The 450,817-nt window shown below is 60.0% G+C and carries 426 protein-coding genes, 1 other RNA gene and 5 pseudogenes (1 of these 432 cut by a window edge); 199 read left to right on the top strand and 233 right to left on the bottom strand.

The features are described 5' to 3' along the window. The 6 genes in view from metX to KGB07_RS09610 are tightly spaced (at most 26 nt apart) and all read left to right on the top strand, a layout consistent with a single transcriptional unit that may run on beyond the window. Positions 1–868 carry the 3' portion of a homoserine O-succinyltransferase MetX gene (gene metX, locus KGB07_RS09635; RefSeq protein ID WP_046039236.1) on the top strand. The gene continues 272 nt to the left of window position 1, outside the view, so the window shows 868 of its 1,140 coding nt (coding positions 273–1,140); its start codon lies off the left edge, out of view; its stop codon occupies positions 866–868. A gap of 7 nt (positions 869–875) precedes the next feature. Beyond that, on the top strand, positions 876–1,496 hold the full coding sequence (gene metW / locus KGB07_RS09630; RefSeq protein ID WP_046039234.1) for a methionine biosynthesis protein MetW: 621 nt from the start codon (positions 876–878) through the stop codon (positions 1,494–1,496). Between the two features lie 26 nt (positions 1,497–1,522). Continuing rightward, positions 1,523–1,957, top strand: a complete 435-nt coding sequence (locus KGB07_RS09625) for a DUF4426 domain-containing protein (protein ID WP_223465263.1) — start codon at positions 1,523–1,525, stop codon at positions 1,955–1,957. Continuing rightward, positions 1,954–2,550, top strand: a complete 597-nt coding sequence (gene rdgB / locus KGB07_RS09620; protein WP_056726483.1) for an RdgB/HAM1 family non-canonical purine NTP pyrophosphatase — start codon at positions 1,954–1,956, stop codon at positions 2,548–2,550. Before KGB07_RS09625 ends, rdgB begins: the two co-directional genes overlap by 4 nt. Then, positions 2,547–3,752 (top strand): radical SAM family heme chaperone HemW, encoded by a 1,206-nt coding sequence (gene hemW / locus KGB07_RS09615; RefSeq protein ID WP_046039228.1) that lies wholly within the window; start codon positions 2,547–2,549, stop codon positions 3,750–3,752. Before rdgB ends, hemW begins: the two co-directional genes overlap by 4 nt. Positions 3,753–3,761: 9 nt before the next feature. Next, positions 3,762–4,085: a DUF3392 domain-containing protein gene (locus KGB07_RS09610; RefSeq protein ID WP_007987827.1), complete on the top strand. Its 324-nt coding sequence runs from the start codon at positions 3,762–3,764 to the stop codon at positions 4,083–4,085. 133 nt (positions 4,086–4,218) lie between these two features. On the opposite strand, the gene trmB is transcribed toward KGB07_RS09610, so the two are convergent. From trmB to KGB07_RS09590, 4 genes are all read right to left on the bottom strand, one after another. Next, positions 4,219–4,944 carry a tRNA (guanosine(46)-N7)-methyltransferase TrmB gene (gene trmB, locus KGB07_RS09605; protein WP_046039226.1) on the bottom strand — a complete coding sequence of 242 codons (726 nt, stop codon included), beginning with the start codon at positions 4,942–4,944 and terminating at the stop codon, positions 4,219–4,221. Positions 4,945–4,953: 9 nt separating this feature from the next. Continuing rightward, complete coding sequence (locus tag KGB07_RS09600) at positions 4,954–5,748, bottom strand: thiazole synthase (RefSeq protein ID WP_008051425.1); 795 nt, start codon at positions 5,746–5,748, stop codon at positions 4,954–4,956. Between the two features lie 60 nt (positions 5,749–5,808). Next, positions 5,809–6,009, bottom strand: a complete 201-nt coding sequence (gene thiS, locus KGB07_RS09595) for a sulfur carrier protein ThiS (RefSeq protein ID WP_162184594.1) — start codon at positions 6,007–6,009, stop codon at positions 5,809–5,811. Positions 6,010–6,099: 90 nt separating this feature from the next. Beyond that, positions 6,100–6,471 carry a DUF423 domain-containing protein gene (locus tag KGB07_RS09590; protein ID WP_046039225.1) on the bottom strand — a complete coding sequence of 124 codons (372 nt, stop codon included), beginning with the start codon at positions 6,469–6,471 and terminating at the stop codon, positions 6,100–6,102. 74 nt (positions 6,472–6,545) lie between these two features. Between KGB07_RS09590 and mtgA the strand changes: the two genes are divergently transcribed. Further along, entirely contained in the window at positions 6,546–7,268 is a 723-nt protein-coding gene (gene mtgA, locus KGB07_RS09585; RefSeq protein WP_046039224.1) for a monofunctional biosynthetic peptidoglycan transglycosylase, read from the top strand. Positions 7,269–7,409: 141 nt separating this feature from the next. On the opposite strand, the gene rpoH is transcribed toward mtgA, so the two are convergent. From rpoH to ftsY, 4 genes are all read right to left on the bottom strand, one after another. Further along, positions 7,410–8,264, bottom strand: coding sequence for an RNA polymerase sigma factor RpoH (gene rpoH, locus KGB07_RS09580; RefSeq protein WP_007975386.1), 855 nt, complete (start codon positions 8,262–8,264; stop codon positions 7,410–7,412). A 120-nt stretch (positions 8,265–8,384) separates the two neighbouring features. Next, entirely contained in the window at positions 8,385–9,407 is a 1,023-nt protein-coding gene (gene ftsX, locus KGB07_RS09575; protein WP_046039223.1) for a permease-like cell division protein FtsX, read from the bottom strand. Further along, positions 9,404–10,075 (bottom strand): cell division ATP-binding protein FtsE, encoded by a 672-nt coding sequence (ftsE, locus tag KGB07_RS09570; protein ID WP_007975383.1) that lies wholly within the window; start codon positions 10,073–10,075, stop codon positions 9,404–9,406. Before ftsE ends, ftsX begins: the two co-directional genes overlap by 4 nt. Further along, positions 10,072–11,604, bottom strand: coding sequence for a signal recognition particle-docking protein FtsY (gene ftsY / locus KGB07_RS09565; protein WP_223465262.1), 1,533 nt, complete (start codon positions 11,602–11,604; stop codon positions 10,072–10,074). Before ftsY ends, ftsE begins: the two co-directional genes overlap by 4 nt. Before the next feature lie 608 nt (positions 11,605–12,212). On the opposite strand from ftsY, the gene KGB07_RS09560 reads away from it, so the two are divergent. From KGB07_RS09560 to KGB07_RS09530, 7 genes are all read left to right on the top strand, one after another. After that, on the top strand, positions 12,213–13,568 hold the full coding sequence (locus tag KGB07_RS09560) for a M16 family metallopeptidase (protein WP_046039219.1): 1,356 nt from the start codon (positions 12,213–12,215) through the stop codon (positions 13,566–13,568). Beyond that, positions 13,561–15,051: a M16 family metallopeptidase gene (locus KGB07_RS09555; RefSeq protein ID WP_046039217.1), complete on the top strand. Its 1,491-nt coding sequence runs from the start codon at positions 13,561–13,563 to the stop codon at positions 15,049–15,051. Before KGB07_RS09560 ends, KGB07_RS09555 begins: the two co-directional genes overlap by 8 nt. Next, positions 15,051–15,647 (top strand): 16S rRNA (guanine(966)-N(2))-methyltransferase RsmD, encoded by a 597-nt coding sequence (rsmD, locus tag KGB07_RS09550; RefSeq protein WP_046039216.1) that lies wholly within the window; start codon positions 15,051–15,053, stop codon positions 15,645–15,647. Before KGB07_RS09555 ends, rsmD begins: the two co-directional genes overlap by 1 nt. A gap of 125 nt (positions 15,648–15,772) precedes the next feature. Beyond that, positions 15,773–17,119: a M16 family metallopeptidase gene (locus tag KGB07_RS09545; protein WP_223465261.1), complete on the top strand. Its 1,347-nt coding sequence runs from the start codon at positions 15,773–15,775 to the stop codon at positions 17,117–17,119. Further along, the gene (locus KGB07_RS09540; RefSeq protein ID WP_223465260.1) at positions 17,112–18,557 is read left to right on the top strand and encodes a M16 family metallopeptidase; all 1,446 of its coding nucleotides are present in this window, start codon (positions 17,112–17,114) and stop codon (positions 18,555–18,557) included. Before KGB07_RS09545 ends, KGB07_RS09540 begins: the two co-directional genes overlap by 8 nt. Before the next feature lie 73 nt (positions 18,558–18,630). After that, entirely contained in the window at positions 18,631–19,650 is a 1,020-nt protein-coding gene (locus KGB07_RS09535; RefSeq protein ID WP_411741530.1) for a hydrolase, read from the top strand. Positions 19,651–19,653: 3 nt separating this feature from the next. Then, complete coding sequence (locus KGB07_RS09530) at positions 19,654–20,493, top strand: AraC family transcriptional regulator (protein WP_046039213.1); 840 nt, start codon at positions 19,654–19,656, stop codon at positions 20,491–20,493. 69 nt (positions 20,494–20,562) lie between these two features. Here the strand turns inward: KGB07_RS09530 and KGB07_RS09525 are convergent, their stop codons facing one another. Further along, positions 20,563–21,417, bottom strand: coding sequence for a sulfurtransferase (locus KGB07_RS09525; protein WP_046039212.1), 855 nt, complete (start codon positions 21,415–21,417; stop codon positions 20,563–20,565). A gap of 32 nt (positions 21,418–21,449) precedes the next feature. After that, positions 21,450–22,121: a TetR/AcrR family transcriptional regulator gene (locus KGB07_RS09520; protein ID WP_046039211.1), complete on the bottom strand. Its 672-nt coding sequence runs from the start codon at positions 22,119–22,121 to the stop codon at positions 21,450–21,452. A gap of 145 nt (positions 22,122–22,266) precedes the next feature. Between KGB07_RS09520 and KGB07_RS09515 the strand changes: the two genes are divergently transcribed. From KGB07_RS09515 to KGB07_RS09495, 5 genes are all read left to right on the top strand, one after another. Next, a complete protein-coding gene (locus tag KGB07_RS09515; RefSeq protein WP_223465259.1) occupies positions 22,267–23,697 on the top strand; it encodes a coniferyl aldehyde dehydrogenase in 1,431 nt (476 codons plus the stop codon). Between the two features lie 28 nt (positions 23,698–23,725). Next, positions 23,726–24,271 carry a twin-arginine translocation pathway signal protein gene (locus KGB07_RS09510; RefSeq protein WP_223465258.1) on the top strand — a complete coding sequence of 182 codons (546 nt, stop codon included), beginning with the start codon at positions 23,726–23,728 and terminating at the stop codon, positions 24,269–24,271. Between the two features lie 78 nt (positions 24,272–24,349). Further along, positions 24,350–25,945, top strand: coding sequence for a GMC family oxidoreductase (locus KGB07_RS09505; protein ID WP_223465256.1), 1,596 nt, complete (start codon positions 24,350–24,352; stop codon positions 25,943–25,945). A gap of 115 nt (positions 25,946–26,060) precedes the next feature. Next, positions 26,061–26,540 carry a pantetheine-phosphate adenylyltransferase gene (gene coaD / locus KGB07_RS09500; RefSeq protein WP_046039203.1) on the top strand — a complete coding sequence of 160 codons (480 nt, stop codon included), beginning with the start codon at positions 26,061–26,063 and terminating at the stop codon, positions 26,538–26,540. A gap of 158 nt (positions 26,541–26,698) precedes the next feature. Continuing rightward, complete coding sequence (locus KGB07_RS09495) at positions 26,699–26,950, top strand: YfhL family 4Fe-4S dicluster ferredoxin (RefSeq protein WP_095057374.1); 252 nt, start codon at positions 26,699–26,701, stop codon at positions 26,948–26,950. Positions 26,951–27,043: 93 nt separating this feature from the next. Here KGB07_RS09495 and mutM read toward each other — a convergent pair whose 3' ends face one another. Both mutM and KGB07_RS09485 read right to left on the bottom strand, forming a co-directional pair. Beyond that, a complete protein-coding gene (mutM, locus tag KGB07_RS09490; protein WP_223465255.1) occupies positions 27,044–27,856 on the bottom strand; it encodes a bifunctional DNA-formamidopyrimidine glycosylase/DNA-(apurinic or apyrimidinic site) lyase in 813 nt (270 codons plus the stop codon). A gap of 42 nt (positions 27,857–27,898) precedes the next feature. Beyond that, positions 27,899–28,768 (bottom strand): HDOD domain-containing protein, encoded by an 870-nt coding sequence (locus tag KGB07_RS09485; protein ID WP_046039199.1) that lies wholly within the window; start codon positions 28,766–28,768, stop codon positions 27,899–27,901. Positions 28,769–28,921: 153 nt separating this feature from the next. Between KGB07_RS09485 and KGB07_RS09480 the strand changes: the two genes are divergently transcribed. The 4 genes from KGB07_RS09480 (at position 28,922) to ilvD (ending at position 34,867) form a co-directional block, all read left to right on the top strand. Next, a complete protein-coding gene (locus KGB07_RS09480) occupies positions 28,922–30,118 on the top strand; it encodes a class I SAM-dependent rRNA methyltransferase (protein WP_046039197.1) in 1,197 nt (398 codons plus the stop codon). A 383-nt stretch (positions 30,119–30,501) separates the two neighbouring features. Beyond that, complete coding sequence (locus KGB07_RS09475; protein WP_223465254.1) at positions 30,502–31,608, top strand: SagB family peptide dehydrogenase; 1,107 nt, start codon at positions 30,502–30,504, stop codon at positions 31,606–31,608. A 2-nt stretch (positions 31,609–31,610) separates the two neighbouring features. After that, a complete protein-coding gene (locus KGB07_RS09470) occupies positions 31,611–32,807 on the top strand; it encodes an MFS transporter (RefSeq protein WP_046039194.1) in 1,197 nt (398 codons plus the stop codon). A gap of 218 nt (positions 32,808–33,025) precedes the next feature. Continuing rightward, positions 33,026–34,867 (top strand): dihydroxy-acid dehydratase, encoded by a 1,842-nt coding sequence (gene ilvD, locus KGB07_RS09465; RefSeq protein WP_046818369.1) that lies wholly within the window; start codon positions 33,026–33,028, stop codon positions 34,865–34,867. A gap of 205 nt (positions 34,868–35,072) precedes the next feature. On the opposite strand, the gene KGB07_RS09460 is transcribed toward ilvD, so the two are convergent. Continuing rightward, positions 35,073–36,128, bottom strand: coding sequence for a phosphorylcholine phosphatase (locus tag KGB07_RS09460; RefSeq protein WP_046039190.1), 1,056 nt, complete (start codon positions 36,126–36,128; stop codon positions 35,073–35,075). Between the two features lie 242 nt (positions 36,129–36,370). Here KGB07_RS09460 and KGB07_RS09455 point away from each other — a divergent pair, with 242 nt between their 5' ends. Then, positions 36,371–37,762, top strand: coding sequence for an L-cystine transporter (locus KGB07_RS09455; RefSeq protein ID WP_046039188.1), 1,392 nt, complete (start codon positions 36,371–36,373; stop codon positions 37,760–37,762). A 150-nt stretch (positions 37,763–37,912) separates the two neighbouring features. Here the strand turns inward: KGB07_RS09455 and KGB07_RS09450 are convergent, their stop codons facing one another. Further along, a complete protein-coding gene (locus tag KGB07_RS09450) occupies positions 37,913–38,425 on the bottom strand; it encodes a dihydrofolate reductase (RefSeq protein ID WP_046039186.1) in 513 nt (170 codons plus the stop codon). 85 nt (positions 38,426–38,510) lie between these two features. On the opposite strand from KGB07_RS09450, the gene KGB07_RS09445 reads away from it, so the two are divergent. Beyond that, positions 38,511–39,881, top strand: coding sequence for a DUF2868 domain-containing protein (locus KGB07_RS09445; RefSeq protein ID WP_223465253.1), 1,371 nt, complete (start codon positions 38,511–38,513; stop codon positions 39,879–39,881). Then, positions 39,874–41,250, top strand: a complete 1,377-nt coding sequence (locus KGB07_RS09440) for a GTPase/DUF3482 domain-containing protein (RefSeq protein ID WP_046039182.1) — start codon at positions 39,874–39,876, stop codon at positions 41,248–41,250. Before KGB07_RS09445 ends, KGB07_RS09440 begins: the two co-directional genes overlap by 8 nt. A gap of 133 nt (positions 41,251–41,383) precedes the next feature. On the opposite strand, the gene KGB07_RS09435 is transcribed toward KGB07_RS09440, so the two are convergent. The 7 genes from KGB07_RS09435 to KGB07_RS09405 all read right to left on the bottom strand — a co-directional run bounded on the left by KGB07_RS09435 (position 41,384) and on the right by KGB07_RS09405 (position 50,381). Further along, positions 41,384–41,941, bottom strand: a complete 558-nt coding sequence (locus KGB07_RS09435; RefSeq protein WP_046039180.1) for a phosphonate degradation HD-domain oxygenase — start codon at positions 41,939–41,941, stop codon at positions 41,384–41,386. Next, positions 41,941–43,074: a TIGR03364 family FAD-dependent oxidoreductase gene (locus tag KGB07_RS09430; RefSeq protein ID WP_046039179.1), complete on the bottom strand. Its 1,134-nt coding sequence runs from the start codon at positions 43,072–43,074 to the stop codon at positions 41,941–41,943. The genes KGB07_RS09435 and KGB07_RS09430 overlap by 1 nt, the downstream gene beginning before the upstream one ends. Before the next feature lie 143 nt (positions 43,075–43,217). After that, the gene (locus tag KGB07_RS09425; RefSeq protein ID WP_046039177.1) at positions 43,218–44,243 is read right to left on the bottom strand and encodes a putative 2-aminoethylphosphonate ABC transporter substrate-binding protein; all 1,026 of its coding nucleotides are present in this window, start codon (positions 44,241–44,243) and stop codon (positions 43,218–43,220) included. Between the two features lie 38 nt (positions 44,244–44,281). Continuing rightward, on the bottom strand, positions 44,282–46,006 hold the full coding sequence (locus KGB07_RS09420; RefSeq protein ID WP_223465252.1) for a putative 2-aminoethylphosphonate ABC transporter permease subunit: 1,725 nt from the start codon (positions 46,004–46,006) through the stop codon (positions 44,282–44,284). Next, a complete protein-coding gene (locus tag KGB07_RS09415) occupies positions 46,006–47,082 on the bottom strand; it encodes a putative 2-aminoethylphosphonate ABC transporter ATP-binding protein (protein ID WP_046039174.1) in 1,077 nt (358 codons plus the stop codon). Before KGB07_RS09415 ends, KGB07_RS09420 begins: the two co-directional genes overlap by 1 nt. A gap of 157 nt (positions 47,083–47,239) precedes the next feature. After that, positions 47,240–48,103, bottom strand: a complete 864-nt coding sequence (locus tag KGB07_RS09410) for a LysR family transcriptional regulator (protein WP_046039172.1) — start codon at positions 48,101–48,103, stop codon at positions 47,240–47,242. A gap of 16 nt (positions 48,104–48,119) precedes the next feature. After that, positions 48,120–50,381, bottom strand: coding sequence for a heavy metal translocating P-type ATPase (locus KGB07_RS09405; RefSeq protein ID WP_223465251.1), 2,262 nt, complete (start codon positions 50,379–50,381; stop codon positions 48,120–48,122). Between the two features lie 93 nt (positions 50,382–50,474). On the opposite strand from KGB07_RS09405, the gene cadR reads away from it, so the two are divergent. Next, positions 50,475–50,924, top strand: a complete 450-nt coding sequence (cadR, locus tag KGB07_RS09400; RefSeq protein WP_046039170.1) for a Cd(II)/Pb(II)-responsive transcriptional regulator — start codon at positions 50,475–50,477, stop codon at positions 50,922–50,924. Positions 50,925–51,046: 122 nt separating this feature from the next. Here the strand turns inward: cadR and KGB07_RS09395 are convergent, their stop codons facing one another. The 3 genes from KGB07_RS09395 to KGB07_RS09385 all read right to left on the bottom strand — a co-directional run bounded on the left by KGB07_RS09395 (position 51,047) and on the right by KGB07_RS09385 (position 53,740). After that, complete coding sequence (locus KGB07_RS09395; protein WP_223465250.1) at positions 51,047–52,018, bottom strand: thymidylate synthase; 972 nt, start codon at positions 52,016–52,018, stop codon at positions 51,047–51,049. Between the two features lie 49 nt (positions 52,019–52,067). Then, entirely contained in the window at positions 52,068–52,874 is an 807-nt protein-coding gene (gene lgt / locus KGB07_RS09390) for a prolipoprotein diacylglyceryl transferase (protein ID WP_046039166.1), read from the bottom strand. Positions 52,875–52,957: 83 nt separating this feature from the next. Then, on the bottom strand, positions 52,958–53,740 hold the full coding sequence (locus KGB07_RS09385) for a sulfite exporter TauE/SafE family protein (protein WP_046039164.1): 783 nt from the start codon (positions 53,738–53,740) through the stop codon (positions 52,958–52,960). Positions 53,741–53,875: 135 nt separating this feature from the next. On the opposite strand from KGB07_RS09385, the gene KGB07_RS09380 reads away from it, so the two are divergent. Further along, the gene (locus KGB07_RS09380) at positions 53,876–54,622 is read left to right on the top strand and encodes an NRDE family protein (RefSeq protein ID WP_223465249.1); all 747 of its coding nucleotides are present in this window, start codon (positions 53,876–53,878) and stop codon (positions 54,620–54,622) included. A 159-nt stretch (positions 54,623–54,781) separates the two neighbouring features. Here the strand turns inward: KGB07_RS09380 and ptsP are convergent, their stop codons facing one another. Continuing rightward, on the bottom strand, positions 54,782–57,061 hold the full coding sequence (gene ptsP / locus KGB07_RS09375) for a phosphoenolpyruvate--protein phosphotransferase (protein WP_046039161.1): 2,280 nt from the start codon (positions 57,059–57,061) through the stop codon (positions 54,782–54,784). Between the two features lie 22 nt (positions 57,062–57,083). Then, positions 57,084–57,563 (bottom strand): RNA pyrophosphohydrolase, encoded by a 480-nt coding sequence (locus tag KGB07_RS09370; RefSeq protein WP_003229203.1) that lies wholly within the window; start codon positions 57,561–57,563, stop codon positions 57,084–57,086. 143 nt (positions 57,564–57,706) lie between these two features. On the opposite strand from KGB07_RS09370, the gene KGB07_RS09365 reads away from it, so the two are divergent. After that, the gene (locus KGB07_RS09365) at positions 57,707–58,363 is read left to right on the top strand and encodes an HAD family hydrolase (RefSeq protein ID WP_046039159.1); all 657 of its coding nucleotides are present in this window, start codon (positions 57,707–57,709) and stop codon (positions 58,361–58,363) included. 93 nt (positions 58,364–58,456) lie between these two features. Here KGB07_RS09365 and KGB07_RS09360 read toward each other — a convergent pair whose 3' ends face one another. After that, complete coding sequence (locus KGB07_RS09360; protein WP_046039157.1) at positions 58,457–58,882, bottom strand: DUF2269 domain-containing protein; 426 nt, start codon at positions 58,880–58,882, stop codon at positions 58,457–58,459. 40 nt (positions 58,883–58,922) lie between these two features. Continuing rightward, a complete protein-coding gene (ilvA, locus tag KGB07_RS09355) occupies positions 58,923–60,437 on the bottom strand; it encodes a threonine ammonia-lyase, biosynthetic (RefSeq protein WP_046039155.1) in 1,515 nt (504 codons plus the stop codon). A 222-nt stretch (positions 60,438–60,659) separates the two neighbouring features. Between ilvA and rpiA the strand changes: the two genes are divergently transcribed. Further along, positions 60,660–61,334: a ribose-5-phosphate isomerase RpiA gene (gene rpiA, locus KGB07_RS09350; RefSeq protein ID WP_046039153.1), complete on the top strand. Its 675-nt coding sequence runs from the start codon at positions 60,660–60,662 to the stop codon at positions 61,332–61,334. A 144-nt stretch (positions 61,335–61,478) separates the two neighbouring features. On the opposite strand, the gene KGB07_RS09345 is transcribed toward rpiA, so the two are convergent. The 4 genes from KGB07_RS09345 to KGB07_RS09330 form a co-directional block, all read right to left on the bottom strand. Next, the gene (locus KGB07_RS09345) at positions 61,479–62,396 is read right to left on the bottom strand and encodes an SdiA-regulated domain-containing protein (RefSeq protein ID WP_046039151.1); all 918 of its coding nucleotides are present in this window, start codon (positions 62,394–62,396) and stop codon (positions 61,479–61,481) included. A 106-nt stretch (positions 62,397–62,502) separates the two neighbouring features. After that, a complete protein-coding gene (locus tag KGB07_RS09340; RefSeq protein WP_046039149.1) occupies positions 62,503–63,429 on the bottom strand; it encodes an SdiA-regulated domain-containing protein in 927 nt (308 codons plus the stop codon). Between the two features lie 268 nt (positions 63,430–63,697). Beyond that, positions 63,698–64,363, bottom strand: a complete 666-nt coding sequence (locus KGB07_RS09335) for a fumarylacetoacetate hydrolase family protein (RefSeq protein ID WP_056726437.1) — start codon at positions 64,361–64,363, stop codon at positions 63,698–63,700. A 38-nt stretch (positions 64,364–64,401) separates the two neighbouring features. Next, positions 64,402–65,796 (bottom strand): FAD-binding oxidoreductase, encoded by a 1,395-nt coding sequence (locus tag KGB07_RS09330; RefSeq protein WP_033052123.1) that lies wholly within the window; start codon positions 65,794–65,796, stop codon positions 64,402–64,404. A gap of 204 nt (positions 65,797–66,000) precedes the next feature. On the opposite strand from KGB07_RS09330, the gene serA reads away from it, so the two are divergent. Continuing rightward, positions 66,001–67,230, top strand: a complete 1,230-nt coding sequence (gene serA / locus KGB07_RS09325; RefSeq protein ID WP_046039143.1) for a phosphoglycerate dehydrogenase — start codon at positions 66,001–66,003, stop codon at positions 67,228–67,230. A 121-nt stretch (positions 67,231–67,351) separates the two neighbouring features. Here serA and KGB07_RS09320 read toward each other — a convergent pair whose 3' ends face one another. Then, on the bottom strand, positions 67,352–67,777 hold the full coding sequence (locus KGB07_RS09320) for a DUF4399 domain-containing protein (protein WP_046039141.1): 426 nt from the start codon (positions 67,775–67,777) through the stop codon (positions 67,352–67,354). Positions 67,778–67,912: 135 nt separating this feature from the next. Here KGB07_RS09320 and KGB07_RS09315 point away from each other — a divergent pair, with 135 nt between their 5' ends. Next, positions 67,913–68,503: a transporter substrate-binding domain-containing protein gene (locus KGB07_RS09315; RefSeq protein WP_046039139.1), complete on the top strand. Its 591-nt coding sequence runs from the start codon at positions 67,913–67,915 to the stop codon at positions 68,501–68,503. A gap of 123 nt (positions 68,504–68,626) precedes the next feature. Here the strand turns inward: KGB07_RS09315 and KGB07_RS09310 are convergent, their stop codons facing one another. Continuing rightward, on the bottom strand, positions 68,627–69,112 hold the full coding sequence (locus KGB07_RS09310) for a DUF523 domain-containing protein (protein ID WP_046039137.1): 486 nt from the start codon (positions 69,110–69,112) through the stop codon (positions 68,627–68,629). Between the two features lie 2 nt (positions 69,113–69,114). Further along, entirely contained in the window at positions 69,115–69,747 is a 633-nt protein-coding gene (locus KGB07_RS09305; protein WP_046039134.1) for a 2OG-Fe(II) oxygenase, read from the bottom strand. A gap of 108 nt (positions 69,748–69,855) precedes the next feature. Here KGB07_RS09305 and KGB07_RS09300 point away from each other — a divergent pair, with 108 nt between their 5' ends. Continuing rightward, complete coding sequence (locus KGB07_RS09300) at positions 69,856–70,608, top strand: DUF2059 domain-containing protein (protein WP_046039132.1); 753 nt, start codon at positions 69,856–69,858, stop codon at positions 70,606–70,608. 129 nt (positions 70,609–70,737) lie between these two features. On the opposite strand, the gene KGB07_RS09295 is transcribed toward KGB07_RS09300, so the two are convergent. After that, positions 70,738–71,685, bottom strand: coding sequence for an alpha/beta hydrolase (locus tag KGB07_RS09295; protein WP_046039130.1), 948 nt, complete (start codon positions 71,683–71,685; stop codon positions 70,738–70,740). Positions 71,686–71,781: 96 nt separating this feature from the next. Between KGB07_RS09295 and KGB07_RS09290 the strand changes: the two genes are divergently transcribed. Both KGB07_RS09290 and KGB07_RS09285 read left to right on the top strand, forming a co-directional pair. Then, positions 71,782–72,363, top strand: coding sequence for a DUF6436 domain-containing protein (locus KGB07_RS09290; RefSeq protein WP_046039128.1), 582 nt, complete (start codon positions 71,782–71,784; stop codon positions 72,361–72,363). Between the two features lie 103 nt (positions 72,364–72,466). Then, positions 72,467–74,866: a penicillin acylase family protein gene (locus tag KGB07_RS09285; RefSeq protein WP_046039127.1), complete on the top strand. Its 2,400-nt coding sequence runs from the start codon at positions 72,467–72,469 to the stop codon at positions 74,864–74,866. Between the two features lie 75 nt (positions 74,867–74,941). Here KGB07_RS09285 and KGB07_RS09280 read toward each other — a convergent pair whose 3' ends face one another. Continuing rightward, positions 74,942–75,907 (bottom strand): GlxA family transcriptional regulator, encoded by a 966-nt coding sequence (locus KGB07_RS09280; protein WP_046039125.1) that lies wholly within the window; start codon positions 75,905–75,907, stop codon positions 74,942–74,944. A 196-nt stretch (positions 75,908–76,103) separates the two neighbouring features. Here KGB07_RS09280 and KGB07_RS09275 point away from each other — a divergent pair. After that, a pseudogene (locus KGB07_RS09275) lies at positions 76,104–76,745 on the top strand (HD domain-containing protein). Between the two features lie 142 nt (positions 76,746–76,887). Here KGB07_RS09275 and KGB07_RS09270 read toward each other — a convergent pair. From KGB07_RS09270 to KGB07_RS09240, 7 genes are all read right to left on the bottom strand, one after another. Continuing rightward, the gene (locus KGB07_RS09270) at positions 76,888–77,778 is read right to left on the bottom strand and encodes an ABC transporter permease subunit (RefSeq protein WP_046039121.1); all 891 of its coding nucleotides are present in this window, start codon (positions 77,776–77,778) and stop codon (positions 76,888–76,890) included. Then, the gene (locus KGB07_RS09265; protein ID WP_223465362.1) at positions 77,775–78,656 is read right to left on the bottom strand and encodes an ABC transporter permease subunit; all 882 of its coding nucleotides are present in this window, start codon (positions 78,654–78,656) and stop codon (positions 77,775–77,777) included. The genes KGB07_RS09270 and KGB07_RS09265 overlap by 4 nt, the downstream gene beginning before the upstream one ends. Before the next feature lie 35 nt (positions 78,657–78,691). After that, entirely contained in the window at positions 78,692–79,834 is a 1,143-nt protein-coding gene (locus KGB07_RS09260; protein WP_046039118.1) for an ABC transporter ATP-binding protein, read from the bottom strand. A 73-nt stretch (positions 79,835–79,907) separates the two neighbouring features. Continuing rightward, positions 79,908–81,005, bottom strand: a complete 1,098-nt coding sequence (locus KGB07_RS09255) for a polyamine ABC transporter substrate-binding protein (RefSeq protein ID WP_046039116.1) — start codon at positions 81,003–81,005, stop codon at positions 79,908–79,910. Between the two features lie 188 nt (positions 81,006–81,193). Continuing rightward, entirely contained in the window at positions 81,194–82,306 is a 1,113-nt protein-coding gene (locus KGB07_RS09250) for a polyamine ABC transporter substrate-binding protein (RefSeq protein ID WP_046039115.1), read from the bottom strand. Positions 82,307–82,494: 188 nt separating this feature from the next. Then, positions 82,495–83,859 carry an aspartate aminotransferase family protein gene (locus KGB07_RS09245; protein ID WP_046039114.1) on the bottom strand — a complete coding sequence of 455 codons (1,365 nt, stop codon included), beginning with the start codon at positions 83,857–83,859 and terminating at the stop codon, positions 82,495–82,497. 59 nt (positions 83,860–83,918) lie between these two features. After that, the gene (locus tag KGB07_RS09240) at positions 83,919–85,277 is read right to left on the bottom strand and encodes a glutamine synthetase family protein (RefSeq protein ID WP_046039112.1); all 1,359 of its coding nucleotides are present in this window, start codon (positions 85,275–85,277) and stop codon (positions 83,919–83,921) included. A 667-nt stretch (positions 85,278–85,944) separates the two neighbouring features. Here KGB07_RS09240 and KGB07_RS09235 point away from each other — a divergent pair. Continuing rightward, positions 85,945–87,321, top strand: a complete 1,377-nt coding sequence (locus tag KGB07_RS09235; RefSeq protein WP_046039110.1) for a glutamine synthetase family protein — start codon at positions 85,945–85,947, stop codon at positions 87,319–87,321. Between the two features lie 267 nt (positions 87,322–87,588). Continuing rightward, positions 87,589–88,227 (top strand): TetR/AcrR family transcriptional regulator, encoded by a 639-nt coding sequence (locus KGB07_RS09230; protein WP_046039109.1) that lies wholly within the window; start codon positions 87,589–87,591, stop codon positions 88,225–88,227. 118 nt (positions 88,228–88,345) lie between these two features. On the opposite strand, the gene KGB07_RS09225 is transcribed toward KGB07_RS09230, so the two are convergent. The 9 genes from KGB07_RS09225 to KGB07_RS09185 form a co-directional block, all read right to left on the bottom strand. Then, entirely contained in the window at positions 88,346–88,561 is a 216-nt protein-coding gene (locus KGB07_RS09225) for a molybdopterin-binding protein (protein WP_007967989.1), read from the bottom strand. Positions 88,562–88,594: 33 nt separating this feature from the next. Next, a complete protein-coding gene (gene ssuB / locus KGB07_RS09220) occupies positions 88,595–89,401 on the bottom strand; it encodes an aliphatic sulfonates ABC transporter ATP-binding protein (RefSeq protein WP_046039105.1) in 807 nt (268 codons plus the stop codon). Beyond that, positions 89,398–90,180 (bottom strand): aliphatic sulfonate ABC transporter permease SsuC, encoded by a 783-nt coding sequence (gene ssuC, locus KGB07_RS09215; RefSeq protein ID WP_223465247.1) that lies wholly within the window; start codon positions 90,178–90,180, stop codon positions 89,398–89,400. Before ssuC ends, ssuB begins: the two co-directional genes overlap by 4 nt. Positions 90,181–90,188: 8 nt before the next feature. Beyond that, positions 90,189–91,337, bottom strand: a complete 1,149-nt coding sequence (ssuD, locus tag KGB07_RS09210) for an FMNH2-dependent alkanesulfonate monooxygenase (RefSeq protein ID WP_223465245.1) — start codon at positions 91,335–91,337, stop codon at positions 90,189–90,191. A 25-nt stretch (positions 91,338–91,362) separates the two neighbouring features. Further along, positions 91,363–92,343 carry a sulfonate ABC transporter substrate-binding protein gene (locus tag KGB07_RS09205; protein WP_046039101.1) on the bottom strand — a complete coding sequence of 327 codons (981 nt, stop codon included), beginning with the start codon at positions 92,341–92,343 and terminating at the stop codon, positions 91,363–91,365. Positions 92,344–92,432: 89 nt separating this feature from the next. Further along, positions 92,433–93,026, bottom strand: coding sequence for an NADPH-dependent FMN reductase (gene ssuE / locus KGB07_RS09200; protein WP_007993145.1), 594 nt, complete (start codon positions 93,024–93,026; stop codon positions 92,433–92,435). Between the two features lie 290 nt (positions 93,027–93,316). Then, the gene (locus KGB07_RS09195; RefSeq protein ID WP_046039097.1) at positions 93,317–93,955 is read right to left on the bottom strand and encodes a peroxiredoxin; all 639 of its coding nucleotides are present in this window, start codon (positions 93,953–93,955) and stop codon (positions 93,317–93,319) included. Positions 93,956–94,246: 291 nt separating this feature from the next. Beyond that, positions 94,247–95,590: an OprD family porin gene (locus tag KGB07_RS09190; protein WP_046039095.1), complete on the bottom strand. Its 1,344-nt coding sequence runs from the start codon at positions 95,588–95,590 to the stop codon at positions 94,247–94,249. A gap of 411 nt (positions 95,591–96,001) precedes the next feature. Further along, the gene (locus tag KGB07_RS09185) at positions 96,002–97,342 is read right to left on the bottom strand and encodes an OprD family outer membrane porin (protein ID WP_046039093.1); all 1,341 of its coding nucleotides are present in this window, start codon (positions 97,340–97,342) and stop codon (positions 96,002–96,004) included. 364 nt (positions 97,343–97,706) lie between these two features. Between KGB07_RS09185 and tauA the strand changes: the two genes are divergently transcribed. Continuing rightward, entirely contained in the window at positions 97,707–98,696 is a 990-nt protein-coding gene (gene tauA / locus KGB07_RS09180; RefSeq protein ID WP_046039092.1) for a taurine ABC transporter substrate-binding protein, read from the top strand. Positions 98,697–98,858: 162 nt separating this feature from the next. Here tauA and argA read toward each other — a convergent pair whose 3' ends face one another. Continuing rightward, positions 98,859–100,157, bottom strand: coding sequence for an amino-acid N-acetyltransferase (argA, locus tag KGB07_RS09175; RefSeq protein ID WP_046039090.1), 1,299 nt, complete (start codon positions 100,155–100,157; stop codon positions 98,859–98,861). A 245-nt stretch (positions 100,158–100,402) separates the two neighbouring features. Next, positions 100,403–101,551, bottom strand: coding sequence for an acetylornithine deacetylase (gene argE, locus KGB07_RS09170; protein ID WP_046039088.1), 1,149 nt, complete (start codon positions 101,549–101,551; stop codon positions 100,403–100,405). Between the two features lie 157 nt (positions 101,552–101,708). On the opposite strand from argE, the gene KGB07_RS09165 reads away from it, so the two are divergent. Further along, positions 101,709–103,076: an inorganic triphosphatase gene (locus KGB07_RS09165; protein WP_046039086.1), complete on the top strand. Its 1,368-nt coding sequence runs from the start codon at positions 101,709–101,711 to the stop codon at positions 103,074–103,076. A gap of 52 nt (positions 103,077–103,128) precedes the next feature. On the opposite strand, the gene KGB07_RS09160 is transcribed toward KGB07_RS09165, so the two are convergent. Beyond that, entirely contained in the window at positions 103,129–103,599 is a 471-nt protein-coding gene (locus KGB07_RS09160) for an Lrp/AsnC family transcriptional regulator (RefSeq protein ID WP_007993158.1), read from the bottom strand. 126 nt (positions 103,600–103,725) lie between these two features. Between KGB07_RS09160 and KGB07_RS09155 the strand changes: the two genes are divergently transcribed. From KGB07_RS09155 to KGB07_RS09135, 5 genes are all read left to right on the top strand, one after another. Continuing rightward, on the top strand, positions 103,726–104,064 hold the full coding sequence (locus tag KGB07_RS09155; protein WP_046039082.1) for a hypothetical protein: 339 nt from the start codon (positions 103,726–103,728) through the stop codon (positions 104,062–104,064). A gap of 90 nt (positions 104,065–104,154) precedes the next feature. Further along, positions 104,155–105,939, top strand: a complete 1,785-nt coding sequence (locus KGB07_RS09150; protein WP_046039080.1) for a GspE/PulE family protein — start codon at positions 104,155–104,157, stop codon at positions 105,937–105,939. Positions 105,940–106,023: 84 nt separating this feature from the next. Then, the gene (locus tag KGB07_RS09145; protein ID WP_046039079.1) at positions 106,024–106,944 is read left to right on the top strand and encodes an SPFH domain-containing protein; all 921 of its coding nucleotides are present in this window, start codon (positions 106,024–106,026) and stop codon (positions 106,942–106,944) included. 8 nt (positions 106,945–106,952) lie between these two features. After that, positions 106,953–107,402, top strand: a complete 450-nt coding sequence (locus KGB07_RS09140; protein WP_046039077.1) for an NfeD family protein — start codon at positions 106,953–106,955, stop codon at positions 107,400–107,402. Positions 107,403–107,470: 68 nt separating this feature from the next. After that, entirely contained in the window at positions 107,471–107,788 is a 318-nt protein-coding gene (locus tag KGB07_RS09135) for a DUF2388 domain-containing protein (protein WP_046039075.1), read from the top strand. A 196-nt stretch (positions 107,789–107,984) separates the two neighbouring features. Here the strand turns inward: KGB07_RS09135 and gcvP are convergent, their stop codons facing one another. Next, the gene (gene gcvP, locus KGB07_RS09130) at positions 107,985–110,858 is read right to left on the bottom strand and encodes an aminomethyl-transferring glycine dehydrogenase (RefSeq protein WP_046039073.1); all 2,874 of its coding nucleotides are present in this window, start codon (positions 110,856–110,858) and stop codon (positions 107,985–107,987) included. A gap of 154 nt (positions 110,859–111,012) precedes the next feature. Here gcvP and KGB07_RS09125 point away from each other — a divergent pair, with 154 nt between their 5' ends. After that, positions 111,013–112,155 carry a DegT/DnrJ/EryC1/StrS family aminotransferase gene (locus tag KGB07_RS09125; protein ID WP_046039542.1) on the top strand — a complete coding sequence of 381 codons (1,143 nt, stop codon included), beginning with the start codon at positions 111,013–111,015 and terminating at the stop codon, positions 112,153–112,155. A gap of 54 nt (positions 112,156–112,209) precedes the next feature. Here the strand turns inward: KGB07_RS09125 and gcvH are convergent, their stop codons facing one another. From gcvH to KGB07_RS09080, 9 genes and pseudogenes are all read right to left on the bottom strand, one after another. Then, positions 112,210–112,593 carry a glycine cleavage system protein GcvH gene (gene gcvH, locus KGB07_RS09120; RefSeq protein WP_046039071.1) on the bottom strand — a complete coding sequence of 128 codons (384 nt, stop codon included), beginning with the start codon at positions 112,591–112,593 and terminating at the stop codon, positions 112,210–112,212. Positions 112,594–112,642: 49 nt separating this feature from the next. Continuing rightward, on the bottom strand, positions 112,643–113,725 hold the full coding sequence (gene gcvT, locus KGB07_RS09115; RefSeq protein WP_223465243.1) for a glycine cleavage system aminomethyltransferase GcvT: 1,083 nt from the start codon (positions 113,723–113,725) through the stop codon (positions 112,643–112,645). A gap of 156 nt (positions 113,726–113,881) precedes the next feature. Further along, positions 113,882–115,498: an ABC transporter permease gene (locus KGB07_RS09110; RefSeq protein WP_046039541.1), complete on the bottom strand. Its 1,617-nt coding sequence runs from the start codon at positions 115,496–115,498 to the stop codon at positions 113,882–113,884. 215 nt (positions 115,499–115,713) lie between these two features. After that, positions 115,714–116,718 (bottom strand): extracellular solute-binding protein, encoded by a 1,005-nt coding sequence (locus KGB07_RS09105; RefSeq protein ID WP_046039067.1) that lies wholly within the window; start codon positions 116,716–116,718, stop codon positions 115,714–115,716. Between the two features lie 267 nt (positions 116,719–116,985). Then, complete coding sequence (locus KGB07_RS09100; RefSeq protein WP_223465360.1) at positions 116,986–118,203, bottom strand: 2-octaprenyl-3-methyl-6-methoxy-1,4-benzoquinol hydroxylase; 1,218 nt, start codon at positions 118,201–118,203, stop codon at positions 116,986–116,988. 9 nt (positions 118,204–118,212) lie between these two features. Next, a pseudogene (locus KGB07_RS09095) lies at positions 118,213–118,320 on the bottom strand (tetrameric acyl-CoA thioesterase); the annotation flags it as partial. Positions 118,321–118,358: 38 nt separating this feature from the next. Next, positions 118,359–119,546, bottom strand: coding sequence for a 2-octaprenyl-6-methoxyphenyl hydroxylase (ubiH, locus tag KGB07_RS09090; RefSeq protein ID WP_223465241.1), 1,188 nt, complete (start codon positions 119,544–119,546; stop codon positions 118,359–118,361). Then, a complete protein-coding gene (gene pepP / locus KGB07_RS09085; protein WP_046039063.1) occupies positions 119,543–120,877 on the bottom strand; it encodes a Xaa-Pro aminopeptidase in 1,335 nt (444 codons plus the stop codon). Before pepP ends, ubiH begins: the two co-directional genes overlap by 4 nt. A gap of 27 nt (positions 120,878–120,904) precedes the next feature. Beyond that, entirely contained in the window at positions 120,905–121,462 is a 558-nt protein-coding gene (locus tag KGB07_RS09080; protein ID WP_046039061.1) for a YecA family protein, read from the bottom strand. 194 nt (positions 121,463–121,656) lie between these two features. On the opposite strand from KGB07_RS09080, the gene KGB07_RS09070 reads away from it, so the two are divergent. The 4 genes from KGB07_RS09070 (at position 121,657) to KGB07_RS09055 (ending at position 123,081) form a co-directional block, all read left to right on the top strand. Further along, positions 121,657–121,866, top strand: coding sequence for a TIGR02449 family protein (locus KGB07_RS09070; RefSeq protein ID WP_007982902.1), 210 nt, complete (start codon positions 121,657–121,659; stop codon positions 121,864–121,866). After that, positions 121,863–122,180: a cell division protein ZapA gene (locus tag KGB07_RS09065; protein ID WP_007982900.1), complete on the top strand. Its 318-nt coding sequence runs from the start codon at positions 121,863–121,865 to the stop codon at positions 122,178–122,180. The genes KGB07_RS09070 and KGB07_RS09065 overlap by 4 nt, the downstream gene beginning before the upstream one ends. 30 nt (positions 122,181–122,210) lie before the next feature. After that, positions 122,211–122,389: non-coding RNA, 6S RNA (ssrS, locus tag KGB07_RS09060), on the top strand. An 86-nt stretch (positions 122,390–122,475) separates the two neighbouring features. Then, positions 122,476–123,081, top strand: coding sequence for a 5-formyltetrahydrofolate cyclo-ligase (locus KGB07_RS09055; RefSeq protein ID WP_046039060.1), 606 nt, complete (start codon positions 122,476–122,478; stop codon positions 123,079–123,081). Between the two features lie 35 nt (positions 123,082–123,116). Here KGB07_RS09055 and KGB07_RS09050 read toward each other — a convergent pair whose 3' ends face one another. After that, a complete protein-coding gene (locus tag KGB07_RS09050; RefSeq protein ID WP_007982896.1) occupies positions 123,117–123,272 on the bottom strand; it encodes a hypothetical protein in 156 nt (51 codons plus the stop codon). 195 nt (positions 123,273–123,467) lie between these two features. Between KGB07_RS09050 and KGB07_RS09045 the strand changes: the two genes are divergently transcribed. Beyond that, complete coding sequence (locus KGB07_RS09045) at positions 123,468–123,920, top strand: EVE domain-containing protein (protein WP_046039059.1); 453 nt, start codon at positions 123,468–123,470, stop codon at positions 123,918–123,920. Between the two features lie 70 nt (positions 123,921–123,990). Here the strand turns inward: KGB07_RS09045 and KGB07_RS09040 are convergent, their stop codons facing one another. Further along, entirely contained in the window at positions 123,991–124,398 is a 408-nt protein-coding gene (locus KGB07_RS09040) for a flagellar basal body-associated protein FliL (protein ID WP_032829534.1), read from the bottom strand. Between the two features lie 150 nt (positions 124,399–124,548). Between KGB07_RS09040 and KGB07_RS09035 the strand changes: the two genes are divergently transcribed. Continuing rightward, positions 124,549–125,526: an NADPH:quinone oxidoreductase family protein gene (locus KGB07_RS09035; RefSeq protein WP_046039058.1), complete on the top strand. Its 978-nt coding sequence runs from the start codon at positions 124,549–124,551 to the stop codon at positions 125,524–125,526. 46 nt (positions 125,527–125,572) lie between these two features. Here the strand turns inward: KGB07_RS09035 and KGB07_RS09030 are convergent, their stop codons facing one another. Beyond that, on the bottom strand, positions 125,573–126,187 hold the full coding sequence (locus KGB07_RS09030; RefSeq protein WP_223465240.1) for an energy transducer TonB: 615 nt from the start codon (positions 126,185–126,187) through the stop codon (positions 125,573–125,575). Between the two features lie 326 nt (positions 126,188–126,513). Between KGB07_RS09030 and glpT the strand changes: the two genes are divergently transcribed. After that, a complete protein-coding gene (gene glpT, locus KGB07_RS09025; protein WP_223465239.1) occupies positions 126,514–127,863 on the top strand; it encodes a glycerol-3-phosphate transporter in 1,350 nt (449 codons plus the stop codon). On the opposite strand, the gene KGB07_RS09020 is transcribed toward glpT, so the two are convergent. From KGB07_RS09020 to KGB07_RS08990, 7 genes are all read right to left on the bottom strand, one after another. After that, a complete protein-coding gene (locus tag KGB07_RS09020; RefSeq protein WP_223443898.1) occupies positions 127,839–128,507 on the bottom strand; it encodes a gamma-glutamylcyclotransferase in 669 nt (222 codons plus the stop codon). The genes glpT and KGB07_RS09020 overlap by 25 nt on opposite strands. Before the next feature lie 206 nt (positions 128,508–128,713). Beyond that, positions 128,714–129,682: a CDP-6-deoxy-delta-3,4-glucoseen reductase gene (locus KGB07_RS09015; protein ID WP_223465237.1), complete on the bottom strand. Its 969-nt coding sequence runs from the start codon at positions 129,680–129,682 to the stop codon at positions 128,714–128,716. Further along, positions 129,682–131,148, bottom strand: a complete 1,467-nt coding sequence (ubiD, locus tag KGB07_RS09010; protein ID WP_008048693.1) for a 4-hydroxy-3-polyprenylbenzoate decarboxylase — start codon at positions 131,146–131,148, stop codon at positions 129,682–129,684. Before ubiD ends, KGB07_RS09015 begins: the two co-directional genes overlap by 1 nt. Positions 131,149–131,217: 69 nt before the next feature. Beyond that, positions 131,218–133,215 carry an acyltransferase family protein gene (locus KGB07_RS09005; RefSeq protein ID WP_223465236.1) on the bottom strand — a complete coding sequence of 666 codons (1,998 nt, stop codon included), beginning with the start codon at positions 133,213–133,215 and terminating at the stop codon, positions 131,218–131,220. Between the two features lie 196 nt (positions 133,216–133,411). Then, complete coding sequence (gene rho / locus KGB07_RS09000) at positions 133,412–134,671, bottom strand: transcription termination factor Rho (protein WP_046039047.1); 1,260 nt, start codon at positions 134,669–134,671, stop codon at positions 133,412–133,414. A 247-nt stretch (positions 134,672–134,918) separates the two neighbouring features. Next, the gene (gene trxA / locus KGB07_RS08995; RefSeq protein WP_003206727.1) at positions 134,919–135,248 is read right to left on the bottom strand and encodes a thioredoxin TrxA; all 330 of its coding nucleotides are present in this window, start codon (positions 135,246–135,248) and stop codon (positions 134,919–134,921) included. Between the two features lie 120 nt (positions 135,249–135,368). Then, positions 135,369–136,076, bottom strand: a complete 708-nt coding sequence (locus tag KGB07_RS08990) for a FadR/GntR family transcriptional regulator (RefSeq protein ID WP_223465234.1) — start codon at positions 136,074–136,076, stop codon at positions 135,369–135,371. 256 nt (positions 136,077–136,332) lie between these two features. Between KGB07_RS08990 and KGB07_RS08985 the strand changes: the two genes are divergently transcribed. The 5 genes from KGB07_RS08985 to ppx all read left to right on the top strand — a co-directional run bounded on the left by KGB07_RS08985 (position 136,333) and on the right by ppx (position 140,854). Then, the gene (locus tag KGB07_RS08985; protein WP_223465233.1) at positions 136,333–137,118 is read left to right on the top strand and encodes a transporter substrate-binding domain-containing protein; all 786 of its coding nucleotides are present in this window, start codon (positions 136,333–136,335) and stop codon (positions 137,116–137,118) included. Between the two features lie 22 nt (positions 137,119–137,140). Then, entirely contained in the window at positions 137,141–137,809 is a 669-nt protein-coding gene (locus KGB07_RS08980) for an amino acid ABC transporter permease (RefSeq protein ID WP_046039042.1), read from the top strand. Next, positions 137,806–138,456 (top strand): amino acid ABC transporter permease, encoded by a 651-nt coding sequence (locus tag KGB07_RS08975; protein ID WP_223465232.1) that lies wholly within the window; start codon positions 137,806–137,808, stop codon positions 138,454–138,456. The genes KGB07_RS08980 and KGB07_RS08975 overlap by 4 nt, the downstream gene beginning before the upstream one ends. Beyond that, positions 138,443–139,180 carry an amino acid ABC transporter ATP-binding protein gene (locus KGB07_RS08970; RefSeq protein WP_046039039.1) on the top strand — a complete coding sequence of 246 codons (738 nt, stop codon included), beginning with the start codon at positions 138,443–138,445 and terminating at the stop codon, positions 139,178–139,180. The genes KGB07_RS08975 and KGB07_RS08970 overlap by 14 nt, the downstream gene beginning before the upstream one ends. A 171-nt stretch (positions 139,181–139,351) precedes the next feature. Continuing rightward, positions 139,352–140,854 (top strand): exopolyphosphatase, encoded by a 1,503-nt coding sequence (gene ppx / locus KGB07_RS08965; protein WP_046039038.1) that lies wholly within the window; start codon positions 139,352–139,354, stop codon positions 140,852–140,854. A 221-nt stretch (positions 140,855–141,075) separates the two neighbouring features. Here ppx and ppk1 read toward each other — a convergent pair whose 3' ends face one another. Together ppk1 and hemB are read right to left on the bottom strand one after the other, a co-directional pair. Continuing rightward, on the bottom strand, positions 141,076–143,298 hold the full coding sequence (gene ppk1, locus KGB07_RS08960) for a polyphosphate kinase 1 (RefSeq protein ID WP_046039036.1): 2,223 nt from the start codon (positions 143,296–143,298) through the stop codon (positions 141,076–141,078). An 18-nt stretch (positions 143,299–143,316) separates the two neighbouring features. Then, positions 143,317–144,330 (bottom strand): porphobilinogen synthase, encoded by a 1,014-nt coding sequence (gene hemB, locus KGB07_RS08955; protein ID WP_046039035.1) that lies wholly within the window; start codon positions 144,328–144,330, stop codon positions 143,317–143,319. A 208-nt stretch (positions 144,331–144,538) separates the two neighbouring features. Between hemB and KGB07_RS08950 the strand changes: the two genes are divergently transcribed. Further along, positions 144,539–145,171, top strand: a complete 633-nt coding sequence (locus tag KGB07_RS08950; RefSeq protein ID WP_046039034.1) for a DedA family protein — start codon at positions 144,539–144,541, stop codon at positions 145,169–145,171. Here the strand turns inward: KGB07_RS08950 and KGB07_RS08945 are convergent. After that, complete coding sequence (locus KGB07_RS08945) at positions 145,152–146,387, bottom strand: sterol desaturase family protein (protein ID WP_046039033.1); 1,236 nt, start codon at positions 146,385–146,387, stop codon at positions 145,152–145,154. The two genes, KGB07_RS08950 and KGB07_RS08945, sit on opposite strands and share 20 nt — an antisense overlap. A 115-nt stretch (positions 146,388–146,502) precedes the next feature. Between KGB07_RS08945 and elbB the strand changes: the two genes are divergently transcribed. Continuing rightward, on the top strand, positions 146,503–147,171 hold the full coding sequence (elbB, locus tag KGB07_RS08940) for an isoprenoid biosynthesis glyoxalase ElbB (protein ID WP_046039031.1): 669 nt from the start codon (positions 146,503–146,505) through the stop codon (positions 147,169–147,171). Between the two features lie 122 nt (positions 147,172–147,293). Here elbB and KGB07_RS08935 read toward each other — a convergent pair whose 3' ends face one another. From KGB07_RS08935 to KGB07_RS08915, 5 genes are all read right to left on the bottom strand, one after another. Next, entirely contained in the window at positions 147,294–147,749 is a 456-nt protein-coding gene (locus KGB07_RS08935) for a YaiI/YqxD family protein (protein WP_046039029.1), read from the bottom strand. A 109-nt stretch (positions 147,750–147,858) separates the two neighbouring features. Further along, positions 147,859–149,757, bottom strand: coding sequence for a cytochrome c/FTR1 family iron permease (locus KGB07_RS08930; RefSeq protein ID WP_223465231.1), 1,899 nt, complete (start codon positions 149,755–149,757; stop codon positions 147,859–147,861). Between the two features lie 161 nt (positions 149,758–149,918). Then, positions 149,919–150,551 (bottom strand): homoserine/homoserine lactone efflux protein, encoded by a 633-nt coding sequence (rhtB, locus tag KGB07_RS08925; RefSeq protein ID WP_007998964.1) that lies wholly within the window; start codon positions 150,549–150,551, stop codon positions 149,919–149,921. A gap of 222 nt (positions 150,552–150,773) precedes the next feature. Further along, the gene (locus tag KGB07_RS08920; RefSeq protein ID WP_046039025.1) at positions 150,774–151,355 is read right to left on the bottom strand and encodes a mechanosensitive ion channel family protein; all 582 of its coding nucleotides are present in this window, start codon (positions 151,353–151,355) and stop codon (positions 150,774–150,776) included. Further along, complete coding sequence (locus tag KGB07_RS08915; protein ID WP_223465230.1) at positions 151,355–153,265, bottom strand: ATP-binding cassette domain-containing protein; 1,911 nt, start codon at positions 153,263–153,265, stop codon at positions 151,355–151,357. Before KGB07_RS08915 ends, KGB07_RS08920 begins: the two co-directional genes overlap by 1 nt. A gap of 50 nt (positions 153,266–153,315) precedes the next feature. Here KGB07_RS08915 and KGB07_RS08910 point away from each other — a divergent pair, with 50 nt between their 5' ends. Beyond that, on the top strand, positions 153,316–153,780 hold the full coding sequence (locus tag KGB07_RS08910) for a TIGR02444 family protein (protein WP_223465229.1): 465 nt from the start codon (positions 153,316–153,318) through the stop codon (positions 153,778–153,780). Here KGB07_RS08910 and KGB07_RS08905 read toward each other — a convergent pair. After that, on the bottom strand, positions 153,777–154,949 hold the full coding sequence (locus tag KGB07_RS08905) for an AlgP family protein (RefSeq protein ID WP_223465228.1): 1,173 nt from the start codon (positions 154,947–154,949) through the stop codon (positions 153,777–153,779). The genes KGB07_RS08910 and KGB07_RS08905 overlap by 4 nt on opposite strands. Positions 154,950–155,141: 192 nt before the next feature. Here KGB07_RS08905 and KGB07_RS08900 point away from each other — a divergent pair, with 192 nt between their 5' ends. Next, positions 155,142–155,807 (top strand): FKBP-type peptidyl-prolyl cis-trans isomerase, encoded by a 666-nt coding sequence (locus tag KGB07_RS08900; RefSeq protein WP_046039020.1) that lies wholly within the window; start codon positions 155,142–155,144, stop codon positions 155,805–155,807. Between the two features lie 60 nt (positions 155,808–155,867). Here KGB07_RS08900 and KGB07_RS08895 read toward each other — a convergent pair whose 3' ends face one another. The 8 genes and pseudogenes from KGB07_RS08895 to KGB07_RS29665 all read right to left on the bottom strand — a co-directional run. Beyond that, positions 155,868–156,326, bottom strand: coding sequence for an Rsd/AlgQ family anti-sigma factor (locus tag KGB07_RS08895; RefSeq protein ID WP_046039019.1), 459 nt, complete (start codon positions 156,324–156,326; stop codon positions 155,868–155,870). A 177-nt stretch (positions 156,327–156,503) separates the two neighbouring features. After that, positions 156,504–157,055: a disulfide bond formation protein B gene (locus KGB07_RS08890; protein ID WP_046039017.1), complete on the bottom strand. Its 552-nt coding sequence runs from the start codon at positions 157,053–157,055 to the stop codon at positions 156,504–156,506. 263 nt (positions 157,056–157,318) lie between these two features. Next, a complete protein-coding gene (locus tag KGB07_RS08885) occupies positions 157,319–158,557 on the bottom strand; it encodes a heme biosynthesis protein HemY (protein ID WP_046039016.1) in 1,239 nt (412 codons plus the stop codon). Next, the gene (locus KGB07_RS08880) at positions 158,554–159,717 is read right to left on the bottom strand and encodes a uroporphyrinogen-III C-methyltransferase (RefSeq protein WP_223465226.1); all 1,164 of its coding nucleotides are present in this window, start codon (positions 159,715–159,717) and stop codon (positions 158,554–158,556) included. The genes KGB07_RS08885 and KGB07_RS08880 overlap by 4 nt, the downstream gene beginning before the upstream one ends. A gap of 16 nt (positions 159,718–159,733) precedes the next feature. Then, a complete protein-coding gene (locus tag KGB07_RS08875) occupies positions 159,734–160,501 on the bottom strand; it encodes a uroporphyrinogen-III synthase (protein ID WP_046039014.1) in 768 nt (255 codons plus the stop codon). Further along, positions 160,498–161,439, bottom strand: a complete 942-nt coding sequence (gene hemC, locus KGB07_RS08870; protein WP_046039013.1) for a hydroxymethylbilane synthase — start codon at positions 161,437–161,439, stop codon at positions 160,498–160,500. Before hemC ends, KGB07_RS08875 begins: the two co-directional genes overlap by 4 nt. 138 nt (positions 161,440–161,577) lie before the next feature. Beyond that, positions 161,578–162,324, bottom strand: a complete 747-nt coding sequence (locus tag KGB07_RS08865; protein WP_008048635.1) for a LytR/AlgR family response regulator transcription factor — start codon at positions 162,322–162,324, stop codon at positions 161,578–161,580. Continuing rightward, positions 162,321–162,437, bottom strand: a pseudogene (locus KGB07_RS29665) (sensor histidine kinase); the annotation flags it as partial. The gene KGB07_RS08865 and the pseudogene KGB07_RS29665, both read right to left, overlap by 4 nt. Before the next feature lie 348 nt (positions 162,438–162,785). Between KGB07_RS29665 and argH the strand changes: the two are divergent. Continuing rightward, positions 162,786–164,180 (top strand): argininosuccinate lyase, encoded by a 1,395-nt coding sequence (gene argH / locus KGB07_RS08860; protein WP_223465224.1) that lies wholly within the window; start codon positions 162,786–162,788, stop codon positions 164,178–164,180. Positions 164,181–164,303: 123 nt separating this feature from the next. On the opposite strand, the gene KGB07_RS08855 is transcribed toward argH, so the two are convergent. Continuing rightward, positions 164,304–164,963 (bottom strand): glutathione S-transferase family protein, encoded by a 660-nt coding sequence (locus tag KGB07_RS08855; RefSeq protein ID WP_223465222.1) that lies wholly within the window; start codon positions 164,961–164,963, stop codon positions 164,304–164,306. 124 nt (positions 164,964–165,087) lie between these two features. Between KGB07_RS08855 and KGB07_RS08850 the strand changes: the two genes are divergently transcribed. The 3 genes from KGB07_RS08850 to KGB07_RS08840 all read left to right on the top strand — a co-directional run bounded on the left by KGB07_RS08850 (position 165,088) and on the right by KGB07_RS08840 (position 168,907). Continuing rightward, positions 165,088–165,372: a hypothetical protein gene (locus KGB07_RS08850; RefSeq protein ID WP_046039010.1), complete on the top strand. Its 285-nt coding sequence runs from the start codon at positions 165,088–165,090 to the stop codon at positions 165,370–165,372. Between the two features lie 251 nt (positions 165,373–165,623). Further along, complete coding sequence (locus tag KGB07_RS08845; protein ID WP_046039009.1) at positions 165,624–165,869, top strand: TIGR02647 family protein; 246 nt, start codon at positions 165,624–165,626, stop codon at positions 165,867–165,869. A gap of 194 nt (positions 165,870–166,063) precedes the next feature. Then, complete coding sequence (locus KGB07_RS08840; protein ID WP_046039008.1) at positions 166,064–168,907, top strand: class I adenylate cyclase; 2,844 nt, start codon at positions 166,064–166,066, stop codon at positions 168,905–168,907. Between the two features lie 6 nt (positions 168,908–168,913). Here KGB07_RS08840 and rnk read toward each other — a convergent pair whose 3' ends face one another. The 3 genes from rnk to cyaY form a co-directional block, all read right to left on the bottom strand. Further along, the gene (gene rnk, locus KGB07_RS08835; RefSeq protein ID WP_046039007.1) at positions 168,914–169,324 is read right to left on the bottom strand and encodes a nucleoside diphosphate kinase regulator; all 411 of its coding nucleotides are present in this window, start codon (positions 169,322–169,324) and stop codon (positions 168,914–168,916) included. Positions 169,325–169,580: 256 nt separating this feature from the next. Then, positions 169,581–169,799 (bottom strand): DUF1289 domain-containing protein, encoded by a 219-nt coding sequence (locus KGB07_RS08830; RefSeq protein WP_080925278.1) that lies wholly within the window; start codon positions 169,797–169,799, stop codon positions 169,581–169,583. A 4-nt stretch (positions 169,800–169,803) separates the two neighbouring features. Next, positions 169,804–170,136, bottom strand: coding sequence for an iron donor protein CyaY (cyaY, locus tag KGB07_RS08825; RefSeq protein ID WP_008050853.1), 333 nt, complete (start codon positions 170,134–170,136; stop codon positions 169,804–169,806). 296 nt (positions 170,137–170,432) lie between these two features. Between cyaY and lptM the strand changes: the two genes are divergently transcribed. The 6 genes from lptM to KGB07_RS08795 are packed head-to-tail and all read left to right on the top strand — an operon-like array spanning position 170,433 to position 175,049. Then, positions 170,433–170,609, top strand: a complete 177-nt coding sequence (lptM, locus tag KGB07_RS08820; RefSeq protein ID WP_007980804.1) for an LPS translocon maturation chaperone LptM — start codon at positions 170,433–170,435, stop codon at positions 170,607–170,609. A 12-nt stretch (positions 170,610–170,621) separates the two neighbouring features. Then, on the top strand, positions 170,622–171,869 hold the full coding sequence (lysA, locus tag KGB07_RS08815) for a diaminopimelate decarboxylase (RefSeq protein WP_223465221.1): 1,248 nt from the start codon (positions 170,622–170,624) through the stop codon (positions 171,867–171,869). Between the two features lie 4 nt (positions 171,870–171,873). Beyond that, positions 171,874–172,704 (top strand): diaminopimelate epimerase, encoded by an 831-nt coding sequence (dapF, locus tag KGB07_RS08810; protein ID WP_046039004.1) that lies wholly within the window; start codon positions 171,874–171,876, stop codon positions 172,702–172,704. 13 nt (positions 172,705–172,717) lie between these two features. After that, positions 172,718–173,443: a DUF484 family protein gene (locus KGB07_RS08805; RefSeq protein ID WP_046039002.1), complete on the top strand. Its 726-nt coding sequence runs from the start codon at positions 172,718–172,720 to the stop codon at positions 173,441–173,443. Positions 173,444–173,445: 2 nt separating this feature from the next. After that, positions 173,446–174,345, top strand: coding sequence for a tyrosine recombinase XerC (gene xerC, locus KGB07_RS08800; RefSeq protein ID WP_046039000.1), 900 nt, complete (start codon positions 173,446–173,448; stop codon positions 174,343–174,345). Beyond that, the gene (locus KGB07_RS08795) at positions 174,342–175,049 is read left to right on the top strand and encodes an HAD family hydrolase (RefSeq protein ID WP_046038999.1); all 708 of its coding nucleotides are present in this window, start codon (positions 174,342–174,344) and stop codon (positions 175,047–175,049) included. Before xerC ends, KGB07_RS08795 begins: the two co-directional genes overlap by 4 nt. Before the next feature lie 197 nt (positions 175,050–175,246). Here the strand turns inward: KGB07_RS08795 and sutA are convergent, their stop codons facing one another. The 4 genes from sutA to glnK form a co-directional block, all read right to left on the bottom strand. Beyond that, positions 175,247–175,570 carry a transcriptional regulator SutA gene (gene sutA / locus KGB07_RS08790; RefSeq protein ID WP_046038997.1) on the bottom strand — a complete coding sequence of 108 codons (324 nt, stop codon included), beginning with the start codon at positions 175,568–175,570 and terminating at the stop codon, positions 175,247–175,249. A 101-nt stretch (positions 175,571–175,671) separates the two neighbouring features. Beyond that, entirely contained in the window at positions 175,672–176,097 is a 426-nt protein-coding gene (locus KGB07_RS08785) for a secondary thiamine-phosphate synthase enzyme YjbQ (RefSeq protein ID WP_008015517.1), read from the bottom strand. Positions 176,098–176,311: 214 nt separating this feature from the next. Next, complete coding sequence (locus KGB07_RS08780) at positions 176,312–177,649, bottom strand: ammonium transporter (RefSeq protein ID WP_046038994.1); 1,338 nt, start codon at positions 177,647–177,649, stop codon at positions 176,312–176,314. Positions 177,650–177,684: 35 nt separating this feature from the next. Further along, positions 177,685–178,023, bottom strand: a complete 339-nt coding sequence (glnK, locus tag KGB07_RS08775) for a P-II family nitrogen regulator (protein ID WP_002555808.1) — start codon at positions 178,021–178,023, stop codon at positions 177,685–177,687. A 408-nt stretch (positions 178,024–178,431) separates the two neighbouring features. On the opposite strand from glnK, the gene KGB07_RS08770 reads away from it, so the two are divergent. Together KGB07_RS08770 and KGB07_RS08765 are read left to right on the top strand one after the other, a co-directional pair. Next, a complete protein-coding gene (locus KGB07_RS08770; RefSeq protein WP_046038993.1) occupies positions 178,432–178,692 on the top strand; it encodes an accessory factor UbiK family protein in 261 nt (86 codons plus the stop codon). 183 nt (positions 178,693–178,875) lie between these two features. Next, positions 178,876–180,369: a YifB family Mg chelatase-like AAA ATPase gene (locus tag KGB07_RS08765; protein WP_046038992.1), complete on the top strand. Its 1,494-nt coding sequence runs from the start codon at positions 178,876–178,878 to the stop codon at positions 180,367–180,369. A gap of 83 nt (positions 180,370–180,452) precedes the next feature. Here KGB07_RS08765 and KGB07_RS08760 read toward each other — a convergent pair whose 3' ends face one another. Together KGB07_RS08760 and KGB07_RS08755 are read right to left on the bottom strand one after the other, a co-directional pair. Further along, positions 180,453–181,667: an aldose 1-epimerase family protein gene (locus KGB07_RS08760; RefSeq protein ID WP_046038990.1), complete on the bottom strand. Its 1,215-nt coding sequence runs from the start codon at positions 181,665–181,667 to the stop codon at positions 180,453–180,455. Positions 181,668–181,992: 325 nt separating this feature from the next. After that, the gene (locus KGB07_RS08755; protein WP_046038988.1) at positions 181,993–182,913 is read right to left on the bottom strand and encodes a LysR substrate-binding domain-containing protein; all 921 of its coding nucleotides are present in this window, start codon (positions 182,911–182,913) and stop codon (positions 181,993–181,995) included. Positions 182,914–183,071: 158 nt separating this feature from the next. On the opposite strand from KGB07_RS08755, the gene KGB07_RS08750 reads away from it, so the two are divergent. Then, the gene (locus tag KGB07_RS08750) at positions 183,072–184,469 is read left to right on the top strand and encodes a NorM family multidrug efflux MATE transporter (protein ID WP_223465220.1); all 1,398 of its coding nucleotides are present in this window, start codon (positions 183,072–183,074) and stop codon (positions 184,467–184,469) included. Positions 184,470–184,665: 196 nt separating this feature from the next. On the opposite strand, the gene KGB07_RS08745 is transcribed toward KGB07_RS08750, so the two are convergent. Next, the gene (locus tag KGB07_RS08745) at positions 184,666–186,339 is read right to left on the bottom strand and encodes a putative bifunctional diguanylate cyclase/phosphodiesterase (RefSeq protein ID WP_223465219.1); all 1,674 of its coding nucleotides are present in this window, start codon (positions 186,337–186,339) and stop codon (positions 184,666–184,668) included. Positions 186,340–186,603: 264 nt separating this feature from the next. Here KGB07_RS08745 and rep point away from each other — a divergent pair, with 264 nt between their 5' ends. Together rep and KGB07_RS08735 are read left to right on the top strand one after the other, a co-directional pair. Then, the gene (gene rep / locus KGB07_RS08740) at positions 186,604–188,613 is read left to right on the top strand and encodes a DNA helicase Rep (RefSeq protein ID WP_046038986.1); all 2,010 of its coding nucleotides are present in this window, start codon (positions 186,604–186,606) and stop codon (positions 188,611–188,613) included. Between the two features lie 57 nt (positions 188,614–188,670). Then, positions 188,671–189,243: a xanthine phosphoribosyltransferase gene (locus tag KGB07_RS08735; RefSeq protein ID WP_046038985.1), complete on the top strand. Its 573-nt coding sequence runs from the start codon at positions 188,671–188,673 to the stop codon at positions 189,241–189,243. Positions 189,244–189,373: 130 nt separating this feature from the next. On the opposite strand, the gene KGB07_RS08730 is transcribed toward KGB07_RS08735, so the two are convergent. The 6 genes from KGB07_RS08730 to dadA all read right to left on the bottom strand — a co-directional run bounded on the left by KGB07_RS08730 (position 189,374) and on the right by dadA (position 195,515). Next, positions 189,374–191,296 carry an acetyl-CoA hydrolase/transferase C-terminal domain-containing protein gene (locus KGB07_RS08730; protein WP_223465218.1) on the bottom strand — a complete coding sequence of 641 codons (1,923 nt, stop codon included), beginning with the start codon at positions 191,294–191,296 and terminating at the stop codon, positions 189,374–189,376. A gap of 137 nt (positions 191,297–191,433) precedes the next feature. Then, positions 191,434–191,856 carry a c-type cytochrome gene (locus tag KGB07_RS08725; RefSeq protein WP_046038983.1) on the bottom strand — a complete coding sequence of 141 codons (423 nt, stop codon included), beginning with the start codon at positions 191,854–191,856 and terminating at the stop codon, positions 191,434–191,436. A gap of 182 nt (positions 191,857–192,038) precedes the next feature. After that, complete coding sequence (locus tag KGB07_RS08720) at positions 192,039–192,587, bottom strand: cupin domain-containing protein (RefSeq protein WP_008023455.1); 549 nt, start codon at positions 192,585–192,587, stop codon at positions 192,039–192,041. Between the two features lie 127 nt (positions 192,588–192,714). Next, positions 192,715–193,788 (bottom strand): alanine racemase, encoded by a 1,074-nt coding sequence (gene alr / locus KGB07_RS08715; protein WP_056726341.1) that lies wholly within the window; start codon positions 193,786–193,788, stop codon positions 192,715–192,717. 97 nt (positions 193,789–193,885) lie between these two features. Continuing rightward, complete coding sequence (locus KGB07_RS08710; protein WP_223465217.1) at positions 193,886–194,239, bottom strand: RidA family protein; 354 nt, start codon at positions 194,237–194,239, stop codon at positions 193,886–193,888. Then, positions 194,211–195,515 (bottom strand): D-amino acid dehydrogenase, encoded by a 1,305-nt coding sequence (dadA, locus tag KGB07_RS08705; protein ID WP_223465216.1) that lies wholly within the window; start codon positions 195,513–195,515, stop codon positions 194,211–194,213. The genes KGB07_RS08710 and dadA overlap by 29 nt, the downstream gene beginning before the upstream one ends. A 157-nt stretch (positions 195,516–195,672) precedes the next feature. Between dadA and KGB07_RS08700 the strand changes: the two genes are divergently transcribed. After that, a complete protein-coding gene (locus KGB07_RS08700; protein ID WP_007975155.1) occupies positions 195,673–196,161 on the top strand; it encodes an Lrp/AsnC ligand binding domain-containing protein in 489 nt (162 codons plus the stop codon). Positions 196,162–196,285: 124 nt separating this feature from the next. Here KGB07_RS08700 and KGB07_RS08695 read toward each other — a convergent pair whose 3' ends face one another. Next, entirely contained in the window at positions 196,286–196,639 is a 354-nt protein-coding gene (locus KGB07_RS08695; RefSeq protein ID WP_007975156.1) for a YkgJ family cysteine cluster protein, read from the bottom strand. Between the two features lie 147 nt (positions 196,640–196,786). Between KGB07_RS08695 and KGB07_RS08690 the strand changes: the two genes are divergently transcribed. Further along, a complete protein-coding gene (locus KGB07_RS08690; protein WP_046038978.1) occupies positions 196,787–198,094 on the top strand; it encodes an NAD(P)/FAD-dependent oxidoreductase in 1,308 nt (435 codons plus the stop codon). Positions 198,095–198,236: 142 nt separating this feature from the next. On the opposite strand, the gene KGB07_RS08685 is transcribed toward KGB07_RS08690, so the two are convergent. Next, complete coding sequence (locus tag KGB07_RS08685; protein WP_046038977.1) at positions 198,237–198,482, bottom strand: DUF1127 domain-containing protein; 246 nt, start codon at positions 198,480–198,482, stop codon at positions 198,237–198,239. A 179-nt stretch (positions 198,483–198,661) separates the two neighbouring features. On the opposite strand from KGB07_RS08685, the gene KGB07_RS08680 reads away from it, so the two are divergent. Together KGB07_RS08680 and KGB07_RS08675 are read left to right on the top strand one after the other, a co-directional pair. Continuing rightward, positions 198,662–200,095, top strand: a complete 1,434-nt coding sequence (locus KGB07_RS08680) for a PLP-dependent aminotransferase family protein (RefSeq protein ID WP_046038975.1) — start codon at positions 198,662–198,664, stop codon at positions 200,093–200,095. A gap of 60 nt (positions 200,096–200,155) precedes the next feature. Further along, entirely contained in the window at positions 200,156–201,730 is a 1,575-nt protein-coding gene (locus KGB07_RS08675; protein ID WP_223465215.1) for a phospholipase D family protein, read from the top strand. A gap of 25 nt (positions 201,731–201,755) precedes the next feature. Here KGB07_RS08675 and KGB07_RS08670 read toward each other — a convergent pair whose 3' ends face one another. Both KGB07_RS08670 and KGB07_RS08665 read right to left on the bottom strand, forming a co-directional pair. Continuing rightward, the gene (locus KGB07_RS08670; protein ID WP_046038972.1) at positions 201,756–202,901 is read right to left on the bottom strand and encodes an MFS transporter; all 1,146 of its coding nucleotides are present in this window, start codon (positions 202,899–202,901) and stop codon (positions 201,756–201,758) included. Between the two features lie 260 nt (positions 202,902–203,161). Next, the gene (locus KGB07_RS08665) at positions 203,162–204,655 is read right to left on the bottom strand and encodes an aldehyde dehydrogenase (RefSeq protein WP_223465213.1); all 1,494 of its coding nucleotides are present in this window, start codon (positions 204,653–204,655) and stop codon (positions 203,162–203,164) included. A 394-nt stretch (positions 204,656–205,049) separates the two neighbouring features. Here KGB07_RS08665 and KGB07_RS08660 point away from each other — a divergent pair, with 394 nt between their 5' ends. Beyond that, a complete protein-coding gene (locus KGB07_RS08660) occupies positions 205,050–205,412 on the top strand; it encodes a cupin domain-containing protein (RefSeq protein WP_046038968.1) in 363 nt (120 codons plus the stop codon). 189 nt (positions 205,413–205,601) lie between these two features. Beyond that, entirely contained in the window at positions 205,602–205,814 is a 213-nt protein-coding gene (locus KGB07_RS08655) for a hypothetical protein (RefSeq protein ID WP_046038966.1), read from the top strand. 142 nt (positions 205,815–205,956) lie between these two features. Here the strand turns inward: KGB07_RS08655 and rpmG are convergent, their stop codons facing one another. Further along, a complete protein-coding gene (gene rpmG, locus KGB07_RS08650; RefSeq protein WP_003177274.1) occupies positions 205,957–206,112 on the bottom strand; it encodes a 50S ribosomal protein L33 in 156 nt (51 codons plus the stop codon). A gap of 11 nt (positions 206,113–206,123) precedes the next feature. After that, entirely contained in the window at positions 206,124–206,357 is a 234-nt protein-coding gene (gene rpmB, locus KGB07_RS08645) for a 50S ribosomal protein L28 (protein ID WP_007975166.1), read from the bottom strand. Between the two features lie 445 nt (positions 206,358–206,802). Here rpmB and KGB07_RS08640 point away from each other — a divergent pair, with 445 nt between their 5' ends. After that, entirely contained in the window at positions 206,803–208,389 is a 1,587-nt protein-coding gene (locus tag KGB07_RS08640) for an ABC transporter substrate-binding protein (protein WP_223465212.1), read from the top strand. A 133-nt stretch (positions 208,390–208,522) separates the two neighbouring features. On the opposite strand, the gene radC is transcribed toward KGB07_RS08640, so the two are convergent. Next, complete coding sequence (gene radC, locus KGB07_RS08635) at positions 208,523–209,197, bottom strand: RadC family protein (RefSeq protein ID WP_223465211.1); 675 nt, start codon at positions 209,195–209,197, stop codon at positions 208,523–208,525. A 135-nt stretch (positions 209,198–209,332) separates the two neighbouring features. On the opposite strand from radC, the gene coaBC reads away from it, so the two are divergent. From coaBC to argB, 4 genes and pseudogenes are all read left to right on the top strand, one after another. Beyond that, positions 209,333–210,541: a bifunctional phosphopantothenoylcysteine decarboxylase/phosphopantothenate--cysteine ligase CoaBC gene (gene coaBC / locus KGB07_RS08630; protein ID WP_046038959.1), complete on the top strand. Its 1,209-nt coding sequence runs from the start codon at positions 209,333–209,335 to the stop codon at positions 210,539–210,541. Between the two features lie 5 nt (positions 210,542–210,546). Beyond that, positions 210,547–211,002, top strand: a complete 456-nt coding sequence (dut, locus tag KGB07_RS08625) for a dUTP diphosphatase (protein ID WP_007975171.1) — start codon at positions 210,547–210,549, stop codon at positions 211,000–211,002. 269 nt (positions 211,003–211,271) lie between these two features. Beyond that, positions 211,272–212,645 (top strand): annotated as a pseudogene (locus tag KGB07_RS08620) (phosphomannomutase/phosphoglucomutase); the annotation flags it as partial. Between the two features lie 17 nt (positions 212,646–212,662). Beyond that, the gene (argB, locus tag KGB07_RS08615; RefSeq protein ID WP_008047078.1) at positions 212,663–213,568 is read left to right on the top strand and encodes an acetylglutamate kinase; all 906 of its coding nucleotides are present in this window, start codon (positions 212,663–212,665) and stop codon (positions 213,566–213,568) included. Between the two features lie 205 nt (positions 213,569–213,773). Here the strand turns inward: argB and pyrE are convergent, their stop codons facing one another. Continuing rightward, positions 213,774–214,418, bottom strand: a complete 645-nt coding sequence (pyrE, locus tag KGB07_RS08610; protein ID WP_011336558.1) for an orotate phosphoribosyltransferase — start codon at positions 214,416–214,418, stop codon at positions 213,774–213,776. Positions 214,419–214,499: 81 nt separating this feature from the next. Here pyrE and KGB07_RS08605 point away from each other — a divergent pair, with 81 nt between their 5' ends. Then, positions 214,500–215,279: an exodeoxyribonuclease III gene (locus KGB07_RS08605; protein ID WP_003176915.1), complete on the top strand. Its 780-nt coding sequence runs from the start codon at positions 214,500–214,502 to the stop codon at positions 215,277–215,279. Between the two features lie 180 nt (positions 215,280–215,459). Here the strand turns inward: KGB07_RS08605 and KGB07_RS08600 are convergent, their stop codons facing one another. Together KGB07_RS08600 and rph are read right to left on the bottom strand one after the other, a co-directional pair. Beyond that, complete coding sequence (locus KGB07_RS08600) at positions 215,460–215,828, bottom strand: DUF4870 domain-containing protein (protein WP_046038952.1); 369 nt, start codon at positions 215,826–215,828, stop codon at positions 215,460–215,462. Between the two features lie 28 nt (positions 215,829–215,856). Beyond that, positions 215,857–216,579, bottom strand: coding sequence for a ribonuclease PH (gene rph, locus KGB07_RS08595; RefSeq protein ID WP_007975179.1), 723 nt, complete (start codon positions 216,577–216,579; stop codon positions 215,857–215,859). A 268-nt stretch (positions 216,580–216,847) separates the two neighbouring features. Between rph and KGB07_RS08590 the strand changes: the two genes are divergently transcribed. From KGB07_RS08590 to KGB07_RS08565, 6 genes are all read left to right on the top strand, one after another. Beyond that, on the top strand, positions 216,848–217,711 hold the full coding sequence (locus KGB07_RS08590) for a YicC/YloC family endoribonuclease (RefSeq protein WP_046038949.1): 864 nt from the start codon (positions 216,848–216,850) through the stop codon (positions 217,709–217,711). Positions 217,712–217,723: 12 nt separating this feature from the next. Further along, positions 217,724–218,344: a guanylate kinase gene (gene gmk, locus KGB07_RS08585; protein ID WP_046038947.1), complete on the top strand. Its 621-nt coding sequence runs from the start codon at positions 217,724–217,726 to the stop codon at positions 218,342–218,344. Between the two features lie 167 nt (positions 218,345–218,511). Next, complete coding sequence (gene rpoZ / locus KGB07_RS08580; protein ID WP_007921129.1) at positions 218,512–218,775, top strand: DNA-directed RNA polymerase subunit omega; 264 nt, start codon at positions 218,512–218,514, stop codon at positions 218,773–218,775. 57 nt (positions 218,776–218,832) lie between these two features. Continuing rightward, positions 218,833–220,938 carry a bifunctional GTP diphosphokinase/guanosine-3',5'-bis pyrophosphate 3'-pyrophosphohydrolase gene (gene spoT, locus KGB07_RS08575; RefSeq protein WP_046038943.1) on the top strand — a complete coding sequence of 702 codons (2,106 nt, stop codon included), beginning with the start codon at positions 218,833–218,835 and terminating at the stop codon, positions 220,936–220,938. Between the two features lie 23 nt (positions 220,939–220,961). Beyond that, the gene (locus tag KGB07_RS08570) at positions 220,962–221,342 is read left to right on the top strand and encodes a RidA family protein (RefSeq protein WP_003229509.1); all 381 of its coding nucleotides are present in this window, start codon (positions 220,962–220,964) and stop codon (positions 221,340–221,342) included. A 68-nt stretch (positions 221,343–221,410) separates the two neighbouring features. Further along, complete coding sequence (locus KGB07_RS08565) at positions 221,411–222,151, top strand: hypothetical protein (RefSeq protein WP_223465209.1); 741 nt, start codon at positions 221,411–221,413, stop codon at positions 222,149–222,151. A gap of 138 nt (positions 222,152–222,289) precedes the next feature. Here the strand turns inward: KGB07_RS08565 and KGB07_RS08560 are convergent, their stop codons facing one another. After that, complete coding sequence (locus KGB07_RS08560; protein WP_046038940.1) at positions 222,290–223,147, bottom strand: SDR family oxidoreductase; 858 nt, start codon at positions 223,145–223,147, stop codon at positions 222,290–222,292. 188 nt (positions 223,148–223,335) lie between these two features. Between KGB07_RS08560 and exbB the strand changes: the two genes are divergently transcribed. The 6 genes from exbB (at position 223,336) to KGB07_RS08530 (ending at position 230,248) form a co-directional block, all read left to right on the top strand. Then, entirely contained in the window at positions 223,336–224,307 is a 972-nt protein-coding gene (gene exbB / locus KGB07_RS08555; protein WP_223465208.1) for a tonB-system energizer ExbB, read from the top strand. A 6-nt stretch (positions 224,308–224,313) separates the two neighbouring features. Continuing rightward, positions 224,314–224,742, top strand: coding sequence for a TonB system transport protein ExbD (exbD, locus tag KGB07_RS08550; protein WP_007975187.1), 429 nt, complete (start codon positions 224,314–224,316; stop codon positions 224,740–224,742). Then, entirely contained in the window at positions 224,739–225,488 is a 750-nt protein-coding gene (locus tag KGB07_RS08545) for a TonB family protein (protein ID WP_223465206.1), read from the top strand. The genes exbD and KGB07_RS08545 overlap by 4 nt, the downstream gene beginning before the upstream one ends. A gap of 263 nt (positions 225,489–225,751) precedes the next feature. Further along, positions 225,752–226,681 carry a hydrogen peroxide-inducible genes activator gene (locus KGB07_RS08540; RefSeq protein ID WP_046038933.1) on the top strand — a complete coding sequence of 310 codons (930 nt, stop codon included), beginning with the start codon at positions 225,752–225,754 and terminating at the stop codon, positions 226,679–226,681. A gap of 9 nt (positions 226,682–226,690) precedes the next feature. Beyond that, positions 226,691–228,766: an ATP-dependent DNA helicase RecG gene (recG, locus tag KGB07_RS08535; protein ID WP_223465204.1), complete on the top strand. Its 2,076-nt coding sequence runs from the start codon at positions 226,691–226,693 to the stop codon at positions 228,764–228,766. A gap of 78 nt (positions 228,767–228,844) precedes the next feature. After that, complete coding sequence (locus KGB07_RS08530) at positions 228,845–230,248, top strand: aminoacyl-tRNA deacylase and HDOD domain-containing protein (protein ID WP_046038931.1); 1,404 nt, start codon at positions 228,845–228,847, stop codon at positions 230,246–230,248. 169 nt (positions 230,249–230,417) lie between these two features. On the opposite strand, the gene KGB07_RS08525 is transcribed toward KGB07_RS08530, so the two are convergent. After that, positions 230,418–230,789 carry a helicase gene (locus tag KGB07_RS08525; protein WP_223465203.1) on the bottom strand — a complete coding sequence of 124 codons (372 nt, stop codon included), beginning with the start codon at positions 230,787–230,789 and terminating at the stop codon, positions 230,418–230,420. 537 nt (positions 230,790–231,326) lie between these two features. Here KGB07_RS08525 and KGB07_RS08520 point away from each other — a divergent pair. Beyond that, the gene (locus KGB07_RS08520) at positions 231,327–231,722 is read left to right on the top strand and encodes a DUF6124 family protein (RefSeq protein ID WP_223465201.1); all 396 of its coding nucleotides are present in this window, start codon (positions 231,327–231,329) and stop codon (positions 231,720–231,722) included. Between the two features lie 89 nt (positions 231,723–231,811). On the opposite strand, the gene KGB07_RS08515 is transcribed toward KGB07_RS08520, so the two are convergent. The 3 genes from KGB07_RS08515 to KGB07_RS08505 form a co-directional block, all read right to left on the bottom strand. Then, the gene (locus KGB07_RS08515; RefSeq protein WP_003195589.1) at positions 231,812–232,087 is read right to left on the bottom strand and encodes an HU family DNA-binding protein; all 276 of its coding nucleotides are present in this window, start codon (positions 232,085–232,087) and stop codon (positions 231,812–231,814) included. A 194-nt stretch (positions 232,088–232,281) separates the two neighbouring features. Continuing rightward, the gene (locus KGB07_RS08510; protein WP_223465199.1) at positions 232,282–233,430 is read right to left on the bottom strand and encodes an NAD(P)/FAD-dependent oxidoreductase; all 1,149 of its coding nucleotides are present in this window, start codon (positions 233,428–233,430) and stop codon (positions 232,282–232,284) included. An 18-nt stretch (positions 233,431–233,448) separates the two neighbouring features. Then, the gene (locus KGB07_RS08505; RefSeq protein ID WP_007995385.1) at positions 233,449–233,619 is read right to left on the bottom strand and encodes a rubredoxin; all 171 of its coding nucleotides are present in this window, start codon (positions 233,617–233,619) and stop codon (positions 233,449–233,451) included. 199 nt (positions 233,620–233,818) lie between these two features. Here KGB07_RS08505 and KGB07_RS08500 point away from each other — a divergent pair, with 199 nt between their 5' ends. Both KGB07_RS08500 and ubiA read left to right on the top strand, forming a co-directional pair. Further along, the gene (locus KGB07_RS08500; RefSeq protein WP_046038922.1) at positions 233,819–234,382 is read left to right on the top strand and encodes a chorismate--pyruvate lyase family protein; all 564 of its coding nucleotides are present in this window, start codon (positions 233,819–233,821) and stop codon (positions 234,380–234,382) included. Continuing rightward, on the top strand, positions 234,382–235,272 hold the full coding sequence (gene ubiA, locus KGB07_RS08495; protein ID WP_046038920.1) for a 4-hydroxybenzoate octaprenyltransferase: 891 nt from the start codon (positions 234,382–234,384) through the stop codon (positions 235,270–235,272). Before KGB07_RS08500 ends, ubiA begins: the two co-directional genes overlap by 1 nt. 78 nt (positions 235,273–235,350) lie before the next feature. Here the strand turns inward: ubiA and KGB07_RS08490 are convergent, their stop codons facing one another. Beyond that, complete coding sequence (locus KGB07_RS08490; protein ID WP_046038919.1) at positions 235,351–235,734, bottom strand: hypothetical protein; 384 nt, start codon at positions 235,732–235,734, stop codon at positions 235,351–235,353. Between the two features lie 153 nt (positions 235,735–235,887). Here KGB07_RS08490 and phoB point away from each other — a divergent pair, with 153 nt between their 5' ends. From phoB to KGB07_RS08475, 3 genes are all read left to right on the top strand, one after another. Then, positions 235,888–236,577 carry a phosphate regulon transcriptional regulator PhoB gene (phoB, locus tag KGB07_RS08485; protein ID WP_003229608.1) on the top strand — a complete coding sequence of 230 codons (690 nt, stop codon included), beginning with the start codon at positions 235,888–235,890 and terminating at the stop codon, positions 236,575–236,577. 152 nt (positions 236,578–236,729) lie between these two features. Next, positions 236,730–238,016, top strand: coding sequence for a phosphate regulon sensor histidine kinase PhoR (phoR, locus tag KGB07_RS08480; RefSeq protein ID WP_259674430.1), 1,287 nt, complete (start codon positions 236,730–236,732; stop codon positions 238,014–238,016). A 124-nt stretch (positions 238,017–238,140) separates the two neighbouring features. Beyond that, positions 238,141–239,481: a hemolysin family protein gene (locus KGB07_RS08475; protein WP_046038913.1), complete on the top strand. Its 1,341-nt coding sequence runs from the start codon at positions 238,141–238,143 to the stop codon at positions 239,479–239,481. 65 nt (positions 239,482–239,546) lie between these two features. On the opposite strand, the gene KGB07_RS08470 is transcribed toward KGB07_RS08475, so the two are convergent. From KGB07_RS08470 to KGB07_RS08435, 8 genes are all read right to left on the bottom strand, one after another. Beyond that, positions 239,547–240,443, bottom strand: coding sequence for a peptidoglycan DD-metalloendopeptidase family protein (locus KGB07_RS08470; RefSeq protein WP_046038912.1), 897 nt, complete (start codon positions 240,441–240,443; stop codon positions 239,547–239,549). A gap of 222 nt (positions 240,444–240,665) precedes the next feature. Next, a complete protein-coding gene (locus KGB07_RS08465; RefSeq protein ID WP_046038910.1) occupies positions 240,666–241,568 on the bottom strand; it encodes a response regulator in 903 nt (300 codons plus the stop codon). Positions 241,569–241,737: 169 nt separating this feature from the next. Further along, entirely contained in the window at positions 241,738–242,499 is a 762-nt protein-coding gene (phoU, locus tag KGB07_RS08460) for a phosphate signaling complex protein PhoU (RefSeq protein ID WP_046038908.1), read from the bottom strand. 111 nt (positions 242,500–242,610) lie between these two features. Beyond that, positions 242,611–243,444: a phosphate ABC transporter ATP-binding protein PstB gene (pstB, locus tag KGB07_RS08455; RefSeq protein WP_007971742.1), complete on the bottom strand. Its 834-nt coding sequence runs from the start codon at positions 243,442–243,444 to the stop codon at positions 242,611–242,613. Between the two features lie 116 nt (positions 243,445–243,560). Further along, positions 243,561–245,231, bottom strand: coding sequence for a phosphate ABC transporter permease PstA (gene pstA, locus KGB07_RS08450; RefSeq protein ID WP_046038904.1), 1,671 nt, complete (start codon positions 245,229–245,231; stop codon positions 243,561–243,563). 15 nt (positions 245,232–245,246) lie between these two features. Next, entirely contained in the window at positions 245,247–247,280 is a 2,034-nt protein-coding gene (locus KGB07_RS08445; RefSeq protein WP_185754760.1) for an ABC transporter permease subunit, read from the bottom strand. A 412-nt stretch (positions 247,281–247,692) separates the two neighbouring features. Next, positions 247,693–248,694 (bottom strand): phosphate ABC transporter substrate-binding protein PstS, encoded by a 1,002-nt coding sequence (locus KGB07_RS08440; RefSeq protein ID WP_007992839.1) that lies wholly within the window; start codon positions 248,692–248,694, stop codon positions 247,693–247,695. A gap of 169 nt (positions 248,695–248,863) precedes the next feature. Beyond that, a complete protein-coding gene (locus KGB07_RS08435) occupies positions 248,864–250,162 on the bottom strand; it encodes an MFS transporter (RefSeq protein ID WP_046038899.1) in 1,299 nt (432 codons plus the stop codon). A gap of 362 nt (positions 250,163–250,524) precedes the next feature. Here KGB07_RS08435 and KGB07_RS08430 point away from each other — a divergent pair, with 362 nt between their 5' ends. Both KGB07_RS08430 and KGB07_RS08425 read left to right on the top strand, forming a co-directional pair. Continuing rightward, positions 250,525–250,929: an acyl-CoA thioesterase gene (locus KGB07_RS08430; RefSeq protein WP_007942704.1), complete on the top strand. Its 405-nt coding sequence runs from the start codon at positions 250,525–250,527 to the stop codon at positions 250,927–250,929. Positions 250,930–250,998: 69 nt separating this feature from the next. After that, positions 250,999–251,898 carry a D-hexose-6-phosphate mutarotase gene (locus tag KGB07_RS08425; RefSeq protein WP_046038897.1) on the top strand — a complete coding sequence of 300 codons (900 nt, stop codon included), beginning with the start codon at positions 250,999–251,001 and terminating at the stop codon, positions 251,896–251,898. 138 nt (positions 251,899–252,036) lie between these two features. Here the strand turns inward: KGB07_RS08425 and KGB07_RS08420 are convergent, their stop codons facing one another. The 4 genes from KGB07_RS08420 to purE all read right to left on the bottom strand — a co-directional run bounded on the left by KGB07_RS08420 (position 252,037) and on the right by purE (position 254,599). Continuing rightward, entirely contained in the window at positions 252,037–252,573 is a 537-nt protein-coding gene (locus KGB07_RS08420; protein ID WP_223465197.1) for a DUF3299 domain-containing protein, read from the bottom strand. Between the two features lie 87 nt (positions 252,574–252,660). Further along, positions 252,661–252,906 carry a GlsB/YeaQ/YmgE family stress response membrane protein gene (locus KGB07_RS08415; RefSeq protein WP_218439879.1) on the bottom strand — a complete coding sequence of 82 codons (246 nt, stop codon included), beginning with the start codon at positions 252,904–252,906 and terminating at the stop codon, positions 252,661–252,663. Between the two features lie 107 nt (positions 252,907–253,013). Beyond that, positions 253,014–254,096 (bottom strand): 5-(carboxyamino)imidazole ribonucleotide synthase, encoded by a 1,083-nt coding sequence (locus tag KGB07_RS08410; RefSeq protein ID WP_223465195.1) that lies wholly within the window; start codon positions 254,094–254,096, stop codon positions 253,014–253,016. Positions 254,097–254,107: 11 nt separating this feature from the next. Further along, a complete protein-coding gene (gene purE, locus KGB07_RS08405) occupies positions 254,108–254,599 on the bottom strand; it encodes a 5-(carboxyamino)imidazole ribonucleotide mutase (RefSeq protein ID WP_046038893.1) in 492 nt (163 codons plus the stop codon). 447 nt (positions 254,600–255,046) lie between these two features. Here purE and KGB07_RS08400 point away from each other — a divergent pair, with 447 nt between their 5' ends. Next, positions 255,047–255,745, top strand: a complete 699-nt coding sequence (locus KGB07_RS08400; protein WP_185754756.1) for a hypothetical protein — start codon at positions 255,047–255,049, stop codon at positions 255,743–255,745. Between the two features lie 53 nt (positions 255,746–255,798). Here the strand turns inward: KGB07_RS08400 and KGB07_RS08395 are convergent, their stop codons facing one another. Then, positions 255,799–256,701, bottom strand: coding sequence for a LysR substrate-binding domain-containing protein (locus tag KGB07_RS08395; protein WP_046038892.1), 903 nt, complete (start codon positions 256,699–256,701; stop codon positions 255,799–255,801). 180 nt (positions 256,702–256,881) lie between these two features. On the opposite strand from KGB07_RS08395, the gene KGB07_RS08390 reads away from it, so the two are divergent. The 6 genes from KGB07_RS08390 to KGB07_RS08365 all read left to right on the top strand — a co-directional run bounded on the left by KGB07_RS08390 (position 256,882) and on the right by KGB07_RS08365 (position 264,809). Then, entirely contained in the window at positions 256,882–258,306 is a 1,425-nt protein-coding gene (locus KGB07_RS08390; protein WP_046038891.1) for an aspartate ammonia-lyase, read from the top strand. Between the two features lie 496 nt (positions 258,307–258,802). Then, positions 258,803–260,254: an alanine/glycine:cation symporter family protein gene (locus KGB07_RS08385; RefSeq protein WP_046038890.1), complete on the top strand. Its 1,452-nt coding sequence runs from the start codon at positions 258,803–258,805 to the stop codon at positions 260,252–260,254. A 107-nt stretch (positions 260,255–260,361) separates the two neighbouring features. Then, the gene (locus tag KGB07_RS08380) at positions 260,362–261,366 is read left to right on the top strand and encodes an asparaginase (RefSeq protein ID WP_046038889.1); all 1,005 of its coding nucleotides are present in this window, start codon (positions 260,362–260,364) and stop codon (positions 261,364–261,366) included. Between the two features lie 162 nt (positions 261,367–261,528). Continuing rightward, complete coding sequence (locus KGB07_RS08375; RefSeq protein ID WP_046038886.1) at positions 261,529–262,527, top strand: AraC family transcriptional regulator; 999 nt, start codon at positions 261,529–261,531, stop codon at positions 262,525–262,527. A gap of 137 nt (positions 262,528–262,664) precedes the next feature. Beyond that, positions 262,665–263,693: a histone deacetylase family protein gene (locus tag KGB07_RS08370; RefSeq protein WP_046038884.1), complete on the top strand. Its 1,029-nt coding sequence runs from the start codon at positions 262,665–262,667 to the stop codon at positions 263,691–263,693. A 15-nt stretch (positions 263,694–263,708) separates the two neighbouring features. Beyond that, on the top strand, positions 263,709–264,809 hold the full coding sequence (locus KGB07_RS08365; RefSeq protein WP_046038883.1) for a polyamine ABC transporter substrate-binding protein: 1,101 nt from the start codon (positions 263,709–263,711) through the stop codon (positions 264,807–264,809). Between the two features lie 50 nt (positions 264,810–264,859). On the opposite strand, the gene KGB07_RS08360 is transcribed toward KGB07_RS08365, so the two are convergent. Next, positions 264,860–265,318: a hypothetical protein gene (locus tag KGB07_RS08360; RefSeq protein WP_223465194.1), complete on the bottom strand. Its 459-nt coding sequence runs from the start codon at positions 265,316–265,318 to the stop codon at positions 264,860–264,862. A 506-nt stretch (positions 265,319–265,824) separates the two neighbouring features. Here KGB07_RS08360 and KGB07_RS08355 point away from each other — a divergent pair. Next, positions 265,825–270,423 carry a DUF6543 domain-containing protein gene (locus KGB07_RS08355; RefSeq protein WP_223465193.1) on the top strand — a complete coding sequence of 1,533 codons (4,599 nt, stop codon included), beginning with the start codon at positions 265,825–265,827 and terminating at the stop codon, positions 270,421–270,423. A gap of 75 nt (positions 270,424–270,498) precedes the next feature. Here the strand turns inward: KGB07_RS08355 and KGB07_RS08350 are convergent, their stop codons facing one another. Next, on the bottom strand, positions 270,499–272,052 hold the full coding sequence (locus tag KGB07_RS08350) for a PLP-dependent aminotransferase family protein (protein WP_046038877.1): 1,554 nt from the start codon (positions 272,050–272,052) through the stop codon (positions 270,499–270,501). A gap of 92 nt (positions 272,053–272,144) precedes the next feature. Here KGB07_RS08350 and KGB07_RS08345 point away from each other — a divergent pair, with 92 nt between their 5' ends. From KGB07_RS08345 to KGB07_RS08335, 3 genes are read left to right on the top strand one after another with little or no spacing between them, the layout of a single operon-like run. Next, a complete protein-coding gene (locus KGB07_RS08345) occupies positions 272,145–272,768 on the top strand; it encodes an FMN-binding negative transcriptional regulator (protein ID WP_150724855.1) in 624 nt (207 codons plus the stop codon). A 10-nt stretch (positions 272,769–272,778) separates the two neighbouring features. Continuing rightward, the gene (locus KGB07_RS08340; RefSeq protein ID WP_046038874.1) at positions 272,779–273,225 is read left to right on the top strand and encodes a GNAT family N-acetyltransferase; all 447 of its coding nucleotides are present in this window, start codon (positions 272,779–272,781) and stop codon (positions 273,223–273,225) included. 16 nt (positions 273,226–273,241) lie between these two features. After that, positions 273,242–273,922, top strand: coding sequence for a GNAT family N-acetyltransferase (locus KGB07_RS08335; protein WP_046038872.1), 681 nt, complete (start codon positions 273,242–273,244; stop codon positions 273,920–273,922). A 108-nt stretch (positions 273,923–274,030) separates the two neighbouring features. Here the strand turns inward: KGB07_RS08335 and oadA are convergent, their stop codons facing one another. Together oadA and KGB07_RS08325 are read right to left on the bottom strand one after the other, a co-directional pair. Beyond that, positions 274,031–275,839, bottom strand: a complete 1,809-nt coding sequence (gene oadA / locus KGB07_RS08330) for a sodium-extruding oxaloacetate decarboxylase subunit alpha (RefSeq protein ID WP_046038870.1) — start codon at positions 275,837–275,839, stop codon at positions 274,031–274,033. A gap of 11 nt (positions 275,840–275,850) precedes the next feature. Next, positions 275,851–277,266 carry an acetyl-CoA carboxylase biotin carboxylase subunit gene (locus KGB07_RS08325; RefSeq protein ID WP_046038868.1) on the bottom strand — a complete coding sequence of 472 codons (1,416 nt, stop codon included), beginning with the start codon at positions 277,264–277,266 and terminating at the stop codon, positions 275,851–275,853. Between the two features lie 191 nt (positions 277,267–277,457). Between KGB07_RS08325 and KGB07_RS08320 the strand changes: the two genes are divergently transcribed. Further along, entirely contained in the window at positions 277,458–278,420 is a 963-nt protein-coding gene (locus tag KGB07_RS08320; protein WP_046038866.1) for a LysR family transcriptional regulator, read from the top strand. Here KGB07_RS08320 and KGB07_RS08315 read toward each other — a convergent pair. From KGB07_RS08315 to KGB07_RS08305, 3 genes are all read right to left on the bottom strand, one after another. Further along, positions 278,362–278,571, bottom strand: coding sequence for a PA3496 family putative envelope integrity protein (locus tag KGB07_RS08315; protein WP_046038865.1), 210 nt, complete (start codon positions 278,569–278,571; stop codon positions 278,362–278,364). The genes KGB07_RS08320 and KGB07_RS08315 overlap by 59 nt on opposite strands. A gap of 215 nt (positions 278,572–278,786) precedes the next feature. Then, entirely contained in the window at positions 278,787–279,653 is an 867-nt protein-coding gene (hexR, locus tag KGB07_RS08310; protein WP_007954250.1) for a transcriptional regulator HexR, read from the bottom strand. Positions 279,654–279,853: 200 nt separating this feature from the next. Next, positions 279,854–282,724, bottom strand: a complete 2,871-nt coding sequence (locus KGB07_RS08305) for an EAL domain-containing protein (protein WP_223465192.1) — start codon at positions 282,722–282,724, stop codon at positions 279,854–279,856. Positions 282,725–282,980: 256 nt separating this feature from the next. Here KGB07_RS08305 and uvrD point away from each other — a divergent pair, with 256 nt between their 5' ends. The 4 genes from uvrD to KGB07_RS08285 all read left to right on the top strand — a co-directional run bounded on the left by uvrD (position 282,981) and on the right by KGB07_RS08285 (position 287,416). Continuing rightward, entirely contained in the window at positions 282,981–285,164 is a 2,184-nt protein-coding gene (gene uvrD / locus KGB07_RS08300) for a DNA helicase II (protein WP_046038860.1), read from the top strand. Between the two features lie 148 nt (positions 285,165–285,312). Further along, positions 285,313–285,753 carry an EamA family transporter gene (locus KGB07_RS08295; protein ID WP_223465191.1) on the top strand — a complete coding sequence of 147 codons (441 nt, stop codon included), beginning with the start codon at positions 285,313–285,315 and terminating at the stop codon, positions 285,751–285,753. 179 nt (positions 285,754–285,932) lie between these two features. Beyond that, the gene (locus tag KGB07_RS08290) at positions 285,933–286,802 is read left to right on the top strand and encodes a Tim44 domain-containing protein (RefSeq protein WP_223465190.1); all 870 of its coding nucleotides are present in this window, start codon (positions 285,933–285,935) and stop codon (positions 286,800–286,802) included. A gap of 206 nt (positions 286,803–287,008) precedes the next feature. Next, positions 287,009–287,416: an SMI1/KNR4 family protein gene (locus tag KGB07_RS08285; RefSeq protein WP_003187120.1), complete on the top strand. Its 408-nt coding sequence runs from the start codon at positions 287,009–287,011 to the stop codon at positions 287,414–287,416. 22 nt (positions 287,417–287,438) lie between these two features. On the opposite strand, the gene KGB07_RS08280 is transcribed toward KGB07_RS08285, so the two are convergent. Continuing rightward, complete coding sequence (locus KGB07_RS08280) at positions 287,439–289,202, bottom strand: cation:proton antiporter (RefSeq protein ID WP_046038857.1); 1,764 nt, start codon at positions 289,200–289,202, stop codon at positions 287,439–287,441. Between the two features lie 286 nt (positions 289,203–289,488). Here KGB07_RS08280 and KGB07_RS08275 point away from each other — a divergent pair, with 286 nt between their 5' ends. Beyond that, complete coding sequence (locus tag KGB07_RS08275) at positions 289,489–289,971, top strand: acyl-CoA thioesterase (protein WP_046038855.1); 483 nt, start codon at positions 289,489–289,491, stop codon at positions 289,969–289,971. Positions 289,972–290,114: 143 nt separating this feature from the next. On the opposite strand, the gene pdxY is transcribed toward KGB07_RS08275, so the two are convergent. Next, positions 290,115–290,987, bottom strand: a complete 873-nt coding sequence (pdxY, locus tag KGB07_RS08270) for a pyridoxal kinase PdxY (protein WP_046038853.1) — start codon at positions 290,985–290,987, stop codon at positions 290,115–290,117. Between the two features lie 119 nt (positions 290,988–291,106). On the opposite strand from pdxY, the gene KGB07_RS08265 reads away from it, so the two are divergent. After that, positions 291,107–291,520: a DUF3301 domain-containing protein gene (locus KGB07_RS08265; protein WP_046038851.1), complete on the top strand. Its 414-nt coding sequence runs from the start codon at positions 291,107–291,109 to the stop codon at positions 291,518–291,520. A 4-nt stretch (positions 291,521–291,524) separates the two neighbouring features. On the opposite strand, the gene KGB07_RS08260 is transcribed toward KGB07_RS08265, so the two are convergent. Beyond that, entirely contained in the window at positions 291,525–292,496 is a 972-nt protein-coding gene (locus KGB07_RS08260; RefSeq protein WP_223465189.1) for a CobW family GTP-binding protein, read from the bottom strand. Positions 292,497–292,523: 27 nt separating this feature from the next. Between KGB07_RS08260 and KGB07_RS08255 the strand changes: the two genes are divergently transcribed. After that, positions 292,524–292,880 carry an NADH:ubiquinone oxidoreductase gene (locus KGB07_RS08255; RefSeq protein WP_223465188.1) on the top strand — a complete coding sequence of 119 codons (357 nt, stop codon included), beginning with the start codon at positions 292,524–292,526 and terminating at the stop codon, positions 292,878–292,880. A 15-nt stretch (positions 292,881–292,895) separates the two neighbouring features. On the opposite strand, the gene zigA is transcribed toward KGB07_RS08255, so the two are convergent. Further along, positions 292,896–294,101: a zinc metallochaperone GTPase ZigA gene (gene zigA / locus KGB07_RS08250; RefSeq protein ID WP_223465186.1), complete on the bottom strand. Its 1,206-nt coding sequence runs from the start codon at positions 294,099–294,101 to the stop codon at positions 292,896–292,898. Positions 294,102–294,243: 142 nt separating this feature from the next. Between zigA and KGB07_RS08245 the strand changes: the two genes are divergently transcribed. Further along, positions 294,244–294,621, top strand: a complete 378-nt coding sequence (locus tag KGB07_RS08245; protein ID WP_046038844.1) for a hypothetical protein — start codon at positions 294,244–294,246, stop codon at positions 294,619–294,621. Here KGB07_RS08245 and KGB07_RS08240 read toward each other — a convergent pair. After that, positions 294,618–295,826: an N-acetylmuramoyl-L-alanine amidase gene (locus tag KGB07_RS08240; protein ID WP_223465184.1), complete on the bottom strand. Its 1,209-nt coding sequence runs from the start codon at positions 295,824–295,826 to the stop codon at positions 294,618–294,620. The genes KGB07_RS08245 and KGB07_RS08240 overlap by 4 nt on opposite strands. A gap of 86 nt (positions 295,827–295,912) precedes the next feature. Between KGB07_RS08240 and folE2 the strand changes: the two genes are divergently transcribed. The 6 genes from folE2 to KGB07_RS08210 all read left to right on the top strand — a co-directional run bounded on the left by folE2 (position 295,913) and on the right by KGB07_RS08210 (position 300,786). After that, the gene (gene folE2 / locus KGB07_RS08235; protein WP_046038840.1) at positions 295,913–296,809 is read left to right on the top strand and encodes a GTP cyclohydrolase FolE2; all 897 of its coding nucleotides are present in this window, start codon (positions 295,913–295,915) and stop codon (positions 296,807–296,809) included. Further along, on the top strand, positions 296,806–297,474 hold the full coding sequence (locus KGB07_RS08230; RefSeq protein ID WP_046038838.1) for a metal ABC transporter ATP-binding protein: 669 nt from the start codon (positions 296,806–296,808) through the stop codon (positions 297,472–297,474). The genes folE2 and KGB07_RS08230 overlap by 4 nt, the downstream gene beginning before the upstream one ends. Then, positions 297,474–298,337, top strand: a complete 864-nt coding sequence (locus tag KGB07_RS08225) for a metal ABC transporter permease (protein WP_223465182.1) — start codon at positions 297,474–297,476, stop codon at positions 298,335–298,337. The genes KGB07_RS08230 and KGB07_RS08225 overlap by 1 nt, the downstream gene beginning before the upstream one ends. A gap of 14 nt (positions 298,338–298,351) precedes the next feature. Continuing rightward, positions 298,352–299,227 (top strand): metal ABC transporter substrate-binding protein, encoded by an 876-nt coding sequence (locus KGB07_RS08220; protein ID WP_046038835.1) that lies wholly within the window; start codon positions 298,352–298,354, stop codon positions 299,225–299,227. Further along, complete coding sequence (locus KGB07_RS08215; RefSeq protein ID WP_046038833.1) at positions 299,224–299,784, top strand: DapH/DapD/GlmU-related protein; 561 nt, start codon at positions 299,224–299,226, stop codon at positions 299,782–299,784. The genes KGB07_RS08220 and KGB07_RS08215 overlap by 4 nt, the downstream gene beginning before the upstream one ends. A gap of 120 nt (positions 299,785–299,904) precedes the next feature. After that, positions 299,905–300,786, top strand: coding sequence for a His/Gly/Thr/Pro-type tRNA ligase C-terminal domain-containing protein (locus KGB07_RS08210; RefSeq protein ID WP_046038831.1), 882 nt, complete (start codon positions 299,905–299,907; stop codon positions 300,784–300,786). A gap of 99 nt (positions 300,787–300,885) precedes the next feature. Here KGB07_RS08210 and KGB07_RS08205 read toward each other — a convergent pair whose 3' ends face one another. Then, positions 300,886–301,407 (bottom strand): DUF3617 domain-containing protein, encoded by a 522-nt coding sequence (locus KGB07_RS08205; RefSeq protein WP_046038829.1) that lies wholly within the window; start codon positions 301,405–301,407, stop codon positions 300,886–300,888. A 132-nt stretch (positions 301,408–301,539) separates the two neighbouring features. On the opposite strand from KGB07_RS08205, the gene cls reads away from it, so the two are divergent. After that, positions 301,540–302,979: a cardiolipin synthase gene (cls, locus tag KGB07_RS08200; RefSeq protein WP_046038827.1), complete on the top strand. Its 1,440-nt coding sequence runs from the start codon at positions 301,540–301,542 to the stop codon at positions 302,977–302,979. Here cls and cfaB read toward each other — a convergent pair. The 5 genes from cfaB to hflK (KGB07_RS08175) all read right to left on the bottom strand — a co-directional run bounded on the left by cfaB (position 302,976) and on the right by hflK (KGB07_RS08175) (position 310,336). Further along, on the bottom strand, positions 302,976–304,160 hold the full coding sequence (gene cfaB, locus KGB07_RS08195; RefSeq protein ID WP_223455211.1) for a C17 cyclopropane fatty acid synthase CfaB: 1,185 nt from the start codon (positions 304,158–304,160) through the stop codon (positions 302,976–302,978). The genes cls and cfaB overlap by 4 nt on opposite strands. Before the next feature lie 218 nt (positions 304,161–304,378). Beyond that, positions 304,379–306,289 carry a cation-translocating P-type ATPase gene (locus tag KGB07_RS08190; protein ID WP_046038824.1) on the bottom strand — a complete coding sequence of 637 codons (1,911 nt, stop codon included), beginning with the start codon at positions 306,287–306,289 and terminating at the stop codon, positions 304,379–304,381. Beyond that, positions 306,286–307,344 carry a protease modulator HflK gene (gene hflK, locus KGB07_RS08185; RefSeq protein ID WP_223465180.1) on the bottom strand — a complete coding sequence of 353 codons (1,059 nt, stop codon included), beginning with the start codon at positions 307,342–307,344 and terminating at the stop codon, positions 306,286–306,288. Before hflK (KGB07_RS08185) ends, KGB07_RS08190 begins: the two co-directional genes overlap by 4 nt. After that, on the bottom strand, positions 307,341–308,381 hold the full coding sequence (gene hflC, locus KGB07_RS08180; protein ID WP_046038821.1) for a protease modulator HflC: 1,041 nt from the start codon (positions 308,379–308,381) through the stop codon (positions 307,341–307,343). The genes hflK (KGB07_RS08185) and hflC overlap by 4 nt, the downstream gene beginning before the upstream one ends. Continuing rightward, on the bottom strand, positions 308,378–310,336 hold the full coding sequence (gene hflK / locus KGB07_RS08175; RefSeq protein WP_223465178.1) for a protease modulator HflK: 1,959 nt from the start codon (positions 310,334–310,336) through the stop codon (positions 308,378–308,380). The genes hflC and hflK (KGB07_RS08175) overlap by 4 nt, the downstream gene beginning before the upstream one ends. Positions 310,337–310,550: 214 nt before the next feature. Between hflK (KGB07_RS08175) and lpdA the strand changes: the two genes are divergently transcribed. Beyond that, positions 310,551–311,951 (top strand): dihydrolipoyl dehydrogenase, encoded by a 1,401-nt coding sequence (lpdA, locus tag KGB07_RS08170; RefSeq protein WP_223465177.1) that lies wholly within the window; start codon positions 310,551–310,553, stop codon positions 311,949–311,951. Between the two features lie 112 nt (positions 311,952–312,063). On the opposite strand, the gene KGB07_RS08165 is transcribed toward lpdA, so the two are convergent. Further along, on the bottom strand, positions 312,064–312,537 hold the full coding sequence (locus tag KGB07_RS08165; protein ID WP_057712676.1) for an Lrp/AsnC family transcriptional regulator: 474 nt from the start codon (positions 312,535–312,537) through the stop codon (positions 312,064–312,066). Positions 312,538–312,682: 145 nt separating this feature from the next. Between KGB07_RS08165 and KGB07_RS08160 the strand changes: the two genes are divergently transcribed. Beyond that, positions 312,683–313,312: a LysE family translocator gene (locus KGB07_RS08160; protein WP_046038815.1), complete on the top strand. Its 630-nt coding sequence runs from the start codon at positions 312,683–312,685 to the stop codon at positions 313,310–313,312. A 3-nt stretch (positions 313,313–313,315) separates the two neighbouring features. Here the strand turns inward: KGB07_RS08160 and KGB07_RS08155 are convergent, their stop codons facing one another. From KGB07_RS08155 to KGB07_RS08135, 5 genes are all read right to left on the bottom strand, one after another. Then, complete coding sequence (locus tag KGB07_RS08155; RefSeq protein WP_223465175.1) at positions 313,316–315,433, bottom strand: hypothetical protein; 2,118 nt, start codon at positions 315,431–315,433, stop codon at positions 313,316–313,318. Next, positions 315,420–316,616 (bottom strand): DUF3142 domain-containing protein, encoded by a 1,197-nt coding sequence (locus KGB07_RS08150; protein WP_223465173.1) that lies wholly within the window; start codon positions 316,614–316,616, stop codon positions 315,420–315,422. The genes KGB07_RS08155 and KGB07_RS08150 overlap by 14 nt, the downstream gene beginning before the upstream one ends. Before the next feature lie 109 nt (positions 316,617–316,725). Further along, positions 316,726–318,756 carry a pyridoxamine 5'-phosphate oxidase family protein gene (locus tag KGB07_RS08145; protein WP_223465172.1) on the bottom strand — a complete coding sequence of 677 codons (2,031 nt, stop codon included), beginning with the start codon at positions 318,754–318,756 and terminating at the stop codon, positions 316,726–316,728. A gap of 63 nt (positions 318,757–318,819) precedes the next feature. Further along, the gene (locus tag KGB07_RS08140) at positions 318,820–319,446 is read right to left on the bottom strand and encodes a glutathione S-transferase family protein (RefSeq protein ID WP_223465171.1); all 627 of its coding nucleotides are present in this window, start codon (positions 319,444–319,446) and stop codon (positions 318,820–318,822) included. Positions 319,447–319,564: 118 nt separating this feature from the next. Continuing rightward, positions 319,565–320,467: a LysR family transcriptional regulator gene (locus tag KGB07_RS08135; protein WP_223465170.1), complete on the bottom strand. Its 903-nt coding sequence runs from the start codon at positions 320,465–320,467 to the stop codon at positions 319,565–319,567. Positions 320,468–321,034: 567 nt separating this feature from the next. On the opposite strand from KGB07_RS08135, the gene KGB07_RS08130 reads away from it, so the two are divergent. From KGB07_RS08130 to KGB07_RS08115, 4 genes are read left to right on the top strand one after another with little or no spacing between them, the layout of a single operon-like run. After that, a complete protein-coding gene (locus tag KGB07_RS08130; RefSeq protein WP_046038806.1) occupies positions 321,035–322,192 on the top strand; it encodes an AI-2E family transporter in 1,158 nt (385 codons plus the stop codon). A 14-nt stretch (positions 322,193–322,206) separates the two neighbouring features. Continuing rightward, positions 322,207–323,718 carry an efflux transporter outer membrane subunit gene (locus tag KGB07_RS08125; protein WP_223465169.1) on the top strand — a complete coding sequence of 504 codons (1,512 nt, stop codon included), beginning with the start codon at positions 322,207–322,209 and terminating at the stop codon, positions 323,716–323,718. Further along, entirely contained in the window at positions 323,711–324,829 is a 1,119-nt protein-coding gene (locus KGB07_RS08120) for an HlyD family secretion protein (protein WP_223465168.1), read from the top strand. The genes KGB07_RS08125 and KGB07_RS08120 overlap by 8 nt, the downstream gene beginning before the upstream one ends. Then, on the top strand, positions 324,819–325,844 hold the full coding sequence (locus KGB07_RS08115) for a DUF2955 domain-containing protein (protein WP_046038802.1): 1,026 nt from the start codon (positions 324,819–324,821) through the stop codon (positions 325,842–325,844). Before KGB07_RS08120 ends, KGB07_RS08115 begins: the two co-directional genes overlap by 11 nt. Positions 325,845–325,890: 46 nt before the next feature. Here KGB07_RS08115 and glmS read toward each other — a convergent pair whose 3' ends face one another. The 21 genes from glmS to rpmH form a co-directional block, all read right to left on the bottom strand. Further along, the gene (gene glmS, locus KGB07_RS08110; RefSeq protein ID WP_046038800.1) at positions 325,891–327,723 is read right to left on the bottom strand and encodes a glutamine--fructose-6-phosphate transaminase (isomerizing); all 1,833 of its coding nucleotides are present in this window, start codon (positions 327,721–327,723) and stop codon (positions 325,891–325,893) included. Position 327,724: 1 nt separating this feature from the next. Beyond that, entirely contained in the window at positions 327,725–328,501 is a 777-nt protein-coding gene (locus tag KGB07_RS08105; RefSeq protein WP_046038798.1) for a DeoR/GlpR family DNA-binding transcription regulator, read from the bottom strand. 217 nt (positions 328,502–328,718) lie between these two features. Further along, the gene (gene glmU / locus KGB07_RS08100; protein ID WP_223465167.1) at positions 328,719–330,086 is read right to left on the bottom strand and encodes a bifunctional UDP-N-acetylglucosamine diphosphorylase/glucosamine-1-phosphate N-acetyltransferase GlmU; all 1,368 of its coding nucleotides are present in this window, start codon (positions 330,084–330,086) and stop codon (positions 328,719–328,721) included. 113 nt (positions 330,087–330,199) lie between these two features. Continuing rightward, the gene (locus KGB07_RS08095; RefSeq protein ID WP_007969909.1) at positions 330,200–330,625 is read right to left on the bottom strand and encodes a F0F1 ATP synthase subunit epsilon; all 426 of its coding nucleotides are present in this window, start codon (positions 330,623–330,625) and stop codon (positions 330,200–330,202) included. Positions 330,626–330,670: 45 nt separating this feature from the next. Further along, positions 330,671–332,050: a F0F1 ATP synthase subunit beta gene (gene atpD, locus KGB07_RS08090; protein WP_008045671.1), complete on the bottom strand. Its 1,380-nt coding sequence runs from the start codon at positions 332,048–332,050 to the stop codon at positions 330,671–330,673. 27 nt (positions 332,051–332,077) lie between these two features. Beyond that, positions 332,078–332,938: a F0F1 ATP synthase subunit gamma gene (gene atpG, locus KGB07_RS08085; RefSeq protein WP_223465166.1), complete on the bottom strand. Its 861-nt coding sequence runs from the start codon at positions 332,936–332,938 to the stop codon at positions 332,078–332,080. A gap of 50 nt (positions 332,939–332,988) precedes the next feature. After that, on the bottom strand, positions 332,989–334,533 hold the full coding sequence (atpA, locus tag KGB07_RS08080) for a F0F1 ATP synthase subunit alpha (protein ID WP_030132553.1): 1,545 nt from the start codon (positions 334,531–334,533) through the stop codon (positions 332,989–332,991). A 21-nt stretch (positions 334,534–334,554) separates the two neighbouring features. Next, positions 334,555–335,091 carry a F0F1 ATP synthase subunit delta gene (locus KGB07_RS08075; protein WP_008045680.1) on the bottom strand — a complete coding sequence of 179 codons (537 nt, stop codon included), beginning with the start codon at positions 335,089–335,091 and terminating at the stop codon, positions 334,555–334,557. Positions 335,092–335,103: 12 nt separating this feature from the next. Continuing rightward, positions 335,104–335,574 (bottom strand): F0F1 ATP synthase subunit B, encoded by a 471-nt coding sequence (locus tag KGB07_RS08070; RefSeq protein WP_008064601.1) that lies wholly within the window; start codon positions 335,572–335,574, stop codon positions 335,104–335,106. A gap of 58 nt (positions 335,575–335,632) precedes the next feature. Next, the gene (atpE, locus tag KGB07_RS08065; protein WP_003097235.1) at positions 335,633–335,890 is read right to left on the bottom strand and encodes a F0F1 ATP synthase subunit C; all 258 of its coding nucleotides are present in this window, start codon (positions 335,888–335,890) and stop codon (positions 335,633–335,635) included. A gap of 133 nt (positions 335,891–336,023) precedes the next feature. Further along, complete coding sequence (gene atpB, locus KGB07_RS08060; RefSeq protein ID WP_046038787.1) at positions 336,024–336,893, bottom strand: F0F1 ATP synthase subunit A; 870 nt, start codon at positions 336,891–336,893, stop codon at positions 336,024–336,026. Between the two features lie 16 nt (positions 336,894–336,909). After that, on the bottom strand, positions 336,910–337,317 hold the full coding sequence (locus tag KGB07_RS08055) for a F0F1 ATP synthase subunit I (RefSeq protein ID WP_008045685.1): 408 nt from the start codon (positions 337,315–337,317) through the stop codon (positions 336,910–336,912). Between the two features lie 148 nt (positions 337,318–337,465). Beyond that, on the bottom strand, positions 337,466–338,338 hold the full coding sequence (locus KGB07_RS08050; RefSeq protein ID WP_046038784.1) for a ParB/RepB/Spo0J family partition protein: 873 nt from the start codon (positions 338,336–338,338) through the stop codon (positions 337,466–337,468). A 9-nt stretch (positions 338,339–338,347) separates the two neighbouring features. Continuing rightward, complete coding sequence (locus tag KGB07_RS08045; RefSeq protein ID WP_046038783.1) at positions 338,348–339,145, bottom strand: ParA family protein; 798 nt, start codon at positions 339,143–339,145, stop codon at positions 338,348–338,350. Between the two features lie 18 nt (positions 339,146–339,163). Further along, complete coding sequence (rsmG, locus tag KGB07_RS08040; RefSeq protein ID WP_223465165.1) at positions 339,164–339,808, bottom strand: 16S rRNA (guanine(527)-N(7))-methyltransferase RsmG; 645 nt, start codon at positions 339,806–339,808, stop codon at positions 339,164–339,166. After that, positions 339,805–341,703: a tRNA uridine-5-carboxymethylaminomethyl(34) synthesis enzyme MnmG gene (gene mnmG / locus KGB07_RS08035; RefSeq protein ID WP_046038780.1), complete on the bottom strand. Its 1,899-nt coding sequence runs from the start codon at positions 341,701–341,703 to the stop codon at positions 339,805–339,807. The genes rsmG and mnmG overlap by 4 nt, the downstream gene beginning before the upstream one ends. Before the next feature lie 550 nt (positions 341,704–342,253). Next, positions 342,254–343,624 carry a tRNA uridine-5-carboxymethylaminomethyl(34) synthesis GTPase MnmE gene (gene mnmE, locus KGB07_RS08030; protein ID WP_046038778.1) on the bottom strand — a complete coding sequence of 457 codons (1,371 nt, stop codon included), beginning with the start codon at positions 343,622–343,624 and terminating at the stop codon, positions 342,254–342,256. Positions 343,625–343,703: 79 nt separating this feature from the next. After that, positions 343,704–345,383, bottom strand: a complete 1,680-nt coding sequence (yidC, locus tag KGB07_RS08025) for a membrane protein insertase YidC (RefSeq protein ID WP_046038776.1) — start codon at positions 345,381–345,383, stop codon at positions 343,704–343,706. A 2-nt stretch (positions 345,384–345,385) separates the two neighbouring features. Beyond that, entirely contained in the window at positions 345,386–345,631 is a 246-nt protein-coding gene (gene yidD / locus KGB07_RS08020) for a membrane protein insertion efficiency factor YidD (RefSeq protein ID WP_010207715.1), read from the bottom strand. After that, the gene (gene rnpA / locus KGB07_RS08015; RefSeq protein WP_056727027.1) at positions 345,624–346,025 is read right to left on the bottom strand and encodes a ribonuclease P protein component; all 402 of its coding nucleotides are present in this window, start codon (positions 346,023–346,025) and stop codon (positions 345,624–345,626) included. Before rnpA ends, yidD begins: the two co-directional genes overlap by 8 nt. Positions 346,026–346,041: 16 nt before the next feature. After that, positions 346,042–346,176 (bottom strand): 50S ribosomal protein L34, encoded by a 135-nt coding sequence (gene rpmH, locus KGB07_RS08010; protein WP_003213577.1) that lies wholly within the window; start codon positions 346,174–346,176, stop codon positions 346,042–346,044. A gap of 566 nt (positions 346,177–346,742) precedes the next feature. Here rpmH and dnaA point away from each other — a divergent pair. The 4 genes from dnaA to gyrB are packed head-to-tail and all read left to right on the top strand — an operon-like array spanning position 346,743 to position 352,953. Then, positions 346,743–348,263 carry a chromosomal replication initiator protein DnaA gene (gene dnaA / locus KGB07_RS08005; protein ID WP_046038773.1) on the top strand — a complete coding sequence of 507 codons (1,521 nt, stop codon included), beginning with the start codon at positions 346,743–346,745 and terminating at the stop codon, positions 348,261–348,263. 39 nt (positions 348,264–348,302) lie between these two features. Beyond that, a complete protein-coding gene (gene dnaN / locus KGB07_RS08000) occupies positions 348,303–349,406 on the top strand; it encodes a DNA polymerase III subunit beta (RefSeq protein WP_007969885.1) in 1,104 nt (367 codons plus the stop codon). A 20-nt stretch (positions 349,407–349,426) separates the two neighbouring features. Beyond that, a complete protein-coding gene (gene recF, locus KGB07_RS07995; RefSeq protein WP_046038769.1) occupies positions 349,427–350,530 on the top strand; it encodes a DNA replication/repair protein RecF in 1,104 nt (367 codons plus the stop codon). A 5-nt stretch (positions 350,531–350,535) separates the two neighbouring features. Further along, positions 350,536–352,953: a DNA topoisomerase (ATP-hydrolyzing) subunit B gene (gene gyrB / locus KGB07_RS07990; RefSeq protein ID WP_046039531.1), complete on the top strand. Its 2,418-nt coding sequence runs from the start codon at positions 350,536–350,538 to the stop codon at positions 352,951–352,953. Positions 352,954–353,690: 737 nt separating this feature from the next. Here the strand turns inward: gyrB and KGB07_RS07985 are convergent. Next, positions 353,691–354,407 carry a response regulator transcription factor gene (locus KGB07_RS07985; protein ID WP_046042736.1) on the bottom strand — a complete coding sequence of 239 codons (717 nt, stop codon included), beginning with the start codon at positions 354,405–354,407 and terminating at the stop codon, positions 353,691–353,693. 170 nt (positions 354,408–354,577) lie between these two features. On the opposite strand from KGB07_RS07985, the gene KGB07_RS07980 reads away from it, so the two are divergent. After that, positions 354,578–356,113, top strand: a complete 1,536-nt coding sequence (locus tag KGB07_RS07980) for a sensor histidine kinase (protein WP_223465163.1) — start codon at positions 354,578–354,580, stop codon at positions 356,111–356,113. Positions 356,114–356,329: 216 nt separating this feature from the next. On the opposite strand, the gene KGB07_RS07975 is transcribed toward KGB07_RS07980, so the two are convergent. From KGB07_RS07975 to glyQ, 4 genes are all read right to left on the bottom strand, one after another. Next, positions 356,330–357,109, bottom strand: a complete 780-nt coding sequence (locus KGB07_RS07975; protein ID WP_223465358.1) for a lysophospholipid acyltransferase family protein — start codon at positions 357,107–357,109, stop codon at positions 356,330–356,332. Positions 357,110–357,192: 83 nt separating this feature from the next. Beyond that, positions 357,193–357,732, bottom strand: coding sequence for a D-glycero-beta-D-manno-heptose 1,7-bisphosphate 7-phosphatase (gene gmhB, locus KGB07_RS07970; RefSeq protein ID WP_185754839.1), 540 nt, complete (start codon positions 357,730–357,732; stop codon positions 357,193–357,195). Between the two features lie 4 nt (positions 357,733–357,736). Then, positions 357,737–359,791, bottom strand: a complete 2,055-nt coding sequence (gene glyS / locus KGB07_RS07965; protein ID WP_046042733.1) for a glycine--tRNA ligase subunit beta — start codon at positions 359,789–359,791, stop codon at positions 357,737–357,739. After that, the gene (glyQ, locus tag KGB07_RS07960) at positions 359,788–360,741 is read right to left on the bottom strand and encodes a glycine--tRNA ligase subunit alpha (RefSeq protein WP_003187265.1); all 954 of its coding nucleotides are present in this window, start codon (positions 360,739–360,741) and stop codon (positions 359,788–359,790) included. Before glyQ ends, glyS begins: the two co-directional genes overlap by 4 nt. Before the next feature lie 81 nt (positions 360,742–360,822). On the opposite strand from glyQ, the gene KGB07_RS07955 reads away from it, so the two are divergent. The 3 genes from KGB07_RS07955 to KGB07_RS07945 all read left to right on the top strand — a co-directional run bounded on the left by KGB07_RS07955 (position 360,823) and on the right by KGB07_RS07945 (position 362,620). After that, positions 360,823–361,380 (top strand): DNA-3-methyladenine glycosylase I, encoded by a 558-nt coding sequence (locus tag KGB07_RS07955; RefSeq protein WP_007985082.1) that lies wholly within the window; start codon positions 360,823–360,825, stop codon positions 361,378–361,380. Positions 361,381–361,420: 40 nt separating this feature from the next. Then, positions 361,421–362,308: a lysophospholipid acyltransferase gene (locus KGB07_RS07950; RefSeq protein WP_046042732.1), complete on the top strand. Its 888-nt coding sequence runs from the start codon at positions 361,421–361,423 to the stop codon at positions 362,306–362,308. 72 nt (positions 362,309–362,380) lie between these two features. After that, the gene (locus KGB07_RS07945; RefSeq protein ID WP_046042730.1) at positions 362,381–362,620 is read left to right on the top strand and encodes a pilus assembly protein PilZ; all 240 of its coding nucleotides are present in this window, start codon (positions 362,381–362,383) and stop codon (positions 362,618–362,620) included. Here the strand turns inward: KGB07_RS07945 and KGB07_RS07940 are convergent, their stop codons facing one another. The 5 genes from KGB07_RS07940 to def form a co-directional block, all read right to left on the bottom strand. Continuing rightward, positions 362,621–362,938, bottom strand: coding sequence for a tetratricopeptide repeat protein (locus tag KGB07_RS07940; protein ID WP_185754838.1), 318 nt, complete (start codon positions 362,936–362,938; stop codon positions 362,621–362,623). It abuts the gene before it with no gap. 144 nt (positions 362,939–363,082) lie between these two features. Beyond that, entirely contained in the window at positions 363,083–364,459 is a 1,377-nt protein-coding gene (gene trkA, locus KGB07_RS07935) for a Trk system potassium transporter TrkA (protein ID WP_046042728.1), read from the bottom strand. A 22-nt stretch (positions 364,460–364,481) separates the two neighbouring features. After that, complete coding sequence (gene rsmB, locus KGB07_RS07930) at positions 364,482–365,792, bottom strand: 16S rRNA (cytosine(967)-C(5))-methyltransferase RsmB (RefSeq protein ID WP_046042725.1); 1,311 nt, start codon at positions 365,790–365,792, stop codon at positions 364,482–364,484. Beyond that, positions 365,789–366,748: a methionyl-tRNA formyltransferase gene (fmt, locus tag KGB07_RS07925; protein ID WP_046042724.1), complete on the bottom strand. Its 960-nt coding sequence runs from the start codon at positions 366,746–366,748 to the stop codon at positions 365,789–365,791. Before fmt ends, rsmB begins: the two co-directional genes overlap by 4 nt. Before the next feature lie 69 nt (positions 366,749–366,817). Then, complete coding sequence (def, locus tag KGB07_RS07920; protein WP_046042723.1) at positions 366,818–367,324, bottom strand: peptide deformylase; 507 nt, start codon at positions 367,322–367,324, stop codon at positions 366,818–366,820. Positions 367,325–367,508: 184 nt separating this feature from the next. Here def and KGB07_RS07915 point away from each other — a divergent pair, with 184 nt between their 5' ends. The 3 genes from KGB07_RS07915 to KGB07_RS07905 all read left to right on the top strand — a co-directional run bounded on the left by KGB07_RS07915 (position 367,509) and on the right by KGB07_RS07905 (position 370,133). Then, a complete protein-coding gene (locus KGB07_RS07915) occupies positions 367,509–368,333 on the top strand; it encodes a hypothetical protein (RefSeq protein ID WP_046042722.1) in 825 nt (274 codons plus the stop codon). 81 nt (positions 368,334–368,414) lie between these two features. Further along, on the top strand, positions 368,415–369,521 hold the full coding sequence (gene dprA / locus KGB07_RS07910; protein ID WP_046042721.1) for a DNA-processing protein DprA: 1,107 nt from the start codon (positions 368,415–368,417) through the stop codon (positions 369,519–369,521). A 54-nt stretch (positions 369,522–369,575) separates the two neighbouring features. Continuing rightward, the gene (locus tag KGB07_RS07905) at positions 369,576–370,133 is read left to right on the top strand and encodes an L-threonylcarbamoyladenylate synthase (RefSeq protein ID WP_046042720.1); all 558 of its coding nucleotides are present in this window, start codon (positions 369,576–369,578) and stop codon (positions 370,131–370,133) included. A 151-nt stretch (positions 370,134–370,284) separates the two neighbouring features. Here the strand turns inward: KGB07_RS07905 and KGB07_RS07900 are convergent, their stop codons facing one another. Then, the gene (locus KGB07_RS07900) at positions 370,285–371,262 is read right to left on the bottom strand and encodes an NADPH:quinone reductase (RefSeq protein ID WP_223465162.1); all 978 of its coding nucleotides are present in this window, start codon (positions 371,260–371,262) and stop codon (positions 370,285–370,287) included. Positions 371,263–371,425: 163 nt separating this feature from the next. Between KGB07_RS07900 and hemF the strand changes: the two genes are divergently transcribed. Both hemF and aroE read left to right on the top strand, forming a co-directional pair. Next, positions 371,426–372,340, top strand: coding sequence for an oxygen-dependent coproporphyrinogen oxidase (gene hemF, locus KGB07_RS07895; RefSeq protein WP_046042738.1), 915 nt, complete (start codon positions 371,426–371,428; stop codon positions 372,338–372,340). A 13-nt stretch (positions 372,341–372,353) separates the two neighbouring features. Next, on the top strand, positions 372,354–373,175 hold the full coding sequence (aroE, locus tag KGB07_RS07890; protein ID WP_046042719.1) for a shikimate dehydrogenase: 822 nt from the start codon (positions 372,354–372,356) through the stop codon (positions 373,173–373,175). Positions 373,176–373,180: 5 nt separating this feature from the next. On the opposite strand, the gene KGB07_RS07885 is transcribed toward aroE, so the two are convergent. The 3 genes from KGB07_RS07885 to betC all read right to left on the bottom strand — a co-directional run bounded on the left by KGB07_RS07885 (position 373,181) and on the right by betC (position 377,391). Next, a complete protein-coding gene (locus tag KGB07_RS07885; protein WP_223465160.1) occupies positions 373,181–374,749 on the bottom strand; it encodes a SulP family inorganic anion transporter in 1,569 nt (522 codons plus the stop codon). A gap of 190 nt (positions 374,750–374,939) precedes the next feature. After that, positions 374,940–375,860, bottom strand: coding sequence for a choline ABC transporter substrate-binding protein (gene choX / locus KGB07_RS07880; RefSeq protein ID WP_223465158.1), 921 nt, complete (start codon positions 375,858–375,860; stop codon positions 374,940–374,942). A 16-nt stretch (positions 375,861–375,876) separates the two neighbouring features. Further along, the gene (gene betC, locus KGB07_RS07875; protein WP_223465149.1) at positions 375,877–377,391 is read right to left on the bottom strand and encodes a choline-sulfatase; all 1,515 of its coding nucleotides are present in this window, start codon (positions 377,389–377,391) and stop codon (positions 375,877–375,879) included. Between the two features lie 114 nt (positions 377,392–377,505). Between betC and KGB07_RS07870 the strand changes: the two genes are divergently transcribed. Beyond that, entirely contained in the window at positions 377,506–378,456 is a 951-nt protein-coding gene (locus KGB07_RS07870; protein WP_046042714.1) for a choline sulfate utilization transcriptional regulator, read from the top strand. Here the strand turns inward: KGB07_RS07870 and KGB07_RS07865 are convergent. After that, positions 378,453–379,115 carry an NAD(P)-dependent oxidoreductase gene (locus tag KGB07_RS07865; RefSeq protein ID WP_046042713.1) on the bottom strand — a complete coding sequence of 221 codons (663 nt, stop codon included), beginning with the start codon at positions 379,113–379,115 and terminating at the stop codon, positions 378,453–378,455. The two genes, KGB07_RS07870 and KGB07_RS07865, sit on opposite strands and share 4 nt — an antisense overlap. Before the next feature lie 86 nt (positions 379,116–379,201). Here KGB07_RS07865 and KGB07_RS07860 point away from each other — a divergent pair, with 86 nt between their 5' ends. Beyond that, the gene (locus KGB07_RS07860) at positions 379,202–379,528 is read left to right on the top strand and encodes a DOPA 4,5-dioxygenase family protein (protein ID WP_223465147.1); all 327 of its coding nucleotides are present in this window, start codon (positions 379,202–379,204) and stop codon (positions 379,526–379,528) included. Here KGB07_RS07860 and KGB07_RS07855 read toward each other — a convergent pair whose 3' ends face one another. Further along, the gene (locus KGB07_RS07855) at positions 379,529–379,930 is read right to left on the bottom strand and encodes a GFA family protein (protein WP_223465146.1); all 402 of its coding nucleotides are present in this window, start codon (positions 379,928–379,930) and stop codon (positions 379,529–379,531) included. It lies immediately after the preceding gene. Between the two features lie 321 nt (positions 379,931–380,251). Between KGB07_RS07855 and KGB07_RS07850 the strand changes: the two genes are divergently transcribed. The 9 genes from KGB07_RS07850 (at position 380,252) to KGB07_RS07810 (ending at position 390,606) form a co-directional block, all read left to right on the top strand. Next, a complete protein-coding gene (locus KGB07_RS07850; protein ID WP_046042710.1) occupies positions 380,252–381,559 on the top strand; it encodes a CitMHS family transporter in 1,308 nt (435 codons plus the stop codon). Positions 381,560–381,644: 85 nt separating this feature from the next. Further along, complete coding sequence (locus tag KGB07_RS07845) at positions 381,645–382,412, top strand: TerC family protein (RefSeq protein ID WP_046042709.1); 768 nt, start codon at positions 381,645–381,647, stop codon at positions 382,410–382,412. A 293-nt stretch (positions 382,413–382,705) separates the two neighbouring features. Beyond that, positions 382,706–384,364: a Na/Pi cotransporter family protein gene (locus tag KGB07_RS07840; protein ID WP_046042708.1), complete on the top strand. Its 1,659-nt coding sequence runs from the start codon at positions 382,706–382,708 to the stop codon at positions 384,362–384,364. A gap of 56 nt (positions 384,365–384,420) precedes the next feature. After that, complete coding sequence (locus KGB07_RS07835; protein ID WP_223465145.1) at positions 384,421–385,797, top strand: M16 family metallopeptidase; 1,377 nt, start codon at positions 384,421–384,423, stop codon at positions 385,795–385,797. A gap of 217 nt (positions 385,798–386,014) precedes the next feature. Continuing rightward, complete coding sequence (locus KGB07_RS07830) at positions 386,015–387,043, top strand: DUF5924 family protein (protein WP_046042706.1); 1,029 nt, start codon at positions 386,015–386,017, stop codon at positions 387,041–387,043. Positions 387,044–387,097: 54 nt separating this feature from the next. Continuing rightward, positions 387,098–388,246, top strand: a complete 1,149-nt coding sequence (locus KGB07_RS07825; protein WP_046042705.1) for an ABC transporter permease — start codon at positions 387,098–387,100, stop codon at positions 388,244–388,246. Beyond that, positions 388,243–389,046: an ABC transporter ATP-binding protein gene (locus tag KGB07_RS07820; RefSeq protein ID WP_046042704.1), complete on the top strand. Its 804-nt coding sequence runs from the start codon at positions 388,243–388,245 to the stop codon at positions 389,044–389,046. Before KGB07_RS07825 ends, KGB07_RS07820 begins: the two co-directional genes overlap by 4 nt. A 1-nt stretch (position 389,047) precedes the next feature. Beyond that, positions 389,048–389,986 carry an MlaD family protein gene (locus KGB07_RS07815; RefSeq protein WP_046042703.1) on the top strand — a complete coding sequence of 313 codons (939 nt, stop codon included), beginning with the start codon at positions 389,048–389,050 and terminating at the stop codon, positions 389,984–389,986. Next, positions 389,983–390,606 carry an ABC-type transport auxiliary lipoprotein family protein gene (locus KGB07_RS07810; protein ID WP_223465144.1) on the top strand — a complete coding sequence of 208 codons (624 nt, stop codon included), beginning with the start codon at positions 389,983–389,985 and terminating at the stop codon, positions 390,604–390,606. Before KGB07_RS07815 ends, KGB07_RS07810 begins: the two co-directional genes overlap by 4 nt. Positions 390,607–390,643: 37 nt before the next feature. Here the strand turns inward: KGB07_RS07810 and KGB07_RS07805 are convergent, their stop codons facing one another. Both KGB07_RS07805 and KGB07_RS07800 read right to left on the bottom strand, forming a co-directional pair. After that, the gene (locus KGB07_RS07805; RefSeq protein ID WP_223465143.1) at positions 390,644–391,294 is read right to left on the bottom strand and encodes an HAD family hydrolase; all 651 of its coding nucleotides are present in this window, start codon (positions 391,292–391,294) and stop codon (positions 390,644–390,646) included. Between the two features lie 26 nt (positions 391,295–391,320). Further along, entirely contained in the window at positions 391,321–391,866 is a 546-nt protein-coding gene (locus KGB07_RS07800; protein WP_046042700.1) for a gamma carbonic anhydrase family protein, read from the bottom strand. Positions 391,867–391,954: 88 nt separating this feature from the next. On the opposite strand from KGB07_RS07800, the gene prlC reads away from it, so the two are divergent. After that, complete coding sequence (gene prlC, locus KGB07_RS07795) at positions 391,955–394,006, top strand: oligopeptidase A (RefSeq protein ID WP_223465142.1); 2,052 nt, start codon at positions 391,955–391,957, stop codon at positions 394,004–394,006. Beyond that, a complete protein-coding gene (locus KGB07_RS07790; protein ID WP_008018424.1) occupies positions 394,003–394,290 on the top strand; it encodes a YheV family putative zinc ribbon protein in 288 nt (95 codons plus the stop codon). The genes prlC and KGB07_RS07790 overlap by 4 nt, the downstream gene beginning before the upstream one ends. A 42-nt stretch (positions 394,291–394,332) precedes the next feature. Here KGB07_RS07790 and KGB07_RS07785 read toward each other — a convergent pair whose 3' ends face one another. The 3 genes from KGB07_RS07785 to KGB07_RS07775 all read right to left on the bottom strand — a co-directional run bounded on the left by KGB07_RS07785 (position 394,333) and on the right by KGB07_RS07775 (position 396,014). Beyond that, entirely contained in the window at positions 394,333–394,977 is a 645-nt protein-coding gene (locus KGB07_RS07785; RefSeq protein ID WP_223465141.1) for a dual specificity protein phosphatase family protein, read from the bottom strand. A 108-nt stretch (positions 394,978–395,085) separates the two neighbouring features. Continuing rightward, a complete protein-coding gene (locus tag KGB07_RS07780; RefSeq protein ID WP_223465138.1) occupies positions 395,086–395,625 on the bottom strand; it encodes a hypothetical protein in 540 nt (179 codons plus the stop codon). Positions 395,626–395,711: 86 nt separating this feature from the next. Beyond that, positions 395,712–396,014, bottom strand: a complete 303-nt coding sequence (locus KGB07_RS07775; RefSeq protein ID WP_046042696.1) for a hypothetical protein — start codon at positions 396,012–396,014, stop codon at positions 395,712–395,714. Between the two features lie 223 nt (positions 396,015–396,237). Here KGB07_RS07775 and KGB07_RS07770 point away from each other — a divergent pair, with 223 nt between their 5' ends. The 3 genes from KGB07_RS07770 (at position 396,238) to KGB07_RS07760 (ending at position 399,889) form a co-directional block, all read left to right on the top strand. Continuing rightward, entirely contained in the window at positions 396,238–397,296 is a 1,059-nt protein-coding gene (locus KGB07_RS07770; protein ID WP_223465137.1) for a PA0069 family radical SAM protein, read from the top strand. A gap of 244 nt (positions 397,297–397,540) precedes the next feature. Beyond that, on the top strand, positions 397,541–398,272 hold the full coding sequence (locus tag KGB07_RS07765; RefSeq protein WP_008045785.1) for a carbonic anhydrase: 732 nt from the start codon (positions 397,541–397,543) through the stop codon (positions 398,270–398,272). A gap of 90 nt (positions 398,273–398,362) precedes the next feature. Beyond that, positions 398,363–399,889, top strand: a complete 1,527-nt coding sequence (locus KGB07_RS07760) for a SulP family inorganic anion transporter (RefSeq protein ID WP_223465136.1) — start codon at positions 398,363–398,365, stop codon at positions 399,887–399,889. A 119-nt stretch (positions 399,890–400,008) separates the two neighbouring features. On the opposite strand, the gene KGB07_RS07755 is transcribed toward KGB07_RS07760, so the two are convergent. Beyond that, complete coding sequence (locus tag KGB07_RS07755) at positions 400,009–400,659, bottom strand: hypothetical protein (protein ID WP_223465134.1); 651 nt, start codon at positions 400,657–400,659, stop codon at positions 400,009–400,011. 369 nt (positions 400,660–401,028) lie between these two features. Here KGB07_RS07755 and coxB point away from each other — a divergent pair, with 369 nt between their 5' ends. The 4 genes from coxB (at position 401,029) to KGB07_RS07735 (ending at position 405,503) form a co-directional block, all read left to right on the top strand. Beyond that, positions 401,029–402,156 (top strand): cytochrome c oxidase subunit II, encoded by a 1,128-nt coding sequence (gene coxB, locus KGB07_RS07750; protein ID WP_046042691.1) that lies wholly within the window; start codon positions 401,029–401,031, stop codon positions 402,154–402,156. An 82-nt stretch (positions 402,157–402,238) separates the two neighbouring features. Beyond that, positions 402,239–403,831, top strand: coding sequence for a cytochrome c oxidase subunit I (gene ctaD, locus KGB07_RS07745; protein WP_046042690.1), 1,593 nt, complete (start codon positions 402,239–402,241; stop codon positions 403,829–403,831). A 207-nt stretch (positions 403,832–404,038) separates the two neighbouring features. After that, positions 404,039–404,590 (top strand): cytochrome c oxidase assembly protein, encoded by a 552-nt coding sequence (locus tag KGB07_RS07740; RefSeq protein WP_046042689.1) that lies wholly within the window; start codon positions 404,039–404,041, stop codon positions 404,588–404,590. Between the two features lie 25 nt (positions 404,591–404,615). Then, positions 404,616–405,503 carry a cytochrome c oxidase subunit 3 gene (locus tag KGB07_RS07735; protein ID WP_046042688.1) on the top strand — a complete coding sequence of 296 codons (888 nt, stop codon included), beginning with the start codon at positions 404,616–404,618 and terminating at the stop codon, positions 405,501–405,503. Between the two features lie 16 nt (positions 405,504–405,519). On the opposite strand, the gene KGB07_RS07730 is transcribed toward KGB07_RS07735, so the two are convergent. After that, on the bottom strand, positions 405,520–405,723 hold the full coding sequence (locus KGB07_RS07730; protein ID WP_007969817.1) for a twin transmembrane helix small protein: 204 nt from the start codon (positions 405,721–405,723) through the stop codon (positions 405,520–405,522). Between the two features lie 71 nt (positions 405,724–405,794). On the opposite strand from KGB07_RS07730, the gene KGB07_RS07725 reads away from it, so the two are divergent. Genes KGB07_RS07725 through KGB07_RS07705 form a run of 5 tightly spaced genes read left to right on the top strand, consistent with a single transcriptional unit; the run spans position 405,795 to position 409,694 of the window. Beyond that, complete coding sequence (locus KGB07_RS07725; RefSeq protein WP_046042687.1) at positions 405,795–406,535, top strand: SURF1 family protein; 741 nt, start codon at positions 405,795–405,797, stop codon at positions 406,533–406,535. Then, positions 406,501–407,094, top strand: coding sequence for a hypothetical protein (locus KGB07_RS07720; protein ID WP_046042686.1), 594 nt, complete (start codon positions 406,501–406,503; stop codon positions 407,092–407,094). The genes KGB07_RS07725 and KGB07_RS07720 overlap by 35 nt, the downstream gene beginning before the upstream one ends. A 10-nt stretch (positions 407,095–407,104) precedes the next feature. Beyond that, positions 407,105–408,175, top strand: coding sequence for a COX15/CtaA family protein (locus KGB07_RS07715; RefSeq protein WP_046042685.1), 1,071 nt, complete (start codon positions 407,105–407,107; stop codon positions 408,173–408,175). After that, the gene (cyoE, locus tag KGB07_RS07710) at positions 408,163–409,062 is read left to right on the top strand and encodes a heme o synthase (RefSeq protein WP_008045805.1); all 900 of its coding nucleotides are present in this window, start codon (positions 408,163–408,165) and stop codon (positions 409,060–409,062) included. The genes KGB07_RS07715 and cyoE overlap by 13 nt, the downstream gene beginning before the upstream one ends. Then, positions 409,059–409,694 carry an SCO family protein gene (locus KGB07_RS07705; protein ID WP_046042684.1) on the top strand — a complete coding sequence of 212 codons (636 nt, stop codon included), beginning with the start codon at positions 409,059–409,061 and terminating at the stop codon, positions 409,692–409,694. Before cyoE ends, KGB07_RS07705 begins: the two co-directional genes overlap by 4 nt. Positions 409,695–409,781: 87 nt before the next feature. Here KGB07_RS07705 and KGB07_RS07700 read toward each other — a convergent pair whose 3' ends face one another. From KGB07_RS07700 to zur, 7 genes are all read right to left on the bottom strand, one after another. Next, positions 409,782–410,552, bottom strand: a complete 771-nt coding sequence (locus KGB07_RS07700; RefSeq protein ID WP_046042683.1) for a MetQ/NlpA family ABC transporter substrate-binding protein — start codon at positions 410,550–410,552, stop codon at positions 409,782–409,784. Between the two features lie 63 nt (positions 410,553–410,615). After that, positions 410,616–411,290 (bottom strand): methionine ABC transporter permease, encoded by a 675-nt coding sequence (locus tag KGB07_RS07695; protein ID WP_046042682.1) that lies wholly within the window; start codon positions 411,288–411,290, stop codon positions 410,616–410,618. Beyond that, complete coding sequence (locus KGB07_RS07690) at positions 411,290–412,297, bottom strand: methionine ABC transporter ATP-binding protein (protein WP_046042681.1); 1,008 nt, start codon at positions 412,295–412,297, stop codon at positions 411,290–411,292. The genes KGB07_RS07695 and KGB07_RS07690 overlap by 1 nt, the downstream gene beginning before the upstream one ends. Positions 412,298–412,592: 295 nt before the next feature. Further along, positions 412,593–413,309 carry a PA5502 family lipoprotein gene (locus KGB07_RS07685; RefSeq protein WP_046042680.1) on the bottom strand — a complete coding sequence of 239 codons (717 nt, stop codon included), beginning with the start codon at positions 413,307–413,309 and terminating at the stop codon, positions 412,593–412,595. A gap of 37 nt (positions 413,310–413,346) precedes the next feature. Then, a complete protein-coding gene (gene znuB / locus KGB07_RS07680; RefSeq protein ID WP_046042679.1) occupies positions 413,347–414,135 on the bottom strand; it encodes a zinc ABC transporter permease subunit ZnuB in 789 nt (262 codons plus the stop codon). Then, the gene (gene znuC / locus KGB07_RS07675) at positions 414,128–414,913 is read right to left on the bottom strand and encodes a zinc ABC transporter ATP-binding protein ZnuC (RefSeq protein WP_046042678.1); all 786 of its coding nucleotides are present in this window, start codon (positions 414,911–414,913) and stop codon (positions 414,128–414,130) included. The genes znuB and znuC overlap by 8 nt, the downstream gene beginning before the upstream one ends. Continuing rightward, positions 414,913–415,395, bottom strand: a complete 483-nt coding sequence (gene zur, locus KGB07_RS07670) for a zinc uptake transcriptional repressor Zur (RefSeq protein WP_046042677.1) — start codon at positions 415,393–415,395, stop codon at positions 414,913–414,915. The genes znuC and zur overlap by 1 nt, the downstream gene beginning before the upstream one ends. Positions 415,396–415,461: 66 nt before the next feature. Here zur and znuA point away from each other — a divergent pair, with 66 nt between their 5' ends. Beyond that, complete coding sequence (gene znuA, locus KGB07_RS07665; protein WP_223465132.1) at positions 415,462–416,382, top strand: zinc ABC transporter substrate-binding protein ZnuA; 921 nt, start codon at positions 415,462–415,464, stop codon at positions 416,380–416,382. A gap of 53 nt (positions 416,383–416,435) precedes the next feature. On the opposite strand, the gene KGB07_RS07660 is transcribed toward znuA, so the two are convergent. Then, complete coding sequence (locus KGB07_RS07660; protein WP_046042674.1) at positions 416,436–417,386, bottom strand: homoserine kinase; 951 nt, start codon at positions 417,384–417,386, stop codon at positions 416,436–416,438. Between the two features lie 60 nt (positions 417,387–417,446). Next, positions 417,447–417,734 carry a DUF2782 domain-containing protein gene (locus KGB07_RS07655; RefSeq protein ID WP_046042673.1) on the bottom strand — a complete coding sequence of 96 codons (288 nt, stop codon included), beginning with the start codon at positions 417,732–417,734 and terminating at the stop codon, positions 417,447–417,449. A gap of 74 nt (positions 417,735–417,808) precedes the next feature. On the opposite strand from KGB07_RS07655, the gene polA reads away from it, so the two are divergent. Further along, positions 417,809–420,613 (top strand): DNA polymerase I, encoded by a 2,805-nt coding sequence (polA, locus tag KGB07_RS07650; RefSeq protein ID WP_046042672.1) that lies wholly within the window; start codon positions 417,809–417,811, stop codon positions 420,611–420,613. A gap of 409 nt (positions 420,614–421,022) precedes the next feature. Here the strand turns inward: polA and yihA are convergent, their stop codons facing one another. Further along, positions 421,023–421,667: a ribosome biogenesis GTP-binding protein YihA/YsxC gene (yihA, locus tag KGB07_RS07645; protein ID WP_046042671.1), complete on the bottom strand. Its 645-nt coding sequence runs from the start codon at positions 421,665–421,667 to the stop codon at positions 421,023–421,025. 191 nt (positions 421,668–421,858) lie between these two features. Between yihA and KGB07_RS07640 the strand changes: the two genes are divergently transcribed. The 7 genes from KGB07_RS07640 to KGB07_RS07610 all read left to right on the top strand — a co-directional run bounded on the left by KGB07_RS07640 (position 421,859) and on the right by KGB07_RS07610 (position 429,108). After that, positions 421,859–422,149 (top strand): c-type cytochrome, encoded by a 291-nt coding sequence (locus KGB07_RS07640; RefSeq protein ID WP_008002190.1) that lies wholly within the window; start codon positions 421,859–421,861, stop codon positions 422,147–422,149. 45 nt (positions 422,150–422,194) lie between these two features. Beyond that, a complete protein-coding gene (locus KGB07_RS07635; protein WP_046042670.1) occupies positions 422,195–422,824 on the top strand; it encodes a c-type cytochrome in 630 nt (209 codons plus the stop codon). A 200-nt stretch (positions 422,825–423,024) separates the two neighbouring features. After that, positions 423,025–423,666: a thiol:disulfide interchange protein DsbA/DsbL gene (locus tag KGB07_RS07630; protein ID WP_046042669.1), complete on the top strand. Its 642-nt coding sequence runs from the start codon at positions 423,025–423,027 to the stop codon at positions 423,664–423,666. A gap of 14 nt (positions 423,667–423,680) precedes the next feature. Next, complete coding sequence (locus tag KGB07_RS07625) at positions 423,681–424,559, top strand: endonuclease/exonuclease/phosphatase family protein (RefSeq protein ID WP_046042668.1); 879 nt, start codon at positions 423,681–423,683, stop codon at positions 424,557–424,559. Further along, positions 424,556–426,535 (top strand): GGDEF domain-containing protein, encoded by a 1,980-nt coding sequence (locus KGB07_RS07620; protein ID WP_046042667.1) that lies wholly within the window; start codon positions 424,556–424,558, stop codon positions 426,533–426,535. The genes KGB07_RS07625 and KGB07_RS07620 overlap by 4 nt, the downstream gene beginning before the upstream one ends. Before the next feature lie 103 nt (positions 426,536–426,638). After that, on the top strand, positions 426,639–427,418 hold the full coding sequence (locus tag KGB07_RS07615; protein WP_046042737.1) for an N-acetylmuramoyl-L-alanine amidase: 780 nt from the start codon (positions 426,639–426,641) through the stop codon (positions 427,416–427,418). Between the two features lie 76 nt (positions 427,419–427,494). Continuing rightward, a complete protein-coding gene (locus KGB07_RS07610) occupies positions 427,495–429,108 on the top strand; it encodes an EAL domain-containing protein (protein WP_046042666.1) in 1,614 nt (537 codons plus the stop codon). A 7-nt stretch (positions 429,109–429,115) separates the two neighbouring features. On the opposite strand, the gene KGB07_RS07605 is transcribed toward KGB07_RS07610, so the two are convergent. Continuing rightward, positions 429,116–430,906 (bottom strand): ATP-binding protein, encoded by a 1,791-nt coding sequence (locus KGB07_RS07605; protein WP_046042665.1) that lies wholly within the window; start codon positions 430,904–430,906, stop codon positions 429,116–429,118. 10 nt (positions 430,907–430,916) lie between these two features. After that, positions 430,917–432,263: a sigma-54-dependent response regulator transcription factor AlgB gene (gene algB / locus KGB07_RS07600; RefSeq protein ID WP_046042664.1), complete on the bottom strand. Its 1,347-nt coding sequence runs from the start codon at positions 432,261–432,263 to the stop codon at positions 430,917–430,919. A 435-nt stretch (positions 432,264–432,698) separates the two neighbouring features. Between algB and KGB07_RS07595 the strand changes: the two genes are divergently transcribed. The 4 genes from KGB07_RS07595 to KGB07_RS07580 all read left to right on the top strand — a co-directional run bounded on the left by KGB07_RS07595 (position 432,699) and on the right by KGB07_RS07580 (position 436,740). Then, a complete protein-coding gene (locus tag KGB07_RS07595; RefSeq protein WP_046042663.1) occupies positions 432,699–432,986 on the top strand; it encodes a hypothetical protein in 288 nt (95 codons plus the stop codon). Between the two features lie 72 nt (positions 432,987–433,058). Then, positions 433,059–433,223, top strand: a complete 165-nt coding sequence (locus KGB07_RS07590; protein ID WP_003177151.1) for a DUF1328 domain-containing protein — start codon at positions 433,059–433,061, stop codon at positions 433,221–433,223. 840 nt (positions 433,224–434,063) lie between these two features. Continuing rightward, entirely contained in the window at positions 434,064–435,395 is a 1,332-nt protein-coding gene (gene gltP, locus KGB07_RS07585) for a glutamate/aspartate:proton symporter GltP (protein ID WP_046042662.1), read from the top strand. A 115-nt stretch (positions 435,396–435,510) separates the two neighbouring features. Next, positions 435,511–436,740 carry a nucleoside recognition domain-containing protein gene (locus KGB07_RS07580; RefSeq protein WP_046042661.1) on the top strand — a complete coding sequence of 410 codons (1,230 nt, stop codon included), beginning with the start codon at positions 435,511–435,513 and terminating at the stop codon, positions 436,738–436,740. On the opposite strand, the gene KGB07_RS07575 is transcribed toward KGB07_RS07580, so the two are convergent. Next, the gene (locus KGB07_RS07575; RefSeq protein WP_223465130.1) at positions 436,722–437,819 is read right to left on the bottom strand and encodes an aminopeptidase; all 1,098 of its coding nucleotides are present in this window, start codon (positions 437,817–437,819) and stop codon (positions 436,722–436,724) included. The two genes, KGB07_RS07580 and KGB07_RS07575, sit on opposite strands and share 19 nt — an antisense overlap. A gap of 58 nt (positions 437,820–437,877) precedes the next feature. Between KGB07_RS07575 and KGB07_RS07570 the strand changes: the two genes are divergently transcribed. Both KGB07_RS07570 and KGB07_RS07565 read left to right on the top strand, forming a co-directional pair. Continuing rightward, a complete protein-coding gene (locus KGB07_RS07570; RefSeq protein WP_046042659.1) occupies positions 437,878–438,300 on the top strand; it encodes a hypothetical protein in 423 nt (140 codons plus the stop codon). Between the two features lie 41 nt (positions 438,301–438,341). Then, positions 438,342–438,764 carry a hypothetical protein gene (locus tag KGB07_RS07565; RefSeq protein WP_046042658.1) on the top strand — a complete coding sequence of 141 codons (423 nt, stop codon included), beginning with the start codon at positions 438,342–438,344 and terminating at the stop codon, positions 438,762–438,764. Between the two features lie 4 nt (positions 438,765–438,768). Here KGB07_RS07565 and KGB07_RS07560 read toward each other — a convergent pair whose 3' ends face one another. Together KGB07_RS07560 and KGB07_RS07555 are read right to left on the bottom strand one after the other, a co-directional pair. After that, the gene (locus KGB07_RS07560) at positions 438,769–439,002 is read right to left on the bottom strand and encodes a DUF1161 domain-containing protein (protein ID WP_046042657.1); all 234 of its coding nucleotides are present in this window, start codon (positions 439,000–439,002) and stop codon (positions 438,769–438,771) included. 180 nt (positions 439,003–439,182) lie between these two features. Next, positions 439,183–439,266 (bottom strand): annotated as a pseudogene (locus KGB07_RS07555) (OsmC family peroxiredoxin); the annotation flags it as partial. 219 nt (positions 439,267–439,485) lie between these two features. Between KGB07_RS07555 and KGB07_RS07550 the strand changes: the two are divergent. Then, positions 439,486–440,487 (top strand): LLM class flavin-dependent oxidoreductase, encoded by a 1,002-nt coding sequence (locus KGB07_RS07550; RefSeq protein WP_008045867.1) that lies wholly within the window; start codon positions 439,486–439,488, stop codon positions 440,485–440,487. A 68-nt stretch (positions 440,488–440,555) separates the two neighbouring features. On the opposite strand, the gene KGB07_RS07545 is transcribed toward KGB07_RS07550, so the two are convergent. Further along, positions 440,556–440,777 (bottom strand): DUF1161 domain-containing protein, encoded by a 222-nt coding sequence (locus KGB07_RS07545; protein WP_046042655.1) that lies wholly within the window; start codon positions 440,775–440,777, stop codon positions 440,556–440,558. Positions 440,778–440,898: 121 nt separating this feature from the next. Further along, entirely contained in the window at positions 440,899–441,114 is a 216-nt protein-coding gene (locus KGB07_RS07540) for a dodecin (protein ID WP_008045871.1), read from the bottom strand. A gap of 157 nt (positions 441,115–441,271) precedes the next feature. Between KGB07_RS07540 and KGB07_RS07535 the strand changes: the two genes are divergently transcribed. Beyond that, on the top strand, positions 441,272–441,595 hold the full coding sequence (locus tag KGB07_RS07535) for a YqjD family protein (RefSeq protein ID WP_046042653.1): 324 nt from the start codon (positions 441,272–441,274) through the stop codon (positions 441,593–441,595). On the opposite strand, the gene KGB07_RS07530 is transcribed toward KGB07_RS07535, so the two are convergent. Further along, a complete protein-coding gene (locus tag KGB07_RS07530) occupies positions 441,592–442,485 on the bottom strand; it encodes a LysR family transcriptional regulator (RefSeq protein WP_046042652.1) in 894 nt (297 codons plus the stop codon). The two genes, KGB07_RS07535 and KGB07_RS07530, sit on opposite strands and share 4 nt — an antisense overlap. 124 nt (positions 442,486–442,609) lie before the next feature. On the opposite strand from KGB07_RS07530, the gene trpB reads away from it, so the two are divergent. Further along, positions 442,610–443,830: a tryptophan synthase subunit beta gene (gene trpB, locus KGB07_RS07525; protein ID WP_008002146.1), complete on the top strand. Its 1,221-nt coding sequence runs from the start codon at positions 442,610–442,612 to the stop codon at positions 443,828–443,830. Further along, positions 443,830–444,642, top strand: coding sequence for a tryptophan synthase subunit alpha (trpA, locus tag KGB07_RS07520; protein ID WP_015092933.1), 813 nt, complete (start codon positions 443,830–443,832; stop codon positions 444,640–444,642). Before trpB ends, trpA begins: the two co-directional genes overlap by 1 nt. A 107-nt stretch (positions 444,643–444,749) precedes the next feature. Here the strand turns inward: trpA and KGB07_RS07515 are convergent, their stop codons facing one another. From KGB07_RS07515 to KGB07_RS07480, 8 genes are all read right to left on the bottom strand, one after another. Continuing rightward, the gene (locus tag KGB07_RS07515; RefSeq protein WP_223465128.1) at positions 444,750–446,711 is read right to left on the bottom strand and encodes a DUF4105 domain-containing protein; all 1,962 of its coding nucleotides are present in this window, start codon (positions 446,709–446,711) and stop codon (positions 444,750–444,752) included. After that, entirely contained in the window at positions 446,708–447,028 is a 321-nt protein-coding gene (locus KGB07_RS07510; protein ID WP_008002141.1) for a DUF2388 domain-containing protein, read from the bottom strand. Before KGB07_RS07510 ends, KGB07_RS07515 begins: the two co-directional genes overlap by 4 nt. A 27-nt stretch (positions 447,029–447,055) precedes the next feature. After that, entirely contained in the window at positions 447,056–447,373 is a 318-nt protein-coding gene (locus tag KGB07_RS07505) for a DUF2388 domain-containing protein (protein WP_046042650.1), read from the bottom strand. A 107-nt stretch (positions 447,374–447,480) separates the two neighbouring features. Beyond that, a complete protein-coding gene (locus KGB07_RS07500) occupies positions 447,481–447,801 on the bottom strand; it encodes a DUF2388 domain-containing protein (RefSeq protein WP_223465126.1) in 321 nt (106 codons plus the stop codon). Positions 447,802–447,943: 142 nt separating this feature from the next. After that, positions 447,944–448,153: a DUF1127 domain-containing protein gene (locus tag KGB07_RS07495; protein WP_223465124.1), complete on the bottom strand. Its 210-nt coding sequence runs from the start codon at positions 448,151–448,153 to the stop codon at positions 447,944–447,946. Positions 448,154–448,411: 258 nt separating this feature from the next. After that, on the bottom strand, positions 448,412–448,627 hold the full coding sequence (locus KGB07_RS07490; protein WP_223465122.1) for a DUF1127 domain-containing protein: 216 nt from the start codon (positions 448,625–448,627) through the stop codon (positions 448,412–448,414). A 319-nt stretch (positions 448,628–448,946) separates the two neighbouring features. Beyond that, the gene (locus KGB07_RS07485) at positions 448,947–450,440 is read right to left on the bottom strand and encodes an acetyl-CoA hydrolase/transferase family protein (protein ID WP_046042648.1); all 1,494 of its coding nucleotides are present in this window, start codon (positions 450,438–450,440) and stop codon (positions 448,947–448,949) included. Between the two features lie 213 nt (positions 450,441–450,653). Further along, on the bottom strand, positions 450,654–450,817 hold a 164-nt coding region (locus KGB07_RS07480; protein ID WP_223465356.1), incomplete at its 5' end, for an NAD(P)(+) transhydrogenase (Re/Si-specific) subunit beta.

The following is a 450,817-nucleotide window of genomic DNA, read 5'->3' as shown; positions in this document are numbered from 1 at the left end:
CAGCAAGTTCTTCGTGGTCAGCCTGAACAACCTCGGCGGCTGCAACGGCTCCACTGGCCCGAGCAGCATCAACCCGGAGACCGGCAAGCCGTTCGGCGCCGACTTCCCGGTGTTGACCGTCGAGGATTGGGTGCACAGCCAGGCGCGCCTGGCGGATCGCCTCGGCATCGCCCAGTTCGCGGCCGTGATCGGCGGCAGCCTCGGCGGCATGCAGGCGATGCAATGGAGCATCACCTACCCAGACCGCATCCGTCATTGCCTGGCCATCGCCTCGGCGCCCAAGCTGTCGGCGCAGAACATCGCGTTCAACGAAGTGGCGCGCCAGGCGATCCTCACCGACCCTGAATTCCACGGCGGTTCGTTCCAGGAACACAACGTGATCCCCAAGCGCGGCCTGATGCTGGCGCGGATGGTCGGGCACATCACCTACCTTTCCGACGATTCCATGGGCGAGAAATTCGGCCGCGGGCTCAAGAGCGAGAAGCTCAACTACGACTTCCACAGCGTCGAATTCCAGGTGGAAAGCTACCTGCGCTATCAGGGCGAAGAGTTCTCCGGGCGCTTCGACGCCAACACGTACCTGTTGATGACCAAGGCGCTCGATTACTTCGATCCTGCGGCGAACTTCGACGATAACCTGGCCAAAACCTTTGAAGGTGCCAAGGCCAAGTTCTGCGTGATGTCGTTCACCACCGACTGGCGCTTCTCCCCTGCCCGCTCGCGGGAACTGGTGGATGCGCTGATGGCCGCGCGCAAGGACGTCTGCTACCTCGAGATCGACGCTCCGCAAGGCCACGACGCCTTCCTGATTCCGATCCCGCGCTACCTGCAGGCATTCGGCAATTACATGAACCGCATTACGTTGTGAGAAAGCCATGAGAGCTGATCTGGAAATCATCCAGGAATGGATCCCCGCCGGCAGCCGCGTGCTCGACCTCGGGTGCGGCGATGGCGAACTGCTGACCTGGCTGCGCGACAACAAGCAAGTCACCGGCTATGGCCTGGAAAACGATGCCGACAACATCGCCGAGTGCGTGGCCAAGGGCATCAACGTCATCGAACAGGACCTGGACAAGGGCCTGGGCAACTTTGCCAGCAACAGTTTCGATGTCGTGGTCATGACCCAGGCGCTGCAAGCGGTGCACTACCCGGACAGGATCCTCGAGGAAATGCTGCGCGTCGGCCGTCAGTGCATCATCACTTTCCCGAATTTCGGTCACTGGCGCTGCCGCTGGTACCTGGCGAGCAAGGGCCGCATGCCGGTTTCCGAGTTCCTGCCGTACACCTGGTACAACACGCCGAACATTCACTTCTGCACCTTCGCCGACTTTGAAGCCTTGTGTCGCGAACGTGAAGCGAAGGTCATTGATCGGCTGGCCGTGGATCAACAACATCGGCACGGGTGGGCCAGCAAGCTATGGCCTAATCTGTTAGGTGAGATCGGCATCTACCGGGTCAGCAGCCCGGGACTTTCCGACCACAGGGTCGCAGTCTGATCCACCCTATTTCAAGGAGAACGATCATGGGTCGTCTAGCGTTGTTTCTACTCACTACCTGCCTGAGCGTCACCACCATGGCCGCCGACGCCATCAAGAGCGAACGCAAGGAAACCTTCGGTGACGTGACGGTGCACTACAACACCTTCAACTCCACCTACCTGCTACCGGACGTTGCCAAGGCCGCCCAACTGACCCGCAGCAAGGATCAGGGCGTGATCAACATTACGGTGATCAAGGCCGGCACGCCGATGACGGCCGAGGTCAGCGGCACCGTCAAAGACCTGACCAGCCAAAGCTACACACTGAACTTCAAGCAGGTCACCGAGCAAGGAGCGATCTACTACATCGCCCAATACCCAGTACCCCAGCAGGAAGTCCGCACCTTCGACATCAAGGTGCAGACCGGCGACAAGATCAACACCATCAATTTCAACCAAGAGCTCTTCCCTGGCCAATGATCAACTTCACGCAACTCGTACTGGCCAGCCATAACGCCGGCAAACTCAAGGAACTCCAGGCCATGCTCGGCGAGTCGGTGCATCTGCGCTCGATTGGCGAGTTCAGCAGCGTCGAACCTGAAGAGACTGGTTTGTCGTTCGTCGAGAACGCCATCCTCAAGGCCCGCAATGCCGCGCGCATTTCCGGCCTGCCGGCGCTGGCCGACGACTCAGGGCTGGCGGTAGATTTCCTTGGCGGCGCGCCAGGTATCTACTCGGCGCGTTATGCCGACGGCAAGGGCGATGCGGCGAACAACGCCAAGCTGCTCGACGTGTTGAAAGACGTGCCTGAAGCCGAACGCGGCGCGCAGTTCGTATGCGTGCTGGCACTGGTGCGCCACGCCGACGATCCGCTGCCGATCCTCTGCGAAGGTCTGTGGCATGGGCGAATCCTGACCCAGGCCAGCGGCGAGCACGGTTTTGGCTACGACCCGCTGTTCTGGGTGCCGGAGCGCGATTGCTCCAGTGCCGAAATGAGCCCTGGCGACAAGAACCAGATCAGCCACCGAGCCCGTGCAATGGATCTGCTGCGCCAGCGTCTGGGCTTGAAATGACCCGTGAATCATCCGCGTCGCCGCTGATCTTCGGCGGCGACGCTCAATCGCCTCGGGCGGCCCTGCCTGTGCTGCCGCCGCTGGCGCTGTACATCCACATCCCGTGGTGCGTGCGCAAATGCCCTTATTGCGACTTCAACTCCCACACCGCCAGCCCCGTGCTGCCGGAAGAAGAGTACGTCGACGCCTTGCTGGCCGATCTCGATCAGGACCTGCACGCCGTTTATGGTCGTGAGCTGAGCTCGATTTTCTTTGGTGGCGGCACGCCAAGCCTGTTCAGCGCTGATTCGCTGGGGCGCTTGCTCAAAGGCGTCGAACAGCGCATTCCGTTTGCCAGCGACATCGAAATCACGCTGGAAGCCAATCCGGGGACGTTCGAGCAAGACAAGTTCGTCGCGTACCGGAAACTGGGGATCAATCGCCTGTCGATCGGCATCCAGAGCTTCCAGCAAGAAAAGCTTGAGGCCCTGGGGCGGATCCACAACGGCGACGAAGCCGTACGTGCCGCCGGCATGGCGCGGCAGGCCGGGTTCGACAACTTCAACCTGGACTTGATGCATGGCTTGCCGAATCAGTCCCTGGACGATGCCTTGGCGGACCTGCGCACAGCCATCGCCCTGAAACCGACACACCTGTCGTGGTATCAACTGACCCTGGAACCGAACACGGTGTTCTGGAACCAGCCGCCGACACTGCCGGAAGACGACACGCTGTGGGACATTCAGGAAGCCGGGCAAGCGCTGCTCGCCGAACACGGTTACGCGCAATACGAAGTCTCGGCCTACGCCCTGCCCGGTCGCCCGGCGCGCCACAACCTCAATTACTGGAGTTTTGGCGACTTCATTGGCATCGGCGCCGGCGCCCATGGCAAGCTCAGTCATCCGGACGGACGCATCATTCGCACCTGGAAGACGCGCCTGCCGAAGGATTACCTGAATCCGGCGAAGAATTTCCTGGCTGGCGAGAAAGCGCTGGGCAACGATGAAATGCCGTTCGAATTCCTGATGAACGCGCTGCGCCTGACTGAAGGCGTCGAATCGCGGCTGTACCCGGAACGTACCGGCATGACGCTGGAAAGCCTTGCTGAAGGCCGCCGTGAAGCCGAACAAAGCGGCCTGTTGCAGGTCGAACCGTCACGTCTGGTAGCCACGATGCGCGGACAACTCTTCCTCAACGACTTGCTGCAGAAATTTCTGACATAAGGAAATCGAATGGATTTGGTACTCGACCTGCTTGCCACCGTGTCTCGCTGGAGCCGCAGCAACCTCTCGGAAATCGCCCTGGCCTTGGTGGGCTGCCTGCTGGTGCTGTTCGGTGCGGATTTCAAAGGCTGGGTCGAGCAGCGCCTGGGCAGCATCGCCGGCGCGTTGCGCGTGCCGCTGATGTCCCTGCTGTGCATGATCGGCAGCGGCGCGGCACTGATCTACGCCACGCCGTGGGTCGTGCGCGGCTTGAGCCAGTTCAACAACTACAGCCTGGCGCCGGTGTTGCTGGTGGTGCTGGTGTTGATTGGCGTGGTCGCTGACCGCCGCTGATTTTTTTGCCGAATACAAAACAACTGTAGGAGCGAGCCTGCTCGCGATAGCGGTCTGACAGTCAACTCAGATGTTGAATGTCATGGCCTCATCGCGAGCAGGCTCGCTCCTACAGTTTTTACAGCATTACGGCTTAGGACTGTTTCTCGAACTTCAAATCCCACACACCATGCCCAAGACGTTCGCCACGGCGTTCGAACTTGGTGATCGGGCGCTCGGCCGGGCGCGGCACGCACTTGCCGTCTTCAGCGAGGTTGCGGTAACCCGGCGCGACGCTCATCACTTCCAGCATGTACTCGGCGTACGGCTCCCAGTCAGTGGCCATATGCAGAATGCCGCCGACTTTCAACTTGCTGCGCACCAACTCAGCGAAAGACGCCTGAACGATACGGCGCTTGTGGTGACGGCTCTTGTGCCACGGATCCGGGAAGAACAGCATCAGGCGATCGAGGCTGTTATCGGCCACGCAGCGGTTGAGCACTTCGATCGCATCGCAATCGTAGACCCGCAGGTTGGTCAGGCCTTGCGTCAGCACGCCATTGAGCAACGCACCGACACCCGGACGGTGCACTTCGACGCCGATGAAATCCTGATCCGGTGAAGCCGCTGCCATTTCCAGCAGCGAATGGCCCATACCGAAACCGATTTCCAGCGAGCGCGGTGCCGAGCGACCGAACACCTGGTCGAAATCCACCGGCGCATCGGCCAGCGGCAGCACGAACAGCGGAGTGCCCTGCTCCAGGCCCTTTTGCTGGCCTTCGGTCATGCGCCCGGCGCGCATCACGAAACTCTTGATGCGGCGGTGTTGGCGCTCGTCGCCTTCTTCCGTCTGGATTGGCGTGTCGTTCGATTCAGTCATCAATGGCTCTTACTTGATCAGACCATCCAGCGGCGAAGAGGCGCTGGCATAGAGTTTTTTCGGCATGCGGCCGGCGAGGTAGGCCAGGCGACCTGCGACGATCGCATGTTTCATGGCTTCAGCCATCATGACCGGCTGCTGGGCGTGGGCAATGGCCGAGTTCATCAGCACCGCATCACAACCCAGCTCCATGGCAATAGTGGCGTCGGAAGCGGTACCGACACCGGCATCCACCAGCACCGGGATTTTGGCTTCTTCGAGGATGATCTGCAGGTTGTATGGATTACAGATCCCCAGACCGGAGCCGATCAGACCGGCCAGCGGCATCACCGCGATACAGCCGATTTCCGCCAATTGACGGGCGATGATCGGATCATCACTGGTGTAGACCATCACGTCGAAGCCTTCCTTGACCAGCGTTTCGGCGGCCTTGAGGGTTTCGATCACGTTGGGGAACAGGGTTTTCTGGTCGGCCAGCACTTCCAGCTTCACCAGGTTGTGGCCATCGAGCAGCTCACGGGCCAGGCGGCAGGTGCGCACGGCTTCGATGGCGTCGTAGCAACCGGCGGTGTTCGGCAGGAAAGTGTAGCGATCCGGCGACAGCACATCGAGCAGGTTCGGCTCGCCCTCGATCTGGCCAAGGTTGGTGCGGCGTACGGCGAAGGTGACGATCTCGGCACCCGAGGCTTCGATGGCCAGGCGGGTTTCTTCCATGTCACGGTACTTGCCGGTACCGACCAGCAAACGCGACTGGTAAGTACGACCGGCCAGGACGAAAGGCTTGTCGCTGCGAACGATGCTCATGGGAAATCCTCTGTAGGGGTGAGGTACTTGCAGAATTCTGTGGCCACTGGGCCGAGGCTGCTAGCCGCCGCCGATGGCGTGCACGACTTCGACGTTGTCGCCGTCGTTCAACGCGGTGTCTGCGTGCTGACTGCGCGGGACGATATCCAGATTGAGTTCGACCGCCACCCGGCGTCCGGTCAGGTCCAGACGGGTCAGCAGGGCCGCAACGGTTTCACCGTCGGGCAGTTCAAGGGATTCGCCGTTCAACTGAATGCGCATGCCGGATGCCGCCATCATTTTTAGGGGCTGGCATTCTAGCCCGATCAGTCAGGTCGACCCAAGCCATTCGTCATGAAATGGACCGTTAAGTCAGCTCAGGCGCCAGGCGGCAAGTCCGAGGCAAAACCAGCCCACCAGGAAGGCCAGGCCACCGAACGGGGTGATGATGCCGAGCTTGCTGATGCCCGTCAGCGTCAATACATACAGGCTGCCGGAGAACAGCAGGATACCGATGGCAAACGACGCAGCGGCCCATGTGGCGAGTCGACCGGGAATTTGCGTGGCCAGCGCTGCGATACCGAGCAACGCCAGGGCGTGAACCAATTGATAGGTGACGCCGGTGTGGAAGATCGCCAGGTACTCGGCGCTCAGGCGGTCCTTCAAGCCATGGGCGGCAAAGGCCCCGAGGCCGACACCGGTGAAGCCGAAAAAAGCGGCCAGTATCAGAAAGCCACGCAGCATGCAGAACTCCAGTCAGTTTCGATCCAAAGGGTCTGTATAATGGCCCGCTCAACGGGTTCGGCCAAGCCATCTCTATGCTGCGTATCTATTTCCGTCATTTCTCCAAGGCCGTGCTCTGGTTCATGGGTGGCAGCGTATTGCTGGTGCTGATCTTTCGCGTGGTACCGCCGCCAGGGACGATGCTAATGGTCGAGCGCAAGATCGAGTCCTGGTTCGACGGTGAACCCATCGACCTGCAACGGACCTGGAAACCCTGGGACGAGATCTCTGATGACCTGAAAGTCGCGGTGATTGCCGGCGAAGACCAGAAATTCCCGGAACATTGGGGCTTCGATATCGGCGCGATTCAGGCGGCGTTTGCCCATAACGAGCGCGGCGGTTCGATCCGTGGCGCCAGCACCCTGAGCCAGCAAGTCTCGAAAAACCTGTTCCTGTGGTCTGGCCGCAGCTGGCTGCGCAAAGGCCTGGAAGCCTGGTTCACCGGACTGATCGAAGTGTTCTGGCCCAAGCAGCGGATTCTTGAGGTGTACCTCAACAGTGTCGAGTGGGATGACGGCGTATTTGGTGCCGAAGCGGCGGCCCGACATCACTTTGGCGTGAGCGCCAGAAACCTCAGCCGTCAGCAATCGAGTTTGTTGGCCGCCGTACTGCCCAATCCTCGTGTGTGGAGTGCGAGCCATCCGACTTCCTACGTTTCGCGTCGGGCGGGCTGGATTCGGCAGCAGATGAGCCAACTGGGTGGCGACAGCTATCTGGTCGGGCTGAACGATTCGCGCCGGGCGCCTTGGGCCGAGTAACCGATCACCATTTTTTGAAACACTGAAGATCCCTGTGGGAGCAAGCTTGCTCCCACAGGTTCAATGTGATGCAAACAAATCAGGCACAAACAAAAACGCCCCGATCAATGATCGGGGCGTTTTTTATTGCCTGCTCGCCAGTTACGCAGCGATCGACAACTTGAGCTTGTTCATCGCGCTCTTCTCGAGTTGGCGAATACGCTCGGCCGACACGTTGTACTTCTGCGCCAGGTCATGCAGCGTGGCTTTTTCTTCCGCCAGCCAGCGCTGGTAGAGGATGTCACGGCTGCGGTCGTCCAGCACTTCCAGCGCTTCGTGCAGGTTGTGGTTGGAGTTGTCGCTCCAGTCGGCATCTTCCAGTTGACGGGCCGGGTCGTACCGGTGGTCTTCCAGATAGTTGGCCGGCGACTGGAAAGCACTGTCGTCGTCCGCTTCGGCAGCCGGGTCGAAGGCCATGTCATGGCCAGTCAGGCGGCTTTCCATCTCGCGCACTTCCCGAGGCTCTACACCGAGGCTTTCCGCCACACGGTGGACTTCCTCGTTGTTCAGCCAGGCCAGGCGTTTCTTCTGGCTGCGCAGGTTGAAGAACAACTTGCGCTGGGCCTTGGTGGTCGCGACTTTCACGATGCGCCAGTTGCGCAGGATGAACTCGTGGATTTCCGCCTTGATCCAGTGCACGGCAAAGGACACCAGGCGCACGCCCATTTCCGGGTTGAAGCGCTTCACGGCCTTCATCAGGCCGACGTTGCCTTCCTGGATCAGGTCAGCCTGAGCCAGACCGTAGCCGGAATAGCTACGGGCGATATGTACGACAAAACGCAGGTGGGCGAGCACCATCTGCCGAGCCGCCCCCAAATCCTGCTCATAATAGAGACTCTCGGCCAGTTCACGCTCCTGCTCCGGCGACAGCAATGGAATGCTGTTGACGGTGTGCACATAGGCCTCCAGGTTCGCACCCGGGACCAGAGCATATGCAGGTTGCAAAGAATTGGTCATACGAAAAAACCTCCGACTTACAAACTCGTGCAGTTCAGCACTGCGAAAATTGACCGGAAACCGAAAGACAAGTTCCCTAAAACCCAAAAACGCTGAAAGGTCAATACGAGCAAAATGATACTACTTAGGCGCAAGCTCCCTCAGGTGGCGTGCGACTGCAATCCATGCACCGATATACCCCAACAGCACCGCGCCAAGCAAGAGAGACAGACCGTCGGCAACTGGCACTCCAGCCAGCGCAAAATCACTGCCGTACAATCCGGCCAGCCCTACCACCGCGTCGTTCAGCCAATCAAGGCCGAACGCCAGTACACCCCAGGACAGAATCCCCGCACCGAAGCCATACAACGCGCCCATATACAGAAAGGGCCTACGCACATAGCTGTCAGTGCCGCCGACCAGTTTAATCACTTCTATCTCTGTGCGGCGGTTTTCAATATGAAGACGAATGGTATTGCCTATCACCAAAAGTAATGCAGAAACCAGAAGCACGGTCAGACCGAAGACAAAACGGTCACCCAGCTTGAGGATGGCTGCCAGACGCTCGACCCAGACTAAATCAAGTTGCGCCTGTTGTACCTTCGGCAGCTCGGATAGTTTTTGTCTTAATGCTTCAAGGGCCGGCTTGTCGACTTCGGCCGGCGTCACCAAGACCACGCCCGGCAGCGGGTTCTCTGGCAATTCCTTGAGCGCCTCGCCCAGCCCGGACTGTTGCTGGAACTCTTCCAGCGCTTGATCCCGGCCAACATATTCGGCATCGGCGACGCCAGGCATGCCCTTGATCTGATCGCGCAGCGATTCGCCTTCGGCCGGCTTGGCCTCAAGGTCCAGATACAGGGAAATCTGCGCCGCGCGCTGCCAGGAACCACCCAGACGCTCGACGTTACTTAGCAAAAGTGACAGCCCCATGGGCAAACTCAGGGCCACCGCCATCACCATGCAGGTGAAGAAACTGCCGATGGGCTGCTTGCCCAGGCGGCGCAGGCTGTCCACCAGACTGGCGCGATGACTTTCGATCCAGGCACGGAACAACGTGGCAAAGTCCGGACCGTCGTCATCATCGCGTTTTTTCTTTTGCGGCTGCGGATCGGCGGCCTTCGGGGCCACGCGCTCGGAAACCTTGGGGCTACGTGTTGCACTCATACCGCGGCCTCCCCGTCACCGATCAATCGACCGCGTTGCAGCGTCAGCATGCGATGGCGCATGCGGGCGATCAGGGCCAGGTCGTGACTGGCGATCAGCACGCTGGTGCCGAGGCGGTTGATGTCTTCGAACACACCCATGATCTCGGCGGCCAAACGCGGGTCGAGGTTACCGGTCGGTTCATCCGCCAGCAGCAAGGCCGGACGATGGACGATGGCACGGGCGATGCCGACGCGCTGCTGCTGACCGGTGGACAGGTCGCCCGGGTACAAGTCGGTTTTATCCGACAGCGCCACACGCTCCAGTGCCGAGTCCACGCGCTTGGCGATCTCGGCCTTGGACAACCCCAGGATCTGCAAAGGCAACGCGACGTTATTGAACACCGTGCGATCGAACAGCAACTGGTGATTCTGGAACACCACACCGATCTGTCGGCGCAAGAAAGGAATCTGCGCGTTGCTGATGGTGCTCAGGTCTTGCCCGGCGAGCAGCAGCTTGCCGCTGGTCGGGCGCTCCATCGCCAGCAACAGGCGCAACAGCGTGGATTTACCGGCACCGGAATGGCCGGTGACAAACAAGAACTCGCCACGGCGGACTCGAAAGCTCAGCTCATGCAAGCCGACGTGACCGTTCGGGTAGCGCTTACCGACCTGTTCGAAACGAATCATGAACGCTCCCGTTCGGCAAACAATGCCTGGACAAAGGGTTCTGCTTCAAAGGTACGCAAATCGTCGATGCCTTCGCCGACGCCAATGTAGCGGATCGGCAGGCCGAATTGCTTGGCCAGGGCGAAAATCACCCCGCCCTTGGCGGTGCCGTCGAGCTTGGTCAGCGCCAGGCCGGTCAGTTCAACGGTCTGGTTGAATTGCTTGGCCTGGTTGATGGCGTTCTGGCCGGTGCCGGCGTCAAGCACCAACAGCACTTCGTGAGGTGCGTCGGCATCGAGCTTGCTGATCACCCGGCGAACCTTTTTCAGCTCTTCCATCAAGTTGTCTTTGGTGTGCAGGCGGCCGGCGGTGTCGGCGATCAGGACATCGATGCCACGAGCCTTGGCGGCCTGCACGGCGTCGAAGATCACCGAAGCCGAGTCGGCGCCAGTGTGCTGTGCGATCACCGGGATCTTGTTGCGCTCGCCCCAGACCTGCAATTGCTCCACCGCCGCGGCACGGAAGGTATCCCCGGCGGCGAGCATGACTTTCTTGCCTTCCAGTTGCAGTTTCTTCGCCAGCTTGCCGATGGTGGTGGTCTTGCCGGCACCGTTGACGCCGACGACCAGAATCACGAACGGTTTGTTCTGCGAGGTGATTTTCAGCGGCTGCTCGACAGGCCTGAGCATCGCTGCCAGCTCGGCTTGCAGGGATTTGTACAGGGCATCGGCGTCGGCCAGCTCCTTGCGCGCAACCTTCTGCGTCAGACGCTGAATGATCACCGAGGTGGCTTCGACACCGACGTCGGCGGTCAGCAAACGGGTTTCGAGGTCTTCGAGCAGTTCGTCATCAATGACCTTTTTGCCCAGGAACAGGCTGGCCATGCCTTCGCCGATACTGGCGCTGGTCTTGGACAGGCCCTGCTTGAGGCGGGCAAAGAAACCGGCTTTGGTTTCTTCGGTGCGTACCGGCTCGATCGGGGTTTCGACGGGTGCCGCAATCGGCTCAGGAATCGGAGCGGGTGCCGGTGCTTGAGCAACCGGAGCAACCGGAGCAACCGGAGCAACCGGAGCAACGAATACCGGAACCTCTGGCTGGCTGACAACGGGCACAGGCTCGGCCACGACGACCGGTGCAACAATCGGTTCGACCACAGGCGCGTGAGCCGGTGCAGGCGTAAGCGCTGTCGAAGCCGGAATCGGTGGCGTCACGTGAGGAGCCAGGTCATTTTCGACCAATGCCACGGGCTCTTCGGCTACCGGCAGGGTCAACCACGGTTCGGCTGTCGGGGCCAGTGGCTGTTCGGTGACGATTTCGCTGACTGGTTCAGGAGCGGCCTCCACCTTGGGTTGCAGCAACGGCTCGGCAAGCGGCAGAACAACCGGCGCGGGCACTTCTTCTATTACCGGGACCGGCGTCGGCGCTGGTTCAGGAATGGCTTGTGGCTGTTCGACGACGGGTTCCTGCGGCTTTTTGCGCAGCCATCCGAACAGGCTTTTTTTCTCGCCAGCCGCAGCTGGGGTCTTCTTGTCGTCGTTGGAACCAAACATGGAGGACGGCTATCTCACGGTAGCGACGCGCCAATGGCGCCCCGGCAATTAAATATTCGATGCAGAACAGACTGCGATTGACCCAGCTTGTTCACGCGCAACATTTTGTCGAGGTGCCAACGGCGCCTCAAAGGTCGACTAATACGAAGGACTGGAACGGCATCGTCGGCGAAAACGCAGAGTTTAGCTGACAAACTCAAAGTTTCTGCCGGTAACCCATACAACCCGCAGGCCAATCAAAGGCCTGATAGGCGTGGCCGCCAGTAAAACGGATCAGTATCCTAGGGCGTGTCATCAATCATTACCAGTACCGCGTGGCCGCCTGAAAGCGGGCCAGACAAGGCGCAGGCCGCAGGGAATGTGCTTTCCTTGCCAAGGACTGCAACGCAGTATGGCCCGCTTTCAGGCGACCACCCGGAGGGCCGGGCCTGATAGTCCGCAGGGCTGCGTTGCTCGGAGTTTATTTGGAATGACCAAACTACACTCCTCGCGCCTTGCCCTGCGGACTATCAGGCTCCGGCGCGGTACTGGTAATGATTGATGACACGCCCTACCTCTCGCCCGCTGACGCTAAGAACAAGCGGGCAGCCCCAAAGGTTTGAAAACGAATGAATGCTCTTGCCCGCCGCGCCGCTGGCCTGCTGCTCAGCACAGTTTGCCTGCCCCTTTCGGCCCTGGCTGCCGACCCGCAACCCACCCACGAATTCACTCTCGACAATGGCTTGAAGGTGGTCGTGCGCGAAGACCACCGTGCGCCCGTGGTGGTTTCCCAGGTCTGGTACAAGGTCGGCTCCAGCTACGAGACACCGGGCAATACCGGCCTGTCCCACGCCCTGGAGCACATGATGTTCAAGGGCAGCGAGAAAGTCGGCCCCGGCGAAGCCTCGCTGATCCTGCGCGACCTCGGTGCCGAAGAAAACGCATTCACCAGCGATGATTTCACCGCGTACTACCAGGTGCTGGCCCGGGATCGCCTGGGCGTGGCCTTCGAGCTGGAAGCCGACCGCATGGCCAGCCTGCGCCTGCCACCCGATGAGTTCGCCAAGGAAATCGAAGTCATCAAGGAAGAGCGCCGCCTGCGCACCGACGACAAGCCGATGGCCAAGGCCTACGAGCGCTTCAAGGCCATGGCCTACCCGGCCAGCGGCTATCACACGCCGACCATCGGCTGGATGGCCGACCTTGAGCGGATGAAAGTCGAAGAGCTGCGCCACTGGTACGAAACCTGGTACGTGCCCAACAACGCCACGCTGGTGGTGGTTGGCGATGTCACCCCGGACGAAGTCAAAACCCTGGCCCAACGCTATTTCGGCCCGATCGCCAAGCGTGAAGTGCCCGCCGCGAAAAAGCCGCTGGAACTGGCCGAACCGGGCGAGCGCCAGATCACTCTGCACGTGCAGACCCAACTGCCTAGCCTGATGCTGGCCTTCAACGTGCCGAGCATCGCCACCGCCGAAGACAAGCGCCTGGTCAATGCCCTGCGCCTGATCTCGGCACTGCTCGATGGCGGCTACAGCGGTCGCATCCCGACGCAACTGGAGCGCGGAGAAGAACTGGTGTCCGGCGGCTCGTCGAGTTACGACGCCTACACCCGTGGCGACAGCCTCTTTACCCTGTCGGCATCGCCAAACTCGCAGAAACACAAGACCATCGCCCAGGCGCAAGCCGGTTTGTGGAAGCTGCTCGACCAGCTGAAAACCACGGCGCCTACCGCCGAAGAGCTGGAACGCGTACGCGCACAAGTCATCGCCGGCCTGGTCTTCGAGCGCGACTCGATCACCAGTCAGGCCACGGCCATCGGCCAACTGGAAACCGTCGGCCTGTCGTGGAAACTGATGGACACCGAACTGTCCGATCTGGAAAGCGTCACGCCGGAAGATATCCAGAAAGCCGCCAAGCTGTATTTCACCCGCGAACGTCTCAGCGTCGCCCATGTACTGCCTCTGGAGACGACTCATGAGTGAGCGTAAACCCTCTCGCCTGGCCCTGATCGGCCTGGTCGCCGTCGCCGTTATCGGTTCCGCAGCGTTCTATTTGTCGCGCCCTGAGCAAACCAATGCCAGCGAAGCCCTGGACAAGGCCAAGGCCAGCCAGAAACTGCAATCGCTGACCGAACTCAACGGTAAGGCACCGGACCACCGCAAGCTGGATGTGCAGACCTGGAACACCGCCGAAGGCACCAAGGTGCTGTTTGTCGAAGCCCATGAGCTACCGATGTTCGACATGCGCCTGATCTTCGCTGCCGGCAGCAGCCAGGACGGCGACGCACCGGGCCTGGCGGTGTTGACCAACGCCATGCTCAACGAAGGCGTGGCCGGCAAAGACGTCGGTGCCATTGCCCAGGGCTTCGAAGGCCTGGGCGTCGATTTCGGCAACGGCGCTTATAAGGACATGGCAATCGCTTCGCTGCGCAGCCTGAGTGCCAAGGACAAGCGCGAGCCAGCCCTGAAGCTGTTCGCCGAAGTCGTCGGCAAACCGACCTTCCCCGCCGACTCGTTTGCCCGCATCAAGAACCAGATGCTCGCCGGCTTCGAATACCAGAAACAGAATCCCGGCAAACTGGCGAGCCTGGAACTGATGAACCGCTTGTACGGTGATCACCCATACGCGCATTCCAGCGACGGCACGGCGAAAACCGTCCCGGCGATCACCGTGGCCCAACTGCGTGCTTTCCACGAGAAAGCCTACGCAGCCGGCAATGTGGTGATCGCACTGGTCGGCGACCTGTCGCGCGCGGAAGCGGAAGCGATTGCCGCCCAGGTTTCCAGCGCCCTGCCCAAAGGCCCGGCCTTGCCGAAAATTGCCCAACCGGTCGAGCCCAAGGCCAGCGTCGGCCATATCGAGTTCCCGTCCAAGCAGACCAACCTGATGCTCGCGCAACTGGGCATCGACCGCGACGATCCGGACTACGCTGCGTTGTCCATGGGTAACCAGATTCTCGGTGGCGGCGGCTTCGGCACCCGCTTGATGAGCGAAGTGCGCGAGAAGCGTGGCCTGACTTACGGCGTGTATTCGGGTTTCACCCCGATGCAGGCGCGTGGCCCGTTCATGATCAACCTGCAAACCCGCGCCGAGATGAGCGAGGGCACCCTGAAACTGGTGCAGGATGTGTTGGCCGACTACCTTAAAACCGGTCCGACCGAAAAAGAACTCGACGACGCCAAGCGCGAACTGGCCGGCAGCTTCCCGCTGTCCACCGCGAGCAATGCCGATATCGTCGGCCAGCTTGGCGCCATCGGTTTCTACAACTTGCCGTTGAGTCACCTGGAAGACTTCATGCAACAGTCCCAGGACTTGACCGTCGAGCAGGTCAAAGCCGCCATGAACAAACACCTGAGCACGGACAAGATGGTCATCGTCAGCGCTGGCCCGACCGTGCCGCAAAAGCCGTTACCGGCCCCTACTGATAAACCTTCCGAGCAACCGCTCGGGGTTCCGGAGCATTAATGGCCCATCCTAAAAAACCCGCCAAGAACGTCCATAACGGCGTGAACCAGTTGCGCATCATCGGCGGCGAATGGCGCAGCCGGAAGCTGAGTTTCCCCGACGCCCCAGGCCTGCGCCCGACGCCGGACCGAGTGCGTGAAACCCTGTTCAACTGGCTCGCGCCTTACGTGCCGGGCGCCAAGGTGCTCGACCCGTTCACCGGCAGTGGCGCACTGTTCCTCGAAGCCCTGTCCCGTGGCGCAGCCATGGGCCAGGCGCTGGACGCCAGCAGTATCGCGGTGTCCAGCCTGAAGGAACACCTGGGCACGCTGCGTTGCACCAACGGCCAGGTCCAGACCGCCGACGCCCTGCGCTACCTGGAAACCCAGACCGCAACGGCCTACGACCTGGTGTTCCTCGATCCGCCGTTCAACCAGAACCTGCTGCCTGCCGTTTGCAAGTTGCTCGAAGAGCGCCAATGGCTGGCGGAAGACGCCTGGGTGTACACCGAAAGCGAGTCGGCGCCGTCGACCCTGGGCCTACCGGAGAACTGGCGCCTGCACCGGGAGCAGAAATCCGGGCGCGTGTATTACTCGTTGTGGCAACGCAGCGCCTGACATTTCGGCGGGGCGACTGCCCCAAACCGGTTGTGAAGTGCACTACATAGTTACCGCCTGACGTCCTTCCGGATCATCCACAGTGGTTTGCGCAATTAACTGCAAACCACTGAGGATGAACACGGATGAACATCTCCCGCAGCATATTTGTGCTGCCCTTTATCGCCTGGCTGCCGCTCATGGCCAGCGCAGCGACCCCTCCTGCGACGCAAGACTTCGTACTGGATAACGGCCTCAAGGTTGTCGTGCGCGAGGACCACCGCTCCCCCATCGTCACCGCCCAACTCTGGATCAAGGTCGGTTCAAGCTACGAACCGCCCGGCCAGTCCGGCCTGTCCCACGCCCTCGAACACATGGTCTACAAAGGCAGCAGCAAGGCCTGCGCCGGAGAGTTCGCGGTGATACTGGAAAAGCTTGGCGCCAATCAAAACGCATATACCGGCACTGACTTCACGGTCTTTTACCAGACACTGCCTTCCGGCCGCACTGGCGTCGCTTTCGAAATACTGGCCGACCTGATGAATACGGCCGAGCTGGATGCACAGGACTTCACGCCGGAGCTCAAGGTCATTCAGGAGGAGCGCCGGATGCGCGTTGATGATGAGATCACCGTGTCTGCTCACGAACGACTGAACAGCATCGCCCACCCGGCCAGCGGCTACCGCACCCCGACGATTGGCTGGATGCACGATTTGCAACGAATGAACGCCGTGCAATTGCGGCAGTGGTATCAGGCCTGGTATTCGCCAAGCAATGCGACGCTGGTGGTCGTTGGCGATGTTGCACCCGAGCAGATCAAGGCCCTGGCACAGCAGCACTTCGGCCACCTTGAGCGACGTGCGACACCCGTGGCGCCTGCCCCCGTCGAGCTGGCTTCTGCCGGTGAACGGTCACTGACCCTGCATGCACCCGTAGCCTCCCCGCGCCTGATCATGAGCTTCAACGCGCCCAGCCTGGCCACGGCACCGGATCGTCGGACCGCCCATGCCCTGCGCTTGCTCGATATGTTACTGGCCGGATCCAGTAGCGCGCGGATCAAACAGCAACTGCAACGGAGCGAGGCGATATTCACTGAGGCCAACTCAGAGTACGACGCCTTCAATCGCGGTGATTCGTTGCTGACCATCAGCACCCAGCTCAACCCGGACAAGCTCAATGACGCTGACGAAGGCCTCGCCCGCCTGTGGCAAGTGATCGAATCACTGAAGAGCAAGGCACCGGAACCGGCAGAACTGGAGCGCGCGAAAAACCTTGTGATCGCTAACACGGTTTATGCGCAGGATGATCTGGAAGGGCAGGCCAACACTCTGGGCCTGCTGGAAACCATCGGTCTGGACTGGCGGCTAACCGATCAGGACACGGATGAGCTGAACAAGGTCACTCCCCTGGATATTCAACAAGTCGCAAAGACTTACCTGACGCGTGAGCGCCTGAGTACCGCGAAAATCCTGCCGGAGAAAAACAATGGATAAGCTCAAAGGTCTCATCAATGGATTGATCCTGGCCGGCATGCTGTTGAGTGCACAGGCCCCTGCCGCTGCAACCACGGAGGCCCGGAAACCGGGGCTGCAATCGCTCAATGAACCACAGGCTCCGGCGACCCAACGTACGCTGCCGATCAAGGGTTACAAAACTCTCGGCGGAACGAAGATCCTGTTCATCCGCACCCCTGGCCTGCCGATGTTCGATGCTCTTGTAAGCTTTGCCGCCGGCAGCGCCCACACACCGATTCAACCCGGCCTGGCCGCTGTCACCTATAGCCTTTTGAACGAAGGAGTGACCGGCAAGGACGTCAACGCCATACAGGCGACGTTCGATAATCTGGGTGCAAGGATGAATATGGGTATCAGCCAGGACCGGACCTGGTTTTCCCTGCGTAGTCTGAGTGACGAATCACGGCGCACTCCAGCCCTGGAGCTGTTTGCCCAGGTACTCGGCAAACCGCTGTTGCCGCAAGAGTCCCTGCCTGGGGTGAAATCCCAATTGCAGTACTTTCTGGACCTTGAAGACCAGTCCCATGCCGCTCAAGCCCGACAAGCGAACCTCGCTCAGCTGTTTCCCGAGCACGGCAATGCTCAGTCCCTCTACGGAACCCGGGCCGGGCTTGCCTCCATCACCCGCTCCTTGGCGCAAGACTTTCATCGCGAGGCTTATGCCGCAGGCAATGCCCAGATCACACTGGTCGGTGACCTCACCGAGGAAGAAGCCCAGCGTATTGGTACGCAGATTTCCGCGGCCTTGCCCCTGGGACCGGCCGCTGCCGCGATCAAGCCAGTGACAAGTCCAACAGCCCCGAGCTTGCTGCGCGTTGAACGACCATCGACCCAGGCTTACCTGCGCCTCGCCCAGCCAAGTGACCTGCGAAGCGGTCCGGACTACGTCGCGCTGCAAATGGCCATGCGGATTTTCACCAACCGGCTGACCAATGAACTGCGTGAACGCCGAGGCCTGACCTATCACGTCAAAGCCGACCTTTCTGCCCTTCAGGCACAAGGGTTGCTGACCATTGAACTGCAAACCCGACCAGAGCAGGCCGATGCCGTGCTGGCCCATATCAAGACGATGTTCAGCGACTTTCTCGCCCAAGGGCCGACCCGACAGGAACTCGAAGACAGCCAACAGCAACTGACCGGTAGCGCGCCACTGAACAGCGTCACCAATATGCAGATTCTGAGACAGTTGTACGCCATCAGCGTGCACAATCTGCCGCTGGACCTCGACTTTGCCACGCAAGCAGCCTTGAAGCTGAGCCCCGCCTCAATCAAAAGCGCGCTCAATCGGCATCACCACGCCGATCAATGGCGCGTTGTCATCCTGGGGCCGAAGACAGATCAACAACCGCTGCCAGCTCCGAGCGAAAGCGCAACCAATGCCATGTGTCGCATGCCTGGCGAGAATGTGGCAAGTTAGACAGCCATGATGACGCGGTCGCGGCGCTGTCCCGCCGCGTCTTCGGGCAGACGCATGAACACTTCCACCGAGAATGACTGTGCAATCGCACCCCGCACTGGCCTCACCGCCGCCCTTTACCCCCGCCTTCGGCCTCGGCAATCCGCACTTGCAAACCTTGTGGGGGCCGTTGTGGCGTAAAACCGTGCACATCGGCCGCGAACGCGAACGTCTTTGGCTTGAAGACGGCGATTTTCTCGACCTCGACTGGCATGGCCCGCACAGCGCCGGCGCCCCCTTGGTACTGGTGTTGCACGGGCTCACCGGTTCGTCGAATTCGCCTTACGTTGCCGGCATGCAAAAAGCCCTGGGTGACCGAGGCTGGGCCAGCGTCGCGCTGAACTGGCGCGGCTGTTCGGGCGAACCCAACCTGTTGCCGCGCAGCTACCATTCCGGCGCCAGCGAAGACCTGGCCGAAACCATCAGGCACTTGCGAGCCAAACGACCTCTCGCGCCACTGTATGCGGTGGGTTACTCCCTGGGCGGTAATGTCCTGCTCAAGCATTTGGGCGAAACCGGCAGCGACAGCGGTGTGATGGGCGCCGTGGCGGTGTCGGTGCCGTTCCGCCTGGACCAGTGCGCCGACCGCATCGGCCAAGGCTTCTCCAAGGTTTACCAGGCGCATTTCATGCGCGAGATGGTTGCCTATATCAAGAACAAACAACGACAGTTCCAGCACGACGGACGCGAGGAGGGCCTGGCAGCCCTGGCGGCCCTCGGATCACTGGAAAACATGCGCACGTTCTGGGATTTCGACGGTCGCGTCACCGCGCCACTGCACGGTTTCGCCGATGCAGAGGATTACTATCGCCGCGCCTCCAGCCGCTATTTCCTCGGCGAAATCCGTACGCCGACCTTGATGATTCAGGCCGCCGACGACCCCTTCGTGTTTCCCCACAGCCTGCCGCACGTCGATGAGTTGTCCCCTTGCACGCAATTCGAACTGCAAGCCAAGGGCGGGCATGTCGGCTTCGTCGACGGTACGCTCACGCAACCTGGCTACTACCTGGAGCGGCGCATCCCCGAGTGGCTGGCCGCCTCAGGGCGCACTTGAATCATGGATGCTGACCAAGGCGAGTCAATTCACTTCTGGCAAACCCCGCCGCTGGCCGGGGTCGAGCTATTGTCCGCACGCTACATCGATCATCGTTTCGCCCCTCATGTGCATGACGGCTATGTGATCGGCATGATCATGGCCGGCGCCCAGCGTTATCGCTATCGCGGTGCCGAACACCTGGCGGGCAGCGGCACGCTGGTGCTGATCAATCCCGATGAATTGCACACCGGCCATAAAGGCACCGAGGATGGCTGGCTGTACCGGGCGTTCTATCCGGACAGCGAGCAGATGACCTCCCTGCTGGCTGAACTCGAACTGCCGACCCATCACTTGCCGGCCTTCGGTGCCACGCTGTATCGCGACCAGGATCTTGTGAACGGCTTCTGCCAACTCCACCGCTTGCTGGAAAGCCCCGCCACCGCATTGCAGCAACAAACGGTCTGGCGCGAACTGGTGCTGTCGCTGTTGCAGCGTCATGCGGCGGTGCCCGATGCCGGCAAACCCGGCAAGGAACACCGGGCCGTGAGCCTGGCCAAGGAATTGCTGCACGCACAATTGGCAGCACCACCCTCGCTGGAGGCGCTGGCGGCGGCGGTCAATCTCTCGCCATTCCATTTCGCCCGGGTGTTCCGCCGGGCCACCGGCATGCCGCCGCACACCTGGCTGATGCAACAACGCATCGCCCAGGCGCGGGCGTTGCTGCAACGTGGTTGTTTGCCGCTGGAAGTCGCGATGCAACTGGGGTTTGCCGACCAGAGCCATCTGAGCCGGCAGTTCAAGCAGGTGTATGGAGTTGGACCGGGGGCGTATCGCAGTGCAAAACGGGGACTTGAGGTTTAACCAGGTCTCAAAAACACCATCCATCCCTGTGGGAGCGAGCAAGCTCGCTCCCACAGGGTTTTGTGGTGTTTATTCGCCGGTGGCGATGCCCCGCGCAGGCTCGTTGATCCATTCGCTCCACGACCCGGCATACAACGAACCCAACGGATAACCGGCCAGACACAACGCAAACAGGTTGTGGCACGCCGTCACGCCGGAACCGCAGTACGCCACCAGATCATTCGGCGAGCGATCGCCCAGTTTCGCGGCGAAACGCTGCTTGAGCTGATCGGCCGGCAGAAAACGCCCGTCACTGCCCAGGTTGTCGGTAAACGCCGCACACTGGGCACCGGGAATGTGCCCGGCGATCGGATCGATCGGTTCCACTTCACCCTTGAAACGCGGCAATGCACGGGCATCGAGCAGGGTCAGTTCCGGCCGCGCGAGGCGCTTTTGCAACTGCTCGGCATCGATCAGCAACGCCAAGTCAGGACTGCCGGTGAAGGAGCCACGGGTAATCGCCGGCGCATCCAGGCTCAGCGGCAAACCGGCCGCGTGCCAGGCCTTGAGACCGCCATCGAGGATGAATACACCGTCGCGCTTGCCCAACCATGCCAGCAACCACCAGGCCCGCGCCGCATAGGCCCCCGGACCGTCGTCATACAGAACCACTTCGCTATCGGCGTTGATGCCCCAGGCTTGCAGGCGCTCGATCAGTTGCGCCGGCTCGGGTAACGGATGACGCCCGGTCACGCCCTTGACCACCGCGCCACTCAGATCACGCTCGAGGTCGGCATAGCTCGAACCGGCGATGTGCCCTTCGGCATAGCTGCGCTGGCCGTAATCCGGGTCTTCGAGGGCAAAACGACAATCCAGAATCACCAGCCCCGGCTGGTCCTTTTTCAGGTCCAGTGCTTGCGGGCTGATCAGTTGCGCAATGGGCATAGCGGGCTCCTGTGATTAACTCGGCCTTGATCCTACTGTACTTCTTCCAGTGCCTGGGCGAGGGGCACGTAAAACTCGTCGAACAAGGCGCTGACCGCATCGCGGGCCTCATCCGTGACAAACCCGGCTTCCAGCACCAGCACCTGATACACCCCGCGTTTAATGGCCTGCTCGCTCAAGTGGCTGGAGTTCTCTCGCGTGGTGCACAGGAAACGTACCCAGGACGTGAGGATGATCCAGGCATTGAGCGTCAGGGACTCGATCTGCACCTTGTCCATCTTCAGGATACCGGCGGCGACGAAACCTTCGTAGATCGCCGAACCCTGGATCAGGCAGCGCTGGGAGAAGCGTCGATAGCGGTCGGCCAGGTCCGGATCGCTGTCGAGCAAATGTTCGAGGTCGCGATGCAGAAACCGGTAGCGCCACATCGCCGACAGCAGTTCCTTGAGGTAGAAACGTTTGTCTTCCACCGTGGCGGCGCGTCCCTGGGGCGGGCGCAGGAAGCTGTCCACCAGGCTTTCGTACTCGCTGAACAACACGGCGATGATCGCCTGCTTGTTCGGGAAGTGGTAGTACAGGTTGCCCGGGGAAATTTCCATGTGGGCAGCAATGTGGTTGGTACTGATGCTGCGCTCGCCCTGCTGGTTGAACAGCTCCAGGCTGTTCTGCACGATGCGCTCGCTGGTTTTGATCCGTGGGGCCATGGCTTGAGCTTTAATTCAGAGTGCGTTGACGGGCATCTTAGATCTATCCGCGAGCGGATAAAACAAAGCTGTTCCAGGATGTCATTTGACTTTTTAGAGCATAGACTCTAAAAAGTGCTTCATTACAATAAATCCGGAGCCGACCATGACTGCTGAAATTTCCTACCTGCAGAACCTACAGCAGCCGCTGGAAGAGCTTCAGGCCCTGTTCGACGCCCAGCGTGCCGCCTACGCCGCCAACCCGATGCCACCGGCCGCGCAGCGCCAGCAATGGCTCAAGGCGCTAAAGGATTTGTTGAACAATGAGCGCCAGGCCCTGATCGATGCGATCAGCCAGGACTTCAGTAATCGCAGCGCCGATGAAACCCTGCTCGCGGAGTTGATGCCCAGCCTGCACGGCATCCATTACGCCAGCAAACATCTAAAGGGCTGGATGCGAGCCTCGCGACGCAAGGTGGGCGCAGCCTTCCAACCGGCTTCGGCCAAAGTGGTTTACCAACCGCTGGGCGTGGTCGGGGTCATCGTGCCGTGGAACTACCCGTTGTACCTGGCCATCGGACCGTTGGTCGGCGCACTGTCGGCGGGCAATCGGGTGATGCTCAAGCTCAGTGAGTCGACCCCTGCGACCGGCCTGCTGATGAAGCAACTGCTGGCGCGAATCTTCCCCGAAGACCTGGTTTGCGTGGTTCTGGGCGAGGCGGATATGGGCGTGGCGTTTTCACGCCTGCCGTTCGATCACCTGCTGTTCACCGGCGCCACCAGCATCGGCAAACACGTGATGCGCGCCGCCGCGGAAAACCTGACACCGGTGACCCTGGAACTGGGCGGCAAGTCCCCAGCCATCGTTTCCCGGGATGTGCCGCTCAAGGACGCCGCCGAGCGCATCGCCTTCGGCAAGATCCTGAATGCCGGCCAGACCTGCGTGGCACCGGACTATGTGCTAGTGCCGGAGGATCGCGTCGGAGGTTTCGTCGAAGCCTATCGCACAGCCGTCCGTGGGTTTTATCCGACGCTGGCCGACAACCCGGACTACACCGCGATCATCAATGAGCGACAACTGGCGCGCCTCAACGGTTACGTTAGCGACGCCACCAGCAAGGGTGCGCTGCTGATGCCGCTGTTCGACCAAGGCCAGGGGCGTCGCATGAGCCATAGCCTGCTGCTCAACGTCACGGACGAGATGACGGTGATGCAGGACGAAATCTTCGGGCCGTTGCTGCCGATCGTGCCGTACAAGGATCTGGACCAGGCATTTGCCTACATCAACCAGCGCCCTCGCCCACTGGCGCTGTATTACTTCGGCTACGACAAGCGCGAACAACAGCGCGTGCTGCACGAAACCCATTCCGGCGGCGTGTGCCTGAACGACACACTGCTGCACGTCGCCCAGGACGACATGCCGTTTGGCGGCATTGGTGCCTCGGGCATGGGCCACTACCACGGCCATGAAGGGTTCCTGACCTTCAGCAAGGCCAAAGGCGTGCTGATCAAACAACGGTTTAATGCCGCGAAGTTGATCTATCCGCCGTACGGCAAGTCGATTCAGAAGCTGATCCAGAAGCTGTTCATCCGCTAACGATCATCACCGTCGGGTAATAACAATAATGAACCCCAGCCTGTCCGATACACCCGCGCTGTCACGGCGCGGGCTGCTTAAATTCAGCCTCGGCGCCACAGCTTTCCTCGCCACCGCCGGGCTCGGAGCCAGCCTCAGCGGCTGCTCGTCGAGCGTCCCGGCCAATGGTTTCATCACTCTACGCAGTGGCGACCTGTTGTTTTTACGGGCGTTGATTCCGGTCATGCTTGAGGGTGCCGTGAACACCGAACGGATGCCCGAGGCTGTCGAGGGCACGCTGAAAAGCCTGGATTACAACCTCGCCCACCTGTCGCCGGAAATGCTCAAGCTGACCCAGCAACTGTTCGATGTGCTGGGCATGGCCGTGACCCGCGGACCGCTGACCGGGATCTGGGGCAGCTGGGAAAACGCCAGCGCCAACGACATCCGAGCCTTTCTCGATCGCTGGGAAAACAGCTCGTTGAGCCTGTTGCGCATGGGTCACAGTTCCTTGCTGCAACTGGTGATGATGGCCTGGTACGGCCGCAAGGAATCGTGGGCGCATTGCGGGTATCCCGGGCCGCCTACGGTCTGAGACCGAGTCGCCCCTATCGCGAGCAGGCTCGCTCCCACACTTGAACGTGTACCTCAATAATAAAAAGAGAACCCGAAGATGCCCGTACCCGATCCGTTCCGCGAAGGCATGGCCCGAGGCTGGAAAACCTACAACGGCTCGCAACTGACCCAGGACCTGACACTCGAAGCGGACGTGGCGATCATCGGCAGCGGTGCCGGCGGCGGCACCACCGCCGAAATCCTCAGCGCGGTTGGCTACAAGGTACTGCTGATCGAGGAAGGCCCACTCAAGACCAGCAGCGACTTCAAGCTGCTGGAAGACCAGGCCTACGCCAGCCTTTATCAGGAAGGCATCGGCCGCATGAGCAAGGACGGCGCAATCACCATCCTCCAGGGCCGGGCGGTGGGCGGCACCACGCTGATCAACTGGACCTCCAGTTTCCGCACCCCGGAGCCGACCCTGGAACACTGGGCCAAAGAGCACAACGTCAAGGGCCACAGCCCGGCGGAAATGGCGCCGTGGTTCGAGAAAATGGAGCAACGCCTGGGTGTGGCGCCGTGGATGGTGCCACCCAACGCCAACAATGATGTGATCCGCAAGGGCTGCGAAGCACTGAATTACTCATGGCACGTCATCCCGCGCAACGTTCGCGGCTGCTGGAACCTCGGCTACTGCGGCATGGGTTGCCCGACCAACGCCAAGCAATCGATGATGGTCACCACCATTCCAGCGACACTGGAAAAAGGCGGCGAACTGCTTTACCTGGCCCGCGCCGAAAAACTCACGATCAGCGGCGACAAGGTCACGGGCCTGCAATGTTCGGCGATGGACGAACGCTGCGTCGCACCGACCGGGCGAACCATAACGGTCAAGGCGCGGCATTTCGTGCTGGCCGGTGGCGGCATCAACAGCCCGGCCTTGCTGATGCGCTCCGGGGCGCCCGACCCGCACAAGCGCCTGGGCAAACGCACGTTCCTGCACCCGGTGAACATGTCTGCCGCGCTGTTCGACGAAGTGGTCAACCCCTTCTACGGCGCGCCGCAGTCGATCTATTCCGACCATTTCCAATGGCAGGACGGCACTACGGGCAAGATGTCCTACAAACTGGAAGTCCCGCCCCTGCACCCGGCACTGGCCACGACATTGCTCGGAGGTTTCGGTCAGGAAAACTCGCAGCACATGGCCAATCTGGCCCATACCCACGCCATGCTGGCGTTGCTGCGGGACGGTTTTCACCCGGACAGCCCCGGTGGCAGCGTCGAACTGCGCAGCGATGACACGCCGGTGCTGGATTACCAGCTATCACCCTACGCCTGGGATGGGTTGCGCCGGGCGTTCCATACCATGGCCGAGATCCAGTTCGCCGGTGGCGCCAAGGCCGTGATGCCGATGCACGCCGACGCCCGCTACGTGAAGACCCTCGCCGAAGCCCGCACGCTGATCGACGGCCTGAGCCTGGAGTTGTATCGCACACGCCTGGGCAGTGCCCATGTGATGGGCGGTTGCGCCATGGGTGAAGACCCGACAATCGCGGTGACCGACAGCCTCGGCAGGCATCATCAACTGGGCAATCTGTCGATTCACGACGGCTCGCTGTTCCCCACCAGCATTGGTGCCAATCCGCAGCTGTCGGTCTACGGGCTGACGGCGCAACTGGCGACATCCTTGGCCGAACGTTTAAAAAACCCATGAAAATGACGATTATTCCTATCGTCTATAGTGCTTTCTTACCCAACAGGCGACTTGGCCGACCGGGAAGGCTGCGATACCATCCGACTCCCCAACGGATTCCCGCCAGGACGACGCGATGAACCGAGTGTTGTACCCAGGTACCTTCGACCCTATTACCAAGGGCCATGGCGATCTGGTCGAACGCGCCTCGCGCCTGTTCGATCACGTGATCATCGCCGTCGCCGCGAGCCCGAAGAAAAACCCGCTGTTTCCTCTGGAACAACGGGTAGAACTGGCGCGCGAGGTCACTAAACATCTGCCGAACGTTGAAGTCGTCGGCTTCTCGACGCTGTTGGCGCACTTCGCCAAAGAGAAGAACGCCAACGTATTCCTGCGTGGATTGCGCGCGGTGTCGGACTTCGAATACGAGTTCCAGCTGGCCAACATGAACCGTCAGCTGGCGCCGGATGTGGAAAGCCTGTTCCTTACACCGTCCGAGCGTTATTCGTTCATTTCCTCGACGCTGGTCCGTGAAATCGCAGCCCTGGGCGGCGATATCACCAAGTTCGTGCACCCTGTAGTGGCGGACGCACTGACCGAACGCTTCAAGAAGTAGGAGCTGCCGCAGGCTGCGATCTTTTCAGCTTTCGTAGCCTGCACCTCTCTGCACCTCTCTGCACTTGATCGCGCCCGCGTGCACTGCGGGCGCCAATGCGGCACAATTGTGTGCATTGGTTTATTGCGCCCGGGCTTGCCGCCCCGGCTGGAGTTAGCATGTCCCTGATCATCACCGACGATTGCATCAACTGCGACGTCTGCGAACCCGAGTGCCCGAACGCCGCCATTTCCCAAGGCGAAGAGATCTACGTGATCGACCCGAACCTATGCACTCAGTGTGTCGGCCACTACGACGAACCGCAGTGCCAGCAGGTCTGCCCGGTGGATTGCATTCCACTGGACGAAGCTCATCCGGAGACTGAAGAGCAGTTGATGGAGAAGTACCGGAAGATTACCGGCAAAGTTTGATTAGCTTAAAAGATCGCAGCCTTCGGCAGCTCCGGGTGTACACAAAACCCTGGAGCTGCCGAAGGCTGCGATCTTTTGATCTTGCTTGACGTATCAGCTCTGACAACGCGGGCAAAAAACGCTGGCGCGCTGCCCCAGCTTCACTTCCCGCAGCCCCGTGCCACAGACCTTGCAGTGTTCACCGCCACGGCCGTACACGAACAGTTCCTGCTGGAAATAACCAGGCTGACCGTCTCCACCGACAAAGTCCCGCAACGTGGTACCGCCGCGCTCGATGGCGGCCGCCAGGATGCGCTTGATCTCGATGGCCAACTTCAAGTAACGCGCACGGGAAATGCCCTTGGCTTCGCGACGCGGATCGATCCCGGCGGCGAACAACGCTTCGGTCGCATAGATATTGCCCACACCCACCACCACCGCGTTATCCATGATGAACGGCTTGACCGCCATCGAACGGCTACGGGACTGCTGGAACAGGCGTTCGCCGTCGAACAGGTCGGTCAGCGGCTCAGGACCCAGGCGGATCAGTAATTCGTGATTGAGTGGGTCAAGGCTCCAGAGCATTGCGCCAAAGCGCCGCGGGTCGGTGTAGCGCAGGGCCAGGCCCGATTCCAGCTCGATGTCCACATGCTCATGCTTGGCCGCCGGCAGCCCGGCCTCCACCAGCCGCAAATTGCCTGACATGCCCAAATGGCTGATCAAGGTGCCGACTTCGGCATTGATCAGCAGGTACTTGGCGCGCCGCTCCACCAATACGATGTGCTGCCCGGACAACCGCACATCGAGGTCTTCGGGAATAGGCCAGCGCAAGCGCCGCTCACGCACGATCACCCGGCTGACCCGCTGGCCTTCCAGGTACGGCGCGATGCCGCGACGGGTGGTTTCGACTTCTGGCAATTCAGGCATGGTGCTCTCGGCTCAGGTGCATGGCCTGGAAGTTTCCGACACTCAGCGATGAGTGCCGAGGTCGCGGATCGTCTGCTTGAGGGTCTCGAAGTCGTAGTCCGAGAGGCCGACATAATCGAGCACCAGCGGTGCGATGCTGTTCCACTCGTGATCGTCGGTCTGATTGCCCAGCACCCGGTACGACGCGCAAATGTGCTCGGCCATTTTCAGGATCGCCAACAGGTTCTTCAACGAACTGTTGCGCGAAGATTCATCGCTGAATATCGCCAGGGCATTGTGATGATTGGCGATCGCCGCGCTCACGTGTTCCGGCAGGCGCCAGGACTTGGCCGTGTAATACCCGACCACCGAGTGATTGGTATTGAACACCTGATTCTCCGTATCCACCACCCGGTATTCGGCGCTGGCGTTGGCATAAGCCTGCTCCAGAACGCCCATGTAGTCGGGGAAACGCTGGAGCATCAAGGGCACGCCGCAGTCATGGAACAGGCCCAGGGCATACGCTTCATCGCCATTTTCAACGCCGATGCGCTTGGCCAGGGTCAGGCAGGTCATCGCCACGTCCTGAGCGGTGTCCCAGAAACGGTTCAGGGTGACAATGGTGTCGTCGTTCATCTCACCCTTGATCGACTGTGCATTGATCAGGTTGATGATCGAGCGGCTGCCCAGCAGATTCACCGCGCGCTGGATCGAAGCAATCTTGTTGCTCAGCCCGTAATACGGCGAATTGACGATCTTCAGCAGGGAACCGGAAAGTCCCGGATCCTGGGAAATCAGTTTGGCAATGACTTCCAGATCCGGGTCGGGCATGTACTGCTCCATCTGCAAATCCACCATGATTTGCGGCTGGGCCGGTACGCTGATGCCCTGCAGGGCTTGTTGGATCTGTTCGGAAGTCAGCTCTTGGGACATTTGTGCACACTCTGGGTCAGACGGTGATTCTAACCTTTATGAAGTTGGATCCGACATACCAAATCGCATGACAACACTCGCCACATGTCCACTTGCAGGCCAATCCGGGGTCCCAACACGCTATACTCCCGCTCTTTTTTCCGGAGCGACGACATGTCCCTGCCTAGCCTGCGCCTCAAAGCCAACGCCGACCGTCGTCTGCGCAACGGTCACTTGTGGGTCTACAGCAACGAAATCGATGTAGCCGCTACACCTTTGCACGGTTTCAAGGCCGGCGACCAGGCGATCCTCGAAGCCGCCGGCGGCAAGCCGCTGGGCATCGTTGCCATGAGCCCGAACAACCTGATCTGCGCCCGTGTACTGTCGCGTGACATCAAGTTGCCGCTGGACAAGTCGCTGCTGGTACACCGCCTGAACGTGGCCCTGTCCCTGCGCGATCGGCTGTTCGACAAGCCGTTCTATCGCCTGGTCTACGGCGACTCCGACCTGCTGCCAGGCCTGGTGGTCGACCGTTTCGGCGACATCCTGGTGGTGCAGATCGCTTCGGCGACCATGGAAGCCCATAAAGACGACGTGATCGCGGCGCTGACCCAAGTGCTCAAGCCAAGCGGCATTCTGTTCAAGAATGACTCCGCCGCCCGTGACGCCGAAGGCCTCACCCGTTACGTCGAAACCGTTTTCGGCCTGGTGCCGGAGTGGGTTGCACTGGAAGAGAACGGCGTGAAATTCGAAGCCCCGGTCATCCAGGGTCAGAAAACCGGCTGGTTCTACGACCACCGCATGAACCGCGCACGCCTGGCACCCTATGCCAAGGGCAAGCGCGTGCTCGACCTCTACAGCTACATCGGCGGCTGGGGCGTGCAGGCTGCCGCGTTCGGCGCCAGTGAAGTGTTCTGTGTCGACGCTTCGGCCTTCGCCCTCGACGGTGTCGAGCGCAACGCCGCACTGAACGGCTTCGCCGAGAAAATGACCTGCATCGAAGGCGACGTGTTCGAAGCCCTCAAAGAGCTGAAAGCCAGCGAAGAACGCTTCGACGTAATCGTGGCCGACCCGCCGGCGTTCATCAAGCGCAAGAAAGACATGAAGAACGGCGAAGGCGCCTACCGCCGCCTGAACGAGCAAGCCATGCGCCTGCTTACCAAGGACGGCATCCTGGTCAGCGCATCGTGCTCGATGCACTTGCCAGAAGACGACCTGCAAAACATCCTGCTGACCAGCGCCCGCCACCTGGACCGTAATATCCAGATTCTGGAACGTGGCGGTCAGGGTCCGGATCATCCGGTGCATCCGGCGATTGCCGAGACGCGGTATATCAAGAGCATTACTTGCCGGTTGTTGCCGAATAGCTAATTGCTGACAGCACTTATATTGATCGTCCGCACTTCAATAGTTCGGACGATCAACTAGCCATCCGAAACCAATACAAAAACCTCAGCCTTATTAAGCATTTACCGATCACGTAAAAGTTATCGGAACAGGACTACTTCACTTCGAGAAACGCCCTACACCATTTCGCTTGACCTCAATCCATCCAGACCTATCATCCAGCTTACCACTTGAATACTTGAGTGGTGGATATCAAAACCTTTACTGGAGATTGAATCATGAAGAAAGTTCAACTTTAGAAAAATCTAGCGGTACACCACCACGCAATGCTTAGCACGCCTAAGTAATCACTCAGGAAAAGCCGGGCAGAATACCTTCTGTCCGGCTTTTAAAAAGAGGGATGCCGTATGCAACTGAACCCCTATATTTTTTTACTACCCAAGCCTCCCCGGCTTTTCATCTGGAACTATAAAACCCATGAGCAATTCGAAATCGACAGTTCTCACGCAGGTCGATTAATTGAGCTTATCGAGCAAACAACACTATTTGATAAATGCCACCCAATTGACACTGATTTTTTTGAAGCCGGTATATTCGTCGAACAGGACTTACCTCCAGATGACTGGCAATGGGATGACCTTTCGAAGATTTTTCACATCGGAACCAAAGACCTTGGTGCTGGCAATACCCCAACGAACACAAAGGAATGGGCTGATCGTTACTTCGCTCATTGTCAGGAGGCGCTGAGTCGAGAGCCCCCACCACCTCACCCATTCGCCCACCTCCAGCGTGAGAACCTGCTCTGCCTGCCACCCCCGACTGACAATAGGGCATTAGACGGGCATACCGGATTCAAGCAAGTCTTGTTGCAGCGGAAAACATGCCGTTCCTTTCGGAAAAAAAGCGTGTCGCTGAATGATGTCAGTACGCTTCTCTACTTTTGTCTCGGTTACCTGAAGGAGCGAGAGTCGGATACCTGTGAACTGACTCCGGGCATGTTCAATGCACGGCGCAGCAGCCCGTCAGGTGGTGGACTGAACGCCAGCGAAGGATATTTATATGCTTATAACGTCCAAGGGCTCGACCCTGGGATTTATTACTATCACCCGAACTTGCATGCTTTAAAGTTATTGAGTCGTTTGAACAGCCCTCTCGGTTCTCTTCTACAAGGCCAACACTTTGCCGACAACATTCCTTTTGGAATATTCCTTACTTCGCGCCTCGATAAAATGTGGTGGAAATACCCTCACTCGCAAGCCTATCGGGTTTCACTACTAGAGATCGGCCACATTTCGCAAACTATACAACTGTGTGCAACATCACTTGGATTGAATACTTGGCTAACCGCTGCACTGACCGAATCAAAAATAGAAAAACTTATAAAACTGGACGACCTATCAGAACAAGTATTTCTTTTTATAGGTGCTGGACACAGCAAGGGAGAGACATTGTGTGAGGAACTACAAAGCTTACTGAACAAAAATACCCCACCAGTAAACCCCGGAAACCCATAAAAATGTCAGAGCACTCAAGCGCCAGGATAAGCGATAACATCACAGGTCAAAAAATCTCCCGATTCATTCTTATTACCAATATTTCGTTAATCAGCTTTTTCCCACTCAACATCCTGCTTCCCTCTTTCCCGGCCTTGGCGCTGGAGTTCAATACATCAATGGTTGATATCGCGTTTGCGGTCAGCTTGTTCACACTGGTTTTTTCTTTCGCGCAACTGGTCACCGGCCCCCTTTCGGACAAATGGGGGCGTAAGGAAGTGCTGCTTGGATGCCTGATCCTGTGCTCGATAGGTGCGATCGGCTGTACCCAGGCAACGGACTATTCGACTTTTATGGGCTTTCGCGCCGTTCAGGCGTTGGGGTGCGGTTTTTTTGTGCTGGGCCACGCGCTAGTAGAGGACCTGTTCGAAGAAAAGGATCGAGCCCGGGTGCGCATTTATTACATGACCCTGAGCGGGTCATTTGTCGCACTGTCCCCTCTGCTTGGCTCATGGCTGCAAACATCTTTTGGTTGGCAGGGCAGCTTTTATGCGTTTTCCCTGATGGCGCTCGGTATCTTTATCCATGCGCAATCAGAGTTGCCTGCCAGATCAGCCCGAACCGACCACGAAACCACTTCTATTACGTCAACACTGAAAACCATCCTGAACAGCAAAGACTTTGTTCGCTATTGGTGGATCGCCGCGCTGGTCTTCTCCTGTTACTTTGCCCTTATCAGCGTGACGCCGCTGATTTTCATGGACGTCCTGAAACTGTCTGAATATCAGTATGCGTTGGTTCTGGTGGCTTATGGCGTGGCTTACGTCCTCGGTGGAGCTCTAGCTTCGGCCGCGCAGAAGCGCATTTCCCTCAGCAAACAGATAAACCTCGGATTGAGCCTACTGAGCATCGCCGGTCTGGCTTTAGGGTTGATCCTGATCTTCGACGCAATGACGACGCTCACATTGTTTGTGCCGATGCTAATCAGTGCACTGGCCGTCACCTTGGTTCGGCCAGCAGCCATTTCTGCAGCAATGCTGTTGTTTTCCAGTAATGCCGGAACCGCTGCATCCGCTGGCAATACAATCATGTTCATCACCGCCGCCATCAGCAGCGCTGTGCTAGCCCTGGCAGGAACCCATCTGCTGGTGACAATTGCCGTCAGTTTTATCGGTTTCAGTCTGTGGGGGTTGCTGACAAATGCGAGGGTCGGGCGATGATCAAGCGCCCTACGGCATTCCCTCCAGCCGCCAGCCGTGTAGAATCGCGAACATTCATCGCCAGTCATCCCCGGCGGGTTTATGAGCTCAAGCTGAAGCGCGCGGCGATCCCGCAAAGTTATCGGCAACTTCCGGACACGCGGCCATTTCTGAGTGTTCCAGACGTCAATAGAAGCTCACTTCCCTTTTGATACCTGATTAGCCGCCCGGAGTGCTTCATGCCTGATTACCGCTCGAAAACATCCACCCACGGCCGCAACATGGCCGGTGCCCGCGCACTGTGGCGCGCCACGGGGATGAAAGATGACGACTTCAAGAAGCCGATCATCGCCATTGCCAACTCCTTTACCCAGTTCGTACCGGGTCACGTGCACCTCAAGGACCTGGGCCAACTGGTCGCCCGCGAGATCGAACGCGCTGGCGGCGTGGCGAAGGAATTCAACACCATCGCTGTCGATGACGGCATCGCCATGGGCCACGACGGCATGCTCTATTCGCTGCCGAGCCGCGAAATCATCGCCGACTCCGTCGAGTACATGGTCAACGCCCACTGCGCCGATGCGATCGTCTGCATTTCCAACTGCGACAAGATCACCCCCGGCATGCTGATGGCGTCCCTGCGCCTGAACATCCCGGTGATCTTCGTCTCCGGCGGCCCGATGGAAGCCGGCAAGACCAAACTCGCTTCCCACGGCCTCGACCTGGTCGATGCCATGGTGATCGCCGCCGACTCCAGCGCTTCTGACGAGAAAGTCGCCGAGTACGAGCGCAGCGCCTGTCCGACCTGCGGATCGTGCTCCGGCATGTTCACCGCCAACTCGATGAACTGTCTGGTCGAAGCCCTGGGCCTGGCATTGCCGGGCAACGGTTCGACACTGGCCACCCACAGTGACCGCGAGCAGCTGTTCCTGCAGGCCGGCCGCACCATCGTCGAGCTGTGCAAGCGTTACTACGGCGAGAACGACGAGTCGGTATTGCCGCGCAACATCGCCAACTTCCAGGCGTTCGAAAACGCCATGACCCTGGACATCGCCATGGGCGGTTCCACCAACACCATCCTGCACTTGCTGGCCGCTGCACAGGAAGCCGAGATCGATTTCGACCTGCGCGACATCGACCGTCTGTCCCGTCACGTACCGCAACTGTGCAAGGTCGCGCCGAACATCCAGAAGTACCACATGGAAGACGTGCACCGCGCCGGCGGGATCTTCAGCATTCTCGGTTCGCTGGCCCGTGGCGGTTTGCTGCACACCCAGTTGCCAACCGTGCATAGCCGCAGCATGGAAGAAGCCATCGCCAAGTGGGACATCACCCAGACCACCGACGAAGCCGTGCACCACTTCTTCAAGGCCGGTCCTGCGGGCATCCCGACGCAAACCGCGTTCAGCCAGTCGACCCGTTGGGACACCCTGGACGACGACCGTGAAAACGGCTGCATCCGTAGTGTCGAGCACGCGTACTCGCAAGAAGGCGGCCTGGCCGTTCTCTACGGCAACATCGCCCTGGACGGTTGCGTGGTGAAAACCGCTGGCGTCGACGAGTCGATCCACGTGTTCGAAGGCAACGCCAAGATCTTCGAAAGCCAGGACAGCGCCGTGCGCGGCATCCTCGCCGACGAAGTGAAAGAAGGCGACATCGTCATCATTCGCTACGAAGGCCCGAAAGGCGGCCCGGGCATGCAGGAAATGCTCTACCCGACTTCGTACCTGAAATCCAAAGGCCTGGGCAAAGCTTGCGCCCTGCTCACCGATGGCCGTTTCTCCGGCGGTACTTCCGGCCTGTCCATCGGCCATGCTTCGCCTGAAGCCGCTGCCGGCGGCGCGATCGGCCTGGTACAGGACGGCGACAAGGTGCTGATCGACATTCCGAACCGCTCGATCAACCTGCTGGTCAGCGATGAAGAACTGGCCGCGCGCCGAGTGGAGCAGGACAAGAAAGGCTGGAAACCGGTGGAAGTGCGTCCACGTAAAGTGACCACCGCACTGAAAGCCTACGCCCTGCTGGCCACCAGTGCCGACAAGGGTGCTGTGCGTAACAAGGCGATGCTTGACGGGCTGTAAGGCTTAACCGTTGAACAAAAAATGCCCCGCCATGTGCGGGGCATTTTTTTGTTTGCGAAGCGGGATTGGCAGTGGATACAACTGTGAATGTGACGCCGCCATCGCGGGCAAGCCCGCTCCCACAGGATCTTCAGAGTCCACACAATTTGTGCTTCACCCAGAACCTAGTGGGAGCGGGCTTGCCCGCGATTGGAGCGCCTCGGTCTTACTGGATGTCTTCCGGCTTCACGATCACCCAGTTCTTGTCAGCCGTCACCGTCAACCCTTCCTTGGCCTGGGCCGCAGCGTTCTTGGCCATCATGCCCTGGATCTGGGCCATGTACTTGTCCTTGCGGTTGACCCACAGGTGGATGCCGCCCTTGGCCACGTCAACACTGTGGAACAGCATGTAACCGTCACTGGTCGGGGTATCGCCGCCAACCAGCACCGGTTTTTTCCATTCATCGATGTAGGTCAGGATCGCCGCCTGCTTGCCGGCCATCCAGGTCGCCGGGGTCCACAGGTACGGGGTCAGTTCGAGGCCGAGGTTGGCCTTCTCGTCATACTTGCCGGCGGTGACCTGCTTGCGCGCGGTGGTCAGCTCGCCAGTCTTCGGGTCCTTCAGCAACAGCGACACGCCGATCACGTTCTGCGGCTTGACGTTGTAGCCGTACTTCGGATCGGCCGCGACCATGCGCACCAGCTCTTCGGAGGCGGCGGTCATCACGTAGACCTCGATGCCGTTCTCCATCAACTTGTTGTACAGCTCTTGCTGGCCGGTGAAGATCTTCGGCGGGTTGACGTCGAGCTTCTTGACCACGTCGCCTTCGTAATAAGTCGCCGGCACCGGTTTGCCCGACGCCATCATCTCGTCGACATAGCCCTTGAGTTCCTTGAGCGTAAAGCCGGAGAACACCTGGGCGACCCATGGATAGCAAACCATGTCGTCGACTTCGCAGAGGCGGTAGTAATAGCTGAACAGGCTTTCCTTGTGGTCGGCGGTGTCCTTGAACGGCATCAGTTTCAGGGAGGGATCGAGCTTGTCGCGGGTGATCAGGCCCTTGTTCTCCATGAACGGTAGCAACGACTCTTCGAGGTCGTAGCGGTAACTGGTGTTGTCCATGTCGAACACCGCGTAGTTACCTTTGTTAGCGTTGGCGGCGATCATCGCCTCCAGCGCCTTGGCCTGATCGGCGGGCCAGTGTTTCAGATCCGTTGCAAGCACCTGGCCGGCAAGGCCCAGGCAAAGTGCTGCTGCCAGCAATTTCGGTGCGAACTTCATTGGCGTTTCTCCCTGAATGTGAAAGAGATCGACGCTAACAAATAAGTGTGACAGTCCTCGTCTGTCAGCGACCGCCTGCGTCCCTTTCGCGCCAGGTGCATTTCTGACAGCGACATCCGCTTATTCCAAAAACGACGGAGACCATACGTTTTTGATATTAATTCATTAGTTTTCAAGCTGTTAGGCTTGCCGGTTCGCAGCTGCCCCGGAAGGCAGTTGGCAAAAGTCTAATGGGAGTTCCAATGAATCTGCCGCTGATCCTCAATCTGCTGGTGTTCCTCGCCCTGCTCCTGGGCTTGGCGCAAACCCGCCACACCACTTGGAGTCTGGCGAAAAAAGTCCTGCTCGCACTGGTGCTGGGCGTGGCGTTCGGTGTGGCGCTGCACACTGTCTACGGTGCCGGCAACCCGGTGCTGAAAGCCTCGATTGGCTGGTTCGATCTGGTGGGCAACGGTTACGTGCAGTTGCTGCAAATGATCGTGATCCCGCTGGTGTTCGCCTCGATCCTCAGTGCCGTGGCCCGCCTGCACAACGCCTCATCGCTGGGCAAAATCAGCTTCCTGACCATCGGCACGCTGCTGTTCACCACGGCCATCGCGGCCTTGATCGGTATCGGCCTGACCAACCTGTTCGGCCTGACCGCCGAAGGCCTGGTGGCCGGCACCCAGGAAATGGCGCGCCTGCAAACCATCCAGACCGATTACGCCGGCAAGGTCGCCGACCTGAATGTGCCGCAGCTGTTGTTGTCGTTCATTCCGCAAAACCCGTTCGCCGATCTGGCGCGGGCCAAGCCGACGTCGATTATCAGCGTGGTGATTTTCGCGGCGTTCCTGGGTGTCGCGGCCCTGCAATTGCTCAAGGATGATGCCGAGAAAGGTCAGAAAGTGATCAACGCCATCGACACCCTGCAAGCCTGGGTGATGCGCTTGGTCCGTCTGGTGATGAAGCTGACCCCGTACGGCGTGCTGGCGCTGATGACCAAAGTCGTCGCCGGTTCGAACCTGCAAGACATCATCAAGCTCGGCAGTTTTGTCGTGGTGTCCTACATCGGCCTGGGCCTGATGTTTGTGGTGCATGGCGTGCTGGTGTCGGCCGCCGGGATCAATCCGCTGCGCTTCTTCCGCAAGATCTGGCCGGTGCTGACGTTTGCCTTCACCAGCCGCTCCAGCGCTGCGACGATTCCGTTGAGCATTGAAGCGCAGACCAGTCGCCTGGGCATTCCGCAGTCCATCGCCAGTTTCGCCGCTTCGTTTGGCGCAACCATTGGCCAGAACGGTTGTGCCGGCCTGTACCCGGCGATGTTGGCGGTGATGGTGGCGCCGACTGTGGGCATCAACCCGCTGGACCCGCTGTGGATCGCGACTTTGGTGGCGATTGTGACGCTGAGCTCGGCCGGTGTGGCCGGGGTGGGTGGCGGCGCGACGTTTGCGGCGTTGATCGTGCTACCGGCGATGGGTTTGCCGGTGTCACTGGTGGCGTTGCTGATTTCGGTCGAGCCGCTGATTGATATGGGGCGTACGGCGTTGAATGTCAGTGGCTCGATGACGGCGGGGGCGATTACCAGTCAGGTGATGCAGCAGACTGATAAAGAACTGCTGGATGCGGATGAGCATTCGGCGTTGGCGCAGGCTTAACGATCGAACAACTTTGTGGCGAGGGAGCTTGCTCCCGCTGGGTCGCGAAGCGGCCCCAGTGTGGCCTGATGCAATCTTTCAGTAAGCATGCAGTGCAGGGTTTTGGGGCTGCTGCGCAGCCCAGCGGGAGCAAGCTCCCTCGCCACAGGTTTAGGCTTTCTCCCAGACTTCAAAGTTGTACGCCGGTTTGTCGCCTTCCGCCGGATTCGGCACATTCGACACCAGTTTCCACTGGTTCAAATCAAACTCCGGAAACCACGCATCCCCTTCCGGGCTCAACGCCACGCGGGTCAGGTACAACCGATCAGCCTGCGCCAGCCCTTGCGCATACAACTGCGCACCGCCAATCAACATCAGCTCATCGACGCCCTGCTCTTTTGCCCACTCTTCAGCGCGAGCTACAGCAGCTTCCAGCGACGGATAAACCTCCGCGCCTTCCAGCAGCAGACCCACCTGACGGCTGACCACGATGTTCAAGCGGCCCGGCAGCGGGCGACCGAGGGAGTCCCAGGTCTTGCGCCCCATGATGATCGGCTTGCCGAGCGTGGTGGCCTTGAAATATTTGAAGTCCCCCGGCAAGTGCCAGGGCATGCTGTTGTCGACGCCGATCACACGGTTTTCACCGAGGGCTGCGATCAGGCTGAGAGGGAGTGATTTAGTCATGCCGGCGAGGATACCAGAGCCTCGCTTTCGCCGATAAGCGTCACAGCGGTTATGCTCACAGCTCATTTAAGCGACGGGATGCCGCGTGACTGAACTGAATAACCTCTGGCTGACAGAAACCATCCGCCTGCGCGAAGAGTACGCAGGTCCCTTGGAAGACCTTGAAGCCAACCGACTGGCCCGCAGCGCCGGCGGCGATTTGCCGTTGCGCATTCAACGCCGAGCCCTGTGGCTGGCCGAGCGCGATGGCCTGGCCGATGCCCTCAAACACTGGCTGCAAGGCGCGCGACTGGCACTGATCGTCATGGCGGTGCTGGCGGTGATCAGCGGCGCCGGCCTGGCCTTTGCCGCCATGGGCGATGGCCTGCACCCGGTGAATGTGTTCTGGGCCTTGGGCAGCCTGCTCGGGCTCAACCTGATCCTGCTGCTGAGCTGGGCCCTGGGCCTGGTGTTTGCCGGCGAACACGGCGCCAGCCTCGGGCGACTGTGGCTGTGGCTAAGTGAAAAACTCGCCCGGGACGCCAAGGCCGCACAACTGGCGCCGGCCCTGCTGTTATTGCTGCAACGCCAGAAGCTCAATCGCTGGGCCATCGGCGTACTGGTCAACAGCCTGTGGTTGCTGGCGATGCTCAGCGCGCTGGTGATCCTGCTGACGTTGATGGCGACCCGACGCTATGGCTTCGTCTGGGAAACCACCATTCTCAGCGCCGACACCTTTATCGCCGTCACTCAGGCCCTTGGTGCGCTGCCGGCCCTGCTCGGTTTCAGCGTGCCCACCGAGGAGATGATCCGCGCCAGTGGCGACGCCGCCCTGAACATCGAAAGCGCCCGCCAGGCTTGGGCCGCTTGGCAGGTGGGCGTTCTGCTGGTCTACGGCGTTTTGCCGCGCCTGCTGCTCGCGCTGTTTTGCCTATGGCGCTGGAAGATGGGGCAAACAGCGCTGCGTCTGGATTTGAACCTGCCCGGTTACGCACAGCTACGCGAACGCTTGATGCCCACCAGCGAACGCCTCGGCATCAGCGATGCGGCGCCTGAGCAACTGCATCGCATGGAAAGCGGTGTCAGCGAACAACAAAGTGATGGTGCTCTATTGGTCGCCATCGAGCTGGACGACGACCGCCCGTGGCCACCGCAATTGCCGAAAAACGTCAGCAACGCCGGCATCCTCGACAGCCGCGAATCGCGACACAAACTCCTCGAACAACTGAGCCGCTTCCCTCCGGCGCGCTTGGCCATTGCGTGCGATCCGCGGCGCTCGCCGGATCGCGGCAGCCTGGCGCTGATCGCCGAACTGGCCCGCAGCGCCAGCGCCACCCGCGTGTGGTTGTTGCAGGCGCCCCCCGGTGAAGCGCTGGACGCCGAACGCCTGGGCGACTGGCACGTGGCGCTGCAACAGCTTGAGCTACCGTTTGCCGATTGCGCACCGATGAGCTGGCTGGAGTCCGGTCATGACTGACGCCTGGAAGCAGCCCCTGAAACTCGCCGTGGTCGGCCACACCAACGTTGGCAAAACCTCGTTGCTGCGCACCCTGACCCGCGACGTCGGCTTCGGTGAAGTGTCCCATCGCCCCAGCACCACGCGACACGTCGAAGGCGCACGATTGTCGGTGGACGGCGAGCCCTTGCTCGATCTCTACGACACCCCGGGCCTGGAAGACGCCATCGCCCTGCTCGACTACCTTGAACGCCTGGAGCGTCCCGGCGAACGCCTCGACGGCCCGGCGCGGCTGGCGCGCTTCCTTGAGGGCAGCGAAGCCCGGCAACGCTTCGAACAGGAAGCCAAGGTGCTGCGCCAGTTACTGGCGTCGGACGCCGGGCTCTACGTGATCGACGCCCGAGAGCCGGTGCTGGCCAAGTATCGCGACGAGCTGGAGGTGCTGGCCAGTTGCGGCAAACCCTTGCTGCCGGTGCTGAATTTCGTCAGCAGCGCCAACCATCGCGAACCGGCCTGGCGGGAAGCACTGGCACGGCTGGGCTTGCATGCCTTGGTACGCTTCGACAGCGTCGCGCCGCCGGAGGATGGTGAGCGTCGACTCTATGAAAGTCTCGCCCTGTTGCTGGAGTCTGCCCGGCCGCAACTCGAACGCCTGATCGCCGATCAGCAAGCCCAGCGTCTGGCTCGCCAACAAAGCGCAGAGCGATTGATTGCCGAATTACTGATCGATTGCGCGGCCTGCCGACGCAGCGTGGTCAGTGAAGCCGAGCAGGAACAAAAGGCGATCAGCGAACTGCGCAAAGCCGTACGCCAGCGTGAGCAGCGTTGCGTCGAGGCCCTGCTCAAGCTCTATGCCTTCCGCCCACAGGATGCCGCTGCCAGTGATTTGCCGCTGCTCGACGGCCGTTGGGGCGATGACCTGTTCAACCCGGAAACCCTGAAGCAACTGGGCGTGCGGGTCGGCGGCGGAATCGCCGCGGGTGCTGCCGCCGGGGCAGGGGTTGATCTGCTGGTCGGTGGCATCACCCTCGGCGCCGCCGCACTGGCCGGGGCCATCGCCGGCGGCGCGCTGCAAACCGCGCGCAGTTATGGCAGCCGCTTGCTGGGCAAGATCAAGGGCCAGCGCGAATTGACGGTGGATGACAACGTGCTGCGCCTGTTGGCGCTGCGCCAGCGGCAATTGCTGCAAGCACTCAATGCCCGTGGGCACGCAGCGATGGACAGTATTCAGGTGGCCACGCCACGGGATAAAAGCTGGCGCGAAGGCAAACTGCCTGAGGCGCTGAACAAAGCGCGGGCGCATCCGCAGTGGTCGTCGCTCAATCCTCATCCCAAATTGAATCAGGCGGAGCGGCAGGAGCAGGTTGAGGGGTTGGCGCAGCAGCTGTAGTCACCTGAACATTTGTGTTGTTTTAACTGACGCCATCGCGAGCAGGCTCGCTCCTACAGGGGATTTGTGTCGATCACAGATCCAGTGTGGGAGTGAGCCTGCTCGCGATGGCAGCAACTCGGTATCACTGGCTTTACGCCGCCAACAGCCGTACCGCTTTGCCCTTCATCACCGCCAGATCAATCACCGGCACATGCATCTCTTTCGCCAGTTCATCCCACTGGCGCATGCGCAAGCTCACGGCACACAGCGGGTCCTGCTCGAACGCCTCGGCCTCTTCAGCCGTCATCACCCCGCCCTGATATTCCAGGGTTCGGCGACTGGCTTCACTCAAGCGCTCGTAGTATCCCGCCTCCTTGAGTGTCAGGTAACGCTTGGCCTGCACGTGGTATTCGACAAGCCGTGCCATGCGCTCGCTGAATCCGGCGCGGCGAAGGTAGTCGGCACCGAGCCGTTCATGGCTGACCACACCGAAGCCGCCCATGCTCTCCACGCTTTCGGCGCAGATATGCCCGATGTCGTGAAAGAAAGCCGCCAGAATTACTTCATCGTCGAAGCCTTCGGCCATGGCCAGCTCCGCCGCCTGGGACATGTGCTCGATCTGCGACACCGGCTCACCGATGTAGTCGCTGTCACCGAAGAGCTCGTACAAACCGAACACCTCGGCAATCACTTGTTCATTACGCTCCATCAGATTTCCCCCAATACCGTGGCAACGTTGCGCTCAGCCATTGCCGGCCCGACGCTCATGCCGACACCGGTGTGCATCAACGCCACGCTCAGGCCTTTTGCCGGGCGCAGGAACGAGAACGGTCCCGGCCCCCGTGAACCATAGACCCCCTGCCAGCGTTCGACCACTTGCACCTTGCAGCCCAGGGTCTGCTCGGCCAGTTCGATCATCCAGTCGTCGACCTGCTCGGCATTGAAGGGTGACGGATCGCTGCCGTAATGGTGCGAATCACCAATGATCAATTCGCCATAGGGCGTCGGGCTGATCAGCAGGTGGATACCGTTTTCGTGCAGGTGCGGTGCGTACTGCAGAATTTCTGCCTGCACCGCCGCAGCTTCCGGCAAATCGGCGAAGGCGCCGTAGTGCACGCAGCTCAAACCGGTGAGCAACGCGTGTTGCAGGTTGAGGTTGATTTGCGGTCGGGCACGGAGCATTTGCAGGCGGCAGATTTGCGGCTCGAGTTCGGCGATCTGTTCGGCCAGCAAGGTCTGATAATCGTGGCCGGAGCAGACGATGATCTGCTCGGCACTGAAGCTGCCGGCGGTGCTGTGCAGGCGCCCCGGCTCGATATCGCGCACCAGGGTAGAGAAGTGAAACTTGACGCCCAGGTCGCGGCGCAGGAAGTCGATCAGCGCCGGAATCGCTTCGCGGGAATACAGCTGCTGGTCGTCCATGCCATGCAAGGCCGCGCGGTGATGGCGGAACTGACCGCCGTACAAATCACGCAGCGCAGCGCCGCGCAGCAGGTCGACGCGGTAACCGTATTCGACGGCGCGGCCCTCGCAGAAGGCTTCCAGCAGTTGCTCTTCCGCTTCGGTGCGGGCGAACAGGTACGAGCCATTGCGCTTGAGTTGCAGGCCGGCGAGCTGCGCCCAATCGCCCCAGATTCCGCGACTGGCGCGGGCCAACTCCAGCATCGGTCCCGGCGGTTGGCCGGTGACCAGTGCCTGGCCGAAGTTACGCACAGAAGCGCCGAGGGGCGTTTCGCTGCGCTCGAAAACCGTGACCTTCAGACCGCGCTTGGCGGCGGCATACGCGTGGGACAAACCCAGGACGCCGGCGCCGACGATCAGCATGTCGTTGTGGTGTGTCATGGAATCTTGTCCTGAATTCGAGACCGCTATCGCGAGCAAGCTCGCTCCCACAGTGATTTGTAGTGGACACAAATTTTGTGACCGCCACAGGACCTGTGGGAGCGAGCTTGCTCGCGATGAGGCCCTGTCAGCCGATGAAGACCTTACTTGGCCGCCACTTTCTCGGACTTGCCGTCATAGCGCTTGCGCCATTCGGTCAGGATCTCGTCGCGGTTCTTCGAAGCCCAGGCGAAGTCGTTCTTGATCAGGCGCTGCTCGTAGTCGGCCGGCAGTTCGGTCTGCGGCTTGGCGATGCCAGGCTGCGCGAGTACGGCGAAGTTTTCTTTGTAGAGATCCATCGCCTCAGGGCTGGCAGAGAAGTCAGCCAGTTTCTTCGCCGCTTCTTCGTGGGCAGTGCCCTTGATCACCGCAGTCGCTTCGATCTCCCAGCCCAGGCCTTCCTTCGGCAGGATGATGTCCAGCGGTGCGCCCTGGCGTTTCAGCTGAACGGCCGGGTACTCGAAGGAAATACCGATCGGGAATTCGCCAGCCGCCGCCAGTTTGCAAGGCTTGGAGCCAGAGTGAACGTACTGGCCGATGTTCTGGTGCAGGCCGTCCATGTAGGCCCAGCCCTGCTTCTCGCCGAAGGTTTGCAGCCAGGCGCTGACGTCAAGGAACCCGGTGCCGGACGAGGCCGGGTTCGGCATGACGATCTTGCCTTTGTACTCAGGCTTGGTCAGATCCTGCCAGCTCACTGGCTTGGTCAGGCCCTGCTTCTCGGCTTCGACGGTGTTGAAGCAGATGGTCGCAGCCCAGACGTCCATGCCGACCCAGGCTGGCGGGTTGGCCGCGTCGCGGTAGTTCGCGCCGATCTTGCCCAGGTCTTTCGGTGCATAGCTTTGCAGCATGCCTTGCTGATCGAGGATCGCCAGGCTTGAAGCGGCCAGGCCCCACACGGCGTCAGCCTGCGGACGGGCTTTTTCGGCCAGCAGTTTGGCGGTGATGATGCCGGTGGAATCACGCACCCATTTGATTTCGACGTCCGGGTTGGCCTTTTCGAAAGCTTCTTTGTAAGTCTTCAGTTGTTCGGCTTCGAGGGCGGTGTACACCGTCAACTCGGTTTTCGCCGCAAAGGCGTTCAGGCTGAAAGCGGTGAGGACAGCAGCGGCCAGGGCCATAGGCTTGAACATGATCTTTTCCTGTTTTTGAGTTGATGGGTTGTGCAGATTCAATGACCGGGCGCGGTCTGGCGCCAAGCCTGGGAGCGGCGCAGCAAGCCGCGCGAGGCCCAGGCCAGCAGCAGGGACACGCCCGCCGAGGTAATCAGGATCAGGGTCGACATCGCTGCCGCACCGCCGACGTTGCCGGCGTCGTCCATGTTCAGCACCGCCACTGCCGCGAGGATGGTGTCGGGGCTGTAGAGGAAGATCGCCGCCGAAACGGTGGTCATGGCCGAGACGAACAGGTAGCGCACGATGTCCAGCAAGGCTGGCAGGCAGATCGGCACGGTGACGCGCAGGTAGTGGCGGTACAGCGGCGCCTTGAGCGACAGCGCAGCGGCTTCGAACTCGGCGTCGAGCTGACGCAGCGCGGTGGTGGCGGTCATTTGCGCGGTGGTCAAATAGTGAGCAATGGTGCAGACGATCAGCAGGGTCATGGTCCCGTAGAGCACATGCAGCGGGTTGCCGGTGAGGTTGAAGAAGAAGACGTAACCCAGCCCCAGCACCAGGCCCGGCACCGCCATCGGGACGAAACTGAGCATGCGCAAGGTCAGGTTCAGTCCGCGCTGGCCCTTGGTTTTTTCCATCAGGTAGGCGCCGGTGAAAATCAGCAGGCTGCCAATCAACGCCGTGCCCAGGGCCATCTTCAAGCTATTGCCGTAGGCCAGCCAGCCACCACCGGCGGTTTCGTTGAACTGGTAATGGTTGAGCGACAGCGACAGGTTGTACGGCCAGAACTTCACCAGGGACGAGAACACCGCCATGCCGAACACCAGCAGCAGCGCGGCGCAGATCAGCAGGACGATGGCCAGGTAGCAGCTGTCGCGCAGCTTCGAAGGCGCGGGTTTGAACACCTGGGCGCGACCGCTCATGGAGTCACCGTGACGACGACGCAACCAGGCATCGACGCCGAAGCTGAACAGCGCCGGCAGCAACAACACCATGCCGATCAAGGCACCGCGACCGAATTGCTGCTGGCCGACCACCGCCTTGTAGGCTTCCAGCGCCAGCACTTGATAGTCGCCACCGACCACCACTGGCACACCGAAGTCAGTGATGGTCAGAGTGAACACCAGGCAGAATGCGGCGAACACGGCCTGACGGGTCGCCGGCCAGGTGATACTGCGGAAGGCTTTTGCAGGACTCGCACCCATGCTGGAGGCCGCGTCGAACAGTCGCGCATCGGCCAGGGACAGGGCCGACAGAAGAATCATCAAGGCGTGTGGGAAGGTGTAGATGACTTCGCCAAGCACAATGCCCCAGAAGCCGTAGATATTGTCTGAGAGCAGGCCACGCAGCATGCCCTGGTTGCCGAACAGGTAAACCAGCGCAATCCCCGGCAGCATCGACGGCGCCATCAATGGCAGAAGCGAAATGCCCCGCCAGATGCCTTTGGCCGGAATCAAGGTGCGTTGCAGCGCGTAGGCAAACAGGTAGGCCAGCGGTACGACAATGGCCGCGACGCTGAGGGATACCTTCAGGCTGTTACCGAGCAACCAGTGGAAGTTTTCGCTGGTCACCAGTTCTTTCGCTGCGACCCAGCCACCGCCCTGCCCGGCCTCGGCGCTGAAACCACGCCAGAAGATCGCCAGCAACGGCATCATTACGGCAACGCCCAACAACACCAGCATGAGGACTTTGCCGCCGACCACGAACAACCGGTCACCGATTTCGGCGCGGGTAGTCTGCCGAACCTGCTTGTACGGCAGCGGCAGCGCGATGTTCGCACTCATCAGGCAAATACCTGCAGGCTGCGCGGAGGCAAGGCGACCATGATCTGCTGGGCGCCAAGGCGTGGCATGGCTTCCGGTGCCAGCTCCGCCAACAACGCATGACCCGGCAACTGATCGAGTTCAAAGCTCATGCGGCAGCGGTTGCCGAGGAAAGTGATTTCACGAACCTTGGCCGGGAACAGGTTTTCCTCGTGCACCAGCGGGTTGACGTTGATCGCTTCCGGACGGCAGAACAAACGGCCCGACGCGGTCTTGGCGCTGCCATCGGCCAGGCGCATGTTCAGCCCGCCGACCTGGGCGTGGCTGTCGCTGCTGCGCTGGAACGGCAACCAGTTACCCTGGCCGACGAACTCTGCCACGAATGGCGTGGCCGGGCGGTTGTAGATTTCCTGCGGCGTGGCGTACTGCTCGACCTTGCCGTTGTTCATCACGGCAATGCGGTCGGCCATCAGCATGGCCTCGTCCTGATTGTGGGTGACCATCAGGGTGGTGATGCCGAGGTTGCGTTGCAGTTGGCGCAATTCGGTGCACAGATGCTCGCGCACCCGGGCATCGAGGGCCGACATCGGTTCGTCCAGCAACAATAGCGAAGGCGCGGGCGCCAGGGCGCGGGCCAATGCCACACGTTGCTGCTGACCACCGGACAACTGGCCCGGGTATTTTTTCTCGCTGCCGGTCAGGCCAACCAGTTCCAGCATCTGACCGACGCGACGGCGCACTTCGTCGCGACCACTGCCGGCGAGGCCGTAGGCAATGTTCGCTTCGACGGTGAGATTGGGGAACAACGCGTAGGACTGGAACAGAATGCCGTAGTCCCGCGCCTGGGGCGCCAGGTGGGAAACGTCGCGATCGCCCAGGTACAACTCGCCGCTGTCCTGCTTCTCCAGACCGGCGATGCAGCGCAGCAAGGTGGTTTTGCCACAGCCCGACGGCCCCAGCAGACACACCAGCTCACCAGCCGCCACGTCGAGGGAAACGTTATCCAGCGCAGTGAAGGCGCCGAAGCGTTTCTGTACACCGCGCACCTTCATCGGTGCGCCGGGGTTGGTCAGGGCAGTTGCGATCGAGTTGTTCATGGACGGATCTCATCTAGCAGATGGGGCCATCCTAGAGTTGTAATGAGTCCGTCATGTGGCAGTAAGGCAAAAACTGCCGATAGTGGTATTCGGGATTTTTGGTTATTGGACAATGACTAACTTGTGGCGAGGGAGCTTGCTCCCTCGCCACAGAGTTCTACACAGGGGCCATTTCCTGCGCCAACCCCAGGAACGCCGCCGGCAGCCGCGCGTTTTTGCGCTCCTTGAGGCAGTACAGGTATTCGGGAATCTGCGGTGCATTCTCGATGGTCAGCACCCGCAGTTGCGGATCATGGGGCACTTCCTGACGGGCAATGATGCTGATGCCGATGTTGCGCAGCACCGCTTCGCGGATCGATTCGCGGCTGCCGATCTCCAGCAGCGGGCCGAAACACACGCTGGCACTGGCCAGCAAATCTTCGGTCAAACGACGGGTGGTCGAGCCCGGTTCGCGCATCAGCAGGGTATGCCCGGCCAAGGCGCCGAGCGGCACGTGATCGTGAACCGCCAGCGGATGATTGCGATGCACCGCCAGCACCAGCGGATCGCTGCCGAGCACCCGGCGAATCAGCCGCGCGTCTTCGAGCAACTGCGACGACGCCGCGACATCGACCCGGTAATCCTCCAGCGCTTCAAGCACCTGTTGGGAATTGCCGATTTCCACCGAAACCTCAACCTGCGGCAGGCGCTCGCGGAAGGTTTTCACCAGGTCGAGGATGTAATACGGCGCCGTGGCGGCAATACGCAATGTGCCCTGGACCTGGCCGCAGTTACGCAGGAAAAACTCGATGTCGGCTTCCTGCTGCATCAGCACCTTGACCATCGGCAGCAGCCGCGCGCCCTCCTCGCTGACGCTGAGACGCCGGCCGCCACGGTAAAACAGTTCGACCGAATACTGACTTTCGAGGTTGCGGATCTGTGTCGTCACCGTCGGCTGGCTCAGGCCAAGCTTTTTGGCAGCCTGGGTAATGCTGCCCAGGCGGGCCACCATGTAAAACGCCTTCAGCTCCGCACTCAGCACAACCGTCCCTCATCCTTTACTTGCGCAGCAGGCGCAAACCGTTGAACACCACCAGCAGACTCACGCCCATGTCGGCGAACACCGCCATCCACATGGTAGCGACCCCGGCGAAGGTTACCCCAAGAAAGATCGCCTTGATGACCAAAGCCAGGGCGATGTTCTGTTTGAGGATGCTCGAAGTCTGCCGCGAAAGGCGAATGAATGCCGGGATTTTGCGCAGATCGTCGTCCATCAGGGCGACATCGGCGGTTTCGATCGCGGTATCGGTGCCTGCAGCGGCCATGGCGAAACCGATCTCGGAACGCGCCAGCGCCGGGGCGTCGTTGATGCCGTCGCCGACCATGCCGACCCGATGCCCCTGGGCATAAAGAGCCTCGATCGACTGCAATTTGTCCCCCGGCAACAGGTCGCCCCTGGCCTCGTCGATACCGACCTGCGCAGCAATGGCCTGGGCGGTGTGGACGTTATCACCGGTGAGCATCAGGGTCTTGATGCCCAGGTCATGCAACTGCCGGATAGCCTCGCGGCTCGATTCCTTTACCGTGTCCGCCACGGCAAACAGCGCCAACGGGCCGGACGAATCGAGCAGCAACACCACCGACTTGCCCTGTTTTTCCAGGGCAAACAGCTTTTCTTCCAGCGCCGGCGAACACAGGCCCAGATCCTCTACCAGACGATGGTTGCCCAGATGATAGAGCTGGCCGTTGATCTCGCCGCGCACCCCGCGCCCGCCCAGCGCTTCGAAGTTATCCACAATCAGCGTCGCGGTCTGGTTATCCACAGCCGCCTTGGCGATGGCCAGGGAAACCGGGTGATCCGAGCGCCCGGCCAGCGCGGCGGCAATGGCGGGCGCCGAGTCGTCGGCGGTCGGGTCCAGCGACAGGTAATCGGTCTGCACCGGTTTGCCGTGGGTAATGGTCCCGGTCTTGTCCAGAGCCAGGTAGTCGAGCTTGTAACCGCCCTCCAGATAGACACCGCCCTTGACCAATATGCCTTTGCGCGCCGCCGCCGCGAGGCCGCTGACGATGGTCACCGGCGTGGAAATCACCAGCGCACACGGACAGGCCACCACCAGCAGCACCAGCGCCCGGTAGATCCAGTCGAACCACAACGCGCCCATGAACATTGGCGGGATCACCGCCACGGCCAGTGCCAGGACGAACACCGCCGGGGTATAGATTTTCGAGAAACTGTCGACGAAACGCTGGGTCGGCGCCCGCGCGCCCTGGGCCTGCTCAACGGCGTGGATAATGCGGGCCAGGGTCGAGTTATCCGCCGCGGCGGTCACCCCGTACTCCAGGGAGCCGGCCTGATTGATGGTCCCGGCGAATACTTTGTCACCGACGGTTTTTTCCACCGGCAGGCTTTCACCGGTGATTGGCGCCTGATCGATGGTCGAGCGACCGGACAGCACTTCACCGTCCAGGCCGATACGCTCGCCGGGACGAACCCGTACCCGCGCGCCGAGCCCAATGGTTTTTACATCCTGCTCAAGCCAGCTTCCGTCAGCCTGCAACACCGTTGCCGTGTCCGGGGTCATCTGCATCAAACCGCCAATGGCATTGCGCGCACGGTCGAGGGATTTGGTTTCGATCAACTCGGCCACGGTGAACAGGAACATCACCATCGCCGCTTCCGGCCACTGGCCGATCAGCACCGCGCCGGTCACGGCAATGCTCATCAGGGCGTTGATGTTCAGGTTGCGGTTTTTAAGGGCGATCCAGCCTTTTTTGTAAGTACCAAGGCCACCACTGAGGATCGAGACCAGTGCGATAACCGCCACCACCCAGTTCGGCGCGAAACCAGTGAAGTGGATAACTTCTGCCAGCAATGCACCAACACCGGACAGCGCCAAGGGCCACCACGGCTTTTTCCGAGGCGCCGGAGTCGGGGTTTCAGCACCCTGGTCCAGCGGTTCGGCCTGCATGCCCAAGGACTTGATGGCCTCGACGATCGGCTCGATACCGGGCAAATCGTGGGTCACGCCGAGCACCCGATTAATCAGATTGAACTCCAACTGCTGTACGCCGGTCAGTTTGCTTAGCTTGTTCTGGATAAGTGCCTGCTCGGTCGGACAGTCCATTGCCTCGATGCGAAAACGACTCAGCCGAGCGCCAATCGTCGGCGATTCACTCAGTTTTACCAGCGCAGGCGCTGCCGCTTTAGATGAGCAACAGGCGTCGCCGTGACCGCCGTGGCCATGTTTTTGCACGGGTTTGAGCTTGTGGCTGTGCTTGTGCTCAGCCCCGGGTTTGTGGGAGTGCAGTGAATCGCTCATTGGTTGCGTCCATAAGAGTACCTGTTGCCAAGTAAAGACCCTGTAGCCACTATAGGGTCAAGCACCCATTCTGGAGTTTTGGAGATTGGCGTCATGAAAATTGGAGAGTTGGCAAAACTCACGGACTGCGCCGTGGAAACGATCCGCTATTACGAGCGCGAGAACCTGCTGCCGGAACCGGCCCGCAGTGACGGCAATTATCGCGTCTATACCCAGCCTCACGCCGAGCGCCTGACCTTCATCCGCAACTGCCGCACCCTCGACATGACGCTCGAAGAAATCCGCAGCCTGCTGGCGTTTCGCGACAGTCCGCAGGACCAGTGCGAAAGCGTCAACGCGCTGATCGACGAGCACATCCACCACGTCAAGGCGCGGATCGACGGCTTGCTGGCCTTGCAGACACAACTGCTCGACCTGCGCCAACGCTGCGGCGAGGGGCCGGAGGTCGATCAATGCGGGATTTTGCAGCGGCTGGAAGTGAGCGGCGGGGTTGTGGCGACGGAGGTTGAGCATTCCCATGTTGGCCGTAGTCACGGCCACTGAAAACAACACAAAACCCTGTGGGAGCGAGCTTGCTCGCGATGACGGCGGCACATTCAACATTGATGTGACTGACAAACCGCTATCGCGAGCAAGCTCGCTCCCACAGGGTCGATGGTGGTTTTTTAGACCGCCATCGGCGCGGTCATCGGCGCGTGGTGCTCGTAGCCTTGCAGCGAGAAATCGCCCGGTTCCACCAGCTCCAGCCATTCAGGCTGATAAACACCCGTCTTGGCAAACTCCGGCACACGGTCGGAAATCACCAGTTTCGGCATCGGGAACGGCTCGCGCTTGAGCTGTTCGTTGAGCATCTCCAGGTGGTTTTCGTAGACGTGGGCATCACCGATGAAATAGGTGAACCAGCGCGGCGTGTAGCCCGTCAGACGACCGATCAGGCTCAGCAGCGCAGCACCTTCGGTGAGGTTGAACGGCGTGCCCAGGCCCAGGTCGTTGGAACGGATGTAGAGGGTCAGAGAGATCTCTTTGGTCTCGACATTCGGGTGGAACTGGTACAGCAGGTGGCACGGCGGCAACGCCATTTCATCGAGCTGGGCGCAGTTCCAGCCGTGGAACAGGATGCGGCGGCTGCCCGGGTCCTTGATGATGGTGTCGACGCACTGGCGAACCTGGTCGATGGCCTTGTACAGCACCACGTAGGCCTGGCCGTCCTCCTCGCCTTCGGCAATCTGGTGGTAGCCTTGCTTCAGGGTCTGCTCGATAGCAGCCGGGTTGCTGACCGGGATCTGCTTGTACGCCGGCCATTTGCGCCATTGCACGCCGTAGATTTCGCCGAGGTCGTCTTCGCCCTGACGGAACGGGTTGGCCAGCCACTGGGCGTTTTCGTTGGCGTTCTGGTCCCAGACCTTGCAGCCCAACGCCCGGAATTCGGCAGCGTTGTTCACGCCGCGCAGGAACCCGCACATTTCGCCGATGGCCGATTTGAACGCCATCTTGCGCGTGGTGATCGCCGGGAAACCTTCCTGCAGGTCATAACGCAGCATCGCACCGGGAAAACTGATGGTGTTCACGCCGGTACGGTTGGCCTGCTTGGTGCCGTTCTTGATGACGTGGGCGACCAGTTCGAGATATTGCTTCATGAATTACCTGTGTCCTTGAACCCGCAACCATCGCTGCGGGGTTCGAATTTTATACGGCTGCCGCTGGAGTCGCCGGGGCGCGGTGATACGCCAGCCAGATCAGGAACAGCCCGCCGACGATCATCGGCACGCACAGCACCTGGCCCATGGTCAGCCAGTTCCAGGCCAGATAGCCCAGCTGGGCGTCCGGTACGCGGACGAACTCGACGATGAAACGGAAGATGCCATAGAACAGCGCGAACATCCCCGATACCGCCATGGTCGGCCGCGGCTTGCGCGAGAACAGCCAGAGGATCAGGAACAACGCCACGCCTTCGAGGGCGAACTGGTACAACTGCGACGGGTGACGCGCCAGTTGCGCCGGATCGGTCGGAAAGACCATCGCCCACGGCACATCGGTTGCCTTGCCCCACAGCTCGGCGTTGATGAAGTTGCCGATACGCCCGGCGCCCAGGCCAATCGGCACCATCGGCGCAACGAAATCCATCAGCTGGAAGAACGACTTGTTGTTCTTCTTGCCGAACCACAACGCCGCCAGCATCACGCCGATGAAACCGCCGTGGAACGACATGCCGCCCTTCCACACTTCGAAAATCAGCGTCGGGTTGGCCAGATAGGCGCTCAGATCGTAGAACAACACATAACCCAGTCGCCCGCCGACGATCACCCCCATCGACATCCAGAACACCATGTCGGAGAGTTTCTCCTTGGTCCAGGTCGGGTCGAAGCGGTTCAAGCGGCGGGACGCCAGCAGCCAGGCGCCGCCGATGCCGATCAGGTACATCAGACCGTACCAGTGGATTTTCAGCGGACCGATGGCCAGGGCCACCGGGTCGATCTGCGGGTAAGGCAGCATTGCGACTCCTCGTTAGAGTTCAAATCTTAAAAATTCCCGGGCGACGCTGCCACCTCAGGATTAAGCCAGGATTGCGCTGCCCGTCAGAGCAGGAAGTTCAGGCCGACGCAGAACAGCAAAGCGGCAAACAGCCGTTTCAGCAACTTTGGCGACAGGTTGTGGGCCAGTCGCGCACCGAAGCGGGCGAAGACCATGCTGGTCAGGGCAATGCCCAGCAACGCCGGCAAGTAAATGAAACCGAGACTATGGGCCGGGAGCAACGGATCGTGCCAGCCCAGAATCATGAAACTTAATGCACTGGCCAGGGCAATCGGCAGACCGCAGGCCGATGAAGTGGCCACGGCTTGCTGCATCGGCACACTGCGCCAGGTCAGGAATGGCACGGTCAACGAACCGCCGCCAATGCCGAAAATCGCCGAAGCCCAGCCAATTACACTGCCGGCCACGGTCAGACCGAGTTTGCCCGGCACGGTTCGGCTGGCCTTGGGTTTGACATCCAGCGCAAGCTGAGCGGCGATCACCAGGGCGAATACGCCAATGAGTTTCTGCAGGTTGGGGCCGGAGATCGCTTCCGCCGTCAGCGCGCCGAACCCGGCACCGATCAGAATGCCAACGGTCATCCACATGAAGATCGGCCAACGTACAGCGCCACGGCGGTGATGCTCACGTACCGAATTGACCGAAGTAAAGATGATCGTCGCCAGGGAGGTACCCACTGCCAGATGCGTGAGGATCGACGGATCGAACCCTTGGGCCGTGAAGCTGAACACCAGCACCGGGACGATGATGATCCCGCCGCCCACGCCAAACAGCCCGGCGAGCACACCCGCACAGGCGCCGAGCGCCAGATAGAGCAGAAATTCCATGGTCGTCCCCGCTCGCCTCCCCAAAACCGGAGCGGCATGGTAACGGATGCATGGCCTCAAGCTCCACTGTGCAAGGCGATGGATCGATGAGCGATGTCTGCGTAGAGTGAACAAAAAACACACAAGGACAGCCTGATGTGCCTGATTGTTTTTGCCTGGCGACCGGGTCATGCCCAGCCGCTGGTCGTGGCGGCCAATCGCGATGAATTCTACGCCCGCCCCAGCCTGCCGCTGGCGCCATGGCCCGAAGCGCCGCATGTGCATGCGGGGCGCGACCTCGAGGCCGGTGGCACCTGGCTCGGTGTCGGTGCCAACGGTCGATTTGCGGCGCTGACCAACATCCGCGATCCCCATCGACTTCCGGGGCGCAAGTCTCGTGGGGAGCTGGTCGCGCGATTCCTCGAGGGCGATTGCTCGATTGATGACTATTTGGCCGACGTTGTCAGACGTTCGCCTGAATATGGCGGGTTCAATCTACTGGTTGGCAACAGAAACGAGCTTTGGCACTTCAATGCCCGGGAGACGGAAGCCGTGATGCTGCAACCGGGAGTCTACGGCGTGTCGAACGCCGGGCTGGATACGCCGTGGCCGAAGCTGCTCAAGGCCAAGGCCGCCTTGAGCGAGGTACTGGATGATCCGCAGCCTCAGGCGCTGCTGGCGTTATTGAGCGATGCGCAAACCGCGCCGTTTGCCGAGTTGCCGGATACCGGAGTGGGACTGGCCACTGAAACTCTGTTGTCGAGCGTGTTCATTGCCAGTCAGAGCTATGGAACGCGGGCGAGTACGGCGTTGATTGTGCAGGCGGATGGGACATTGCATCTGGTCGAAAGAAGTTTCGGGCCGTATGGCGGGCATCTTGGGGAAGTGGAACTAAAAATTTGATCTGGCGCGGTCCTGTGGCGAGGGAGCTTGCTCCCGCTCGGCTGCGAAGCAGTTGCAATCCAGCTACCGCAGTTTTTCTGAAAAACCGCATTAGCCGGATTAGGAGCGCTTCGCACTCCAGCGGGAGCAAGCTCCCTCGCCACAGGGGCCGTCAGCGTTTTAGAGAGGCTTGATTGCTGCCGGATTGATCATCCGCGACAACCCGAGGTTCTTCAGCGCCAATTGCAACGAGCTGTGAATCACTTGCGGGTTGTCGATGGTCATCAGCTCAGCCAGCAATTCCTTGGCCTTGCTCAGGTTGATCTGGCGCAGCATCCACTTCACTTTCGGCAAGTTGGTGGCGTTCATCGACAGGCTGTCGAAACCCATCGCCATCAACAGCACCGCCGCCGCCGGGTCACCGGCCATTTCACCGCAGATACTCACTGGCTTGCCTTCGGCGTGGGCATCACGCACCACGTTCTGCAGCGCCTGAAGCACCGCCGGGTGCAGGTAATCGTAGAGGTCGGCCACCCGCGGGTTGTTGCGGTCCACAGCCAACAGGTACTGGGTCAGGTCGTTGGAACCGACCGACAGGAAGTCCACTTGCCGCGCCAGTTCCTTGGTCTGATACACCGCCGCCGGAATCTCGATCATCACGCCAACCGGCGGCATCGGCACGTCAGTGCCTTCGTCGCGCACTTCGCCCCAGGCGCGGTGGATCAGGTGCAGGGCTTCTTCCAGCTCGTGAGTGCCGGAAATCATCGGCAGCAGGATTCGCAGGTTGTTCAGGCCTTCGCTGGCCTTGAGCATGGCGCGGGTCTGCACCAGGAAGATTTCCGGGTGGTCGAGGGTGACGCGAATGCCGCGCCAGCCGAGGAACGGGTTGTCTTCCTTGATCGGGAAGTACGACAGCGCCTTGTCACCGCCGATGTCCAGGCTGCGCATGGTCACCGGTTGCGGGTGGAACGCGGCCAGTTGCTCGCGGTAGATCGCCAGTTGTTCCTTTTCGCTCGGGAAACGCTGGTTGATCATGAACGGCACTTCGGTGCGGTACAGGCCCACGCCTTCGGCACCGCGCTTCTGCGCGCGCGCCACATCCGCCAGCAGGCCGGTGTTGACCCACAGCGGCATGCGGTGGCCATCGACCGTCACGCACGGCAGATCGCGCAGCGCATCCAGCCCGAGGGCCAGTTGTTTCTCTTCCTCGACCACTTCGGCGAACTGCTTGCGCAGCACGTCACTCGGGTTGGTGTAGACCTCGCCGTGGTAGCCGTCGACGATCATCTGTATGCCGTCGACCTTGGAGTACGGCAGGTCGACCAGGCCCATCACCGTCGGGATGCCCATGGCACGCGCCAGGATCGCGACGTGGGAGTTACCGGAGCCGAGCACCGATACCAGACCGGCCAGCTTGCCTTCCGGCACCTCGCCGAGCATCGCCGGCGTCAGTTCCTCGCTGACCAGAATGGTGTTGTCGGGGTAGACCAGGGTTTGCTGGCGCTCTTCCTGCAAGTAGGCGAGCAGGCGACGACCGAGGTCCTTGACGTCGGATGCACGCTCGCGCAGGTAAGCGTCGTCCATCAATTCGAAACGGTTGACGTGATCGGTGACCACTTGGCGCAAGGCGCCCTGGGCCCACTGGCCGGTCTTGATCACGGTGGTGACTTCGCTGCCCAGCGCGGCATCGTCGAGCATCATCAGGTAGACGTCGAACAATGCCCGCTCTTCCGGGCGCAACTGCGTGGCGAGCTTGGCGGACAACGTGCGCATGTCGGCGCGTACGCCTTCGATGGCGGTCTTGAACAGTTTGAGCTCGGCGTCGATGTCAGCGATGCTCTTGTCCGGCACCACATCCAGATCGGCCGGTGGCAGCATGACCACCGCCGTACCGACCGCCGCACCTGGCGAACCCGGCACGCCGATGAACTTGGCTTCCTGGATGCCTTTGCCCTGACGGCCGAGACCACGGATCGAACCGGTGGCTTCGGCGTGGGCGATAACACCGGCGAGTTGCGCGCTCATGGTCACGAGGAAGGCTTCTTCCCCTTCATCGAACTGGCGACGTTCTTTTTGCTGGATGACCAACACGCCGACGACGCGGCGGTGGTGAATGATCGGTGCACCGAGGAACGAGGCGTAGCGCTCTTCACCGGTTTCGGCGAAGTAGCGGTAGCGCGGGTGGTCCGCGGCGTTTTCGAGGTTCAGGGGTTCTTCACGCGTGCCGACCAGACCCACCAGACCTTCGTTGGGGGCCATGCTGACCTTGCCGATCGAGCGCTTGTTCAAGCCCTCGGTGGCCATCAGCACGAACCGGTTGGTCTCCGGATCAAGCAGGTAGACCGAGCAGACCTGGCTGCCCATGGCCTCTTTGACGCGCAACACAATAATCCCCAACGCCGCCTTGAGATCCTTGGCGGAGTTAACTTCCTGGACGATCTTGCGCAGCGTATTGAGCATGGCTCGGGGTCGAACTCCGTCGTCAGTCGCGCGCTAAAAGGCGCGGGGCAAGCTCTTTGAGAGCGCGTCGATACACCTCGCGCTTGAATGTCACCACCTGGCCCAACGGATACCAATAGCTGACCCAGCGCCAGCCATCGAATTCCGGTTTACCGGTCAAATCCATCCGCACCCGCTGCTCGTTGGAGATCAGGCGCAGGAGAAACCATTTCTGTTTCTGGCCGATGCACAGCGGTTGGCTGTGGGTACGTACCAGACGTTGCGGCAAACGATAGCGCAACCAGCCCCGGGTGCAGGCGAGAATTTCAACATCTTCGCGCTCCAGGCCCACTTCTTCGTTCAGCTCGCGGTACAAGGCGTCTTCCGGCGTCTCTTCGGGGTTGATTCCACCCTGCGGAAACTGCCAGGCATCTTGATTGATTCGGCGAGCCCATAGCACCTGGCCGGCGTCATTCGTCAGAATGATCCCGACATTGGGGCGAAAACCATCGGGGTCGATCACGGCAACAACCTCGCAAACGCATGTCGCCGCATTGTTCCACAAAGGTTGTTAAGGCGGCAACGAAGGTTCCTACCTTATGTGCACTCTTGTGAAAAGACCGTATTCTTGTCGCCTTTTTACTGACTTTTCAGCGGGTAACTGTAATGCGCCTGGCTTTATTCGATTTGGACAACACCCTTCTGGGCGGTGACAGCGATCACGCTTGGGGCGATTACCTGTGCGAGCGCGGCTTTCTCGACGCCGTCGCCTACAAGGCTCGCAACGATGCGTTCTACCAGGATTATCTGGCCGGCAAACTGGATAACGCCGCCTACCTGAACTTCTGCCTGGAAGTGCTCGGCCGCACCGAAATGGCCACGCTGGATCAGTGGCACAGCGATTACATGCGCGACTGCATCGAACCGATCCTGCTGCCCAAGGCCATCGAGTTGCTGGCCAAGCACCGCGCGGCCGGCGACAAACTGGTCATCATCACCGCCACCAATCGCTTCGTCACCGGGCCGATTGCCGAGCGCCTGGGTGTCGAAACACTGATCGCCACCGAATGCGAAATGCTCGACGGCCGCTACACCGGGCGCAGCACCGACGTGCCGTGCTTCCGCGAGGGCAAGGTGACGCGCTTGAATCGCTGGCTGGAAGAAACCGGGTTTACGCTGGAAGACAGCTACTTCTACAGCGACTCGATGAATGATTTTCCGTTGCTGGAGCAGGTGACTCATGCGGTAGCGGTCGACCCTGATCCGAATTTGCGGGCCGAGGCCGAGAAGCGGGGTTGGCCGGTGATTTCGTTGCGCGACTAACATTGCTATCGCGAGCAGGCTCACGCCTACAGGGGAACGCATTCCAATGTAGGAGTGAGCCTGCTCGCGATTGGGTCGATACGGTCTCCAGCCTTAAACAGGCTTGGCACCCATCAACCCGGCAATGGCCACAAGACAGACAAAACTGAACAACGCCAAGGCAAAGGTGAATTTCCCCACCCCAGCCGGCGTCTTGCGCAGTTTGTTGAGCCGCACCAGCAGCCAGAACCACGCCAGTGCCGCCACGGTGTAAAGCACGCTGGAGGCCAGCAACCAGGTCTGCCCCAGCGGCCAGCCCACCAGATGCACCATCCACCAGCCGGTAAACGGCATGCTCAGCAGCGCCAGCCCCATCAGCAGCCAGACAAACACCCTTGGCCGCTGCAAGGTGCGACTACCCGCTGTCGCGTCACCCTTGCGCCGCGCAAGCAAAACCCAGACTCCCAGCCCCAGCGCACAAGCCAGCAGTACAACAGTTGCCACCATGTGCGCCGCTTTCAGGGCAGTTAACGTTTCCATTGTCAGATTTCCTTATTGCCTTGCCCGTCAGCGTAGCTGTTCAGCCAAGAAACAGCTGATAGGCCGGGTTGTCGCTTTCGTCCCAGTACGGGTAACCGATTTCTTCCAGCGCCGCCGGCACCAGGTGGCGCTCGTCGTGGGGCACTTGCAGGCCCGCGACGACCCGGCCATCGGCCGCGCCATGGTTGCGGTAGTGGAACATCGAGATGTTCCAGCGCCCGCCGAGCTTGTTGAGGAAGTTGAACAGCGCGCCCGGACGCTCCGGGAATTCGAAACGCAGGACCACTTCATCGACCACATGCGCCGCACGCCCGCCGACCATGTGGCGGATGTGCAGCTTGGCCAGTTCGTTGTCGGTCAGGTCCAGCACCGGGAAACCCTGCTCGCTCAGGCTGGCGATCAACGCGCTACGCGGGTCGTTTTCCGGATGGGTCTGCACGCCGACAAAGATGTGCGCTTCGCTGCCGGTGTTGTAGCGGTAGTTGAATTCGGTGATCTGGCGCTTGCCGATGGCCTCGCAGAACGCCTTGAAGCTGCCCGGTTTCTCGGGAATGGTCACGGCGATGATCGCTTCGCGGCCTTCGCCCAGCTCCGCACGCTCGGCGACGTGGCGCAGGCGGTCGAAGTTGACGTTGGCCCCGGAGTCGATGGCCACGAAGGTCTGGCCGCTGACGCCGCGCTGCTCGACATACTTCTTGATCCCCGCCACGCCCAAAGCGCCGGCAGGTTCGGTGATCGAGCGGGTATCATCGTAGATATCCTTGATGGCGGCGCAGATTTCGTCGGTGCTGACGGTGATCACTTCATCGACATAATCTTTGCAGATGTCGAAGGTGTGCTGACCGATCTGGGCCACGGCAACACCGTCCGCGAAGATGCCCACAGTCGGCAGCACCACGCGCTCGCCCGCTGCCATGGCGGCTTGCAGGCAATTGGAGTCGTCCGGCTCAACGCCGATGACCTTGATGTCCGGGCGCAGATATTTCACGTACGCCGCGATGCCGGCGATCAGGCCGCCGCCACCCACCGGGACGAAAATCGCATCCAGTGGCTGTGGGTGCTGGCGCAGAATCTCCATCGCCACCGTGCCCTGCCCGGCAATGGTGTGGGGGTCGTCGTACGGGTGAATATAGACGTAGCCTTTTTCGTCGACCAGTTTCAGCGAGTAGGCCAGGGCTTCCGGGAACGAATCGCCGTGCAGCACCACTTTGCCGCCACGGGAGCGCACGCCTTCGACCTTGATCTCCGGGGTGGTCTTGGGCATGACGATGGTCGCTTTCACGCCCAACACCTTTGCCGCCAAGGCCAGACCCTGGGCATGGTTGCCCGCCGACGCGGTAACTACACCGCGAGCGCGTTCTTCGTCGCTCAACTGGGTCAACTTGTTGTAGGCGCCGCGAATCTTGAACGAGAACACCGGCTGCAAGTCTTCGCGCTTGAGCCAAATGCTGTTGCCCAGCCGCTCGGAGAGCTGGCGGGCAGTCTGCAGCGGGGTTTCTACGGCAACGTCATAAACGCGCGAGGTGAGGATCTTTTTGACGTACTGTTCAAGCATCGGAAAGCATCACTGAGCGGGTTGGGCAGGACCAAGGAGTCTAACCCGCATTTTGGGCGGGCGACCACACTAAACAGGTGGTTTTAAGCCAGCGAAAAGATCGCAGCCTTCGGCAGCCCCTACAGGTGCGATCTTTTGACCTGCCAATCGGGCAATGACCTTCCCCGCCCCGAAGCCTATAATGCCGGCCTTTCGTCCCCTCCTCGGCACCCCGGAGCCCGCATGAACCAGGATCAACTCAAACAGGCAGTGGCTCAGGCCGCCGTCGACTTCATCCTTCCGAAACTCGACGACAAGAGCATCGTCGGGGTCGGCACCGGCTCCACCGCCAACTGCTTCATCGACGCGCTGGCCAAGCACAAGGGCGCATTCGATGGCGCCGTCGCCAGTTCCGAAGCCACCGCCGCGCGCCTCAAGGGCCACGGGATTCCGGTTTACGAACTGAACACCGTCAGCGACCTGGAGTTCTACGTCGACGGCGCCGATGAAAGCGACGAGCACCTGAACCTGATCAAGGGCGGCGGCGCGGCCCTGACCCGCGAGAAGATTGTCGCGGCCGTGGCCAAGACCTTCATTTGCATCGCCGATGCCAGCAAACTGGTGCCGGTCCTCGGTACTTTCCCGCTGCCCGTGGAGGTGATCCCGATGGCCCGCAGTCACGTGGCCCGTGAGCTGGTGAAACTCGGCGGCGACCCGGTTTACCGCGAAGGCGTGCTGACCGACAACGGCAACATCATCCTCGACGTGTTCAACATGCAGATCACCAATCCGGTGGAACTGGAAACGCAGATCAATGCGATCGTCGGCGTGGTCACCAACGGTTTGTTCGCGGCACGTCCGGCGGATCTGTTGTTGCTGGGTACGAGCGAGGGCGTGAAGACCCTGCGCGCGGAATAAGCCAGACTGCCCAGATTTTCTGAGCAGATGAATGACCTGTGGGAGCGAGCTTGCTCGCGATGAGGCCGTGTCAGTCGACGGATATGTTGAATGACAGACCGCTATCGCGAGCAAGCTCGCTCCCACAGTGTTTTGTGGTGTTGGCTAGAGTTGCGTTGGCTTCTTGAACACGTAGAACAGGTTCGGCTCGCTCACCAGGTACAGCGTTTCGTCGTCTCCCATGGCGATCCCTTCGGCCTGCGGCACGGTTTTTTGCAACCCCTGGTGCCCCTTGCTCAATGACATTGTGCTCAGCGGACGCCCATCCACATCCAGCTCCAGAATCAATCGCGACTCATCCGACAGCGCCAGCAAATGCCCGCTGCGCTCGTCGTATTGCAGGCTCGACAGATCCCGCACGAACATCCCGGCATCACGCTTGGGGTCGTTGATCACGTGCACCGAGTAGGAGTCTTCAGGGTTGAAGCGCGGAAAACCGTGTACCTCGTAGATCAGCATCGGGTTGCGCTCCTTGGCGACGAACAGGCGTTTGCCCACAGAGTCGTAAGCCAGACCCTCGAAGCCCTTGTTGCTGCCCATGTGTACGCCAATGGTCATCTGCTCGGCGTCTGCCGCATCGACGAAGGTGGTGTCCTGCTCCAGACGAATCTTGATCAGCCGCTGCTGGCTTTCGTCAGTCACCACGTAGATGTCCTCGCTGATGAACTCCACCGCCTCCGGATCACCGAACCCGAGCAGCGCCACACGGCGCAAAACCCTGCCGTCGAGGGACAACTCGACCAGCTCGCTCCGTTTGTTGGTGACGGTGAACAGGCTTTTGCGTATCGGGTCGTAGGTCAACGCCGAAACGTTGTCAGCCAGGCCATCGATCACCTGCGCTTCGGTCACGACCTGATACTGGTCCAGCCCCATGGACCGGGAACTCACCGGCTGCCACAGCGTATGCAGATTGAACCAGGCGCGCTCGAACAGACGCATGTACTGGGCGATCGCTATCAACGCGATCAGCAAGACCACCGACAGGATCAGAATCAGGGATTTGGGGCGGGCAAATCGATGCATTCGGGCGGGCTCGGGTCAAAACGGGCGGATGAAATATCACGCCCGTCTGAACTGAAGCTTAATGGCCACTGGCCTTTTACGTACAGGCAATCAGCGCAGGCGTTGATTACTTCTGTTTTTCGAAGCGATAAAACAGGTTCGGCTCACTCACCATGTACAACGTGCCCGCTTCATCCATGGTCACGCCTTCAGCACGCGGAATGGTATTTTTCAGGCCGTTGAAGCCACGCAGCAGGGTGATGAAACTGACCTGCTCACCCATCTTGTCCAGCTCCAGCAACAGGTGCGAGTCGGCGGACAACACCAGCATGTGGCCAGTCCGTGGATCGACGGCCAGGGCAGACAGGTTGCGCATGTCCAGTGCATGGCTGGCCAGTTTCAGCTTGTCGCCGGTCAGAACCTTGCCGTCACCTTTCCAGGCAAACAATGCCGGCGGGCGCTCTTCGCCCAACAGCAGTTGCTGATTGCGCGGGTCCCAGGTGACACCCTCGAACGCCTTGTTCTGGTCCTTGGAAGGCCCGAGGTCGTATTTCGGGAAGTCGGCGATATTCAATTCGCGGGTATCGGCATCGACCTGGACGATAGCGATCAGATGCTCGCGCTCATCGACAATGGCCAGCCGGCCGTCGCCCAGCACGGTGACGCCCTCAGGGTTGCTCCAGCCGACCAGAGGCATTTTGCGCAATACATCGCCCTGTAATGTCAGCTCGACCAGGAACGGGTTCTTGCCCATCACCGAAAACAGGGTCTTGGTCTGAGGGTCGTAGGCCAAGTCCGATGCTTCATCCTTCTCCATGCCCGGCAATGGCTTGGCATCGATCACCGCCCGATAGTCCGGCAGCCAGATGCTCGCCTGACGCTCGGCCGGGCTTTTGAATTGCTCTTTCACCCAGAGCACGCCCCGCGAATCCCACTGCATGGCAAATGCGACGCCGTAGGCGACAACGGCCACCAACAGCAGCCAGATGTACCAACGCAAGGCGAAGCGCGAGCGGCGGACAGGTTCAAGCGTGGAAAGCGGAGGAGTGACCATCGGGGATGCGTTCCAGAGATTCAGGCTAGGGGTAATAGCACAGTTTGGGGCCGGCTCAGAGGCCAATAGCACTGAAATTATCCAGACTGGATGTGAAAAAAACGGGAAATGACAGGGTTGAACTGTGTGGAATCCGGACTTCAGCCCACCAAATACTACTGTGGGAGCGAGCTTGCTCGCGATGAGGCCGTGTCAGTCAACAGAGATGTTGAATGATAGACCGCTATCGCGAGCAAGCTCGCTCCCACAGGGTACAGCGACGCCTGGATCAGCGAACGCTGCTGGTGAAACTGCTGGCGCCTGGCAATTCCAGAACGATCTCGTCACCGACATTCAGCGGACCAACGCCCACTGGCGTGCCGGTGAGGATCACGTCCCCGGCCTGCAACGAGAAGCAACCGGCCATGTGCTGGATCATCGGCACGATCGGGTTGAGCATTGCGCTGCTGTTGCCGTCCTGGCGCACTTCGCCGTTGATGGTCAGGCGGATGCCGATATCGGTCAGGTCGGCAAAGGTGCTGCCAGACACGAACGGAGCAAGCACTGCCGCGCCGTCGAAGGACTTGGCGATTTCCCAGGGCAGCCCCTTGGATTTCAGCTCGGCCTGCTTGTCGCGCAGGGTCAGGTCCAGGGCTGGAGCGAAACCGGAGATGGCGTCGAGCACTTCTTCACGGCTCGGTTTGGTCGACAACGGCTTGCCGATCAACACCGCGATTTCCGCTTCGTAATGCACCGAACCACGTTCGGTCGGAATGCTGAAACCGCCTTCCAGCGGCACCACGCAACTGCCCGGCTTGATGAACAGCAGCGGCTCGGTCGGCACCGGGTTATCCAGTTCCTTGGCGTGTTCGGCGTAGTTACGGCCGATGCACACCACTTTCCCCAGCGGGAAGTGAATGCGCGTACCGTCGACATACTGGTGCTGATAGCTCATTACCGACTCCTGCTTCGTTGGCTCTTAAAGTTCGAAAATCAAACAGCGAAAATCTTGCCCGGGTTCATGATGCCGTTCGGGTCGAACACCGCCTTGACCGCTTTCATGTACTCGATCTCGACCGGTGAACGGCTGTAGGTCAGGTAGTCACGCTTGGTCATGCCCACGCCGTGCTCGGCAGAGATCGAACCGTTGTACTTCTCGACGGTTTCGAACACCCACTTGTTGACAGTGGCGCACTTGGCGAAGAACTCATCCTTGCTCAGGTTATCCGGCTTGAGGATGTTCAAGTGCAGGTTGCCGTCGCCGATGTGGCCGAACCAGACGATTTCGAAGTCCGGGTAGTGTTCACCGACGATCGCGTCAATTTCTTTCAGGAATGCCGGGACTTTCGATACGGTGACCGAAATGTCGTTCTTGTACGGCGTCCAGTGGGAAATGGTTTCGGAGATGTATTCGCGCAGCTTCCACAAGTTCTGTAGCTGGGTTTCGCTCTGGCTCATCACGCCGTCCAGCACCCAGCCCTGCTCGACGCAGTGCTCGAAGGTTTCCAGGGCGTGGTTGGCCACTTCTTCGGTGGTCGCTTCGAATTCCAGCAGCGCGTAGAACGGGCAATCGGATTCGAACGGCGCCGGTACATCGCCGCGAGCCATGACTTTGGCCAGGGCTTTGTCGGAGAAGAACTCGAAGGCGGTCAGGTCAAGCTTGCTCTGGAAGGCGTGCAGCACCGGCATGATCGAGTCGAAATCGGCGGTGCCGAGAACCATCGCGGTGAGGTTTTTCGGTGCGCGGTCCAGGCGCATGGTCGCTTCGACCACGAACCCGAGGGTGCCTTCGGCACCGATGAACAGCTGACGCATGTCGTAGCCGGTGGCGTTCTTGATCAGGTCGCGGTTCAGTTCCAGCACATCGCCCTTGCCGGTGACCACTTTCATGCCGGCGACCCAGTTACGGGTCATGCCGTAGCGAATCACCTTGATCCCGCCGGCATTGGTGCCGATATTGCCGCCAATCTGGCTCGAACCCGCTGAAGCGAAGTCCACCGGGTAGTACAGGCCTTTTTCTTCGGCGACGTTCTGCAAATGCTCGGTGACCACGCCCGGCTGGCAAACGGCGGTGCGGTCAGTGAGGTTCACGTCGAGGATCTGGTTCATGTAGTCGAAGGACACCACAACTTCGCCATTGGCTGCCACGGCAGCGGCAGACAACCCGGTACGACCACCGGACGGCACCAGCGCCACCTTGTGTTTGTTGGCCCACAGGACAATGGCCTGGACCTGCTCGGTGGTCTTGGGGAACACGATGGCGGTCGGGGCCGGGGCGAAATGCTTGGTCCAATCCTTTCCGTAAGCATTCAGGGAGTCGGCATCGGTCAGCACCTTGCCAGGCTCAACCAGGGTCTTCAGCTCTTCAATCAGGGCAGGATTGGTCATCGACAGAACTCTCGAACAATTCATGGTCATCCTGAGAACGCTTCACGTCGCAGGAATGAGTGTTTAGCGGGGTGCATATGCTAGCATAACGACCCCGCAGGATAGTGCCCAAGGGCTGTTCTGCGGTGACGGTTTAGTTGCCGTCCGGGTCAGCATCTGTTGACCATTTCCTGCCATTTTTCTCCGGGATACAGGTTTACGCAGATGAGCAAGACTTCTCTCGATAAGAGCAAGATCAAGTTCCTTCTTCTCGAAGGCGTCCACCAATCGGCTGTCGACGTCCTCAAGGCGGCGGGCTATTCCAACATCGAGTACCTCACTGGTTCTCTGCCGGAAGCCCAGCTCAAGGAAAAGATCGCTGATGCTCACTTCATCGGCATTCGCTCCCGCACTCAACTGACCGAAGAGATCTTCGATCACGCGAAGAAGCTCGTGGCTGTAGGGTGTTTCTGCATCGGCACCAACCAGGTCGACCTGAGTGCTGCCCGCGAGCGCGGCATCGCCGTGTTCAACGCGCCGTACTCCAACACCCGTTCCGTAGCGGAACTGGTGCTGGCCGAAGCGATCCTGCTGCTGCGCGGCATCCCTGAGAAGAACGCTTCCTGCCACCGTGGCGGCTGGATCAAGAGCGCGGCCAACTCCTTCGAGATCCGTGGCAAGAAGCTGGGCATCGTCGGTTACGGCTCGATCGGTACACAACTGTCGGTCCTGGCTGAAGGCCTGGGGATGCAGGTGTACTTCTACGACACCATCACCAAGCTGCCATTGGGTAACGCTACTCAGGTAGGCAACCTGCACGAACTGCTGGCGATGTCCGACATCGTTTCGCTGCACGTACCGGAAACCGCCGCCACCCAGTGGATGATGGGCGAGAAGGAAATCCGCGCCATCAAGAAAGGCGGCATCCTGATCAACGCCGCCCGTGGCACCGTGGTCGAACTGGACCACCTGGCGGACGCGATCAAGGACAAACACCTGATCGGCGCGGCCATCGACGTATTCCCGGTGGAGCCACGCTCCAACGACGAAGAGTTCGAAAGCCCGCTGCGTGGCCTGGACAACGTGATCCTGACCCCGCACATCGGCGGCTCCACCGCTGAAGCCCAGGCCAACATCGGTCTGGAAGTGGCGGAAAAACTGGTCAAGTACAGCGACAACGGTACTTCGGTATCGTCCGTGAACTTCCCGGAAGTGGCCCTGCCGGCTCACCCTGGCAAGCACCGCCTGCTGCACATCCACGAGAACATCCCGGGCGTGCTCAGCGAGATCAACAAGGTCTTCGCCGAAAACGGCATCAACATCTCCGGCCAGTTCCTGCAGACCAACGAGAAAGTCGGCTACGTGGTAATCGACGTCGACGCCGAGTACTCGGACCTGGCGCAAGAGAAGCTGCAACACGTCAACGGCACCATCCGTAGCCGTGTGTTGTTTTAAGAGCAGCTTCAAGCTTCAAGCGGCAAGTGAGGTTCGCTTTGCTTTGACTTGAAGCTTATAGCTTGCAGCTTGCAGCTTGCAACTATAAAAAAGGGAGCCCCAGCGAAGCGGGCTCCCTTTTTTATTTCACATTGACGGTGATCTTCTCGGAAACGATCGGCGGATCGAACGGTATGTGGTTGCTATCGCCCAGTTCAAGCTGCAAGGTGTGTTTGCCCGGCGTGAGCGTTATTTCAGCCTGGGTCTGCGCACCGCCGAAATGCAGGTGGTTGGCATCCTTGGGAATCGGCGCACCGGCGGCAGGCAGCTCGTCGACGTCGATCAGCACGTGGTGATGACCGGTGTTCTTGGTGGGATCGCCCGCCGGCGCCAGGGCAATGTTCTCGACCGCGAACTTGACGACGACTGTCTGTGGAATCGTCGCACCGTCCTCGGGAGACACGATGGACACTTCGGCGCCTTTCGGAGCCGGCGTTGCAGCACTGGCCAGCACAGAAACACCCATCAACAGGCCAGCCAAAGCAGCACGTGACATAAAGGTTTTCATTCTCTTCTCCAGTTTTTCCGTAAAATCCGCATGACCATGACAACTTCATGGCCAATTGTTGTCGAAGGCACTCGACAACCATAGCAAAGCGAGCCTGAATCAGTGGGTCGCGATAATAAATTCAAAGGAGTGACCATGCGCTTTCTGCCTGGCCTGATCTGCCTGCTACCCCTTTTGAGCCCTTTGGCTCATGCCGAACTGATTGATGACGTCAACGACCGGGGCGAATTGCGCATTGCCGTTGAAGCCAACACTCCCCCGTTCAATTTCAAGGATGACGACAAGCTCACCGGCTTCGAAGTCGAGTTGGGCCAACTGCTGGCAAGTGAACTCGATGTCCGGGCCGACTTTGTCGTCACCGACGGCAGTGATCTGCTGACCGGCGTCGAAAGCGGCAAGTACGACATCGCTATCAACCACATAGCAGCGACCCCGGATCTCCAGGATCGTTTCGACTTCAGCGAGCCTTACATTCAAACCCATGCGCAATTGATCGCGCAGAAGGAAGAGCCGCGCTCCATTTTGCTGGTGCAGTCGCTGACGGAAGAGAAGCCCAAAACCAACCCGGCCGTGAGCCTGGCGATTCCGTTTCAGAAGGGTAATCCGGCGTTCCATGCCAGCCTGGAAAACGCCTTGCAGCGGATCAAGGATGACGGGCGACTGCAGGCGCTGGAGCAGAAGTGGTTGGGGGCAGATGCGAGTGTGGTGCCGAAGCTGCAGAACTGAAGTAAATGCAGAACCTGTGGGAGCGAGCTTGCTCGCGATGAGGTCAGTCCAGTCAACATTGATGTTGAATATCAGGCCGCCATCGCGAGCAAGCTCGCTCCCACAGTGAATCCATGGTGATTGTCAGTCTTGTACAGCCAAGGCTGCCGCAGCTTGCGGCAACTCCAGCTCACTGAACACCTGCACCCCGTGGCGCTTGAGCAGCGCCGCCGTCACGCCCTCTCCACTGACCTTCACGCCGCTGAACGTCCCGTCATAGGTCAGCAGATTGCCGCAGGACGGGCTGTTGGCCTTGAGGACGGCGATGCGGATGCCATGCTTTTGTACCAGCTCCAATGCCTGATACGCCCCCGACAGAAACTGCGCACTGACATCCTCGCCCTCGGTGGTGATCACCATCGCCTGGTCATCGAGGACTTGCGCGCCCTGCCCGCCTGGAATTTCCGCCGCCGCCCGAGGTGTTGGCAAACCACCGGCCACCTCCGGGCACAACGGCACGACCCGCCCTTCATCAAGCCACTGCTGAAGCTGATCGAACGGCCCGCTGGCCCCGCCGTCGTAACGAACCCGGTGGCCCAACAGGCAACGGCTGACGAGAATTTTCTGCATGATCAGAACGGCTCGTTGCCGCGCCGGCGGAACCAGCCGGTCAGCGACAGGCGATCCCGGGTCGCGGGCAGGACTTCGTGGGGAACCTCTCCGGAGAGAAACACCACCAGGCAGCCACCGATAGGTTGCACGTCGTGGACGCGATCATTGTCGAGATACATGCGCAACTGGCCGCCGTGCTCGGGAAGCCATGCATCATTGAGGTAAACCACCGCCGAAACCATGCGCCGGTCGTCATCGCGAAAGCGGTCGACGTGCTTCAGGTAGAAGGCTCCGGGCGGGTACATCGCAAAGTGGCTTTCGAAATCCTCCAGGCCGAGAAACAGACCGCGATTGATCGCCTCGCGCAGGCTGTTCATCAAACTCAGGTAGCTGTCGCACACCTCGGCCTGGCCGGGGTCGATCCACTGGATATGGTCGCCACGAATCCCTTCGCGGATCTCCGATGACGGCCCACGGCCCACGGCGGCCGGAGCCAGTTCACCCTCGGCAGCACGTTTGCGACACTCGGCCGCCAGCGCTCGGGTCAGATCCAGAGGCAGGAAAATATTCTGCTGCGACCAGCCGTGCTCGGCCAGGTCGTCGACGATTCGTAGCAGCAGCGGGTGATCAGAGGATATTTGCATGGCGCGCATAGTATTCCTGTGCCCGGAAATCCGACAGAGCCGCGCAGCGGGTTGATACGAATTCTCGACAAGCAGGGATGCCGCACGGAGAATAGTCGCCTGCTGACAGGAGTCCCTATGCGCCGTTTGCTTTTATCACTGCTGATGTTCTGCGTTTTGCCCGCCTGGGCAGACGGCCACGACCAGTTGTACAAGGTCGCCGGCTGGCCGGAACAACGCGCGCATTTCAGCGACGCCCTCTCGGCCGCTCAGCAACGCTACCAGGGCAGCCTGCCACCGACGGTGTTTCAGGCACTGGTCAATAACAGCAATCAGCGATTTTCCGCCCAGGCCGTGGACCAGCGAGCCGAAGCGCAATTGCGCAAAAACCTCACCAACCCCAAACCCGCGCTGACGTTTTTCCAGTCGCCCTTGGGCAAGAAAGTCGTGGCCGCCGAACTGCTGGCGACCCGTCGCGACCAACTGGCGAAAAACGCCAAGGGCCTGCCGAAGATGCAGGCCAGCGACAGCCGCATGCTGATCATCGGCCATTTGGCACAAGCCCTGCCTGCACGCGAGGCCGGCGCGGAAGTCAGCCTGGCGATTGCTGGCGTCGCCGCCGATAGCTTGAGTTCGATGATCCCGGGCCTGCTCGGTGCCGGTCAGGCCCAGGGCATGCTCAACGGCCAGCGCCAGCGCCTGATGGACCAGATCGGCAGCGACCTGAACAACACACTGCTGTATGTCTATCGCGACCTGTCGGACAACGAACTGGAAGAGTTCGCGACCTTTGCCGAATCGACGGAAGGCCAGGCTTATTATCAAGCCGCATTGGCGGCAATCCGGGCGGGGTTGGCGGTGGGACAGAGCAATTCGAACCTGACCCAGTGATCCTCACCAACTGATAGACCGCTATAGCGAGCAAGCTCGCTCCCACAGTGTTTTGAGTCACCCCACAAATTTGTGATCACCGCAAAACCTGTGGGAGCGGGCTTGCCCGCGAAGGGGCCGGAGCAGGCACTAGGGATTCCGACCCTTGATCCGCCTGGTCAAAAACCCGAAATACTCCTCTCGCATCACCAGCGTCTCATTCGCCAGATGATGCCGTGCCTCGGGCAACATCAACACCTGCGGCCGATCAAACTTGCCTCGCAACACTTCCAGGTTGTGCTCCCAATCCACCGTCATGTCGGCCTGTCCCTGCACGATCAGCGGCCGACGGGTACTCATGGGGGCGGCCTCGATGCGCTTGATCCAGCGCGCCAATGCGCCCACCCAGGCCGTCGGCAGGCGCAACGGCTGCAACGGATCGGCTTGCAGGAACGGCAGAAAGGCCGGGTCATTGGAGTTCTCGCTGAAACGCCGGGCGATGGCTTTGACGAAAGGCTTGAGCACGTAATAACTCAGCTGCGACCAACCCCACGCCCGCGGCCGCACCAGCGGCGACAGCAGAATCACCTGGCCCTGGGCCGGGCTGTTCGCCCCCGCATTCAACACATGATCGATCACGATAGCCCCGCCGGTGCTCTGCCCGCACAGGTGCCACGGCTGCGGCAAGTCGAGGGACTGCGCCTCGCTGAACAGGCCTTGCAGCGCGTCCTGGTACTCGGCGAAATCCTTGATGCTCGCCCGTTCGCCGCTGGACAGGCCATGTCCCGGCAAGTCGCAAGCAATCACCGCAAAGCCCTGGTCCAGCGCCCATTCGATCACATGCCGGTAGAGCCCGGTGTGGTCGTAGAAACCGTGGATGACAAACAGCGTCGCTTTTGCTCGCTCAGGCCACCAGAACTGGCTGACCAGCTCATAACCGTCGACCTCGAATCGCCCAAGGCCACGGCGCACCTGACGCGGGGAAAAATCCAGCCCGTAGAATCGCTGGTAAGCCTGCGCCTGCGCCGACAACGGCTGCCCGGCCGCCAATGGCAGCAGACTTGCACGTAAAAGATCGGGGTCGAAAGTGGCCGGCATGGACGATTCCAGAGCGTGAAACGGACTTTGTAGGCCTGCGATATTCTTCTGTCGCGGCAAGCATGGCAAGCTAGCCGACCTTCGAGGACTGAACCGATGCGCTCGCCCCTTCGCGCCACCCTGTTTGCCAGCCTGCTCGCCGTGATGTGTGCCGGTGTATTGTGGGCGGCCTACGACTGGTTCCAGGGGCGCTACCTGCGGGCGTTCAGCGAGCACACCGCGATGTTTTCCGGCGATCCGCTGCGCCTTCCCGAAGCACTCGCCGGGCCTGGCGCCATCCGTCTGGTGCATTTCTGGGACCCGGCCTGCCCGTGCAATGTCGGCAATCAACAACACCTGAGCGAACTGGTCGAGCGCTACGCCCCCCATGGCGTGGAATTCTATGCTGTGCAAAAGCCCGGTAGCCATGGCCAATTGCCAAGCACCTTGAGCCGTCTGAAAACCATTGACGTCCTGCCCGGCTCCGAACAGGTCCCCGCCAGCCCGGCCGTGGCAATCTGGGATCGCAGCGGCAAACTGGCGTACTTCGGCCCCTACAGCGAAGGCCTGACCTGCAATTCGAGCAACAGCTTTATCGAACCGATCCTGCAAGCGCTGGATGAGGGACGTGCGGTGAGTGCCACGCACACACTGGCGGTGGGGTGTTACTGCCCGTGGCCTGTCGAGCCAACTAAATAGGGAAAGACGCGGTAATACGAATCCCTCCTACGGGCGATGCGCCAAATCGGCACGCCGTGTTACACAGTGGCACCAGGAATCACAATAACAACAAGGAGTCTCCATGAAACGCAGCCTGACCGCTCTCGCTCTGTTGATCGTCGCGCTGGCCGCCGGGGCCGGCTGGTACTTCTACAGCAAGCAGCCGTCACGCCAGGGCATGGTGGAACTGCAACACCTGCAAGGCTCCGTCACTGTGCGCTACGACGAGCGCGGCGTCCCGCACATCCGCGCCGACAACGAAACCGACCTGTACCGCGCCCTCGGCTATGTGCATGCCCAGGACCGCCTGTTCCAGATGGAAGTCCTGCGTCGCCTGGCCCGTGGCGAACTGGCCGAAGTACTCGGGCCAAAACTGCTCGACACCGACAAACTGATGCGCAGCCTGCGCATTCGCGAACGCGCCGAAACCTACTTCGCGAACCTCGACAAGCAGTCGCCCTCCTTTATCGCCATGCAAGCCTATCTGGACGGCATCAACCAGTATCAGGACAGCCACGCAAAACCCGTGGAGTTCGATGTGCTGGGCATTCCAAAACGCCCGTTCACCGCCCAGGACACCATCAGCATCGCCGGCTACATGGCCTACAGTTTTGCCGCGGCATTTCGTACCGAACCCTTGCTGACATTCGTGCGCGATCAACTGGGGCCCGAATACCTGAACATCTTCGATCTCGACTGGCAGCCCAAGGGCGTGCTCAACGGCACTGGCACCCCCTTGGCCAGCGCCGACTGGAAAGACCTCAACGCCCTCGCCCGCCTGAGCGAACAAGCCCTGGCTGACAACGGCCTGCCACAGTTCGAGGGCAGCAACGCCTGGGTCGTCGCAGGCAGCCGGACCCAAAGCGGCAAGCCGCTGCTGGCGGGGGATCCGCATATCCGTTTTTCCGCGCCGTCGGTGTGGTACGAAGCGCAACTTTCGGCGCCGGGCTTCGAACTCTACGGCCACTATCAGGCCCTGATGCCGTTTGCCTCCCTGGGCATGAACCGCGACTTCGGCTGGAGCATCACCATGTTCCAGAACGACGACCTCGACCTGATCGCCGAGAAGGTCAACCCGGACAACCCTAATCAAGTCTGGTATCACGGCCAGTGGGTGGACATGACGACCAGCGAGCAGCAGATCGCGGTCAAGGGCCAGGCGCCAGTCACCCTGGTGTTGCGTCAATCGCCCCACGGTCCGATCGTTAACGATGCCCTGGGCAGCGGCGCCGGCAAAACGCCGATTGCCATGTGGTGGGCGTTTCTCGAAAGCCAGAACCCGATCCTGGAGGGCTTCTACCAGCTAAATCGCGCCGACACCCTGGCCAAGGCCCGCAGTGCCTCGGCAAAAATCCAGGCCCCGGGCCTGAACGTTGTCTGGGCCAATGCCAAGGGTGACATCGGCTGGTGGGCAGCGGCGCAATTGCCTAAACGCCCGGCGGGCGTACGCCCGTGGTTCATCCTCGACGGCAGCACCGCCGAGGCGGACAAGGACGGCTTCTACCCGTTCACGGCCAACCCCCAGGAAGAAAACCCGGCGCGGGGCTACATCGTCTCGGCCAACTTCCAGCCGGTGTCGCCGACCGGCATGGAGATTCCCGGCTACTACAACCTTGCCGATCGCGGCCAGCAACTCAATCGCCAGCTCAGCGACAAAACGGTCAAATGGGACCTGGAAAACAGCCAGAAGCTGCAACTGGGCACCACCACCGCCTACGGCCCGCGCCTGTTGGCACCGCTGTTGCCGGTGTTACGCGAAGTGGTGAGCGATCCCGCCGAGCTCAAGCTGGTGGAGCAACTGGCCCAGTGGCAAGGCGATTACCCCCTCGACTCGACCAGCGCCACGCTGTTCAACCAGTTCCTGTTCAACCTGGCTGACGCGACGATGCACGATGAGCTGGGTAACGACTTCTTCGAAACGCTGCTCTCGACCCGGGTGATCGATGCCGCGCTCCCCCGCCTGGCTGCCAGCGCCGACTCACCGTGGTGGGACAACCGCAACACCCAGGGCAAGGAAACCCGTGCCGACACGGTGAAGGCCGCCTGGCAAGCCAGCCTCGCGCACCTCAAGAGCACCCTCGGCGCAGACGCCTCGCAATGGCAGTGGGGCAGTGCGCACACATTGACCCATGGCCATCCGCTGGGGCAGCAAAAGCCGCTGGACCTGTTCTTCAATGTCGGCCCCTTCGCCGCACCCGGCACTCATGAAGTACCGAACAACCTCTCGGCGAAAATCGGACCGGCACCCTGGCCCGTCACCTACGGCCCCTCGACCCGACGCCTGATCGACTTCGACGACCCGACCCACAGCCTGACCGTCAACCCGGTCGGCCAGAGCGGCGTCCTGTTCGACAGCCACTATGATGATCAGGCCGAGGCCTACGTCGAGGGGATGTACTTCCAGGCGCATCTCAATGATGAAGAGGTCACGGCCAATACGCGCAGTACGTTGAAGCTGTTGCCGGCGCGGGCTGTGCCATAGATTTTTGCTGGCTGGACCGGCCCCTGCGCGAGCAGGCTCGCGAAGGGGCCCTCACAGACAACAAAAAATGTCAGCTCAAACCATCGCCGCAAAATTCAACCTGAACTGCTGAGGCGTCACCCCCAATCTACGATTGAACACACTGCGCATGTGCTGGGCATCGCGAAAACCGCATTGATAGGCCACGGTCTTGAGCGGCGCGCGGGTGCTTTCCAGCAGCGTCCTCGCCGCATCGACCCGTGCACGCTCGACAAACTCGGCCGGGGTGATTTTCGCTTCCCTGGCAAACACCCGGGAGAAGTTGCGCGCGCTCATGTTGGCGGCATTGGCCAGGTCGGCGATGGTCAGATCGCCCGTCAGGTTGGCCAACACGTAATGCTGGACCATTGCGACCGCCGAATCCGGTTCGGCGTGGGGCGTAAGGAACGGGCTGAATTGCGATTGCCCGCCCGAACGCTGGGTGAACACCACCAACCGCTTGGCGACATTCAGCGCCACTTCCGGCCCGTGATCCCGGCCCAATAGATACAACGACAGATCGATCCCCGCTGTGACCCCGGCCGAGGTGAACAGCTCGCCATCCTCAACATACAGTCGATCCGCTTCCACCCGAGACGTGGGGCACAACGCCGCCAGATCCGATGCGTCCTGCCAGTGCGTGGTGACCGTGCGCCCCTCCAGCAATCCGGCCCGGGCGAGCATGAACGCGCCGTTGCAGATCGAGCCAAAGCGCGTGGCCCGGGCACAGGCATCGCGCAACCAGCCATCGAATACCCTGCCGAAATCCATGAACGGCAACTGCGGCCCGCCAGCCACCAGCAACAGGTCATACGGCTCCAGCGCTTCGCTGAAATGCCGATGGGCATTGAGTGCCAAACCGTTGGAGCACGCCATCATCCCGCGCTCGACGCCAATCACCTCCAGACGATAGTGATCCTCAGGGGCGAGGAAGCGATTGGCCTCTGAAAACACATCCATGGGGCCGGTGACATCCAGCGACTGGACGCCGGCAAACACCACGATGGCTACGGTTTTACTCATGGTCTGAAAACGCCCTCAATGAATCTGGATCGCCACAGTAAACTCACTAACCCGGTTCAACCCTAGCCAATCCACACGCAACAAGCGAGGTTGGCGCGATATGCACGCTCATTGGCCGGGATCGCAGCCATGGATCGATTGTCCGGTTTCGGGGGCCGGAACAGACTGAAACCCTCATCACGAAGAGGAAAACTCCATGAGCAGCACCATCGCCGGCATCCAGATCCCCGACAGCGCACTGGCCAAGGCCACCACCGAATACATTCGTGACATCGAGTCCGACCTGCTCTACCACCACTAGCGCCGGGTCTTCCTGTTCGGCGCACTGAGCGGTGAGCGCAAGCAACTGGCCTACAACCCGGAGTTGTTGTACGTCGGCGCGATGTTCCATGACCTGGGCCTGGTGCAAGGTCATCGCAGCGACAACGAGCGCTTCGAAGTCGATGGTGCAAACGCGGCAGCGGCGTTCCTCAAGCCCTACGGGTTGAGCGATGACGACATCGAACAGGTCTGGCTATCGATTGCCCTGCACACCACGCCGGGCGTGCCTCAGCACTTGCGGCCCACCGTGGCGCTGGTCACGGCTGGCGTCGAGATGGACGTGCTGGGCATGGACTACGCGGCGTTTTCCAGCGTGCAGCGCGAAGCGGTGGTGCATGCGCATCCACGGGGCGAGGGATTCAAGGAGTGCATCATCTGCGCGTTTGCCGACGGCTTGCGCCATCGTCCGCAGACCACGTTCGGCAATGTGAAAACCGATGTGCTGGTTGATCAGGAGCCGGGGTTCAAGCCGATGAACTTCGTCGAGGTCATCCGCAAATCCCCTTGGGTTGCATAAAACCAATGTAGGAGCGAGCCTGCTCGCGATAGCGGTGTGTCAGGCAACAATTAAGTCGACTGACATTCCGTCATCGCGAGCAGGCTCGCTCCTACATTTTGGACTTGGGTTGAACTCGATAATGAGGTCAATCCGGCATTGCTCAAGCCGCTTCCGGTGCCTGCGCGCGACGCACGTCCGGTTGCTTCCACGAGTCGGCTGCTGCTTCCTCGATCGCCTGCTGGATCGCACGACGACGGCTTTCTTCGGCGCGACGACTGAAGAACCAGACCATGAAGGTCACGATCGACACTGCCAACAGGATCAGGCTGGCCACGGCGTTGATCTCGGGCTTCACGCCCAGACGCACCGCCGAGAACACTTCCATCGGCAGGGTCGTTGAACCCGGGCCCGACACGAAGCTCGCCAACACCAGGTCATCCAGCGACAACGCGAAGGACATCATGCCGCCCGCCGCCAGCGATGGCGCAATCATCGGGATGGTGATCAGGAAGAACACCTTCCACGGCCGTGCACCGAGGTCCATGGCCGCCTCTTCGATGGACAGGTCCAGCTCGCGCAAGCGCGCCGAGACCACCACCGCCACATAGGCCGCACAGAACGTGGTGTGGGCGATCCAGATGGTGACGATACCGCGTTCCTGCGGCCAGCCGATCATCTGCGCCATGGCCACGAACAGCAGCAACAGCGACAGACCGGTGATCACCTCAGGCATCACCAACGGCGCAGTCACCAGGCCACCGAACAGGGTACGGCCCTTGAAGCGGGTAATGCGCGTCAGGACGAACGCCGCCAGTGTACCCAGCGCCACCGCCGCCACCGCCGTGTAGCAGGCGATTTCGAGCGAACGCACCACCGAGCCCATCAGCTGGGTGTTGTCGAGCAGGCCGACGTACCACTTGATCGACCAACCACCCCACACCGTCACCAGCTTGGAGGCATTGAACGAGTAGATCACCAGGATCAGCATCGGCAGGTAGATGAACAACAGACCCAGTACCAGCATCAGGCTGGAGAAACGGAAGCGCTTCATTCTCTACCCTCCATTTCCTTGGCCTGACTGCGGTTGAACAGGATGATCGGCACAATCAGGATCGCCAGCATCACCACCGCCAGGGCAGACGCCACCGGCCAGTCACGGTTGTTAAAGAACTCTTGCCAGAGCACTTTACCGATCATCAGGGTTTCCGGACCGCCGAGCAGTTCCGGGATCACGAACTCGCCCACCACCGGGATGAACACCAGCATGCAACCGGCGATAATGCCGTTTTTCGACAGCGGCACGGTGATTTTCCAGAAGCTGTTGAACGTGCTCGAACCCAGGTCCGATGCAGCCTCCAACAGGCTATGGTCGTGTTTCACCAGGTTGGCGTACAGCGGCAGAATCATGAACGGCAGGTAGGAATAAACCACGCCGATGTAGACCGCCAGGTTGGTGTTGAGGATCTGCAGCGGTTCGTCGATCCAGCCCATGCTCATCAGGAAACCGTTGAGCAGGCCGTTGTTGCTGAGGATGCCCATCCACGCGTAAACGCGGATCAGGATCGCGGTCCAGGTCGGCATCATGATCAGCAGCACCAGCACCGTCTGCACTTCCTTGCGGGCAACGGAGATACCGTAGGCCATCGGGTAGCCGATCAGCAGGCAAAGGATGGTGCTGAAAAGCGCCATCTTCAACGAGCCGAGATAAGCGGCGATGTACAACTCGTCACCGGCCAGCATCGCGTAGTTGCCCAGGTTAAGCAGCAACTGCAGCTTCTGCTCGGCGTAGCTGTAGATTTCGGTATAGGGCGGAATGGCCACGTCCGCTTCGGCGAAGCTGATCTTCAGAACGATGAAGAACGGCAGCATGAAGAACAGGAACAGCCAGATGAAGGGAACCCCGATGACCATTTGACGGCCACCGGGAATTATTCGATTGAGACGGCGTTTGAGTTTGCGCATGTTCATGAGCGAAGTACCACGCCGCTATCGTCTTCCCAGTACACGTAGACCTGATCACCCCAGGTCGGACGCTGCCCGCGGCGCTCAGCGTTGGCCACGAACGACTGCACCAGCTTGCCGCTTGGCAGTTCGACGTAGAACACCGAGTGCCCGCCCAGGTAGGCGATGTCATGCACCTTGCCGCTGGACCAGTTGTACTGACAGGTCGGCATGTCGGCGGTGACCAGCAGTTTTTCCGGACGGATCGCGTAGGTGACCGACTTGTCCTGCACCGAAGTGCTGATGCCGTGGCCGACGTAGATCTGGCGATCCAGGTCTTTGCAGGTAATGATCGCGTGGCCTTCGGCGTCGTCGATCACTTCGCCTTCGAAGATGTTCACGTTACCGATGAATTCGCAGACCAGGCGACTGGTCGGGGTTTCGTAGATGTCGATCGGGCTGCCGATCTGGGCGATCCAGCCCAGGTGCATGATCGCGATGCGCTCGGCCATGGTCATGGCCTCTTCCTGGTCGTGGGTCACCATGACGCAGGTCACGCCGACGCGCTCGATGATCTCCACCAGCTCCAGCTGCATTTGCGAACGCAGCTTCTTGTCCAGTGCACCCATCGGTTCGTCGAGTAGCAGCAGCTTCGGACGCTTGGCCAGGGAACGGGCCAAGGCCACACGCTGACGCTGACCACCGGACAACTGATGCGGCTTGCGCTTGGCGTACTGGCTCATCTGTACCAGCTTGAGCATGTCGGCCACGCGGGCGTCGACTTCAGCGGCCGGGATCTTGTCCTGCTTGAGGCCGAAGGCGATGTTCTGCGCCACGGTCATGTGCGGGAACAAGGCGTAGGACTGGAACATCATGTTGATCGGCCGCTCGTAGGGCGGCATGTCAGTGATGTCTACGCCATCGAGGAAAATGCGTCCCTCCGTGGGCCGTTCGAAACCTGCGAGCATGCGCAGCAAAGTGGATTTGCCCGATCCCGAACCGCCGAGCAGGGCGAAAATTTCGCCTTTCTTGATTTCCAGGGACACATCGTCCACGGCAATCGTCTCGTCGAACTTCTTCGTGACCCGGTCGATTTTGACCAGCACCTGTTTAGGTTGCTGGTCGCCCTCGAGGGCTTTCTTATAGGCGCCGGAGGCAACTGCCATTTACGAAACTCCCAGAAAAAAAGAGTGCAGTTCGCTCAAGGTGAGCCAACCTTGGATAGTTTGAGCCTTGAAGCTATTTACCCGACTTGACCTTGGTCCAGCTGCGGGTCATCAAACGTTGAATATTCGGTGGTAACTCGACCGACACGTAGGTCTTGTCGAGCACCTCTTGCGGTGGATAGACCGCTTCGTCGGTGCGAATGGACTGTTCCATCAGTTTGTCCGACCCCGGGTTGGGGTTGGCATAGCCGACGTAATCACTGACCTGGGCAATTACCTCAGGCTTCAGCAAATAGTTGATGAAGGCGTGGGCCTGCTTGACGTTGGCCGAGTCCTTCGGAATCGCCAGCATGTCGAACCAGAGCGCGCCGCCCTCTTTCGGAATCGAGTAGGCGATGTTCACGCCTTTCTTGGCTTCTTCGGCGCGGTGCTTGGCCTGGAAGATGTCGCCGGAGAAACCGATCGCCACGCAGATGTCGCCGTTGGCCAGATCCGCGATGTACTTGGAGGAGTGGAAGTAGGTCACATAAGGCCGCACTGCGAGCAACTTATCTTCGGCCTTTTTGTAATCTTCAGGGTTGGTGCTGTTGGCATTCAGGCCCATGTAGTTGAGCACTGTCGGCATCATTTCATCGGCGGAATCGAGGAACGCGACGCCACAGCTGTGCAGTTTCTTGATGTTTTCCGGCTCGAACAAAACGCCCCAGGAGTCGATCTTGTCGACGCCCAGCACAGCCTTGACCTTGTCGACGTTGTAACCGATGCCGTTGGTGCCCCACAGGTACGGCACGGCGTACAGGTTGCCCGGATCGTTCTGCTCAAGGCGCTTGAGCAGCACCGGGTCGAGGTTCGAATAGTTCGGCAGCTGCGACTTGTCGAGCTTCTGGAATGCCCCGGCCTTGATCTGTTTGCCGAGGAAGTGGTTCGACGGCACGACCACGTCGTAGCCGGTACGCCCGGCCAGCAATTTACCTTCCAGGGTTTCGTTGGAATCGAAGACGTCATAAACCGGCTTGATACCGGTCTCTTTCTGGAAATCGGCCAGGGTGGTCTCGCCGATGTAGTCCGACCAGTTATAAATATGCACAGTACCGGCGGCCTGGACACTGACAGCAATCGTCAGCCCGGCACCCACCAGCATGGCATTGCGCAACAAAGAAAAAATAGGCAAGTGGAGGTCCTCTGAAATTAGTTGGGCCCAAGTTGCCCCGCGCTACATGACAACCGTGGTTGCCCGGCAACAAAACCGGCGCGCAACTTACCCTCGAAAAACCGTTCCAGCAAAACTTTCTGTCATTTAATTACACCTGTTGTCGCCACCGCGCGGGTGGCGACAACAGGTTGTTGAATCAAACCGGCTTATTTACCGGATTTGATCTTGGTCCAGCTGCGGGTCATGATCCGCTGGGTCGCGGCCGGCAAGTCGGCAATTGCGTACAGCTTGGCCAACACGTCCGCAGGTGGGTAAACGCCCGGGTCGCTGGTGATGTCTTTATCCACCAGTGGAGTGGCAGCCGCGTTACCGTTCGGGAAACGCACGGCGTTGGTGATTTCAGCCATGATTTCCGGCTTCTGCAGGAAGGTCATGAACTTGTAGGCGCCTTCGACGTTTTCGGCATCTTTAGGGATGGCGACCATGTCGTAGAAGCTGCCTGCACCTTCTTTCGGAATGTTGTAGCTGACTTTCACCTTGTCACCGGCTTCAGCAGCACGGGACTTGGCCTGGTAAATGTCACCCGAGTAACCCACGGCCACGCAGATGTTGCCGTTTGCGAGGTCGGAGATGTACTTGGACGAGTGGAAGTAGGCGATCGAAGGACGGACCTTCATGATCAGCGCTTCAGCCTTGTCGATGTCTTCTTTCTTCTGGCTGTCGGTTGGCAGGCCCAGATAGTGCAACGCCACCGGAATCATCTCGGTTGGCGAGTCCAGCAGGCTGATACCGCACGATTTCAACTTGGCGGCGTTTTCAGGCTTGAAGATCAGGTCCCAGGAATCGACCGGTGCGTCGGCACCCAGTGCAGCCTTGACCTTCTCGGCGTTGAAGCCGATACCGATCGAACCCCACATGTACGGGAAGGCGTGCTCGTTGCCCGGGTCGCTCACGGAAACAGCCTTGAGCAGGTCGGTGTTCAGGTTTTTCCAGTTAGGCAGCTTGGACTTGTCCAGCTTCTGGTAGACGCCGGCCTTGATCTGCTTGGCCAGGAAGTTGTTCGACGGTACAACGATGTCGTAACCGGACTTGCCAGCCAGCAACTTGGCTTCCAGGGTTTCGTTGCTGTCGAAGACGTCATAGACAACCTTGATGCCCGACTCGTCTTCAAACTTCTTGACGGTGTCCGGTGCGATGTAGTCGGACCAGTTGTACACGTGCAGTACTTTGTCATCGGCCTGAACCGCGCCCGCCATCAAACCCATCACGGACATGGCAAGCAGAGTCTTGCCAGCGAGCTTTTTACCTAGTGCCTTCATGCGTAATGCTCCAAATTTTTCTTTTTTGAACCACTTGTTCAGCGACCGAACCCGGGCAACTGGAACCGCGGCTAGTCTGGCAAGATCCACATCGGTCTTTCAAGGAAACGGCCATGCTTTCTGACAGTTCTGAGCGAAAGTTCCTACTACATATGTAGAACTTTGGACTTCCGCTCAGAGCCTAGCACTTAGCCCTGCAATGCACTCAGGGTCAGGTCAAGACACTTGCGAGCCTTGGTCACCAGCTCATCGATTTCCGCCGGTGTAATCACCAGTGGCGGAGCGATGATCATGGTGTCGCCGACGGCGCGCATGATCAGGCCGTTATCGAAGCAGAACTGGCGGCAGATCATGCCGACGCCCTTGCCTTCGTAACGCTTGCGCGTGGCCTTGTCCTGGACCAGTTCGATGGCCCCCAACAGACCCACCCCACGAACTTCACCCACCAGCGGGTGATCGTTCAGTTCCCGCAGACGCTTTTGCAAATACGGTGCCGTTTCTGACTTCACGCGCTCGACAATTTTTTCGTCGCGCAGGATACGGATGTTTTCCAGCCCCACAGCCGCCGCCACCGGGTGCCCGGAGTAGGTGAAACCGTGGTTGAAGTCGCCGCCTTCGTTGAGCACGTCCACCACTTCATCACGCACGATCAGGCCGCCCATCGGGATGTAGCCCGAGGTCAGGCCCTTGGCGATGGTCATCATGTCGGGCTTGAGGTCGTAGAAATCGGCACCGAACCACTCACCGGTACGTCCGAAACCGCAAATCACTTCGTCAGCCACGAACAGGATGTCGTACTTGGCGAGGATTTCCTTGATGCGCGGCCAGTAGGTCTCTGGCGGAATGATCACGCCACCGGCACCCTGGATCGGCTCGGCAATAAAGGCGCCGACGTTGTCGACGCCGACTTCCAGAATCTTTTCTTCCAGCTGATTGGCCGCCCATATACCGAATTCTTCCGGGGTCATGTCGCCGCCTTCGGCGAACCAGTACGGCTGGGCAATGTGAACGATGCCCGGGATCGGCAAGTCGCCCTGTTCGTGCATGTACGTCATGCCACCCAGGCTCGCGCCGGCCACGGTGGAACCGTGATAGCCGTTCTTGCGGCTGATGATGACTTTCTTGTTCGGCTGGCCCTTGATCGCCCAGTAGTGACGAACCATACGCAGCATGGTGTCGTTGCCTTCGGAGCCGGAACCGGTGAAGAACACATGGTTCATGCCTTGCGGCGCGATGTCGGCGATGGCCTTGGCCAGCTCCAGTACCGGCGGGTGCGCGGTCTGGAAGAACAGGTTGTAGTACGGTAGTTCGCGCATCTGTTTGCTGGCGGCATCGGCCAGTTCATCGCGACCATAACCAATCGCTACACACCACAGGCCGGCCATGCCGTCGAGGATCTTGTTGCCTTCGCTGTCCCAGAGATAAACACCCTTGGCGTTGGTGATGATCCGCGGGCCTTTCTCTTTCAGCTGCTTGAAGTCGCTGAACGGAGCCAGGTGGTGATCATTGCTCAGGGTTTGCCATTCACGGGTTTGCGGATTGTTGCTGGTCATACGAATCTCCTAAAAAAATCAGGTGAAGGCGCCGCCAGACAGCGGCGACGCCCGGCGTATCAGACGGCAAAGAGCAGGAATTCCCTTTCCCACGAACTGATCACGCGCTTGAAGTTTTCATGCTCGGCCCGCTTGACCGCGACGTAGCCAGTGATGAAATTTTTGCCCAGGTACCGCTCGACGGTTGCGCTGTTTTCCATGCGTTCCAGCGCGTCTTCGATGGTCAGCGGCAGGCGCAGGTTGCGGCGTTCATAGCCACGTCCCACCACCGGCGCGCTCGGGTTCAGGCCTTCGACCATGCCGATGTAACCGCAGAGCAGGCTCGCGGCAATCGCCAGGTACGGGTTGGCATCGGCGCCCGGCAGGCGGTTTTCCACCCGACGGTTTTGCGGCCCCGCATCCGGCACCCGCAGGCCCACGGTGCGGTTCTCTTCGCCCCACTCCACGTTCACCGGCGCCGAGGTGTCCGGCAGGAAGCGGCGGAACGAGTTGACGTTGGGTGCGAACAGCGGCAACAGCTCGGGAATGAGTTTCTGCAGGCCACCGATGTGGTGCAGGAACAGCTGGCTCATGGTCCCGTCTTCATTAGAGAAGATGTTCTTGCCGGTCTCGATGTCGATGATGCTCTGGTGCAAGTGCATGGCACTGCCCGGCTCGCCGGTCATCGGCTTGGCCATGAAGGTCGCAGCGACGTTGTGCTTGAGCGCGGCCTCGCGCATGGTGCGCTTGAACACCAGGATCTGGTCGGCCAGGGACAGGGCATCACCGTGACGGAAGTTGATTTCCATCTGCGCCGTGCCGTCCTCGTGGATCAGCGTATCGAGGTCCAGGTCCTGCAGTTCACACCAGTCGTAGACGTCTTCGAACAGCGGATCGAATTCGTTCGCCGCTTCAATGGAGAACGACTGACGACCGGTTTCCGGGCGACCGGAGCGGCCGATCGGCGGCTGCAACGGGTAGTCCGGGTCGTCACTGCGCTTGGTCAGGTAAAACTCCATTTCCGGCGCCACGATCGGCTGCCAGCCTTTGTCGGTATAGAGTTTCAGGACTTTCTTGAGCACGTTGCGCGGCGACAACTCGATCGGGTTGCCTTGCTTGTCGTAGGTATCGTGGATGACGATGGCGGTCGGCTCGATGGCCCACGGCACCAGGTACACCGCGCTCTGGTCGGGGCGGCAGATCATGTCGATGTCGGCCGGGTCGAGCAGTTCGTAATAGATGTCGTCTTCGACGTAATCGCCGGTCACTGTCTGCAACAGCACGCTTTCTGGCAGACGCATGCCTTTTTCGGCGATGAATTTGTTGGTCGGCGAAATCTTGCCCCGGGTAATCCCGGTCAAGTCGGCGATCATGCATTCGACTTCTGTGATCTTGTGGTTTTTCAACCAATCGGTGAGCTGGTCGAGGTTGTTACTCATAAATGCCTCTAGGCTTGAGTTGTCCGACCCTTTTAAGGTCAGGCGTTGTTTGACGCATCGGCGTCGCGTTGTAGAGCGTTTGCGCGGCAGATTATCGTGCTTGCCGACACGGCTGCAGAGGCCGGGCGTGCAGAATCGCGAGCGGTGCCCTGAACGATGGTCAGGCCGCTATTGTGAATCGGTTCTATATTGAATGGAGTAACCGTAATGGGGGTGCCATCGCGACCGTCCAGAATATCGGACGGGGACGGTCGAACCGTCACGGATGGGAGGATCACCAGAACCGCTGAGGCCACGGAACGGACGGACGTGTCATCACTGATGTGATTAACATGCCGACCGACCTGTCTTGAGCAGTCGGTGACGCCGATTATCGGCAGGCGAGACATGAAGCACCCCGGTATTATTGCTGTTATGGGTTTGATTCGAGCTTAGCCTTGTTCATTTTTTTACACAACACCCCCGTAAAAAATACAACACGGCCCGCTCAAGCCTGCGGGCGCCATAGAGGTCAAGGGCATAAAAACGCCCCAAAGTGCCTCAAAAAAGCCACACGGGCGCTTTTTTAGGGCAAAAAAGGCCTCGCTTGACTTCGGCATGCCGTTCGGGTTGACTGGAATCTGAAAAGATCAATGATTGATATTTTTAACAACAAAGGTGTTGCATCATGTCGGTACCCCCGCGTGCCGTTCAGCTTAACGAAGCGAACGCGTTCCTTAAGGAACATCCTGAGGTTCTGTACGTTGACCTTCTGATTGCGGATATGAATGGTGTGGTGCGCGGCAAGCGCATTGAACGCACCAGCCTCCACAAGGTTTACGAGAAAGGCATCAACCTGCCGGCCTCTTTATTTGCTCTGGATATCAATGGCTCGACGGTGGAAAGCACCGGCCTGGGCCTGGACATCGGTGATGCTGACCGAATCTGCTATCCAATCCCCGATACCCTATGCAATGAGCCATGGCAGAAGCGCCCGACCGCGCAACTGCTGATGACCATGCACGAACTCGAAGGCGAGCCATTCTTCGCCGACCCGCGTGAAGTGCTGGCCAATGTGGTACGCAAGTTCGACGAAATGGGCCTGACCATCTGCGCCGCGTTCGAACTGGAGTTCTACCTGATCGACCAGGAGAACGTGAACGGTCGTCCGCAACCACCTCGCTCGCCGGTTTCCGGCAAACGTCCGCACTCGACTCAGGTCTACCTGATCGACGACCTCGACGAATACGTCGACTGCCTCCAGGACATTCTGGAAGGTGCAAAAGAGCAAGGTATTCCGGCCGACGCCATCGTCAAGGAAAGTGCCCCGGCGCAGTTCGAAGTGAACCTGCACCACGTGGCTGACCCGATCAAGGCCTGCGACTACGCGGTCCTGCTCAAGCGCCTGATCAAGAACATCGCCTACGACCATGAAATGGACACCACCTTCATGGCCAAGCCTTACCCAGGCCAGGCGGGTAATGGTCTGCACGTGCACATCTCGATTCTCGACAAAGACGGCAAGAACATTTTTGCCAGTGAGGATCCCGAGCAGAACGCCGCACTGCGTCACGCGATCGGCGGTGTGCTCGAGACCCTACCGGCGCAGATGGCCTTCCTCTGCCCGAACGTCAACTCCTACCGTCGTTTCGGCGCACAGTTCTACGTGCCGAACTCGCCGTGCTGGGGCCTGGATAACCGCACGGTGGCGATTCGCGTTCCGACCGGTTCCTCCGACGCCGTGCGCATCGAGCATCGTGTAGCCGGCGCCGATGCCAACCCGTACCTGCTGATGGCTTCGGTCCTGGCAGGGGTGCACCACGGTCTGACCAATCAGATCGAGCCTGGCGCCCCAGTGGAAGGCAACAGCTACGAGCAGAACGAGCAGAGCCTGCCGAACAACCTGCGCGATGCACTGCGCGAGCTGGACGACAGCGAAGTCATGGCCAAGTACATCGATCCGAAATACATCGATATCTTCGTGGCCTGTAAAGAGAGCGAGCTGGAGGAGTTCGAACACTCCATCTCCGACCTCGAGTACAACTGGTACCTGCATACCGTGTAAGCGGTTGCAGTAGTGAAGAAACGCCGCCGGCCTCATAGCCTGCGGCGTTTTTTTATGGCCAACATCAATCCCTGTGGCGAGGGAGCTTGCTCCCGCTGGAGGCCGAAGGACTCCCTCTAATCCGCGAGACGGTTCTATCAGGTGCACCGCATTTACCGGTTTTAGGGCCGCTTCGCGACCCAGCGCGAGCAAGCTCCCTCGCCACAGGGGGATATGGAACATCTGCCCGCTCTGCGTACAATGCCCGCTGCCCCGCAGGAGACTCCAATGACACGCGTAGCCACCCCCCGCAAACCCCGCGCAACCAGCCAGGCCCGGATCGATTCGATACTCGATGCGGCCCGCACGCTGTTGGCCGCCGAGGGCGTGGCCAGTCTGTCGATCTACAGCGTCGCCGAGCGCGCGGAGATTCCGCCCTCCTCGGTCTACCACTTCTTCGCCAGCGTGCCGGCGTTGCTTGAAGCCTTGACCGCTGACGTCCACGCGGCCTTCCGCGCCTGCCTGCAAGCCCCCATCGATCACCTCGCCTTGGATGGCTGGCGCGATCTGTCGCGACTGGTGGAACAACGCATGCTCGACATCTACGCCGAGGACGCCGCGGCCCGCCAACTCATTCTGGCCCAGCATGGTCTGACCGAAGTCACCCAAGCCGACCGCCAGCACGACATCGAGCTGGGCGACCTGATGCACAAGCTGTTCGACCATCACTTCGAGCTGCCGACATTGCCGAGTGATGTCGATGTGTTCGCCCTGGCCATGGAACTGGGCGACCGGGTGTATGCGCGCTCGGTGCAGCAGCACGGGCAGATTACGCCGCGCATGGCAGAGGAAGGGATGCGGGTGTTTGATGCTTATGTGGGGTTGTATTTGCCACCGTATTTGCCCAAGCGCAGCATTCCATCCTGATTTCTTGATTGGCCTACTGGCCTGCTCGCGAAGGCGGCACCACCGATCTCAATGAATCACACGCACAAAAAACCCCGAAGGGCTCAAACCCTTCGGGGTTGTTGTTTACGCATTCGCCTTACAACTTGGCGATCGACACCTCGGTGGATTTCACAAACGCGATCACTTCACTGCCCACCGCCAGCTCCAGCTCTTTCACCGAGCGCGTGGTGATCACTGAGGTGACGATGCCGGACGCGGTCTGCACGTCGATTTCCGACAGCACGTCGCCCAGGACGATTTCCTTGATGGAGCCTTTGAACTGGTTGCGAACGTTGATGGCCTTGATAGTCATGATGTTGATTCCTGTCGTTGGGTAAGACTTGAGTTATTGAGCCCAGCGCAATTGCGTAGGCAAGGGTGAAACAGGTTCCGGTTCCGGTGGTTGGCCGGGCAGCGCCAGCACGCGATTGAGGACTTCGGTTTCCAGCGCCGCCAGCCGATGGGAACCGCGCACCCGAGGGCGCGGCAGTTCCACGTGCAGGTCGAGGCCGACTTCGCCGTCTTCGATCAGGATCACCCGATCGGCAATCGCCACGGCTTCACTGACGTCATGGGTCACCAGCAACACCGTGAAACCGTGCTGTTGCCAGAGCCGTTCGATCAGTTGCTGCATTTCAATTCGGGTCAGGGCATCCAGCGCCCCCAAGGGTTCATCGAGCAACAACAGGCGCGGCTGATGAATCAACGCACGGGCCAATGCCACGCGTTGCTTCTGTCCACCGGACAGCGCAGCCGGCCACTCGTGGGCGCGATCGGCCAGGCCCACCGCTTCCAAGGCTTCAAGCGCTTGCGGCCGCCAGTTGCCCTTAAGGCCCAGACCGACGTTGTCGATGATCTTTTTCCAGGGCAGCAAACGCGCTTCCTGGAACATCAGCCGCGTGTCCTCCCGCGCATCACTCAATGGCGCGGCACCGGCGAGCAACTCACCGCCAGTTGGTTGATCGAGGCCTGCGAGCAAGCGCAGCAAGGTACTTTTGCCGCAGCCACTGCGACCGACCACAGCGACAAACTGGCCCGCCGGAATGTGCAGGTCGATCTCGCGCAGCACCTGCCGCGAGCCGAAGGTTTTTTGCAGCTTGCGCACCGCCAGCGGAATGCCGCGCAGCAGGCGTGGAGGTTGCTCGGCGATCATGCTGCACCTCCCTTGGCAACCTGATAGGCCGGGTGCCAGCGCAGCCACACTCGTTCAAGTCCACAGGCCGCGAGGTCGGCCAGTTTGCCGAGCACCGCGTACAACAGAATCGCCAGCACCACCACGTCAGTCTGCAAAAACTCTCGGGCATTCATTGCCAGGTAGCCGATGCCGGAACTCGCGGAAATGGTTTCCGCCACAATCAACGTCAGCCACATGAAGCCCAGCGCGAAGCGCACGCCGACCAGTATCGAAGGCAGCGCCCCCGGCAGAATCACCTGCCAGAACAGGCTGAAACCGCTCAGTCCATAGCTGCGCGCCATCTCCACCAACGCCGGGTCGACGTTGCGGATGCCGTGATAGGTGTTGAGGTAGATCGGGAACAAGGTGCCCAGCGCCACCAGGAAAATCTTCGCCGACTCGTCGATGCCGAACCACAGGATCACCAGTGGAATCAGCGCCAGGTGCGGCACGTTGCGGATCATCTGCACCGAACTGTCGAGCAGGCGTTCGCCCCACTTCGACAGGCCGGTGATGAAGCCAAGGGTCAGGCCAATGCCACCACCGATGGTGAAGCCCAGCGCGGCGCGCCAGCCACTGATCGCCAGGTGCGTCCAGATTTCGCCGCTACGCACCAGGCTCACACCGGCCTCGATGACGGCGATGGGGGCCGGCAGGATCCTTGTCGACAACCAACCCGCCGACACACTCAACTGCCATACCGCCAACAGCAACACCGGCAACGCCCAGGGCGCCAGGCTGTGGATGAATTTGTTCATGGCGCGCCTCAGCTCTGGGACGCGGCTTTGGGCAGAATATCGTTGGCGACCATCTCGCCGAACGGGCTGACGTAACCGGCGCTTTTCGGCAGTTCAGGACGCTCGACATCGAGATGCGGGAACAGCAGCTCGGCCACCCGGTACGACTCCTCCAGGTGTGGATAACCGGAGAAGATGAACGTATCGATGCCCAGGTCCGCGTACTCCTTCACGCGAGCGGCCACGGTCGGACCATCGCCCACCAGCGCCGTACCGGCACCGCCGCGCACAAGACCGACGCCGGCCCACAGGTTAGGACTGACTTCCAGATTGTCGCGGTTGCCGCCATGCAATGCGGCCATACGTTGCTGACCGACCGAATCGAAACGCGCCAGTGAAGCCTGGGCACGAGCGATAGTCTCGTTGTCGAGATGGGAGATCAGCCGATCCGCGGCTTTCCAGGCTTCATCGTTGGTTTCACGCACGATCACGTGCAGGCGAATGCCGAAGCGCACGGTGCGTCCGAGCTTGGCGGCCTTGGCTCGGACCTGTTCGATTTTTTCCGCGACGGCGGCCGGTGGTTCGCCCCAGGTCAGGACCATTTCCACCTGTTCGGCGGCCAGGTCTTGTGCAGCGTCCGAAGAACCACCGAAGTACAGCGGCGGACGCGGTTGCTGGATCGGCGGATAGAGCAATTTCGCCCCTTTCACGCTGATGTGCTGGCCGTCGTAATCGACGGTTTCGCCTTCCAGCACCCGGCGCCAGATGCGGGTGAATTCCACCGAGGCCTGATAGCGCTCTTCGTGGCTCAGGAACAGACCATCGCCCGCCAACTCTTCCGGATCACCGCCCGTCACCAGGTTGAACAACGCACGACCACCAGACAGTCGATCCAGGGTTGCCGCCTGACGCGCCGCCACCGTCGGGGAAATGATCCCGGGGCGCAGGGCAACCAGGAACTTCAAGCGCTGGGTCACCGGAATCAGCGATGCCGCCACCAGCCACGAGTCTTCGCAGGAACGCCCGGTAGGGATCAGTACCCCGCCAAAACCCAGGCGGTCAGCGGCTTGCGCGACTTGTTGCAGGTAACCGTGGTCAACGGCGCGTGCGCCTTCGGCGGTGCCAAGGTAATGGCCGTCGCCGTGGGTAGGCAGGAACCAGAAAATATTGAGGCTCATGGAGTGGTCTCCTTGGGGAAACGATTTATTGGGCTTTGGTTACTGAGCTTTGGGCAACGGCAGCCGGCGGCGTCCAGATCACGTCTTTGATGCTCAACTGCTTGGGAATCAGCTTGAGCTGGTAGAAGCTGTCGGCGATTTTCTGCTGCGCCGCGACCACTTCCGGGGTGAGGAACAGCGCGCCATAGCCCTGGCGTTTCACCGAGGTCAGGGTGATGTCCGCTGGCAGGCCGAGCAGCGGTGAAACCTGTTGGGTCACCTCTTGCGGATTAGCCTTGGACCACTCGCCCACCGCGCGCACTTCTTCCACCAGGGTCTTGATCACCTCGGGGTTTTTTTGCGCGTAAGGTTTGGTCGCCAGGTAGAACTGATGGTTGTCGACGATGCCCTGACCATCACGCAGGGTGCGCGCTTGCAGCTGTTGTTCGGCGGCGGCCTGGTACGGGTCCCAGATCACCCAGGCGTCGACGCTGCCCCGCTCGAACGCGGCGCGGGCATCGGCTGGCGGCAGGAATACGGTCTGGATGTCGGTGTACTTGAGGCCGGCGTCTTCCAGCGCACGCACCAGCAGGTAGTGCACGTTGGAGCCCTTGTTGAGCACGACTTTCTTGCCCTTGAGGTCCGCCACCGACTTGATCGCCGAGTCATTCGGCACCAGGATCGCCTCACTGTGCGGCGCTGGCGGTTCATAGGCGACGTAGAGCAAATCGGCACCGGCCGCTTGAGCGAACACGGGCGGCGTCTCACCGGTGACGCCGAAGTCGATGGAGCCGACGTTCAGGCCTTCGAGCAGTTGCGGGCCGCCGGGGAATTCAGTCCATTGCACGTCCACGCCTTGGGCGGCGAGGCGTTTTTCCAGGGTGCCCTTGGCTTTGAGCAGCACCAGGGTGCCGTATTTCTGATAGCCGATTCGTAATGTCTCGGCTTGAGCTTGAGTAATGGCGCCGAAGGTGACAGCCGCAGCAAACAGAGCGACCAGGCCACGACGCAAAATGACAGGGCGCATGGCGCTCTCCTTTTTGCAGTTGGGTTTTGGCTGCACCTGCTTGCCCGTTGGCGGGCGAGTAAGGCCAGTACTTCAATTTTCGGTGAGGCTCAAATGCTCCAGCGAGCACTCAACAAACGATCATTCAACAGGTTCGGATCGAGCGGCTTGGGCCGTCGCGCCATGGCGCTGAAAAACAGCTCCAGCGATTCATTCAGTCGTTGTTCCAGCTCCGGCGCCAACTGCGCCAGTGCGCTGCCTTCGCCGTAGGCGATCTGGCTGTCGACGGCGAAAATCCCTTGCAGCATTTCCTGGGCCTTCAATGCCGACAGCACCGGCTTGAGCGCGTAATCCACCGCCAGCATGTGAGCGATGCTGCCGCCAGTGGCCATCGGCAAAACCACCTTGTGGCTCAAGGCACGTTCGGGCAGCAGATCCAGCACGACTTTCAGTGCTCCGGAAAACGATGCCTTGTAAACCGGTGTGGCGATCAGCAGGCCATCGGCGTTTTCAATCTGTTGCAGCAGGTCGATCACCTTGGGGCTGTCGAAGCGTGCGTGCAGCAAGTCCTCGGCCGGGAAGTCCCGCACCTGATAACTCACCACTTCCACGCCCTGCCCTTGCAACCAACGCTGGGAGCGATCCAGCAGCACCCCGGAACGAGAGCGCTGACTGGGACTGCCACCGAGTGAGACAACCAACATTCAGACGATTCCTTGCACGGTGTTGGCGATTCGCGGCTTGCGATCTCGCTTCGATAGAGTGACCTTAACAGCTGATTTATATATCCATAAATCATATTTATTCATTTGGTTATTCGTTAAAGAAATATGAAAACCGGTTTCTTCCAGGCAAAAAAACAGGCCGTCGAAACGGCCTGAAAATCCCCTGCTTTGTGGGTACACATCTTGAATTCCGTTGCGCCTGATCCGCCGCCATCGCGAGCAAGCTCGCTCCCACAGGGGTCCGCAGCTGCGCCAAAAATGCTGAAGACTTACCGATTCGGCTGCGGCGTCAGGCGCAGGTAAGGCTTGACCGCCCGATAGCCCTTGGGAAAGCGCTGTTTGATTTCATCTTCATCCTTGAGCGACGGCACGATCACCACCTCATCACCGTCCTGCCAGTTGGCCGGCGTGGCCACCTTGTAGTTGTCGGTGAGTTGCAGCGAGTCGATCACCCGCAGGATTTCATTGAAGTTGCGGCCGGTGCTCGCCGGGTAGGTAATCGTCAGCCGGACCTTTTTCTTCGGGTCGATCACGAACAGACTGCGCACGGTCAGGGTGTCGTTGGCGTTGGGGTGGATCAGGTCGTAGAGGTCCGAGACCTTGCGGTCGGCGTCATCCAGGATCGGAAAGTTGACCACGGTGGCCTGGGTTTCGTTGATGTCCTCGATCCACCTGTGATGAGACTCTACCGGGTCCACCGACAAAGCGATGGCCTTGACGCCGCGCGCTGCGAACTCATCCTTGAGCCTGGCGGTGAAACCCAGCTCGGTAGTGCACACCGGGGTGAAATCCGCAGGATGGGAAAACAGCACGCCCCAGCTATCGCCCAGCCACTGATGGAAACGGATGATGCCGGCGCTGGAGTTCTGTTCGAAATCGGGGGCGATATCGCCAAGTCTGAGACCCATGGTGCTGCTCCTTGTGAGTGCTTGATGGGCTCAACTGTGCCTGTGTTTTTTATCTATTAAAAAGAATAAATATCGATTTATTTAGATCATAAAGAAATATTAAATATCTGTTCACTGGACGTGCCCGCACAACCCGCCGAACATCGCCCCAAGGTTCGAGAAGGCCTTGAGTTGCTGCAAAGAGGGAAGTTCAAGGCGGGATTACGGGGGTGAACCCGTCTTGAAAATGTAAAAGCCCCGCCCGGTGCAATACCAGGCGGGGCTTTTTTTGTCTCGGTTACGCGAGCGCTATTACAGCAGCGGGATCGAGTAGCTGAGGATCACGCGGTTTTCGTCCTGCGAACGCGTGTTCGGCAGGTCGGTGCGCCAGGTCGCGTTTTTCCACGCCAGGCCCAGGTTTTTCAGCGGACCTTCCTGAACGACGTAAGCCACGCTCAGATCGCGCTCCCACTCGGAAGCACCATTGGCCGCTTCGCGGCCCTTGGCGTTAACGGTATCGATATTGTCGCCGTGCAGGTACACCAGACCCGCCGTCAGGCCAGGTACGCCGACCTTGGCGAAGTCATACGCATAGCGTGCCAGCCAGGTACGCTCGCCCGCACGGCCGAACTTCTGGATTTGCGAATCAGTGATGGTGTAGTTCGACGAACCGTCGCCCTGGTTCAGCCAAGGGAAGTCACTGTTGCCGTTACTGACCTGGTAACCGCCACCGAAGGTGTGACCGGCAACGGTGTACAGGAACAGGCCGCTGTACAGGTTGTTGTCGACCTTGCCCTTGCCGTTGGCTGCACCGCTGTAGTTGCCAGTGGTGAAGTACAGAGGATCGTGACCGTTGGCACCGTCGTCGGAACTGTTGAAGTAACGGAAGTCAGACTTCAACACGCCAGGGCCGATTGCCCAGTTGTGCACCAGACCCAGGAAGTGTTGCTTGTAGAACTCCTCCAGGTTGCCGTAGTAGTACTGGGCAGTCAGGTCCTTGGTGATCTTGTAGTCACCGCCGGCATAAATGAATTTGTTGCTGTCGCGACCTGCAGCGGAACGGCTGTTGGCGCCGGAGATAGACAACTGTTCGTTGTTGCTCGAGTTACGACCTTTTACCTGCTCGATCTGACCGCCGATCAAGGTCAGGTCCTTGATGTCGTTCGAGGCGATCTGGCCGCCCTGCCAGGTTTGCGGCAACAGACGACCGTCGTTGGTCACGATTACCGGCAGCTTTGGCTGCAAGGTACCCAGCTTCAGCTCGGTCTGGGAGATCTTGGCTTTGGCAGTCAAACCCAGGCTGGAGAAGTCATCAACCGCTTCGCCGTTGGACTTGCTCGGGAACACGGTGCCGCCGTACGAGTTGTTGCTCGCGCCGTTGGTGCCGCCACCGGAATCCAGTTTGACGCCCAACAGGCCGATCGCATCGATACCGAAGCCGACGGTGCCCTGGGTGTAACCCGAGATGAAACGCAGATCGAAGCCTTGGCCCCATTCTTCGTTTTTGTTCGGGCCAGTGCCGTCACGGTAATCGGTGTTGATGTAGAAGTTGCGCAGCCCCAATGTTGCCTTGCTGTCTTCGATAAAACCCGCGGCGCTTGCCTGCTGGGTCAAAACCCCGACGGCCACAGCGATGGCCAAGGTGGACTTGTTCATGTTTCGCTCCTCTCGTTTCTAATTCTGATGTTCCTGGTCCCGAATCGATTGCCCGGGATCCTGAATGCGTAAATTCGCGGCAAACCGTCTAGGCCGGTCATTTGGCGGGCCGCAGGATACATGGCCTTAAAGCCAAAAAGAATTTTTTGATGCTTTTTAATATCAACTGGGAATATGCCTTTCCACGACAGATCCGAGGTATCGGCGGTGAGGCCGGTTCCTGAACCTGATCTATTGTCGAGGGGCGAAATTGCTAAACCCGAGCTCAGGGATGAGTGTCGGACAGGCGCACTTTAAGCGGGATGGATAGAAACTAAAAAGAATAATAAATAATCATAAAAGATCTTTATGGAATAACAAAAAACAGACAAAAAAAACCCCGCCAGCGAGCGGGGCTTTTTCTTACGGCGATTACATGAAGCTGTAGGTGTAGTTGAAGATCAGACGGGTCTGGTCTTGATCAAGGGTGCTGGTGTTGCCACGGTAGGTACCGTGACGCAGCGTCGTACCAAACCCTTTCAGTGCACCCGTTTGAATCACGTAATCAATGCGCGCGTCGGTCTCGTGCTCACTCAGGTCTTTACCAATACCGTTGGTAGCCTTGATGTCCTGGCCATTCAAGTAAGCAATCGAAGCTTTCAAGCCTGGTACACCCAGGGAGGCGAAGTCATAGGAGTACTGACCGAACGTGGTGTTTTCACCGGCACGGATAAAGCTGCCAACTGTGGCATCGGTAAACGAGTAGAAGCTCGCGCCGCCGGCACCTTCAGGATTACCGTTGCCATCGACAAGGTTGCCCTGGTTCAAGAAAACGAAGCCGCCGTCATCGTTGACACGCTGATGCCCGATCAGGAACGCGTTGCCACCCAGGGTATAGGTGAACATGGCGCTCCAGGTCTTGTTATCGATCTCACCCGGGGTCTTGGCGAAACCGTTGTTGTTGTTGAAACGGAAACCCGGATCGCCGTTCTTGCCGTCGGAGCTGCTATCGAAATAACGGATATCGGTCTTGAACGACTGATTGGCCGCGATCGGGTAGACGTGCACCAGACCGAGGAAGTTCTGCTTGTAGAAGTCTTCCAGGTTCGCATAGTAGTACTGCAGCAAGAGGTCTTTGGTGACCTTCCAGTCAGCACCGCCGTAAAGGAATTTGTTGCTGTCCTGAGTGGCGCCAGCCACAGACAGGCCAGTGGAGTTCGAGGAAGCACGACCCGACGCGTGCTCCAGTTGACCAAAGTTGAAGGTCACGTTGTCGATTTCTTTGGAGGTGATGGTGCCACCTTCAAAGGTCTGCGGCAGCAGACGGCTGTCGTTCGCGATCAGGATCGGCAGGTTAGGTGCCAGAGCGCCACCCAGGTGGGCTTCAGTCTTCGAGAAGCGCGCCTTGACGTTGCCATCCAAACGGCTCCACTCGTCGGCCGCCTCATTGCCATCGCTAGGGAAGAATGAGTTGCTGTTACCGGTCGGGTGATGCCCCTTGCCGCCATCCAGGTGGATACCCACCAGCGCCTGGGCGTCGATACCAAAACCTACGGTACCTTGGGTGAAACCGGACAGGTAATCGAACTTCAGACCTTCAGCGGTTTCGCGCTGACGGTTGGCAGGAGTGCTCGCACCTTCGCGCATATCGGCATCGTAATACATGGTGCGAGAGCTGATGGACGCCTTGCTGTCTTCCAGGAAACCTGCGGCGCCTGCCTGCTGCGCCAAAACCCCCACGGTCACGGCCAAAGCCAAGGTGGACTTGTTCATTGTGTAGCTCCTCTCGATTCTAATTCTTGTGTTCCTGGTCTCGAGTCGATGCCCGAAATCCTAAGATGCGCGATTAGCGCCAGAGCGTGACCCACAAGTCAATCGTAACCATGTGTGTCTACGACCATAGTCTAATCCCCGGTTTTTTGGTCCCTGCAGGGTCATGAATCCGTCATGAACCTGAAAAGAATTACCCGATTCTTTTCTAATACCGTTTAGGAATTTAGCTCCCCACTCCCTAACCATCCCAGAATAGAAGGTTTGGCTCATAAGCTAATTCCTAATCGGTATTTATTTTCGCTTTTTTAGATCGATTAGTTTTCGACGTAATTCGGAAACAAATCTTTTACCGAAAGGCGGCCCCATGACGTCAAAACGTGCACTATCCGGACCAATTGTTACAGTTTGTGTATTGTTCGCATTTTCTTTCACCGCTCATGCGGCGAACCTTACCGTCGGCTATCAAACCGGTATCGACCCGAGCAAAGTCCCCCAGGCCGATGGCCTTTATGAAAAAACCATCGGCCAGCCAATCGACTGGCGGCGCTTCAACAGCGGCCCGGAAGTGGTCACGGCGATTGCCTCCGGCGATCTGCAAATCGGCAATCTCGGCTCCAGTCCGCTGGCCGCTGCCGCCTCGCGCAACCTGCCGATTGTCGCGTTCATCGTCTCGGCCCAGATCAATGCCGCCGAAGCGCTGGTGGTACGCAACGGCAGCGGCATCGAAAAACCGCAAGATCTGATCGGAAAGACCATCGCCACGCCTTTCGTTTCAACCTCCCACTACAGCCTGCTTGGCGCGCTGAAGCACTGGGGCCTGGACAGTTCGAAAGTCAAAGTCGTGAACCTGCAGCCCGCGGAAATCGCAGCAGCCTGGAAGCGTGGTGATATTGATGGCGCGTTTGTCTGGTCGCCCGCCCTGGGGGAAATCCGCAAGAGTGGCAAGACCCTGACCGACGCTGCACAGGTAGGCCAATGGGGTGCACCCACCTTTGAGGTCTGGGTGGCGCGCAAGGATTACGCAGAGAAGCACCCAGAGGTCGTGGCCAAATTCGCCAAGGTCACCCTCGACGCCTTTGCTGATTACGCAGCAAATAAAGCCAACTGGACGGTCGACTCGGAACCTGTGCAAAAAATCGCCAAACTGACCGGTGCCAATGCCGCCGATGTGCCGGAGTTACTAGCAGGTTCCGCATTCCCGGATGCCAAGGCGCAACAGAGCACCGCACTGCTGGATGGCGGCACGGCCAAGGCCATTGGCGAGACGGCGAAATTCTTGAAGGAGCAAGGGAAGGTGGAGACGGTGCTGCCGGATTATTCGCCGTATGTCAGCGCGAAGTTTGTCCAGGAGTGAATGTAAAACCTTGTGGCGAGGGGGCTTGCCCCCGTTCGGTCGCGAAGCGGCCGCAAGATCATACGGCTCGGTCAGGCAGGTTTGGGGCTGCTCCGCAGCCCAACGGGGCGATGCGGCGTTCCGACAAGCCCCCTCGCCACAGGAACCTCTGCCGCTCCAACATCAAAGGGCTTTTTCGAAGATCTTCGAATTACGCTGATAGTTGTACAGCGACGCCCGCGCCGATGGCAGGCGGTCAACGCTGCTCGGCACAAAACCACGCTCGCGGAACCAGTGAGCGGTGCGGGTGGTAAGGACGAATAAAGTCTTCAAACCCTGAGCCCGGGCGCGGGTCTCGATGCGCTCCAGCAACTCATCACCGCGACCGCCATGGCGATACTCCGGGTTCACCGCCAGGCACGCCAGCTCACCCGCATCGGAATCGGCAATCTGATACAGCGCCGCACAGGCGATGATCATGCCTTCGCGCTCGACCACGCTGAACTGTTCGATCTCGCGCTCCAGCACCTCGCGGGAACGGCGCACCAGGATGCCCTGCTCTTCCAGCGGGCTGATCAAATCCAGCAAACCGCCGACGTCTTCAATGGCCGCTTCGCGCACTACTTCGAACTGCTCCTGGGCCACCAAGGTGCCGCCACCGTCGCGGGTGAACAGTTCGGTCAGCAGCGCACCGTTTTCGGCGTAGCTGACGATATGGCTGCGGGCCACGCCGCCACGGCAAGCTTCGGCCGCGGCATCCAGCAATTCCGCCTGATAGTTGCTGCCCAGCCGTTGCAAATGCGCCGGCACCTGCTGCGGACGCAGTTCACGCACCAGGCGCCCGTGTTCGTCGATCAAGCCCAGGTCGGCGCCGAACAGCAGCAGTTTGTCCGCACCCAGGTCGATGGCCGCACGGGTGGCGACGTCTTCGCACGCCAGGTTGAAAATCTCCCCGGTCGGCGAATAACCCAGCGGCGACAACAGCACGATGGAGCGCTCGTCCAGCAGACGGTTGATGCCCTTGCGATCGACCCGGCGTACTTCGCCAGTATGGTGATAGTCGACGCCTTCAAGCACGCCGATCGGCCGTGCAGTCACCAGGTTGCCGCTGGCCACCCGCAGGCGCGAGCCCTGCATCGGCGACGAAGCCATGTCCATCGACAGGCGAGCCTCAATGGCAATGCGCAACTGGCCAACCGCGTCGATCACGCACTCCAGGGTCGCGGCATCGGTGATGCGCAGGCCGTGATGGTAATGCGGGATCAGGCCACGAGCTGCCAAGCGCGCTTCGATTTGCGGGCGGGAACCGTGAACCAGCACCAGACGCACACCCAGGCTGTGCAACAGCACCAGGTCGTGGACGATATTGCCGAAGTTCGGGTGTTCAACGCCGTCGCCGGGCAGCATGACGACAAAGGTGCAATCGCGGTGGGCGTTGATGTAAGGCGAAGCGTGACGAAGCCAATTGACGTATTCGGGCATGAACCTGGGCCTGTAATAAATAGCAGCCGAAAAAAGGGCGAAACTGAAAACGCACAGCGGGCTGATGGTTATCGTCGGAACAGGCTTGGCGACACGCGCGCTCTCCTCATGAATACGGGTTGGAACATCGGCAATTTAACTGCAAAACCCTGTAGGAGCGAGCTTGCTCGCGATGGATATGAGGGCACCGCGTTTATCCAGGCGGACCTCGTCATCGTTAACGTCCATCGCGAGCAAGCTCGCTCCTACAGGGGTGTCAGGCAATAGTGTTCGATCAGTTGCCTTAATAGATGCACCGTAGGCTGCAAACGTGACATTTCGAGGTATTCCCCCGGCTGATGGGCGCAGGCGATATCACCCGGGCCAAGCACCAGCGTTTCACAGCCAAGGCGCTGAAGATAAGGTGCTTCGGTGCCGAACGCCACTGCTTCGGCGCTGTGACCGGTGAGCTTTTCGGCAAGGCGCACCAGCTCGGCGTCCTCGGCCTGCTCGAACGGAGGCACTTCGGGGAACAACGGTGCGTAATCGATCTTGACCTGATGCCGCTCGGCAACCGGCTTGAGCTTCTGCAGGATCTCGGCACGCAGGACCTTGGGGTCCATGCCGGGCAATGGCCGCAAATCGAATTCCAGCGAACACTGGCCGCAGATGCGGTTGGGGTTGTCGCCGCCATGGATGCAGCCGAAATTCATCGTTGGCATCGGCACGCCAAACTGTGGATTGCGGAACTCGCGCTGCCACAACAGACGCAGGCCACGCAGTTCACCGATGGCATCGTGCATGGCCTCCAGGGCGCTGTGGCCCAGGCGCGGGTCGGAGGAATGACCGCTCTGCCCGAGGATGTCGATGCGCTCCATCATGATGCCTTTGTGCATGCGGATCGGCTTGAGCCCGGTCGGCTCGCCGATCACCGCCGCCCGCCCCAGCGGTCGCCCCGCTTCGGCCAGCGCGCGGGCGCCTGACATCGAGCTTTCTTCATCGCAAGTGGCGAGGATCAGCAACGGTTGTTTGAACGGCTGATCGAGCAGCGGTTTGACCGCCTCGATGGCCAGGGCGAAAAAACCCTTCATGTCGCAACTGCCCAGGCCAATCCAGCGACCGTCGACTTCAGTCAGCTTCAGCGGGTCGGTTTGCCACAGCGCGCCGTCAAACGGCACGGTGTCGCTGTGCCCGGCCAGCACCAGGCCGCCGGGGCCGGAGCCGAAACTGGCCAGCAGGTTGAACTTGCCGGGGCTGACCTGCTGAATCTCGCAGGTGAAACCCAGCTCACCGAGCCAGGTCGCCAGCAGATCGATGACCGGGCGGTTGGTTTGATCGAGACTGGGCTGGGTGCAACTGACCGACGGTGCGGCGATCAAAGCAGCGAATTGTTCTTTCATCGACGGCAATGGCATCGCTGACTCCCGGCACCCGAATTGAGGTCCATCATAGAACCAACCGATGGCAGGAATAAACCGTCGCGACGCGGACTAACCTTGAGTCCTGTACACTGCACGACCTTGGCAGCCACACATTCCCCCGGCTGCGCTCCCGATCCTGGATTTTCCGGCCATGCAGAAAGAAACCGAAATCAAACTCCGCGTCAGCCGCGAAACCCTCGCCGCCCTGCGCGAGCACCCGTTACTGAAAAAACGCAACAAAAGTGGCTGGGAACGCCGTGAGTTGATGAACCAGTACTTCGACACGCCCGAGCGCGACCTGGCCCAGGCCAAAGTCGCCCTGCGCCTGCGCAAGGATGGCGAAGAAGTGATTCAGACCCTCAAGACCCGTGGCCAGAGCATCGCCGGCTTGTCCGAGCGTAATGAATTCAACTGGCCCCTGCCCAAGGCCAAGCTCGACCTGAAGAAACTCGACGGCGAATGTTGGCCCGAGGAGCTGGCCGAGCTCGACAAGAAAACCCTGAAGCCGATCTTCACCACCGACTTCGTCCGCGAACGCGCGGAAATCGCCTGGGGTCGCGGCAAGACCAAAGTGGTCATCGAAGCCGCGCTGGACCTGGGTCACGTCGTGGTCGGCAAGCAGAAAGAAGAAATCTGTGAGCTGGAACTGGAACTGCGCGAAGGCGAGCCGGCAGCCCTGCTGGAACTGGCCGCCGAGCTGGCCGAGAAACTGGCCCTGATGCCTTGCGACATCAGCAAGGCCGAGCGCGGTTATCGCCTGTACGACGCCCACAGCTATTCGTTGAGCCTGCCGGCACCGCAGATCACGGCGGAAACACCGCTGGACGACGCGTTCGCCGCGCTGAGCTGGCACTTGCTGGGCAGCAGCCAGCGTCTGGCCGAGCAGTATCGCTTCAACGGCCACTGGCGCCTGTTGCAGGACTGGGTCGAATGCCTCGCGGAAATGCGCGCGCTGATCAGCAGCCTGGGCCAGGCCGCACCACGTCAGTCGACCCACGATCTGCGTATCGCCCTCGATGCCTTGCTGGAAGACTGGCGCCCGCTGGTCCAGGCCGGCCTGGAAGATGAAGACGTGCGCAAAGCCGCACCCGAGCAGTTCCTCGAAGAACTCGAAGATCCGCGCTGGGGCCTGTTCTCCCTGACCACCTCGCGCTGGCTGCTGGCCCGCACCTGGGCCGCCGACCGCAACACCCGTGGCAATCGCCAGGGCGCTGCGCAACTGGGCAGCTGGTTGCCGCGCCTGCTGGGCGAAGAAGCCACTTCGTTGCAACTGCAACGTTACCAGCAACAACCAGAAGACCTGGCCGAGCAACTGCCGCGCATCGAACGCATCCAGGTCTGGCTGCACCATGCGCGCAACGTGCTGGAGATCCCGGAAATGGATCGCCTGTACGGCGAGCTGAACAAACTGGCACAACTGGCCAACGAATCGATCACCGATGAAGTCCTGGATGCCCGCAAGCAGCAGGCGATTGCGGTGTATCAGAACCGTGCCTGGAAGATGTTGCTGCGCCTGTAATACCTTGTGGCGAGGGGGCTTGCCCCCTCGCCACAAAGGCCCTCAAGCATCATCAGCGCACCACCGGCAAACTGGTCGTCGACTTGATCTCCGACAACGCCACGATCGAATTGACCTCCTGAATCCCCGGCACCATCGACAGTTTCTCGAAGAAGAAACGCTCGTAGGCCTCGATGTCCGCCGTGACAATCCGCAGCAAGAAATCCACCGCCCCCATCAGCACGTAACACTCCAGCACCTCCGGAAAGCCGCGAATCGCCTCGGTGAATTCGGTGAAGTTCGAACGCCCGTGGGCATTGAGTTTCACCTCCGCGAAGATCTGTGTGTTCAGTCCGATTTTCTTGCGGTCGAGCAAAGTCACCTGGCCGCGAATGATGCCCTCCTCTTTCATCCGCTGAATCCGCCGCCAGCACGGCGATTGCGAGAGGCCGACCTGCTCGGCGATCTGTGCGCTGGAAAGCGAAGCATCCTCTTGCAGCAAGGCGAGGATCTTGCGGTCGTAGCTGTCCAGTTCGCTTTGCATAAAAAAACCCTTAACCGAGTAACAAGTGAATTGATTTATTCTTCATTTCTGCAATACAGCCAATCATAGAGAAGAAATACCCGGCACAGGATGTAAACATTTCTCCAATGATTTTGGAGCCAGACCATGCCGTATCTCGAAGCCGTGAACACCCCACCTGCCCGCGCCGATGTCTGGAACGTCGGCAACGCCCATTGCCGGGTTCGCTATCAAATGACGGCCGAGGCTGAACCGGACCTGCTGTGTCGCGCCCTCAATCTGTTCGCCTTGCAATTGCTCACGCCGGAACAGGTCAACGCGCAACACCAGGACGACTGGATGACCATCGAAATCGTCATCGACGGTTTGAGCTGGCACCGCGCGCAAGTGATTGCGGAAAAACTTCGTAACCTGATCAGCGTCTGCTCGGTGGAGCTGCAAGAAGCTGATGCCCCATGGGCCGAAGCGGCTCAAGCGGCGGGCTGAAAAACTCCGAAACGGCTTCATCGGGTAGTGGCCCAGCGGTCAGCCTGCTCACGGCTATCCTTTGCGCACTGTCGTTCAAAAGGAGCCCGCATGTCCGTACATCTCGCCTTTCAGGACCGCTGGCTGGATCTCAATGACCTGCTGCGCGAACTGGTCGCCCAAGGCTTTATCAGTCAGGATTCGGCCGAACACGCGCTCAATGCCCGCCGCCGCAACGCCTCCCTTGGCCAAATGCATCCGCTAGAGTTCATTGCCAGCCAACAGCTGGACGATCTCAGCCGTCCCGGCAAACCGCTGGATCTCGAGAGCCTGACCCTGTGGTTATCCCGGCAGGCCGGCCAGCCTTACCTGCGCATCGACCCACTGAAAATCAATGTCGCGGCCGTGACCCCGCTGATGTCCTATGCCTTCGCCCAACGCCACAAGATCCTCGCGGTAGCGATCGACCGCGAGGCGGTGACCGTGGCCAGCGCCCAGCCTTATGTCAGCGGCTGGGAGGCTGACCTGACCCACGTGCTCAAATTGCCGATCAAGCGTGTAGTGGCCAACCCGGTGGACATCCAGCGCTTCAGCGTCGAATTCTTCCGCCTGGCCAAATCGGTCACCGGGGCGAACAGCGCCGACCCGCAAGTCAGTACCCTCGGCAATTTCGAACAGCTGCTCAACCTCGGTGCCAGCGACCAGGAGCCGGACGCCAACGACGCACACATCGTCAACATCGTCGACTGGCTGTTCCAGTACGCGTTCCAGCAGCGCGCCAGCGATATCCACATCGAGCCCCGGCGCGAACAAGGCACGGTGCGCTTTCGCATCGACGGTGTGCTGCACAATGTCTATCAATTCCCGCCCCAGGTCACCATGGCCATCGTCAGTCGCCTGAAAACCCTAGGTCGCATGAACGTCGCCGAGAAACGCAAACCCCAGGACGGCCGGGTGAAAACCAAGACCCCGGACGGCGGTGAAGTCGAACTGCGCTTGTCGACGCTGCCCACGGCCTTCGGCGAAAAAATGGTCATGCGGATCTTCGATCCGGAAGTATTGCTCAAGGATTTCGACCAGCTTGGTTTTTCCGCCGACGACCTGCGCCGCTGGCAAGACATGACCCGCCAGCCCCACGGCATCATCCTGGTCACCGGGCCGACGGGTTCGGGCAAGACCACCACCCTCTACACCACCCTGAAAAAACTGGCGACGCCGGAGGTCAACCTCTGCACCATCGAAGACCCGATCGAAATGGTCGAGCCGGCGTTCAACCAGATGCAGGTCCAGCACAACATCGACCTGACCTTCGCCGCCGGTGTGCGCGCGCTGATGCGGCAAGACCCGGACATCATCATGATCGGCGAGATCCGCGACCTCGAAACCGCGGAGATGGCGATCCAGGCTGCGCTCACCGGGCACCTGGTGCTGTCGACCCTGCACACCAACGATGCACCCAGCGCCATCAGCCGCCTGCTGGAGCTCGGCGTGCCGCATTACCTGATCAAGGCAACGGTGCTCGGCGTCATGGCCCAGCGACTGGTGCGGACCCTGTGCCCGCACTGCAAGGCGCCGCTGACGCTGGGCGAAGACGACTGGCAAACCCTGACCCGTCCTTGGCAAGCACCCTTGCCGACCAATGCCCAGCGAGCCATCGGTTGCGTGGAATGCCGCGACACCGGTTATCGCGGTCGCGCCGGGGTCTACGAAATCATGCAAATGAGCGATGGCATCAAAGCGCTGATCAGTCCTGATACCGATCTGCTGGCCGTGCGGCGCCAGGCATTCAAGGAAGGCATGCGCAGCCTGCGGCTGTCAGGAGCGCAAAAGGTCGGCGCCGGGCTGACGACCATCGAGGAGGTTCTGCGGGTGACGCCCCAGAGTGAGCAGAACTGAGCCCGGCTGTACTTATCCGGCATCGGCACAGCTACACTCCAGCGATTGCAACTCCACAGATCCACACATCAACAAGGAATCGTTATGCAGATCGGTAGTGTGCTTTTGCTTTTTGTCGGCCTGGTGGTCGCCATTCTGTTCATGGGCTTCAAGGTCGTGCCCCAGGGCTTTGAATGGACCGTCGAGCGTTTCGGTCGCTACACCAACACGCTCAAGCCGGGGCTGAACGTCATCATTCCGGTCATGGACCGCATCGGCCGCAAGATGAATGTGATGGAAAGCGTGCTGGATATTCCGCCGCAGGAAGTCATCACCTCCGACAACGCCACTGTGCAAATCGACGCCGTGTGCTTCTTCCAGGTGGTCAACACGGCCCAGGCGGCCTACGAGGTCAACAACCTCGAACACGCTATCCGCAACCTGCTGCAAACCAACATCCGCACCGTGCTCGGCTCGATGGAACTCGACGCCATGCTCAGCCAGCGTGACGGCATCAACGAAAAACTGCTGCGCACCGTCGACGAAGCGACCGCGCCGTGGGGCATCAAGATCACCCGGATCGAGATCAAGGACATCAGCCCACCCGCCGACCTGATGGCAGCGATGTCGGGGCAGATGAAAGCCGAACGGATCAAGCGTGCACAGATCCTCGAGGCCGAAGGTCTGCGTGCCGCAGCGATCCTGACCGCCGAAGGCAAGAAGCAGGCACAGATCCTTGAAGCAGAAGGCAGTCGCCAGGCCGCCTTCCTGGAGTCCGAAGCCCGCGAACGGCAAGCCGCGGCGGAAGCCCAGGCGACCAAAGTGGTGTCCGAAGCCATCGCCAGCGGCAACGTGCAGGCGGTCAATTACTTCGTGGCGCAGAAGTACATCGATGCGCTGGGCAAGCTGGCTTCGGCCAACAACAGCAAAGTGATCCTGATGCCGCTGGAGGCCAGCTCGATGATCGGCGCGGTGGGCGGCATTGGCGAAATCGTCAAGGCCACTTTCGATAACAAGAAAGCCTGAGGCGCGCCATGTGGGCATTTTTACAGCACCTTTCGTTCTGGGACTGGTTGGCGCTGGGCACGGTGCTGTTGATTCTCGAAGTGTTCGGCGCCGGCGGTTACCTGCTGTGGATCGGCATGGCCGCGGCAGCCGTGGGCGTCTTGACCTTCCTGCTGCCGGACCTGTCCTGGGAATGGCAGTTTCTGTTGTTCGGCCTGTTGTCGATCACCACCGCGTTGTACTGGTGGCGGCGTCAGCGCACGGCGATGCGTCCGAGCGATCAGCCGCACCTGAATCTGCGCGGTCAGGAGCTGATCGGCAAAACCTTCGTGGTGCATGAAGCGATTGTCGACGGTCGCGGCAAGATCAAGGTGGCCGACGGCGTGTGGATGGCCCGAGGGCCGGACGCTGCCATTGGCAGCCGCGTACGGGTGGTCGGCCAGCAAGGCGCGATCCTGCTGGTCGAAGCGGAGGAATAGGCAACCACGGAACTCGATTGGGGGTTGGCAATCCAACCGCGTAGTCAACCCAGTGGAGTCACCCTGTCATGCGTTTCAAACTTGCTGTCGCTACCGTCGCGCTGTTGTCCCTGCCTGTCGGTTCGGCGATGGCCGATACTTTTTGGCGTAACGTTCTTACGTCCGGTGCAACCACCGGTTCGAGCTATCTGACATCCAAGGATAACAAGCTGGTCGTCGCAGCCCAGGACGATGCCAGCAGCTTCGTCGCCAGTGATGGCAGTATCCGCGGTCCGTACCTGGAAGCAGCCATGCAGAAAGTCCGCGCCGACAACCCGGGCCTGCAAGCCACGGACATGGAACTGGCGAACGCGATCCTGGCGAAGAATGCCGTGGCACCTAAATAAGCATTGCGAATGAAAAATGCCGCTCAATTGAGCGGCATTTTTTTTGCCTTGCGAACACAAATCCCATGTTCACCGCCCCCCCCCTGTGGGAGCGAGCTTGCTCGCGATAGCGGTGGATCAGTAAAAACTTCATTGACTGCCGAACCGCATTCGCGAGCAAGCTCGCTCCCACAGGGGTTATGTGCATCCTGAAATATCAGCGGTAGTCGTCCACCGGCACACACGCACAAAACAGGTTCCGGTCCCCATACACGTTGTCCACCCGGTTCACCACCGGCCAGTATTTATGCGCCTTGGTGTGCGCGTCCGGCGTGACCGCTTGCACGATGCTGTACGGCCGCTCCCACACGCCAGTGATATCGGCCAACGTATGCGGCGCACCTTTCAGCGGGTTTTCTTCAGCCGGCCAGTTACCGTTCTGCACCTCGTTGATTTCCGCGCGGATGCTCAGCATCGCCCCGATAAAGCGGTCCAGTTCCGCCTTCGACTCGCTTTCGGTCGGTTCGACCATCAGCGTCCCCGGCACCGGAAACGACATGGTCGGGGCATGGAAGCCGTAGTCCATCAAGCGCTTGGCCACGTCCTCCTCGGTAATGCCGGTCAACGCCTTGAGCGGTCGCAGGTCGAGAATGCATTCGTGGGCCACCCGCTCATTGCGCCCGGTGTAGAGCACAGGGAAGGCACCGGACAAATGCCGCGCCAGGTAATTCGCGGCCAGGATCGCCACTTCGCTGGCGTCCGCCAGTTGCGGCCCCATCATCGCGATGTACATCCAGCTGATCGGCAGAATGCTTGCGCTGCCCCAAGGCGCTGCGCTGACCGCGCCATTTTGCGGGTGCGGCCCGTCGATCGGTACCACCGGATGGTTGGCCACGAACGGCGCCAAGTGCGCCCGAACACCAATCGGCCCCATGCCCGGCCCACCGCCACCATGGGGAATGCAGAAGGTCTTGTGCAGGTTCATGTGCGAGACATCGGCACCAATATCGGCCGGCCGCGCCAGCCCGACCTGAGCATTGAGGTTGGCGCCATCCATGTACACCTGCCCCCCGTGCTGGTGGATCACTTCACAGATTTCGCTGATGCCTTCCTCATACACGCCATGGGTCGAAGGATAGGTCGCCATCAGGCAGGCGAGTTTGTCTGCCGCCTGCGCGGCTTTTTCCTTGAGGTCATCCAGGTCGACGTTGCCCGCCTCGTCACACTCGACGATCACCACGCGCATCCCGGCCATTTGCGCCGACGCGGGATTGGTGCCATGAGCCGACGAAGGAATCAGGCAGATATCGCGGCCGCCCTGTTGCCGGCTCTCATGGTATTTGCGGATCGCCAGCAGCCCGGCGTATTCGCCCTGGGCACCGGAGTTGGGCTGCATGCAGATCGCGTCGAAACCGGTGATCGCACACAACCAGCGCTCCAGTTCTTCGATCATCAGCCCATAACCGGCGGCCTGTTCCTTGGGCACGAACGGGTGCAGGTTGGCGAACTGCGGCCAGGTAATCGGGATCATCTCGCTGGTGGCGTTGAGCTTCATGGTGCAGGAGCCCAGCGGGATCATCGATTGATTGAGCGCCAGGTCCTTGTTTTCCAGTTGCTTGAGGTAGCGCAGCATCTCGGTTTCGCTGTGATGGGCGCTGAACACGGGATGGCGCAGATAAGGCGAAGTTCGCGCCAGCCTTTCGGGAATTCCGCCAGGCAAGACTTCGGCATCCAGGTCATCGATGCTGAGCCCGTGATCAGCACCCAGGAACACGTCGAACAGCTTCGCCACGGTACCTTCGTCGCAAGCCTCGTCGAGGCTCAGGCCCAGTTGGCCGCGCCCGAGAATGCGCAGGTTGATCTGCGCGGCCCGGGCACTTTCGATGATCGCGGTCTGGGCTCCGCCGACTTCCAGCGTCAGGGTGTCGAAGAAGTGCCGGTTGACCCGGGTGATACCGTTGCGTTCAAGCCCGGCGGCCAGGATGCATGTCAGCCGATGAACCCGCTGGGCGATCCGCTTGAGCCCTTCCGGGCCGTGGTAGACCGCATAGAAACTGGCGATATTGGCCAGCAGTACCTGGGCCGTGCAGATGTTGGAGTTGGCCTTTTCCCGGCGGATGTGTTGCTCGCGGGTTTGCAGGGCCATGCGCAGGGCGGTGTTGCCCCGCGCATCTTTCGAAACACCAATGATCCGCCCGGGAATTGCTCGCTTGTATTCATCGCGGCTGGCAAAAAATGCCGCGTGAGGCCCGCCGTAGCCCATGGGCACGCCAAATCGCTGGGACGAGCCGAACACCACATCGGCGCCCAGTTCACCCGGCGGGGTCAGCAACAACAGGCTCAGCAAATCCGTGGCGACACAGGCCAGGGCCTGTTGCGCGTGCAGATGATCGATCAGCGGCCGCAGGTCGTGGATTTCACCGTGGGTGTCGGGGTATTGCAGCAACGCGCCGAACACCTGGTGCTGCTTCAAGTTATCCACAGCATCGACGATCAGATCGAAACCGAAACCTTCAGCGCGGGTCTGCACCACGGAAATGGTTTGCGGGTGGCAGTTTTCGTCGACAAAGAACAGGTTGCTTTTCGACTTGGCGACCCGCTTGGCCAAGGCCATGGCTTCTGCCGCAGCGGTGGCCTCATCAAGCAGCGAGGCGTTGGCCAGTTCCAGGCCGGTCAGGTCGATGGTCAGTTGCTGGAAGTTCAGCAGCGCTTCGAGCCGCCCTTGGGCGATCTCCGGTTGGTAGGGGGTGTACGCGGTGTACCAGCCGGGATTTTCCAGCACGTTACGCAAAATGACCGCCGGTGTGAGGGTGCCGTGGTAGCCCATGCCGATCAGGCTGGTCCAGACCTGGTTCTGCTCGGCATAACCGCGCAGCTTGGCCAGCGCGGCCTCTTCATCGAGTGCCGGGGGCAGGTCCAGCGCCCGGTTGAGGCGGATGCCCGGCGGCACCGTTTGCTCGATCAATTCGACCCGACTGCCCAGGCCGAGGCTGTCGAGCATCGCCTGTTGCTCGGCGGCGTCGGGTCCGAGATGGCGGCGCAGAAAGGCATTGGGGTCGCGTAACTGGCTCAGGGACGGCAATTGGGACATGACGGGCTCTCTCTTGACTGGCGCTCGGCGTCGATGCAACACGGTCAAACCAGCATAGCAGTCGATCTTCGCGTGGATGACGTGGCGCGGTCGACCAATCCGGATCATCATGTCCGGCGCCAACTTAATGTCCGCTGATCGGGTGACTGTATTCATGAGCCAACTGCCTTTCCTGCCGTTTTCCAAACCCACCATCGATGAAGCCACGATCGCCGCCGTCGGTGATGTATTGCGCTCGGGCTGGATCACCAGCGGCCCCAAGGTCCAGGCCTTCGAAGCGCAGCTTTCGGAGTATTTTGGCGGGCGCCCGGTGCGCACCTTCAATTCCGGCACCTGCACCATGGAAATCGCCTTGCGGATTGCCGGGGTCGGGCCCGGCGATGAAGTGATCACCACGCCGATTTCCTGGGTGGCCACCGCCAACGTCATCATGGAAGTCGGCGCCACCCCGGTGTTTGCCGACATCGACCCGGTGACCCGCAATATCGATCTCGATCAACTGGAAGCGGCGATTACCCCCCGCACCAAAGCCATCATCCCGGTGTACCTCGCCGGGTTGCCGGTGGACATGACACGTTTGTACACCCTGGCGAAAAAGCACAGCCTGCGGATCGTGGAGGATGCAGCCCAGGCGTTGGGCTCCAGCTGGAACGGCCAGCGCATTGGCTCGACAGGGGATTTCGTGTCCTTCAGTTTCCAGGCGAACAAAAACGTCACCTCCTCCGAGGGCGGTTGCCTGGTGCTGAATACGGCCGAAGAAGTACGACTGGCGGAGAAATACCGGCTGCAGGGCGTTACCCGCAACGGCTTCGACGGCCTGGACGTCGACGTGCTGGGTGGCAAGTTCAACATGACCGACGTCGCCGCAGCCATTGGCCTGGGGCAGTTTGCTCATATCGAAACCATCACCGCTCATCGCCGTGACCTGGCCCGGCACTATTTCGCCTGCTTTGGCGCGGATTTCGAAGCGCAGTACGGGGCGCAACTGCCTCCGGCGGATTTCACCCAAAGCAATTGGCATCTGTTCCAGCTGGTATTGCCGGAGCGCAAGGATGGCAAACCGGCGCGGGCGACTTTCATGGAGCAGATGCAGGCATTGGGTGTCGGGATCGGCTATCACTACCCGCCGATTCACCTGTTGAGCCTGTACCGCGAGCGCGGCTTCAAGGAAGGCATGTTCCCGATCGCTGAGCGGGTCGGTCGGCTGATTGTCTCGCTGCCGATGTTCACGGCGATGAGCAAAGCGGATGTCGAGCGTTCGGTGGCGGCCGTGAAAGCGGTTTTGCGCGACGCCTGAGTCCGCAAATGAAAAAGCCCCGACGGATCGGGGCTTTGGGATGTTGCGTCGGGCTTATTCGCCGATGGCAGCCTGGTAGCCGGCGGCATCCAGCAGTTTTTCCAGCTCGGCGGTGTTGCTTGGCTTGAGCTTGAAAATCCACGCGCCGTACGGATCGGAGTTGAGCAGCTCAGGCTCACCGCTCAGCGCTTCATTGACGGCAATCACTTCACCGCTGATCGGTGCATAAATGTCGGAAGCGGCTTTAACCGATTCAACGACACCCGACTGATCACCGGCAGCAAACACGTTGCCGACTTCAGTCAGCTCGACAAACACCACGTCACCCAGCGCTTCCTGCGCGTGATCGCTGATGCCCACGGTGACGGTGCCATCGGCTTCCAGACGTGCCCATTCGTGACTTTCGGCAAAACGCAGGTCGGCAGGGATATTGCTCATGTTCTGTGTCCTCAGGAAATTGTCAGCGGTCGTTAACCACTGAAAAAGATTAGATCAAGGTTTTGCCGTGGCGTACGAAGGTCGGTTTGACCACCCGGACCGGGTACCACTTGCCACGGATTTCCACTTCAGCGCGGTCGGCTGTTGCCATCGGCACGCGCGCCAGTGCAATCGACTTGCTTAGCGTAGGAGAGAAACTACCACTGGTGATCTCCCCTTCGCCAACATCCGCGATACGAACCACCTGATGAGCACGCAAAACACCGCGCTCCTCAAGGACCAGACCGACCAGTTTGTGCTGTACGCCGGCGGCCTGCTCGACTTCCAGCGCCTTGCGCCCGATGAACTGCCGGGTGGCGGGTTCCCAGGCAATGCTCCAGGCCATATTGGAGGCCAAGGGTGAAATATCCTGCTGGATGTCCTGACCGTAAAGGTTCATGCCGGCTTCGACCCGCAAGGTATCCCGCGCGCCGAGGCCGATGGGAGAAATCCCGGCTCCGACCAGATCGTTGAAAAAGCCTGGCGCCTGATCGGCCGGCAGAATGATTTCCAGGCCGTCTTCGCCGGTATAACCGGTGCGCGCGATGAACCAGTCACCATCGGACAGGCCTTCGAAGGGCTTGAGGAGCTGGATCAGGTTGCCGCGGGGCTGGCTGACCAGTTCGGCAATTTTCTGCCGGGCGTGAGGGCCCTGGATGGCCAGCATCGCCAACTCGGAACGCTCGCGAAGTTGTACGTCGAAACCGTTGAGATGCGCTTGCATCCAGGCCATGTCCTGATCGCGGGTGGAGGCGTTTACCACCAGGCGATAACCCTCATCGAGACGGTAGACGATCATGTCGTCGACGATCCCGCCCTGCTCGTTGAGCATGGTGCTGTACAACGCACGGCCGGGGCTGTGCAGGCGTTCGACATCATTGGCCAGCAAATGCCGGAGCCAGGCTTTGGCCTGGGCGCCGCCGACATCGATTACGGTCATGTGGGATACATCGAAGACACCGCAATCGCGGCGCACCTGATGGTGCTCCTCGACCTGCGATCCATAATGCAGAGGCATGTCCCAACCGCCAAAATCGACCATCTTCGCGCCGAGTGCGAGATGAAGGTCATACAGAGGCGTACGCTGTCCCATGGGTTTCTCCTTCCGGGCGTGGCGAGGGTGCGGGCAGGTGCTGCACGGACTGAATGCTTTGAAACAAAGGGCCTTCAGCCGATTTCAGCTACCTGGTCTGTCAGACGGACCGCACCGAATGCCGCGCATTGTAGCCGCAAGGTGTAGGACTGACACCTAGCTGTTTCGATGTGCCGAACGCCGGATCAATCCAATGACCGGTAACAGCCCGACCAGCACCAGGGTCAATGCCGGTAAAGACGCCCGGGCCCATTCGCCTTCGCTGGTCATTTCGAAGATTCGCACCGCCAGCGTGTCCCAGCCAAACGGGCGCATCAGCAGGGTTGCGGGCATTTCCTTGAGCACGTCGACGAACACCAGCAGCGCGGCGCTCAACGTGCCGGGTAGCAATAATGGTAGATACACTTTGAAAAACAGTCGTGGCCCACTGACGCCAAGGCTACGTGCCGCTTCGGGCAAAGATGGCCGTATACGCGCCAGGCTGCTTTCCAGTGGCCCGTAGGCCACCGCAATGAAGCGCACCAGATAGGCCAGCAACAACGCCGACAGACTGCCCAGCAGCAGCGGCTTGCCCGCGCCACCGAGCCAGCTCGATAGCGGGATCACCAGTTCGCGATCCAGGTAACTGAACGCCAGCATGATCGACACCGCCAGCACCGAACCGGGCAAGGCATAACCCAGGTTGGCCAGACTGATCCCGGAACGAATGACCCGGGTGGGTGCCAGTCGTCGGGCAAACGCCAGTAACAAGGCGACGCTGACGGTGATCAACGCCGCCATCGCCCCCAGGTACAAGGTATGGACGATCAACCCGGTGTAGCGCTCGTCGAGATCGAAGCGCCCGCGCAGCCAGAACCACACCGCTAATTGCAGCATCGGGATAACGAAGGCGCAGGCGAACACCAGGCCGCACCACGTCATGGCCGCCAGTGCCTTGACGCCTCGCAGGTGATACAGCGCCTTGACCCGTGGTCGCTCGTTGCTCGCCCGGTTGGCTCCGCGGGCACGCCGTTCGCCGTAGAGCACCAGCATCACCACCAGCAGCAACAGGCTGGCCAGTTGCGCGGCGGACGACAGGCTGAAAAAACCGTACCAGGTCTTGTAGATGGCCGTGGTGAAGGTATCGAAGTTGAACACCGACACAGCGCCGAAGTCCGCCAGGGTTTCCATCAGTGCCAATGCCACGCCCGCGCCGATGGCTGGTCGCGCCATGGGCAACGCCACCCGCCAGAACGCTTGCCAGGGCGATTGGCCAAGGACCCGCGCCGCTTCCATCAGGCCTTTGCCTTGGGCGAGGAAGGCGGTGCGCGCCAGCAGATAGACATAGGGATAGAAAACCAGCACCAGCACCACAATCACACCGCCCGTGGAACGCACGCGCGGCAGCCGCAGACCACTGCCAAACCACTCCCGCAGCAGGGTCTGCACGGGTCCGGCGAAATCCAGCAGGCCGACGAAGACGAAGGCCAGCACATAGGCTGGGATCGCGAAAGGCAGCATCAGCGCCCAGTCCAGCCAGCGCCGGCCGGGGAATTCGCAAAGGCTGGTGAGCCAGGCGAGGCTGACCCCCAGGACTGTCACGCCGACACCGACGCCTAGCACCAGGGTCAGGGTATTGCCCAGCAAACGCGGCATCTGTGTGTCCCAGAGATGGGACCAGATCTGTTGATCGATGGTTTGCCAGGAAAACAGCAGGACACTCAGGGGCAACAGGACCAGCGCAGCGATGGCGAAGACGACTGGATACCAGCGGCGTTGGGCGGGATGGGCCAAGGAAAAGCTCTCTGAAATGACGAAGCCTGCCATGGTACATCGGCAGGCTTCATTCTGTGGCGAGGGGGCTTGCCCCCGTTGGGCTGCGAAGCAGTCCTGAAATTAACGACTTCACCACTTCAGGCAAGACACGTCTGGCAATTTTACGACCGCTGCGCGCTCGAACGGGGGCAAGCCCCCTCGCCACAGGTTAGCGTCCTGAAGTGTAAGATGCCTCAGTTCCAGCCAGCCTTGTCCATCAGGCGAATCGCCTCGGCCTGGCGCTTGCCGGCGATTTCCACAGGCAAGGTGTCAGCGATGAACTTGCCCCATGCGGCGACTTCAGCCGATGGCTGCACGGCAGGGTTCGCCGGGAACTCCTGGTTCACGTCGGCAAAGATTTTCTGCGCTTCAGGGGTGGTCATCCACTCCACCAAGGCCTTGGCCGCTTCCGGGTGCGGCGCGTGCTGTGTCAGGCCGATACCCGACAGGTTGATGTGTACGCCACGGTCAGCCTGGTTCGGCCAGAACAGTTTCACCGGCAGGTCTGGCTTCTGCTTGTGCAGGCGGCCGTAGTAGTAGGTGTTGACGATACCGACGTCGCACTGGCCGGCGTTGATCGCTTCCAGCACGGCGGTGTCGTCGGAGAACACGTCAGTGGACAGGTTCTTGACCCAGCCCTTGAGGATTTCCTCGGTCTTCTCGGCGCCGTGCACTTCGATCATGGTCGCGGTCAGGGACTGGTTGTAGACCTTCTTCGCCGTGCGCAGGCACAGGCGGCCTTCCCATTGCTTGTCGGCCAGCGCCTCGTAGGTGGTCAGCTCACCCGGTTTCACCCGATCAGTGGAGTAGGCGATGGTCCGCGCACGCAGGCTCAGGCCGGTCCAGGCATGGGAGGCGGCCCGGTATTGCAGCGGAATGTTGGCGTCGACGGTTTTCGAGGTGAACGGCTGGAGGATGCCCATCTGCTCGGCCTGCCAGAGGTTGCCAGCATCGACGGTGAGCAGCAGGTCGGCCGGCGTATTCGCGCCTTCGGCCTTGAGCCGCTGCATCAGCGGCGCTTCCTTGTCGGTGATGAACTTCACCTTCACGCCGGTCTTGGCGGTGTAGGCATCGAATACTGGCTTGATCAGCTCGTCGATTCGCGAGGAGTAGACCACCACCTCGTCAGCGGCCTGGGCGGCGGTGCTGCCGATCAGGGTCAAGGCCAGTGCAGTCAGTAGACGCTTCGGTGCCAACATGGGAGCGGTCTCTCGATTGAAAAATGAGGGCAAATGATAAGGACTCACATTTAGCTTCTCAATCGAAGCTGGCCGTAGAGGAGTTACCGGATGTTGCACAGGCAGTTTGGCTGACCATTGTGGCGAGGGGGCTTGTCGGAACGCCGCATCGCCCCGTTGGACTGCGAAGCAGTCCTGGCATTTATCCAGATAAATCCTGCAATCCGGTCTGCGACCACTTCGCGCTCGAACGGGGGCAAGCCCCCTCGCCACAGGGCCATGCTCACTTCAGGGTTTGGCGAGCGCCGGTAAATCCCCGGTCAACCCCAGCGCTTCACGCACGAACAACGCCTTGGCCTCGGGCATCTTCTCAACCAGTTTCAACCCGGTATTACGTAACCAGCGCACAGGCAGCGGATCGGCCTGGAACAAGCGCTCGAAGCCTTCCATCGCCGCCATCAGCGCCAGGTTGTGGGGCATGCGTCGACGCTCGTAACGGCTGAGGACTTTCACATCCGCCAGGCGTTCGCCACGTGTTGCCGCTTGCAGCAACACTTCGCCCAGCACGGCGGCATCGAGGAATCCGAGATTCACCCCTTGCCCGGCCAACGGGTGAATGGTGTGGGCCGCATCGCCGATCAATGCCAGGCCTTCAGCCACATAACGCTTGGCATGCCGCTGGCGCAGAGGCACACACAGGCGCGGGTCGGCGCTAAGTACCTCGCCGAGTCGACCTTCAAAGGCCCGCTCCAGCTCCTTGCAGAAACCTTGTTCATCCATCGCCATCAGGCGTTCGGCTTCGCCGGGTGTGGTCGACCAGACGATCGAACACCAATCCTGTTGGCCATCCCGCTCAAGGGGCAGAAACGCCAACGGACCGTTATCGGTGAAGCGTTGCCAGGCCGTCATCTGATGCGGCTTGGCGCAACGCACGCTGGTGACGATGGCATGGTGCAGATAATCCCATTCGCGGGTCGCCACACCGGCCAGGCGTCGCACCGCCGAGTTGGCGCCATCCGCCGCGATCACCAGCGGCGCGCGCAGGGTGCGGCCGTCGGCCAGGGTCAGCAGCCAGTCATCACCGGAGCGGCGCATCTGCTCCAGGCGAGCATTGGCCAGCAGCCCCAGGTCGCAATCGTGCAGGCGCTCGAGCAAGGCATCCTGAACCACGCGGTTCTCGACGATATGCCCCAGCACCTCGGCATGCACACTGGCCGCCGAGAAGTGGATTTGCCCGGTGCCGCTGCCATCCCAGACCTGCATATCAGTGTAGGGGCTGCTGCGCCGCCCGGCGATGCCGTCCCACACGCCCAGGCGCTCGAGAATCCGCTGGCTGGCGGCCGACAAGGCGCTCACCCGCGGTTCAAACGCAGCCTGAGCGTTGAACGGTTTGACGCTCATGGGGCTGCCGTCCAGCAGCAGGACTTCCAGCCCGCTGTCCTGCAACGCCAGCGCCAGGGCGCTGCCAACCATTCCGGCCCCGACAATCAGCAGATCTGCGCGCATTTCCATGCTTTAAGCCTGTCTCTCTTGCGGCCTGAGCCGCACGTAAAGGGTTTTCCCGACCCGCGCCACCAGGTGGCAGGAGCCGTCATGAATGTCGAACCTGCAAGGCAGGTATTTTTATCAATCGCGCCATGCCGAATCGGCGGATCAGCCAGTCACGCATCTGAACGGGTACCCAACCCCATCGCCTGCCGGGCAAACCAGCGTTTGGCCGGTGGCAGCAGATCGAGGCCGAGCAGGCCGATGTTGCGCCCCAGGGACACCAGCGGCTGGGTGCTGCCGAACAGGCGCGTGACCTGATCGGAGAAGCCCACGGTGAGGTCCTGATCGAGACGCTGGCGTTCGCGATAGGCCTGCAACGTGGCGAAGTCGCCCAATGGTTTTTCGCTGGCGAGCAAGGCATCGGCCAGGGCCTGGGCATCGCGCAGGGACAGGTTGAACCCCTGGCCGGCAATCGGATGCAGGCTGTGCGCCGCGTTGCCGAGAATCGCCAGATGCGGGCGCACCTGCTCTTCGGCCTCGACCAGCGTCAGCGGATACAGATGCCGCGCACCCACCTGCTTCAAGGTACCGAGGCGATAACCGAACACACCCTGCAACTCGCTGAGGAAGCTGCGCTCATCGAGGGCCGCCAGGCGTTGCGCGTCCATGCCCAGGCGGGTCCAGACCAGTGCGCAGCGATTATCCGGAAGCGGCAGCAACGCCATCGGGCCTTCGTCGGTGAAACGTTCAAAGGCCATGCCGTTGTGCGCTTCGCTCGGGGTGATGTTGGCGATCAGCGCGCTCTGGTTGTACGGACGCTTGCGGATGCCGATCCCCAGTTGCTCGCGCAAACCGGAGCGTCCGCCATCGGCGAGCACCGCGAGGTCGCACTCCAGGGTGGTTTCATCGTTCAGGGTCAGGCGGTAGCCGTCGGTCAGCGGCTCCATGCGGGTGACTTCCGCCGGGCAGCGCCAACTGATCACGTCCTTGTCCAGGCCTTGCCACAGGCATTGGCCGAGCCAGGCGTTTTCAACGACATAACCCAGCGCTGGAACCCCCTCTTCCATCGCCGACAACCGCGCCGTCGAGAACCGACCACGGTCGGAAACATGAATCTGCTTGATCGGCTCGGCGCGGCGAGAGACTTCCTGCCAGACGCCCAGCCGTTGATAGACTTGTCGCGAACCGAAGGACAACGCCGAGGAACGGGCATCGTAACTCGGTTGATAGCTGTCGCCAGGGGCGAACGGCTCGATCAACACGATCTTCCAGCCTCGGGCCTTGGCGCCGGCCTGAAGCGCCAGTGCCAGGCTTGCACCGACCAGCCCGCCACCGATGATAGCCAGGTTGACTCGACTCATGCTGCCTGTGTCCGCGCCGCGGCCATCAGGGCCTCGATTTCGGCGACGGTTTTCGGCACGCCGTTCGTCAATATTTCACAGCCGGTTTTGGTGACCACTACGTCGTCCTCGATGCGCACGCCAATGCCGCGCCATTTCTTCGCAACATTCTGGTTGTCCGGGGCGATATAGATCCCCGGCTCCACGGTCAACGCCATGCCGACTTCCAGCACGCGCCACTCGCCGCCTACCTTGTATTCGCCGACGTCATGCACATCCATGCCCAGCCAATGGCCGGCGCGGTGCATGTAAAACGCCTTGTAGGCTTCGCTGGCGATCAGTTCGTCAACGTCGCCCCGCAGCAGACCCAGCTTGACCAGCCCGGCCGTGATGACCCGGACCGTGGCCTCGTGCGCCTGATTCCAGTGCTTGTTCGGGGCGATTTCAGCAAAGGCGGCTTCCTGGGAGGCCAGCACCAATTCGTAAATCGCTTTCTGTTCCGCTGAATACTTGCCGCTGACCGGAAAGGTCCGGGTGATGTCGCTGGCGTAGCAGTCGATCTCGCAACCGGCGTCGATCAGCACCAGATCCCCGTCCTTGAGTAGCGCGTCATTCTGCTGGTAATGCAGGATGCAGCTGTTGCGCCCCGCCGCGACGATCGACCCGTAGGCCGGCATCTTCGCCCCGCCCTTGCGGAATTCGTAATCGAGCTCGGCTTCCAGGCTGAATTCGTGCAATCCGGAGCGACAGGCCTGCATTGCCCGTACGTGCGCCTGGGCGGAAATCCGCGCCGCCTCGCGCATCACTTTCACTTCTGCCGCCGATTTATACAGGCGCATGTCATGCAGCTGATGATCCAGGGCAACGAATTCGTTCGGCGGCTGGGCACCGAGGTTGGCCTTGGAGCGGATCACGTTGATCCACTCCATCAGGTGGCGGTCGAATTCGGGGTTGCTGCCCATGGCCGAATACACCCGGTCACGGCCTTCGATCAGGCCCGGCAGGATGTCGTCGATATCGGTGATCGGAAAGGCGTCGTCGGCGCCGAAGTCGCGAATCGCGCCTTCCTGCCCGGCACGCAGGCCATCCCACAGCTCGCGCTCGGCGTTGCGTTCGCGGCAGAACAGGATGTATTCGCCATGTACGCGCCCCGGCATCAGCACCAGTACGGCCTGAGGCTCGGGAAAACCGCTGAGGTACTGGAAGTCGCTGTCCTGGCGGTAGACGTGCTCGACGTCGCGGTTACGAATGGCCACCGCGGCGGCGGGCAGGATGGCGATGCTGTTGGGTTCCATCTGCGCCATCAGGGCCTTGCGGCGACGGCTGTATTCCGATTTCGGGATGTGGATCATGGGCAGATGGTTTTCCCTGTCTTACGATTAGTGCAAAGACGGTTTGGCGGCGGCCGGCACGTCTTTTTTGGTCTCGGAGAACAGCAGCAGCGGTGCGACGCGCAGGTACTCCATGACTTCCATATAGTCGTTTTCGCCGTCGTCGGACTCTTCCAGGGCATCTTGCACCTGGGAAATGGCCGCCAGATCCTGCAGCACCTCGGTTGCCTCGGTGCTCAGGGCGCTGCTGTCACGGCAGTTCAAGCCAAAGCCACTGAGGAAGCCCTGGCACCACTCGCCCAGTGCAGCGGCACGCTCGGTGAGCGGAGCGTCGTCGGTGGGCAACAGCAGAACGACGGTCACGTCATCGCCGGTGAGCTCGCCTTTTACCATCGCTTGCAGGCCGATCAGGGCGTTGCGAACGTTGTCCTGCGGCTCGCTTTCGAGCAGTTCGGCGGCGTCGATCAGCCAGCCTTCGGCGTCGAAACCGGCGCCGGCGCAGCTGCGGCCGAGCAACAGGCCGTGCAGTTCAGCAGGCGAGACGTTGTGACCGCTGGAAGTCAGCAGGGTGGCGAAGGCTTGGTACGGGGAATTCTGAATGGTCATGGGCAGCTAGGCGCCAGACGGCGCTATGTCTAGAATGAAGGCCTTGTATCCTACATCGACTACCCCTGTAGGAGCGAGCTTGCTCGCGATGGTCGTCAACGATAACGCTGGGTACCTGACACCCCGCGGCGTTCTCAGGTTCATCGCGAGCAAGTTCGCTCCTACAGTCCAACACCCATCAGACAGTGAAGACAATGGAAGACACCGACCTGCAAGCGCTGATGGCCAGACTCGAGCTGCTGATTACCCGAGTCGAGCAACTTAAGAGTCAAAACGGACTCTTACTAGCTCAGGAAAAGACCTGGCGCGAGGAACGCGCGCACCTCATTGAAAAAAACGAAATCGCCCGGCGTAAGGTCGAATCGATGATTTCGCGCCTCAAGGCCCTGGAGCAAGACTCATGAGTTCAAGCAATAGCGTCACCGTGCAGATCCTCGACAAAGAGTATTCGATCATCTGCCCTCAGGAAGAGCGCAGTAATCTGGTCAGCGCCGCCCGTTATCTGGACGGCAAGATGCGCGAGATCCGCAGCAGCGGCAAAGTCATCGGCGCCGACCGTATCGCCGTGATGGCCGCGCTGAACATCACCCACGACCTGCTGCACAAGGAAGAACGCCCGGATATCCAGGCCAGCGGATCGACCCGCGAACAGGTGCGTGACCTGCTCGATCGCGTCGATCTGGCACTCGCCACCGATCCGGACGTCACCAAAGGCTGATTCGCGTCGCCGCTTGCGGTATAATCCCCTCACTCCCTGGGGTGCTTGCCAGTTGGCGATGTCCCTGAGCCGATTTGCTATACCCTGGAGGTTGCACGTTGGGCTGGTGTGCATGTCCGCTAGACGGAAAGCCTTAAAGCCTACTGCATCTTCCACCTTGAACTTTCGGGTTCAAGGGCTAAGTTGACAGCGGCACATTCGGGGAGCCTGATTTCAGTCCAATGCCGGTTTTGATACCGGCATTGGCGTTTTTACGGGTACGCTTCACGTATCCGCATTGTTGAAGCCCGAATACATGACCGAACCTGCGCTGCTCCCCCGCCCGCAACTTCGACGCATGCTGCGCAAGGCCCGCCGCGCACTGACTCCCAGTCAGCAGCGCCAGGCCGCTCGCGGGCTGTACAAGCAATTGGCCCAGCAACCGCTGTTCCGCCGCGCCAGACACATCTCGCTCTACCTGCCCACCGACGGTGAAATCGATCCGCGCCTGTTGCTGCGCGCCGCACAGCGCCGGGGCAAAGCCACCTATCTACCGGTGCTGAGCGCCTGGCCGCGAACCAAAATGGTGTTCCAGCGCATCCGTCCCGGGGAAAAACTCAAACCCAACCGCTTCCGCATTCTCGAACCACGGGCCAACCTCGCCCGGCAGCGCAAGATCTGGGCGCTGGATCTGGTGCTGTTGCCATTGGTGGGTTTTGACGATGTAGGCGGACGCCTGGGGATGGGCGGTGGCTTCTACGATCGGAGCCTGGCCTACCTGGCGCGACGAAATGACTGGCGCAAGCCGACGCTGTTGGGGCTGGCCCATGAATGTCAGAAGGTGGAGCGATTGGCTCAAGCGAGCTGGGATGTGCCGCTGCAAGGAACGGTGACGGACAAGGCCTGGTATTACGCAGGCTAGACGCCACTTCGATCAGCGGCGCCGAGGCAACAGGATCAGCGCTTGAAGGCGGTCGACTGTTGCTGCAGTTGGGCGAGCTCGACCGGTGCATCGGTCTTGTTGGCCCACAGGCTTTGGGCATAGCCAGTGGTCACGACACCAAGGCCAAACAAAATGACCAAAATCCATAGTAAATCCGGTTTGCGTTTCATCGATTGCCCCCCAAAGGCACATCAACACGATGACAGCAGCGGTTTCCGTTTGTAGGCCGTGCAGCAGCGTCAAGCTCTAAAGGCCGGCATTTTGCGGCAACGTGAACCGCTGCGCAAATGCTGACGTCAACCGACTGTCGGTTTGTCATAAAATCGCCGACAAGCTGCTCAATCACCACGCAAGGAGCAAAAGACATGGCCTATTGGCTGATGAAATCCGAGCCCGACGAACTCTCGATCAAAGGGCTGGAAAAGCTCGGCAAAGCGCGCTGGGATGGGGTTCGCAACTATCAGGCACGCAATTTCCTGCGGGCCATGGCGGTGGGGGATGAGTTCTTTTTCTATCACTCCAGCTGCCCTGAACCGGGCATCGCCGGAATTGGCAGGATTGTCGAAGCCGCGTACCCGGACCCGACGGCGCTAGAACCGGAAAGTCATTACTACGACCCCAAGGCAACTACGGACAAAAACGCCTGGAGCGCGATCGATGTCGCGCATGTCGAGTCGTTTGCCCGGGTGCTGAAACTGGATTATCTGAAGCAGCAGACGGCGCTGGCCGAGTTGCCGCTGGTGCAGAAAGGCTCGCGGTTGTCGGTGATGCCAGTGACGGCGGAGCAGTGGGCGGCGGTGATTGCTTTAAAGCCCTGAGCCATTTATCGCCTGGACAGGCCTCATCGCGAGCAATCTCGCGATGACGTCAAATCAAGCAATAGAAGTCTTACTGAATGATCAAGTTGTTAAACAACAGATCCTCAACCACCGGCTTGCCGGTTTCGTCGTTCATCACCTGCTGGGTCTGCTTCAACGCTTCCTGACGCAGCTTTTCCTTGGCCTCGACATTGTTCATCGTCTCGGTGGTCTGCTGGGCGAACAGCGCGACCAATTGATTGCGGATCAACGGCTCATTGGCCTTCACCGCCTTGGCGGCCTCGTCACCGGTCACCCGCAACGCCACGTCGGCCTTGTAGACCTTGAGTTTCGGCGTGCCGTCCAGCCCGTAGTTACCCACGAACGGCGGGCTCAGGGTGATGTAGCTGACCTTCGGAGCAGCATCTTCTTTGGCTTCTTCGGCCACCGCTGCCACAGGCAGGGACAGGGCCAGCATCAACATGATCCACGCTTTCAAAATTCGCTCCTTATCCGGTTTGCGGCCTAGCATAACGACCCGCCGCGCAAGCACAAGCTTATGGCTGACTATCAGGGCCGGGCATGCTCGTTGACCCGCCGACCCATACACCTACACTTATCGGCCATCACTCCCAAAGGAATAGCCCTGATGAAAGCCGTGCTGTGCAAAGCCTTCGGCCCTGCCGAATCGCTGGTGCTGGAAGACGTCGCCAGTCCTGTCGCGAAGAAGAACGAAATCCTGCTGGACGTGCACGCCGCCGGGGTGAACTTCCCCGACACGTTGATCATCGAGGGCAAATACCAGTTCAAGCCGCCCTTCCCGTTTTCACCGGGTGGTGAAGCGGCCGGCGTGGTCAGCGCAGTGGGTGAAAAAGTCAGCCACCTGAAAGTCGGTGACCGGGTCATGGCCCTGACCGGCTGGGGCAGCTTTGCCGAGCAGGTTGCCGTGCCGGGCTACAACGCGCTGCCGATCCCGCCATCGATGGACTTCAACACTGCCGCCGCCTTCAGCATGACCTACGGCACCTCGATGCACGCCCTCAAGCAGCGCGGCAACCTGCAACCGGGCGAAACCCTGCTGGTACTTGGCGCCTCCGGCGGTGTCGGCCTGGCGGCGGTGGAAATCGGCAAAGCCATGGGCGCCCGGGTGATCGCCGCGGCCAGCAGCGCAGAGAAACTCGCCGTGGCCAAGGCCGCCGGCGCCGACGAACTGATCAACTACAGCGAAACCAGCCTGAAGGACGAAATCAAACGCCTGACCGACGGCCAGGGTGCCGACGTGATCTACGACCCGGTGGGCGGCGACCTGTTCGACCAGGCGATCCGCGCCATTGCCTGGAACGGCCGCCTGCTGGTGGTCGGCTTCGCCAGCGGGCGCATTCCCGAGCTGCCGGTCAACCTGGCCCTGCTCAAGGGCGCGGCAGTGCTCGGCGTGTTCTGGGGCTCGTTCGCCCAACGCCAGCCACAAGACAATGCGGCGAACTTCCAGCAGTTGTTTAGCTGGTTTGCCGAAGGCAAATTGAAGCCCCTGGTGTCGCAGGTTTATCCGCTGAGCAATTCAGCCCAAGCCATCAATGATCTTGGCCAGCGTAAAGCGGTCGGGAAAGTGGTGGTGCAGGTTCGCTGAATCACTATCTGCAATAAAAGCGCGGTCACGCTGCCGCGCTTTTTTATCATAACAGCACTCTTATCTCTTCTGGAAGAAACCGTACGTATCGGCCCGCGGGATAGGTATTACAGCGCCTGACTATTGATGGGACGCTTTTATTGAGCTTGGCAATCAGCGCCAGACGCTTCTCCTCCGGCAATTGCGTCGGTGAAAGGGAGTGCGTCAGGTAACTGCGGGTCCAGCTGAAAACCGGCAGGTCCACCCACGAGGAATCGGCGATGTTCAGCGATGCCCGTGCGATAGCACTGCATTTCAGCCGCTCCAATTCCTTGTTGACATGGAAGGGATGTTCTCTGTCCAGCCTGTATTCCATGGGTGCGACCACGATGATTTGCGCAGGTTGATCCTCGGTAATTGTCCACGGCTTGAATCGCCATTGATTGACTGCAGCCAATGATGCCTCTTCGAGTTCGGGATGTGCACTTTGCGCAATCACGGCATTACTGACTGATCCATCGGCCTTCACAGTCATGCTGACACGCACCATGCCGGTGACACCCGCCCGATGCAGCGCCACCGGATAAACCGGCTTCGGATTATGCTCGGGTATCAGGAACACCTCCCCGGCCCTGACATCCATGGACGCCACCAACAAAAGCACACATACCCACCACCGCATGTCCCTCTCCCTTCGCCTGCAACGCCAGACCTGGCAACAGTACAAAGGTTAAAGCGCCAGGGCATTCGGCATAACGCCATGACTTCTGCTTTAAACGAAGGACCTTTCCTAAAGGCCTGCCCTATTTCAGGTACACCACGCGCCTGCCAACTAAACAGGTAACGCTTCCTACAACGCCCCTCGCTTACATCTGAGCGACACGCTCATAAAGGAACGCGCGATATCCAACATTTCCGCTGTTTTGCCGATGAGAACCAGTGCTATTTTCGGTAACGAAACTGTAACATTCGTATCCGCAGTCAAAACAAGAAATTTGGAGCTCTTGAATGTTTGCTTTCTTTCGTCCTGCCGCACATCAGGCTCCATTGCCTGAAGAAAAAATAGACAGCACCTACCGACGCCTTCGCTGGCAGATTTTCGCCGGCATCTTCATTGGCTATGCCGGTTACTACCTGCTGCGAAAGAACTTCTCCCTGGCCATGCCGTACCTGATCGACGAGGGCTACTCCCGTGGTCAGTTGGGCCTGGCGATGTCCGCCATCGCGATTGCCTACGGTCTGTCGAAGTTTCTGATGGGCTTGGTGTCCGACCGTTCCAACCCGCGTTTCTTCCTGCCGTTCGGCCTTCTGGTGTCGGCTGGGGTGATGTTCATTTTCGGTTTCGCGCCCTGGGCGACGTCCAGCGTGACCATGATGTTCATCCTGCTGTTCATCAATGGCTGGGCGCAGGGCATGGGTTGGCCGCCGAGTGGCCGGACCATGGTGCACTGGTGGTCGCAGAAGGAACGTGGCGGCGTGGTGTCCGTGTGGAACGTGGCACACAACGTCGGCGGTGGCCTGATTGGTCCGTTGTTCCTGATCGGCATGGGCCTGTTCAATGACTGGCACGCCGCGTTCTATGTGCCGGCAGCCGTGGCGCTGGCGGTAGCGGTGTTTGCCTTTGTAACCATGCGCGATACCCCGCAATCGGTTGGCCTGCCGCCGATCGAGCAATACAAGAACGACTACCCGGAAGGCTACGACGCCAGCCACGAAGAGGAATTCAGCGTCAAGGAAATCTTCGTCAAATACGTGCTGCGCAACAAAATGCTCTGGTACATCGCCCTGGCCAACGTCTTTGTCTATCTGCTGCGCTACGGCGTGCTGGACTGGGCGCCGACCTACCTCAAGGAAGCCAAGGGTTTCACTGTGGATAAAACCTCGTGGGCGTACTTCTTCTACGAGTGGGCAGGTATCCCGGGCACGCTGCTGTGCGGCTGGATGTCGGACAAGATCTTCCGTGGCAACCGTGGCCTGACCGGCATGGTGTTCATGGCATTGGTGACGGTTGCGACGCTGGTTTACTGGCTCAACCCGGCCGGCAATCCGATGGTCGACATGATCGCGCTGCTTTCCATTGGCTTCCTGATCTACGGCCCGGTGATGCTGATCGGCTTGCAGGCGCTGGAACTGGCACCGAAGAAAGCTGCCGGTACGGCGGCGGGCTTTACCGGTCTGTTCGGTTACTTGGGCGGTTCGGTCGCGGCCAGTGCAGCGATGGGCTACACCGTGGACCATTTCGGTTGGGACGGCGGTTTCGTGTTGCTGGTCGGCGCCTGCCTGCTGGCGATGGCCTTCCTGGCCCCGACACTACGGCACAAACAAATCGCCAGTCAGGGCCGCGAAGCACTCGCTTGATCGGCCGTTGATTTACAGCGCTTGAGCCGCGCCTCCAGATTCCGGTCTGGCATGGCGTGGCTGCGCAGGGCGTGCGCGGTCTGCTCGACATAATCGCGAGTGGTGCCGTAGCGCCCGCAGGCGTTTTCGAACACATGGCTCAGCACATGGTCCGGCAAGTTGCCGGCATAGCTGGGCAGGTGCCGTTCCAGAACGAATCCCAATGCCTGAACCTGGCTGCCATCTTCGAGACGGCAGTTTAGCCAGTGCGGGCGGTAGGAAGGGAAAGGCATCTCGCGCTGCCACAGTGCGTAGAGCGAGGCTTCGAGTTGCTCTTCGGGCAAGCGATAGGCGAAACCGCTGCAAGAACCGCCGCGATCCAGGCCAAACACCAGGCCGGGCATTTCCGGTGTGCCGCGATGTTCGTGGGACCACAGGTACAACCCGCGATGATAGCCATGCACCCGGCCGCGAACCCGCTCAACCGCCGTGCATTCAGGGCGCCAGATCAGCGAACCATACGCAAACAGCCATACTGGCCCACCCTTGTGGCGCGCCATAGTCGATTGCATCGAGCTGAGCAATTGTTCGTGAGTGAGCTGCGGCCCCAGATCGAGCCGCGGAGGGTAAGCCAGATTCAAAAAAGCGGATTCAATGGCGCTCATGGCGAATAGCGTTCAGCTCCCCGCGGGTGAAGAATTACTTAATAGAACGCACAGCTGTAACAATAAGGCACATAAGTTTTAAGGCAATTTGAATGCCATGGCACCGTACTTATTTAAATGCCTGAATGAGATATAACCTACCGACATTTATAAAAGTTTATAAATGCCGATTGGCTATATATAGAGTTATAACGAAAGAGCGCGGCTCAAGAGCGCGGCGCATACGCAAAAACGTCGGCACGCATCTGGTGGGCGTCCATCCCTGCTTCCACCAGCGCATCCAGCGTGCCGTAGACCATGGCCGGAGAGCCACTGGCGTACACATGCAACGGCTTGAGGTCAGGGAAGTCTTCACAGACCGCTTCATGCAGCATGCCGCATCGCCCTTCCCAACCACATTGATCGCTGACGACTTTGTGCAGGAACAGGTTGGGCAGCTTCAGCCATTCGTCCCAATGCTCGACCTGGTAAAAGTCTTCTGGACGGCGCACGCCCCAATACAGATGCACCGGATGCTTGAAACCCGAGGCCCGGCAATGTTCGATCAGGCCGTGGACCTGGCCCATGCCGGTACCAGCGGCGATCAGCACGAGAGGACCGTCCGGCAACTCCTCCAGGTGGGTATCGCCAAACGGCAACTCGACCCGCACCATGCTGTTGCGCTGGAGCTGTTCGATCAGGCTCAGCGCACTGGATTCGCGCGCCAGTACGTGGATTTCCAGGTCGCGCCCCGCATGCGGTGCCGAGGCGAGGGAGAATGCGGACTTTTCGCCGTTCTCGCGCTCGATCATCAGGTACTGACCGGCGTGGTAACGCGGCGGTTTTCCGGCCGGAGCCCGCAGACGCACGCGCCAGGTGTCGCCGCCCACCTCCTTGCACTCAATGACCTGACACGACACGCTGCGCACCGGCAGTTCTCCCAGCGCGAGCACGCCATCCCACAGCACGATGCAGTCTTCCAGCGGCTCCGCTATGCAAGTGTAGAACTCGCCATGGTCACGCACATTGCCAGCCTGCTCGACCCGGCCTTCCACCAGCAGCGCCGCGCACACGTGGCAATTGCCGTTGCGGCAGCTTTGCGGGCATTCGTAGCCCAGACGTCGTGCGCCATCGAGAATCCGCTCGCCGGGCAATATCTCAAGCATTGCTCCGGAGGGCTGCAAGGTTACACGCATCAATCTATTCCTAACTGATTCCAGATGGCATCGATCCGCTGGGTCACGGCATCGTCCTTGACGATGACCCGACCCCATTCACGGGTAGTTTCGCCCGGCCATTTATGCGTGGCATCAAGGCCCATTTTCGACCCCAGGCCGGACACCGGCGAGGCGAAGTCGAGGTAGTCGATCGGCGTGTTGTCGATCATCACCGTGTCGCGCTTGGGGTCCATGCGCGTGGTGATGGCCCAGATCACGTCGTTCCAGTCCCGGGCGTTGATATCGTCGTCGGTGACGATAACGAACTTGGTGTACATGAACTGTCGCAAAAACGACCAGACACCCAGCATTACCCGCTTGGCGTGGCCCGGATACGACTTCTTCATGGTCACGATGGCCATGCGGTACGAGCAACCTTCGGGCGGCAGGTAGAAATCGGTGATCTCCGGAAACTGCTTCTGCAGGATCGGCACGAACACTTCGTTCAATGCCACGCCGAGGATCGCCGGCTCATCCGGTGGACGGCCGGTGTAGGTGCTGTGGTAGATCGGTTTGATCCGGTGGGTGATGCGCTCGACGGTGAACACCGGGAAGCTGTCGACTTCGTTGTAGTAACCGGTGTGGTCGCCGTACGGGCCTTCATCGGCCATCTCGCCCGGATGGATCACGCCTTCGAGGATGATTTCGGCGGTGGCCGGCACTTGCAGGTCGTTGCCACGGCACTTCACCAGCTCGGTGCGGTTACCGCGCAGCAGGCCTGCGAAGGCGTATTCGGAAAGGCTATCGGGCACCGGGGTCACGGCACCGAGGATGGTCGCCGGGTCAGCGCCCAGTGCCACAGAAACCGGGAACGGCTGGCCCGGGTGCTTTTCGCACCACTCGCGGTAATCCAGCGCGCCGCCACGGTGGCTCAGCCAGCGCATGATGACCTTGTTGCGACCGATCACTTGCTGACGATAGATGCCAAGGTTCTGGCGATCCTTGTTCGGGCCTTTGGTGACGGTCAGGCCCCAGGTGATCAGAGGACCGACGTCGCCCGGCCAGCAAGTCTGCACCGGCAACATGGCCAGGTCGACGTCGTCACCCTCGATGACCACTTCCTGGCACACCGCGTCCTTGACGACTTTCGGCGCCATCGAAATGATCTTGCGGAAGATCGGCAGCTTGGACCAGGCATCCTTCAGGCCCTTCGGCGGCTCGGGTTCCTTGAGGAACGCCAGCAGCTTGCCGATCTCGCGCAGCTCGCTGACCGACTCGGCACCCATGCCCATGGCGACCCGCTCGGGGGTGCCGAACAGGTTGCCGAGCACCGGGATGTCATAGCCTGTCGGCTTTTCGAACAACAGCGCCGGGCCTTTGGCACGCAGCGTGCGATCACACACCTCGGTCATCTCCAGCACTGGAGAGACGGGGATCTGGATGCGTTTCAACTCTCCGCGCTGCTCAAGCTGCTGCACGAAATCCCGAAGATCCTTGAATTTCATTGATGATGGCACCCGAAAAATAGGCGTACATCCTACCTGCTCTGCCGGCCGCTGGCAGCTTATCGCTGCTTATCTGGATGCATTCACCTGCGGTTTCCCCGGGTTTGCCCCGGCTTGCAGACTGACAAACAGCGGTTCGAGGATCGGCGCCACGAACCGCGCACCGACTTCCGAGAGGTGATTGTCATCGGTGTACAACGAGTAGCCGCCGCGTTCGGCGCGGCACAGGCCGCTCGCGTCACATAACCTCGGCGCCGGGTCCACCACCCGTACCGCCGGGTCTTGCGCCAGTTGTGCGAACAATTGACTGATGAATGCCTGGCGCTTGTGGTGCTCTGCGAGCGCCAGCCCGACATCGTCGACCGGACGGTCCAGCATTGCCAGACGTGTGAGGCGATACGGTGGGCTGAAGGGCTGCAACGGCACCTCTTTTACCAGCCAGACCCGATGTCCGCCGGCACGCAATTGCGCGACCCGGTTACGCAAGCCATCGGCCAGACGCTGTTCGGCACTGGCACGGTCGTAGTGCCCGTCAGCGCTTTTCAGAGCGTGACCAAGATCGCCTTTGCCGTCGCCATAGAGGTACAGGCTCCAGTGCGCCACCAACACCACATCGCTGACGGCTTGCGACTCCAAGGCCTGTTCAACCCGCCGATTGAACCGCGCACAACGCGCATCGTGCTCCAGGCCATCGACTGGTACACAACCGGGAGAACTGGCCAGGATCACGTTGACGCCATGGGCCTTGGCACCCTCGTCGAAAACCGGGATCAATGCCGTGGCATGACTATCGCCCCAGACAAGCGCTGGGGGCAGGCGATTTTGTGCGCCATAACGGCAGAACAACTTGTCATCCGGCGTCTTGTCATCGGCCAGGCAGGCCATCAGCTCCGGCCGCCATTCGCGACCCTTTGCGTATTGCAGGGCCTGGTCAGACAGACGCCACGGCAAGCCGTCGGTCCATCGCAAGGTTTGCCCGGCCAGGCCGAGCAGCAGGATACCGCAGGCGCCGGCGAGCAGAACCTGTCGGCGTCCGGCGAGCAGGCGACGCTCACGAAACGGGGTTTCGACGAATTTCCAGGACAGATAACCCAGCAACAGCGTCAGCAGAATCAACCCGGCACTGTCGAAAGCACTCGGTTCACCGACGCTGGCATAGCTGGAGAATACGAACACCGGCCAGTGCCACAGGTACCAGGAATAAGAAACCAGGCCGAGGCCGACCATCACCCGACTGCTCAAAAACTGACCAGCCCAGGTTTCACGATGACCGTTGGCCAGAATCAGCAGCACCACACCAAGCACCGGAAGCAACGCCGCGACGCCCGGGAATGGCGTGGCCTTGTCATAACCGAACACCGCCAACAGTATCAGCACCATGCCGAGCAGGCTCAGCCACTGCGCCGCCATCGGCTTGAGACGCCATGCAGACTTGGGCGCTACCGCCAGCATCGCACCGGCCAACAGTTCCCACGCACGCATCGGCAGCAGGAAGAAGGCTTTTTCCGGATGATGGGCGACGGCCCACACGCTCAAGCCAAAGGACAGCAGCAATACGCCGAACAGCGCCAGTCGCCAATGCCTGAGACGGCTCGACAGCAGTGTCAGCAGCAACGGGAAGACGATGTAAAACTGTTCCTCCACCGCCAGCGACCAGGTGTGCAGCAGGGGCTTCAGGTCGGAGGCGACATCGAAATAGCCGTCCTGGCGCATGAACAGGATGTTGGACACAAACATCACCTGGTAACGCACCGATCGCCCCAGCTCGTCGTAATCCTTCGGTGCCAGCAAAAACCAGCCGACCGCCAGCACCGCGATGATCATCGCGAACAATGCCGGCAAAATCCGCCGTGCACGCCGGACCCAGAAATCGACGAAGCTGAATTGCCCGGCCTGGCGCTGATTCCAGATGATCGAGGTGATCAGGTAACCGGAAATCACGAAAAACACATCCACGCCGACAAAGCCGCCGGTAAATCCGGGAACGCCAAAATGAAACAGCACGACAGCAATCACCGCCACCGCGCGCAAGCCGTCGATATCCCTTCGATAAGCCAGTGTGCTCATAAACATAAACCAGTCAGATCGTTGTTTTCAGCGCGTTTGAGCATCGTCCCCGGACGATGACTGCAAACGCGGCTGGTTGAAGTGCCAAGCAACTGACCCTGGCCAATCAAAAACATCCCATGGCCCGGGCAAAAAATTGCAGGCAAAAAAATGGCGCCCCACCGGGACGCCATTCTCTTGAACTCAACGGACGATGTTACTTGCGCTTCATCGACAGGAAGAATTCGTCGTTGGTCTTGGTCGTTTTCAGCTTGTCGACCAGGAACTCGATGGCAGCTACTTCATCCATCGGGTGCAGCAGCTTGCGCAGGATCCACATGCGCTGCAGCTCGTCGTCGGCAGTCAGCAACTCTTCGCGGCGGGTGCCGGAACGGTTGATGTTGATGGCCGGGAAGACGCGCTTTTCAGCGATACGGCGATCCAGCGGCAGCTCCATGTTGCCGGTGCCTTTGAATTCCTCGTAGATCACTTCGTCCATCTTCGAGCCGGTTTCAACCAGCGCGGTGGCGATGATGGTCAGCGAGCCGCCTTCTTCGATGTTCCGCGCGGCGCCGAAGAAACGCTTCGGTTTCTCCAGGGCGTGGGCATCGACACCACCGGTCAGTACCTTGCCGGAGCTCGGGATCACGGTGTTGTAGGCACGAGCCAGACGGGTGATGGAGTCGAGCAGGATCACCACGTCTTTCTTGTGCTCGACCAGGCGCTTGGCCTTCTCAATCACCATTTCGGCAACCTGCACGTGGCGGGTTGGCGGCTCGTCGAACGTCGAGGCAACCACTTCGCCGCGCACGGTGCGCTGCATTTCGGTTACTTCTTCTGGACGTTCGTCGATCAGCAGCACGATCAGGTGAACTTCAGGGTTGTTACGGGCGATATTCGCGGCAATGTTCTGCAGCATGATCGTCTTGCCCGCTTTCGGCGGTGCAACGATCAGACCGCGCTGGCCTTTACCGATCGGGGCGCACAGGTCGATGACTCGACCGGTCAAGTCTTCGGTGGAACCGTTACCGGCTTCCATTTTCATGCGCACGGTCGGGAACAGCGGGGTCAGGTTCTCGAAGAGAATCTTGTTTTTCGCGTTTTCCGGACGGTCGTAGTTGATCGTGTCGACCTTGAGCAGCGCGAAATAACGCTCGCCTTCCTTTGGAGGGCGGATCTTGCCAACGATGGTGTCACCGGTGCGCAAGTTGAAACGACGGATCTGGCTCGGCGAGACGTAGATATCGTCTGGGCCGGCGAGATAGGAAGCGTCAGCGGAGCGCAGGAAGCCGAAGCCGTCCTGGAGAATCTCCAGCACGCCATCACCGGAGATTTCCTCACCGCTTTTCGCGTGCTTCTTGAGCAGGGAGAAAATCACGTCCTGCTTGCGCGAACGGGCCATATTTTCTATGCCCATCTGTTCGGCCAATTCGAGCAGTTCGGTAATCGGCTTTTGCTTGAGTTCAGTCAGATTCATATAGGAATGACGTAATCATTTATGGAGGGGGGAAATTAAGCTTTTGGCTTAATGAGGCCGCGCCGCAGAGAAGGCGACAGGATCGCGTACTTATTCGAAAAGGAGTGCGTCGGCGACGGCTAGCAGGGGGCAATGGAGAAACCAGTGCGGGGCCGAATGTAACACCTGAGTTTAGGAGCGTCTAGCCCTGAATACGCAAAAAGCCCCGCTATTTGCGGGGCTTTTTCAGGACACTTTGCAGCGACGCTTAGATGTTGGCGTCGAGGAAGGCAGCCAGTTGCGACTTCGACAGTGCGCCGACCTTGGTCGCTTCAACGTTGCCGTTCTTGAACAGCATCAGGGTCGGGATACCGCGCACGCCGTGCTTGGCCGGGGTTTCCTGGTTTTCGTCGATGTTCAGCTTGGCAACGGTCAGCTTGCCTTTGTAAGTCTCGGCAATTTCGTCCAGAACCGGAGCGATCATTTTGCAAGGGCCGCACCATTCAGCCCAGTAGTCGACCAGTACAGCGCCTTCGGCCTTGAGTACGTCGGCCTCGAAGCTAGCGTCGCTAACGTGTTTGATAAGATCGCTGCTCATGGAATTCTCCAGGTTGTAAGCAAAAAAACGTGGCCCATCATAGCGGTCCTTCCCTCGTTCAGGAAGGTGCAGATGATTGAGTCTCGCTATGGTGATTCATGAGTTTGGGTATAGCTCAGGTCATGAAGTGACGGGAGCGATGAACGCGATTCCGGTGCGCAACGCGGCATTGCGTACGTGCTCTTGCATGGCCTTTTGCGCGGCGCCAGACGTCCGGCGAGCCAGCGCACGAAGGATTTTGCGGTGTTCCTGCCAGGTTTCCATGGCCCGCTCGACCCGGATGAACGGTAGCTTCTGGCTTTCCAGGAAGATGTCGGCGCTGGCGGTCAGGATGCTCAGCATCGCCTGATTGCCGCTGGCCAGCAGGATGCGGCGGTGGAATTCGAAATCCAGGCGGGCCGCGGCTTCGAAGTCGCCGGACTTGAGCTCGTTACGCATGGCGGCGACATTGTCTTCCAGCACATCGAGTTCGTCGGTGCTCAAGGTTACGGCCGCCAACCCCGCAGCAAACCCCTCCAGCGCATAGCGCAGTTGAAAGATGTCCAGCGGCGAAGCCTGCGCCGCGAACGGCCAGCCCGGCGCCGCATCGCCTCGCGGCAACTCCACCGGCGATTGCACGAACACGCCTTTACCCGGCTGGATGCTGATGACGCCCAGCGCACTCAGCGATGACAACGCCTCGCGCAACGACGCCCGACTGACCCCCAATTGCACCGCCAGGTCCCGTTGCGAGGGCAAGGCATCCCCAGGCCCGAAGCCCTGTTCGGTAATCAGTTTGCGGATGGCTTGCAGCGCCACTTCAGGTACGGCGCGGGAGATCGAGTTCATGGTTTTCCAGACGAACCAGGCCAATGTGCGCTCAGTTGTAAAGCTATTCGCGACGCCCGGCAAGTCGTGCCCCATGGGGGTTCGGTGATTTTCACGGCTGCGCCATCGGGGTGCGAAACGCAACCTGACTGTTCAGACCAGTAAGACCGTGCGACGCCAGCAAAACCGCGCCCTGGCGCCCTCAAAACCCCATGTTGGCATGGCCCATGCTCTGTCGATCCACAGAAATCACTTCTTGCCGATCCGGAGATTTGCCATGACCCAGCGTTACAGCACCCTCCTCGCAGCCTTGTTCGCCAGCCTGATGCTGAGCCAGGCACCCGCCCATGCCGACGGTCTGGAGGATGTGGTCAAGCGCGGCGTCCTCAAGGTCGCCGTGCCCCAGGACTTCCCGCCGTTCGGCTCGGTCGGCCCGGACATGAAACCCCGTGGCCTCGATATCGACACCGCAAAACTGCTGGCCGATCAGCTCAAGGTCAAGCTCGAACTGACCCCGGTCAACAGCACCAACCGCATCCCGTTCCTCACCACCGGCAAGGTCGACCTGGTGATCTCCAGCCTCGGCAAGAACCCGGAGCGCGAAAAAGTCATCGACTTCTCCCGCGCCTACGCACCGTTCTACCTCGCCGTGTTCGGTCCGCCAGACGCCGACATCAAGGGCCTGGACGATCTCAAGGGCAAAACCATCAGCGTCACCCGTGGTGCCATCGAAGACATCGAGCTGACCAAGGTCGCCCCCGAAGGCGTGACCATCAAGCGTTTCGAAGACAACAACTCGACCATTGCCGCGTACCTGGCCGGGCAAGTCGACCTGATCGCCAGCGGCAACGTGGTGATGGTTGCCATCAGCGAAAAGAGCCCGAAACGGGTGCCCGCGCTGAAAGTGAAGCTCAAGGATTCGCCGGTCTACGTCGGCGTCAACAAGAACGAGCCGGCGCTGCTGGACAAGGTCAACCAGATCCTCGTGACCGCCAAGACTGACGGCGCGCTGGAAAAGAACGCCCTGACCTGGCTGAAAGAGCCGCTGCCGGCCGATCTCTGATTCGGCGCGCTGGAGACGTTTTATGGCTTATCAGTTCGATTTCCTGCCGGTGGTGAACAACACCGACCTGTTGCTGCGCGGTGCGTTGTTCACCCTTGAGCTGACCGCCATCGGCGCTGTGCTCGGCGTGGGGCTGGGCATCGTCGGGGCGCTGGTGCGGGCGTGGAACATCCGGCCTTTCGCGGGGATTTTCGCGGTCTATGTCGAGTTGATCCGCAACACGCCATTCCTGGTGCAGTTATTTTTCATTTTCTTCGGCTTGCCGTCCCTGGGCGTGCAGATTTCCGAATGGCAGGCGGCGGTGCTGGCGATGGTCATCAACCTCGGCGCCTATTCCACCGAGATCATCCGCGCCGGCATCCAGGCAATTCCCCGGGGTCAGCTGGAAGCCGCAGCGGCACTGGCGATGACGCGCTTCGAAGCGTTTCGCCATGTAGTGCTGCTGCCGGCACTGGGCAAAGTCTGGCCGGCCCTGAGCAGCCAGATCATTATCGTCATGCTCGGTTCGGCAGTCTGCTCGCAGATCGCCACCGAAGAGCTGAGTTTCGCCGCCAACTTCATTCAGTCGCGCAACTTCCGCGCCTTTGAAACCTACGCCCTGACCACGCTGCTGTACCTGTGCATGGCGCTGCTGATCCGCCAGTTGCTGAACTGGATTGGCCACCGCTTCATTGCAAGGAGCAGCCGATGAGCGATTTCACCCTCTGGGACATCGTGCGCAACCTGCTCATGGGCCTGCAATGGACGCTAGCGCTGTCGCTGGTGGCGTTCATTGGCGGCGGGCTGATCGGCTTGCTGATCATGGTCATGCGCATCTCGGACAAATCCCTGCCGCGCAGTTTCGCCCGCACTTACATCGAACTGTTCCAGGGCACACCGCTATTGATGCAGCTGTTCCTGGTGTTTTTCGGCGTCGCGTTAGCCGGGATAGAGATTTCGCCGTGGATGGCGGCGGCGATTGCACTGACGTTGTTCACCAGTGCCTATCTGGCGGAGATCTGGCGCGGTTGCGTCGATTCGATTCCCAACGGCCAATGGGAGGCCTCATCGAGCCTGGCGCTGAACCCGCTGGAACAATTGCGCTATGTGATCCTGCCCCAGGCCCTGCGCATCGCCGTGGCGCCGACCGTGGGTTTTTCGGTGCAAGTGGTCAAAGGCACCGCCGTGACCTCGATCATCGGCTTCACCGAGCTGACCAAGACCGGCGGCATGCTCGCCAACGCCACCTTCGAACCGTTCATGGTCTACGGCCTCGTCGCCCTCGGCTACTTCCTGCTGTGCTACCCCTTGTCGCTCAGTGCGCGCTACCTGGAAAGGAGACTGCATGCCTCTGCTTAGAATTTCCGCCCTGCATAAATACTACGGCGATCACCATGTGCTCAAAGGCATCGACCTGAGCATCGAGGAAGGCCAGGTGGTGGCGATCATCGGTCGTAGTGGCTCGGGCAAGTCCACCCTGCTGCGCACTCTCAACGGCCTGGAGTCGATCAACGACGGCGTGATCGAAGTCGACGGCGAGTACCTCGACGCCGCCCGCGCCGACCTGCGCAGCCTGCGGCAGAAAGTCGGGATGGTGTTCCAGCAGTTCAACCTGTTCCCGCACCTGACCGTCGGCGAGAACGTCATGCTCGCGCCGCAAGTGGTGCAGAAAGTGCCAAAAGCCAAGGCCGCCGAACTGGCGCGGCAGATGCTGGAAAGGGTCGGGCTGGGGGAAAAGTTCGATGCTTTCCCTGATCGACTGTCCGGCGGGCAGCAACAGCGGGTGGCGATTGCCCGGGCACTGGCGATGTCGCCGAAGGTTTTGCTATGCGACGAAATCACCTCGGCGCTGGACCCGGAACTGGTCAACGAAGTGCTGAGCGTGGTCCGGCAACTGGCCAGGGAAGGCATGACGCTGATCATGGTCACCCACGAAATGCGCTTCGCCCGGGAGGTTGGGGACAAGTTGGTGTTCATGCACCAGGGCAAGGTGCATGAGACAGGCGATCCGAAGGTGTTGTTCGCCAACCCGCAGACGGCGGAGCTGGCGAATTTCATCGGGACAGTTGAGGCGGCGGGCTGAAGATCATCGGTGCTAATGACGCCACCTTCGCGGGCAAGCCCGCGAAGAGGCCATTTGCATCGCCGCAGGTCCCCCCGTGGTAAAAGATCGCAGCCTTCGGCAGCTCCTACGCGTTGGCGCCAGCCTTTGATCGTGGCACGATGTCGAGGTTATCGACCGAGACCCCAGACCATGCCGCAATCCCAAGCCAAGAATCTGTCCCTGATCGCCGCAATCGACCTGGGCTCCAACAGTTTTCACATGGTCGTGGCCAAGGCCCAGAACGGCGAGATCCGTATTCTCGAGCGTCTCGGGGAGAAGGTTCAGCTGGCCGCCGGTATCGACGAAGAGCGCCATCTCAACGAAGAATCGATGCAACGCGGCCTCGACTGCCTCAAGCGTTTCGCCCAACTGATCAGCGGTATGCCCACCGGCGCCGTTCGCATCGTCGGCACCAACGCCTTGCGTGAAGCCCGCAACCGCGCCGAATTCATCCGTCGCGCCGAAGAAATTCTCGGCCACCCGGTGGAAGTCATTTCCGGCCGTGAAGAAGCGCGCCTGATCTACCTCGGCGTGTCCCACACCCTCGCCGACACCCCCGGCAAACGCCTGGTGGCCGACATCGGCGGCGGCAGTACCGAATTCATCATTGGCCAGCGCTTCGAACCGCTGCTGCGCGAAAGCCTGCAGATGGGTTGCGTCAGCTATACCCAGCGCTATTTCAAGGACGGCAAGATCACCCCGGCCCGTTACGCCCAGGCATACACCGCGGCGCGGCTGGAGATCATGAGCATCGAGCACGCCCTGCACCGCCTGACCTGGGATGAGGCCATTGGCTCCTCGGGCACCATCCGCGCCATCGGTCTGGCGCTGAAGGCTGGCGGCCATGGTACCGGCGAGGTCAACGCCGAAGGCCTGGCCTGGCTCAAGCGCAAACTGATCAAGATGGGCGACGTCGAAAAAATCGATTTCGAAGGTATCAAACCGGATCGCCGGGCGATTTTCCCGGCGGGCCTGGCGATCCTCGAAGCGATCTTCGACTCCCTCGAACTGCAACGCATGGATCACTGCGAAGGCGCCCTGCGCGAAGGCGTGCTCTATGACCTGCTGGGCCGCCATCATCACGAAGACGTGCGCGAACGCACCCTCACTTCGCTGATGGAGCGCTACCACGTCGATCAGGAACAGGCGGTACGGGTCGAGCGCAAGGCACTGCATGCTTTCGACCAAGTGGCCGAGGACTGGGATCTGGAAGACGGCGTCTGGCGCGAACTGCTCGGCTGGGCGGCCAAGGTCCATGAAGTGGGTCTGGACATCGCTCACTACCAGTACCACAAGCACGGCGCCTACCTGATCGAGCACTCGGACCTCGCCGGGTTCTCCCGCGAAGACCAGTTGATGCTCGCGCTGCTGGTACGCGGTCACCGCCGCAATATTCCCAAGGACAGGTTCGCCGATTTCGGCGACGACGGCATCAAGCTGATTCGCCTGTGCGCGCTGCTGCGCTTTGCGATCCTGTTCCACCACATCCGTGGCACCCAGCAAATGCCCCAGGTGGAACTGAACGCCCATGGCAATAGCCTGGAAGTGGTGTTCCCGGAGAACTGGCTGGACGAAAACCAGCTGACGCAGGCCGACTTCGAAATCGAAGCGCAATGGCTGACCCGGGTCGATATCGTGTTGAGCGCTCGCTGAAACACCAGAAATGAAGCCAACCCCTGTGGCGAGGGAGCTTGCTCCCGCTGGGGTGCGAAGCGCCCCCCTCCGCGCTTGCAGGTAATCAGAAAATATCTGGTCACTGATTTTGGGGCTGCTGCGCAGCCCAACGGGAGCAAGCTCCCTCGCCACAGGAATACAGTGAAAACGAAAAAGGGCGATCCATTTGGATCGCCCTTTTTTTGTCTGCCTGATCCGCGTTACCGCACAGCCAGTATCGGACTACCCAAACGCTCCAGCAATGTCGCCTGGGCGCTGCGCGGATTCTGGTTGCCGGTCGGTGTGTTACGGATGTAACGACCGTCCGACTGCAGGCTCCAGCTGTGGGTGTTATCAGTCAGATACAACTCCAGTTCTTTCTTGACCCGCATGATCAGCTTCTTGCCTTCCACCGGGAAGCAAGTCTCGACGCGCTTGTCGAGGTTGCGTTCCATCCAGTCGGCACTGGACAGGTACATCAGCTCGTCGCCACCGTTGAGGAAGTAGAAGACCCTGGTGTGTTCCAGGAAGCGGCCAATGATCGAACGCACGTGGATGTTATGGGAAACCCCGGCGATGCCTGGCCGCAGGCAGCACATGCCACGCACCACCAGATCGATGCGCACACCTGACTGGCTGGCCTTGTACAACGCGCGGATGATCTTCGGATCGGTCAGCGAGTTGAACTTGGCGATGATGTGCGCCGGTTTGCCGTCGAGGGCGAACTGGGTTTCGCGGGCAATCATGTCGAGCATGCCCTTTTTCAGGGTGAACGGCGCGTGCAGCAGTTTCTTCATGCGCAGCGTCTTACCCATGCCGATCAACTGGCTGAACAGTTTGCCGACGTCTTCGCACAAGGCGTCGTCGGAGGTCAGCAGGCTGTAGTCGGTATACAGGCGGGCGTTGCCGGCGTGGTAGTTACCGGTGCCGAGGTGCGCATAACGCACAATCTCGCCGGCTTCGCGCCGCAAAATCAACATCATCTTGGCGTGGGTCTTGAAGCCGACGACACCGTAGATCACCACCGCACCGGCCGCTTGCAGACGGCTGGCCAGTTGCAGGTTGGACTCTTCGTCGAAGCGCGCGCGCAATTCGATCACCGCCGTGACCTCCTTGCCGTTACGCGCCGCATCCACCAGCGCATCGACGATTTCCGAGTTGGCGCCAGAACGGTACAGGGTCTGGCGCACCGCCAGAACGTGTGGGTCCTTGGCGGCCTGGCGCAGCAGGTCGACCACCGGGGTGAACGACTCGAACGGGTGCAGCAGCAGGATGTCCTGCTTGCTGATCACGCTGAAAATATTCTCGCTGTTCTGCAGCAGTTTCGGAATCTGCGGGGTGAACGGCAGGTATTGCAGTTCGCGCTGACTGTCCAGGCCGGTGATGCTGAACAGCCGCGTCAGGTTCACCGGGCCGTTGACCTGATACAACTCCGTCTCGCTCAGGTTGAATTGCTTGAGCAGGTAGTCGGACAGATGTTTCGGGCAGGTGTCGGCCACTTCCAGACGCACCGCATCGCCATAGCGACGGGAGAACAGTTCGCCGCGCAAGGCGCGGGCCAGGTCTTCGACGTCTTCGGAGTCCAGCGCCAGGTCGGCGTTACGGGTCAGGCGGAACTGGTAGCAGCCCTTGACCTTCATGCCCTGGAACAGGTCATCGGCGTGGGCGTGGATCATCGACGACAGGAATACATAGTTGTCGCCAGCGCCGCCGACTTCTTCCGGCACCTTGATGATGCGCGGCAGCAGGCGTGGCGCCGGGATGATCGCCAGACCGGAATCGCGGCCAAAGGCGTCGATGCCTTCGAGCTCGACGATGAAGTTCAGGCTCTTGTTCACCAGCAACGGGAACGGGTGCGTCGGGTCGAGACCGATCGGGGTGATGATCGGTGCGATCTCGTCACGGAAATAGCGGCGGACCCAGGTCTTGAGCTTGGTCGTCCAGTTGCGGCGACGGATGAAGCGGACCTGATGTTTTTCCAGCTCCGGCAACAGAATGTCGTTGAGGATCGCGTACTGGCGATCGACGTGACCGTGGACCAGTTCGCTGATGCGTGCCAGCGCCTGATGCGGCTGCAGACCATCGGCGCCGGCCTGTTCACGGGCGAAGGTGATCTGCTTCTTGAGGCCGGCGACACGAATCTCGAAGAACTCGTCCAGGTTGCTGGAGAAGATCAACAGAAACTTCAGCCGCTCCAGCAATGGATAGGACTCGTCCAGCGCCTGCTCCAGCACGCGGATGTTGAACTGCAGTTGCGAGAGCTCGCGGTGGATGTACAGGCTGCTGTCATCCAGGCCGGGAATGGCCAGCACTGGCGCTGTCACGGCGGTTTCGACGACCGCCGCGGGCGGAGCTGGCTCCAGCTCCGGCGGGGTCTCTTCGACTTGCTCCACCACAGGTTGAGCGTCTTTTACGGCAACTTCAGTGAGTACTTCGGTATTCATCGAATGTTCCTGGGAGGGCTATTTTTGCTCTCGTAACAATTGAGCGGCACGAACGGCAAAGTACGTCAGGATGCCATCAGCCCCTGCACGTTTGAAAGCGGTCAAGGACTCTAGGATAACCCCTTCGCTCAACCAGCCATTCTGGATCGCCGCCATGTGCATGGCGTATTCGCCGCTGACTTGATAAACAAACGTCGGCACTTTGAACTCTTCTTTTACCCGGCACAGGATGTCCAGGTACGGCATGCCCGGCTTGACCATGACCATGTCTGCACCTTCTGACAAGTCCGCCGCCACTTCGTGCAGGGCTTCGTTGCTGTTGGCCGGGTCCATCTGATAGGAGGCCTTGTTGGCCTTGCCCAGGTTCAGCGCCGAACCGACCGCATCGCGGAACGGGCCGTAATAGGCACTGGCGTACTTGGCCGAGTAGGCCATGATCCGCACATTGACGTGACCGGCCACTTCGAGGGCTTCGCGGATCGCCTGGATGCGACCGTCCATCATGTCCGATGGAGCCACGACCTGAGCGCCGGCTTCGGCGTGGGACAGGGCTTGCCTGACCAGTGCGTCGACGGTGATGTCGTTCTGCACGTAGCCTTCTTCATCAAGAATGCCGTCCTGGCCGTGGGTGGTGAACGGGTCCAGGGCGACGTCGGTGATCACGCCCAGCTCAGGGAATCGTGCACGTAGCGCACGGGTCGCGCGCTGGGCGATACCTTCGGGGTTCCACGCTTCAGCGGCGTCCAGGGACTTGAGTTCCGCGGGTGTCACCGGGAACAGCGCCAGCGCCGGAATCCCCAGTTCGACCCACTTGGCCGCTTCTTCCAGCAACAGGTCGATGGTCAGGCGTTCGACGCCCGGCATCGAAGCCACCGCTTCGCGACGGTTTTCACCGTCCAGAACGAACACCGGCAGGATCAGGTCATCGACGGTCAAGACGTTTTCACGGACCAGACGACGCGAGAAGTCGTCACGACGATTGCGGCGCAGGCGGGTTGCGGGGAACAAACGGTTGGCGGGGGTAAAGCTCACGGCAGACTCCTGAGCCCGCGCTTACGGGCGAGCGTGACAGTTATAAGCGGCCATTATGACGAACGTATTACAGTTGTGTGCACCCCTGTGACAGGTAGCCGCATTCCATTGTCATTGTAGGAAATGTTCACGTCGAGACACATTTGGACACTTTCCTGAATGTGTCCGAAGGGTTAGGCTGCGCGTTCATTTCGCCAGCACCCAGACAATGCTCCAACAATTTCTGCATGACTTCGGCTACTTTGCCCTTTTTCTAGGCACGTTCTTCGAAGGCGAAACCATTCTGGTACTCGCGGGCTTCCTCGCGTTCCGTGGATACATGGACATCAACCTGGTGGTGGTCGTGGCCTTCTTCGGCAGCTATGCCGGCGACCAGCTGTGGTATTTCCTGGGGCGCAAGCACGGCCGCAAGTTGCTAGCGCGCAAGCCGCGTTGGCAAATGATGGGTGACCGGGCGCTGGAACACATTCGCAAGCATCCGGACATCTGGGTATTGAGCTTCCGTTTCGTCTACGGTTTACGCACGGTGATGCCGGTGGCCATCGGGCTGTCAGGCTATCCGCCGGGCCGTTACCTGCTGCTCAACGGAATTGGTGCAGCGATCTGGGCCGCAGCCCTGGCAGCGGCCGCGTACCATTTCGGCGCAGTGCTCGAAGGCATGCTCGGCAGTGTGAAGAAGTACGAACTCTGGGTGCTCGGTGCACTGCTGGTCCTGGGCTTCGTGCTGTGGCTGCGCCGGCGCTTCAAGAATGCCCGCCTGGCCAAGCAGGTCTACGCCGACGAACAAGCCCTGAAAGCTACGCGGACCAACACCGAAGGCCCTACGACGCCAACCGAGTGATGCGGTTCCTGCAACAGTAGAGACCGACGCCGCTCAACAGGCTGTAGCTGAGCAGGCCGACCCAGCCCACCGCGCTGGCCGGCCACAGCCCCACCATCGGGGCCAGCCATGCCAATGGCAGGTTCGACGCCAGCCGCACCAGCTCCAGCTTCAACGCCCTCGGGCGATTCTCCAGGGCTACGCCCAGCACAAACAGACCGAACGCCACCGCTCCCCAACCCAACACCAGGGCGGCGACTGGCAGCTTCGGTTCAAGATTCATCAGGTAACTGCCCAGCGCGATATAGACGCAGAACTGCAAGAGGACGTAGAGCTGCTGACGCCCGTCCAGCGCCACCTCGAATTTACGGAACTGGCTCAGGTCCGGCTTGTTCATCGGGTATCTGGCCGCCACGTCCGCCGGGCGCCAGCCGGTGCGCATGAACCAGATCCGTAGCTTGTCCCAGGTGCTTTCGGCACGCCGCGCATCGGCCCACAACTGCGCATAGAACTGCACGTTCGCCCACACGGGGTTCCAGCTCGCCAGCGGCGTGGTCACGCCGAAGATCACCGGCTCGTTGTCGTCTTCTTCCTGGAACGAACCGAACAAACGGTCCCAGATAATGAACACACCGCCGTAGTTGCGATCCATGTAGAGAGCGTTCTGTGCATGGTGGGCCCGATGATTGGACGGCGTGACAAAGAACCATTCGAACCAGCCAAGCTTGGGAATGTGCCGGGTGTGCACCCAGAACTGGTACAGCAGGTTCAGCGCCGCGACACTGACGAACACCAGCAGCGGCACGCCGGACACCGCCATCGGCAGGTAGAAGATCCAGCCCAACAAGAATCCGGTACTGGTCTGGCGCAACGCCGTGGACAGGTTGTAGTCCTCGCTCTGGTGATGCACCGAATGGGCGGCCCAGAGGATGTTGCGCTCGTGGCCCATGCGATGCAGCCAGTAGTAGCAGAAATCGTAGAAGACAAAGGCAAACACCCAGGTCCAGACGCTGTCGGCCGACAGTTCGAACAGCGCCAGGTGCTTGAGGGCAAAGGCGTAGGTCACCAGTCCCACACCCTTGGTCAACAGACCCGTGGTGGTCGACAGCACGCCGGTGCTGATGCTGTTGATCGCGTCCGCCACCCGATAATTGCTTACCCCGCGCCAACGGTCCGCCAGCAACTCGACGGCTATCAGAAAAAAGAAAAACGGCACTGCATACAGAATGAAGTCCATGACGCGCCCTGATCGGAATCTTGAGGACAGATGCTATGTGCAGCCGCGAATTAACCCTATGGCAACGCGGGACAAATTAGTGGACATTTAACGCCATGAATCTGGAGAAAAGCCCATGAGCAAAAAAGTTGCAGTGATCCTTTCCGGTTGTGGCGTGTACGACGGCGCCGAGCTCCACGAGAGCGTCATCACCCTGCTGCGTCTGGACCAGCGCGGGGCCCAGGTGCAGTGTTTCGCACCGAACATCGCGCAATTGCATGTGATCAACCACCTGACCGGCGAAGAAATGCCCGAATCGCGCAACGTGCTGGTGGAATCGGCGCGGATTGCCCGGGGCAACATCAAGGATATCCGTGAAGCGAACATCGATGAGTTCGATGCGCTGATCGTGCCCGGCGGCTTCGGCTCGGCCAAGAACCTGTCCAACTTCGCCATCGAAGGCGCCGGCTGCACCGTTCAACCGGATGTCCTGGCACTGACCGAAGCCTTTGCCGAGGCCGGCAAACCGGTGGGGTTGATGTGCATCTCCCCCGCCCTGGCGGCAAAGATCTACGGCCCTGGCGTCATCTGCACCATTGGCAACGACACCGACACGGCTGCCGCGATGAACAAGATGGGCGCGACCCATACCGATTGTGCGGTCAGTGAGATCGTCGAGGATAAGGCACGCAAACTGGTGAGCACACCGGCCTATATGCTGGCGCAATCGATCAGTGAAGCGGCTTCAGGCATTAACAAACTGGTCGACCGTGTGCTCGAACTGACCCACGAAAACGACGCCTGATACTGTTCAGAACTGTAGGAGCGAGCTTGCTCGAGAAAGACGTGAGAGCGCCGCGTTCATCCAGCCAGCACTCGTCATCGTTGACGTCCATCGTCGGATCGCCGCCCGGAGCAAGCTCGCTCCTACAGTTTGCGGGCCAGCCGGGTGAGAATCCGGTCCAGCGCATTGGCAAACGCCTGCTTCTCACGGTCGCCAAACGGTGCGGGCCCACCACCCATTTGCCCCTGTTCGCGCAAATCAGTGAACAGGTTGCGAACCGCCAGCCGCTCGCCCATGTTCTGCGCATCAAACTCCTTGCCCCGTGGGTCGAGCGCTGCCACGCCCTTCTTCACCAGACGATCGGCCAGCGGCACATCGCTGCAGATCACCAGCTCACCGGGTACTGCGTGTTCCACCAGGTAGTCATCGGCCGCATCCGGTCCGCTCGGCACCACGATCAGCTTGACCAGTGCCAGCCCCGGTTTGGTCTGCGGTTGCCCGGCCACCAGCACCACTTCGAACTGGCGCTTGAGGGCGAACTTCACCACCAGATCCTTGGCTGCCCGCGGGCAGGCGTCGGCATCGATCCACACACGCATTGAATTTTCCTCTGTTGAAAAGCATCGCGGGCAAGCCACGTTCCCACAGGTTAACGCTAAACCTGTGGGAGCGTGGCTTGCCCGCGAAAGTGAGCGCAGCGAATGCCGTTTAAGAAACCTGCACCCGCTGCCTCTCAACCACCCGGCTACGACCGTACAACACGACAATCGCAATGATCGCCACAGCCTGGGCGCTCAACGAATACGCATCGGCATGGATCCCCAGCCATTCAAAGTCAAAGAACGGCACCGGCCGCGTGCCGAAAATCCCGGCTTCCTGCAGCGCTTTCACGCCATGCCCGGCAAACACCACCGACAAGGCGCACAAAAGACCGGCGTTGATGCTGAAGAACAGCGCCAGCGGCAACTTCGCCGAACCGCGCAAAATCACCCAGGCCAGGCCGACCAGCAGCACCAGCGCCGTGGCCCCACCAGCCAGCACCGCGTTGTGCCCTGCGGGGCCTGCCTGCAACCACAGGGTTTCGTAGAACAGGATCACTTCGAACAGTTCGCGATACACCGAGAAGAACGCCAGGGTCGCAAAACCGAAACGCCCGCCGCCGCCCACCAGGCTGCTCTTGATGTAATCCTGCCAGGCCGCCGCGTGACGACGATCGTGCATCCACACGCCCAGCCACAGCACCATGACGCTGGCAAACAACGCTGTCGCGCCTTCCAGCAACTCGCGCTGCGAACCGCTGACATCAATCACATAGGCTGCCAGCGCCCAGGTGCCCAGCCCCGCCACAAACGCCAGGCCCCAGCCGACGTTAACGCTGCGCACTGCCGTTTGTTGGCCTGTGTTACGCAGGAAAGCAAGGATCGCCGCCAGCACCAGAATCGCTTCCAGACCTTCGCGCAGCAAAATCAGCAGGCCGGAAATGTAACTCAGCGACCAGCTCAAACCCTCGTTGCCCAACAGGCCGGCCGATGCCTTCAACTTGCCCTTGGTCACGTCCAGACGCTGCTCGACCTCGCTCACCGGCAGGCCGTCCTGCAACGATTGACGGTAGGCCATCAGGGATTTTTCAGTGTCTTTGCGCACGTTGGCGTCAATGTTATCCAGCGAGCTCTCAACCAGCTCGAAGCCTTCCAGATACGCCGCTACCGATAAGTCATAAGCCTGATCATGCTCACCGGCACGATACGCCGCGATGCTCTTGTCCAGAGTGGCCGCGGTGTAGTCGAGCAGTTGCGCCGGGCCACGCTTGACCTGGGGCGGTTGCGCCCGCTGGGCACGGAAGGTCGCGGCGGCTTGCGGGCCTTCGGCGGCCTGTACTTCGGTCGGGGTCTGACGAGCGAGGTCGGCGATGTTGTAAGTCTTTTCAGCCTTGGCCGTCGCCGGGTCAACACTGAAGCTGGCGATATAGGTGGCCAGGTCCCAGCGCTGACGATCATCCAGTTGATCGGCAAAGGCAGGCATGTCAGTCCCTTCGACGCCCAGGCCCAGGATGCTGTAGATCGCGTAGAGGCTCAGTCGATCCAGTCGTGTGGTATCACTCAGATTGGATGGCGGAGGCGTCATGCCGACACCTGCCGGGCCGTCGCCGGCCCCTGTATCGCCGTGGCAGACCGAGCAATGCTGAGCGTACAGCGGCGCGCCACGCGCCGGGTCCGGTGTAATCACCGGGGCCTGGCTGACTTCATAGGCCACAGCCAGCTTCGCGCCCAGTTGCCGGGCCAGGCGAGTGACCTCGGTCCCCTCCTGACGGGCGCCGATGGAATTTCCCAGTGCGGCCAGGCTTTGCTCCAGCGCGGCTTTTTCCGGCTTGACCGGCATGGCTGCAATCAGACTGCCCAGTGTCTTGACCGAGTCTTGCTGCGCGCGAAATCCGGCCTGGTCCGTGATGCTGCCCGCCTGCACCGTGTCCGGGTAATCCGCGCCGATGTAATCGAGCAAGTGCAGCGCCTGCGGCGCACCTTCGGCGGGAGCGGCCAGTAGCTGAAAACTGCACGCAGCCAACAGCGGCAGCAACAGCCACGCCAGGAAACGGGAGGGGGGAATCATGAATGAATCTCAATTGGAAATGCGAAGTTACATATTGTTAACGCCTGACGGGTTTCGCTCAAGCTTTGTTGATACTTCTTCGTAATTGCATTGGATTCTGGAATTGCTCCCCCAAATGAAAAAGGCGACCTCCAGGGTCGCCTTTTTTGTAAGTCGCCGTTTTACACAGCAGCCCTGCGCAACGTCGCCATGAACGCCGCCGCCCCGATGAACAGCCCGGCAAAGGTGCGGTTCATGCGTTTTTGCTGTTTCGGTGTGCGCAACAGACGCAGCACTTTAGACGCCAGACCGGTATACCCGGCCATCACGATCAGGTCGACGCAGACCATGGTCACGCCGATCACCAGATACTGAATCAGCAGCGGAGCATGGGGGTCGATGAACTGCGGCAGCACCGCCAGCATGAACACCAGCGCCTTGGGGTTGCTGATGTTCACCAGAAAACCACGGAACACCAGGGCCATCGGCTTGCCGATCTGGCGCACTGCCGCGTCATCGCTCATATCGCTGGGCAGCGCGCGCCATTGCTTGATCGCGAGGTAAACCAGGTACGCCACGCCAAACCATTTGATGGCGTAGAAGGCTGTGGCCGACGCAGTAAGAATGGCGCCGACACCGGCACCGACGATGGCGATCTGTAAAGCCAGGCCCAGTTGCAGGCCCAGGGCGTTCCAGTAGCCGCGCCAGAAACCGTATTGCAGGCCGCTGGACATCGACGCAATGGCGCCGGCACCGGGGGACAGGCTGATCACCCAGCAGGCGGCAAAAAACGCCAGCCATGTTTGAAGCTCCATTGCACACCTCGACTCAGACTCGTGACAGACGTCTAAGCTAATGCGGCTTTGATTGGATGACTACCGATTTTTTGTAGGACATGGCGACGGCCGACTTGAGACCCCCATCGCGAGCAAGCTCGCTCCCACAGGGATCTGCTGCGGACGCAATATCCGGGTGCTACACAAGACACTGTGGGAGCGAGCTTGCTCGCGATGGCGGTGTATCAGTCAGCTGAAGGCTTACTTTTCAAACCCACTGGAAGGAAACACATCCGTCCCGCGCCAGCGCCGTACCGAACGCTGGAAGAACAAACTGTTGGGTACCTGCACCATGGCGCTGCCAGTGCCGAGTTCTTCGGCCTCGATCAGCGTGGTGTAAAGAAGATTGATCGCTACCACTCGACCTTTGACACCAGGCTTGTCGGTGGTGTCCACCAACTCAACCACGTCACCGATGCGGAACGGGCCGACGGTAAAGATCAGGATCGCGCACAGCAGGTTCGAGAGCACGCTCCACATGGCGAAAAACGCCACCGCCGCGACTGCGACGAAACCGGACAACGCGGTCCAGAGCACCGTGGCCGATACACCGAGTCGCTCCAGGACGAAAATCAGCGCGCTGCCCATGATCAGCCAGCGCAATCCGCCCCGTAGCGGCATCAGCAACTGCGGCGGAAACGGGTAACGCTCACCGAGGCGGGTCAGGCCTTTGGCGACGAATCGCTGGGTGAAGTAGCCGGCGAGCAGGATCAGCAGGATTTGCACGCCAAGCCAGATCGGCTCGACCCACACCGCCGGCAACGGCAGCTTGAAGGCGTCCATCAGGACAGTGCCTCCAGCTCCGCCTGCATGCCTTCCAGCAATTCCAGGGCTTCCATCCACGCTTCCTCCAGCTCCGCCTCACGCACCTTCAGCTTGGCCTGTTCGGCTAGCAGATCACGCAATTCGCTCTTGCGCGCCGGCTCGTAGATATCGCTGTCGCCGAGGCTGGTATCGACCTTCGCCAATTTTTCGTGGAGCTTGCCGAGCTCGGCTTCAAGCTTGTCAGCTTCGCGCTTGTGCGGTGCCAGTTGCTGGCGCAACGCAGCAGCAGCCTGACGCTGGGCTTTCTTGTCGGTCTTGTCCGGGTTGACCGGCGTGTTGCTGACCGGGGCGTTGCGCTGGCGATACTCCACCAGCCAGCGGGTGTAGTCCTCCAGGTCGCCGTCGAACTCTTCGACTTTGCCGTCCGCCACCAGATAGAAGTTGTCGGTGGTGCTTTTGAGCAAGTGGCGATCGTGAGAGACCACCAGTACCGCACCACTGAATTCCTGTAGGGCCATGGTCAGCGCCAGGCGCATTTCCAGGTCCAGGTGGTTGGTCGGTTCGTCGAGCAGCAACAGGTTCGGTCGGTCCCAGGCGATCAAAGCCAACGCCAGGCGCGCTTTCTCGCCACCGGAGAAATTCAGTACCGGCTCGTCGATTCGCGCGCCACGGAAGTCGAAACCACCGAGGAAGTCGCGCAGGGTCTGTTCGCGCTCGGTCGGCGCCAGGCGCTGCACGTGCAGCAACGGGCTGGCCTTGGAGTCCAGAGAATCGAGTTGATGCTGGGCGAAGTAACCGACCACGGTGTTCTCGCCACGGGTCAAGCGGCCGGCCAATGGCGACAGCTCACCGGCAAGGTTCTTGATCAGGGTCGATTTACCGGCGCCGTTCGGGCCGAGCAGACCGATTCGCGCACCCGGGGTCAGTTGCAGCTTGACCTTCTCCAGCACGGCTTTGTCGCCGTAACCCAAGCGGGCATCGGACAGGTCGATCAGCGGACTGGAAATTTTCTGTGATTCACGGAAAACGAAATCAAACGGCGAGTCGACGTGGGCAGCGGTCAACTCTTCCATCCGCTCCAGGGCCTTGATCCGGCTCTGGGCCTGACGGGCCTTGGTGGCCTGGGCCTTGAAGCGGGCGATGTAGCTTTCCATGTGCGCACGTTGCACCTGCTGCTTCTCGTACGCCTGCTGTTGCTGGGCCAGGCGTTCGGCACGGGCGCGCTCGAAGGCGCTGTAGCCACCGCGGTACAGGGTGATCTTGCGCTGATCGACGTGGGCTATGTGGTCGACCACGGCATCGAGGAAATCCCGGTCGTGGGAAATCAGCATCAAGGTGCCGGGATAACTCTTGAGCCACTCTTCGAGCCAGATGATGGCGTCGAGATCGAGGTGGTTGGTCGGTTCGTCGAGCAGCAGCAGGTCCGATGGGCACATCAGGGCCTGCGCCAGGTTCAGGCGCATCCGCCAGCCACCGGAGAAATCCCCGACCTGGCGATCCATCTGCTCGTTGGTGAACCCAAGTCCGGCCAGCAACTTGCGCGCCCGGGCGTCGGCGGTGTAACCGTCGGCGCTGTCGAGTTCCGAGTGCAGGCGGGCCTGAGCGGCACCGTCATGGGCCGCTTCGGCTACCGCCAGGTCGCGTTGCACCTGGCGCAGGCGCAGGTCGCCATCGAGCACGTAGTCGACCGCCAGGCGCTCGAGGGTGTCGACCTCCTGGCGCATGTGGGCGATACGCCAGTCGGCCGGCAGGAAGCAATCACCCGAGTCCGGGTGCAGCTCACCCCGAAGCAAGGCGAACAGGCTCGATTTGCCGGCGCCGTTGGCACCGATGAGGCCGGCTTTCTGGCCGGCGTGCAGCGTCAGCTCGGCGTCTTCTAGCAGACGTTGCGGGCCACGCTGTAAAGTCAGGCTCTGAAGTCGAATCATAATGGCGGCGGAGTCTACCAGCTTCGCTCGCAACTGGCGCGAGTAGCACTATGTCCTCTGACCTGTGGAGCTTTTCCCTAACCACTTACGCCCGCCCGGGCGTTGAGCAGGCCTGCCTGCAATTGCAATCGGCGGGGGTCAATGTGTGCCTGTTGCTGTGTGGTGCGTGGTTGGGACATCGAGGTGTGGCCTGCGATGAGCAGCGCTTGCAGCAATTGCGCAGCGTGGCTTTCGCCTGGGACACCGATGTCGTGCGGCCGTTACGCGCCTTGCGCATACAGTGGAAAGCCGCGGCCAAGGAAGACGCTGAATTGCATACCCTGCGTGAACAAGTGAAGGCACTGGAGCTGGAAGCCGAACGGCATCTGTTGTTGCGGCTGGAGAGAGCGGCGCAGAGTTGGCCGCAAAATGCCGAGACCGATCTATCGGCCTGGCTGGAAGGTGCGGCGGCTGAGGCCGCCCACCTGCACCGCGACGCGCTGCATCAGCTGCGCGTCGCGGTAACCGGCACTTAGGAAGCGCTGGCTGGGGTGGTTACAACACTCGAAGTTGCGGCAGGCGTTGGCGCTGGCGCGGCTGTCGAGGTAGTAGTTGCTGCCGGAGCAGGTGCTGCGGGCGCAGCCGGAGCGACTGGCTTGGCAACCGGAGCGGTGGCTGGCTTGGCGGCAACCGGCTTTTTCACTGCAGGTTTGGCTGCTGGTTTTGCAGCGGGTTTCGCAGCAGCCGGTTTGGCGGCAACTGGCTTGGTAGCGGCTGGTTTGGCGGCAACGGCTGGTTTCGCTGCAGCTGGTTTTGCGGCTGGTTTAGCAGCAGGTTTGGCAGCAGGTTTGGCAGCCGCTTTTACAGCAGGTTTTGCCGCTGGCTTGGCTGCTGCTTTAGCTGCAGGTTTGGTTGCCGGTTTTGCAGCGACGGGTTTTGCAGCCGGCTTGGCAGCAGGTTTCGCGGCAGCGGTGCGGGCAACTGGTTTAGCGGCCGGTTTTGCAGCTGGTTTTGCAGCCGGTTTCGCGGCGGCGGTTTTAGCCACGGCTGGTTTGGCAGCAGCGGCTCTTGCAGCGGCAGGTCGTGCGGCGGCTGGTTTGGCAGCCGTGGTTTTAGCCGCAGGTTTTGCAGCGCTGGCAGCAGCCGGTTTTCTCGCAGCCGGTTTGGCAGCAGGTTTGGCTGCGGCAGTTTTAGCGACTGGTTTGGCAGCGGCTGGTTTGGCGGCAGCAGCAGGCTTGGCCGGTGCTTTTGCAGCAGCCGGTTTGGCAGCGGCTTTCTTCGCAGGTGCCGCAGCAGGTTTGGCCGCACGCAAGGACAACACCTTGCCGACAGCCTCTTGTACACGACCGACGCCCTGGGCCAGTTTCAGGCTTTCCTGAGCATCGCGCTTGAGTTGCAGGATATAGCCGCGGGTTTCCGATTGACGATCCTTGAGGGCATCGAGCAGCTCCTCAAGATCGGCCACTGCGCCCTTGGCCTTGGCTTGCGCCTTGGCTTTTCCGGCCGCCGCAGCGTCCTGCAATTTGGTGCGGGACTTGTGCAGTTTTTCTTGCGCTTTTCCGCGCTGCTTTTCCAGTTTGGCGAGCAACTTTTCAGCATCAGCCAAGGCTTCGGAACAAGCGGTTTCCAGATGCTCGAGCAGGCTGCTCGAGAGTTGTTGGAGCAAGTGCAACGGAGTGTTTACTGGCTTCTTGGTGGCCGACATGGTTTACCTCCTGGCTGAAGTGAGTGCGGCTCATACTAGACCTCTGCTGCAACCGCCGCTAGGGCATGTTGACACTATCGAAAGCGCTACGTTGCAAAGGATTGAAAAACTTCTGCCTCGACGCAAAAGCAGTTCACCGTTGCGCACATTCTCGCTGGCATAATCGCCCGCAATTCAGGTCGGAGAGAGCTCATGTCGCGCTACCTTTTTTTATCGCTGTGCGTGTTTTTTTCGGTGGCCCAGGCCGCCGAAAAAACGCAGGAAAATGAAGCCCACGATCTCGCTTACAGCCTGGGTGCAAGCCTTGGCGAACGCCTGCGCCAGGAGGCTCCCGATCTGCAGCTCCAGGCACTGGTCGAAGGATTGCAGCAGGCCTATCAGGGCAAACCACTGGCGCTGAAGGACGAGCAGATCCAGCAGATACTGAACGAGCATGAAGCCCGGATCGCCATGCAGTCAGCCGAGCCGCAAAGCGAAATGGCACTGGAAAAAGAACAGCGTTTTCTCGCCACGGAAAAAGCCAGGCCGGGTGTGCGCGAACTGGCTGATGGCGTGTTGCTGACCGAGTTGACGCCAGGCACTGGCGCCAAGGCCGGACCGAACGGCAAAGTGCAGGTGCTGTACATCGGTCGCTTGCCCGACGGAACGGTGTTCGATCAGAACAGTCAGCCACAATGGTTCAGTCTCGACAGCGTGATCGCCGGATGGCGCAGCGCGTTGCAAAACATGCCGGTCGGGGCGAAATGGCGACTGGTGATTCCATCGGCTCAAGCCTATGGCGCAGACGGTGCCGGTGACGTGATTGCTCCGTTCACTCCACTGGTGTTCGAAGTCGAATTGCGCGGCGCCACCAGCTGACGACGCAAACGAAAAACGGCGTGCCTTGGCACGCCGTTTCGGGATCTTGCAGAAAGAGCTTCAGGCCTGAACCGAATCAGTTTCCTTGTGGGCGGTGTGCAGCACTTCGATCAGACAGTCTTCCAGTTCAAAGCGCTCATGCAACAGTCCGCCGAGTGTCTTGAACTCTTCGGCGACACACTTTCCTGCGTCACACAGATCATTGAAGGCGAGCAGCTTTTCGGTGATGACGTCGATACGCGGGTAGATCGTCTCGGCGAGCTCCAGGCCACGCTGGTCGTTGAAAGCCTTGGCCTCCCCCGTCAGCTGCTCGTAGATCTCGAAGTGTCCGGCCGATACATAATCGACCAGCACGCCGCAGAATTCCTGCAAGGGCTTGCGGTTCTCACCCAGCACCTCAGGCTTTGCGCCGAGAGCGTCATAGGCCCCGATCAGTTCGTGTCGTTCCTGCAACCAGCGATCGATCAGCAGGTGCACTCCGCCCCAGCGTTCCTGAGCATTCTGACAACTTTCGAGCATGGTGATCTCTCTTCCCTTGTGGGTCAGCTGCTCTATGCCCGCTCGCCTCTTGTAACGTCGGTGGGCGGTCAGGCAGAGCGTCATCGAGCAACATAATTCCAATGACACGTGCGGGCCAGATTATGCCCGCACGACACTGGCTTCAAGGTACGCAGGCGATAAAGTTCATACAAGTGTTTAATCGCCTGCAAAGGCCCGGTGCGACGACTCGCCGCTGAGCGGTCGCTGATAGCTGGTCCAGACCAGTCGCAGCGACTGGTAAACGGCCAGAATCATCATCGCGACGAAGAACAGCAAGCTCCACTCGGTGAGACTCAGATCGAACAGCGTCCAGGAAATTTCCACGCAATCGGCAGCGCCCTTGAACATCTGCTGTACGACCGATAGCCACGGCGAATTGGCCAGCAGGTCCGCAAGATGCGTTGAGCATGCCGCTACCTGCTCCGTCGGAAGGCTTTGCAGCAGGACCTGTCGCCACGCCGTGACAGTGCCGGCCAGGCTGCAACAAAGACTGAGCAGCCAATACAGAACGTTACCGATGCGACCGGGGCCATGGACCGAAGCCATCAGGCAGATGCCGGTAAGGAGCGCCAGGCAAACCCGTTGCACAAGACACAAGCCACAAGGTCGCAGGCCGACTGCATATTCCAGGTAGTAGGAAACGCCCATCGCCAGGGCACCTGCAATGAAAGCCATGAAAAACAAGGAGCGTGAGCAGGCCAAAGACATGGCTTTTCCGTAAAAGTAGTGACAGACCATTACGGTAGAGGAAAGCGCGACAGCCTTTCAAGGCAAGTGCCCACAGAGACTTCAGCGCAGGAGTAGGGAAATCCCGACGCAGGCGAGAGGATAAAATGTAGTCCTCTGTAGGACTTTGCCTGCGACGAAATTTTGCGGCTGAATTTCAACCCGTCATTGCACTACGGCGAGGGCGATAGCTCCCTCGCCGCAGGTCATCGCTCAGGCGCCGGAGCCCGGCGCCAGCGAATGGTTCAAGCGCGGACTGGCACTGGCAGAGGGGCCGCGAGCAAGCGTTCATCCAACAACCCCAGGCCTTCCTGAAACAGCTGGTTGCTGCGCTCGGCATCGCCCATTTGCGCCAGCAAGCGTGCCAGCTCGGCACAGGCTTCCGGATTGCGCTGTATACGCAGGCTGCTTTCCAGATAGTCCCGGGCCTTGCCCCACAAACTGTTTTGCAGGCATAGACGACCCAGTGTCAGCAGCAGGCCCGGATCAGCCGGATGGTCCTTGAGCCAGCCTTCGGCGGCCTGCAGCTGGCGGGCCGGATCATTGCCGCGAACCAGTCCGTAGAGTCGTGCCAGATGACTGTCGTAGCTGCGCTTGAGCGCAGTGCGCAGCACTTCTTCGGCCTCGACCTGAGCCCCCAATTGCCGCAGTTGTTCGGCATACGCGAGCACCAGTTGCGGCTCCTGACGCTGTGCCGAAGTCAGTTGTTGCCAGGCACGTTCCAGCGATTGCTTCCCTACCGTTCCGTCTTCTTCCCGTTGCGCCGCCAGGGACAGGTTCGCCCCCCAGGCCCGACGCTCCAGTTCGGCGAGCTCAGTCGCCGGCAGGATTTTGTCCTTGCGCAGCTCCGGCAGCAGGCGAATCACTGCCGACCAGTCACCACGCTGCTGAAGCAGGCGCTGCAACTGACGCAGGGTCTGAGCGTTATGAGGATGGCGTTCACGCATGGCTTGCAGGGTGGCGAGGGCACCGTCGGTATCACCGCGATCTGTCTGCAACTGGGCGTGACTCAAGGCGATCGCCAACTCGGCCTGAGGCTGACGCTCCAGGGCGCGCTCCAGCAAGTTGTCGCTTTCTTCGTAATTGCCGAGTTCGTTCGCGGCACGGGCAGCGCCGAGGTAGTAAAGCAGCGGCTGGCGCTCGGCTTCGGCAGCCCGATGCAAGTGCCGTTGCGCGCTGGCCCAGCGACCCTCGGCCAAGTCCAGCTGACCGTGTTCGATCGCCACCTGTACCCGACGGCTGCGGTTACGTCGTGACCATGGATTGACCACGCCACTGGAAGCCATCACCAGTTCGACCAGTGACTTGATGCCCCAGATCACCAGCCAGAGCACAGCCACCAGCGCCAAGGTAGCCCACAGGCTCGACTCATAACGGAAGGTCTTGTAGGCAATCAGCACATAGCCGGAGTGTTCGGCAATCGCCAGCCCCAGCGCAGCGGCAGCGGCGATCACGAGGAACACGATCACATAGAGGCGTCTCATGGCGTGGCCTCCGGCGCGGCGTTCGCGGCAGGCCTGGTCAGTGGCTTGACCGATTCCTCGGCGTTGACGTTGCGCCGCTCCAGATACCCCTGCACCGCGCTCAGGGTGCCGGTCATATCCGGCGTGACGACGGTGACAGGTTGCCCGCTCAACTCGGCGACCTGCTCAAGCATGACTTTGCTTTGCGCGTTGTCCGGGTTGAAGTTGCCCTTGAGGATGTCCCGCGCTTCGTCCAGCACCTGGGAGTAAACCGCCGCCTGGCCATTGAGTGCGGCCCACTGCGCCTGCTCCAGCGCCAGGCTCAGGGCCAGGCGGACCTGACTCAGACTCTGGCCGGCCAGCAATGGGCGAACGTTTTTGTCGGCATTGAAATCGATACGGATGTAGCGCGAAATCTGATCCCACCATTGCGCCCAGCGACTGGCACCGTCGCCATCGGAGGTCAGGCCCAGCAACGAATCGCCACGGTCCTTGTACTCCGGTGCCAGCTCGGTGAGGCTGGCTACTTGATCGCGCAGCGCGCCCAGACGCAGGAACAGCCCGGTGCGATCCGGCTGTTCGGTGCTGCGCAAGGCGATCAGGGTCTTGGCCACCTGCTCGCGAGCAGCAAAAGAGCCCGGGTCGTTTTGCTCACGCAATATCTCGTCGGCACCCTGGACCAGTGCCTGGGCACTGCTGATGTCCTGCAAGGCGGATAGTCGCAAGCTGGCCAGACGCAGCAGGTGCTCGGCCTCGGCCAGACGCCAGTCCTTGCGACTGGCACCGAGAACGGTTTCCAGCCGTTGGTTCAACCGCTGCTGATCACCTTGCAGCTGAACAACCAGACGGCTGCGCGCTTCCAGTTCATCGGCGGGAGGCAATTGTGCCAGGCGTGCGCTCAGGCGTTCCTCATTGAGCTTGAGGCTTTGTGCCTGGTCATTCAGCGCCTGCACCTGGCTCAGTTGCTGCTGATTATTGGCCTGCAGGTGACGCACCTGCCAGACACCCCAACCGCCCACCGCTACACCGGCCGCACCCAACAGCAGCGCGATGATTGCCAGACCATTGCCTCGACGCTGCTCGGCAGCAGGTGGCGGCGGCAGCATTTCATCAACAGGAGCATCAACAGGTGCATCAAGCACCGGTCGCGAGTCATCTTTAGGCAAGGCTGTTTCGCTCACGTATCCATCCTTTGCATCAGAAAACGGGTACGGGATGCTCCCGTAACGCCGTCAGCAAGGCCGCGGCATTGGCGCCACGACAATCCACAACTGTTTTGGCCCCGGCGGCACGCGCCATTTCGGCAACCCTGGGGCTCGGTACGAACAACGGCAACCGCGCCAACTGCGGCCAGGCATCGCCGGCCAGTTGATGCAGGTGCTCAAAACCTTGTCCACTGCTGACCACCAGCCCGTTCAGGCGTTCCGCCTGGATCCGTTGCGGCAGCAGTGTTGGCGGGTAAATCGGCAATCCCCGGCGGTACAACTCCAGATACTCGACACTAGCACCAAGCTCACGCAAACGCTCAGCCAGCAACTCGCGCCCGCCCTCCCCGCGCAGGATCAGCACGCGCGCATCGGGTCGTGCAATAGCCTCGCGCAATCGGGAAAGTTCGAGCAAGGCTTCACTGTCATCGCCTTCTGCCGGGAAGCTCACGTCCAGCCCGTGATCCTCGAGGATCTGCGCAGTCGCCGCGCCGACGCTGAACCACTTCACACCAGGCGGTGTTGGCCAATATCGCTCGAGCAGTTCGACGCCGATCCGGGCGGCCGGCTTGCTGACCACGATGACGGCGCAGAACTGATCCAGGGCCTGAATCGCCTGGCGCATTGTGTCAGTGGCCGCAATGGGCATGATGTCCAAAAGCGGCAGACTGTTACTGAATATCCCCTGCTCGGCCAAAAGGCTGCTCAGCGCCTCCGCTTCTTCGGCGGGACGCGTCAGCAGCAAGCGCCAGCCGATCACTCGTGACCAGCCTCGCCATAGACCGCTTTGAGGATGGCATCGGCACCCTGGCTGAGCAGGTCTTCGGCGACTCGCACACCCAGCGCCTCGGCATCGTCGCGAGGGGCGCGGGCTTGTGCGCTGAGCAGCAGGCCACCAGCCGGATCGCCCACCAATCCGCGCAACCAGACCTGCTCGCCTTCCAGCACGGCGTAGCACGCAATCGGCACCTGGCAGCCGCCATTGAGGTGCTTGTTGAGGGCCCGTTCGGCGGTCACGCGGGTGGCGGTGTCCTGGTGATGCAAGGGTGTCAGCAGCGAATGGATTTCACTGTCGGCGCTGCGGCATTCGATACCCACCGCACCCTGGCCACCGGCCGGAAGGCTGTCGTCGACGCTGATGGCCGAGGTGATGCGATCTTCGAATCCCAGGCGGATCAGGCCGGCAGCGGCGAGGATGATGGCGTCGTATTCGCCGGCATCGAGCTTGGCCAGGCGAGTGTTGACGTTGCCGCGCAGGAAGCGGATTTGCAGGTCCGGGCGACGGGTCAGCAATTGAGCCTGGCGGCGCAGGCTGGAGGTGCCGACGATGCTGCCCTGGGGCAACTCATCCAGGCTGGTGTAAGTGTTGGAAACGAAGGCATCGCGCGGGTCTTCCCGCTCGCAGATGCAGAACAGACCGAGGCCTTCGGGGAAGTCCATCGGCACGTCCTTCATGGAGTGCACGGCAATGTCGGCTTCATTGTCCAGCAGCGCGGTTTCGAGTTCCTTGACGAACAGGCCCTTGCCGCCGATTTTCGACAGCGGCGAGTCAAGCAGCTTGTCACCACGACTGACCATAGGGACGAGGGTCACCAGCAGGCCGGGATGAGCCGCTTCAAGACGGGCTTTGACGTATTCGGCCTGCCAAAGGGCGAGAGCGCTTTTGCGGGTGGCGATGCGGATCTGGCGAGAGGACATGGATCAATCCGTACTGAATAGATACGGCGGATAATAACAGCTCAGCCAAATCCACTTTGACTTGTATCAGATACTACTCGGCCTCCCTGGCCCCGGATGTCCGGCAATCGGGTGTAAAACTGGCCTGCGAACAGCCGTTTAAAGCTGTTGCATCATTTTGCGTACCCCAGCCACATGACGCCGGCTGACGATCAGCGCATCACCATTGAGGCCTTTGAGGAACAGCTGAAAATGCCCCAGGGGTGTGCGTTGCAATCGCTCGATACGCTCGCGGGCGACCAGCGCATTGCGATGGATACGCACGAAACGGTCACCGAACTCGTCTTCGAGGGCCTTGAGCGGCTCATCGAGCAGCACTTCGCCGCTTTCGTGGCGCAAGGTCACGTATTTGTGGTCGGCAATGAAATACACCACCTGATCCAGCGGAATCAGCTCGATCCCTTTACGGGTTCGGGCGCTGATATGGCTGCGCGGGCCGTTGCCGCTTTCGGCAGCAGGGCGGGTCAGGGCGGCGAGCTGGGCACGATTGGGGCGCTCGGCTCTCTTTAATGCGTCATGTAATTGTTCAGTTCTCACAGGTTTCACCAGATAGCCTACGGCGCTGGCCTGTAAGGCTTCCACGGCAAATTCATCGGGCCCGGCGCAGAACACCACGGCGGGCGGAGTTTCGCGTTCACACAACCGAGCAGCCACTTGCAGGCCATCCAGGCCGGGCATGCGGATATCGAGCAGCACGATATCCGGTTTGTGGCTGTCGATCAGTGCCAACGCCTCTTCGCCATTCGTGGCACTAGGCTCCAGGACACTGTATCCCTCGAGTTCGCCAACCATTCGGCTCAGGCGCTCGCGGGCCAAGGGTTCGTCATCAACGATCAGGACATTCATATTGCGCTGGATTCCTGCGTGAGTCTCGCACAAGGATAGCGTAGACAGGTGAAGTGACATCCGTCACCGCGATCCACGCTAAGACTAGCGCGAGCGCCAAAAAGTGCCGTTGGTCCGGCGGCTAAATTTTCATCTGCCGGGCGATTGGCGGCCCAGGCCCGCGTTGGCGACGCATCGCCACAGGGTTTGCTGATACGCAATATGAACACCCCACTCTTCTTATAGTCAGCGGCTGCACCGAGAAGTGCGCTGATCCTACTGTCCAACTGTAGACGGTTGCCGGGACGATATAGCTCAATTGGAAAATATCGTTCCGCAAAAATGCGCGAGTCTTGCCCGGGCCCGGGCTCTCTCCCCCCAAAAAAACGTATCGACCAGTGTCAGCGACAGGATTGGCAACCCTGTTATTATCCGCGCCAGCGTTCCACGCCTTCTTACTTCAAGCCGATACGAGCGAATTCATGAGCACTGACAAGACCAATCAGTCCTGGGGCGGCCGCTTCAGTGAACCCGTCGACGCCTTCGTCGCCCGCTTCACCGCCTCCGTCACCTTCGACCAGCGCCTGTATCGCCACGACATCATGGGCTCGATCGCCCACGCTACCATGCTGGCCAAGGTCGGCGTGCTGACCGATGCCGAGCGCGACAGCATCATCGATGGCCTGAACACCATCCAGGGCGAAATCGAGGCCGGTCAGTTCGACTGGCGCATCGACCTCGAAGACGTCCATATGAACATCGAGGCACGGCTGACCGACCGCATCGGCGTGACCGGTAAAAAACTGCACACCGGCCGCAGCCGTAACGATCAGGTCGCCACCGACATCCGACTGTGGCTGCGTGACGAGATCGACCTGATCCTGGCCGAAATCACCCGCCTGCAAAAAGGTCTGCTGGAGCAGGCCGAGCGCGAAGCCGCCAGCATCATGCCGGGGTTCACCCACCTGCAGACCGCACAGCCGGTGACGTTCGGGCACCACATGCTGGCCTGGTTCGAAATGCTCAGCCGCGACTACGAACGCCTGGTCGACTGCCGCAAGCGCACCAACCGCATGCCACTGGGCAGCGCGGCGCTGGCCGGCACCACCTACCCGATCGATCGCGAATACACCGCCCAACTCCTGGGTTTCGACGCGGTTGGCGGCAATTCGCTGGACAACGTCTCCGATCGTGACTTCGCCATCGAATTCTGCTCGGCGGCCAGCATCGCGATGATGCACCTCTCGCGCTTCTCCGAAGAGCTGGTGCTGTGGACCAGCGCGCAGTTCCAGTTCATCGATCTGCCCGACCGTTTCTGCACCGGCAGCTCGATCATGCCGCAAAAGAAAAACCCGGACGTGCCAGAGCTCGTGCGTGGCAAGACCGGTCGCGTGTTCGGCGCGCTGATGGGCCTGCTGACCCTGATGAAAGGCCAGCCCCTGGCCTACAACAAGGACAACCAGGAAGACAAGGAACCGCTGTTCGACGCCGCCGACACCCTGCGCGACTCGCTGCGCGCATTTGCCGACATGGTGCCGGCGATCAAGCCCAAGCACGCGATGATGCGCGAAGCGGCCCTGCGCGGTTTCTCCACCGCCACCGACCTGGCGGACTACCTGGTGCGTCGCGGCCTGCCATTCCGTGATTGCCACGAAATCGTCGGCCATGCCGTGAAGTACGGCGTGGACAGCAGCAAGGACCTGGCGGAAATGAGCCTGGAAGAACTGCGCAAGTTCAGCGATCAGATCGACCAGGACGTGTTCGCCGTGCTGACCCTGGAAGGCTCGGTCAATGCCCGTAACCACATCGGCGGCACCGCGCCGGCGCAGGTGAAGGCTGCCGTGGCTCGCGGCCAGGCGTTGCTCGCCAGCCGCTAAATCGCCAAAAACTTAGCGAGCAAGCCCGCTCCCACATTGATCGTCACACACAAAACCGGTGTCTGACGCATACCTCGTGGGAGCGAGCTTGCTCGCGAATGCGATCTTCAGAGCGCAACAGAATTACTTCTTGGCAGCAATCATCGCCATGAACGCCGGCATCGCGGCCTCCCGGTCCGCCGCCACACGCTGCACATTCGGATTCCCCCCCAAATACTCCAGCAGCGCCTTGGCCTTCGGCATCTCGGCCAACAGATCGATGCCAAACAACTTCTTGGCGACCCCACACGCCAGCGGCACGCTGAACAGGAAATACAGATCCGCCACGCTCAAGCTGTCGCCAGCCACGTAAGGGCTGAATTTGGTGTGCCGGCCCAGCGCCGCCATCCCCAGCAACAATTCGGCTTTGGTTTTTTCCTTGATCGCATCCGGCAGGGTCATGCCGAAAAAGGCTTCGGGATAGCAGGCCCGGCCTGGCAATTCGATGTACAGCTCGATTTCCCTGGCCAGTGCCAGCACCTGCGCGCGCTCGAACGGATCGCTCGGCAGCAGCGGCGGGCCTTTCTGGCTCTGCTCGATGTATTCGAGGATCACGCTGGTTTCATTGATGAAGCCCTGCTCTACCTGCAGCACCGGGACCTTTCCGCGAGGGCTGATGGCTAGCGCCTCGGGGCTGGTGCCCGCGTAAAACGGTACTTCTTCGAAGGGCAGGCCTTTTTCCAGCAGCGCCAGTTTGACCATGTTGTAGTAGTTACTGACGGAGAATCCATAAAGCTTGATCATCACAAAGCCTCCAGGCCATGCGGGGTGGGCAGTGCCTTTTTATAGAACGCTGCCGGGATTCTTGCCAGCAGCATCACGCGACTGAATGCGGGTAAACTGGCCGCCTTTCCCTGAGGAGCCTGCCATGAGCGAGCCAACCGATATCGACAACGACGAAGAAGAGTTCGCCGAAAGCACCCTGATCCAGGCCATCGAAAACCAGATCGAAAGCGACAACCCGCCGGCTGCCAAAGCGACGTTCAACAAGCTGACGCTGGTGGGTTATGAGCGCGAAGAAATTCTTAACCTGATGGCTCACGTTTTGGCGGTAGAAATCGACGCGATCCTCGAAGAAGACCGCGCGTTCAACACCGAATGGTACGAAGCTGCCCTGCGCGCATTGCCCGAGCTGCCGCCGGAAAAGCAGTAAGCACCGACACCGATTCCTGTGGCGAGGGAGCAAGCTCTCTCGCCACAAAATGCTGCTCCCACACATTTTGTTGCCAATCCCGCCTGCCGTCTCCCGGCATCTGACTACACTGGAACCACCCCGCTGCCCCACCATCCACCGGGGGAAGGCCACCCGAGGAAAAAAACCCTGTCGCGAGCACTGGACATGCCGGACAAGCGGGTTCACCTTAGGGGCGCTGTCGTCCAATTCCTAGAAAGTCTGGAGTCCTTATGTCGCTTACCCCTGAGTTGGTTGCCGAACTGGAAGTCCTCGCACTCTTCAACCTGGACAGTTCCCAGGAAGGTTTGAAAATTCATCAGACCGCTGCCCCGAAACACATTGCCGCCGCCAAACGCCTCTTTGAAAAAGAACTGACCAACCAGCCTGATGGCGGTTACCTGACCAGTCTGGGTCGTGACGCCGCGCAAAATGTGCAATCCGTGCTGACCATTCTTAACGCCGAAGTAACAGCCTGAATTCTGCCGTATCGCCCACGGAGACCCCGATCCAGGGATTTCCGCGGGCACATTCCCCTGATTTCTGTCTCCAGCCGTTAGAAATCTGACGCCAGAAAAATAAAATCAGCTTAAAAGTCCTCGCCTCAAGGCGCTAAACTGCCACTCATCCGAAGAGCCCCACGTCCGAGCCCTGCGAGCCGGTTTGAGCTGACATGACGCGCACCCATGAAATCCGCCCTGATCTGGACGAGGGAATCGACCGCAAGGTTCTCAGCCAGCTGCGCGCACGCTTTCTGAAACTCAACGAAGGACGCATGGCTCGCGCCATGGAAGGGTTGTCGACGCGCCAGCAAGGGGTCCTGACCTTGCTGCCGCTGTTTTTCCACGTTAACCATCCGCTGTTGCCCGGCTACGTTTCCGGCAGTACGCCGGCCGGACTGTCGAATTTCGAACCGGATGCCAATGTCCTCGCTGAAGCCCAGCGCCTGACCCGCTCGTTTTCCTACAAGCCGCGCCACGGCAGCAACCCGCCAAGGCCGATTCACGGACTGTTCCTGATGGGCAGCCTCGGCACCCTGGCGCAGGCTGACCAGAGCGACATGGATGTGTGGGTCTGTCATGGACCGGACCTGACTGAAAACGAACTCGCCGAGCTGCGCAAGAAATGCCAGTTGCTGGAAGCCTGGGCCGCCAGCCAGGGCGCCGAAGCGCATTTTTTCCTGATCGACCCGAGCCGTTTCGTCCGCGGCGAGCGCGATACCCAGCTGAGTTCGGAAGATTGCGGCACCACCCAGCACTACCTGTTGCTGGACGAGTTTTACCGCACCGCAATCTGGCTCGCCGGGCGCACACCGATCTGGTGGCTGGTGCCGGTCTACGAGGAGTCGAGCTACGACCGCTACACCCATACCTTGATCTCCAAACGCTTCATCCGTGCCGATGAAACCCTCGACCTCGGTAACCTGGCCTACATCCCGCCCGGCGAATTTATCGGTGCCGGGCTCTGGCAGTTGTTCAAGGGCATCGAGTCGCCCTACAAATCGGTACTCAAGTTGCTGCTGACGGAGGTTTACGCCAGTGAGCACCCCAGGGTCCATTGCCTGAGCCTGCGCTTCAAGCAAGCGGTGTTCGCCAACCGGCTCGACCTCGACGAACTGGATCCGTACGTCGTGGTGTACCGGCGCATCGAGGAATACCTGATTGCCCGCAACGAACCGGAACGCCTGGAACTGGTGCGTCGCGCGCTGTACCTGAAGGTCAATCGCAAACTCACTGGCAACAGCCGCACCCAGAGCTGGCAGCGCTCTTTGCTCGAACGCCTGGCCCATGAATGGCACTGGGACCAGCGCCAGCTGAGCCTGCTCGACAGCCGCAGCCAGTGGAAAGTCCGCCAAGTCAGCTCCGAGCGGCGGGCACTGGTCAACGAGCTGAACTACAGCTACCGCTTTCTCACCCAGTTTGCCCGTCACGAACAAACGGTCAGCCGCATCAACAAGCGCGACCTGAGTGTCCTCGGCCGTCGCCTGTACGCCGCTTTCGAGCGCAAGGCCGGCAAAGTCGAATTCATCAACCCCGGCATCGCCCCGGACCTGGCTGAAGACACCCTGACGCTGGTGCACGCCCCGAACAAGAAGGAACCTGGGCAAAGCCAGTGGGGCTTGTACAACGGCAGTCTTACGGCATTGGAGTGGGACCATTTCGCGCCGATCAAACGCAGCCGTCACTTGCTCGAGCTGCTGACCTGGTGCCACCGCAATGGCGTGATCGACAGCAGTACCCGCCTGGCCTTGCACCCCGGCACCAGCGACTTGAGCGAATTCGAACTGTTCAACCTGCTCGGCAGCCTGCAACAGACCATCGCCCTGCCCTTGCCCACCGTCGCCGAGGAACCTCTGTTGCGCGCCAGCGTGCCGAGTGAAGTGCTGATCCTGGTGAATGTCGGCATCGATCCGCTCAAGCACCATCGCGACCTGAACATCCTCATGACCACCGAACGCACCGACTCCCTGAGCTACGCCGGTGTCCGGGAAAATCTGGTGCTGACCCTGGACCAGGTCACGCTCAATAGCTGGAACGAAGTGCTGGTCGGTCGCTACGACGGCCCCCACGCCCTGCTCGACTGCATCCGCGACTACCTCAACAACCTGCCGGCCGGGCCACAACAGCCGAAGCTGAGGGTGCGTTGCTTCTGCCATAACCGCGCGCAATTCATTGCCCAACGGGTGGAGGAAATCCTCGATACCGCGCAGAACCTGCTGCTGAGCCGGCTCAATCATCGCTACCTTATCCAGGTCCAGCAGGACTACCACGTGCTGGAGTTGGTGCCGGGCCGGGTCCAGCACATCGCGCTGGCCACTCTGCCGGCGCTGATCAATTACCTGGGTGAAGAAATGGCGAGCTACAGCCCGCTTCACCTGGACCCAAAGGCATTGGAAGAGCACGACCTCTCGCTGTTCCTGCCAACGGGCCAGCCGGACTGCATTCAAGTGTTCTACCGGGTTATCGAAGATCAGGCTGATCTGTACGTGCTCGATGAGTTCAATGCCCTGTGGCAGCAACGCCTGCCCTGGCATGACGAGCAAAGCTTGCTGGTGCCGCTGCAGCGTTTCCTGCAATCGATCCAGTACCGCCGCGATGCCCTGCTGCCAATGGAGGCGGCCCACCCCATGAACCTCGACACCCTGTATTGCCAGTTGTTGCCGTCAGGCCCTGGCCGGGCGCGCCGCATCGAAGCCCGGCCGGCACCGCAGACGCCGGTGAACAAGCCGTTCTACGACGTGCAGGCGATCGTCGGCAAAGCCGCACCGGGTCAGGTGCAGGTGACCTTGTATTGCAATCAACGGGAGTTTTCCGAGCTGGAACATGGCGACCAGTTGTTCCGCGTGGTCGCCCGGGAAATCGTCGGGCAGCGCCGGGAAACCGAACGCTACCGCTGCTACATCACCGACCTCGACCTGTCGGGCCTGCTGGGCGAAGGGCAGAGTTCCACCCATCTGTACCTTCGCTACAAAGCCGACCTGGAGCACGCATTGAACGAGGCGCTTGATCAGGTCTGAGGGGTGTCACTCCGGGAACGCGCCGCCATTGGCCGGCTGCGACTCGACTTCCAGTAGCGTCAGCTTCAGGATCTTGCCGCCCGGAGCCGGCCAATCGATGTGCTGGCCAACCTTCAGGCCGAGCAGAGCGCTGCCCACCGGCGCCAGGATCGAGACCTTGCCTTCGTCGGCGTTCGCATCCTTGGGGTACACCAGGGTCAGGTGATAGTCCTTGCCACTGCCTTCTTCGCGGCAATGCACACGGGAATTCATGGTCACGACATCCGCCGGCACTTCATCGTGGCCGACCAGGGTATCGGCGCGATCCAGTTCGGTTTGCAGCGCAATAACGCCCGGCAGCGTGTCGTCCAGGCTGTCGATCAGACGCTCCAGACGCTGGACGTCCAGACGGGTAAGGGTGATGGAAGGTGCGGTCATGATCTGGGCAGACTCCTTTCTTCTGCACGAAAAAAGCAAAACCCCGCCAGAAAAAGGCGGGGTTTTCATAAGCCTCGATGGGTTGAGGCGTTTCCGGACACTATCACAGCTCAAAAAATATACAAGTCACGCCATTTGAGGTCGCTTTACCTCTGTGGCGAGGGAGCTTGCTCCCGCTGGGGTGCGAAGCGCCCCTAAAAAAGCATGCGGCTGCTCCGCAACCGAGCGGGAGCAAGCTCCCTCGCCACAAAAGCCCTTATGCCAAGGATTTGCGGTGGGCAGCCTCGGCGCAAATCACCCGCCGACGCTGATCATCTGCCGAACGCCACTCACGAATATCTTCGACGTGACGAAAGCAGCCCAGGCAGACTTTCTGCTCATCCAGCCGGCACACACCGCTGCAGGGCGATGGCACCGCCGGGCTGACGTTGCTGTAGAGCGGCTTGGGCGCACGGACAGGCGCAGGCTGGGTCACGATCTCACAGGCCTTCGAAATCGAGCTCGACACCGGCCTGCTGCTGGACGATACGCTCAAGCATTTCACCCAGCTGTTCTTCGCTCTTGTCGCACATCCAGCGCTCGCTTTCTTCGTCGTAGTCGAAGTGAAAACCACCGGAAACCGCCGCCAGCCAAAGCTGACGCAGCGGCTCCTGGCGACTGAAGATCAACTGGCTGCCGTTCTCGAACTTGACGGTCAGCACACCGGCCGAGCTCTCGAGGTCGATATCCAGGTCGCTCTCGTCAAAGATGTCCTCCAGGGTTTGCTGGGTGGCATCGACAAGGTCATGGAAACGCGCTTCGGACAAACTCATTACGGCAACCTCAAAAAGTGTCTGATCAGGCTCAAGCGCCGCAAGATACGACCGAGCCCCGTCGATTGCAAAGGATAACGCCCAGTTGCCTACCTGTGGGAGCGAGCTTGCTCGCGATGGCGGCCTCACATTCAACATCAATGCGTCTGTTATGGCCTCATCGCGGGCAAGCCCGCTCCCACAGGGTTCGATGTGCTTGCGGCCAAGCCCCGCCGGACGGGCGGTCCGTTGCATAGGCAAGCTGCCGGGTGGCCGGTATACTCCGGCGCAATTAATGCATTTTCAAGGATTTCGCCATGAAGCGCCTGATCTCTTCCCTTGCTGCGCTCCTCGCGGTTGCCTGTCTTGTGTCGGCCTGCGGTCAAAAAGGCCCGCTGTACCTGCCCGATGAAGACCAGGACCCTGTCGAGCAAGCCAAGTCGTCGCAGCAGCAGCCTGCTTCCAAAGCACACAAGCACGACGTCTACCAATAATAAGGGAACCTCATGGACGCTTTTAACTACCGTGACGGTGAACTGTTCGCGGAAGGTGTTGCCCTGTCTGCCATCGCCGAGCGCTTTGGTACACCGACCTACGTTTACTCGCGCGCGCACATCGAAGCCCAATACCTGGCTTACGCCGATGCACTGGCCGGCATGCCGCACCTGGTGTGCTTTGCTGTAAAGGCCAACTCCAACCTGGGCGTACTGAATGTCCTGGCGCGTCTGGGCGCCGGTTTCGACATCGTCTCCCGTGGTGAGCTGGAACGTGTACTGGCCGCTGGCGGCAGCGCCGACAAGATCGTGTTCTCCGGTGTCGGCAAGACCCGTGACGACATGCGTCGCGCCCTGGAAGTCGGCGTGCACTGCTTCAACGTCGAATCCACCGACGAGCTGGAACGCCTGCAGGTGGTCGCCGCCGAACTGGGCGTTCGCGCGCCGATTTCGCTGCGCGTGAACCCGGACGTCGATGCCGGCACCCACCCGTACATTTCCACCGGTCTCAAAGAGAACAAGTTCGGCATCGCCATTGCCGATGCCGAAGACGTGTACGTGCGTGCCGCGCAGCTGCCAAACCTGGAAGTGGTCGGCGTCGATTGCCACATCGGCTCACAACTGACCACCCTGCCGCCATTCATCGACGCCCTCGACCGCCTGCTGGGCCTGGTCGACCGCCTGAGCGATTGCGGCATCTACCTGCGTCACATCGATCTCGGTGGTGGCCTGGGCGTGCGTTATCGCGATGAAGAGCCTCCACTGGCTGCCGACTACATCAAAGCCGTGCGCGAGCGTCTCGACGGTCGCGACCTGGCGCTGGTGTTCGAGCCGGGCCGCTTCATCGTGGCCAACGCCGGTGTACTGCTGACCCAGGTCGAGTACCTCAAGCACACCGAACACAAAGACTTCGCCATCGTCGATGCGGCCATGAACGACCTGATCCGCCCGGCGCTGTATCAGGCCTGGATGGACGTCACGGCCGTGCGTCCGCGCACCTCAGCTGCCCGCGCCTACGACATCGTCGGCCCGATCTGCGAGACCGGCGACTTCCTGGCCAAGGATCGTCAGCTGGCGCTGGAAGAAGGCGACCTGCTGGCCGTGCATTCGGCCGGTGCCTACGGGTTTGTCATGAGCTCCAACTACAACACCCGCGGCCGTACCGCGGAAGTGTTGGTGGACGGTGATCAGGCATTTGAAGTGCGTCGCCGTGAAACGGTAGCCGAGTTGTTTGCTGGCGAAAGCCTGCTGCCGGAGTAAAACCATGCTGCTGCGTTTTACCAAGATGCACGGACTGGGCAATGATTTCATGGTCCTCGACCTGGTCAGCCAGCACGCGCACATTCTGCCCAAGCACGCCAAGCAATGGGGCGACCGGCACACCGGCATCGGTTTCGACCAGTTGCTGATCGTCGAGGCGCCGAGCAACCCGGACGTGGACTTCCGCTATCGGATCTTCAACTCCGACGGTTCCGAAGTGGAACAGTGCGGCAACGGTGCGCGCTGCTTCGCCCGCTTCGTGCTCGACAAGCGCCTGACCGCAAAACGGCTGATTCGCGTCGAGACCAAAAGCGGCGTCATCGAGCTCGACGTGCGTAACGACGGCCAGATCAGCGTCAACATGGGCGCCCCGCGCCTGGTGCCGGCGGATATTCCGTTCCAGGCACCGGAGCAGGCCAAGAGTTATCAGGTCGACGTCGACGGCACCCCGGTCGATCTGGCCGCCGTGTCCATGGGCAACCCCCATGCCGTGCTGCGGGTCAGCGATATCAACAACGCGCCGGTGCATGAACTGGGGCCGAAAATCGAACATCACCCGCGCTTCCCGGCACGGGTCAATGTCGGTTTTCTCCAGGTCATCGACCGGAGCCGCGCGCAGTTGCGCGTCTGGGAGCGTGGAGCCGGGGAAACCCAGGCTTGCGGAACCGGCGCCTGTGCCGCCGCAGTGGCCGCGATCAGCCAGGGGTGGATGGATTCGCCGCTATTGATCGACCTGCCTGGCGGGCGCTTGTCCATCGAATGGGCAGGCCCTGGCCAACCGGTGATGATGACCGGCCCGGCAGTGCGCGTATATGAAGGACAAGTGCGTCTTTGAGTGAGCGAAATCCATGACCGACAAGCCTCAGGTACCCGCACGACAAGCTGACGAATCACCGGCCGAAAGCCTGGAGGCGGCGGCTGTAGCCGCGTACCTGGAGGCTCATCCGGACTTCTTCGTCGAGCACGAAGAACTGCTCCCGTCCCTGCGTATTCCCCATCGACGCGGCGATACCGTGTCGCTGGTGGAGCGTCAGATGACCATCCTGCGCGACCGCAACATTGAACTGCGTCATCGCCTGTCGCATTTGATGGACGTGGCCCGGGACAACGACCGGCTGTTCGAAAAGACCCGTCGCCTGATCCTCGCGCTGATGGATGCCGCCAGCCTGGAAGACGTGGTGATGTGCGTCGAAGACAGCCTGCGCCAGGAATTCCAGGTGCCCTTCGTCAGTCTCATTCTGCTCGGCGACAACGCCATGCCGGTGGGCCGCTGGGTCACCCACGCCGAAGCACAAGTGGCCATCGGCGGTTTGCTCTCGGAAGACAAAAGCGTCAGCGGCAGCCTGCGCGAGCATGAACTGGACTTCCTGTTCGGCGAAGAGCAGCGCAAGCAGATCGGCTCCACCGCCGTCGTCGCCATCAGCCACCAGGGCATCCACGGCATCCTGGCCATCGCCAGCCGTGATCCGCAGCACTACAAAAGCTCGGTGGGCACCTTGTTCCTGAGCTACATCGCTGAAGTCATGGGTCGCGTGCTGCCACGGGTCAACAACTCCCTGCGCTCGGTACGCTGAACATGGAACGACAACTGGACGCTTACTGCGAACACCTGCGCAGTGAGCGGCAGGTGTCGCCGCACACGCTGTCGGCCTACCGCCGCGACCTCGATAAAGTGCTGGGCTGGTGCGTCAAACAGAACATCGGCAGCTGGACGGCGCTGGACATCCAGCGCTTGCGCAGTCTGGTTGCCCGTCTGCATGCCCAGGGTCAATCGTCCCGCAGCCTGGCGAGATTGCTGTCGGCCGTTCGCGGGCTCTATCACTACCTGAACCGCGAAGGCCTGTGCGACCACGATCCTGCCAATGGCCTCGCGCCGCCCAAAGGCGAACGCCGTCTGCCGAAAACCCTCGATACCGACCGCGCCCTGCAACTGCTTGAAGGCGGGGTCGAAGATGATTTTCTCGCTCGACGGGACCAGGCGATTCTCGAGCTGTTCTATTCCTCCGGGCTGCGGCTATCGGAGCTGACGGGGCTCAATCTCGATCAATTGGACCTGGCCGACGGCATGGTCCAGGTGCTCGGTAAAGGCAGCAAGACCCGCCTGCTACCGGTAGGCAAGAAGGCCCGCGAAGCGCTGGAGCAGTGGCTGCCATTGCGGGCCATGGCCAACCCGGCGGACGATGCGGTGTTTGTCAGCCAGCAAGGCCGCCGCCTCGGCCCCCGGGCGATCCAGGTGCGGGTCAAGGCTGCCGGCGAGCGCGAACTGGGGCAGAACCTGCATCCGCACATGTTGCGGCACTCCTTCGCCAGCCATTTGCTGGAATCCTCCCAGGACCTGCGCGCAGTGCAGGAACTGCTCGGCCACTCGGACATCAAGACCACGCAGATCTACACCCACCTGGACTTCCAGCACCTGGCCACGGTCTACGACAGCACCCACCCACGGGCCAAACGCATTAAGGGCGACGATTCATGAGCATTCAGTTGATCACCTTCGACCTCGACGACACCTTGTGGGACACCGCCCCCGTCATCGTCAGCGCCGAAGCCGTTTTGCGTGAATGGCTGACCGAGCACGCGCCCAATCTTGGGGCGGTGCCGGTGGAGCATCTGTGGGCTATTCGCGAGCGCGTATTGAGCAACGAGCCTGGCCTCAAGCACCGCATCAGCGCCCTGCGTCGACGGGTGCTGTTCCATGCACTGGAAGAGTCCGGTTATGGGCATGACGAGGCCTCGGACCTCGCGGACAAGAGCTTTGAAGTGTTTCTGCATGCTCGGCATCAGATCGAAGTGTTTCCAGAGGTTGAACCGACCCTGGAAATCCTCGCCAACCATTACGCCCTCGGCGTGGTCACCAATGGCAACGCCGATGTGCGTCGGTTGGGCCTGGCGGATTACTTCAAGTTTGCGCTGTGCGCCGAAGACATAGGCATCGCCAAACCCGACGCGAGATTGTTCCAGGAAGCCTTGCAGCGCGGTGGCGTGACCGCTGAATCGGCGGTGCACATTGGCGATCATCCAGGCGATGACATTGCCGGTGCGCAGCAGGCGGGAATGCGGGCAATTTGGTTCAATCCGGCGGGCAAGGTCTGGGAAGCCGAACGACTGCCGGATGCGGAGATTCGCAGCCTGACCGATTTGCCGGCGTTGCTGGCGAGTTGGAACAAGGCCTCGGCCTGACACAGAACCTGTGTGCGAGCCTGCTCACGATGAGGGCTTAACATTCAAAATAAATGTTGCCTGACACTCCGCCATCGTCGGATCGCCGCCCGGAGCAAGCTCGCTCCCACAGGGATCACCACAGGTTTCAAATTTTTGTTTCAGACATGAAAAAGCCCGCAGCGACGGCGGGCTTTTTCAGCAAGCGGGTAGCAGGCTCAGATAGGCCGGCTGCCGTACTTGTTGTCCGGTTTCTTGGGCGGATCGGCGACCACATTGGCCTCCACTTCCTGCACCTTGCCACCTTTGGCCAAAAACTCCTCCATGGCCCGCGCGAGAGCATCGCGTTCCTTGTTCTTGGCTTCGACACTCGGCAGTTCATCGACCGATACCGCTGCCTTGGCCTTGCCTTTGGCGGCCGGAACCGGCGCATCACCGCCGTCGTCTTCAGCGACGTCTTCCGCCGCTGCTTCCAGACCTTCTTCGGTTTCGTCGTCGTCGCCTACTTCGAGGTCGTCGTTTTCCAGATCATCGTCGCTCATGTTCTACCTCATGACTTGCGAAAAGCAGATTAGTTATAGCCCAGCTTTGCCCTCTGTCGAAGGCTGCAGGAAAAAATTCAACAGCCGCTGCTGACCAGCGGCTATGCCTCTTCACCGTGTACGGTGGCGAGGACTTTACGGGCACCGCCATGATCACGGTGCTCGCCCAGATAAACGCCTTGCCAGGTCCCCAACGCCAACCGGCCTGCCGAAATCGGCAAACTGAGCTGACAGCCAAGCACGCTGGCCTTGAAGTGCGCCGGGAGGTCGTCCAGGCCTTCGTCGTTATGCTCATAGCCGTCTGTTCCTTGTGGGATCAGACGATTGAAAAATCGTTCGAAGTCGCGACGTACCGCCGGATCGGCGTTCTCGTTGATGGTCAACGACGCCGAGGTATGCTGCAGCCACAAATGCAACAGACCGACCCGACACGCCTTGAGTTCAGGCAGGCCGGCGAGTAACTCGTCCGTTACCAGATGAAAGCCCCGGGGCCTCGCCCGCAAGGTAATCAGAGTCTGTTGCCACATACTGTTCTCCGCACGTTCGGGGCGCATTCTAGCGCGCTCTGGGAAAAAACAAAGGCCCTAATATTCCTTCAATCCTGTAAGCCTTTGGCGGCACAAAAACACCCGACGTAAACATCGTAAAACCTGTAGGAAAAAACCTTTCAGCTCAGTCCTTAATGACAAATTCCAGACAAAAAAATGCCCGGCAAGCCGGGCAGTTTTTTTACGCGCCTGCTTACAAGTTGTAGCCGCGTTCGTTGTGAAGCGCCAGATCGATGCCGACCGCCTCTTCTTCTTCGTTGATACGCAGGCCCATGACCGCATCCAGCACCTTGAGGATGATGTATGTAGCGATCGCGGTGTAGATCACCGTGAAGCCCACGCCTTTGCACTGAATCCACACTTGTGCGGCGATGTCGGTCACGGTGCCGAAGCCACCCAGGGACGGAGCAGCGAACACACCGGTCAGGATTGCGCCGAGGATACCGCCGATACCGTGCACGCCGAAGGCGTCCAGGGAGTCGTCATAGCCGAGCTTGCGCTTGAGGGTGGTGGCGCAGAAGAAGCACACCACACCAGCCGCCAGACCGATTACCAGTGCGCCCATCGGGCCAACGGTGCCGGCAGCCGGGGTGATTGCCACCAGACCGGCAACCACGCCCGAAGCAATGCCCAGTGCACTAGGTTTGCCGTGGGTGAGCCACTCGGCAAACATCCAGCCCAGTGCAGCAGCGGCGGTAGCAATCTGAGTTACCAGCATCGCCATACCGGCGGTGCCGTTGGCCGCAGCGGCGGAACCGGCGTTGAAACCGAACCAGCCGACCCACAGCATGGCCGCGCCCATCAGGGTGTAACCGAGGTTGTGCGGCGCCATCGGCGTGGTCGGGAAGCCTTTACGCTTGCCCAGCACCAGGCAGGCAACCAGACCAGCCACACCGGCGTTGATATGCACCACGGTGCCGCCGGCGAAGTCCAGAACTCCCCAGTCCCACAACAGACCGCCGTTACCGGACCAGACCATGTGCGCAATCGGCGCGTAAACCAGGGTGAACCACACGCCCATGAACACCAACATCGCGGAGAACTTCATCCGCTCGGCGAAGGCGCCTACGATCAGCGCCGGGGTGATGATCGCGAAGGTCATCTGGAAGGTGACGAACACCGCCTCGGGGAACAGCGCCGCAGGGCCGGTCAGGCTGGCTGGCGTGATGCCGGCGAGGAACGCCTTGCCCATGCCGCCGAAGAACGAGTTGAAGTTGATGACGCCCTGCTCCATGCCCGTGGTGTCGAACGCGATGCTGTAGCCATAAATGACCCACAGGACGCTGATCAGACCGGTAATGGCGAAGCACTGCATCATCACGGAAAGAATGTTTTTCGACCGAACCATGCCGCCGTAGAACAGCGCGAGGCCGGGAATGGTCATGAACAGCACCAAGGCTGTCGAGGTCATCATCCAGGCGGTGTCGCCGGAGTTGAGGACTGGGGCCGCCACTTCGTCTGCCGCCAGAGCAAGGCTGGGCATTACGATGGACAACAGGGCTCCTAGCCCTGCGAATTTACGCAGAGTCATATTGTTTTCTCCTGGGGCGTTGGGTTTGTGGCGGCTTAGATTGCGTCGGTATCGGTTTCGCCGGTACGGATGCGAATCGCCTGTTCCAGATTGACCACGAAGATCTTGCCGTCACCGATCTTGCCGGTGTTGGCCGCCTTGGTGATGGCCTCGATTACCCGGTCCAGATCCTTATCGTCGATGGCGACGTCGATCTTCACCTTGGGCAGGAAATCGACCACGTATTCCGCGCCGCGATACAGCTCGGTGTGACCCTTCTGCCGACCAAAGCCTTTGACTTCAGTGACGGTAATGCCCTGCACGCCGATCTCGGACAGCGACTCGCGTACGTCGTCCAACTTGAACGGCTTGATGATGGCAGTGACTAGCTTCATGAAAACTCTCTCCCGAATTGGTGGACTTGCCCCAGGAAAACAAACCCGACTCAAGTCTAAGCGCAGTGCCTGGCTTTGTAACGCATCGTCGGCCCTGACCTGCCCGTCCGACGCCCCTCACGAAACACTCCCCCGCTTCGCTTGGCGCACTTCGTTCGTCACAGTGACTGCATCAGTGCATGGGTCATCACCATCTAAGCAGAAACCTTGCCATCTCCACAAAACTCATAGTTTTCAATCTTTTGCCGACAGATGTCCGCCATATCGCAGCAACACTCGCCGGGTTACGCACAATAACGGTGCAACACCGTCCGTCCCCATGCGCGAAAAGCGTGCATCCCTTGCCCGCGCAAATGACTATAGACACTGCGTGATACACTGCCCGTCATTGTTTCCAGGACATTGCCCATGCTTGCGCCAAAAGACTTCCTCGACGCCCTCACCGGCACTGCCTCCCGCCTCTTCAGCGGCGACACGCCTCTGCCGAAAGCTGAAATCGAAAGCCAGTTCAAAATGTTGCTGCAAAGTGGCTTCAGCAAACTGGATCTGGTGAGTCGGGAAGAGTTCGATAGCCAGATGGTTGTATTGGCGCGCACACGGGCGCGACTGGAGAGCCTTGAGGCGAAGGTGGCGGAGCTGGAAGCGAAGCTGAATCCGCCGACCGAATAAACACCGTATGCACGAATGAAAAACCGCCTTTTGGGCGGTTTTTTTGTTTTCGAACAGCAGTGGATATGACCTCGCAACATCCGGCGAACATTTCCCGGCCTGTTTCCAACGCCAGATCCTCACCCCGCGTCTACCCTTCAAAAACCCGCAGGAAGCGGTCCCCGTTTAGCTCAAGGAACGATCATGTCCCTCTCCATCGTCCACAGCCGCGCCCAGGTCGGCGTGGAGGCGCCTGCCGTTACTGTAGAAGTCCATCTGGCCAATGGTTTGCCATCGCTGACCATGGTCGGCTTGCCCGAGGCGGCGGTGAAGGAAAGCAAGGATCGGGTGCGCAGTGCGATCATCAATTCGGGACTGCAATTTCCGGCGCGACGGATCACGTTGAATCTGGCGCCGGCGGATTTGCCCAAGGATGGCGGACGGTTCGATCTGGCGATTGCCCTCGGGATTCTCTCGGCCAGCGTGCAAGTGCCGACGTTGACACTGGATGACGTGGAGTGCCTGGGGGAGCTGGCGCTTTCCGGCGCAGTGCGACCGGTCCGCGGGGTGCTGCCGGCGGCATTGGCGGCGCGCAAGGCCGGGCGTTGGTTGATGGTGCCGCAGGCGAATGCCGAAGAGGCCTGCCTGGCGTCGGGGTTGAAGGTCATCGCGGTGGACCATCTGCTGCAAGCGGTGGCGCATTTCAATGGGCACACCCCCATCGAACCTTACGTTTCCAATGGTTTGCTCTACGCCAGCAAACCCTATCCTGATTTGAATGAAGTTCAGGGGCAAATGGCAGCCAAACGCGCGCTGCTGATTGCGGCAGCGGGTGCGCACAACCTGCTGTTCAGCGGGCCACCAGGTACGGGCAAGACACTGCTGGCGAGCCGATTACCAGGGCTGTTGCCACCCTTGGCCGAAAACGAAGCACTGGAGGTCGCGGCGATTCAATCCGTCGCCAGCTGCGTACCGCTGAGCCACTGGCCACAGCGACCCTTCCGACAACCACACCATTCCGCCTCAGGACCGGCACTGGTGGGCGGTGGCTCGAAACCACAACCGGGCGAAATCACCCTCGCTCACCATGGCGTGCTGTTCCTCGATGAACTCCCGGAATTTGATCGCAAGGTATTGGAGGTGTTGAGAGAACCACTGGAATCCGGCCACATCGTGATTTCCCGCGCCAAGGACCGCGTACGCTTCCCGGCGCGCTTTCAACTGGTCGCTGCGATGAATCCCTGCCCCTGTGGATATCTTGGCGAACCGAGTGGCCGTTGTTCCTGTACGCCGGACATGGTTCAGCGCTATCGCAACAAACTGTCGGGGCCACTGCTGGATCGTATTGATCTGCACCTGACGGTTGCTCGCGAAGCCACGGCATTGAATCCTGCGTTAAAACCCGGCGAGGACACTGCCACCGCCGCCGAGTTGGTTGCCGATGCACGAGAACGGCAACAAAAGCGCCAAGGCTGTGCCAATGCCTTTCTCGACTTGCCGGGCCTGCGCAGACACTGCAAGTTATCCACAACAGACGAAACGTGGCTGGAGACAGCGTGTGAACGACTGACCTTGTCACTGCGAGCGGCCCATCGACTGCTCAAAGTAGCGCGCACTCTTGCGGACCTTGAACAAGTCGATGAGATCAGACGCGAGCACTTGGCCGAAGCGCTGCAATATCGGCCAACAAGCCAGTAGCTCAAATTTGTAAGTGTTTTGAAAAACGTCATTTCTAAGTGTTTTTTCGACCAATGAGCGGTTTTTCGGAAAGATGGCGCAAATCACCCCTTGGTAAGGTCAACCAACGGCGTCTGCCGCACCTCAGTCTCCCGCCCACCTTGAATCTCGCTCACCTGCTTCAACGCCTTATCCACAGCGGTCTTATCCGCCAGCAAGCCGTAGCTGATGCGGAACTGCTTCTGCTCCTTCGGCCCAATCATTGGCACCAGGTTCAGTGGCCGCTGATACCGGCGGTTGTAGGAAAAACTCGTGCCTGGCTCCAGCCCCGTGACATAGCCCTGCCCTTCGGTATCGGTGTTTTTCCACAGGGAGAACACGGGCAGTGTTTGAGTGTTGAAACCGACCGAGACGCCCAGGCTGCCGGCCTTGTTATGCAGGACGGTCAATGTATCGCCCTTGGCATCGGCGTACGGCACTACGTTGTAAACCGTTTCGTCGTAGTCCTTGGTCGGTGCGCGATAGGTTTGCCAGTCCGGCAAATCGCTTTTGGCTTTATCGTTGAACGGCGACACCTGTTTCACCGGCGCAGCGAAGCGGGCGCCCTGCTCCAGGAATGGGGTGCTGAAGTTACTGTGATACAGCGCCTGGTATTCCTTCGGATAGTCGCCGTTGTTGGTCAGGGTGTCGTTGAGGGCGAACGCTACGCTGCCGGGCTCGGTGACCAGTTCGGTCGCGACCGAGAAGTCGACTTTCTTGAAAGCCTGCTCTTTCAGCTCGCCGCGCAGGCTGATGGCGTACGGCGGTTTTTCATCGATGTGCAGGGTGACTTTGTTTGCCGGGATATTGGCAGCGCGACCGTGCAGGGTCAGCAGTTCGCCGTTGTCGATGCCGGGGTGGCCGACCCATTCGTAGCCGCAGCGGGTGACCAGTTCATTGAAGCCTTCCAGCCAGCCCAGGCCACCACGGCCGTTGAGCTCAATGAAGGACGGATTGACCACTTCCTTGACTGGCGAATCCCAACCCATGCGCACGTTACCGACCGAGGCCTGCAGGACGTTCATGCCGCGAGTTGGAACTACCGAAAGTTTCATCGTGCCGTTATCGATGTCGACGATGCTGACGCCTTCCTGCCGACCGCCGTGCAAAGTACGCAGGGTCACGCTGAAAGGTTTGTCGGTTTTTACGCCGAGTTGCTGGCTGGTGATTTGCCAGTTCTGGGCGGCTTTTTCGGTGTCGAGCAGGACGTAATCCCAGGCTAGGGCTTGGGAGGCAGCGGACAGTGCGCTGAGGGCAACGAAGAGTTTGAGCGGTGTCATGAAAATAGCCTTTCTTGGAGTTGTGCCATTTTTATAGACATGATGAAACGTTTCAGCAAGCATAAAAGTCGAAAAAATGCCAAGAAAGACAATTGATCAGTAGATGGGGGGCAAACGGATTTGAGTCGATGCCATCGCGAGTCTGCTCGCGATGGCGACTTCGGCAGTGACTCAACGAAACCGGTCAACCTGATGCCGCAAGTCCGCAGTGGAATACAGGGACCTGCACGAAGGTCCCATCAGCAAATTTTCAGCGGCGAAGTTGAATACTTGAGTCATTCACCGGGAGATTGCCTGAAGCCGTCATTGCGGCGGCTTCATCGTTTCAGCTCAGATGCACGACATCCGGCAACTCCATGGACCGGACTTCATTTTGCAGAAAGTCGCTGAGCCGGCGCATGCGTTCGCCGCCGGGCCGGGTTTTCGGCCATACCAGGTAATAGCACTCGCCACTGGCAACGGCGGTCGGCCAGGGCAAACTCAGGCGCCCCTGGGCCACGTCCTCAGCCACCATCAGCAGATCGCCCATGGACACGCCATAACCCCGCGCGGCGGCGATCATGCCCAGCTCCAAGGTATCGAACACCTGCCCGCCCTTGAGTGATACCTGATCAGCCAGCCCCATGCGTTCCAGCCAGTTGCGCCAGTCGCGGCGGTCCGGGGTCGGGTGCAGCAATTCGGTATTGGCCAGACGCGTGACATCCCAAGGCTGATCGTTCAGCAGGTTGGGGGCGCCCACCGGGATCAATTCCTCGGGGAACAGGTAACTCGCCTCCCAGTCCGGGGGGAAATGTCCATTGCCCAGCAACACCGCACAGTCGAACGGCTCGTCGTTGAAATCCACCGAATCGATGTCCATCCACGCACTGGTCAATTGCACTTCGTTGCCCGGTTGCAGATGACGGAAGCGACTGAGGCGCGCCAGCAACCAGCGCATGGTCAGGGTTGACGGGGCCTTCATGCGCAGGATGTCGTCTTCGGCGCGCAAGGTATTACAGCCACGTTCAAGGGCGGTGAAGCCTTCGCGAATGCCCGGCAACAGCAAACGGGCCGACTCGGTCAGTTGCAGGTTGCGGCCACTGCGGTGAAACAAGCGGCAGGCAAAATGCTCTTCGAGCGTACGAATATGTCGGCTGACCGCACTTTGGGTAATCGACAGCTCTTCGGCCGCACGGGTAAACGAGCTGTGCCGCGCCGCCGCTTCGAATGCGCGCAGGGCATACAAGGGAGGAAGACGACGGGACATTGGGAAAGCTCCTGGTGCGGGGTTCGCCTACCCTAGCAGAAACTCTCCAGCATGAGTTTTAATCATGCTACCCATCCTTTTTATCCCTTTGTGCAAACCGCGCAAAGCGCCGAGAATCGGTGCTTTCCTGTTCCCTTTGATAATCGAGCGTGATGACCATGCAGCATCCAGCACGTACTGAACTCTGGGCCATCCTGCGGCTGGCGGGGCCGCTGATTGCCTCGCAGTTGGCGCACATGCTGATGGTCCTCACCGACACCCTGATGATGGCGCGCCTGAGTCCCGAGGCCCTGGCCGGTGGCGGGCTCGGTGCGGCGACCTATTCGTTCGTGTCGATTTTCTGCATCGGCGTGATTGCGGCCGTCGGCACTTTGGTGGCGATCCGTCAGGGGGCCGGCGATATCGTCGGGGCTACCCGGCTGACCCAGGCCGGGCTGTGGCTGGCATGGCTGATGGCACTGGCCGCCGGTTTGCTGCTGTGGAACCTCAAACCGGTCTTGCTGCTATTCGGGCAGACCGAAACCAACGTCAACGCGGCCGGTCAATTTTTGATCTTCCTGCCGTTCGCCCTGCCCGGCTACCTGAGCTTCATGGCCCTGCGCGGGTTCACCAGCGCCATTGGCCGTGCGACGCCGGTGATGGTCATCAGCCTTGGCGGTACGGTCGCCAACTTCCTGCTCAACTACGCGTTGATCACCGGCATGTTCGGCCTGCCGAAGCTGGGGTTGACGGGCATTGGGCTGGTCACGGCGATTGTCGCCAACCTGATGGCACTTGCGCTGGCGTGGCACATTCGTCGGCATCCGGCTTATGAGGCCTATCCGCTACGCCAGGGCCTGTCGCGGCTGAACCGCCAGTACCTGAAGGAGCTGTGGCGCCTGGGCCTGCCGATTGGCGGCACCTACGCGGTGGAAGTCGGGCTGTTTGCCTTCGCCGCGCTGTGCATGGGCACCATGGGCAGCACACAACTGGGGGCGCATCAGATTGCCCTGCAAATCGTCTCGGTGGCGTTCATGGTGCCAGCGGGGATTTCCTACGCGATCACCATGCGCATCGGCCAGCACTATGGCGCCGGGCAATTGCTGTATGCGCGGCTGGCCGGGCGGGTCGGCATTGCGTTCGGGGCGGCGGCGATGCTGTGTTTCGCCATGGTCTTCTGGCTATTGCCGAACCAATTGGTCGGTTTGTTTCTCGACCACAACGACCCGGCGTTTCGCGATGTCATCAACCTGGCCGTGAGCCTGTTGGCGGTGGCGGCATGGTTCGAGCTGTTCGACGGCGTGCAAACCATTGCCATGGGCTGCATTCGCGGACTCAAGGATGCCAAGACCACTTTCCTCGTCGGCCTGGGTTGCTACTGGCTGATTGGCGCACCGGCAGCGTGGTGGATGGCGTTCCACCTGAATTGGGGGCCAACGGGTGTCTGGTGGGGCTTGGCGCTGGGGCTGGCGTGCGCGGCGGTGAGCCTGACGCTGGGGTTTGAGTGGAAGATGAAGCGGATGATTCGACGGGAGCCAACGCAACAGAACGACTTCACGGTCGCTCAGCCAGACTGAGATCCCCTGTGGGAGCAGCCCTGTGGCGAGGGGGCTTGCCCCCGTTCGGTTGCGCAGCAACCGCAAAGCCAGAAAATGCGATGTACCTGACAGAGCTCGGTTGCAGGATAAGGGGCCGCTTCGCGACCCAACGGGGCAGTGCGGCGTTCCGACAAGCCCCCTCGCCACAAAAGCCCGCTCCACAGGGGTGTACACGTCAGCTCACGATTTCCAGCATCGGCTGCTGACTGGAACCAAACGTCAGATATTCCACCAACTCGGCCAGCGGCAATGGCTTGCTGATCAAATATCCCTGCACCTGATCGCATTCAAACCCGCGCAGCAGATCCAGTTGCTCCGGCGTTTCCACGCCTTCTGCGACCACCTCGAGGTTGAGGTTGTGCGCCAGGTTGATCATCGCGTGGACCAGCTTGCGGTTTTCCTCACGCTGCTCCATACCGCCGACAAAGCTCTTGTCGATCTTCAGCAAGGTGATCGGCAGGCTGTTGAGGTGCACGAACGACGAGAACCCGGTGCCGAAGTCGTCGAGGGAGAAGCGCACGCCGAGGCGCCCGAGGGCATCCATGGTCTGCTTGACCAGATCGCTGCGACGCATCACGGCGGTTTCGGTCAGCTCGAACTCCAGCCACTGCGCCTCGACACCTCGCTCGGCAATCAGGCGACTGAGGGTCGACAACAGCTGGCTGTCCTGGAACTGTCGGAACGACAGATTGATCGCCATGTGCAACGGCGGCAAACCCAGCTCAAGCAGCGCCTGCATGTCGCGCAAGGCCCGGGAAATCACCCAGTAGCCCAGCGGCACAATCAGACCGCTTTGCTCAGCCAGCGGCACGAACTCACTCGGAGGCAGCAAGCCGCGCTCGGCATGCCGCCAGCGCACCAACGCTTCGAGGCCAACGATCTGCCCGTCTTCGAGGTTCAGCCGTGGCTGGTAATGCAGCTCCAGCTCATCACGACGCAGCGCCCGGCGCAGCTCGGTTTCGAGGTCGGCGATGCTGCGGGCATTGCGGTTGATGCGCTCGTTGAAAATGTGAAAGGTGCAGCCCTGGGTGCTTTTGGCCTGCTGCATGGCGATGTGCGCATGCCACATCAGCGGGTCCGCACCGGCCTGGGCCCGGGCGTAGGCGATGCCCAGGCTGGAGCCGATCAACAGGCTTTCGCCGTCGACCCAGTAAGGCTCGGCCAGTGCTTCGCTGATGCGCTCGGCCATCCACTCGGCACGCTGGGGAGCGCGACGGGTGTCGATCAGCAGAGCGAATTCATCACTGCCCAGGCGCGCCAGTTGATCGCCGGCCTCAAGCTGGTTTTTGAGCCGCGCCACCACTTGCAGGATCAGGCGGTCACCGGCCTGATGGCCGAGGGCGTCGTTGGCATAACGGAAGTTGTCGAGATCGAGATGACCGAGGGCCAGGCCGCGACCGTCGTTTTCCGCCAGGCGCGCCGTCAGCAGGGTCTGGAAACCCTGGCGGTTGGCGATGCCGGTCAGCGGATCTTGCTCGGCCAGGCGTTGCAGAGTGTTTTCCAGGACGCCGCGTTCGCGCACATGGCGCAGGCAACGGCGCAACATGCCGGGATCGAGCAAATCGCGCACCAGCCAGTCACTCACGCCGTCGGGCGGGGTCAGCGGCTCATGGTCGAGCAACAACACCGTCGGCAGGCTGCAACGGCCCGGCGCCGGTTGAAGTTGCGGGATGGTCAATAACACCGCGCTGCGGTTGTCATCGAACAGGCTGCTGACCGACTCCCAACTCGGCGCGCTGATGAGCACGGCCGAGCTCCCCATAGGAGCCAGACACTCGCGCAACAACGCTGCCCACGCTGGCTCTTCGGCCAGTAGCAGCAAACGCAAGGGTTCGACAGGCGTAGACAAGCTAGCTCCCTAGACTCTGCAAAGATGTAGGCGACGGGCATTATGCCGTTCCGATGACCAATGACAATGACATCAGTGAGCAAAACGAGCCCTTTGTATCCGGAATTACGAACATTAGCCGCAAATTCGTTGCGCATCCTGCGTGAAAGTAACAAAACCGGCAATTACAGATAGCGTGCTACGTCACAAGTCGGACAGAGCAGCACAATTCGCTGAGCCTGTTAAAATGCCGGCCCATTTTGTGACTGACTCCTGAATTTACGTATGTCCCGACTCAATCCCCGGCAGCAAGAAGCCGTGAACTACGTCGGCGGCCCTCTATTGGTGCTCGCCGGTGCTGGCTCCGGCAAGACCAGCGTGATCACGCGCAAAATCGCGCACCTGATCCAGAACTGCGGCATTCGCGCCCAGTACATCGTCGCCATGACCTTTACCAACAAGGCCGCCCGCGAAATGAAGGAACGGGTCGGCACCCTGCTGCGTGCCGGTGAAGGGCGCGGGCTGACGGTCTGCACGTTCCACAACCTGGGCCTGAACATCATCCGCAAGGAACACGTGCGGCTGGGCTACAAACCGGGCTTCTCGATCTTCGACGAGACCGACGTCAAGGCCCTGATGACCGACATCATGCAGAAGGAATACTCGGGCGACGACGGCGTCGACGAGATCAAGAACATGATCGGCGCCTGGAAAAACGACCTGATCCTGCCGGCCCAGGCCCTGGAAAACGCGCGCAACCCCAAGGAACAGACCGCTGCCATCGTCTACACCCACTACCAGCGCACGCTCAAGGCGTTCAACGCGGTGGACTTCGACGACCTGATCCTGCTGCCGGTGAAGCTATTCGAGGAGCACGCCGACATCCTGGAAAAGTGGCAGAACAAGGTGCGTTACCTGCTGGTCGACGAATACCAGGACACCAACGCCAGCCAGTACCTGCTGGTGAAAATGCTCATCGGCAAGCGCAACCAGTTCACCGTGGTGGGCGACGATGACCAGTCGATCTATGCCTGGCGCGGCGCTCGCCCGGAAAACCTGATGCTGCTCAAGGAAGACTACCCGTCCTTGAAAGTGGTGATGCTGGAGCAGAACTACCGCTCCACCAGTCGCATCCTGCGCTGCGCCAACGTGCTGATCTCGAACAACCCCCACGAATTCGAAAAGCAGCTGTGGAGTGAAATGGGTCACGGCGACGAGATCCGCGTGATCCGTTGCCGCAACGAAGACGCCGAGGCCGAGCGCGTGGCCATGGAAATCCTCAGCCTGCACTTGCGCACCGACCGCCCGTACAGCGATTTCGCGATCCTGTATCGCGGTAACTACCAAGCCAAGCTGATCGAACTGAAGTTGCAGCATCACCAAGTGCCGTATCGCCTGTCCGGCGGCAACAGCTTTTTCGGACGTCAGGAAGTGAAAGACCTGATGGCCTACTTCCGCCTGATCGTGAACCCGGACGACGACAACGCCTTCCTGCGGGTGATCAACGTGCCGCGCCGCGAGATCGGTTCGACCACGCTGGAGAAGCTGGGTAACTACGCCACCGAACGCAAGATCTCGATGTACGCTGCCACCGACGAGATGGGTTTGGGCGAGCATCTGGACAGCCGCTTCACCGATCGCCTGTCGCGCTTCAAGCGCTTCATGGACAGGGTCCGCGAGCAGTGCGCCGGCGAAGACCCGATCTCTGCCCTGCGCAGCATGGTCATGGACATCGACTACGAGAACTGGCTGCGCACCAACAGCTCCAGCGACAAGGCTGCCGACTACCGCATGGGTAACGTCTGGTTCCTGATTGAAGCGCTGAAGAACACCCTGGAAAAAGACGAAGAAGGCGAAATGACCGTCGAGGACGCCATCGGAAAACTCGTCCTGCGCGACATGCTCGAGCGTCAGCAGGAAGAGGAAGATGGCGCCGAAGGCGTGCAGATGATGACCTTGCATGCGTCCAAGGGCCTGGAATTTCCCTACGTGTTCATCATGGGCATGGAGGAGGAAATCCTCCCGCACCGCTCCAGCATCGAAGCCGACACTATCGAAGAAGAACGTCGCCTGGCCTACGTGGGCATTACCCGCGCGCGCCAGACCCTGGCCTTCACCTTCGCCGCCAAGCGCAAGCAGTACGGCGAGATCATCGATTGCGCACCGAGCCGCTTCCTCGATGAGTTGCCGCCGGACGATCTGGCCTGGGAAGGCAACGACGACACACCGACCGAAGTCAAAGCCGTGCGCGGCAACAATGCATTGGCGGATATACGCGCGATGTTAAAGCGCTAGAATTGACCACTTTTTTAAAACCTTAGGGCGCACAAGGCGCCAACAGAGGACAGCTTCATGGAAGCCCTGCACAAGAAAATTCGCGAAGAAGGCATCGTGCTTTCCGACCAGGTCCTGAAAGTCGACGCCTTTCTGAACCACCAGATCGACCCAGCCCTGATGAAGCTGATCGGCGACGAATTCGCCACGCTGTTCAAGGATTCGGGCATCACCAAGATCGTCACCATCGAAGCCTCGGGCATCGCCCCGGCGATCATGACCGGTCTGAACCTGGGTGTGCCGGTGATTTTCGCCCGCAAGCACCAGTCCCTGACCCTGACCGAAAACCTGCTGTCGGCGACCGTGTACTCGTTCACCAAGCAGACCGAAAGCACCGTGGCGATCTCCCCGCGCCACCTGACCAGCAGCGACCGCGTGCTGATCATCGATGACTTCCTGGCCAACGGTAAGGCGTCCCAGGCACTGATTTCGATCATCAAGCAGGCTGGCGCCACCGTGGCGGGCCTGGGCATCGTGATCGAGAAGTCGTTCCAGGGCGGCCGTGCGGAACTGGACTCGCAGGGTTATCGAGTAGAGTCCCTGGCCCGGGTGAAGTCGCTGGCCGATGGTGTCGTGACCTTTATCGAGTAAGCCGCCACACCGCAAAACCAGTGTGGGAGCGAGCCTGCTCGCGATTGCATAGTGTCAGTCAACATCTTCGTTGACAGATACACCGCTTTCGCGAGCAGGCTCGCTCCCACAGTTGATTTTGGGTTGGCTGTTATTGCGCGGTGGCCTTGAGGCCTGTGAGCAGCAGGCGCTGATACAAATCCTCCTTCATCCCCTCCGGGTTAGCCAGTTGCATGCGTTCCAGATGCTCCGGGAACAACGCAGGCTCTGGCGCATCCAGCGCTGCCTTGCCCAATTCCAGCACCTCGCTCAGCTTGAACTTGCTCTTGAGCCAGTTCAGCGCCCGCAACAGATCGCGCTCGACCCCGGAGAAATCACAGCCCAGCGGATACTCCGGAAACAGCTGCGGATGCCGCGCCTGAATCGCCTGTAAACGCTGCGGACTGTTATCGGTAAAGCGCGGATCGAGACAGAAGTCCTTGGGTAGTTTGCCGACTTTCTGCGCCTGCTCGATCAACCCCGGCTGAAAACGCGAGTCGCTGATATTGAGCAAGGCCTCGATCACCGCCGCATCGGTCTTGCCGCGAAGATCGGCGATGCCGTATTCGGTGACCACGATGTCCCGCAAGTGCCGGGGAATCGTGCAGTGACCGTATTCCCAGACGATGTTCGAGCTGACATCGCCGCCAGACTCGCGCCAACTGCGCAGCAACAAGACCGAGCGCGCGCCTGCCAGTGCATGCCCCTGAACCACGAAGTTGTATTGCCCGCCTACGCCGCTGAGCACACGTCCGTCTTCGAGCTGATCCGCCACCGCGGCACCGAGCAAGGTCACGGTGAACGCAGTGTTGATGAACCGCGCATCCAGGCGCTGCAAACGCTTGAGTTCTTCCTGGCCGTAGAGCTCGTTGATGTAGCTGATGCGGGTCATGTTGAATTCGAGCCGCTTGTTTTGCGGCAACTCGCGCAAGCGTTCGTAGTAGCTGCGCGGACCGAGGAAGAATCCGCCGTGCACCGAGATGCCATCGGTTTGCGCAGCTTCGTCGAGGGTGCCGGCATTCGCCTGCTGTTGGGTCGCCACGTCCGGATAAACCTTGCGCCGCACGATCCCGGCATCCGCCAGCACCAGCAAGCCGTTGACGAACATTTCGCTGCAACCGTACAAGCCCTTGGCGAAGGGTTCGATGCCGCCTTCGCGCTCGATCAGTTGCGACCACTGACTGAGGTTTACGTCTGCCAGCAAAGCCCTGTATCGGTCGTTGTCTGCTTGCCGCGCCAGCAGTGCCGCTGTCAGCGCATCGCCCATGGAGCCGATACCAATCTGCAAGGTGCCGCCGTCACGCACCAAGGTGCTGGCGTGCAGGCCGATGAAATGGTCCTGACACCCCACCGGCATGTTCGGCGTGGAAAACAGCGTGGTGTTGTCCTTCTCATCGATCAGCAGGTCAAAGGTGTCGATGCCGAGTTCCGCATCGCCGGGCATGTAGGGCAGATCGTTGTGCACCTGGCCGACCATCAGGATGGTTTCTCCGGCGGCGCGGCGCTTGGCGATCATCGGCAACAGGTCGAGGGTGATGTCCGGGTTGCAGCTCAGGCTCAAGCGGTCGGGATGCTCGGCTTCGCTGGCCACCAGTTGCGCCACCAGATTCAACCCGGCGGCATTGATGTCCCGCGCCGCATGGCTGTAATTGCTGCTGACGTAATCCTGTTGCGCCGTGGCACTGTTGAGCAGGCTGCCAGGCTGCATGAAGAACTGCTGGACGTGGATGTTGCCCGGTAGACCGTCGCGGCGCAGGTCGGCGAGAAATTCCAGCTCCGGATAATCGCCGAAGACCCGCTCGACAAAGGGTTCGAGAAAGCGCTTTTGCAAACCATCGCCCAAGGGTGGGCGCCCCAGGCACAACGCGGTGTAGATCGTCAGCCGTCGCTCGGGCGACTGTGCGATTCGTTGATACAGCGCGTTGACGAAGTGATTGGGTTTGCCCAACCCCAGAGGCAGGCCCATGTGGATATGCGCCGGCAACCGTGCCAAGACGTCATCGACTGCCTGTTCGATAGAGCACAGCTGAACCATCGGATCCTCCCTCACGTTCCATGACTTGGGCTTGAACCGAGCTTGCCGTGTCTTTGCTGCAATGAACAGCCACCCGGGTTAAATCACAGGCACAAAAAAGCCGCTCGAAAGCGGCTTTTCAGCAGCAAGACTCAGGCTTATTTCAAGCCGGACATCTTCTGGATGGCGCCTTTGAGCTCGGCGTCGGAGCAATCGGCGCAGGTGCCTTTAGGCGGCATCGAGTTGATACCGGTAATGGCTTTGGCCAGGATGCCGTCGAGGCCGCCCTGGTGATCGGCACGGTCTTTCCAGGCAGCGGCATCACCGATTTTCGGCGCGCCCAACAGGCCTGAACCGTGGCAAGCGTTGCAATGTTTTGCAATCACTTCATCCGGGGTTTTCGCACCACCACCGCCGCCAGCGGCAGTGGCCACTTCCATGCCCTTGCACTCTTTACCCTGAACACAAACCTGGCCGACTGGCTCAAGGCGTTTGGCGATATCGTCGTTGGTCGCAGCCTGAGCGCTGACACTGACAGCCCAAAGGGCCAATACGGTTGCTGGTGCAGCCAGCATTTTCATAATTAGGTTCACGCGTTCACCCTCAATGGTGGCTAGTCACGCCTACGGCCACGGTTCGCAGGCGGGCGCAAGTATAGCGGTAAGCCCGTCGCACTGAAACAACCCCAAAGTCGGAGGGGTCTTAGGCCGCGACGGAAAAACAGCCTGGGCGCCTCTGCGATGCTGGCAGGACGCCCCTTTTCTTAGAAATTCGCCGGCGTGGCTGCGCTGATTAGTCGCGCTGGCACGTCGAACGGATTACGGAAACGGTGTGGCTTGGTACTTTCAAAGTAGTAGCTATCGCCGGCTTCGAGGACAAAAGTTTCGAGTCCGACCACCAGTTCCAGTTTTCCTTCGACCAGGATGCCGGTTTCCTCGCCCTCATGGGTGAGCATCTCGTCACCGGTGTCGGCGCCTGGCGGATAGATTTCATTGAGGAATGCGATCGCCCGGCTCGGGTGCGCCCGACCGACCAGTTTCATGGTCACCGCGCCATCGGAAATATCGATCAGCTCGTTGGCTTTGTAGACGATCTGAGTCGGTTTTTCCTGCAGGATTTCTTCGGAAAAGAACTCGACCATGGACATGGGAATCCCGCCCAACACCTTGCGCAGCGAACTGATCGAGGGGCTGACGCTGTTCTTCTCGATCATCGAAATCGTGCTGTTGGTGACCCCCGCCCGTTTGGCGAGCTCACGCTGGGAAAGGCCTTTGAGCCTACGGATGGATTGCAGTCGTTCACCGACGTCCAAAGCTTGCGCCTCCAGGATTCAGATTGTTGGAATAGTGAGCGTTATCATGGCGACAGCGTTCAGTATTTACAACACCTTGACCTGAATCCTGCTCAGCGAGGCGACTTCCGGTCTGGAGCCCTGCGCACTAAGCCCCGGAATAGAGCAGTGGCACTCGACGCAGGTTGCAGAAGATCTGGTAAGGAATCGTGCCGGCAGCCATGGCCACATCGCTGGCGAGGATGTTTTTGCCCCACAATTCGACGGTCGAACCAAGGCCGGCCTGCGGCACATCGGTCAGGTCGATACAGAGCATGTCCATCGATACCCGACCGATCAACTGGCTGCGCTGCCCGGCAACCAGCACTGGCGTGCCGGTCGGTGCCAGACGCGGGTAACCGTCGGCGTAACCCATGGCCACGACGCCAATGCGCATCGGTTTGGGGGTGATGAATTTGGCGCCGTAACCGACGGGCTCGCCAGCCGGCAACTCGCGCACACTGATCACTTTCGATTCCAGGGTCATGACCGGTTGCAGGCGCGATGCCGCTTCGTTGGCTTCTTCGAAAGGCGTGGCGCCATAGAGCATGATGCCTGGGCGCACCCAATCGCTCGGAATCTGCGGCCAACCGAGCACCGCCGGCGAGTTGCGCAGGCTGACCTCGGCGGACAAGCCCTTGCGCGCAGCTTCAAATACCGCCACCTGATCGGCGCTGGCCTGCTCGTGCAGTTCGTCGGCGCGGGCAAAGTGGCTCATCAGCACCACTTTCGCGACTTTGCCGCTGGCCAGCAGCCGTTGATAGGCCGCCTGATAATCCGCCGGGTGCAGACCCACGCGGTGCATGCCCGAATCGAGCTTCAGCCACACGGTGATCGGCTTGCTCAACGCCGCTTTCTCGATGGCTTCGAGCTGCCACAGCGAATGCACCACGCACCAGAAATCATGCTCGACGATCAGCGCCAGCTCATCGGCTTCGAAAAAACCTTCCAGCAGCAGGATCGGCGCACGAATGCCCGCCGCCCGCAGCTCCAACGCCTCTTCGATGCAGGCCACGGCAAACCCGTCCGCCTCGGCTTCCAGCGCCTGGGCGCAACGCACCGCACCGTGACCATAGGCATCGGCCTTGATCACCGCGAGGGCTTTGGCCCCCGTGAGCTCACGGGCGATTCGGTAGTTGTTGCGCAGGGCTTGAAGGTCGATCAGGGCACGGGCAGGACGCATGGCGGCAGACTTCTGGTCGGGTTATCGGGAAGAAAAACCGGTGCTGGCTAACGGCGTGAACCGCCAGCAGCACCGGGAGAGGGATCTGTCTGAAAGCTTATGGCAGAGCGGCTACAACCGACAGCTCGACCAGGATTTCCGGTTCGCACAATTTCGATTCAACGGTGGCACGGGCCGGGGCGAATCCTTTTGGCAGCCACTGGTCCCACACCGCGTTCATGCCTTCGAAATGCGCGTCGATGTCCTTCAGGTAAATCGTCACCGACAGCAGATGGTGCTTGTCGGTGCCGGCCAGATCGAGCAACCGCTCGATGTTGGCGAGGGTTTCGCGGGTCTGCTGTTCAATCCCGGCGTTCAAGTCATCGCCAACCTGTCCGGCCAGGTAAACCGTGCCGTTATGGGTGACGATCTGACTCATGCGCTCATTGGTGAGCTGGCGCTGGACTGACATGCTTTGCAGACTCCTGGGTTTTTTTGCCATAACGGGAAATATCGAGGCCTTCGGCGCTGATCTGCGGCTTTTTCTTCGCTATCAGGTCCGCCAGCAAGCGACCGGAGCCGCAAGCCATGGTCCAGCCGAGCGTGCCGTGGCCGGTGTTCAGGAACAGGTTCTTGAACGGGGTGGCACCAACGATCGGGGTGCCGTCCGGAGTGGTCGGACGCAGGCCGGTCCAGAAATCGGCCTGGGCCAGATCGCCGCCCTGAGGATAAAGGTCGTTGACGATCATCTCCAGGGTTTCGCGGCGACGCGGATTCAGCGACAGGTCAAAACCGGCGATTTCAGCCATGCCGCCAACGCGGATGCGGTTGTCGAAACGGGTGATCGCGACCTTGTAGGTCTCGTCGAGAATGGTCGAAGTCGGGGCCATCGCCGGGTTGGTGATCGGCACGGTCAGGGAGTAGCCCTTGAGCGGGTACACCGGCGCCTTGATCCCCAGCGGCTTGAGCAGTTGCGGCGAGTAGCTGCCGAGGGCCAGCACGTAGCGGTCGGCGGTTTCCAGCTTGCCGTCGATCCACACGCCATTGATGCGATCACCGGCGAAGTCGAGGCGCTGAATGTCCTGGCCGAAACGGAATTGCACACCGAGGTTCGCGGCCATCTCGGCGAGCTTGGTGGTGAACATCTGGCAGTCGCCAGTCTGGTCGTTCGGCAGGCGTAGGGCACCGGCGAGGATGTCAGTGACGCTTGCCAGCGCCGGTTCAACGCGGGCAATGCCGTCGCGGTCGAGCAGCTCGAACGGCACGCCGGACTCTTTCAGCACGGCGATGTCTTTCGCGGCGCCGTCCAGTTGAGCCTGGGTGCGGAACAGCTGGGTCGTACCAAGGCTACGGCCTTCGTAGGTGATGCCGGTTTCGGCACGCAGTTCATCGAGGCAGTCACGGCTGTACTCGGACAGACGGACCATGCGCTCCTTGTTCACCGCGTAACGGCTGGCGGTGCAGTTGCGCAGCATCTGCGCCATCCACAGGTATTGGTCGATGTCGGCAGTGGCCTTGATCGCGAGTGGCGCGTGGCGCTGCAACAGCCACTTGATGGCCTTGAGCGGCACACCTGGCGCGGCCCACGGCGAGGCATAACCCGGCGAAACCTGCCCGGCGTTGGCGAAACTGGTCTCCATGGCAGCAGCTGGCTGCCGGTCCACAACCACCACTTCAAACCCGGCGCGGGCCAGATAATAAGCACTGGTGGTACCGATGACGCCGCTACCCAAGACCATGACGCGCATTTTCATATCCCTCATCGCGGCTAACCGCTGACGTTTGTTATTCAGAGCTTTAGATGCGCGCAGTGTAAAAAAGATTTGCCAGTGCTTTTCACTATATAAGCGCTTATATTTGGCGACAATTCTCGGCAAAAACCCTTTTCACGGAGGCGCATCCCCTATGCGTACCAACACTCAGACCAAACGTGAGCTGGACAAGATCGACCGCAATATCCTGCGGATCCTGCAAGCGGACGGGCGGATTTCCTTTACGGAGCTTGGAGAAAAGGTCGGGCTCTCGACCACGCCCTGTACTGAGCGGGTCCGGCGTCTGGAGCGCGAAGGGATCATCATGGGCTACAACGCCAGGCTCAATCCGCAGCACCTGAAGGGTAGTCTGCTGGTGTTCGTCGAAATCAGCCTGGACTACAAATCCGGCGATACTTTCGAAGAGTTCCGACGTGCGGTGCTGAAATTGCCCCATGTGCTGGAGTGTCATCTGGTGTCAGGGGATTTCGACTACCTGGTGAAAGCGCGGATTTCCGAGATGGCCTCGTACCGCAAGTTGCTGGGCGACATCCTGCTCAAGCTGCCCCACGTGCGCGAGTCCAAGAGCTATATCGTGATGGAAGAGGTGAAAGAGAGCCTGACCTTGCCGATTCCGGATTGAAATTTGCGGTGTCCGAACCGGCCCCATCGCGGGCAAGCCCGCTCCCACAGGTACAGTGGCGATCCTGTGGGAGCGGGCTTGCCCGCGATGAAGTCGACTCGGTTCTGCTGAAGTACGCCGCCGCCTAAACCAACACCTGCCGAGTGCTGGCCATGTACTCAAACACCTGCTTCTCCACCCGCGGATGAATCAATTCCACCGGCCCGCGACCATTCGGGCATGGCAAGGTCTTGGTGGTGCCGAACAACCGGCAGATCAGCGGCCGCTCGTCATACACCGTGCAACCATTCGGCCCCAGATGCACACAGTTGAGCTCTTCCATGGCGGCATCCTGCTCGGCGCGGGTCTTGCGCGGCAGTCGCGACATTTCTTCCGGCGAGGTGGTCACCGGCCCACAGCAGTCATGGCAGCCGGGAACGCACTCGAACGAGGGGATCTGTTGTCGCAATGTGCGGATCGTCTGGCTGTTGCAGCTCATTGCAGCGGTGACCAATAGCGGAATAGAGCGCGATTCTGACGCAAAAGACTCGATCCAGACAGCACCAGCCGACCAATGTTGCCCGTCCGGGAAGCTCCGGCTTATGCTCCGTCAGGTTTTCCAAACGCAAGAATCAGGAACACGCACATGAATGCCCGTGCTCAACAGCCTGCTCAGAACCACACCGCGTCCTACTACGCCGCCAGCAGCCTGCCGCAGCCCGAACTTCCTGCGCTCAAAGGCGAAGTGCTGGCTGATGTCTGTGTGGTGGGCGGCGGGTTTTCGGGGTTGAACACGGCGCTTGAGCTGGCCGAACGCGGCCTCAGTGTGGTGCTGCTCGAAGCCCATAGAATCGGCTGGGGCGCCAGTGGACGCAATGGCGGGCAGCTGATTCGCGGCGTCGGCCACGGTCTTGATCAGTTCACCAACGTCATCGGTGCCGAAGGTGTTCGGCAAATGAAACTCATGGGCCTGGAAGCCGTGGAAATCGTCCGACAACGGGTCGAGCGCTTCCAGATCCCCTGCGACCTGACCTGGGGCTACTGCGACCTCGCCAACAAACCCCGTGACCTTGAAGGCTTCGCCGAGGATGCCGAAGAACTGCGCAGCCTCGGCTACCGCTACGAGACCCGTTTGCTGCAAGCCAACGAGATGCACACCGTGGTCGGCTCCACGCGTTACGTTGGCGGCCTGATCGACATGGGCTCGGGGCACCTGCACCCCCTGAACCTGGCCTTGGGCGAAGCAGCCGCGGCACAATGTCTGGGGGTCAAGTTGTTCGAGCACTCGGCCGTAACCCGCATTGACTATGGTCCCGAGGTCAAGGTCCATGCCGCCGAGGGCTCGGTGCGCGCCAAGACCCTGGTGCTGGGTTGCAATGCCTACCTCAATAACCTCAACCCGGAACTCAGCGGCAAAGTCCTGCCCGCCGGCAGCTACATCATCGCCACCGAACCATTGAGCGAAGAACAGGCCCACGCCCTGCTGCCGCAGAATATGGCGGTCTGTGACCAGCGGGTGGCGCTGGACTACTACCGGCTCTCGGCGGACCGACGCCTGCTGTTTGGCGGCGCCTGCCATTACTCGGGCCGCGACCCGAAAGACATCGCCGCGTACATGCGCCCGAAAATGCTCGAGGTTTTCCCGCAGCTGAGCGCAGTGAAGATCGATTACCAATGGGGCGGCATGATCGGCATCGGCGCCAACCGTCTGCCGCAGATCGGGCGACTCAAGGACCAGCCGAACGTGTACTACGCCCAGGCCTATTCCGGTCATGGCGTGAATGCCACGCACCTGGCGGGCAAGCTGCTGGCCGAAGCGATTAGCGGGCAGCACAGTGGTGGTTTTGATTTGTTCGCCAAGGTGCCGCACATCACTTTCCCAGGTGGCAAGCATTTGCGCTCGCCGTTGCTGGCGTTGGGGATGTTGTGGCATCGGCTGAAAGAGTTGGTCTGAAGGTTTGGCGGGGCCTGTATCGGTGCCATCGCGAGCAAGCTCGCTCCCACAGTGTCTGGTGGCGTTCACAAGATTTGTGTTCACCACCGCTCCTTGTGGGAGCGAGCTTGCTCGCGATGAGGCTCTGAAGAACACTGCAACTTCAGATCCGCCAGAAAGGCTTCAGCCCCTCCTCCCGCGCCTGCTCCCGCGTCAGCCCGATATCCTTGAGCTGGTCAGCCGTCAGGGCCAACAAGGCCTTGCGCGTGTGCAGGCAACGCCAGAACCGGTCCCAGCGACTCAGGCCGGACGACGCATTGCCCATGCCCGCCTCCCGCGTGCCGTTGTTCTGCCCGGTCGCCAGTTCCTGACTGTGTAACGTCAGCCGCACATCGCTCAAACCGTTCATCTTGGATGCTCCTGTTTACTTGGGTAGCCAGAGGTTCCATGATGCGTGGGCGCGCAAAAGCATTACAGATTCAAAGCAACTGTATTAACTCCATACAGTTTTGCCGATTCCGCCACTGAATCCCGATTTTTTGCCCGATCTGTACTGGTTAACCGAATCACTCCTATCGAGGCTGCACCATGACCCTTTACGTCAACCTCGCCGAATTGCTCGGCACACGTATCGAACAGGGCTTCTACCGCCCCGGTGACCGGCTGCCTTCGGTACGGGCGCTGAGCGTCGAGCACGGCGTCAGCCTGAGCACGGTGCAGCAGGCCTATCGGGTGCTGGAAGACAGCGGGCTGGCCATGCCACGCCCCAAATCCGGGTACTTCGTGCCGGCCAGTCGCGAGCTGCCGGATTTGCCGGCAGTCGGCCGCCCGGCCCAACGGCCGGTGGACATTTCCCAATGGGATCAAGTGCTGGAGTTGATTCGCGCCGTGCCGCGCAAAGACGTGGTGCAACTGGGCCGCGGCATGCCGGACATCACCAGCCCGACCATGAAACCGCTGCTGCGTGACCTGGCGCGAATCAGCCGGCGGCAGGACATGCCCGGTCTGTATTACGACAACATCCACGGCAACCTCGAACTGCGCGAACAGATCGCTCGCCTGATGCTCGATTCCGGCTGCCAGTTGAGCGCCAGCGAACTGGTGGTCACCACCGGTTGCCACGAAGCGCTGTCCACCAGTATTCGCGCGATCTGCGAACCCGGCGACATTGTCGCAGTGGACTCGCCGAGCTTTCACGGTGCGATGCAGACCCTCAAGGGCCTGGGCATGAAAGCCCTGGAAATCCCCACCGATCCATTGACCGGCATCAGTCTCGAAGCGCTGGAACTGGCCCTGGAGCAGTGGCCGATCAAGGTCATACAGCTGACCCCCAACTGTAACAACCCGTTGGGCTACATCATGCCGGAGTCGCGCAAACGCGCGTTGTTGACGCTTGCGCAGCGCTATGACGTGGCGATCATCGAGGACGATGTGTATGGCGAACTGGCCTACACCTACCCGCGCCCGCGCACGATCAAGTCCTTCGACGAGGACGGTCGCGTCCTGTTGTGCAGCTCGTTTTCCAAGACCCTGGCGCCGGGCCTGCGCATCGGCTGGGTTGCGCCCGGCCGCTATCTGGAACGGGTGCTGCACATGAAATACATCAGCACCGGATCCACCGCACCACAACCGCAGATCGCCATCGCCGAATTTCTCAAGGGCGGCCACTTCGAACCGCATTTGCGGCGAATGCGCACGCAATACCAGCGCAATCGCGACGTGATGATTGATTGGGTGACCCGCTACTTCCCGGCCGGTACCCGCGCGAGTCGCCCACAGGGCAGCTTCATGCTGTGGGTCGAACTACCGGAAGGTTTCGACACCCTGAAACTGAATCGTGCATTGCACGACCAAGGCGTACAGATTGCCGTGGGCAGCATTTTTTCCGCCTCCGGCAAGTACCGCAATTGCCTGCGCATGAACTACGCTGCCAAGCCAACACCGCAGATCGAAGACGCGGTGCGCAAGGTCGGTGCGACAGCGATCAAACTGCTGGCGGAAACCGATCAGCTCAGCGACTGACTTTTATTCGGGGATCAGCGTCCATATGCCTATCTGCGCCGCCAAACGGAACGATCCTACGTGAGAGTCAGACAGCCCCTGCTTGCTCTTCTGCTACTCACCGCGTTCCTGGACGGTTGCGCCAACCTCGAAGTACAGCGTGTGCCGAGCCAGGCGCTGCCGGCTTCAAACTCCGCATTCGGCCGCTCGGTCCAGGCGCAGGCCGCGCCTTACAAGGGACAATCGGGCTTTCGCCTGCTATCGGACAGCACCGAGGCCTTCACCGCCCGCGCCGAACTGATCCGTAACGCCCAAAGCAGCCTCGACTTGCAGTACTACATCGTGCACGACGGCATCAGCACGCGCATGCTGATCGAGCAGTTGCTCAAGGCCGCCGACCGGGGCGTACGGGTGCGGGTACTGCTCGACGATACTGCCAGCGATGGCTTGGACCGGGTCATTGCGACCCTCGCCGCACACCCGAACATCCAGATCCGCGTGTTCAACCCGCTGAATCTGGGCCGCAGTACGGGGGTGACGCGCACCGTGGGCCGACTGTTCAACCTGTCGCAACAGCATCGACGCATGCACAACAAATTGTGGCTTGCGGACAACAGCATGGCCATCGTCGGCGGGCGCAATCTGGGGGACGAGTATTACGATGCCAAGCCCAACATGAATTTCACCGACATCGACATGCTCAGTGTCGGCCCGGTCGCCGAGCAACTCGGGCACAGTTTCGACCAGTACTGGAACAGCGCCCTGAGCAAGCCGATCGACGAATTCCTGTCGAGCAAACCCACACCCCGGGACCTGGAAAACACCCGCGTCCGACTGGAAGAGTCCCTGGCGGAAACGCGCAAACAGAATCACGCGCTCTATAAACACTTGATGACTTTCACCACCCACCCACGCCTGGACATCTGGCGCCGCGAGCTGATCTGGGCCTGGAACCAGGCATTGTGGGATGCGCCGAGCAAGGTACTGGCCAAGGGCGAGCCCGATCCGCGGTTGCTGCTTACCACGCAACTCGCACCTGAACTCAATAACGTCAGCAAAGAGCTGATCATGATCTCGGCCTACTTTGTGCCCGGCCAGCCGGGACTGGTGTACCTGACCGGGCGCGCCGATGCCGGCGTTTCTGTGAGTTTGCTGACCAATTCACTGGAAGCCACGGACGTTCCCGCCGTACACGGTGGTTACGCGCCCTATCGCAGGGCGCTGCTGGAGCACGGCGTGAAGCTGTACGAATTGCGTCGCCAACCCGGCGAGGGAGGCGGCAGCGGTAGCGGGCCGCATCTGTTTTCCAGCAGCGCCTATCACAGCTCTGACTCCAGCCTGCACAGCAAGGCGATGATATTCGACCAGCAGAAATCCTTTATCGGCTCGTTCAATTTCGATCCACGCTCGGTGCTGTGGAACACCGAAGTCGGCGTACTGGTGGACAGCCCGGAATTGGCCGCACGGGTCCGCGAACTGGCGCTGCAGGGCATGGCGCCGGCCCTGAGTTATCAGGTGGAGCTGGAAAACGGAAAGATCGTCTGGACCACCGAAGACGACGGGAAAATGCACACCCTGACCAAGGAGCCAGGGAGTTGGTGGCGACGCTTCAATGCGTGGATGAGCAATACGGTTGGGCTGGAGAAGATGTTGTAGCCAGCCGATGATCCATTGTGGTTCTTCAGGCTGGCTCTGCAGCCGCGCCAAACGCCCCTTGCCGCGACACCACAATCAACACACCCAAGGCCCCTACCGCCATCAGCAACGGCAATGCATGCCCGCTGATCCACTGGCTGCCGGCACCCGCCAGCAGCGGCCCGATCAGGCAACCGATCCCCCACAGCTGGGCGATGTGTGCGTTGGCCCGCACCAGCGCATCGTCGCGATAACGCTCGCCGATCAGGATCAACGATAAGGTGAACAACCCGCCAGCGCTGGCGCCGAACAGCACCCACAGCGGCCAGATCATCAGCGTGTCGATCAGCAGCGGGATTGCCAGGCTCGATATCAGCAGGACCACAGCACAACCGGCGAACAACGCGCGTCGCGACAAACGATCGGCCAACGCACCAATCGGCAATTGCAGCACCGCATCGCCGACCACCACCGTACTGACCATCGCCAAAGCGATTTCCGTGGTGAAGCCCTGTCGCAGGCAGTAGACCGGCAACAGCGTCAGGATCATCGCTTCGAACGCGGCAAACAGCGACACCGCCCAGGCAATCGCCGGCAGGCCTCGACAGAACTCAAGCAAATCACGCAGGGTCACGCTGCTGGCCTCGCTGCTCGGCGCGCCACTGCGTCCCAACAGCAGGAACGGTGCAGCCATCAGCAAACCGACACCCACCCAAAAGCCATAGTCATGCTCGGTACCGAGGAAGCCCAGCAATACCGGCCCTGCCAGCTGACTCAAGGCGTAGCTGCTGCCATACAGCGCCACCAGCCGCCCGCGCCATTGCTCGACCACCAGTTGATTGATCCAGCTTTCACCGATGATGAATACGAGGGTCAGGATCACCCCGATCATCAGCCGCAGCACCAACCAGATCGGATAGCTCGGCAACAGCGCCAGCAAACCGATCGAGACCGCCCCGGCCCACAGGCACAGACGCATCAGATTGGCCGTGCCGAAGCGCGCCGCCAGATGGCTGGAGACTTTCGCCCCCAGCAGGACACCAATGGCCGGCATCGCCGCCATCACACCAATGGCAAACGAGCCGTAGCCCCAGCTTTCCAAGCGAAACGACACCAGCGGCATGCTGACACCCAGGGCCAAGCCGACACTCAGGACAGATGCCAAAACGGCGAAATAAGTCGCCCAACGCATGTTCCACGCTCCTGTGGATATTTTTATATGCAGCGCAAAGTACTGTGGGAGCGAGCCTTTGTGGCGAGGGGGCTTGCCCCCGTTGGGTCGCGGAGCGGCCCCAAAACCTGCAATTGCGGTGTATCAAGTACACCGCATGCAATGGTTTTGCGCCTGCTTCGCAGCCGAACGGGGGCAAGCCCCCTCACCACAGGGCTCGCTCCCACAAGGGATCTGCGTCGTTCGGGAGGCCTGCTCTACAACAGGCCTCCCTTAACGGCTTACAACTTGATCCAGGTCGCCTTCAGCTCGGTGTACTTGTCGAAAGCGTGCAGGGACTTGTCGCGACCGTTGCCGGACTGCTTGAAGCCACCGAACGGAGCAGTCATGTCACCGCCATCGTACTGGTTGACCCACACGCTACCGGCACGCAGTGCGCGGGCGGTGAGGTGAGCCTTGGAGATGTCGGCCGTCCAGACCGCAGCAGCCAGGCCGTACGGTGTGTCGTTGGCGATCGCGATGGCTTCTTCGGCGCTGTCGAATGCGATGACCGACAGTACCGGGCCAAAGATTTCTTCCTGGGCGATTTTCATCGCGTTGCTCACACCGTCGAAAATCGTCGGCTCAACGTAAGTACCGCCCGTTTCCTGGAGCGTACGCTTGCCACCGGCCACCAGCTTGGCGCCGTCGGCATGACCAGACTCGATGTAAGACAGCACGGTGTTCATCTGCTGGGTATCGACCAGCGCACCAACGTTGGTTGCAGGATCCAGCGGATTGCCCGGCTTCCAGGTTTTCAGTGCCTCGATCACCAGTGGCAGGAATTTGTCCTTGATCGAACGCTCGACCAGCAGGCGCGAACCGGCGGTGCAGACTTCGCCCTGGTTGAAGGCGATGGCGCCAGCTGCGGCTTCAGCAGCGTCTTGCAGGTTCGGTGCATCGGCGAACACGATGTTCGGGCTCTTGCCGCCAGCTTCGAGCCAGACGCGCTTCATGTTCGACTCGCCGGAGTAGATCAACAGCTGCTTGGCGATCTTGGTCGATCCGGTGAACACCAGGGTGTCGACATCGTTGTGCAGGGCCAGGGCCTTGCCGACGGTGTGACCGTAACCCGGCAGCACGTTCAGCACGCCTTTCGGGATGCCGGCTTCGACAGCCAGTTCAGCGATGCGAATGGCGGTCAGCGGGGATTTTTCGGACGGTTTGAGGATCACCGAGTTACCGGTGGACAGCGCAGGACCAAGTTTCCAGCACGCCATCATCAGCGGGAAGTTCCACGGCACGATGGCGCCAACAACACCCACCGGCTCACGGGTCACAAGACCCAACTGGTCGTGCGGAGTGGCCGCTACTTCGTCGTAAATCTTGTCGATGGCTTCGCCGCTCCAGCTCAGGGCTTGCGCCGCACCGGGAACGTCGATGTACAGGGAATCGCTGATCGGCTTGCCCATGTCCAGGGTTTCAAGCAGGGCCAGCTCTTCGGCGTGCTGCTTGAGCAGGCCGGCGAAACGGATCATGGTGGACTTGCGCTTGGTCGGCGCCAGGCGCGACCAGGCACCGGAATTGAAGGTGGCGCGAGCGTTTTCCACGGCGCGCTGGGCATCGGCGGCGTCACAGCTGGCAATCTTGCCCAGCAGACGGCCATCGACCGGGCTGATGCACTCGAAGGTCTGGCCGGAAACGGCGTCGGTGTATTCGCCATTGATATAGGCGCGGCCTTCGATTTTCAGGTCGCGGGCACGTTGTTCCCAGTCGGCACGGGTCAGGGTGGTCATGCGAGTGTCCTCCTCTTATTGATACGACACCCGCGTTCTTCGCGGGCGCTGTCAGGAATTCTGCCCGGCCAGCCTGCTTTTCGGCCCAAGGCATCCACCACCCTAAACCAGCCGCACATGAAGTTTCAATATATTTGACATAACACCGGCAAACGGCCTTGCGATGTTCATTTTAATAAACATAGACTTTGAGCCTTTCAGTGTCCGGTCTCGCCAATACGTTCCTCTTTTGACGAGCAGATGTTGTTGTCAGGCAAGGCGCCGTGACGAGTCATAGCCCGCTATGGCGAGGAGCGGCAACGCAGCATGACAGCAACAGATGCCGTCAAAAAGGAACAGTATTGGCGAGACCGGACACCCACCACTCGCGCCGTAATCACGGGGGATAACAACAATGAACATCCAGAACGTCGTCGACTTCAGCCAGGCCACCACCGCCGCCGAACGCTACCGCCCGGACGCAGCCAAAGTGCTCAAGGGCGACCCGGAACAAGCCGTTTACAACCACTACAACAGCCCTTGTGGCCAGTTGAACGCTGGTGTGTGGGAAGGTGCAGTCGGGCAGTGGACAGTGAACTTCACCGAGCACGAGTACTGCGAGATCCAGCAAGGGGTTTCGGTGCTGCGTGACAACGAGGGCAATGCCAAGACCCTGCGCGCAGGCGACCGCTTCGTGATCCCCGCCGGATTCAAAGGCACCTGGGAAGTGCTGGAGCCATGCCGCAAGATCTACGTAGCGTTTGAACAGAAGGCTTGAAGCAAGATCATCGAAATACTTAAAAGCCCGTCCCTGGTGACGGGCTTTTTCATGGGCGGGCTCCGGCAAACATCGCGATACAGTACAGCAGGTGATAAATATTCGGGGCTGCTCCAGTATTTCTTCACGGCATCCAAGACGGATGACGGGAGCAATTTCGCTCACTCACCAATTGCAAGGAAGCGATATATGACCACTGATTTGAAACAACACCTGGACACAGCCATTCAGTACATCGGCCGGCAATACTCCGAAGAGCTGCGTGGAGAGCTCGCCAACAAGACCGGGCTGGCGGTACGTCCGAGGGGCATCGGGTTCATCATGACCAAAGACTACAATCCCGCACGGATCAATCTGCTGGTTGAAAACGAAATCATCACCCATGTCACCATGGGCAATTGATTTGCGCTAAACCGTGCATCGCTCTACTCAGCACTGAAGCACTGTGACTTGATCAGACTGAAGAGTTACCCGTTTTTTCAAGCACAACAAAAAAGGCCCGTATCTCGCGATACGGGCCTTTTTCGTAAGAGGGAAAAATCAATTACTTGATTTTGCCTTCCTTGTAGATCACGTGCTTGCGAACAACCGGATCATATTTCTTGATCTCGATTTTGTCCGGGGTAGTACGCTTGTTCTTGTCGGTAGTGTAGAAGTGACCAGTACCGGCGCTCGAAATCAAACGAATCAATTCACGCATGATTAGCTCCCTTAAACCTTGCCATCGCGGCGAAGTTCGGCCAGCACGACAGTGATGCCACGCTTGTCGATGATACGCATGCCTTTGGCAGATACGCGCAGACGCACAAAACGTTTCTCTTCTTCAACCCAGAAGCGGTGATGCTGCAGGTTCGGCAGGAAACGACGACGGGTTTTGTTGTTTGCGTGGGAAATGTTATTCCCAGTCACCGGACCCTTACCGGTAACTTGACATACTCTAGACATGCCTCAGCCCTCTAAAACCACATGCCCAACCCGGCATGGGTTGGCCGCTTAATCTCTCAGTCATTTGGCGCCAGGCGCCGCGTTTCTTTAGAGGTCTTACCGGCTACACCTACAGTGAAGGAACCGGGCCCCTAGAAAAGAGCGCTGCTTTATACCAGAAAGACTGGAGAGCAACAACATTCGGTGCGCGTTGAATTCACAAAAACCCCGTTTTTCGGGCTCCGAGCGCCTTGGACAAAGGCTATCATCGATGGCGACCGCTCGTCGCAGAGAATCGGCCAACCGGCCAAATCAGGATTTTGCTCTCCCGCCTCACAGCAAATTCAGGCGCTATAGTCCTCTCAAAATGAAAAAGGGGATAGTCATTTGCAAACGAGCCCACTAGGGTAAGCCTTTTCCAGACTGCACTTGCAGATGGGCCTTCGATCTGTAAAGGAAGCCGACCATGCGCCTCGCTGCCCTACCGCTGTTGCTCGCCCCGCTTCTGCTGAGCCCACAGGCCTTTGCCGCCGCCCTGAGCGTCTGCACCGAGGCCAGCCCTGAAGGCTTCGACGTGGTGCAGTACAACTCGCTGACCACCACCAACGCCTCGGCCGATGTGCTGATGAATCGCCTGGTGGACTTCGACACGGCTAGTGGCAAAGTGGTCGCCAGCCTCGCCGACAGCTGGGAAGTCAGCCCCGACGGCCTGACCTACGTCTTCAAGTTGCACCCGCAGGTGAAATTCCATCGCACCGAGTATTTCACCCCAACGCGCGACCTGAGCGCCGAAGACGTGATTTTCAGCTTCGACCGCATGCTCGACCCGGCCAATGCGTGGCACAAAGTCGCCCAGAGCGGCTTCCCCCATGCGCAATCGATGCAGTTACCTGCATTGATCAAGAAGATCGACGCCTTCGACCCGCAGACCGTACGCTTCACCCTCGACCACCCGGATTCGACCTTCCTGGCGACCCTGAGCATGGGCTTCGCCTCGATCTATTCGGCCGAATACGCCGACAAACTGATGAAGGCCGGCACACCCGAGAAGCTCAACAGCCAGCCAATCGGCACAGGGCCGTTCGTTTTCACTCGCTTCCAGAAGGACGCCTCGGTTCGCTACAAAGCCAACCCCGAATACTTCGGTGGCAAACCTCTTGTAGATCCGCTGATCTTCGCCATCACCCCGGACGCCAACGTGCGCCTGCAGAAATTGCGCCGTAACGAATGCCAGATCGCCCTGTCGCCCAAGCCTCTGGACGTACAGGAAGCGCTGAAAGAGCCGACGCTGAAAGTCGAAAAGACTGACGCGTTCATGACCGCATTCGTCGGCATCAACAGCCAGCATCCGCCATTGGACAAGCCTGAAGTCCGCCAGGCCATCAACCTTGCCTTCGACAAGGCCAGCTATGTCAAAGCCGTGTTCGAAGACACCGCCGAGGCGGCCAACGGTCCGTACCCACCCAACACCTGGAGCTACGCGAAAAACCTGCCGGGCTACCCTCACGACATTGCGAAGGCCAAAGCCTTGATGGCCAAGGCCGGACTCAAGGACGGCTTCCAGACCACCATCTGGACCCGCCCTTCCGGCAGCCTGCTTAACCCCAACCCAAGCCTTGGCGCTCAACTGCTGCAGTCTGACCTCGCGGAAATCGGCATTCAGGCCGAAATCCGCGTGATCGAATGGGGCGAACTGATCCGCCGCGCCAAGGCCGGTGAACATGACTTGCTGTTCATGGGCTGGGCCGGTGACAACGGTGACCCGGACAACTTCCTCACGCCGCAGTTTTCCTGCGCCGCGGTCAAGTCCGGTACCAACTTCGCCCGCTACTGCAATCAGGACCTGGACAAGCTGATCAGCGCCGGCAAGACCACCGGCGAGCAAGGTGTGCGCAGCAAACTCTACGAACAGGCCCAGGCGCAGATCCAGCAGCAGGCGCTGTGGTTGCCACTGGCCCACCCGACTGCGTTCGCGCTGACGCGCAAGGATGTCGAGGGGTACTCGGTCAGCCCGTTCGGCCGGCAGGACTATTCCAAGGTCAGTATCAAATAACCCAACCACCACACATAACCTGTGGGAGCGAGCTTGCTCGCGATAGCGGACTTTCAGGCAACCTTTGTACTGAATGTACCGCCGTCATCGCGGGCAGCCCGCTCCCACAGGGTTCTGCATTCCCCCACCAGATCTACATCCACCCATACTCAGCCATCGACAACGGATCGCCGTCGCCGATGATGAAATGGTCGAGCACCCGCACGTCAATCAACTCCAGCGCCTTTTGCAGGCGATTGGTCAGCACCCGGTCGGACTGACTGGGGTCGGTGTTGCCCGACGGATGGTTGTGGCAGAGGATCAATGCTGCTGCGTTGTTGGCCAGGGCACGCTTGACCACCTCTCGCGGATGAACACTGGTGTTGTCGATGGAGCCGCGAAACAGCGTCTCAAACGCCAGTACCTGATGCCTGGAATCGAGAAACAGACACCCAAACACCTCGTGCGGCTCGTGGCGCAGCATCGATTTCAGGTACTCACGAACCGCGTGCGGATTCTCCAGTGCCGATTTTTGGCGCGCTCGCTCGGCCAGATGGCGCCTGCTCATTTCTTGCGCAGCCTGCAACTGTGCAAATTTCGCCGGCCCAAGTCCCAGCTGCTTGCTGAACGTTTCCTGATCGGCCTCAAGCAGCAAACGCAGGCTGCCAAACTGATTCAACAGGTGTCGCGCCAGATCTACTGCACTTTTACCCACCACGCCCGTACGTAAAAAGATCGCCAGCAGTTCGGCGTCCGAAAGGCTTCCCGCACCCTGTTCAAGCAACCTCTCCCGCGGCCGTTCCGTCGCCGGCCAATCGCGAATACTCATAGCACCTCCCTGTCTGTGGGCACCGCTGTTCCGTAGCGGTCGCTGTGATATCGTAGCCCATCTTTTTTGCGGGCGAATTCATCCTGGGGAGGGGGTTTCGCCACGTATGTCACCAACGAATTGAAAGGCAGGCCTATGCAGCGGCTGTATCGGAAACGCATTGTTCTGGGCGTCGGCGGCGGCATCGCTGCCTACAAGAGCGCCGACCTGGTTCGCCGCCTGATCGATCAGGGCGCCGAAGTGCGCGTGGTCATGACTCGTGGCGGCGCAGAGTTCATCACCCCGCTGACTATGCAGGCCCTGTCCGGGCACCCGGTCCACCTGGACCTGCTGGACCCGGCGGCCGAAGCAGCCATGGGCCACATCGAGCTCGCCAAATGGGCCGACCTGGTGCTGATCGCCCCCGCCACGGCGGACCTTATTGCCCGCCTGGCCCAAGGCATTGCCGACGATCTGCTGACCACGCTGGTGCTGGCCACCGACGCAGTGGTCGCCGTCGCACCGGCAATGAACCAGGCGATGTGGCGCGATCCGGCGACCCAGGCCAACCTGCAAACCCTAGAAAGTCGCGACATCAAGGTCTTCGGCCCGGCCTCCGGCAGCCAGGCCTGCGGCGATGTCGGCCTGGGGCGCATGCTCGAAGCCATTGAACTGGCCCAGTGTGCCGCCGACTGCTTCCAGCGTCAGGCACTGACCGGCAAACACGTGCTGATCACGGCCGGCCCGACCCAGGAAAACATCGACCCGGTGCGCTACATCACCAACCACAGCTCCGGAAAAATGGGCTTTGCCCTGGCCGAAGCCGCCGTGGAGGCCGGTGCCCGCGTGACCCTGATCACCGGCCCCGTACACCTGCCGACTCCCGATCGCGTCACCCGCATCGATGTGGTCAGCGCCCGCGACATGCTCGCCGCGTGTGAAGCGGCGATCCCTTGCGATCTGTTCATCGCCTCGGCAGCGGTCGCGGATTACCGTCCGGAAGTCGTCGCCCCGCAGAAACTCAAGAAAGATCCTACGAACGGCGACGGCTTGTTGCTACAGATGGTGCGTAACCCGGACATCCTGGCCACCATCGCCACCCGCCCCGACCGTCCGTTCAGTGTCGGTTTCGCCGCCGAGACCGAACACCTGCTCGATTACGCTGCACGCAAGCTGAAAGACAAGAACCTCGACCTGATCGTCGCCAACGACGTCGCCAACCCGAGCATTGGCTTCAACAGCGAAGAAAACGCCTGCAGCGTCATCGACCGTGAACTTCACGCCACACTTTTCGCCCAGACCAGCAAGAGCAAGATTGCTCGCCAGCTGATCACTTTTATCGCCGAACGTCTAAACCAGGTTTAATTTACATGCACGCTTTGCAAGCCAAGATCCTCGACCCCCGCATCGGTACCGAATTCCCGCTGCCGCAATACGCCACACCAGGCTCCGCCGGCCTCGACCTGCGCGCCATGCTGGAACAGGACACCGTGATCAAGCCGGGTGAAACCGTGCTGATCCCCACTGGCCTGTCGGTTTATATCGGTGACCCAAACCTGGCGGCGCTGATTCTGCCGCGCTCGGGAATGGGCCATAAGCACGGCATCGTGCTGGGCAACCTGGTGGGTCTGATCGACTCCGACTACCAAGGCCCATTGATGGTCTCCTGCTGGAACCGTGGCCAGACCGAATTCACCATGCCGGTCGGCGAGCGCCTGGCGCAACTGGTGCTGGTGCCGGTGGTACAGGCTCACTTCGAGATGGTTGAAGAGTTTGTTGAAACCGAGCGCGGCACTGGCGGTTTCGGCCATACCGGTACCCGCTGATCCGATCACGCTGTTCTTGGGGCGGGGGATCTGACTCCCTCGCCACAAAATTCAAATTGTCATCTGCAAGGTTTAGCTCCGGAAATCAAGGCATTGCCCGGCCAAACCCTTGCCGTCAGGGGCGTCATGGCCCTTTCATACCACGAACTCTCTGTGGAAAACGCCGTCATACCCTTCAGTTTGAACCTGCTGCCGAATGAATCGGCGGCGTGTCCAGCCACTTTCGAGATGGAGCATTTCCACAGATGAACACCCCGGCCAAAATCGTACCCAAGTTCCCTGACAGCATCTTCCGCGCCTACGACATCCGCGGCACCGTCCCGGAATTCCTGAACGCCGAAACCGCTTACTGGATCGGCCGCGCCGTCGGCTCCCAAAGCCTGGCCCAGGGCGAGCCAAACGTGTCCGTCGGTCGCGATGGTCGCCTGTCCGGCCCGGAGCTGGTCGCGCAACTGATCAAAGGCATCGCCGACAGCGGCTGCCACGTCAGTGATGTCGGCCTGGTCCCGACTCCGGCGCTCTACTACGCCGCCAACGTACTGGCCGGCAAATCCGGCGTGATGCTCACCGGCAGCCACAACCCGTCGAACTACAACGGCTTCAAGATCGTCATTGCCGGCGACACCCTGGCCAACGAACAGATCCAGGCCCTGCACGACCGCCTCAAGACCAACAACCTGAGCAGCGGCCAGGGCAGCATCACCCAGGTCGAGATTCTCGATCGCTACACCACCGAAATCGTCCAGGACATCAAGCTGGCCCGTCGCCTGAAAGTGGTCGTCGACTGCGGCAACGGCGCGGCCGGCGTGATCGCCCCGCAACTGATCGAAGCGCTGAACTGCGAAGTCATCCCGCTGTTCTGCGAAGTGGACGGCAACTTCCCGAACCACCACCCGGACCCGGGCAAACCTGAAAACCTCGTGGACCTGATTGCCAAGGTCAAGGAAACCAACGCTGACATCGGCCTGGCCTTCGACGGCGATGGCGACCGCGTCGGCGTGGTGACCAACACCGGCAGCATCGTCTACCCGGACCGCCTGCTGATGCTGTTCGCCCGCGACGTCGTGGCGCGCAACCCGGGCGCCGAAATCATCTTCGACGTCAAATGCACCCGTCGCCTGATTCCGCTGATCAAGGAATACGGTGGTCGGTCGTTAATGTGGAAGACTGGTCACTCGTTGATCAAAAAGAAAATGAAACAATCCGGCGCCCTGCTGGCTGGCGAAATGAGCGGGCACATTTTCTTCAAGGAGCGCTGGTTCGGTTTCGACGACGGCATCTACAGCGCCGCGCGATTGCTGGAGATCCTCAGCAAGGAAAAATCCTCGGCCGAAGAGCTGTTCGCGACCTTCCCGAACGATATTTCTACGCCGGAAATCAATATCCATGTGACCGAAGAGAGCAAATTCAGCATCATTGATGCATTGCACGATGCGCAGTGGGGCGAAGGCGCCGACCTGACCACCATTGACGGCGTGCGAGTCGACTATGCCAAAGGCTGGGGCCTGGTACGCGCCTCCAACACCACTCCGGTGCTGGTGCTGCGTTTCGAGGCCGATGACGAGGCTGAATTGCAGCGCATCAAGGACGTATTCAAAGTCCAGTTGAAGCGTGTTGCACCTGATCTCCAACTACCGTTCTGATTCACCCGGAGCCCTGAATGACCCTCGAACGCGAAGCCGCCGCCAACACCGCCAAGGTCCTGTCCGAAGCGTTGCCTTACATCCGCCGTTATGTCGGCAAGACACTGGTGATCAAATACGGCGGCAACGCGATGGAAAGCGAGGAGCTGAAAACCGGCTTCGCCCGCGACATCGTGCTGATGAAGGCCGTGGGCATCAACCCGGTGGTGGTTCACGGTGGCGGCCCGCAAATCGGTGACCTGCTCAAGCGCCTGTCGATCGAGAGCCATTTCGTCGACGGCATGCGCGTCACCGACGCCGCGACCATGGATGTGGTGGAAATGGTCCTCGGCGGCCAGGTCAACAAGGACATCGTCAACCTGATCAACCGTCATGGCGGCAGCGCCATCGGCCTGACCGGTAAAGACGCCGAGCTGATTCGCGCGAAGAAGCTCACCGTTACCCGTCAGACACCGGAAATGACCACCCCGGAAATCATCGACATCGGCCACGTGGGCGAAGTAGTCGGCATCAATACCGACCTGCTGAACCTGCTGGTCAAGGGCGATTTCATCCCGGTGATCGCGCCCATCGGCGTCGGTGCCAACGGCGAGTCGTACAACATCAACGCTGACCTGGTGGCCGGTAAAGTCGCCGAAGCGCTGAAAGCCGAGAAGCTGATGCTGCTGACCAACATCGCCGGCCTGATGGACAAGTCGGGCACGGTCCTGACTGGCCTGACAACCCAGCAAGTCGACGACCTGATCGCCGACGGCACTATCTACGGCGGCATGCTGCCGAAGATCCGTTGCGCACTGGAAGCGGTCCAGGGCGGCGTGGGCAGCTCGCTGATCATCGACGGTCGCGTACCGAATGCGATCCTGCTGGAAATCTTCACCGATACCGGCGTGGGCACCCTGATCAGCAATCGCAAGCGTCCTTAAGCGATAGCGCAAACAAAAAGACCCCGCTCGGCCTGGCTGAGCGGGGTCTTTTTTTTCACCGTCTTCCCTATGGAAGGCTGCTTTTTTGTGGCGAGGGAGCTTGCTCCCGCTTGAGTGCGCAGCACTCACGACATTCTTGGGTCTGCTACGCAGCCCAGCGGGAGCAAGCTCCCTCGCCACACAAGCTCCCCACAGGGAATAGCGATTAAACGCCGAACTGCGCGCGGTACGCTTCCACGGCTGGCAGATGCTGCTTGAGCTGCGGGTCATCTGCCAGGAATTCCAGCACCTGGTTCAGCGAAACGATGCTGATGACCGGGATGCCGAAGTCACGCTCGACTTCCTGGATCGCCGACAACTCGCCGTTGCCACGCTCCTGACGGTTCAGGGCGATCAGCACGCCAGCGGCCTTGGCGCCATCCTGGGAGGCGATGATCTGCATCACTTCACGGATTGCGGTGCCGGCGGTGATCACGTCGTCGATGATCAGAACGTCGCCGGTCAACGGTGCGCCAACCAGGCTGCCGCCTTCACCGTGGGCCTTGGCTTCCTTGCGGTTGAAGCACCATGGCAGGTCACGGTTGTGATGCTCGGCCAGGGCCACCGCAGTAGTCGCCGCCAAAGGGATGCCTTTGTAGGCCGGGCCAAACAGCACGTCGAAGGGAATGCCGCTCTCGGCAATGGCAGCGGCGTAGAAACGTCCCAGCTGCGCCAGAGCCGAACCCGAGTTGAACAGGCCAGCGTTGAAGAAGTAAGGACTGGTGCGCCCGGACTTCAGGGTGAACTCACCGAAGCGCAAAACGCCGCGATCGATGGCAAAACGGATGAAATCGCGCTGATACGCTTGCATGAAAAAACCCCAAATACCACGGATTTAGCTAATTAGCTTGACGCCGTGTATCATACACGCACGCGATTTTTGGGGCCATTTATGCGGATCATCAGTGTGAACGTCAATGGTATTCAGGCTGCAGTCGAGCGTGGTTTGCTCAGTTGGCTGCAGGCACAGAATGCCGACGTCATCTGCCTGCAGGACACCCGCGCCTCCGCCTTTGAACTGGACGATCCAGCCTTCCAACTGGATGGATACTTCCTTTATGCCTGCGATGCCGAAGTTCCCGCCCAAGGCGGCGTGGCTTTGTATTCGCGGCTGCAACCGAAGGCTGTCATCAGCGGTCTCGGTTTCGAGACGGCCGACCGCTACGGGCGCTACCTGCAAGCCGATTTCGACAAGGTCAGCATCGCGACCTTGCTGCTCCCTTCGGGGCAGAACGGCGATGAAGACTTGAACCAGAAGTTCAAGCTAATGGACGACTTCGCCCGTTATCTGGATAAACAGCGACGCAAACGCCGCGAGTACATTTATTGTGGCTCTCTGTACGTGGCGCAACAGAAGCTGGATATCAAGAACTGGCGCGACAGCCAGCAATCTCCGGGCTTCCTGGCACCTGAACGTGCCTGGATGGACGAGATTGTCGGCAACATGGGTTATGTCGACGCCCTGCGTGAAGTCAGCCGTGAAGGCGACCAGTACAGCTGGTGGCCGGACAACGAACAGGCGGAGATGCTCAACCTCGGTTGGCGCTTCGACTATCAGTTGCTGACCCCTGGCCTGCGCCGCTTCGTACGCAGCGCACGCCTGCCACGCCAGCCGCGGTTCTCGCAACACGCGCCACTGATCGTGGACTACGACTGGACGCTGACCATTTAAGCGTCGTTTCGCAGACACAAAAAAGCCGACTTCAGGGTCGGCTTTTTTGTGGGTACTTGTTTTTGCTTTTCTGTGGGAGCGAGCTTGCTCGCGATGACGATACATCAGATACCGATGCAGTGGCTGTCAGACCGCTATCGCGAGCAGGCTCGCTCCTACAGGGGGGATCTTCGTTGATCGTTATTTGATCAACCGCCAAGTGAACGGATACCGATAAGGCTGCCCCTCATTGGCCTTCACCCCGGCAATGATCGTAAGCACCAGCGCACCGATCGCGATCAGGCCAAACAGGAAGAACCCGATAATCACCACCATCAGCAAGAAGCAGATAGCCGAGGCGATTGCGACGGTGATCTGGAAGTTCAGCGCTTCCTTGCCCTGGGCATCGATGAACGGGTCCATCTCGCGCTTCATCTGCCAGAGAATCAGCGGGCCGATGATCGTGCCGAACGGAATCCAGATCCCCAGCAAGGCGGACAAGTGGCAAAACATGGCCCACTGACGCACCTCTTGGCTCGGCGTGGGCAGCGGCAGTTGCTCGTCACTCATGGTGTCCTCCTTGTCTGGAGCAGTCCGGTCAGTCAGCCAGTGCGGCCTTTTGCAGTTCGAAAATCTCGTTCATGCCTTTCTTGGCCAGTTCGAGCATCGCGTTCAGCTCTTCAGGCTGGAACGGCGCGCCTTCGGCAGTGCCCTGGACTTCGATGAAACCGCCAGCGCTGGTCATTACCACGTTCAGGTCAGTCTCGGCGGCCGAGTCTTCCAGGTAATCGAGGTCGAGCACAGGCTCACCCTTGTACATGCCCACGGAAACCGCAGCGATCATTTGCTTGACCGGGTCGCCGCCCTTCAGGCCGCCACGCTTCTTGATGACTTTCAAGGCATCGATCAGCGCAACCATGGAACCGGTGATCGACGCGGTGCGGGTGCCACCGTCGGCCTGGATCACGTCGCAGTCGACGTACAGGGTGACGTCACCCAGCTTGGTCATGTCCAGCGCAGCGCGCAGGGAACGGCCGATCAAACGCTGGATTTCCAGGGTTCGGCCGCCTTGCTTGCCGCGGCTCGCTTCACGCTGGTTACGTTCGCCGGTTGCGCGCGGCAGCATGCCGTACTCGGCGGTCAACCAGCCCTGGCCCTGGCCTTTCAGGAAACGCGGTACGCCCGGTTCAACGCTGACGGTGCAGATGACCTTGGTGTCACCGAACTCGACCAGCACAGAACCCTCGGCGTGTTTGGTGTAGTTGCGGGTGATGCGGATCGAGCGGAGCTGATCGGCAGCGCGACCACTTGGACGTATCATAGGGAGTACCTGTACTGGGGACGGAAAACTGCGGAGCATTATAGAGCCGACGGCCGCCACTGGGCACTTCTAAAAAATTCCGCCGACGACCGAGGGCTCTGCACCGCGCGTCGGTGCAGGCCTGCCGCTCTTTGTCACACTGTGTGTTTGGGCGCATCTGCGCCACTGCGCTACAATCCTGCGCCTTTGCTGCCAGTCGGCTTTAATTCATTGATATCGGATTCCCGGAACCTCGGTTCTGTGCCGATCTGCCTTGCGAGGTACCTCCATGGTGCACAGCATGACCGCCTTCGCCCGCGTCGAGAAAGCCGGCGTCCAGGGCACCCTGAGTTGGGAACTGCGCTCGGTCAACAGCCGCTACCTGGAACCCCACCTGCGTCTCCCGGAATCCTTCCGTGACCTCGAGGGCGCTGTTCGTGAGGCCCTGCGCCAGGGAGTATCGCGGGGCAAGCTCGAATGTACCCTGCGCTTCACCGAAGAGAACACCGGCAAGGCGCTGCAAATCGATCAGGAGCGCGCCGCGCAACTGGTCGCCGCCGCCGAGACCATCGCCAGCCTGATCAAGAACCCGGCAGCGCTGAACCCACTGGAAGTCCTGGCCTGGCCCGGCGTCCTGGTAGGCGACGCCACCGACCCGCAAGCCTTGAACGCCGAAGCGCTGGCACTGTTCAACCAGGGCCTCAAGGAACTGAAGGCCGGCCGCGAGCGCGAAGGCACGGAGCTGGCGCGGCTGATCAACGAGCGCCTGAGCTCCATCGAAGAAGACGTGGTGACCTTGCGCGAACTGGTTCCGCAAATGCTCGCCACCCAGCGCCAGAAAGTCCTCGACCGCTTCGCCGACATGAAGGCCGAGATGGACCCGCAGCGCCTGGAGCAGGAAATGGTCATGCTCGCGCAAAAAAGCGACGTCGCCGAAGAACTGGATCGCCTGAGCACTCATATCATCGAAGTTCGCCGGGTGCTCAAATCCGGCGGCGCCGCCGGTCGGCGCCTGGACTTCCTGATGCAGGAACTCAACCGCGAAGCCAATACACTGGGCTCCAAAGCCTTCGACCCGCGCAGCACCCAGGCTGCGGTCAACCTCAAGGTGTTGATCGAGCAGATGCGCGAACAAGTGCAGAATATTGAGTAAGGCTACCCCGACATGACACACAGCACCGGCACCCTGTACATCATTTCCGCCCCTTCGGGCGCGGGCAAGAGCAGTCTGGTCAAGGCCCTGACCGACGCAAACCCGGAGATCCGCGTCTCGGTCTCCCACACCACCCGCGCCATGCGTCCCGGTGAAGTGAATGGCGTGAACTATCACTTCGTCGACCGCAGCGAGTTCGTGAAGATGATCGAACACGGGGATTTCCTCGAGCGCGCCGAAGTGTTCGGCAATCTCTACGGCACTTCGCAAAGCCACCTTCAGCAGACCCTGGACGAAGGCCACGACCTGATTCTGGAAATCGACTGGCAAGGTGCCGAACAAGTACGCAAGCTGATGCCTCAGGCCCGCTCGATCTTCATTCTGCCGCCGTCATTGCAGGCCCTGCACCAGCGCCTGACCAATCGCGGCCAGGACAGTGATGAAGTCATTGACGGCCGGATGCGCGAAGCCGTCAGCGAAATGAGCCACTACGTCGACTACGACTACCTGATCATCAACGACGATTTCGCCCACGCGCTGCACGATCTGAAGGCGATTTTCCGCGCCAATCAGCTGATTCAGAAGCGTCAGCAGCAGCGTCACGGCAAATTGCTGGCTGAATTGCTCGGTTAATCAGCCCTTCCCAAAACAGCTGCAAGGGCTTTACATTGGCACTTGTAGCGCGTTGAAGGGCCTGGTCAAAAAATCAGCGCTTCCCTAAACGCTGGTGATTTTTTAAACTGTTGAGTCCGCTCGCCCATCCGGGCAGCGCGCATATTGCATTTGCTACGAGGAAGACCATGGCCCGCGTAACCGTTGAAGACTGCCTAGAACACGTGGATAACCGCTTTGAGCTGGTCATGCTCTCTACCAAGCGTGCCCGTCAACTGGCCACCGGCGGCAAAGAGCCGAAAGTAGCATGGGAAAACGACAAGCCTACCGTCGTCGCCCTGCGTGAAATCGCTGAAGGCCTGATCGACTACGCAGCTATCGCCGAAGCCGAAATCGTTGAAGATGAACCGCTTTTTGCTGCATTCGAGGACGAGTCCAACGAGGCCGTCTAAGCCTATGCCTGGTCGACGTAGCACGGCGCGGGATAAAAGCTTACGGCAGGAGACATCATGCCGAGCATAGACGCCCTCGCCGATCGCTTATCGACCTACCTCGGCAAGGACCAGGTCAATCTGGTCCGCCGAGCGTATTTCTACGCCGAACAAGCCCACGACGGCCAACGCCGCCGTAGCGGCGAGGCGTACGTCACGCACCCACTCGCGGTTGCGAATATTCTTGCCGACATGCACATGGACCATCAGAGTCTGATGGCTGCGATGCTGCATGACGTGATCGAAGACACCGGTATTGCCAAGGAAGCGCTGCAAGCGCAGTTCGGCGAAACTGTGGCCGAACTGGTCGACGGGGTCAGCAAACTGACCCAGATGAACTTCGAGACCAAGGCCGAGGCGCAAGCCGAAAACTTCCAGAAAATGGCCATGGCCATGGCCCGCGACATTCGCGTGATCCTGGTCAAGCTGGCCGACCGCCTGCACAACATGCGCACGCTGGAAGTGCTGTCCGGCGAAAAACGCCGGCGCATCGCCAAGGAAACCCTGGAAATCTATGCGCCCATCGCTAACCGGCTGGGCATGCACGCCATCCGCATAGAGTTCGAAGACCTCGGTTTCAAGGCCATGCACCCGATGCGTTCCGCGCGGATCTACCAGGCGGTCAAACGCGCCCGGGGCAACCGCAAGGAAATCGTCAACAAGATCGAAGAATCCTTAAGCCACTGCCTGGCCATCGATGGCATCCAGGGCGAGGTCAGCGGTCGCCAGAAACACCTCTACGGCATCTACAAGAAAATGCGCGGCAAGCGTCGGGCCTTCAACGAGATCATGGACGTCTACGCGTTCCGGATCATCGTCGACAAGGTCGATACCTGCTACCGCGTGCTGGGTGCCGTGCATAATTTGTACAAACCGTTACCGGGGCGGTTCAAGGATTACATCGCAATCCCCAAGGCCAACGGCTACCAGTCGCTGCACACCACGCTGTTCGGCATGCACGGTGTTCCGATCGAGATCCAGATCCGCACCCGTGAAATGGAAGAGATGGCCAACAACGGCATCGCCGCCCATTGGCTGTACAAGTCCAGCGGCGACGAGCAGCCGAAAGGCACCCATGCCCGCGCCCGCCAGTGGGTCAAGGGCGTGCTGGAAATGCAGCAACGCGCCGGCAACTCGCTGGAATTCATCGAAAGCGTGAAGATCGACCTGTTCCCGGACGAGGTCTATGTGTTCACGCCCAAAGGCCGGATCATGGAGCTGCCGAAGGGCTCCACGGCAGTCGACTTCGCTTACGCGGTGCACACCGACGTGGGCAACAGCTGCATTGCCTGCCGGATCAATCGTCGTCTCGCGCCACTGTCCGAACCGCTGCAAAGCGGCTCCACGGTCGAGATCGTCAGCGCCCCAGGTGCGCGGCCGAACCCGGCCTGGCTCAACTTCGTGGTCACCGGCAAGGCGCGCACGCACATACGCCATGCACTGAAACTGCAACGCCGCTCCGAATCCATCAGCCTCGGCGAGCGCCTGCTGAACAAGGTCCTCAATGGTTTCGACAGCTCGCTGGAGAAAATTCAGGCCGAACGCGTCAAGGCCATGCTCGTCGAGTACCGCCTGGAACTGATCGAAGACCTGCTGGAAGACATCGGCCTAGGTAATCGCATGGCCTATGTGGTGGCCCGCCGGTTGCTGGGCGAAGGCGAACAGTTGCCTAGCCCTGAAGGCCCGCTGGCGATTCGCGGCACCGAAGGCCTGGTGCTCAGCTACGCCAAGTGTTGCACGCCGATCCCGGGCGACCCGATTGTTGGCCACCTGTCCGCCGGCAAAGGCATGGTCGTGCACCTGGACAACTGCCGCAATATCAGCGAAATCCGCCACAACCCGGAAAAATGCATCCAGCTCTCGTGGGCCAAGGATGTCACCGGCGAATTCAACGTCGAGCTGCGCGTCGAGCTGGAACACCAGCGCGGCCTTATCGCCCTGCTGGCCAGCAGCGTCAACGCCGCCGACGGTAACATCGAGAAAATCAGCATGGACGAACGCGATGGTCGCATCAGCGTGGTCCAGTTGGTGGTCAGCGTGCACGACCGCGTGCACCTGGCCCGCGTGATCAAGAAACTGCGCGCCTTGACCGGGGTGACTCGCATCACCCGCATGCGCGCCTAAGCCCTAATTACAAGGAGTCCTACATGACCAAGACTGTTATCACCAGCGACAAGGCCCCGGCCGCCATCGGTACTTACTCCCAGGCGATCAAGGCTGGCAACACCGTTTACATGTCGGGTCAGATTCCCCTGGACCCAAAAACCATGGAACTGGTTGAAGGCTTCGAGGCCCAGACCGTCCAGGTGTTCGAGAACCTCAAGGCCGTGGCTGAAGCCGCTGGCGGTTCGTTCAAGGACATCGTCAAGCTGAACATCTTCCTCACCGACCTGAGCCACTTCGCCAAGGTCAACGAGATCATGGGCAAGTACTTCGACCAGCCTTACCCTGCCCGCGCCGCCATCGGCGTAGCAGCCCTGCCAAAGGGTTCGCAGGTTGAAATGGATGCCATCCTGGTCATCGAGTAATGCGTACGGCGCAGCCTCGGGCTGCGCCGACTGCTCTGCTGTAAAGAATGCTTGAAAGGATTCCACCCATGCGCAACGCGCTTGCTCTCTCGCTGCTCGCCCTGTTCCTGGGCGGATGTGCCAGCAACCCTGCCGACCGCGACATCAGCGGCACCTGGATCAACCAGGTGGCGATCGATGCTGCCGCCAAAGGCGTCCCCCTGCGTGAAGCTCTCCAGGCCTATGGTCCGAACCTGGAATGGGACATCAACACCAAGGCCGGTCAGGCCCGCTACACCAACGGTTTTGAAAATGTCGACGGCAAGCTGCTGGGTGAACAGTCCGGCGCCTGGAAAGTCGACTTTTATGGCAGCTCAGCCAGTGAGCTGAAGCGTGTTGGCAAGCAACTGAGCCAGTCCGCCAGCGACAACGAGCCTGAGCAAGTCTTCGACCGCGTACAGATCCAGGTACCGGATGGCGCACCGATAGGCGCCAGCTTCGAACGCGCGCTGTATTCAGCCTACATGGGCGGCGGCTGGACAATCGTCAACGGTCCAGGCGAAGGCAACACGGTTCAATTCCAGGCCGACGGCCAGGTGACCGGCCTGCCAGGCAGCGATCGCTATGCGTTGTGCCTGGCCGGTGATTGCGCATCCATGAGCGGTGGCAATGACAACATGTGGCTGCAACTCAATGGCCAGGGCAACGCCTGGATCTTTGCACGCAAGGGCAAGGAACTGGAGATTTTCCAGACCGTGAACACGGCGCAGGCGGACGAGATGCCCTCGTTCACCCCGGGTGAGCGCAAGTGGTTGCTCGAGAAGCAATAAGCATCCCTTGAAAGCACCACAAAACACTGTGGGAGCGAGCTTGCTCGCGATGAGGCCATAACATCCAACATCATCGTTGACTGTTATGCCGCCATCGCGAGCAAGCTCGCTCCCACAGGTGTTTACGGTGCCTGGAAGTCAGCAGCGCCCTTCCAGAATCGCCGCATACCCCTCGCGGAAACTCGGATACTTCGGCGTCCAGCCCAATGCCTTGGCCCGCGCATTACTGCAGCGCTTGCTGCCTGTGCGACGCACGCTGTCGTCATCAGCCCATTCGGTCACACCCAGATACTCACGCAACCAGCCCACCACATCGGCCAGCGCTGCCGGCGCGTCATCGACGCCGATGTAGACATCATCCAGCGCAACGCCACGCCGATCCGCCTCAAGCAGGCACGCCATCAATCCTGCGGCGTCGTCGGCATGAATCCGATTGGCATACAGCGGCGGATCAGTTACCACGCGATACCCCCGACGAACCTGAGTCAGCAACCACTCACGGCCCGGACCATAAATGCCGGTCAGACGCACGATGCTCGCCGGAATGCCGCTCTTGAGGGCCAGTTGCTCGGCTTCGAGCATCACACGCCCGGAATAACCCGCCGCCACGGCTGGCGAAGCCTCGTCGACCCATTCGCCATTCTGCTGACCGTAAACACTGCTACTGGACACGAACAACAGGCGATTGGGCACCTGCCCGTAGTCGTCCAGCCACTCCAGCACGTGTTCCAGGCCCTGGACATACGCAGCGCGGTAACCGGCTTCGTCGTGATCGGTGGCCGCCGCGCAATACACCAGGTAATCCACGGCGCCGATTGGCCAGGTAGCCGGGCAGTCTTTGTTGAACAGGTCACCGGCCACGCCGATGACGCCCTTGGGCAGACGTGAAACGTCGCGTCGCAGGCCATGGACCTCCCACCCCGCCGCCAGCAATTGTGTGGCCAGGCGGCTGCCGACATCACCGCAGCCGGCGATCAAAACAGTAGGCGCAGACATCAGAAAACTCCCATCGGAAAGCCACAGACTAGCGCCGGCAATAGACAGGCGGCTAGCAATGCAGGAAAAAAAGAGACGCTATTACTTTTGTTAACAAGAATTAATTGCAATAATGCCTCCCCACTTTTGTTCTCGGCCTTCGAGGCCTGGAAGAACATCACCCGTTTTTTCTCTCAGGTCCGGCCAGCATGACACGCAATCAATTCTCCGCTTCGCCAACCAAACGACCTCGCGCCTGGAGCGCAGTGGCCGCCCTGCTCCTCAGCGTGATGCTCGCGCCAGTCGCCGCTTTCGCCGATGCCCAGACGCCAGCCACACCGGCCGCCACCGCGCCGGCTCCGGCCGATCACGCCGCCCCGGCCGTTGCTCCGGTCGCGACCGATCCTGCCCAGGCCGCACCGGCAGAAACGCTGGGTGAAGACGTCCCTGAAGTCCTCGAAGCCGACAACACTCTGGGCATGGCCCATGACCTGTCGCCGTGGGGCATGTACAAGAATGCCGACATTATTGTGAAAATCGTGATGATCGGCCTGGCCATCGCCTCGATCATCACCTGGACCATCTGGATCGCCAAGGGCCTTGAGCTGATGGGCGCCAAGCGTCGTCTGCGCGGTGAAATCGCCCAACTGAAAAAATCCGCCTCCCTCAAGGAAGCCAGCGTCACTGCGGCGAAAGAAGGCACCCTGGCCAACCTGCTGGTACATGACGCCCTTGAAGAGATGCGCCTGTCGGTCAACAGCCGTGAGAAAGAAGGCATCAAGGAACGCGTCAGCTTCCGTCTTGAGCGCCTGGTCGCGGCCTGCGGTCGCAACATGAGCAGCGGCACCGGCGTGCTGGCCACCATCGGCTCCACCGCGCCGTTCGTCGGCCTGTTCGGTACCGTATGGGGCATCATGAACAGCTTCATCGGCATCGCCAAGACCCAGACCACCAACCTCGCCGTCGTCGCGCCCGGTATCGCCGAAGCCCTGCTGGCTACCGCGCTGGGCCTGGTTGCAGCGATCCCTGCGGTCGTGATCTACAACGTCTTTGCCCGCTCCATCGCCGGTTACAAAGCCCAAGTGTCCGATGCGTCGGCACAGGTCCTGCTGCTGGTCAGCCGCGACCTCGACCACCAGCCTGAGCGCAGCTCGCAACCGCACATGGTGAAAGTGGGGTAATCGGCCATGGGCCTGCATTTGAAAGAAGGGGCAGACGACGATCTGTCCGAAAACCACGAAATCAACGTTACGCCGTTCATCGACGTGATGTTGGTGCTGTTGATCATCTTCATGGTGGCGGCCCCGCTGGCCACCGTGGACATCAAGGTCGACCTGCCCGCCTCGACCGCCAAACCGGCGCCGCGGCCAGAGAAACCGGTGTTCCTCAGCGTCAAGGCTGACCAGCGCCTGTTCCTCGGCGAAGACGAAGTGAAGGCCGAAGCACTCGGCGCCACCCTCGACGCCAGGACCCAGGGCAAGAAAGACACGACGATCTTCTTCCAGGCCGACAAAGGCGTGGATTACGGCGACCTGATGAGCGTGATGGACAACCTGCGTTCTGCCGGTTACCTGAAGGTCGGTCTGGTCGGACTCGAGACGGCAGCCAAGAAATGATCACGACGCGCCATAAACTGACGCGTTACAGCGGTAGCCTGGCTGTGGTGCTGGGTGTTCACGCGCTGGCCATCGCGCTGGCGCTGAACTGGTCCGCCCGTCCGCCCATCGAATTGCCTCCCCAGGCAATGCTGGTCGAACTGGCACCGGCTCCAGCCCCGCCACCACCTGCTCCGCCTAAGGTCGTCACCCCACCGCAGCCGCCGGCTCCGGTTGAAGAACTGCCGATACCCAAGCTCGCCGAAGCGCCGAAAGCTGAAATTGCCGTGCCCAAGCCGGTCAAACCCAAGCCGAAGCCGCAACCGCCCAAGCCGGTAGAGAAGAAACCCGAGCCGCCGAAGGAAAAGCCGGCCGAAGAAAAACCGGCCGAAACCCAGCAGACTCAGGTACCGACGGAGAAATCCGCCCAGCCTGCGCCAGGCCCTTCGCCTGCTCAAATGGCAGCCAAGGCCAGCTGGCAAGGCACGTTGCTGGCGCACCTGCAGAAGTACAAGAAGTACCCTGCAAGTGCCCAGGCGCGGGGCAAGGAAGGCATGAACCGTCTGCGTTTCGTCGTGGATGCCGAAGGCAATGTGTTGTCGTTTGAGCTGGTAGGCGCCTCGGGCACTGCCGATCTGGACCGGGCCACCCTGGAAATGATCCGCCGCGCCCAACCGCTGCCCAAGCCACCGGCCGACATGCTGACCAATGGCTCCATCGAAATCGTTGCACCGTTTGTGTATTCGCTGGAGAAACGCCGCCGCTGATAACACCAGCACCTGTAGGAGCGAGCCTGCTCGCGAAGAGGCCGTCACATTCAACATCAACGTTGACTGACACACCGCTTTCGCGAGCAGGCTCGCTCCTACAAGTTCGTAAATCCAGCCAAAAAGGCACCGAAAGGTGCCTTTTGCATATCTTCCAGCGGCAATCCGGCATTGCCCGGTGTCACTCGACGCACTCAGTCTGATAACGTGCGTCTATCGATTGCAGCCGGTATGCTTGGCCCGCAACTACATGGACGCTTGCTATGACCCTCACAGAATTACGCTACATCGTTACCCTCGCCCAAGAGCAGCACTTCGGCCATGCGGCCGAGCGTTGCCACGTCAGCCAGCCGACCCTGTCGGTGGGCGTGAAAAAGCTTGAAGACGAACTCGGTGTGCTGATTTTCGAGCGCAGCAAGAGCGCCGTGCGCCTGACGCCGGTCGGCGAAGGCATCGTGGCCCAGGCCCAAAAGGTATTGGAACAGGCCCAAGGCATCCGCGAACTGGCCCAGGCCGGCAAGAACCAGCTGACCGCCCCACTCAAGGTCGGCGCGATCTACACCGTCGGACCGTACCTGTTTCCGCACCTGATTCCACAACTGCACCGGGTCGCCCCGCAGATGCCGTTGTACATCGAAGAAAACTTCACCCACGTGCTGCGCGACAAGCTGCGCAACGGTGAGCTCGACGCGATCATCATCGCCCTGCCGTTCAATGAAGCCGACGTGCTGACCCTGCAGCTCTACGACGAGCCGTTCTACGTGTTGATGCCGGCGCAGCACCCGTGGACGCAAAAAGAATCCATCGACTCCAGTCTGCTCAACGACAAGAGCCTGCTGCTGCTCGGCGAAGGCCACTGCTTCCGCGATCAGGTACTGGAAGCCTGCCCGACCCTGACCAAAGGCAACGACGGCGCCAAGCACACCACGGTGGAATCCAGCTCCCTGGAAACCATTCGCCACATGGTCGCCTCGGGCCTCGGGATTTCGATCCTGCCGTTGTCGGCAGTCGACAGCCATCACTACGCCCCCGGCGTGATTGAGGTGCGTCCGTTGTCGGCACCCGTACCGTTCCGCACCGTGGCCATTGCCTGGCGCGCCAGCTTCCCGCGTCCGAAAGCGATTGAAATCCTCGCTGACTCCATTCGCCTGTGCTCGGTGGCCAAGCCAGCGGCGCAAGTCGCTGCGGGCTAAGCAACGGTCATGAGCGAGTTGTCGCAAGTGTCGGTGACGGCACTCAAGGGTGTCGGTGAAGCCATGGCCGAGAAACTGGCCAAGGTCGGCCTGGAAAACCTCCAGGACGTGTTGTTTCACCTGCCGCTGCGCTATCAGGATCGCACCCGTGTCGTGCCGATCGGCGCACTGCGGCCCGGTCAGGATGCGGTCATCGAAGGCACCGTCAGCGGTGCCGATGTGGTCATGGGCCGTCGGCGCAGCCTGGTGGTCCGGTTGCAGGATGGCACTGGCGGACTCAGCCTGCGCTTCTATCATTTCAGCAACGCGCAAAAGGAAGGCCTCAAACGCGGCACGCGGATTCGCTGCTACGGCGAGGCGCGGCCCGGCGCTTCGGGGCTGGAGATCTACCACCCGGAATACCGCGCCATCACCGGTGACGAACCGCCGCCGGTGGATGAAACCCTGACCCCGGTCTACCCGCTCACCGAAGGCCTGACCCAACAGCGCTTGCGCCAGTTGTGCATGCAGACCCTCACCCTGCTCGGTCCCAGCAGCCTGCCCGACTGGCTGCCGAACGAACTGGCCCGCGACTACCAATTGGCGCCGCTGGCCGATGCGATCCGCTACCTGCACAACCCGCCCGCCGATGCCGACGTCGATGAACTGGCCCTCGGTCACCACTGGGCGCAGCACCGTCTGGCTTTCGAAGAACTGCTGACCCATCAACTGTCGCAACAGCGTCTGCGCGAAAGCATGCGCGCCCTGCGTGCGCCCGCGATGCCCAAAGCCACGCAACTGCCGGCCAAGTACCTGGCCAACCTCGGCTTCAGCCCGACCGGTGCCCAGCAACGGGTCGGCAATGAAATCGCCTATGACCTCAGCCAGCACGAACCGATGCTGCGGCTGATCCAGGGCGACGTCGGCGCCGGTAAAACCGTGGTCGCCGCCCTTGCCGCGCTGCAAGCGCTGGAGGCCGGTTATCAGGTCGCGCTGATGGCGCCCACCGAGATTCTCGCCGAGCAGCACTTCATCACCTTCAAGCGCTGGCTCGAGCCGCTGGGTATTGAAGTCGCCTGGCTGGCCGGCAAGCTCAAGGGCAAGAACCGCGTCGCCGCCCTGGAGCAAATCGCCAGCGGCACGCCGATGGTGGTCGGCACCCACGCGTTGTTCCAGGACGAAGTGCAATTCAAGAACCTGGCGCTGGTGATCATCGACGAACAGCACCGTTTCGGCGTACAGCAGCGGCTGGCCTTGCGGCAGAAAGGTGTCGGCGGACGCATGTGTCCACATCAGCTGATCATGACCGCCACGCCGATTCCGCGCACGCTGGCCATGAGTGCCTACGCCGACCTCGACACCTCGATCCTCGACGAACTGCCCCCCGGTCGAACACCGGTCAACACCGTGCTGATCACCGACACCCGGCGGGTCGAAGTCATCGAGCGGGTGCGCAGCGCTTGCGCCGAAGGGCGTCAGGCCTATTGGGTGTGCACACTGATCGAAGAGTCGGAAGAGCTGACCTGCCAGGCCGCCGAAACCACGTACGAAGATCTCACCGCTGCCCTCGGCGAGTTGAAAGTCGGGCTGATCCACGGCCGCATGAAGCCTGCGGAAAAAGCTGCGGTGATGGCCGAGTTCAAGGCCAGCAACCTGCAACTGCTGGTCGCCACCACGGTGATCGAAGTAGGCGTGGACGTGCCCAACGCCAGCCTGATGATCATCGAGAACCCCGAGCGCCTGGGACTGGCGCAATTGCACCAGTTGCGCGGCCGCGTCGGCCGGGGCAGCGCCGTCAGCCATTGCGTGCTGCTCTACCATCCACCGCTGTCGCAGATCAGCCGCCAGCGCCTGGGCATCATGCGCGAAACCAACGATGGTTTCGTCATCGCCGAAAAGGATCTGGAACTGCGCGGCCCCGGCGAAATGCTCGGCACCCGGCAGACCGGCCTGCTGCAATTCAAGGTCGCCGACCTGATGCGCGACGCCGATTTGCTGCCCGCCGTGCGGGATGCCGCCCAGGCATTGCTTGAGCGCTGGCCGACCCACGTCAGCCCGCTGCTCGACCGATGGCTGCGTCATGGCCAACAATACGGCCAAGTGTGACAACCGTCACGGTTTCTGAGGCGTGGTCCCAAGCAAGCTGGTTATACTCCTGCAATTGTTTAAGTACGGATACAGACCATGACCGAAGTTGCCTTCGCACCCGACACCCCGCACGCTCCGTCGGTTATTCGGCTGATGCTGGGCAAGTTAGGCATTGCCTATGAAGAAGTGCTGGACCGTCACGGCCTCAATGCCGCGCGTAAAGTGCAGGCCGTTCTGCTGGATGACAGCGTTGGCGTATTGATGGTGCTGTTCCCGCAGAGCCAATTGCTGGACCTCAATCGCCTCACTGAACTCACCGGTCGGCGCCTCGCCGCCGTACCCACCGAACGCCTGACAAAAATGCTCGGCAAGCACAACCTCAGCTTGCTGCCGGGCCTGCCGGCACTGACCAGTTCACCGTGCCTGTACGACGAAAGCCTGCTGCGTGAGCCGAAGTTGCTGATCAACTCCGGTGAGCCGGGCGTGCTGCTGGAAATCTCCAGCGAAGACTTCAAGGCGACCATGCTGACCAAGGCCAGCGCCGCCAACTTCGGCGAAAACCTGACCAGCATCCGTCCCAACCTCGACCGCCCCGATGATGACCGCAAGGAAATCACCCAGGCCGTCCAGGCGTTCACCGCACGGCGCATCCAGCAGCGTCTGGAAGCGACCATCGAGATTCCGCCGCTGGCCGAAACCGCGCAAAAAATCATCAAGCTGCGCGTCGACCCCAACGCCACCATCGACGACATCACCGGCGTGGTCGAAACTGACCCGGCGCTGGCCGCACAAGTCGTGAGCTGGGCGGCATCGCCCTACTACGCCTCGCCGGGCAAGATCCGCTCGGTGGAAGACGCCATCGTCCGGGTGCTGGGCTTCGACCTGGTGATCAACCTGGCGCTGGGCCTGGCCCTGGGCAAAACCCTGAGCCTGCCCAAGGACCACCCGCAACACTCCACGCCGTACTGGCAGCAATCGATCTACACCGCCGCCGTCATCGAAGGCCTGACCCGCGCCATGCCGCGCGCCCAGCGTCCGGAAGCCGGCCTGACCTACCTGGCCGGCCTGCTGCACAACTTCGGCTACCTGCTGCTGGCCCACGTGTTCCCGCCGCACTTCTCGCTGATCTGCCGCCACCTGGAGGTCAACCCGCACCTGTGCCACAGCTTCGTGGAACAACACCTGCTGGGCATCAGCCGGGAACAGATCGGCTCGTGGCTGATGCGCTACTGGGACATGCCTGAAGAACTGGCCACCGCCCTGCGCTTCCAGCACGATCCTCACTACGACGGCGACTTCGCTGAGTACCCGAACCTGGTGTGCCTGTCGGTGCGCCTGCTTCGCAGCCGTGGCATCGGCTCGGGCCCCGACGAAGATATCCCCGACGCCCTGCTCGAACGCCTTGGCCTGAGCCGCGAAAAAGCCAATGACGTGGTCAGCAAAGTCCTCGAGGCCGAAGTGCTGTTGCGCGAACTGGCTTCGCAATTCACTCAAGGCTGAAAAGCATCGTCGGAACGCCGCCCGGGGCAAGCCACGCTCCCACATGGATCACCTGAATCCTGTAGGAGCGGGCTTGCCCGCGAAGGTCGTCAACGATGACGCGTGCATCCTGGATAAACACGGGGTACTTGAGTTTCTCGTCGGAACGCCGCCCGGAGCAAGCTCGCTCCTACGCCTTCTTCGGCTTCAAGTACTTTGTCAGCCCCTGGAACCAGATCACCAGCGCCGGGTTGCCCTTGATCTGAATCGACTTGTCCTGAATCCCCATCATGAACGCCAGTTGCTTGTTCTTCGCCTGCATCGTGGCAAAGCCGTACGCGGCGTCTTTGAAGGCAATCGCAAACGCAGGCTCGGCATGCACACCCGATTGGCTGGTGATGCGCTGGTCCTTCACGCGGAATTGCCGCGCCACTTTCCCGTCCAGGGTCTGCAGCTGAAACACCAGGTCCTTGTCACCCAGTTGCTGCTGAAACGCCGGATTGGTCCGGCTGGCCTTACCCATCAACAAACCCAGCATCCACAGCAGAAAACGAAATTTCATGCGCATAGCCTCAAGAGAAAAATGAACGGCTGGGGCAGTTTAACGGCTTCAGGCGATAACACCAGTATCTGCTTGCGTTAGAAGAAGATCAGAACCATTACCCTCACGATGACCACCAAGTCACAATTATCAAAACTTCCTTCAAGACCACTCCACACACCACTCCTACACCAAACGAAACACATTCTGTAGGAGCTGCCGGAGGCTGCGATTTTTTGATCTTCAACCCCGCAAACCTATCGGACATTTCCTTCAATACGCTGGGCTATACATGAACTAGGCGTACTTGGCCGGCACCGATAACCTCTCCCAGTCACTGCAAAGTTGGTGACTCGGACGTGCAAGTCCGGACTCGTCATGCAATCGGTTATGGCTATTCACCGGGTGTTTTTTTATCCTCGCGAATCGTTATGGCGGCTGTGTGTGGGAGTCCTTCGGGTCTGCCGGCAACCGAGTCCGGTCTTGCACACCTATACACAGCTGCCACCTTTTTCGAAGCAAGCGAAACTGTGTGAGCTCCATAACTCGGTGATTCAAATGTTCAAACCAACACCTAATCCGCCAGAAGATCCGGCTACATCCCCCTACGAATCCCTCGATTCCAAAAAACTCCACGAAGCCGCCGAACGCGCCCTCGATCACTATCTCGCCCCACCAAAACAAGCACCAACGAAACGCAGCGGCCAACTCTTCAGTGTCTGCCCGGACATCAACACCGAAGCACTCCTGGCCAACGCCTCGGAAGATTTGCTGTCCATCAGCGCCATCGCCGCGGACCTGGCCGATGATGTAGACGGCTCACGCCGCTCAGTAGCCCTGGCGATCAGTCGCGTGGCTGAGGGGGCGCATTTGCTGGTAGAGCGGGCGCTGGATCATCTGGATGAACCGCAAATGGCGGCGATTCTCGCCAAGCAACAAAGCGGGCTCGGCTGATTCGCCACCCACAAAAAATGGGCACCCAACCCTGGTTGGCGTGCCCATTTTTTATTCCACTCCCCCGCTGCGCGGGAGGTGAAAACGGATTACGGATTGACGCTGTCTTTCAACGATTTGCCTGGCTTGAACGCGACGGTGTTGCTGGCCTTGATTTTGACGGGTTCACCGGTTTGCGGGTTTTTGCCGGTGCGGGCACCGCGATGGCGTTGCAGGAAGGTGCCGAAGCCCACCAGCGTCACGCTGTCTTTGCGGTGCAGGGCACCGGTGATTTCTTCAAGAACGGCGTTGAGAACGCGGTTGGCTTGTTCTTTGGTGAGGTCTGCTTTTTCAGCAATGGCTGCGGCGAGGTCTGGTTTACGCATGTGAGTGAAGCCCCTTTGACGGTTTGTTGTTGTTATGTCCGTGCTGCTCTCTGCGGAGCAGCGCCAAAAGCGCCGCAGGTGCTCTACTCTGCGGCAGACGGGAGTGAGGATGGCACGCAGTGAGGCCCCGCGCCAGTATCGGCGCGGCCATTGTTAGGGCAAAAGGGGGGTGATTCCGACAGAACGACCGGTATTTACGCCAACAGAGCCGGAAGCTCTTTGTTCAGGGCCAGTTTTTCCATCACGGCGGCACCGGTAAGGGCGTAACCGAGCAGCTTGCCCGCGGCATCGCGGCATAAAACCTTGATGTCGGCGCCCTGCCCTTCGACTGTCCAGATGCCCTCTGCACCCCGTGGCGGCGGGGATACCACCAACGGGCAGACCGGGGTTTTGACGGTGATCGGCATCGGGCCATAGGTGACGGCGGTCGGGTTGCCGGCCAGGGTTTGCGCCAGCGCCCTCGCACAGCTCATCAGGGGCATGACGTACAGCAGATTCAGCCCATCGACCTCGGCACAGTCGCCCAGGGCGTAGATGTTGGCGTGGGAAGTTTTCAGGTGCCGATCGACCATGATGCCGCGGTTGACCTGCAGACCGGCCGCTGCCGCCAGGTCGACGCGCGGGCGCAGGCCAATGGCCGAGACCACCACGTCGCACGGGATCACCTGGCCATCGGACAGGTGCGCTTCCAGGCCGTCAGCCACGCGTTGCAGGCGATTGAGCACCGGGCCGAGGTGGAAGCGCGCGCCGAGGCTTTCGAGGCCAGCCTGCACCGCAGCGGCGGCCGCCGGGTGCAGCAGGGTCGGCATGACTTGCTCGCACGGCGCAACCAGTTGCACTTCGTAGCCGCCCAGGGTCAGGTCGTTGGCGAACTCGCAGCCGATCAGGCCGGCGCCGAGCAGCAGCACGCGGCGCTTGCCGGCCGCCGCCGCACGGAAGCGTGCGTAGTCTTCCAGGTCGTTGATCGGGAATACACAGTCCGCCGCGTCGCCTTCAATGGGCACGCGCACGGTTTCGGCGCCCCAGGCCAGGATCAGGTCGCGGTAGATCACCGCTTCTTCACCGATCCACAGGCGCTTGTGGCCCGGGTCGATGCCGCTGATGCGCGTGTGGGTGCGTACTTCGGCCTTGAGCTGCTCGGCCATGGCGCCGGGTTCGGCCATGCTCAGGCCGTCGGCATCCTTGTTTTTGCCGAAGCCGGTGGAGAGCATCGGCTTGGAGTAGGAGCGTCCGTCATCGGCGGTAATCAGCAGCAGCGGGGTTTCGCTATCGAGTTTGCGAAACTCGCGGGCCACGTTGTAGCCCGCCAGGCCGGTGCCAATGATTACGACAGGTGCGTTCATTCCTTACTCCTCAATTATTCAGGCAGCGATTTCGATCATTTCAAAATCCATTTTGCCCACACCGCAGTCCGGGCACAGCCAGTCTGCCGGGACGTCTTCCCAACGGGTGCCTGGCGCAATGCCATCATCCGGCCAACCGTCGGCTTCGTTGTAGATCAGGCCGCAGACGATACATTGCCACTTTTTCATCAGGTACTTCCTCAGGGTTCAGGCGTTTTGCCGGCCAGACGGTCGATGGTTGCAGCACTGCCGTCCAACTCAGCGCGTTTTGTACTGATCGGGGCCGTCTGATGCAAGCCTGTTCGGCGCAACGGCAGGCCATTTCAATCGATATCGGCGGCTGACATGTTAAGCTCGCCGCCTCATTTGCTGCCAATAATGACTCATTGTGCATCACACAGAATCCCCCTCTCCAGCTCCTCTCTGGCTCTCGCGCAGCGAACTGGCGCCCCTTCCCGATGCTTCCACCCTGGACTGGCTGTTCGACGAAGGCTCGCTCACCAGACGTCTGATTCATCTGTCGAATGATGCCTTTAGCGTCTCGCCGATGTTCGAAGGCTGGCAGCCCCTGCGCGCCGACGAGTGCGCAGCGCTGGACCTGGCCGATGGCAGTGAGGGCTGGGTGCGCGAGGTGTATTTGCGCGGTCATGGCCAGGCGTGGGTGTTTGCGCGCAGCGTGGCGTCACGCAGTGCATTGCAAGGCGACGGCCTGCATATGGACGAACTGGGCAGCCGCTCGCTGGGCGAATTGCTGTTTTGCGATCAGGCCTTCCAGCGCCGGGCCATCGAGGTTTGCCATTATCCGCAAGCCTGGCTGCCCGCCGAGGTGCAATCGCCTGAGCTGTGGGGCCGTCGTTCGCGCTTTGACCGCGGTGCGCTGAGCGTGCTGGTGGCCGAAATTTTCCTGCCTTCCCTGTGGGACGCCGCCTGCGCCCAATCGGAGAACCGTTGATGTACCAAAGCCTGCTCAAGTCCTTGAACCGCTTGAACCCTCGGGCCTGGGACTTCATTCAGCTGACCCGCATGGACAAGCCGATCGGCATTTACCTGCTGCTCTGGCCAACGCTGTGGGCGCTGTGGATTGCCGGCAAGGGTTCGCCGTCCCTGGCCAACATTGTGATTTTCGTCCTCGGTGTGGTGCTGACCCGCGCTGGCGGCTGCGTGATCAATGACTGGGCGGACCGCAAGGTCGATGGTCATGTGAAGCGAACCGAGCAGCGGCCGCTGGTGAGCGGCAAGATCAGCTCCAAAGAGGCGCTGGTGTTCTTTGCATTGCTGATGGGCGTGAGTTTCCTGCTGGTGCTGTGCACCAATGCCGCGACCATATGGCTGTCGTTGGGCGGTCTGGCGCTGGCGTTCAGTTACCCGTTCATGAAGCGCTACACCTATTACCCGCAAGTGGTGCTGGGCGCCGCATTTTCGTGGGGGATGCCGATGGCGTTCACCGCAGAAACCGGTGAACTGCCGGCAGTTGCATGGCTGCTGTGGATCGCCAACCTGATGTGGACCGTGGGTTACGACACGTATTACGCGATGACCGACCGCGACGACGACCTGAAGATCGGCGTGAAATCCACGGCGATTCTGTTCGGCGACGCGGACCGGGTGATCATCCTGACCCTGCAAGGGCTGGCGCTGGGTTGCCTGCTGCTGGCGGGTTCGAAGTTCGACCTTGGTGGCTGGTTCCACCTCGGATTATTGGTGGCGGCGGGCTGCTTTGCGTGGGAATTCTGGTACACCCGCGGCAAGGACCGGATGCGCTGCTTCAAGGCGTTTTTGCACAATCACTGGGCGGGTTTGGCGATTTTCGTCGGGATTGTGCTGGATTACGCGTTGCGTTGAAGCATCAAAAAGATCGCCGCCTTCAGTAGCTCCTGCAGAGCAACGAAGGCAGCGATCTGGTGCGGCAGGCTACAACCGTTACATATGCTCGTGAACGACGTGCCAGACGTCTTTCTTCTTGTCGCCCTTCATTTCTCCGACTGCCTTGTCGTCCTTGTAGTAGTACAGCGGCTTGCCGCCATAGGCCCATTGCATCATGCCATCGTCACGCTTGACGACTGTCCACTTACCTTCAGCCTTGGCACCCGCCGGCGCCATCATTGGCGGCCAGTATTCGGCGCACTCACCGTTGCACATCGACTTGCCATCCTTGTCCTTGTCGTACGTGTAGACCGTCATGCCCTTGTGATCGACCATCATGCCGTCTTTCATCATCGCCGGGTCGGCGGCAAAGGCCAGTGTCGGCAGCGTTAACGCAGCAGTGACCAGCAAAGCCTTCCAGGATTGAGCAATGTAGTTCATGGAAACCTTCCTTTTGCGGTTGTCAGGATTCGGACTTAAAGCTTAGTCCAGGATCCAGCCAATCGCCGGCCGACTAAAATACTGTCACACGACTGCAATAATTCCGTTATCTAATGCGGCGCAAGACAGTTAAATGACAAGAGGATTAAGGGCATGGTTGGCAGGAGCATTCTGATCGTCGACGACGAAGCGCCTATTCGCGAAATGATCGCCGTTGCGTTGGAAATGGCCGGCTATGACTGCCTGGAGGCTGAAAACTCCCAGCAGGCCCACGCCATTATCGTCGACCGCAAACCGGACCTGATCCTGCTCGACTGGATGCTGCCCGGCACGTCCGGCATCGAACTGGCCCGCCGCCTCAAGCGTGATGAGCTGACCGGGGACATCCCGATCATCATGCTCACCGCCAAGGGTGAAGAGGACAACAAGATCCAGGGCCTGGAAGTCGGTGCCGACGACTACATCACCAAACCGTTTTCCCCCCGTGAGCTGGTCGCGCGCCTGAAGGCCGTGCTGCGCCGTGCGGGCCCAACCGATGGAGAGGCGCCAATCGAAGTCGGCGGCCTGCTGCTGGACCCGATCAGCCACCGCGTGACCATCGACGGCCGTCCTGCCGAGATGGGCCCGACCGAATACCGCTTGCTGCAATTCTTCATGACTCACCAGGAGCGCGCCTACACTCGTGGCCAGTTGCTGGATCAGGTCTGGGGCGGCAACGTCTACGTCGAAGAGCGTACCGTTGACGTGCACATTCGACGCCTGCGCAAAGCCCTCGGCGATGCTTACGAAAATCTGGTACAAACCGTGCGCGGCACTGGCTACAGGTTCTCGACCAAGGCCTGATAACAACAGCTGCAAGCTTTAAGCTACAAGCGGCAAGCTAAAAGCCAAACCGCCTCAAACTTGCAGCTTGAGGCTTGAAGCTCAAAACTGCTTCTATTCAAGGACGTATTTTTTTCGTGAACCAAAACTGGCATGGCACCCTGATTCGCCACATGCTGCTGCTGGTCACCGCCTGCCTGGTGATCGGTCTGATCACCGGCTATTACGGCTGGAGCCTCGCCGCAGGCCTGGGTCTTTACCTGGCCTGGACCCTCAAGCAATTGCTGCGTCTGCACGAGTGGCTGCGCCTGCACAAACCCGATGAAGCGCCACCCGATGGCTACGGCCTGTGGGGCGAGGTGTTCGACAGCATCTACCACCTGCAACGCCGCGACCAACGGGTACGCGGGCGCCTGCAAGCGGTGATCGACCGGGTTCAGGAATCCACCGCCGCGCTGAAAGACGCGGTGATCATGCTCGACACCGACGGCAACCTGGAATGGTGGAACCGCGCCGCCGAAACCCTGCTGGGCCTCAAGACGCCACAGGACAGCGGCCAACCAGTGACCAACCTGGTGCGCCACCCGCGCTTCAAGGAATACTTCGAGCAAGACAGCTACGCCGAGCCGCTGGAAATCCCCTCGCCAACCAACGACCGCGTGCGCATTCAGCTGTACATCACCCGCTACGGCAACAACGAACACTTGATGCTGGTGCGCGACGTGACGCGCATCCATCAGCTTGAGCAAATGCGCAAAGACTTCATCGCCAACGTGTCCCATGAACTGCGCACACCGTTGACGGTGATCTGCGGCTACCTGGAAACCTTGCTTGATAACGTCGACGAGGTGAATCCGCGCTGGGGTCGTGCCTTGCAGCAGATGCAGCAACAAGGTGGACGCATGCAGACCCTGCTCAACGACCTGTTGTTGCTGGCCAAGCTGGAAGCCACCGATTATCCATCGGACAACCAGCCGGTACCGATCGACGGCTTGCTGCAATCGATCAAGAGCGACGCGCAGCAGTTGTCCGGCCAGAAAAACCAGAAAATCACCCTGGAAGCCGACCCGACGATTCTGCTCAAGGGCAGCGAAGCGGAGTTGCGCAGCGCGTTTTCCAACCTGGTGTTCAACGCGGTGAAATACACCCCGGCCGAAGGCAATATCCGCATTCGCTGGTGGGGCGATGACCAAGGGGCGCACCTGAGCGTGCAGGACTCCGGGATCGGCATCGATGCCAAACACCTGCCGCGCCTGACCGAACGTTTTTACCGCGTCGACTCCAGCCGCAACTCCAACACCGGGGGCACCGGCCTGGGACTGGCGATCGTCAAACACGTCTTGTTACGACATCGGGCACGGATGGAAATCAGCAGCGTACCGGGCCACGGCAGCACCTTTACCTGCCACTTTGCCCCGGCTCAGGTCACCAAATCACGGGTTATCAGCACCGCCGATTGATACCGGCCAGCACGCACCACTAGGCAACTGGCCGGTCAGCCGCTACATTGGCTGACTTGCGCCTGCTTTTCAGGCGCAGTTTTTTCTTTCCTTCTCGAATTCACGGAACCCGCAAAACTCCATCATGGACCCTTCCCCTGGCTTGACCCTCGCTACAATTTTCGCCGACTTCGGCATGATTCTTTTTGCTCTGATCCTGGTTTTGCTCAACGGTTTTTTCGTTGCGGCGGAGTTTGCCATGGTCAAATTGCGCTCGACCCGGGTCGAGGCCATCGCTGATAAACATGGCTGGCGCGGGCACATCCTGCGCACCGTACACAGCAAGCTCGACGCATACCTGTCTGCCTGCCAGCTGGGTATCACCCTAGCCTCCCTGGGCCTTGGCTGGGTCGGTGAGCCGGCGTTCGCACTCATTCTCGAACCGCTGCTCAGCGCGGTGGGCGTCCAATCGGACGAAGTGGTCAAAGGCATATCGTTCTTCACCGCCTTTTTCATCATTTCGTACCTGCACATCGTGGTCGGCGAACTGGCCCCGAAATCCTGGGCGATCCGCAAACCCGAGTTGCTGTCGCTGTGGACCGCCGTGCCGCTGTACCTGTTCTACTGGGCCATGTACCCGGCCATCTACCTGCTCAACGCCAGCGCCAACACCATCCTGCGCATTGCAGGCCAAGGTGAGCCCGGCCCGCATCACGAACACCATTACAGCCGTGAAGAACTTAAACTGATCCTGCACTCCAGCCGTGGCCAGGACCCGAGCGACCAAGGCATGCGTGTCTTGGCCTCGGCGGTGGAAATGGGCGAACTGGAAGTGGTCGACTGGGCCAACTCTCGCGAAGACCTGGTGACCCTGGAGTTCAACGCGCCGCTCAAGCAGATCCTGGCGATGTTCCGTCGCCACAAGTTCAGCCGCTACCCGGTGTACGACAGCGAGCGCCAGGAGTTCGTCGGCCTGCTGCACATCAAGGATCTGCTGCTGGAACTGGCGGCTCTGGACCACATTCCCGAGTCGTTCAACCTCGCCGAACTGACCCGCCCGCTGGAGCGGGTGTCGCGGCACATGCCGCTGTCGCAGTTGCTGGAACAGTTCCGCAAGGGCGGCTCGCACTTCGCCGTGGTCGAAGAGGCCGACGGCAACATCATCGGCTACCTGACCATGGAAGACGTGCTGGAAGTGCTGGTGGGCGACATCCAGGACGAACACCGCAAGGCCGAACGCGGGATCCTCGCGTATCAGCCGGGCAAACTGCTGGTGCGGGGCGATACGCCGCTGTTCAAGGTTGAGCGACTGCTGGGCATCGACCTCGACCACGTCGAAGCCGAAACCCTTGCCGGGCTGGTCTACGAGAGCCTAAAGCGGGTTCCCGAAGAGGAAGAAGTGCTGGAAGTCGAAGGCCTGCGGATCATCATCAAGAAGATGAAAGGGCCGAAGATCGTTCTGGCCAAGGTGTTGATGCTGGATTGATTGCAGTTGTGGCGATCCGACAAGCTCCCTCGCCACAAAAGCCTCTTGCACCCTCTGCGCCGTGATCACTGCTTGCCCAACGCAAAGTTGGGCAGCGCGCTGACCGGCTGGTTGAACTGATACGGAATCGATACCAGCCCCAGCCCCGTATTGCGCTGCACCACAAAATGCAAATGCGGCCCGGTGCTGTTGCCGGTGTTACCGGACAACGCCAGCGCATTCCCTACCGTTACCCGCTGACCTTCCCGAACGCAGACCGAGCCTTTCTTCAGGTGCAGGTAAACACCCATGGTCCCGTCATCGTGCAGCACCCGCACGAAATTGCCGGATGCGTCGGTGCCGCGTCCGCTCTGTCTGTTCTCGGTTTTCACCACCACCCCGCCTCGCGCAGCAATGATCGGCGTGCCCTCAGGCATCGCGATGTCTATGGCGTAACGGCTCTTGGGCCCGAAGTGGCTGTAGGGGCCATTGGCGCCCTGGCTTATCCGGAACGGTCCGCCACGCCAGGGCAACGGGTACCGATAGCCCACCGTGGGTCCTGAGGGGTCGCCCAGGGAGTAATTGAACTTCGGGACGTACGCTATCGGCTTTCCACCTTTAGTCGCCGTGAACTGCGCCAGGCGAACGCTGCTGCGTAGCGGTATCACGCGCCGAATCGTCCCGCCCGGCACACCGCTGGCGTTCTTCACCCCGGCAAAACTCAATTCGACTTCTACCGGTGCATACAGGTCATTGCGCACGTACACGCTGTGCACGCCGTTCTTCTTCATGATGATGAGGCGCACCTGACGCTCAAGGTGCTCGACCATGCCATCGCGAAAAACGAACACATGGGCGCCTTTGCTGGGGCGGTCGCTGTAGGACACCACGCCATAGACATCTTTGGATTTGTAGATGGTCATGGCCATGGCCGAGTTGGCGACCATGAACAGGCCACATAAAAGCAGCAGGCGCGTGAACATGAGCAAGGATTCTGTCGAGTGAGATCTGGGATGGAGCCTAGCAGCTGCAATGGACCCGGGTAGTCGGCAGATGTTTCAGAAAAGGTGTTCAGCAGATGTGCGGTAACCGTGATGACCCCATCGTCGGATCGCCGCCCGGAGCAAGCTCGCTCCCACAAGAGAACGCATTACAAATGTGGGACCGAGCCTTCTCGCGAAAGCGGACTGTCAGGCGACGCTATATCAAGCGCCAGGAATGAAGTGCTTCTGCGCCGTACCACGCGCAATCAGGCGCGAGATGTAATCGAGCTTCTGTGCATCCTGGTCGACAAAACGGAAGGTCAGTTGCAGCCAATCGCTGTCGGGCTTCGGTTCGTGAGCCACGACGGCGTGCAGGTAGCCATTGAGGCGGGCGACTTCGGCGTTATCGCCCTGCTCCAGGTCCAGCACGGCGCTGTCGAGGATCTGCGGAAGGGTCTCGGTGCGCTTGACCACCAACAGGGCTTCCTTGAGGCTCAAGGCCTTGATCACGCATTGCGCGATACCGTTTGGCAAACGCAGTTGACCCTGGCCACGGCCACTGGTGGGTGCCGAAGAGGCCGCAGGCGCCTTGACCGGCGGACTGTTGAGCAAGCCTTTGGACGGTGCGGGTGCGGCCGTTGGCGTGACGACGGGGGCCTTGCCACCGGTCAAGGCGGCAAGGGAGTCGTTAGCGAAGGCAGGGCTGGTTTTGGTCGCGGCGACGTTGATCAAGGCATCGAGTTTGCCGACCTTGTGCAGCGCCTGCTTGACCTTGGTGATCAGTTGCTCGTTGGTGAACGGCTTGCTGACGTAACCGGAAACTCCGGCCTGGATCGCCTGGACAACGTTCTCCTTGTCGCCACGGCTGGTCACCATCACGAAAGGCATGGCCTTGAGGTTGTCTTGCTCGCGGCACCAGGTCAGCAGTTCCAGGCCGGACATTTCCGGCATTTCCCAGTCGCAAAGGACCAGGTCGAAGGCTTCCTTGGCCAGCATGGCCTGGGCCTTTCTGCCGTTGATCGCGTCTTCGATCCGCATGCCCGGAAAATAATTGCGCAGGCACTTCTTCACCAGGTCACGAATGAACGACGCGTCGTCCACGACCAACACACTGACCTTACTCATCCAAAACCCCTTTAAAAAATCCCGGCCAGCATACCGCCTTGCTGATGGCACATTGCCAAAAAACCTTCAGTCACGCCGGACTTTTCGTTCGCGGGGTGCTGCTTTTCGAATTTGTAAGCCACAAACAAAAACGCCCGGCCAAAAGGCCGGGCGCTTTACTTGGGCAACCTTACTTATCGTCAGTTTTGCCCGGAACATTAGCGCTTTCGCCACTGGTTCCTTCGACTTCTTCCTTCATGCGCTTGAGACCCAGGTGTCGCACGTCGGTGCCGCGTACAAGGTAGATCACCAGCTCCGAGATATTGCGCGCGTGGTCGCCGATACGCTCCAGCGAACGCAACACCCAGATAATGCTCAGAACCCGCGAAATGGAACGCGGGTCTTCCATCATGTAGGTGGCCAGCTCACGCAGGGCGGTCTTGTATTCGCGGTCGATGATCTTGTCGTACTGCGCCACCGACAAGGCCAGTTCGGCGTCGAAACGGGCAAAGGCGTCCAATGCGTCGCGGACCATGTTGCGCACCTGGTCACCGATGTGGCGCACTTCGACGTAACCGCGCGGCGCTTCACCTTCTTCGCAAAGCTGGATGGCGCGACGGGCGATCTTGGTCGCTTCGTCACCGATGCGCTCCAGGTCGATCACCGACTTGGAAATGCTGATGATCAGGCGCAGGTCGGAAGCCGCCGGCTGACGACGGGCCAGAATGCGCAGGCATTCTTCGTCGATGTTGCGTTCCATCTGATTGATCTGGTCGTCGATCTCACGCACCTGCTGGGCCAGGCCGGAGTCGGCCTCGATCAGCGCGGTGACCGCGTCGTTGACCTGTTTCTCGACCAGCCCGCCCATGGCCAGGAGGTGGCTGCGCACTTCCTCCAGTTCGGCGTTGAACTGCTGGGAGATGTGGTGTGTAAGGCCTTCCTTAGAAATCATGTTGTCTGCTCCGCAAAAGCTGTGAGCTGCAAGCTACAAGCTGCAAGCTGATGTGTGTCGTACTCGAACCGCCCTGACTTGCCGCTTGAAGCTTGCGGCTCGTGGCTGCTGCTAGCCATAGCGACCGGTGATGTAGTCTTCGGTCTGCTTTTTCGCCGGGTTGGTGAACAGGGTATCGGTATCGCCAAACTCGACCAGCTTGCCCATGTACATGAACGCGGTGTAGTCGGACACCCGCGCCGCCTGTTGCATGTTGTGGGTCACGATCACGATGGTGAACTTGGATTTCAGTTCGTAGATCAGCTCTTCGACTTTCAACGTGGAGATCGGGTCGAGTGCCGAGCACGGTTCGTCGAGCAGCAGGACTTCCGGCTCAACGGCGATGGTGCGGGCGATCACCAGACGCTGCTGCTGACCACCGGACAGGCCCAGTGCCGACTCGTGCAGACGGTCCTTGACCTCGTCCCACAGTGCCGCGCCTTTCAACGCCCACTCAACGGCTTCGTCGAGCACACGCTTCTTGTTGATGCCCTGGATGCGCAGGCCGTAAACCACGTTTTCGTAGATGGTTTTCGGGAACGGGTTGGGCTTCTGGAACACCATGCCGACGCGACGACGCAGCTCGGCCACGTCTTCACCCTTGCGGTAGATGTTGTTGCCGTACAGGTTGATCTCGCCTTCAACGCGGCAGCCGTCAACCAGGTCGTTCATGCGGTTGAAGGTACGCAGCAACGTGGACTTGCCGCAGCCGGACGGGCCGATGAAGGCGGTCACGCGCTGTTTCGGGATGTTCATGCTGACATCGTACAGCGCTTGTTTTTCGCCGTAGAACAGGCTCAGGCCCGGTACTTCAATGGCTACGGTTTCCTGCTCGAGGTTCAGGCTCTGTTTGTCGCGACCCAGGGCCGACATGTTGATGCCGTGGGTATGTGCTTCGTGCTGCATGGGAGGCTCCCTGTGCTAACAAATTCGGTTCGGTTTTTGTGGGAGCGAGCCTGCTCGCGAAGGGGCCATCACTGGCGCCAAAAGCTTCGCGAGCAGGCTCGCTCCCACATAAGAAATCAGCTATCCAACGCCTTGTACTTCTCGCGCAGGTGGTTACGGATGTACACCGCCGACAGGTTCAATGTCGCGATCACCAGCACCAGCAGCAGCGCCGTTGCGTACACCAGCGGTCGTGCGGCTTCGACGTTCGGGCTCTGGAAGCCGACGTCATAGATGTGGAAGCCCAGGTGCATGATCTTCTGGTCCAGGTGCAGGTACGGGTAGTTACCGTCCACCGGCAGCGACGGCGCCAGTTTCACCACACCCACCAGCATCAGCGGCGCCACTTCACCCGCGGCGCGGGCCACGGCGAGGATCATGCCGGTCATCATTGCCGGGCTGGCCATCGGCAGCACGATCTTCCACAAGGTTTCAGCCTTGGTCGCGCCGAGGGCCAACGAGCCTTCACGCACAGTGCGAGGAATCCGCGCCAGGCCTTCTTCGGTGGCCACGATCACCACCGGCACCGCCAGCAGCGCCAGGGTCAGCGAAGCCCAGAGCAGACCCGGCGTACCGAAAGTCGGTGCCGGCAGTGCTTCAGGGAAGAACAGACGGTCAAGCGAGCCACCCAGCACGTAGACGAAGAAGCCCAGGCCGAACACGCCGTAAACGATGGCCGGAACGCCCGCCAGGTTGTTCACCGCGATGCGGATCACCCGGGTCAGCGCGTTCTGCTTGGCGTATTCACGCAGGTACACCGCTGCCAGCACGCCGAACGGGGTCACGATCATCGCCATGATCAGGGTCATCATCACGGTGCCGAAGATGGCCGGGAAGATCCCGCCTTCGGTGTTCGCTTCACGCGGGTCGTCGCTCAGGAACTCCCAGACCTTGCTGAAGTAGAAACCGATCTTGGTGGTCGTGCTCATGGCGTTCGGCTGATAGGCGTGCACCACTTTGCCAATGCCGATTTCGATTTCCTTACCGTTCGCATCGCGGGCGGTCAGGCTGTCACGGTTGAACTGCGCATGCAGATCGGTCAGGCGCGCTTCAACATCCTGATAGCGAGCATTGAGTTCGGCGCGCTCCGATTCCATGTCCGCTTGTGCGGTGGCGTCGAGCTTGCCATCGAGCTCCAGCTTGCGACCGTGCAGACGGATGCGCTCGAGACCGGCGTTGATCGCGCCGATGTCGGTTTTTTCCAGGTTCTTGAGCTGTGCAGCCAGCTTGTTGACGCGGTCGACACGGGCCTGCAACTCAGGCCATGCGGCTTCGCCTTCAGCGACAACCTTGCCATCCTGTTTGACGTTGACCAGGTAGCCGTAGAAATTGCCCCACTCGCGACGCTCGATGGCCATCAGCTCCGGCGGCGTCGTCTGTTTGGTCAGCCACTCGCCGACGATCCAGGTGAAGTCGTTGCCGTTCAGGTCACGGTTGCCGACCTTGATCAGCTCGCGGGTCATGAACTCAGGGCCTTCGTCAGGCACCGGCAGGCCGGCGCTCTTCAGGCGGGCACGTGGCACTTCTTCTTTCTGCACCACTTCGCCAATGACCAGGTGCTGGCCCTGGCCCGGCACGTCGTAGCTGGCATGGATCAGATCCGCCGGCCAGAAGTGACCCAGGCCGCGCACGGCAATCACTGCCAGCAGGCCAATGGTCATGATGACCGCGATGGACACCGCGCCACCGCTGATCCAGACGCCGGGGGCGCCGCTCTTGAACCATCCTTTCAGGGAGTTCTGTTTCACAGACTTCTACCTTTCTTAAAGCGACGAGTATTTCTTGCGCAGACGCTGACGAATCAGTTCCGCGAGGGTGTTCATGACGAAGGTGAACAACAGCAGCACCAGCGCCGAGAGGAACAGCACGCGGTAGTGGCTGCCGCCGACTTCCGATTCGGGCATTTCCACTGCAACGTTGGCCGCCAGGGTGCGCAGGCCTTCGAACAGGTTCATTTCCATGACCGGGGTGTTACCGGTAGCCATCAACACGATCATGGTTTCACCGACCGCACGGCCCATGCCGATCATCAGCGCCGAGAAGATGCCCGGGCTCGCGGTGAGGATCACCACGCGGGTCATGGTCTGCCACGGCGTGGCACCGAGGGCCAGGGAGCCCAGGGTCAGGCCGCGAGGCACGCTGAACACGGCGTCTTCGGCGATGGAGTAGATGTTCGGGATCACCGCGAAGCCCATGGCCAGGCCGACCACCAGGGCGTTGCGCTGGTCGTAGGTGATGCCCAGGTCGTGGGAGATCCACATGCGCATGTCGCCACCGAAGAACCAGTTTTCCATGAACGGGCTCATGTACAGCGACAGCCAGCCCACAAACAGGATCACCGGAATCAGCAGCGCACTTTCCCAGCCATCCGGGACTTTCAGGCGGATCGACTCAGGCAGGCGGCTGAAGGTAAAACCGGCGACCAGAATACCGATCGGCAGCAGCATCAGCAGGCTGAAGATGCCCGGCAAATGCCCTTCCACATACGGTGCGAGGAACAGACCGGCGAAGAAACCGAGGATCACCGTCGGCATTGCTTCCATCAACTCGATCACCGGCTTGACCTTGCGGCGCATGCCCGGAGCCATGAAGTACGCGGTGTAGATCGCAGCGGCAACGGCCAGTGGTGCGGCCAGCAGCATGGCGTAGAACGCGGCTTTCAGGGTACCGAATGTCAGCGGCGACAGGCTCAGCTTGGGTTCGAAGTCGGTGTTGGCGGCGGTCGATTGCCAGACGTATTTAGGCTCGTCGTAGTTCTCGTACCAGACCTTGCTCCACAGCGCGCTCCACGAGACTTCCGGGTGCGGGTTGTCGAGAAGCAGCGGGTGCAACTTGCCGCCAGCTTCCACGATCAGGCGGTTGGCACGAGGCGATAGACCGAAAATGCCCTGGCCTTCAGCGACCGGTTCCACCAGCAAGGTGCGGTGGGCGGTACTGTGGAACACGCCAAGCTTGCCGGAAGCGTCGAGGGCAACGAAGCCCTTGCGGCGTTCTTCGGCAGTGATTTCAACGATAGGCGTGGTGCCCATCTGGAAGGTGCGAATCTGCTTCAGACGTTGCTCGCCATCGGGGTCGCGAGCCATGAACCACTGGGCCAGACCACCCTTGGAGTCACCGATGATCAGCGAGATGCCGCCCACCAGCTGGGTGCTGGCGGTGACTTCGGTTTCGCCGTTTTCCACCAGTTTGTAGCGGCCGTTGAGGCTTTTGTCGCGCAGGCTGAACACGTCGGCCTGGGCGCGTCCGTTGATCACGTACAGCCACTGCTGACGCGGGTCGACGAAAATATTCTTCACCGGCTCGGTCATTTGCGGCAGTTCGATGCGCTTCTGCTCGTTAGTGACTTCGCCGGTCATCATGTTCTCTTCGCTGGTCAGCGACAGGACATTGAGTTGCGAACCGGTGGAGCCGACCAGCATCAGGGTCGAATCGTTGGCGTTGAGGCTGACGTGCTCCAGCGCACCACCGGCTTCGTTGACCGCGATCGGCGCTTCGCCGTACGGGTACTCGACGGCCGGGGTGATGGTTTTCTTGCCTTCCGGGTAGCTGACTTTATATGTGTGACGGAACACCAGGGCCTGGCCGTTGGACAGACCCACCGCCACCAGCGGGTGACCTGGCTGGTCTTCACCGATGGAGGTCACGGTGATGCCGGCCGGGATCGACAGATCGACGCGCTTGAGTTCGGCGCCACTGTCGATGTCGAAGAACAATGCCTGGCCCTTGTCGGAAACCCGCATCGCAACCTGGTTCTGTTCTTCCAGGGAGATCATCAGCGGCTTGCCGGCGTCTTGCATCCAGGCTGGCGTGATGGCGTCCTTGGCGGTCAGGCTGGCACCCTGGAACAGGGGAGCGACGACGTAGGCAAGGAAGAAGAAGATCAAGGTGATCGCACCCAGTACAGCGAGGCCGCCAACGAGGACGTACCAGCGGGTCAGGCGATCTTTGAGCGCGCGAATGCGGCGCTTGCGTTGCAACTCAGGCGTATTGAAATCAATTCGCTTGGGGGGATTAGTAGTCATGTTGGAATTGGCCAGATCATTCATTCGCACACCCTAGCGATCCTGTATGACAGAAAGATGACAGTGCAGTGACGCAACAAATCCGCCGCTGGCGGTAACCAGCAGCGGATAGAGAATTTGAGGTGTATGGAGGCGGCTCCTGCCGCCCCCATGTGAGTCCAGAGGGGTTCACTCTAGACTCAGTTTGTTACTTTTTTGCGACTTCAGCGCCGCCTTCCGCCAGACCCAGGTCAGCCAGAGCTTTGGCAGCTACTTTGGCCGGCAGTGGGATGTAACCGTCTTTCACTACAACTTCCTGGCCCTGTTTCGACAGAACCAGTTTCACGAACTCGGCTTCCAGCGGGGCCAGAGGCTTGTTCGGGGCTTTGTTGACGTACACGTACAGGAAGCGGGATAGCGGGTACTTGCCGTTCAGGGCGTTTTCTTCGGTGTCTTCGATGAACTCGGTGCTGCCTTTCTTCGACAGAGCAACGGTTTTCACGCTAGCGGTCTTGTAGCCGATGCCCGAGTAACCGATGCCGTTCAGCGAAGAGCTGATCGACTGCACGACCGAAGCCGAACCTGGCTGTTCGTTCACGTTAGGCTTGTAGTCGCCTTTGCACAGGGCTTCTTCCTTGAAGTAGCCGTAGGTGCCGGATACCGAGTTACGACCGAACAGTTGAACCGGCTTGTTGGCCAGGTCGCCGGTCACGCCCAGGTCACCCCAGGTTTTGACTTCGGTTTTAGCGCCGCACAGACGAGTGGACGAGAAGATCGCGTCGACCTGTTCCATGGTCAGGTGCTGGATCGGGTTGTCCTTGTGTACGAATACAGCCAGGGCGTCCACGGCAACCGGGATAGCGGTTGGCTTGTAGCCGTACTTCTGCTCGAAGGCAGCCAGTTCGGTGTCCTTCATCTTGCGGCTCATCGGGCCCAGGTTGGAGGTGCCTTCAGTCAGCGCAGGTGGCGCAGTGGCGGAGCCAGCGGCCTGAATCTGGATGTTTACGTTCGGGTATTCTTTTTTGTAGTTCTCAGCCCAGAGGGTCATGAGGTTGGCCAGGGTATCGGAACCAACGCTGGACAGGTTGCCCGACACACCAGTGGTCTTGGTGTAGCTCGGGATAGCAGGGTCAACAGCGGCAACCGCGTTGGCAGTCGCAACGCCAGCAGCGACAAAAGTCATTGCCGCCATCAAACGCTTCAGTTTCATGCCTTACTCCTAGCAGATAGGGTGTGTTAAGTCGGGGCCAAGTATCAGCAGGCCGTGTGAACACTCTATGGCTGAAATATGACAATTGGATGAAAGGCCAGCACTCCGCTCGGAAGGCTGGCCTTTCAGTTGTAACTGTAGATGTGAGGAGTGCTGTGATCGCTCGCTATCAGCGGCCCTTCTTCCAGAGATATGCACCTACCAGAATCCCGACCCCACACAGCACCGCCACATAATAAGCAGGCCCCATCGCACTCTCCTTGAGCAACAGGCTGACGATCATCGGCGTCAGGCCGCCGAAAATCGCGTAGGCGACGTTGTACGAGAACGACAGTCCGCTGAAACGCACCACTGGCGGGAACGCCTTGACCATCACATACGGCACCGCGCCGATGGTGCCGACCAGCAGACCGGTCAGGGCATACATCGGGAACAGCCAGTCGGGATGATCGGCCAGGCTGTGATAGAAGGTCCAGGAACTGGCCAGCAGCGCGGCACAGCCGATCACGAACACTCGTCCCGCACCGAAGCGATCGGCCAGTGCGCCGGCAATGATGCAACCAAAGCTCAGGAACACGATCGCCACGCTGTTCGCCTGCAGGGACGTGGTTGGCGAGAAGTGGTAGACCGTCTGCAACACAGTCGGGGTCATCAGGATCAATACCACGATGGCGGCCGACAACAGCCAGGTCAGCAGCATCGAAATGGCGATGGCGCCACGATGGTCACGCAGCACCGCCCGCAGCGGTACCTCTTCGGCCAAGGCCTTGCGCTGTTGCAGTTCTGCGAACACCGGGGTTTCGTGCAACCAGCGACGCAGGTACACCGAAAACAGACCGAACACGCCACCCAGCAGGAACGGAATCCGCCAGGCGTAATCCGCTACTTCCACCGGGGTATAGAGGCTGTTGATCGCCGTGGCGACCAGCGAACCGAGCAGGATGCCCGCCGTCAGGCCGCTGGTCAGGGTGCCGCAGGCGTAGCCGACATGTCGTTGCGGAACGTGTTCGGAAACGAAGACCCACGCCCCCGGCACTTCACCGCCAATGGCCGCACCCTGGATCACCCGCATCAACAGCAACAGGATCGGCGCCCACATGCCGATCTGCGCATAAGTCGGCAGCAAACCCATGATCAAGGTCGGCACGGCCATCATGAAAATGCTCAGGGTGAACATTTTCTTGCGGCCCAGCAGGTCGCCGAAGTGCGCCATCACGATGCCGCCCAGCGGCCGCGCCAGATAGCCGGCGGCGAAGATGCCGAAGGTCTGCATCAGGCGTAGCCACTCAGGCATGTCCGCCGGGAAGAACAGCTTGCCCACCACCGTGGCGAAGAACACGAAGATGATGAAATCGTAGAACTCCAGCGCGCCGCCCAGGGCAGACAGCGATAGAGTCTTGTAGTCGTTGCGGGTCAGCGGACGTGCGGGTTGGTCTGGCTGCGCGATGCTCGAGGGCGCTGTGGTCATGGCAAGGGCTTCTCTTATAGTCGGATCTGCAACCTCAACAACGCTGGCTGAGGTTTGGGCAGGTCCGGCACGATAGCAAATTGTTCGAAAAAGCACATAGAGGTGCGTTTTTGACGGTCAAAATGAGAACCGGACGGTCGTCGCGGAGTCTACCGACCGATATACTCAAAGCTGCTCCGGTTTTTGAGGGGTTGCTGTGCGAAAGCGCCTGTCAGGTTCATAGGCGATTTCGCAGAGTTTCCCTTTAGGCGCCTTATGGAAAACGTGACGAACGTAGTATGTTCGGTGCTGAATCGTTTTTCCCGAAGACGGCTACCACCAGCAATACCAACGAAGAGTCACGGGTCAGAGGCACCCCCGGCATGATAGAACTCGAACAAGAAGATCCGATCCCGCAAGGCGACCTGGCCCTGCAAATCACCGCGCTCCCACGCGAAACCAACGGCTTTGGCGATATTTTCGGCGGCTGGCTGGTGGCGCAGATGGATTTGGCAGGCACCGCGATGGCCAGCAAGGTCGCCGGCGGGCGCGTTGCCACCGTTGCAATCGACCGCATGGCCTTTCTGGTTCCGGTGGCGGTGGGCGCTCAGCTCTCCTTTTATACCCAGGCCCTGGAAATCGGCCGCAGCTCGATCAAGATGATGGTCGAGGTCTGGAGCGACGATCCACTGTCCAGCGAGTGGCGTAAAGTGACCGAAGCGGTGTTTGTGTTCGTTGCCATCGACGGCAGCGGGCGCACCCGTTCGGTTCCCCCGCGGGCTCGTTGAAAGAACGTCTAAACCTGGTAGCCGTTTTGCGGTCGATAGTCGTCCACGTTACTGATCGAGAGCTGTCCCATGAGCACGCCCAATGTTGAAGCCGTAAAACTGGATGAACTGAACTGCTGGCGCATACGCCACGGTCAGGCCGAATTGCTGGTGGCCCAACAAGGCGCGCACATCCTCAGCTATCAACTGGCCGGCCAGCCGCCGCTGATCTGGCTCAACGACGAGGCCGTGTTCAAGACCGGCAAGAGCATCCGTGCCGGCGTGCCGGTGTGCTGGCCGTGGTTCGGCAACTTTGCGCGCAACCCGCAAAGCGTTCAGGCGATGCGCACCAGCAATGAAGCGCCGTCGGCTCACGGCTTCGTGCGAGCGATGGATTGGGAGCTGGGTGGCATCGAAGCCGAAGGCGAAAGCCTGAAGGTCGAATTCCTCCTGCCCTACCCCGAAGGCGGCTTTCCCGGCTGGCCGCACCAGGTGGATTTGACGTTGAGCATTCGCCTCGACGAGCAATTGCACATCCATCTGATCAGCCACAACCGGGGCGCTCAAACCGTCAGCATCAGTCAGGCGCTGCACAGTTACTTTGCCGTCAGCGATGTGCGCGAAGTGCATGTCGAAGGTGTGGATGGCCTGAGCTACATCGAAACGCTGGACAACTGGAAAACCGTTACCCAGACCGGTGATTTGCGTTTTACCGGCGAGACAGATCGCATCTACCTGGACGTCCCGTCGCAGTTGAGCATCGTCGATCCAGCTTGGGAGCGACGCATCGAACTGACCAGCATTGGCTCGCGCACCGCGGTGATCTGGAACCCATGGATCGACCGCGCCACCGCGTTCAGCGACATGGCCGACGATGGCTGGCAGCGCATGCTGTGCATCGAGACGGCGAACGTGATGGGCGATGTGGTGAACCTGAAACCAGGGGCGAGCCATACCCTGGGTGTGAGCGTCGGTAGCAAGCAGCTCTAAGCAACACCACATAACAAATGTGGGAGCGGGCTTGCTCGCGATGGCGGTGTAACAGGCAACATAAATGTTGAATGTTATGACCTCATCGCGAGCAAGCTCGCTCCCACAGTTTTTTGTGCCATGCCATCTGACGGCGCGTTACAAATCCGACTCTTTCACTACCCTGACATTCTGCGCATCCAGCGCATACGCCGCATCGGCCAGGTCATTGCTGACCTTCTCGACTTTCAGCGTGCCGGTGACCCACAGCGGCGTGTAGATATCGTTCAGTTTCAGGCCCTTTGGATAGCGCACCAGCACCAGTTGGTTGGGCGGTGGCGGGGGCACGTGGATACACGCGCCCGGGTACGGGACCAGGAAGAACAACGTACTGCGGCCCTTGGCATCGGACTCCAGCGGCACGGGGTAACCGCCAATGCGGATGTTCTTGTCGTTCATCGACGCAACGGTCTTGGTCGAGTACATCACCGCCGGCAAGCCTTTGGCCTGCTTCATCCCACCCTTGTCGGTGAAAGTGCCATTGGATTCAGGGGAGTTGTGGTCGATTTCAGGCATGGCCTCGAGGGCCTTCTGGTCCGACTTTGGCATCAGTTCGAGCCAGTCGGTTTCCGGCAGTTCGCCGGCATGGGCAAGGCCCGAACCCAGTAAAACAAGAGTCAACAAAAAACGGCGCATGAAGGTGCTCGGTATAGGAAGGATCAGGAAACGCCGAGCATTCTAGCCCTCCCGGCTTGCGTGGCCGAGAGGACTTTGTTGCCTGGATCAGCTCTTTTTGATCAGTCCGTAGATCACCAGCAACACAACCGCACCCACCAGCGCCCCGATGAAGCCGGCGCCTTGACCGGCCTGGTAAATGCCCAAGGCTTGACCGCCGTAAGTGGCCGCCAGCGAACCGCCGATACCGAGCAGAATCGTCATGATCCAGCCCATGCTGTCATCGCCAGGTTTCAGGAACCGTGCCAGCAGGCCGACGATCAAGCCGATAAAGATGGTTCCGATAATTCCCATGGCATTCCCCTCTCAATGAAGTACCTATTCGAAAGCCTAGTCAGACTTTCGCAACCTGCCATGAGAGAACGGCGCGACCTTAAGGTTCCACCGTTGCACATAAAAAACTATTCGGCGATCAGCGCCTCGACCTTGAGGATCTGCGCGGTCAGCGTTTCACGATCCGCACAACGCAGGTTGGCGTGACCGACCTTGCGGCCGACCTTGAACGCCTTGCCGTAGTGATGCAGATGGCAATCAGCGATGGCCACGACCTTCTCGGTGTCCGGCACTTTGCCAATGAAGTTGAGCATCGCGCTCTCCCCAACCTTGGCGGTCGAACCCAACGGCAGACCGGCAACGGCCCGCAGGTGGTTTTCGAACTGGCTGCACTCGGCGCCTTCGGTGGTCCAGTGCCCTGAGTTGTGCACCCGCGGGGCGATTTCGTTGGCCTTGAGGCCACCGTCGACTTCAAAGAACTCGAACGCCATCACGCCGACGTAATCCAGCTGCTTGAGCACACGGCTGGAGTAGTCTTCGGCCAGGGCTTGCAACGGGTGATCGGTGCTGGCCACGGAAAGCTTGAGGATGCCGCTTTCGTGGGTGTTGTGTACCAGCGGATAGAAGCGGGTTTCACCGTCGCGGGCACGCACGGCGATCAGCGAGACCTCGCCGGTGAACGGCACGAAGCCTTCCAGCAGGCAGGCCACACTGCCCAGTTCGGCAAAGGTGCCAACCACATCTTCAGGGGTGCGCAGGACTTTCTGCCCCTTGCCGTCATAACCCAGGGTACGGGTCTTCAGCACCGCCGGCAGACCGATGGAATCCACGGCGGCGTCCAGATCAACCTGGGACTGAATGTCGGCGAACGCCGGGGTAGGAATCCCCAGGTCCTTGAACATGCTCTTCTCGAACCAGCGATCGCGGGCGATGCGCAGCGCTTCGGCGCTCGGGTAGACCGGGACGAATTGCGACAGGAAAGCCACGGTCTCGGCCGGAACGCTTTCGAACTCGAAGGTCACCAGATCGACTTCATCGGCCAGCTGACGCAAGTGATCCTGATCGCCGTAATCGGCTCGCAGGTGTTCGCCCAACGCGGCTGCGCAAGCATCCGGAGCTGGGTCCAGGAAAGCGAAATTCATGCCCAGCGGAGTGCCCGCCAGTGCCAACATGCGACCCAACTGGCCGCCACCGATTACACCGATCTTCATCGTCAACAACCTCAGGCGATGCGTGGGTCTGGATTGTCCAGGACGCTGTCTGTCTGCTCAGCACGGAAGGTTTTCAGCACCGCGTGGAACTGCGGGTGCTTGGCGCCAAGGATACTCGCCGACAACAGCGCTGCGTTGATCGCGCCCGCCTTGCCGATGGCCAGGGTGGCAACCGGAATGCCCGCGGGCATCTGTACAATAGAAAGCAGCGAATCAACGCCCGAGAGCATTGCGGATTGTACTGGTACGCCCAGCACCGGCAGGTGGGTCTTGGCCGCACACATACCTGGCAAGTGGGCCGCACCACCGGCACCGGCGATGATCACCTCGATGCCACGCGCCTCGGCTTCTTCAGCGTACTGGAACAGCAGGTCCGGAGTACGGTGGGCAGAGACCACTTTCACCTCGTAGGGGATGCCGAGCTTTTCCAGCATATCGGCGGTGTGGCTAAGGGTGGACCAATCGGACTTGGAGCCCATGATCACGCCAACCAGTGCACTCATCGTCGTGCCTCTTCTCTCTTGGCGCCCGCAGGCGCGTCAAAAAACAACAAGCCACGCAGGATGCGTGGCTTGATTGTACGAATTATGGCCGGTCGTAACCGGCCGAAGGCCGCGCAGTATACCTCAATGAAGCAGATAAACAGCCCCTGTTGTGACCATCTGTCGATATTGGGTTCTGGACAAAAAGCCTTGTTTTACTGACTCAAAAGTCAATCCGCACAACTGCGTTAATTCACTCAGTGTTAGTAAAAAATGTAGCACTGACAACAAATACCAGGGCGCACTCAATTAACAACCAACCACACAAACCAACTGCAAACCAGCCCCCCGCACAACACCTTCCGACACATATCAGCAGTGCACAACCAAGTTATTTTGAATTATTAATCCCCACAGCCAATTGAGGCCACACAATTCTACCTAACTATAGAATCAGTAAAATCACACATGAATATATCAACCAAATTAAAACCAATGCTTTTCGCAATTTTATTTATTACCAGCTCTACACAGGCGACCATCCCCATTGATGATACGCATTGGCCCTCAGAAAAAGATAAGCCAGCGTTGCAACCATTTGAGGCGCCCAACGTGAGCAAGCATACGATATTTATCAATACGTTCATCCACGATGATGTAAAAGAACCACAGTCACAGATTTTTGAGAAGTTTTTCCTTCCCTTGATCAAGGAAATCGAAGGCTTTACCGGGCGCCGGGTGTCCATTCAATTTATTCGAAATTTGCAACCCTATACCAATTTTGTTTATGAAAACGAAGACCATCAAGCCACTGCTAACAAATGGAAAGTGTTAGCTCTAAAATATAGAAACGAAAAAAACTTACCTTACAACAAAACAACAAAATTTCTTTTAGTTACAAAAAACCAACTTAACAACCAAGCAGCAGGCATCGCTGGCGCCGGTCAACAATTCGGTATTGCTTCACTGATCCGTGAATTATATGTCGGACATGAAATTGGGCATATGCTCGATGCCAGTCATGAAAACGGCGAATTGCTGTATAGGAGTGGTTGGTGGTGCGATAGTTACATGATGCCGGCCCCAACTTATTTGACCAGCGCCTGTCATGTTTATACCAATGCAAACCGTCAAAGGATCAGTGCCTTCCTGAGCGATGCTCCTTAATCGACCCGACAGTAATAAAACTGGAGCCCGCGAACTGGCTCCAGCGCACACCATTAGGCACCCGCCCCACCCTCCAACTTGCGCCACAACAACCGCACGTTCGCCTTGCGTACCAGCGCACAGCGGTACAGACGAATCTCCAGCGGCACGTGCCATTGCGGGCCGCCGCAGACCACCAACTCACCCCGCGCCAATTCGGCGCGCACACTCAATTGCGGCACCCAGGCGATGCCCAGGCCTTCAAGGGCCATGCTTTTCAGGCTGTCGGCCATGGCGGTTTCGTAAATCGTGGTGAAGCGCAGCGCCCGTTGACGCAGCAGCATGTTCACCGAACGGCCGAGAAACGCACCGGCGCTGTACGCCAGTAGCGGCACGCTGCCTTCGCCTTCCAGATCGAACAGCGGTTTGCCGTCGGCGTCGGCGGCACACACCGGCAGCATCTCGGTGTGGCCAAGGTGCAGCGAGGGGAAGATTTCCGGGTCCATCTGCATGGCCGCGTCCGGGTCGTAGAACGCCAACATCAGATCGCAGCCGCCTTCGCGCAAGGCGTGCACGGCGTCGCCGACGTTGGTCGCCACCAGCCGCGTGGCGATGTTCAGGCCCTCGTTGCGCAACTGCGCGATCCAGCGCGGAAAGAAACCCAGTGCCAGGGAGTGCGCGGCAGCGACCTGCATCACTTCGCCCTGTCCGCCTTCCAGGTGATGCAGATGGCGCAGCACTTCGCCGAGCTGTTCGACCACGGTGCGCGCGGTGACCAGAAACAATTGCCCTGCCGCCGTCAGCTCCACCGGCGTACGCGAACGGTTGACCAAGGTTAGTCCCAGCGCCGCCTCCAGGCTGCGGATTCGCCGACTGAACGCCGGCTGCGTCACGAAGCGCCGCTCGGCGGCCTGGGAGAAACTGCGGGTGGCGGCCAGGGCACTGAAGTCCTCCAGCCATTTGCTTTCCAGATTCATCACGCCCTCCCGGACACGCACCAATTTAGGTCACACGTTCGCCGTCAAGCCGGCGTCACACGGGCATTATGCCGAATATGCATAGCCTAGTGTTTAACAGCATTGGCCCAAAATTCTCCACAGGCCTAGCATTCGCAGCGTTCCGGCACAGACCGGGTCCATATTGAGATGATTTCTATCATGTCCTCCGCTGCATCATTCCGCACAGAAAATGACCTGCTTGGCGCCCTCGAAGTACCGGCTCAAGCGTATTACGGTATCCAGACCCTGCGAGCGGTGAATAACTTCCGCCTTTCGGGCGTTCCGATTTCGCACTACCCGAAACTGGTTGTCGGTCTGGCCATGGTTAAACAGGCCGCCGCAGACGCCAACCGTGAGTTGGGTCACCTGAGCGAAGCCAAGCACGCCGCCATCAGCGAAGCCTGTGCACGTTTGATCCGCGGCGACTTCCACGAAGAGTTCGTGGTGGACATGATTCAAGGCGGCGCTGGCACTTCGACCAACATGAATGCCAACGAAGTCATCGCCAACATCGCTCTGGAGGCCATGGGCCACCAGAAAGGCGAATACCAGTACCTGCACCCGAACGACGACGTCAACATGGCGCAGTCGACCAACGACGCCTACCCAACGGCTATCCGCCTGGGTCTGTTGCTGGGTCACGACGCCCTGCTGGCCAGCCTCGACAGCCTGATTCAGGCATTCGCGGCCAAGGGTGAAGAATTCAACCACGTCCTGAAGATGGGGCGTACCCAGCTGCAAGACGCCGTTCCGATGACCCTGGGTCAGGAATTCCGTGCGTTCGCCACCACCCTGGGCGAAGACCTGGCACGCCTGAAAACCCTGGCTCCGGAAGTGCTGACCGAAGTGAACCTGGGCGGCACCGCGATCGGTACCGGCATCAACGCCGACCCGCGTTACCAGCACCTGGCCGTTCAGCGTCTGGCAGTGATCAGCGGTCAACCGCTGGTACCGGCCGCCGACCTGATCGAAGCCACCTCCGACATGGGCGCCTTCGTGCTGTTCTCCGGCATGCTCAAGCGTACCGCGGTCAAGCTGTCGAAGATCTGCAACGACCTGCGCCTGCTGTCCAGCGGCCCACGCACCGGCATCAACGAGATCAACCTGCCGGCACGTCAGCCAGGCAGTTCGATCATGCCAGGCAAGGTCAACCCGGTTATTCCGGAAGCGGTCAACCAGGTGGCGTTCCAGATCATCGGTAACGACCTGGCCCTGACCATCGCGGCCGAAGGCGGCCAGCTGCAACTGAACGTGATGGAGCCGCTGATCGCTTTCAAGATCTTCGACTCGATCCGCCTGCTGCAACGCGCCATGGACATGCTGCGCGAGCACTGCATCGTCGGCATCACCGCCAACGAAGCACGCTGCCGTGAACTGGTCGAGCACTCGATCGGCCTGGTCACCGCACTGAACCCGTACATCGGCTACAAAAACGCCACCCGCATCGCCGGCCTTGCCCTTGAAAGCGGCCGCGGCGTGCTGGAACTGGTGCGCGAAGAAGGTTTGCTCGACGAAGCCATGCTCGCCGACATCCTGCGCCCGGAAAACATGATTGCTCCGCGTCTGGTGCCTTTGAAGGCATAACCCGACGCGTTACCTGTAGCACCGCTCACCAGGTCGAGGGACTAGACACCTCTCACCTTTTGAGGGCTTGGAGATTAGTCTCCAGGCCCTTTTTTTTAACTGTTTAAAAGGACAAACGTCTTCTGTGGGCGCGAGCCTGCTCGCGATGAACGATTACGCGGTGTAGCTGTAAACCGTGGTGACCGCATCGCGCGCAGGCTCGCTCCCACAAGAGCCTGACAAAAAAATGTCAGGTGTTTCAAAGGCTTCGCTTCACCGAATGCACCACAACCGTGCAGACGAACGGCACTGTCATCGGTATAGTGCCGCCCCTCTTCGCATGAGCGGTCGTCGGTAGCGAGGCCACAACCCATGCGAAACCCGAACTAATAACAAACCCGCGATATGAAACCGGGACGAACGTCGAACCGCCCATTGTGCCGTGCGCCAAGGGGTGTAACTCGATGTGTCTGCCCGGCGAGCATTTGCCTACACAAAAAACAGCGAGGAATAATCCATGCTCGAAGTCATTAACGACTTCCTCTCAGGGAAAGTACTGATCGTGCTCATTGTCGGGCTCGGTAGCTACTTCACGATCCGCTCGCGTTTCGTTCAATTGCGTCACTTCTTCCACATGTTCGCGGTGTTCCGCGACAGCCTCAAAAGCAGCGCCGGGCAACTCAGTTCGTTCCAGGCCCTGATGCTCAGCCTCGCCGGCCGCGTCGGTGCGGGCAACATCGCCGGGGTCGGCATTGCCGTGACCCTCGGTGGCCCGGGTGCTGTGTTCTGGATGTGGGTGACCGCGCTGGTCGGCATGTCCAGCAGCTTCTTCGAATGCTCCCTCGGCCAGCTCTACAAGCGTTGCGATTCCGAAGGCCAGTTCCGTGGCGGCCCGTCCTATTACATCCAGCATGGTTTGCAAAAACGCTGGTTGGGCATGCTGATGGCGTTCCTGTTGCTGGTGACGTTCGGCTTCGCCTTCAACGGCCTGCAAGCCCACGCCGTGACGCACTCGTTGAACAACGCGTTCGGCCTCGACACCACTTACACCGGCATCGGTCTGGCTGTGCTTTTGGGTCTGGTGTTCATCGGCGGGATCAAGCGCATCGCCAAGGTCGCCGACCTGTTGGTGCCGGTGAAAACCCTGGTGTACATCGGCGTGACCCTCTACGTGATCGTGCTGCAGTTCGACCATGTGCCGGGCATGCTGATGACCATCGTCAAGAGCGCCTTCGGTCTGGATCAGGCCTTCGGCGGCCTGATCGGCAGCGCCATCGTCATGGGCGTGAAGCGTGGTGTGTTCGCCAACGAAGCAGGCCTGGGCAGTGCGCCGAACGTGGCGGCTGTCGCGGCGGTCGAGCACCCGGTGGCACAAGGTGTGGTTCAGGCGTTCAGCGTGTTCCTCGATACCTTCGTGATCTGCACCTGCACCGCGCTGCTGATCCTGCTCTCCGGCTTCTACACCCCGGGCTTCGAAGGCGACGGCATTGCCCTGACCCAGAACTCGCTGGCCGCCGTAGTCGGTGACTGGGGCCGGATGTTCATCTCCGTGGCCCTGGCGTTGTTCGTGTTCACCTCGATCCTCTACAACTACTACCTGGGCGAGAGCAACCTGCGCTTTTTGATCGGTGAAAACCGCAAGGCACTGATGGGCTATCGCGCGCTGGTACTGGTGCTGATTTTTTGGGGCGCCATCGAAAACCTCGGCACCGTATTTGCCTTCGCCGACATCACCATGACCATGCTCGCGTTCGTCAACCTGATCGCGCTGTTCCTGCTGTTCAAGGTCGGCATGCGCATCCTGCGTGACTACGATGACCAGCGCGCCGCTGGCATCAAGACTCCGGTGTTCGACTCCGCCAAGTTCCCGGATCTGGACCTGGATCGCCAGGCGTGGCCGGCCAACCCGCCTGCCGCAGTCGGCAAGGCTGAAGTTGAGCCGCAAGGTGTACCCGCAGCGCAACGCTGACAGGTGAAATGACAGGCGCGCCCCCAGCGCCCGTCAGTTAAAGTTCGAAAAACTGTGGGAGCGAGCTTGCTCGCTCCCACAGGAACTCTTCCTTTCGGAGAATCCTCATGAATTCGTCGACCTACCCTGCCGCCCAGCACGTGATGGTGCTCTACACCGGCGGCACCATCGGCATGCAGGCCAGTGCCAACGGCCTGGCTCCGGCGTCGGGCTTCGAAGCGCGAATGCGCGACTATCTGCACAGCCAGCCTGAACTGGTGGTGCCGCAATGGCGCTTTCGCGAGATGTCGCCGCTTATCGACAGCGCCAACATGACGCCGACGTACTGGCAGCAGTTGCGTGAAGCAGTGGTCGATGCGGTGGATGTTCAGGGCTGCGACAGCGTGCTGATCCTGCATGGCACCGACACCCTGGCCTACAGCGCGGCCGCCATGAGTTTCCAGTTGCTCGGCCTGCATGCCCGCGTGTGCTTCACCGGCTCGATGCTGCCGGCCGGCGTCACTGACAGCGACGCCTGGGAAAACCTCGGCGGTGCGCTGGTTGCACTGGGCCAGGGCCTGGCGCCGGGCGTGCATCTGTACTTCCACGGCGAACTGCTGGACCCGACCCGTTGCGCCAAAGTGCGCAGTTTTGGTCGGCATCCGTTCAAGCGCCTGGAGCGTCATGGCGGCGGAGTGAAGGCGACTTCGGTTCCGTCGCAGCTGAATTACAACCAGCCCAAACAATTGGCGAACGTCGCGGTGCTGCCGCTGTTTCCCGGCATCAGCGCCGAGGTGCTGGATGGTTTGCTCGACAGCGGCATTCAGGGCCTGGTGCTGGAGTGCTACGGCAGCGGCACCGGCCCGAGCGACAACCCCGGGTTTCTCGCCAGCCTCGCACGTGCGCGGGACAACGGCGTGGTCGTGGCAGCCGTCACGCAATGCCACGAAGGCGGGGTTGAACTGGACGTCTATGAAGCCGGCAGTCGCTTGCGCGGTGTGGGCGTGTTGTCCGGTGGCGGCATGACCCGTGAAGCGGCGTTCGGCAAATTGCATGGGTTGTTGGGTGCGGGGCTTGAAACGGGCGAAGTCCGTCGGCTTGTCGAACTCGACCTGTGCGGCGAACTGAGCTGACACCACACCACACTTGTAGGAGCGAGCCTGCTCGCGATAACGGTGGATCAGTCACATCAATGTGAATGGTAGATCGCTATCGCGAGCAGGCTCGCTCCCACAGGGGGCATCACCCGGCATACAACTTGCTGCGCTCCAGCCATCCCAAGGCTGGAAGTCCTCATGCTCCACTCCCACCTCACCACGCTCAACGCGGTCTCCCTGGTGCTCGATGCCTTCAAGGCACAAGGCTTGTCCAGCGAAGCGCTGCTGGCCGGTAGCGGCATCAGTGCGGCGGATCTGAACCGTGCCGACACGCGCATCACCACCAATCAGGAAATGCAGGTCTGTGCCAACGCCGTTGCCCTCAAGCGTGACATCGGCCTGGAACTGGGTCGGCGGATGCACGTTTCCTGCTACGGCATGCTCGGTTACGCCCTGCTCACCAGTGCCACCTTCGGTGACGCTTTGCGTCTGGCAATGCGCTATCCGGCGCTGCTGGGAACACTTTTCGAACTGAGCCTGGAAGACGATGGCGAGCGCATCTGGTTCGCCGCCGCCGATTACCGCGAGAGCCCGGCCATGGCGGTGTTCAACGCCGAGTTCTGCCTGGTGTCGCTGAAAGTCACCTGCGACGATCTGCTCGGCCATTCCCTGCCCTTGCTCGGCGCACGCTTCGAACATGCCGCGCCCGACTACGAAGCGACCTACGCCGAACACTTCAACTGCCCAGTGCACTTCAGCGCGAGGAACAACGCCTTCGCCTTCGACAAGCGCTGGCTCGACCAGCCACTGCCACTGGCCGATGTCATCACCCATCAAGCCATGGCCGAACGCTGCCGCAAACAGAATATCGAGTTCACCGGACGCCAAGCCTGGCTGGGACGGATCCGCCAATTGCTCAGCGCGCAATTGAATGCCGCGCCCGGGCTAGAGGGGCTGGCCGAGCAAATGAACTGTTCGGCGCGGACCTTGCGCCGGCATCTCAAGGACATGGGTTGCAGCTATCAGGAACTGCTCGACGAACTGCGCTTCGAGCAGGCCAAGCAAATGCTTTGCGAAGATCAATTGCCGATCTATCAGATTGCCGAGGCGTTGGGCTTCAGCGAGACCGCGAGTTTTCGCCATGCGTTTGTGCGCTGGAGTGGTGTGGCGCCCAGCCAGTTTCGGCCACACGGATAATCCTGCGGGAGCAAGGGGCGAATTTCGGTCAAATGTTTTGGCCATATCGATCCCCTTTTGGCCTTTCCTGTCGTTCTCCGATTCGCCGTGCGCCGCAACACTGGGGGCAACCGAATCAGCCCTGCGGAGAACAAGAAATGCTGACGATCTACTCTGACGATCACCACCTGCACCATGGCCGCTGCGAACTCATCGACGGCCAGCTCAAGCCGTGCTTCGAGATGCCATCGCGCGCCGATCATGTGCTGCAACGCGTGCAGAACCAGAACCTTGGTCCAGTCGAAGCGCCAAAGAATTTCGGCCTGGAGCCCATCGCGCGCATTCACAGTCGCGACTACCTCGATTTCTTCAAGGGTGCCTGGACACGCTGGACCGAATTCAACACCGACGGTGACCTGCTGCCCTACACCTGGCCGTCCCGCACCTTACGCCAGGTCAAACCCACCAGCCTGCACGGCCAGCTCGGTTATTACAGCTTCGACGGCGGCGCCCCGATCACTGCCGGCACCTGGCAAGCGGCGTACAGCGCAGCACAAGTTGCCCTCACCGCCCAAGCGGAAATCCAGCGCGGCGCCCGTTCTGCTTTCGCCCTGTGCCGTCCACCGGGACACCACGCCGCCAGCGATTTGATGGGTGGTTATTGCTACCTCAACAACGCCGCCATCGCCGCCCAGGCGTTCCTCGATCAGGGCCACAAAAAAGTCGCGATCCTCGACGTCGACTACCACCACGGCAACGGCACCCAGTCGATTTTCTACGAGCGCGGCGACGTGCTGTTCACCTCGATCCACGGTCACCCGGAAGCCGAGTTCCCGTTCTTCCTCGGCTATGAAGATGAACGCGGCGAAGGCGCTGGCGAAGGGTTCAACTTCAACTATCCGCTGGCCGCCGGTTCAGGCTGGGACACCTGGAGCGCAGCGCTGGAACAAGCCTGCAAAGAGATCGAAAGCTACGGCGCCGACATCATCGTGGTGTCCCTGGGCGTCGATACCTTCAAGGACGATCCGATCTCGCAATTCAAACTCGACAGCCCGGATTACCTGGCCATGGGCAAGCGCATCGCGGCGCTCGGCAAACCCACGCTGTTCGTCATGGAAGGCGGCTATGCCGTGGAAGAAATCGGCATCAATGCCGTGAACGTTCTCGAAGGTTTTGAAAGCGCTTAATGAGGAAGTAGAAGAATGAAAAATCTTAAGCGTTTTATTTTTCCAGCCCTGTGCGCCACGCTAATCAGTGGCACTGCACACGCTGAAGAGCGAACCTTGCGCGTCTACAACTGGTTCGACTACATCACGCCCAAGGCCCTGGAAGACTTCAAGGCCCAGAACGCCCAGTCCAAACTGGTCTACGACATCTTCGACACCAACGAAGCGCTGGAGGCCAAGCTGCTGACCGGCAACTCCGGCTACGACGTGGTGGTGCCGTCCAACGTGTTCCTCGCCAAGCAAATCGAAGCCGGGGTATTCCAGCCCTTGGACCGCAGCAAGCTGCCGAACTGGAACCACCTCGATCCCAAGCTGATGAAGCTGATCGAGGCCAACGACCCGGGCAACAAGTTCGCCGTGCCGTACATGTACGGGACCATCCTCATCGGCTTCAACCCGGACAAGGTCAAGGCCGCCTTGGGCGCCGACGCCCCCGTAGACAGCTGGGACCTGATCTTCAAGGAAGAGAACATCAGCAAGCTCAAGCAGTGCGGCGTCGCCCTGCTCGACTCTCCCTCGGAGATCTTGCCGCTGGCCCTGCAACACCTCGGCCTGGACCCCAACAGCAAGAAGCCTGCGGACTACGACAAGGCTGAAGCACTGCTGATGAAGATTCGTCCGTATATCACCTACTTCCACTCGTCCAAGTACATGGCCGACATTGCCAACGGCGACATCTGTGTCGCAGTCGGTTATTCCGGCAGCTTCTCGCAAGCCGCCAACCGCGCCAAGGAAGCCAAGAACGGTGTAGTCGTCGACATGCGTTTGCCGAAGGAAGGCGCGCCGATCTGGTTCGACATGCTGGCGATTCCGAAGGGGGCGAAAAATCCCGAAGACGCCTACACCTTCATCAACTACCTGCTGCAGCCGCAGGTGATTGCGCCGGTCAGTGACTTCGTCGGCTACCCGAACCCGAACAAGGACGCCACGGAACTGGTCGACCCGGCGATTCGCAACAATCCCAACCTGTACCCGACCGATGCGGCGATGGGCACGCTCTACACCCTGCAACCGCTGCCGCGCGATGCCGAACGTGCGCGGACCCGGGCCTGGACCAAGATCAAGTCCGGGACTTGAGATCAGAAAAACCTCCTGCCGTTGCTGGCAGGAGGTTTTATTGTTCAAACTCAGGCCAGGCGATGCAAATTGGTCACTTTGAAAGTTGCTTCAATTTCTTTGTAAGGCGATTCGTCAATCAATGTTACATTGAAAGAGCCAGAGAATTCCTGCCGATTACCTTCACAACAAATATGAGCTCGACCAGACTCCGCAGGATATTCCAGAGTCGGCTCCCCGGCATTTTCTATCATATAGCCGATGGTGACTTTTCCATCGAGACTTACATCATGCTCTCCGTCACCAAGATTTTCATCCGCCGCCACGGATATATATCGCCGATTATTTCCCTCATTAATGACTCCCACCACAATCTTTACACCAAAACTGATAAAACCTTGAACGTCGTCGGCGTTAAAGGCAGCACCATCAATCGTTGCAGTAAAGTGGTCGCCCGTTACCTGCCGCAGGCCCTGGCACCTCGTTGCTTCCAGTGCTGCTTTCAGGCACTTTGCGTGTAAATGTTTCATAGAAATATTCCTTGATGAGCCCAAGCAAAAAAACGCCAGAATTCAGGTCATGACTTCATAGGGTCGAATGATAAATAAACTTAAAAAACGGCAACAAGGAGACACGACAGCAATTATCGATTTCGCTAGCGCAAGTACTTCCTCCGTTACGCAATAATTATTTATGCGCATTGATGCGCCCGGTCAATCCTGAAAGTGTTTCATATAACTTTTTTACAACTACAACTACAACCACAACCACAACCACAACCACAACTTCGACGTTTAACTATGTACGTCTGGCCACGACGTAGTGGGTTACCCGAACCCGAACCCGAACAAGGACGCCACGGAATTGATCGACCTGGCGATCCGCGGCCCCCGTCGTTATCAAGACCTGCGTTTGCGCACGTCTTTTTTTGCCCACAATATTTATTTACCGCCAACGCCGTCCTGCCCGTCACTACCTTGCAGGGGATCGCACACCGAACGTTCAACAGTGCCAGCCCCCACAAAGGATGTGACCCATGCCCGATACTTCCACCTCTCCTTCCGCATCCGATCTCTCAGCCGATCAGGACGCCTTGCTTACCCAATTGGTGGCAGGCCCCTCGATCAGGGAGGTCGCCACCCATGCATTGCAACCGGCCCTGAGAGCGCTCTACCCGGACCTGCACATCGACCCGCGCCTGGCCATGGTGGTTACCCCGACCTGGAGCTTTCATGACCAGCGTGTCGTCCCAGGACCACGCCGCTTTGAATCGTTGACCGACGCGCTGGTACGCCATGGTGTAGAGGCCACCCCCGTGGTCTACCTCGATGGCGAGCACTACCTGACGCTGCAACCGCTGAAACCGACTCCGGCGCAACTGCCCGTCAGAATCGATGCCATCGGACGGCTGCTCAACGAGTTGGCGCCGCTGCTGTTTGTCGCGTTTCAAGAGCAACAGGTCGACTACTGGAACCAGTACACCCGAGCGTCCGCGCCACGGTGGAAAAGCTTGTCCAACTCACTGCGCGAACTGTGGAACATCGAATCGAACACGAACTGGGACACTGACCGTTACGCTATGGCCCGCAACCTGTTCGCTGACCCGGACAAAAGCACGCGCGGGCCTCACGACCCCTATCATTCGCGGGCATGCCTGATAGACCTCGACGGCTTGAGCGGCGGCGTCTCGACTCACCTCAACATCCTCGACATGGCGGTACTGATCGGAACCCAAGGCACCCACAACCTCATCATTACTCACACCATTACCCACGGATTTCAGACATACGACTCGTTGCAGGAACTGGGCGAATCCTTACTGACGTACACCGATGGACAAACCCCCGGAAACACCCTGCAATGGCGCCTGATCGAGCCGGAGGGCAATTACTTCGACCATCTGGCGTGCAACCTGATTGCCCTGCAAGCGGACTCGATTGGCGCCCTGGCGAACGATACCGCTGCAGTGAATCCCGACCTGGCACCGCACATCAGTCGCTCAACGAACGAACTCGACCCAAAGGACAAACAAAAACCCTCTCGATTCAATCGGGTTGAGCAAGCATTGCCGGACTGGATGGCCAGCGCTTCGTCCAGCGATCTCACCGCTTACAGCCGTCACCTGATGGATCTGGCACAAGTACAGAATCAGAACGCTGGTCAGTCGTTTCAGGACGGGATCAAGCCAATCCGCGAGTTCACCCTGGATCAGCTGCGCGATGCCATGCTCAAAGAGCACGCCGATGCCGCACAGCTGAATCTGGCGGACATCGAGATCGTGGTCGATAGCGTGGTGGTCTGGGGCGCCTTCGTGCCGCTGGTCGAGCCCGAGCGCACCACGCTGAGCCTGGTCGACCTGGCACTGCAAAACCTGATTGCCCTGCCGCTGGGCAACAAAACCGTGCGCAGCACCAGCGCCACAGCACTGCCGGCATGGTTGACGGTGAGTTACCTGGAGGCGTTGATCACCAGCGTCGACATCGGCCAGACCTACCCGACTCTGATCAAAAACAAGCTGCTCGACGACCAACTTGAGAGCCTGCGGCGCCAGAATCTGTTCACCAGCCACTTACGAGTCGAGCTACCGCTTCTGGCATTGCAGCAAAAGATTCGCGCACAGGGCGGGATTGATGAACGGGGTTACCGTTATGTCGCGGCCGTGGTCCAAGTGCTTGATGCCAACCGCTGGGTGGATGGCCAGGAAGTTGTCATTCGCCCACTGGCGTTCAATCCCGGCTGGCGCCTCAATGCCTCTGCAGACGAAGTGACCAACATGTTCGTGATCGGCCCACGGCAGATGGACAAAGGCCCTTGCCTGCTCTACCGACCACTGCTCGACCAGCCATTGAGCCAGTACCCGACAGCGGCCAACCTGATCTATGCCATCAAACACACGCCGACACTGCGTCAATCGGTGCTCGCCTGGTTGCCGGATGGCGTACGCGCCAACTACGCGAACTATGTGTTCACCGGTGACCGGCCTTCGGTCTGGTCCCTCTCGCAACTCCTGGCTGACCCACTGACCCCGCTGCAGATGGGCGGCACGCTTTCCCTGGGGACCGGAGTCGTCGCGTCTGATTACCTGGCCAACTTGTTCAAGGCCAACGTCAACGCGCTGGTCGAACTGGCGCAACGGCAATCGGTGTCCAATGCGCAGAATCGCTGGGCGACTTTCAAGCAAGCGGCGTGGATGATTCTAAACGCGGCGCTGCCCTTTCTCGGCCGCACCGTCGGCACGGCCGCCTGGATCTGGCAGGTACTGGATGACCTGCAACAAACCGTGGACACCGGCGAGAACGGTGACCGACAACAGCAGAAAACAGCGATGACCGACCTGCTGTTGACCCTGGCCATGGTGCTCGCCCATCACGCCAGTACGCACCATGCGACTGCCCGCAGAATCGAGGAAAGGCCCTCGCCAACGGTAGCGACCGAGGTTGAGGAAAAACCGGCATCCCCCCCTGTTGTCGTTGTTCAGGTGCCCGATATCGTCGGCGAAGCTGCTTCTTCACAGCATCGAATATCCGTGCTGACAGGTGCCGCCCTGAGCCTGGCGAAAACCCTGGACCGCTTCAACATCACCAGACCCGAACCACTCACCCCACCCGACAGCAACAACGGTGTCTACCGCCACCTCTATCGCCACGGGACCAGGTACTACGCCCCGGTCGGTGAGCGCTGGTTCGAAGTGGCGGTTGAGGAAACCGGTGAGGTATCGATTATCGACTCACGGCAACAGCCTCTACGCAGCGGCCCTGCATTGATCAGCAATCAGCGGGGTGATTGGTTCGTCGATACACGCCTGCGTCTGCGGGGCGGTGGTTTGTCGAGTCGACGCAAGGCATTGAAACAACAGAATCGCCAGCGCGTCACCGAGCTCAAACAACAGTTGGCAGAATTCAAAAACGAGCGCGAAAGCGCACGCACAGAACTGACGGATGCCTACAACCAAATGAAGGCCGCCAGCGACGAGACGCGGCCTGCCATTCAACAGCAGTTCCTCGAGAAACTCGATCGGCGCACCGACCAATACGCGGCCCCCATTGAACAATTGAAATCGCTGAACCTGCTCGATACGGTTTCCAGTTTCCGCACCGATATGGTCGAGATGCTCGGCACCCAGCTGTATTTCAACCAGACATGGCTCGATCAAAAAAGTCCAGTCTTCACCCAAACCCTGCAGGAGACCCTGGCGCTGCTGGAAGCTGAAGAAACGGCAGGCGGGGCTGGCGACCATGCGACCTATCAAAAAATGATCGACCTGACCGAGGGCATGATCGGCAAAATCGAGTTTGCTCAATCACGATTCCAAGAGATGGGTCGACTGGGTAGAAGTGCTGCGGAAATGGTCAGCACCTACAGAGCCAAACTGCCGACTTACAGCTTGAACGATCTCAAGGCGCTTCAGGTTTCGCTAGCCCGCGAGGTATGCCTCAAAGAAGGTGACAGCGTTGCGTTGACCGAAGCCCGAAACGAATTCGCACGCCTGCTCGACACGACCAATCTGGTTATCCAGACCTCGCAAGAGCTGATGCTGCAAGAAAGCACCTGGGTGGCAGGTGAACGCATCGAGGCCCTCAGCGGCATGCTTGAACAGTTCGAGGCCATCGATCAGTCCTTCGAAGACTTCACCGTCAACCACAAGGATGCAGTACAGGAACAACCGCTCAAGCACTTGCGCAAACGGGTCAGCGAATTCCAGCAGGACACCGAGGGCTACCTGGCACAGTTGCTACGAGAGGAACCACCCAAGGAACCCCGCCCCGGACCCTCCAGGCCTGTACCTGCATCGCGCAAACGAGTGGTGAAAACACGCTTCAATGGCACAGTCGTGGGCGAAGTACGTTCCGCTGCACCGGGAGAGCCGATTCTGCTTGATGTGCGCGCGCCCATGACCGGCAAAGTCATCGCCACCTTTCACGAAAAAACACCCGGGGTCTGGCTTGAACGGGTTCCGGCCAGACGTCGCCGTCCGACGATTCCAGCACCGGCACTCGACACTCAAATTGCCCATGGCCGGACACTGCTCGATGGTCTGGAAAGCTTTATCCAGCAAAACGAAGCGAGTGCCAAAAAGCCCGGTCGCATCCCGGTTGAAGTCGAGGAACTGTTCCAGCAAAAAGCCGACCATTTCGACCAGAGTGCCAGGACCCTGGAGCAATCCCTGATCAGCTCCAACAGCACCGATGAACCCGAAGTTGCCGCGACAGAGCTGGCTGCGGAGTTGAACCAGGCACATGATCGACTGTACGCCGAGGGTCAACGGATACGCATCGATATGACCAAACAGCAACCACCCACGGCCACCCGCGTCCAGTGGCTGCGAAGCAAAAATGAAGTCTACATTGTGCGCAGCGGTGATCGACGCCGACTCAAAGGCCTACGCAAGGATTACATGCAGGAATATGAAATTCGCGAGCGTCGAAACCAGCAAGTGCTGTGGTATGCGCATTTCCACTATGCCAGCCATGACGCACCGGTCGACGCCTTCACCGCTGCACATCTGAAACTGCGGGATCAGCGACTGCTGACCGGCACATACGACCCTCGCTCGGCCACCACCAACCCACAAGTGATCGCCATCTATCGCAGCCAGATCAGCCCGCAACTGGCTCGTGCGCTGTTCTTCTCGTAAACCCGGGAGCGCCAATTGGCCTCCTGGTTCAACACCGGGAAGCCCATAAGCGCGTGGACCGCCAATCCGCGCGCTTCAGCCGGCACGCCACACCGCCCGCAACCGTTGCAGCGCCGCCTCAATGGCCTTTTCGGGCACTGCGGCAAAACCCAGCACCAGACCGGCGCGTTGATCCATCGGGGTTGCGGACTCCGGCAGCCAATAACTGCTCAAGCCGTTGACCTCGACATCGACACTGCTCGCCAACTCGATCAGCTCGCGTTCACGGGCCACGCTGTCGACCGGCACGGTCATGTGCAGTCCCGCGGCAACGGTGGGCAGCTTGCCGACGCCTGGAATATCCTGCGGCCAACCATTGAGCAAGGTGTTGCGCCGACTCAGCGCCGCACGCCGCATGCGCCTTATGTGCCGCTGAAAATGCCCAGCCGCCATGAACTCGGCCATCACCGCTTGGGTGCTGACTTCGGAGTGCCGCACGTCCACCGCACGTCGCTGCGCAAAGGCCTGCACCAGCCCCGGCGGCAGCACCAGATAACCAAGACGCAACGCCGGAAACGCGACCTTGCCGAACGTGCCGACATACAACACCCGCCCGTGACGATCGAGCGCAGCCAAAGGCGCCAGTGGCGCGCCGCTGTAGCGGTACTCGCCATCGTAGTCATCCTCGACGATCCAGCCTTGGGTGCGCTCGGCCCAGGCCAGCAGCTCCAAGCGTCGCGCCAGGCTCATGACCACGCCGGTGGGATACTGGTGGGACGGCGTGACGTAGGCCAGCCGACAATCATCGAGTGCTGACAGTTCGCTGCAATTGATGCCCTCGCTGTCCACCGTTACCCCGTGCAGCCGAGCGCCCGCCACGGCGAAGGCATGGCCAGCCGCCCGATACCCCGGATTTTCAATCGCCACCCCGTCACCGGGCTCCACCAGCAACTGTGCACAAAGGCTGATTCCCTGCTGCGCGCCACTGGTGATCAGAATTTGTTCAGCTGTGCACTGCATGCCACGGGAGCTGCGCAAATACGCGGCGATCATCCCGCGCAAGCGTGCATCGCCAGCCGGGTCGCCGTAGCACAACTGTTGAAAATCCGGTTTGCGCCAGAAAGCCGCATTCAGCTTGGCCCAGACCTCGAATGGAAACAGATCGAACGCCGGAACACCGACCCGAAATGCCCGGGGCGGACCGCTCGGCGGTGTGGCCAAATGGTTGTTTTTGACCCGGGTCAACGGGTCGTTGTGGATAACTTTACTGGATGAATCCACAGGTAAATCGAGCCAATTTGTGGATAAGGCTGTGGGTAACCCTGTTGAAAACCCTGTGGACACTTTTGTGGATAGTTTTTTTGCCGGCACGGTTGCCTGGGGCAATTGCGCGACATAAGTCCCGTCGCCTACTCGCCCTTCGATAAACCCTTCGGCGTACAACTGATCGTAGGCGCGCACCACGCTGTTACGGGAAATTGCCAACGCTGCTGCCAGATCACGACTGGCAGGCAGACGCGTACCGCTGGTCAGTCGCCCGTCCAACACACGCGTGCGCAATGCCTGGTAGAGCTGACGACTCAGCCCCTGGCGACGATCAAGTTCGATACCTGCGGGGTTGAAGGTCAGGGACAGTGGTTCGCTAGTCATCGCAATGGACCCATGAAATTTGTCATTAATGGCTCTTACAACAGACCAATAGCCTGCCTAGGATGCAGGCATTCGCCAAGGAAAATATCTCCATGTACACGCCACGTGCTTTTGCCATCGACGAGTTGTCCCAACTGCATGAACTGATCCTCGCCACCCGTCTCGCCATATTGGTGACCCACGGTGAAAGCGGCCTGCAAGCCAGCCATGTACCGGTGCTGCTGCATTGCGAACAAGGCTCGAACGGCACGTTGTACGGGCATCTGGCCAAAGCCAATCCACAGTGGAAAGACCTGCGCGACGGCGCCGAAGCCCTGCTGATTTTTGCCGGTGCCGACGCCTACGTCAGCCCTGGTTTCTACCCGAGCAAGGCCGAACACGGCAAAGTCGTGCCAACCTGGAACTACGTCGCCGTACACGCCTATGGCCGAGCCGAAACCTTCAGCGATGGCGGGCGGCTGCTCGACATCGTCAGCACCCTCACCGATCGCCATGAAGCTGGCCGCGCCCAACCGTGGTCAGTGGCCGATGCCCCCGCCGATTACATCGACGGCATGCTCAAGGCCATTGTCGGTTTCGCCATTCCCATCGACCGACTGGAAGGCAAGCGCAAGCTCAGCCAGAACCGCAGCCCCGCCGATATCGCCGGCGTGCGCGAAGGCCTGGCCGCCAGTCCCGACGTCAACGACCAAACCCTCGCCCAATTGATGCGCTAAGGAAGTCACCATGAGTCAAATCGACATTCGCCAAGTCACCGCTGGTGATCACGCGGCCTGGTTGCCGCTGTGGCAGGCCTACCTGCGCTTCTACAAAACCGAATTGCCGGAGGCCGTTACCCATAACACCTGGCAGCGCATGCTTGACCCGAGCGAGCCAACCCACGCCGCCCTCGCCTGGGCCGACGGCAAAGCGGTGGGTATGGTGCATTTCATCTACCATCGTTCGAACTGGGCCATCGAAAACTCCTGCTATCTGCAAGACTTGCTGGTGGTCCCGGAAACCCGTGGCACCGGCGTCGGCCGCCAGTTGATCGAGTTCGTCTACGCCACGGCCAAGGCCGACGGTTGCAACAAGGTCCACTGGCTGACCCACGAAACCAACGCCACCGCGATCCAGCTCTACGAGCGCATCGCCGAACGCCCGGGTTTCATCCAGTTTCGCAAAGCCATCTAGGTTCAAGGAGAACAGCATGTCGATTTCACTCGCCGACTGGAAAGGCGTCCCGGCCCCCACGACCCAACTGATCGAAGGGCGTTACATCCGCCTGGAAAAACTCGACCCGGCGCGCCACGGCGACGACCTGTTCAACGCCCTGCAAGGCCCCGGTGCCGACCCGAAACTCTGGGACTACCTGCCTTACGGCCCCTTCCCGGAGCGCAGCGTCTTCAATGACTGGCTGAACAACCACGCGGCCAGCAGCGACCCGTATTTCTTCAGCGTGATCGACCGCGCCAGCGGCGAGGTCCAGGGCCTTCTCAGCCTGATGTCCATCGTCCCGGCCCAGGGCCGCATCGAAATCGGCCACGTCACCTTCGGCGCGCCGATGCAGCGCTCGCCGAAAAGCACCGAGGCGGTTTACCTGTTGGCCAAGGAATCCTTTGCCCTGGGCTACCGCCGCCTGGAATGGAAATGCAACAACGCCAACGCCCGCTCCAAATACGCGGCCGAGCGCCTGGGCTTCAGTTTTGAGGGAGTGTTCCGCCAGCACATGGTGGTCAAAGGGCAAAATCGGGACACCGCGTGGTACTCGATCCTGGACTCGGAATGGCCGGTGATTGGCGCCGGGTTCGAGAAGTGGCTGAGCGATGAGAACCAGACCGTCTCGGGTCAGGTTAAAGGGTTGGTGGAGTGCAGAACGCAACAGTCCTGAATCCAGAAAACCGCAGCCTTCGGCGAAGACTGCGATTTGAATTTCGGGCGAAAAAAAGGGGAGCACATGCTCCCCCGAGGTATAAAGCGTTGTATCGAGGCTGTTAACTCAGCCTTCGATCTCGATCAGGATCTCGCCCGGGTTCACCCGGTCGCCCTTGGCCACATGAATGGCGGTGACTTTACCGGCGATGGCTGCCTGGACTTCGGTTTCCATCTTCATCGCTTCGGTGATCAACACGGCCTGGCCGGCCTTTACGGTGTCGCCTTCCTTGACCAGCACGTCGACGATGTTGCCCGGCATGGTGGTGCTGACGTGACCCGGTGCAGTGGCTTGCTTGCGCTTGCTGCCGCCGCCGCCGACGAATTCGTTGAGCGGCTCGAACACCACCTCTTCCGGCATGCCGTCGATGGACAGGTAGAAGTGACGCTTGCCTTCGGCCTTGACGCCGACACCGGTGATGTCGACGCGGTAGGTTTCGCCGTGAACGTCGATGACGAACTCGGTTGGCACGCCTTCGCCGCCAGCCGAGGCGACGCCGCCGGCGTCAGGAATCGGCAACAGCACTTCCGGCGTCAGGGTGCCCGCAGCACGCTCTTCGAGGAACTTGCGACCGATGTCCGGGAACATGGCGAAGGTCAGCACGTCTTCTTCAGACTTGGCCAATGCGCCGATGTCGGCACGCAGCTTGGCCATTTCCGGCTTGAGCAGATCGGCCGGGCGAACGTCGATCACTTCTTCGCTGCCGATGGCCTGGCGACGCAGTTGTTCGTTCACGGTGCCCGGTGCCTTGCCGTAGCCACCTTGCAGGTACAGCTTCACTTCATTGGTGATGGTCTTGTAGCGCTCGCCGGCCAGCACGTTGAAGAACGCCTGGGTGCCGACGATCTGCGAAGTCGGGGTCACCAGCGGCGGGAAGCCGAGGTCTTCACGAACCCGCGGGATTTCGGCCAGCACTTCGCTCATGCGATTGAGTGCGCCCTGCTCTTTCAATTGGTTGGCCAGGTTGGAAATCATCCCGCCCGGTACCTGGTTGACTTGAACACGGGTGTCGACGGCGGTGAATTCGCTTTCGAACTGATGGTACTTCTTGCGCACGGCGTAGAAGTACAGACCGATCTCTTGCAGCAGTTCCAGGTTCAGGCCGGTGTCGAACTCGCTGCCTTTAAGGGCGGCGACCATCGACTCGGTGCCCGGGTGGCTGGTGCCCCAGGCGAAGCTGGAGATCGCGGTGTCGATGTGATCGGCACCGTTTTCGATGGCCTTCATTTGGCACATCGCAGCCAGGCCAGCGGTGTCGTGGGAGTGAATGAACACTGGCAGCGATTGCTCGGCTTTCAGAGCCTTGACCAGTTCGCCGGTGGCGTACGGGGTCAGCAGGCCAGCCATGTCCTTGATCGCCACCGAGTCGCAACCCATGGCTTCCATTTGCTTGGCCTGGTTCACGAAGGCCTCAATGGTGTGCACCGGGCTGGTGGTGTAGGCGATGGTGCCCTGGGCATGTTTGCCGGCGGCTTTCACCGCTTCGATGGCCACGCGCAGGTTACGCACGTCGTTCATGGCGTCGAAGATGCGGAACACGTCGATGCCGTTGACCGCTGCCTTGGCGACGAAGGCCTTGACCACGTCGTCGCTGTAGTGGCGGTAGCCCAGCAGGTTCTGACCGCGCAACAGCATTTGCAGGCGAGTGTTAGGCAGCGCGGCACGCAGTTGGCGCAGACGCTCCCACGGATCTTCTTTCAGGAAGCGTACGCAGGCGTCGAACGTCGCGCCGCCCCAGCACTCCAGCGACCAGTAGCCGACTTTGTCGAGCTTGTCGCAGATCGGCAGCATGTCTTCGGTGCGCATGCGGGTCGCGAGCAGCGATTGGTGGGCGTCGCGCAGGATCGTGTCGGTAACGTGGATTTGCTTGCTCATTGTTCTATTCCTCACAGGCCTGCGTGGGCGGCGATGGCGGCGGCGATGGCCAGGGCCAGCTCTTCGGGTTTGCGCTTGATCGAGTAGTTGGTCAGTTCAGGGTGGCTTTCAACGAAGCTGGTGTTGAACTGGCCGCTACGGAACTCCGGATTACGCAGGATTTCCTGGTAGTACGCGGCGGTGGTCTTGACCCCTTGCAGACGCATGTCGTCGAGGGCTCGCAAGCCACGGTCCATCGCCTCTTCCCAGGTCAGCGCCCACACCACCAGTTTCAGGCACATGGAGTCGTAGTACGGCGGAATGGTGTAGCCGGTATAGATCGCCGTGTCGGTACGTACGCCGGGACCGCCGGGTGCGTAATAACGGGTGATCTTGCCGAAGCTCGGCAGGAAGTTGTTCTTCGGGTCTTCGGCGTTGATCCGGAATTGCAGGGCGAAACCACGGTGCTGGATGTCTTCCTGTTTCACCGAAAGCGGCAGGCCGGACGCAATGCGAATCTGCTCGCGGACAATGTCGATGCCCGTGATTTCTTCGGTGATGGTGTGTTCCACCTGCACCCGGGTGTTCATCTCCATGAAGTACACCTCGCCCTCGGCGAGCAGGAACTCCACGGTGCCGGCGTTCTCGTAGCCCACGGCCTTGGCTGCGCGCACCGACAGGTCGCCGATATAGGCGCGCTGTTCAGGGGTCAGTTGCGGGCTCGGGGCAATCTCGATCAGCTTCTGGTTACGGCGCTGGATCGAGCAGTCACGCTCGAACAGGTGCACCACGTTGCCGAAGCTGTCGCCAAGAATCTGTGCTTCGATGTGCTTTGGATTGACGATGCATTTTTCCAGGAACACTTCCGCCGAACCGAACGCCTTGGTGGCTTCGGAAATGACCCGCGGGAAAGCCTGTTCGAGTTCTTCACGACTGTTGCAGCGACGAATGCCGCGGCCGCCACCACCGGAAGTAGCCTTGAGCATCACCGGGTAACCGATGCGATCGCCTTCGGTCAGGGCTTCTTCGATGCCCGACACGTTGCCTTCGGTGCCTGGGGTCACCGGTACGCCGGCCTTGATCATGCTGCGGCGGGCTTCGGTCTTGTCGCCCATGCGGCGAATGACTTCAGCCGACGGGCCAATGAATTTGATCCCGCGTTCGGCGCAGATCTCCGCCAGCTCGGCGTTTTCCGAAAGGAAGCCATAGCCGGGGTGCAGTGCATCGCAACCGGTTTCCACCGCCAGGTTCACCAGCTTGCGCGGGTTCAGGTAACCGGCCAGCGGTTCGGCACCAATGCTGTGGGCCTCGTCCGCACGCTTGACGTGCAAGGCATGACGGTCGGCATCGGAGTAGATCGCGACCGAGCGAATGCCCATTTCGGCGCAGGCACGTACGATTCGTACGGCAATCTCACCACGGTTGGCGATCAGGATCTTTGTTATCACTTGGAGTTTCCCTTGAGCCGGTGGTACCCACGACCTGCTAGACCCAGGTCGACGCGTGACCAAATGTTTCAATTTGGTCGCAGGTCCACACTAGCGCCCACAAGGGATTAACAAAAATGAATAAAAATTGGGTCGTGCATAAGTAAAGACTTATAGTTGATTCACCAGCCAGCGACGAGAGCGACCAGATAATGCGTAAGTCATTGATGCGTATGACTTTGCGGCAATTGCAGATCTTCAACGAGGTCTGTGATTTGCGGTCCTACAGCCGCGCGGCCGAGGAAATGTCGCTCACACAACCTGCCGTCAGCCTACAGATTCGTCAACTTGAAGAGCTGATTGGCCAGCCTTTGTTCGATTACGTCGGCAAAAAACTCTACATGACCGAAGCCGCTGAAGCGTTACAGCGGGCCAGTCGGGATATTTTCGGGCGCCTGGAAAACCTCGACATGCAGCTGTCGGACATGCAGGGCTCGTTGCAGGGGCAACTGAAACTGGCGATTGAATCCAGCGCCAAATATTTCGTGCCGCATCTGTTTGCCGCATTCAAACGCCAGCACCCGGAAGTGAACCTGCAACTGACGGTGGTCAATCGCGGTCAGGTCATTCGGCGTCTGTCGGACAACCGCGATGACCTGGTGATCATGTCCATGGTGCCTCAGGACATGGGCCTGGAATTCCTGCCGTTCCTGAACAACCCGATCGTCGCCGTGGCGCCACCGGATCACCCGTTGTGTCATATGGGGCCGCTGCGCCTGCAGGATCTCGAGCCCTACACACTGCTGCTGCGTGAGCAGGGCTCCGGGACGCGGCTGGCGTGCGAAGAATACTTCAAAGAGAAGCGCGTGCACTTCAACCAGACCCAGGAGGTCTCGTCTGCCGAAGCACAGCGTGAATGTGTGCTGGCAGGCCTGGGCGTTGCGCTGTTGACGCGCCACGCCCTGAGCCTTGAGCTGGCTACCGGTGGACTGATCGAGCTACCGGTCGAAGAGCTTCCACTGTTTCGCAGTTGGTGCCTGGTGCAGGCCAAGGCGAAACGCCTGTCACCGGTGGCTCACGCCTTCCTGGCGTTTATCCGTAGCGAACGGATTCAGATCAGCGCGCTGGTTGAGCGTTTCGACGGGACGCCGAGGGAGATGCCTGCCAGAAATTGAGTTCCAACTCCGGAAAATCGCCAATTTCGGCCAGTAGCTGACGGCGTTCGCAGCGATCTTCGATGGCGCGGCGGAATTCCATGCGGCGCTGATCTTCTTGCTGACGGCGGGTTTTGACAGCGCTGTTGCGTTCTTCGTAGGGCATGGCCATTTCGAGTCTCCCAAGGCGAGTACGGGAGTTTCAATCTAGGCGCGGGGGATGACGGTTTGGCGGCTTGGGCGTTACAGACTGATGAAAGTTTGTTGGGTGCCGTGGCGAGGGAGCTTGCTCCCGCTGGGTTGCGAAGCGACCCTAGGATTTTGCGACTGCTGCGCAGCCGAGCGGGAGCAAGCTCCCTCGCCACAGGGTCGGTGCCAGCCTTGAAATCAATCGTCCAACGCCTTCACCGACTTGGGCGACAAGCGCAAGCTGCGCAGGCTGCGCTTGACGCTCTTGAGGTGGTTGACCAGGCTCGGGCCACGGGCCATGGCCACGCCCATCGCCAGCACGTCGATCACCACCAGGTGGGCGATACGCGAAGTCAGCGGCGTATATATTTCAGTGTCTTCATGCACATCGATCGCCAGATTGACCGTAGACAACTCGGCCAACGGCGTCTGGCTCGGGCACAGGGTGATCAACGAGGCACCACTTTCGCGCACCAGGTTGGCGGTGATCAGCAGGTCCTTGGAACGCCCGGACTGGGAAATGCAGATCGCCACGTCGGTTGGCTTGAGTGTCACGGCCGACATCGCCTGCATGTGCGGGTCGGAATACGCCGCAGCGGTGAGCAGCAAGCGGAAGAACTTGTGCTGGGCGTCCGCCGCTACCGCACCAGAGGCGCCGAAGCCGTAGAACTCGACACGCTGGGCTTGGGACATCAGCGTCACCGCCCGCTGCAGTTCCAGCGGATCGAGCTTCTCGCGAACCTCCATCAGCGTGTGCAGGGTGGTGTCGAAAATTTTCAGGCTGTAGTCGGCGACCGAGTCATCCTCATGGATCGCAAACTGACCAAAACTCGCACCTGCCGCCAGGCTCTGGGCCAGCTTCAGCTTCAGGTCCTGAAAGCCGGAACAACCGATGGCACGGCAAAAACGCACGATGGTCGGTTCACTGATGCCCACGCTGTGGGCCAGGTCGGCCATGGAGCTGTGCATCACGGCCGCAGGATCAAGCAGCACATGGTCGGCGACCTTGAGCTCCGACTTGCGTAACAGGTGGCGAGACTGGGCGATGTGTTGCAGCAGGTTCAAAGGGCTGGACTCTTTGTTATTGGCAGGTGCCGGGGATGTAGCACGCTTGTAGTTATACTACATGAATTGGCTTTTTGCCTGCTCAATGCGTTACCGAATCCCTCGATTTCAGGTGCCCGCGCTTCATGTAGCAGCCATGGCGCCCGTCCTGGTGCGCCGAGTGCGCGTTTTAATGGACAAAAGCGCCTTATGTATCCTCGTCAGCTTGCGGCTTGCGCGTGCAGCAAGCCGGCCAACGTCTCGGCCTCGACCGGGCGGCTGATCAAATAGCCCTGTACTTCATCGCAGCGCTCGGTTTTCAGGAACTCAAGCTGTTCTGCGCGCTCCACTCCTTCCGCCACGACCTTCAGCTTCAAGCCGTGAGCCATGGCAATGATTGCCCGGGTAATCGCCGCGTCTTCACTGCCTTCACCCAAGCCACGGATAAACGCCTGATCAATCTTCACGTAATCCACCGGGATCCGCTTGAGATAGCTCAGCGATGAATAACCGGTGCCAAAATCGTCAATGGCCAGTTTCACCCCGAGATCACGCAACTGCTGGAACGTCGCGATGATGTGCTCGACGCTGTCCAACAACTGGCTTTCGGTGAGCTCCAACTCCAGATAGTGCGGTGCCAGCCCGGTTTCCTCCAGGACTTGGCGCACTAGACTGACCAGCTTGCCCTGGCGCAATTGATGCACCGAGAGATTGACCGACACCCGAATCGCTTCGAGCCCCTGCCGTTGCCACTCACAGGCTTGCCAGCAGGCCTGTCGCAACACGAACTCACCGATCGGGCCGATCAATCCGGTTTCTTCGGCCAGGCCGATGAAATCCCCCGGCGGCACGCGGCCCATGGTCGGATGATCCCAACGCACCAAGGCTTCGGCGGCATTCAACCTGCCAGTGGCAAGGCACAGTTTCGGTTGGTAAAACACCTTCAACTGTTTGTCTTCGATGGCTTTGCGCAGGTGGTTTTCCAGTTGCAAACGCTCCAGCGTGCTGGCTTGCAAACTGTCGGTGTAAAACTGGAAATTATCGCCACCCAGGTGTTTGGCGTGCTGCATCGCCATGTTCGACTGATTGACCAATGCCGATATTTCCCGCGCGCTGTCCGGCAACAGGCTGATGCCCATCGACGCGCTGACCACCAGCTCATGCCCGTCAATGGTCACCGGCAAACGTAATTTGTTCGCCAGACGAGTCGCCACCCGGGCCAGGCTCGAAAGGTTGCCGTAGGAATTGAACAGCACGGCAAACTCATCACCAGAAAGGCGCGCGATGGTGTCTGCTTCAGGTAACGCATTCACCAGTCGCCGGGCCATTTTCTGCAACAACTGGTCGGCGACTTCATGTCCCAGGCTGTCGTTGAGTTGCTTGAACCGATCGAGATTGATGTGCAGCAACGCCAGGCTGCGATAACCGCCCTGTCGCACTCGTTGATGAGCCTCGCTGAGTCGTTCGCGGAACATCGCGCGGTTGGCCAGACCGGTAAGTTCGTCGTAATGGGTCAGATAGCGCATGCGCTCTTCGGATTCTCGACGGGCTGAGAGATCGGCGAAGAAGCCCACAATATGGCTCACATTTCCCCGGGTATCGCGCACAGCATTCAGTTGCAGCCATTGCGGATACATCTCGCCGTTCTTGCGGGTTTCCACCAATTCGCCCTGCCAGCTGCCTTGCTGCTCCAGCGCCTGATGTATTGCGGCGTAATGCCGACGCGCATCGCGACTGCATGGCAACTCAATGACATTGCGCCCGATCATGTCCTCGATGTCATAGCCGGTCACCCGACTGAAGGCTTGATTGATCGCGATCAGGGCATAATTCGGATCGAAAATCACGATCCCTTCGCTGGCCGCCTCGAACACGGTCGCCGCCAGTTGTTGCTGCTCTTCCAGGCCTTTGCTGACGCTGATGTCGCGGCGAGTGCCGACCATGCGAATCACCCGGCCGTTTTCGGTACGCTCGACCGCCCGCCCGCGGTCTTCGATCCAGACCCAGTGGCCGTCGCCATGCCGTACGCGATACTCGATTTGATAGTCCTCGGTGCGGCCCTTCAAATGCTCGACCAGCGCCCTTTTCAGCGCAGGAAGATCCTCGGGATGAAGGCGCGGCTTGAGGTGACGCAGTATTGCCGTGACCTGCTCCGGTTCCAGGCCGAACAGTTCCTGAATCTGCGTGTGATGGACTTCGTCGGTTTGCAGGTTCCAGTCCCACAACCCCAACTCGCTGGCCTTCAATGCCAGCGCCAGACGCGCCTCACTCTTGCTCAACGCCTGGTTGGCGGCGTCCAGCTCCAGGCTGCGCTGAACGACACGGTTTTCCAGGTCGACCTGGATCTCTCGCAACTCGTCCTCGGCACGTCGACGCTGTTCTATCTCCTTGGCCAGTTTCTGATTGAACTGATCACTGCAGCTTTGCGCCTGCTGCAGATGCTCGATCAGTGCCTGGTTCTGAAAGCGCCGCATCAAGCCCCGATCGATCAATCGATTGACCTGCCAGGCAACCACGCTCAATGCACCGAGCAGAATCAACCCGAACCAGCCCCAACCGTGCTGCTGTTCGTCAGCTCCCCAAAACATATAGGCGATGGCTGGCAACAGGCAGGGCAAGGTGAATGACAGAAAGGCCGGCAAGCTGACCGCATAAGCCACGCTGGCCGAGAGCGCCGCAGCACCGATGAGACCGAAAACCCAGGCTTGCTGAATGAAGTTATCGGCGGGAACCAGGGCGATGCCGGCACCGGCCAGGGTCAGACCGGTGAGACCGGAGCCCAGCAAAAACATCCGTCGCCAAATGGGATGGGCCTGACGGTTGGGAATGGCCGAATCGAAGGCTGCGACCTGAATCACCCGCAATGCCACCAAAGACAACAACCACACCAGCCAGACACTGACCAGGAAATAGCGCTGCGGGCTCCAGAGCAAACCGGCACAGACCAGGCCATTGATCAGCATGAATAACGTGGGCAGCAGCGAGCCTTGATACAACAGGCGAGTGCGTTCGACCGCCATTTCCATGGCGTACTGTTTACGGATCACCCGGGGCTCCACAGTGGGGCCCGACAGGTCGAAGCTGAGGGTCATAGGCGATGTTCTTGTTCTTATAATGATGAGCATGTGCCCGAAACTGCTCGGAGCATACACAAGCAATTGCCCGGACCAAACTGTTGCTGATCAATAAATCGCCAAATTTTTCGGCCGCCGACGCCACTGAAAATGCTGAAGTCACGCTCCGCCAACGCCTGCAGCCGATGACTGACCGGTCGTCCTTCGCATAACTTTCATCGGTTAAAGCGAAGCGGGGTTTGCCCGGTGTGTCGCGGCCCCCTAGAATGCCCCGATGCGCGATGATCTCTCCCTTCTGCTGAACTCCCTCAACGATGCCCAACGCCAGGCCGTAGCAGCCCCCGTGGGTCGTCAGTTGGTCCTGGCCGGTGCTGGTTCCGGTAAAACCCGAGTGCTGGTGCACCGTATCGCCTGGTTGATCCAGGTCGAAAACGCGTCTCCCCACTCCATCCTGTCGGTGACCTTCACCAACAAGGCTGCTGCCGAGATGCGCCAGCGCATCGAGCAGTTGATGGGTATCAACCCGGCCGGCATGTGGGTCGGCACCTTCCACGGCCTGGCGCACCGCTTGTTGCGGGCACACTGGCAGGAAGCGGGCCTGAGCCAGACCTTCCAGATTCTCGACAGCGATGACCAGCAGCGGTTGGTCAAGCGGGTGATCCGCGAGCTCGGCCTGGACGAACAGCGCTGGCCGGCCCGTCAGGCCCAATGGTTCATCAACGGCCAGAAAGACGAAGGCCTGCGCCCGCAACACATCCAGGCCAGCGGCGACCTGTTCCTGGCGACCATGCGCGGCATCTATGAAGCCTACGAGGCTGCCTGCCTGCGTGCCGGCGTCATCGACTTCTCCGAGTTGCTGCTGCGCGCCCTCGATCTGTGGCGCGACCACCCTGGCCTGCTCGCTCACTATCAAAAGCGCTTCCGGCACATCCTGGTGGACGAGTTCCAGGACACCAACGCCGTGCAATACGCCTGGTTGCGCCTGTTGGCCAAGGGTGGCGACAGCCTGATGGTCGTAGGCGACGATGACCAATCGATCTACGGCTGGCGCGGCGCGAAAATCGAGAACATCTACCAGTATTCCGAAGACTTCCCGGACGCCGAAACCATTCGCCTGGAGCAAAACTATCGCTCCACCGCCGGCATCCTGAAGGCTGCCAACGCCTTGATCGCCAATAACACCGGGCGCTTGGGCAAAGAGCTGTGGACAGACGGCGGCGAAGGCGAAGCGATCAACCTGTACGCCGCCTTCAACGAGCACGACGAAGCACGCTACGTTGTCGAAACCATCGAAAGTGCGCTGAAAACCGGCTTGTCACGTAGCGATATCGCGATTCTGTACCGCTCCAACGCCCAATCGCGGGTTTTGGAAGAAGCCTTGCTGCGCGAGCGCATTCCCTACCGCATCTATGGCGGTCAGCGCTTCTTCGAACGTGCTGAAATCAAGAACGCCATGGCTTACCTGCGCTTGCTCGAAGGCCGCGGTAACGATGCCGCGCTCGAGCGGGTGATCAACGTGCCGGCCCGTGGCATCGGCGAGAAAACCGTCGAAGCGATCCGCGACCACGCGCGCCACAGCGATGTGTCGATGTGGGAAGCGATGCGCCAACTGGTGGCCAACAAAGGCCTGACCGGTCGTGCGGCCGGCGCCCTTGGCGCATTTATCGAGCTGATCGAGAACCTCGCCGCCAAGTGCATGGAAATGCCACTGCACCTGATGACCCAGACTGTCATCGAGCAGTCGGGGCTGATCGCCTATCACGAAGCGGAAAAAGGCGAGAAAGGCCAGGCCCGGGTAGAAAACCTTGAGGAACTGGTCAGCGCCGCGCGCAACTTCGAAAACAGCGAAGAGGACGAAGACCTGACGCCATTGGCAGCGTTCCTCGGCCACGCGTCGCTGGAGGCCGGCGACACCCAGGCCGACGAGCACGAAGACAGCATTCAACTGATGACCCTGCACAGCGCCAAGGGCCTGGAATTCCCTTACGTGTTCCTGGTGGGCATGGAAGAAGGCCTGTTCCCGCACAAGATGAGCCTGGAAGAACCCGGTCGCCTTGAGGAAGAACGTCGTCTGGCCTACGTAGGCATCACCCGGGCCATGCAGAACCTGGTGATGACCTACGCTGAAACCCGACGCCTTTATGGCAGCGAGACCTACAATAAGGTCTCGCGCTTCGTACGCGAAGTTCCGAAAGGCCTGATTCAGGAGGTTCGGCTATCCAATAGCGTCAGCCGTCCGTTCGGTGGCAACCAGTCGATGAGTGGCAGCAACCTGTTCAGCGGCAGCGAGATTCCGGAAACCGGCTTCAGCCTGGGCCAGACTGTGCGCCACTCGATCTTCGGTGACGGCGTGATCCTCAACTTCGAAGGCGCCGGGGCTCAGGCCCGGGTGCAGGTGAACTTCAGCGAAGGCAGCAAGTGGCTGATGCTGGGTTACGCCAAGCTGGAAGCAATCTAGCTTTTCTGTGGGAGCGAGCTTGCTCGCGATAGCGGTAGATCAGTCGACATTGTTTCTGGCTGTCAGTCCGTCATCGTCGGAGCGCCGCCCGGAGCAAGCTCGCTCCCACAGGCCCCAGGCCGATATCTGAATTTAAAGGTGCGATGAGATGGGCTCAGGCTTTTTTTCCTCCTGGACATTCTGGGCCCTGTTATCGGCGGCATTCGCGGCAATGACCGCCATTTTCGCGAAAGTCGGCATCGAAAACATCAACTCCGACTTCGCCACCCTGCTACGTACGATAGTGGTATTGGTCAGCCTGGCCTTGATTTTATACGCCACGGGCCAATATCAGTCATTGGGATCGATCTCTGCGAAGAGCTACCTGTTCCTGCTGTTGTCGGGCCTTGCCACCGGTGCATCGTGGATCTGCTATTTCCGCGCACTCAAGGTCGGCCCGGCGTCACTGGTTGCCCCAGTGGACAAACTCAGCGTGGTGCTGGTGGCTGTTCTTGGCGTTGTCCTGCTGGGCGAAAAACTCGACCTGCGCCAATGGGGCGGAATCGGCCTGATCACGGCCGGGGTGGTCATGCTTGCCCTCCGACGCTAGGCAAGCATCCTACAAGCCCTGTCCACTCATCTGACAGATCAAAGTCAAAAGGCCCTCTTGCACTGACTGGAGCTGAACATGACCTGTCAGGCAAAAGCCCGAAACACTCTGCCGCTAGCCAGTAACACTTCAGCTGTGCAACATGGCGCGCGTGCCTTCCACAAATGGGAATTCCCTTTATGAAACGTTTTCTTAGCATCGCCATGGCGTTGTGCATCGGCCTGACGATGAGTCTCGATGTCAATGCCGCCAAGCGCTTCGGTGGTGGCAAAAGCGCAGGCGCTGCGCCGACTCACCAGACCAGCCAGATGGCTCCCTCTTCTCCAGGCATGGGCGGCGCTGCGGCGACCGCTGGTGCCGCTGGCGCCGCTGCCAAGGCCGGTGGCGCTTCGCGCTGGCTCGGCCCTCTGGCCGGTATCGCGGCCGGTGGCCTGCTGGCCTCCATGTTCATGGGTGATGGCTTCCAGGGCATGCAGTTCTTCGACATCCTGATCATGGCCGTCATTGCGTTCCTGGTCTTCCGCTTTATCGCCGCCCGTCGTCGCAAACAGCAGGAGCATTACGCTCCGGCCGGCCACGCGCCGATGCAACGTGAGGCGTTCGAACAAAAGCCTGCCGGCGGTTCGATCTTCGGTGGCTCGGCAGCGCCTGTTGCCGCTCGCCCGGTGATCAACGCGCCAGCCTGGTTCAACGAAACAAACTTCGTCGAAGCGGCGCGCAATCACTTCCAGTCCCTGCAACAGCACTGGGACGCCAACGAAATGGACAAGATCGCCGAGTTCGTGACCCCGCAAATGCTGGAGTTCCTCAAGCGTGAGCGTGCTGACCTGGGCGACGGTTTCCAGTCCACCTACATTGATAACCTCAATGTACAGCTGGACGGTGTGGACGATCGCGCCGACAAGACCATCGCCACCCTGACGTTCACTGGCGTGTCGAAAACCTCGCGTTTCGACCAGGGCGAAGTCTTCAGCGAAAGCTGGAACATGGAACGTGCACAGGGCGAAAACCAGCCTTGGCTGGTAGCTGGTATCCGCCAGAACGGCTGATCCCGCGTAGTTCTATTCGGAAGGTGCCGAGCCTGTTTTTAACGCCGTATGATCGACGCGCAGGCACGTTCCGGACAGAACTTCACTTGCAGTAAACAAAACCCCGGCTTCGGCCGGGGTTTTCTATTTCGCGGTTGCATCTATAGCAAGCTACTGTATAAACCGCCCCATATAAACCGCGCCATACAAGCAAGAGGATCCCGGACGTGGAAGAAATCATCGAACAACTGCGTGAAGCCAACGAACCGGTACCGGTCCCCTTGGAACTGCCCGACGAAGACCTTCTGGTCGAAATCGAAGAACAACTGTTCATCGACATTCCATTCGTATTCAGAGAGTTTCTGCTGACCGTCAGCGACGTGGTCTACGGCAGCCTGGAACCGGTCACCGTGACCGACCCGCAATCCCACACCTACCTGCCCGACGTTGCCGCCAACGCCTGGGACGCCGGCGTCGATCGCAGCCTGATCCCGATCTGCCAGGACGGTGATGACTACTATTGCGTCGAAGAAGACGGCACCGTGGTGCTTTGGCAGGCCGAAGAAGAACTGATCGCCGAAGAGACCTGGGAGTCGGTGTGGCACTGGGCGCGGGACGTCTGGCTGGAAAGCTGATCCAGTCAACGCCGCTGGGTGGTCAATGCCCGGACGACTCCTTGTGATTGTCGAGGGTTTCCAGCAACGCCACCTGCATCCGCGTATGCACACGAATGAACCAACGCCACAGCAGCGCCGCCACGGCGGCCGCGACCACGGCGATCAGCACCAGCAACTTGTTGGTCGGCAGAATACTGGCCGACAAGGCTGCCAACAGCAAAAAGATCACCAGCAGTGACAGGATCGGGATCACTTCGGCGATCACCCGGCGCACTCGCTGCGTGTGGCGCCCAGCCATCTCCGGCTTCACACCCATTTCCGCCAGCAACATCGACAGTGCCTTTAGCTTGCGGTACGCCGCAATCAAAAAAGGCAGCGACAACAACAGCGCCCCACCCCAGATCAACGCCTTTTGCCAACTCGGATCGCTGATCCAGCCTTGCAGGTAAGTCGACATGCGTTCGGCGAAGTACGCGCCCAAGAAGAAGATCGCGATCACGAGCGCCAGATTGACTCCCACCTGCAGCAAGATCCGCCGAATCATGGATGCCAGCAACGCGCCTTCACCCTGAGGCTGGATGCTGCGCAACCATTCGCCGTACATCCCCAACACCCGTCCCAAGCGTTCTGGCATGGCGCCGGCGAGCTTGATCGACAATGGATCGGCCGCGCGAATCAGATACGGCGTCAGCAAGGTCGTGATCACCGAAACCGCCACAGCCACGGGGTACAGAAAGTTGCTGGTGACCTGCAACGTCATTCCCAGTGCCGCGATGATGAAAGAGAATTCGCCAATCTGTGAAAGACCCATCCCGACCCGCAGCGAGGTGCGTCCGTCATTGCCGGCGATAAATGCACCAAGGCCGCAGGACAACATCTTGCCGAGCACCACGGCTACGGTGATTACGGCGATTGGCCAGGCGTACTGAAGCAGGATCGCCGGATCGAGCATCAGCCCGATGGCCACAAAGAAAATCGCGCTGAAAAGATCGCGAACCGGTTCAATCAGTCGTTCAATTTTCAGCAGTTGCCGGGATTCAGCCATGATCGCGCCGATCAGGAATGCCCCGAGGACCATGCTGTATTCAAGCTTGACTACCAGCAGGCAGAAACCAAAACACAGGCCCAGCACCGTGATCAGCAGCATTTCGTTGCTTTCGAATCTGGCGACGTAGGCCAGCAGCCGCGGCACCATCAGGATGCCGATGACCAACGCGACGATCATGAACAGCGACAGTTTGCCGACCGTGGAAAACACTTCGCCGGAGCTGACCGTACCGCTGACCGCGATGCTGGACAGCAGCGCGATGATGCCGATGCCCAGAATGTCCTCGACGATCAGCACTCCGAAAATCAACTGGGCAAATCGCTCGTTCTTCAGCTTCAGATCATTGAGCGCCTTGACGATGATGGTGGTCGAGGAAATCGCCAGGATCGCGCCGAGGAACAGAGAATCCATGGTGTTCCAGTCGAACCAGCGACCAATCTCGTAGCCGATCCAAATCATCAGCACGATTTCCAGGAATGCCGCGATGAATGCCGTGGCACCGACCTTGAACAACTTGCGCAGGCTGAATTCCAGGCCCAGGCAGAACATCAGGAATATCACACCGAGTTCGGCCAGGGTCTTGATGGTTTCTTCGTCATGGATCAGGCCGAATGGCGGGGTGTGCGGACCAATGATGAATCCGGCGACGATGTACCCCAGCACCACCGGTTGTTTCAGGCGATGGAAAACCACGGTGACCACACCTGCGATCAACATGATCACTGCCAGATCCTGAATGAAACTGATGGCATGCATGGCGTGAGACTCCCTTTGTGGCATTGCTCGATCCCCGAACGCAGGAAAAGTCAGATCGAGCAGAACAAAAATCGGAATTGCACGTAGGAAATGCCCTTGAGGCAGGGCTTTTTGCAGGGTAACACCGCGACTTCTGGCAGAAAGGCGGTGCAATATATGGAAACAGATCGATCCGGCGTGACGGCGACCCTATACCCGGCGTCCCGATAACTGTTGGTTTGAAAAAACCGCCGAGGCACCCGCAGAGGTGCATCCCTCAAACCTGGCCTTGACCCGTGAGAATGCTATGGAACCCGGAAACGCCCAGCTGTCGATGACGGTATTGATGACCCCCGACATGGCCAACTTCTCTGGCAATGTCCACGGTGGCACCCTGCTCAAATACCTCGACGAAGTGGCCTACGCCTGCGCCAGCCGTTATGCCGGCCGCTATGTGGTGACCCTGTCGGTGGACCAGGTCATTTTCCGTGAGCCGATCCATGTCGGCGAACTGGTGACCTTTCTCGCCTCGGTCAACTACACCGGCAATACCTCCATGGAGGTGGGCATCAAAGTAGTGACCGAGAACATCCGCGAACGCTCGGTGCGTCACACCAACAGTTGTTTCTTCACCATGGTCGCGGTGGATGACCAGCGCAAACCTGCCTCCGTACCACCGCTGCAACCGCAGAATAGCGAAGACAAGCGTCGTTACATGCAGGCCCAGCAGCGCCGGCAGATTCGTCAGGAGTCGGAAAAGCGCTATCAGGAGATCAAGGGCGACGTCTGAGTCGTTCAGGCAGGTTGATGGTGTTCTCTAGATAGCCTTCGTCGGATCACCGCCCGGAGCAAGCCCGCTCCCACATTTGATCTTTGGTGTTGCATAGATCCAGTGTGGGAGCGGGCTTGCTCGCGAATGGGTTCAACGCTCAATCAGAGACTGATCGAGGTCGCTTCGAACCGCACCCGCGGATGAGCAATCCGGTCCTGAGCCCGTACCAGTTCCAACTCGTAGCTGGCACAGGCCTGGGTTTCCAGCAGCACCTCATGCACCGCCGACGCCGTGAACTCGAACGCGGCCACCAGGCTGTCGCCCAACAGCACACGGGCCAGGAACAGGCCGGACGTCAGATCGCCCACGCCTACCGGCTGACGCGGGAACGCCAGCAACGGGCGCTGCAAATGCCAGCTGCCTTCGGCCGTCACCAGCAGCATCTCGAAGACCTCTGCCGACTTGCCTGGGTAGTCCAGGTGCTTGACCAGTACTGCTTTCGGGCCACGCACCAGCAATGCACGCGCCATTGCCAGGCAATCGAACAGCGATTGCGGCTTGCGCCCGGAGAAGCTGTCCAGCTCCAGCTGGTTCGGGCACATGAAGTCCGCCACGGCGGCGGCCTCTTCCAACAGAAAATCACTGACTTCCGCCGGAACACTGCAGCCCTTCTCCGGATGCCCCATGACCGGGTCACACAGGTACAGCGCCTTGGGATTCATCGACTTGATCCGCGCCACACCCGTCAGGATCGCCCGGCCCTGGGCCGCACTGCCGAGGTAACCGGAGAGCACCGCATCGCAGTTGCCCAGTTCGCCAATCGCCGCAATGCCTTCGACCAGGTCGGGGATCTGGTGCGGCGCCAGCACTTCACCGGCCCACTGGCCGTACTGGGTGTGATTGGAGAACTGCACAGTGTTGAGCGGCCAGACATTCACCCCGACCCGTTGCATCGGGAAAACCGCGGCACTGTTGCCGGCGTGACCGAATACCACGTGGGACTGGATAGCGAGCAAATGCGGTGTACGTTTCATGCGGTGGATTTCCGTAAAACGATTGAAATTCTAGCCGCGCAGTATGCGACTAAACACAGCCTGTACGACAGACCAGCGACGCAGTTAAGCTGACACTATCTTGTTGGAGCACCCTGTTGATGCTGACCCTTGGAAATATATTCGTGCTGATGCTGTTCGCCACTGCCGGCGCATGGCTATGGCACAACCACGGCTTGCGCGAGCGCGCGCTGGAGCGGGTAAAACAGCATTGCGGCAAGCTCGGGATCGAATTGCTCGACGGCAACGTGGCCTTGAAAAGAATCGCGTTCATCAAGGATGCCAGTGGTCGGCGACGCCTGGCCCGTGTGTATAACTTCGAATTCACCGTGACCGGCGAAACCCGCCACAACGGCACCATCACCCAGTTCGGCGCTCACAGCGCACAGATTGAGCTGGCGCCCTACCCGGTCCCGTTCGACGAAACCGAACCGGTGGTCGACGTGGCGAAGCCTCGTGCGGAAGTGATCGAGCTGAGCCAGTGGCGTCAGGACCATACCAAGTGGCGGCCTTGAGCCGTTAACCCGATCCGGATCGGCACGCTGCCAGCTCACGCTGCAGCCGTTCTGCATTCTGCGCCTCACTGAAAATCAGCTCGATACGCGAATCCTGCCGCCATTCACTGGGCTGCCAGTCCAGCGCCGAGTTATCCACCGCGTTCGCCGAGATCCAGCCGTGGGTACTGTGGATAACCAGCTTTGCCCGCCTCCAGGCAAGGCATTCAAGCCACCGGCCAACCAGAGCGGCATCAAACACCTGGCTTGGGTGCCAACGCCATCCGATGCTCCAGCCTCCGTCCTGTTCCTGACTCAAGCAAATGGGCAATGCGGGATCGCTCCAGACCGCCGGCAGCTGCGCCAATCCCTTGGGCAAGATGAAGTTATCCACACCTGCCCGCGCTTTGGCATTCAGCCCCGGCAGCTCGCTCAAGGGTAAAGCCGCCTGTTGCGTCCAGCACAGGGGGAGCGGCGGCAATTGCCCGGCGATCCGCTGGCGACTGTCTTCGTCGAGACCTTCAGACTTGTTCAACAGCAGCAGTCCCGCATGGCCCAGCGCTTGCTGTTGAACATCCGGCAGCGGTTTGCCAGCGGCGAGCGACTGGGCATCCAACACCAGCACACAAGGCTGGACAGCCAACACACCTTGCCACGGTGCTTCGCTCAATTGTCTGAGCAACTGCGCCGGATGCCCCAACCCGGAGGGCTCGATGAACAATCGATCCGGTTGCGCCTTGCGCAATAAGCGCCCAAGACCAATCTGAAACGGCGCACCGTTGACGCAACACAAGCAGCCCCCGGCCACTTCCCCCAGTGCGATACCATCGGCGTCCTGGGTCAGTAGTGCAGCGTCGAGACCGATCTGGCCAAACTCGTTGATCAACACCGCCCACCGCTCGCCAGCCGGGCGCTGGGCCAGCAGGTGTTTGATCAGGCTGGTCTTGCCGGCGCCCAAGGGGCCGGCAATGACATGAGTGGGGATATTCTGCAGCATGGTTGATGATTTCTGAGGAGGTGGTGGATGCGGTTGATCGGCTTGTCGTTGCTCCTGGCACTCGTTTCAGGCGAGGCGCTGGCCCAGGCTTGTGTGGTTCACAGCCAGGGCCAGCGACTTGATGTCCAGGTTTGCCAGCAGAACCGCAACATCCCGCCAAAACTCTTTGCCGATGGTTTCTGCCAACCGAACCTGGCGGGGCAGAAAGTCGATGTGCAGTATGTCGATCAATGTCCCGGCGGCGCATTCGGTATCTGCAGCAACGCCCAAGTTGCCAATATGCCCTACCGACAGGATATTCACTATTACGGCGTTGCCACCGACGCGGCGTATTTGCAGCCGTACTGCGAGGCCCAGAGCCAGGGCACCTGGCTCAAGCCTTGAAGCGCCAATAGTGGATCAGGCAGCCTCTTCATACCAAGGGCCGAATGGATCAGGCAGCAAACGCCAGCCCTCTACCCCCAGCGCCATTTCCTCATCGGTCAGCAGGCATGCGTCCAGCTCGGCCGTGAGTTGCGTGAAGTCGATGTTCTGGCCGATGAACACCAGTTCCTGGCGACAGTCCCCGCTGTCAGCGGTCCAGTTTTTCATGATCCCGGTGGTACTTTCTTCGTCCTGGGGCCATTGGTTTTTCGGTACGAAACGCCACCAGCGCCCGGCAAAGCCATAGCGCATCAATCCACCGGCCTGAGACCAGCTGCCGGCGTCCATGTGCTTGCTCGCCAGCCAGAAGAAGCCCTTGGAGCGCAGCAGCTTGCCGTTGTCCCAAGGACCGTCGATGAAGTTGAAGAAACGCTGTGGATGGAACGGCCGGCGAGCCCGGTAAGCACTGGAAGCGATTCCGTATTCTTCGGTTTCCGGCACGTGTTCGCCGCGCAACTCCTGCAACCATCCCGGCGCCTGGGCAGCCTTTTCGAAGTCAAAACGACCGGTGTTGAGAATCTTGTTCAAGGGGATTTCTCCCATCGCCATCGGAATGATTTCCGCCCGGGCGTTGAGCCGCTCAAGAATGGCGATCAATTCTTCGCGCTGGTGGCTACTGATCAAGTCGATCTTGCTGAGCAAAATCACATCGGCGAACTCGACCTGTTCGATCAACAGATCGGTAATCGAACGTTCGTCTTCCTCCCCAAGGGTTTCTCCTCGGGAAGCCAGGCTTTCGGCAGCCTGGTAATCGATCAGGAAGTTCATGCCATCGACCACCGTGACCATGGTGTCGAGACGTGCGATGTCGTTGAGGCTCTGGCCGTTTTCATCGCGGAAGGTGAAGGTTTCCGCCACCGGCAGCGGTTCGGAAATACCGGTGGACTCGATCAGCAGATAGTCGAAGCGACCCTCCCTGGCGAGTTGACTCACCTCCTCCAGCAAGTCTTCACGTAACGTACAGCAAATACACCCGTTACTCATCTCCACCAACCGTTCTTCAGCGCGATTAAGGCTGACATCGCGCTGGACTTCGGTGCCATCGACGTTGATTTCGCTCATATCGTTGACGATGACTGCAACCCGCAATCCATCGCGATTACGTAGTATGTAATTAAGAAGTGTACTTTTTCCGGCGCCTAGAAAGCCGGAGAGAACGGTCACGGGGAGTCGATTGGACATCTGCATATTCCTCACAGGGATGCCCGGTCGCTGTGTCGGGCCTACACAATGTTATACTGTAACAACACAAATAAACCATCCCCTCTTGCCCGGCAGGGAAAAGGACAGGATGCTGAACACCGCTCCCCTCGTGAGAAAGCCCATGCGCAACGCCCTTAAACCTGCATTGATCATGCTTTCCCTGCTGATGGCGGCCGACGCGACGGCCCAGATCCCGAGCCTGGCCAAATGCACCCGCAGCGCCAATCTGCTGGCCTGCGTGGATGCAGATGGCAACGCCTACAGCGTCAACACCGCCGGTAGCACCCTCTATCTGCGGGGTTTCGAAACGGCCGGAAAACGCTATTGGGCGCAGACCAACAGTCGCTACGGCCAGCTAACGTTTTTCACCGGTATCGCTTCCGATGGCGAGGCCTGGGTCGGCTACAACCGGCGCGTCGGCTGGACCACGATCAACCGGTTTTCCAGCTCCGGCGGAAGCAGCGCCAGGTTCACCTGCAGCCGGATCGCTGGCTGTTAGGCCGGCTTGTTTTTCTGCTCCTGCTGCCAGGCGAGGTAGCTGTTGATTGGCGGATTTTTCTGAAAGTAGCGCTGTAACCCTTCGAACAAGCCGTCAGCCACCGCCTGCTGATGGCGTGCGGTCACCAGCCGCTGACTGTCGCGGGCATTGGAGATGAAGCCGGTTTCCACCAGGATCGACGGCACATCCGGCGACTTCAACACCGCGAATCCGGCCTGCTCTACACGCTTCTGATGCAAGGTGGTGATGCCCGCCAGGCTACCGAGCACGGTATTGCCCAGCGCCAGGCTGGCGGCGAGGGTGGCGTTCATCGACATATCGAGAATGACACCGGCGAGCATCGGATCCTTGTCCTTGAGATTGAGATTGAGCAGGCTCGTCGCGCCCAGCAGGTCCGCGCCGTTCTCTCGTTGCGCCATGAAGCGCGCCGTGGCGGAGGTCGCCCCACCTTCGGACAGGCAGTACACCGACGCGCCTGATGCCGTGAGACGCGGTGCCGCATCGGCATGCACCAAGATGAACATGTCGGCATTGTGCTTGCGGGCGATGTCCACGCGCTTGCGCAACGGCACGAAGAAATCGTCATTGCGCACCAGTTTCACGTCGAAGCCTTTTTCGCGTTTCAGACGTTTGGCCAGCAACTGAGCGATGGACAGCACCACGTCTTTCTCACGCTCGCCCTTGGCCCCGATCGCCCCCGGATCCTTGCCACCATGGCCGGGATCGACCACCACGATGATGTCGCGCATGGGATGGGCCTTGGCCGTGGCCACTGCTGGCGCTACAGGAGACGGCGATGGCAACGGCGCGCTGGTTTTCAGATCTAGCACCAGCCGGTGTCCCTGCCCATCCTGGGGCGGCAACAGGAAGCTGTTGAGCAGTACCGGCTCACGGAGGTCGAGGACGATCCGCGTATCGCCCCTGCCGAAATGCCCGGATCGAATCGAACGGATCACGCCATCGCCCAGGGCCAGCTGACTGAAATCGCCGCCGAGGCCGGCGCCACTGAGGTCGATGATCAGCCGCTCCGGGGCACTCAATGAGAAGGTCTTGTACTGCACGGGTCCGCTCAGATCGAACACCAGCCTGAGCTTCCCGTCCGAGCGCCAGAGCCGTGCATTACGAATTTGCGTAGCCGCCGCGCCGAAGGGTAAAGCGAAGGCCGCGCTGGCCAGAATCAGGTTGAGCAATTGGCGTCTGTGCATGATGAAGGCCTGCTCATGAAAAAGGCATCGTCGAGTTTGTTGTTATACTATAACATGACAAATTAACTCCCACGATGGACCTGCTCATGAATGCGCTGACTCTGCCGGATATCGCCGCGCAGGCCTCACGCCAAGCCCTGCCACTGGAGTGGGTGGGCATGTGCGGCATTGCTCTTCCCGTTTTGTTTGATGGCCAACGACTGAATGCAAAGGCCGATGCCGGCGTGAGCCTCGACGATGGCAACGCGCGCGGCATTCACATGTCACGGCTCTATCTGGCGCTTGAATTGCTGGAGCAGGAAAGCCTTTCACCGGTTTTATTGCGGCGGGTTTTGCAGCGCTTTCTTGAGAGTCATGAAGGGCTATCCAGCAGCGCACACCTAACCATTCATGCCGATTTGTTGCTGAAAAGGCCGGCGCTGATCAGTCCACTGGCCGGCTGGAAAAGCTATCCAGTCCGCATCGAAGCGCGTTTGAAAAACGCAATGTTCCACGTGGAACTAAAAATAGACGTGCCTTATTCCTCAACTTGCCCGTGTTCCGCGGCCCTTTCTCGACAGTTGATTCAGCAGCAGTTCGTCGATGACTTCGCCAACAAGCCCCTGCAACACGCCGACGTTTTAGCCTGGCTCGGCTCCACGAACGGCATAGTCGCTACACCTCACAGCCAACGCAGCAGTGCAAAGTTGCGTGTACGGCTGGCTGATTTTTTGGACGAGTTACCTCTGATCGCCGTCATAAACGACGCCGAAGCCGCACTCGGCACCGCCGTACAAACAGCGGTAAAACGCGCCGACGAACAGGCCTTCGCCCTGGCCAATGGTCAGAACCTGATGTTCTGCGAAGACGCCGCACGCCGTTTGAATTTGGCCCTCAAGCGCTCCACAGGCATCAACGCCTTCCACATTCGAGTCACTCACGCCGAAAGCCTGCACGCCCACGACGCCGTAGCCGAAAGCCGTTTCAACTGGGAGGCCGCATGATTGCTTGCCACGCTTTGCGCTGGGGCGCACCGGGGCAGCCACTCACGCCCGCGCTGGACTTCGAACTGTCGAAGGGCAGCCTGACCGCCATCATCGGTGCGAACGGTTCCGGGAAAAGCAGCTTGTTGAAGGTCATCGCCGGCTTGCAAAAACCGTTGGCCGGAAAGGTGCGACTGGGTGTTCCTCTCAAGGGCGGTGTGTCGTTCCTGCCCCAGCAACAACACCTGGACAGGCAATTTCCGATCAGCCTTCAGGCATTGGTGGCCGCCGGCTTCTGGGGCAACAAACAGTCACCGCAGATCCGTAGCCAACGACTGAACACCGTCCTCGAAAACTGGTGCCTGAACGGCCTGGAAGATCGACCCTTGATGGCCCTCTCCGGCGGCGAATTGCAACGCGCCCTGCTCGCCCGATTGAGCCTGACCGATGCCCCCTTGCTGTTGCTCGACGAACCCCACGCGGCCCTCGATGAACTCGGCCAGGCATTGCTCTGGAAGCACATACACGATTGGCACCTCGAAGGCCGGACACAGGTGGTCGTGTGCCATGACCTCGCCGCTGTCCGCGAGCACATCCCACACACGTTGCTGATCAAAAGCAGTGGTTGCGCATTCGGCCCTAGCGCCGAACTGATCGGCCAACCACCACAAGCGCAGGTGGCCTAATGATCGCTGCCGCGCATCTTTGGCAACCGTTCCACGAGTTCGTCTTCATGCGTCGGGCGCTGCTCGGTGGTTTACTCCTGGCGTGCAGTACGGCGCCCCTTGGGGTGTTTCTGATCCTCAGACGCATGAGCCTGATCGGCGATGCGGTCGCGCACGGCATCCTTCCCGGTGCGGCCCTGGGTTTCTGGTTTGCCGGGTTGAGCCTCCCTGCGCTGACCATCGGTGGCCTCGGTGCCGGCCTGAGCATGGCCGGCCTTGCAGCCTGGGTTACGCGACGCACCGGTCTGCGAGAGGACGCCAGCCTCGCGGCGATCTACCCGATTTCCCTGGCCGGTGGCGTGCTGATTCTCGGCATCGCCGGCAAACGCCTGGACCTGTTGCACCTGCTGTTTGGCTCGGCGCTGGCGGTCGACGGACCGACCTTGACCGGCATGCTTTGGGTCTCGGGCCTGAGCCTGATTGCCATGGTGCTGATCTACAAGCCACTGCTGCTCGACACCCTCGACCCGCTTTTTCTGCAAACCGTCAGCCGACTCGGCCCACTGGCCCACGGCGTGTTCCTGACGCTGGTGGTGTTGAATCTGGTCATCGGTTTCCAGGCGATCGGCGCGTTGATGGTGGTCGGCCTGATGATGTTGCCTGCCGCCGCGGCGCGTTTCTGGAGTCGCCGCCTGCCGGTGCTGATCGTCGTCGCCGCCCTGCTCGGCAGCCTCTCGGTGTGGCTCGGTTTACTCATCTCGTTCTATTACTCGCTGCCCAGTGGCCCGGCAATCGTGCTGGTGGCCGGCGGTGGGTATCTGCTGTCCGTGGTGTTCGGGCCGGTGCACGGCTTGCTGCGCCGCCCGCCTTTGCTCACATCCTAATGAGGTGTTACCCGATGCGCGCTTTACTCGTACTGTTCAGCTTGATGGTGTCGATGTCACTGTCTGCCGCCGAAAAACTTCAGGTGGTCACCAGCTTCAGCATCCTTGCCGACATGACCCGGCAGGTCGGCAAGGATCATATCCAGATCACCAACATGGTCGGCCCGGACGCGGATGCCCATACCTACGAGCCGACACCGGACGACGCTAAAGCGCTGCTCAAGGCCAGGCTCATCATTAAGAACGGCCTGGGTTTCGAGCCCTGGCTGGATCGCCTGGTGACGAGTACCGAGACCAAGGCGCCGGTCATCAGCGCGAGCCACGGCGTCATTCCGCGTAGCCTGGATGAAGACGGCGAAACCGTTCCCGACCCGCATGCCTGGCATAACCTGGCGAACACCGAGCTGTACATCGCCAACATCACCAAGGCGCTGATCGCCGCTGACCCGGCGAATACCGCCGACTATAAGCGCAACAGCCAGGCGTATCTGAAACAGGTCTATGCCTTGCTCGCCGAAGCCAAGGCCAAACTCGGTTCACTGCCACCGGGCAACCGCAAGATCGTGACCTCCCATGACGCCTTCGGTTATCTCGGCCAAGCCTACGGCATCGAGTTCATGGCGCCTCAAGGCCTGTCCACCGAGCGCGAACCTTCAGCCGCCGAAGTGGCTGCACTGATCACCCAGATTCGTCAGGCCAAGGTCAAAGCCGTGTTCATGGAAAACATCAAGGACGCCCGCCTGCTCAAGCAGATCGCGGATGAAAGCGGCGCGCAGATTGGCGGCACCCTGTACTCCGATGCCCTGGCGGCGAGTGGTCCGGCCAGTACCTTCACCGGGTTGTTCGAGTACAACCTCAACACCCTGTACAACGCGTTGAGCAAGCCATGATCCGCAAGAATCCTTCCGGAGATTTACCGCTGATTGCCGAGTCGGCCTACGTCGACAAGACGGCGATCATTTGCGGCAAAGTGGTGATCGGCGAGAACGTGTTCATCGGGCCCTATGCCGTGATCCGTGCTGACGAAGTCGATGACTCGGGCGACATGCAGCCGATCACCATCGGCGCCAACTCGAACATCCAGGACGGCGTGGTGATCCACTCCAAATCCGGTGCGGCGGTGACCATTGGCGAGTTCAGTTCCATCGCCCACCGCTCGATCGTGCATGGCCCCTGCACCGTGGGCAATCGAGTGTTCATTGGCTTCAACAGCGTGCTGTTCAACTGCGCGGTCGGTGACGGTTGCGTGGTGCGGCACAACTCTGTGGTCGACGGTCGTGACCTGCCTGAGGCCTTCTACGTGCCCTCCACCACGCGGATCGGCCCCAACACCGACCTCTCGCAATACCCGCCGGTGAGCGTCAGTGCCTCGGAGTTTTCCGAAGACGTGGCGCGCACCAACGTCGACCTGGTGCGCGGCTACAAAGCCCTGCAAAACGAGTTCTGACGCGGGTGGCCAAAAACAGCCATCGTGTCAGGACAAATTGCCTGGCACGACAAACGTCTTAATGTTTGCCCCTACGGTTTATGCGATAACGCTCGTTAGAAGCACGTGAGTACGCCGACCATGATCCAGATCACCCTGCCCGATGGTTCATTGCGTGAATACGATCAGCCACTGTCCGTGCACGAGGTGGCCGCCAGTATCGGCGCCGAACTGGCCAGTGCGGCCGTAGCGGGCCGAGTCAATGGTGTACTGGTGGACTGCGAATACATGATCGAGGCGGATTCCCGGGTCAGCATTGTCACCCCCCGGGAGCCGGACGGCCTGGAGATCCTGCGCCGCTCCTGTGCATTGATGCTGGCCATGGCGGTCAAGCAACTCCACCCTCATGCACAAATGCGTGCGGGAAAGGAATTGGGTGACGGTTTCTTTTACGAGTTTACAGTCGAGCAACCGCTGACCCCGGCAGACCTGCCTCTCATCGAAGCGCGCATGCAGTCACTGGCAGCGACCAATCACTCGATCCGTCGACGGCCGGTGCGCGAAGCAGTGCCGCTGTACCGTCTGGGGGACACCGAGTACCAGAGCCATGGACCGCACGTCCCCACCACAAAAGTCTTGCAGGCGTTTGCCCTTGATCACATCAGCGGCACGGTGCAACAACGGATCTATGGCACCTGCTGGTCCAGCCATCAGGAACTGCAACACTGGCGCGTTCCACCTCACGTGGTTGTCGTGAGCATGGATGACCGCCAGGCGACTTATGCACAAGCGGTGACCGAATCCTTGCGCCAAAAAGGCGTGCGCGCCAAGGCCGACCTGCGAAACGAAAAAGTCCGCTACAAGATTCGCCAGCACAGCCAGACCGTGCCGTACCTGGTTGTGGTTGGTGAAAAAGAACAGGCTGGGGGGTTCGTCAGTGTGCGCAGTCGCACGGGGGAGGATTTTGGCCGGATGGCTGTCGAGGCTGCGTGTGAGTGGTTGAGTCGGCCGGGGATGATCTAGGGAGGCTGGAAGGACGCCTTCGCGAACAAGCCCGCTCCCACACTGGATCTGTGGTGTTCACAAAACCAATGTGGGAGCGAGCCTGCTCGCGAAGCTTTTTTAAGCTCTTGGCTTCACAGTGCCGCAATCCTGCCCCAGCCAGACGGCGCGGGATTCAAGGCTGCCCTTCTGCTGAAGGCCGGTGGCGTTGAACGTCCCGTTGACCTTGGTGGTGAACTCGCGATCACTGAGGAACGTCGCCACGCCGGCACCCTGGGCTCTCGGGCAACTGAAGCGGAATTTCCACTGATTGCCGGAGCGGTCGGTAATTTCCTGTTTGCAGCCCGACTGCGGATCGGTCAGCGGAATGTTGTCGGTCTTGACCTGTTCCGGGGTCAGGCACGCCCGGATCCCTTTACCCCCCACGGTGATGCCCTGTTTTTCCAGCAATGCACGCTGCTCAGGGGTCATCTGGCTCTGGAGTTGACCGAGGATCAATTGCAGGTCCGGCATATTCTGCTCGTCGACCTTCATGTTGCTCGTGGTCAGCTCCCACAATCCTGGTTGCAGCATTTGCGCGTGAGCCGCCACAGGAAGCGCCAAACCCAGTGCCATGGCCAAACCCAGCAGACGAACGTTCATCGAGTAACTCCTGATCAGTAGTGGCCGTTAGACGTCAGCCGCCGGCTTCGGTTCATGGGCGAATTAATTAGCGACATTCTGCACGGAACATGGTCTGTTAAGCACTGAATCTTCAGGAGCAAGGCAGCCCCCATGGATTATTTCGGACCGCATATTTTCGGTTATACCATCGCCCTGTTGCACTCGCTGGGCTTGATCGCGGCCATACACGCCGTGTTGACCGTCCGTACCGCCCAAGGCTCGATCGCCTGGGCCCTGTCGCTGTTTTTTATCCCTTACTTCACGCTGATTCCGTACTTGATGTTCGGCCGCAGCACCTTTGATGGCTACATCAAGGCCCGGCGGCAGGCCAACGAGGAGATGCGCAAGGCTGTTTCCGAACTCAACTGGCGACCCTGGGTAGAAGAAGCCCTCACCGCCCGCGCTTCTTCTGCCTACGCCTCACTCAGAGCGATGCCCAAGCTTGGACACATGCCCTGCCTGGCCAATAACCAGACGCGGCTGTTGATCAACGGCCAATCGACATTCGACGCCATTTTCGATGCCATCAGCCAGGCGAAAGAAGCCGTGCTGATCCAGTTTTTCATCGTCCACGACGACCGCCTCGGCCAACGGCTGCAGACTTTGCTGTTGAAGAAAGCCGCCGAAGGCGTGGCGATCTACCTGTTGTATGACCGCATCGGCAGCCACTCCCTGCCCAACGGCTATGTGCAGGCCTTGCGTGATGGCGGGGTCGAGGTCAAGGCTTTTGGCCCCCGTAGTGGCTGGTTCAATCGCTTTCAGGTGAACTTCCGCAACCATCGCAAGATAGTGGTGGTGGACGGCATTCTCGGCTTCGTCGGCGGGCACAACGTCGGTGATGAATACATGGGCGAGAAACCGCCCCTGGCCCCTTGGCGCGATACCCACGTGCAAGTGCGCGGACCAGTGGTGGCGTGCATGCAGGAATCTTTCGCTGAAGACTGGTTCTGGGTGGCTCATGCCCTGCCGCCACTGATCCTGCCCGAGGTTTATCCGGAAGACGGCGTGCTGTGCCAGTTGCTCGCCAGCGGGCCGGCAGACCCCTACGAAACCTGTTCTCTGTTCTTTGTCGAAGCGATCCATGCGGCAACGGAACGGGTCTGGATCACCAGCCCGTACTTCATCCCCGATGAAGCCGTGTTCGCAGCGTTGCGCCTGGCGGTACTGCGCGGTGTGGATGTGCGCCTGCTGTTGCCGTCTCGGCCCGACCATCGAATCGTCTACGCCGCCTCCAGCCTCTACGCTTTCGAAGCCGTGCGCGCCGGTGTGCGGGTGTTCCGTTACGAGCCCGGATTCCTGCACCAGAAAGTGGTGTTGATCGACCGTGAAATCAGCGCCATCGGCAGCGCCAACCTGGACAACCGTTCGTTCCGGCTGAATTTCGAAGTGATGTTGCTGACCGTCGACAGCGCCTTTGCCACCGAGGTGGAACAGATGCTCAACGATGACTTCGCCAACGCCCACGAAATCGCCAAAGGAGAAGGCCGGGAGACCCACCGCCTGCAGCAGGTCGGCATGCGGGTCGCACGGCTTATTTCGCCGATTCTCTAGAGGTAGATATCGTCACGAGTCCATGGCAGTTCATGACTGCCATCGGCGTGGGCCTTCACCGCGAGAATCTGGTGCAGGTTGATCCAGCCCCGGGCGAACGCGTAGGCGCAACCGGCCAGGTACAGCCGCCAGATGCGCAGGACTTGTTCCGGTACGAGTCTGGAGGCCGCTTCGAGGTTGTCTTCCAGGCGTTCGCTCCAGTGATCGAGCGTGCGAGCGTAGTGCAGGCGCAAGCTCTCCACGTCGACGATTTCAAGCCCCGCCTCACTGATCTCGGCAGAGATCATCGACAGGTGCGGCAGCTCGCCATTGGGGAACACATATTTCCCGATGAAATCTCCGGCACCACGTCCTACCGGACGGCCATCAGTGTATTTGGCGGTGATCCCGTGGTTCATCACCAGGCCACCCTCTTTCACCGCGCCGAACAAGGTATTGCAGTATTCGGCCAGGTTGGCGTGGCCAACGTGTTCAAACATGCCGACGCTGACCACTTTGTCGAAACGGCCATCCTGCGGCAGATCGCGATAGTCGAGCAGTTGCAGTTCTACCAGGTCCTCCAGGCCCTCCGCTTTCACGCGTTCCCGGGCCAGGGCCAACTGCTCCTTGCTGAGGGTGATACCGAACACTCTCGCGCCAAATTCCCGCGCCGCAAAACGCGCCAATCCGCCCCACCCGCAACCCACATCCAGCAAATATTCGCCGGGCTGCAGGCGCAGCTTGCGGCACAGATGACGGAACTTGGCTTGCTGGGCCTGCTCGAGGCTTTCGCTGCCGGTCTCGAAGTAAGCGCAGGAATACGCCATGTCGCTGTCGAGCCACAGTTGATAGAAAGCGTTGGAAAGGTCGTAGTGGTAGGAAATCGCCTTGGCGTCTGTCTCTTTGTCGTGGGCGCTACGAACGGGCTGATTGTCGTCGTTTTCGTCCAGCAACGCCTGGCTCCATTCATCGCAGACACGGATCACTTCGCTGATGGAGCCTTCGAGTTCCAGTTTGCCTTCGACAAAAGCAGCACCGAGGGCGTCCAGGCTTGGATGGGTAAACTGGGTGACCATTTGTGGGTCCTTGACCACAATCGTGACGCTGGGCGCCGGTCCCAGATTAAGTTCATGGCCGTCCCAGAGTCTCAGGCGAAGCGGTAATTGCAGATTCTGTAAGGCCGGTGGAAGATGCGCGAGCATGGAGAAGCCCCCTTGTTTCAGACGTCTAAACAGAGGGTAGACCATCTTTGAAAAATAGCTGGCTATCGAACTAATAGCCGATTTCAATGATTCGCGACGCCTACACCTGCCGCCGCGAATGCACAAAATGATGTGCCCTCATCTCCAATGACTACGAACCGGGCGCACAGTTCTAAAAAGATTAAGCCAAGTGATTACCCGGTTTAGAGCATTCGCCTTCAGGTTTCGTCCTTGAGCTTGAGCAACGGTTCCTGGAACCGCAGCAAACGACCGGCATTGCCCAACACCAACAAGGTGCTGAGATTATGCAGCAGCGCCGCAATCATCGCCCCGGCAGCGCCAAGCCAGCCGAACGCGGCGAAGGCCACGATCGCCAAGGTCCAGCCCAATCCGATAATCACATTGACCTGCAACGTCTGGCGGCACTGACGACTCAGGCGCACGCAGGTGCCGAGGCGGCGCAGATCACTGCCGATCAGCACGATGTCTGCAGATGCCAGGGCGATGTCCGCACCGCCCGCGCCCATGGCCACACCGACCACGCCAGCCTTGAGGGCCAGGGAGTCGTTGATGCCATCGCCGACCACCATTGGCCGGAAGCCGCTGTCGATTTCCTTGAGCACACGGTTCAGCTTGTCTTCGGGCAGGGCTTGCGCTTCGACGTCACTGATTCCGACATCCCGAGCGAGCGTTTGCGCAACGCTGTGCCGGTCACCGGTGAGCAACAACTGGCGACCCAATCCGAGGTCGCGCAACTCACCCAAGGCAAATTGCGCCTCGGGTTTGACGCTGTCGGCCAACAACAGCCAGGCGAGGAATTCACCGTTGAGCGCCAGCCCTGCAATAGGGCCGTCATGATCGGGAACCTCCGTTGTACTGATGCCCAGTTGCGCAAACAACTCCGGCCGGCCGAGCGCCGCTTCGCCCTGCTCGGTCATTGCCACCACGCCCAAACCCTGGCGCTCATGAATGTCAGAAAGCAGCAGGAAATGCTCCTGGGTCACCAATCCCGCAAGCGCACGGCTGACCGGGTGACTGCTGGCCGAGCCGAGGCTGGCGGCGAGCTTCAGGACATGGCTGCGATCCTCCAACGGACTGTCGATGGATTGCAGGCGCAAGGTGCCGAAGGTCAGCGTCCCGGTCTTGTCGACCACCAGCGAAGTAAGGTCCGCCAACTCTTCAAGGAACGCAGAACTGCGGATCAATATCCCGTGGCGTGCCGCTACCGCTACCCCGGCAATCGCCGTGGCCGGTGCCGACAACACCAACGCACAAGGACAGGCCGCCACCAACACCGCGAGCATCGCTTGAGCGTTGTTGGTGATGAACCAGGTCACGGCGGCCAGCAGCAACACCAGCACCATATAGCTGCCCGCGTAACGCTCAAGCAAACGAGTGATCGGCGGTTTCGAGCGCTCGGCGTTTTGCATCAGGGCGATGACTTTGCCGAGGGTCGATTCCTGGCCGGTGCGGGTCACTTCGATTCGCAGCAGACCGTCGAGGTTGATCGCGCCACCAAACACCGACATACCGACGCCCGCCTCCATCGGTACCGATTCGCCGGTAATGGAGGCGGTGTCCAGGCTGGCCTGGCCGGATAACACCCGACCATCCGCCGGCACCCGGTCCCCCGCCCGCACCTCGACAAAGTCGCCAGCCTTGAGCGTGCCGTTGTCGACTTCAATGATCGAGCCGTCCGCCTGAACCTTGCGTGCATGGCTGCGGGTCAGTTTGCCGAGGGCATGAATCGCCTCCTGGGAACCGATCACGCTGCGCTCCTCCAGCACGTGACCGAAGATCATGATGATCGGCAACAGGGCCGCCGTCAGCAGATCCCCGGTGGCCCAGGCACCCAGCATGGCCAGGGCAATCAATTGATCGGTGATGCCGTGCAGGCTTGGATAGCGCAGGCTGTACCAGGCCGAGCGCATGACCGGTATGGCAACCAGCAGCGAGGCAAAGCCCAGCAGTAGCTGACTGACACCGGTTTGCTCTGGCGCCAGCCAACGCCAGATCAGTCCCAGCGCGAGCAGGCCCAATGCGAGCATGGCCAGGGTCAACTGGCGCGCGGCGCGGAGCTGTTCGGCCGAAGACAACAGGCTCGGTGCGACGGCGGTTTGAGCGGTCATTGTGCAGCTCCCTGAATGATCAGGCGGGAATCGTCTTTGGGGTCGACCGTCGTGACGGAGCCGGCCTGGCCGAGGATTTTCGGTATCCGCTCGCGATAAATGCGCAGCAGCATTTGCGGGTCAGTACCTTGCTGCTGTGCCTTGGCCAGGCTCAACACAGTGGCCGTGTCGGTGGATGCTTTGGCCAGTCGTTCACTGGCCTGAGCATGGGCAACTTGTAGTGTTCTGTCGGCTTGCTCGTTGGCAGTTTGCGTCAGCTTTTCGGCTTCGGTACGCGCATTGGCCACGGCTTTGTCCGCCTGCTGACTGGCTGTCAGGACCGCATTGAAGGCATTGACCGCCGGGCTTGGCAGACTTGATTGCACATCGACCCGCGCCACCTCGATCCCCAATCCCTGCCCCGTCGCCGTGAGTTCGGCAAGACGCTGGTTGATGCCCTGCACCAGATCGCCACGCAAGCGTTCGCGTCTTTCAGCCGCCTGACTGTCAGCGCCGATCAGCTCTGGCCGGGCGACCAGGATGGTGTCCAAATCCCGTGCGGCGGTGAGTGCCACAGCGCTGCGGGTGACCAATCGATCCAGTGCCGGCAACACATGTTCGCCTTGAAGCACGAACGCATAGGGCTCGGTGACTTTGTAGAAAACCCGCACATCCAGTTGCACCACACCGGCATCACCCGTTAACAGGTAGCCGGAGCCTGCGAGGGCATCGCTGATGGGCGTGGCAAAACTGGCCACGCGATCTGCCTGTATTGCGGCACCACTGCGCAACAGTCCATCCACTCGACGCTCGATCACCCGATCCGCCGCCGGCAACAAAATCACCTGCTCAAACGGTTGCGGCCAGGCCAACAACAGCCCGGCATTCTGAATGCGATCCAGCGCACCGAAATGCAAAACCACCGCACGATTCTGCGGATCGATCTGCCGCACATTGGAAAACGCCCACGCCAATGCCGCCAACACCGTCACCGCGTACAATGCCAGAAATGCCAAGCGCCCGGCCTGAATCCAGGGGCTGCTCAACTCATTTGTTCCACGTGGAACCAAACTCATGGCTGCGATCCGGATTTGTTGTCGAGGCTCGGCGGACCGTCAACCAACACCCGGAACGGTGCGGCATCGGTGCGCAGAATCAGCTTGGTCCCTGGCGTTACCACCGTGCCCAAGGTGTCGAGCGAGCGCAGCAGGTTGTAAAGCTGCGGCGATCCCGCGTAGGCGCGACCGTAAATCTGCGCTGCTTCCACGCGCGATTGCGCTTCGATATCCGCCGCTTTCACCGTGGCATCGGCCTGCACAATTCGCGCATCACGCTCGGCGGCGGAACGAATTTGCGCGGCTTCACGCTTGCCGATGGCCGTGCGCTCAGTGGCGATGGTTTCACGCTCGGCGCGCATCCGGTCGACCGTCGCCGTGAGCGTCACCGAAGGCAGCGTCAATCGTTCGATACCGACTTGCAACACGCGCACGCCATAAGTGGTGAGCAGCTGCTGATCGATTTGCTTGCGCAGTTGTGCTTCGAAATCGGCAATGCGCACCTGGCTGGCATCGGTATTGACCAGGCTCGCCAGATCAAAACTGCTGGCGGTGGTTTCCAGTGCGGAGCCGACAAAGGTGCGAATCTGCCGCGCGGCTTCATCGGGCTGGTTCTGCACCGCGCGCATGAAACGTTGCACATTGTCCGGATCGCCCTGCACCTGCCACGCCACGTAGGCCTGAACGATGATGCGCAAACCGTCCCGCGTTCCCACATCCTGCAACCCGCTGGACGTGGTGCGCAGTCGCAGGTCCACCGGGATCGCCGCCTCGAACGGTGCCGGCCAGCGCCAACCCAGTCCCGGCTCCAGCAAGACTCGCGATGGATTGCCGAAGCGCGTGATCACTGTGGCTTCACCTGAGCGCACCTGCACCAGGCTTGCGGCAGCGACCGCAAATGCCACCAGCAATGCCGCCCACCCCATCCGACGCCATGGGAATGGACCGGCCTCCTGCGGATCGCCGTGATGATGGTGATGGCCGTGGTGGTGATGCCCGCCATGGCCGTGATCGTGGCCGGCGTGGTCATCGTGATCGTGGGAATGGGACTGGCTCAATTGGCAGCTCCTGGCTGAGCGGTTTTACGCGACGGCGCAGGGTCAACCGGCAGCGTGAAAGTACGGAGGTCGATGGTCGGCGCATTGCTGCTGCCGCCCAGACGATGATCGAGCACCAGCAATCTGGCGTTGGCCAAACCCTGGGACAACTGACTGAAATACTGCTCCAGCACGAAGGCCTGGCCAGCGCTGGCATAGGCTTTCCGCTCGGCGTTGAATTTCAGGTCTGCGGCCTGGGCGCCAGCGTTTATTTCACGGGCACTGGCCGTCGCCTGATCGCGGGCGATGCTGGCCTGCAACTGCGCCTGGTTGGTGGCCTCGGCGGCGGCGCCGCGTTCACGGGCGATCAAGGCTTGCGCGCCAATCTGCGCCGCTTGCACGCCGTGATAGGCATTGGCTGCACCAGCCGGCGGGTGAATCGCCTCGACCACCGTGGCGAGAATCTCTACGCCGCTGTCGAGTTTTTTCAAGTCAGCCTGGACGGCGCGGCCGATTTCTTCGGCCAGCCCTACCCTGTCCTCGCCAAGCAATCCGTCGAGGGTACGCGAGGCGAAGTCGTGAACCAGGATTCGGCTGGCGGTGCTGCGAATCAACATCGGCACATCGGCACTGTTATAGGTCGCAGCCAACGCTGCCTCATCGCTCAGGCCGATGCGATAGACGAAGCGCACGTCCATGTTGACGATCTGAAAGCTCTGCCTGTCGGCTCGGCTGCTGGCGATCACCTGGGATTTGTCGTTCACATGGCTGGCGTCCCACAGGCGATTGGCAATTGCCGGGGCCGGGCCTTCGGCGGGGTCGGCCTGAATGGGGGCTGTGGTTTCGCCAACACTGGTGGCCAACTCGTGAACCACGCCATTCTCGACACTCAACACCCGGCCCAAAGGCCAAGGCAAACCCATATGCAAACCTGGGCCGAACACCTCCACTGGCTTACCGAATCGTTCGTAGATGCCACGCCCTTGCAGGGCAATTTCGTGAATGCCGGTCAGCGACCAGCCAACGAGCGACACCACCGCCAACACCGGCAGGAACGCCCGACGCATGTAAGTGAAAGCCCAGATCTGCCGCAGATCGATGCCGAAGCGGTTATGCAATTCGTGCTGCAACGCCAGCAATGGCTGTGGTGGCCAGCGCAGCATGTCAGCAATAAAGCTGCGCGCCAACAGCTCTGGCTCAAGGCGGTCGCGGCGCGGGCTGAACAATGACAACACCGCGCGTAGTAACAGTTCTGCCGCCACCAGCCCCGGCAGCAGTCCGATCAACACCGCCAGGCGTACGGGCCATACCGAGGTTTCATCGGCAAACAACAGACAAAAAGCACCGAGCACCAAGCTGATGATCGCCACACGGATCAATTGCGCCAACGTAGCGGCTTCGGGCCATTGCGTGGTGTTCTCCTGCGCCAGATGGCGCTCCATCACCAACAGGCCGAACGCCAGCAGCAAGAAGCACGCTGCCCCGACAGTGGCCGACAGGCCCAACGCTGCCGGGGGCAACGTGAGGTTCCAGGCCTGTTCCACGCCCAATACCGCCAATAATGCCCAGCCGCCAAGCCACAACGTCGGCGCGCCGATTTGCCCGAGCAAGTGCTGCGATTGCCGGCCGATCCGGTCCAGCAAGCGTTCATACCACCCCGAAGGCACGACAGATTCGTCGACAACAACCACCGGGACTTCGGGATTCATGGCGCGGGCACGCCACTGGGCTACCCACCAGGCCGATTGCGAACCCGCCATCAACACCACAGACGCCGCGCTCAGGTTCAGCAACAACGCTGGCCACAGTGTTTGCGACGAAAACAGTCCGGCAAAAAACGCCAGCAGCACACCCACCGTCGCGAATACGCCCGCGCCGATGGCGAACTGGCGCAAACGCCGCCCTTGAATGAACGCCTGCTGAAAGCGCGGCAACCCGGCTAACGGCGTTTCATCAACATCGAGATCGACTTGCATACCACCCCAGAGTGTCTTCGCTTACAGGACAATTCGTTACGATATAACGAAAATGGTGAAATTTCCGTATTCAAGCGCGCTATCTAAAGATGCCCATCCTGTCGCTTACCTGAAGCCTTGACCGAAATGAGGCACAATGCACATATTACGTTCGTAATTTTATCCAGGAACTACTTTTACCCATCCTTTCCCCTTTCGATCCAGGAGTACATCCATGAGCACTTATGACGTCGTGATACTCGGCGGAGGCCCCGGTGGTTACAACGCGGCGATCCGCGCCGGACAACTGGGTCTGAAAGCTGCCTGCGTAGAAGGACGCGCCACACTCGGCGGCACCTGCCTGAACGTTGGCTGCATGCCTTCCAAGGCGTTGCTGCATGCCTCCGAACTGTACGACGCCGCCATGGGTGCGGAATTCGCCAACCTGGGGATCGACGTCAAACCCAGCCTCAACCTCGCCCAGATGATGAAGCAAAAGAATGAAAGCGTTACCGGGCTGACCAAAGGCATCGAGTTTCTTTTCCGCAAGAACAAGGTCGACTGGATCAAAGGCTGGGGCCATATCGACGGGCCGGGCAAAGTCACGGTGACCGATAGCGCCGGCGGCATGACCGAGTTGAGCGCCAGGGACATCATCATCGCCACCGGTTCCGAGCCCACGCCCCTGCCCGGTGTAGACATCGATAACAAACGCATCCTCGACTCCACCGGCGCCCTGGCACTGACCGAGGTGCCCAAGCATCTGGTGGTGATCGGCGCTGGCGTGATCGGCTTGGAACTGGGTTCGGTCTGGCGACGCCTTGGGGCGCAGGTCACGGTGGTCGAGTTTCTCGACCGGATCTGCCCCGGCGTGGACATCGAAGCCGGCAAAACCCTGCAACGGTCACTGAGCAAGCAAGGCTTGAGTTTCAAATTGAGTTCCAAAGTGACCAGCGCCACCAGCTCCGCCAATGGCGTTCAGCTCAGCATCGAGCCTGCCGCTGGTGGTGCCGCAGAGTTGCTGGAAGCCGATTATGTGCTGGTGGCCATCGGGCGCCGACCTTATACACAGGGCCTGGGCCTGGAGAACGTCGGCCTCGCCACCGACAAGCGCGGCATGCTCGCCAATAAAGGACATCGCACCGAAGCCGCCGGGGTCTGGGTGATTGGAGACGTAACCTCAGGTCCCATGCTCGCCCACAAGGCCGAGGACGAAGCCATGGCCTGCGTCGAGCAGATCGTCGGCAAGGCGGGCGAGGTCAATTACAACCTGATTCCCAGTGTCGTCTACACCAAACCGGAACTGGCCAGCGTCGGCAAGACCGAAGAGCAACTCAAGGCGGAAGGCCGGGCGTACAAGGTCGGCAAGTTTCCCTTCACCGCCAACAGCCGGGCGAAGATCAACCACGAAACCGAAGGCTTCGCCAAAGTGCTGGCCGATGAGCGCACGGACGAAGTCCTCGGCGTGCATCTGGTCGGCCCGAGCGTCAGTGAAATGATTGGCGAATACTGCGTGGCCATGGAGTTCAGCGCCTCGGCCGAAGACATCGCCCTGACCTGCCACCCACACCCGACCCGCTCCGAGGCCTTGCGCCAGGCGGCGATGAATGTGGAGGGGATGGCGACGCAGATGTAAGACCCGAAGGACTTGGAGTGACAGATCTATCGCATTCGCGAGCAGGCTCGCTCCCACAAGGTTTGCGCTGTACCTGTGGGAGCGAGCCTGCTCGCGATGCAGACGACTCGGTCTAGAGCGGTAAATGCTCCAGCGGCAACACCCCCGGGGCCTTCACCGTGTGAATCGCAAAGTTGCTGCGGATGTCACTCACCCCCGGCAGCTTCAGCAATCGCCCGGTGAGAAACCGGTCATAGGCGCGCAAGTCCGGCACCACCACCTGCAGCAGAAAATCCGACTCCCCTGACACCAGAAACGCCGAAATCACCTCGGGCAATGCCGTTACCGCCAGGCGAAAGGCTTCGGCTTGTTCATCGTTATGACGCTCGACCTTGACCCCGACAAACACCGTCAGCCCCAATCCCACTTCATCGCGATCAAGATTGGCCTGGTAGCCGCGAATCACCCCCGCCTCTTCAAGCATCCGAACCCGACGCAAGCATGGCGATGCCGACAGGCCGATCTCGTCTGCCAGTTGCACGTTGCTCAGGCGGCCATCCCGTTGCAGCGCGGCGAGAATCTTGCGGTCGTAGGCGTCGAGTTTCATGGTTTGGCAGATCCTGATGGTTCAATCTTGATTAAGTGGCAGATTATGCCAATACACGACCCGATAGAAGCTGACAACGCAAGCACCTGCCCCGCCCTCCAGCCCTAGACTGGTACGACCAAATCGACAACGAACGGGGTGCAACATGCAAGGTCTCTGGCTGTTTTTCATGGCACTGGCAGTGGTCTACCTGTTGCCGGGGCCCGACATGATCCTGCTGTTGCAGACCGGTGCCCGCCAAGGCAAAAGCGCCGCGCTGGCCACGGCCGTGGGCCTGGGCATCGCCCGGGGTTGTCATGTGGCATTGGCGGCGCTGGGGCTGGCGGCACTGTTCAAGGCGGCGCCCTGGACCTTCGACGTGGTGCGCCTGGCCGGCGCCGCGTATCTGCTGTGGATCGGCATTCAGTGCCTGCGAACTACGATGCTGCCAAGCCTCACCAGCGCCGACGCAACCGGCGAAAAAACGCGCTGGGGTACAGCCATCCGACGCGGACTGCTGACCAACCTGCTCAACCCCAAGGCACTGCTGTTCTGCTCGGTGCTGCTGCCGCAATTCATCAACCCACAGGCCGGGCCGGTGCTCGGGCAATTTGCGACGTTGGGCGTGGTGCTGGTCGGCGTCGGTTTGCTGTTCGACAGCGCCTACGCTTTGATCGGCGCGGCACTCGGCCGTTGGCTGCAACGCAGCCCCTCAGCCCAGCGCCTGCAACAATGGTTGTTCGGCAGCCTGTTGATCGGTTTCGCCGTGCGGCTGACCTTTGTGCAACAGGCTTGAACCTCACTGCGCCTTGCGGCTGCGACGTTTGAACATCAATAGCGCGGCTGCCGCGAACACCACTACGCTACCGATCTGTAACGGCGTCTTGTACGGTCGCAAAGCCGAACGCGCAGCATCGGTGACTTGGGTCACGTAGCGTTTGTCGGCGTTCTCGAAGTCGGGGTACGGGCACTGGTGGCCGAAATCGGCGGCCCATTCCACGTAAGGCCCTTCTTTGACATAACGCTGATAAATCGCACTTTGCTCCTCGAGGCTGCTGTTCCACCCCGAGGCCTCGCACAGCACCGCCGCAAACGCCTGACTGGTGTGAGGCAAGTTATCCGCCGCCTTGCTCGCCAGCGCCGTGGCCACAAAACGATAGTGATAACGCTGATCTGGCTGGGCAGCGCTGGCCTGCTGGCGCTTCACTTCGTCCTCGGCCACCAATGGACCGACCTTGAGTTCGTCGTTTGCCAGGGTGAAGTTACCGCCGAAGGTGGCGTAGTCCGGCGCCATCTCGTAGCCCAGAATGTCCATACCCCACTCGCGGGCCGTCCAGGCCGCATTGAACAGCGCAGCGGCGCGACGGGTCGGCCACCAGGCTGAATCAGCCGCCAGACGTTGCTCGCCATACAATCTCGCCTTGTGCCGCAAGCCGTCATTGTCGAAGTATGCCGGCGCTTGCTCGTAATGCCCCTCGCGCAACAAACGCCGACCCAGCAGATTGCGCAGGCTCGCCGCCACCGGCAAGGGCACGTAGTTGTCGCGGTCCAGCTGACTGAGCGGCGGCGGTGCCGGTACTTGAGTGTCGACGTAGTGCTTGAGTTCTTCGAGGGTCAACACGCGCTCGGCAACGGTGGCGGCGTCGAACCAGTAAATGCTTTGGCTGCGATACAGCTGATCGAAGGCTTGCAGGTAATCCCCGCGTTGCAGGGCCAGGATCGCGCTTTCACCCTCGACCCGGCATTTGGGCTGGAGCGTTTCGTAATCATAGTCCGGGGTTCGGCGCTCGCCCCAGGACTCATTCTGCGGGAAGGCCTGGGCCGCTTTGGCATAGGCTGCGGCGGCCGCACTCTTATCGCCCTCGCGCACCGCCAGTTTTGCCCGCAACCACCAGGCCAAACCGCCATCGCCAGCATGCTCGAGGAAAGCCTTGGCGCTGGCGTAATCACCCTGTTGATAATTCATCGCCGCCAGGCGGTCGGCGTTTTCGAGACTGCCACGGGTACTGTTTTGCAGCAGCTTGATCATTTTTTGTTCGTTGGGCGGTTGATCGCCGAACGACCAACCCAACCGGCTGATCAGCGATGCGGTCACCAGTTGCTGCACTGGCTGGCCCTTGAGCAACTCGGCCACTTGATCATCCGGCAGCGTCATCAGGTCCGCCATCAACAGCTTCAGCGATTCGTACCCCACCGCGGAGCCGTGCAGATTTTGCGTGGCGTACAACTCGATGGCGCGGTTCCAGTCGCCGGCGGTGCGCACCACCCGGGCTTCTTCACCGAGGCTGGCGACACCCAGTTCCAGTGGATCGCTGAAGCCGTCGATGCTCAGTTGCCGGGCTTGCTCGAAGGCCTTGGCGGATTGTTCGAGCAGATCCGGAGCCGCATCGGCTTCGGCGCTCATGGCGAACAATGCGCGACCCAACGAGTAAGCCGCCCAGGTGCTGCGCGAAGCCCGTTGCTCGGCGGGTAGGGCCAGCACTTTCTTGAAATACCCGGCGGCCAAGGCAGGATCACCCGCGCCAAATGCCACGGCACCCGCCAGATACAGCCTGTGCTCAAGTGGCAGTTGCGCCCCTTCGGTTTCAACCTGACGGGGATCCGTCAGGCTGCGCAGGTGTTTCACCAACAGCTGTTGCTCGGCGGAAAGCCCCACCTGCTCGGCTTGATCGCGCAGCGCTACAAGGTCAGGTTCATCGCTGTTGTCGGCGCCAGCAGTGACGTTCTTCAACCCGTTGATGGCGTGGCCGAGGCGGCTGATTTCAAAGCTGAAGTTGCCTTCCGGCAGTTCCGCCAGCGACTGGCCTCGGTTATCCAGCAGGCGCATGGGGAAGTCCGGGCCGCAGGCCAGCGCCGAACCCAGCGGCAGGCTGAGGCTCAGGCAAAGCAAATGACGCGGCCAGTTACGGGTGAACATTCGAACCTCCTTGATCAATGTGTGCGCAGCGAGCCCAACCAATGGCACGCTGTCCGCCGGCCGGTATTCGGCCATCGCGCAGGCGGGTGAAGGTAAGCAGATCCGGACGCTGTTGCAACGCATAACCGGCCAAGGCATCAGCCCCCTCACAACCGCTGACCGCCAGTGTCAGGTGTTCGGGCCAGGCGCGGTCGAGGTTGCCCTGGTTGCTGATGCCGATGTCATAGAGGCCATTGTCGGCCGAGAGTTTCAGTTTCAATTGACTGTCGAGGACATCACCACGCGCCACGGCGCGCAAGGTGGTCAAGCTCCAGGCCCGACGGTCGTTGGCCAATGGCAGGCGAAACCAGATCAGGCCCGCCAGATGTTTCGGTGGATCGGCCCGCAACTCGGTGCCGAGGGTGCGCAACGACGACGGATCGGCAAGTAATTCCCGGCGCAAGCCTTCGCGCTCCAGCGTCACTTCGCTTTCCACAACAGGCGCGCCGCCCGCCGACGGCAGCAACGCCACGCCATAAGCCGGCAGCGCCAGATAGAAAGGTTTAGTCGTGACGCGGCTCCAGGCCTTCGCCCATTGCCGAGCCTGATCGGCATCAAACAAGCCACGACGCGGATCGCTCACCGCGTGCACCTGCAACACGCTGCTGTCGACTGTGGATAACAGCGCCGGCAGTTCGCGGCTGTCGAGCCAGGACGGCAGCGCCGTGATGCTCAGCGGCAGCGAGGTCGGCAACGCTTCGCGCAAATGCGCGAGAAATTTGCGGTACGACGGTAGCCGGGCGTTACCCGCATCGTGGTCGATTTCCACGCCAGCGAGGTTCAACCCTTGCCCCTGCCAATCGCTGATCACCTGCCGGATTTGCGCTGTGATCTCATCCTGATCCAGCGCCTTAAGCTGCCCATCCAGGCGAATCACCGCAATCACCGGCCGGCCATCACGCTTGAGCAGTGCCGGGTCAATCCGGGCCCGACTCCAGCCGGCGTAGGGGAAAGCCTGCAAGGCCAGCACCCGCAACGTCGAAAAATCGGCGCGGCTGTCCCGGAGGGCTGCGTCGTGGGCCGGCGTCCACTGCCGCTGCCAGACGTAAAGCTGTTGATCCAGCGGCGGTGCATCCTGTCTTTCGCAACCGGTGGTGAGCACCAGCGCCATCAGCAAGACCATCGAGCGAGTGAAAAAAACCATTGAAACGCCTGTTCCTGAAATGCAGAAAGGGCCTCTGCGGCCCTTTTTCGTTCTGCTCACTACCCTACCCAGCCATCGACCGACGGGCAATGTTCGCCTGCAATGATCTTCAGATATCGAGTACCAACGGCTGTGCCCCCTGCGCCGGAATCGCACAGCAAATCAGCACCTGTCCGTCATCCGGCACCTCGGCTGGCGGCAGTGGGTAATGCACCTGACCGCTGATCAAGCGCGTCTTGCAGGTGCCGCAGGAGCCGCCACGACAACTGAATTCCGGGCGCAGGCCACGGCTTTCCGCCAACTCCAGCAAGCTGCCGCCGTCTGGCTGCCAGCGCGCTTCCTTGGCCGAACGCTGGAACACTACGGGCACGGACGTGGTTGCGGCTGGCGGTTGCTCGATCACCACCGCATCGGGGTCCGGTCGCCGGCGCAAGGTGGACGGGCCGAAGGTTTCGGCGTGAATCCGCGAATCGCGAATGTCCAACTCGCGCAAGCCGTCGTACAGCGCCTGGGTAAAACTCCCGGGACCACAGACGACAAAATCCAGCTGATCGTAGTCCTCGACTGTCAGCAGATTCTTGAGCAGCGCGACGTCGATCCGTCCACTGAGGTCGAAGTCCTCTCCTTGTATCGCCTCGGCTTCCGGTTGACTGAGCAAACGCACCACCCGCACCGCGTCCCCGGCATCCTCAAGCAAGCGATCCAGCTCCCGGTGAAACGGCTGCTCGGCCAGCGTGCGCGAACTCTGGATGAACCATGTCGGCCGGATACGGCGGGTGCGCAATCCCTGGTAAACCACCTCCCGCAGCATCGACAACAACGGCGTGATGCCGACTCCGGCCGCCAGCAACACCAATGGCCGACGCTCATGGGGCGCCACGGTGAAATGCCCTTGCGGCGCCCGCGCTTCCAATAAGTCGCCGACACGAATCTGCTCATGCAAATGCGTAGACACCCTTCCGTCACGCTTCACGCTGATGCGGAAAAAATCATCGGACGGTGCACTCGACAAACTGTACGTGCGGATGTGCACATCGCCGTCAATGTTGAAGCGCAGGGGTAGATGCTGCCCGGCCTGGAACAGTGGCAACCCTGCTTCATCGGCAGGCTCCAGGTAAATCGAGCGAATGCTGTGGCTTTGCGCTTCAATCCGCGTCACCCGCAACGGCCGCCATTGATCGCCCAAGGCCTTGGCCTGCAAACGCGCCTTGGCCTGCTCCCATGTGCCGGTGAGCAAGCTGGTAGGTGAAACACCGTCGAAGCGCCAGCGCAACGACAGGGCAGCCGGGCGACGGACCACCTGCTCGACATCGATTGTCCACAGGCGCTCGGCTCCCTGGAACGCCTCGACCTGAGGACCATCAAGGATGATTTCGGTGCGCCCACGGAGCTGCAGCAAATCACCGGTATTGAAATCGATGAACAACAACCCGGCCCGGGGATTGAGCAGCAGGTTGCCTAGGGTGTTGAAATGCAGGTTGCCGGCGAAATCCGGAATGGTCAGGCGATTGCCTTCCACCTGTACGAAACCGGCCTGACCGCCACGGTGAGAAACATCCACCGAACGTTTGCCATCGACATCCACATAACTGGCAACGAAGAACGTGTCCGACTCGGCGATCATGACTTTGGCCGCGTCATCCAATTCGTTGAAATGCTGGGCGACACGCGTCGAGGGATCGGCCAGCGGCACCGAGCGAAACTGGCGCAACTGAATGTACTGCGGGCAATTGCCGAAGGACTGGTCCACCGTCACCGCGAAACCGCCCGTGGTCATGGCGCGGACATGCCCATTGATGCGGTTTCGGCGGCGGGTATGCAACTCGATGCCCAACAGGCCAATGGCCGAGCCGTCGCTCAACTGCGCGGGATCATCAAAGGCCGGCAGGCTGCGAAATTGCAGCAAGCCAGGTTCTGGCGAGTGTGCGAAACCGGGCTGACCTTCAAGAATGCTGGCCCAGGGATGACCGTCGGCATCCACCGCTGCGTACAGCATGAACGGTAATTGCTGATAGAAGGTGCGGTGCTGGTCCGGCATCTCGCTGCGAATCACCTTACGACCGAACGCCTCCATTCGTTCGGCAACGCCCACATGTGCCTGCAGTTGTTTCTCGCCGGCATGCCAGGGTGAACGGTCCATACGGTTTCTCCCTTGCGCCACTGGCGCAGTACGGGGTGGCCCGACAACACCGGGCCACCAGCATCAGGCAGTTTTTTGCAGACCGGCGACGGTGCGCGGCATGCCGACAAAACCCGGCAAGGCTTCGATGCGGGCCAGCCAGGCGCGAATGTTGGCGTACTCGTCCAGCGACACATTGCCCTCAGGCGCATGGGCGATGTAGCTGTAGGCGGCGACGTCGGCAATCGTCGGTTCAGTGCCGGCCAGATACGGCGTATCGGCCAGTTCGTGATCGATCACTTTGAGCACGGTATGGGCGTAGGCAATCACTTCCGCAGCGTTGTAAGGCGCGCCAAACACAGTGATCAATCTTGCCCGGGCAGGGCCGAAGGCAATCGGACCGGCAGCCGCCGACAACCAGCGCTGGACCTTGGCGGCCCCTACCGGATCAGCCGGCAGCCAGCGACCGTTGCCGTATTTTTGCGCCAGGTAAACCAGAATCGCGTTGGAATCGGCCAACACCACGCCTTGGTCATCAATCACCGGCACCTGACCGAACGCATTGAGCGCCAGAAACGCCGGTTGCTTGTGTTCGCCCTTGGCGAGGTCAACGAAGATCAACTCGGTCGGCAGTTTCAGCAGGGACAGCATCAACTCGACACGATGGGCGTGGCCGGAACGTGGGAAGTTGTAGAGTTTGATCGCTTGCATGGTCGAGACCTCGGGTGAGTGCTGCTGTTCAGGAGAAAGGTGGTCGTATCTTCTACTCACATCAAAACCAACAGAATCACCAGCCAACGCAATCTATTATTTCAGCGGGCGAAATAATTCAACGCGTGAGCGCCGGATGCTCGCGCAGGGTCTTCACCGCGAAATCGACAAAACTGCGCACCCGAGCCGGCGCTTTGCGCCCGCCCTGATAGACCACATGGATAGGCAACGGCGGCAGCTCGAAGTCGGCCAGAATGATTTCCAGCTCGCCGGCGGCCACCTTGCTCGCCACTTGATAAGACAGTACCCGCGTGAATCCCAACCCCAAACTGGCTGCCGTGATGGCCGCCTGATTGGCCGTCACCACCAGTCGCGGTTCAGCCCGGACACTCAGGGTTTCGCCGTCTTCAATGAATGGCCAACTCCTGAGTTGGCCGATAGCCGAGGTCGCGATAATCGGCGCCTGGGCCAGTTCCCGGGGATGCCTGGGCCGACCATGGCTGGCCAGAAACTGTGGCGAGGCGCAGATCACCCGCCGCACCTCGCCCACACGGATCGCATGCTGGTTGCTGTCGGGGAGTTCACCGATGCGGATGGCCACATCGACGCCCTCCTCGACCACGCTCACCACCCGGTCCACCAGCAGCGCGTTGATGCAGACCTCGGGGAATTGCGTCAGATAATTCACCATCAACGGCGTGACAAACAGCTCGCCAAACAAGACCGGTGCGGTGATGGTCAGTTGCCCACGGGGATAGATATGGCTGCCCGCAGCAGAGTCCTCGGCTTCCTGCACCTCGGCGAGAATTCTCCGACAGTCCTCCAGATATCGCTGGCCGGCCTCACTCAAATACACGCTGCGCGTGGTACGCGTTAGCAGTTGTGTGCCAATTCGCTTCTCAAGCGCCGCTACCGCCCGGGTAACGCTGGCCGCCGACAGACCCAAACCTCGCGCCGCCGCCGAAAAACCCTGCTCCTTGGCGACAGCAGCGAAGACCTGCATTTCCTGGAAGCGGTCCATGGGACTGTCCTCATTTCAGATAGATAAATCGCAACCGAAGAGCGAAAATTTAATCGCAAATGTTAAACACCATAGTTGGGCGCGCGACCATCAGGTAGATCAATGGGCTACTGCACTCTAGCGTCTGCACCGTAAAAACCAAGCGTGTCACAAACCTTAATTATTGATAATTAATGAGGATTATTTTCTTGCGACGGGTGCGACAGTTGGCAATTATCCTGATCAGCCCGCTGCAACGGCTAATGCCCGGTAGAGAAAAGAGAGCCATTGGTTCAGATTCCAAACCGCTTCAGGCAATGGCTTGCAGCGGACTCCATCAACTGCAGCAGAATTCCAGCCGGTATAAACAGGCGGAATATACGACTGCTCCTATACTACAAACCACCCTGTTACCTATTGGGTTTTTGGTAGGTACCTCGTTGAAGTTTTCTCTACTTAAAGTAAGGCGTTATGGGTTTTTAACGCTTTGACGGCTGTCCGTCGATTTGCTTTATGGATTCACTAAGTAGGGGAGAGTTGAACTTCAACGGCCTGGCTAACCTGTGTGACACAGCAAGGAGTTCGACAATGTTGCGCACTAACATTTCTGCTAGAGCACTGTCCGGTGGTTTGCTCGACGTGCTGATTCGTGCCGGGTTGATTACGGTGCTGGTACTGTTCTGCTTCCAGATCTTCCACCCGTTCCTCAACCTCATGCTCTGGGCAATGATTCTGGCCATCACCCTGTATCCGCTGCATGGGCTCATCAAGCGCAAACTGGTCAACAAGGACGGTCGTGCCGCCACCCTGATCGTGGTGGTCGCCCTGGCTTTGCTGATGGTGCCGATCTACCTGCTGGGCACCTCGATCAGTGAATCGGTCCAGGGCACCCTGGCGATCCTCAAGTCCGATACGATGCAGATTCCGCTCCCCAGCGAAAAAATCGCTTCCCTGCCGCTCATTGGCAAACCGCTCTACGGCTACTGGATGCAGGCTGCCACCGACATGAGCAGCGTGGTGATGAAGGTGATGCCCTATATCAAGTCTGTCGGCCTGACCTTGTTGGGCAAAATGGCCGACGTTGGCGTGGGCTTTCTGTTGTTCATCGGCGCCCTGATCATTGCCGGCGTGCTCATGGCCTATGGCGAAAACGGCGAAAGAAGCGCCATGGCCATCACCTCGCGCCTTTCCGGTCCAGAGCGTGGCCCTCGCATTACCGAACTCTGCACTGCAACCATCCGCGCGGTCGCCCAGGGCGTGGTGGGCATCGCGTTCATTCAGATGTTGCTGGTTGGCGTGGGCTTCGTGCTCATGGGCGTCCCCGGTGCCGGGCTGCTGGCCATGGTGGCGCTGCTGATGGGGATCATGCAATTGCCGGTACTTCTGGTGACCATCCCGGTGATCGCCTATGTCTTCGCCACCGACGGCACCACCTTGGGCACTGTCGTGTTTGGCATCTACAGCCTGATCGCCGGGATGGCCGACAACGTCCTCAAGCCGTTGATGCTGGGTCGTGGCGTCGATGTACCCATGCCGGTGATTCTGATTGGCGCCCTCGGCGGCATGGTAAGCGGCGGCTTCATCGGTTTGTTCATCGGGCCGGTTGCGCTGGCGGTGGGCTACCAGCTGTTCTGGCAGTGGGTCCAGGACCAACCGACTGTCGAGGCAATGAACGAGACACCCGAGATCGAGGCGTTGAACGAGACACCGAAGACAGAGGCAATGAACGACCAGCGTCCTGTTTGAGGAGTTTGCGCTTGATGCCACGCCCTGCTCGCATCAGCCGGCTTCTGCTCTGTGGCACCGTCGTCCTGGGGGGCTGCGTGCAATTGGGCCCGGATTTCCAGTCGCCGGCCCAGCCCTGGGTCGACCACTGGAACAGCCCGGCCCTGGAGATCGCCGGCCAACAACACGCGCAACCTGACAGCCGCCAATGGTGGCGCGTGTTCAACGACCCGGTGCTGGACCATTTGATGGCCGAAGCCGATGCCCACAACCCCGACCTGCACGTCGCAGGCCTGCGGGTCATGGAATCCCGCGCACAATTGGGCATCGCACTGGCCGGCCGCTACCCGCAATTGCAGCAGGCCAGCGCCGACAGCCTGTACCTGAACCGTCGGCAGTCGGGCGGCGCCAACCCTCAGGACACGCATTTCTGGCAACACAGCGTCGGCTTCGATATCGGCTGGGAGCTGGATTTCTGGGGGCGTTTCAGTCGTGCCATCGAGTCGGCCGACGCCTCCTGGTTTGCCGCCCAGGCCAACTATGAAAATGCCTTGGTGCTGTTGCACGCGCAACTGGCGCAAAACTACTACGCCTTGCGCACCGCCGAGGCGCGCCTGGCCATCGCCCGCAGTAACGCAAAATTGCAAAAACGCAGCTACGAGATCACCGAGCGCCTGTTCAACAGTGGGGCCGAAGCCGAACTCGACCTGCAACAAGCCAAGACCCAGTACCTGGGTACCCTGAGCACCATCCCGGAGTTCGAGAGCCAGGTGGCGAGCCTGCGCAATGCGTTGTCCACCCTGATCGGCCAGCCACCCGGCTCGATCCCTGACCTCAATCGCAACACCGGCTTAGTGCCGCTGCTCGATACTGCGGTCTTGCAGGATGTGCCGGCCAACCTGCTGGTACGGCGCCCCGATGTTCGTGCTGCCGAACTGCAAGTGGCGGCGCAGTCGGCATTGATCGGTGTGGCCGAGTCCGACCTGTACCCCTCCATCAGCCTGCTGGGCAGCATCGTCTGGTCCGCCAGCTCGCTCAACGCTGCGCCCAATACCCTCGACTTCGTGGCCGGCCCCAGTCTGCGCTGGGACATCTTCGACCACGGCCGAATCACCAACAACGTTCGCGTGCAGGACGCTCGCTTGCAGCAATTGATCGTTATCTACCAGGACAGTGTGCGCCAGGCGGCCCGTGAGGCCGACGATGCCGCGACCGGCTTGATCAAGGCGCTGGAACGCGACCTTATCCTCAGCGATGCATCGGTGGCAGCCGAACGTTCGGTGACCCTGGCCAACGCCCAATACCGGGAAGGCTATTCGGATTTCCAGCGCGTGCTGGATGCCCAGCGGGCCCTGTTTGCCCAGCAGGATATCTACCTGGTCAACCGTGGCACCGCCGTCAACAGCCTGATCGCCCTCTACAAGGCTTTGGGCGGAGGTTGGTACAGCGACCAGCCGATGGTCGACCCGGCCACCCGCAAACAAATGCAAGAACGGACCGATTGGGGCGATCTGCTCGACGAACCGAAGGAAAGTGCCCATGACTGACAGCCAACTACCGGCCGACGAGAAAGCCCCGGCACCCGCCGCCGACCCTGCGAAAAAAGCGATCAATTGGGTGGTGCTGCTGATCATCCTGAGTCTGGTCTGGTACCTGATGGCCGACCGTTACACGCCCTACACGCAACAGGCACGGGTGCAGGCCTTCATTGTACCGGTGGCCGCCGAGGTATCCGGTCGGGTGACCAAGGTGCATGTGCGCAACAACCAGGACGTCAAGACCGGCGAATTGCTGTTTGAAGTCAATCCGGAGCAGTACCAGATTGCCGTCGATCGCGCTCGCGCCGACCTTGAGTCGACCCGTCGCCAGGTGGGCGCCAACACAGCCGGCGTCGATTCCAAACAAGCGTCCCTGCGCGCGTCCCAGGCCAACGAGCTCAAGGCACGCCAGGACATCCAGCGGCTTGAACGCCTGTACAGCGAAGACCCGGGCACCATCTCGCTGCGCCGCCTGGAGATATCCCGCGCCACCCTGTCAGAATCCATCAGCCAGGTTGCCGCGGCCAAGGCCGAAGTGCAACGTGCGCGCGAACAACAGGGCGGTAACGAAGGCGAAAACGCCCAGTTGCTCAGTGCCGCCAGTAACCTTGAAAAAGCCGAGCTGGACTTGAGCAATACGAAGGTCCACGCGCGCTCGGCCGGCCTGATCACCGATCTGCGCACCGATGTCGGCCAGTTCGCCGCCGCTGGTGCTCCGGTGATGACTCTGATCGCCATCCACGATGTGTGGATCAGCGCCGACATGACCGAAAACAATCTGGGCAGTGTCCAGCCCGGGACGCCGGTATCCATCGTCCTCGACGCCCTGCCGGGGGAGATTTTCAAAGGCCATGTGCGCAGCGTTGGCTATGGCGTTGATATCGGCCAGACCACCCAGCCGGGCAGCCTGCCGAAAGTGGAGAACAGCCGCGATTGGCTACGCCCTGCCCAACGCTTTCCGGTCATCATCGAATTCGAGCCCGGTGAGTTGACCGGCCCGCAAGGCATTCGGTCCGGCGGGCAGGCCGAAGTCATGGCGTTCCCGAGTGAAAGTAACCCGCTGAATATCCTGGGTCGCCTGTTCCTGCGCGTGATGAGCTGGCTGTCCTATGCGTATTGAGCGCCCGCCCCGGGTTCAGCGCGCCCTGCGCCTGAGCTTCGGCACGGCGCTGTGCCTGGCGGCGAGCTTTGGTCTGGCCCTGCCCATCCCGTTCCTCTCGCCGATGCTGGCGCTGATGATGCTGGCAGCGATGAACCGGCCTTTGCCGTTCAAGGCCAGCCTGGGTCTGATCCTGATCCTGATGCTGACCACCGGGACCGGCCTGCTGCTCATTCCTCTGCTGCGTTACTACCCGTTCAGTGGCGTGTTGCTGGTCGGACTGTGCCTGTTCCTGGCCTTCGGTTATGGCCTGCGCGGCGGCAACCCTCTGGTAGCGACTTTCCTGGTGGTGGGCCTGACCTTGATCAGTTCGGCCGGAACCGCCGAATTCGACCTGGCGCTTGAGGTGATCGTGGCCCTGGTCAAAGGCTTGTTCCTGGCCGTCACCACGCTGACCATCAGCCATTGGCTGTTTCCCGACCCCGCCAGTGCCCCCGCGGCCAAACCCGACCCGAGCCTTACTCCAACCGAAAGCGGTTGGCTGGCGCTACGGGCCACGCTGGTGGTGCTGCCGACGTTCCTGCTGGCCATGATCGACCCGGCCAGCTATCTGCCGATCATCATGAAAGCCGTCAGCCTCGGCCAACAAAGCTGCGCGACCAGCGCCCGCACCGCCGGCCAGGAATTGCTCGGCTCGACTCTGCTCGGTGGCCTGATGGCGATTCTTTTCTGGTGCGCGCTGAGCCTGTTCGTCAACCTGTGGATGTTCTTTCTGTGGATGTTGCTGTTCGGTTTGCTGGCGTCCAGAAAACTCTATGGACTGGCCCGGACCCGACAACCACCGAGTTTCTGGCTCAACAGCCTGGCGACCCTGATCATTCTGCTGGGCCAATCGGTGCAGGACAGTGCAGCGGGCAAGGATGTCTACACCGCCTTCGCCATCCGCATGGGCCTGTTCATCCTGGTGACCTTGTACGCCTGCGTCATGGTCCATCTGCTGGACACGCGGCGCCAGCGTCGAATTACGACCGCCTAGAAACAGAAAAACCCCCTGAAAAGGGGGTTTTTCATCTGTGGATAACTTATTCCACAGTGACCGACTTCGCCAGGTTGCGAGGCTGGTCAACGTCGGTGCCTTTGAGCACGGCGACGTAGTACGACAGCAGTTGCAGCGGGATGGTGTAGAGAATCGGCGACAGGATGTCGTGGATGTGCGGCATGTGCACCACGTGGGTGCCTTCACCGTTGGTCATGCCGGCCTTCTCGTCAGCGAAGACGATCAACTGGCCACCGCGGGCGCGGACTTCCTGGAGGTTGGACTTCAGCTTCTCCAGCAGTTCGTTGTTCGGCGCCACGGTCACCACTGGCATGTCGTTATCCACAAGCGCCAACGGGCCGTGTTTCAGCTCACCGGCCGGGTAGGCTTCGGCGTGGATATAGGAGATTTCCTTGAGCTTGAGCGCCCCTTCCATCGCCACCGGGAACTGCGCGCCACGGCCGAGGAACAGCGTGTGGTGTTTCTCGGCGAACAGCTCGGAGATTTTTTCCACGGTGCTGTCCATGGCCAGCGCTTCGCCCAGACGGGTCGGCAAACGACGCAGTTCTTCGACCAGCGTCGCTTCGACACCTTTGGCCAAGGTGCCACGAACCTGGCCCAGGGAAAGCGTCAGCAACAACAGGCCAACCAATTGCGTGGTGAAGGCTTTGGTCGATGCCACACCGATTTCTCGACCGGCCTGGGTCAACAGGGTCAGATCGGACTCACGCACCAGCGAGCTGATGCCAACGTTGCAGATCGCCAGGCTGGCGAGGTAGCCCAGTTCCTTGGCGTTGCGCAACGCGGCCAGGGTGTCGGCGGTTTCACCGGACTGGGAAATGGTCACGAACAAGGTGTCCGGCTGCACCACCACTTTGCGGTAGCGGAATTCGCTGGCGACTTCGACCTGGCAAGGAATGCCGGCCAGCTCTTCGAGCCAGTAACGCGCGACCATGCCGGCGTGGTAGCTGGTGCCGCACGCGACGATCTGTACGTTACGCACTTTGGCGAACAGTTCGGCCGCCTGTGGGCCGAATGCCTGTACCAGGACCTGGTTCTGGCTCAGGCGACCTTCCAGCGTGCGCTGCACCACGGATGGTTGCTCGTGGATTTCCTTGAGCATGAAATGGCGGAACTCGCCCTTTTCAGCGGCTTCGGCACCGTCGCGATACTGCACGGCTTCGCGCTCGACAGCCTTGCCGTCAACGTCCCAGATCTGCACGCTGTCGCGGCGGATTTCGGCGATATCGCCTTCTTCCAGGTACATGAAGCGGTCGGTGACCTGACGCAGGGCCAACTGGTCGGATGCCAGGAAGTTTTCCCCCAGGCCCAGGCCGATCACCAGCGGACTGCCGCTGCGGGCTGCGACCAGACGATCAGGTTGCTTCGAGCTGATCACTGCCAGGCCGTAAGCACCGTGCAACTCTTTAACGGTCGCCTTGAGGGCTACGGTCAGGTCGCGCAGATCCTTGAGTTTGTGGTTCAGCAGGTGGGCGATGACTTCAGTGTCGGTGTCCGAAGTGAACACGTAGCCCAAAGCCTTGAGTTGTTCACGCAGGGCTTCGTGGTTTTCGATGATGCCGTTGTGCACTACTGCCAAGTCACCGGAGAAATGCGGGTGAGCATTGCGCTCGCACGGTGCGCCATGGGTGGCCCAGCGCGTGTGGGCGATGCCCAGACGACCGACCAGCGGCTCGGTGGTCAGTGCCTGCTCCAGCTCACTGACCTTGCCCGGACGACGCAGGCGCTCGAGTTTTTCATCGTTGGTGTAGACCGCCACACCAGCGCTGTCATACCCACGGTATTCGAGGCGCTTCAGGCCTTCGACGAGGATGGCGGTGATGTTACGTTCTGCGACTGCGCCGACAATTCCACACATGCTATTTCTCCTGACTGACAGCCGCGCAAATCAAAGTGATGCCGCGGGCCTGAATCTGATCGCGAGCCTCAAGTGGCAGGCGTTCATCGGTAATAAGGGTATGGACACTGCTCCAGGGCAGCTCCAGGTTGGGAATCTTGCGGCCGATCTTGTCGGCCTCCACCATCACGACTACTTCGCGGGCGACTTCGGCCATGACCCGGCTCAGCCCGAGCAGTTCGTTGAAGGTGGTTGTACCTCGAACCAGATCGATGCCATCGGCGCCGATAAACAGCTGGTCGAAGTCGTAGGAGCGTAGTACCTGCTCGGCAACCTGCCCCTGAAAGGACTCGGAATGCGGGTCCCAGGTACCACCGGTCATCAACAGCACCGGTTCGTGTTCAAGTTCGCTCAGGGCATTGGCGACATGTAGCGAGTTGGTCATCACCACCAGGCCGGGTTGCTGTCCAAGTTCCGGGATCATGGAAGCGGTGGTACTGCCACTGTCGATAATGATGCGCGCATGCTCGCGAATCCGCCCGACAGCGGCACGAGCAATGGCTTGCTTATACTTGGAAACCGGCTGACCAAGGTCCGCGACCAGTTCCTGAGGCATGGTGATCGCCCCGCCGTAACGACGCAGCAACAGGCCATTGCTTTCAAGCGCCGCCAGATCCTTGCGAATCGTAACTTCCGACGTTTCGAAGCGCTTGGCCAACTCATCCACACTGACTTCGCCCTGCTCATTGAGCAAGGCGAGGATGTTGTGACGACGCTGAGGTGTGTTGCGCTTCGACATGAGCTGACAAGTTTCGTTTCGAAAGATAACGGAAGCAATCAAAACCTATCAACGAAACTTCGTCAAGCGCCATGCGATAAAAAGAGCTGTGGATAAAAGCATCGCGGGCAAGCCCGCTCCCACAGGATGGCGAATACTCCTGTAGGAGCGGGCTTGCCCGCGAATGCAATGGATCAGCCTGTGAATAACTTCAGACGATCATCCACATGTGGATAACTCAGCTCTTCTTGACCTTCTCTGGACGCTTCCAGCCATCAATGTTCTTCTGACGCCCACGTCCGATAGCCAACTGGGATTTATCCACAGTCGAGGTAATGGTCGAACCGGCCGCCGTGGTCGCACCGTCCAGGATATCCACAGGCGCTACCAAGGAGTTGTTGGAACCGATGAACACGTCTTCACCCAGCACGGTTTTCCACTTGTTGGCACCGTCATAGTTGCAGGTAATGGTACCGGCACCAATGTTGGTGCGCGCGCCCACTTCGGCATCGCCCAGATAAGTCAGGTGACCGGCCTTGGCGCCTTCGCCAAGGTGAGCGTTTTTCAACTCGACGAAGTTACCCACATGCGCCCGGGCTTCCAGAACAGTACCTGGACGCAGACGCGCAAACGGGCCGGCATCGCTGCCTTCACCCAGAACGGCACCTTCGATATGGCTGTTGGCCTTGATGACCACGCCTTTGCGCAGGGTGCTGTCCTTGATCACGCAGTTCGGACCGATCACCACGTCGTCTTCGATGACCACTTTGCCTTCGAGGATGACGTTGATATCGATCAGCACATCACGGCCTACGGTCACGTCTCCGCGTACATCGAATCGTGCCGGGTCGCGCAGCGTCACACCTTGAGCCATCAAACGGCGACCGGCGCGCAATTGATAATGCCTTTCCAGTTCCGAAAGCTGCTTGCGATCATTGGCACCCTGCACTTCCATGGCGTCGTGCGGTTGCTCGGTGTCCACCACCAGACCGTCGCTCACGGCCATGGCAATGATGTCGGTCAGGTAGTACTCGCCCTGGGCATTGTTATTGGAGAGTCGACTCATCCAGTCGCCAAGACGGGCAAAAGGCAGCGCCAGAATGCCGGTATTGCCTTCGGTGATTTTGCGTTCGGCTTCGTTGGCATCTTTCTGTTCGACGATGGCCGTCACTTTACCAGCGTCATCACGAACGATGCGGCCGTAACCGGTCGGATCATCCAGTTCGACGGTCAGCAAGCCCAACTGCTGTGGTCCCACCTTTTTAAGCAGGCGCTGCAGGGTGTCGACCTCGATCAACGGCACATCGCCGTAGAGCACCAGTACGGTGTCGGCCTGAATGAACGGCACGGCTTGAGCAACGGCGTGACCGGTACCCAACTGTTTATCCTGCAGGACGAAATTCAGATCATCCGCCGCCAGGCGTTCGCGAACAGCATCGGCACCGTGACCGATCACGACGTGGATGCGCTGTGGATCAAGTTGCCGGGCGCTGTGGATAACATGGCCGAGCATGGAGTTGCCGGCAATCGGGTGCAAGACTTTCGGCAAAGCGGAACGCATGCGCGTGCCTTGGCCAGCAGCGAGAATAACGATTTCAAGAGACATGACTGGCTACCAATCCTGGGTGGTCAGCGGCTGCGACCAGGTTGTAAAAATCGGAAAAGAAAAAAGGGTAGCCGAGGCTACCCTTTTTAATCAATCACACAACAAGTACGGCCTTAGTGGCCGAACTTCTTGCGGATCTGCTGGACGGTGCGCAGCTGAGCTGCAGCCTCGGCCAGACGTGCGGCAGCAGAACCGTAATCGAATTCCGCGCCCCGCTCATGCAGGGCCTTCTCGGCAGCCTTGACGGCTTCCTGAGCGGAGGCTTCATCCAGGTCGGCAGCACGTTGCACGGTGTCGGCAAGAACCTTGACCATGTTCGGCTGAACCTCGAGGAAACCACCGGAGATGTAATACACCTCCTCTTCCCCGCCCTGCTTGACCAGGCGGATCGGACCTGGCTTCAGATTAGTGATCAGCGGCGCGTGACCCAGGGCGATACCAAGATCACCCAGTGCACCGTGCGCAATCACCATCTCGACCAGACCGGAAAAGATTTCTCCTTCCGCGCTGACGATATCGCAATGGACTGTCATAGCCATCTGATTGCCTCAACCTAAATTAGCGCCCGTTGCCGGGCGCCGGGATTACAGTTTCTTGGCTTTTTCGATCGCTTCTTCGATGCCGCCAACCATGTAGAACGCTTGTTCTGGCAGGTGGTCGTAGTCACCGTTGAGGATGCCTTTGAAGCCAGCAATGGTGTCTTTCAGGGAAACGTATTTACCCGATGCACCGGTGAAGACTTCAGCCACGAAGAACGGCTGCGACAAGAAGCGCTGGATCTTACGAGCACGGTTTACCAACTGCTTGTCGGCTTCCGACAGCTCGTCCATACCCAGGATCGCAATGATGTCCTTCAGTTCTTTGTAACGCTGCAGAACGTACTGAACGCCGCGAGCGGTGTCGTAGTGGTCCTGGCCGATCACGTTCGGGTCCAGCTGGCGCGAAGTCGAGTCGAGTGGATCGACCGCTGGGTAGATACCCAGGGAAGCGATGTCACGGGACAGAACGACGGTAGCGTCCAAGTGGGCGAAGGTGGTCGCTGGCGACGGGTCGGTCAAGTCATCCGCAGGTACGTATACCGCTTGGATCGAAGTGATCGAACCTTCCTTGGTCGAAGTGATACGTTCTTGCAGAACGCCCATCTCTTCAGCCAGGGTCGGCTGGTAGCCTACTGCGGAAGGCATACGGCCCAGCAGTGCGGATACTTCAGTACCGGCCAAGGTGTAACGATAGATGTTGTCGACGAACAGCAGAACGTCGTTACCTTCGTCACGGAACTTCTCGGCCATGGTCAGGCCGGTCAGTGCTACGCGCAGACGGTTTCCCGGCGGCTCGTTCATCTGACCGTAAACCAGTGCCACTTTGTCCAGAACGTTGGAGTCCTTCATCTCGTGGTAGAAGTCGTTACCCTCACGGGTACGCTCACCCACACCGGCGAACACGGAATAACCGCTGTGCTCGATGGCGATGTTACGGATCAGTTCCATCATGTTTACGGTCTTGCCTACACCGGCACCACCGAACAGACCGACTTTACCGCCTTTGGCGAACGGGCAAACCAAGTCGATAACCTTGATGCCGGTTTCCAGCAGGTCGTTGCCGCCTGCTTGTTCAGCGAACGAAGGCGCTGGACGGTGAATGCCCCAACGCTCTTCAGTAGCGATAGGACCAGCTTCGTCGATCGGGTTGCCCAGAACGTCCATGATCCGGCCCAGAGTCGCTTTACCGACCGGTACGGAGATGGCTGCGCCAGAGTCGACAACGTCCAGACCGCGCTTCAAGCCTTCGGTAGAACCCATCGCAATGGTACGAACCACGCCGTCGCCCAGCTGCTGCTGAACTTCCAGGGTGGTCCCGGCCGCGCTTTGTACAGTCAGCGCGTTGTAGATGCTCGGTACGCTGTCGCGTGGAAATTCCACGTCGATAACGGCGCCGATGATTTGAACGATACGTCCGCTACTCATAGCTGGATCCTCTGAATATTTGAACCGTTAAACCGCGGCAGCGCCGCCGACGATTTCCGAGATCTCTTGGGTGATCGCAGCCTGACGCGCCTTGTTGTAGACCAGCTGCAAATCGCTGATCAAATCACCGGCGTTGTCGGTAGCGTTCTTCATCGCGATCATCCGCGCAGCTTGTTCAGCCGCGTTGTTCTCGACCACCGCCTGGTAGACCTGCGACTCCACGTAACGGACCATCAAGCCGTCCAGCAGCTCCTTGGCATCCGGTTCGTAGAGATAGTCCCAGTGGTGCTTGAGGTCTTGATCCGGGGTCGCCACCAGTGGAATCAACTGCTCCACGGTAGGCTGTTGCGTCATGGTGTTGATGAACTTGTTGGACACCACGGACAGGCGGTCAATACGGCCGTCCAGGTAGGCATCCAGCATCACCTTGACGCTGCCGATCAGATCATTGATCGACGGCTCTTCACCCAGGTGGCTGATAGCTGCAACGACGTTACCGCCGAAGTTACGGAAAAAGGCCGCACCCTTGCTACCAACGACACACAGATCGATCTCGACGCCGTTTTCGCGGTTTACCGCCATGTCCTTGACCAGGGCCTTGAACAGGTTGGTGTTCAAGCCGCCGCACAGACCACGGTCACTGCTCACTATGACATAACCAACACGCTTGATTTCGCGGTCGATCATGAACGGGTGGCGGTATTCCGGGTTGGCGTTGGCCAGATGCCCAATTACCTGGCGGATACGCTCCGCATAAGGACGGCTAGCAGCCATGCGCATTTGTGCCTTGCGCATTTTGCTGACCGCCACTTTTTCCATGGCGCTGGTAATCTTTTGCGTGCTTTTGATGCTCGCAATCTTACTGCGAATCTCTTTTGCGCCTGCCATGTAACACCTATCAGGTTAGCAAGCGGGAGCCTTGCGACTCCCGCTGCGGCTTACCAGGTTTGGGTGGCCTTGAACTTCTCGATACCGGCTTTCATGCCAGCGTCGATCTCGTCATTGAAGTCACCTTTCACGTTGATCTTCGCCATCAAATCGGCGTGATCGCGGTTGAAGAAAGCAATCAGCGCTTGCTCGAAGCTGCCGATCTTGGCGATTTCAACGTCAGTCAGGAACCCACGCTCAGCGGCATACAGCGACAGCGCCATGTCAGCGATCGACATTGGTGCGTATTGCTTCTGCTTCATCAGCTCGGTAACGCGCTGACCATGCTCAAGTTGCTTACGGGTCGCTTCGTCCAGGTCAGAAGCGAACTGGGCGAATGCCGCCAGTTCACGGTACTGAGCCAGAGCGGTACGGATACCACCGGACAGCTTCTTGATGATCTTGGTCTGAGCGGCACCACCCACACGGGATACCGAAACACCGGCGTTCACTGCAGGGCGGATGCCCGAGTTGAACATGGCCGATTCCAGGAAGATCTGACCGTCGGTGATGGAAATCACGTTGGTCGGAACGAACGCGGAAACGTCGCCAGCCTGGGTTTCGATGATCGGCAGTGCGGTCAGGGAACCGGTTTTGCCGGTCACTGCGCCGTTGGTGAACTTCTCTACGTATTCTTCCGAAACGCGGGATGCGCGCTCCAGCAGACGGGAGTGGAGATAGAACACGTCGCCTGGGTAAGCTTCACGGCCTGGTGGACGGCGCAGCAGCAGGGAAATCTGGCGGTAAGCCACTGCTTGCTTGGACAGATCGTCATAAACGATCAGCGCGTCTTCACCGCGGTCGCGGAAGAATTCACCCATGGTGCAACCGGAGTACGGTGCCAGGAATTGCAGCGCAGGAGATTCCGAAGCACTGGCAGCCACGATGATCGTGTTGGCCAGGGCGCCGTTTTCTTCCAGCTTGCGAACCACGTTGGCGATGGTCGATTGTTTCTGACCGATTGCTACGTAGACGCAGAAAATGCCGCTGTTCTTCTGGTTGATGATCGCGTCGATCGCCAGAGCGGTTTTACCGATCTGACGGTCACCGATGATCAGCTCACGCTGGCCACGGCCGACAGGGATCATGGCATCGACAGCCTTGTAGCCAGTCTGTACAGGCTGGTCTACCGACTTACGCCAGATCACGCCTGGAGCAACTTTCTCGACCGCGTCGGTCTCGGTGTTGCCCAGTGGACCTTTGCCGTCAACAGGGTTACCCAGTGCGTCGACTACGCGACCCAGCAGTTCCTTACCAACCGGAACTTCCAGGATGCGGCCAGTGCACTTGGCGCTCATGCCTTCAGCCAGAGACTGGTATGCGCCCAATACAACGGCACCTACGGAGTCTTGCTCCAGGTTGAGGGCCATACCGAAGACGCCGCCCGGAAACTCGATCATCTCGCCGTACATTACGTCGGCCAGACCGTGAATCCGCACGATACCGTCAGATACGCTGACGACAGTGCCTTCGTTACGGGCTTGGGAGGTCACATCGAGCTTGTCGATGCGGCCCTTGATAATTTCACTTATTTCGGAAGGATTGAGTTGCTGCATTGCTCTGCTGCCCCTTCAAACTCAAGATTTCAATGCTTCGGCAAGTTTCGCGATTTTGCCGCGAATCGAGCCATCGATAACCAGGTCGCCGGCGCGGATGACGACACCACCAATAAGGGCAGCGTCCTCCGCAACTTGCAGGCGCACTTCCCGGTTGAGTCGTGCACTGAGAACCTTGGCGAGTTTGTCTTGCTGTTCTTGGTTCAATGCGAAAGCACTGGTCACTTCAACGTCTACCGACTTCTCTTGTTCGGCCTTGTACAGGTCGAACAGAGCGGCGATCTCCGGCAACAGCGGGAGACGGTCGTTTTCGGCAACGACGTGGATGAAGTTCTGTGCCTTGGCATCAAACTTGTCGCCGCACACGTCAATGAACGTGGCGGCCTTTTCTGCGCTCGTCAGTCGCGGGGCCTTGAGCACGCGCTGCATGGTGTCGTCTTCCGACACCGCTGCAGCCAGGCCGAGCATGGCTGACCAATTGGCCAGTTGCTGGTGGGCCTGAGCGTGCTCGAAGGCCGCCTTAGCGTAAGGTCGGGCCAACGTGGTCAGTTCTGCCATGATCGCCCTCGCTTAGATTTCAGCAGCCAGTTGGTTAACCAGCTCTGCGTGCGCGTTTTGATCGATTGTGGCACCCAGGATCTTCTCGGCGCCGCCGACTGCCAGCAAGCCCACTTGGGCACGCAGCGCGTCTTTGACACTGTTCAGTTCCTGTTCGATCTCGGCCTGAGCCTGAACCTTCACACGGTCAGCGTCGATACGGGCTTTTTCAACAGCCTCTTCGACAATCTGGTTACCGCGTTTCTTGGCTTGCTCGATGATTTCAGCTGCCTGAGCTTTCGCTTCGCGCAGTTGCTGACCCGCTTTCTCTTGGGCCAACTCCAGGTCGCGAGCTGCACGGCTGGCAGCGTCCAGACCATCAGCGATCTTCTTTTGACGTTCGTGCAGTGCCGCAATGACCGGAGGCCATACGAACTTCATGCAGAACAGTACAAAAATCAGGAACGCAACGGACTGGCCAATCAGGGTCGCATTAATGTTCACGCCAACACCTCGCAGTTACGTTGTCCATCACACCAAATTACCCGGAAGATCCGAGTAATTAGCCAGCGATTTGACCAACGAACGGGTTCGCAAAGGTGAAGAACAGAGCGATACCAACACCGATCATGGTTACGGCGTCGAGCAGACCGGCAACGATGAACATTTTAACTTGCAGCATTGGAACCATTTCTGGCTGACGCGCTGCGCCTTCCAGGAACTTGCCGCCCAGCAGGCCGAAACCAATTGCGGTACCCAGTGCGCCCAGGCCGATCAACAGTGCAACAGCGATAGCGGTTAGACCAACTACAGTTTCCATCTTTCCTCCCGACTTTTACGTCGTATGGTTTAGGTTTTTTAGATTAAAGCGGTAAAACAAATCGTTTCAGATGCCCCGTAAGGAGCCCCTTCCCGTTTTACCGGGAAGGACATCAGACTAGTCGAGACTGGTCTTAATGGTTTTCTTCGTGCGCCATCGACAGGTAAACGATGGTCAACATCATGAAGATGAACGCCTGCAGGGTGATGATCAGGATGTGGAACACAGCCCACGCCCACTGCAGAACAACGCCCAGGCCACTAAGCCAGAGCAGACCGCTGCCGAACATCACAGCAATCAGAATGAAGACCAGCTCGCCGGCATACATGTTGCCGAACAGACGCAGAGCCAGGGAGATCGGCTTGGCGATCAGGGTCACGAACTCCAGCAGGAAGTTCACCGGGATCAGCAGCGCCTGAAGGAAGATGTTCTTGCTGCCGAACGGGTGCAGGGTCAGCTCACCGATGAAGCCGCCGAGGCCCTTGATCTTGATGCTGTAGAAAATGATCAGCGCGAACACCGAGAAGGCCATGGCCAGAGTAGCGTTCGGGTCGGTGGTCGACACGGCACGGAACGGGATGTGGTGGTCGCCGGAGATCAGGATGGCCAGTTGAGGAATCCAGTCGACCGGTACCAGGTCGACGGCGTTCATCATGAACACCCAGACGAAGATGGTCAGTGCCAGCGGTGCAACCACTGGGCTACGGCCATGGAAGCTGTCTTTCACGCTGCCATCGACGAATTCGACCAATACTTCAACGAAGTTCTGCAAAGCACCAGGAACACCGGTAGTCGCCTTCTTTGCCGCCATGCGGAAAAGGAGAACGAAAATCAGACCCAATGCGACCGACCAGCCGAGAGTATCGACGTGGAAAGCCCAGAATCCCATTTCCTTGGCTTCTGCTGCGGTGTGGGCAAAGCCCCAGCCGCCGGTAGGGAGCTGACCGAAGGTCAGGTTCTGCAAGTGGTGCTGGATATAGCCCGAAGCGGTTGTTTCTGCCATGGTTGCCTCAAACGCCCTAAGGTCTCGAAAGTCTTGTTCTCATCAGCAGGGGAGCGAACCAGCTGACCGACTGAGTCAGCACGAAGGCACCGAATACTGCAATCGGCGCCAGTGGCTTCACACCTGCAAACACCAGTGCAAACAGCACTGCCGTCAAAATCAGTTTGCCTGCCTCGCCGGCATAAAAAGACCGGACGATGGACTGGGCTGCTCGGGCGCCGGAAAACCGAAATGCCCTGTGAGCGAAATAAACATTGGGTAGCAAGGCTATCAGGCCTCCGCAGAGTCCCGAGTACCCGGCAACGACTCCATATCGGTACCAGAGCGCCAAAGCGGCGATCAGCAACACGACAAATTGAGCCATTAACACCGGAAAAACTGCCAGGCGATGGAAGGGCAGGCGGTTTGGCGTGCGGGTTTCCATCACTTTTACTCTCCAATGGTCGGCTGCCGAAATTCACTAACTTGGCATAATTTGTGCCGACAAAATGCGCGCAGAGTATAGGGGCGGTTCTGCCCCTATTCAACTGTCAGGTAGTGATTTCCGACTGCGCGCTACATGAGGAAATGTTTCAGCGGATATGTGCAAGTACGCCTTGAAGCTCATCCAGGGAGTTGTAGCCAATCACCAACTGCCCTTTACCCTTCTTACCGTGGCGGATCTGCACCGCAGAGCCTAGGCGCTCGGCCAGGCGCTGTTCGAGCCGGGCGATATCCGGGTCCGGTTTTGCCGCTTCAACAGGCTCCGGTTTACCACTCAACCACTGGCGAACCAGTGCCTCGGTTTGGCGCACGGTCAGCCCGCGTGCGACAACATGTCGCGCCCCTTCAACCTGTTGAATTTCCGGTAAACCGAGCAAAGCACGGGCATGACCCATTTCCAGGTCGCCGTGGGACAACATGGTCTTGATGACTTCCGGCAAGGAAATCAGGCGCAGCAGGTTGGCCACGGTCACCCGGGACTTGCCCACAGCTTCAGCCACCTGTTGCTGGGTCAGCTGGAACTCCTGCTGCAAACGCTGCAGGGCCACCGCTTCTTCAATCGGATTCAGGTCTTCGCGCTGGATGTTCTCGATCAGCGCGATGGCGATCGCGGTTTCATCGGGCACATCGCGAACCATCGCCGGGATCGTTTCCTGCCCGGCTTGCTGGCTGGCGCGCCAGCGACGTTCGCCGGCAATGATCTCGAAGCGACCGCTACCGATCGGGCGAACCACGATGGGCTGCATGACGCCCTGGGCCTTGATCGACTGTGCCAGCTCTTCGAGCGCCTGCGGATCCATGTCACGACGCGGCTGGTACTTGCCGCGCTGGAGCAGATCCAGGGGAAGGTGCTGCAGCTCACGCTGATCGGCTTGCGCCGCTTGATCTTCCAGCGAGCTAACAGTCGGACCACTCAACAGAGCATCCAGTCCACGTCCGAGACCTCGTTTCTTGACGGCCATGGGGATTCCTTAAGTTGCCTGAGCAGCGGCGATGCGTGAGTTTTTGCGTTGACGACGAACCATTTCGCCTGCCAATGCCAGGTAGGCAACGGCGCCTCGCGATGCTTTGTCGTACGCCAGCGCCGGCATGCCGTAGCTTGGCGCTTCGGCCAGACGGATGTTACGCGGGATGACGGTGTCGTAGAGCTGCTCGCCGAAGTGTTCCTTGAGCTGCGCCGAGACATCGTTCATCAGGCTCAGGCGCGGATCGTACATCGTACGCAGCAGGCCTTCGACCTTGAGGTTCGGGTTCAGCAGTTCAGAGATACGCTTGATGTTATCCACAAGGTCGCTCAAGCCTTCGAGTGCGAAGTACTCGCACTGCATGGGGATAATTACCCCGTCGGCGGCAACCAGTGCGTTCAAGGTCAGCATCGACAGCGACGGCGGGCAGTCGATCAAAATGTAATCGTAGTTTTCCCGGATCGGCGCCAGCGCGCTGCGCAGACGGCTTTCCTTCATCTGCATTTCCAGCAGAACCACTTCGGCCGCGGTGAGGTCGCGGTTGGCCGGTAACAGCTGGTAGCCACCGTGTTCGGAGAAGTGCATGGCCTGGGCCAGATCACATTCGCCGATCAGCAGATCGTAGACCGAGTTTTCCAGGCCATGTTTATCCACACCGCTACCCATGGTGGCGTTGCCCTGTGGATCAAGGTCGATCAACAGCACCCGGCGCTTGGTCGCGACCAGGGATGCTGCGAGGTTGATGCAGGTGGTGGTTTTGCCCACTCCACCCTTTTGGTTCGCAATCGCGAATACCTTAGCCATTCTTGCTTGTGTTCCCAATCATGCCGTGCGGCGCAGTATCAGCAGATGGCGTTGGCCTTGGCAACCAGGTACGGCCAGGGCGTGTTCGCTATCGAGGTGGAAGTCTGCCGGCAATGCTACCAGCTCATCGGCCGGATGAACGCCCTTCATTGCCAGCCAGCGTGTTTCGCTATCGCCGAGGTGGCGAGTCCAGTTGCTGAAGTTTTCCATGCTGCTGAACGCCCGGGAAATGATCCCGTTGAACGGTTGGGCAGGCTGGAACGCTTCGACGCGACTGTGGATAACTTGCAGGTTATCCAGTTTGAGTTCGAGTTTGACCTGGGTCAGGAAGCGGGTTTTCTTTCCGTTGCTGTCCAGGCAGGTCACCTGGGACTCGGGAAACAGGATCGCCATCGGAATGCCAGGCATGCCGCCGCCACTGCCGACGTCGAGCCAGCGACCGTTTTCGATGAACGACATCACACTCAGGCTATCGAGCAAGTGACGGGAAACCATTTCGTCCGGATCACGCACGGCGGTGAGGTTGTAAGCCTTGTTCCATTTGATCAACAGGGCCAGGTAACCCAGCAGCTGCGCGTGCTGGGTTTCTGTCAGCGTGACACCGAGTTGGCGAGCACCTGTGGATAACTCTTCTGCGTGTTGCGAAGTGACCAACGAACTCAAGCGCTTTGCTCCAACTGACGGCCCGCGCCGCGTTTTTTCAAATGAATCATCAACAGCGAAATGGCTGCCGGCGTAACGCCCGGGATACGCGAGGCCTGGCCCAAGGTTTCGGGACGGGTCGCGCCGAGCTTGCTCTGGATCTCCTTGGAGAGTCCGGAAATATTCGTGTAATCGATATCCACAGGCAATTTGGTGTCTTCGCTGGCTCGCAGGCGGGCGATTTCATCCTGTTGACGATCGATGTAACCGGCGTACTTGGTCTTGATTTCGACCTGCTCGGCAACCTGTGGATCTTCTGCGCCCCCACCGGTCACGGCGATCAGACCAGCGTAGTCGATTTCCGGACGGCTCAAGAGATTCAGCAGGTTGTATTCGTGGGTCAGTGGCGTACCGAATTTTTCGGCAATGGCATCGCCCTGTTCGGTGCCCGGGCGTACCCAGGTGCTTTTCAGGCGCTGCTCTTCCAGTTCGATGCTTTCGCGTTTTTTGCAGAAAGCCGCCCAGCGCGCGTCATCCACCAGGCCCAGTTCGCGACCTTTTTCGGTCAGGCGCAGGTCGGCGTTGTCTTCACGCAGGATCAAGCGATATTCGGCGCGGGATGTGAACATCCGGTACGGCTCCTGGGTACCAAGGGTAATCAGGTCGTCGACCAAAACGCCGATATAGGCCTCGTCGCGACGCGGGCACCAGGCGTCTTTGCCTTGCGCACGCAGTGCAGCGTTGGTCCCGGCGAGCAAACCCTGGGCACCGGCTTCTTCGTAACCGGTTGTGCCGTTGATTTGCCCGGCGAAGAACAAGCCGCCGATGACTTTGGTTTCCAGGCTGTATTTCAAATCCCGTGGATCGAAGTAGTCGTACTCGATCGCGTAGCCGGGACGCACGATGTGCGCGTTTTCCATGCCGCGGATCGATTGAACGATCTGCAATTGCACGTCGAACGGCAAGCTTGTGGATATCCCGTTCGGATACAGCTCATGGGTGGTCAAACCTTCCGGTTCGATGAACACCTGATGGCTTTCCTTGTCGGCGAAGCGATGGATCTTGTCTTCGATCGACGGGCAATAACGCGGGCCGATGCCTTCGATCTCACCGGCAGCGGAATACATCGGCGAACGATCGAGGTTCGCGGCAATGATTTCGTGGGTGCGCGCATTCGTGTGGGTAATCCAGCAACTGACTTGCTTCGGATGCTGCTCTTTGGACCCCATGAACGACATCACCGGGATCGGCGTATCACCCGGTTGCTCGGACATCACCGAGAAATCCACAGACCGGCCGTCGATACGCGGCGGAGTACCGGTTTTCAAACGACCCACACGCAATGGCAGTTCACGCAGACGGTGAGCCAGCGCGATCGATGGCGGATCACCGGCGCGACCGCCGGAAAAATTCTGCAACCCGATGTGGATAAGTCCACCGAGGAACGTGCCGGTGGTCAACACCACGGAATCGGCGAGGAAACGCAGACCCATTTGCGTGACAACACCACGGACTTGTTCCTGCTCGACGATCAGATCGTCAGCGGCCTGTTGAAATATCCACAGGTTCGGCTGGTTCTCCAGGATTTCGCGGACAGCGGCCTTGTACAGAACCCGGTCTGCCTGTGCGCGGGTTGCTCGCACGGCCGGGCCTTTGCGGCTGTTCAACACTCGAAACTGGATACCGCCTTTATCGGTAGCCATGGCCATCGCGCCGCCGAGGGCGTCGATTTCCTTGACCAGGTGGCTTTTGCCGATCCCGCCAATGGCCGGGTTGCAACTCATGGCACCGAGGGTTTCCACGTTATGCGTCAGCAACAGGGTTTTAACCCCCATACGTGCTGAGGCCAGTGCTGCCTCGGTACCGGCATGACCGCCGCCGATGACGATCACTTCAAAACGGGAAGGGAAATCCACCACGCACCTCGTGCCTGCTTAAGTAGGTAATTCAGGAATAGTTTGAGCTCAGGTTTTCGGACCTGGTCGACAAGTATAGGGACTTCGCCCTTCCTAAAGAACCCTTTGCACAAAATTTAACCAGCTGTGGAAAAGTCGGAGTTATAGAAATTAAAAAGAAAGAAATTTATTAAATCTTTGTTTTTATGTTTATTTCTATGCACCTTCATTTCTGTGGATAGATTTACACAGCCCTTTGTTTTCAATGTGTACAGAGATTCAAAACCCTGTGTTCATGTACCAATGAGGCCCTTGGATAACCAGTGTAAGCCTGTGGATGAAAGTGGTGGTTATCCACAGAGGCGGTTATGTCCAGTTTTCGAGCCCTGTTATCAACTGACCTTAGCTACGGTTATTCACAGGGCTTAATCCACAGAAAAGCGCCGTTTGCTCGAAATTCGGGCACAGGAATTCCGCTCAAGCAGACGAAGTCCGCTCGGCACTGGAGGTATTTTTCAGAAAAGGAGGGAGCAGACAGGCACAAATGGCCTGTCTGTGAACAACAGGAGGGCTACTTACCGATACAGAAGCTGGAGAAAATTCGCCCCAGCAGATCGTCAGAGCTGAAAGCACCGGTGATTTCACCCAGCGACTGCTGAGCCTGGCGCAAATCCTCGGCCAGCAACTCGCCAGCACCGGCCAGGGTCAATTGGGCACGGCCATGCTCGAGGGCAGCACCGGCATGACGTAGCGCCTCAAGGTGTCGCCGGCGAGCGCTGAAGCTGCTTTCGGACGTTTGTTCATAGCCCATGCAGGCCTTGAGGTGATCACGCAGCAGTTCCAGCCCGACACCACCAGACTTGGCGCTCAGGCTGATGGTGACATGGCCGTCCTCGCTGACCTCCAGGGCAATGGCTTCGCCCGTAAGGTCCGCCTTGTTGCGAATCAGGGTGACTTTCGCGGGATCGGGACGGATTTCGAGAAACTCCGGCCAGAGTGCAAAGGGATCGAGGGCTTCCGGTGCCGTGGCATCGACCACCAGCAATACCCGATCTGCTTCGCCGATGGCTTTCAAGGCACGCTCGACGCCGATCTTTTCCACATGATCATCGGTATCGCGCAGACCAGCGGTATCCACGACGTGCAGCGGCATGCCATCGATGTGGATATGTTCACGAAGCACGTCACGGGTGGTACCGGCAATTTCGGTCACGATTGCCGCTTCACGCCCGGCCAATGCATTGAGCAGGCTGGATTTACCGGCATTCGGACGACCGGCAATAACCACGGTCATGCCATCACGCAGTAACGCACCCTGCCCGGCTTCACGGATGACGGTGGATAACTCGTCGCGCACTTTGTCGAGCATGCTCAAGACGTGGCCATCGGCGAGGAAGTCGATTTCCTCTTCCGGAAAATCGATGGCCGCTTCGACATAGATGCGCAGGCCGATCAGCTGTTCGGTGAGGTTATGCACACGTGACGAGAAAGCCCCCTGCAGGGAGCGCAATGCGTTTCGCGCAGCCTGGGCGGAACTGGCTTCAATCAGGTCGGCAATGGCTTCGGCCTGGGCGAGGTCCAGTTTGTCGTTGAGGAAGGCGCGCTCACTGAATTCCCCCGGTCGGGCGAGACGGCAACCCAGTTCCAGGCAGCGCTTGAGCAGCATATCCAGAACAATCGGACCGCCATGGCCTTGCAGCTCCAGCACATCTTCGCCAGTGAACGAGTTTGGGCCGGGGAAATACAGGGCAATGCCCTGGTCCAGCACCTCGTCGTTTTCACTGAAGAACGGACCGTAGTGAGCAAATCGCGGCTTGAGCTCGCGCCCACTGAAGGCCTTGGCCGCAACGCTGGCCAACGGCCCGGAAATACGCACGATGCCTACACCGCCACGACCTTGAGCGGTGGCGACGGCTGCAATGGTTTCACGAGGAACGCTCATAAACCGGTATCCAGACAAAAGTGACAGATAGCAAAACGCCCCACTAGGGGGCGTTTTGAGTGGTTATTCACAGTGTAAATCAGGCAGCTGCTTTGGTAGCCGCTTCGATCTTACGTGTGATGTACCACTGTTGGGCGATCGACAGGCAGTTGTTCACTACCCAGTACAGCACCAGACCAGCCGGGAACCACAGGAAGAAGAAGGTGAAGATGATTGGCATCAGCTTCATCACCTTGGCCTGCATCGGATCTGGAGGAGTCGGGTTCAGCTGCTGCTGGATGAACATGGTTGCACCCATGATGATCGGCAGAATGAAGAACGGATCCTTGATCGACAGGTCAGTAATCCACAGCATGAATGGAGCCTGACGCATCTCGACGCTTTCCAGCAGAACCCAGTACAGCGAGAGGAAAACCGGCATCTGCACGAGGATTGGCAAGCAACCACCCAGCGGATTGATCTTCTCTTTCTTGTACAGCTCCATCATGGATTGCGACATTTTCTGCCGGTCATCGCCATGTTGCTCTTTCAGCGCAGCCAGTTTCGGTGCCACTGCACGCATGCGCGCCATGGATTTGTAGCTGGCAGCCGACAGCGGGAAGAAGATTCCTTTGATCAGCATGGTCAGGAAGATGATCGACCAGCCCCAGTTACCCACAATGGCGTGGATATGTTGCAGCAACCAGAAGATCGGTTGGGCGATGAACCACAAAATGCCGTAGTCGACCGTCAGTTCCAGACCTGGGGACAACTCTTTGAGCACAGCCTGGCTTTTCGGACCTGCGTACAGAACAGCGCTGGTCTCAGCCTTGGCACCCGGTGCAACACTCATCGATGGGCCGGTGAAGCCGATGATGTAGTTGCCTTTGCTGTCTTTACGGGTCTGGACGATGTTGTTTTCGCCCTTGGCCGGAATCCATGCGGTCACGAAGTAGTGCTGCAACCAGGCAACCCAACCGCCAGTGACGGTTTCTTTCAACGGCGCCTTGTCCATGTCCTTCATGGACACTTTCTTGTACGGCTCGGAACTTGTCCACAGGGCGGCGCCCAGGTAAGTCGCGGTGCCGGTAGCCGTGGTCGACGAAGGATCGGCGCTGGCGTCGCGCTTCAACTGGGCGAACATCGCACCGGTCCAGGGCTGGGCGCTCTGGTTGTCGATCAGGTAGGAAACGGTTACGTCATACAGGCCGCGTTTCAGGGAGAAACGCTTGATGTAGTTGACGCCGTCCTTGCTGAACTTCAGGTCCACGACCAATTGGTCCTGACCGTCAGCCAGCTGATAAACCTTCTTCTCCGAGGAATAAACCGGACGACCGGCCGGATTTGCATCCGGACCGTTGGTGCCGATCAGACCACTTTGCGCCAGATAAGTACGTTCGCCGCCGTTATCAAACAGCTGGAACGGAATTTCCGGGTGATCCTGACGACGCGGATACAGCGGCAGGGTCAGCTGGGCAACATCGCCACCTTGTGGGTCGACAGCCAGGTCCAGTACATCCGTTTTGATCTGGATGAGGTCCTTGCTCACAGCCACCGGCGTTTCGGCAGGTGCGCTGGTGTCGCTTGCAGCACGTGGAATGTCGTCACTGGCAGAAGCGTTGGAGCCAGATGCCGTATCCGGCAGGCCCGATGCAGTCGTATTGGTGGCAACATTCTGAGTCGGCAGGGCAGCCTGGCCATAGTCCTGGTTCCATTTAAGAACCATAACGTAGGACACGATTGCCAGGGCGACGATCAGGATCGTGCGTTTGATATCCATGATTACTCGGCCATCGAAGAAGAACGGGAGGTAGGGATAGGTGGAACCGGGTCATAACCACCGGGATTCCACGGATGACAGCGACCTAAACGACGAAAGGTCAGCCAGCCACCGCGAAGAAGGCCATGATTTTCGATGGCTTCTAACGCGTAGCAGGAACAACTGGGGTAGAAACGACAGTGGCTGGCCATCAGGGGACTAATGGCATAGCGATAAAACTGGATCGGAACGAGTGCCAGTTTACGCATCTGGACTGTCTACCCCTACAGTTTCGGTTTTGACTGCTGGTACCGGCGAACTGCGAGCCAGTCGTTTCCAGAGTTTGCCGAAATGCTGAATCAATTCGGGGTTTTCTACATCGCCCAAACCTTTGCGCGCGACGATAACAATGTCCCAACCGACCAGAGAATCCTGGTTCAGGCGAAACGATTCGCGCATCAGACGTTTGAGGCGATTGCGCTCGACGGAGAGCTTTACGCTCTTTTTCCCGATAACCAACCCGAGACGGGGGTGATCAAGATCGTTGTTGCGCGCAAGGAGCAGGAGATTTTTCCCCGGAACCTTGCCGGTAGGGGAGTCAAAGACTGCCTTGAATTGCCGGGGGGTAAGCAGACGCTTTTCCCGACTGAAGTCCTGACTCACCTCCAGTGCCGGATTATCAAACTGCCAGACGCGCACGACCTTTGGCGCGACGACGCGACAGGACGGCACGACCGTTCTTGGTAGCCATGCGAGCACGGAAACCGTGGGTACGAGCGCGTTTGATAGTGCTTGGTTGGAAAGTACGTTTCATTGTCGTGTTACCTGGTTCGTCCACAACGGGCCGGAATGGCCCCCGTTTTAAGAGACCGGGGATTCTAGAGAAAGCAAGCCTTCAGGTCAATTTCCAACCAACGTTTCCTTATAAATAGATCTTCAAAGGCTTTTCAGCGTTTGCTCCTTGCGTAGATATAAAAATAAGAAAGGAAAGTATTTAAAGCTTTTCTGTAAAGCTTATAAAAGCTAGGCCCGCACCCTTCTGTGGATAAGTCGATTCAGCCCTTGTGTTACCTGATGTACAGAGAATGACAACTACAGTGGAAAACAGTGTTCAGCCTGTGCTGCGCTGTCGGATAACCTGTGTGTGAAAGGTCACCTTATCCACAGGCCGGTTATCCACCGAGTTTCGCCCCCACTTGTGCAATGACCTTAACCCCGGTTATCCACAGAGCTTATACACAGACCACTGGTCGCCTTTTTTGCGTATGAAAGGGTGATTCTTCTTGGTGGATGAACCACCTTCGTGTGGATAAGTCGGCGTCTGGTCGCTACAATGGCCGCTTGTTTTTGCCTCACCGGCTTTCAACTTAGGGGATATCCGTGTCAGTGGAACTTTGGCAGCAGTGCGTGGAGCTTCTGCGCGATGAGCTGCCTGCCCAACAATTCAACACTTGGATCCGTCCACTACAGGTCGAAGCCGAAGGCGACGAGTTGCGTGTCTATGCGCCCAATCGTTTTGTTCTGGACTGGGTCAACGAAAAGTACCTGGGGCGTGTTCTCGAATTGCTCGATGAACACGGCAATGGCATGGCGCCTGCGCTTTCCCTATTAATAGGCAGCAAACGCAGTTCGGCACCCCGTGCCGCGCCCAATGCTCCCCTGGCTGCCGCGGCTTCCCAGGCGCAGGCTGCTCAAGCGCCCGCCAGTCCGCCGCCGGCACCTGCTGCAGCGTCGACCAAGCGTGCGACGCAAAAAGTGGCTGAGGTCACCGAGGAAGAACCTTCCCGTGACAGCTTCGACCCAATGGCCGGTGCCAGTTCGCAACAGGCTCCGGTTCGTGCCGAACAACGTACCGTGCAGGTCGAAGGTGCGCTCAAGCACACCAGTTATCTGAACCGCACCTTTACCTTTGAGAATTTCGTTGAAGGTAAATCCAACCAGCTGGCGCGCGCCGCCGCCTGGCAGGTGGCTGACAACCCCAAGCACGGTTACAACCCGCTCTTCCTTTATGGTGGCGTCGGCCTGGGTAAAACCCACTTGATGCACGCTGTGGGTAACCATCTATTAAAGAAGAACCCGAATGCCAAGGTCGTATACCTGCATTCCGAGCGTTTCGTGGCGGACATGGTCAAGGCCCTGCAACTGAACGCGATCAACGAGTTCAAACGCTTCTACCGTTCGGTGGATGCGTTGCTGATCGATGACATTCAGTTCTTCGCCCGCAAGGAGCGTTCCCAGGAAGAGTTTTTCCACACGTTCAACGCCCTGCTCGAAGGTGGCCAGCAGGTCATTCTCACCAGTGACCGCTACCCGAAGGAAATCGAAGGCCTTGAAGAGCGCCTCAAATCCCGCTTTGGCTGGGGCCTGACCGTAGCGGTCGAGCCGCCGGAGCTGGAAACCCGCGTGGCGATCCTGATGAAGAAGGCCGATCAGGCCAAAGTCGAACTGCCTCACGACGCCGCGTTCTTCATTGCCCAGCGCATTCGCTCCAACGTCCGTGAGCTGGAAGGCGCGCTCAAGCGCGTGATCGCCCACTCGCACTTCATGGGCCGCGATATCACCATCGAGCTGATTCGCGAATCCCTTAAGGACTTGTTGGCGTTGCAGGATAAACTGGTCTCTGTGGATAACATTCAGCGCACTGTCGCCGAGTACTACAAGATCAAGATCTCCGACTTGCTGTCCAAACGCCGTTCGCGTTCGGTCGCTCGTCCGCGTCAGGTCGCCATGGCGTTGTCCAAGGAACTGACCAACCACAGCCTGCCGGAAATCGGCGATGTGTTTGGCGGTCGCGACCATACAACGGTCTTGCACGCGTGCCGCAAGATCAACGAACTTAAGGAATCCGACGCGGACATCCGCGAGGACTACAAGAACCTGCTGCGTACGCTGACCACTTGATGAACACCAGCGCAGCTTATTAAGGCAAGGGACTAGACCATGCATTTCACCATTCAACGCGAAGCCCTGTTGAAACCCCTGCAACTGGTCGCAGGCGTCGTCGAACGCCGACAGACCTTGCCGGTACTTTCCAACGTGCTGCTGGTTGTCGAAGGCCAGCAATTGTCGCTGACCGGTACCGACCTGGAAGTCGAGCTGGTTGGTCGTGTTCAACTCGAAGAGCCGGCGGATCCGGGTTCCATCACCGTGCCAGCGCGCAAGCTGATGGACATCTGCAAAAGCCTGCCGAACGATGCGCTGATCGACATCAAGGTCGACGAGCAGAAGCTTGTGGTCAAGGCCGGCCGTAGCCGCTTCACCCTGTCGACACTGCCGGCCAACGATTTCCCTACCGTGGAAGAAGGCCCGGGTTCGCTGACCTGCAGTCTGGAGCAAAGCAAGCTGCGCCGTCTGATCGAGCGCACCAGCTTCGCCATGGCCCAGCAGGACGTGCGTTACTACCTCAACGGCATGCTGCTGGAAGTCTCCGCTGGCGTGATCCGCGCCGTAGCCACCGACGGTCACCGTCTGGCCATGTGCTCGATGCAGGCCGATATCGGTCAGCCGGATCGTCACCAGGTCATCGTGCCGCGCAAAGGTATCCTCGAACTGGCACGCCTGCTTACCGAGCCGGACGGCAATGTCAGCATCGTGCTGGGTCAGCATCACATCCGCGCCACCACCGGTGAGTTCACCTTCACTTCGAAACTGGTCGACGGCAAATTCCCGGACTACGAGCGTGTGCTGCCTAAAGGTGGCGACAAGCTGGTACTTGGCGATCGCCAGGCTCTGCGCGAAGCGTTTAGCCGTACCGCGATTCTGTCCAACGAGAAGTACCGTGGTATCCGTCTGCAACTGGCCAGCGGTCAGCTGAAGATCCAGGCGAACAACCCGGAGCAGGAAGAAGCGGAAGAAGAAGTGGGCGTTGAATACAACGGCGGCTCTCTGGAAATCGGCTTCAACGTGAGCTACCTGCTCGACGTACTGGGCGTGATGACCACCGAGCAGGTTCGTCTGATCCTGTCCGACTCCAACAGCAGCGCGCTGGTGCAGGAATCGGATAACGACGACTCGGCCTACGTTGTCATGCCGATGCGTCTGTAATCATGCTCAGCAGAAGCTAGATGTCCTTAAGTCGCGTCTCGGTCACCGCGGTGCGCAATCTGCACCCGGTGACCTTCTCCCCCTCCTCCCGCATCAATATTCTTTACGGCGCCAACGGCAGCGGCAAAACCAGTGTTCTGGAAGCCATCCATCTGCTGGGGCTTGCCCGTTCGTTTCGCAGCACCCGTCTGTTGCCGGTCATTCAATACGAACAACTGGCGTGCACGGTCTTTGGCCAGGTTGAACTGGCGGAGGGTGGGCATAGCGCCTTGGGCATTTCTCGGGATCGACAAGGCGAATTTCAGATCCGTATCGATGGGCAGAATGCGCGCAGCGCCGCGCAACTGGCCGAGATCCTGCCACTGCAACTGATCAATCCGGACAGCTTCCGATTGCTGGAAGGTGCGCCGAAGATTCGCCGGCAGTTTCTCGACTGGGGTGTGTTCCACGTGGAACCGCGTTTCATGTCAACCTGGCAGCGCTTGCAGAAGGCCCTGCGCCAGAGAAACTCTTGGCTGCGGCATGGTACACTTGACGCCGTTTCGCAAGCGGTTTGGGACAGGGAACTGTGCCAGGCCAGCGCTGAAATAGATGAATACCGCCGCGCTTATATCAAAGCCTTGAAACCAGTCTTTGAACAAACCTTGAGCGATCTGGTTGAGCTTGAAGGCTTGACGCTTAGCTATTACCGCGGCTGGGACAAGGACCGTGAACTGAGTGCTGTGCTCGCCGGGTCTCTTCAGCGGGACCAGCAAATGGGGCATACCCAGGCCGGACCACAACGTGCTGATTTGCGTCTCAGACTGGGCGCGCATAACGCCGCGGACATCTTGTCCCGTGGCCAGCAGAAGTTGGTGGTTTGCGCGTTGCGGATTGCCCAAGGTCACTTGGTCAGCCAGGCTCGACGCGGTCAGTGTATTTATCTGGTGGATGACTTGCCGTCCGAGCTGGACGAGCACCACCGTCGCGCACTTTGCCGCTTGTTGGAAGACTTACGCTGCCAGGTCTTTATCACCTGTGTAGATCACGAATTATTGAGGGAAGGCTGGCAGACGGAAACGCCAGTCGCTCTGTTCCACGTGGAACAGGGCCGTATCACCCAGACCCACGACCATCGGGAGTGAAGGCATTGAGCGAAGAAAATACGTACGACTCAACGAGCATTAAAGTGCTGAAAGGCCTGGATGCCGTACGCAAACGTCCCGGTATGTACATTGGTGACACCGACGATGGCAGCGGTCTGCACCACATGGTGTTCGAAGTGGTCGATAACTCGATCGACGAAGCTCTCGCCGGCCACTGCGACGACATCAGCATCATCATTCACCCGGATGAGTCCATCACCGTTCGTGACAACGGTCGGGGCATCCCGGTAGACGTGCACAAAGAAGAAGGTGTTTCGGCAGCCGAGGTCATCATGACCGTACTGCATGCCGGCGGTAAGTTCGACGACAACTCCTACAAAGTATCCGGTGGCCTGCACGGTGTAGGTGTGTCGGTGGTGAACGCACTGTCCAAAGAACTGGTCCTGACCGTTCGCCGCAGCGGCAAAATCTGGGAACAGACTTACATCCACGGTGTTCCACAAGAGCCAATGAAAATCGTTGGTGAGAGTGAAACCACCGGCACCCAGATTCACTTCAAGCCATCGGCCGAGACGTTCAAGAACATCCACTTCAGCTGGGACATCCTGGCCAAGCGGATTCGTGAACTGTCCTTCCTCAACTCCGGTGTCGGCATCGTCCTCAAGGATGAACGCAGCGGCAAGGAAGAGTTGTTCAAGTACGAAGGCGGCCTGCGAGCGTTTGTTGAATACCTGAACACCAACAAGACTGCGGTCAACCAGGTGTTTCACTTCAACATTCAGCGCGAAGACGGCATCGGCGTGGAAATCGCTCTGCAGTGGAACGACAGCTTCAACGAGAACCTGTTGTGTTTCACCAACAACATTCCACAGCGTGATGGCGGTACTCACCTGGTGGGTTTCCGTTCCGCACTGACGCGTAACCTGAATACCTACATCGAAGCCGAAGGTCTGGCGAAGAAGCACAAAGTCGCGACCACCGGTGACGATGCCCGTGAAGGCCTGACCGCGATCATTTCGGTGAAAGTACCGGATCCGAAGTTCAGCTCCCAGACCAAAGACAAGCTGGTTTCTTCCGAAGTGAAGACCGCAGTCGAACAGGAAATGGGCAAGTACTTCTCCGACTTCCTGCTGGAAAATCCGAACGAAGCCAAGCTGGTCGTCGGCAAGATGATCGATGCGGCGCGTGCTCGTGAAGCGGCGCGTAAAGCCCGTGAAATGACCCGTCGTAAAGGCGCGCTGGATATCGCCGGGCTGCCGGGCAAACTGGCTGACTGCCAGGAAAAAGACCCTGCCCTTTCCGAACTGTATCTCGTGGAAGGTGACTCTGCTGGCGGTTCCGCCAAGCAGGGGCGTAACCGTCGGACCCAGGCCATCCTGCCGCTGAAGGGCAAGATCCTGAACGTCGAGAAGGCGCGCTTCGACAAGATGATCTCTTCGCAAGAAGTGGGCACCTTGATCACCGCGCTGGGCTGCGGCATCGGTCGCGACGAGTACAACATCGACAAGCTGCGTTACCACAACATCATCATCATGACCGATGCTGACGTCGACGGTTCGCACATCCGTACCCTGCTGCTGACCTTCTTCTTCCGTCAGTTGCCGGAGTTGATCGAACGCGGCTACATCTACATCGCTCAGCCACCGCTGTACAAGGTCAAGAAAGGCAAGCAAGAGCAATACATCAAAGACGACGAGGCCATGGAAGAGTACATGACGCAGTCGGCCCTGGAAGATGCGAGCCTGCACCTGAACGAAGAAGCACCTGGCATCTCCGGTGAAGCGCTTGAGCGTCTGGTGACTGATTTCCGTCTGGTGATGAAGACCCTCAAGCGTCTGTCGCGCCTGTACCCGCAGGAACTGACCGAGCACTTCATCTACCTGCCAGCGGTGAGCATGGAGCAACTGTCCGATCACGCAGCAATGCAGGATTGGCTGGCTCAGTACGAAGTTCGCTTGCGCACCGTAGAGAAGTCCGGCCTGGTTTACAAAGCCAGCCTGCGTGAAGATCGTGAACGTAACGTCTGGCTGCCAGAGGTCGAACTGATCTCCCACGGCCTGTCGAACTACGTCACCTTCAACCGCGACTTCTTCGGCAGTAACGATTACAAGACTGTCGTTTCGCTAGGCGCTCAGCTGAGCACGCTGCTGGACGACGGCGCGTACATCCAGCGTGGCGAGCGCAAGAAGCCGGTGACCGAGTTCAAGGAAGCCCTTGAATGGCTGATGGCTGAAAGCACCAAGCGTCACACCATCCAGCGATACAAAGGTCTGGGCGAAATGAACCCGGATCAGCTGTGGGAAACCACCATGGACCCAAGCCAGCGCCGGATGCTCAAAGTGACCATCGAAGACGCCATTGGCGCGGACCAGATCTTCAACACCCTGATGGGTGATGCGGTCGAACCACGTCGTGACTTCATCGAAAGCAACGCCCTGGCGGTGTCCAACCTGGACTTCTGATCCCGGTCGATGCCAACGAAAAGGCCAACGCATTGCGTTGGCCTTTTTTATTGGTGCGCCAGGCATGGCGCGTTGCGCGTAAGCGCAACCAGCTTGGCTGTGGTGGCCACGCTGGTGACTTGGAGGTGAAAGTCCTCTACACACCCGGCAAGGGGAAGTGTTAGCCAGAGGCAAGGGTGTCGCGGGTGACTGCGAATCTGAAGGAAGCCCGAGGCAAAATGCTGGCCTGACGAACAGGAAGCGGATAGAGGCGGCGCAGCGGGGTAAGAAGGCCAATATCTTCAAAGCCCGATACTTGCACGGAACGCTGCGACGTAGATCCGACAGGCATAAGCAGGAAGGTCGCGCGAATTACCCTGGGAGATCTGTTTAGCCTGCCATGTGCTACCGGCGTCGCGAGATGACGGGATGGGCGACAGAAGTCAGCAGAGGCCGTAGTAGTTGCTCGAAACCGGAGTAATGAAGGGCTGAACCTGCCATGAGTGGATAGTCGGGTGTGATCTCTGTTGGAGCGTAAAGCAGAAACTCCGCGTAGCGGAGGTCAAGACCATTAGGAGGTAGGAGCCGGAAGCTCCGAGGGCCGGTCTGGGCGCTTAGATACCGCAGGCGACACATCAACGGAACCAAGCTCGCTGACGTTGTTTGTCAGTAGGCAGGAACCGCCGTATACGGAACCGTACGTACGGTGGTGTGAGAGGACGGCGGGGGCAACCCCGCCTCCTACTCGATCCTGCGTTTCACTCGCTCGCTGGCGCCACACTCTCCAACCGATACCCATACCCGTAAATCGTCAGCAACTGCCAACCGCGATCCGCCGTCAGGCCAAGCTTGTTGCGCAGGCGATAGATGTGGGTGTCCAGCGGCCGGGACGACGACATTTTTTCATGGGGCCACAGTCGTTCGTACAGGTAATCCCGTGACAGCGGTCGGCCGAGGTTGCTGAACAGGCAATGCGCCAGGCGGTATTCGCGTTCGGTCATGACAATCGGTTTGCCGTCGCGGGTGATGGTCAGTTCGGCGTCGTCGAAAACCAGATCATTGAAGCTCAACCCTTCGGCCGCCGCGCGCTGCTGGCCATGTCGGCGCAGGACCGCGCCAACACGGGCTTTCAGTTCATTGGGGCGGAAGGGTTTGCTGACGTAGTCATCGGCGCCGGCATTCAGGGCCTGAACGATATCGCTTTCGCCGTCCCGACTGGTGAGCATGATTGCCGCAGGCGGCGCTTCCATGTGCTCGCGGGTCCAGAGCAGCAATGATAAACCCGTGAGGTCGGGCAGTTGCCAGTCGAGTATCAGCAGATCGAAAGTCTCCCTACGCAGTTGGCGCAGCAGGTCTTCGCCTCGTTCGAAGCTGTACAGCGACCACGGCTGCTCTCCGGCTTCGGCCATTTGTTGCAGGGTTTGCTCGACCCGGCGCAGTTCGGCGGGCTCATCGTCCAGAATCGCTACGCGCATACAGGGTGATTCCTTGTCGCTTGGGCAGCTCTTTATCGACCATAGCGGCTCAATCGAAACAGGGAAAGCAAGTGGCCCGCCGTTGGTCGCGGCGTCCGCTATGATTCTTTGAGTCGAAACTTCAGGCGTAGTAATCATGAAACCGTTTACCCCGTCCTGCCCTGTTGGCCATGTTTGACCAACGCCGCCGTGAAATCCGAGAGCCAAGCCAGGTACAGCGATTGTTTCGGCAATTGGTGCGCGAGTGGTTGTGGATAAGTCTTGTGCTGTTACCGCTGACGACGTTGCTGTCTTATCGCGTGCAAATCAACCTGGGCGATGCGTCCCCAGGTCTGAGCGCAGGGCTTTCCCTTGTTCTGGTGACGTGCGTGCTCGGGTTGTTGCTGTGGCGCCCGCGCCTGGCGCTCTGGTTGACGCTCACGGGGATGGCTTGTGCGTTGCTGACCAGCGCCGGCCTTGCGGAGTTCAAGCGCTGGTGGTGGTCACCGACGCCTGCGGTGCTGGGGATGCTGTTTGGTTATCTGATCTGGAACTGGCGGCGCCTCAGTGTGGTGCTGACCTATTTCGGTTGGGAATTGGCGCGGTTGGACAGCGAGCCGAAAGTGTTTCCGGAGCGCCGTCGTGCCCAGTATCCCGGTGGCGACCGTTTGCAGAAGCAGATCATGGCGCTGGAACAAGCCATGAGCCTGACCCGCGATACCCACCGATTCATCGCCGATGGTCTGGAGTACTTGCCGGTGGCCACCTTGATCAGCGATCCCCAAGGGCAGATTCTGCTCGGCAACCGCAAGGCTCGCGACCTGTTTGGCGGGGATCTGGTCGGCGATGATGTGCTCGGGCGACTTAAACAGCTCGGTTATCCGGATATGAGTCGTGGGCCGGGCTCGTCTTTATCGACACTGCCGCTGCTGGAGTTTCGCGACCTAAGGGAACGCAGCCTGCGTCTGGAGCGTGGCGGGTTGTTGCCGGTAGACGGTGATATTCCGGTCGGCTGGCTATGGAACCTGACTGATTTGAGTGTTGAGCGCGAGGCGGAGGAACAGCGCGCGATCCTGTTGCGGTTCCTGTCCCACGACCTGCGGGCACCTCACTCGGCCATCCTCGCGTTGCTCGACGTCCACCGTCATCAAGTGGGCGGTGATGCGCAACTCTTTGATCAAATCGAGCTACAGGTACGCCGGGCCCTGGAACTGACTGACGGTTTTGTACAACTGGCGAGGGCCGAGTCCGAGGCTTATCAGTTTCAGCCGAGCCTGTTTGCGATGCTGGTGCTGGATGTGTTCGACCAGGCGCTGCCCATCGCGCAGCTGAAACAGATCGAACTGGTTCATCAAGTGGAAGAGGAAGCCCAGGAAAGTCTGGTTCTTGCGGATCAGGCGCTGCTGACCCGGGCGTTGTTCAATCTGCTGGAAAATGCCATCAAATACAGTGTTTCAGGTACTCGTATCCGTTTGCGCGTCAGTCAACGCGACGGCTGGCTGATCTGTGATCTCATCGATCAGGGCAAAGGCATCGCCACTGAGGAATTACCCGAATTGTTTAGCCAATACCGACGCTTTTCTTCCGCCCAGGGTATCGATGGCGTGGGGTTGGGATTGTCGATGGTCAAAGCCGTGGTTGATCGGCACGGCGGGCGAATCGAGTGTCAGAGCGAGGTGGGTCGGGGTACGAGATTCAGGCTGCAATTTCCGCTGCTTGCCGAATGAACGCGAGTGATTCAGGTCGCTCCGTCATATCGGAAGTCAGCAATTGTTCCGGGCATAAAAAAACCGGCTATATCAGCCGGTTTTTTTACGTCCAAAAAAAACTTATGCACGTTTTTATGGTTTTTATCATTCTAAGAAATATGTAAAAAAATCATAAAGTTACGTGCAATAAACGACGTTTTTCGATGAAACGGTACACAGGTTATCCACAGAATCTCAGATAGCCACCTGATCGTTTGAAACCGGCGCTTGCGGAGCCGGTGGCAGCGAGCCCATTTCCCGTTGCATCTGCTCGTTCCACGCCTGGACCCGGTCGTTCAATTCAGCAATGGCTCGCGGTCCGGTGCCTGCGGCATACATCGGCTTGCCAATGATCACAGTGATGACGCCCTGCTTCTTCACCCAACCGGTTTTCGGCCAGAACTTGCCTGCGTTGTGCGCAATCGGCAGCACCGGCAATTCGGCATTGACCGCCAAGGCGCTGCCACCGCGCGAGAACTTTCCGACGGTGCCGAAAGGAACGCGCGTGCCTTCAGGGAAGATCAGCACCCAGACATTGTCCTTGAGCAATTCATCGCCCTTCTTCGCAACATGCTTGAGTGCGGCTTTCGGGTTGTCGCGATCGATGGCGATCGGTCGCAGCATGGCCATGGCCCAACCGAAGAACGGCACATAGAGCAATTCACGTTTGAGCACCTGGCTCAGCGGTGAAAAGTAAGCAGAGAGAAAGAACGTCTCCCACGTGCTCTGGTGGTTCGACTGAATGACGCAAGGCTGTTCAGGCACGTTCTCGGCACCTTTCACTTCGTAACGGATACCCAGAAACACTTTGCTCAGCCATAGGGCGCAGCGGCACCAATACACGTTGATGAAGCGATAACGCGCCTTGAAAGGCAAAAACGGCGCGATAAAAAAACTCAGGCTGCACCACAGCAAGGAACTGGTGCCCAGCAGCAGGTAAAAGAGGAAGGTTCTGATGGCCTGCAATATCGACATGGTGACGTTTACCGTTGCGGGCATTGCCCGCCTGTATAAAGCGCACTCCTGATGGATCCTTTATCAGGAATTTCAGAAGCACTCTAATTGTGGATAAGTTCTGCGGCAATCGCCGCCAGATCGTCAAAAATCAATGTGCCTACCGGTAGGGTCTTGCCCAAAGTCTTTTCGCCTTTCCCGGTCTTTACTAAAACTGGCTGTGAATCGACGGCTTTGGCGGCTTCCAGGTCACCAAGGCTGTCGCCGACGAACCAGAGATTGGTCGGCGACACGTTGTAATGAGCGGCGATGGTTTTCAACATCCCGGGTTTCGGCTTGCGGCAATCGCAGCCTTCGTCCGGCCCGTGGGGGCAGTAGACGATCAGCCCGACTTCACCGCCCTGCTCCGCCACCAGCGCGCGCAAGCGCTCGTGCATGGCATCCAGGGTGGCGAGGTCGTAATAGCCGCGAGCGATGCCCGACTGGTTGGTAGCGACCGCTACCGTCCAGCCGGCCTTGCTCAACTGCGCGATGGCTTCGATCGAACCGGGGAGCGGAACCCACTCCTCCACCGACTTGATGTAAGCGTCGGAGTCGTAATTGATCACTCCGTCCCGATCGAGAATCAGCAGTTTCAACAGCAGTCCCTCAACCCAGCAGCGAAATGTCGGCGACGCCGAGGAACAAACCACGCAGGCGCGCCAGCAACGCATAACGGTTGGCGCGGACTTTTGCGTCCTCCGCGTTGACCATCACGGCTTCGAAGAACGCATCCACCGGCTCGCGCAGTGCAGCCAGGCGTGCCAGGGATTCGCTGTACTGACGCGAGGCGGCCATTGGCTGTACAGCCTGGTCAGCCTGCTGGATCGCCGAGTACAGGGAGAACTCGTTGGCGTTGTCGAAGTACTTGGCTTCCACGACTGTCGGAACGGAGCCTTCGACCTTGCTCAGCAAGTTCGACACGCGCTTGTTCACGGCGGCCAGGGCGGCAGCTTCCGGCAGTTTGCGGAAAGCCTGTACCGCTTGCACGCGCTGGTCGAAGTCCAGGGCCGAGCCTGGCTTCAGGGCACGTACCGACAGGTAGGTCGCAACATCGACGCCTTCGTCTTCGTAACGGGCACGCAGGCGGTCGAAGATGAACTCCAGCACCGATTCGTTCAGGCCGGCAGCCTTGACCTTGGTCCCGAATGCATTCACAGCGAAGGCCACCGCGTCGTTCAGGTCCAGATCCAGTTGCTTCTCGATCAGGATACGCAACACACCCAGTGCGGCACGGCGCAGGGCGTACGGGTCTTTGCTGCCGGTCGGCAGCATGCCGATACCGAAGATACCCACGAGGGTGTCGAGCTTGTCGGCGATGGCCACGGCCGCACCGGTCAGAGTGCTCGGCAACTCAGCGCCGGCACCGCGCGGCATGTACTGCTCGTTCAGCGCCAGTGCGACATCTTCCGGCTCGCCGTCGTTGAGGGCGTAGTAGTAACCGGCGACACCTTGCATCTCCGGGAACTCGCCGACCATCTCGGTCGACAGGTCGCACTTCGACAGCAGGCCCGCACGGGCTGCCCACGCAGTGTTGCCGCCGATGCGCTGAGCGATGAACGCGGCGAGCTTGGAAACGCGTTCGGCCTTGTCGTAGACGCTGCCGAGTTTCTCCTGGAACACCACGTTCTGCAGGCGCAGGTTGAAGTCTTCGAGCTTCTGCTTCTTGTCTTGCTTGAAGAAGAACTCGGCGTCGGTCAGGCGTGGGCGAACCACTTTCTCGTTACCGGCGATGATCTGCTGTGGATCTTTGCTCTCGATGTTGGCCACGGTAATGAAACGTGGCAGCAACTTGCCGTCGGCATCCAGCAGGCAGAAATACTTCTGATTGTCCTGCATGGTGGTGATCAGGGCTTCCTGCGGCACGTCGAGGAAGCGCTCCTCGAACGAGCACACCAGCGGCACCGGCCATTCGACCAGCGCGGTCACTTCATCGAGCAGGGCTGGCGGAACGATTGCCGTGCCTTCCTGGCGGGTGGCCAGCTCTTCGGTGCGCTTGCTGATGATCTCGCGACGCTCGTTGGCGTCGGCCAGCACATAGGCGGCACGCAGGTCGGCCAGGTAGCTGGACGGCGAACCGATGCGCACGTTTTCCGGGTGATGGAAGCGGTGGCCACGGGAGTCGCGGCCGGCCTTCTGGGCGAGGATGGTGCAGTCGATGACCTGGTCACCGAGCAGCATCACCAGCCACTGGGTCGGACGAACGAACTCTTCCTTGCGCGCACCCCAACGCATGCGTTTCGGGATCGGCAGGTCGTTCAGGGAATCTTCGACGATGGTCGGCAGCAGACTCGCGGTCGCCTTGCCGGCGATGCTCTGGCTGTAGCGCAGTTTCGGGCCGCTCTGATCGATTTCGCTCAGGTCGACGCCGCACTTCTTGGCAAAGCCCAGTGCCGCTTGGGTCGGGTTGCCTTCGGCATCGAACGCGGCCTGGCGTGGCGGGCCGTCGAGGTTGATGCTGCGATCCGGCTGCTGGGTGGCCAGTGCGGTGATCAGCACGGCCAGGCGGCGCGGCGCGGCGTAGACGGTTTTGCTCTCGTAGTTCAGGCCGGCAGCTTGCAGGCCCTTGTCGATACCGGCGAGGAACGCCTCGGCCAGGGTGTTCAGGGCTTTGGGTGGCAGTTCTTCAGTGCCCAGTTCAACCAGAAAATCCAGAGCACTCATTGTGCAGCCTCCAGCTTGGCCAGTACTTCATCACGCAGGTCCGGGGTCGCCATCGGGAAGCCCAGCTTGGCGCGAGCCAGCAGGTAGGCTTGCGCAACGGAACGCGCCAGGGTGCGTACACGCAGGATGTATTGCTGACGCGCGGTCACCGAGATTGCCCGGCGCGCATCCAGCAGGTTGAAGGTGTGGGAAGCCTTCAACACCATTTCGTAGCTCGGCAACGGCAGCGGCTGGTCGAGTTCGATCAGGCGCTTGGCTTCGCTTTCGTAGAAATCGAACAGTTCGAACAGCTTGTCGACGTTGGCGTGTTCGAAGTTGTAAGTGGACTGCTCCACTTCGTTCTGGTGGAACACGTCGCCGTAGGTCACTTTGCCGAACGGACCGTCAGCCCAGACCAGGTCGTAGACCGAGTCCACGCCTTGCAGGTACATGGCCAGACGCTCGAGACCGTAGGTGATCTCGCCGGTCACCGGGTAGCACTCGATGCCGCCCGCTTGCTGGAAGTAGGTGAACTGGGTCACTTCCATGCCGTTGAGCCAGACTTCCCAGCCCAGACCCCAGGCGCCGAGGGTCGGCGATTCCCAGTTGTCTTCGACGAAGCGGATGTCGTGGACCAGCGGGTCCAGGCCGACATGCTTGAGGGAGCCCAGGTACAGTTCCTGGAAGTTGTCCGGGTTCGGCTTCAGGACCACCTGGAACTGGTAGTAGTGCTGCAGACGGTTCGGGTTTTCGCCGTAGCGGCCGTCAGTCGGACGGCGGCTTGGCTGCACGTAGGCAGCGTTCCAGGTTTCCGGGCCGATGGCGCGCAGGAACGTTGCGGTGTGGAAAGTGCCGGCGCCTACTTCCATATCGTAGGGCTGAAGTACCACACAACCTTGCTCGGCCCAGTATTGCTGGAGGGCGAGGATCAAGTCTTGGAAGGTACGCACGGCTGGCGTAGGCTGGCTCACGAAATTCACCTGTTTCTTGGGCTGCGATTTAAAGAGCGGGAGTATACCCGATTCATTGCTGCGCACGCCCCCTGGAGCCTTATGCCACGCTGCTTTTGGTGTTCCGAAGATCCGCTGTACATGGCATATCACGATCAGGAGTGGGGCACGCCGCTACGCGATGCGCAGGGTTTGTTCGAGTTGCTTTTGCTCGAAGGGTTCCAGGCCGGGCTTTCCTGGATCACAGTGCTGCGCAAACGCGAGCATTATCGCCAGGTGATGTTCGGTTTTGATGTCCAGCGCGTGGCGCAGATGAGCGATGCTGAAATCGACGAGTTGATGCTCGATCCCGGCATCATCCGCAACCGCCTCAAGCTCAATGCGGCCCGGCGCAATGCCCAGGCCTGGCTGGCGCTGGAGGACCCGGTGGCGTTTCTCTGGTCGTTCGTCGGTGGCACGCCTGTGATCAATCATTTCAAGGATCGCAGCGAAGTCCCGGCCGTGACGCCGACCGCCGTGGAAATGAGCAAAGGCTTGAAAAAAGCCGGTTTCACGTTCGTCGGGCCGACCATTTGCTACGCGCTGATGCAGGCCTCGGGCATGGTCATGGACCACACCCGGGACTGCGACCGCTACGCGCAGTTGGCGAACGGCGGTTAGAATGGCCGCCTCGCGCACAGCACAAAATCAGGAGTGACCTGTGGATAAGTTGAAAGGCGCCTTGCTGGTAGGCGCTCTGCGGCTGTTTGCCCTGCTTCCGTGGCGGGCCGTGCAGGCCGTGGGCTCGGCGATTGGCTGGGTCATGTGGAAAACCCCGAACCGTTCCCGCGACGTGGTGCGGATCAATCTGTCCAAGTGCTTTCCGGACATGGACCCCGTCGAGCGCGAACGTTTAGTCGGACAGAGCCTTAAGGACATCGGCAAGTCACTGACCGAAAGCGCCTGCGCCTGGATCTGGCCGGCCCAGCGCTCCATCGACCTGGTGCGCGAGGTCGAAGGCCTCGACATATTGAAGGACGCCCTTGCCTCCGGCAAAGGCGTGGTCGGCATCACCAGCCACCTGGGCAACTGGGAGGTGCTGAACCACTTCTATTGCAGTCAGTGCAAACCGATCATTTTCTATCGTCCGCCGAAGTTGAAGGCGGTGGATGAATTGCTGCAAAAGCAGCGGGTGCAGTTGGGTAACAAGGTCGCCGCTTCCACCAAGGAAGGCATCCTCAGCGTCATCAAGGAAGTGCGCAAAGGTGGTGCAGTGGGCATTCCCGCTGACCCGGAACCGTCCGAATCCGCCGGGATCTTCGTGCCGTTCTTCGCCACCCAGGCACTGACCAGCAAGTTCGTGCCCAACATGCTGGCCGGCGGCAAAGCAGTCGGCGTGTTCCTGCACGCCCTGCGCCTGCCGGATGGTTCAGGCTACAAAGTGATCCTTGAAGCCGCGCCAGAGGCCATGTACAGCACCGATACGGCGGAGTCCTGTGCGGCCATGAGTAAAGTGGTCGAGCGCTATGTGCGGGCGTATCCGAGCCAGTACATGTGGAGCATGAAGCGCTTCAAGAAGCGTCCACCGGGTGAAGAGCGTTGGTATTGATTCAATTGGCATGATCTGTGGATAACCCTGGACTTGGGGTTATCCACAACCGTTCATTCAAGGGCGCAGAAGATGTCCGAACACCGCAAGTCATTGCGCATCAAGATCAGTCACGAAAGCTTTGGCGATTGCCTGGGGCAGACGCGCAACCTGTCTACCACTGGTGTTTACGTCAAGCATCCGCAACTGTCGGCGCTGCCCCGGGGGGCGGTGGTATACGGTCAGGTGCAGGAATTACCCACAGGCGCGCCGCGGGTACGCATGGAAGTGGTGCTGGTGGATGCCGAGGGTATCGGTTTGCGTTATCTCTGATCAGTGAGCCTGACGCTCAAGCTTCTTCAGGAACACCGTCATTTCCTTCTCGGCCTGCTTGTCGCCATGGCCGCGAGCAGCTTCCAGGCCTTGCTCCCAGGCCTGCCGTGCGGCCGTAAAGTCCGCCAGCGCCAAATGGGCCTTGCCCAGTAGTTTCCACGCCGCTGAATACTTCGGATCGAATTCGACGCAGCGTTGGAAATGCTCCGCAGCCTTGGCGTTTTCCCCCAGATCCAGATAGCCCTTGCCCAGGCCGAAGCGCAGCAATGAGTTATCCACACCCTTGGCGAGCATTTTTTCCAGGGATTCGATCATCAGTGGATTCCTTGATAGAGGTGAATCAGGGGTTGATGGATTCCAGTGAAATTGCTATCGCGAGCAGGCTCACTCCTACAGGGGAATGCATTCCAAATGTAGGAGCGAGCCTGCTCGCGATGGGGCCAGTGCAGTCGCTGCAAAACCTCAGAAGAAGCTCAACCCCACATGGAACAGCTTCTCCACATCGCGAATATGTTTTTTATCCACAAGGAACAGAATCACATGGTCGCCCGCTTCGATTACGGTGTCATCGTGGGCGATGATCACTTCTTCGTCGCGGATAATCGCACCAATGGTAGTGCCCGGCGGCAGGCCGATGTTTTCGATGGCCTTGCCGATCACCTTGCTCGATTTCGCATCGCCATGGGCAATCGCCTCGATGGCTTCTGCCGCACCCCGGCGCAGTGAGTGCACACTGACGATGTCGCCTCGGCGCACGTGGGCCAGCAAGGTGCCGATGGTCGCCAGTTGCGGGCTGATGGCGATGTCGATGTCGCCGCCCTGGATCAGATCGACATAGGCCGGGTTGTTGATGATCGTCATCACCTTCTTCGCGCCCAGGCGCTTGGCCAGCAGCGACGACATGATGTTGGCTTCGTCGTCGTTGGTCAGGGCCAGGAAAAGGTCGGCGTCGGCAATGTTCTCTTCCATCAGCAGGTCGCGGTCCGAGGCGCTGCCTTGCAACACCACGGTGCTGTCGAGGTGGTCCGAGAGATGACGGCAGCGTGCCGGATTCATCTCGATGATCTTTACCTGATAACGGCTTTCGATGGCCTCGGCCAGGCGCTCGCCGATCTGCCCGCCACCGGCGATGACGATGCGTTTGTAGGTCTCATCGAGACGGCGCATTTCGCTCATCACCGCGCGAATGTTCGCCTTGGCGGCGATGAAAAATACTTCGTCGTCGGCCTCGATCACCGTGTCGCCCTGGGGCAGGATCGGCCGGTCACGACGGAAAATCGCCGCGACGCGGGTTTCCACGTTCGGCATGTGTTCACGCAATTGCCGCAGTTGCTGGCCCACCAGCGGCCCGCCGTAGTAAGCCCGCACTGCCACCAGTTGCGCCTTGCCTTCGGCGAAGTCGATTACCTGCAAGGCGCCGGGATGCTGGATCAGGCGCTTGATGTAGTTGGTAACCACTTGTTCGGGGCTGATCAGCACGTCCACCGGAATCGCTTCGTTCTGGAACAATTGCTCTTCGCGGGTCAGGTACGCGGCTTCGCGCACCCGGGCGATCTTGGTTGGAGTGTGGAACAGGGTGTGGGCGACCTGGCAGGCGACCATGTTGGTTTCGTCGCTGTTGGTCACGGCGACCAGCATGTCGGCGTCATCCGCTCCGGCCTGGCGCAACACGGTCGGGAATGAGCCGCGACCTTGTACGGTGCGGATGTCCAGGCGGTCGCCGAGATCGCGCAGGCGTTCGCCATCGGTGTCGACCACGGTGATGTCGTTGGCTTCGCTGGCCAGGTGTTCCGCCAGCGAACCGCCGACCTGCCCTGCTCCGAGGATGATGATTTTCATCCAGTCACTCCATTGAATCCGTTTAACCGCGAGCGGCGGCGATCTTGATCAGCTTGGCGTAGTAGAACCCGTCGTGGCCACCTTCCTGGGCCAGCAACTGGCGACCATGGGGCTGCTTGATGCCGGCCGCCGTGGCGAGGTCCAGTTCACGAGCACCCGGCGTGCGGGCGAGGAAGGCTTCGATGACCTCGGTGTTCTCGGTCGGCAGCGTGGAACAGGTGGCGTACAGCAGGATGCCGCCGACCTCCAATGTGTTCCACATGGCGTCGAGCAACTCGCCCTGCAGCAGCGCCAGCGCGGCGATGTCGTCGGGCTGGCGGGTCAGCTTGATATCGGGGTGACGACGAATCACACCGGTGGCCGAGCATGGCGCGTCCAGCAGGATGCGCTGGAACGGCTTGCCGTCCCACCACGCCTGAGTGTCGCGGCCGTCGGCGGCAATCAGTTCGGCGCTCAGTTTCAGGCGTTCGAGGTTTTCCCGCACCCGCACCAGCCGCTTGGCTTCCAGGTCTACCGCCACGACGCCGGCCAGTTTTGGCTCGGCTTCGAGGATGTGGCAGGTCTTGCCACCGGGGGCGCAGCAGGCGTCGAGCACCCGTTGGCCCGGCGCGAGGTCGAGCAGATCGGCAGCCAGTTGCGCGGCTTCGTCCTGCACGCTGATCCAACCCTCGGCGAAACCCGGCAGGCTGCGCACATCGGCGGCGGCGTCGAGCACGATGCCGTCGCGGCTGTACACGCACGGCGTGGCGGCAATACCCGCCTCAGTCAGCAAACCGAGGTAGGCATCACGGCTGTGATGGCGACGGTTGACTCGCAGGATCATTGGCGGATGCGCATTATTCGCCGCGCAAATGGCTTCCCATTGCTCCGGCCAGAATGCCTTCAGGGATTTTTGCAGCCAGCGCGGGTGAGCGGTGCGCACCACCGGATCACGTTCCAGCTCGGCGAAAATCGTTTCGCTTTCGCGCTGAGCATTACGCAGCACTGCGTTGAGCAACGCCTTGGCCCAAGGCTTTTTCAACTTGTCGGCGCAACCTACGGTTTCACCAATGGCGGCATGGGCCGGGACGCGGGTGTAGAGCAACTGATAAAGCCCGACCAGCAACAGCGCCTCGACATCGGCGTCGGCGGCCTTGAACGGTTTCTGCAGCAGCTTGGCCGCCAGTGCCGACAAGCGTGGCTGCCAGCGCGCGGTGCCGAACGCCAGGTCCTGAGTGAAACCGCGATCACGGTCTTCGACCTTGTCCAGTTGAGTCGGCAGTGAGCTGTTGAGCGAGGCTTTTCCGCTCAGGACGGCAGCGAGTGCCTTGGCGGCGGCCAGACGCGGGTTCATTGAGCGTCCGCCGCTTGACCGAGGACAGTGCCGATGGCGAATTTCTCACGACGGCTGTTGAACAGGTCGCTGAAGTTCAGCGCCTTGCCGCCGGGCAATTGCAGACGGGTCAGGCACAAGGCCTGCTCGCCGCACGCGACGATCAGGCCTTCCTTGCTGGCGCTGAGGACTTCACCCGGGGCACCTTTGCCTTCGGCAAGGTTCGCGGCCAGCACTTTCAGGGCTTCACCGTTCAAGGTGCTGTGGGTGATCGGCCACGGGTTGAAGGCACGCACCAGACGCTCCAGCTCAATCGCCGGGCGACTCCAGTCGATGCGTGCTTCGTCCTTGTTCAATTTGTGCGCATAGGTAGCGAGGCTGTCGTCCTGCACTTCGCCCTTCAACGTTGCGGCGGCGAGGCCGGCAATCGCCTTGACCACGGCCGGCGGGCCCATTTCGGCCAGACGATCGTGCAGGCTGCCGCCGGTGTCTTCGGCGCTGATCGGCGTGGTGACCTTGAGCAGCATCGGCCCGGTGTCGAGGCCGGCCTCCATGCGCATCACGGTCACGCCGCTTTCGGCGTCCCCCGCTTCCACGGCGCGCTGGATCGGCGCCGCGCCACGCCAGCGCGGCAGCAGCGAGGCGTGACTGTTGATGCAACCCAGGCGCGGAATATCCAGCACCACTTGCGGCAGGATCAGGCCGTAGGCGACCACTACCATCAAGTCCGGCTTCAGTGCAGCCAGTTCAGCCTGAGCATCTTCGTTGCGCAGGGTCGGCGGTTGCAACACCGGGATACTGTTCTCTAGAGCAAGCTGCTTGACCGGGCTCGGCATCAGTTTTTGCCCGCGACCGGCCGGACGATCCGGTTGGGTGTAGACCGCGACGATCTCGTAAGGGCTGTCGAGCAGGGCCTTGAGGTGTTCGGCGGCGAATTCGGGGGTGCCGGCAAAGACGATGCGCAGTGGCTCAGTCATGGGTGTTCTCTATTGCAAAGCATCTTGAAAAGAAAAAGGCTTGCCGTGGCAAGCCTTTGAAGGAGGGCATCAAGCGTTTTGGCGATGCTGTTTTTCCAGCTTCTTCTTGATGCGGTCGCGTTTGAGCGTCGACAGGTAATCGACGAACAATTTGCCGTTGAGGTGGTCGCATTCGTGCTGGATGCACACGGCGAGCAAATCTTCGGCGATCAGTTCGTAAGGTTGGCCGTCTCGGTCCAGGGCCTTGACCTTGACCCGTTGCGGGCGATCGACGTTTTCGTAGAAACCCGGCACAGACAGGCAGCCTTCCTGATACTGGCCCATCTCGTCGGTCAGCGGTTCGAACTCGGGGTTGATGAACACTCGCGGTTCGGTGCGGTCTTCGGAGAGGTCCATCACGACGATACGTTTGTGCACGTTGACCTGGGTAGCGGCGAGGCCGATGCCAGGCGCTTCATACATTGTTTCAAACATGTCGTCGACCAACTGACGCACTTCGTCGTCCACTACGGCCACTGGTTTGGCAATAGTGCGCAGACGCGGATCAGGGAATTCGAGGATGTTTAAAATGGCCATAAGCTTGATTAGTGCACGTGTGAAGTAAGGTCGGGTCGATGGTCTGGCGGTCCGAAGATGCAGGCTACCGTTGTAAAACGTAGCTCCCTTCTGTTGACAAGCAAGTTTTGACAAGCAAGCCGGGAGCGAGCCACTGAGGGCTCTGGCGTTTCACGCGAACGTACATAATAAAGGGATTCACCGCATGAGGAAATCACTACTCGCCCTGCTGCTCCTGGCCTCGGCCGGTCTGGCGTACGGGCAAGTGCCACTTCGGGAAGATATTCCCACCATAAAGCTGTCGCCTCAGGTGCGCAGCAGCCCGGTAACCGAGGCTATCCCCAGCATTGCGCTGAAATCGATCAACAGCTTTCTGCTGAGCAACCGCATCGTCGACAAGGCCGAGGATTTCGACAAGGCGCCCTACGTCGTCGCCGGTGATGCCGAACGGGTGCTCAGCGGCGCGGGTGACCGCATCTTTGCCCGCGGCCATTTCGATCCGGCGCAACCGGCGTACGGCATCTTCCGCCAAGGCAAGGTCTACACCGATCCGCAGAGCAAGGAAATACTGGGGATCAACGCCGACGACATCGGCGGCGGTGAGGTCGTGGCCATTGAAGGTGACGTCGCCACCCTGGAATTGCAACGCACGACCCAGGAGGTCCGCCTCGGCGATCGCTTGTTCAGCGGTGAAGAGCACGCGATCAACTCGACCTTCACGCCCAGCGCACCGAGCCACGAAATCAATGGTTTGATCATCGATGTGCCGCGTGGGGTCACGCAGATCGGCGAGTTGGACGTGGTTACGCTGAACAAGGGGCAGCGCGACGGCCTGGCCGAAGGCAATCTGCTGGCGGTGATGAAGACAGGCGAAACGGTGCGGGACCGGATCACCGGTCAGCCGTTGAAAATTCCCGATGAGCGCGCCGGTCTGCTGATGGTTTTCCGTACCTACGACAAACTCAGCTATGGGCTGGTGCTCAGCGCTTCGCGCTCGCTGTCGGTGATGGACAAGGTGCGAAATCCGTAAGAGTGCTTCACAAGTTACCAACAGAGTTATCCACAGCTTATTCCCGTTTGTATGGGTGCTCATAACGATCAAGGATGATCCATGTCGCTGTCTGCCGTTACACCGGTTTCCCCTGCGGAACTGGAAGCTCGTTTACGTCTGCACCGTTTGCCGGAACTCGGTCCGGCGCGTTTCAAGAAGTTGCTCGAAGCCTTCGGCTCGGCATCCAAAGCCCTCAGTGCGCCACCCAGTGCCTGGCGCGCGCTGGGTTTGCCACTGGCCTGTTCAGAGGCCAGGCGTAGCACTGAGATCCGTGATGGCGCCAGTCATGCATTGGCCTGGCTGGAGCATCCGGCCCAGCATTTACTGATGTGGGACCAACCGGACTACCCGGCACTGCTGGCACAAATCAGCGATGCACCGCCGCTGTTATTTGTCGCGGGCGATCCGGGCATTCTGGAAAAACCACAACTGGCGATGGTCGGCAGCCGTCGCGCTTCCCGGCCGGGAATGGATACCGCTGCCGCGTTTTCCCGCAGCCTGGCCGGTGCCGGTTTTGTCATTACCAGCGGCCTGGCCCTGGGCATTGACGCCGCCGCGCACCAGGCCGCGCTCGACGTCGGCGGGCAAACGGTCGGTGTGCTCGGTACGGGGCTCGAAAAGTTTTATCCACAGCGAAATAGACGCCTGGCGGACGCCATGATCGCATCAGGTAGCGCAGTGCTTTCGGAGTTTCCACTGGATGCAGGCCCCAGCGCCGGCAACTTCCCCCGGCGCAATCGGATCATCAGTGGTTTGTCTCTCGGGGTGCTGGTGGTCGAAGCCAGTGTCGCCAGCGGTTCACTGATCACCGCGAGGCTGGCGGCGGAACAGGGGCGCGAGGTGTTTGCGATGCCCGGGTCGATCCATCACCCCGGCGCCCGCGGTTGCCATCAATTGATCCGTGACGGTGCGGTGCTGGTGGAAACCATCGAACATATCCTCGAAGCTTTGCGCGGTTGGCAACGACTGTCGTTATCTACAGAAACCTGCACCCCTGCAACGACTCACCCTCTGTTGAAGTTGTTGCATGCCGCGCCTCACACCAGTGAAGCGCTGGCCGATGCAAGCGGCTGGGCTCTGCCGAAAGTGCTGGTGGCGTTGACAGAACTGGAAATGGATGGCCGCGCCGTGTGCGAAAGCGGGCGCTGGTTTGCGCGGGTGAGCTAGGTTTTATAAACAAGATCGGTAAACTGCGCAGAGCCTTAGTCTGGAGTGTTTTTCATGGTCAACAGTTGGCGTGTGCAACAAGCCGCGCAAGCAATTCGCGCCGGGGCGGTGATTGCCTACCCAACCGAAGCGGTCTGGGGCCTGGGTTGCGACCCGTGGGACGAGGAAGCGGTGGAACGTCTGCTGCTGATCAAGGGCCGGTCTATGGACAAGGGGCTGATTCTGGTCGCCGACAACATCCGTCAGTTCGATTTCCTCTTCGAAGACTTTCCCGAGTTGTGGATGGACCGCATGGCCAGCACCTGGCCGGGTCCGAACACCTGGCTGGTGCCGCACCAGAACCTGCTGCCAGAGTGGATTACCGGCGTGCATGAAACCGTGGCGTTGCGGGTCAGCGATCACCCACTGGTGCGGGACTTGTGCGCGCTGGTCGGGCCACTGGTGTCGACGTCGGCCAACCCGCAGGGGCGCCCGGCGGCACGTACGCGGATTCGCGTCGAACAGTATTTCCGTGGCCAGGTGGATCTGGTGCTGGGTGGCAATCTGGGCGGGCGCAAGAACCCGAGCGTGATTCGCGATCTGGCCACCGGGAGGGTTGTGCGCCCGGACTAAAGCTGGATGAACATGTGGCGAGGGAGCTTGCTCCCGTTCGGGTGCGCAGCGCCCGCAAAAACTGCAGGCGCGTTGTAACTGAAACTACACAGTTGCCGAATGCAGGGCTGCTGCACAGCCCAACGGGAGCAAGCTCCCTCGCCACAGAGGGTTATGGCAACAAAACAACCGAACCGGTCGTGCGCCGCGCCGACAACTCGGTCTGCGCCTTCGCCGCGTCAGCCAGTGGATAACGCTGGCTGATGTCCACGGTCAGCTTGCCGCTGATGATCATCTCGAACAACTCGTCGGCCATGCGTTGCAGGTTCTCGGCGTTGTTCGCATAAGTGCCCAGGGTTGGCCGGGTCACGTACAGCGAGCCTTTCCCCGCCAGGATCCCCAGGTTCACGCCGTCGACCGCGCCGGACGCATTGCCGAAACTCACCACCAGCCCGCGCGGCGCGACGCTGTCGAGTGAAGTCAGCCAGGTGTCCTTGCCAACACCGTCGTACACCACCGGGACTTTTTTGCCGTCGGTCAATTCCAGCACGCGCTGAGCGACATTTTCATGGCTGTAGTCGATGGTCGCCCAGGCGCCGTTGGCCTTGGCCAGCGCGGCTTTCTCCGCCGAGCTGACGGTGCCGATCAGCTTCACGCCCAAGGCCCTGGCCCATTGGCAGGCCAGGGAACCGACCCCACCGGCCGCCGCATGGAACAGGATGGTTTCGCCACCTTTGAGTTCATAAGTCTGACGCAGCAGGTACTGCACGGTCAGGCCCTTGAGCATCACGCCGGCGGCCTGTTCGAAGCTGATGGCGTCCGGCAGTTTCACCAGATTGGCCTCGGGCAAGACGTGAACTTCGCTGTAGGCGCCCAGAGGGCCGCTGCCATAGGCGACGCGATCGCCGATCTTGAAGCGGGTCACGTCGCTGCCCACCGCCTCGACCACGCCTGCACCTTCTGAGCCGACACCCGACGGCAGGGACGGTGGCGGGTACAGGCCGCTGCGGTAATAGGTGTCGATGAAGTTCAGGCCGATGGCCTTGTTGGTCACGCGTACTTCCTTCGGACCTGGCTCGGCAGGCTGGTAATCCACATATTCGAGCACTTCGGGGCCGCCATGGGCGCGGAACTGGATACGCTTTGCCATCAGAACTCTCCATAGGTCGTTTTACCAAGCTCCCTATCGGACTCCTAAGCTTGATCTTCGTCAACTGCGGCGAGGTGACTTGCGATGGTATGCTACGCGCCCATTTGCGCAGGCTGAGCTCCAATGGAGCGCCGCGTTGTTTTGCCCGATTCAAGGTGATGACATGACGACCCGCACCGAGGCCGTAAAAGCCTACCTGCTCGACCTGCAAGACCGTATTTGCGCCGTCCTGGAAGCCGAAGACGGTGGCACGCAATTCGTCGAAGATGCCTGGACCAGGCCGGCGGGCGGTGGCGGTCGCACCCGTGTGATAGAAAACGGCGCGGTGATTGAAAAGGGTGGCGTCAATTTTTCCCATGTCTTCGGCAGCGGTCTTCCACCGTCTGCCAGCGCTCATCGACCGGAACTGGCCGGCCGTGGCTTCGAAGCCCTCGGCGTGTCGTTGGTGATTCACCCGCACAACCCGCACGTGCCGACTTCCCACGCCAACGTGCGCTTTTTCATCGCTGAAAAAGAAGGTGAAGAACCGGTCTGGTGGTTTGGTGGCGGCTTCGACCTGACCCCGTATTACGGCAACGAAGAAGACTGCATCCACTGGCACCGCGTCGCCGAGCAGGCCTGTGCGCCGTTCGGCCCGGACGTCTACCCGCGTTACAAGGCCTGGTGCGACAGCTACTTCCACATCAAGCATCGTCACGAGCCGCGCGGCATCGGCGGGTTGTTTTTCGACGACCTGAACGAGTGGGACTTCGATACCACCTTCGCCTTCATGCGCGCCATCGGTGACGCGTACATCGACGCCTATCTGCCGATCGTGCAGCGCCGCAAGAACGATGCGTTCACCGAAAAACAGCGGGAATTCCAGGAGTTCCGCCGTGGGCGCTATGTCGAGTTCAACCTGGTCTACGACCGCGGCACGCTGTTCGGCCTGCAATCGGGTGGGCGTACCGAGTCGATCCTGATGTCGCTGCCACCGCAAGTGCGCTGGGGCTACGACTGGAAGGCCGAGCCCGGCAGCGAAGAAGCGCGCCTGACCGAGTACTTCCTGCAAGACCGCGATTGGTTGGCCGAAGCCTGAACGAGGAATACTGATGGACCGTTATGTCGTTTTCGGTAACCCGATTGGCCACAGCAAGTCGCCGTTGATCCATCGCCTGTTCGCCGAGCAGACCGCGCAAAAGCTGGACTACAACACGCTACTGGCGCCACTGGACGACTTTTCCACCTGTGCCCGGACGTTTTTCCTCGAAGGACGGGGCGCCAATGTGACGGTGCCGTTCAAGGAAGAAGCCTATCGGCTGGCAAACAGCCTGACGGCGCGGGCGCAAAGGGCCGGAGCGGTGAACACCCTGAGCAAACTGGCCGATGGCAGTCTGCTGGGCGACAATACCGACGGCGCCGGACTGGTGCGCGACCTGACGGTCAATGCCGGGTTCAGCCTCAAGGGCAAACGCATCCTGCTGCTCGGTGCCGGCGGCGCGGTGCGCGGTGCTTTGGAGCCGTTGCTGGCCGAGCAACCGGCATCGGTGATCATCGCCAACCGCACGGTGGAAAAGGCCGAGTTGCTGGCGGAACTGTTCTGCGATCTGGGGCCGGTCTCGGCCAGTGGCTACGACTGGTTGCAGGAGTCGGTGGACCTGATCATCAACGCGACCTCCGCGAGCCTGACCGGTGATGTACCGCCGATTGCTGCCAGCCTGATCGAACCGGGCAAAACGGTGTGCTACGACATGATGTACGGCAAGGAGCCGACCTCGTTCTGCCGCTGGGCCAGCGAACATGGGGCGGCGGTGGCGATGGATGGCTTGGGGATGCTGGCCGAGCAAGCGGCGGAAGCGTTTTTCCTGTGGCGCGGCGTGCGTCCGGAGACGGCGCCGGTGTTGGCTGAACTTCGCCGACAGTTGGCCCTTTAAAGTCTTTAATCCTCAAACCGGATCGGGCACTTCTGCGCCCCTTCCAGCTTTCTCAGTTCTTCCACCACCTGCGGTCGGGCCCGACGCAAGGTCAGGCTGCGGTCCTGGCGAAGCAGGCGCCGCGCTTCCTGGTGCAGCATTTCCACCCCGGAATAGTCGATGAAGTTGATCTGCTGCGCCTCGATCACCACGCGCGCGCCGTTCATGCGTTGCAGGCGCACTTGCAGGTAATGGCTGGCGCCGAAAAAGATCGAGCCGCCGACCCGCAGAATGTCTTCCTCGCCATCTCGCACATGCTGCACCCGTGGTTGCGATGTGCGCTTGAGGTAGAAAAAAAGCGAGGCCAACACGCCGGCGTAGATCGCCGTTTGCAGTTCCAGCAGCAAGGTGGCGACGCAGGTCAGCGCCATTACCACGAACTCAGCGCGGCTGACCCGCAACAACGCGCGAATGCCGCGATGGTCCACCAGCCCCCAGGCGATCAACAGAATGCTGCCCGCCATGGCCGGAATCGGGATGTGCGCGATCAGGCTCGCGCCGAAGATCGCAAACAGCGCCACCCACAATGCCGAAAAAATCCCGGCCAGGGGCGAACAGGCACCCGCTTCATAGCTCAGGCCTGAGCGAGTGAAGGAACCGGCTGACAGCGATCCGGAAAAAAACGCACCGACGATGTTCGACAGGCCTTGGGCACGAACTTCCTGATTCGCGTCGAGTATTTGCTGCGAACGTGCGGAGATCGAGCGGGCAATCGACAGGCTGGTCACCAGACCGAGCATTCCGACCGCCACCGCGCTGGGCAGCAGGCGCAGGATCAGATCGAGGTCCAGCGGCAACGGACTGAAAGGAGGTAGCTTGCCGGTAAAGGCGCTGACCAGTTGCACATGGCCGAACATGGATGGCCAGAGCCAAACCAGCAAGCCGCCGAGAACCAGGGTGATCAAGAGCGTCGGCCAGCGTGGCAGCAGCAGCTTGAGGATCACGCCCACCACCACCGTCGCCAGCCCCAGTGCCAGCGAAGGTTTGTCGATGTTGCCGAGATGGCGCAACAAGGTAATGAAATTATCCAGCGCGGTGGCCTGGCTGGGCAAGTCCAGCCCCAGCAGGTTAGGCAATTGACCGATGGCAATGACCACGGCGGCACCCAGGGTGAAGCCGAGTACCACCGAGTGAGAGACGAAATTCACCAGTGCGCCAAAGCGCAGCAACCCCAGCAGCCACTGAAAGAGGCCGGCCAGAAACGTCAGCAACAGGATCAACATGACGTAGTCCTGCGACGCTGGAACGGCCAGAGGACTGACGCTGGCGTACAAGACAATGGAGATGGCCGCCGTAGGACCGCAGATCAGATGCCATGACGAACCCCACAGGCAGGCAATTAGCACCGGAATGATTGCGGCGTACAGGCCGTATTCCGGCGGCAGGCCGGCAATCAGTGCGTAGGCAATGGATTGCGGCAACGCGAGAATTGCGCCGCTGAGGCCAACGATCAGGTCACGACCGACACTGGCGCGGGTTTGCCGGGGTAGCCAGGTGAGGAATGGGAAGAGTGAATGGCGGCTTGGCAGGGCCATGGGGCCTCTCGGGTGGAGTTTTACGGAAGAGTATCAGGCCCAGGCAATCATTGTGGCGAGGGAGCTTGCTCCCGCTGGACCGCGTAGCGGTCCCAAAAGGGTAATCATGATGTGTCTGACTCATCGAGGTAACCGGATTGCGTCTGCTGCGCAGCCGAGCGGGAGCAAGCTCCCTCGCCACAGGTAATCATCAGAGTTTGGCTTTGACCGCCGGCAAAGCATCCTTGCCATCCACGGTCTTCACCCCATCGAGCCATTTATCCAGCACCGCCGGGTTGGACTTGATCCAAGCCTTGGCCGCATCGGCATTGCTGACTTTCCTGTTCACCACCTCGGCCATGATGCTGTTCTCCATGTCCTGGGTGAAGCTCAGGTTGGTCAGCAGTTTGCCGACGTTCGGGCAGGCCTGTGCATAACCTTTGCGGGTCAGGGTATGCACACTGCCGGTGTCACCGAAGTATTTCTCGCCGCCCTTCAGATAGTGCATTCTCAGCTGCACGTTCATCGGGTGCGGGGTCCAGCCGAGGAAGGTCACGAATTTCTGTTTTTTCACCGCGCGGGACACTTCCGCCAGCATGGCCTGCTCGCTGGACTCGACCAGTTTCCACTGGCCCATGTCGAAATCGTTTTTCTTGATGATCTCTTGCAGCGAGATGTTTGCCGGCGCGCCGGAGCCGATGCCGTAGATCTTGTGGTCGAACTTGTCGGCGTATTTGTTCAGGTCGGCAAAGTTATGCACACCCGCGTCCCACACGTAGTCCGGAACGGCGAGGGTGAATTCGGTGCCGTCGAGATTCTTCGCCAGCTGTGTGACATCGCCGTTGGCGACGAACTTGTCATAGAAGCCCTGCTGCGCCGGCATCCAGTTACCCAGGAACACATCGACCTGGCCATCCTTGAGCCCGCCAAAGGTGATCGGCACCGCGAGGGTGTCGACCTTGGCCTTGTAGCCCATGCCGTCCAGCAGAAACCCGGTGATGGCATTGGTCGCGGCAATGTCGCTCCAGCCCGGATCGGCCATTTTCACGGTCTCGCAACTCTGATCGGCAAACGCCGATGCACTACCCAGAGCCAGGAGCCCGACCGTCAGTACTGTGGATAACCTTTGCATGGACTTCCCCTTAACATTATTGGTTTTGGCAGGGTTGTGGATAACGTGCTTTACGCTCCAGATCGTCGAGGTCGATGTGGTTGCGCATGTACTGCTGACTGGCGTCCACCAGCGGCTGGTGATCCCAGCTCTTCAGCTTGCCGAGGGTCAGCGCCTCGGCTACGAAACGCCGGCGCCGCTGGCTGGCGAGCACCTGCTGATGAATTGCCGGAATGTTCCATTTGGCCCGAGCTTCGGTGAGAAAATCGTCGAACAGCTGGCGATGTTGCGGCGATTGGCTGAGTTCTTCCAGTTCACGAGGGTCATTCTTTACGTCGAAGAGCAGGCAAGGGTCGTCTTCGCTGTAGATGAATTTGTAGGCACCGCGGCGGATCATCATCAACGGGCTGACGGTGCCTTCGGCCATGTATTCGCCGAATACCTCGTCGTGACCGCCCTGCCCTTGCAGGTGAGGGACCAGCGAGCGGCCGTCCAGCGGCAAGCCGGGCTCCAGCGAGCCGCCGGCCAATTCAACAAACGTTGGTAACAGGTCCGCCGTGGAAACACTGGCGCTGACCCGGCCGGCGCCGAATTGCCCCGGTGCGCTGATCAGCAGTGGCACCCGTGCGGCCATTTCATACCAGTGCATTTTGTACCAGAGGCCGCGCTCGCCGAGCATGTCACCGTGGTCACCGGAAAACACGATGATGGTGTCATCGATCAGCCCGGTATCCTCTAGGGTTTGCAGGAGTTTGCCGACGTTGCTATCGATATAGCTGCACGCGCCGAAATAGGCGCGGCGGGCATCGCGGATCTTATCCACAGGCAGTGGCTTGTCCCACAAGTCGTAGACCTTGAGCAGACGTTGCGAGTGCGGATCGAGGTTCTGCGGGTCCGGGGTTGCAGGCAGCGGGATATCGGCATCGTCGTACAAATCCCAGAAAGCCTTGGGAATTGTGTACGGGTCGTGTGGGTGAGTCATGGAAACGGTCAGGCAGAACGGCTGGTCGCCATCCTCGCGGATATGGTCGAACAGGTACTGCTGGGCCTTGAACACCACCTCTTCGTCGAAATCCAGTTGATTGGTGCGCACGCACGGGCCGGCTTGCAGCACCGACGACATGTTGTGATACCAGGTCGGGCGCACGTCCGGTTCATCCCAGTTCACAGCCCAGCCGTAGTCGGCCGGGTAGATGTCGCTGGTCAGGCGTTCTTCGTAGCCATGCAGCTGGTCTGGCCCACAGAAATGCATCTTGCCCGACAGGGCAGTGCGGTATCCGAGGCGGCGCAGGTAGTGGGCGTAGGTCGGTACGTCGGCGGGGAAATCGGCTGCGTTGTCGTAGGCGCCGATCTTGCTCGGCAACTGGCCACTGACCAGGGTGAAACGCGACGGCGCGCACAGGGGGCTGTTGCAATAAGCCGAGTCGAACACCACGCCTTGTGCGGCGAGGCGGCTGAGATGAGGCAGTTTGATGGGCGAAGGGCCGTAGAACGGCAACATTGGCGCGGCCATTTGATCGGCCATGATGAAAAGAATGTTCTTGCGCTTCATGTGATCGCGGCATTCCATAGTGGATGTTTATGCGAGAGTGCTGGCTTCGAGAATGAAACCCTCGCACCTTGCGGTAAAGCCCGCGCGCGGCAATGACTAGGATAAGCACAGCTTATGTATGACGCCCTTGGTGACCTGTCACTGGATCTGCTTCGTGCCTTCGAAGCGGCGGCCCGTCAGCGCAGTTTTACCGCCGCGGCGGTTGAGTTGGGCACCACGCAACCGGCCATCAGCCAGCAGATAAAGCGCCTGGAAGAGCAACTGGCGACACGCCTGTTCGACCGTATTTATCGCGGTATCGAGTTGACCGAGGCCGGGCAGATACTTTTTGAGCAGGTTCAGCTCGGTTTGCAGAATATCGACGCAGGATTGAGCGCAATCAGCGCACAGCAACAGCATGAAGTGCTGCAGGTGGCCACGGATTTTGCCTTCGCCGCCTATTGGCTGATGCCGCGTTTGCACCGCTTTCACGCGGCCAATCCGCAGGTGGATGTCAGCCTGGTCACCAGTGAACGCAGCCATAACATGCTACGTACCGATATCGATGTGGCGGTGCTGTTCGGCGATGGCCGCTTCAAGCAGGGTGAAAGCCACTGGCTGTTCAGCGAGGAAGTGTTTCCGGTGTGCAGCCCGCAGTTGTTGAGCGAACGCACTCTGCCCTTGCCGGCCCAGGCATTGCTGGAGTTTCCGTTGCTGCACCTGCGTGGGGAGCACAGCAGTAATTGGTTCGACTGGAGTGGTGTGTTCCGCGAGCTGGGCATCACTTCTCCCCCGGCGCCCGGGCAGTTGCGCTTCGACAATTACACTTTGTTGATTCAGGCCGCGATTGGCGGCCAGGGCGTGGCCATCGGCTGGCGCCACCTTGTGGATAACTTGCTGGCGCAAGGGCTGTTGTGTCGACCGATCGGTGAAACGGTGATGTCGAGGCTGGGTTACTACGTGGTGTTGCCCCAGCGCAAAAGACGTAGAGCATTGATCCAGCAGTTTGTGGATTGGTTGATGGCCGAACAGGCCAGTAGTGCGCAATCGCTCAACGGCCTGACGCTGCCGTCCATTGCGGTTTAGCTGTCGGTGGCGATGAAGTTGACGTGCTCTCGGATGTGCAGGTTCAAGTGCAATTCATCGGCAATGCCCACGGCGGTGCGGGCCAGGCGTCCGAGCGGTTCGGACAACCCCGGCTCGAGGTTGCCGCCGGGTTTGGCGAAATGTTCGATGGTCAGCCCAGGTACCCCGCGCGGCTCGTTAACCAGCGTCCACTTCAATGGACTGCTCTGCAGTGCCTCGCGGATTTCCTCGGCGGCGTGACGTTGCAAGCTGTCCTCGGATTCCGGTTCGTCCAGCACGTCGAAATCACCCACCAGAAACAATCGGGCGATGTTTGCTGCCTGCATGCCATCGATTAGCGCATCCACTGCCAGTACCTGCTCGACCGGGCCCGGCACGATGTTTTTTTCTACGTGTTCGCTGTTGAAGGGTAAGCCTGGAGCGTCCAGTAAGCAGATGACCACGGAACTGCCGGCCACACTCTGCTTGACCCGTTGCGCATCGAACAGGTCGCCAGTCTTGGTGCGCAGCCCCGGGCGGGGTGCCAGCGCATTGAGGTCATCGAGAATTGCGATCACTTCATGCTGGCGTCGCAGCATTTCAGCCATCAGCGCACTGCCCAGGCTACTCATGGCACCATAAAGCACCACTTTCACGACGGGGGTTTCGGCATTTTTCATGGCTGGGCTTCCTGTTTTCCAGCGCCTATATGATGTTTGACCCGCAGGAACCGGCGAGGGTTCGAACAGTTTTCAGAGGGGTTCAGATGCAGCAGATCACGGGTTACCACGCCCACGTTTATTTCGATGCCAGCACGATCGGGCAGGCGCGGGCCTTGTGTGAGCAGGCAGCGCGTTTGTTTCCACTGAAAATGGGTCGCGTGCACGAGCGGCCGGTCGGTCCGCACCCGGACTGGAGCTGCCAGTTGGCGTTCGAGCCACAGGTGTTGGGCGACGTGCTGCCGTGGCTGGCGCTCAACCGCAAGGGTCTGGTGGTGTTTCTGCACCCGGACACCGGCGACGATTTGCTTGACCACACCGAGCATGCGATCTGGATGGGCGCTATTCGGCCGTTGGACCTGTCTGTTTTTTGATCAGAGTGTTTCTTCGGCCTCGCTAGGCAAATGTTCGTCCAGGTGCAGCCACGGCAAGCGGCTGTCGGTCCAGATGTGCCGCTCGGCCGGTGCTTGCTCGGGATGGTCGAGGGTGGCGATGGTCAAGTCGATGCTTTCCGGGCTCAGGTGCGTCACCAGCGCCAGTTGCGCCCCACAGTGGCCGCAGAAATATCGTGCGCAGGTGGATGAAGAATCGTACCGCGACGGCGTCCCGGCCAGCCATTGAAAGGCCGATGCCGGCACGGTGATCCAGGTGGTCACGATGCCGCCGCTGACCCGTCGGCAAATCGAACAATGGCAGTGGGCGATATCGTGCAGCGGCCCGCTGAATTGATAGCGCAGTTGCCCGCAGTGGCAGCCGCCGGTGTGAAGTTTGACCATGCTTCGACCTCCCGCCCTGTGTTCAGGGACTTGAAACCCAATCCGACGACCGGTTGTACTTCCGGTCAACGCTTTCATCGGCGAAAGCTGGCTGAAAGCTTCCCCGATTAGGATCGCCGCCACTACCGGCAAAAGACCGGTTGGCCAATGCCAGCGTTTTATCGCTCGCACAGCCCATTTAACAACAACAATGGTGATTCTGATGTCCTCTTCTATCCGCCGCTTCGCTGCAACTCCGCCCGTACGTCTCGTGCTTCCCGTTCTGCGCTGATCCCGCCCGATCCGCCCATTCCCTAGCCGCGCTACGCCTGGAGTATTCCCATGCTGACTTTCCTTGGCTTCGCCATGGTCATCACGTTCATGTTCCTGATCATGACCAAGCGCCTGTCCGCGCTGATCGCCCTGATCATAATTCCAATCATCTTTGCCCTGTTCGGCGGTTTTTCGCCGAAGATCGGCCCGATGATGCTCGAAGGCATCACCAAGCTTGCGCCGACCGGCGTGATGCTGATGTTCGCTATCTTGTACTTCGCCCTGATGATCGACTCCGGCCTGTTCGACCCGGCCGTGCGCAAGATCCTCAAACTGGTCAAGGGCGACCCGTTGAAAGTTTCGGTCGGCACCGCCGTTCTGGCGCTCGTTGTCTCCTTCGATGGTGACGGCGCGACCACTTACATGATCTGCGTGGCCGCGATGCTGCCGCTCTACAGCCGTATCGGCATGAGCCCGCGGATCATGGCCGGTCTGATCATCCTCGCCGGTGGCGTGATGAACATGACCCCATGGGGCGGCCCGACCGCTCGCGCTGCCAGTGCGTTGCATGTGGACCCGTCCGACATCTTCGTACCGATGATTCCTGCGATGCTGGCCGGTGTGGTGGCGATCCTGGTCATCGCCTACTTCTACGGCAAGCGTGAACGTGCTCGCCTGGGTGAACTGCACCTGGTGGGCGATGAAATCGACCACAGCGAAATCAGCGTTTCGCAGTTCCCGGATGCCCGTCGTCCGAACCTGATCTGGTTCAACGGCGCCCTGACCCTGGCTCTGATGGGCGCCCTGATCGCCGGCCTGCTGCCATTGCCGGTGCTGTTCATGGTGGCGTTCAGTATTGCCATGATCGTCAACTATCCTTGCCTGCAACAGCAGAAGGATCGCGTCGCGGCCCACGCCGGTAGCGTGCTGGCGGTAGTCGGGTTGATCTTTGCGGCCGGTATCTTCACCGGTATCCTGACCGGCACCGGGATGGTCGACGCCATGTCGAAAAGCCTGCTGGCGGTGATTCCGGACTTCCTCGGCCCGTACCTGGCGGTGATCACGGCACTGGTAAGCATGCCGTTCACTTTCTTCATGTCGAACGATGCATTTTATTACGGCGTGTTACCGGTTCTTGCCGAAGCTGCCAGCCATTACGGTATAACCGCGGTGGAAATGGCACGTGCCTCGATCGTCGGTCAGCCCGTCCACCTGTTGAGCCCGCTGGTTCCATCGACCTACCTGTTGGTGGCCCTGGCCGGCATCGATTTCGGTGACCACCAGCGCTTCACCCTGAAGTGGGCAGTGCTGGTTTGTATCTGCATACTGATTGCTGCACTGCTGTTGGGGACTTTCCCGGTGTTCAGCACTCTATAAGCCCAAGACTCACCACTTCGGGTCCAGGCTTCGCTGTTTGAAGCCCGGGCCCGTTGTGGTTTAACAATCGCTCAAAGGAATACACATGGAATGGCTGACCAACCCTGAAATCTGGGTTGCCTTCTTCACCCTGACCGCCCTGGAAATCGTCCTGGGCATCGATAACATCATCATGATTTCGATCCTGGTCAGCCGCATGCCTAAACACATGCAGGCGCGCACCCGGATTTTCGGTCTGGCGCTGGCCATGGTCACGCGAATCCTGCTTCTGCTGTCGATCACCTGGGTCATGCGCCTGACGGCGGACCTGTTCGTGGTATTCGGCCAGGGTATTTCCGGACGCGACCTGATCCTGTTCTTCGGTGGTCTGTTCCTGCTGTGGAAAAGCTCGCAAGAGATGTACCACGCGCTGGAAGGTGAAGATGAAAGCAACGACGAACCTTCAGGCAAGGGCGGCAACTTCCTCTACACCATCGTCCAGATCGCGATCATCGACATCGTGTTCTCCCTGGATTCGGTGATCACGGCAGTCGGCATGGTGTCCCACGTACCGGTCATGGTCGCGGCGATCATCGTGGCGGTACTGGTGATGATGTGGGCATCTGGCACCATCAGTGAGTTCATCGACAAGCACCCATCGCTGAAGATGCTGGCGCTGTCGTTCCTGTTGATTGTCGGTACGGTGCTGATTGCCGAATCCCTGGACGTGCACGTGCCAAAAGGCTACGTCTACTTCGCCATGGCGTTCTCGCTGGCGGTGGAAGCGATCAACATCAGGATGCGCACTGCCATCGCGAAAAAGAAGAAACAGCAGGATCCGGTAAAGCTGCGCAAGGACATTCCGGGCCAGTAACCCGGTAGCGGTAAATACGCAAAACCTGTGGGAGCGAGCTTGCTCGCGATAGCGGTCTGTCAGTCAACACCCATGTTGAACCTGATGGCCTCATCGCGAGCAGGCTCGCTCCCACTTTGTTTCTGGCTGGTTACATGAATCTGTTTTCATGACGGTTTTGTTTCAATCCCTTCTTTGGCTATGCGATGCTGGCGCGCAGACCGTTAGCCAACTACAGCTTAAGTACAGAACGTAGAACGTCGCGCGGTACCGTCAACTTGCTCCTTTGGGGCGCTACACCACAGGGGGTCATTATGCTCACCCTGCTCAATTTGCTTTCTGCCGTGGCCCTGCTGATCTGGGGCACGCACATCGTCCGAACCGGCATCCTGCGGGTCTACGGCACCAACTTGCGCCATGTCATCAGCCATAACATGTCCAACCGCTGGCTGGCTTTCCTCTCCGGGATCGCCGTGACGGCGATGGTCCAGAGCAGCAACGCCACCGCTATGCTGGTCACTTCCTTTGTTGGCCAGGGCCTGATGGCGCTTACGCCAGCGTTGGTCACCATGCTCGGTGCCGATGTCGGTACGGCCCTGATGGCGCGGGTGCTGACGTTCGATCTGTCGTGGTTGTCGCCCCTGCTGATTTTTGCCGGGGTGATTTTCTTTCTGTCGCGCAAGCAGACCAGACTCGGGCAGATGGGTCGTGTCGCCATTGGTTTGGGGTTGATCATTCTGGCGTTGCAACTGATTGTCGAAGCCGCGCACCCGATTACCCATGCCAAAGGGGTGAAGGTGATTTTCGCCTCGCTCACTGGCGACATCCTGCTCGACGCCTTGGTCGGCGCGCTGTTCGCGATGATTTCCTATTCCAGCCTGGCCGCTGTTTTGCTCACCGCGACCCTGGCGGGCGCCAATGTGATCAGCCTGCCGGTGGCCATCGGGCTGGTGATCGGCGCCAATATCGGCAGCGGCGTACTCGCCTTCCTCAGCACCAGCATGCAGAACGCCGCCGGGCGCCAAGTGGCGCTGGGCAGCCTGCTGTACAAAATGATTGGTCTTTTATTGATCATTCCGGTGCTCGATCCGCTGGTGCACTGGCTCGATGGCCTGGATTTCAGCCCTCAAGAAATGGTCATCGGCTTTCACCTGCTCTACAACACCGCGCGTTGCCTGATCCTGCTGCCCAGCGTTGGGCCGATGGCCAGGTTTTGTGCCTGGGTGCTGCCGGAGCACCCGCTGGCCAACGGTACGGCCAAGCCCCGGCACCTTGACCCCACGGCGTTGGTCACCCCCGGTCTGGCGCTGGCCAACGCGGCCCGGGAAACCCTGCGCATGGGCGACCTGATCGACAACATGCTCGAAGCCATGCTCGACGTTTTGCGCGGCAAACAGACCGCCGTCACCCAGGAAATGAGGCGTCTGACCGACGATGTCGAAGCGCTCTACAGCGCGATCAAGTTGTACCTGGCGCAAATGCCCCGGGAAGATCTCAGCGATCAGGACAGCCGGCGCTGGGCGGAAATCATCGAACTGGCGATCAACCTGAAACTGGCCAGCGACTTGATCGAACGCATGCTGCGCAAGGTCCAGCAGCAGAAAACCTCGCAGCGCCGGTCGTTTTCCGAAGTCGGGCTGGACGAATTGACCGGGCTGCAAACTCAGTTGATCTCCAACCTGCGGCTCGGGATGTCGGTGTTTCTCAGTGGCGACCCGGAAAGTGCCCGCCAGCTGGTGCGTGAAAAACGTCGTTTCCGCGCACAGGAACGGCGCCTGGCCCACGCTCATGTCAGCCGCTTGCAACGTAAAATCGTGCAAAGTATCGAAACCAGTTCGTTGCACCTGGAGCTGATCGCCGACATGAAGCGTCTGAATTCGCTGTTTTGCAGCAGTGCCTACGTGGTGCTGGAAACATCGGACACCGGTGCGCTGGTGGTCGACGATTTGAGCGACATCACTCATTCACCCTGAACGTCCACAGTTGCCTGAAGTCTGTTGAACTTGCGCTAGTCGTACGGAAGCTTGTTATGCGTTGTCTGTTGTTCGCCTGTCTGTTGCTTGGTTCATTCCCGTCATTCGCCCTGGATCGCTTCCAGGTCGAGGGCTACACCCTGCGCAACGGTTTGCAATTGCTGCTCAAACCCGGCACCGACCGCGGGCATGTGGCGATCCGGCTGGTGGTCGGCGTTGGCCTGGACGATTTCAAGTGCGAAGAAAAGGAGCTGCCGCATCTGCTGGAACACCTGTTGTTCAGCGGTATCGACGCCAGTGGCGAAGGTGGCCTGGAGGAACGCATGCAGGCCCTGGGTGGTGAGTGGAACGCGTTCACCAGCAATGCCGATACGACCTTCGTCATCGAAGCTCCGGCGAAAAACCAGCGCAAGGTGCTCGACCTGTTGCTGGCGCTGCTGACCCAGACCCGATTCGACGACAACGCCATCAACGCGGCCAAGCTAGTGGTCGAGCGTGAAGACGGCGGCCACTACTCGCACCTGCAACGCTGGCTCGATCGTCAGGACCTCGGCCACACGGCCAGCAACCAGCTGGCCGTGGAGCTGGGCCTCAAATGCCCGGAGCGCGCGCAAGTCGGTGGCCTGACCCGTGAACAACTGGAGCAGGTGCGCAAGGATTGGTATGCGCCGAACAACATGACCCTGATCGTGGTAGGTGACCTCGACAAGTTGCTGCCGGCCTATCTGGAGCGGGCGTATGGCGTGCTGGAAGCGATTACGCCTGGCGAGCATCCGCCGCTGCCGCAAATCCAGGCCAGCGCCGCCCATGAGCGCACCTTGACCCACGGACTGGTCGGCAACGGCGCCAAGTTGCACTGGCTGGTGCCGGAGCCGGTACTGGAGGATGGGCACGATGAAACCTTCGATTTGCTCAAGGACTATCTGGATTGGGCGCTCTATCGCCAGTTACGCCTGGTTCACGGTTTGTCCTACGGTCCGTGGGCGGAACGCGAGGTGTTCGGCGGCGTGGGTTTCATGAGCCTCAATGCCGACCTTGAACGCGACGACGTGGCCGATGCCGAACAAGTACTCGAGGATCTGAAGGCCGGGCTGCTCAAGGACGGCCTCAATGCCGACACCTTCAACCGCCTCAAGCAGGCTGCAATTGCCCGCCAGGCCTGGGCCGTACAAGGCAATAGTGCGTTGGCCGACTACTACTGGAGCGCCATTGGCGACTACGAGGACGGTCGCTTCTCCAACCCGACCCGGGAGTTGCAAGGGGTGACCCTGGAAGAGGCGAACAAGGCCGTGCGTGAATTGCTCCTGCAACCGGGGTATTTGCGGATCGAGAAGCCGTTATTCAGTTATGACCAGTTGATGTGGCTGGTGGTCGGTGGGGCGGGCTTGATCGTGTTGATGCTGGTGGGCTGGCGTTTGCATCACAGGAAGTAACATTTTCTTCTGGCAAGTTACTCACTGTGGTGAGGGGGCTTGCCCCCGTTCGGCTGCGAGGCAGTCGTGAATCGGACTATTGCGATGTACCTGAAAGATTATGTTTGCTGATTTCGGGGCCGCTACGCGACCCAACGGGGGCAAGCCCCCTCGCCACAAGGCCGCGCCAGCGGTACCCTGTCGAGGTTTTTTCCTACGACGACTGTGAAACCGCCGAATGCAAAACCTGACCCTTTTCGTACAGCGCATCCTCGAATTGATGAAGCGCTACCCTGGGGTCATTGCGCTCTGTGGTTTCATCTCCGGGGTGGGCAGTTTCATTCTGGTCGATCGCCAGCAAGGCCTGGCGAGCTGGATCACCACCATCATGCTGATCAGCTGGATCTGGCTGATGCTGGAAAACAGCCTGACCAAGCTGTTCACGCGCATCTTCAAGCGAGAAATCCCGGAACCCTTGCTGCGTTACGCAACGCAGATGATCCATCAGGAAAGCCTGTTCTTTGTCCTGCCGTTCTTTTTCATCACCACGACGTGGAACAGCGGCCAGTTGGTTTTCACCGGGCTGCTGGGCGTCGCGGCGCTGATTTCGATCATCGACCCGCTCTACTACAAATGGTTGGCTCCCCGGCGCTGGGCGTTTCTGGCCCTGCATACCCTGACCCTGTTCGCCGCGCTGCTCACCGCGTTGCCGGTGATCATGCACCTGACCACCGCGCAAAGTTTCAAATGGGCACTGGGTATCTCGGTGCTGTTGTCGTTCCCGAGCCTGGCGTCGATCTTCCCGATTCGTACCGTACGCAGTGCGTTGGCGATTTTGAGTATCACCCTGGGCATTGGCGTCGTCGGTTGGGAGCTGCGCTCGTGGGTGCCGCCGGCGACGCTGTGGATGACCGACGTGGCCATCAGCACGCAAATGCAGGACCGCACGCCTGGCGCCAGCCTCGACGAAGTCAGTGCTGAGCAGATCCGCAATGGCGGGCTCTACGCGTACACCGCGATCAACGCCCCGCGTGGCCTGGACGAGCGGATTTATCACGTCTGGCAGTTCAACGGTAAAGAGGTCGACCGCATCCCTCTGGATATTCGCGGCGGGCGCAAGGAAGGTTACCGGGCCTGGACCCACAAGGAGAATTTCCCGGGCAACCCGGTCGGCAAATGGCAGGTTCGGGTGCTGACCGAAGATGGCCAGGTCATCGGCGTGCTGCGCTTCAAAGTCACGGACAGCACAGCGATCAAAGAAAAGTAGTGCGGTTCGTGCTATTACGTAGAGCTGCGTAATCACTGAACAAGCACGGAGCCTATGATCAGCAGCACAATGGCCGGCAACGCCCGATTAGACACGTCGATTACCCCTGCGCGGTTGCGAGTGACGGGCGACTGGACGCTTGCCCATTACGCTGACCTCAAGCTGTTGAGCGAAAAACTCCACGGCCAGTACGACGCCAACACCCCCGTTGACCTCAATGGACTGGGCGCCCTCGACACCGCGGGCGCCTCGCTGTTGGTAGAGCTGCTCGGCTCCGAGCGCCTCGGCCGCTCCGCCGAACATCCTGATTGCACACTCTCCGCTGCTGATCGCGCGTTGCTGCAAACCGTCTACTGCTCGTTGACCGATTTCTGCGTACCGATCAAGGAGCCGGAAGTCAGCGTTACCATTCAGTTGCTGACCCGTATTGGTCGCGCGGTGGACATCGTCTGGCAGGACACCCTGCAACTGCTGGGTTTCGTTGGCCTGATCATCGAAACCATCGCCCGCGGCCTGTTCCGGCCCAAACGCTGGCGCGTCACGCCGATGATCGCCCATATCGAACAGACCGGCCTCGATGCCGCCCCAATTGTTGCCCTGCTGACCTTTCTGGTGGGCGCCGTGGTGGCGTTTCTCGGGTCGACGGTGCTGGCCACTTTCGGCGCCACTGTCTTCACCGTGGACCTGGTGGGATTTGCCTTTCTGCGCGAGTTCGGTGTGTTGCTGACCGCGATCCTGATGGCCGGGCGCACCGCCAGTGCGTTCACGGCGCAAATCGGTTCGATGAAGGCCAACGAGGAAATCGACGCCATCCGCACCTTGGGCCTCGATCCCGTGGAGTTGCTGGTGGTGCCGCGGGTCCTGGCGTTGCTGATCGCCCTGCCGATGCTGACCTTTCTGGCGATGCTGTCGGGGATTATCGGCGGTGCCGTGGTTTGCGCAGTGGCGCTGGATATCTCGCCGGCAATGTTCATATCACTGCTGCAATCGGACATCGGCGTTCAGCACTTTCTGGTGGGGATCGTCAAAGCACCGGTCTTCGCCTTCCTGATCGCGGCGATTGGTTGCCTCGAAGGCTTCAAGGTCAGTGGCAGCGCTGAGTCGGTGGGCGCACACACCACGTCGAGCGTGGTGCAGTCGATTTTCGTGGTGATCGTGATGGATGCGATAGCCGCGATGTTTTTCATGGAGATGGGCTGGTGAGTCGTATCCCCCGAGCGCCCTCCGAGGCGGTGATTGAAGTACGTGGTTTGTGTAATCGCTTTGGTCGCCAGAGCGTGCACGAGAACCTCGACCTGGATTTGTACAAAGGCGAAATCCTGGCCGTGGTCGGCGGCTCCGGCAGCGGTAAATCGGTGCTGCTGCGCAGCATTGTCGGGTTGCGCGAGCCCAGCGAAGGCGTGGTGAAAGTCTTCGGCAAGAACCTTCCTACTTTGTCCGAACACGAGCGCTCGCTGGTGGAGCGACGTTTTGGCGTGCTGTTCCAGAAAGGCGCGCTGTTCTCTTCGCTGACGGTGACCGAGAATGTCGCCCTGCCGCTGATCGAACACGCCGGCTTGAGCCGCAACGATGCCGAGCACCTGGCAGCGGTGAAAATGGCCCTGGCCGGGTTGCCGCTGTCGGCGGCGGAGAAGTACCCCTCATCGCTGTCCGGCGGCATGATCAAGCGTGCTGCGCTGGCCCGGGCATTGGCTCTGGACCCGGATATCCTGTTTCTCGACGAGCCCACCGCCGGTCTCGATCCGATTGGCGCCGCCGCGTTCGACCAATTGATCCTGACCCTGCGCGATGCCTTGGGCCTGAGCGTTTTCCTGGTGACCCACGACCTCGACACGCTCTACACCATTACCGACCGGGTGGCGGTGCTGGCGCAGAAAAAAGTGCTGGTGGCAGACGCCATCGACAAGGTGTCGGAAACCAACGACGCGTGGATTCACGAATACTTCCATGGCCCTCGCGGCCGCGCGGCATTGACGGCCGCCCAACAGCTCAAAGAGGTCTGACATGGAAACCCGAGCCCATCATGTATTGATCGGCCTGTTCACCGTGATTGTGGTGACGGCCGCGCTGCTGTTCGGCCTGTGGCTTGCCAAGTCCAGTGTCGACACCGAGTTCAAGGACTACGAAGTCGTGTTCAACGAGGCGGTCAGCGGTTTGTCCAAGGGCAGTTCGGTGCAGTACAGCGGGATCAAGGTTGGCGACGTGATCTCGCTGCGTCTGGACCCGAAAGACCCGCGTCGGGTGCTGGCGCGAATTCGTCTGGCCGGCGATACCCCGGTCAAGGAAGACACCAATGCCAAGCTGGCCCTGACCGGGGTCACCGGGACCTCGATCATCCAGCTCAGTGGCGGCACGCCTCAGAGCCCGACGCTCAAGGGCAAGGACGGCAACCTGCCGACCATTGTCGCCTTGCCCTCGCCCATCGCCCGCCTGCTCAATGACAGTAACGATTTGATGTCCGGCGTGAACACGCTGATGCATAACGTCAACCTGATGTTTTCCACGGAAAACATCGAGCGCATCAGCAATACCCTGGAGCACCTGGAGCAAACCACCGGGACCATTGCCGAGCAGCGCGGCGATATCCGTCAGGCCATGCAGCAACTGGCATCGGTCGGCAAGCAGGCCAACACCATGCTGGAGCAGACCACGGCGCTGATGCGCAATGCCAACGGGCTGCTCAATGATCATGGCAAGGAGGCGCTGGGCAGCGCCGAGCAGGCGATGAAGTCGTTTCAGGAGAGCAGTGCCACCCTCAACAAACTGATCACAGCCAATCAGGATTCGCTCAACAGCGGCATGCAAGGCCTCAATGGCCTGGGCCCGGCCGTGCGCGAGATGCGCGAAACCCTGTCCTCGTTGCGCGTCATTACCAAACGTCTGGAGGCCAACCCCAGCGGTTACCTGCTGGGCAGTGAAAAGACCAAGGAATTCACGCCATGAAGCCGATTCGGATTGCTCTCCTCGCTGGCTTCACGCTGATTAGCTCGTGCTCGATCCTGCCCAAGCCAGAGCCCTTCGAGGTCTATCGATTGCCTTCGGCCCAGAGCGCATCGGCCAGCCATGGAACTCCGCAACGCTGGTCGTTGCGACTGAGCAAATTTCAGTCCAGCGAAGCGTTGAACAGTCCGAACATTGCAGTGATTCCCCAGGGCGATGTGATCAGCCACTACAAGGGGTCACGCTGGAGCGACCCGACGCCGGTGCTGGTGCGCAATCGCCTGCTGGAAGGTTTCCAGCATGACGGACGGGTGCCGTTGTTGAGCACCGATGACAGCATTTTCCAGACCGATCTTGAATTGGGCGGCAGCCTGCAAGCGTTCCAGACTGAATACCAAGGTACGAATGCCAGCGCGGTCGTGCGTCTGGATGCATTGCTGGTGCGCAGCTACGACCAGCGCATCCTCGCCAGCCGCCGCTTTGAAGTGCGCCAGCCACTCAGCGATGTGCAGGTTCCGGCGGTGGTGGTCGGGTTCGGTCAGGCGAGCGATCAGTTGACCGCGCAGGTGGTGAGCTGGGCGGTTGAGCAAGGGCAGAAACTCGCCCCACCGCCAAGACCTTGAGCAAGCCAGCTCCCACAGTTGATTTGTGGAGGCCGCATCAGCGCTGCAAAAACGCCTGATGCAGTTCAGCCAGCGTTTCAAAGTGATACGCCGGCGCTTCGGCGCTCAACTCTTCATGACTGCCGAACCCGTAACCCACCGCCGCCGCGTCCAAGCCATTGCTGCGCGCACCGATCAGGTCGTGCTTGCGGTCGCCGATCATCAAGGTGTTGGCAGGGTCCAGGTTTTCTTCGGCCATCAGGTGAGCGATCAGTTCGATCTTGTTGGTCCGGGTGCCGTCCAGTTCGCTGCCGTAAATCACCTTGAAGTGTTTGGCAAAGTCGAAATGCCGGGCGATTTCCCGGGCGAACACCCACGGTTTCGAAGTGGCGATGTACAGTTGCCTGCCTTGTCCGACCAGGGTTTCCAGCAGCGGCGTGACACCATCGAACACGCGGTTTTCGTAGAGACCGGTGACCTTGAAGCGCTCGCGGTAGAAATTCACTGCCTCCCAGGCCCGGGCTTCATCGAAGTCGTAGAACTGCATGAACGCCTGCAACAGCGGTGGGCCGATGAAGTGTTCGAGCTTGGCCAGGTCCGGCTCATCGATACCCAGTTTGCTCAGGGCGAACTGGATCGAACGGGTGATGCCCTCGCGCGGATCGGTGAGGGTGCCATCGAGGTCAAACAAAACGGTTTGGTAATGCATGTCGAATCCTGAATAAGGGGGCCGGGTCAAAGCTGGTCGTAGCCTTCGGCCAGATGCAGGTCCTTGAGCTTCACGTAGTTCGCCGCGCTGTAGGTGAAAAAGGCCCGTTCCTTGTCAGTCAGCGGGCGGATCTGCTTTACCGGGCTGCCAACATACAGGAAGCCGCTTTGCAGATGCTTGCCCGGCGGCACCAGGCTGCCGGCGCCGATGATCACATCATTGTCGACGACCGCGCCGTCCATGACGATGCTGCCCATGCCGATCAATACCCGACTGCCTACCGAACAACCATGCAGCATGACCTTGTGGGCGATGGTCACGTCATCGCCGATCAGCAGCGGAAAGCCATCCGGGTTGAACGGCCCGGCGTGGGTGATGTGCAACACGCAGCCATCCTGCACGCTGGTGCGCGCGCCGATGCGGATGCGGTGCATGTCGCCACGGATCACGGTCAGCGGCCAGACCGAGCTGTCTTCGCCAATTTCAACGTCGCCGATCACCACCGCCGAGCCGTCGACAAAAGCGCCTTTACCCAGCAGCGGCGTGTGGTTCTGATACTTGCGAAGGTTCACGATAGGGTTTCTCTCTGTTGCTGATAGCTGCGGTGAACGTCGATTGTAATTAAGATGGCTGCATGTTTCTCCAGCCAAGGTATCAACCGTGAGCGTGAACAACCCTCTTTTGCAGTCCTATGACCTGCCGCCGTTCTCCGCCATCCGCGCCGAGCACGTGCAACCTGCCATTGAACAGATCCTGGCTGACAACCGTGCCGCCATCGTCGAGATCCTCAAGACCCAGGTCAAACAGCCAACGTGGGCTGGCCTGGTGCTGGCGATGGACGAACTCAACGACCGCCTGGGCGCCGCCTGGAGCCCGGTCAGCCACCTCAATGCCGTGTGCAACAGCGCCGAGCTGCGTGAAGCCTACGAGTCATGCCTGCCGGCCTTGAGCGCCTATTCCACCGAAATGGGTCAGAACCGCGAACTGTTCCAGGCTTTCGAAGCCCTGGCCAACAGTCCGGAGGCCGCCGGTTTCGACGTGGCGCAGAAAACTATCCTGGAACACTCCCTGCGTGACTTCCGTCTGTCGGGTATCGACCTGCCGGAAGCCGAACAGAAACGTTACGCCGAAGTGCAGAGCAAGCTGTCCGAATTGGGCAGCCGTTTCTCCAACCAGTTGCTCGATGCCACTCAAGCGTGGACCAAGCACATCACCGATGAAGCCGCCCTCGTCGGCCTGACCGACTCGGCCAAGGCGCAAATGGCCGCTGCGGCTCAGGCCAAGGATCTGGACGGCTGGCTGATCACCCTGGAATTCCCGAGCTATTACGCGGTGATGACCTACGCCCAGGACCGCGCACTGCGTGAAGAAGTCTACGCGGCCTACTGCACCCGTGCGTCGGACCAGGGGCCGAATGCCGGCCAGAACGACAATGGCCCGATCATGGAAGAAATCCTCGGCCTGCGTCAGGAACTGGCAAAACTCTTGGGTTTCAGCAGTTTCTCCGAACTGAGCCTGGCGACCAAAATGGCCGAGTCCAGCGATCAGGTGCTGAGCTTCCTGCGCGATCTGGCCAAGCGCAGCAAGCCGTTCGCTACTCAGGATCTGGAACAGCTCAAGGCTTATGCCGCTGAACAAGGCTGCCAGGACCTGCAAAGCTGGGACAGCGGTTTCTACGGCGAAAAACTCCGTGAACAGCGTTACAGCGTGGCCCAGGAAGCCCTGCGCGCCTACTTCCCGATCGACAAGGTGCTCGGCGGCCTGTTCGCCATCGTCCAGCGTCTGTACGGCATCGAGATTGCCGAACTCAAAGGCTTCGACACCTGGCACCCGGATGTCCGCCTGTTTGAAATCAAGGAAAACGGCCAGCATGTCGGCCGCTTCTTCTTTGACCTTTACGCCCGCGCCAACAAGCGCGGCGGTGCCTGGATGGATGGCGCCCGCGACCGTCGTCGCACCGCCGGCGGTGTATTGCAAAGCCCGGTGGCGAACCTGGTGTGCAACTTCACCCCGGCCGACAGCGGCAAGCCTGCGCTGCTGACCCACGACGAAGTCACCACCCTGTTCCACGAGTTCGGTCACGGCCTGCATCACCTGCTGACCCGCGTCGAGCATGCTGGCGTGTCCGGCATCAACGGCGTGGCCTGGGATGCCGTCGAACTGCCAAGTCAGTTCATGGAAAACTGGTGCTGGGAGCCGGAAGGTCTGGCGCTGATTTCCGGTCACTATGAATCCGGTGAACCGCTGCCTCAGGACTTGCTCGGAAAAATGCTCGCGGCGAAAAATTTCCAGTCCGGCCTGATGATGGTCCGCCAACTGGAGTTCTCGCTGTTCGACTTCGAACTGCACGCCACCCACGGCGACGGCCGCAGCGTGCTGCAAGTGCTCGAAGGCGTGCGCGACGAGGTTTCGGTGATGCGTCCACCGGCCTACAACCGTTTCCCCAACAGCTTTGCGCACATCTTCGCTGGCGGTTACGCCGCGGGTTACTACAGCTACAAATGGGCTGAAGTGCTGTCCGCCGATGCGTTTTCGAAGTTCGAAGAAGAAGGCGTGCTCAACGCCGACACCGGTCGTGCGTTCCGCGAAGCAATCCTGGCTCGTGGCGGCTCCCAGGAGCCAATGGTGCTGTTCGTCGACTTCCGTGGTCGTGAGCCATCAATTGACGCACTCTTGCGCCACAGCGGCCTGAGTGAGGACGCGGCAGCATGAGTGAGGGACCTGTGATTACGAAAAAACGCTTTATCGCCGGGGCGGTCTGCCCGGCATGCAGCGAGCCGGACAAATTGATGATGTGGAACGAAGATCAGGTCCCGCACCGAGAGTGCGTGGCCTGCGGTTACTCCGACACACTCAATGAGCAAGGGCTGTCGGTGCCCAAGGAGTTGGGTACGCGGGTTAATACCAGCGCACTCAAACCAGCCGACACCAAGGTTCAGGCGGTTCAGTTCTTCCCGAACCCAAAACTGAAGAAAAAGCCGGACGAACAGCACTGAGTGAAAAAAAGCCCCCGTTACGCCATGCAACGGGGGCTTTTCTTATTCGATATGAGCGGACTTGAACCAGCTCTTCATCGAGCACGCGGCGAACGGGCTGGTGCTGCAATCGCCATTGGCCAGGGCCGTGCGCAGTTTGTCGACGTCGGCCTGCATCATGTAGCGGATGCCGTCCTTGAAGTGGGTGCTGTCACCAAAGCCGCCCTGGGTCATTTCGTTCAGGGCCTCTTCCTTGCTCCAGCCCTGGATGACAACCCGATACATGGCCGCCATCAGACCGGTACGGTCGGAACCGTGTTTGCAGTGCATCAGCACCGGGCCTTTGGCTTCGGCAGACTTGATGGCACGCAAGGCCTTGAGCACATCGGCGTCATCCACATGGTTGGTGCGATAAGGCAGCTGTACTTGCGTGATGCCTGGCGTGGACAACCAACTGGAGTCTGCTTCGGGCAGGAAGTTGATCACCGTGCCCACCTTGAGTTTCTCCAGCAGCGGAACCGCGTCCTTGTCCGGCAAGGCGCTGCGATAGAGCGTCGGCGACATCTGGAAGAGGTTGTATTGCTTCTCGACCGGTTGAGCCCAGTCTGCCGGACGTTGCATCACACTGTCGTCAGCAAGTGCCGGAGTCAGGTTAACGAGTGCAACCAGCGACAGGCATATTGCAGATAAAAAACGTGGAAAAGACATGCTTGGCGACCGTTCAGAAAGGGACGGGAAGATGGTGGCAAGGATTAGCCATGTACGGTCAAAGGCCTGTGAGCTGACTGTCAAAGAATCGTGAAGCCTGCGCTCAGGTTATAGTTTCAGTTTGATGAATGCCTTGAGCAAGCCGTTCAGTTCGGCCCCATAGTCAAACACCTGTCCAGTTTCAGGGTTGCGCTCACGACCTTCAAAAGGCGAGCCGGAATCCGCAGATTTGGTCTCGTACACACCGAGGCTATACAGTTGATGATCCTCTTCATCAATGTCAAATACCTCAACATCTATTCGAAGCTCAGCGGGAAGACAATAAAGGTACGCTATGCCCTCTGGAGCAATTACTTGTTGATGATAAAAAGCGAGTGCAAGCTGTGTAAGGGCGGCAATGTCCTTTTCGTCGATGCTATTGTCTGGAGTGACATTGATATCGGACCATGGATCAAAGTCGAACTTTGAAGTCTTGCTATCGTTTTTTATAGCGAGTGTCACGGAGGGAGCGCTTGCGAGAACATCAGCGAACTGCTCCATTGTTTTGTTTGGATACTCGTCTGCCCTTATTAGCTTGATAACTACCTGCACATCTTCTGGCGTTTTTATTTTTTGTAGATAAGCACCGGTTTTTATGGGCTGGGACATTTTTTATCCTCGTGGCTGTCTGGAATGCATGCGGGAGCCCGCATGCATTCGGCAGTTGTGCTTTCCAGTGATTGGAAAGTCAGGGCTCAGGGATTGACGATACTGGCATAAGCCTTTGCCAGCGCCTGTAACTTGGCTTTGTCGTCGGCACCGATGTTTCCGTCTCCATCGACATCCTTGCCAACGGCCCTGATGCTGAACGAGTTACCACGGTCTGTGGAAACAGCAGTGTAAAACTCCGAGTCGACCAGGCTTTCAATTTGAACATTGTTTTCCGCGTCCCAACTTAACTCTTTTCGAGCCAGTTGTAGCGAAACCAGTGTGTTGGGCTCCGAAGGACTCGGTTGCATAAGTTGCAGAAAGATACCGCGCTGATTAAAGAAAGACATTAATAAATCCCTTTATTTGATGGCTGTTGAGGGTGTTGCTTGTCGGACTGAATATACGGGTGGGTATTGGATCTAACCACTGACTATATGTTTCCTCAGTTTTCTCATCATTGTTGAACAGGTCAGCTCACGGCACCCTGTCGCCAGATGAATGGCTGAGCGGTACTGGTCGATTCGCAGCACTTCGGATACTGTATGGATATACAGATCAAGGAGTCCGCCGATGGTTAGCTCTCTGCCTCCCCGTGGTCGCGGCACCGCAACCAACCCGCACAATCGCTTTGCCCCCAGCCATTCGGTGGTTGAGGACGACGGCTGGTACCAGGAAGTACCACTCACCCAGGGCACCGAGGTGAGCATTGAAACGGCGAAAACCATCATTACCCGCAACACGTCACCGGACTTGCCCTTCGACCGATCGATCAATCCCTATCGCGGTTGCGAGCATGGTTGCATTTACTGCTATGCGCGCGCCAGTCACGCCTATTGGGACATGTCACCGGGGCTGGATTTCGAGACAAAACTGATCGCCAAGACCAACGCCGTGGATGTGCTGGAGGAGCAGTTGTCCAAACGTGGGTATCAATGTGCGCCGATCAACCTCGGCTCCAACACCGACCCCTATCAGCCGATCGAGCGTGAATACAGGATCACCCGGCAAACCCTCGAAGTACTCCTGCGTTACCGACACCCCGTGACTATCGTCACCAAGGGCTCACTGATTCTTCGCGACCTGGACCTGCTGACCGAGCTTGCCAGCCAAAGACTGGTGGCAGTAATGATCAGCCTGACCACCCTGGACGACGAACTCAAACGCATCCTTGAACCCCGCGCTGCGGCGCCCAAGGCCCGGTTGCGGGCGATCAGGGTCATGCGCGAGGCGGGCATTCCGGTGGGCGTGCTGTGTTCACCGATGATTCCGATGATCAACGACAGTGAGCTCGAAAGCCTGCTCACCGAGGCTCATGCGGCCGGGGCGAAAAGTGCTGCTTACATGATGTTGCGTCTGCCGCTGGAAGTGGCGCCACTGTTCGAAGAATGGCTGGGCGCCCACTATCCGCAACGGGCGGCGCATGTGCTGAGCCTGATTCGCCAGAGCCGTGGCGGTGAGCTCTACGACAGCCGCTTTGGCGCTCGAATGCGCGGTGAAGGCCCTTTCGCCGACCTGCTGGCACAGCGCTTTGCCAAAACCATCAAGCGCCTGGGGCTCAATCACCGGGAAGGCTTTGACCTGGACTGCAATGCCTTTTGTCCGCCCGGTCGCCAAATGTCGTTGATTTGAGGGCAATTGGCCTATGGTTGAGTACTGAAGACCGCGCTCACGCCTTAGGCTGGTCACGTTTTTTGTGACCTGTAACACGCATTCTAGAGCGTTTTATTCAGTTTCAATTAAGATTCGGCCGCTACCTTGTTCATCGAGTGACTGATGGGTCGAGATGCTTGACCTGGATGTTTTTTAACCAGCCACTGGCTTCACACCGGACCGCACGGGATGACTCCCTGAGCCCGCCAATGAGGATGAATTGATGAGTGACAAGGATAAACAGCCGTTGGCTGCGTCGGCTTCAGCCCAACCCGAGGCCGAAACCGCCGATGCAGCGTTGCAGCATATCGTTGACGGCTTTTTGCATTTTCATCATGAGATCTTTCCTCAGCAGGAAGAGCTCTTCAAGAAACTCGCCACGGCCCAGCGGCCACGAGCGATGTTCATCGCCTGCGCCGACTCGCGCATCGTTCCCGAGTTAATTACACAGAGCTCCCCAGGCGACCTGTTCGTGACTCGTAACGTGGGCAACGTCGTGCCGCCCTACGGGCAAATGAACGGCGGTGTTTCTACGGCCATCGAGTACGCCGTACTGGCTTTGGGGGTGCATCACATCATCATTTGCGGGCATTCCGACTGCGGTGCCATGCGCGCGGTGCTCAACCCGGACAGTCTGGAAAAAATGCCCACGGTCAAAGCCTGGCTGCGTCATGCCGAAGTGGCCAAAACCATGGTGCAGGAGAACTGCAACTGCTCTAGCGAAAGTGAAAGCATGCACATCCTCACCGAAGAAAATGTGATTGCCCAATTGCAGCATCTGCGCACCCATCCGTCGGTGGCCTCGCGCATGGCCAACGGTCAGCTGTTTATTCACGGCTGGGTCTACAACATCGAAACCAGCGAAATAAAAGCGTACGACGCCGATCAAGGCTGTTTCCTGCCGCTCAATGGCAGCCTGCCAATTCCCGTGGCGACGCCCAAAGCGCGCTTCTAAATCCTCCTAAATCGTTGTGTGGTTCAGCCGAGGCTGCCGTTCAGGCAGCCTGGCTTTGCCATGACTGAAGAAAACTTCGGGAGATTCACCATGCGTGCTGTTCGACTCAAAGCTGTTCTGCCACGGGAGCTGCTGGCTTCGGTGGTTGTGTTTCTGGTCGCCCTGCCCCTGTGCATGGGCATCGCGATTGCCTCGGGGCTGCCGCCGGCCAAGGGTCTGATCACCGGCATCATCGGTGGTCTGGTGGTCGGCTGGTTGGCCGGTTCGCCACTGCAAGTCAGCGGCCCGGCGGCGGGCCTGGCCGTTCTGGTGTTCGAGTTGGTCCGCCAGCACGGTATTGCCATGCTTGGGCCAATTTTGTTGCTGGCGGGATTGCTGCAACTGGTGGCTGGCCGTTTGAAGCTGGGTTGCTGGTTTCGGGTGACGGCACCGGCGGTGGTGTACGGCATGCTGGCCGGGATTGGCGTGCTGATCATCCTGTCTCAGGTGCATGTGATGCTGGATGCCGTGCCCAAACCCTCGGGCCTGGATAACCTGGCGGCCTTCCCGGCGGCGCTGGCTCAGGCGTTGCCCACGTTTGGCTGGCAAGCCGGTTTGCTCGGTTTGTCGACGATCGCCGTCATGTGGCTGTGGGAGAAACTCCGTCCGCAATCCCTGCGCTTCATTCCTGGCGCGCTACTCGGCGTCGGTCTGGCCACGCTTGCCAGCCTTGTGCTGGCGTTGCAGGTCAAACGGGTTGAGGTTCCGGCCAACCTGGCGGAGGCCATCGACTGGCTGAAGCCAGCGGATCTGCTCAACCTGGCTGATCCGAACTTGCTGATCGCGGCGTTTGCCGTGGCCTTCATCGCGAGCGCCGAAACCTTGCTCTCAGCCGCCGCGGTTGATCGCATGCACAGTGGTCAGCGCTCGGACTTCGACCGGGAACTGTCGGCGCAAGGTATCGGCAACATGTTGTGTGGCCTGTTTGGGGCGTTGCCGATGACCGGCGTTATCGTACGCAGTTCGGCGAATGTTCAGGCCGGCGCAACCACGCGGTTTTCGACCATTTTCCACGGCCTGTGGTTGTTGGCGTTTGTACTGTTGTTGTCCCGCGTGCTGCAAAGCATTCCGGTGGCGAGCCTGGCGGGCGTGCTGGTTTACACCGGTTTCAAGCTGGTGGATCTCAAGGTCTTCCGTGGTTTGGGCCGGTATGGTCGGGCGCCGATGTTCACCTATGCGGCAACCGCGCTCGCCATTGTTTTCACGGACCTGCTGACCGGCGTGTTGATTGGCTTCGGCCTGACGCTGGTGAAACTGGCGCTGAGAGCTTCGCGGTTGAAAATCAGCCTGATCGACCTGCCCCAGGAAGGGGAAATGGAATTGCGCCTGGTGGGCGCGGCGACCTTCCTCAAAGTGCCGGCGCTGACCCAGGTGCTGGGCAGTATTCCACCCGGCGCGACGGTGCATGTGCCGCTCAATAACCTGAGCTACATCGATCACTCGTGTCTGGAGCTACTGGAGGAGTGGGGCCGGGCGAATGCGGCCAAGGGCTCGAAGCTGTTGATTGAATCGCGGGGGTTGAAGCGCAGGCTTGAAGGGCGGGTGCGGACGAACACAGGTATAGGTGCGGCTGGTTGAGGTCCAATGTGGGAGCGAGCTTGCTCGCGATGGCGGCGGATCAGTCAACTTTGATGTTGAATGACATGGCCTCATCGTGAGCAATCTCGCTCCTACAGGGGATTGTGATTACCGGTGGATCAAGCCGCTGGCTGATCCAGTTCCAGGCCTACGCCCAAACGACGGGACATGCACGGCCAGCGTTTCCACGCGGCGCCGGTGTCCGGGCTGTTGAGCTTCTCGCGGTAGGCTTCTACCGACTCCAGTGCGAAGCTTTCGTCATTGAGCATCTCGTCGATGGCGTGATGCACCACTTCGTCCAGTTGGTTGGCGAACGACTCACCGATCAATTGGTGAGCAATCAGGTTGGCGACAGTCATGTCCAAGGGGATCAGTGGCTGGCCGAAATGCTTGATGTACAGGTCGTTGACCTCTTCGACAAACCGGTGTGCCAGATAGGCTTCATCCAGCAGGCTGTCGAGCCCGACATGGCCAGCCATGATGGCTGGCGGCTGGAGGAAGTACTGTTCGGCGATTGTCAGCACCGGTTTGATCTGTGACTCAATGCCCGCTTCCCTGGCGACATCATTGGCTGCATCCAGCAGATCGGGCACTTCTTCGATGTAAGCGGCGACGAATCGCGTCAGTACACCGTTGGTATCGGCCTCCGGCAATTGGATTGCCGGGTGCAGATGAGGCAATTTACTTTCCAGCTGACGCGTCAGCAGGCCAGTCTCGGCTTCGTGTTGTTGGGCTTTTTGGATCTGCTCGCGCAATGCGGCGGTGTTCATGAAAACTCCAGGAAACAAGGCAATGAAATAGGGAAGACATAACTTAGCTGGCTTACGAAAAATGCTAAGACGCATTTGTCATAATTATTTCATCCTTGAGACGGCCCCGTTATATCGGTTTGCCACCACTCGTCTGCATCCTTCTCCATTCGTGCCCTGCAACGCAAGTTAATGCTGTTTCAGATCATTTACGCCTTCGCATTGCGAGGTGAGAGTCGCTGTCTATACTCGGGTTGGAATGGAGTTAGCTGATGACGCCCGACTGCATATGCAGCAAGGCCCGGTGCTCAAGTTCGTAGTCTGATGCAGCCGCTCCCTTGCCGCAGGTGAAAGCCGGCGGGATAACAAGAACGATAAGGGGAACCCGCAATGATGCGACATCCACATGTCTGGATGGGCCTCCTGTTGTGGTCGATTTTCAGTCAGGCGCAAGCGGCCTGGACTGTGAATATGGCGCCTGGAGCGACTGAAATCAGTCACGCAGTATTCGACCTGCACATGATCATTTTCTGGATCTGTGTGGTGATCGGCATCATCGTATTTGGTGCCATGTTCTGGTCGATGATTCTCCACCGCCGCTCGACCGGGCAGGTGGCCGCCAAATTTCATGAAAGTACCACCGTCGAAATCCTCTGGACCATCGTGCCCTTCCTGATCCTGGTGGCCATGGCGGTTCCCGCTACCGCGACCCTGATCAAGATGTACGACGCCAGCGAGCCGGAAATCGATATCCAGATCACCGGCTACCAGTGGAAGTGGCACTACAAATACCTGGGCCAGGACGTCGAGTTCTTCAGCAACCTGACCACCCCACAGGATCAGATCCACAACAAGGAAACCAAGGGCGAGCACTACCTGCTCGAAGTCGACAAGCCATTGGTGCTGCCGGTCGGTGCCAAAGTGCGCTTCCTGGTGACCTCCGCCGACGTGATCCACTCCTGGTGGGTGCCGGCTTTCGCGGTCAAGCGCGATGCGATTCCCGGGTTCGTCAATGAAGCCTGGACCCGCGTCGACAAGCCCGGCATCTACCGTGGCCAGTGTGCCGAGTTGTGCGGCAAGGATCACGGCTTCATGCCGACCGTGGTCGAGGTCAAGGAAAAGGCCGATTACGAAAAATGGCTGGCCGATCGCAAGACCGAGGCCGCGCAGCTCAAAGAGCTGACCAGCAAGGAATGGACCCTCGACGAGCTCAAGGATCGCGGCGACAAGATCTATCACACCACCTGCGTGGCCTGTCACCAGGCCGAAGGCCAGGGCCTGCCGCCGATGTTCCCGGCGCTCAAGGGCTCGAAGATCGCCACCGGGCCCAAAGAGGCTCACCTGAGCATTGTCTTCCACGGCAAGCCTGGCACCGCCATGGCCGCGTTCGGCAAACAACTCTCGGAAGTCGATATCGCAGCGGTCGTGACCTATGAGCGTAACGCCTGGGGCAACAACAAGGGCGACATGGTCACGCCTAAAGAAGTGCTGGAGCTGAAACAGGCGGAAAGCAAATGACCCGGTCTATTGCGCACGTAAGGAACCGGTCGGGGCTACACACCCTGGCCTGCCCAGCCCATCTGTTTGCAGGAGACAGGACATGACTGCTGTAATCGATGAACATGTTCATACCGCCACCGACCACGCCCACGGCCCCGCCAAAGGCCTGATGCGCTGGGTGCTGACCACCAACCACAAGGACATCGGTACGCTGTACCTGTGGTTTGCGTTCTGCATGTTCCTGCTTGGCGGTTCGTTCGCGATGGTGATTCGCGCCGAGCTGTTTCAGCCGGGGCTGCAGATCGTCCAGCCGGAATTCTTCAACCAGATGACCACCATGCACGGTCTGGTGATGGTATTCGGTGCGGTGATGCCGGCCTTCGTCGGCCTCGCCAACTGGATGATCCCACTGATGATCGGCGCGCCGGACATGGCCCTGCCGCGCATGAACAACTTCAGCTTCTGGCTGTTGCCGGCGGCGTTCCTGCTGCTGGTGTCGACCCTGTTCACCCCCGGTGGCGGGCCGAACTTCGGCTGGACGTTCTACGCACCGCTGTCGACCACCTACGCCCCGGAAAGCGTGACCTTCTTCATCTTCGCCATCCACTTGATGGGGATCAGTTCGATCATGGGCGCGATCAACGTGATCGCCACCATCCTCAACCTGCGCGCCCCCGGCATGACGCTGATGAAAATGCCGTTGTTCGTCTGGACTTGGCTGATCACCGCGTTCCTGCTGATCGCGGTGATGCCGGTACTGGCCGGTTGCGTGACGATGATGCTGATGGACATCCACTTCGGCACCAGTTTCTTCAGTGCCGCCGGTGGCGGAGACCCGGTGCTGTTCCAGCATGTGTTCTGGTTCTTCGGTCACCCCGAGGTGTACATCATGATCCTGCCGGCGTTCGGCGCCGTCAGCTCGATCATTCCGGCCTTTTCGCGCAAGCCGTTGTTCGGCTACACCTCGATGGTCTACGCCACGGCGAGTATCGCGTTCCTGTCGTTCATCGTCTGGGCGCACCACATGTTCGTGGTCGGCATTCCGTTGGTGGGCGAGCTGTTCTTCATGTACGCCACGCTGCTGATCGCGGTGCCTACCGGTGTGAAGGTGTTCAACTGGGCCAGCACCATGTGGCAGGGCTCGCTGACGTTCGAGACGCCGATGCTGTTTGCCGTGGCGTTCGTGATCCTGTTCTCCATCGGCGGTTTCTCCGGGTTGATGCTGGCCATCGCCCCGGCAGACTTCCAGTACCAGGACACCTACTTCGTGGTCGCGCACTTCCACTATGTGCTGGTGCCGGGGGCGATCTTCGGGATCTTCGCCTCGGCCTACTACTGGATGCCGAAATGGACCGGCCACATGTACGACGAAACCCTCGGCAAGCTGCATTTCTGGCTGTCGTTCATCGGCATGAACCTGGCCTTCTTCCCTATGCACTTCGTGGGACTGGCGGGCATGCCGCGACGGATTCCGGACTACAACCTGCAGTTCGCTGACTTCAACATGGTGTCGTCGATCGGCGCATTCATGTTCGGCGCCACGCAGATCTTCTTCCTGTTCATCGTGATCAAGACCATTCGCGGCGGCCCGCCAGCACCAGCCAAACCGTGGGACGGGGCTGAAGGTCTGGAGTGGAGCATTCCGTCGCCGGCGCCGTATCACACCTTCACCACGCCGCCGGAAGTGAAATGAACATCACTTCTGTGAGCACAAGTCAAACCTTTGTGGCGAGGGGGCTTGCCCCCGTTCGGCTGCGCAGCAGTCGCAAAACCAGCCCATGCGGTCTACCTGGTGTAACCAGATTGCAGATATTGGGGCTGCTTCGCAGCCGAACGGGGGCACGCCCCCTCGCCACAGGTCCGTGTTCATGTCTGGCAGGGCTTGTTGAGGATTGGAATCATGGCTGACTCGATTTCAATGAAGAAACTGGTCACGCGCCTGCTGACCGTGGTGGTGGCAATGTTTGTCTTCGGCTTTGCCCTGGTGCCGATCTACGACGTGATGTGCAAGGCCTTCGGCATTAATGGCAAGACTGGCGGGCAGTACGAGGGTGAGCAGACGGTCGACACCTCGCGGCAGGTGCGCGTGCAGTTTCTGTCGACCAACACCGCTGACATGCCCTGGGACTTCTATCCCAAGGGCGAGGAACTGGTGGCCCATCCGGGGGCGGTGAACGAAATGATCTTCATCGCTCACAACCCCACCGATAAGCCGATGAGTGCCCAGGCCGTGCCGAGCATTGCGCCGAGCACCGCGGCGGCGTACTTCCACAAGACCGAATGCTTCTGCTTTACCCAGCAAGTGCTGCAGCCCGGTCAACGGATCGAGATGCCGGTACGTTTCATCGTTGACCGTGACATGCCCAAGGATGTGAAGCACCTGACGCTGTCTTATACGCTGTTCGATATCACCGCCCGACATCCACCGGTAGCTGTAAACACTGGCGGCTGAGCGTGCCCGATAAGGAGAACAATAAATGGCAACTCATGAACATTATTACGTTCCCGCCCAGAGCAAATGGCCGATCATCGCCACGCTCGGCATGGTCACCACCGTGTACGGCCTGGCTACCTGGTTCAACGATCTGAAAGCGGCGCGTCCGGAGTCCCATGGGCCGCTGATCTTTTTCGTCGGCGGGCTGTTGGTGGCCTACATGCTGTTCGGCTGGTTCGGTACGGTGATCAAGGAAAGTCGCGGCGGCTTGTACAGTGCACAGATGGATCGTTCGTTCCGCTGGGGCATGAGCTGGTTCATTTTCTCGGAGGTGATGTTCTTCATCGCCTTTTTTGGCGCGCTGTTCTATGTCCGTCACATCTCCGGGCCGGCGCTCGGCGGTGAAGGCGCCAAAGGCATCGCGCACATGCTGTGGCCGAACTTCCAGTTCACCTGGCCGCTGCTGAGCAACCCCGACTCGAAACTGTTTCCACCGCCCAAGGAAGTCATCAGCCCCTGGGGCCTGCCGCTGCTCAACACCGTGTTGCTGGTGAGTTCCAGCGTGACCGTGACCATCGCCCACCATGCCTTGAAAAAGGGCCATCGCGGCGCACTGAAACTCTGGCTGGCGCTCACCGTATTGCTCGGTTGTGCGTTCCTCACCTTCCAGGCCGAAGAGTACATGCACGCCTACCATGAACTGGGCCTGACCCTGGGTTCGGGTATCTACGGCGCGACCTTCTTCATGCTCACCGGGTTCCACGGCGCCCACGTCACCATCGGCACCATCATCCTGTTCGTGATGCTGGTGCGGATCATGCGCGGGCACTTCGACAACGAGCACCAGTTCGGTTTCGAAGCGGCGAGCTGGTACTGGCACTTCGTGGATGTGGTGTGGATCGGGCTGTTTGTTTTCGTCTATGTGCTCTGAGGCTGTGAACTTTTAGTTACCAGGGGGCATGTGAAACCAGCTGGCCGCTGAAAAAACCCCAGGTGATCAGACCCAGGGTAATGGCGGCCAGAGTGACACGCACACTCAAGGCAATGACGAGGCGGTTTGAGCGGCTGTCGTCCTTGACCAGAAAAAACAGGCCGCTGAACAGGCTGACAACCGTGGCAATCAGCATCAGGACGATGGCTGCTTTGAGCATGGTGAGACTCCGGGGGGATAAGCGATGCACTTGAGTATAGCTATCGCGATGACCGACTTTCTGGCGATGCCATGAAACGCTTTCGGCCGGGTATCGTGCCAACGCTGGTGGTGGCGCTGTTGCTGCCGCTGCTGGTGTCCCTGGGGTTCTGGCAATTGAGCCGGGGCGCGGAGAAAAGCGCGCTGCTGCAAAACTACGCCGAGCGCCGGGCCGCTGAGCCGATGGCCAGCACCGAACTGCAACACACGACAGACCCGGCCTTCCGTCGGGTTCACCTGTACGGCCGGTTCGATGCCGAACACAGCCTGCTGCTGGATAACAGTCAACGCAACGGCAGGGTCGGCGTCGAGCTGTTGCAGCCATTTCACGATCAGGCCAGCGGGCTTTGGCTGTTGGTCAATCGCGGCTGGTTGCCTTGGCCGGAGCGCCGCACACCACCGCAATTCAAGACACCTGGCGAAGCAGTCAGCCTCGACGCATGGGTCTACGTCTCCCCCGGGGCGACGTTCCAATTGCACGCAGACCCCACAACGTTGACATGGCCGAAGCTGATTACGGCCGTTGAGCCAGACAAACTCTGGACAGCACTGAGCCGCGAAGGCTTTGCCTACGAACTGCGCGCCGAAACCGGCCCCGCCACCTATCAGGCCGACTGGCCGGTAGTCGCCATGGGTCCTGAAAAACACATCGCTTATGCCGTGCAGTGGTTCGCCATGGCGATCGCCCTGTTCGGTCTTTATCTCTATCTCGGCTGGCACAACGCAAAGGAGAAACACCATGGGAGCGGCCATGAATCCACCCAGCATGTCTGAGGCGAAACCGTCGGTGAACCGGCGCAAGGGCCGTATGCAACTGCTGCTGATCCTGCTCGGGGTGATCGGTCCGATGATCCTCGCCACCGGCATGTACAAGCTGAATTTCTGGGTGCCCGAGGGCCGCAGTTATCACGGCGAACTGATCGGCAACGGTCAGACCCGCGCGGACATCGGCGTGCAGGCCCAGGAAGATCGCTGGCAGTTACTGGTGACCGCGCCTAAGGATTGCGCGGTGGATTGTCAGCAACTGGTGTATCTGGCGCGGCAAATCCAGATCGGCCTGGGCCGCGATGCATCCCGCGCCAGCCATGCATTGGCCGCCGCGCAGACGCTGAACAGCGATTACGAGACTAAACTTCAACGCGAGTACCCGCAGTTGCAACGCTATTCACTGGACTTGCCTGCCTACACAAAAGGCGCCCAGAGCAATGACGCGCCGCACCTGTGGATCATCGACCCCCACGGCAATCTTGTGCTGCGCTACGACCCGTCGGTGAAGGGCAAGGACCTGCTCAACGATCTGCGCCACCTGTTGAAACTGTCGAACATCGGATAAGGGCATCGTCATGGCCAAACCTGGATTTCGCCTCGCGTTGTTTGCCACCTTGCTGGCACTGATTGTGGTGTTGCTCGGCGCCTACACCCGCCTCACCCACGCCGGCCTCGGCTGCCCGGACTGGCCTGGTTGCTACGGCTTCATCAGCGTGCCGAAAAGCGAAGCCCAGCTGGCCCATGCCGAATTGCATTTCCCGGACGCTCCGGTCGAGGCCCACAAGGGCTGGAACGAGATGGTCCACCGCTACTTCGCCGGCACGCTGGGGCTGTTGATCGCGGTGTTGGCCGGTCGTTCGTGGATGCATCGCCGCCATCCCGGACAGCCGGTGAAGCTGCCGTTGTTTCTGTTGGCGGTGGTATTTGGCCAGGCCGCGTTCGGCATGTGGACGGTAACGCTCAAGCTCTGGCCGCAGGTGGTTACCGGGCATTTGCTGGGCGGCTTCGCGACCTTGAGCCTATTGTTTCTGCTGACCTTGCGCCTGTCCGGCGTACTGCCGGCGCTGACCGTGCCACGACGTTTGCAGCACTGGGCGACGGCGGGGCTGTTGCTGGTGATCGGGCAAATCGCTCTCGGCGGCTGGGTCAGTTCCAACTATGCCGCGGTGGCCTGTATCGACTTCCCGACCTGCCACGGCCAGTGGTTGCCAGCGGCGGACTTCGCCAATGGTTTTCACCTGACCCAGCACATCGGTCCGAACTACCTCGGCGGGCAACTGGACAGCGACGCCCGTACGGCCATTCACCTGACCCATCGCATCGGCGCGTTGCTGGTCACCCTGGTATTGCTCGGTCTGGCGTGGCAACTGAAGGCAGTTGGCATGACGCGCCTGGCAGGCCTGGTGCTGATCGCCCTCGGCGCACAAATCACCCTGGGCATCAGCAACGTGCTGTTTCATCTGCCGTTGCCGGTGGCCGTCGCGCATAACGCGGGCGGCGCGGCGCTGTTGCTGACCATGGTACTGGTCAATTACCACGCCCGAACCAGCCTGGTCCGGGTCAAGCAAGCGCGCTGGCACTTCAGCCCGCGTAAACATTCAGCCGGGCCCATAACAATAAAAGGAGAGATGCCATGGCGATTCTGATCGGCGAACGTCCCAGTCAGGCGATCTGGCGTGACTACCTGGAGCTGACCAAACCCAAGGTCGTGGTGCTGATGCTCATCACTTCACTGGTGGGGATGTTCCTCGCGACCCGCGCCGGGGTGCCGTGGACGGTGCTGATTTTCGGCAACCTGGGCATCGCCCTGTGTGCCGGCGGTGCGGCGGCGGTCAATCATGTGGTGGACCGGCGTATCGACGCGGTGATGGCGCGCACCCACAAACGGCCGCTCGCCGAAGGCCGGGTTTCGCCAACCGCCGCGCTGACGTTCGCACTGGTATTGGCGGTCCTCGGACAAGCCATGCTGCTGGCGTTCACCAACCCGCTGACCGCGTGGCTGACCCTTGCCTCGTTGCTCGGCTACGCGGTGGTCTACACCGGATTCCTCAAGCGCGCGACCCCGCAGAACATCGTCATCGGTGGTCTGGCCGGTGCCGCACCGCCGTTGCTCGGCTGGACTGCCGCCACCGGTCATGTCAGCGCCGAGCCACTGCTGCTGGTGCTGATCATATTCGCCTGGACCCCGCCGCACTTCTGGGCGCTGGCGATCCATCGCAAGGAGGAATACGCCAAGGCCGACATACCGATGCTGCCGGTCACCCATGGCGAACACTACACCAAGATTCACATCCTGCTTTATACCTTCGCATTGCTTGCCGTCAGCCTGATGCCTTATGTGATCCACATGAGCGGCACGCTCTACCTGGTCTGCGCGCTCGGACTGGGTGCGCGGTTTCTGCAATGGGCCGTGGTGCTGTACCGTGGCACTCGGCCGCACGCGGCGATCAACACGTTCAAGTACTCTATTTACTACTTGTTCCTGCTGTTTATCGCCCTGCTCGTAGACCACTACCTACTGTTGAACCTATGACTCGAACCCAGAAAACCGTCTTCATACTCGTCGCCCTGGTCGCCCTGATCCTGGGCCTGACCGTCAACAAGGTGCTGTCCGGGAAAAACCAGGGCGATCCGACGGCGCTGATCGACGCTGGCATCATCTTGTTGCCGCAGAGCCGGAATCTGCCGGACGTGATGATGACCAACCAGGATGGCCAGCCGGTCGCGATCAATGAATTGAAAGGCAAGTGGAGCTTGCTGTTCTTCGGCTACACCTTCTGCCCGGACATCTGCCCGACCACCCTCGCCCAGTTGCGGCAGATCAAGAGCGAGTTGCCACCCGAGGCTGTGGATAAATTGCAAATCGTGCTGGTCAGTATCGACCCCAATCGCGATACGCCCAAGCAGCTCAAGCAGTATCTGGGCTATTTCGATCCGCAGTTTGTTGGCCTGACCCCGGCGTCGACCGATGAGCTGCAAACGATCGCCAACGCGGTGAGCATTCCATTCATTCCGGCGGACACCAGCAAGCCGAACTACACCGTTGACCACAGCGGTAACCTTGCGGTGATCGGGCCGGACGGCACCCAGCGCGGGTTCATTCGGGCGCCGTTGAACAATGCGAAGCTGGTGGCGCAGTTGCCGGTGATGCTCAAGCGCAACTGAAAGCACCACCAAACCCTGTGGGGGCTGTGTTTCAGGCACAAAAAAAGGGCGCATTCGATGCGCCCTTTTTTCGTTGCAGCAGTTCGATCAGAACGCCGGCACCACCGCGCCTTTGTACTTCTCGAGAATGAAGGCCTTCACTTCCGGGCTGTGCAGGGCAGCGACCAGTTTCTTCATCGCTTCGCTGTCCTTGTCGTCCGGGCGAGCCACCAGAATGTTCACGTAAGGCGAGTCGCTGCCTTCGATGAACAGCGCGTCCTTGGCCGGATCAAGCTTGGCTTCCAGCGCGTAGTTGGTGTTGATCAGCGCCAGGTCGACCTGGGTCAGCACGCGCGGGATGGTCGCGGCTTCCAGTTCGCGGATTTTCAGGTCCTTGGTGTTCTCGGTGATGTCCTTGACGGTCGACAGGATGTTGTTCGAATCCTTCAACTTGATCAGGCCGGCCTTGGCCATCAGCAGCAGCGCACGGCCGCCGTTGGTGGCGTCGTTCGGGATCACCACGTTGGCACCGCCAGGCAGTTCGGCAATGGTCTTGTACTTGCTGGAGTAAGCGCCCAGGGGCTCCAGGTGCACGCCGGTTACGGAAACCAGGTGGGTGCCCTTGGCCTTGTTGAACTCATCCAGGTACGGCTGGTGCTGGAAGAAGTTGGCATCCAGGCGTTTTTCCGCGACCTGCACGTTCGGCTGGATGTAGTCGGTGAATACCTTGACCTTCAGGTCCACGCCTTCTTTGGCCAGGGTCGGCTTCACGAATTCGAGGATCTCGGCGTGTGGCACTGGAGTGGCCGCAACGGTCAGGGTTTCAGCGTGAGCAGAGAACGCGGCAACGGCCGCGAAGGCCACGAGTAGTTTTTTCATTCAGCTAACTCCTTGTGCGGCGCCGGTTACCGGCGCCTGCCAGCGAATGGCCGGCTCATGTCTTTATTTACGGGAGAAATGCACAACCAATTTGTCGCCAACGGTTTGCAGTACCTGGACCAGTACCAGCAGCAACACCACGGTCACCACCATCACATCGGTCTGGAAACGCTGGTAGCCGAAGCGGATCGCCAGGTCACCCAGACCACCGGCACCCACGACACCGGCCATCGCCGTGTAGGACACCAGTGTAATGGCTGTCACCGTAATCGCCGCGAAGATGCCCGGGCGAGCCTCCGGCAGCAAGGCATTGGTGATGATCTGTCGCGTGGTCGCGCCCATGGCCTGGGTCGCTTCGATGATGCCGCGATCCACTTCACGCAGGGCGGTTTCCACCAGGCGGGCGAAGAACGGCGTGGCACCCACCACTAGCGGCGGGATCGCACCGGCGACACCCAGGGACGTACCGGTGATCAACACGGTGAACGGAATCATCACGATCAACAGGATGATGAACGGCAGCGAACGCAGGATGTTCACCATCAGCGACAACATCGCGTAGACGCCTTTGGCTTCCAGCAACTGGCGCGGGCTGCACAGGAACAGCAGCACGCCCAGCGGCAAGCCGAGCAGCACGGTGAACAACAGCGAACCGCCGAGCATCAGCAGGGTGTCGCCGGTGGCCAGCCAGATTTCGAACCAGTCGATATTGGCGAAGAAACTTGTCAGGGCTTCCATTAGCGCAGCACCTCCATGTGGACGTCGGCTGCGGTGAAGCGGGCAAAGGCCGCTTCCATGTCACCGCCGGTCACGGCCAGGGTCAGTTGCCCGTAAGGGATGTCTTTGATGCGGTCGATACGACCGGCCAGGATGCTGTAGTCCACGCCGGTTTCCCGGGCGACAGTGCCCAGCAGAGGCGCGTAGGTCGCTTCGCCCTGGAAGGTCAGACGCAGGATGCGCCCCGGGACGTGAGCGAAGTCGTCACGCTGTTCGCTTTCGTCGATCTGCTCGTCTTCCTGCACGAAGCGCTTGGTGGTCGGGTGCTTCGGATGCAGGAACACTTCGGCCACCGAGCCTTGCTCGACGATCACGCCGGCGTCCATCACGGCTACCTGGTCGCAGACCCGGCGGATCACGTCCATCTCGTGGGTGATCAAGACGATGGTCAGTTTCAGCTCGCGGTTGATCTCGGCCAGCAATTGCAAGACCGATGCGGTGGTTTGCGGGTCGAGGGCGCTGGTGGCTTCATCGCACAGCAGGATTTTCGGCTTGGTCGCCAGCGCACGGGCAATGCCGACACGCTGCTTCTGTCCGCCAGACAATTGCGCCGGGTATTTCTTGGCGTGGTCGGACAAACCGACCCGCGCCAGCAACTCGGCCACGCGAGAATCGATCTCGCTGCGCGACAGTTCGCCGGCCAGGGTCAGCGGCAGCGCCACGTTGTCAGCGACAGTCTTGGAGGCCAGCAGGTTGAAGTGCTGGAAAATCATCCCGACCTGCTGACGGAAGCGGCGCAGGCCGTTGGCGTCGAGAGCGGTGACTTCTTCACCGTCGACAATGATCTTGCCGCCGCTGGAATTTTCCAGGCGATTGATCAGACGCAGCAGGGTACTTTTTCCTGCGCCGGAATGACCGATCAAGCCGTAAACCTGCCCGTTCTCAATCGTCAGACTGGTCGGATGCAGGGCGGGGATTTCCTTACCGGCGACGCGGTAGGTTTTATGGACGTTTTGAAACTCGATCACGTAGCGAACCTTGTGGGGCGCGTTAGAAAAGGATCAGCGGTTAGCCGGGCGCGCATTTTAGCCTGTCCGTATAGAGGTTCTTAGCATTTATTTCGCATTTGTCCTGTCATTTGGCAATAACGCGATCAAAGGTCAGGAAAAAGGAACGGCTGAAGAAGCTCGCCCAAAGCCGAAGGCAATTTCGACCTGGTGGGCAGCATCGGTTTTGGGACAGGGAGGCGAAGGCCAAGGTGATTCCGGCCTGAGAGTTTTTTTGCCAGATAGGACGCCTTCGCGGGCAAGCCCGCGAAGCTTTTCAGGGTTTCCGAGGGCTAAGAACCATCTGCGCCGGAACACTGCGCAAAATCTGCCGCTCCAGCTTCAGATCAAACTCGGGATCGAGCTTCTTCACTCGTTTGGTCAGCAAGTTAGCCAGCCAAGGGTAATCGTTGGTACGCGGAGCCTGAATGCTCACGTCGCACTGAAAGTTCACCACATCGGCGGCGATGGCATCCAGTTGGCGACGCAGTTTGCCCATATCGTTGATATTCAGCACGACCGTGGTGCTTTCAGCCGTCAGGTCGATAACCTTGGCTTTTGGCCTGGCTTCGGCAGCCTTGAGGGCGGCTTCGGCTTTTTCCAGCTCGGCCTTGCGTGCCTGGGCAATCGAGCCGTTGACTCCGCCGGTCAGTGCCGGAGCCTTGGGCATCAGCGCGCGGGCACGGCTCAAGGCGGTCGCGGCGGCATCCACATCACCCTTTTGCAGCACGATCTGGCTGCGACGCAGATAGGCTTCGGCCAACTGCCGCTGATATTGCTCAAGGGACGCATCGTTGGGCGATTCGGCCTGCAAGGCTGCCAATTGGTCCTCGGCGGTGGCCAGTTCATCGCTGGCGATGTTTTGTTCCAGCTGCACGATGGCCGTGGCCCGTGCATCGGCGGCCTTGGTGGCTTCCGATGGCGTGCTTTGGCAGGCGCCCAGCAGCAAAGAAAATGCGACAAGGAGCAGATAACGGGAGGCGAACGACTTCATTCCTGCGACTCTCTATTTGCGCAAAAAACGAGCAAGTCTACACCCCTCGACGGGGCAGAACAAAACTCAGCAGAAATAGCGCGGCGGCCGTCACCACAATCGACGGGCCGGCCGGGGTGTCCTTGAACCATGACAGCGCCAGCCCGCCACACACGGCGAGTATGCCCAGCAGGCTCGCGCCCAGTGCCATCTGTTCTGGCGAGCGGGCGTGACGTTGTGCCGCAGCCGCCGGGATGATCAGCAACGAAGTGATCAGCAATACCCCGACAATTTTCATCGCCACGGCAATCACTACGGCGATCAACAGCATCAGGGCCAGGCGCAATCCCGCCACCGGCAGGCCTTCGACCCTGGCCAGTTCTTCATGCACCGTGATCGCCAGCAGTGGGCGCCACAACGCAACCAGCAAGAGCAGTACCGCAGCGCTACCGCCGAGGATCCAGGCCAGATCGGTCGGGCTGATCGCCAGCAGGTCGCCGAACAGATAAGCCATAAGGTCGATCCGCACTTCGTGCATGAAGCTTAGTACCACCAGGCCCAGAGAGAGCGTGCTGGGTGCGAGAATTCCCAAAAGCGTGTCGGATGCCAGTGGCTGGCGTTGTTGCAAGGTCACCAGCATCACCGCCAACAGCAAGCAGCCAACGGTGACGGCAACGGTCGGGCTGACATCCAGCAGGAAGCCCAGGGCCACGCCGAGCAATGCCGCGTGGGACAGGGTGTCGCCGAAATAGGCCATGCGCCGCCAGACCACGAAAGACCCCAGCGGGCCTGCGACGACGGCCAGGGCCAGGCCTGCAAGCAGGGCGTAGAGCAGAAAATCAGCCATGCTTGCAGCTATCTCCGTGAACATGGGGTTGACCCGACGCGGGCGCCTTGACCACCGAACCATGCAAGTCGTGGGCGTGGTCGTGATGGTGGTGATAAATCGCCAGGCTTTGTGCGTTTTTTCCGAACAGCTCGACGAATGCCGGATCGCCGCTGACCTGCTCGGGATGGCCGGAACAGCAGACGTGACGATTGAGGCAAACCACCTGATCGGTGGTGCTCATCACCAGGTGCAAATCGTGGGAGACCATCAGCACGCCGCAACCGTGACGGTCACGCAGGCGGGTGATCAGGCTGTACAGCTCAGCCTGGCCGGCCACGTCGACACCCTGTACCGGTTCGTCGAGTACCAGCAGTTCCGGTTCGCGCAACAAGGCTCGGGCCAGCAACACACGTTGCATTTCGCCACCGGAAACGCTTTGCACCGGGCTGTCGATCACCTGTTCGGCACCGACTTCCTTGAGTGCCGCCAAGGCCATCGCACGGTCCACGCCCGGCACCAGGCGCAAGAAACGCAGGACCGACAGCGGGAGGGTTGGATCGACATGAAGTTTTTGCGGCATGTAACCGACCCGCAGTTTCGGCTTGCGCCAGACGCTGCCGCGGTCTGGTTTCAACAGGCCGAGCACGGCACGCACCAGGGTGGTTTTGCCGGCGCCGTTGGGGCCGATCAGGGTAACGATCTGCCCCGGCTCGACGCTCAGCTCGATGTTGTCCAGCACCGATTGCCCGGCGAACGTGACGGCAACCTGCTCAAGACGGATCAGCGCGTTGCTCATCAAGCCCCCTGACAACCCGAGCAGAGACCGACCACTTCGACAGTCTGGCCTTCGACCACAAACCCGACATCCCTGGCGCTGGCGATGATCGCGTCGCTGATGGATCTTTGCTCAAGTTCGATCGCGGCGTGGCACATACGGCAGATCAGGAACTGACCCTGGTGAGCATGTTCCGGGTGATTGCAGCCGATGAAGGCGTTGAGCGAAGAAATCCGATGGACCAGGCCGTTTTCCAGCAGGAAATCCAGCGCGCGGTACACTGTCGGCGGCGCGGCACGGCGACCGTCCTGCTCGCTGAGGACCGCGAGAATGTCGTAGGCACCCAAGGGCTTGTGGCTTTGCCACACCAGTTCCAGTACTCGCCGACGCAACGCGGTCAGGCGCAGGCCTTGACGTGCGCACAGGACATCGGCCTCGGACAAAGCGCTGTGAACGCAATGTGAGTGGTCGTGGGGACGGCTGGCGATCGGTGTTTTTAGCATGAGCGGCGACGAGTTTTGTGAGAGACGTTATTATGTTACCCGTTCTCGCCTCTTCGAGTGGTCATCGTGTCCCGACTTTTTTTTGTTTTTGTCGCATTTATCGCAAGTTTTCTGCTGATCGGTTCAGCGCAGGCCGAGGTCAAGGTCCTTACCAGCATCAAGCCTCTGCAGTTGATCGCCGCGGCGGTGCAGGACGGCGTGGCGATCCCCGAGGTTTTGCTGCCGCCGGGGGCCTCACCGCATAACTATGCGTTGCGCCCTTCCGACGTACGCAAGGTGCAATCGGTGGACCTTCTGTACTGGATCGGCCCGGACATGGAAGGCTTCCTGCCACGGGTGCTCAATGGTCGTACGTTGCCCAACGTCGCCGTGCAGGATTTGCCGGGCATGAAACTGCGCCGCTTTGCCGAAGATAGCCACTCCCACGCCGAAGAAGCCGACGAACATGACCACGATCACCGTCCGGGCAGCCTCGATGCGCACCTGTGGCTGTCGCCGGTCAACGCCCGGGTCATCGCCACGAAAATGGCCGCTGACCTGAGTGCCGCCGATCCTGACAATGCCGCGCGCTATCAGAGCAATCTGAAAGCCTTTGACGAGCGTCTCGATGCGTTGGATGCGCGCCTGAAGAAACGCCTGGCCGATGTTCAGGGCAAGCCCTACTTCGTGTTCCACGAAGCCTTCGACTACTTCGAAGACGCCTACGGCCTCAAGCACGTGGGTGTGTTCAGCGTCGCGGCCGAAGTGCAGCCCGGTGCCCAGCATGTCGCGGCAATGCGCGCGCGGTTGCAGGAAGTCGGCAAGACTTGCGTGTTCAGCGAACCGCCGCTACGGCCGCGCCTGGCGGAAACCCTGGTGGCGGGCTTGCCGGTGAAGCTGGCTGAACTGGATGCGCTGGGCGGGTACACGCCGGCGACTGCTCAGGGCTATGAGCAGGTGTTGGAGAAGCTGGGGAATGATCTGGCGGGGTGCCTGGAGTCGTTGTAACCGACACCAGACCCTGTGGGAGCGAGCAAGCTCGCTCCCACAGGTCAAAGCCTTTAAAGGGCGAAAGGCAATGGCGTATTGACCGTCTGCCGCTGCGCCAGGCGCAACTGGAACTCCATCGGATCGTGAATCAGCACATCCTGCCCGGCGAACGACTCCGCCGCGATCAGGCGTGACAACCAGAACCGTACGCAAGCCACCCGCAGCATGGTCGACCACAACTCGGCTTCGGCCGCGGTGAACGGTCGCAAGGCCGCGTAAGCGCCCAGCAAGGCCCGCGCTCGCGGTCCATCGATCACGCCATCGTCGTTCGAGCACCAGTCGTTCAAGGCAATCGCCACGTCGTAGAGCATCGGCCCGGAGCAGGCGTTGTAGAAGTCGATCAGCCCGGTCAGGTGCGTGCCTTCGAACATCGCGTTGTCGCGGAACAGGTCGGCGTGAATGTTCGCCCGTGGCAGTGCCAGGATTTTTCCTTTCTGCCGGGTGATTTCTTCCAGCGCCCGCTGCAGCAGGTCTTTCTGTTCGGCACCGAGGTGCGACAAAAACTGCGTGCCCTCTTCCAGCATCCAGTCCAGGCCACGATCGGTTTTGCGCTTGATCATGTTGGCCTGGGTCGCCAGGTGCAGATGGCCGAGCAACTCACCGACCTGCGCACAATGTTGCGCGTTGGCTTGCTTGATGTGCTTGCCGGCCAGACGCGGTTGCAGCAGCGCAGGTTTACCCGCCAGTTCGCGCAGGGCCACGCCGTCGGTGGTGCGCAAGGCGTAAGGCACCGGCAAGTTCGCGCCGTGCAGCACGTCGAGCAGTTCGATGAAGAACGGCATTTCCTGAACCGGGCCGCGCTCGATCAGGGTCAGGACAAATTCGCCCTGCTCCAGGCTGATAAAGAAATTGGTGTTTTCGCTACCGGCGGCAATCCCCTGGAAATCAAGCAGGCGGCCGAGGCCATAAGGGGCGAGAAAAGCTTCCAGCTCGGGCCGAGCCAGGGGGGTGAACACAGACATGTTTAAACTGCCAGTACGGGCGCCGCTGTTGAGCCAGCGCCGATTAAAGTTAAGGACGACTTACCACTTAAAAATTTCCCACGCCGGAATCAGCATATCCGGGTAATCCGAGCGAATGAAGTTACCGTCCGACCCATCGGCGCGCACGAGAAAATACGGCTTGCCGCCTTTGGGCGTGACTTTGATCGCATACAGGAAGCCGTTTTGGCGGTATTCCTGAATGAGCTTGTCCCCTTCCGTGCGGATCGTGACATCCGGGTCTGCCGAAGGGGCGTCATCCGCCGCCATGACGGCCAAAGGTGTGATAGCAAACAAGCCAGCCAGCAACAGGCGATTTAGTGTGCGCATGATAACCTTGTCCCTTTGTCGTCAACGGTCCCGCTATTCTAGCGCCGGACCCGCCGAAAAGGTTGATCCTGCTCATGAGCCAAGCCCCCCTCGTCCTGGTGGACGGTTCTTCTTACCTGTACCGCGCCTTTCACGCGCTGCCGCCGCTGACCACGTCCAAAGGCCTGCCGACCGGCGCGGTCAAGGGCGTCTTGAACATGCTCAAGAGCCTGCGCAAGCAATATCCGGATAGTCCGTTCGCCGTGGTGTTCGACGCCAAGGGTGGGACTTTTCGCGATGACATGTACGCCGAATACAAGGCCAACCGTCCGAGCATGCCCGACGACATGCGCGTGCAGATCGAGCCGCTGCACCAGAGCGTGATCGCCCTGGGCTTTCCGCTGCTGTGCGTCGAGGGCGTCGAGGCCGATGACGTGATCGGCACCCTGGCCCGCAGCAGCGCGGCTGCGGATCGTCCGGTGATTATTTCCACCGGTGACAAGGACATGGCGCAACTGGTCGACGGTCACATTACCTTGGTCAACACCATGACCGGTAGCAGCATGGACGTGGAGGGCGTGAAGGAGAAATTCGGCGTCGCTCCGGAGCAGATCATCGATTATCTGGCGCTCATGGGCGATTCTTCCGACAACATTCCGGGTGTTCCAGGCATCGGCCCGAAGACGGCTTCCGGCCTGCTGGTCGGTGTGAACGGCGGTCTGACCGAACTCTATGCGCAGCTCGACATCGTGCCGACCCTGCCGATTCGCGGCGCCAAGACCCTGCCGGCCAAGCTCGAAGAGCACAAGGAAATGGCCTTCCTCTCCTATCAACTGGCGACCATCAAGGTCGATGTACCGCTGGACGTTGGGCTCGACGACTTGCAAATGGGCGCGGAAGATCCGGCCAAACTCTACGAGCTGTACACCCTGCTGGAGTTCAAGAGCTGGCTGAACGACCTTGATCGCGACGCCAAACGCCTGGAACTGAGCGCTGCCGCCGAGCCTGCACCGGCCGCCGATCTGTTCAGCGAACCAGAGGCCGAAGCACCGGCCGCCGCTGCTGAAGCCGCCTATGAAACCATCCTCGATCAGGCGCGGTTCGATGCCTGGCTGGAAAAACTGAACAACGCCAAGCTGTTTGCCTTCGACACCGAAACAACCGGCATCGATGCGCAGCAGGCGCAACTGGTGGGCCTGTCGTTCGCCGTTCAGGCTAACGAAGCGGCCTACATCCCGTTGACCCATTCCTACATTGGTGTGCCGCAGCAGCTGGATCGTGACACGGTCCTGCGCGCGCTCAAGCCGATTCTGGAAGACCCGGCCAAGCTCAAGGTCGGCCAGCACGCCAAGTTCGACATGAACATCCTGGCCAATTGCGCCATCGGCGGCGATCAGGACAACGGCATTACCGTGCGTGGCATCGCCTTCGACACCATGCTTGAGTCCTACGTACTGAACTCCACGGCCACCCGCCATGACATGGACAGCCTGGCGCAGAAGTATCTGGACCACACCACGGTGAGTTTCCAGGACATCGCCGGCAAAGGCGTGAAGCAGCTGACGTTCGATCAGATCGCCTTGGAGCAGGCCGGGCCTTACGCCGCCGAAGATGCGGATATCACCCTGCGCCTGCACCAGACCCTGTTCGAAAAGCTCTCGGCCATTCCAAGCCTGGCCAGCGTGCTGACCGACATCGAGATCCCGTTGGTACCGGTATTGGCGCGTATCGAACGCCAGGGCGCATTCGTCGACGCCGCCTTGCTGGGCGTGCAAAGTATTGAACTGGGCGACAAGATGGTGGCGCTGGAGCGTGAAGCCTTCGAGATTGCCGGTGAGGAATTCAACCTCGGTTCGCCCAAGCAACTTGGCGTGATCCTTTACGAGAAGCTCGGCCTGCCGGTGTTGAAGAAAACCGCCAAGGGCCAGCCATCCACTGCCGAAGAAGTGCTGGCCAAACTGGCAGAAGACGACTATCGATTGCCGAAAGTGCTCATGGAATACCGCTCTATGAGCAAGCTGAAAAGTACTTACACCGATCGTCTTCCGGAGCAGATCAACCCGCGTACCGGGCGGATCCATACCTCGTATCACCAGGCGGTGGCGTCCACCGGGCGGCTGTCCTCCAGCGATCCGAACCTGCAGAACATCCCGGTGCGTACCGCCGAAGGGCGTCGCATCCGCCAGGCGTTCGTGGCCCCGACCGGCTACAAGCTGCTGGCGGCGGACTATTCGCAGATCGAACTGCGGATCATGGCGCACCTGTCACGGGATGAAGGGCTGATGAACGCCTTCCGCCACAATCTGGACGTACACACTGCGACCGCCGCCGAGGTGTTCAAGGTCGAACTGGCCGACGTGACCTCCAACCAGCGCCGCAGCGCCAAGGCGATCAACTTCGGTCTGATCTACGGCATGGGCGCGCAGAAGCTCGGCAAGGACATCGGCGTCGACACCAAGACCGCCAAGGCCTACATCGATACCTACTTTGCCCGGTACCCCGGCGTTCGCCAGTACATGGACCGCACGCGCGCCCAGGCCGCCGAGCAAGGTTATGTCGAGACGTTCTTCGGCCGTCGCCTGTACCTGCCGGACATCAACTCCAACAAGCCGCAAGAGCGCGCCGCCGCCGAACGCACGGCGATCAACGCACCGATGCAAGGCACTGCCGCGGACATCATCAAGAAAGCCATGGTCGCGGTGGATAACTGGCTGGCCGCGTCGGGCCTCGACGCCAAAGTCATTTTGCAGGTGCACGATGAACTGGTGCTCGAGGTACGTGAAGACCTGGTCGACCTGGTTCGCGATGAAATTCGCGTGCACATGAGCGAGGCGGCGAAACTGGATGTGCCGTTACTGGTCGAAGTGGGTGTTGGAAACAACTGGGATGAGGCTCACTGAGCCTTCTTGTAGGAGCGAGCTTGCTCGCGATGGAGTGTCAGACACATCGATTGCGACTGAAATTCCATCGCGAGCAGGCTCGCTCCTACAGAAAATTGTCGTGTTCTGCTGCGGCAGAGTGCCGCGGCAGAAGGGCGCAAAAAACAGCTTAGTCCGGAGGGCGATCAGAGTTATTTCAAAGCTATTTGAAAAAAATCTGAACTAATCTTGCACACCACCACTCAGAGTTACTGAATGGCTGGTGAAGCCCTTCGATGCTCCTATGTTGTGTTAAGTGTTGGCAGATATCTGGACCCCGCCCTAGCGGTCTAGAGCTTGAACCCCGGAACTTCTCCCTCCCCATATGAAGCCCGGGGTTTTTTTTGCCCAAAGAAAACTGCCTGCGTGCGCCGCAGGCAGTTCTCGGCACTTACTGAGCTTCTGCTTCGGCACCCTTGTCCGCCAGTTCCATCCAGCCAGCCAGTACGGTGTAAGCATCTTCCAGGCCCATGCGTTTTGGGGCCGAGAACAGCTGAATCGTCACGAGATCGCCCCAGCCCTTGCGGATTTCCGCTTGAACCTTGAGCAGCGTGTTCTTGGCTGCGCCATAGGTCAGCTTGTCTGCTTTGGTCAGCAGAATGTGCATCGGCATGCCGGCAGCAACGGCCCAGTCGAGCATCAGCAAGTCGAAATCGGTCATCGGATGGCGGATGTCCATCATCAGGATCAGACCTTTCAAACTCTCGCGACCACCCAGATATGCCTCCAGGTGACGTTGCCAGTGTTGCTTGAGCGGGATCGGTACTTTTGCATAACCGTAGCCCGGCAGGTCGACCAGACGGCGTTCATCGTCTAGCTTGAAGAAATTCAACAGTTGCGTGCGCCCCGGCGTTTTCGAGGTGCGCGCCAGGCTGGCGTGGGTCAGGGTGTTCAAGGCACTCGACTTGCCGGCGTTGGAACGCCCGGCGAAGGCGACTTCGAAGCCCTCGTCATCCGGACATTGGTCGACTTTGGCGGCGCTGAGCATGAAGGTGGACTGTTGGCACAGACCGAGGATGGGATTCTTGAGTTGCATGGGATTTCCGATGTGGGCGGCGCCAGGAATGGGTGCGGCAAGCAGTGTCGCTTCCGTTTCAGTGACGCCAGTATATAATGCCGCAGATTTTGTGTGCGCTTTGTCCCAGCGTAGGATGAAGTTCACGAGAGCGACAGACCTTGATTGCGCACTAGAACGCAGCTCGCTCTCAACCCTGAAAAGGTCGTTTTATGACGAAATGGCTGCTAGCTGCCGGTGTATTGATGCCGCTTTACAGCGCTCAGGCTACACAGGATCCGGAAGCTGTGTACAACCGTGTTTGTGGTGCCTGTCATTCCGGCCAACTCCCCATGGCGCCGAAAAAAGGCGATCAGGAAGCTTGGACGCCGAGGTTGGCGAAAGGTATGGAGACGCTGGTGCAACACGTGACCCAGGGTTTCAAGGCGATGCCGCCGCGTGGTTTGTGCATGGACTGCAGTGCCGAGGATTACCAAGCCATCATCCTTTGGATGAGCGAGTAAGCCCGGTCCATAACTCTTAACCCTTAGCCGTAGTTGGATTAGCTGATGAAGAAATTGATCGTGAGTCTGCTGTTGACCGTGGGCATCTCCGGCATGGCCCATGCTGCAGGTGAGGCAGTACAACCGGGTGATGCAAAAGCCGGCCAGGCCAAAGCCGCCGTCTGTGGCGCCTGCCACGGCCCGGATGGCAACAGCATGGCGCCAAACTTTCCAAAACTGGCAGGTCAGGGCGAACGCTACCTGACCAAGCAATTGCACGACATCAAGTCGGGCAAGCGCACCGTTCTGGAAATGACCGGCCTGCTGACCAACCTGAGCGATCAGGACCTGGCGGACATCGCCGCCTACTTCGCCAGCCAGAAAGGCAGCGTCGGTGCTGCCGATCCGAAGATCGTCGCTCGCGGTGAAGCCCTGTTCCGTGGTGGTGACCTGGCCAAGGGCCTGCCATCCTGCACCGGTTGCCACTCGCCAAATGGCGCAGGTAACGCGGCTGCCGGTTTCCCGCACCTGGGTGGCCAGCACGCTCAATACGTCGGCAAGCAACTGACCGATTTCCGCAGGGAAGAAGGCGGCCGTACCAACGACGGCGATACCAAACCCATGCAGACCATTGCCAAGAAGCTGAGCGACGAAGACATCGCCGCGGTGTCCAGCTACATTCAAGGCCTGCACTAAGGCTGGCGGATCGGGCGTTGAACGGGGTGCTTATCACCTGCAACGTTAACGCTCGATTAATCCGTTGCAACGAGTATAAAAAGGGTGGCTTTGGCCGCCCTTTTTTTTGGCCGCTGCCGTTACACTACAGAACTCAAGCCCGCCAGGACCTGTCTGATAACAGGTCGCGCGAGGCGAAAAAATTTGTCCAGGAGTGAAGCATGCGTAATCTGATCATCAGCGCCGTTTTTGCCGCTGCCAGCCTGTTCGGCATGACTGCCCAGGCCGCTGAGGCCCCCGCTGCACCTTATGTCGAACTGAGCAACCCGGTTCCGGTCGCCGTGCCTGGCAAGATCGAAGTGGTAGAGCTGTTCTGGTACGGCTGCCCGCATTGCTTCGCTTTCGAGCCAGTGATTAATCCGTGGGTCGAAAAGCTGCCTTCGGACGTGAACTTCGTGCGCATTCCAGCCATGTTCGGTGGCCCGTGGGACGCTCACGGTCAGATGTTCCTGACCCTTGAAGCCATGGGTGTCGAGCACAACGTTCACGCCGCGGTGTTCAATGCGATTCAGAAAGAACACAAGAAACTGACCGACAAGAACGACATGGCCGACTTCCTCGCTACCCAAGGCGTGGACAAGGACAAGTTCCTCGCGACTTTCGACTCTTTCGCTATCAAGGGTCAGATCGTCAAGGCTCGTGAACTGGCCAAGAAGTATGAAATCTCCGGCGTTCCAACCATGATCGTCAACGGTAAGTACCGCTTTGACGTGGGTTCTGCCGGCGGTGCCGAACAGGCCCTGCAACTGGCCGACAAACTGATCGACAAAGAGCGAGCGGCTAACAAGGCTGCCGCCAACTAAGGGCAGTCACTGCCATGCGCCGATGGGGTACTGAACGCATCGTTGGCCTGCATGATCCGCGGGTCAACGAACATCATCTGGAGTCCACGGGCCTGCCCGCAGACAGTCGTCTGCGCTTGCTCAGCTTCAATATCCAGGTCGGTATCAGTACCGAGCGCTACCGGCATTACCTGACCCGGGGCTGGCAGCACCTGCTGCCGCACACCGGGCGTGCCGACAACCTTCAAAAAATCGGCAACCTGCTGGGCGACTTCGATCTGGTCGCCTTGCAAGAGGCCGATGGCGGCAGCCTGCGGTCAGGCTACGTCAATCAGGTCGAACACCTGGCCCAACTCGGTGCCTTTCCCTACTGGTATCAACAACTCAATCGCAATCTCGGTCGCCTGGCCCAGCACAGCAATGGCGTGCTCAGCCGATTGCGCCCATGGGCAATTGAGGATCATCCGCTGCCGGGGCCAAAGGGTCGCGGAGCCATTCTGGTGCGGTTTGGCGAAGGTCCGGAAGCGCTGGTGGTGGTCATGATGCACCTGGCGTTGGGCGCCCGGGCCCGCAGCCTGCAACTGGCCTACATCCGTGAGTTGATTGGCGACTACAAGCACCAGGTGCTGATGGGCGACATGAACACCCATGCCAGTGACCTGCTGCTACATTCCCCGTTGCGCGATCTCGGCCTGCTCGCGCCGCAACTGGAAGCGACGTTTCCCAGCTGGCGCCCACAGCGCTGCCTGGACCATATCCTGCTGAGCCCGAGCCTGACCCTGGAAAAGGTCGAGGTGCTGGCACAGCCCATTTCCGATCACCTGCCGGTCGCGGTAGAGATTCGTTTGCCGGGTTCGCTCACGGCCGATGCATTGCCCGCGTTGAGTCCTGCCCCTCGCGGAACCCCTGAATGAGCGACGAAGCACAGCGCTGGAAAGAGAAATACCTCAAAAGCATCGAACAACAGGAAAAGCTCGAACGTCGCTGGGACGCGCGGCTCGACTTGCTGCGTCGCGGGCTGGTGCGCAGCACCCTGGCGGCGGAAGGTACTGACCGCGCCGTTGACCAATGCATGAAGGAAATGCGCGAGGTCGTGCGCACCGATGACATGGACGCTGGTCTGGCCGCGCTGATTCCACGCCTGGAAAAAGCCGTGCTCGACTCGGAGCAGCGTCGGGAAACCCGGGTCAACCAGACCAGTGCCGCCCTGACCGCGCTGGTCACGCAACTGCAAACATTGCCGCTGCCGCGGGATGTGAGCCGGCCACTCAAGAGTTTCGCCAAGCAACTGGATGCGCGGGTCAGTCAGGCACGTGAGATACCCTTGCTGCTCAGCGAGCTGAGTGGCTTGCAGGGCAAGGCCCTGAGCCAGCTGGAGACCCCGACGGAGTACGGCCGGCCGGGCTTGCTGCAGCGGTTGTTCGGCGGTCGTGAGGCGGAGGAGACGGTGGCATCAGCGGCTACATCTCCTGGCCTGGCCTCTGTAGCCGCGGCCCCTGCGGCAACTTTCGATAGACCCCCTGCTGAGCGAGTTGAAGGCGAGTCTGCGCCGACCAAGCCAACCGTGGCTGCGCCTGCTCCGGCAGTCGTGGCTTTTGCCCCTCCTCCTACGGAGCCTCAACCGGCCAGTGCCGCCGCGGCAGAAACCGGACCGGCCGAGCAACCGACCCCGGAAACCATCGCGACGCCTCCCGAGTCGGAAACAAACCCCGACGAGCTGACCGCGCAAACATCGCCGGATAGCTTGTCATTACCTCCGATGCCCATGGAGGACGTGGCCGCTGTCGATCAGGCGTCAGCTGAACACGACATCCTCTATGCACTCCCGGATTCCCCTGAGCCCTCCTATAGCTCGGTGGCCAGCCACATCGAAGACACGCTGCTGGGGCTGCTCGACGACCTGACATTGCCCGAGCGCCATCGCCCGCAAGCCGAATCCATGCGCGATCGTCTGAAAAACGGTCTGAACTGGTACGAGTTGCTGCCGATCCTCGACGATTTCGCCACCTTGATGCTGGCCATTACCGACAGCGGCCAGCACGAGTTCGAAGTCTATCTGCAACGGCTGAACGAGCGCCTCGAGTCCTTCCAGAGCAACTTGCAGGCCGCCACCGCCGGACACGCCGACAATCGTTCGGCCGCGCGGCAGATGGACACGCAGATCCGCGAACAGGTCGATGGCCTGCAAAGCAGCATGCAGGAAGCCGCGGACCTGGAAGATCTCAAGCACGTACTGGAAAACCATCTCGAAGGCTTGCTGGGCACCATGGACCAGCACCAGAAGCAGCGCGATGAACGCGAGCAGGAGGTCGCTGCGCGCCTGCACAGCCTGGCCGAACGGGTCGCCCATATGGAGCAGGAGGCCCAGGGTTACCGCGAGCACCTTGAAGAGCAACGGCAGAAGGCATTGGTCGACCCGTTGACCGGGCTGCCCAACCGCGCGGCTTGGAGCGAGCGGCTGGATCTCGAAGTCACACAATGGCAGCAACATGGCAACACGCTGTTGCTGGCCATGCTCGACCTCGATCATTTCAAGCGTATCAACGATAACTACGGGCACCTGGCCGGTGACAAAGTGCTGAAAATAATCGCCAGCGTGTTGCGCAAGCGGCTGCGCGGGACGGATTTCATTGCCCGGTTTGGCGGTGAGGAGTTTGTGCTGTTGATGCCATCCACGGTGCCGGCGGCAGGGTTGAAGTTCTTGGAAGGCTTGCGGGCCGCCATTGAGGCCTGTCCGTTCCACTTCAAGGGAGAGCCGGTGACCATCACAGTGTCTATCGGGATGACGGCCTTCAGGCCGGGTGAACATAGCGATCAGGTGCTTAAAAGAGCCGATCAGGCCCTGTATCGCGCAAAAAATGCCGGCCGCAACCGGGTGGAACCGAGCTGACGGTTATTTGTTCCATTTTGTTTAATTCGATGGGATTGCCGTCCACCCGCAAGGCATTACGTTACACTGTTGCATTATTGTCTTGCGTGTACTGCCTTTCGCCATGAAATATTTTGCTCTGATCGTATCGCTGATTGTGCTTGCCGGCTGTGCCAGCGGTCCCCGTTTCGACACCAGCCACCCTTCGGCCAATTACGATAGCCGCGTACAGTTTGTGGTGGTGCATTACACCAATGCCTCGCTGGAGCGTTCGTTGCAGTTGCTGACCCACGGTGAAGTCAGCAGCCATTACCTGATCGGCGACGACAAGGGTGCCACCATCTACAAGCTGATGGATGAAAATGTGCGGGCCTGGCACGCCGGGGAGAGCGAGTGGAATGGCCGGACCTGGCTGAACTCCAGTTCCATCGGTATCGAAATCGTCAACCCGGGCTTCAAGGACACCCCGACCGGACGCGTGTGGTATCCCTACACTGAAGATCAGGTCCAGTCGTTGATCGTGTTGCTCAAGGACATCAGCAAACGTCACGGCACAAAGCCTCGCGACATCATTGGCCATAGCGATATTGCACCCTTGCGCAAGCTGGATCCGGGGCCACTGTTCCCCTGGAAGCGTCTGGCCGCCGAAGGCTTGGGCATCTGGCCGAATGAACAGTCGGTGGCGCGCCAGCAAATGCTGTTCGCCGAGCAGTTGCCGAGCATCAGCTGGTTTCAGGCGCAGTTGGCTCGCCTGGGTTATGCCTCGCCACAAACCGGCGAGCTCGATGTCGCGACACGACATGTGATCGCGGCATTTCAGATGCATTTCCGTCCGGCGCGCTTCGATGGCACTCCGGATGCACAAACTGCCGCGCTACTGTTGGTGTTGAATCAGACAAAATAATGACGCCCGCCCGACGGTCAGGGCTTTTTTCCAATCAGCAGCTATAACTCATTGGTAATCCTTCGGATATTTCACAATGACCGCTGCTCGAGAGACCTTCCGTAGTTGGTTCCATCGCCCCTGGTTCCTGGGGCTGATGTCTGCTGTCTTGAGCGCAACGTTATTGATGGCCGGAAGCCTGTTCGTCGCCATACACCAGGTCGAGCAAAACGAAAGCGAAGAAATGAATGCTCAGGGTGAACGCTTCCTCGCCCGTCTGGAACAGCTTTTCGGGCAACTGCGTGAAAGCCTTGACGATCTTGAAGCGCAACCGTTGCGCGGTTGCGATGCTGAAATGATCGCAACCTTGCAACAGGTTTCGTTCAATTATCGCTTCGTCTACGAAGCCGCCTACATGGACTCCTCGCGAATCTGCTCCAATCGCCCTCGCCAGGAAGGGCTGTCGCTGAGTCGATCGCCAGACATCAAGGGCCCGACTTACAGCTATTGGCTCAACACCACCACCGAACCCGATGAAAACCGCGCCGCGCTGATGCTCGGGCGCGGGAATTTCCGGGTGGCGACCTCTCGCGGGCATTTGACCGATATGGTCGACCTGTCGCCGGGCAGCAGTCTGCTGGTAGTCCTGGACCATGGCGCGCGCGCAATTCCGGTGCTCGGCGCTTCTCAGGTCTGGCCGCCGGCCGAGGCCTGGCCACCGAGAAACCGTGATGCGCTGCAGATCACCCAGACACGCCTGATATACCGGATGCCCACCGACAACCCGGAGTATCAATTGGTGTTGATCAGCCCACGCACCGGCATGCATATCCCGGCGGTCTGGTGGTGGTTGCTGCCGGCCAGCCTCGCGCTGGGCATCTGCGTTGGGTTCCTGGTGTTTCTGCTGGTACGCCAGCGGCAGTCGCTGGACGCCGAACTGACCGGCGCGATTCGCCGTGGCGAGTTGCAGGTGCTGTATCAACCGATCTTCGACCTCGATAGCCGCAACTGTGTCGGGGCTGAAGCGCTGCTGCGCTGGCGCAGGCCGGACGGCACCCTGACCAGTCCCGACCTGTTCATTCCGATGGCGGAGAACACCGGGCAGATTCGCCAGATGACGGACTTCGTCCTGCAACGCCTGCTCGAGCAACTCGGCCAGTTGCTACGTGCCAACCCGCAGCTGTACATCTCGGTCAATCTCGCTGCGTGTGATGTGATGGTTCCGCGGATTGGCCAGGTGATGGCGCGGTTGCTGACCCTGCACCACGTCGCTGCGCGGCAAATTGCCTTTGAGGTCACCGAGCGCGGGCTGGTCGATGTGGTGGTGGCCCGGGAAAACCTGCAAGCGCTGCGGGATGTCGGGCACCAGGTGTTGATCGATGACTTTGGCACCGGCTATTGCAGCCTCGCCTATTTGCAAACCCTGCCGGTCGATTGCCTGAAAATCGACAAGGCGTTCATTGATGCGCTTGGCCATGACGCCGCCAGCAGCGGCGTGGCCCCGCACATCATTCACATGGCCCAGTCGCTGCACCTGAAGGTGATTGCCGAGGGCATCGAACATGAGGCCCAGGCCGCGTTCCTGTGTAGTGAAGGCGTGAAGTTTGGCCAAGGCTGGCTGTTCGCCCGCGCGCTGAGCGCAGTGCAGTTCACTGAATTGATTACCCGGGGGCGGCGTCGGGGAGGCCGGCGCCTGGATGATGAAGCGTGAGGGTGACCTAAACGGTCAGCGTCATATAGAACTGAGTACCCTGCCCCGGCCGTGAATAGACACCTATCCGCCCGCCATGCAATTGCACGATTTCCTTGCACAAGGCCAGGCCGAGTCCGGCCCCGCCCTTCTTGCGTCCAACCTGCACGAAGGGCTCGAAGATCCGCCCCTGCTGACCGTAGGCAATGCCTTCACCGTTGTCCTCGACACTGATGATGACCCGGTCGCCGTGGCGCCGGGCCTGCAAGCGTATTCGCCCGCCAGAGCCGGTGTGACGCAAGGCGTTGTCGAGCAAGTTGTCGAGTACCCGCTCCAGTTGTGGCTGGTCGGCCTGCAACCGCGGCAAAGGTCCCTGCACTTCCACCAGCAGATTGATTTCCTTCTCTTCGGCCGCCGTGGCAAAGCGGGACCGAGCCTGTTCCAGCAACGCCTCGATGGAACACGGTGTCAGGGTGAGCTTCTGCAAACCGTTCTGGTAGCGGGAGAAATTCAGCAGATCATTGATCAACTGCATCAGCCGCTGCATCTCTTCATTCACGGTATCGAGCAGGTCGGCTTCCCGGGAGTCCGGGGCAAAGTGCGCACGCTCACGGAACAATCCGAAGGCCATGTGCATGCCGGTGACCGGTGTGCGCAATTCATGGGAGGCGCGCAATACAAATTCGCTGCGTACCCGTTCGAAGGCACGCTGTTCCGTAACGTCATGCAGCACCATTACCGCACCCAGAATATGACCCTGGGTATGGCTGACCGGGGTCAGGCTGTAGGTCAGCAGTCGCGACTCGCCATCGACTTCAACACTCAAGTCTTCCGGCGCCCGCTCCAGCGTGCCGCCGCGCAGCACCAGTTGCAGCTGCTCATCGAGCTCGGGGCGCTCCAGCGCCGTGCCCAACCCCTGACCCAGGCGATCGGACTCCCAGCCCAGCTGACGCTGAGCCACCGGGTTAAGGTGTTCTAGATGACCCTGACGGTCGATCATCAGCAGTCCGTCGTCGATGCTGTCGAGCACGGCCTGCAAACGCTGCTGACCGGCCAGCAGCTCATCGACGTTGGTGGCCTGATGTTCACGCAGCGCCTGGGCCATGATCCCGAAACGCCGGGTCAGCTGGTTCAGTTCCACCGCCGAAGAAATTGGCAGGGTGACATCGAAATTGCCCTGGCCGATATTGTCCGCCGCCTTGGCCAACGCCTCGATGGGCTCCCCGAAACGCCGGGCGATGGCCTGCGCGGTCACGAAGCCGATGATCAGCACCGCCAGACCCACCAGGCCAAGTAACCCGGCAATCAGCAGTGCCCGTTCCCGGGCCTTGCGCTCGGTATCGCTGATGTTATCCAGCGCGCGCTTGTGCTCGGCGATCAGACCATTGCGTAGCGCGTTGAATTTTTCCGTCAGGTTGTCGTGGCTACTAAGCACATTCGACGGGTCCGGGGACGTTTCATAAGCCTGGATAAAACTCTCGTAGTCGGCTTTGGCTTTTCTGAAGCCGTAGTCGCTTGCGGTTTCTGCCGGCTCCTGGGCGATGCCTTCCTCCAGCAGTTCGAAGTAATGCTGCTTCGAGGCGGCGAAAGCGGCGGAGTCAGGCTTCTCGCTGAGCATGATGATCAGTTGATCACCCAGGGTCTGACGCAGCTTGAGCCCCAGGTCCAGGGTGATGAAGTTACTGCGGATCAGTGCTTCCTGGCTGCCGGCCATCTGCATCACGCTGACCAGCCCGAGCAAGAGCCCGAGCAACGCGACGGTGATCAGTGCGGAGATGCTCAGGAAAAGCCGGGTCCGCAATTTCAGCGCCAGTTTCATCGGCTATTGCTCACAAGTTGTACTGTTTGCGTTTGCGGTACAGCGTCGAGGCGTCGATGCCCAGGGTTTTCGCCGCTTGATCCAGGGTGTCGGCGGTGGCGAGGATCGCGCCGATGTGGGCCTTTTCCAGCTCATCCAGGCTCAGTGCCGCGCCGATGCGCGGTACATTGTTGACCGGGGTTTCGGCCATGCCCAGATGACTGATCTCGACCCGCTCCTGCGGACAGATGATGCTCGCCCGCTCGATCACGTTGCGCAGCTCACGGATGTTGCCCGGCCAGCGATAGCCCAGCAGTGCTTCCCGGGCCTCGTCGCTGAAGGCGCGCGCGGGACGGGCGTACTCCTTGACGAAGCGCGCCAGGAAACGGTCGGCCAGGTTAAGAATATCTTCGCGGCGTTCGCGTAGCGGTGGCAGGTGCAAGGTAATGACGTTCAGGCGATAGAGCAGGTCTTCACGGAAGCGACCGTCGCGCACCATGTCCTCAAGGATGAGGTTGGTGGCCGCAAGGATGCGCACATCGGCACGGCGGGTCACCGGATCACCGACGCGCTCATATTCCTTGTCCTGAATAAAACGCAGCAGCTTAGGCTGCAATGTCAGGGGAAAGTCGCCGATCTCGTCGAGAAACAGCGTCCCGCCGTCAGCCTGGTTGACTCGGCCCAAGGTGCTTTCGCTGGCGCCGGTGAAGGCGCCGCGGCTGTGGCCGAAGAGTTCGCTTTCCATGAGCTCGGCAGTCAGCGATGGGCAGTTGATCGTGACGCAGGATTTCTTCGCGCGTTTGCTCCAGCCGTGAATGGCTTGGGACAGTTCGCCCTTGCCGGTACCGGACTCACCCAGAAGCAGGATATTGGCATCGGTCGTGGCAACCTGGCGGGCGGTTTCGAGTACCACTTTCATGGCCGGGCTGTGGGAGTCCAGACCATCCTTGGGCTTGCGCACCTCGCCTTCCAGGGCTTCCAGTCGGGCCGACAGTTGCCGGACTTCCAGCTGCTTGGCGGTTGCCAGTCGCAATTGATCGGGGCTGCACGGTTTGACCAGATAGTCGGCGGCGCCGGCCTGAATCGCATCCACCGCCGTGTCGACGGCAGAGTGGGCAGTGACGATCACCACCCGCATCCAGGGCGCCTGGATACGCATCTGGGCCAGCACATCGAGGCCGTTGTCTTCACCCAGACGCAAGTCGAGGAAGCACAGGTCGAAGACCTGCCGCTGCAACAGGGCTTCTGCCTGCGCGGCACTGGTGGCGGTGGCCACGCTGTAGCCTTCGTCTTCGAGGCAGTAACGGAAGGTACGCAGGATGGCGGACTCATCATCCACCAGCAAAATGCGGCCTTGATGCTCAGTGGCGGATTCCATTTTCCTGCGCTCCTTAATGAATGATCTTAAGTTAGTCTCGGAGAAATCGGGCAAGTTGCATGATTGATTCTGAGCCATTCCTGTCATGGCAGGGTAGCTCTCATCCGATGTGTCGGTTAGCCACCTGATTTTGCGGGTCTTTTGATAGATACCCGGTCTCTGCCAGCGGCCAGCGTGAATTTCTGACCTGCGCACCCTCCTCTCAATTCAAAAAATTTACGCCTTCCTTCAAACCAGTCGTGCAATACGCACGACGGCACAAGGAGCATCGTGCAGGATGCGCGCGTAGTGCTTTCTTTTATGTTCATAAGATATTGATATTAAAGGTAATTAATTCGAATCAAGGCTGGCATGCGCTCTGCAATTGTCTGGTTAACCAGGGCATTAAAAAAACGCCCGCTATCGAATACCGACCCCAGAGGTAGGAGTTCCAGGATGAATCGTCAACGTGCCGCCCACCTGCACCTCTGGCCTGTGCATATCCAGCAAGAACTGTTTGCTGTTCTGGCGCTTTTGATCACCCTGATCGGCGGCCAGCAGTTTCTACGCTGGGAGCAGAGCCGGCAGCCGGAAGCGCCAGGCCTGTCGACTCTGCATCCGACCCAAACCCAATTCAGTGCTGTCAGCAGCGGTCAGGCCGATAGCACCCCGATGCGCATGATGGATGTCGACCAGGCCAGGCCTGTGGGTGAGATACATCATCAGGAGCGTTGGGTGTTCTAGGCAAAACTTCCGCCGCACCCCATGCGCCGGGAAAACGCAGCACCTCTAAACAGAAGCGTAAGGAGAATCACCATGTTGAGCTGGGCAATCACATTCCTGATCATCGCCATCATCGCCGCTGTACTGGGCTTCGGTGGTATCGCGGGCACCGCCACGGGTATCGCCAAGATTCTGTTTGTCGTGTTCCTGGTGATGTTCATTGCCTCCTTCTTCTTTGGCCGTCGTGGTCGAGGCTGATATGAGAGGGTTTTTCAAGACACTGGCAGCCGCCCTGCTGTTGGGCGGTAGTGCCATGGCATGCGGGCTGGCGTTGCCCCTACATGCCTGAGGCCCCCATGCAGGGCTGGTTGATAGAACAGAATTTGTACACGAAGGAGGCCACAGCGCCTCTTTCCACCTGCGCCACCTGAGGAAGGCCGGCGCATGACCAAGGGGTCGGGACGTTCTGCCTGTTTCAGGGGCGCAGTGACCTACGGGTACAGGGAGTGCCTGCGCAAGGGCCGGGTCAGGAAAAGCTACTGCGCAAGTTCGCCGGACCGACAAGGCTCGACGGGCTTGCGAAGGGCTTGATCAAGCAACACATTGAAATAGAGCGCTCGTCTCGATTTCATCACTGTTATCCCGTCCTTATCCTTGTTGCGTCGGAAAATACTTTTCCCGGTGTTTCATCTGCGACCGTATATCGAGAAAAATCACCATTCTTTGGCCGCGATTTTTCCCTTCGTCCTGCGGGATTTTGCTGAAAAATCAACGCTCGGACACTGCTCAAAAAATGTTCAATCTGCTCTGTGATGGCCGGTTCACGGCACTTATGCCTGCCGAAATGTCGTATTCGAACCGGTTGGGACGCGCGTTTCGCTAAAAAAACCTCATGCCGATTCGGCATAGGGTAGGCGTTTACGGCATTAGACGGCGCTTCCTTGCATCGGAATAGTTGCGCCTTTTTTCGCCTGCCAGAGAGCCGCAAACACGCGCTCCGGGGCACCTTATACGGGGGGAAGATGCACTGGACTTTTTCGCCACAAGCGTTCCAGTTCGCGCATCTCCCTGAGTCAAACAACAAGTAAGGGTAAAGATATGAAGAAGGCAAAGCTTAGCCTCGCCTGGCAGATCCTCATCGGTCTGGTATTGGGGATTGCAATCGGTGCGCTGCTCAACCATTTCAGTGCCGAAAAAGCCTGGTGGATCAGCAACGTCCTGCAACCGGCAGGCGATATCTTTATCCGTCTGATCAAGATGATCGTGATCCCGATCGTCATCTCCTCCTTGATCGTCGGCATTGCCGGCGTCGGAGACGCCAAGAAGCTGGGGCGCATCGGCTTCAAGACCATCATCTACTTCGAAATCGTCACCACCATCGCCATCGTGGTCGGTCTGCTGTTGGCCAACCTGTTCCATCCGGGTGCCGGCATCGACATGAGCACCCTGGGCACTGTGGACATTTCCAAGTACCAGGCCACGGCGGCCGAGGTACAGCATGAACACGCGTTCATCGAAACCATCCTCAACCTGATCCCGTCGAACATCTTTGCGGCCATGGTTCGCGGCGAAATGCTGCCGATCATCTTCTTCTCTGTACTGTTCGGTCTCGGTTTGTCGAGCCTGCAGGCGGACCTGCGCGAGCCGCTGGTGAAGATGTTCCAGGGTGTATCGGAAAGCATGTTCAAGGTCACTCACATGATCATGAACTACGCTCCGATCGGCGTGTTCGCACTGATCGCGGTGACTGTGGCCAACTTCGGCTTCGCGTCGCTGATTCCGCTGGCCAAACTGGTGATCCTGGTTTACTTCGCCATCGCCTTCTTCGCTTTCGTGATCCTGGGCCTGATCGCTCGCCTGTTCGGCTTCTCGGTGATCAAGCTGATGCGCATCTTTAAAGATGAACTGGTACTGGCCTACTCCACCGCCAGCTCCGAAACCGTGCTGCCGCGCGTGATCGAGAAGATGGAAGCCTACGGCGCGCCGAAAGCCATTTGCAGCTTCGTGGTGCCGACCGGTTACTCGTTCAACCTCGACGGTTCGACCCTCTACCAAAGCATCGCGGCGATCTTCATTGCCCAGCTGTATGGCATCGACCTGTCGATCAGCCAGCAACTGCTGCTGGTACTGACGTTGATGGTCACCTCCAAAGGCATCGCCGGCGTACCGGGCGTGTCCTTCGTGGTACTGCTGGCCACCCTGGGCAGCGTCGGTATCCCTCTGGAAGGCCTGGCGTTCATCGCCGGTGTCGACCGCGTCATGGACATGGCCCGTACCGCACTGAACGTGATCGGCAACGCCCTGGCTGTTCTGGTTATCGCTCGTTGGGAAGGCATGTACGACGACGCCAAGGGCCAGCGCTACTGGAACTCCCTGCCGCACTGGCGCAGCAAGGAAAAACTGCCGGCGGGTGAAATTTCCAAGAGCTGATGCAATACCCCATGTGGGAGCATCTACCGCACCAGACAAACCCCGGAGAAATCCGGGGTTTGTCGTTTCTGGCCACCCCGCTATCATTCGCGGATCTTTTGGGGGGATTTGACTGATGCTCAATGGCCTGTGGCTTGGCTTCTTCATCGTGGCAGCCGTATCGGCGCTGGCCCAGTGGCTGATTGGCGGCAACGCCGGGATATTCGCGGCGATGGTGGAAAGCATTTTTGCCATGGCCAAGCTGTCGGTCGAAGTCATGGTGCTGCTGTTCGGCACCCTCACCCTCTGGCTGGGTTTTCTGCGCATTGCCGAGAAAGCCGGTATCGTCGAATGGCTGGCCAAGGCCCTGGGGCCACTGTTCTTGCGCCTGATGCCGGAAGTCCCGCCGGGTCATCCGGCCATCGGCCTGATCACCCTGAACTTCGCCGCCAATGGCCTGGGCCTGGACAACGCCGCCACGCCGATCGGCCTCAAGGCCATGAAAGCGCTGCAAGAGCTCAATCCCAGCGCTACCGTCGCCAGCAACGCACAGATCCTGTTCCTGGTGCTCAACGCATCCTCGCTGACCCTGCTGCCGGTGACGATCTTCATGTATCGCGCCCAGCAAGGTGCGCCGGACCCGACACTGGTGTTCCTGCCGATCCTGCTGGCGACTAGTTGCTCTACCATTGTCGGCTTCCTGTCGGTGGCGTTCATGCAGCGCCTGCGCATCTGGGACCCCGTGGTGCTGGCCTACCTGATCCCCGGCGCCCTCGCCCTCGGTGCTTTCATGGCGTTGCTGGCGACCCTATCGGCGACTGCGCTGGCCGGCCTGTCATCGATCCTCGGCAACCTGACGCTGTTTGGCCTGATCATGCTGTTCTTAGTGATCGGCGCGCTGCGCAAAGTGAAGGTCTACGAGGCCTTCGTTGAAGGTGCCAAAGAGGGTTTCGACGTCGCCAAGAACTTGCTGCCCTACCTGGTGGCGATGCTCTGCGCGGTAGGCGTACTGCGTGCGTCCGGGGCGCTGGACTTTGGTCTGGATGGCATTCGCCATCTGGTGGAATGGGCCGGTTGGGACACGCGTTTCGTCGATGCGCTGCCTACGGCAATGGTCAAACCCTTCTCCGGTAGCGCCGCCCGGGCGATGTTGATTGAAACCATGAAGACCTCAGGCGTGGACAGTTTCCCGGCGCTGGTGGCGGCAACGGTCCAGGGCAGTACCGAAACGACGTTCTATGTTCTGGCGGTGTACTTCGGCGCCGTGGGCATCCAGCGTGCACGCCATGCCGTCGGTTGTGCATTGCTGGCCGAGCTTGCCGGTGTGCTGGGTGCGATTGGGGTTTGCTACTGGTTCTTTGGTTGATCGGCTCCGTCAGTCAAGGCCTTCAGCGCGGCCTTGCGCTCGTCCGTCGGCAAGGCGCCGAGCTTTTCCACAGAGGCGTAAAATTGGAGCCAGTCGCCATTCTCCTGATGGAACAGCGCGGCAAAAGCCGGCACCCATTGGTCGTACAAGCCAAACGGCAATAGCCGGGCATTGTTCATCGGGGCATAGATCCAGGCGTCGTAGCGTTTGTCGGCGGCCCACTGGCTGTCGCGCAATTGTCGGTATTCGCTGCGCAAGCGCTCGAACTCGGCCACCTTGCGCTGGCGCATTTGTTCAGTTGGCAGCGGCAAGGTGTAAAGCTGTTCCAGTCGGGTGCGGGTCTTGAGCACCAACTCAGTGAACTGGTCGCGCTGACGCGCCTGCGCATTGTTATCCGGTGGCAGGTGGCGGTAGGCGCGCCATTGGCGAGTACCTTCCTGCTCGACGAAGGTGGCGAAGGATTCGTTGAACTCCGTGTCGTCCTTCACATAGAAGCGCTGATGGGCCAGCTCGTGAAAGATCAGCGTGGCCAGTCGCTCATCCCCCCAGCCCATCATCGAACTGATGATCGGGTCGTTGAACCAGCCGAGTGTCGAATAGGCCTCGACGCCGCCTATCGACACGTCCATGCCCTGCAAGCGTTGCAAAGCCGCTGCGCCGCGGGCTGCGCTCTGGCTGTAGTAACCGCGATAGGCCACGCAACCGGCGATGGGGAAGCAGTGGTTTACGGGCTTGAGGGAGAATTCCGGCGTGGCGAATACATTCCAGACGACGAAGGGCCGCCCAATGTCCGCGTACAAGCGGTAACTCTGGTTATCCGGCAGGTGCAATTGCTGGCTGGCGAAAGTTCGGGCCTTTTGCGATTGCTCCAGGTGTGTACGCAGTTTTTGATCGCGCGCCGGGTCGGCAATCACGCTGGAAACCGGCTCCCTGGCCCGCAGCAACTGCAGTTGGCCGCTGGCCAGTTGGCTGTAATAGCTGGCGCTGGTGCAGCCGTTGAGCAACAAAAACAACAGGCTCGGAAACAAAACGCGAAAAACGCGATCAAGTAACCCAAGGCTAGGAAGCGGCCTGATCACAATAATTCTTCCTTGGAGAGTCTTTCCGCAAGACTATCCCGCCTGACTGGAGCTCGCTATGCGCATGTTGATACTGACAGGAGGCCTGCTGATGCTGGCCGGCTGTGCTTTTTTCGGACTACCCCGCCCTGATCCTGCGCAAGCCTGGATCGACCTGGACTCGAAGCAAGAAGATACGAAGCTGCAGGCACTGGAGGTCGATGACAAGGCCACCGACGATAAACGCTATTTCCAGGTCCAGCCCGGTAGCCATGAGCTGACGGTCCGCTACCAATTCACGGTCCAGCCCACCAACATCGGCCCCGACGCCGAGCCGTTGTGGCGCGATTGCCAACTGAGCGTGAAATTCAACGACTTCAACGCGGGCGAGCGTTATCAGCTGCAGGCGGGGAACATCGGCTTTCGGCCTTGGGCGAAACTCTACGATCAACAGCGAAAAGTGATTGGCCAAGGCACGCCTGCGGGCTGTCAACACTCCTGATCGGCGTTATGCTGAATGCATAACCCCTTGGGACATTCATCATGCGCAGGTTGATGCTGTTGCTGGCTGCCAGCGTTGTCGCTGGCTGTCAGAGCCCGATGCCGACGGCTAATCCAAAGATGGCCTGGGTCGATTTTTCCACGCCCTTCCCTAACGACAAATTGCTGATGGCCGAGCGTCTGGATAAACAACGCTTGGCCGACGGGCGTTATTTTGAGGTTATGCCCGGCAGCCATGAACTGATCGTCCGCTTCGACTTCGAAGTACCTGGTGGCGGGGGCTTGAACATGATGGGCGGCCCTTCTGAACGCATATGTTACTTGACCATCAACTTCGATCATTTCGAAGCCGGCCAACGTTATGTGCTTGAAGGCCGCTCGATTGCCTTCATTCCTGAAGCCAGGCTATACAACGCCAAGCGGGAGATCGTTGCAGAAGATCGGGAGTCTTACTGCTTGATGTGAGGTGTCAGCGGTCGTTCTTCTGGTAGATGATTTTCCTGGTGCCGTTTTCGCACGAGCCAACGACCATGTTCTGGTCGTGTACCTCGTCGTTGGTGACGATTTCAAGCGTGTAGGAAGTGACGCCGCTGGCCTGAATCTTGGCTTCGATCTCGGCCTTGAGTTCTTCGCAGGGTTTCGGTGCCGCCAAGGCCGAAGTGGCCAGTGCGCAACAGATAACCGCCAAGGCAAAACGTTTCATGGTTGAAGCTCCTTTGAGGCAGCACGCACAATCGTGGGTTTTCGCTGCTGTCATTTATTCGACCACAGTTTTAGCTGGCAAGTCTGTCGCGACACAAAAAAGATCGTAGTCTTGAGCACCTTTTACCGAATGATCCCGGCAGATTGCGCAAGGCTGCGATCTTTTGTTCTCAACGAAAATCTAGCCGACCAACGTTGCCTCCAGGCTGATCTTCGCATTCAGCACTTTGGACACCGGACAGCCCTCTTTGGCCTTGTTGCTGAGTTATTCGAACTGCGCCTTCGTGGTTTTCGCTTGCCAGGGTTGTGAGGATAGACGGCGGGGCAAAGTTCATCTCGTCAGATCAGTCTGCTTTTTTCACGGGATTTTTTACCCGGCTATTGAAACTCGGGTATATGCCCTCATTGCATGAACACGCTTTTGGATTCGGCAGGTTTGCGTTCGCAAGAACAAACCTGCGCCCTCAATTGGAGAAGCAGGTTTATGAAACGACTGTCCGATATCAAGTTCTCGACCCTCGATCTGGTGCCAGTGCGCGAGAACGGCAGCGCGGCCCAGTCGCTACGCAACTCGCTTGACCTGGCGCAGCACGTCGAGAAGTTCGGTTACAACCGCTTCTGGGTGGCTGAGCACCACAACATGGATGGCATCGCCAGTTCCGCGACTTCGGTGCTGCTCGGTTATCTGGCCGGTGGTACGTCGACCATTCGAGTCGGTTCGGGCGGGGTGATGTTGCCCAACCACGCACCGTTGGTGATCGCCGAGCAGTTCGGCACCCTGGAAAGCCTTTATCCGGGCCGGATCGATCTGGGACTGGGGCGTGCCCCTGGTTCCGACCAGATGACCGCACGCGCGCTGCGCCGCGAACGCTCCGGCAGCGCCGACGACTTCCCGGAAGATGTGGCGGAACTGGTGCGCTACCTCGGGCCACGTACCCCGGACCAACGCATCATCGCCATGCCGGGAACCGGGACTAATGTGCCGGTTTGGTTATTGGGATCGAGCCTGTTCAGTGCGCAATTGGCCGGTGAGCGCGGCCTGCCCTACGCCTTCGCCTCGCATTTCGCACCGCGCTACATGCATGAAGCGATTCGGGTCTACCGCAATCACTTCAAGCCGTCAGCCGTTTTGGACAAGCCCTACGTGATGCTCGGCGTGCCATTGGTGGCAGCCGATACTGACGAGCAGGCCGATTACCTGGCGACTTCGGTGTTCCAGCGGATTCTCGCCCTGATGCGTGGCCAAAGCCTGGTACAGCGTCCGCCGGTGAAGACCATGGACGGCCTGTGGCTGCCCCATGAGAAAGATGCCGTGCACGATTTCCTTGGATTGGCCATGATCGGCAGCCCGCAGAAAATCCGCGCCAAACTCGAGGTCCTGATCGAACAGACCCAGGCCGACGAGCTGATTTTCACCTGTGACCTGTACGAACATGCCGATCGCGTGCATTCCTACGAGCTGCTGGCGCAGGTCATGCGGGGCTGATGCTCAAACGACAGGCATGAAAAAGCCGGCGCCACGGCGTCGGCTTTTTCATTCGGGCGAGTATCTGTCTACTTTTTATAGACGATCACTTTGGCGCCCTCTTCGCATTTGCCAACAACTTTCCCGCCGGCAGCGGCACCTTTGTCGACAATCTCCAGCGAATAACCGGAAACGCCCTTGGCATCAAGTTTCGCTGCAATTTCGGCTTTCAGCTCTTCGCATGGTTTGCCGCCCGCCAATGCGCTCCCCGCAAGGCTCAACAAAGCTACTGCCAACATAAACTTCTTCATCGGTTGCATTCCCTGGTCGGATCATAGGGGTAACCAGCCGTCAGCCGGACGCACTCATGGAGTGCTTTGCCATTCCCTATGGCATTCGACCGGCGTGCAAGTTCAGAAGACTAGCCCAAAGTCAGCTGCTGGCAATCCGGAATCCGACTTTCAAGGTCACCTGAAAGTGTGCTGCCTTGCCGTCCCTGATGTGCCCACGGGTCTCGGTCACTTCAAACCATTCCATGTACTTGATGCTTTTGCTGGCTTCGGCCAGCGCGTTATTGATCGCATCTTCGATACTGCTGGTGGACGAGCCGATCAGCTCGACTTTCTTGTAGGTGTGATGGTCAGACATGGCGTTCTCCTCGGCGTGTGAATTACAGACTAGCAGTGATTTTTCCTATTTCTTCTGTTGGCCGTTCCGAGTGTGAAGTTCAGATTTTCTGCACTTTCTCGAACCCATGAAGTCCCAACCAACACACGCCACTCATCACCGATGCAGGAGAGCCACCATGGCCAACACCTCGTTACGCAAAGCCTCATTGCAAAGCATGGAAGCCGAGATCGAGAGTCTGCTCAAGTCTTTGGAAAGCCTGAAGGACGACGCCTCGGACGAGTCGCGTAAAACCCTCAAGACCCTGAAAAGCAACGCCGAGAATGCCTTGAAGCACTCGCGCCATCTGCTTGCCGATGCTTATGAAGAGGTCAAGGTCAAAACCCGCGAAACCGGGATTGCCACCCGGGACTACGCCCAGGACCACCCCTGGACAACAGCTGGTGTCGCCGTGGGCGCATTGGGCCTGCTGGCCGCTTATCTGTTGTGCAAGCGTGATTAATCCGCTCGACGCAGTTCGTTCTTGAGCCACTGCGCCAGCTGCCGGGCGCGCCCGTCCGCGGCGCGCTTGGGTAGCCACAACGCCAGTTGCGCCGGGGTTTCACTGAAGCCCCAAGGCGCAACCAGGCGGCCGGCCTTCAAGTCCTCCGTCACCAAGGGTTCGGGGGCAATCGCCACGCCCAGACCTGCGACAGCGGCTTCCAGCAAGTAATACAAATGTTCAAATCCCTGACCGTACTTCAGCGCCCTGGGGTCGAGCCCGCGTGGTTGCGCCCAGTTCGGCCAGGCTTGCGGGCGTGAGGTGGTGTGCAGCAAGGGTTCGTTCAGCAGCGCGGTTTCCGGCGCTTGCTTGAGCCGTTCATAGCCGACGAACCTAGGGCTCATGACCGGGCCGATACGTTCGCTGGCGAGTTCAAAAACCTGCATGTCCGCCGGCCAGGGTGGCTCGGCAAATACCAGCAAGGCATCGAGCCCCGGTCTTCGCGGATCCAGATCGCCTTCTCCGGCCGACAGGTGCAGGCGCAAGTCCGGCAGGTCGGCATTGAGTCGCCCCAGTCGCGGGATAAACCAGCGCGCCAGCAGGCTTCCCGAGCAACCGAGCACGAATGGCGCATCGGCTGTGCTTTGTGTGAGTTCGGCGCATACGCTGCGCAGACGCTCGAAGGCTTCGCTGCTGGCGTCACGCAGGCGCAACCCGGCATCTGTGAGTTTCAGGCCGCGACCGTCCTTGATGAACAGGCTTACGCCGAGGTGTTCTTCAAGCACCTTGAGCTGCCGGCTGACCGCGCCGTGGGTGACGTGCAGCTGTTCGGCCGCCTGACTGACGCTGTTCAGGCGGGCAGTGGCTTCGAAGGCGCGAAGCGCGTTCAGCGGAGGAAGGTCATGGCTCATTGGATCTGTGAGTTTTCCTGACAGGTTGTGGCGATCTTATCGGTTTTCAGGCCGGGGCGTCAGGGGTAGAGTGAAGCCCACTATCTCTTTATGCATCACTTCACGCATTCAACTGGAGCGCCCCATGACCCAGACTAATCTGCGCAACGGCCCTGATGCCAACGGCCTGTTTGGCGCGTTCGGCGGCCGCTACGTTGCCGAAACCCTGATGCCGTTGATCCTCGACCTGGCCCGTGAATATGAGTTGGCCAAGGAAGATCCTGCATTCAAGGAGGAACTGGCCTACTTCCAGCGTGACTATGTCGGACGTCCAAGCCCACTGTACTTCGCCGAGCGTCTGACCGAGTTCTGCGGCGGCGCGAAGATCTACCTCAAGCGTGAAGAGCTGAACCACACCGGCGCGCACAAGATCAACAACTGCATCGGCCAGATCCTGCTGGCGCGGCGTATGGGCAAGAAGCGCATCATCGCCGAGACCGGCGCTGGCATGCACGGTGTGGCCACTGCCACCGTCGCTGCGCGTTTCGGTCTGGATTGCGTGATTTACATGGGCACCACTGACATCGAGCGTCAGCAGGCCAACGTGTTCCGCATGAAGCTGCTGGGCGCCGAAGTGATCCCGGTGGTAGCCGGTACCGGCACGCTGAAAGACGCGATGAACGAAGCCCTGCGTGACTGGGTGACCAACGTCGACAGCACCTTCTATCTGATCGGCACCGTGGCCGGTCCACATCCTTATCCGGCGATGGTTCGCGACTTCCAGGCCGTGATCGGCAAGGAAACCCGCGAGCAGTTGCAAGCCCAGGAAGGTCGCCTGCCAGACAGCCTGGTGGCGTGCATCGGTGGTGGTTCCAACGCCATGGGCCTGTTCCACCCGTTCCTCGACGACAAGAGTGTCGAGATCATCGGCGTTGAAGCCGCCGGTTACGGCATCGAGACCGGCAAGCATGCGGCCAGCCTGAACGGCGGCGTACCCGGTGTATTGCACGGCAACCGCACCTTCCTGCTACAGGACGACGATGGCCAGATCATCGACGCCCACTCGATCTCCGCTGGCCTGGACTACCCGGGCATCGGCCCGGAACACGCATGGTTGCATGACATCGGCCGTGTTCAGTACACCTCGGTGACCGACGACGAAGCCCTCGCTGCATTCCACCAGTGCTGCCGCCTGGAAGGGATCATTCCTGCCCTGGAAAGCGCCCATGCCTTGGCTGAAGTATTCAAGCGCGCACCGACCCTGCCAAAGGATCACCTGATGGTGGTCAACCTGTCCGGCCGTGGCGACAAAGACATGCAGACCGTGATGCACCACATGGAACAATCGAAGCAGGAGAAACACTGATGAGCCGCCTGCAAACGCGTTTTGCCGAACTCAAGGAACAAAACCGTGCCGCCCTGGTGACCTTCGTGACCGCCGGCGACCCGGGCTATGACACCTCTCTGGCAATCCTCAAGGGCTTGCCTGCGGCTGGCGCCGATGTGATCGAGCTGGGCATGCCCTTCACCGATCCGATGGCTGACGGCCCGGCCATCCAGCTCGCCAACATCCGTGCGTTGGGTGCCAAGCAGAATCTGGCGAAAACCCTGCAAATGGTTCGCGAGTTCCGCCAGGACAACAACGAAACGCCGCTGGTGCTGATGGGTTACTTCAACCCGATTCACATGTACGGCGTACCGCGCTTCATCGCCGAAGCCAAGGAGGCCGGCGTTGACGGTCTGATCGTGGTCGACCTGCCGCCTGAGCATAACGGCGAGCTGTGCGACCCGGCGCAGGCCGCGGGCCTGGACTTCATTCGCCTGACCACGCCAACCACCGACGATGTGCGCTTGCCGACCGTACTTAACGGCAGCTCCGGCTTCGTCTACTACGTCTCGGTGGCCGGTGTGACCGGCGCCGGCGCCGCCACGCTGGAACACGTCGAGGAAGCGGTCGCCCGTCTGCGCCGCCATACCGACCTGCCGATCAGCATCGGTTTCGGTATCCGGACTCCGGAGCAGGCAGCGTCCATCGCGCGTCTGGCCGACGGTGTAGTGGTGGGCTCGGCGTTGATCGATCACATCGCCAATGCCACCTCCCCGGAACAAGCCGTGGATGGCGTGCTGAGCCTGTGCTCGGCATTGGCCGAAGGCGTGCGTAAGGCCCGCGTCAGCTGAAGGTAAAGCTCCGATTCAGAGACTAAACAGCAAAAAGGGCTTCAGGACTGCGTTCTGAAGCCCTTTTTGCTGCGTGACTAAACGCTGTCAACCTTGTGGGAGCGGTATCAAGGCAACTCTATCCCGCCCGATGCCTTGTGCAGTTTGCGCAGGTGTTCACCAATCTGCTTCACGTTGGCCTCGTTGGCGGCCATTTCGGCGGCGCGGCCCGGTTCAAGCAGCGCTCTCACTTCCTTGTCCAGGTCCCCGGACAGCGCCAGGAGCTGCTTCTGGCGCTGACTGGTTTCCGCTTCCAGATGCTCCCACTCGCTTGGTTGCGGCAAGCCATAACCGTTGGTGCCCAGCAGTTCCGCCGGCCGGCTGAGGAAGCCACTGTTGGCGAGAATGTCCTTGAGCGTTTCGTTGGCCTTGTCCATGCCGCCATTCTTCAGCTCTCGGGCGCCCAGATAGCGCTGCTTCACTTCATCCTGGGCCAACAGCAACTGCTGACGGAAGCTGGCCTGTTCCAATAGCAACAACGCCGCGCTGGTGCGCAAGTCAGCCTGCTCGAACCATTGCCGACGTTCCGCGGCTTTCAAGTCGAGCCAGTCTTCGACGGTTTTCTGCTTGATCGGCAAGTGCTTTTTCAGGATTTCGAACATCGCCTGATAGCGCTCGCGGAAGGAGTCGAAACGATAACCCAGGCGCAAGGCTTCTCGTTGATCGTCCAGCACGCTGGTGTCCGCCAGTCCGCGGCCCTTCAGTACTTCCAGCAAACCGTTGGGCATGATGTTGTCGAGCCCCACCAATTGCGGGTTATTGGTGCCGCCACGCAGTAATTTCAGCTCTTCCACCGCGCAGTTGTTCGACAGGAAGAAGTAGTTGCCGTCGTAGCTCCAGTGCATCTCGGCGGCACGTCCGACCACGTCTTCAATCTCAGTGCGTGACAGGTTCAGGGGCACAGAGGCCAGGCTGCGCAGTTCGGTCTTGGTGTATTCGTCGATGACCTGGGACAGCGGCAGGATAAACAGCCGTGACGGGTATTTACCCACCAGGCCATCCCAGCTCGACAGCTGTACGTCGCCGACGAAGGCGCGGTACGACAGCACCAGATGCTGGTCCAGATCCAATCGGCAATCCGGTCCGCGTGGTCGGCCCGGCGCACAGATCACCAGGCGCAACATGCTGTGGCCCCAGCGGCTGAACAGATTCTGGTTGGCCTCGGCCAGCAGATAGTCAACGGCATAGACCCGCTCCGGATCGACCTGGCCCAAAGGTGTCTTGGCGAAGTCGTTGCCGGCATTGAGGAACGCGAAGGTCTTGCTGCAGGTGTCTTTGGCTGCAGGCGCCCAGCCGAAATGTTCCTTGTAGTAGCTGTACAGCGCGGGACGGCGGCAGGCGTAGCTCGGGTCGAGGAGGAAATACTCCATGTTGACCGCGACGAACTCCTTCGGACTGCTGGTCTCGTAGATGTCCGGGCTGCGAGCAATCTGGCGATTGTGCTGTTCGCGCTCACCGCGACGGCCTACGTATTGCTGCCAGCCGGCGAGGTCGAGCAGACGCGGATCGTCACTGAGGGTAAAACGCCGATCGGACTGACCCCGGCATTGGTCGGGAATGCCAACCAGCCCTGAGCTGTTGTTGCGCTGGGTGCAGCGCTGAATCAGCTTGCGTTCGGCATCCGGCCACAGGCGTGAGCGATCGTAGATGTGAGTCAACTCGTGCAACACCGTGGCCAGCATTTCCCGGCGCACGGTGCCGTGGGGGCGATGGGTCTTCTTGGTCGCGGCGCTGCCATCGGTGAGACCGGCCAGCAGGTTGCGGTTCAGATCGAGTTCGGACACCAGTGACGCCTGACCGTAGGCATTTCTCGGCATGTCATCGGTCCAGCCGACGTCGATGCGTCGATCGAGTTGCTCGATAAAGCGTGGCGGCAGTGCCTGCATGGCTTCATCGAGCAACGCCTGGCTGGCTTGCTGTTGCGCGGGAGTCAGACCTTCGGTCTTGAGCTGTAATTGAAGGCCTGCGTGGGCCGTGTTGCCGAGCAGCAACAGGGCCCAGGCCAGCAGCCAGGCGCCTGGACGCTTCACAGTGCGAGGATGGCTTCGGCGAGATCCTGGTCACTGGCGTCACGAGCTTCCGGCACGCGGGTGCGCAGCAAATCGAAGGCGGATTCCAAGTGAGCGCCACGAATGTCGCCATTGCTGGCAACGAAACTGGCGGCGTCGTCCTGGGCTTCGCGCACGATTTTCGAATCGCGAATGGACGTGGTGGTGTCGGAGGTGAAATCGAGTGTGCGCTGGGTAGCACGGATCAGCATATTACTGGTGGCAACCAGAGTATGTGCCTGGGCCACATCGGCCAACAACAGTAGGCCTAAGGTGGCAGCAATCAGCGGGTTACGCATGGAACGACTCCAGAAAAACAGGGTTAACTATTGGACGAGAATTGCCTGTGCCAGTTCAAGGTCGCTGGCATGAAGTTTTGCCTGGGTTCGGCGCAGATACCGCAGGGCCGACTCCAGTCGTGCGCCTCTCAGTTGGCCGTCGCTGGCAATGAATGCCGCGGCGTCGTCATGGGCAGCGAGCAGCAGTTTATGGTCGAAGGGGGCGGAGGTCACCAAACTTGTGGCGTAACCACTGGCGACGATGCCCTGGGTGGACAGGTTGAAGGCGTCATAAGCGTGGGCCGATCCGCAGTAACCAAGAGTAAGAAAGACTGGAACGATCAAGAAACTTGAAGGGAAATGCATGAGACTCGACAGTTGAATGTGAGTCCCCAGCCTAGCGCAAGGCCCGGTCTAGAGCCAGCGCCGAAACATCGGGGCACGTTAGGCATGCCCCATGTCCATACAGTCGCTTAGATCGTCAGGATCGCCTGCGCCAGTTGTGCGTCGGTTGCGTTCAGCTGTGGCGCCTGGCGGTGGATGTGGTCGATGGCGCTTTCCAGCTTCACGCCGCGGATGGAACCTTCGCTGGCGACGAAGCTGGCAGCGTCGTCACGGGCCGCGAGGACGATCTTGTCATCTTTGAACGACGACGAGACGACATCGGTGGTCGCATCGGATGTGGCTTTGAGCGCGTTGACTACAGCGTCAGTGGTCACGATGAAGCTGGTTGCGCTGGCATTGGCTGCCACGGTAAACAGGGCTGCAGCGCTGAGCAGACGGAGACGGGACATGGGTAACTCCTTTGGGTAAACCAATTGAAAAATGGCGCAGTATCTGCAAAGTCAGACGCCAAGCGCTTGGCGCTCGCCACGTTCTGGCTTGATATTAGGCCTGAGTGTGTCAGTTCGAACAGCCCGTCATGCAAACTGACCGTCAGCGCCAGAACGGTTTATCTAATTCATTGATGCGCTCAGCGTGGCTGATGCCAAGATCCGATAGCTGACGATCATCGAGTTGAGCCAGTAAGCGTCGTGTTCTTGCCCTTTCCAGACTAGTGAGGAGTCCTGATAGCAGAGCTCTAACCCGGTGCAAGTAAGGTCTTGATCGAACTGATGGGGTGGAAACATCCTGTAAAGAATTCATGGCGCGGTCCCTGTCCTGATAAGTGGAGGGCTCCATGCTGACACCGGTCGAATATCCGCTACAGACACACCGCGACGATATTGTACTCGTCCAGTTTGAGGTTTTTGCAAGCTGTACTGGTGTTCGTAGCTCCCTACTGTAAAAGCGGATTTGACAGGTCAAAACGACAAAGCCCGTCGTGGTTTCCCACGACGGGCTTTGTTTGTTCAATTCGGGTTGCTGGCGGTGGACCTTAAGGTCAGAGCCAGCGACGCTAACTTAGCGCCAGAACGGCTTGCTCAGCTCTTCGTAGCGTTGTGCTTCGCTAATCCCGGCGTCAGCCAGCAGACGCGAATCCAGACGAGCCAGTTGATGGCGGCTGGTGATGCGGCGCTGCCACAGCATCAGGTTGGCAAAAACGCGCAGAGGCAGGGAAGCCTGGGTTTTTGCAGCAGTGTCTTCGAAGAACAGTTCGGAACTGAGTGTACGTTCCATGGTTGACATCCTTCCGCTTATGGCGGGATTAGGTAGTGGTTTAACTGGTGCCCATGATCCTCTCGTTTGCCTAGTCTCTGTAGATACAGTTCATCTGTATTGTGAGAGCTCAGTTAACTGTTTATAGGGGGTGTACTGGTCTAAATTGAGGCAACTGTACCTATCAGCACCATTAAGGTGCAAAAATGCTGTTTTGACTCGGTGGAGTAGGAGTTTTCCCTAAGAAATGACCAGTACAGTAGTACAGTTTTTTTCATATTGCGAAGAGGCAAGAGCAAACTGACGAAACTGTGTTTGCGCCAGCTGCTATCTGTACCAATTACTTCTTCAGCATTTGCCCGGTTTCTTCCAGGTTGATGTGCCAGCTCAGGGCGTCACGCAGGATGTGCGGGGTGTGCCCACCGATGGCGCACGCGGCGGTGAAGTAATCATTCAGCGCCTGGCGGTAATCCGGGTGCACGCACTTGTCGATGATGATCCGGGCGCGCTCCCGGGGCGCGAGGCCGCGCAAGTCTGCCAGGCCCACTTCAGTCACGAGTATGTCGACGTCATGTTCGGTGTGGTCAACATGGCTGACCATCGGCACCACGCTGGAGATCGCACCGCCCTTGGCGATCGACTTGGTCACGAACACGGACAGGTGCGCGTTGCGCGCGAAGTCGCCCGAGCCGCCGATGCCGTTCATCATCCGCGTGCCGCAGACGTGAGTGGAGTTGACGTTGCCGTAGATGTCGAACTCCAGTGCCGTGTTGATGCCGATGATGCCAAGGCGACGCACGACTTCAGGGTGGTTGGAGATCTCCTGTGGGCGCAGGACCAGTTTGTCCTTGTAGCGCTCCAGATTGCCGAACACGTCGGCATTGCGCCGGCTCGACAGGGTGATCGAACTGCCCGAAGCAAAACTCAGCTTGCCCGCATCGATCAGGTCGAAGGTCGAGTCCTGCAGCACCTCGGAATACATCGTCAGGTCTTCGAACGGCGAGTCGATCAGGCCACACATCACCGAGTTGGCGATGGTGCCGATACCGGCTTGTAGCGGGCCGAGCTTGTTGGTCATGCGTCCGGCTGCCACTTCCTGTTTGAAGAAGTCGATCAGGTGGTCGGCAATGGCTTGGGTCTCGGCGTCCGGCGCCAGCACCGTGGAGGGCGAGTCAGCCTGGTTGGTGACCACGATGGCGACGATTTTTTCGGGTGGAATCGGGATGGCGGTGCTGCCAATGCGATCGTCGACCTTGACCAGCGGAATCGGAGTGCGGGTCGGGCGGTAGGTCGGAATATAGATGTCGTGCAGACCTTCGAGATTCGGGTTGTGCGCCATGTTGATCTCGACGATCACGTGCTTGGCGAAAATCGCGAAGCTGGCCGAGTTGCCGACCGAGGTGGTTGGCACGATATGCCCTTGCTCGGTGATCGCTACGGCTTCAATCACGGCGATGTCCGGCAGCTTCAATTGCTGGTTGCGCAATTGCTCCACGGTTTCCGACAAATGCTGGTCGATGAACATGACTTCACCGGCATTGATCGCCTTGCGCAGGGTGCTGTCGACCTGAAACGGCATGCGTCGCGACAGCACACCGGCTTCGGTCAACTGCTTGTCGAGGTCGTTGCCCAGGCTTGCGCCGGTCATCAGGCTGATCTTCAGCGGCGTGACCTTGGCACGCTCGGCCAGCGCCTGAGGGACGGCCTTGGCTTCGCCGGCGCGAGTAAAGCCACTCATGCCGACGGTCATGCCGTCCTCAATCAGAGCGGCAGCGTCGGCGGCGCTCATCACTTTGTCCAACAACGAAGGCAGGCGAATACGGTCACGGTACATGGATTGTTATCTCGGGCAACAGGTAGCAGGACGTGCAGTCTAGTGAATTACGCCGGCTTCTGTCCCGCTACCAAGGTCGCAATCGAGGCGTCTATTCCGGGCCTTTCAAGCAAAACACCGTTACCGGATCGGTAACAAAAGGATAGTTTGTCCGACGATTTGCGCAAACAAAAACGCCCCGACGAGTCGGGGCGTTCTGTGTGCCGCAGAGGGTTAGTCGACGGCTTTGACCATGTCTTCGATGACCTTCTTAGCGTCGCCGAACACCATCATGGTTTTGTCCAGGTAGAACAGTTCGTTGTCCAGACCGGCGTAGCCACTGGCCATCGAGCGCTTGTTGACGATGATGGTCTTGGCCTTGAACGCTTCGAGGATCG

The organism is Pseudomonas sp. GL-RE-26 (assembly GCF_019956275.1).
Lineage (GTDB): Bacteria > Pseudomonadota > Gammaproteobacteria > Pseudomonadales > Pseudomonadaceae > Aquipseudomonas > Aquipseudomonas grandcourensis.
This window is presented reverse-complemented; position numbering and strand designations above follow the sequence as displayed.

Excerpts from the sequence above, each read along its gene's own strand:
- metW (WP_046039234.1), top strand. The coding sequence starts at position 876 with ATGAGAGCTGATCTGGAAATCATCCAGGAATGGATCCCCGCCGGCAGC.
- KGB07_RS09625 (WP_223465263.1), top strand. The coding sequence starts at position 1,523 with ATGGGTCGTCTAGCGTTGTTTCTACTCACTACCTGCCTGAGCGTCACC.
- rdgB (WP_056726483.1), top strand. The coding sequence starts at position 1,954 with ATGATCAACTTCACGCAACTCGTACTGGCCAGCCATAACGCCGGCAAA.
- hemW (WP_046039228.1), top strand. The coding sequence starts at position 2,547 with ATGACCCGTGAATCATCCGCGTCGCCGCTGATCTTCGGCGGCGACGCT.
- KGB07_RS09610 (WP_007987827.1), top strand. The coding sequence starts at position 3,762 with ATGGATTTGGTACTCGACCTGCTTGCCACCGTGTCTCGCTGGAGCCGC.
- trmB (WP_046039226.1), bottom strand. The coding sequence starts at position 4,944 with ATGACTGAATCGAACGACACGCCAATCCAGACGGAAGAAGGCGACGAG.
- KGB07_RS09600 (WP_008051425.1), bottom strand. The coding sequence starts at position 5,748 with ATGAGCATCGTTCGCAGCGACAAGCCTTTCGTCCTGGCCGGTCGTACT.
- thiS (WP_162184594.1), bottom strand. The coding sequence starts at position 6,009 with ATGCGCATTCAGTTGAACGGCGAATCCCTTGAACTGCCCGACGGTGAA.
- KGB07_RS09590 (WP_046039225.1), bottom strand. The coding sequence starts at position 6,471 with ATGCTGCGTGGCTTTCTGATACTGGCCGCTTTTTTCGGCTTCACCGGT.
- mtgA (WP_046039224.1), top strand. The coding sequence starts at position 6,546 with ATGCTGCGTATCTATTTCCGTCATTTCTCCAAGGCCGTGCTCTGGTTC.
- rpoH (WP_007975386.1), bottom strand. The coding sequence starts at position 8,264 with ATGACCAATTCTTTGCAACCTGCATATGCTCTGGTCCCGGGTGCGAAC.
- ftsX (WP_046039223.1), bottom strand. The coding sequence starts at position 9,407 with ATGAGTGCAACACGTAGCCCCAAGGTTTCCGAGCGCGTGGCCCCGAAG.
- ftsE (WP_007975383.1), bottom strand. The coding sequence starts at position 10,075 with ATGATTCGTTTCGAACAGGTCGGTAAGCGCTACCCGAACGGTCACGTC.
- ftsY (WP_223465262.1), bottom strand. The coding sequence starts at position 11,604 with ATGTTTGGTTCCAACGACGACAAGAAGACCCCAGCTGCGGCTGGCGAG.
- KGB07_RS09560 (WP_046039219.1), top strand. The coding sequence starts at position 12,213 with ATGAATGCTCTTGCCCGCCGCGCCGCTGGCCTGCTGCTCAGCACAGTT.
- KGB07_RS09555 (WP_046039217.1), top strand. The coding sequence starts at position 13,561 with ATGAGTGAGCGTAAACCCTCTCGCCTGGCCCTGATCGGCCTGGTCGCC.
- rsmD (WP_046039216.1), top strand. The coding sequence starts at position 15,051 with ATGGCCCATCCTAAAAAACCCGCCAAGAACGTCCATAACGGCGTGAAC.
- KGB07_RS09545 (WP_223465261.1), top strand. The coding sequence starts at position 15,773 with ATGAACATCTCCCGCAGCATATTTGTGCTGCCCTTTATCGCCTGGCTG.
- KGB07_RS09540 (WP_223465260.1), top strand. The coding sequence starts at position 17,112 with ATGGATAAGCTCAAAGGTCTCATCAATGGATTGATCCTGGCCGGCATG.
- KGB07_RS09535 (WP_411741530.1), top strand. The coding sequence starts at position 18,631 with ATGACTGTGCAATCGCACCCCGCACTGGCCTCACCGCCGCCCTTTACC.
- KGB07_RS09530 (WP_046039213.1), top strand. The coding sequence starts at position 19,654 with ATGGATGCTGACCAAGGCGAGTCAATTCACTTCTGGCAAACCCCGCCG.
- KGB07_RS09525 (WP_046039212.1), bottom strand. The coding sequence starts at position 21,417 with ATGCCCATTGCGCAACTGATCAGCCCGCAAGCACTGGACCTGAAAAAG.
- KGB07_RS09520 (WP_046039211.1), bottom strand. The coding sequence starts at position 22,121 with ATGGCCCCACGGATCAAAACCAGCGAGCGCATCGTGCAGAACAGCCTG.
- KGB07_RS09515 (WP_223465259.1), top strand. The coding sequence starts at position 22,267 with ATGACTGCTGAAATTTCCTACCTGCAGAACCTACAGCAGCCGCTGGAA.
- KGB07_RS09510 (WP_223465258.1), top strand. The coding sequence starts at position 23,726 with ATGAACCCCAGCCTGTCCGATACACCCGCGCTGTCACGGCGCGGGCTG.
- KGB07_RS09505 (WP_223465256.1), top strand. The coding sequence starts at position 24,350 with ATGCCCGTACCCGATCCGTTCCGCGAAGGCATGGCCCGAGGCTGGAAA.
- coaD (WP_046039203.1), top strand. The coding sequence starts at position 26,061 with ATGAACCGAGTGTTGTACCCAGGTACCTTCGACCCTATTACCAAGGGC.
- KGB07_RS09495 (WP_095057374.1), top strand. The coding sequence starts at position 26,699 with ATGTCCCTGATCATCACCGACGATTGCATCAACTGCGACGTCTGCGAA.
- mutM (WP_223465255.1), bottom strand. The coding sequence starts at position 27,856 with ATGCCTGAATTGCCAGAAGTCGAAACCACCCGTCGCGGCATCGCGCCG.
- KGB07_RS09485 (WP_046039199.1), bottom strand. The coding sequence starts at position 28,768 with ATGTCCCAAGAGCTGACTTCCGAACAGATCCAACAAGCCCTGCAGGGC.
- KGB07_RS09480 (WP_046039197.1), top strand. The coding sequence starts at position 28,922 with ATGTCCCTGCCTAGCCTGCGCCTCAAAGCCAACGCCGACCGTCGTCTG.
- KGB07_RS09475 (WP_223465254.1), top strand. The coding sequence starts at position 30,502 with ATGCAACTGAACCCCTATATTTTTTTACTACCCAAGCCTCCCCGGCTT.
- KGB07_RS09470 (WP_046039194.1), top strand. The coding sequence starts at position 31,611 with ATGTCAGAGCACTCAAGCGCCAGGATAAGCGATAACATCACAGGTCAA.
- ilvD (WP_046818369.1), top strand. The coding sequence starts at position 33,026 with ATGCCTGATTACCGCTCGAAAACATCCACCCACGGCCGCAACATGGCC.
- KGB07_RS09460 (WP_046039190.1), bottom strand. The coding sequence starts at position 36,128 with ATGAAGTTCGCACCGAAATTGCTGGCAGCAGCACTTTGCCTGGGCCTT.
- KGB07_RS09455 (WP_046039188.1), top strand. The coding sequence starts at position 36,371 with ATGAATCTGCCGCTGATCCTCAATCTGCTGGTGTTCCTCGCCCTGCTC.
- KGB07_RS09450 (WP_046039186.1), bottom strand. The coding sequence starts at position 38,425 with ATGACTAAATCACTCCCTCTCAGCCTGATCGCAGCCCTCGGTGAAAAC.
- KGB07_RS09440 (WP_046039182.1), top strand. The coding sequence starts at position 39,874 with ATGACTGACGCCTGGAAGCAGCCCCTGAAACTCGCCGTGGTCGGCCAC.
- KGB07_RS09435 (WP_046039180.1), bottom strand. The coding sequence starts at position 41,941 with ATGGAGCGTAATGAACAAGTGATTGCCGAGGTGTTCGGTTTGTACGAG.
- KGB07_RS09430 (WP_046039179.1), bottom strand. The coding sequence starts at position 43,074 with ATGACACACCACAACGACATGCTGATCGTCGGCGCCGGCGTCCTGGGT.
- KGB07_RS09425 (WP_046039177.1), bottom strand. The coding sequence starts at position 44,243 with ATGTTCAAGCCTATGGCCCTGGCCGCTGCTGTCCTCACCGCTTTCAGC.
- KGB07_RS09420 (WP_223465252.1), bottom strand. The coding sequence starts at position 46,006 with ATGAGTGCGAACATCGCGCTGCCGCTGCCGTACAAGCAGGTTCGGCAG.
- KGB07_RS09415 (WP_046039174.1), bottom strand. The coding sequence starts at position 47,082 with ATGAACAACTCGATCGCAACTGCCCTGACCAACCCCGGCGCACCGATG.
- KGB07_RS09405 (WP_223465251.1), bottom strand. The coding sequence starts at position 50,381 with ATGAGCGATTCACTGCACTCCCACAAACCCGGGGCTGAGCACAAGCAC.
- cadR (WP_046039170.1), top strand. The coding sequence starts at position 50,475 with ATGAAAATTGGAGAGTTGGCAAAACTCACGGACTGCGCCGTGGAAACG.
- KGB07_RS09395 (WP_223465250.1), bottom strand. The coding sequence starts at position 52,018 with ATGAAGCAATATCTCGAACTGGTCGCCCACGTCATCAAGAACGGCACC.
- lgt (WP_046039166.1), bottom strand. The coding sequence starts at position 52,874 with ATGCTGCCTTACCCGCAGATCGACCCGGTGGCCCTGGCCATCGGTCCG.
- KGB07_RS09385 (WP_046039164.1), bottom strand. The coding sequence starts at position 53,740 with ATGGAATTTCTGCTCTATCTGGCGCTCGGCGCCTGTGCGGGTGTGCTC.
- KGB07_RS09380 (WP_223465249.1), top strand. The coding sequence starts at position 53,876 with ATGTGCCTGATTGTTTTTGCCTGGCGACCGGGTCATGCCCAGCCGCTG.
- ptsP (WP_046039161.1), bottom strand. The coding sequence starts at position 57,061 with ATGCTCAATACGCTGCGCAAGATCGTCCAGGAAGTTAACTCCGCCAAG.
- KGB07_RS09365 (WP_046039159.1), top strand. The coding sequence starts at position 57,707 with ATGCGCCTGGCTTTATTCGATTTGGACAACACCCTTCTGGGCGGTGAC.
- KGB07_RS09360 (WP_046039157.1), bottom strand. The coding sequence starts at position 58,882 with ATGGAAACGTTAACTGCCCTGAAAGCGGCGCACATGGTGGCAACTGTT.
- ilvA (WP_046039155.1), bottom strand. The coding sequence starts at position 60,437 with ATGCTTGAACAGTACGTCAAAAAGATCCTCACCTCGCGCGTTTATGAC.
- rpiA (WP_046039153.1), top strand. The coding sequence starts at position 60,660 with ATGAACCAGGATCAACTCAAACAGGCAGTGGCTCAGGCCGCCGTCGAC.
- KGB07_RS09345 (WP_046039151.1), bottom strand. The coding sequence starts at position 62,396 with ATGCATCGATTTGCCCGCCCCAAATCCCTGATTCTGATCCTGTCGGTG.
- KGB07_RS09340 (WP_046039149.1), bottom strand. The coding sequence starts at position 63,429 with ATGGTCACTCCTCCGCTTTCCACGCTTGAACCTGTCCGCCGCTCGCGC.
- KGB07_RS09335 (WP_056726437.1), bottom strand. The coding sequence starts at position 64,363 with ATGAGCTATCAGCACCAGTATGTCGACGGTACGCGCATTCACTTCCCG.
- KGB07_RS09330 (WP_033052123.1), bottom strand. The coding sequence starts at position 65,796 with ATGACCAATCCTGCCCTGATTGAAGAGCTGAAGACCCTGGTTGAGCCT.
- serA (WP_046039143.1), top strand. The coding sequence starts at position 66,001 with ATGAGCAAGACTTCTCTCGATAAGAGCAAGATCAAGTTCCTTCTTCTC.
- KGB07_RS09320 (WP_046039141.1), bottom strand. The coding sequence starts at position 67,777 with ATGAAAACCTTTATGTCACGTGCTGCTTTGGCTGGCCTGTTGATGGGT.
- KGB07_RS09315 (WP_046039139.1), top strand. The coding sequence starts at position 67,913 with ATGCGCTTTCTGCCTGGCCTGATCTGCCTGCTACCCCTTTTGAGCCCT.
- KGB07_RS09310 (WP_046039137.1), bottom strand. The coding sequence starts at position 69,112 with ATGCAGAAAATTCTCGTCAGCCGTTGCCTGTTGGGCCACCGGGTTCGT.
- KGB07_RS09305 (WP_046039134.1), bottom strand. The coding sequence starts at position 69,747 with ATGCGCGCCATGCAAATATCCTCTGATCACCCGCTGCTGCTACGAATC.
- KGB07_RS09300 (WP_046039132.1), top strand. The coding sequence starts at position 69,856 with ATGCGCCGTTTGCTTTTATCACTGCTGATGTTCTGCGTTTTGCCCGCC.
- KGB07_RS09295 (WP_046039130.1), bottom strand. The coding sequence starts at position 71,685 with ATGCCGGCCACTTTCGACCCCGATCTTTTACGTGCAAGTCTGCTGCCA.
- KGB07_RS09290 (WP_046039128.1), top strand. The coding sequence starts at position 71,782 with ATGCGCTCGCCCCTTCGCGCCACCCTGTTTGCCAGCCTGCTCGCCGTG.
- KGB07_RS09285 (WP_046039127.1), top strand. The coding sequence starts at position 72,467 with ATGAAACGCAGCCTGACCGCTCTCGCTCTGTTGATCGTCGCGCTGGCC.
- KGB07_RS09280 (WP_046039125.1), bottom strand. The coding sequence starts at position 75,907 with ATGAGTAAAACCGTAGCCATCGTGGTGTTTGCCGGCGTCCAGTCGCTG.
- KGB07_RS09270 (WP_046039121.1), bottom strand. The coding sequence starts at position 77,778 with ATGAAGCGCTTCCGTTTCTCCAGCCTGATGCTGGTACTGGGTCTGTTG.
- KGB07_RS09260 (WP_046039118.1), bottom strand. The coding sequence starts at position 79,834 with ATGGCAGTTGCCTCCGGCGCCTATAAGAAAGCCCTCGAGGGCGACCAG.
- KGB07_RS09250 (WP_046039115.1), bottom strand. The coding sequence starts at position 82,306 with ATGAAGGCACTAGGTAAAAAGCTCGCTGGCAAGACTCTGCTTGCCATG.
- KGB07_RS09245 (WP_046039114.1), bottom strand. The coding sequence starts at position 83,859 with ATGACCAGCAACAATCCGCAAACCCGTGAATGGCAAACCCTGAGCAAT.
- KGB07_RS09240 (WP_046039112.1), bottom strand. The coding sequence starts at position 85,277 with ATGAGTAACAACCTCGACCAGCTCACCGATTGGTTGAAAAACCACAAG.
- KGB07_RS09235 (WP_046039110.1), top strand. The coding sequence starts at position 85,945 with ATGTCGGTACCCCCGCGTGCCGTTCAGCTTAACGAAGCGAACGCGTTC.
- KGB07_RS09230 (WP_046039109.1), top strand. The coding sequence starts at position 87,589 with ATGACACGCGTAGCCACCCCCCGCAAACCCCGCGCAACCAGCCAGGCC.
- KGB07_RS09225 (WP_007967989.1), bottom strand. The coding sequence starts at position 88,561 with ATGACTATCAAGGCCATCAACGTTCGCAACCAGTTCAAAGGCTCCATC.
- ssuB (WP_046039105.1), bottom strand. The coding sequence starts at position 89,401 with ATGATCGCCGAGCAACCTCCACGCCTGCTGCGCGGCATTCCGCTGGCG.
- ssuC (WP_223465247.1), bottom strand. The coding sequence starts at position 90,180 with ATGAACAAATTCATCCACAGCCTGGCGCCCTGGGCGTTGCCGGTGTTG.
- ssuD (WP_223465245.1), bottom strand. The coding sequence starts at position 91,337 with ATGAGCCTCAATATTTTCTGGTTCCTGCCTACCCACGGCGACGGCCAT.
- KGB07_RS09205 (WP_046039101.1), bottom strand. The coding sequence starts at position 92,343 with ATGCGCCCTGTCATTTTGCGTCGTGGCCTGGTCGCTCTGTTTGCTGCG.
- ssuE (WP_007993145.1), bottom strand. The coding sequence starts at position 93,026 with ATGTTGGTTGTCTCACTCGGTGGCAGTCCCAGTCAGCGCTCTCGTTCC.
- KGB07_RS09195 (WP_046039097.1), bottom strand. The coding sequence starts at position 93,955 with ATGGGTCTCAGACTTGGCGATATCGCCCCCGATTTCGAACAGAACTCC.
- KGB07_RS09190 (WP_046039095.1), bottom strand. The coding sequence starts at position 95,590 with ATGAACAAGTCCACCTTGGCCATCGCTGTGGCCGTCGGGGTTTTGACC.
- KGB07_RS09185 (WP_046039093.1), bottom strand. The coding sequence starts at position 97,342 with ATGAACAAGTCCACCTTGGCTTTGGCCGTGACCGTGGGGGTTTTGGCG.
- tauA (WP_046039092.1), top strand. The coding sequence starts at position 97,707 with ATGACGTCAAAACGTGCACTATCCGGACCAATTGTTACAGTTTGTGTA.
- argA (WP_046039090.1), bottom strand. The coding sequence starts at position 100,157 with ATGCCCGAATACGTCAATTGGCTTCGTCACGCTTCGCCTTACATCAAC.
- argE (WP_046039088.1), bottom strand. The coding sequence starts at position 101,551 with ATGCCATTGCCGTCGATGAAAGAACAATTCGCTGCTTTGATCGCCGCA.
- KGB07_RS09165 (WP_046039086.1), top strand. The coding sequence starts at position 101,709 with ATGCAGAAAGAAACCGAAATCAAACTCCGCGTCAGCCGCGAAACCCTC.
- KGB07_RS09160 (WP_007993158.1), bottom strand. The coding sequence starts at position 103,599 with ATGCAAAGCGAACTGGACAGCTACGACCGCAAGATCCTCGCCTTGCTG.
- KGB07_RS09155 (WP_046039082.1), top strand. The coding sequence starts at position 103,726 with ATGCCGTATCTCGAAGCCGTGAACACCCCACCTGCCCGCGCCGATGTC.
- KGB07_RS09150 (WP_046039080.1), top strand. The coding sequence starts at position 104,155 with ATGTCCGTACATCTCGCCTTTCAGGACCGCTGGCTGGATCTCAATGAC.
- KGB07_RS09145 (WP_046039079.1), top strand. The coding sequence starts at position 106,024 with ATGCAGATCGGTAGTGTGCTTTTGCTTTTTGTCGGCCTGGTGGTCGCC.
- KGB07_RS09140 (WP_046039077.1), top strand. The coding sequence starts at position 106,953 with ATGTGGGCATTTTTACAGCACCTTTCGTTCTGGGACTGGTTGGCGCTG.
- KGB07_RS09135 (WP_046039075.1), top strand. The coding sequence starts at position 107,471 with ATGCGTTTCAAACTTGCTGTCGCTACCGTCGCGCTGTTGTCCCTGCCT.
- gcvP (WP_046039073.1), bottom strand. The coding sequence starts at position 110,858 with ATGTCCCAATTGCCGTCCCTGAGCCAGTTACGCGACCCCAATGCCTTT.
- KGB07_RS09125 (WP_046039542.1), top strand. The coding sequence starts at position 111,013 with ATGAGCCAACTGCCTTTCCTGCCGTTTTCCAAACCCACCATCGATGAA.
- gcvH (WP_046039071.1), bottom strand. The coding sequence starts at position 112,593 with ATGAGCAATATCCCTGCCGACCTGCGTTTTGCCGAAAGTCACGAATGG.
- gcvT (WP_223465243.1), bottom strand. The coding sequence starts at position 113,725 with ATGGGACAGCGTACGCCTCTGTATGACCTTCATCTCGCACTCGGCGCG.
- KGB07_RS09105 (WP_046039067.1), bottom strand. The coding sequence starts at position 116,718 with ATGTTGGCACCGAAGCGTCTACTGACTGCACTGGCCTTGACCCTGATC.
- KGB07_RS09100 (WP_223465360.1), bottom strand. The coding sequence starts at position 118,203 with ATGCGCGCAGATCTGCTGATTGTCGGGGCCGGAATGGTTGGCAGCGCC.
- ubiH (WP_223465241.1), bottom strand. The coding sequence starts at position 119,546 with ATGAGTCGAGTCAACCTGGCTATCATCGGTGGCGGGCTGGTCGGTGCA.
- pepP (WP_046039063.1), bottom strand. The coding sequence starts at position 120,877 with ATGATCCACATCCCGAAATCGGAATACAGCCGTCGCCGCAAGGCCCTG.
- KGB07_RS09080 (WP_046039061.1), bottom strand. The coding sequence starts at position 121,462 with ATGACCATTCAGAATTCCCCGTACCAAGCCTTCGCCACCCTGCTGACT.
- KGB07_RS09070 (WP_007982902.1), top strand. The coding sequence starts at position 121,657 with ATGGAAGACACCGACCTGCAAGCGCTGATGGCCAGACTCGAGCTGCTG.
- KGB07_RS09065 (WP_007982900.1), top strand. The coding sequence starts at position 121,863 with ATGAGTTCAAGCAATAGCGTCACCGTGCAGATCCTCGACAAAGAGTAT.
- KGB07_RS09055 (WP_046039060.1), top strand. The coding sequence starts at position 122,476 with ATGACCGAACCTGCGCTGCTCCCCCGCCCGCAACTTCGACGCATGCTG.
- KGB07_RS09050 (WP_007982896.1), bottom strand. The coding sequence starts at position 123,272 with ATGAAACGCAAACCGGATTTACTATGGATTTTGGTCATTTTGTTTGGC.
- KGB07_RS09045 (WP_046039059.1), top strand. The coding sequence starts at position 123,468 with ATGGCCTATTGGCTGATGAAATCCGAGCCCGACGAACTCTCGATCAAA.
- KGB07_RS09035 (WP_046039058.1), top strand. The coding sequence starts at position 124,549 with ATGAAAGCCGTGCTGTGCAAAGCCTTCGGCCCTGCCGAATCGCTGGTG.
- KGB07_RS09030 (WP_223465240.1), bottom strand. The coding sequence starts at position 126,187 with ATGCGGTGGTGGGTATGTGTGCTTTTGTTGGTGGCGTCCATGGATGTC.
- glpT (WP_223465239.1), top strand. The coding sequence starts at position 126,514 with ATGTTTGCTTTCTTTCGTCCTGCCGCACATCAGGCTCCATTGCCTGAA.
- KGB07_RS09020 (WP_223443898.1), bottom strand. The coding sequence starts at position 128,507 with ATGAGCGCCATTGAATCCGCTTTTTTGAATCTGGCTTACCCTCCGCGG.
- KGB07_RS09015 (WP_223465237.1), bottom strand. The coding sequence starts at position 129,682 with ATGCGTGTAACCTTGCAGCCCTCCGGAGCAATGCTTGAGATATTGCCC.
- ubiD (WP_008048693.1), bottom strand. The coding sequence starts at position 131,148 with ATGAAATTCAAGGATCTTCGGGATTTCGTGCAGCAGCTTGAGCAGCGC.
- KGB07_RS09005 (WP_223465236.1), bottom strand. The coding sequence starts at position 133,215 with ATGAGCACACTGGCTTATCGAAGGGATATCGACGGCTTGCGCGCGGTG.
- rho (WP_046039047.1), bottom strand. The coding sequence starts at position 134,671 with ATGAATCTGACTGAACTCAAGCAAAAGCCGATTACCGAACTGCTCGAA.
- trxA (WP_003206727.1), bottom strand. The coding sequence starts at position 135,248 with ATGAGCAGCGATCTTATCAAACACGTTAGCGACGCTAGCTTCGAGGCC.
- KGB07_RS08990 (WP_223465234.1), bottom strand. The coding sequence starts at position 136,076 with ATGAACTCGATCTCCCGCGCCGTACCTGAAGTGGCGCTGCAAGCCATC.
- KGB07_RS08985 (WP_223465233.1), top strand. The coding sequence starts at position 136,333 with ATGACCCAGCGTTACAGCACCCTCCTCGCAGCCTTGTTCGCCAGCCTG.
- KGB07_RS08980 (WP_046039042.1), top strand. The coding sequence starts at position 137,141 with ATGGCTTATCAGTTCGATTTCCTGCCGGTGGTGAACAACACCGACCTG.
- KGB07_RS08975 (WP_223465232.1), top strand. The coding sequence starts at position 137,806 with ATGAGCGATTTCACCCTCTGGGACATCGTGCGCAACCTGCTCATGGGC.
- KGB07_RS08970 (WP_046039039.1), top strand. The coding sequence starts at position 138,443 with ATGCCTCTGCTTAGAATTTCCGCCCTGCATAAATACTACGGCGATCAC.
- ppx (WP_046039038.1), top strand. The coding sequence starts at position 139,352 with ATGCCGCAATCCCAAGCCAAGAATCTGTCCCTGATCGCCGCAATCGAC.
- ppk1 (WP_046039036.1), bottom strand. The coding sequence starts at position 143,298 with ATGAATACCGAAGTACTCACTGAAGTTGCCGTAAAAGACGCTCAACCT.
- KGB07_RS08950 (WP_046039034.1), top strand. The coding sequence starts at position 144,539 with ATGCTCCAACAATTTCTGCATGACTTCGGCTACTTTGCCCTTTTTCTA.
- KGB07_RS08945 (WP_046039033.1), bottom strand. The coding sequence starts at position 146,387 with ATGGACTTCATTCTGTATGCAGTGCCGTTTTTCTTTTTTCTGATAGCC.
- elbB (WP_046039031.1), top strand. The coding sequence starts at position 146,503 with ATGAGCAAAAAAGTTGCAGTGATCCTTTCCGGTTGTGGCGTGTACGAC.
- KGB07_RS08935 (WP_046039029.1), bottom strand. The coding sequence starts at position 147,749 with ATGCGTGTGTGGATCGATGCCGACGCCTGCCCGCGGGCAGCCAAGGAT.
- KGB07_RS08930 (WP_223465231.1), bottom strand. The coding sequence starts at position 149,757 with ATGATTCCCCCCTCCCGTTTCCTGGCGTGGCTGTTGCTGCCGCTGTTG.
- rhtB (WP_007998964.1), bottom strand. The coding sequence starts at position 150,551 with ATGGAGCTTCAAACATGGCTGGCGTTTTTTGCCGCCTGCTGGGTGATC.
- KGB07_RS08920 (WP_046039025.1), bottom strand. The coding sequence starts at position 151,355 with ATGGACGCCTTCAAGCTGCCGTTGCCGGCGGTGTGGGTCGAGCCGATC.
- KGB07_RS08915 (WP_223465230.1), bottom strand. The coding sequence starts at position 153,265 with ATGATTCGACTTCAGAGCCTGACTTTACAGCGTGGCCCGCAACGTCTG.
- KGB07_RS08910 (WP_223465229.1), top strand. The coding sequence starts at position 153,316 with ATGTCCTCTGACCTGTGGAGCTTTTCCCTAACCACTTACGCCCGCCCG.
- KGB07_RS08905 (WP_223465228.1), bottom strand. The coding sequence starts at position 154,949 with ATGTCGGCCACCAAGAAGCCAGTAAACACTCCGTTGCACTTGCTCCAA.
- KGB07_RS08900 (WP_046039020.1), top strand. The coding sequence starts at position 155,142 with ATGTCGCGCTACCTTTTTTTATCGCTGTGCGTGTTTTTTTCGGTGGCC.
- KGB07_RS08895 (WP_046039019.1), bottom strand. The coding sequence starts at position 156,326 with ATGCTCGAAAGTTGTCAGAATGCTCAGGAACGCTGGGGCGGAGTGCAC.
- KGB07_RS08890 (WP_046039017.1), bottom strand. The coding sequence starts at position 157,055 with ATGTCTTTGGCCTGCTCACGCTCCTTGTTTTTCATGGCTTTCATTGCA.
- KGB07_RS08885 (WP_046039016.1), bottom strand. The coding sequence starts at position 158,557 with ATGAGACGCCTCTATGTGATCGTGTTCCTCGTGATCGCCGCTGCCGCT.
- hemC (WP_046039013.1), bottom strand. The coding sequence starts at position 161,439 with ATGTCCTCTCGCCAGATCCGCATCGCCACCCGCAAAAGCGCTCTCGCC.
- KGB07_RS08865 (WP_008048635.1), bottom strand. The coding sequence starts at position 162,324 with ATGAATGTCCTGATCGTTGATGACGAACCCTTGGCCCGCGAGCGCCTG.
- argH (WP_223465224.1), top strand. The coding sequence starts at position 162,786 with ATGAGCACTGACAAGACCAATCAGTCCTGGGGCGGCCGCTTCAGTGAA.
- KGB07_RS08855 (WP_223465222.1), bottom strand. The coding sequence starts at position 164,963 with ATGATCAAGCTTTATGGATTCTCCGTCAGTAACTACTACAACATGGTC.
- KGB07_RS08850 (WP_046039010.1), top strand. The coding sequence starts at position 165,088 with ATGAGCGAGCCAACCGATATCGACAACGACGAAGAAGAGTTCGCCGAA.
- KGB07_RS08845 (WP_046039009.1), top strand. The coding sequence starts at position 165,624 with ATGTCGCTTACCCCTGAGTTGGTTGCCGAACTGGAAGTCCTCGCACTC.
- KGB07_RS08840 (WP_046039008.1), top strand. The coding sequence starts at position 166,064 with ATGACGCGCACCCATGAAATCCGCCCTGATCTGGACGAGGGAATCGAC.
- rnk (WP_046039007.1), bottom strand. The coding sequence starts at position 169,324 with ATGACCGCACCTTCCATCACCCTTACCCGTCTGGACGTCCAGCGTCTG.
- cyaY (WP_008050853.1), bottom strand. The coding sequence starts at position 170,136 with ATGAGTTTGTCCGAAGCGCGTTTCCATGACCTTGTCGATGCCACCCAG.
- lptM (WP_007980804.1), top strand. The coding sequence starts at position 170,433 with ATGAAGCGCCTGATCTCTTCCCTTGCTGCGCTCCTCGCGGTTGCCTGT.
- lysA (WP_223465221.1), top strand. The coding sequence starts at position 170,622 with ATGGACGCTTTTAACTACCGTGACGGTGAACTGTTCGCGGAAGGTGTT.
- dapF (WP_046039004.1), top strand. The coding sequence starts at position 171,874 with ATGCTGCTGCGTTTTACCAAGATGCACGGACTGGGCAATGATTTCATG.
- KGB07_RS08805 (WP_046039002.1), top strand. The coding sequence starts at position 172,718 with ATGACCGACAAGCCTCAGGTACCCGCACGACAAGCTGACGAATCACCG.
- xerC (WP_046039000.1), top strand. The coding sequence starts at position 173,446 with ATGGAACGACAACTGGACGCTTACTGCGAACACCTGCGCAGTGAGCGG.
- KGB07_RS08795 (WP_046038999.1), top strand. The coding sequence starts at position 174,342 with ATGAGCATTCAGTTGATCACCTTCGACCTCGACGACACCTTGTGGGAC.
- sutA (WP_046038997.1), bottom strand. The coding sequence starts at position 175,570 with ATGAGCGACGATGATCTGGAAAACGACGACCTCGAAGTAGGCGACGAC.
- KGB07_RS08785 (WP_008015517.1), bottom strand. The coding sequence starts at position 176,097 with ATGTGGCAACAGACTCTGATTACCTTGCGGGCGAGGCCCCGGGGCTTT.
- KGB07_RS08780 (WP_046038994.1), bottom strand. The coding sequence starts at position 177,649 with ATGACTCTGCGTAAATTCGCAGGGCTAGGAGCCCTGTTGTCCATCGTA.
- glnK (WP_002555808.1), bottom strand. The coding sequence starts at position 178,023 with ATGAAGCTAGTCACTGCCATCATCAAGCCGTTCAAGTTGGACGACGTA.
- KGB07_RS08770 (WP_046038993.1), top strand. The coding sequence starts at position 178,432 with ATGCTTGCGCCAAAAGACTTCCTCGACGCCCTCACCGGCACTGCCTCC.
- KGB07_RS08765 (WP_046038992.1), top strand. The coding sequence starts at position 178,876 with ATGTCCCTCTCCATCGTCCACAGCCGCGCCCAGGTCGGCGTGGAGGCG.
- KGB07_RS08760 (WP_046038990.1), bottom strand. The coding sequence starts at position 181,667 with ATGACACCGCTCAAACTCTTCGTTGCCCTCAGCGCACTGTCCGCTGCC.
- KGB07_RS08755 (WP_046038988.1), bottom strand. The coding sequence starts at position 182,913 with ATGTCCCGTCGTCTTCCTCCCTTGTATGCCCTGCGCGCATTCGAAGCG.
- KGB07_RS08750 (WP_223465220.1), top strand. The coding sequence starts at position 183,072 with ATGCAGCATCCAGCACGTACTGAACTCTGGGCCATCCTGCGGCTGGCG.
- rep (WP_046038986.1), top strand. The coding sequence starts at position 186,604 with ATGTCCCGACTCAATCCCCGGCAGCAAGAAGCCGTGAACTACGTCGGC.
- KGB07_RS08735 (WP_046038985.1), top strand. The coding sequence starts at position 188,671 with ATGGAAGCCCTGCACAAGAAAATTCGCGAAGAAGGCATCGTGCTTTCC.
- KGB07_RS08730 (WP_223465218.1), bottom strand. The coding sequence starts at position 191,296 with ATGGTTCAGCTGTGCTCTATCGAACAGGCAGTCGATGACGTCTTGGCA.
- KGB07_RS08725 (WP_046038983.1), bottom strand. The coding sequence starts at position 191,856 with ATGAAAATGCTGGCTGCACCAGCAACCGTATTGGCCCTTTGGGCTGTC.
- alr (WP_056726341.1), bottom strand. The coding sequence starts at position 193,788 with ATGCGTCCTGCCCGTGCCCTGATCGACCTTCAAGCCCTGCGCAACAAC.
- KGB07_RS08710 (WP_223465217.1), bottom strand. The coding sequence starts at position 194,239 with ATGTCAGTCCAGCGCCAGCTCACCAATGAGCGCATGAGTCAGATCGTC.
- dadA (WP_223465216.1), bottom strand. The coding sequence starts at position 195,515 with ATGCGCGTCATGGTCTTGGGTAGCGGCGTCATCGGTACCACCAGTGCT.
- KGB07_RS08700 (WP_007975155.1), top strand. The coding sequence starts at position 195,673 with ATGCGTACCAACACTCAGACCAAACGTGAGCTGGACAAGATCGACCGC.
- KGB07_RS08695 (WP_007975156.1), bottom strand. The coding sequence starts at position 196,639 with ATGAGCTGCAACAGCCAGACGATCCGCACATTGCGACAACAGATCCCC.
- KGB07_RS08690 (WP_046038978.1), top strand. The coding sequence starts at position 196,787 with ATGAATGCCCGTGCTCAACAGCCTGCTCAGAACCACACCGCGTCCTAC.
- KGB07_RS08685 (WP_046038977.1), bottom strand. The coding sequence starts at position 198,482 with ATGAACGGTTTGAGCGATGTGCGGCTGACGTTACACAGTCAGGAACTG.
- KGB07_RS08680 (WP_046038975.1), top strand. The coding sequence starts at position 198,662 with ATGACCCTTTACGTCAACCTCGCCGAATTGCTCGGCACACGTATCGAA.
- KGB07_RS08670 (WP_046038972.1), bottom strand. The coding sequence starts at position 202,901 with ATGCGTTGGGCGACTTATTTCGCCGTTTTGGCATCTGTCCTGAGTGTC.
- KGB07_RS08665 (WP_223465213.1), bottom strand. The coding sequence starts at position 204,655 with ATGACCACCCTGACCCGTGCCGACTGGGAACAACGTGCCCGCGACCTG.
- KGB07_RS08660 (WP_046038968.1), top strand. The coding sequence starts at position 205,050 with ATGAACATCCAGAACGTCGTCGACTTCAGCCAGGCCACCACCGCCGCC.
- KGB07_RS08655 (WP_046038966.1), top strand. The coding sequence starts at position 205,602 with ATGACCACTGATTTGAAACAACACCTGGACACAGCCATTCAGTACATC.
- rpmG (WP_003177274.1), bottom strand. The coding sequence starts at position 206,112 with ATGCGTGAATTGATTCGTTTGATTTCGAGCGCCGGTACTGGTCACTTC.
- rpmB (WP_007975166.1), bottom strand. The coding sequence starts at position 206,357 with ATGTCTAGAGTATGTCAAGTTACCGGTAAGGGTCCGGTGACTGGGAAT.
- KGB07_RS08640 (WP_223465212.1), top strand. The coding sequence starts at position 206,803 with ATGCGCCTCGCTGCCCTACCGCTGTTGCTCGCCCCGCTTCTGCTGAGC.
- radC (WP_223465211.1), bottom strand. The coding sequence starts at position 209,197 with ATGAGTATTCGCGATTGGCCGGCGACGGAACGGCCGCGGGAGAGGTTG.
- coaBC (WP_046038959.1), top strand. The coding sequence starts at position 209,333 with ATGCAGCGGCTGTATCGGAAACGCATTGTTCTGGGCGTCGGCGGCGGC.
- dut (WP_007975171.1), top strand. The coding sequence starts at position 210,547 with ATGCACGCTTTGCAAGCCAAGATCCTCGACCCCCGCATCGGTACCGAA.
- argB (WP_008047078.1), top strand. The coding sequence starts at position 212,663 with ATGACCCTCGAACGCGAAGCCGCCGCCAACACCGCCAAGGTCCTGTCC.
- pyrE (WP_011336558.1), bottom strand. The coding sequence starts at position 214,418 with ATGCAAGCGTATCAGCGCGATTTCATCCGTTTTGCCATCGATCGCGGC.
- KGB07_RS08605 (WP_003176915.1), top strand. The coding sequence starts at position 214,500 with ATGCGGATCATCAGTGTGAACGTCAATGGTATTCAGGCTGCAGTCGAG.
- KGB07_RS08600 (WP_046038952.1), bottom strand. The coding sequence starts at position 215,828 with ATGAGTGACGAGCAACTGCCGCTGCCCACGCCGAGCCAAGAGGTGCGT.
- rph (WP_007975179.1), bottom strand. The coding sequence starts at position 216,579 with ATGATACGTCCAAGTGGTCGCGCTGCCGATCAGCTCCGCTCGATCCGC.
- KGB07_RS08590 (WP_046038949.1), top strand. The coding sequence starts at position 216,848 with ATGGTGCACAGCATGACCGCCTTCGCCCGCGTCGAGAAAGCCGGCGTC.
- gmk (WP_046038947.1), top strand. The coding sequence starts at position 217,724 with ATGACACACAGCACCGGCACCCTGTACATCATTTCCGCCCCTTCGGGC.
- rpoZ (WP_007921129.1), top strand. The coding sequence starts at position 218,512 with ATGGCCCGCGTAACCGTTGAAGACTGCCTAGAACACGTGGATAACCGC.
- spoT (WP_046038943.1), top strand. The coding sequence starts at position 218,833 with ATGCCGAGCATAGACGCCCTCGCCGATCGCTTATCGACCTACCTCGGC.
- KGB07_RS08570 (WP_003229509.1), top strand. The coding sequence starts at position 220,962 with ATGACCAAGACTGTTATCACCAGCGACAAGGCCCCGGCCGCCATCGGT.
- KGB07_RS08565 (WP_223465209.1), top strand. The coding sequence starts at position 221,411 with ATGCGCAACGCGCTTGCTCTCTCGCTGCTCGCCCTGTTCCTGGGCGGA.
- KGB07_RS08560 (WP_046038940.1), bottom strand. The coding sequence starts at position 223,147 with ATGTCTGCGCCTACTGTTTTGATCGCCGGCTGCGGTGATGTCGGCAGC.
- exbB (WP_223465208.1), top strand. The coding sequence starts at position 223,336 with ATGACACGCAATCAATTCTCCGCTTCGCCAACCAAACGACCTCGCGCC.
- exbD (WP_007975187.1), top strand. The coding sequence starts at position 224,314 with ATGGGCCTGCATTTGAAAGAAGGGGCAGACGACGATCTGTCCGAAAAC.
- KGB07_RS08545 (WP_223465206.1), top strand. The coding sequence starts at position 224,739 with ATGATCACGACGCGCCATAAACTGACGCGTTACAGCGGTAGCCTGGCT.
- KGB07_RS08540 (WP_046038933.1), top strand. The coding sequence starts at position 225,752 with ATGACCCTCACAGAATTACGCTACATCGTTACCCTCGCCCAAGAGCAG.
- recG (WP_223465204.1), top strand. The coding sequence starts at position 226,691 with ATGAGCGAGTTGTCGCAAGTGTCGGTGACGGCACTCAAGGGTGTCGGT.
- KGB07_RS08530 (WP_046038931.1), top strand. The coding sequence starts at position 228,845 with ATGACCGAAGTTGCCTTCGCACCCGACACCCCGCACGCTCCGTCGGTT.
- KGB07_RS08525 (WP_223465203.1), bottom strand. The coding sequence starts at position 230,789 with ATGAAATTTCGTTTTCTGCTGTGGATGCTGGGTTTGTTGATGGGTAAG.
- KGB07_RS08520 (WP_223465201.1), top strand. The coding sequence starts at position 231,327 with ATGTTCAAACCAACACCTAATCCGCCAGAAGATCCGGCTACATCCCCC.
- KGB07_RS08515 (WP_003195589.1), bottom strand. The coding sequence starts at position 232,087 with ATGCGTAAACCAGACCTCGCCGCAGCCATTGCTGAAAAAGCAGACCTC.
- KGB07_RS08510 (WP_223465199.1), bottom strand. The coding sequence starts at position 233,430 with ATGAACGCACCTGTCGTAATCATTGGCACCGGCCTGGCGGGCTACAAC.
- KGB07_RS08505 (WP_007995385.1), bottom strand. The coding sequence starts at position 233,619 with ATGAAAAAGTGGCAATGTATCGTCTGCGGCCTGATCTACAACGAAGCC.
- ubiA (WP_046038920.1), top strand. The coding sequence starts at position 234,382 with ATGTACCAAAGCCTGCTCAAGTCCTTGAACCGCTTGAACCCTCGGGCC.
- KGB07_RS08490 (WP_046038919.1), bottom strand. The coding sequence starts at position 235,734 with ATGAACTACATTGCTCAATCCTGGAAGGCTTTGCTGGTCACTGCTGCG.
- phoB (WP_003229608.1), top strand. The coding sequence starts at position 235,888 with ATGGTTGGCAGGAGCATTCTGATCGTCGACGACGAAGCGCCTATTCGC.
- phoR (WP_259674430.1), top strand. The coding sequence starts at position 236,730 with ATGCTGCTGCTGGTCACCGCCTGCCTGGTGATCGGTCTGATCACCGGC.
- KGB07_RS08475 (WP_046038913.1), top strand. The coding sequence starts at position 238,141 with ATGGACCCTTCCCCTGGCTTGACCCTCGCTACAATTTTCGCCGACTTC.
- KGB07_RS08470 (WP_046038912.1), bottom strand. The coding sequence starts at position 240,443 with ATGTTCACGCGCCTGCTGCTTTTATGTGGCCTGTTCATGGTCGCCAAC.
- KGB07_RS08465 (WP_046038910.1), bottom strand. The coding sequence starts at position 241,568 with ATGAGTAAGGTCAGTGTGTTGGTCGTGGACGACGCGTCGTTCATTCGT.
- phoU (WP_046038908.1), bottom strand. The coding sequence starts at position 242,499 with ATGATTTCTAAGGAAGGCCTTACACACCACATCTCCCAGCAGTTCAAC.
- pstB (WP_007971742.1), bottom strand. The coding sequence starts at position 243,444 with ATGCAGCACGAAGCACATACCCACGGCATCAACATGTCGGCCCTGGGT.
- KGB07_RS08445 (WP_185754760.1), bottom strand. The coding sequence starts at position 247,280 with ATGCAAGACGCCGGCAAGCCGCTGATGATCTCCCTGGAAGAACAGAAC.
- KGB07_RS08440 (WP_007992839.1), bottom strand. The coding sequence starts at position 248,694 with ATGAAACTGAAGCGTTTGATGGCGGCAATGACTTTTGTCGCTGCTGGC.
- KGB07_RS08435 (WP_046038899.1), bottom strand. The coding sequence starts at position 250,162 with ATGACCACAGCGCCCTCGAGCATCGCGCAGCCAGACCAACCCGCACGT.
- KGB07_RS08430 (WP_007942704.1), top strand. The coding sequence starts at position 250,525 with ATGATAGAACTCGAACAAGAAGATCCGATCCCGCAAGGCGACCTGGCC.
- KGB07_RS08425 (WP_046038897.1), top strand. The coding sequence starts at position 250,999 with ATGAGCACGCCCAATGTTGAAGCCGTAAAACTGGATGAACTGAACTGC.
- KGB07_RS08420 (WP_223465197.1), bottom strand. The coding sequence starts at position 252,573 with ATGCGCCGTTTTTTGTTGACTCTTGTTTTACTGGGTTCGGGCCTTGCC.
- KGB07_RS08415 (WP_218439879.1), bottom strand. The coding sequence starts at position 252,906 with ATGGGAATTATCGGAACCATCTTTATCGGCTTGATCGTCGGCCTGCTG.
- KGB07_RS08410 (WP_223465195.1), bottom strand. The coding sequence starts at position 254,096 with ATGAAGATCGGTGTAATCGGTGGCGGCCAGTTGGGTCGCATGTTGGCA.
- purE (WP_046038893.1), bottom strand. The coding sequence starts at position 254,599 with ATGAGTGCACTGGTTGGCGTGATCATGGGCTCCAAGTCCGATTGGTCC.
- KGB07_RS08400 (WP_185754756.1), top strand. The coding sequence starts at position 255,047 with ATGAATATATCAACCAAATTAAAACCAATGCTTTTCGCAATTTTATTT.
- KGB07_RS08395 (WP_046038892.1), bottom strand. The coding sequence starts at position 256,701 with ATGAATCTGGAAAGCAAATGGCTGGAGGACTTCAGTGCCCTGGCCGCC.
- KGB07_RS08390 (WP_046038891.1), top strand. The coding sequence starts at position 256,882 with ATGTCCTCCGCTGCATCATTCCGCACAGAAAATGACCTGCTTGGCGCC.
- KGB07_RS08385 (WP_046038890.1), top strand. The coding sequence starts at position 258,803 with ATGCTCGAAGTCATTAACGACTTCCTCTCAGGGAAAGTACTGATCGTG.
- KGB07_RS08380 (WP_046038889.1), top strand. The coding sequence starts at position 260,362 with ATGAATTCGTCGACCTACCCTGCCGCCCAGCACGTGATGGTGCTCTAC.
- KGB07_RS08375 (WP_046038886.1), top strand. The coding sequence starts at position 261,529 with ATGCTCCACTCCCACCTCACCACGCTCAACGCGGTCTCCCTGGTGCTC.
- KGB07_RS08370 (WP_046038884.1), top strand. The coding sequence starts at position 262,665 with ATGCTGACGATCTACTCTGACGATCACCACCTGCACCATGGCCGCTGC.
- KGB07_RS08365 (WP_046038883.1), top strand. The coding sequence starts at position 263,709 with ATGAAAAATCTTAAGCGTTTTATTTTTCCAGCCCTGTGCGCCACGCTA.
- KGB07_RS08360 (WP_223465194.1), bottom strand. The coding sequence starts at position 265,318 with ATGAAACATTTACACGCAAAGTGCCTGAAAGCAGCACTGGAAGCAACG.
- KGB07_RS08355 (WP_223465193.1), top strand. The coding sequence starts at position 265,825 with ATGCCCGATACTTCCACCTCTCCTTCCGCATCCGATCTCTCAGCCGAT.
- KGB07_RS08350 (WP_046038877.1), bottom strand. The coding sequence starts at position 272,052 with ATGACTAGCGAACCACTGTCCCTGACCTTCAACCCCGCAGGTATCGAA.
- KGB07_RS08345 (WP_150724855.1), top strand. The coding sequence starts at position 272,145 with ATGTACACGCCACGTGCTTTTGCCATCGACGAGTTGTCCCAACTGCAT.
- KGB07_RS08340 (WP_046038874.1), top strand. The coding sequence starts at position 272,779 with ATGAGTCAAATCGACATTCGCCAAGTCACCGCTGGTGATCACGCGGCC.
- KGB07_RS08335 (WP_046038872.1), top strand. The coding sequence starts at position 273,242 with ATGTCGATTTCACTCGCCGACTGGAAAGGCGTCCCGGCCCCCACGACC.
- oadA (WP_046038870.1), bottom strand. The coding sequence starts at position 275,839 with ATGAGCAAGCAAATCCACGTTACCGACACGATCCTGCGCGACGCCCAC.
- KGB07_RS08320 (WP_046038866.1), top strand. The coding sequence starts at position 277,458 with ATGCGTAAGTCATTGATGCGTATGACTTTGCGGCAATTGCAGATCTTC.
- KGB07_RS08315 (WP_046038865.1), bottom strand. The coding sequence starts at position 278,571 with ATGGCCATGCCCTACGAAGAACGCAACAGCGCTGTCAAAACCCGCCGT.
- KGB07_RS08305 (WP_223465192.1), bottom strand. The coding sequence starts at position 282,724 with ATGACCCTCAGCTTCGACCTGTCGGGCCCCACTGTGGAGCCCCGGGTG.
- uvrD (WP_046038860.1), top strand. The coding sequence starts at position 282,981 with ATGCGCGATGATCTCTCCCTTCTGCTGAACTCCCTCAACGATGCCCAA.
- KGB07_RS08295 (WP_223465191.1), top strand. The coding sequence starts at position 285,313 with ATGGGCTCAGGCTTTTTTTCCTCCTGGACATTCTGGGCCCTGTTATCG.
- KGB07_RS08290 (WP_223465190.1), top strand. The coding sequence starts at position 285,933 with ATGAAACGTTTTCTTAGCATCGCCATGGCGTTGTGCATCGGCCTGACG.
- KGB07_RS08280 (WP_046038857.1), bottom strand. The coding sequence starts at position 289,202 with ATGCATGCCATCAGTTTCATTCAGGATCTGGCAGTGATCATGTTGATC.
- KGB07_RS08275 (WP_046038855.1), top strand. The coding sequence starts at position 289,489 with ATGGAACCCGGAAACGCCCAGCTGTCGATGACGGTATTGATGACCCCC.
- pdxY (WP_046038853.1), bottom strand. The coding sequence starts at position 290,987 with ATGAAACGTACACCGCATTTGCTCGCTATCCAGTCCCACGTGGTATTC.
- KGB07_RS08265 (WP_046038851.1), top strand. The coding sequence starts at position 291,107 with ATGCTGACCCTTGGAAATATATTCGTGCTGATGCTGTTCGCCACTGCC.
- KGB07_RS08260 (WP_223465189.1), bottom strand. The coding sequence starts at position 292,496 with ATGCTGCAGAATATCCCCACTCATGTCATTGCCGGCCCCTTGGGCGCC.
- KGB07_RS08255 (WP_223465188.1), top strand. The coding sequence starts at position 292,524 with ATGCGGTTGATCGGCTTGTCGTTGCTCCTGGCACTCGTTTCAGGCGAG.
- zigA (WP_223465186.1), bottom strand. The coding sequence starts at position 294,101 with ATGTCCAATCGACTCCCCGTGACCGTTCTCTCCGGCTTTCTAGGCGCC.
- KGB07_RS08245 (WP_046038844.1), top strand. The coding sequence starts at position 294,244 with ATGCGCAACGCCCTTAAACCTGCATTGATCATGCTTTCCCTGCTGATG.
- KGB07_RS08240 (WP_223465184.1), bottom strand. The coding sequence starts at position 295,826 with ATGCACAGACGCCAATTGCTCAACCTGATTCTGGCCAGCGCGGCCTTC.
- folE2 (WP_046038840.1), top strand. The coding sequence starts at position 295,913 with ATGAATGCGCTGACTCTGCCGGATATCGCCGCGCAGGCCTCACGCCAA.
- KGB07_RS08230 (WP_046038838.1), top strand. The coding sequence starts at position 296,806 with ATGATTGCTTGCCACGCTTTGCGCTGGGGCGCACCGGGGCAGCCACTC.
- KGB07_RS08225 (WP_223465182.1), top strand. The coding sequence starts at position 297,474 with ATGATCGCTGCCGCGCATCTTTGGCAACCGTTCCACGAGTTCGTCTTC.
- KGB07_RS08220 (WP_046038835.1), top strand. The coding sequence starts at position 298,352 with ATGCGCGCTTTACTCGTACTGTTCAGCTTGATGGTGTCGATGTCACTG.
- KGB07_RS08215 (WP_046038833.1), top strand. The coding sequence starts at position 299,224 with ATGATCCGCAAGAATCCTTCCGGAGATTTACCGCTGATTGCCGAGTCG.
- KGB07_RS08210 (WP_046038831.1), top strand. The coding sequence starts at position 299,905 with ATGATCCAGATCACCCTGCCCGATGGTTCATTGCGTGAATACGATCAG.
- KGB07_RS08205 (WP_046038829.1), bottom strand. The coding sequence starts at position 301,407 with ATGAACGTTCGTCTGCTGGGTTTGGCCATGGCACTGGGTTTGGCGCTT.
- cls (WP_046038827.1), top strand. The coding sequence starts at position 301,540 with ATGGATTATTTCGGACCGCATATTTTCGGTTATACCATCGCCCTGTTG.
- cfaB (WP_223455211.1), bottom strand. The coding sequence starts at position 304,160 with ATGCTCGCGCATCTTCCACCGGCCTTACAGAATCTGCAATTACCGCTT.
- KGB07_RS08190 (WP_046038824.1), bottom strand. The coding sequence starts at position 306,289 with ATGACCGCTCAAACCGCCGTCGCACCGAGCCTGTTGTCTTCGGCCGAA.
- hflK (WP_223465180.1), bottom strand. The coding sequence starts at position 307,344 with ATGAGTTTGGTTCCACGTGGAACAAATGAGTTGAGCAGCCCCTGGATT.
- hflK (WP_223465178.1), bottom strand. The coding sequence starts at position 310,336 with ATGCAAGTCGATCTCGATGTTGATGAAACGCCGTTAGCCGGGTTGCCG.
- lpdA (WP_223465177.1), top strand. The coding sequence starts at position 310,551 with ATGAGCACTTATGACGTCGTGATACTCGGCGGAGGCCCCGGTGGTTAC.
- KGB07_RS08165 (WP_057712676.1), bottom strand. The coding sequence starts at position 312,537 with ATGAAACTCGACGCCTACGACCGCAAGATTCTCGCCGCGCTGCAACGG.
- KGB07_RS08160 (WP_046038815.1), top strand. The coding sequence starts at position 312,683 with ATGCAAGGTCTCTGGCTGTTTTTCATGGCACTGGCAGTGGTCTACCTG.
- KGB07_RS08155 (WP_223465175.1), bottom strand. The coding sequence starts at position 315,433 with ATGTTCACCCGTAACTGGCCGCGTCATTTGCTTTGCCTGAGCCTCAGC.
- KGB07_RS08150 (WP_223465173.1), bottom strand. The coding sequence starts at position 316,616 with ATGGTTTTTTTCACTCGCTCGATGGTCTTGCTGATGGCGCTGGTGCTC.
- KGB07_RS08145 (WP_223465172.1), bottom strand. The coding sequence starts at position 318,756 with ATGGACCGTTCACCCTGGCATGCCGGCGAGAAACAACTGCAGGCACAT.
- KGB07_RS08140 (WP_223465171.1), bottom strand. The coding sequence starts at position 319,446 with ATGCAAGCGATCAAACTCTACAACTTCCCACGTTCCGGCCACGCCCAT.
- KGB07_RS08135 (WP_223465170.1), bottom strand. The coding sequence starts at position 320,467 with ATGGACCGCTTCCAGGAAATGCAGGTCTTCGCTGCTGTCGCCAAGGAG.
- KGB07_RS08130 (WP_046038806.1), top strand. The coding sequence starts at position 321,035 with ATGTTGCGCACTAACATTTCTGCTAGAGCACTGTCCGGTGGTTTGCTC.
- KGB07_RS08125 (WP_223465169.1), top strand. The coding sequence starts at position 322,207 with ATGCCACGCCCTGCTCGCATCAGCCGGCTTCTGCTCTGTGGCACCGTC.
- KGB07_RS08120 (WP_223465168.1), top strand. The coding sequence starts at position 323,711 with ATGACTGACAGCCAACTACCGGCCGACGAGAAAGCCCCGGCACCCGCC.
- KGB07_RS08115 (WP_046038802.1), top strand. The coding sequence starts at position 324,819 with ATGCGTATTGAGCGCCCGCCCCGGGTTCAGCGCGCCCTGCGCCTGAGC.
- glmS (WP_046038800.1), bottom strand. The coding sequence starts at position 327,723 with ATGTGTGGAATTGTCGGCGCAGTCGCAGAACGTAACATCACCGCCATC.
- KGB07_RS08105 (WP_046038798.1), bottom strand. The coding sequence starts at position 328,501 with ATGTCGAAGCGCAACACACCTCAGCGTCGTCACAACATCCTCGCCTTG.
- glmU (WP_223465167.1), bottom strand. The coding sequence starts at position 330,086 with ATGTCTCTTGAAATCGTTATTCTCGCTGCTGGCCAAGGCACGCGCATG.
- KGB07_RS08095 (WP_007969909.1), bottom strand. The coding sequence starts at position 330,625 with ATGGCTATGACAGTCCATTGCGATATCGTCAGCGCGGAAGGAGAAATC.
- atpD (WP_008045671.1), bottom strand. The coding sequence starts at position 332,050 with ATGAGTAGCGGACGTATCGTTCAAATCATCGGCGCCGTTATCGACGTG.
- atpG (WP_223465166.1), bottom strand. The coding sequence starts at position 332,938 with ATGGCAGGCGCAAAAGAGATTCGCAGTAAGATTGCGAGCATCAAAAGC.
- atpA (WP_030132553.1), bottom strand. The coding sequence starts at position 334,533 with ATGCAGCAACTCAATCCTTCCGAAATAAGTGAAATTATCAAGGGCCGC.
- KGB07_RS08075 (WP_008045680.1), bottom strand. The coding sequence starts at position 335,091 with ATGGCAGAACTGACCACGTTGGCCCGACCTTACGCTAAGGCGGCCTTC.
- atpE (WP_003097235.1), bottom strand. The coding sequence starts at position 335,890 with ATGGAAACTGTAGTTGGTCTAACCGCTATCGCTGTTGCACTGTTGATC.
- atpB (WP_046038787.1), bottom strand. The coding sequence starts at position 336,893 with ATGGCAGAAACAACCGCTTCGGGCTATATCCAGCACCACTTGCAGAAC.
- KGB07_RS08055 (WP_008045685.1), bottom strand. The coding sequence starts at position 337,317 with ATGGAAACCCGCACGCCAAACCGCCTGCCCTTCCATCGCCTGGCAGTT.
- KGB07_RS08050 (WP_046038784.1), bottom strand. The coding sequence starts at position 338,338 with ATGGCCGTCAAGAAACGAGGTCTCGGACGTGGACTGGATGCTCTGTTG.
- KGB07_RS08045 (WP_046038783.1), bottom strand. The coding sequence starts at position 339,145 with ATGGCTAAGGTATTCGCGATTGCGAACCAAAAGGGTGGAGTGGGCAAA.
- mnmE (WP_046038778.1), bottom strand. The coding sequence starts at position 343,624 with ATGAGCGTTCCTCGTGAAACCATTGCAGCCGTCGCCACCGCTCAAGGT.
- yidC (WP_046038776.1), bottom strand. The coding sequence starts at position 345,383 with ATGGATATCAAACGCACGATCCTGATCGTCGCCCTGGCAATCGTGTCC.
- yidD (WP_010207715.1), bottom strand. The coding sequence starts at position 345,631 with ATGCGTAAACTGGCACTCGTTCCGATCCAGTTTTATCGCTATGCCATT.
- rpmH (WP_003213577.1), bottom strand. The coding sequence starts at position 346,176 with ATGAAACGTACTTTCCAACCAAGCACTATCAAACGCGCTCGTACCCAC.
- dnaN (WP_007969885.1), top strand. The coding sequence starts at position 348,303 with ATGCATTTCACCATTCAACGCGAAGCCCTGTTGAAACCCCTGCAACTG.
- recF (WP_046038769.1), top strand. The coding sequence starts at position 349,427 with ATGTCCTTAAGTCGCGTCTCGGTCACCGCGGTGCGCAATCTGCACCCG.
- KGB07_RS07985 (WP_046042736.1), bottom strand. The coding sequence starts at position 354,407 with ATGCGCGTAGCGATTCTGGACGATGAGCCCGCCGAACTGCGCCGGGTC.
- KGB07_RS07980 (WP_223465163.1), top strand. The coding sequence starts at position 354,578 with ATGTTTGACCAACGCCGCCGTGAAATCCGAGAGCCAAGCCAGGTACAG.
- KGB07_RS07975 (WP_223465358.1), bottom strand. The coding sequence starts at position 357,109 with ATGTCGATATTGCAGGCCATCAGAACCTTCCTCTTTTACCTGCTGCTG.
- glyS (WP_046042733.1), bottom strand. The coding sequence starts at position 359,791 with ATGAGTGCTCTGGATTTTCTGGTTGAACTGGGCACTGAAGAACTGCCA.
- KGB07_RS07955 (WP_007985082.1), top strand. The coding sequence starts at position 360,823 with ATGCCACGCTGCTTTTGGTGTTCCGAAGATCCGCTGTACATGGCATAT.
- KGB07_RS07945 (WP_046042730.1), top strand. The coding sequence starts at position 362,381 with ATGTCCGAACACCGCAAGTCATTGCGCATCAAGATCAGTCACGAAAGC.
- trkA (WP_046042728.1), bottom strand. The coding sequence starts at position 364,459 with ATGAAAATCATCATCCTCGGAGCAGGGCAGGTCGGCGGTTCGCTGGCG.
- rsmB (WP_046042725.1), bottom strand. The coding sequence starts at position 365,792 with ATGAACCCGCGTCTGGCCGCCGCCAAGGCACTCGCTGCCGTCCTGAGC.
- fmt (WP_046042724.1), bottom strand. The coding sequence starts at position 366,748 with ATGACTGAGCCACTGCGCATCGTCTTTGCCGGCACCCCCGAATTCGCC.
- def (WP_046042723.1), bottom strand. The coding sequence starts at position 367,324 with ATGGCCATTTTAAACATCCTCGAATTCCCTGATCCGCGTCTGCGCACT.
- KGB07_RS07915 (WP_046042722.1), top strand. The coding sequence starts at position 367,509 with ATGAGGAAATCACTACTCGCCCTGCTGCTCCTGGCCTCGGCCGGTCTG.
- dprA (WP_046042721.1), top strand. The coding sequence starts at position 368,415 with ATGTCGCTGTCTGCCGTTACACCGGTTTCCCCTGCGGAACTGGAAGCT.
- KGB07_RS07905 (WP_046042720.1), top strand. The coding sequence starts at position 369,576 with ATGGTCAACAGTTGGCGTGTGCAACAAGCCGCGCAAGCAATTCGCGCC.
- KGB07_RS07900 (WP_223465162.1), bottom strand. The coding sequence starts at position 371,262 with ATGGCAAAGCGTATCCAGTTCCGCGCCCATGGCGGCCCCGAAGTGCTC.
- hemF (WP_046042738.1), top strand. The coding sequence starts at position 371,426 with ATGACGACCCGCACCGAGGCCGTAAAAGCCTACCTGCTCGACCTGCAA.
- aroE (WP_046042719.1), top strand. The coding sequence starts at position 372,354 with ATGGACCGTTATGTCGTTTTCGGTAACCCGATTGGCCACAGCAAGTCG.
- KGB07_RS07885 (WP_223465160.1), bottom strand. The coding sequence starts at position 374,749 with ATGGCCCTGCCAAGCCGCCATTCACTCTTCCCATTCCTCACCTGGCTA.
- choX (WP_223465158.1), bottom strand. The coding sequence starts at position 375,860 with ATGCAAAGGTTATCCACAGTACTGACGGTCGGGCTCCTGGCTCTGGGT.
- betC (WP_223465149.1), bottom strand. The coding sequence starts at position 377,391 with ATGAAGCGCAAGAACATTCTTTTCATCATGGCCGATCAAATGGCCGCG.
- KGB07_RS07870 (WP_046042714.1), top strand. The coding sequence starts at position 377,506 with ATGTATGACGCCCTTGGTGACCTGTCACTGGATCTGCTTCGTGCCTTC.
- KGB07_RS07865 (WP_046042713.1), bottom strand. The coding sequence starts at position 379,115 with ATGAAAAATGCCGAAACCCCCGTCGTGAAAGTGGTGCTTTATGGTGCC.
- KGB07_RS07860 (WP_223465147.1), top strand. The coding sequence starts at position 379,202 with ATGCAGCAGATCACGGGTTACCACGCCCACGTTTATTTCGATGCCAGC.
- KGB07_RS07855 (WP_223465146.1), bottom strand. The coding sequence starts at position 379,930 with ATGGTCAAACTTCACACCGGCGGCTGCCACTGCGGGCAACTGCGCTAT.
- KGB07_RS07850 (WP_046042710.1), top strand. The coding sequence starts at position 380,252 with ATGCTGACTTTCCTTGGCTTCGCCATGGTCATCACGTTCATGTTCCTG.
- KGB07_RS07845 (WP_046042709.1), top strand. The coding sequence starts at position 381,645 with ATGGAATGGCTGACCAACCCTGAAATCTGGGTTGCCTTCTTCACCCTG.
- KGB07_RS07840 (WP_046042708.1), top strand. The coding sequence starts at position 382,706 with ATGCTCACCCTGCTCAATTTGCTTTCTGCCGTGGCCCTGCTGATCTGG.
- KGB07_RS07835 (WP_223465145.1), top strand. The coding sequence starts at position 384,421 with ATGCGTTGTCTGTTGTTCGCCTGTCTGTTGCTTGGTTCATTCCCGTCA.
- KGB07_RS07830 (WP_046042706.1), top strand. The coding sequence starts at position 386,015 with ATGCAAAACCTGACCCTTTTCGTACAGCGCATCCTCGAATTGATGAAG.
- KGB07_RS07825 (WP_046042705.1), top strand. The coding sequence starts at position 387,098 with ATGATCAGCAGCACAATGGCCGGCAACGCCCGATTAGACACGTCGATT.
- KGB07_RS07815 (WP_046042703.1), top strand. The coding sequence starts at position 389,048 with ATGGAAACCCGAGCCCATCATGTATTGATCGGCCTGTTCACCGTGATT.
- KGB07_RS07810 (WP_223465144.1), top strand. The coding sequence starts at position 389,983 with ATGAAGCCGATTCGGATTGCTCTCCTCGCTGGCTTCACGCTGATTAGC.
- KGB07_RS07805 (WP_223465143.1), bottom strand. The coding sequence starts at position 391,294 with ATGCATTACCAAACCGTTTTGTTTGACCTCGATGGCACCCTCACCGAT.
- KGB07_RS07790 (WP_008018424.1), top strand. The coding sequence starts at position 394,003 with ATGAGTGAGGGACCTGTGATTACGAAAAAACGCTTTATCGCCGGGGCG.
- KGB07_RS07785 (WP_223465141.1), bottom strand. The coding sequence starts at position 394,977 with ATGTCTTTTCCACGTTTTTTATCTGCAATATGCCTGTCGCTGGTTGCA.
- KGB07_RS07780 (WP_223465138.1), bottom strand. The coding sequence starts at position 395,625 with ATGTCCCAGCCCATAAAAACCGGTGCTTATCTACAAAAAATAAAAACG.
- KGB07_RS07775 (WP_046042696.1), bottom strand. The coding sequence starts at position 396,014 with ATGTCTTTCTTTAATCAGCGCGGTATCTTTCTGCAACTTATGCAACCG.
- KGB07_RS07770 (WP_223465137.1), top strand. The coding sequence starts at position 396,238 with ATGGTTAGCTCTCTGCCTCCCCGTGGTCGCGGCACCGCAACCAACCCG.
- KGB07_RS07765 (WP_008045785.1), top strand. The coding sequence starts at position 397,541 with ATGAGTGACAAGGATAAACAGCCGTTGGCTGCGTCGGCTTCAGCCCAA.
- KGB07_RS07760 (WP_223465136.1), top strand. The coding sequence starts at position 398,363 with ATGCGTGCTGTTCGACTCAAAGCTGTTCTGCCACGGGAGCTGCTGGCT.
- KGB07_RS07755 (WP_223465134.1), bottom strand. The coding sequence starts at position 400,659 with ATGAACACCGCCGCATTGCGCGAGCAGATCCAAAAAGCCCAACAACAC.
- coxB (WP_046042691.1), top strand. The coding sequence starts at position 401,029 with ATGATGCGACATCCACATGTCTGGATGGGCCTCCTGTTGTGGTCGATT.
- ctaD (WP_046042690.1), top strand. The coding sequence starts at position 402,239 with ATGACTGCTGTAATCGATGAACATGTTCATACCGCCACCGACCACGCC.
- KGB07_RS07740 (WP_046042689.1), top strand. The coding sequence starts at position 404,039 with ATGGCTGACTCGATTTCAATGAAGAAACTGGTCACGCGCCTGCTGACC.
- KGB07_RS07735 (WP_046042688.1), top strand. The coding sequence starts at position 404,616 with ATGGCAACTCATGAACATTATTACGTTCCCGCCCAGAGCAAATGGCCG.
- KGB07_RS07730 (WP_007969817.1), bottom strand. The coding sequence starts at position 405,723 with ATGCTCAAAGCAGCCATCGTCCTGATGCTGATTGCCACGGTTGTCAGC.
- KGB07_RS07725 (WP_046042687.1), top strand. The coding sequence starts at position 405,795 with ATGAAACGCTTTCGGCCGGGTATCGTGCCAACGCTGGTGGTGGCGCTG.
- KGB07_RS07720 (WP_046042686.1), top strand. The coding sequence starts at position 406,501 with ATGGGAGCGGCCATGAATCCACCCAGCATGTCTGAGGCGAAACCGTCG.
- KGB07_RS07715 (WP_046042685.1), top strand. The coding sequence starts at position 407,105 with ATGGCCAAACCTGGATTTCGCCTCGCGTTGTTTGCCACCTTGCTGGCA.
- cyoE (WP_008045805.1), top strand. The coding sequence starts at position 408,163 with ATGGCGATTCTGATCGGCGAACGTCCCAGTCAGGCGATCTGGCGTGAC.
- KGB07_RS07705 (WP_046042684.1), top strand. The coding sequence starts at position 409,059 with ATGACTCGAACCCAGAAAACCGTCTTCATACTCGTCGCCCTGGTCGCC.
- KGB07_RS07700 (WP_046042683.1), bottom strand. The coding sequence starts at position 410,552 with ATGAAAAAACTACTCGTGGCCTTCGCGGCCGTTGCCGCGTTCTCTGCT.
- KGB07_RS07695 (WP_046042682.1), bottom strand. The coding sequence starts at position 411,290 with ATGGAAGCCCTGACAAGTTTCTTCGCCAATATCGACTGGTTCGAAATC.
- KGB07_RS07685 (WP_046042680.1), bottom strand. The coding sequence starts at position 413,309 with ATGAAGTCGTTCGCCTCCCGTTATCTGCTCCTTGTCGCATTTTCTTTG.
- znuB (WP_046042679.1), bottom strand. The coding sequence starts at position 414,135 with ATGGCTGATTTTCTGCTCTACGCCCTGCTTGCAGGCCTGGCCCTGGCC.
- znuC (WP_046042678.1), bottom strand. The coding sequence starts at position 414,913 with ATGAGCAACGCGCTGATCCGTCTTGAGCAGGTTGCCGTCACGTTCGCC.
- zur (WP_046042677.1), bottom strand. The coding sequence starts at position 415,395 with ATGCTAAAAACACCGATCGCCAGCCGTCCCCACGACCACTCACATTGC.
- KGB07_RS07660 (WP_046042674.1), bottom strand. The coding sequence starts at position 417,386 with ATGTCTGTGTTCACCCCCCTGGCTCGGCCCGAGCTGGAAGCTTTTCTC.
- KGB07_RS07655 (WP_046042673.1), bottom strand. The coding sequence starts at position 417,734 with ATGCGCACACTAAATCGCCTGTTGCTGGCTGGCTTGTTTGCTATCACA.
- polA (WP_046042672.1), top strand. The coding sequence starts at position 417,809 with ATGAGCCAAGCCCCCCTCGTCCTGGTGGACGGTTCTTCTTACCTGTAC.
- yihA (WP_046042671.1), bottom strand. The coding sequence starts at position 421,667 with ATGCAACTCAAGAATCCCATCCTCGGTCTGTGCCAACAGTCCACCTTC.
- KGB07_RS07640 (WP_008002190.1), top strand. The coding sequence starts at position 421,859 with ATGACGAAATGGCTGCTAGCTGCCGGTGTATTGATGCCGCTTTACAGC.
- KGB07_RS07635 (WP_046042670.1), top strand. The coding sequence starts at position 422,195 with ATGAAGAAATTGATCGTGAGTCTGCTGTTGACCGTGGGCATCTCCGGC.
- KGB07_RS07630 (WP_046042669.1), top strand. The coding sequence starts at position 423,025 with ATGCGTAATCTGATCATCAGCGCCGTTTTTGCCGCTGCCAGCCTGTTC.
- KGB07_RS07625 (WP_046042668.1), top strand. The coding sequence starts at position 423,681 with ATGCGCCGATGGGGTACTGAACGCATCGTTGGCCTGCATGATCCGCGG.
- KGB07_RS07620 (WP_046042667.1), top strand. The coding sequence starts at position 424,556 with ATGAGCGACGAAGCACAGCGCTGGAAAGAGAAATACCTCAAAAGCATC.
- KGB07_RS07615 (WP_046042737.1), top strand. The coding sequence starts at position 426,639 with ATGAAATATTTTGCTCTGATCGTATCGCTGATTGTGCTTGCCGGCTGT.
- KGB07_RS07610 (WP_046042666.1), top strand. The coding sequence starts at position 427,495 with ATGACCGCTGCTCGAGAGACCTTCCGTAGTTGGTTCCATCGCCCCTGG.
- KGB07_RS07605 (WP_046042665.1), bottom strand. The coding sequence starts at position 430,906 with ATGAAACTGGCGCTGAAATTGCGGACCCGGCTTTTCCTGAGCATCTCC.
- algB (WP_046042664.1), bottom strand. The coding sequence starts at position 432,263 with ATGGAATCCGCCACTGAGCATCAAGGCCGCATTTTGCTGGTGGATGAT.
- KGB07_RS07595 (WP_046042663.1), top strand. The coding sequence starts at position 432,699 with ATGAATCGTCAACGTGCCGCCCACCTGCACCTCTGGCCTGTGCATATC.
- KGB07_RS07590 (WP_003177151.1), top strand. The coding sequence starts at position 433,059 with ATGTTGAGCTGGGCAATCACATTCCTGATCATCGCCATCATCGCCGCT.
- gltP (WP_046042662.1), top strand. The coding sequence starts at position 434,064 with ATGAAGAAGGCAAAGCTTAGCCTCGCCTGGCAGATCCTCATCGGTCTG.
- KGB07_RS07580 (WP_046042661.1), top strand. The coding sequence starts at position 435,511 with ATGCTCAATGGCCTGTGGCTTGGCTTCTTCATCGTGGCAGCCGTATCG.
- KGB07_RS07570 (WP_046042659.1), top strand. The coding sequence starts at position 437,878 with ATGCGCATGTTGATACTGACAGGAGGCCTGCTGATGCTGGCCGGCTGT.
- KGB07_RS07565 (WP_046042658.1), top strand. The coding sequence starts at position 438,342 with ATGCGCAGGTTGATGCTGTTGCTGGCTGCCAGCGTTGTCGCTGGCTGT.
- KGB07_RS07560 (WP_046042657.1), bottom strand. The coding sequence starts at position 439,002 with ATGAAACGTTTTGCCTTGGCGGTTATCTGTTGCGCACTGGCCACTTCG.
- KGB07_RS07550 (WP_008045867.1), top strand. The coding sequence starts at position 439,486 with ATGAAACGACTGTCCGATATCAAGTTCTCGACCCTCGATCTGGTGCCA.
- KGB07_RS07545 (WP_046042655.1), bottom strand. The coding sequence starts at position 440,777 with ATGAAGAAGTTTATGTTGGCAGTAGCTTTGTTGAGCCTTGCGGGGAGC.
- KGB07_RS07540 (WP_008045871.1), bottom strand. The coding sequence starts at position 441,114 with ATGTCTGACCATCACACCTACAAGAAAGTCGAGCTGATCGGCTCGTCC.
- KGB07_RS07535 (WP_046042653.1), top strand. The coding sequence starts at position 441,272 with ATGGCCAACACCTCGTTACGCAAAGCCTCATTGCAAAGCATGGAAGCC.
- KGB07_RS07530 (WP_046042652.1), bottom strand. The coding sequence starts at position 442,485 with ATGAGCCATGACCTTCCTCCGCTGAACGCGCTTCGCGCCTTCGAAGCC.
- trpB (WP_008002146.1), top strand. The coding sequence starts at position 442,610 with ATGACCCAGACTAATCTGCGCAACGGCCCTGATGCCAACGGCCTGTTT.
- trpA (WP_015092933.1), top strand. The coding sequence starts at position 443,830 with ATGAGCCGCCTGCAAACGCGTTTTGCCGAACTCAAGGAACAAAACCGT.
- KGB07_RS07510 (WP_008002141.1), bottom strand. The coding sequence starts at position 447,028 with ATGCGTAACCCGCTGATTGCTGCCACCTTAGGCCTACTGTTGTTGGCC.
- KGB07_RS07505 (WP_046042650.1), bottom strand. The coding sequence starts at position 447,373 with ATGCATTTCCCTTCAAGTTTCTTGATCGTTCCAGTCTTTCTTACTCTT.
- KGB07_RS07500 (WP_223465126.1), bottom strand. The coding sequence starts at position 447,801 with ATGTCCCGTCTCCGTCTGCTCAGCGCTGCAGCCCTGTTTACCGTGGCA.
- KGB07_RS07495 (WP_223465124.1), bottom strand. The coding sequence starts at position 448,153 with ATGAATTCTTTACAGGATGTTTCCACCCCATCAGTTCGATCAAGACCT.
- KGB07_RS07490 (WP_223465122.1), bottom strand. The coding sequence starts at position 448,627 with ATGGAACGTACACTCAGTTCCGAACTGTTCTTCGAAGACACTGCTGCA.
- KGB07_RS07485 (WP_046042648.1), bottom strand. The coding sequence starts at position 450,440 with ATGTACCGTGACCGTATTCGCCTGCCTTCGTTGTTGGACAAAGTGATG.